Here is a 461,373-nt window from a genome sequence, read left to right as displayed (position 1 = left end):
ATGCAGCTGCATAATGAAGAGGGCCAAGGGGTTACGGTTACCCTGATTATTCCGCTGGAGGGGCCAGACGAATAATGCCACCCTCCCGGAGAGACAGTTACAGTATGAATGTTTAACGCAATGAATTATGGATGATAGAGTGATGAATGAAGAAGGGTGCAGACATAACCTAAAGGAGCGGCTATACATGAAGGTGCTGATTGTAGATGATGAGAAGCATGTACGGGAGGCGATCCGTTATTTTGTTCCGTGGGACAAATATAATATCTCCGATATATATGAGGCTACCAACGGTCAGGAAGCGACCCTGATTATGCAGGAGCATCAGCCGGCGATCGTGTTCACGGATATGCGGATGCCGCTGATGGACGGAGCGGAGCTGCTGGAATGGCTGCATAAGCATTATCCGAATACGAAGACCATTGTCATCAGCGGGTATCAGGATTTCAATTACGTGAAGCCGGCGATTGTCTACGGCGGGACCGATTATCTGCTGAAGCCGCTGAACAGCAAGCAGCTGATTGCCTCGGCGGAGCATGCCTTTAAGCTGTGGATGGAGGAGGAGGCGGTGCGGAAGCAGTCGCAGCTCCAGAACATGCAGCTGAACGTACTGCGTCCGCTCTACTGGGACAAGGTGCTGTCCGATCTGGTCTACGGGCATGCCTCCTTTCAGGAGCTGAAGCTGGCGCTCTGCGAAGAGCTGGGGATGCCGATTGGAGCAGCCTCCTGCAGAGTGGCTGTCATCTCGATGCAAGGTGCAGACTGCCGTCTGCTGCAGAGATTTCATGGCGATGTGGCGCTGACGGCTTTTGTGCTGGCCAACGTCTGCAATGAAGTTATGGCACCGGACTACAGCGGTTATGCCTTCCGCAGCTGGCAGAGCGGTGGAGAGCTTGTGATTCTGCTGTGGAATGCTGTTCAACAGGCGGAGACGGTACTGAACGGAGTGAATGAATCGATCCGCCAGGCGTATGGCGTTCAGGTGGATATCGGGCTCAGCCTGCTGAACCCGTTGCCGGAGGGGCTGCAGCCTGCTTTTGCCCAGGCACGCCAAGGGCTGGAGGAACGGAATCTCCTTCAGCGTGACGGACGGATACACCTCTGCAGAGCGGCTGGGGATGAGAGTAGGCCTAAAGAAGACTACGCTCCGGATATGCAGCTGGACAAGCTTAGAATCGCGGTATTGTCGGGCGATCTGGAAAGGATGCAGCGGGTTGTGGAGGAGTGGGCGCGGGAGCTTACCGGGTTGCCGCTGCTTACGGAGAGCAGCTTTCTCCACCAGCAGGAGGAGATACGTGCGGTTCTGACACGCTGGCGGCCGGAGGAGGAGATCAGCCTGGAGCTTTGTTATGACTCACAGGGGCTGTTCTCGGTGGAGAACTGGGAGAGTCAGCTTAAATCTCTGCTGCAGCACCTCTCCAAAGGTATCGCTCAGGCTCCGGATAGCAGACTCGTGCTGGAAATCAGGGAATACCTGAACCAGAACTATGCACAGGAGATGACGCTGCAGCATATTGCGGAACGCTTTTTCATCAGCAGGGAGAATGTCTCCCGCAAATTCAAGCAGATCACCGGGGAGAATCTGTCGGATTATTTAACGAGTCTCAGAGTGGATAAGGCGAAGACTCTGCTGCAGAATACGAATTTGCGGCTGTCGCAGATCGCGGAGCTGGTAGGGTATGAAGACGAGAAATATTTCAGCCGTGTCTTCAAGAAATCCACTGGAGTAACCCCGCGGGAGTACCGTAAGCAGGAAGAGGAAGATTAAGAACGGCCTAACTTCCCTTTCAACATTTTCCAGCGATAAACCGATAATAGCTATATGGGCAATTTATATAATGTTTCGGTTATCTGGGAGGGCTGGAAGGTATGGACAACTATCTGGGAAGAACGATTAAGAATGATCTGATCAATGCATACGGAGTTACAGTTATTCCTGCCAAGAGCAAATTGAATGCAGAACATCTCGAACTCATCCGCAAACAAAGAATTGATGTGCTTGATATCATTTTTGTGGATGAACAGCAGGCTCCCTCTTATCGTCAAATGGCAAATAGTGTAGTAGATAGCTCCAAGGAAATGTTTGAATCTTACAGAATATCGCGGAAAATTCCCCTGGCGGATATCAGGAAGGATGTCGTTCCGGTAATACAGGAGATCTCGCGCAATCCGGATATTTTTGCTTTGTTCAGTTCAGTCCAGGGCAGAGATGATTATACATACCAGCACAACGTTGGAGTCGGTGTACTGTCCACCCTAATCGGCAGATGGTTACATATGAGTGAAGCCGAGCTGTCCGTGCTGTCCCTGGCGGCAACCCTGCATGATATCGGCAAGCTGAAGATTCCCAATGAGATTCTGAACAAGCCCGGCAAGCTGACGGACGAAGAGTTCAACCTGGTGAAGAAACACACAATATACGGCTATGAGATGCTGAAGGAAACCACCGGGGCCAATTCGCGCATTACACTGGCGGCACTGCAGCATCATGAGAGGAACGACGGCAAGGGATATCCGCTGGGACTTAAGGATGAACAGATTGATTCCTATAGCAAAATTATAGCGGTTGCCGATATTTTTCATGCCATGTCCAGCAAACGCCCCTACCATGAGGCTATGCCTTTCCATGTGATTGTCGATCAGATGAGAAGAGGCAGCTTTGGCGCGCTGGACCCGCATATTGTTTCGGTTTTTCTGGAGAACATTGTGAAGCGGACTGTTGGCCGTGAGGTGGTCTTAACCGATGGCCGGGTCGGCGAGATCGTCTATCTGAATCCGCATGATATCGAAACACCGCTTATCCGCATTAACGATGAATATATTGACCTCAGCAAAATAAAAGAACTCAATATCCGGGAAATCACCATATAATTTCAGATGACTTCCTTTCAGTTTTTATAATAATCAGCCAGCCCCTCGGCGATAGCCTGTGCAGCCTTCCGCTGATAAGCGGCCTTGCGGACAATCGACTCGTCGTAAGGATTGCTGAGGAACCCAAGCTCTATAAGGGCTGCGGGAAGCGGATTTTCCCTTAGAATATGATAATTGCCGAAGGAGAGGCCGTTGCTACGGAGGCCGATTCCTGCGCCAAGCCGGGTTTCAATCGCCCGGGCCAGCCGGAGATCATTCTGCTCCGAGTAGAAGAAAGTCAGCGTGCCGGAGACATTCTTCGGAGAGGAATTATAATGGATGCTGACAAAAGCATCCGCGCCGAGCTGCGTCCCGATCTGCACCCGCCGCGAGAGCGCCGGCTTCTGGTCTCCACGAGTACGGGTCAGCTCTACCCGGGCCCCCTTGGCGGTCAGGTAATCCCGGAGATATAGAGAGGTCTGCAGGGTAAGATCCTTCTCCATCGTGTCATAGGTTGTGCCGAGCATACCCGGGTCACTGCCCCCATGACCGGGATCGACGACAATCAGCTTGCCGCGGATGCTGCCGGATTTCCTTATTACACTGGTGTTCTGGGCGTTTGAACTGGCAGTGCTTAAGTTCGGGACGCTTCCCCCGGCAAGGTACTGGGTGGATACCCAGCCGGTAGTTCCTCCGGCTGTACGGATTCTTGACCATCCGTCCTGGCGGAGCAGAATCGTAACGGCATTCCCGGACTGCAAAGAACCCACTACCTCATAACTGGTTCCCGGTCCTCCCCGGATACGCAGGGAAGAGGCGGTGACAACAGCTGTTCCGCTGGAGGCAGAGGAGGTCTTAACGGATGTGCTGGCGGATGAGGCGGATGAGGTTCCCGCGGAGGCAGCTCCGCTGGTCCGCTTCAGATAATACCCGGCGACCCATCCGGATACAGATCCGGCCCGTACTTTGAGCCAGCCATGCTGCTCCTCTGTGACAGTAACTACGGCTCCACCAGCCAGAGAGCCGGTGATGGCTGCGCTTGCAGCAGGCTCACTGCGCACATTCAGGGAGTTCGCGTATACTTTGGCTGTATAGGTATCTGCAGCATGGGCAGCAGAAGACGGCAGCGCATATGAAGTCAACAGACAGGCTGCCAGTACGGCGGTATGTAATATTCTTTTCATATAAAGCCTCTTTTCCCGGATAGATAAATTTCTATTACCCGTTTCATCGGCCGGAGAACAACGATTTATTAAAATTGAGGATAATTGTGATTCAATTCTACATATAACAACGACAATTCACACTAAGATGTCTTGCTGTTTAATATACCTGGCGGCCCTATTCCTAAGGGGGAAATGTCTGTATAATTATTACATATTGGGGAAACAGATAAAGGAGTGCCGCCGTGATCAGACCTAGATTATTCATTGGATCCTCCAGAGAATCCATCCGCTACGCCAGGGCCATCCACGAGCAGCTGAAGCGGACCGCAGAAGTTCATCCTTGGTATGCAGCTGCTTTCCGGCCGAATGAATATACGATGGAGGCACTGGAGCGGAATCTGGATATCAGTGACTTTGCCGTATTCGTGTTCTCGCCTGATGATGTAGCCCGGATCAGGGGTAAATATTATTATGTAACCCGGGATAATACCCAGTTTGAAATGGGTTTGTTCTGGTCCAGATTACGGCGCGGCCGGGTCTTCTGCCTGCTGCCGGATCAGGTACCCTCCCGCAGCGATCTGATTCCGGGGGAGAATGTGGAAGAGTACCACCTGCTGTCTGATCTGTCCGGGCTGACGCCGCTGGAATACGAGTGGCAGCATGAGAATGCTACAGCTGCGGTGGATGTCAGCTGCGGCAAAATCATCGACAGCATTCAGGGACAGGGCATGTACCATGATCCGGCTGTTGAGCTGCAGCAGCTTAGAGCAGAGCTTAGGCGAAAAGAAAGTATCCTTCACTTCTTTTGGCAATATAATAATAATGTGACGCCTCCCCAGCCGGGTGAGAACTATCAGGCGCTCAGCGAAGCCGTCCGTAATTCATTCATACCTCCGGAGGATTGCCGGGTGATCGGAGCCGCCATGTGGCGGGCCGAAGAGGGGGAAGGCCTGAAACAGGTGGGCGGCAATGTAGGCCGCGGGCATGTCTATCCGTTCTCGACCTCTGAAGACGGAGGCGGAAAACCGGGTGTGCTGGATGCTTTTTTGGCTAAGGAATGGACTTTCTTACAGCGTACGGAAGTTGCGGAGGTATATATCCTATGCTATCCTTTAGGGGAGAACCACGTGATTTCTGTACATTTCTCCGGAAGCGGGGGATTATCGGCAGAGGATCTTACAGCAGTGGTTGCCTATAACCGTGATTTGTTCCGTACCGTCAATCATCTAGTGGAAGGGGACTGACAGGATGAAGAATATGAAGAATGCAGTTAGTGTTTCTAGTAGCGTCCGCCGGTCTGCGGGCGGTAACGGTAACAGTGCGGGAGGCAAAGGCCGTTCCAGACGCAAGTCCGGCACCAAGCTCTCTCCATCCGCGCTTAATGTATATTTAGCGCCTTCTCTGGAGGGCGGAGACGACGAGTACAAGAAGCTGGTCAGCGGTAAAGTGGATAATAACAAGCCATCATTCGCATAACGCATACTGGATACAGTATAACGAATATTGAATATTGAATACTGAATACTGAATACTGAATACTGAATACTGAATACTGAATACTGAATACTGAATACTGCTTACATCGAGCATTGAGCAGGTCTCCGGCATGGCCGGGGGCCTTTTTTGTTCTTTAATTGTTCTTTAAGGGATTATGAGATTCGTCTATGTAGATAAGGAGCGTAATGTATGGATAAGTTTCCTTGGAGTTCGGGGCAGAAACGTCTGCCGGACGCAATAGTTCTTATAGCAGGAATCCCTCTGCCCGGCCGGACGCGGGTGGTGTGGGGGAATCAAAGGGATAAATCCCACTAATCCGGCCGAAAGTGGACGGTATGAGAAAATTAAAGGGATAAATCCCATTAAATCCGCCGAAAGTGGACGGTATGAGAAAATTAAAGGGATAAATCCCACTAATTCGGCCGAACGTGGGCGGTATGGGGAAATTAAAGGGATAAATCCCACTAATTCGGCTGAAAGTAGGCGATATGAGGAGATTAAAGGGATGAATCCCACTAAATCGGCTGAAAGTGGGCGGTATGAGGGAATTAAAGGGATAAATCCCGCTAATTAGGCTGAAAGTAGGCGATATGAGGAAATTAAAGGGATAAATCCCACTAAATCGGCCGAAAGTGGGCGGTATAAGAAAATTAAAGGGATAAATCCCTTTGATCACGTCGGCTACGGGGCAAATGAGGAAATGAAGGGCATTAGTGCCCCTGAATTCACCGGGTACGGGCCAAAATGAGGAAATGAGGGGCATTAGTGCCCCTGAATTCACCGGCTACGGGCAAAACGAGGAAATGAGGGGCATTAGTGCCCCTGAATTCACCGGGTACGGGCCAAACGAGGAAATGAGGGGCATTAGTGCCCCTGAATTCACCGGGTGCGGGCCAAATGAGGAAATGAGTGCCCTTGATCCCGCCGACTACGGGCAAACGAGGAAATTAGGAGCACAAGCGCCCTTAATTCCGCTGGATGTGGGGCAATTTTACCGATGCTATTCCAGAAGTAGTTTGTTCTTTTACCCACCCTCCTGATGCACTCCTGTATATTTAGCATCCACTGGCTGCCGGGTCTTCCGCAGATGCTGGAACCATGCGCCTCCGATCAGAGCAGCCCCGGCAGCAGTAATCCCGCCAATCAGTCCGAACACCGGGACAGGAGATTCTACCCCGTACAGCCCCAGCAGACCCGCCCCAAGCATAGGGCCGAAAGTGGTTCCGATCTTAACAAACTCCGAGCAGCCGAAATAGAGCCCCTTATTACTCTCCGGGGACAGCTCATCCACCAAGGCATCGAACCGCGCACCAATCAGCAGCTCCCCCAGACTGAACACTGTAATGAACAGCAGCGGCATCGACGGGGAGACGGGCAGCACAAAGAACAGAAAGCTTGCGGCAATCAGCAGATTGCTGGTGAGTACCACGTGGAAAGGATTCCACTTCGAGATCCAGCGCAGTACGGCAAATTGCGCAGCCAGAATAACAACCGCATTGAGCGACAGGATCACCGAATACATCCGGGCACCGTCGGCCAAGGCAGATGTGGAGTTTAAATATTGGGATACGGTTCCGTTCAGCTGGGAATACCCGAAGAAGGAGAAGCTCATTCCGGCCAGCAGGAGGAGGAATACATAGTCCTTGCGGATTGCACCACGATTCTTGAGGCTGCCGATACTCCGGGCTGCAACAGAAGCGTGGATGCGGCCCCCGTGCCGGAAGAAGAATTGCGTGGAGACGCCATACAGAATATAAAGCACGCCCAGAATAACATAAGGAAAGAGCGTCAGCTTCATATTGAACATCAGGCTTAACAGCGGGCCGAGAAAACAGCCCAGATTAATCGCCGTATACCGCAGATTGAAGACGAGCAGCCGGTTCTCCGGGAGCGTTTCGGTGGACAGCACTTTTTTGCTGGCAGGCTCGAAGATGGAGTAGCATAATCCGTTAAGGCCGTTAAGCAGCAGGAAGGCCGGGAAGCTGTCCGCATAATAGAACAGAATGAATAGGCTTCCCCAGACTATGGGGACAACGGCGATGATTTTGTGCAGAGGCAGCCGGTCCGCAAGCGCCCCTCCGAAGCCGCTGAAGAGTACATTCACCAGCGGATTGATACTGAGAACACAGCCGGCCAGGAAGATGGAGAGATGTTTTTGACTCGTCAGAAAGATAGCCAGATAAGGGACGCTCATAAATAGTGCAGTTCTCGTGAAAAAAGTTCCGGCCAGAATGTTCCATACTCTACTGTTTAGTTTCCGTGACAAATGAAAGCCCATGATAATCCTTCCCCTGCTTTTTATATTTTGATTTGTGCCGAGTGTAGCATACAATGAAAATCAGACCGGGAAATTGTGCTGTATACTCACACGGCAGAGCGGAGGAGTGAAATCATGTTTCTGGGCTCTACAATTAGGCAAATCCGTTCCTCCAAAGGAATAAGCCAGTCGATTCTGGCGGATGGGATTATGAGCCGATCCAACTTGTCACGCTTCGAGGGCGGTAAATATTATCCCGGGTATGACAAGCTGATCCTCTTGCTGGACAAGCTGGAAATGTCCCTTGAGGAGCTGCTGTTCCTGCAGAATGGCTATGCACAGCCGGAGAAACGTACGCTTCACCTAAGTCTGGTGGAGGCGGCGAACCGTTATGAATTCGACAAAGTAAGAACGATCAGCTATGAATGCCGTTTCTTGTACGGGGCGACGCGCACGGAGGTTTATTATCATTTGTATCTGCTGGGCCAGGGTTTTCTGATTCAGTATCAGCGGGAGGATGAGATCAGGCAGTTAAGCGAATTAGCCGGGGAGATCAAGCCTTATCTGATGGGTGCGGACATATGGTATCTGTATGAGTTCAAGCTGCTGAATAATTTCCTGTTTACGCTAAGCAGCGGCGACGCGATCTTTTTTGGACTAAGGGCTGTGGATGAATTTGATAAATACCATGACTTTGCCGAGAGCCGGACCATCCAGCAGCATCTGATGCAGAACATCGCGAAAATTTGCCTGAAAGAGCATAATTACAAGCAAAGCCTGTTCTTCCTTAAAAAAGCGCTGCCCTTAGCGGATAAGACGAACTTGCTGTACGATAAAATTGTCACATTGGTGTACCATGAGCTCACGCTGCTCTGTCTGAAGCATAAAGAAGATACGCAGCAGTTATTGGGTTACCTGGATATTCTCCGGCAGCTTGAGTTCAATGACAGTTATGACGCGCTGCAGCAGGTGTGCCGGATACATCTGCCGGATATATTCTGATACATATACTATTGAATTTCCGCAAAAAAAGGTTGCCGCCCTATCACCGGGCGGCAACCTTTTTGGTTCTGCTTATTATTGGGGGGAAGAGATGCCGCTGCGCTTCTTGGCGAGCTCGCGCCGCACAACCGGAGCTACTTCTGTTGCCAGCAGCTCAATGGCTTCTGCCACCTTGGCATAGGGGAGGCCGCCGATATCCAACTGGGTCATGAAGCGGTGATGGCCGAACAGCTCATGCTGATAGAGGATCTTCTCAATAATCTGCTGCGGGCTGCCCACGGCCAAAGTATTGTCCGGAGAGGTGAACCGGCCGAATTCATTGCGCGAGACGCGGTATTGCTGGCCGGGCTTCGGGCTGATCGCATTGCGGTAGCTGTAGTAATAAGGATAATACTCATCCAGCGCCTGCTGAGAGGTTCTGGCGATATAGCCGTGACTTGTGATGGCGATCTTCAAGTCTTCCGGCCTGTGCCCTGCTGCGGCGCCGGAACGGCGGTAGGTGTCGGCCAGATTCTGGAAAGGCTCCGGACTGCCGCTTAGAATGGCGATAGCCATACCTACACCCAGCGCCCCGGCCTTCTGGGCACTTTCGGCCGAACCGCCGATGCCGACCCAGAGCGGAAGCTTCTGCTGCAGCGGACGCGGGGCAATCTCGGCGTTATGCAGCGGGGAGCGGAACTTGCCTTCCCAGTTCATGACCTCATGCTGGTTCAGCGTGAGCAGCAGGTCGAGATTCTCGCTGAACAGCTGTTTGTAATCCTCCAGCTCATAGCCGAACAGCGGGAAGGATTCCAGGAAAGCGCCGCGTCCGGCGATAATCTCTGCCCGGCCGTCCGACAGCAGATCCAGTGTAGCGAAATCCTCGAAGACACGAACCGGATCAATCGTGCTCAGTACGGTGGTTGCGCTGGTAAGCTTAATCCGCTCTGTAACTTGGGCAATAGCTGCCAGCACAACCGGCACTGAGGAGATGACGAAATCCAGCCGGTGATGTTCACCCACGCCGAATACATCCAGCCCCGCTTCATCGGCAAGCTTCGCGGCGGCAATCACTTCATGGAGCCGCTGGCGGGGGCTAATCCGCTGCCCCGTTTCGCAATCGGTTACGATATCCCCGAGTGTATAAATACCGAACTCGAACTCCGGTTCAGCCGCTTGCTTGGCTTGATCATTCCCTAGATTGTTCATTGGTACAGACCCCTTATTATCCAGAATATTTATTAGGTTTAAAGCTTAAGCTTGTCCGTTACAGCAAGGATATACTCTACTATACCATAACGACTTACAAAATGTAAGTATATGAGTGTAAGTTTGTGATATGAGGAGATGGAGATGAGCAGATGAACAAATGAGCAGATGAGCAGCAGCAGGCATTACCAAAAGCGTAATACTGTTTTTTGCGTATACACTTGATGGGATACAGAGTGCTTTCAGAAAGTCTATATCGAAAATAATTAATCCGGGCGGAATTTGTGTATTTTCATTGACAGATTTACAGATAGGTGATATTTTAAATTTACAAATTCCAATTGATTTACTTTGGATTAAAATTAGCCGACTGTACAGACAGAGGTGCCGCGCGTTTTCTATCGCGAGGTTCCTCTGTTTTTTTGTATTACAATAGTACATTTATATTTCAGCCAGAAGGAGGAGCAGATATGGGAGAAGCTTTATTGTCCATCACACAGCTGAATAAGCGCTTTGATACCGCCGGAGGACATGTGCAGGCATTGCAGGATGTGGAGCTGCATGTAGAGGAAGGGGAATTCATCACGGTGATTGGTCCCAGCGGCTGCGGCAAAAGCACTCTGCTGCGCATCGTTGCCGGTCTGGATACCGGCTATACCGGCAACGTTACGCTGGAAGGTGCAGAGATAGGCGGGCCGGGGATCGATAAGGGGTTTATTTTTCAGGAGCACCGCTTGTTCCCGTGGCTTACGGTAGAGAAGAACATTGCCTCCGATCTGCCGCTGGGCAGGCCGGATATCCGGAAGCGGGTGGATGAGCTGATTGATCTGGTGAAGCTGGGCGGCTTCGAGAAGTCCTATCCCCGGGAGCTGTCGGGCGGGATGGCCCAGCGTGTGGCAATTGCCCGTGCGCTGCTGAGGAACCCGAAGATTCTGCTGCTGGATGAACCCTTTGGTGCGCTGGATGCCTTCACCCGGGCGCATATGCAGACGGTGCTGCTCGATATTTGGCGGCGGAACCGGACTACGATGATTTTTGTAACCCATGATATTGATGAAGCAGTATTCCTCGGCAACCGGGTCGTTATTCTGGAACCCCGTCCGGGTAAAATCCGCAAGATCGTACCTGTCGACCTCCCCTATCCGCGTAAAAAAACAACAACCTCCTTTCAAGAGCTGCGCCTGAAGGTATTGAACTACTTTGAGAAGGTCGATGAGCTTGAGCTGAAGGACGGGGCGGGTATATAAGTGACTCCTGATTCGTTGTTCGTGGATCGTTGTTGTCAGAATGGATACTCCTCAGTAGACACGGTATACACATATTGTTGTACGTAATACAACTTTGATCAACGATACCAGGCGAGCTCGAAGGGATTGTTGTACAAAATACAAGAATTATCCCGCTAAGAGGCTTGGAGAGGAAGAATTGATGCCTTTTGTACAACAATTTTGAGTTATGAACGATATGATGAGGGAAATGTTGTATTTTGTGCAGGAAGACGGTGCAGGAAGGTTGTATTGTGAAAAAGAGTGAACAAGTGCGGATCTATATCCGACTTAATCAATGTGAATATACTAATTAATTCAGAGGGAGGGACAGCCATGGCTGAACGGGCTGTAGCGGCAGGGAATGCCGGAAGAACAGGAAGGCCTGACGGCCCCGGAAAGGCGGCGATTGCCGGTCTGGGATTGCTGCTTCCGGCAGGTGTATTAATCCTGTGGCAGATTTTGAGCCATTACGGAATGATCTCGGAGATGCTGTTCCCGGCGCCTTCTACGATTGTCCAGTCATTCATTACCCTGGCATCTACCGGGGATTTATGGAGCAACCTCAGAATCAGTGTCGTGCGGGCATTGTCAGGATTTCTGCTTGGCGGCGGGCTGGGTCTACTCTTTGGCATTCTGGTCGGATTATTCCGCAGATCGGAGAAGCTGCTGGACCCCTCGCTGCAAATGATCCGGATGATCCCGAGCCTTGCGGTAGTGCCGCTGTTCATTCTCTGGTTCGGCATCGGGGAGGAATCCAAGGTGCTGCTGATTGCCAAGGGAGCGTTTTTCCCGATCTATATTAATACCTTTATGGGCATACGGGGAACGGATAATAAGCTGTTCGAAGTAGCCCGGGTGCTTGGCTTCAGCAGAGGGAAGCAGATTCTGCGGCTGGTGCTCCCGGCAGCAGTGCCGAATATCATGCTCGGTGTGCGCTTGTCGCTGGGTCTCTCATGGCTGGGGCTGGTGGTGGCGGAGCTCATTGCTTCCACCTCGGGGATCGGCTATATGATGTCGGATGCCCGCCAGTTTGCTGATACGCCTGTAGTGTTTGTCGGGATAATTGTATTCGCCGCTGCCGGGCTGCTGAGTGACACCATTGTCCGCCTGATCGAGCAGCGGCTGCTGCGGTGGCGGGACAGCTATCAAGGATAGGAGGGAAGAACCGCATGAGTGAAGGGATAGAAGCAATAATCAAGACTGCCAAGGGGGTAAGGGAAGCCCGTGATTATAGCGGAACCGCTCCAATTACTACGCATAACAACAAGAGAAGATTAATGGTTGCATCCTGGAAAACTCTTTTGTCCGACTGGGGCACCGGGGCTGTTATTCCTGTAGCTGTAATCGCCGTATGGCAGCTTGCCGGAAGCGCAGGCTGGATCTCGCCGGAGTTTCTTCCGGCGCCGCTGACGATTCTCTCCGCTTTTGCAGATCTGGCGGTTAGCGGGGAGCTTGTCCATCATCTGGGCGTCAGTATCGGACGGGCTGGCATCGGATTCCTTATCGGAGGAATTCTCGGCCTGCTGCTGGGGACACTGACCGGCCTGTTCCGCAGTGCAGCCTATCTGCTGGACCCGAGCGTGCAGATTCTGCGGCTGGTTCCCCATCTGGCTATTGCCCCGCTGATCATTCTATGGTTCGGCTTCGGGGAGATTTCGAAGGTGGTTATTATCATGAGCGGCTCTTTCTTTCCGCTCTATATCAATACATTCATGGGCATCCGGGGAGTGGACAACAAGCTGTTTGAAGTAGCCCGGGTGCTCGGATTCAGCCCGCTGCAGAAGCTGCGGCGGCTGATCCTGCCGGCGGCGCTGCCGGGCATTCTGCTGGGACTGCGCCTGTCGATGGCTGTGGCCTGGATCGGTCTGGTGGTTGCCGAACTGATCGGATCACAGTCCGGGGTTGGGTTTCTCATTAATGAGGCGAAGCAGAATTCCAATACGGCCGTTATTTTTGTCGGAATTATTATTTTTGCAGTGGTCGGCAAGCTGATCGATTCTCTCTTCCGCATCATCGAACGCAAATTCCTGTACTGGCGTGACAGCTATCAAGGTTAAAGACAAGCTAATGAAACGCTAACGCTAATGAAACCAAGGGGGCAACAACATGAACCAACCGGCACTGAAGGAAACATTGAAACTGACGGCGGATGTACTGGTAATCGGCGGAGGTCCGGCAGGAACATGGGCGGCACTTACAGCCGCAGCTAAGGGAGTGAAGGTGATCCTGGCCGACAAGGGATACTGCGGCTCCAGCGGTGCAACTGCCCCGTCGGGCACCGGAGTCTGGTACGTGAAGCCGGAAGAAGAGCTGCGCGAGGCAGCGAAGGCCAGCCGTTACGCTATGGGCGGCAAGCTGGCTGAGCACCGCTGGATGGACCGGGTGCTGGACCGGACTTATGAGAATATGAACAGACTGGGCGTTGCCGGCTATCCGTTCCCGGTGGATGAGGAAGGCAATCAATACCGCCGGAGCCTGCAGGGACCTGAATATATGCGCCTGATGCGCAAGCTGGTGAAGAAGGCGGGCGTGAAAATTCTGGACCATAGTCCGGTGCTTGAGCTGCTCGCCGATGAGCACGGGGTAGCCGGAGCGGCCGGCGTGCAGACCCAGAGCGGAGAAGCCTGGAGTGTGCATGCCGGGGCGGTAGTTATCGCTACCGGAGGCTGCGCTTTCCTCAGCAAGGCGCTTGGCTGCAACGTATTGACCGGTGACGGGTACTTGTTCGCCGCTGAAGCAGGAGCGAGCTTGTCGGGTATGGAGTTCTCCAATGCCTACGCGATCTGCCCGACCTTCTCCTCCGTAACGAAGACTGCTTATTACAGCTACGCCAGCTTCTATTATGAAGACGGAACTGTGGTGGAAGGAGCAGGCTCCAAGAAGGGCCGCTCAGTCATTGCCAGGAATCTGCTGGCCGGGCGCCAGGTATTCGCGAAGCTTGACGGAGCGGATGAAGCATTACAGCCGCTGCTGCGGGTGGCGCAGACGAACTTCTTCCTGCCATTCGACCGGCGGGGCATTAATCCCTTCAAGGATGTATTCCCGGTGACGCTGCGGCTGGAAGGTACAGTCCGCGGCACAGGCGGCATACGGATTACAGACGAGAGCTGCGGCACTGGGGTTCCGGGGCTGTATGCAGCAGGGGATGCGGCTACCCGTGAGCTGATCTGCGGAGGGTTCACCGGAGGCGGCAGCCATAATGCCGCCTGGGCGATGTCTTCCGGCTCCTTCGCCGGAGAAGGGGCGGCAGACTATGCAGCCGGACTCGGCTGGCATTCAGTTCACCGTGCACCCGTAGGGTTATCCTCTTCACCGCTGGTTCACCAGGAAGTGAAGGCGGGCGCCGCTGCCAGAACCGCAGAATATGTGGAGGCTGTGCAGGCAGAAGTCAAACCGTACGATATTAATCTGTTCCGTACAGAGCAGGGGCTGGAATCTTCGCTGGAGCGTCTGGACGGACTATGGAAAGAGCAGCGCAGCCGGGAAATCCAGCGCACGCCGGAAGGTGTGAAGGCACGCGAAGCCGAAGCGATGACGGCAACGGCACGCTGGATGTACAGCTCCGCTCTGGCCCGTACCGAAACCCGGGGAATGCACAAACGGGAGGATTTCAAGGGAAGTGACGACAGCCAGCATCACCGCCTGATCAGCGGCGGACTGGACCAGGTATGGGTGAAGACAGAAGAGGTAGCGAAGGAGAGTGTATTGTTGTGATTGAAGTCATCAGCGCTGACCGGTGTGTAGAATGCAATCAATGTGTATCTGTCTGCCCGACCAATGTATTCGACAGGGTGGATAACGGAATTCCGGTTATCGCCCGGCAGAGCGACTGCCAGACCTGCTTCATGTGTGAGCTGTATTGCCCGGTGGATGCCCTGTATGTGGCTCCGGATTCCGAGGGGATTACCGGAATTACTGAGGCGGAGCTGGAACAGCAGGGACTGCTCGGCGGTTACCGCGAGAAGGTAGGCTGGGGCAAGGGCAGACAGCCGGTAGCCAGTCATGACTTCATGTATAAGCTGGCAGCCCGGGCAGGCTTCTGAGTGATGCGCCGTTATAGACACTAATCCAAATACAGGCAAGAGTCCTTATACAAACATCAAACATCCAGCAGACGACTGAGGGGAGAATACAGAAATGAGCAAATTGTACAGAGAGATTAAAGGTGTATGGAGCAAAGGGGGACGCCTCACGCTGATTACAGGTGTGGTGATGATCATGCTGGTGCTGCAGGCTTGCGGTAATAATACCGGCTCCGGGAACAACGGAACGGCAGCCAACGGCGCAGGAACGAATACGGCCGACGCGGCGGGCAGTGAGGCTTCAAGCAATGTTCCGGCTGTGCTGAATTTCGGATACATTGGCTCCAATAAGCTGAATGTACCGGGCGGTGCAGAAGGCTGGGGACTCTATAAAGGGATTATTCAGGAAGAGCTGAAGCAGTACGGAATTACCGAAGTGAAGCTGACCGGCTTCCCGAACGGACCGGATCAGACGGAATCCTTAATCAGCGGAAGACTTGATTTCGGCAGCCTTGGGGATACCCCGGCGATTATCGCCTACGCTTCAGGAGCCAAGACCCGGTTGATCGCCCAGACTTCCGCGCATACGGTCGGTTATCTGATCGGCAAGAAGGACGGACCAAAGACAGTGCAGGAACTGAAGGGCAAAACCATTGCGATCCAGAAAGGGTCCTTCATGCACCGCTACGTAGTCGGCCTGCTGAAGCAGGAAGGGGTAACCGACTATAAGCTGGTTCACATGCTGATTCCGGATGCTACCGCAGCACTTGCCCGCGGCGATGTGGACGCGACCACCAATAACGGTGTAGCGGCGCTTAAGCAGATCGAGCAGGGATACACTCATTTGGATGATGCCTCTACCCATCCGGATCTGCTCGGAAGCAGTGCTACCGTAGTGTCAGAGGAGTATCTTGCGAAATTCCCGGATTTCCCTAAGGTCTGGAATGCGGCACGGGAGAAGGCACTGGCCGACCTGAAGCAGCATGAAGATGAGTATTATGAGTTCCTGGCCGAGATCGGGGATACAACCCCGGAACTCGCGAAGCAGGTGAATCCGATCAGTGATATTAAGGATACAGCCTTCACGGAAGACGGCACGAAGCTGCTGGAGGGCACCAAGAACTTCCTCGTGGAAGAGAAGCTGGCCAAGAAGGATTTCAACATCAGCGACTGGCAGCTCAAGTAATTCATGACAGGTAAACAGGTAAACAGGTAAACAGGTAAACGGAGGGGATGCAGATGTCCGAAGAAACCTTGACCATTGAACATTTCAAGCTGCCGCTGGAGAACGGGCTGTATCTGGAGGGCGAGGTGCGGGTTCGTGCGGGGACTGCACCAAAGCCCGTCATCCTGATCAGCCATGGCTTCCGAGGACATAAGGACTGGGCATTCTGGCCGGAGGTCTCCGGCAGACTTGCCGGGAGCGGGTTCTACACCGTAAGCTTCAATTTCTCACGGATCGCTGCCCGCAATTTGGACGGGGTTAGCCCGGAGGAAGCTGCCGGAGCGGCTACGCTGAGCCGGGAGCTGCTGGATCTGGAGCAGGTGCTCCACAGCCTGCTTGAGGGCAGGCTGCCGCTTGCCGGACTGGCCGACACGGAGCGGATAGCAGTTCTGGGGCACAGCCGTGCAGGCGGAAGTAACATTCTGTTCGCGGCAGAGCATCCTGAGGTGAAGGCGCTGGTGGTCTGGAACGGCGGTTCACCACCGCAGCCGCAGCAGGGTGAAGGTGCCCCGGCGCTTACGCTGCAGGAGCGGACGATCCGCGAGGATCAGCAGCGTAACAAGGAGCGCTTCAATCTGGAGAAGGCACTCGGCAGAGTACCGGCCGCAGCGCTGCTGATTCAGGGTGATCAGGACCGTGAAGCCTTGCTGCAGCAGCATGCAGGCTTCAGGGAACAAGCGCCGCATCACCGGTATCAGAGCATCCGGGGTGCGGATCACACCTTTGGCACGGTGGACCCGTACGAAGGCTCCACCTCTGCGCTGAATGAGGCTGTTGCCTCGACAATAGCATTTTTGCAGGAGAAGCTGGTCTGATCTTAATTCTACATTTCAGGGGACCATGAAGAGGGGGAAGCGGAATGCCGCAGCAGCAACAGCAGGCAACAACAGATGTTCTAGTGCTGGGCGGAGGCCCGGCCGGAGCATGGGCGGCATGGAGTGCAGCTTCTCAGGGAGCGAAGGTAATTCTGGCCGATAAGGGATATCTCGGAACAAGCGGGGCTACCGCGCCGGGAGGAACAACGCTGCTGGTGATTCCGCCGGTGGCAGAGCTGCGGGAGCAGGCTGTGCAGGCCAGACTTAAGGCAGGCGGCTATCTCTCGGAGAATGCCTGGATTCACCGTGTGCTGGATCAGGTCGAGCAGAATCTGGAGCTGGTAGAGGAGTGGGGGTATCCCTTTCCGAAGGATGAGGAGGGCAGGCCGCTGCGGACGCATCTGCATGGCCCGGAATACATGAAGCTTATGCGTAAAGTGGTGCGCAAGGCGGGGGTGCGTATATGGGATCAATCGCCGGCGCTGGAGCTGCTCCATGATCAGCACGGCGTGGGCGGAGCACGCGGAATTAACCGCTTAACCGGGGAGACCTGGGAAGTGAAGGCGAACGCGGTGATTATGGCTACCGGAGGCTGTGCCTTCCTCAGCAAGGGGCTGGGCTGTAATGTGCTCACGGGCGAAGGACTGCTGATGTCAGCCGAGGCTGGTGCCGAGCTGTCGGGTATGGAATTCACCCGGCAATATGCTCCGAGCTTCGCGGACGGAACGGTAACACGCGGGCGGATGCTGGCCTGGGCCACGCTGTATGATGAAGCGGGAAGGCCACTGCATCAGGGTGACCGCACCTTCGGCAGCATCCCTGAGCTGATGCTGAGGGGCCCGGTCTACGCCTCGCTGGATCTGGCGGATACGAAGGAGAAGCAGGATTTCCTCCGTAACGCCCATCCGATCTTCTTCATGCCGCTGGAGCGGGCGGGGATTGATCCATTCAAGGATAAATTCCCGCTTACGCTGCGCTATGAAGGCACGATGCGCGGCACGGGCGGCCTGCGCCTGACCGGCACCGATTGTGCCACCTCGGTGCCGGGGCTGTATGCGGCCGGAGATGCCGCATCCCGCGAGAAAGTCACCGGCGCCATCTCTGGCGGCGGCGCCTACAATGCATCCTGGGCCATCTGCAGCGGCAGCTGGGCAGGACAAGGCGCGGCGCGGCACGCTCTGCAGGAGCCGCGTCCGGCGGACAACCGGCTGCTCCGCGCGGCGGGCCGCTACGGGATGCCGGCTGGCGCCGGCACAGCCAGGGCGCTGGACGCGAAGCCGCTGATCGCGGCGGTCCAGCGGGAGATCCTGCCGCTGCGGATTAACTACTTCCGCAGCGAGCCCGTGGTCGCCGCGGCTCTGCAGCGGCTGAACAGCCTGATGCCCGAGCTCAGCGGGCAGGTGCCCGCGACGGTTCAGGGCATCGTGCAATCGCGTGAAGCGGCCGCCATGCTGAATGTCGGCCGCTGGATCTACACCGCCGCGCTGGCCCGCAAGGAGAGCCGCGGCCTGCAGCGCCTGGCCGAGTATCCGGCGCTGGACCCGCGCCAGACCCACCGCCTGATCCTCTCCGGTATCGATACGATTGGCATCCGCACCGAAAGTGTGTCTCATGCCCAGGAGCTGCGGATACCAAGAGAGGAGCGGGCGATATGATTGAACTGGTCAGCCAGGACCGCTGCATCGGCTGCAGGCTGTGCGTGAAGGTCTGCCCGACGAATGTCTTCGAGATGCAGGGCAAGCTTGCCGTCATTGCCCGCCAGGAGGATTGCCAGACCTGCTTCATGTGCGAGGCGTATTGTCCGGCGGATGCGCTCTATGTGGCGCCGCAGGCAGATCTGTCCATGGAGGTGGATGAGCAGGAGCTGATTGAATCAGGCCTGCTGGGCAGCTGGCGGGCAGAGATCGGCTGGAACCCGGGTGCGGAGGATACGATGGCGGAGCGGGACACGACACCTTTCTTCGAGGTGTTCACCGAGACTTACCGCGGCAAGTAATCAGGAATAAGCAAGTAAATGACAAAAAGGTGTTCTGCAGCCCTTGCCGGCAGCGGAACACCTTTTTTTATTTGAATATTTCACGGGTAACATAGCCTTCGTCATTCTCGCTATAACGCTTTACAGCAGCTTCTGAATGGCAGGCTCCATGTCCAGCGGATCAACCGGAGATTCGAAGCGCTCCACCACGTTGCCGTTACGGTCAATCAGGAACTTGGTGAAATTCCATTTAATCTCATCGTTTGTGAGCGCTGCAGGATCACGTTCCTGAAGCATGGTGTGCAGCAGCTTGCCGTTTGAGTCCGTGTCGTCAAAGCCCTGGAAGCCAGCCTGTTCCGTCAGATAAGCGAACAGCGGATGGCGGTTATCCCCCTTAACATCAATTTTTTCGAAAAGCGGGAAGGTTACGCCGTAATTGATCTGGCAGAACACGTTAACCTCTTCATTGGAGCCGGGCTCCTGTTCGCCAAACTGGTTGCTGGGAAACCCGAGAATTTGCAGGCCCTGCTCCTGGTACTTCTCATGAAGCTTCTGAAGGTCGGAGTATTGCGGAGTATAGCCGCATTTGCTGGCAGTATTAACGATCAGGAGGACTTTATCCTTGTATTGTTCAAGCCGGGTCTCTTTCCCCCGGATATTGCGGGCCTCATACTCATAAATGCTCATTGCTGCTTCATCCTCCCGGTATATGTAATTAATATTTACAACTATTTAATTGTAAACAATTTAATTTTAGGTGTCAAACTAATTATAAATAATTAGGGCAATACTAATGTTGTGCCCTTACATACATATCCAGGGAAGCCCCGGCAGCCCTTTATGAACTTTTATATATTTATATATACGAAGTCCCCCGGTTGAGATTATACTAAAGTGAACGAACCGTTTTTTCAGCAGGCGGAGCGTCTCCCCATACGTATAACACAGACACAAGAATATTATGCTGGAGGAAATTGAATGAGCACTACGGAACTTACTAGCCAACTTTCCAGTTTCACAGGAAGATTACTGCGGGAACGCTTTGGGAAAGGGCCTGAATCAATACACGCCTCTATCGGGAAGCAATGTATAGCACTGCATATCCGTAATTTTATCGGACCTGTGGAGAGATTTTTGTTAAATAAGGAAGAAGAACAGGCGTTTCGCTATACGAGAGAGCTTTTGATGAAGTCTCTGCTGCCCGAACTTGCGGCTTACCTGAAGGAAACGATGGCTATGGAGGTTGGCGAGCTTTTCTATGACTGGGGTATACATAACGCGTCTGGAATGATCGTTGCGCTCATTAAGAATGACGCTATGATTATTGACGATTATGCCGGGCGTCAAGAAGTCCATGCCCAGATTAATGAAGTTAGCAGAAAGGTTCAGAAGGAACCGGTCTATACCGACTCCTGGTGGCTGGGCCCGCGCATTCTGATTATCAAACGTGAGGGTATCCTGATCCCGCTGGAGAAGGAACTGATTGGCCTTGGTTATGAGAATACGCTTAAGACCACCAAACGCAAGATGGAAAAACGATATTTGGAGGATACCACCACGATTGCCCCGATGCTCGGCAAGGAACTGTCGGATATATATGTGGATTGGGATTTCGACAAAGATACCAGTGTGATAGCTTATACTTTTCAATAAGTTTAACTATAAATAGGGCGGAAATGAGTCGGACATGCGAATGAGCCGAACATGAGCCGGAGAAGGGGGAATGGTCCCTTTCTTCGGCTTTTTTATTTTTTTTCCTGTTTATGGGCTGTTGTTCTGGGACTTTTTAGGAGGATATGCCGGATGGAGGAATACAAGCGGACAGTATTATATGTGGAAGATAATCAACTCAACATGGCCCTAATGCATCATATCTTCAAAAGAAACCTGCCCTCCATATTGCTGCTGGAAGCTGAAACGGCAGAGCAGGGGCTAAGTATGGCCCGTGAAGCACTGCCGGATCTGATCATCCTGGATATCGGGCTGCCCGGCCTTAACGGATATGAAGCTCTGGAAATATTGCAGCAGGATGAGGCTACTTGCCATATTCCGGTACTGGGAACCAGTGCGTTTGCTCAATTATCGGATATTGAAAAAGCCAAAAACAGGGGTTTTGCCGCGTATATTACCAAACCGTTCCAGGTCAAAGCCTTCACCGAAACGGTGAAGAGGCTGCTGGACGGCGGGCTCTAAATCAAGGATAAAGTAATGCAGGAATGAATCGAACAAAGGTGGGGAACTGGGGAGAACTCTGTCTGAATTCTGGTTCGCAGGTTAATATAATCTGCTATACATTTTATAGTTTATATTTCGACATAATCATTTGACTTTCGCCCGGATATGCAAGATATTTATATTACAGATTTGAACTAAAAATGCATGTATTACTCCACGAACGGGCGGTGGAATTTATGCTAAGACAACATACGGAGATCTCTTCTCCATTCGAACAGGCATTCAAAAAGGGGACTGCCGGAGTCGCATTTCTCTCCATTTCCGAAGAATGGACTAGTGTGAATCCGGCGGTAACGCTGTTGCTGGGATACACGGAAGAACGATTGCTGGGACATGGCTTCACGGAGTTTCTGAATGAAGATTCCCTGGAGATACATAGGCAAAAGATGGGGACTCTAAAGGCGGGAGAGGTTCCCTTTTTTGAATGCGAACTGAATTTCCGGCATGCAGACGGCTCTGTAGTTGCAGTACTGCTGCATGTTTCTCTGATTAGCGAGCCCTCTACGGGAATGGGCTTGTATTATATCGTTCATCTGGCCGGATTGCCGCACCCGGAAGCTAAGTCCAAGGAAGAACTTCCTGCACCGCCAGATGAGCTGTACCGCCTGATTGCAGCCAACATTAGAGACATTGTATATTATGCTACCCCGGATGGTATCTGCAGATACTGTTCTCCTTCGATTGTGGAAGTACTCGGGTATAAGCCTGAGGAATTGATCGGCTGTGATATCCGCGGACTGGTTCACCCCGGGGATATGGAATTTATGAGCGCACCGCAGGCGGCTGAGCTTCAGAGTGTGCAGCTGCGGATTCTTCATAAGGACGGGCGGTATCTCTGGATTGAATTCACGCTGCGGATTGTGGAAGACAGCGGGAACTGGAGCGTGCTTGCCGTAGGCCGTGATGTGACACAGCGCAAGATTATGGAGCAGAAGCTGCAGGAATCGGTAGAGCGGTATACCTCGCTGAAGAAATATAACCATGATGCGATTATTTCCCTGGATCTGGAAGGTAACATTATCAACGGGAATGAGAAGGCCGTAGAGCTGACAGGCTACACGATTCCTGAGCTGGTGGGAATGAGTGTCGGACGGATTATCGGGAACCACCATCTTCACGACGTAATCAGCTTCTGCCAGAAGAAGGGTTCCATGGAACGAAGCATTGACCTCATCTGGCATAAGGACGGACATTCCGTGGAGGTGCTGACAACCCTTGCCCCTATCATTATCAACAATGAGACGGTGGGTTTTTATATTATCGTCAAGGATATTACCGAGCAGAAGAAGCTGCTGATCGCCAAAGAAACCGCCGAGAATACGAACCGGGCCAAAAGCGAGTTCCTGGCTATGATGAGCCATGAAATCCGCACGCCGATGAACGGGGTGATCGGGATGACCGATCTGCTGCTGGACCTCAGTGATCCGGATTCTCAGCAAAGGGAATACCTGGAAATCATCCGCCAGAGCGGAGAATCCCTGCTGAATATCATTAACGATATTCTGGATCTGTCCAAGATTGAGGCGGGCAAAACCTCATTGCATGAAGAACCGTTTGTCCTTCAGCACTGCATGGAGTCTGCTCTGGAGCTGCTGCAGCTTAAGGCGGAGAATAAGGGCCTCGCCATCCAGGTGGAGGTAGGTCCGGATGTACCCGCTGATCTGATCGGGGACGGAGAACGCTTGAAGCAGATCCTGATCAATCTGGTCGGCAATGCAGTGAAGTTCACTCACACGGGCGGGGTAAAAGTCGGCGTGCAAAGGATACGGGGAGAAGAGGCTGCTGATGGGGTAACGCTGCAATTTACAGTGGCGGATACAGGAATAGGCATTCCGGAGGATGCCCGCAGCCGGTTGTTCGAGCCGTTCTACCAGCTGGATCATTACATGAGCCGCAAACATGAAGGAAGTGGTCTGGGGCTGGCGATCAGCAAGCAGCTGGTTGAAATGATGGGGGGCAGGATTCAGCTGGAGCCGCAGACCGGGCAGGGGGCAACCTTTGTATTTACGGTGGTGCTCCGGACCGAGAAGCAGGCCCAGACTGCTGAGGGGGCGGAGCCGGGCCTGCTGAGTCCGCAGCAGCTCAGCCGTTCTTTGCGCATCCTGGTGGCTGAAGACAATGTCATTAATCAGATTGTGCTGCGCAAAATTCTGGAGAAGCGCGGGTTCGCCGTGGATGTTGCGGAAGACGGGCTGCAGGTAGTCGAGATGGTCACTCAGCGCAGCTATGATCTGATCTTCATGGATGTGCAGATGCCCGGCATGAACGGCCTGGAGGCTACATCGAGAATCAGGCAGACGCAGCCGGCAGATTCGCAGCCGGTCATTATTGCCGTAACGGCTAATGCACTCAAAGGCGACCGGGAATTATGCATTGAAGCCGGAATGGACGAGTATATCAGCAAGCCGCTGAGAAGCGAGACGATAGTGAATGTTATCGGAAAATTCTTTTAATCAGCAGGCAGTCTTCCGTCTATCCATCAATGATTAACGTTGCTGCGTTAAAGCTGTAATGCGTCACTCTGACATCTTGCATGTGGAAGTCATTTTGATTAAGATAGCAGAAACCGGTGCACAAGACGCACCGATATACCATTAAATGACAATGACGAAGAGAGTAAGCACTTTATAGCGGATCTTAACAGGGAAGGTGTGCCGGAGACTGAGAGCACCCTCATTTGACGCTTAGTGCCGAAGTTCACTTCCGAGTCGGCCCCTGAAGTACACTGCTGCAGCAGGTATGAGTAGGGAGGCCCGCTTCCAGCGTTAACGGGTGTAAGACAGAGTTAATCCGGTCCGGGAATGAGGTAACAGCTTTCCGGGTGCTGACGCGTCAGCAGGATTCATCTCTAAATAAGGGTGGTACCACGGCTCCTCGTCCCTTGCGACGGGGGGCCTTTTTGCGTTCGTTCATAGGATTAACTATTAACTACTTAAGGGAGTGTCAGGAAATGAGTAATGTGGAATTGGATAAGCTGAGAGCACGGCTTGATGAAATTAACGGACAACTGCTGGAGCTGATCTCGGAACGTGCGGAAATCGTTCAGGAAATCGGAGTGCTCAAGGAGAAGCAGGGTGTACCGAAGTTCGATCCTGAACGCGAGAAAGCCATGCTGGATAAGCTGGTAGCAAGCAACAAGGGACCTTTCACCAGCGGCACGATCCGTACCCTGTTCAAGCAGATTTTCTCTGCTTCACTGGATCTGCAAAGCACGGAACATAAGAAGTCCCTGCTGGTAGCCCGGAAAAATCACGCCGAAGATACAGTAATTACCCTTCCGGGTAATGTAACCGTCGGCGGATTATCTTCGCTGATGGTTGCCGGACCCTGCTCGGTGGAGAGTGAGCTGCAGACCCGTACAGTTGCCGCTGCCCTGCAGAAGGCAGGAGTGAAGGTGATGCGCGGCGGAGCCTTCAAGCCCCGTACCTCTCCGTATGATTTCCAGGGACTTGGAATGGACGGTCTGAGAATTCTGCGTGAAGCAGCGGATGAATACGGGCTTCTGACCATCAGCGAAATTGTAGACCCGCGTCATATTGAAGAGGCCCTTGATTATGTCGATGTTATTCAGGTCGGTGCACGGAACATGCACAACTTCGAACTGCTCAAAGCGGTAGGGGAAGTGAACAAGCCGGTACTGCTGAAGCGCGGATTATCCGCTACACTGGATGAATTCGTCCATGCGGCAGAATACATTATGTCCCGGGGCAATATGGAGATCATACTGATTGAACGCGGCATCCGTACCTATGAGAAAGCGACCCGTAACACGCTGGATATTTCGGCAGTGCCGATTCTCAAGCAGGAATGCCATCTGCCGGTGCTGGTCGATGTGACCCATTCCACCGGACGCAAGGATATCCTGATCCCATGTGCCAAAGCCGCACTTGCCGCCGGAGCCGACGGCATCATGGTGGAGGTGCATCCCGATCCGGCAACCGCCTTATCGGATGCGGCGCAGCAGCTTAATATTGAAGAGTTCAACACCTTCTTCAATGAAGTGAAAGCCTCCGGACTGTACCGTTAATTTTAATATCTAGAGTTCAGGCGAAAATAGCAGGATCGGTGAGAACGGGGCAGGAAGTAGCGCTTACAAGCACAGGTTGGACTTTTGTGGAGGTTAAGGCGGGTCAGGTACAATAAGAAGCATTGGCGGTGCACCGGCCCCGGGCTCTATGGAAGAGCCTATAACCTTATAACAAGACACAGGAGGAGCAGCACAATTTGAAGCAGTCAAGCTTATACAACAACGGTTGGTTTTCCAACACACGGAGCGACATTCTGTCAGGTATGACCGTGGCGATTGCCTTAATCCCTGAAGCGATTGCTTTCTCCATCCTCGCCGGCGTAAGCCCGATGGTTGGATTGTACGCATCTTTCTGTATTGCTATTGTGACGGCATTTGCCGGCGGAAGACCGGGCATGATCTCAGCGGCGACCGGAGCGATGGCGCTATTGGTCGGCAGCCTGGTGATTTCACACGGAATTGAGTACCTGTTCGCAGCCACCGTACTGGCGGGAATCTTTCAGATTCTGATGGGGATGCTGAAGCTTGGCAGATTCATCACGTTCCTGCCGCAGCCGGTAATGACCGGCTTCGTCAACGCATTAGCCATTCTTATCTTCATGGCCCAATTGGTGCATTTTGAAGGACAGGGCTGGATTATGTATGCGCTGGTGGCACTTACACTGGTCATCATTTATACGGTTCCGCGGATCACGAAGGCGGTCCCTTCGGCACTTGTAGCGATTATCGCAGTTTCTGTACTCAGCATTGTTCTTAATCTGGATGTAAGAACCGTAGGCGATATGGGCACCATTACTTCGGCTCTGCCGGTGTTCCATCTGCCGGATCTTCCCTTCACGCTGGATACACTGCTGATCATTCTGCCCTATTCACTGTCGCTCGCTGTAGTCGGATTGCTGGAATCCCTAATGACCGCAACGCTGATTGATGATATTACCGGCACCGGCAGTGACAAGAACCGGGAAGCGAAGGGACAAGGCCTGGCCAATATCGTGACCGGCTTCTTCGGCGGGATGGCAGGCTGTGCAATGATCGGCCAGTCGATGGTTAATATGAAATCGGGCGGACGTACACGGCTGTCTACTTTTGTATCGGGGATCTTTCTTTTGTTCCTGATTCTCGTTCTGGGCGATGTGGTTAAGCAGATTCCGATGGGCGCCTTGGTTGGTGTTATGATCATGGTCTGCATTAGCACCTTCGAGTGGGGTTCACTGAAGACTTTAGCCAAGGTGCCGCTCAGCGATGCACTGGTCATGATCGTTACGGTAGTCACCGTGGTAGTGACGGATAATCTGTCGATCGGCGTATTGTTCGGTGTTCTGCTAAGCGCTTTGTCTTTTGCCTGGAAAATGGCTTCAATAAAGCTCGGCGTCCATACGACGGCATCTGTAACTACCTACAAAGTATCGGGCCAGCTGTTCTTCGGTACAACCAGTCATTTCGTGCATGAATTTATGTATGAGAGTGATCCGCAGCAGGTGATTATCGACTTCTCCCATTCCCATGTGTGGGATCAGTCGGCGGTGGGAGCTATTGCCAAAACGCTGGACAAATACGCGGCACTCGGCAAAAAGGTAACGATTACCGGATTAAATGAAGAAAGTGCCCGGCTGGTGAAACGGATCGGCCTGAGCTTGTCGGGCGGGCATTGAAGGATAAATGTATTGAGGCTGTCTTTGGAGCTGTTATGGCTTCAGAGGCAGTCTCTTTTTTTGTAATATCTTTTGCGGCAGGAAAAAGGAATTTCGAAAAAATTGTCGAAATTTTCCGGTAGAGGGACATTTGTCATTGCGTGTTCAGGAATGACCCTACTTTATTAACGCAATTGCCGTGCGCGAAAGGGAATGCCTACATGTTTTCTTTTATCCGAACAAGACTTATTGCCCGTATCCTCTGTATCATGACTGTAGTCATTCTATGTATCACGGCAGGGAACATTGCGATTCAGCGGGCGAACACCGGATCAGCGGTGAAAGGGACGATCAGCAGTTACAACATGAGTATTGCCAGCCATTATGTTACGCAGATTGATGCCGGCCGTTACAGCGAGTTCCTGGCCGATCCCCGGGAATCGGATCTGTATTGGTCGCTCCGCAATGAACTGGATCAGTTCAGGGTGTCGATCGGTGCCCGTTATGTATACTTTGTCAGGATCGATGAAGCCAATCAGCCGCAGCTGATGATTGACGGCAGACCGGAGGGGGACCCGCTGGCTTCGCAGATTAATGAAATTACAGATATGCCGGCTGCTGCAGTTGAGGCGGTCCTTGCAGGAGAGAATGCGAGTACGCCGCTGATCATGAATCCTGAATATGGGGATTATATCTCGGCATTTGTACCGGTGAAAGGGGCTGACGGGGCTCTGATCGGGGCGCTGGGCATTGACACCGATGTCGCTGTCCTTAGCAGCCTGACCCGTGACGTCCTGATCCAAAGTCTGCCTCTCTATGGTATTATTCTCGCCTTATCCCTGGCCGCTTTGGCGGTGCTGGCCTGGTTTGTATCCCGGTCATTGCGTCCACTGGGGACGATCACGCAGAGTGCGGGCACCATGGCCAGGGGCGACTTGGCTGAGGCCGCGCGGATTCTGAATGCCCGTCCGGTCAGGTCCCGGGATGAGATTGGAACGGCTTATCAGGCGATGCTTCAGATGTCAGGTGATTTGAATGCAAGAGTGAGAGGGATGGTGTCTGGTGTGTCCACGGCATCCGATTCTCTCTACGGCTCCTCTGAGACATTCGCCAGGAATGCCGATGATGTACTGAAGATGAGTGAGGCCGTTAACGGCAGAATCGGCGACATCTACGCCGGTGCCCATTCGCAGACCGAAGGAGCACAGAGCAGCGCTGTGGCAATGGATGAGATGGCGCAGGGGATTTCGCGCATTTCGGCAGCTTCGGCCGTTGTCTCCGAATTCGCGGTCAAGGCTCTGGATATCGTGCAGTCCTCCCAGACTGCCATGAATCATACGAATCAGCAGATGAAGTCGATTTCCGTATCTACCGGCCATACCCTGGACATCGTGCTGCTGCTGCAAGGCTATGCGAATGAAATCGAGGGCGCGCTGGCTGCGATCAGGCAGTTCGCCGATCAGACGAAGCTGCTTGCGCTGAATGCCTCGATTGAGGCAGCGCGTGCGGGAGAACACGGGCGGGGCTTCACTGTCGTAGCCGGAGAAGTACGCAAGCTGGCGGAGGGCTCTGCGGCTTCGGTCGAGCGGGTTGCCGATTTACTGATTCATATCGGCAATGCCTCAGCAAGCATTGGTACGCAAATGACGGACGCTTCCCATGAAGTCAGTGAAGGTGTGCGGATGTCTGCCGAAGCAGAAGCTGCGCTGCTGGAAGCATCGGCCGCTTTTCGTGAGGTGGCCGGACAGATTGTCGATATGTCGGCGACGGCAGAGCAGCTGTCAGCAGGCACAGAGGAGGTTGCTGCAACGGTGGGCAGCATGGCTTCCATTGCCGGAGGTGTCTCGGAGCAGACAAGGCAGATCCGTGAGCTGACCGGTCTTCAACTGGAGAAGATCAAAGAAGTATACGAAGCTTCGATGATGATCAGCGCGAATACAGGCGACTTGCGGGAAGCTATCCGGCAGGTGAAGGTGTAAGCGGCGCTTCAAGTGTTGATCGGGCGTAGTAGCAGGTGTTCGCTCTCCGGCTTTCCAAAGTGTTCGACTATTGGTATGATTACAAGGAATGCGAACATCTACTACCGATTACATGGAGGAATTAATAATGAGTGAAACTACAATATCCGGGATTATTGATCATACGCTGCTGAAGGCGGATGCCCGTAAAGACGATATTATCAAGCTGGCTGAGGAAGCCAAAGCATACAAATTCGCTTCGGTCTGTGTGAACCCGGCCTGGGTGTCCACGGCCCATGCAGTGCTGAAGGATACGCCGGAAGTTAAAGTATGTACAGTGATCGGGTTCCCGCTGGGATCGTCCACACCGGAAACCAAAGCCTTTGAAACCACCGATGCGATTGCTAACGGTGCCGGCGAAGTGGATATGGTTATCAATATCGGCGCACTGAAAGACGGTAATGACGAGCTGGTGAAACGTGATATCGCCGCAGTGGTTGAAGCTGCCCGCGGTAAAGCACTGACCAAAGTCATCATTGAGACCTGCCTGCTGACCGATGAAGAGAAGGTCCGCGCCTGTAAGCTCGCTGTAGAAGCGGGAGCAGACTTCGTGAAGACTTCGACCGGATTCTCCACGGGAGGCGCAACGAAGGAAGATATCGCACTCATGCGGGCGACTGTCGGCCCTGCTATCGGCGTTAAGGCATCCGGCGGTGTGCGCAGTGCGGAAGATGCCCTCGTAATGGTCGGAGCAGGCGCTACCCGGATCGGGACAAGCGGCGGCGTAGCCATTGCCAAAGGTGAGCAAAGTCAGAGCAGCTACTAAATACAACTCAGCTATGCACAGAAAAGGCTGTGGCCTCCTGGATTTCGGGAGGCCGCAGCCTTTTCGTTTCTGTAAAGGGAATTAGAATAGTCGTCTGGTATCTGTTGTAGATAAGCTGAATATGAAATGGGCCGCCGAAAGTTAGCCGAGTGGGCTGAGCGGCGGAAATAAAGAGATAAATCCCACTAAATCGGCCGGAAGTGGGTTGAGCGGCGGGATTAAAGGGATAAATCCCACTAAATCGGCCGGAAGTGGGTTGAGCGGCGGGATTAAAGGGATAAATCCCACTAAATCGGCCGGAAGTGGGTTGAGCGGCGGGATTAAAGGGATTAATCCCACTAAATTGGCCGGAAGTGGGCTGAGCGGCGGGATTAAAGGGATAAATCCCACTAAATCGGGCGGAAGTGGGTTGAGCGGCGGAAATAAAGGGATAAATCCCTCTAAATCGGCCTGATGTGGGCTGAGCGGCGGGATTAAAGGGATAAATCCCACTAAATTGGCCGGAAGTGGGCTGAGCGGCAGAAATAAAGGGATAAATCCCTCTGAATCAACCTGAATTTTGCTGTACTGCAGCGTGCTCCCTTATAAAAGGACGCTAACGCTTCGCTGGGAGGAAAGGAGGGGTATAAGTGCACCTGAATCCACTGGACACTACCCTCTGCTACCGAATCATATGCTTAAGCGTCTGCACAACTTTTATGACGGGGAAGAGGCAGACTGATTGAACACAGCATCGGCTCCTATAACACGGAGCTTCATCGTTATACGGTAAGTTACGACACCTGAAGCTGGGTCGAAATAAGGGTGGATTTATCACAAAAATTTAAAACGGATAACGTTATTCTCCGGCTCTCGCTGCTTGCGGAGGGATTTTTTGTTGTGGCCCGAGAAACAGGCTTGAATTATCCTTTTATTAAACTAATAAAACATAGGGAAATAATGAGAATTTTATCTTTCCAAATGACATGGTTTGTGAGAGAATAGGTACAATTCTTAATTGTTAACCTTTGCCATTATACCTTTAGAGGAGGAAATACCCCATGTCAGAAGAGCGCAAGCTGTCATTTGAAACCTTAACCGTTCATGCAGGCCAGGAGATTGATCCAACTACTTTAGCCCGTGCTGTACCGCTGTATCAGACCACATCCTACGGTTTCCGTGATGCAGAGCATGCTGCCAATCTGTTCGCGCTTAAGGAGTTCGGCAACATCTATACCCGGCTGATGAACCCGACCACCGATGTGTTCGAACAGCGCCTTGCCGCGCTGGAGGGCGGGGCGGGTGCGCTTGCGACAGCTTCCGGAGCAGCGGCTATTTCCTTCTCTATTCTGAATATTGCCGGTGCAGGAGATGAGATTGTTTCCTCTGCAAGCCTCTATGGCGGGACGTATAATCTATTCTCCACGACGCTGCCCAAGCTGGGGATTAAGGTGCATTTTGTTGATTCGGACAATCCGGAGAACTTCCGGGCAGCGATTACGGACAAAACCAAAGCGCTCTATGCCGAAACCATCGGCAATCCGCAGGGTAACGTGCTGGATATCGAAGCAGTGGCGGCTATCGCCCATGAGCACGGGATTCCGCTGATTGTCGATAATACCTTCCCAAGCCCGTACCTGCTGCGTCCGATTGAACACGGGGCGGATATAGTAGTGCATTCGGCTACCAAGTTCATCGGCGGCCACGGCACCTCCATCGGCGGAATTATTGTGGACGGCGGCAAGTTTGACTGGAAGGCAAGCGGCAAGTTCCCCGGACTTACAGAACCGGACCCAAGTTATCATGGGGTAGTCTACACTGAAGCTGTAGGACCTATTGCTTATATCATAAAAGCACGCGTACAGCTCCTTCGTGACCTCGGCGCGGCGATCTCGCCTTTCAATTCCTGGCTGCTGCTGCAGGGACTCGAAACGCTGCATTTGCGTCTGGAACGCCATAGCCAGAATGCCCTCAAGGTAGCCCAGTATCTCGAAGCGCATGATTCTGTAGAGTGGGTAAGCTATGCCGGGCTGCAGAGTCATCCGTCCTATGAGCTGGCGAAGAAATATCTGCCCAAGGGGCAGGGTGCCATCCTTACCTTCGGAATCAAAGGCGGAGCAGCGGCAGGCGTCAAGCTGATTGAGAATGTGAAGCTGTTCTCCCATCTGGCCAATGTCGGTGATTCCAAGTCGCTGATCATCCATCCGGCAAGCACTACACATCAGCAGCTGTCAGACGAAGAGCAGATTACGGCCGGGGTTACTCCGGAGCTGCTGCGCTTGTCCATTGGTACGGAGTCGATTGATGATATCCTCTACGATCTGGAGCAGGCAATCGCTGCCAGCCAGCAGCCGTAAATTTAAGTATCGTCCGGCTAAGTATCGTCCGGCGATTTCCAAGGGTATAAGGATGTACAGTATAATATTGCTATGTTTTAACCTGAGGGCACAATTCAATTGAATTGTGCCTTTTTCTCTCCGTTACTGTACTGAAAATAAGCTCCTTTTCATTGTTCCATTGGGGATAGCCGATTCCCGGGACCTGTTCGGGTGTAAGAAAAAGAAACTTTCCCCTAAAGTAACTACACGATATTTAACGATAACAGTTTGGGTCTGTTCAGGAGATTTGAGCAAACTGTAATGGTATTCCGTCATAGCATTCCATAAGACTCTAATCCAGAATAGTATAAGTGCGGTTGGCGGGAAAAGGGAATGGTTCCGGTATTTTGAATTGGTAAACTCACAAGTTTATGGGGCTGCGCCGTATTCATTTGATACCGTTTGCATATTTCGGGACCTTTGCCAATATTTATAGATTGAAGCATCGTAAAATGCCGGTGGCATCGCCATAAGGGGAGCAGCGCCGGCAGCAATCCAAAGTTAAAAAGGTGGGTGCGATGATGAAGGGTGAACGTCAGCAGGATCAGAATCAAAATAATGAGGAGCGCCCGTTCAAGTATAATGCCGGCGACCGGACTATTGGCATGGAGATGAGCCAGTCTGCATCTGTAGCTTCCGCTGCAGCGGAATTTCTTACCGACGGGGAGCGGCGTAAGAGTAATGGGAACATGAGCCGGACCTATTTCCGCCGTCCGGGTGAACGTCCGGCTTTTCTGGTGCTGCGCGATGGACTGGGCGACCGGTCCCTTCTTCGGGAGGAGCCCGGCATTTACCCTGCTGGTCCCTGTCTGATCCGCAGCGAGGAATGGCTGCTGGAGCCGGAGCTTGCCGCACTCTATTCGAGCTGGATGTCCTGCGGGGATGAGGGGCAGGCCGAGCGTATCCTGCAGCGGATTTATTACCGGCTGCGGGCTGCCGCTGCCGCACTCCTGGAGTCGGCGGACGGTGTCTGGGCCGCAGTAGCTCTGCCCTATACGCCGGAGCTTGCCGCTCGCCCGGCAAGACTGGCCGCGCTGCAGGATGCGCAGCTTGAAGCGCTGTTCGCCGCGGTGGCGGAGAGCCAGCGGCTGGGCGGCGACAGCCGCGTGGACCTGCTGGCGCCATACCCCGCCAGCGCAGCCGAATTCGCGGCACAGCGCGAATTCATTGAGGGCGTGGCCGAACAGACCCTCGGCCACGCTTACGCGGCAGCGTGCCGCATCGGGGCGCTTCTGCTCCCCGAGGTGGGGCGCGCTGCCGCGGGGGAAATCGCGCGTATCGCCGATTTCCTGGTGCTGGACGGCGCGGCCGGTGAAGCCGCGCTGGAGGAGAGCGCCGCCGAGGGCTTCGCCACAGCGGCGGCTGAGGTGTTAGCCGCCGTGCGCCGGGTGAAGCCGGCGGCGGCCGTGCTCGCCGCGGGGGCACCGGCGGCGTACGCGCTGGCCGATCTGTATCAGATCGGCCTGAGCGGGATCTTCTGCAGCGCGGCCCAGCGGACCGAAGCGCTGCTCCGGGCGGCCTGCCTGACGTGGATCGCCCGGCAGGACAATATAGATGCTGCCGCCGGAGGATGGCAGTAGCAGCCGGTTAGAGCGGTTGTGCCCAATCCATCCATGCTGCTCATCTCACTCAAACTGCTGCTAACGCCATAAGCATCACCACTGTCACGTGCCGATAATCAGGCCTCTGCTGCTCACAGCCGCGAATCCATCTGAATCACTCGCCGTGTTCAATCTGTTACGGCGAGCTATAAGTATCTGCATTATCAAGCGCGCCGTGAATCTAGCTATGCCGCCGTCCGACATCACTACCCTTACCGTAGACCCTCAGTGCCTAAGCACATCTACTATAATAATAACCCGATTCCACCAGCCATCCAGGCTGCGTTGGAATCGGGTTTTATTTTGCTCACAGAAAGAAGGGAATAAAAGTCACTAAGGTATAAGGGAATTTCGCTATCCTGAGATTCAAGTCCAAATCGTCATCTGTTTCAGTCCAACAGGTTTGCAAATCGAGTTCTGGCTAAATGAAGCAGATATTAATAGACTTAGCTAAATCAAACCACGTTTGTGGCAGAAATCCGGCAACTGTGACTGTGACTCTAACTGTACCTATGACTGTAACTACGCCTGTAACTATGACTGTAACTGTAACTGTAACTGTACCTATGACACAACTGGTGCGGTTAATAGCTGGTTTTATTACGAATGCGTTACGGCGTGCGTTTACTACTAAAATCCTGCACTAAATACAACATTCTCTGCGATAAATCGGCTATAACTATGGATTGTTGTATGAAATACAGCATTTCTCATCACCAAAGCCGCTCAGTGAGAGAATTCTTGTATTTTGTACAACAATCCTCTCAAACGCCCCGGATTAATGAATCAAAGTTGCAATTTATACAACAATTTCTCCTTACCGCGCCAGCAACCGTGTCTGTGCCCACGCCCCCGGCCGCGCCTGCGACCGTGTCTGTGCTCACGCCCCCGGCCGCGCCAGCAACCGTGTCTGTGCCCGCACCCCCGGCCGCGCCAGCAACTGTGTCTGAGCCCGCCCCCGGCCGCGCCAGCAACCGTGTCTGAGCCCGCCCCCGGCCGCGCCAGCAACTGTGTCTGAGCCCGCCCCCGGCCGCGCCACAGCAACCGTGCCTGTGTCCGCGCCCCCGGCCGCGCCAGCAACTGTGCCTGTGCCCCCGCCGCGCCAGCAACCGCGCCCGCGCCCCCGGCCGAATGCTCATAAGCCATGGATCGGCTCCCTAACATACCCACAGCAATTCCTAACCCAGCTGCACGGTAGCTCCTCCGGATATCAGGCAAGCCTCGTCCCCGGCGGTGATCCATACATCCACTGACGATGGATTATAGACCATCTCCCGGGAAGCGGAGAAGCGCAGTCCTTGTACAGCGGACAAGTAGTCGGCAATCTCGATATTGGTGGCATACCAGATCTCTTCATGGCCGCCCATCATGGCGGCGAACTGCTCAAGCTCCTCCCAGTTATGATTGTCGTTGAATTCGTAGCTGTGTCCCCATACATACAGAAGCTGCATATGGGAGAACCGGGGCTGCTCCTCCAGGAACTGCTTGCCCAGCGCCAGCATGTCGCGGTGATGGCAGGTGGGATGCCAAGCCAGCAGGTTGTCCGGCAGGCTGAAGCTGCCATGGGACTTTACCGTACGTGAATATTCGATTCCCAGCGCCGGCAGAACGCTCAGCACCTGATCACTGTAATCGCCGAACGGATAGGACATGCCCCTTACGGGATAGCCCGCTATCGCTTCCAGATGTCTGCGGTCCTTCAGAATCTCTTCGGCGATGCCCTCACGCGGGGTCATGGAGAGAAAGGGATGAGTGCTCGTATGTGCTGAAATCTCATGCCCGTCATAGAGGGAAGCCACTTCCTCTTCCGTGATGTAGCCTTCATTGCCGAAGAATCCTGAATTCAAATGGAAGGAGCCCTTCAGCCCGTGCCGGTTATGAATCTCCACAAGCCGTCTGTCGTGGATTCTTCCATCATCCCAGCTTAATGTGAGCGCTTTAGTGACGCCGCCCGGAAAAAGATCAAACTTGATTTTCATTACATGTTACCTCCCTGATTTCTCTCTTATAAGACTGAACTGGGAATTTGTAATTTGGGATGGGCTCCCGGCTCCGTGGAGGGTTATGCCTTCCAGGCGCGGCCAGTCTCCGCATTTCCTGAAAGTTAAGAATGTATTTGCTTCGCGCAATACATATTCCTTAGCTTCCCCGCTGAAACGGATGCCGTCCTTTAAAAGGACAGTAGAGCTTCTACTTGATTCACTTCTCCCATTATAAAATTTACAGGTTCAATCTATGTAAGACGCACTTCAGATTTGAACTTGAAGCTTAGTCGTCACAGCGGTGAACCCTTGAACTTCCGATCGCTACCCGCACCTATAGTTCCAAATTTCACCTCCGCTTCTTTTCGCTTTTCGTTAATTTCTATAGTGCTTCTTATCTATAGAGATGGTGAACATGAGCATGTACTCCTCCTATTGATGAATACAGCCCCATTATGAACAATGCCAGAAGTGAAAGCGATTAGCAAGATTCTTGTTAATGGACGGTATTCCGGCGCTTGACTACAATGGGGTGGCGAACAGGGCTAATCAGTCATCAACAGGCTTCAGGCTTCACATGCTCATGGCCCCAGGTTCAGAGCAGGACATTAAGAAGGAGGAGCATTATGGAAGCAGTATCACGTACAGCACTCGAAAGGCAGATTGCCCGTGTGATTGAGCGGATGAAGGATATGAAAGGCTCCATTCAGGAAACGGCACCCATCGGTATTATTTCTATGGACAATTGGGAATGGCCGCAGGGAGTGGGGCTCTTCGCCTTATACAGCTATTACCGGGAAACCGGAGATGAAGAGATTCTGCACTATCTGACCGGATGGTACGACAACAAGCTTGACGGGGGCATTCCCGTAAAAAACGTCAATACCATGTGCCCGATGCTGACCTTAAGCTATCTGGCGGAGGAGACCGGACGCGCAGATTATCTGAAGCTGTGCCGGGAATGGCTGGATTATGTGCTGAATGACATGCCCCGCACAGAGGAAGCGGGCATTCAGCACGAGGTTACGGGCAGCCCGAATACCGGGCAGCTCTGGGACGACACGCTGTATATGACGGTGCTGTTCGTAGCCCGGATGGGGATTGTACTGAAGGAGGAGGAGTGCATACAGGAGAGTATCCGCCAGTTTCTCGTCCATCTCAAATACCTGACCGATCCCGCAACAGGGCTATTCTTCCACGGGTGGACCTTCGAGGGGGGCCATCACTTTGCCCGGGCCTTGTGGGCACGCGGCAACTCCTGGTATACGGCGGGGCTGGTGGATTATCTGGAGATGGTGGAGCTGCCGCCTGGCGTGAGCAGCTTCCTGCTCTCTTCACTGGAGCGGCAGGTGCGCAAGCTGAAGGAGCTGCAGGCGCCGGAGGGCGCGTGGCATACCCTGCTGGACGACAGCAGCTCCTATCTGGAGACCTCGGCAACCGCCGCTTTTGCTTACGGCATGTTGAAAGCGGTGCGGCAGGGACTGCTGGATGAGAGTTGCCGCCAGCCTGCCATGGAAGCTCTACACTATGTACTGGGCCAGATTGATGAAGAAGGGATAGTACAGGGAGTATCGTACGGAACGGGCATGGGAGCTACGCTTCAGGACTACCGGGAGATTCCAATCTGCCCGATGCCCTACGGGCAATCCATGACGCTACTGCTGCTGGTGGAGGCGATGAAGCATGGTTGATTCCGCCATGGTCAAGGGGCTGCCGGGACTGGACCGGATTGCGTTCCATAACGTCGCTGAGCTGGAGCCGGCAGCAGGGAATGGCGTGTATCTGCGCCGTATTCCCCGCAGCGTCAGAGAGCAGCTGAATGAGCGGGGCCGGTTCATCGCCGGGGAAGCGGGCGGCTGTGAGCTTCGTTTCGTCACAGCGGCCCCGAACATCCGGGTAACCCTGTCTTTGCCGGAGACGGATGGCTGTGTGACCGTATTCAAGGGCGGACTGTTCCATTCCAGGCATGAGCTTCAGGCAGGGACCATCCGCACGCTTCAGTTAAGCGAGCCGCCGCGGCTGGCGATGGCCGCCCGCCAGCTGCTGATGGGAACGGGCTTTGCGCCGGAGGTGTGGCGCATATGCTTCGGACGGTATGCCTGCGTGGTCTGCGGCATTGAGACCTTCGGTCATCCGCTCCGCCCGCCGGAGGAAGGAGAGGCTCCCCGGAAGCGCTGGATTGCTTACGGCTCCTCCATTACCAACGGTGAGAACAGCAGCCTGCCATACATCGGCCAAGCGGCAAGAAGGCTGGCTGCCGATGTGCTTAATCTGGGCATGAGCGGCTCCTGCCAGTGCGAACGGGAGATGAGTGATTTTCTTGCGGAGCAGCAGGACTGGTCTTTCATGACGCTGGAGCTGGGCGTGAATATGCGCGATCATATGCCGGAGGACGAATTCCGTGAGCGGACCGGCTATCTGCTGGACCGGCTGGTAAGCAGGCATCCGGAGAAGCCGGTGGCGGTAATTACGATTTATCCCAACTTTGCGAATTTCCCGGCCAGCGGGATTGCGGACAAGGATATCCGGTTTAACGGGATTCTGCGCAGCCACGTACAGCGCCTGTCACACCCCAAGCTGAGCCTGATTGAAGGAAGCCGGGTGCTGGATGACCTTAGCGGGCTGTCCTGTGATCTGATTCATCCCGGGGATGACGGACATATCCGGATGGGGGAGAATTTGGCCCGGGAGCTGTGCGGAATCCTGTAACTCCAGGCTGCATAAGGGTTCAGCGGCGATTAACAGGTAAACTGAATATTGCTCTAACCTGCTGAAGCGGCTATGGTGAGGACATGAAACGGCCATTTCAGATCAACAGCAACATGTTCAGAAGCAAAAACAGGCAAGCGAAAGGAGGCACCGAGATGAAAGCGAATGGAGCCAGCGAAGCGGTGCTGCGGATGGATACTCTGCGGAAGACGGGAAGCAAGCGCTTCTGGCAGACCCGCCGGTTCAAGAACAATTTGCCGCTGTGGGTCATGTTCGTTCCGGTCATCGCGTTCTATATCATTTTCAAATACACGCCCATGCTGGGACTGGTCATTGCCTTCAAAAATTATACCTTCTATGAAGGGGTATGGGGCAGCCAGTGGGTCGGCATGGACAATTTCACCAATCTGTTCACCCAGGCGCAATCGGTGCAGATTATCCGCAATACGCTTGTGCTCAGTATATTGTCAGTGCTGGTCAGCTTTCCGTTTCCGATAGCGCTCGCAATTATGCTGAATGAAGTCCGGAACAAGTTTTTCAAAAAATCGGTCCAGACTCTGGTGTATCTGCCCTATTTCTTCTCCTGGGTCATTGTAGGCGGACTGGTAGTGACGATCTTTGCCCAGACCGGAGTGGCCAATGTGCTGGTCGAGAAGCTGTCCGGCAAGCCGTTTCCGTTCCTCTTCAAAGAGTGGTCCTGGGTATCAATCTTCCTCGGCTCGGGCATCTGGAAGGATGCGGGCTTCAATGCGATTATCTATCTGGCTGCACTGACTTCCATTGACCCCAGTCTCTATGAAGCGGCGAGCATGGATGGAGCGGGCAAATGGAAGCAGATCCGCAACATCACACTGCCCGGGATCAGCCCAACCATTGTCATTATGCTGATTCTCGCCATGGGACGGGTGATGGAGGTGGGCTTCGACCATGTGTATGTGCTCCAGAACTCGATTGTATCGGGGATCTCCGAGGTTATAAGTACGTACATCTACGCGATTGGACTACAGGGAGGGCAGTTCAGCCTGACGGCTGCACTGGGAATGTTCGATTCCCTGGTGGCGCTGACCCTGGTGCTGATATCCAATGCCATTGCCCGGCGTTTCAATAAAGGCTTGTGGTAACAGGAGGACACTATGCAAAGTACAAAAGGTGAAAAAGTATTTTACGGCTTCAATTATCTGTTGCTGACGCTCGCAGGCATTCTCTGTCTGCTGCCGCTGCTCCATCTCGCCTCCCTGTCCTTAAGCGGCAAGGACGCGGTGCTCTCCGGTTTTGTCACCCTATGGCCGGTGGAATTCACACTTAGCTCTTATACCATGCTCTTCGAGGGAACGCCGGTGGTGCGTGCCTTTGGCAACAGTCTCCTGATTACCCTGGTCGGTGTGGCGGCCAGCATGCTGTTCACGATCTTTGCCGCCTATCCATTGTCCCGCCGTGATTTCTACGGAAGACGCACGCTGACGCTGGCGATTGTGTTCACGATGCTGTTTACGGGCGGCCTGATCCCGACCTATCTCGTGGTCAGCAGTCTCGGGCTGGTCGATTCCTACGCGGCACTTTGGCTGCCGGCTCTGGTCAGCACTTATAATATGATGATCATGCGTTCCTTTTTCGAGAACATTCCCGAGGAGCTGGTGGAAGCGGCCAGAATTGACGGCTCCGGCGAATGGCGGCTGCTGGCGGGGATTATTCTTCCGCTGTCCCTGCCTGTGCTGGCGACGATCGGACTCTTTTACGGCGTGTATTACTGGAACTCGTTCTTCAACGTAATGATCTACATGAACAGTCCGGAGAAAATCAATCTGACGGTTCTGATCCAGCAGATGGTGAAGAGCCAGGCCGTCCTGCAGGAGCTGAATACCATGAACTCGCAGGAGGTTGTCAATATTACACCGGAGGGCATCAAGGCCGCCGGGATTATGGTTATGGTCATTCCGATGCTGATTGTGTATCCGCTGCTGCAGCGGTATTTTGTCAAAGGTGTAACCATCGGGGCCATCAAAGGCTGATCATTGCTGCTCATATCCGTAAGTACAAGAACATCATTATAGGAGGGTCACATTCATATGTCCAAACCCATTTGGCTTAGAAAAACAACTGCTGCCGGTGCAGCATCCCTGATGCTCGCTATCGCTGTCACAGGCTGCGGCGGCAATAATGCTGCTTCCCAGGGCGGAGAGTCGAACAAGGAAGGAGCCTCCGGGAAACGCGGGTCCATCACCGTCTCTTTATATGACCGCGGCACGGTACCGGCAGAAGAGGGGACGATGAGCGACAACCGCTGGACGAAATGGGTTAATGAGAACGGGCCGGTGAACGTCAAATACGTTACGGTTCCGCGTTTTGAATCCCTGCAGAAGTTCAATGTGCTGTTCGCGTCGAAGTCGGCCCCTGACCTGATCTTTGAATTTGATACCGCTTACCAGGGACAGCTCTACAACCAGAAGCAGCTCCTGCCGCTGGATGACCTGATTGCGGGCAGCAGTACGGAATATAAGGCGATGCTGGAGAAGTATCCGGCGCTGCGCAAGGCAGGCACAATGGCGGACGGCAAGCTGTACACGGTGGGGCGTCCGATCCAGTTCGGCCCACAGCATTACCTGTTTATCCGCAATGACTGGCTGAAGAAGCTGGGCTTAGAGGTTCCCACTACCCCTGAGGAGCTGCTGAAGGTGGCAAAAGCGTTCACTGAGCAGGACCCGGACGGCAACGGCAAAGCGGATACGCAGGGGACCGGGCTCAGCTTCGTAGCCGGAATTATTCTGAACAACATGTTCGGCACCGGGTTTACGCTGTTCGGCGAAGACCAATATCCTTGGGTACTGGAGAATGACAAGGTTGTGCATGACTGGGACCGGATCAAGGCGGCTATCTCCTTCCAGAAGGAGCTGTATGCGGCGGGTGTGGTGGATAAGGACTTCGTTACGGATAAAAACGGGGAGAAGCAGAAGCAGGACTGGATCTCCGGCAAGCTGGGGATTTACGGCGGCAACGGTGCCGATGTCAGCACCTATGAGACGCTCAAGAAGAACTTCCCGGAAGCTGAGGTGATTCCGATTGCCTTGCCGACGACGGAATTCGGCCAGTTCAGCCCGACGCTGACCTCTCCGATCCAGATGACCGGCATGGTGAATGCAGCGGCCAAAGACCCTGAATCCGTGATGAAGATGATTGATTTCATGGTTACAGAGAAATACACCACCACGATTCAGAACGGTATTGAGGGCGTGCATTACAACAAGACAGCCGATGGCCGCGCTGAGGTGATCGATCCGGAGAAGAACAAGAAGGAGCTGGAGTACAACCGCGATATGGGGATGCTCACTCCGCTGATCGGCAAGAATTACGGGCTGAAGAACAAGGTGAACCCTACACCGGCTGAGCAGGATTTCATCGCAATCTATGAAATGGCCGAGAAGCTGTACATGAACCCGGACCGCCCGATTGTCGGCATTACGCAAAAGGCCTTCCTGCCGCTGCTGCCGCAGGATCTGACCCAGATCAACACCAATGCGAATAAAACGATCCTCGACCGGGCCATGCAGGCTATCGTCAGCTCCGATCCGGCTTCGGTGGACCAGTTCATTGAGGAAGCCAAGGGGGTCTGGAACAAGGCAGGCGGACCCAAGGTCGATGAGTTCTATGCAACCTGGTATCAGGACAATAAAGCAGATGCCATTATGCTGAAGGATATTTATGAGATGGGCGAGCAATTGAGCGCGGCCGAATAAAGGTGAAACTTAACACAGGGGGTGGCGGAGTTGAACAATCAGGTTAGACAGATTCTGGAGCAGAGCTTTGCGGCTGCCTCGGAGGATATTGTGGTCGAGGAAGGACTGGTGCGCTACAATTGGCCCGGTCATACCCGGCAGGTATCTAAGCTGCCGTACTGCCACGAAGCCCGGTTCTCGGCAGGGTATTATGCTTACGGCACATTGCTGGGCCGGATAGATGAAGCGGCAGGGCTGGAGATGCTTGAAGCGATTGCGGGGCTGCAGTTTACAGACCAGGAGCATCCGGATTATGGAGGGTTCCTCTGGTACCGGGAGGAGAGCGTGATTCAGGATTCGAATGCGGCGTTTTTTATCCTCATGCCGCTTGTCGTTGTACGCCTCTGTGATCCCGGTGTTTTGCCGGCCAGTCACCTGGAGGTGATCCGGCGGATGTTCAGCCATGCGGCGGCCTGGTTCACCCGGGAATGCCGGACACCGGAGCTGTTCTACCCGAACAAGACGATGAGCGACGGCGCCATGCTGCTGGCCATCGCCCACTTCCTGGGTGAGCCAGAGTATCTGGAGACCGCAACCGCTTACTTCCGCAGATGGGAAGAATATACGGTCCGCCGGGGCTGGGGCTGGGGGGAGAACATCAGCCTGGTCTATCAAGGGGTGATGATGAACGCGCTGAGGATTGCCGGTTCTGTACTTCAGCAGCATGACCGGGAGCTGGCCGGGCGGCTGGCAGAACGGATGGAGACACTGAAGAACATTCTTGTCTTCCATGACGGGGAGGAACTGGTTCCGTCTATCCGCAGCTATAACTTCCGGGGAGAGACGAAGCGGGCAAGCCTGCTGTGGCCGATTGCGGGGGTGACAGGGCTGGGCCGTCTGGCAGAGCAGAACTTCTCGCTTAATGATGCGGCGACACTGCTCCTGTTTGAAGCTGATTTTCTTCAAGGGGATGGCTCTCCGTCTGCGCTGCCGGTCCCCCGGATTCTTGAGGAGCGGATCTTCGATGCCTCCCGTTCCTATACCTGGATCGGACGGCATACCCGCCTGGGCAGCATCAACCGTTTCCCGGTCATGCCCGGAAGCTACCAGCATCCCGCCTGGGGGCTGGGCTGGCAGAGCTTCCCGGTCAGCTTCAGCGTAAGGGATAAGCAGGTGTCCTATCTCCGCTGGTACGTGAATGATTCCGCAGCCGTGCGGACACATCCGGCGGAGGAGTACCGCACGGCCTATCTGATGCCCGCGCTGTTTGCGGAAGCGCTATACCCGGAGGTGGAGACACGTTCGGCCCAGCAGGGGAATGCCCTGCTGGTGGTCCGCAGCATGACCCGGCTGCATAACCGGGCAGCGGAGCTTGCGGATGAATGGGTCATCCACCGCTATGACGGAGAGATAGCGCGTGTAATGAATACAGCCGGGGACCGGGAATGGCTGGTGCTGCATTATCCGGGCTGTGCGGTGGCGGTCACAGCGCTGAGGGGTATTGGTGCCGGGGCGGAGGCGCGCGCCGCACTGCCCGTCACGGTGGTGCGGGAGGAAGGGAGGATCAGGCTCCGCCAGGTTCTCTACTCCGGGGACAGCACCGTTCTGGCGCTGCCCCGCCTGGAAGCGGGCTGGGCGGTGGTATGTCTGGACGAAGCTGCCGAAGCGGGCGATGTCCGCAGACTGCTGGATACGGTGCGGATCAATGACTACGAGACGGATGACCGTGAGGTGCCGCGGGAGCCTTGGGCCCGGGCGCGGGAGATTGTGCTGGCGGCGGGCAATCTGCCGCCGGTACAGCTCACTGTCGATCCTTACGCACCGTGACAACGCAGTTCAAGCCGATTAATGTAATGACTGACGTATGTTTACTCTTAATTGCACTTTGTACAACTAAATCGTCTGATGTACCACCGAATATCTGTTTAGTTGTATTTCATACAATTAAACTGCCATTTGCACCTTGGCTTCACCCATTCGGGCAGATTTAGTTGTACAGACTACAGCTATAAGAGGCAAGCCTTCCTTTTGACTGTTTTTAATTGCACATTATACAACTATCATTGATATCACTGAATGTTCACTTCAAACTAAACTTCATAAATTGCTGCATGGTTGAATGAATTCACTTCTGTAGCTCTAATGTTGTACTAGAACCGCTATACTTGCTTCCATACGGAAAGGTGGCTATTATGAGAAAAACAAGCCGGAAACCGTTTTTTGTATGCGTTATCATTATGGCTCTGCTGATGGGCCTGCTCCCGGCAGACCTTGGTTCTGTGGCCCGGGCGGATAGTAATTATAAGCTGGAGGAGACCTTTGAATCATATAGTCCCGGTACGAAGCCGGCCGGATGGACGATCAAGACGCCGCCGCAGGGTGTGAGTGTTGCTGTGCAGTCCTGGGAAGGTTATGCCGGCAGGCTGCTGGAGCTTCATCAGGCGGCCCAAACGGCAAGCAGCTACAGTATAAGCAGATCCGTTACGGATGTTACGTACAGAAGCATGTTAAGCTATTCGTTCCGGGCAGAGCAGACGGGAGCGGTGATCTACCTGCCTACCCCGCAGAGCGGTGCTGTTCCGCTGGTGAAATTCGCCATTAACAATGGCGCATTCAGCTATATGAAGAAAGGTGCCGGATCATGGACCTCCGTGCTGCCGATTTCGGCAGGCGTATGGTACGAGGTACGCCTGGCCCTCGACAGCGGCAGCCACAGCTTCGATCTGTCCGTTGACGGCAGCCGTCTGCTGACGAAGGAGCCGATGGCGGAAGGCGGCGCGTTAAGCTCCTTCTACACAGGGTTTTACAAGGATAGCATAGGCAAGATAGGCTTTGACAATTTTATTGTAAGCGGATACAAGCAGGCGGTAAGTGCAGCCTTCTCCCAGGCGGCTTACGAGCTGCGGAGAGGCGCCAAGCTGCCCTTGCCGCTCCAGTTCACACCTGCGGATGCTACGGATCAGACGGCTGTCTGGTCTACCGGCAATGCAGAGGTGGCAACGGTGGATGGCAATGGTCTTGTGACAGGCATCCGCCAGGGAGTCACTACGGTGACGGCACAGCCGAATGAGGGGCTTCCGGTGGTAACGGCTACGGTAGCCGTGTATGAAGATCCGATCACGGAAATCGTGCTGGCTCCGCTGGAGCAGGCGCTTCCCGAAGGCTCCCGTGTGCTGTTACATGCCTCGGTAACTCCACTGGACAATACGGATACTGGTATCCAGTGGGGAACGGAGGACGGGAGCATTGCCGTGATTGACCGCTACGGAGAGCTGACGGGTGTAAGCGCCGGAACAACTACCGTGTTCGTCACGGATGAGACCGGCAGCGTGCGCGCCGAGACAGCCGTTACTGTGACTGGCCGGACAACCGGACAGGAGCTGTATGTTGCTCCGGGTGGAGACGACAGCAATGAAGGGACAGAAGCATCGCCCTTCCGGACGATTGCCCGGGCCCAGGCCGCCGTCCGCCAGCTGAATGATGATATGGACTCGGACATCGTTGTGAATCTGCGGGAAGGGACCTATATCCTGACGGAACCGCTGGAATTCACACCGGAGGATTCCGGGACGAACGGATATTTTGTCACTTACCGCAGCTATCCCGGGGAGCATGCGGCCATCAGCGGCGGACGGCCTATTACGGGCTGGACAATGTTTGACAGCGCCAAGGGCATCTACCGGGCGAATGCCGGAACCGGCCTTATGACACGCCAGCTGTTCGTGGATGGCATCCGTGCGGTCCGGGCACGGAGTGCAGCGGGACTGGTGAATCCGGTGAAGACTGCAACCGGCTATACCTCCGATAATACAGAGCTGGCCGGATGGGGCAATACTGCCGATATGGAAATGGTATTCAACGAGCTGTGGACGAATTCCCGGATCAAGGTGGAGTCTATAACTTCATCCGGCGGCAAAGCGCAGATCGGCCTCCAGGAGCCGGGCCGGAGCGCAGTCTTCAACCGGGGATTAACTTCGGCAACGGTACCCGTGTACTACGAGAATGCGTTTGAGCTGCTGGATGAGCCTGGAGAATGGTACTATAACCGGGTAGAAGGCATGCTGTACTACAAACCCCGCGCCTGGGAGGAGCTGTCAACGGCTGACGTTGTAGTTCCGGTGCTGGAGCAGCTTGCTACCGTTTACGGGATATCGGCTGATGAACCGGTGCGCAATCTGAATTTTGAAGGCCTGAAGTTTATGTATACCACCTGGAACCGCCCCAGTACGGCAACGGGACATTCCGATTCGCAGAATAACCATCTGCGTTATCCGTCCATCCCCGATGAGCTGACCGATGCGGCGGTGATGCTGGAGCTGGCCAATACCGTGAATTTCCGCAACAATGAATTTACCAAGCTCGGCATTACGACGGTACGGATACAGAACGGCGTTCAGAACAGCTTAATTGAAGGCAACCGCTTCTATGATATCTCAGGCAGCGCGCTGAACGTGGGCCAGCCGGATTCCTCGGACCGCATGATCTACCACCCGGCTGACCACAGGCTGCTGATGAAAAATAATGATGTGCTGAACAATGTGATTCATGATATCGGCATTGACTACAAATCGGCATCCGCCGTATCTGCGGGGTATCCGGTAGATATGGACATCAGCCATAATGAAATGTACAATCTGCCCTACAGCGGAACACATATCGGCTATGGCTGGGATAAGCTGTTCGATGCCGCTACCCGGAACGTGAAGATTCAGAATAATCTGATCTATGATCTCATGGGAATGGGCTTGCGTGATGGAGGAGCCATCTACAGTCTTGGACCTACCGGGGCCACAGCGGCTGAGAAAAATCTGGTCACCGGCAATTACATCCGCAACCAGATGGACGGGAACTCTGCCTTATACACGGATGAAGGCTCTGCCTACTGGAGATTTGAGCATAATGTGATCGACCTGAAGGATACGCCGCTGTGGCATTCACCGCTCCGCTGGGCGATGGCCTATGTGCCGACGATCCATGACGTGGATTTCGTGAACAACTATACAACAACGGACGGCTATACCAACAACGGGCGTAATGTTCTGTTTGCGGACAATACAGTCCAGCCGGATGCAGAGTGGCCTCAGGCGGCAATGCCGATCATTGACCAGGCCGGGCTGGAGCCGGAATATGCCTGGGCAGCAGAAGGGCAGGTCAGCCGCTGGAAGCTGGATCCGCTGAAGCTGGCTATTGGAGGGGGCGAACTTGCACCCATTCAAGCGCTGGACGGCAAAGACAGGCCGCTGGGCACGGAAACCAGCAGCTTCTATTACAGCATTCTTGATCCCTCCGTGGCCTCAGTTAATACCACGGGGGAGGTGACGGGACTCAGCCAGGGGCAGACGAAGCTTATCGTAAGCATCCTTAACGGCTCCATCCTGCGGACAATCACCACGGATGTATTCGTGGGAGACACCTTAGCCGTTGTCCGCCTGGAGGGGCATGACGGTAATGTGGCATATGTTCATGAAGGTGCGGACATGCAGCTGCAGCCTTACGGCGAGACGCTGTTCGGCAACCGCGAGGAGCTGGAGGAGGTCAGTTATACGAGCAGTGATCCTTCCATCGTCAGTGTCAGCGGGAACGGCCTGTTAACGGCGCATCAGACCGGACCGGTAACCCTGACGCTGTCAGCCGGTTATCTTGGCACCGTGACGCAGGGGCAGTATGAGGTTAAGGTATGGAATGAAGCCAGCAAATATGATCATACCCTGGAGACAGAGGTGCAGGACCCGGATGGCTGGTATGTCTCTGCCGCTGCCAACGGGCTGAAGGAGACCGGAGCAGACCAATTGACCCTTCGCGCTCCCGGGGGGCATGTCATTTACCAGAACCGCAAATACCAGAATGAGCTGCTGGATTTCACTATGAAGATCAATGACAGCGCGGTCTCGTCCAATTGGTATGCCCTGATGCTTAACAATCAGAGCAAGGAACTGAGCTATAGTACCGGTAGTATGTACCTGGTGGTTATAGGGACATCGGGTATTGAGCTGCACCGCTTCAACGAAGGGGTGCGGACTGTGATCTATGGCAAGATTGACGGCCTGACCAGTCTGGGCGGGCCGGCCATTCCGAATACAGCCATAACCTTCGGGGAGCAGAGCCGCGTTCAGCTTGGCGCTTTTCAAGAATCCGGGGGTGTGCGCCTGATCCTGAAGGTTGACGGGGTGCAGATCTTTAACTATCTGGACACCGCCGCAGGAGCGATTGGAGAAGCGGGATACTTCGGGCTGATCTCCCGCAATGCAAGCACAGAACTGGGGTACTGAACAGACTACACTTATGAACCCGGCCCCGTAGTCAATATCACTTAAGCGATAGCCAACATCTGGACTTACAGGGGATGACACCGATGCATAAGAAATGGTTGTACCGACTGATTCTTTCCTATCTGCCGATCCTGTTTGCTGTGGTATTTTGCCTGATTATCCTCTTTTTCCTGACCTTGAATGAAGCGATGGAGAGACAGACGGCCAAGGCAAACGGTGTATACGCAGAGAACGTGCTGCAGATCGTGGATACCACCCTCCGCAACCTGGAGACTACAACGATCAAAAGCCTGCTCCTGGATGATCAGGTGAGCAGTTATTTTGACCGCCCGGGGCAGCTTGACCCTTATCATGATTACGGGGTAACGGAGGTGCTGCTGGATTTCATGTCGCCGCTGCCGATGATCGATTCGGTCTATTTGTACCGTGCGGCCGACGGCAAAGTGCTGATGCAGCATTTCTCGTCCAGTCTGCCGGATTTCGGGGACCGCAGCTTTATTGAGACAGCGATGAAGAATACGGGCGGCCCTGTCTGGAGCGGAATCCGTGACCTGCAGCTTTTCTCCGGTGAGGATCAGCCCAAATCAGTCATTTCGCTGGTGGAGCAGGTGCCTTATTTCTCCGGTGAGCAGGGATTGATTGTCATTAACGTGCGGAAGCAGTCTCTGCAGGCGCTGATTCAGGATATGAACATGGCGAATACGGAGATCTGCCTGAAGGACGCCGGAGGGCGCGCTTTTGCAGGGGCGGATACCTGCTCAGACCCGCAGGCACAGGAGCAGGCGGTAAGCCGCATGTCTTCCTATACGGGCTGGACAATTAAGGTTGGAATAGCGCGCGCAGAGGCCTTCTCGCTGCTGTCAGCCTTCTCTAATGTCTGGGCGATTCTGGGCTTTGCGGCGGTCTTCGGCGGGATTGCGGCCATGACGTATATCAGCCACCGGAATTACCGTCCGATTGAGCAGGTAATGAGCCGGATTTACACGTTCGGAGCGGACCGTTCCTCAGGCTGGAAGCCGCAGAGCAAGGGGGATGATGAATTTTCCTTCATCGGCCATGCGCTGGAGAGTCTGATTGAGCAGACGAACAGCTATGAGAAGCAGCAGGCCGAAGGAATCCTGCACAGGCGGAATCAGTTGTTCAAAGAGCTGCTGGAGAACAGCGGCCAGGTGTCGGCAGAAATATGGAGCCGGGAATCGGAGCGGATTGGAATGAAAGGTGAATTTGCCGGCGCGGTTGTGGGAATTGCCGAGATTGATTTCTATGAGGCCTTTGCTGCAGACTACTCTGCCCGTGATCAGGCGTTGTTTAAATTCACCCTCCGCAGTGTGATTCAGGAGATCGCCGAGAAAGAAGGGGAACCGCTCTGGACAGAGTGGATTGGACCGGGGCGTCTCGGGCTGCTCTTCCGCCGTTCCGCCGCCGGAGCAACGGCTGATGGTGCCGAGAAGCCGCTGATGATTGCCGAGAGTGCCCGCTCCTGGGTGAAGCAGCATCTCAAATTCACGGCAACCTTTGGCATCAGCGGGCCGGCGGCCGGTCTCAGCGGCTTATCGGATGCTTACCGTAAGGCTGCAGGTGCGCTGGAGCGTAAACTCACCAGTGGCCCCGACCGCGTCTATGCTGCACCGGCGGAAGGCAGTTCCCCGCCCCAGGCGGAAGGAATGGATGTGCTGGTGCAGGCCATCGGTGCCGTTCCCCAGCTGTACCGGCTGGGGAACGATGAGTGGAGGCCGCTGATGGAACGGATCTTCGGGCTGCTGGCAGGCGGCAATTACTCCAAGGAGGACATTGTCCGCCTGCTGCAGCTGCTGGAGGCTGGCCTCTCCAGGGAGATGCAGGAGCTGCCGCCGGAGATGAAGGGGATATGGAACAGCGGGCGGCTGCGCGGAATTCCGCAATCCCCGGAATCCTTCGAATGGATAGAGGAGCTGCGCGGGGAGCTCCTGGCTTCTCTGGAGGAGATGGAGGAGGCGCTCCGCGGCCTGCGGATGAACCGGGAGCAGTATACGCTGGCCAACAAGGTGCGTGAGTATATTGCCCTGCATTACGCCGATCCCGATTTCTCCCTGACCCATGCCGCCGACAGCTTCGCGATGAATACCAAAGCGCTGAGCCGGATCTTCAAGGAAGAAATCGGCGAGAATTTCGTCGATTATCTGGCCCGGCTGCGGATGGACGAGGCCAAACGCCTGCTGACAGAGACCTCCGAGCCTGTCCAGAATATCGCCGAGCGGGTGGGGTATTTGTATCCGATGTCCTTCATCCGCGTCTTCAAGAAGCTGGAGGGCGTAACCCCGGGAGAATACCGCAAGGAGCGGAGCGGCCCTCCGCATGGCGAGCGGCAAGAGCCGCCCGGCCTTGGCCCGGGCGGCTCTTGCCGGGAGATCAAGGGCGGACCAGATACATTTACCACAGGCCCAAGGGCGGGCATATAGCTTGAAAAGGCGGCAGGGGGAGTTTCCCCTTGCCGCCTTTCTTTGTACTTGTTCCCATGGAAGGGAAGTGGAGTGAAGGTTCTATTGCACTTTGTAACGAAATGCAATAGAATATCATTTTTCCGCGATTCCAAAGGAGTTTTATTGCACAAAGTACAATCAGCCAAACCCGCAACATTATCCCGGTTGCCGATATTGAGAAAACTGCAGTTTTCCGCTTGTCAGCCGCTACATTCCGGCCTTATGCATCCGGTACTCGGAGGGCGTGCACAGGAACACTTTTTTGAATTGTCTGGAATAATAATTATGATCCCGGAACCCGCTGTCCATGGCCACCTGTGAGATGGTTAATCCGGCATTGCGCAGCAGCGTACAGGAATACTCCAGCCGTTTGCGGATGACATAATCCATGGGCGTCGTATGATAATTCCGGGTGAATACGCGGAGGAACTGGCGCTTCGACATATAAGCCAGATCTGCCAGAGACTGAAGTGAAATAGGCTGCAGGAAATGCTCCTCAATATAGGTAACCGCCTCACCGATCTGCAGCGCCCTGTTCTCCGTTCCGCCGCCATTCTGCCGGTAATATCGTGATAGTGTGCCGACAAGCGCGGTGAAATACGTACGGATCATCAGCCGGTAGCCGTCAGACTGCCGGTCATACTCCTCCAGAATCCGGTCCAGCAGAACAGTAGCCTCTTCCAGCTGCGCGGGCTGCAAGGAGAGCATGCCTTTGAAATACATCTCTTTGCGGAAGAACGGCTCCAGATAGAACAGCGCCTGAAACCCCGGCAGGAGCTTCAGCTCAGGCAGCTGCAGCAGCTGATCGGGATGGAACATCACATTAATGTACTCAATATTCTGCACATTTTTGTACCCATGCGAAATATCGCTGTGGATAAAAAACACCTGACCCGCCGATACGGGGTACTCCCTCCCTTCAATGATATGAATCGCGCTTCCCTCCAGAATGACCACCAGCTCCGAGAAATCATGGCAGTGAACATAATAATCCTGAGTCAGCGGGCATTTCTGAATGCGGAAAGTAAAGCCAGGCTCGAGTCCTAAATCCCGTGCATAGAGTTTATTTGTCATGTCGTTATTATGCTAAAGAAGGGCATGATCGTCAAGGAACCGTTCCGCCGTTTGCGTTAATCTTAAGAGGAAGATGACACACGGTTGGAGGGAATTTATGCAGCGATGTTTATATAGAGCCGAATGCAGAGAGGGCTACGGCGCGGCTGCTTTTTTTGGCTCACAGGTGGAATTGCTTAATGAACGTATGGACTGGCTGGGCATTTCTTGGCTAAGCATCTTTCAAGACGGCCAGGGGCTGTTTCTATATTACGAATGCAGCGGCATGGGGGTTGAGCCGGAGCAGCTGTTTCCGGGCGCATTGGAGATCCTCAAGGTCTGGCCGGGCGGGGAGTATCCGCGGCTGTGGGTGCCGATGATGGACATTTTTCATTATCAGCAGCCGGTGTCCGGGCAGCATTGGAAGCGCAACCAGGTTCCGGGGGCGCCCTACGGCAGGCTGGCAGTACTCAAGCCGGAGCAGGTCTCAAGCTATGTCTATTACCATTATCAATATCAGGAGGAGCGCCCGGGAGACGGTGACAAATACGGGATCATCGGTCTTCATGAGAACCTGCTGTTCTTTTATTCCGAGCTGCCCGCAACCGTGGAGCCCGCTCCCTATAGGGGGAAACTCACAACCAATCTGCGTCCGGAGCAGTGGGGAGAGGTTATGGAGCCGCATTTTATCAAGTGGAAGAATGTAGAGCCGGATCAGGAAATCTGGAAAAAGCTTACGCCTGCCCTAACGATCAACCTCCCGCAAAGGGGAAAAGGAGAATGAATATGCTACGCACATCCATATGCCTGAACGGCGAATGGGATTTCATGCCGCTCTACGATCAGCCGCGCTGCCGCAGTCTTCCTGAGAGGCTGCAATATGAGGCGCGCAAGATACAGGTGCCTTCGAGCTGGCGCCACAGCTATAAGACGCCTTCGGGCAGCAAATTTGGAGAAGTACCGGACCATAACTTCGTGCCATTTGATGTGTACGGCTACCCGGGAGAATGGGATGCGGCCGAAGCTGGGGTGCTGCACCGTTCTTTTCAGGTGCCGGAGACTATGCTGGGGCAGCGGATTGTGCTGCGCTTCGATGGAATCATGCAGAAGGCAGCGGTATATCTGGACCGCGAGCGGATTGCCGTCTGGGAGGACGGGTATCTGCCTTTGCGGCTGGATATCACCCGGCTGGTGCAGCCCGGCCGGGAGCAGCAGCTGCATGTGGTATGCGGAAGCTTCGACATGGCGGTGCTCCCCTCCGGGGAGGAAAGAATCACCGGACTTGCCGGTTCGTGGTTCGGCAGGATCGCAAGGGGAATATGGCAGGATGTCTTCCTCGAAGGCTACCCGCCTGTATCGCTGGAGGATCTCACGATCCGCACCTCTGTCCGGCAGGGCATGCTGGAAGTAGAGGCCCTTATTGGGACGGAATCCGGCGGACCTGCGGTGGAATCGCTGCAGGTGTTCCTGAAAGTCAGGGAACGGAAGGCCGGTACCCTGCCTGTGAAGGGTGCAGAGCCGCTGCCGGTGCTTGAAGCGGAAGCAGGAGTAGATGTTCTGCCTGCGCAGGCAGGAGAAGGACGGCAATTATGCTGGAACACCGGCAGCCGGGAGTGGGGCGGAGCATCTTTTGCGCTGCCCTGGCAGGATGCCGTGCTGTGGAGTCCGGATCACCCGGTTCTATATGAGCTGGAGCTGGAGCTTCAGGCAGACGGGGAGGTCCTTGACCGGCGGACCGATGTATTCGGCTTCCGGGAGTTCTGGTGCGAAGGCCCGCAGTTCATGCTGAACGGGATTCCCGTTAACCTGCGGGGCGATTCCTGGCATTTCCAGGGGGCGGCGCAGCAGACAGAAGACTATATCCGCAATTGGTACCGTCTGTGCAGACAGGCGGGCATCAACAGCATCCGGCTGCATGCCGAGCCGTATCCGGCTGATTATCTGCGGATTGCCGATGAGGAAGGGATGCTGATTGTCGATGAGACAGCAATCTACGGGTCGAGCAAAACCATGGATGCTGCTCACCCTGACTTCATCTCCAATTGCCGGGCGCATGTGCAGCGGCTGGTACAGCGGGATAAGAATCACCCATCCGTCATTCTGTGGAGCGTGCAGAACGAGATGCGCTGGGTGGACGGCCGGGATACCTACAAACAGCATATCCCGGGTCTGATGGAGCTGATGAGAGCCCTTGATTCTACCCGCCCGATTATGGTGGAAGGGGATAACCGGTTGGTCACCAAGCCAGGGACAGAGGTGGAGAGCCGCCATTACAACATTGACGGCACGATCGCGCAGTGGGACCGCAGCGTTCCGCTCACCTTCGGCGAGCATGGCGGATGGTGGTACATCTGCCCGCAGAACAGCAGCATGTATGTCGGACTGGATGCATACCGTGACTCAGATGCAAGTGCTGCCGGCTTGGCCCAGAAGGAAAGGCTGTTCGTGGAGTATGCACGCCGCCAAGGTGTCTCCGGTATCTCTACCTTCAACTTCGCCCATTATTTCATGCGGGCGATGCCGGAACGGAATATTCAGCTGCCGCCTGCCGACCTGACCACACCAGGCCTTAAGCCTGCGGTAATTCCGGCTTACTCCCTTTCCCTGAACAACGGGCTGTTGCCGGAGGAATATCCGGCATTCAAGGCCAATCCCGCTTTTGCCATTATGGCTGAAGCCTTCAAGCCGGTAACATTGATTGCCGCCGAATATAACCGCTGCTTCTTCGATGATGAGCCGGTCCGCCGCAGCTTCGATGTCTACAACGATACGCTGGCAGAACAGGAAGTGACTGTTGAATGCACAGTCCGGCAAGGCGGACATGTGGTTCATAGCGAGACGTTCCGTTTCCGCCACGAGCCTGCCGCCCGCCGGAGCATCCGGCTGGAATGGATGCCGGAACCGGTCAATGGCGAAGGAGCTGGAGTGGGAGGGGATGAAGGCGTAGGAGCAAGAGCAGTAGATGGGGCAGGAGCAAGAGCAGGAGATGGGGCAGAAGCAAGAGCAGGAGATGGTGCAGAAGTAAGAGTAGGGGTGGGAGCACCAGCAGCACCAACAGAAGTAGCAGAAGCGGAAGCGGTGCTGTCTGCCCGGCTGTTCCATGGCACGGAGCTGAAGCATGAGCTTCAGTTAAGCTACCGGCTGCTGTCCGGAAGCTGCAAGACAGAGCCGGTAGAAGTAGCGCTTCCCGCTTCTTATATAGGCTCTGACCGGGACTATGAGGCGATCCGCACCCTGGTGCCCGGTCTGGTCCGGGCAGAAGCGGAGGCGGTAGAGCGTCTTGCGGGCGGGACGCTGCTGATTGTCGGCAGCCGCATGCAGGACAAGGACAGGGCGGTGGACCGGAAGCTGAGAAGCTATGTGCAGCGGGGCGGCAGATTGCTGCTGCTGGAACAGCTTCACCTCTCCCCCGGCAGGCTCCCGCTGGTACGCAGGGAATTCATCCGTGCCCATGCAGGCGACTATGGACATCCGGTGCTTCGGGGCCTGGGAGCAGAGGACCTCATGTACTGGCATGAGGGGCTGCGCGAGGACGGGCCGCTGCCGATTATCCGGGCAGCGTTCGAGAAGCCGGTGACCGGTGATTTCACCCTGCTGCTGGAATGCAGCGCGGGTGACTTTGGAGACGGCGGCGATCTGTGGTCGCCGCTGCTGGAGTACCGGAGCGGAGCGGGCATGTTCCTGGCGAATCAGCTGGAGATCATGGATCATCTCCACCGGATTCCCCAGGCCTGCCTGCTGCTGCGGAGCCTGCTCCAGTATGCGGGCCGCGCAGTCCACGCGGCCGCTGTACCGGTGCCCGCTGCGGTGTGGGTCCGCAGCGGCGGGGCGGCGGAAGCCTTGCTGGGCAAGCTCCGCCTGAAGGGCCAGAGGCTGGACAGCGCCGCAGGCTTGTCCAGCCTGAACCCCGGCCTCCTGGTCGTGGAGGCCGGACTGCTGCACGGCCCGGGCGCGGCGGAAGCCGTCCGGCAGGCAGCGCAAGCAGGCAGCACAGTGCTGGTGCTGCCTGCAGAGCCAGGCGGGCAGCAGGCGCTTGCCCGCCTGCTGGACCGCCCCGTGCGTATAGCGCCGCACGGGACCTATCATCTGGCGGCGGACTACACGCACGCCGCCGTCTGCGGGATCAGCCCTGTCGACCTGTTCGGGTTCGACAAGGTGCATCTCTCGCCCCGGGACGTGGTCAACCGGGAGCTGGCCGGTCACAGGCTGGAGGTGCAGGGCGCGGAGGTGCTGTGCACCAGCGTGGAAGGCACAGCCTGGAAGGATTACTTCGCCGGGTTGCATACGGCGGAATACAGCAGGTTGGCGCTGGTCGAGCTGAACCGCAGCAAGGCCTGTGCTCCCGGAGCTTTTGTGATCCGCCAGGCAGTCGGCGAGGGTGAGATTATCTGCTCGCAGCTGCTCACCGACCCGGGCAGTGACAAAAGCCTGAGGCTGTACACCCGCCTGCTGGGCAATCTGGGGGCCGACTTCGCGGATGAGCTGCTGCAGCTGGATAAAGGAGATGCGCAGTGGGCGGTGGAAGCCGCGATGACGCTGTTCTGTCCGCCGTATACCGATTATCAGGCCATGAAGGATTACTATACCGACCCTGAATTCTCCCTGAACAATCTGGGTGAAGGCCTGTACGGCTGGATGAAGAAAAAAGAACGGCGCGAAGACGGAACGCTGCTGATCCCGGCGCCGGAAGGCCGTCCGCTGTTTCTGAGCTGCTTCGTGCATCTGCCTGCGCCCGTCTCGGGCAGCGGGGAACCTGCGGATATCCGGACCGGCAGGCTGCGGGTGAACTCAGAATGTGCTTATGAGATTTATATGAACGGTCAGCATGTGACTCAGCCGGAGCGGGAGATCATTTTGAGAAAAGGAATCAACCGGCTGGTTGCCATCATCCGGAGAGGCCGGGAGGATATCTCCTTCGGCATGGTTTTCCTGAACCCGGATGGCACGTATATGAATGATTTGGAGTTCCGCATGACAATGGATGAGGTTGAGCCTAAATAAGCAATAAGAATAAGCAATGAGTAATCCTAAATGGAGAGGAGTCAGACTAATGACAAAGCAACCGGGAACAATCAATCCGGCAGGCCATTCCGGCCGCACACAGAGTAACAAGGCTGCAAAACCTGCAGCCGGGGGCAGCGCGTTTGCCCGCGAGCAGGAGCTGGACCAGTATTTCACCTTCCGCGATGACGCGAAGGAGGTAGAGTTCAAGCGCCATGATATGCCGACCCCATGGCTGAACTATTTATCCAACGGCACCTTCCATACCATGCTGTCCCATGCGGGCGGCGGATTAGCCTTTTATAAATCCCCGCAGATCTGGCGGATTACACGCTACCGTTTCTTTCATCTGCCGACCGACCGTTCCGGTCCTTATATTTACCTGCAGGATGCTGGAACGGGCAGCTATTGGTGCCCTACCTATGAGCCTGCTTTTCAGAAGCCGCAGGAGTGGAAGAGCAGCCATGGCATGGGGTATACCCGCTTTGAAGCCGCTCAGGATGAAGTTTCGGCAAAAACCGTTTATTTTGTCGGGCCTTACGAGAACTCGCTGATCTGGAATTTGACGCTGACTAACCATAGTACAGAGGTCAAGGAGCTGAACGTGTATGCCTATGCCGAGTTTGGCATGATGGAATTCATGCGCGAGCTGCAATGGCAATGCTACAACAAGCATCAGGTGTCGGTGCAGTATCATGACAAGGAAGCCCTTATCTACAAGTACGGAGTTGAGAATCAGCCCAAGCCGGATGAGACGCCGCTGGTCTATATGATGTCGGATGCTCCGCTGGCCGGTTATGACGGGGACCGGGAGGAATTCATCGGTAGCTACCGCAGTGAATCGAATCCGGCTGCGGTTGAGCAGGGCGGCTGTACCGGCTCGACAATACTTGGCGGAGATCCTTGCGGAGCGCTTCAGGTTCAAGTGAGGCTGCAGCCCGGCGAGACCCGCACCGTGAACTTCTTCCTGGGGACGGCGATGAATGAGGCTGAGATCGAACAGGCCATCGGCCATTCCCGGGAGGCGGGTTTCGTCACCCGTTCCTTTGCGGCGCTTAAGGAGAACTGGGACAGCTATCTGGGCGCCTGGAACTGCGAATTGCCGGATAAAGATGCGCAGCGCATGATCAATATCTGGAATCCGTATCAGTCGCAGCGGAACTTTCTTTTCTCGCGCAATATTTCGTTCTATGCTACGGGGACATTCCGTGGAGTAGGCTTCCGGGATACGGCCCAGGATATATTGGCCGCAGTTCCATTAGATCCGGAGGCAGCCAAAGACAAGGTCCGTCTGCTGCTTGGGCAGCAGTATCAGGACGGACATGTGAATCATTACTTTTTCCCGAATGAGGGCTGGGACCCGGTGACCAGTATTCACTCGGATGACCACCTGTGGACGGCGCTGGCCGTATGGGATATTCTCGCAGAGACCGGCGATGCCGGATTCCTGCAGGAGAGTTTGCCTTTCTATGATGGCGGGGAAGCACCGCTGTATGATCATTTGAAGCGTGCGGTAGACTTCACCGTCTCCCGGCTGGGGCCGAACGGCTTCCCGCTGATGCTCCGCTCGGACTGGAATGACCAGCTGTTCCGCGTATGCCGTGAGGGCAGAGGGGAGAGCATCTGGACGGCGATGCAGTTCGGAACCGTGCTGCTGCGCATGAAGGACCTGGCGGCGGCAGCCGGTCATCCGGAGCATGCGGCGGATTATGACAGGCTGTACGAGGAGCAGAAGCGGCTGGTGAACACGCTCGGTTGGGACGGCCAATGGTTCCGGCGGGCAGTCATGGATGACGGGCGTTATCTGGGCACCGCAGAGCATGATGAAGCCCAGATCTGGCTTAACGCCCAGACCTGGGCAACCCTGTCCGGCATGGGTGAGCCTGATAAAGCGCTCCAGGCCATGGACAGTGTCCGCGACATTCTGGATACGGAGCTTGGCATTAAGAAGCTGCACCCGTCCATTACCAATTTCCCCGATCCTGCAGATCCATTGACCAATTACAACAAGGGGACAGGCGAGAACGGGGCCGTCTTCTGCCACGCCAATACCTGGGCGATTATTGCGGAATGCATGCTGGGCAGAGGAGATCAGGCCTACAAATATTACCGCCAGCTGATTCCTAATATTGCGATGGAGCAAGCCGGATTATGGCGCTATAAAGCGGAACCGTATGTCTATGCCTCCAACCTGTTCGGACCGGAATCTGACAGATTCGGGCTGGCGAATGTATCCTGGCTGACCGGAACTGCTGCGTGGATGTATGTAGCCGCTACGCAGTATATTATGGGCATTAAGCCCGTACTCGGCGGACTGTCGGTTAACCCGTGCATCCCGTCTTCCTGGGAGGGCTTCTCCGTTTCCCGGAGATTCCGCGGCTGCTTGTATGAGATTACCGTGAAGAACGAGAACGGTGTCTGCACAGGCGTCAAGGAAATCCGTGTTGACGGTGAACTGCTGGCAGGTACGGTAGTTCCTGTCTATCCGGATCGTAGCTCGGTGAAAGTGGAGGTTCTACTATAGTTGTAGGCAGAGCTTAATGCATACTCAAAAGTGTCCCGCCAGCTGCACCAGCAGAATTATGGCGGGGCATATTTTTATTCCTCGGAATAGCAATTATCCTCAAATTTTCCGTCACGGGATGCTGCGGCGGCCGGAAATAGCAGTTGGATTTTCTCCACTTGCTGACGAACGAAGAGCGTCTGCTGAAACAGCAGTTGGATATACAGCACTTAAATAGCTGCGTATGAGCTACATGAAGGTAAATGTACCGAATTAAATGCCTTTTTTCCAATTGCTTGCTTGAAATCACTCCATTCATCCGAATTAAGATACGTTTTTCCACTTATATAAGCTGAACCTAAGAATGATGGCCAGCCGATGGACGAACCCCTTGCTACCCAAGGGTTCCGCCCATGCAGCAAGTTAGATACTTAAGTTCACTCTATGTAGCATCATATGGGCGGACTCTCATAACAGCACTCAGCAGCCGGCTTATGCAAACTCCACACACCGTTCGCTCGCACCACCAGCGCCATTCTCTGCAGCCTCCATAATTTCCGCAAAACTTCCCCCAACCGGCGCGCGGGCTTTGCTCAAGGTGGAGGTCAACCCTCCGAAAAAACAGGCTTGTTTCCGGGTTTACTTTTCCGCCGGGCGTGATATAGTATAGCTATAAGTTGCATCGAGGAAATATAGTTGCATTATCGCAACAATGATTATCATTCTCATTTAACATGCTGTCCCGGCTAAGCCGGGGCAGCATGTGTCATTTTAAGGGTCTTAATAATGGCTCTCATTCTCAGTCGGGTCATAATGGTTCTCATTCTGGCTCTCATTCTCAAGTGTGCCTCTTATACAACTACAATCAGGAAGGTGATTTATAATGCAAGCAACCTCGAAAGAAATGCCTAAATCCATCGCGCGTCAAGGAGGCGCTAAGCAGCCGCGGACGCCGGAGCCGCGCCGCTTCGATCCGCTGGCTATGATCTCAAACGCCGAAATGCAGGCAGCGCTCGGAAGCGGGCTGATGATGCTGATCGCCTGGGCAGCCAGCGGCTGGTCTGAGACGATATCCGTTATTCTCTATGTGATCTCCTATTCGATAGGCGGCTGGATCAAGGCGAAGGAAGGCGTGGAGACGCTGGTCAAGGAGCGCGATCTGGATGTCAATCTGCTGATGATTGCCGCGGCTCTAGGCGCAGCTTCCATCGGTTACTGGAATGAAGGCGCGATGCTAATCTTCATCTTCGCGCTGAGTGGCGCGCTCGAGAGTTACACGATGGAGCGCAGTAAGAAGGATATCTCCTCGCTGCTGGCGCTCAAACCTGCCACGGCTGTGCGCATTGAGCAGGGGGCAATGAATGAGGTGGCGATTGATCTGCTGGCCATCGGAGATCTGCTGCTGGTCCGTCCCGGGGAGCTTATCCCTGCAGATGGCAAGGTATGCCGCGGGGAATCCTCTGTTAATCAGGCGTCCATTACCGGAGAATCGCTTCCCGTTGACAAAGCTGCTGGAAGTGAAGTGTTCGCCGGTACAGTCAATGGCGAAGGCCCGCTATATATTGAAGTTACCAAATCGGCAGAGAATACCTTGTTCGCCAAGATCATCCGGATGGTTGAAGAAGCCGAGAATGAAGTGCCGGATTCACAGCGTTTTATCAAACGGCTTGAATCCGTCTATGCCCGCGTTGTAGTAGCCGCAACGGCCCTGTTGATCACTTTGCCGCCGTTTCTGCTGGACTGGAGCTGGAGCGATACCTTCTATAAAGCAATGGTCTTCCTGGTAGTGGCTTCTCCGTGTGCACTCGTGTCCTCCATTATGCCGGCCATGCTGTCGGCCATCTCGAAGAGTGCGCGCAAAGGGATTCTCTTCAAAGGCGGTGTCCACCTGGAAAATATGGCACGTACCTCCGTAGTTGCTTTTGACAAAACGGGTACATTGACGGAAGGGGTTCCGCAGGTCACGGATTTCATCGCCGGAGAAGGGTATGGACGCGAAGCGCTGCTGTCCGTCAGTGCTTCGATTGAGAAGCTGTCCGGCCACCCGCTTGCGGAGGCTATTGTTGCGCTTGCCGAAGCCGAGCAGGTAGAGCTGCACAATATTGAAGAGAGCAAATCGGTTACCGGCTGGGGCATTGAGGGAACCATTAACGGCCAGCTGTGGCGGATCGGCAAGTCCAATCTGCTGGATGAAGTGGACGGCGCTGAACCGCAGGAGGGTTCGGAAGACTGGAGAGCGCTGCGCAGCCGACTGGAGCAGGAAGGGAAGACAGTATCGCTGATTCTCGCCGGAGACACCATCGCCGGAATGATTGCGCTGCAGGATACGGTGCGTCCCCAGGCGGAGACGGCGGTGCGCAAGCTGCAGGAGCTGGGCATTAAGGTAGCGATGCTTACCGGTGACCGTGAGGCCACCGCACAGGTGATCGCCGGGAAGACCGGAGTGGACCTGGTATTCGCCGGTCTTTTGCCGGAAGATAAGGTATCGCATATCAAATCGCTTCGTGAACAATACGGCCATGTGATTATGGTGGGTGACGGTGTTAATGATGCGCCTGCGCTGGCTACAGCAACGGTTGGTATGGGGATGGGAATGAAAGGCAGCGGAGCTGCACTGGAGATTGCCGATGTGGTGCTGATGAACGATAATATCGAGGAGATTGCTTCTACAATTGCCCTGGCCCGCCGCACGCAGCGGATTGTGAAGCAGAATATGATTTTTGCCGTGACGGTGATAGCTACACTGATGATCAGCAACTTTGTGCAGGGGATCGCGCTGCCGTTTGGCGTGGTGGGCCATGAGGGCAGCACCATTCTTGTAATCCTTAACGGACTGCGTCTGTTGCGCTAAAAAAGCCGGAACGACCGTTTAACCGGCCCAGCCAAATATTTAATTGCTTAAAATTGAATTGTTCACAAAATAGGAACGTTTTCACCGTGTCTGGCATATTGACATATTCCCTTGAGATGATCATAATAAATACTACATTATAATAATTTTAATTAAGAAATGGCGTCTTTGCCGTCCATCTCAAGGAGGATATAATCATGTACAAATCAATTATTGTAGGTACTGGACCGGCCGGATTGACGGCTGCCATATACTTGGCCCGGGCGAACCTGAGCCCGCTCGTTATTGAAGGTCCGCAGCCAGGCGGACAGCTTACGACTACAACAGAAATCGAGAACTTCCCAGGATTCCCGGAAGGCATTTTGGGTCCGGATCTGATGGACAATATGCGCAAGCAGGCTGAACGTTTCGGAGCACAGTTCGTTACCGGCTGGGTGAACAGTGTAGAGCTGGGTGAACGTCCGTTCAAGCTGAATGTTGAAGGCATGGGCACACTGGTTACAGATACATTGATTATTTCCACCGGTGCTACAGCGAAATATCTCGGAATTCCCGGGGAGCAGGATAATATCGGACGCGGTGTCAGCACTTGCGCAACCTGTGACGGATTCTTCTTCCGCGGCAAAGAAATCGTGGTTGTCGGCGGCGGCGATTCGGCGCTGGAGGAAGCGGGCTTCCTGACAAGATTCGCGTCAAAGGTAACCCTGGTGCACCGCCGCGAAGAGCTGCGTGCCTCCAAGATTATGCAGGACCGTGTACGTGACAATGCCAAAGTTACCTGGGGACTCAACCGTACGCCTGTTGAAGTTATTGCCGGAGACAAAGGTGTGACTGGCCTGAAGGTGATTAACAATGAGACCGGTGAAGAAGAGTTCATTGAAGCCAGCGGTGTATTCGTAGCTGTAGGCCATCATCCGAATACTTCTTTCCTGGGCGGACAAATCACTACGGATGCTAACGGCTACATTGTGTCGAATCCCGGAACCTCCGAGACGAATATTCCCGGCGTGTTTGCTTGCGGTGACGTGCAGGATACCCGTTACAGACAAGCGATTACGGCTGCAGGCAGCGGCTGTATGGCGGCGATGGATGCCGAGAAATATATCGAGAGCCTGGAGCACAGCGCGGTTATTCTGTAAGATTCCATTTGGAATAGAAGGCACTCCGGTGCTACAATAGATCACAGATTCTTATACTTACACATTAGGAGGAGATCATACTATGGAGAATGTAATTGTGTACACTTCAACCAATTGTCCGCATTGCCGTCAGGTGAAGAGCTTCCTGAACGATAAAGGTGTAGCCTACGAAGAGCGCAACATCGAGCAGAACGATGATTATGCACAGCAGGTATGGGATATGGGAATGAGAGCTGTTCCTATTACGGTTATCGGTGAGTTCAAAATCGTCGGCATGAACAAAACCAAGTTCGACAAGGCTTTGGCTACGATTTAAGGAATAGCTGGCCGGACTTAAGGAGAATACAGTAGCCGCTTCCCTCCGGAGGCGGTTTTTCGTTGTCCTGAATGAGAGGAGAAGGGTGAATTGTTAATCAGCTTAAAGAATTACTGGGACAGCGATGCGGTGAAGAGCCTGCTCGCAGAATGTATGTGGACGGATGATCAGAGAGTTAACGAAGAGCTGAAGAGATACCTTGCTGCGGAGGGCTGTGAGCTGTTTGGCTGCTTCATTAACGGGGAACTGGCCGGAATCACAGGAATCAGCTGCGCTGCTGCACATGAGGTGGAGATCAGACATCTGGCTGTCCAGAAGAATTGGCGCGGACGCACGATTGGCAGCAATATGATCGCAGAAATTGCCGGTTGGGAGCAGGTAGAGGTGCTGAGGGCAGAAACGGATCAGGATGCGGTAGGCTTTTATAGCAAGGCAGGGTTTGAGATTCACAGTCTGGGAGAAAAATATCCGGGGATTGAGCGGTTTGAGTGTGTACTGCGCACCAGGGGAACAACGGATATATCAAAAAGCAGTCTTTGAATCCAGGCTGCTTTTTGTATTTCCCGCTAAAACAGATACATGAAGGGGATACAAGATATCGCTGTCTTGCAAGCGTGAACCCCGTTTGGAGGCCGCTAGGCTAAGTATGGGTAAACGACATGACAATTTGAAAAACAGCATATACGGCAATGCCGCTGCTAATAAGCATGAATCCGGATTTCTTCCTCGATTGGAACAGGCGCAGGACGCCAAGGCTGATGAGTGGGGCGATAATAAGCAGCAGCAGCAGCACGGTGATGAACATCTTCGCCGAAATATCTGACGTATCAACATAGGTCATGGACGCTCTCTCCATTCAGAAAAAGGGGTATGGTGATAAATGTCACACGTATATCCTTATTATATAGGATTGCTATTCCTTTTAGTGCAGGAAATGCTGCTGCAAATGCGGCAATTTTACGAAAATATAAGAGCTTGTATATTCTACGCTAAAATTATCCTTCTATTTCTCTCTAAAACGGGTGCCTTCCTAAAAAAGGAAGGCACCCGTTTCTACTTGTCTATAGGGTTACCCGGATGTTGCCGAGAAAGTGCATGACTGCAGAAAAGCCTGCGCCAATCATCGTTCCGCGGCTGCCCAGCCTGGAGAAAGTGATCTCAAGCTGCTGCTTGTGGTAAGGAAGCGTACGCTCGGCTACTACCCGGCGCAGCGGCTCGCCCAGCCACGGTTCGGCTTCAGACAGAGCACCCCCAATGACAATCAGCTCCGGATTGAAGCTGTTGATCAGATTAGTGACCCCGATGCCCAGATATTCCCCGATGGAGCTAAAGTGCCGCAGGGTATCCGGCTGCCCCTCCAGCGCATACGCCACTAGTTCGGTCGTGGTGCGGGCAGGCAGGGAAAGGCCGGGATTATCGTATGTTTTCTCCGAAGCATAGAGCTCCCAGCAGCCCCGGCTGCCGCAGCTGCAGGGCTTGCCTTCCGCCTCAATCGTCATATGCCCGGTCTCCCCGGCGTATCCGCGTGCGCCCTTATACAATTCTCCGCCGATGATGATTCCGGACCCGATCCCCGAACCAGCGCTGATATACAGCAGATGGCGCACATCTCGCGCCGCCCCGAAGTTCAGCTCCCCTTGTGCCCCGGCATTGGCTTCATTGTCAATGGTGACCGGAACCGCGAAGGCGCTTTCCAGAATCGACCGCAGATCGACCATTTCCCAGCCAAGGTTGGGCGCAAACAGGACGACTCCGTGTTCATCCACCATTCCCGGCACGCCGACTCCGATGCCGACAATGCCATAGGGCGAAGGAGGCGCCTCGGCAATGAGCTCCGAGATCATCTGCTGCATCTGCCCAAGTACATAAGGGAAGTCGTGGGCCTCCAGCGCACAATCCCGTTCATGAAGAATACCGCCTCCCAGATTGCAGAGCACGGCCTTAAGCTGTTTAACGCGCAGCTCGATCCCGATAACGGTTCCGGCCATTTCGTTGAAATGCAGCATAAGCGGCTTGCGTCCCCCGCTGGATTCTCCGGGACCGGCTTCGGTAACCAGCTCCTGCCCGCAGAGCTCGGCGACTAGATTGGAGACCGTAGCCTTATTAAGGCCTGTCATCTCGGACACCTTGGCCCGGGAGACGGGGGACTGCATACGGATCGTATGTAAAATAATCGATTTGTTGATTTTTTTGACCAGCGCCTGATCACCGGTAACTTTCAAGAAGCACACTTCCTTTTTTGAAATATAAGACTATCCGGCCTGCTGAGTACGTCACATAACAATGAGGAAGGCACTCGATCAGGGCGGAGCTTATAGGTTTCGGTTTTCCCGCATACGTAATGCATTAAGCCTTGAAGCAGCGCTTACGCGGAGAAGGTATGCCATTTAGTCTAGAATGAAGAGCGGCAAAAAGCAACTAGATTAACGTCCGGGTGAGGCGGGGAAATTACAGTTATACGCATAGGCTGCACTGCCGGAGGGTACTTTATGTTCAGCATCATCAGGTGAAAATCAAGCGAGAAGAGAGAGGCTGCTCTGCCCGGCACAGAATAAAAAACAGGCAAAATAAAAGTTCTCAAAAACTTTGTTTAACCAATATACAAAGTCCTGAAGATGTGATAAGATGTTGCTGTAAACGCTTGCGGGCGAAGCAAAATATCGAGGAGGATTTTACAAATGGCTTATTTTGAAACAGTGAGCAAGATCTCTTACGAGGGAAGCCGTTCCACTAACCCTTACGCATTCAAATTCTACAACCCTACAGAAATCGTTGCCGGCAAAACTATGGAAGAGCACCTGAAATTTGCAATGGCATATTGGCATACATTAACAGCTGGCGGTTCCGATCCGTTCGGCGCTGAAACTGCAGTCCGCGCTTGGGATAAGCTGAGCACACTGGACAAGGCTAAAGCCCGTGCAGAAGCAGCATTCGAATTCATGGAGAAGATGGATCTGCAGTACTACTGCTTCCATGATGTGGACATCGCTCCTGAAGGCGCGTCCCTGCGTGAATTCTACAGCAACATCGATACAATCGTAGATATCCTTGAACAAGGCATGAAGGCTTCCGGCAAAAAATTGCTGTGGAACACAGCTAACATGTTCACCAACCCGCGCTACATGCACGGTGCAGGCTCCACTTGCAACGCTGATGTGTTCGCACACGCTGCTGCACAAGTGAAGAAAGGTCTAGAAGTTGGTAAACGTCTGGGCGCTGACAACTATGTATTCTGGGGCGGCCGTGAAGGTTACGAAACGCTGCTGAACACTAATATGAGTCTTGAGCAGGACAACATTGCCCGCCTGTTCAGCATGGCTGTTGATTATGCTAAGGAAATCGGCTTCGACGGCCAGTTCCTGATCGAGCCTAAACCGAAAGAGCCTACCAAACACCAATATGACTTCGATGCAGCAACCTGTATCGCATTCCTGCAGAAGTACAACCTGGATAAGCACTTCAAGCTGAACCTTGAAGCTAACCATGCCACACTGGCCGGCCATACGTTCGAGCATGAGCTGCACGTAGCCCGTATCAACGGCATGCTGGGATCGCTTGATGCGAACCAGGGCGATCCATTGCTCGGCTGGGATACCGATGAATTCCCTGCAAGCATCTACGATTCTACTCTGACTCTGTACGAAGTACTGAAGAACGATGGTCTGGGCAAAGGCGGAATCAACTTTGACTCCAAAGTGCGCCGTCCTTCCTTCGAGCCTGAGGATCTGTTCCTGGCACATATCTCCGGTATGGACGTATATGCCAAGGGTCTGAAGGTAGCTGCTAAGCTGCTGGAAGACGGCGTATTCGAGAACTTCATTGCTGAGCGTTACAGCAGCTTCAATGAAGGTATCGGTGCCGACATCGTATCCGGCAAAGCGACACTCGCTTCGCTTGCTGACTATGCACTGAACAACGAAAACCCGCGTCCGAACAAGTCCGGACGCCAGGAACTGCTGAGAGCTACACTTAACCAGTACATCCTGACAGTAGAGTAAGACTGCACCGGATTTGCGGCAGCTGCCGCAGATTCATCAGAGGATAAACGCAACGGGGGTTGCTGAAGAGAGCATTCTTCGGCAGCCCCCTTTTATTGGTGGAGAATAGATGTGCACGGCGTAGAATGGCTGATGCACAGGCTTCGGTAATAGGGTTAATGCTTCATATAATTAAGCAGATGCTTACGAAGCGAGTTTTGCTCGAAGTGAATTCAGGAAGCAGAAGCTCGCAAAACTTAAGATTATGCTTACGAGGCGAGTTATATTGCGGAGATGTTCCAATAGAAGTAATGCTTCATATAACTTTTAGGAGGATAACTATGAAATATGTAATCGGTGTCGATCTCGGAACCAGCGCAGTGAAGACTGTATTGGTAGATCCCCAGGGCAAAGTTGCGTTCGAGCACTCTGAGGCTTATCCGCTCAGCAGACCCCAGCCGAACTGGAGTGAGCAGAATCCGGAGGATTGGGTTAAAGGAACGATCGTCAGCCTGAAGCGGCTAATGGAGGTATCCGGTGTAGATTCTTCGCAAGTGGATGGAATCAGCTTCTCCGGTCAAATGCACGGACTGGTGCTCGTTGACGGTGAAGGTAAGGCTCTGCGTCCGGCGATCCTGTGGAACGATACACGCACAACAGCCCAGTGCCGCAAGATTGAGAAGACGCTTGGCGGCAAGCTGATCGAAGTTGCCAGAAACCGCGCGCTGGAAGGCTTCACGCTTCCGAAGATTCTTTGGGTTCAAGAGAACGAGCCGGAGGTATTGGCGCAGGCTGAGCTGTTCCTGCTGCCGAAGGATTATGTGCGTTACCGCCTGACCGGTGACTACGCTATGGATTATTCAGACGCAGCCGGAACCCTGCTGCTCGACGTAGGCTCCAAGCAGTGGAGCCCGGAGATTGCCGAAGCCTTCGGTCTGCCGCTCTCTATCTGCCCTAGACTTGTGGAATCCTTCGAGCAGACCGGAACCCTGCTTCCGGAGATTGCCGAAGCTTCCGGATTGCTGCCTTCCACCAAGGTGTTCGCCGGTGGTGCAGACAATGCCTGCGGCGCACTCGGTGCCGGAATTCTGGGTGAAGGCCGGACGATGTGCAGCATCGGTACTTCCGGAGTCGTGTTGTCTTATGAGAGCAACAAGGATCTTAACCTTGAAGGCAAAGTCCATTTCTTCAACCATAGTGAGAAGGATGCCTTCTACATCATGGGCGTTACACTGGCGGCGGGCCACAGTCTGACCTGGTTCAAGGAGACTTTTGCCGCTGAGAAGAGCTTCGACGAATTGCTCCAGGGCGTAAATGAGATTCCGGCTGGCAGCGGCGGCCTCTTGTTCACACCGTATATCAGCGGAGAACGTACACCGCATCCGGATGCGAACATCCGCGGCAGCTTCATCGGCATGGATTCCGGCCATACACTGTCCCACTTTACACGCGCTGTGCTGGAAGGCATCACCTTCTCGCTGCGTGAATCAATTGAGATTGTACGTGAATCCGGCAAAGAGATCACCGAGGTGGTGGCTATCGGCGGCGGCGCCAAGAATGAAGCCTGGCTGCAGATGCAGGCCGATATCTTCGGCGCTTCGATCATCAAGCTGGAGAGTGAGCAAGGTCCGGCTATGGGCGCGGCGATGCTGGCTGCTTACGGTGCCGGCTGGTTTGAATCGCTGGGAGCGTGCGCGGAAGCCTTCATCCGTCCGGCTGAAACCTACACTCCTAATGCAGAGCAGGCTGCAATCTACGACGGCATCTTCGCCTTGTACAAGGATGTTTACAGCCAGACCCGCGAACTGAATGAGAAGCTGGCTTTGTATCGTAAATAATTTAGTGTAAAATATAAACAATCACATATTTTAATGAACTTGTATAAGTTGAACTTAATTCCATACCAAAAGGGCTGTAGTAACGGAGGGGAATTTTGGAACTGGAAGGAGCGACAGCGTCCGCCTGAAAGCTTTCCGCAGGAAAGCTCGCTCCGGAAGCATCATCAGTCTGCGGATTTCCACCGCGTACAGCGGTTTGAATTCAAGAAATCTGGGGACAACAGCGGCCGGAAGTCCAAATATTCACTGTAGTTACGTCCTCGCCTAATGGGAGATCATTTGTTCATTTTATACCAGTCGTATATCCAGCACTTAATGTCTGCCATTCCTCACAGGGTGGCAGCTGTTTTCTTTTTAAATGAGGGGGTGAACCCATATTGATCAAAGTACTGATTGTAGATGATGAGCCCAAGCTAAGAGAAGGGATGCGGACGCTGATCCCCTGGGAAGAAGAGGGATACACCGTAGTGGCAACAGCGGCGAACGGATATGAAGCACTGGACAAGTTCCATGCGCTCGCGCCCGGCCTTGTGATTGCAGATATCCGCATGCCCGGGATGGACGGTCTGGAACTGATCTCCGAGCTCCGCAAAGAGAGCCCTAACTGCCATGTGCTGATTCTTAGCGGCTATGCCGACTTTGAATATGCCAAACGGGCGATTGCCTACCATATCGACGGTTATTTGCTTAAGCCGGTCGATGAGGAGGAATTGATCACCTATCTGCAGGAGCTGCGTGAGAAGATAAGCCTGGAAGAACGGATGATCGAATGGCAGTCCGGGGAGCCGGCGAAGACCACCGAAGTGCTGCTGCGCGAGCTGCTGCAGCCGAAGGAAGGTGGAGAGGCTTCCGCAGAGGCTGCGGCTCAGCTGGGGCTGGAAGGATGCAGCTGCGAAGTGATATTGCTGGAATTGAAAGGGCTTAACAAAGGGGAGGACAGCCGTGAGGAACAGGTGAAGACCCTGATGGAGCGGCATTGGCTGGAAGAGGAAGAGCGCGGCTTATTCTTCACGCTTCCCCCGTATATGGGGATTCTTTTGAAGGAACCGCTTGCAAATGACAGTGCCCGGGAGTCGCTATGGCAGGAGCTGCATTATATTACAGCGAAGGAAGGACTGGAGTTTCAGGCCGCAGCAGGCGGTGCAGCGGGCAGCCCGGAAGAGGCGTTCCTGTCGTTTGCCACAGCACGTGCCCGGCTGGACGATGCTTTTTTCGGGCAGAAGGACACGCTGCTCAGCGGGAAGCCGGATAACTGGAATGAACCCGTGAAGAGGACCGGGGAATTCGAGGAGGAGCCGGACCCGGAGCGGGATGTAGAGGTACAGCTGCTGCTTGCTGTTGAGGCCGGAAGCGGTGAGGTGGCCCGCGGGCTTATAGGGCAAATTGTCCGCCAGCTGGTTCATGCCCGGCGCGAAGAAACTTATATCAAGGATAACCTGATGCGGATTGTCAGCAGTACCATTGCCCGCCTGGAGGCAGCGAATCCGGACATCCGTGCACTGATTGCCGGTCAAGCCTCGCCTATGGGTGAAATGTACAGCAGTGCTAACCTGCATGATGTGGAGCAGCTGGTATCCGCTTATATGGAGCAAATTTCCGGGCTGATCGGCAGCGGCGGGCGCGGAGATGAAATCAAGCGGATCACGGACCTGATCCAGCGCCGCTATAATGAGAATTTGAAGCTGGGCTCGCTTTCCGAAATTTTCAACTATAATAGCGCGTATTTGGGCAAAATGTTCAAGAATCAGGTGGGAGAGCACTTCAACACGTATCTGGATAAAGTCAGAATTGAGAAAGCCAAGCAGTTCCTGACGCAAGGCATGAAAGTCTATGAGGTTGCAGAGCGGGTCGGCTATATGAACTCCGATTATTTTAATGCCAAGTTCCGCAAATATGTCGGAGTATCCCCGTCGGCCTACCGCAAAGAGAATTAATATCCCGGCTGCCGGGCAGGCCCGCGAGCAGCATGGGCGGTTAGAACTGTGAACTTGCCGAACGTTCAGCGTGAGGCTTATGATATACAGGCTGTTCCCTATCTGCAGAGGATAAGGGGAGCAGCCTGTTTTCCATGGAACGGAAGGGGGAATTGTTATTAAGAAGCTGGTGCGAATGATCAATAATATGAAGCTGAAATATAAGCTGATTTTTTTCTACATTATTGTCGTCATGATACCCGTGCTGATTGTTGGTATTATTCTTACAAGCTATTTTCGAGAGGGAGCCTTGAATAGAGCAATTGATCAGGCCACCAACAACGTGGAGAAGATCAAAAGCCAATTGTCCAGCAAGCTGCGTGTTCCGACGGATATTTCTAATCTGCTCTATTTTGACGAGGAGCTTGAGCAGCTGGTCACTATGCATTACCCGGATGCATTGGCGCTTACAAAGGCTTATTTGAATTACACGGATATCCGTGTATATGTTCTGCGGTACCGGGAAATTTCTAATATCCGCTTTTTCATTGATAATCCGAGCCTGGTTGATGATATGTCGATTGCACCATTGACTCCGGAGCTGGAGTCGAGAGCCTGGTACAAGAAAGCCATGCAGTCCGGAGAGATTTACTGGATGTATATTCCCGACAAGGAGAAATATTTTAACAGCCCCAAAGGGACGATCAACAAGCTCAGCCTGATCCGTCAGGTGTACTACCGGGAATCCGGCAAATCCGGAATACTGATGGTGCAGGTTTCTCAGGATGAACTGAATCAGATGCTCTATCAGGAGCCGTTCGATACGTTAATCATCGATGAGCAGGGTTATATTGTGTCGGCCAATGATCCGCAGCTTGTAGGCAGCACAGTGGATGATTTTGACATTGGCGTTGATGTGCAATTGCAGTCCAAGGGGGTGCTCAAAACCAGGGTGAAGGACAAGGATTCTTACGTCATTATTGATGAAATGTCTCCTGAGCTGAGCAGCAGCAAGCTGAAGATTATCTCTATATTTGAAACGAAAAGCATTCTGAGCGATGCCAATAATGTCAGCAAGCTGGGCCTCCTGATCGTTATTGGTGTGCTGCTGGTTGCCCTTGTGTTTGTATACACCATCTCCCTGCTGACCACCAACCGTCTGCTGCGCCTGAGCCGCCAGCTGAATCAGGTAGCCCTTGGCAATCTGAATATCGTCTCCCGGATTGACGGGACGGATGAGATCGGCCAGCTGTCGCGGCAATTCAATTATATGGTGGCAAGTATTAACCGGCTGATCACCCAGGTTATTGAGAGCAATGAGAAGAACAGTGCACTGGAGATCGCCCAGCGGGAGATCAAATTGAAGATGATGGCGAGCCAGATCCATCCGCATTTCCTGTTCAACGCACTGGAATCGATCCGCATGAATGCGCATCTTAAGGGAGAGAAGGAGATTGCGAACATCGTCAGACTGCTCGGTAAGCTTATGCGCAAGAACCTTGAAGTAGGCCGCGAACGGGCGCCGATCAAGGAAGAAGTAGAGATGATCCGCTCTTATCTGGAGATCCAGAAATTCCGGTATGAGGACAGGCTGGAGTATGAGATTAAATTTGACCCTAGAGCAGCTGAAATCATGATCCCGCCGCTCATTATCCAGCCGCTTGTAGAGAATTCCGTAGTCCACGGGCTGGAGAATAAGCAAGGTACCGTTCATGTCAATGTCAGTATAACGCTGGATGAGAACCAGGAGGTTCAGGTGCTTGTGACAGATGACGGCATCGGCATGAAGGAGGAAAGACTGTCCGAGATCGTGGATGTGATTAGCAAAGTGGAGGAAGAGGAACGGGGACGGATCGGCCTGCGCAATGTTCATCAGAGACTGACTCTATATTACGGAGAGGAGCATGGTCTGAGGATTACAAGCCGATCAGGTGAAGGTACCGAGATAGCGTTTTCTATTCCCGTTGAAAGCGAGTTCAAGTCTTAAGCAGCGCGGCCTGGGAGAATCTCTAATTTAGACAGGATTTTACGTGAAATCTGTTGGGTATTCTCTCCCGGGGTGCTGCGGTAAGATAAGACTATAAAAACGAAGGGGGAATAATGATCGTGAAAGCGCTCACTGAAAACGGTGTTACAGCAAATGAAAGCGTAACCCCCCGCCCACCTGCGAAACGGAATAGTGGATTTTGGAAAAGCGTACTGCAGCAAAAGTACTTATATCTGATGTCTCTTCCATTCGTGATCTGGGTATTTATTTTCAGCTATGTACCCATATGGGGATGGTTGATGGCATTCCAAAATTATAAGCCGGCTAAGACATTCGGCGAACAGAAGTGGGTCGGACTGGATAACTTCAAGGAGTTGTTCCATGACGAACGTTTCTATCTCGTATTAAGAAATACCCTGTCCATGAGCGTCCTCGGGCTGATCTTTGGCTTCGTGGTTCCCATTACGTTTGCTATCATGCTCAATGAGCTGCGGGGGAGTATTTTCAAGAGAACGGTTCAAACGGTATCTTATCTGCCTCACTTTGTCTCCTGGGTCGTTGTAGGCGGGATTGTCTACAAGACACTCGCGATCGACGGAGGAATCGTGAACGATTTGCTGATGTGGTTACATATCACTGATGAGCCGATCCAGTTCATGGCCCAAGGCAAATATTTCTGGGGAATTTTGACTGCATCCGATATATGGAAAGAAACAGGCTGGGGTGCAATCATCTATTTGGCAGCGATTACAGGGATCGATAAAGAGCTGTACGAAGCGGCAAAAGTGGATGGTGCGGGAAGAATTAAGCAGGCATTCAATATTACTTTGCCGGGTATCCGTTCAACCGTTATGGTGCTGCTCATTATGAACATCGGCCATCTGATCGGTATCGGCTTCGAGAAGCAGTTCCAGCTGCAGAACAACCTGGTCACCGATTATTCGGAAGTGCTGGATTTGTATGCGCTTAAGTATGGTATTCAGATCATGCGGTTCTCTTATGGTACTGCAATAAGCATGTTCACCTCCGTAGTCAGTGTAATTCTGCTGTTCACGGCTAACGGTCTGATGAAGAAATTCACTAAAGAAAGCATTATGTAAGGAGGGGACCATAAATGGGTGGCAAAGCATTTCAAATGACAAAAGGTGAGCGTGCATTCGACATCTTTCTGTACACTGCACTTACATTAATCATGATTGTGACGTTGTATCCCTTCCTGAACGTACTGGCGATTTCTTTCAATGAATCTACAGATACCGTTCGGGGCGGCATCTATATCTTCCCGAGAGCCTGGACGCTTGAGAATTACCAGCGGATCTTCAGCTATACCGGTCTGATTCAGGGCTTCAAGATCTCCATTCTGCGTACCCTTTCAGGTACACTTCTGGGTCTGATCAGTGCTTCCATGCTGGCCTTTACGCTCAGCCGTCCGGAATTTAGAGCGAGAAAATTCATCTCGACTTTCCTGGCCCTGACGATGTATTTCTCCGGCGGTATGGTGCCTATGTACATTCTGATGAAAGATTTGAATCTGATCGGAACGTTCTGGATTTACATCCTTCCGGGTATGGTTTCCGCATTTAACGTCTTCATTATCCGTTCCTTTATGGACGGGCTGCCATTTGCTCTTCAGGAATCCGCCAAGCTGGACGGGGCGAATGACTTTATGATTTTCTATAAGATCATCCTTCCGCTCTGTAAACCGGTACTGGCAACCATCGCGCTGTTCCTGGCCGTTGGCCAATGGAATGAATGGTTCACAACGTATCTGTATAACGGTAACAAGCCGCACTTGACTACATTGCAGTATGAGCTGATGAAGGTATTGTCGTCTACCAATCAGGGCAGCGGCATGGTGAATGCGAACGATATGGCGCGGCAGATGGCGCAGATTTCACCAGAATCGATCAAGATGGCGATTACGATTGTCGTAACTGTACCTATTCTGGTTGTATACCCGTTCCTGCAAAAGTACTTCGTAGGCGGTATGACGCTGGGTGCAGTTAAAGCGTAAGCCTGACAATAGATTGAAATGGAACAGCTGCCTGGTTCAGTGCAGGATCAGGCGGCTATCCAATCTCAGGGTTATTGTTAAATAGTGGAATTTATATTTATAGTAGTTTTGCAAGCGTTCACAATGGTATATTCAGGTCTATCCTGATATGCATAGATGAAACATACTAATTTACAAGGGGGATATACAATGAATCGCAAGAGTACCAAAACAATCTTTACACTCATGCTTATGAGCTCTATGCTGATCGCCGGTTGTGGAGGCAATAACAATAATGCGGCCAACAACACGACATCTAACAACACAGGAAACACACCTGCAGCGACTAATGCAGCAGCAGATGATACCGCATTAGATACTTCTCCGTTCACGATCTCTTTCTTCGGCGGTGACGCCAGTCCGAACTGGAACAAAATGCAGGATGAAGTCGGTAAAGCCATTACTGAAAAAACAGGTGTTACTATTGACGCTGAATTTGATGTAGGCAGCGGCGGCGGCGACCAAAAAATCCCGATGATGGCTGCCAGCGGCGACGTACCTGATCTGATCTTCGCCAAAGGAAACTTGAGCACCCTGGTGGATGCCGGCCTGATTATTGATATGACGGAACTGATTGATAAATATGCTCCGAACCTCAAGAAGGTCTATGGCGAAAACATGGGCCGTCTGAAATACAGCCTGGATGACCAAGCGATCTATCAGATTCCTACGAATATGGGTGTCGGCCAACAAGCCTTCGACGCTACAGGCGGATTTGAAATTCAACACCGCGTATTGAAGGAACTGGGCTATCCTGAAGTGAAGACACTGGCAGATTATGAGAAAGTGCTTAAGGATTATGTGGCTCTGCATCCGGAAACCGATGGCCAGCCTACCATTCCGCTGACGCTGAACGCTGATGACTGGAAAATCATGATCACCGTTACAAACCCGGCTTTCACTACAACAGGTGCACCGGATGATGGCGAGTATTATGTAGATCCTGAAACCTATGAAGCACAGCTGCACTACAAACGTCCGGCAGAAAAAGAGTATTTCCGCTGGTTGAACGGAATGTACGCTCAAGGCCTGCTTGATAAGGATACCTTCGTACAAAAAGACGATCAATACAAAGCTAAAGTTGCCAGCGGCCGTGTACTCGGTCTGATCTCCCAGGAATGGGAATACTCCGATGGTGAGAATGCTCTGAAGGCAGCCGGTAAAGACGAGTATACTTACGGTCACTTCCCTGTAACCCTGTCTGATGAGTATAAAGATCATTCCTTCATGCAGACAGGTATCGACGGCTATGGTCTTGCGATCACTACCGCAGCTAAAGACCCTGTCCGGATCATCAAATGGCTGGACTGGATGTCTTCCGATGAAGGTCAGATTCTGAGAACCTGGGGTATTGAAGGCACGCACTACACTGTAAATGCAGATGGTAAACGCGAAGTTCTTCCGGAAATCAGCGATGGTCTAGCTAACGATACCGCAAACACCCAGAAGAAAACCGGGATTGGCCAGTACCTTATCTTCGGTGCACGTTATGGTGATGGTGTGAAGGATTCCACTGGCAACTACTACACTACAAGCTTCCCGGAACAGATCGTAGCTTCTTACTCCGATGCTGAGAAGGAATCACTTGCAGGTTACAAGGCTACTACATGGAAAGATCTGTTCCCTAAAGAAGATGAATTCCCGATCAAAGAAACAGGAGCCCTGTACAACCTGCCGGTTCCTACTGACGGTCAATATCAGGTAATCTTCAAGAAGACACAGGATATCATCCGCAAACGTATTCCTGAAGCCATCCTGTCGAAACCTGCAGACTTCGATAAAGTGTATGATGCCTTCCTGGCAGAGCTGGATAAAGCCGGCGCTCAGGATATGGAAAAAGAATTCACAGAGCTCGTGAAAAAGAGAGTAACCCTGTGGACAGGTAAAACGTTCTAATCAATAATGGGATGTAGGTCATTCCATACAGCGAAGGCCCGACTTAGGTCAGGGCCTTTTGCCGTACTCAGATATTATTACGGAGGGCGAGAAGAGAATGGATAACAACAGGCATCACCCGTGGAAATTAAAGTACGGCCAGCCGGCGGCAGTCTGGGAAGAAGCACTGCCGCTTGGTAACGGGTATATGGGCGCTATGGTGTTTGGCGGTACCGCCAAAGAGCAGATTCAGCTGAATGAAGATACCCTGTGGTCCGGATTTCCGCGGGACACGAACAACTATGAAGCCCTGCGGTATCTGAAGAAGGTACGGGAGCTGGTATCCTCCGGCAAATATGGTGAAGCCGAGGATGTGGTCAACGCGCATATGCTTGGGGTAAATGCACAGGCGTATATGCCGCTGGGTGACCTGTTGCTGGAGCAGGCTGGCGTAGAGAACTGCACGGCGTATGAACGGGAGCTTGATCTGGACAGCGGGATTGCCAGAGTTACTTATCAGAATGAGCAGAGGGCTTTTACCCGTGAAGTATTTATCAGTGCTCCTGACAAGGTGGGTGTCGTTCACGTTACAAGTGCGGTGCCGGGCGGACTTCATCTGGAGCTTGCTCTCAGCAGCCAGCTGAAGCATACGGTCAGTTCTGAAACTGAGCAACAACTGGTGCTCCATGGCCGCTGTCCGTCGCATATTGCTGACAACTATCATCAGGATCATCCCGTGGCCGTTCGCTATGAGGAGGGTCTCGGAATTGCCTTCGAGCTGCACCTGCAGGTACAGGTAACCGGGGGAGGAAGCATCCATCATTCGGATGGCAAGCTTGTCATATCCGGCGCTGATCGTGTACTTCTGCTGCTTGCGGCCGGCACGGACTATGAAGAGGTGCGGTCCAGAGCAAGCCATAAGAAAGCCGGAGCGGCTCAGGATTCCGCAGTTATTGTCAGCCCTGCGGATTTGTGTGCAAGCAGGCTGACCGCAGCTGCCGGCAAGTCCTATGAGGAGCTGCGGAGACGGCATACAGAAGATCATCAGGCGGTATTCCGCCGCATGGATCTGGATCTGGGCGGTCATGAAGCGGACAACCTGCCGACCGATGAACGTCTGGCTGCCTATAAGAACGGTCAGGAGGACCCGGCGCTGGAGGCGCTGCTGTTCCAATATGGCCGTTATCTGCTGATGGGCAGCTCGCGTGCCGGAACACAGGCCGCCAATCTGCAGGGCATCTGGAATAATCATGTACAGCCGCCATGGAACAGCAATTATACAACCAATATTAATACGCAGATGAATTACTGGCTGGCAGAGGTCTGTAATCTCAGTGAATTTCATGAGCCGTTAATTGAGCTGATCAAGGAGCTCAGTGAGACCGGGGCCAGAACGGCTGCAATTCATTACGGGGCACGCGGCTGGGTAGCTCATCACAATGTCGATCTGTGGAAGGCGTCTAACCCTTCCGGCGGAGATGCCAGCTGGGCGTTCTGGCCGATGGGCGGCGTCTGGTTGTCCCGGCATTTGTGGGAGCATTACGAATTCACGCCGGATGCCGTTTATCTCGAAGAGACGGCTTATCCGTTAATGAAGGGAGCGGCGCTCTTCTGCCTGGACTGGCTGGTGGAGGGGCCGGACGGCCAGCTGGTAACCAGCCCGTCTACTTCACCGGAGAACCGGTTTGTAACAGAAGATGGCAGAGCCAGCAGCATATCCATGGGCTCGGCCATGGATATGAGCCTGATCAATGAATTGATGCAGCACTGCCTGCAGGCTGCACGGATTCTCGGCGTGGATCCGGAGTTCCAGGCTGAATTGGAGAAGACGCTCTCCCGTCTGTCGCCGCTGAAGATTGCTGAGGACGGGCGGCTGCAGGAGTGGATCTATGACTTCACTGAATCCGAGCCTGGACACCGTCATGTCTCGCACTTGTACAGCCTTTATCCGGGCAACCGGATCAACAAACGGGACACACCGGAGCTGCTGGCGGCGAGCCGTTTATCGCTTCAGAAGCGGATCGCTTCCGGCGGCGGGCATACCGGCTGGAGCTGCGCCTGGCTGATTAATCTGTATGCCCGGTTGGAGGACGGTGATTCGGCTTATGGCTTTGTCCGTACGCTGTTAACCCGTTCGGTCTATCCGAATCTGTTCGACGCGCATCCGCCGTTTCAGATTGACGGTAATTTCGGCGCTGCCGCGGGTATTGCGGAAATGCTGCTGCAGAGTCATCTGGGTGAGCTTACGCTGCTTCCGGCGCTGCCCCGAGCCTGGAAGAACGGCCGGATTAGCGGCCTGAAGGCACGCGGCGGCTATGTGGTTGACATGGACTGGCAGGATGGACTGCTGGTATCCGCCCGGATCACAGCGAAGTATGATGGACTGCTACGTCTAAGCTATGCGCAGGAGCTGAAGCTGCAGCTTCCTGACGGCAGCACGCAGGTGGTAGAACCTGCGATTGAGGTTAAAGCCGGTGTGACTTATCTTGTGACGCTGTAGTCTGTAGGTTGTAAGCAGTGAACGTGAACGCTTAAGTGTAGCATAGATAAGCGCAGCCGAAGCCGCTGCTTCCCGGAGATGGACCGGGATGCAGCGGCTTTTTTAATGATCTATTTTCGCGTGCCCGCATACCTCCTGAGCATTCTGTCTGCCCCAGCACTCCGCCTGCCCCAGCACTTCACCGCCTGCCCCAGCACTTCACCGCCTGCCCATCACCCATCCGCCCACCAGTGCTTGTCCTGATAATATTTATGGGGTGGATACTTATGCGCCGGGTGTGCCGGGCCGATAATAATGAATATAACAGGTATCTCAGGTTCAGGTTCAAAGGTTTCTAGGGTTGGAGTTGTATACAGGGGATTTCCGGCATTTACTATAGAGTAAACGGCTAATCATCCATTATATAGATTGCAGGAGGCACTTGAAGGCTATGGGGAAGAGACGTATATCGCTGATGAAGACCGTGATTTGCGGCATGCTGGTTTTTGCTGCTATCCCGCCCGCAACATACTGGGGGTATGAGCATGCCTATGCTGCTGCTGATTCTGTGGTGCTGCGTTCTGTCAATGAGATGACACAGAAGCTGACCGGGGCGATGAGCAACCGCAGAGAGACAATTACCTTCACTTATCAGGGCAAGACAAATAAGCTGAAGAGCCAGGTGCAGACTTCAATCGATCAGGCGATGGGGAGCGATCCGTATCTCTATTATATTATTGACAGCTATGCGTTTTCTTACCGGGGGAGCACACGCTCTGCCAACGTGACGATTCAGGTGGAGTACCGGGAGACGCTGCAGCAGACAGCATATGTTAACAAGCAGGTGAAGACCATTCTGCAGGAATTAATTACACCGGGGATGAGCAGCCATCAGAAGGTCAAAGTCATCCACGACTGGGTGGTGCTGCATTTGCAATATGATAATTCATACCGTAAATATACGGCGTATGAGGGACTTCAGACGGGCAGTGCGGTATGTCAGGGGTATTCCCTGCTGACCTATAAGCTGCTGCTGGGAGCGGGTATACCGAATAGGATTGTGGAGGGTACTGCGAGGCCCGAGGGGGGCGTTGCCCAGTCGCATGCCTGGAATCTCGTGCAGCTGGACGGACTCTGGTATCATCTCGACACGACCTGGGATGATCCGGAGCCTAGTCCGGAGGGTGGAATCAGTACCGTATATTACATGAGAACGGATGCCCAGATGCGCCGTGACCACAGCTGGACCAAGACATATCCGGCCGCTTCAACCGGTTATGCCGAGACACTGTCACAGCTGGTCAGCCAGGGCGGACAGGGGACAGACGGATACAAGAAGCTGCAGGAGGTTCTGGATTACAGGCTGTATGAGGAGGATCAAGTGATCGCTTCGGCGGCAGACTTGAAGAAGCTTGCGCAGCAGGCGGCGGATTCAGGCCAACTCTCACTGCTGTTCCGTTACCGGGGCAGTGAGAAGCTGCTGAGGCAGGACCTGCAGGTCCTCTATGAGATAGGGCTGAATAATTTGGCATTCAACAGTTCACCTTTTGACAATACAGGGGATCTTAAGGTGTATGTGACCTGGAAATAAGAGTATTGAAAGGGATACAGTATAGCTTTATCGCCATTGATCCGTCTCCGAGAAAAGAATGGTTTGCAGCTGATCGTTCGACGGGTCGAAGCGGACCATGACGAATATGCCAAATTCCCGGCCGGCTTTGCTCCGGATCCACAGCTTGAATTTCTCCTCCGCAAGCGTTGGCTTTATTTGAGTTCGGCCTACATGCTTATAATCGATAACCTCGGCATTGTATTTCTGCTGCGCAGCTTTCACGGCTACGACACCCCATTTGGCATACTCAGGAGCGGCTGAACTCACCGGGCTGTTAAGGGTGAAGATAAGCGCCAGCAGAGCGGTGATCCAAATTTTTTTCATGGCAGTCTCCTTAGATTGTAGATTGTGAATATGTATTAGCTTGCCCCCAAAATAAAAAATTACATCAGGACAGCAAACAAACAGGGATGTCTGCCGCGCCGATAGGCTGCGGGACATCCCTGTTTGTTGTAATTCCGGATAATCAGCCGGAAGCGCTCAAGAATACTTTCCGAACCCGTCCTCGCACGTTATATCCAGCTCAAGAAGATCATAAAGAGATTGCTTGGAATCCTCAAGGTTTTTTTGCGCAGCTTCAATATCTGCTATTTTATCTTTGATAATACGTGTTTGTTCTTCTTTGGAGATTCCATTTTTAGAGATCATGGATTTTATATCATTAATTGAAAAACCGACAGCCAGACAATTCTTAACAACACCCAAATGGTGAATGATCTCTGCATCATAATTCCGGTAATTGTTCTCTTCCCTGAGGATATATTCATCCGTGATAATGCCCATTTTCTCATAGTACCGGATGGTTGATATAGGCAGATCAACAATTTTTGCGACTTCACTAATTTTCATGTTAAAATCACCCCGTTTTTCCCTCTTGCTATAAAGTATACTTCATAGTTTAGAATTCTTGTAGTGATGATAAGTGACATTTCAGCACAAGAAAACCTATAGATAAAGGAGAGAAATTTACATGAGTACAATCACCGGGAAATACCATACAACCAACGATTTCAATGAGATCGTTCTGGAGCGCCGTTCCGTGAAGGCCTATGATCCTGAAGTAAAAATCAGCCGGGAGGAAATGACCGAGATTCTGGCGGAAGCCTCCCGTGCACCGTCTGCCATTAACATGCAGCCATGGCGTTTCCTTGTTATTGACAGCGCGGAAGGCAAAGAAAAGCTTGCACCGCTGGCCTCCTTCAACCAGACACAGGCTCTGACTTCCTCGGCAGTTATTGCGGTATTTTACGATGCGAATAATATTGAATATATAGAGGAAATTTTCGGCAAATCGGTGGAACTTGGTTACATGCCGAGCGACGTCAAGGATATGCAGCTGCAACAAGTGAAGCCTTATTATGCGGGGATATCTGCATCCGAGCTGCGTGATGTGAATCTGATTGACTCGGCGCTTATTTCGATGCAGCTGATGCTTGTTGCCCGGGCCCATGGATATGACACCAACCCGATGGCCGGTTATGAGAAGGATAAGATCGCGGAAGCTTTTGGTCTGGACAAAGACCGGTTCCAGCCGGTCATGCTGATCTCGATAGGGAAAGCAGCCAAAGAAGGCTACCCATCCTACCGCCTGCCGGTTGAGACAATCACAACCTGGGCATAATCAACAGCTCCAAGGGGACGTTCTTTAGTACAAAAGCATACTTAAACTTAATCTACTGACGCAAAAAAAAGACCGGTTCAGGCCACGATAATGTGGCCGAAACCGGTCTTTGTACTGAATCCGCTGAAAGTGGGCGGTATGGGGAAACTAAAGGGATAAATCCCACTAATTCCGCTGAAAGTGGGCGGTATGGGGAAACTAAAGGGATAAATCCCACTAATTCCGCTGAAAGTCGGCGGTATGGAGAAAATAAAGGGATAAATCCCACTAATTCCGCTGAAAGTGGGCGGTATGGGGAAACTAAAGGGATAAATCCCACTAATTCCGCTGAAAGTGGGCGGTATGGAGAAATCAAAGGGATAAATCCCACTAATTCCGCCGACGGTCGGCGGTATGGAGAAAATAAAGGGATAAATCCCACTAATTCTCCGCTGAAAGTCGGCGGTATGGTGAAATCAAAGGGATAAATCCCACTAATTCCGCCGTACGTTGGCCAAAGGAGGGAATAAAGAGCATAAGTGCCCTTGAATTCCCCGAATGCGAGCTAAAGGAGCAAATGAGGAGCATTAGTGCCCTTGAATTCCCCGAATGCGAGCAAAAGGAGCAAATGAGGAGCATTAGTGCCCTTGAATTCCCCGAATGTGAGCCAAAGGAGCAAATGAGGAGCATTAGTGCCCTTGAATTCCCCGGATGCGAGCTGAAGGAGCAAATGAGGAGCATTAGAGCCCTTAAATTCCCCGAATGTGAGCTAAAGGAGCAAATGAGGAGCAGGTCGTACAAGCCCTCAGCTTGCTTTACCCGTAAGGGTAATTTTGTTCAAATATAAGAAATTATATGTTTAACATGATCCACTTAACCTTCTATTTCTCGCTGAAACGGCTACGCTATCCTTTTAAAGGACGGCGTAGCCGTTTCCAATTGTTGTATATAGGCTTGGTACTTGATTATATGACCTGCAAAGAGTTACTCTGCGTGAGTGCTCAGATCACATTTGTCCAGCGGGACAATGCTGCTCTTGCGGAACCAGCCGTAGCCCAGCCAGATCAGAAGGAACAGAGGTACGCTGACATAAGAGACCAGAATGCCGTACCAGTCGATTTTGGAACCGGTGAAGGCGCCCATGTTCTGGCCAAATACGGCCACCATGCAGAGGGCGAAGGCAAACAGCGGACCAAACGGGAACCATTTCGCCCGGTAAGGCAGTTCATCCAGCGAATGCCCCTGCTTGACGAAGGCGCGGCGGAAGCGGTAATGACAGACGGCAATCCCTAGCCAGTTGATGAAGCCGCACATCCCGGAGGCATTCAGCAGCCAGTTGTAAACTGCGCCGTCTCCGAAGAAGGAGGCGAGGAAGGCCAGCATGCCGACAGCTGTGGTCACGAGCAGCGCGCCTACAGGCACGCCTCTGCGGTTCAGCTTGCCGAGGGCACGCGGAGCCATGCCGTCCTTCGCCATGGCGTACAGGACACGTGTAGAGGCATACATCCCGGAATTCCCGGCAGACAGCACGGAGCTGAGGATGACGGCGTTCATTACGGAAGCGGCAATTGCCAGTCCGGCTTTGTTAAAGACGATCGTGAACGGGCTGACACCGATATCATCAATCCCGCCGCGGAGCAGATCGGGATTGGTATAAGGAATCAGCAGACCGATTACGAGAATGGCGAAGATATAGAAGATCAGGATGCGCCAGAATACCTGGCGGATGGCTACCGGTACATTCTTGCGGGGATTCTCACTCTCGCCCGCAGCGACCCCGACCAGCTCCGTCCCCTGGAAGGAGAATCCGGCGGCCATGAAGACACCGACGAAGGCGAAGAAGCCGCCGTGGAACGAGCTGCCTCCCAGCTGGAAGTTGCTGAGCCCCACCGCCTTGCCGCCCATAATACCGAAGATCATAAGGACACCGACAACGAGGAAGACAATGACGGTGATAATCTTAATGATGGCAAACCAATATTCTGACTCGCCGTAACCGCGCGAGGAGAGGAAGTTCAGGCCGAACATGATCAGCAGGAACAACAGGCTCCAGAGCATGGAAGGGCTGTCCGGGAACCAGTATTTAATAATGACGGTAGCAGCTGACAGCTCCGCTGCTATCGTTACCGCCCAGTTGTACCAGAAGTTCCAGCCGATGGCGAAGCCGAAGGCGGGGCTGACAAACCGGGTTCCGTACGTGCTGAAAGAACCGGAATCCGGCAAATAGGTAGCCAGCTCACCGAGGCTGGTCATCAGGAAATAGACCATGATGCCGACTGCGGTATAGGCAAGCAGTGCTCCGCCCGGACCGGAGGAGGCGATCGCACCGCCGCTGGCCAGGAACAGCCCGGTTCCGATGGAACCGCCCAGGGCGATCATGGTCAGATGTCTTGCTTTGAATGTTTTGCGCAGGCCCGGAGTACTGGCGTTACCCGCCTGTAATGCCGGCTGCTTCTCTTGCTTCGCTTGCATGAATAGGACACTCCCTTTAAGTTGTTGGTTCGGTTCACAGCGGGGAGTTGCTGCAGCCTGCTTGGCCCTGTGTCTTCTGCTTAGCGTTATGCACACAAAAAAACCGCAGACGGACGCTGCGGTTTCCTGATTATAGGCTCCGCATCATACTCCCTGTTAAGATAGCGCAACACGGTGCAATTCCCGCAGTTTCCTGGCAGGCATATACACGGTGACAGTTCCGCGCCTTTCGGCTGACGGCCCCAATCTGGGCTGCTAAACTAAGAGCAGCAGCCCGGATTTCGGCGGATATTCCTTTCGGCGCGTATCATAGATGGCTCTTAGGCATCTCCACGCGCGTACTCTTTATATCCGCGACCTCTACCTCATCCTAGGTATGATGAGGCTATCTTGTAACGATATGAACAACAGGAATCAGTATAATGCAACTTGGCCTCGCAGGCAATGACAAAATACGGCAGGTTGACGTCAGGTCCGCCGGCGCTCCGACATCTGCTGCCAGACGGTGCCCGCGGCCTCTTCGCCGGACAGAATCCGCTCCAGCGCCATCTTGGCCTGCAGCCCGACCTCGAATTCAGGATCCTCGGCCGCAATGCTCAGGGCTTCCTGGGCTTCGGCCGTGCCGACCTCATACAGGAAGCGTGCCGCCCGCCAGCGCACCAGCTTGCTGGCGTCACGCAGCGACGCCGTCATCACCGGCGTCGCTGCCGGGTCGCCGATGTCGGACAGTGTGTCGCCGGCGGTGCGCCGGACGGCGGGGGCGCTGTCCTGCATCGCCTCATAGAGCAGCTCCATCGCCCCTGGCGTGCGGATGTCGCCAAGGTACACGACCGCCAATCTGCGGATATGCAGCTTGGGGTCGTGCAGCGCCGTGCGCAGCTCCGGCAGGAGCTGCTCGCTCGGCGCCAGATCCTCCAGCGCGGCGTAGCGTACGCGCCAGTCCTCATCATGCAGGTCCCGCAGCAGCTCGGCCTGCTCTTTCTTGTGCCGCTGCTCGACGAACTCGCCGGCAGCCCCGTGCGCGATCGCCTGCTGCACGAGGGAGTCGAGGCGTTCCTGCGGATACGCCGCCTCCAGCTCCTGCTCGACCTCGCGCGCAATGTCCGGCGGCTCGCCGTAACGTACGCCGTAATCGGTGAGCTTACGCTCCTTGATCAGCACGGCGCTGGCCACATCGGTCACCGCCTGCGTGAAGCGACTCGACAAGGCGATGCGCTCCTCCTTCGCGCCGGTTTTGACGCGGATCTGAATCGGGATCGCGCGGAACATCTGCACGAACACCTGGGCTTCCCCGAAATGGGCGCCGGCGTTCTCATCCTCCAGGCTGAAATCGGCGGCGAGGCCGTCCGCGCCGAAGCGGTTCTGGACCTCGCGGAGAATAGCGGCCCAATCGGCACTGCCCTTGCGTTCCAGGGCCGCGAAATCGGCAGCGTGATAGATACTGGTGACGCCCGGAATTTCCAGCATATCCTGCGCCCAGGAAGGGGCAGAGCGCCGGCTTTCCGGCGTGTAGGTCCGGCGGATGCCGGGTTCCAGACTTTCGTCCAGGTGAAGCTTCATCGTATTTGGACTCGGAGTCGGTTCAATAAAGGTAATCTTCATACGTCAGCTCCTCTTTGATAAGTGGCATAAGCACCGTGCGCTTTACCCGCATTTTACATCATTTCAGCGGTGGAACACAAAAGGGCAGAGGTCTGAACCCGCTAAAATTTAAAATATTAGGACAGATAAGAGATACATAAGTTAATAACTTCCAGCCCACTCGTTACTGCGGTGTACATTTGGACTTCCGGCCGCTGTTGTCTCCGGATTTCCTGATTCATAACCGCTGTCAGCGTTAGATTTGTTAATCTTCTATTTCACACTGACGTTTCCGTTTGGGCCGAATGGGTAACATTTGTAAGGAGTGGCATTACACATCGGCACACTCTTGTACGCACCTGCACACCTCTGTGATTTTGCAAATGGCTCTGCGGAACCCTATAGTTAGAGTATCTGATTTGCCGCACCAGAGAGATCCGGCAGAGCGGTTATAAGGAGTGGTTTCAACCATGGCTAAAATACGCTATAACAACATCGATAATGTAAGTACCGATAAAACGCTTAAGGAATTCCGCCAATGGCGCGAGGAACGCCGCCGGAAGAAGAAGGATTATACCTATAAGGTGCCGAATCATCCGCCGCAACTCAGTTATCTGGCCGGAAACCGGCTGGAAACAACGATTACGTGGATCGGGCACTCCACTTTTTTTCTGCAATATGAAGGGCTTAATATCATTACGGACCCGATCTGGGCGCGCAGACTGGGGTTTGAGAAGCGGATCGGGCAGCCGGGGATCCCCCTCGGCGATATTCCGCCGATAGACCTTATCCTGATTTCCCATTCCCATTATGATCATCTGCACATCGCTTCCATCCGCAAATTGTACCGGGCAGGGACGACGACCCTTGTGGTCCCGGAAGGACTGAAGCGCAAAATGCTACGTAAAGGGTTCACGGACTGCCTGGAGATGCAGTGGTGGCAGGAGCTTACGCTCGGTGCCGTCAAGCTGACCTTTGTCCCGACCCAGCACTGGACCCGGCGGACACCGTTTGATACGAATTCCTCGCACTGGGGCGGTTATGTGATTCAGCCGGCGGACCCGCAGAAGCATCCGGAGGGCGAAGAGGGCAAGGGGCAGCGCAAGCTTCCGCCGAATCTGTATTTTGCCGGAGACAGCGGCTTCTTCCCGGGCTTCAAGGAGATCGGCAGCCGCTTTAAGCTGCATGTCGCACTGATGCCAATCGGGGCCTATGAACCGGAGTGGTTCATGAACTCCCAGCATGTGAATCCCGAGGAGGCTGTACAGGCGTTCCTGGATGTAGGGGCAGAGCTCATGATTCCGATGCATTTCGGGACGTTCCGGCTGGCTGATGATACCGCGCGCGAAGCACTGGACCGGATGGAGCTGGCGCGTGTGGCACAAGGGATCAGTGAGGAACGTATCCGTACATTAGGTTATGGGGAGACACTGGTGGTGCATCCCGAAGAGCGCCCGCCCGGACAATAACTGCCGGCGGCTGACCGGGAGAAGTCCCGCATAACCCTTCTACTAAAAATATAAGAAATTATATGTTTCACACGATAACTTATCCTTCTATTTCTCGCTGAAACGGTGCCTTCCTTAAAAGGACGGCAAAGTTGTTTCCACTTGATAAGATATTTGCCCGGAAAAGGGCAAAGATGCCCCTTAAAGGGCTACAATTACGGGCCATTTGCCTTGATTTTATGCTATAATGAGCCGGAACCCTAAGTGAAAAGGATGGTAATGCTTAATGATTAGCACAAGCGGCGTAACACTCCGCTACGGAAAACGCGCACTATTTGAGGACGTAAACATAAAATTCACACCCGGCAACTGCTATGGTCTGATCGGCGCGAACGGCGCCGGCAAATCGACCTTTCTAAAGATCCTGTCCGGAGAGATCGAAGCCAACATCGGCGATGTGCATATTACACCCGGTGAACGTCTGGCTATACTGAAACAGAACCATTTCGAGTATGACGAATTCCTGGTACTGGAAACGGTAATTATGGGCCATACCCGCCTTTATGAGATCATGAAGGAGAAGGATTCCCTGTATGCCAAGAGCGACTTCACGGAAGCTGACGGCCTTCGCGCCGGTGAGCTGGAAGGCGAATTCGCTGAACTGAACGGCTGGGATGCAGAGCCGGATGCTGCTGCAATGCTGATCGGACTTGGTATTATGCGCGAAATGCATGACAAGAAAATGGCCGAACTCAGCGGCAACGAAAAGGTCCGGGTACTCCTGGCGCAAGCCCTGTTCGGACGTCCGAACAACCTGCTGCTCGATGAGCCTACCAACCATTTGGATCTTGAATCCATCGGCTGGCTGGAGAACTTCCTCATGGACTACGAAGGCACCGTTATCGTGGTATCCCATGACCGTCACTTCCTGAACAAGGTCTGCACGCATATTGCGGATATCGATTTCGGCAAAATCCAGATGTACGTCGGCAACTACGACTTCTGGTACGAGTCCAGCCAACTGGCCCAGGCCCTGCAGCGCGACTCGAACAAGAAGAAGGAAGACAAGATGAAGGAACTGCAAGCCTTTATCCAGCGCTTCTCGGCTAATGCTTCCAAATCGAAACAGGCTACTTCCCGTAAGAAGCAGCTGGAGAAGATTACACTGGACGATATCCGTCCCTCCAACCGTAAATATCCGTTCCTGAACTTCAAGCCTGAACGTGAAGCCGGCAAACAGCTGCTTACGGTCAGCGGACTGAGCAAGTCGGTTGACGGTGAGCAGCTGCTGGATGAAGTCAGCTTTGTCGTGAACAAGGGCGATAAGATTGCCTTTGTGGGTCCATACTCCCAGCCGAAATCACTGCTGTTCGATGTCCTTATGGGCGAGAAGGAAGCGGATGCCGGTGAATATACTTGGGGCGTTACAACAACCCAGGCTTATTTCCCTAAGGACAACTCGAGTTATTTCGACGGTGTGAATATGAACCTGGTAGAATGGCTGCGCCAGTATTCCAAGGATCAGGATGAAACTTTCCTGCGCGGATTCCTGGGCCGGATGCTGTTTGCCGGTGAAGAAGCACTGAAGAAGGCGAGTGTACTGTCCGGGGGCGAGAAGGTCCGCTGCATGCTGGCCAAGATGATGCTGAACGGGGCGAATGTGCTCGTGTTCGATGAGCCAACCAACCACTTGGATCTGGAATCAATCACAGCGCTCAATAACGGCCTGATTGACTTTGACGGCACCATCCTGTTCACTTCCCATGACCATCAGTTCATCCAGACAATCGCCAACCGCATTATTGAAATTACACCGGCTGGTGTCATCGACCGCTCGATGAGCTATGATGAATATCTGGAGAATCCGGAAATTAAGGAAATGCGTGCACGCATGTATCCTGTAGAGGCTTAAGAACTAGATATAGGTAGGATGAACGGTAATGAGTTCATACGAAAACGGCTGCGTCGTCCCGGAAGGGATAACGCAGCCGTTTATGTTCACATATAAGAGTGTAAGAAGCCTAAGATCCGCCTGTACGACGGCGCTGATTGTTTGGCTTCTTATTGTTCTGGCTTTTCAGCGGCTTCGCGGAACCGGCTTGAAAAGTTGAACCCGGTTTACCCGAAGCATGCTGTTTCTTCTGTTCAAGCTTCTGGCGGATCGCCTCGGCCAAATTAATTTTTGGTTTATCATTGTTCTCGCTCATTATGTTAACCCCCTTAGGCAGCAAGTCCTTTTCCTTATTCTAATTGTTTTTAAATGCTGCCACAAGGGCAAGAATAACTCAAAGAAAGTTTTCCTGTATTTATGTGACAAGGATGGAGATTGACAGGGGGTAGCTGGGATGTCCGATATTTATGAAGATATACGCAAAGGAGAAAAAGGCGCGCTGGTCAGTATTGTCGCTTATCTGGTTTTGTCAGCTTTCAAGCTGGTCTGCGGCTACTTGTTCGCTTCCAGCGCTCTCCTGGCAGACGGCTTTAACAATCTGACCGATATTGTGGCTTCACTGGCCGTGCTGATTGGTCTGCGCATCTCGCGGAAGCCGCCGGATTCAGACCATACCTACGGGCATTTCCGGGCCGAGACGGTCGCTGCGCTGATGGCTTCTTTTATCATGGCAATGGTCGGCATTCAGGTTATTGTGGAAGCGGTGCGATCCTTGTTTGAAGGAGCGAAGGCAACGCCGCAGCTCTGGTCGGCGGGAGTTGCCCTGGTGTGTGCCGTAGCCATGATGGGGGTATATATATATAACAAGCGTTTGGCGAAGCAGATTAACAACAATGCGCTGATGGCTGCAGCCAAGGATAATTTCTCGGATGCCATGGTTAGTATCGGAGCTGCAATAGGTATTGTTGGAGCACAGTTCGGCCTTCCCTGGATCGATTCCGCAGCCGCTGTTGCTGTAGGACTGCTGATCTCCAAGACGGCCTGGGATATATTCCGCGACTCCACTTACCGGCTGACTGACGGCTTTGACGAAGATAAACTGCTTGATCTGCGCAGCACCATTGCCCGGACACCGGGAGTGGAGGGCATCAAGGATTTGAAAGCCCGGGTTCATGGCAATCATGTGCTGGTTGATGTAGTGGTACAAGTGAATGCACAGATGACGGTAATGGAGGGCCATGCCATCAGTGACTCCATCGAAGAGCGGATGAGTAAGCTGCATAACATCATGAATGTGCAGGTTCACGTCGAACCCAAGGATTAACATTCCTTAATTTCTCCTAGTTAGCTGTAATTTCCACCAAATCCAAGGAGAAATCGTGACTATAGACCTGGGTGTTACCATAAGATGGAAAGGTTTTTTGTGAAATTTGGAGCATGTTCCAAATCCCGGGCAAGCCTATAATGAGGGCAGAAAGCAACAAACGTAGCGCGCGCCGTTGTTGAATTCTCAATACGCTAAGCGGGGGAACGCTATGATCGTATCACATAAGAAACTGACAGCATCGTTATTGGTCTCGGCAACACTTGCACTATCCTTGGGAGTGTTAAGTCCTCAGCAGTCCTTCGCCGCATCGGCTTCTGCCAATTCGTCTTTGGCTGCGTCGGCGGTACAGACAGGTATAATTCAATCCTCGGTGCGGCTGCGCACGACTCCATCTACCAGCGGTAAGGTATTGAAGTACCTCAGTAAGGGAGATCAGGTAACAATTCTGGAAGCGACGAACAGCTATTGGTACAAAGTCAGAACTGCAGACGGCGAGATCGGTTATACCAGTGCGGGAGACCAATACATCAGTGTGATTACGGCTCCTGTGGCTACACCTGCAGTACAAACAGCAGTCATCCAGTCCACAGTCCGCCTTCGGGAGACACCTTCCACAAGCGGTAAAGTGCTGGGTTACCTATACAAGAATGACCAGGTAACAATCCTGGAAGAGACCAATAGCTATTGGTACAAAGTAAGAGCAGCTAACGGTACAACCGGATATACAAGCTCTGCGGATCAATATATTGAAGCAACGGCGGCACCTGCTCCTGCGCCTGTTCCGACACCAATACCGACACCGGTGCCAACACCGATACCGACACCTGCACCTACGCCAGTTCCTACGGCTCCGCCGCAGGCTGCTGTGATTGAAAGTGTAATAGCCGCAGGCATGGGCTACCTCGGTACACCGTATGAGTACGGGTCCAGCCGGAATGATACCAGCACGTTCGACTGCTCGGATTTCATCCGCCAGATTTTCATGGATGCAGCGAATTTGAAGCTGCCTGCCGACTCCCGGCAGCAGGGAGACTGGGTGAAGCAGAATAGTAATGTAATAACGGACATTGCTGGGTTGAAACGCGGTGATTTGATGTTCTTCATGGATTATAAGGGAAGCTCGGCTTCCGCCTATGCGGGGATCGACAAGTCTGCAGCAAGAATTACGCATGTAGCGATGTATTTGGGAGACGGGCAGTTGTTACAGACGTATTCCGTATCTTCCGGCGGCGTTAGAGTAGACAAATTAAGCGCTTCTTGGATGAACCGTTTCCTTTATGGAGGCTCGGTCATCCGCTAATATAACAATAGATGTAGAGAGCATGAAGCGGCAGTAGTACAAGTTTGTGACGGGTGAACTAACTAGGGCAGATGTTTTGTGGGGTTATCCTTTCAGTAGATTCTTCTACTGAAAGGATAACCCCTTTTCCGTTTATACACAGCAAAAAGGCCGTCAGGACTAACGTCCATGGGCCTCTTGAGTATACCAACTGCGAAGTCATAGCAAAGGTAGCACATCAGCTGTTATGACTTCGCTTATCGTTAAGTATTTATGGAGTAATTACATAAGCGGAAGCAGGAACCTTGAGCCAAGCTTTGCCCAGCCAAGTATATACTTCTCTCCACTCATTGCCCCAAGTGTCGGTCATGATTACACCTGTTGTATCGACAGTCTGCGCACCCAGCCAGCCGATAGGAGCCATGCTGCCCACGGAAAGGTGGAAAGCAGTGATCTTGGTCAGGATAATCTGAGGAGTCGCTAGTTTGATGTCTGCTGGAGTGATTACAGTGTCGAATGGCTCCAGGTATGTACTTCCGGTTACAGACACTGCTGCATCAGAAGTAGGTGTAGTGGTAGTAGTAGTAGTAGTACCTGTTACTTCAGCAGCAGAAGCGGTTGCTGCTATGGAAGCCATAAGACCCATTGCTACTGTTAAGCTGGCTAATTTTTTCATCGATGATTCCTCCTGATTTTGGTTTAGTAGTGTACTTTAACATGTTCGTGCTGTGCTAATAAGCATGTAAACATAAAGTGTATGTAATGAACCAGACATCGGAATGAAATATTTTAATTTTGTTTTATGCCGGGGCGGCCTTGTATTTATGATTCAGAGGGCAAGTGACAACCTGAGAGGAAAGGCCTATACTTTCTGAAGGGTGAATAGGATATATCAAGCGGGAATAAGTTGCATAAATAGAAATAAGCCCGGGGCTTCTCGTGGAAGCCTCAGGCTCTACAGCAATGCTTGGGTTGCAGTTAGCGGAATGAATGACTACATTGATCTTCCTCTGCGTCCCATAAAGAGCGAAACAATGAAGAGAACGAGGAAGATGTAGAACAATACTTTGGCAATACCTACAGCGGCTGCCACGATATTGAAGAAACCGAAGATACCGGCAATCAGAGCAACTACCAGCAGAATTACTGACCATCTTAACATGAGATGTCATCCTTTCTGTGTGGTGATGTAGTCATTGTTTAAACGGTGCCTATCATTTTGAAACAAACAGAAGGGGATGGTCTTTAAGGCGCTTGACAATTTGTTTCGGCCTAATTCCGTAAGGGTAACTATGCAGTAACAGGCAGAGCAAACGACATTATAAGACATTCGGAAGGGGTTATGGAAATGATCATTGAACTTAGCGTAGCACTAGTTGCTGTTGCATTCGCAGTCCTCGTATTCTTCTTAATTAAAACCTTGAAATCAGCGAAGGAATCCCTCGACAAGGTCAGTCAGACTCTGCAGGAAGTGCAAAAGACCATTGATGAGCTTACGTATGAAGTGAAAACAACGGTCAGACATGCCAACGATATCACTGCCGATGTTCAGGGCAAAATTCAGAAGATTGATCCTATTGTCGATTCTGTGAAGAACCTCGGTGATGTAATGAATGAACTGACACTGACCGTGAAGCAGGTATCGGTAACCGTCATTGAGAAATTCCGCAAATCACGTGAACTGAAGGATAAGGCCAAATCCGTATCTATTGCAGAAGTTCCGCTTACTCCGTCCGAAGAAAGAACGATTCAATCCTACGAAGCGGTAAACGAAAGCAAGTCCAAGGGTAAAATAGCAACAGCGCTTAAGGGCGTGGATGCTGCAGCCGCCATCTGGCAGAAGTTCCGCCATTAATCAGGTTAAGTAGCGCAGGGTTCAGGCCAAGGGCAATTACAGCTTATGAGAGGCGGGAGTTTATATGAAAATCGTTATTCTTTTGCTTAGTCTGCTTTCTCCCTTTATCACCATTCCGCCGCAAGCTGAGACTGTCCCTGCCGCTTCTTCGGCAACCGTGCAACCGCCGGTAAGGCTCGCATTCGAGCATAGTGTCAATACAGTTCCCTACATAAGCAGTTTCGAGTCTCTGGCGGGGGTTACCCTGTATATGCCGGAAGAAGCGCTGCTGCAGACCAAAGGTATCCCGCCTGAGATTACTCCGGACCCTTGGGGAGATTGCCTTGAATATCAATATGCTGACGTCTCCGCCGGTGTTTGTGAGGGTGTTGTCCTCTATGTACATGCTTCACCTTCCCAGGCAGAACAATTCGGCCTGAATCTTAACGGTCAGGAGCTGAATCCGGTAACTTCCAGCCTGCAGGAGACATTAGGGGCCCCGGATTTTGAAGCCGAGGACGGCAATGTATATATAAGAGGAAGTGCAGCGCTCAAAGTCTACCGCAATATGAACACTGGACAATGGGAGGGTATTGATTTATTTGACGGAAATTCTTTCTGAGGCTGTTTCAAGGGCGGCAATTCAGGTTAATGAATGCTCAGTCATCTTTTACCTGCGTTGCCCTCTTAAACAATACAAGGAGAGTGATTTCATGGATTCAATCGGTACTCAGGCATATGCCAAGTTGCTGGAGAATGGTGTTCAGGCGATAGAAGAAGTGAATCGGCTGCGTAGCAGCGGTTATACAAGAGATGACCTCTACGTGATCAGTCACGATGAAGACCGTGAAGGCCGTATCGTGGATGCTGCAGACGTGAATGAGGTCGGGCTTAGCGAAGAAGGATTATTTGGTGCGATTGCTAACCTTTTCCGTTCACGCGGCGATGCTCTCCGGTTCAAGATTACTTCGCTCGGCTTCAGTGCGGCGGAAGCGGCATTTTATGAGAAGGAGCTCGATCTGGGCAAAGTTCTCGTTATCGCCAAAAGAAATCCGAAATAATTGCCGGTCAGCTTTCTGTGACCTCTATAGTCCAATAGCGTAACCTCCAGCCCCACTACAAGCAGTGGGGCTGGAGGTTACTTTGTTGAAGACGAGGGCCTGATTCTCTTCCAATATCTTGATATATGGAAACAGGCCGTTCAAATATCGTATGATAGAGTGATAGAATTACAGGTTTTACGGTCCTAATACTATTCGTGTGAGGTGAGGGAGCTTGAGAATTTTAATCGTAGATGACAATCCGACCAATGTAATCATTATCCGTGAAATCCTGAAAAAAGAAGATTACCGGAATTTTATAACGGCTTCGTCCGCTAAAGATATGTTGAAGCTGCTCGGTGTGGGTTCTGGCAGTGATGAGAAGCGACCTAAGCAGTCGGATATCGATTTGATACTGCTGGATATGATGATGCCGGAGATGGACGGGATTGAGGCATGCCGTGTGGTTCAGCAATATGAGCATCTGAAGGACATTCCCATTATTATGGTCACCGCTGTGGGAGATTCCAAGAAGCTCGCAGAAGCACTGGATGCAGGTGCCGTAGATTATGTTACGAAACCGATTAACAAGGTGGAGCTGATGGCCCGCATCCGTCTGGCCCTGCGGCTGAAACGCGAGAAGGATTGGCATAAGGAGCGGGATCAGCGCATCCAGGATGAGCTGAAGCTGGCTGCCTTAGTGCAGAATGCAGTACTCAGCTTGCCGCTTACCGAGGAAACGTTTGAGGTGCATGCCATTTATCAGCCGTCCTTTGAGCTGGCCGGTGACTTATACGCCTGGTATCCGCTGGGTGACGGGCGTTATGCTGTCATTCTGCTGGATATGATGGGACACGGGATTTCTTCATCGCTGTTCTGTATGTTCCTGGCCTCGGTATTGAAGGATACCGTGACTACCTATGTGGAGCCGGAGAAGGTTATTCAAGAACTCAACAGGCGTTTCAACCAGCTCTATATTGAGAAGCAGCTGGTCCAGTATTACTTCACGGCAATCTATCTTGTCATTGATACACGGATGAAGCGGATTGATTATGTGAATGCCGGACATCCGCCGGCGCTGCTCTTCGAAGGAGAGGCCAAGACCCCGGTTCTGCTGGAGAGCAACTGCCACCCGGTCGGGCTGTTTGACCGGATTGATATCCAGCCGCAGAGCCTCAGCTATGAGGAAGAAGGACATCTGGTGCTGTTTACAGACGGCTTGCTGGAGATGGTCCAGGGAGAGCAGGCAGAACAGCTCGAATTCATGATCGGGCATTTGAATGCCGGTCATGACTGGCAGGAAGAAGTTATGCGCACTGCTTTCCTGAATGAGCCTGTGAATCAGGAGCGCGATGACGACAAGTGTCTGGTATGGATTTCGCTGAAGAAAGGGACAGATAGGGAATGAAAATAAAGGCTAAACTGCTAATCGGCTTCAGTGCCATGCTGGCCATTATGCTGGCTCTTACCATGATCGGGTATGACCGGCTACATTATATGAGCGGACAGCTTGACAGCTTCCAGGAGAGATACAGCAAAGGCCGCTCCTCTTCAGGGCTTCGCGGTGAAGTGAATGATATGGCACGGATTTTAACCACCTCGATGCTTAACGCGGATACACTCTCTGTGGATGCCCAGAAGGCGGAAATTAACAGCAAGGTGCTCAAAGCCGAGGATCATCTGAAGAATATACAGGACTCCATGAAGACCACAGAAGAATTACAGCTGTTATCGCGGATTGAGGCTTCTTATTCTGCGTATAAGAATTATCAGAATAAAGTGCTGGAGATGCTGACTGCCGGGTACTTCCAGAATGCCAATACTTACCGTAATACAGAAGGACAAGATATCCAGAACGAGGTGCTGAACAGTCTGAACGCACTTTCCGATTATAATGCCTTCCGGATGACCGATGAGACCGCCAAAGCCAAGGAGGCCTCCGAGCGTTCGATTCAGATGGTAACCCTGATTATGATTGTGGGACTGCTGCTGGGGCTTGGGGTGATCCTGTGGGTTATCCCGAGTATTACGCGCGGTCTGAGTGTCGTATCCATGATGATTACCAGCTTTGGTAACGGCAAGATGCGGGCGATCCGGCGGATCAAGGTCAAATCCAAAGATGAGATTGGTGATGTAGCCCGCGTGTTCCAGCAGATGGCTGAGGATATTGAGCAGAAACAGCAGCTTGAGAAATCCTATGCCCAGGCGCAGAGTGATCAGGCTTGGCTGAATGCGAACATAGCCCGGGTAACGGAGCTGCTGCGCGGAGTCAGTTCACTGGATCAGGTATCGCAGACTTTTATCAGTGAGTTCACACCTGTGCTGGGAGCCCAGTACGGTGCTGTATATTTGAAGGATCAGAATAATCCGAACCTGCTGGTCAGCAGCGCTTTCTATGCCGGTGAGGAAGGCATCAAACCGAAGGAGAGCTTCGAGATCGGTCAGGGGCTGGTCGGGCAGAGTGCCTTGGACAAGCTGCCGATCAAGCTGACAGAGGCACCGGATAACTATATTTCCGTTTCCTCCGGATTCGGGGAATCGCATCCGGGTTACATTTCCATCCATCCGCTTTTATTTGAAGATGAGCTTATGGGGGTAGTGGAATTCGCTTCCTTTACTCCTTTCTCGGTGCTGCAGAATGAGCTGCTTCATCAGCTATCGAATAATTTGGGTATCATTCTGAATAATATCAGCCGCAGGCTTGTCGTTGAAGAGCTGCTGCGGGAATCGCAGGCGCTCACAGAAGAGCTGCAATGCCAGTCAGAGGAACTGCAGACCCAGCAGGAAGAACTCCGCCGTTCCAACGAGAATCTTGAGGAACAGACAGATGCGCTGAAGCGTTCCGAGGAGCTGCTGCAGCGCCAGCAGGGAGAGCTGGAGCATTATAATACGGAACTGGTCGCCAAGACCCATGCGCTGCAGGAGCAGGTGCAGGAGGTCGAAGAGAAGAAGGATGAGATTGAGCAGGCCCGCGTCCAGCTTGAGAAGCAGGCGATGCAGCTTGCGGTGACCAGCAAATACAAATCTGAGTTCCTGGCGAATATGTCCCATGAGCTGCGGACGCCGCTGAACAGCCTGTTAATCCTGTCTCAGCTTCTTACGGAGAATAAAGAAGGGAATCTGAGCGACAAGCAGGTGGAATTCGCCCATACCATCTATATGTCAGGTGCGGACCTGCTCAAGATGATAGATGAGATCCTCGATTTGTCCAAGGTGGATGCCGGCAAAATGGAGCTCAATTACGAAGAGATTCCGCTTACGGAGCTAAAGACCTTCGTGAAGCAGAACTTTGCGCCGTTGGCCAGTAAGAAGGGGCTGTCGCTGCGCTTATCCTTCGAAGAGCCGCTGCCGGACCATGTGTTCACGGACAGCCACAGACTGAAGCAGGTGCTCCGCAATCTCTTGTCCAATGCGTTCAAATTTACCAGCGAAGGACATGTGGAGTTCTCCGTCAGCCGGGCGGACACCAAGCAGCTGCCTTCCTATCTGCCGCATGAATTTGAATACATTGCACTGTCCGTCAAGGATAGCGGAATCGGCATCCCGTCTGACAAGATGGATATTGTCTTTGAGGCTTTCCAGCAGGTCGACGGGACAACCAGCCGCAAGTATGGGGGCACAGGTCTAGGTCTGTCGATCAGCCGCGAGCTGGCCCGTCTGATGGGCGGGGCAATTGGACTGGAATCGCGCGAAGGACAAGGAAGCATCTTCACCTTGTACCTGCCGGTCAAAGGGAATTACAGCCTGCTGCCGGGAGTGGCAGAAGCAGCCGCTGCACGGGATGCGGCGACGCTTGAAGAATACCGGGACGAACGTTCATGGGATGAAACCGGCGATGTGACCCCTACGCCCCTCGTGCCGGTTATTGTTGAGGACGACCGCGAATCGCTGACCGCCGGCGACAAGGTTCTGCTCATTATCGAGGATGACGAGAGCTTTGCCAAGATACTGCTCGGCATGGCCCGCGGCCGCGGCTTCAAGGGACTGGTGGCTCTTCAGGGAGATACCGGCCTGCAGATGGCCAAGACCTATTTGCCTGACGCGATTATTCTCGATATCCAGCTGCCCGTCATGGACGGCTGGTCCATACTCAGGGAACTTAAGGGTGCATCCCAGACCCGGCATATCCCTGTGCATGTGATTTCCGTGAACGATGAGATTAAGCAGGGCCTCATGATGGGCGCGATGGCCTACCTAAGAAAGCCTTCTTCCCGCGAAGCGCTGGACCGGGCATTCTCGCAGATTGAGAACTACACCGCCAGCACACTTAAGCATCTGCTCATTGTAGAAGATGATGATATCCAGCGCCGATCCATCATGGAGCTTATCGGGCATGATGATGTAGCCATTACTGCGGTTTCCACCGGCCATGAAGCCCTGGGCGAGCTGCGCAAGCAGAGGTACGACTGTATGGTCCTCGATCTTATGCTGGAGGATATGACCGGGTTCGAGCTGCTGGATCAGATCCGGGACGATGAAGAGCTGAATGATCTGCCGATCATTATTTACACCGGTAAAGATCTGGACAGCAAAGAAGAGACACAGCTGCGTAAATATGCGGAATCGATCATTATCAAGGATGTCCGCTCGCCGGAACGGCTGCTGGATGAAACTACGCTGTTCCTGCACCGGGTAGAGGCTAATCTTCCGGAAGATAAGCGTAAAATTCTGCAAAAGCTGCACAATAAAGAAGAATTGTTCGACGGCAAAAAAATATTGCTCGTTGATGATGATATCCGAAACGTCTTTGCCCTCTCCAGTGTTCTCGAAGGGTATCACATGGAAGTGAAGTTCGCCGAGAATGGGCGGGAGGCCATAGATATGCTGGTGGAGCAGACGGATTATGATCTGGTGCTTATGGATATGATGATGCCGGAAATGGACGGCTATGAAGCGATGCGCCGTATCCGGCAAATGCCGCAGTACCAGAAATTGCCGATTATTGCACTTACGGCCAAGGCGATGAAGGAGGACCGGGCGAAGTGTATTGAGGCCGGAGCGTCCGATTATATGAAGAAACCGATCAGTACAGATCAGCTTCTTTCCTTAATGCGTGTCTGGTTGTATTCGTAAGGGCGATTTCGGGGTAATAGCTATACAGTACCATTTGGAACGAGTCCGGAAATAAGGCTTAGGCAAGGGAGTATTGATAACAATGACAGCTATGGATCGCGGATATGAGGAGCAGGCTATTCAGGCAGGGAGCAAACAGGAGCTTGAACAGATTGAAATTGAGCTGCTTCTTAGCGGGGTACACCGTCTATATGGATATGACTTCAGGAATTATGCGCTGCCTTCATTGAAACGGCGTATCTGGCATCATGTCCATGCCGAGAATGTGCCCAGCATATCCGCCCTGCAGGAGAAAGTGCTGCATGACCGTGCCTGCTTTGAACGGTTTGTATACAGTCTTTCGATCCCTGTAACGGAAATGTTCCGTGATCCGGGACTCTTCCTGACCTTCAGGCAGAAGGTGGTCCCCCTGCTGCGGACCTATCCGTATATCCGGATCTGGCATGCCGGCTGTTCCACAGGCGAAGAGGTATATTCCATGGCTATTATGCTGCATGAGGAAGGGCTTTACGACAAGGCACGGATTTATGCAACGGATATGAACGCCCGTTCCCTGCAGCAGGCCAAAGAAGGCGTGTATGAGATCGGGAAGATGAAGCAATATACCAAGAATTATCTGGAGGCGGGCGGTACACGCGCGTTCTCGGAATACTACACTGCAAAGTATAATTCAGTGATTCTGCAGCCTTACTTGCGCAAGAATATTATTTTTGCCGAGCATAATCTGGCGACAGACACTTCATTTAATGAATTTAATGTTATTTTTTGCCGCAACGTAATGATCTATTTCAACGATGAGCTCCGCGATCATGTTCATGGCTTATTCCACGAAAGTCTCAGCCGGTTTGGAGTGCTGGTCCTTGGTTCCAAGGAATCCATTCATTTCACGAAATACAGTGACAGCTACGAAGCTTTGGACAGGGTGGAAAAAATATACCGCAAGAATAAGTAGCGGGTAAGGAGGGGCCTATGGGGGTTCAGGAACCGATTCATATACTGCTGGTTGACGACCGTCCCGAGAATCTGCTGGCACTGGAAGCAGTGCTTGAGAGTCAGCATTACAAGCTTGTCAAAGCCAATTCTGGTGAAGAAGCACTGCGGTGCTTATTAAGATATGAATTTGCAGTTATCGTACTGGACGTGCAGATGCCGGGTATGGACGGAATCGAAACCGCCAAATTAATCAAAGCCAGAGAGAAAACCAAGGATATTCCGATCATATTTATCTCTGCCAACAGCAAGGAGGCGGAGCATCTGTTCGCGGGTTATTCTGCCGGTGCCATTGATTATATGGTCAAACCATTTATTCCACAGATCCTGAAGTCCAAGATCGAAGGCTTTGTTAACATGTATCTGACCAGCAAGAAGCAGCAGCTTCAGTCTATGCTGCTGCAGCAGAAGACGCAGGAACTCGAGCGGATTAACGGGGAACTGGTCAAAGCCAAGGAAGAGGCGGAAATTGCCGCTAATGCCAAGACCGAATTCCTCGCGATGATGAGCCATGAGATCCGTACGCCGATGAACGGGGTAGTAGGCATGATCGATCTTCTGATGGAGACGGAGCTTGCTCCTGAGCAGAAGGAATATACGGAGATTATCCGCAAAAGTGCGGATACCCTGATTACGGTCATTAACGATATCCTTGATTTCACCAAGATGGAATCAGGCAAAATGGAAATGGAAGAGCAGTTGTTTGAGCTACAAACCACCATCCAAGAGGTGTTTAGCTTATTTTCTGCCGAAGCAGGCAAAAAGAATCTGGAGCTGGCTTATTTCATCGACCAGAAGCTGCCCAAGCTCATTTACGGGGATATGGCCCGTTTGCGCCAGGTATTAATTAATCTGGTGGCCAATGCGGTCAAATTTACCAACCAGGGCGGCGTATATTTGGTTGCGTCCAGCGTGCCTACAGCTGATAATAAACTGGTAGTGGAATTTACAGTGAAAGATACAGGCATTGGAATTTCACCGGAGAAATGTGACCGGCTGTTCCAGCCCTTCTCTCAGCTTGATTCATCCATGACCCGCAAATACGGAGGGACAGGCCTGGGGCTCGCCATCTGTAAGTCGCTTGTTGGGATGATGGGCGGAGATATCCGTGTGGAGTCGATGGAAGAGAAGGGAGCTACATTCGTATTCACGATACAGGTAGCTGTCCCGGAGGATGAACTGGCAGGCAGCTGCCAGGAGGAACAGAGTGCGGGGAAAGTGGTTGACCGGCATTGGCGCAGCAAGGTGCTTGTCGTGGATGACCATCCGATCAACCAGCGACTGATGGTAAGCATGCTGGACAAGCTTGGCTATAATGCCGAGGTTGCCGAGGATGGCAGCCAGGCTGTAGAGATGGCCCGGAACTCTGCTTACGATTTTATATTCATGGATCTGCAGATGCCGGTGATGGACGGGCTGACAGCAACCTCCAGGATTCGCGAGGACAGCGGCGGTTCCCCGGACAAGACCATTATTATTGCCATGACTGCGAATGTCATGGAGGGCATCCAGAATCGCTGCACCGCTGCCGGAATGGACGGCTATATCAGTAAACCGCTCAAGCTAAGCAGCATCCAGCAGATTATTTCCCGGTATTCTGTCAAGGATAACCCCGCTGCCCAGCGGAATGCCTCACTTTTTAATGCATGATCCAGTAATTACCACAGCCGTTAAGTCCCCATTGTTGTTTCAACAGTGTTCCATTAGGGTTATTGGTAAAGAAAACATTTATCAGGAGAGTTGTCTATGAATACACATAAAAGCGAAAAGTTCCACGCAAAAACCGAAACAGAAGGCACAGTATGCACCGTTTATCTGATTGGAGAGCTCGATTTGTCTGTGGCTCCTGATTTCCGTCTGGTCATGGAACCCCTAGTGGGAGATACGGGACTTGATCTCGTGATTAATCTTAAGGATTTGAGATACATTGACAGCACAGGCATCGGGATTTTGTTGTCGATTCTCAAAGCAAGACACGGAATGGAAGTTAAATTTGCCGTTGAGGAAGTTCCTCCACAAATACAGAAATTGTTTGATATGACCGGCATTTCCAAGTTTTTTGCCCCCCAAGAGAATTCCCACTAGGAAAGGATCGAACTAAGGATGAGTGATGACGTGCAAAGAGTAGTTCTTCAGTTACCCGCCAGTGCAGAATATGTCGATATCGTCAGACTTAATTTATATGGCATTGCCTCTAAGATGGGTTTCACTTACGAAGATATTGAGGATATGAAGGTAGCAGTCTCGGAAGCCTGTAACAACTCCGTGCTTTATGCTTACGGGCAGGAAGACGGTTTGGTTGATGTAATCTTTGAAGTAGGATCAAGTGCTTTGTCCATTACTGTCAAAGATGAGGGGGAGAGCTTTGACGGTTTGGATTCGTCCGATGAACGTATGACGCTGCATGACAAGGAGCTGAATGATGTTCAGGTGGGCGGACTGGGATTTTATTTAATGCAGGCGCTTATGGATGACGTTAGCGTCGTTAGCGAAGCAGGGAAAGGGACAGTCGTTACCCTGACTAAGCGGCTTAATTACAGCGAGGAGAAAGTATGAACGACAAAGTGACTCCCCCAGAGTCCATGAATGAAGCAGTAAGCCTGATCTGGGAATACCAGCAGACGAAAGACAATGAAATAGCTACAGTGCTCATCCGTAAATACGAGCCCATGGTGAAGATGGCAGCCGGCAAAATTGCCCGTAACCGTCCGGATCTCTATGAAGATCTGTATCAAGTGGGACAAATGGCGCTGATCCGGCTGTTGCAGCAGTATGATATTAGTCTGGGGATACCTTTTGAGCCCTATGCTATGAAAAGCATGATCGGACATATGAAGAATTTCCTGCGTGATAAATCCTGGTACATACAGGTTCCAAGACGGATCAAAGAAAAAGGCGCACTTGTACAGCAGGCCATTGATGAACTTACCATTCGATTGGAACGTTCCCCTGCGGTGGAAGAAATTGCCCATTATCTGGATCTTACCGTGGAAGAAACTGTAGAAGTACTGGCCGGCAGGGAATGTTATCATTATGTCTCCCTGGATTCACCGCTCTCACAGGAAGAGACGGGTGCTACACTCGGCGAATTGATCAGCTCTGACGCCAATGACTATGAGACTGTGGAGAAACGTATGGATCTCCAGCAGGCTCTGGGACAGCTGAAGGAGCAGGAACAGCAGGTGCTGCTGCTGGCCTTCCAGGATGGCCAGTCACAGCGTGCCATCGCCCAGAAGCTTGGGGTATCGCAGATGAGTGTTTCCCGCATACAGAAGCGTGCTACCGAGAAGCTGAAGCAGATTATGGCTAACTCCTCTTATTAAGCTTAAGAAGTATGCCTTTATATTGAATAGCAGGACAAGCCCTTCCCCGCCGGGATAGGGCTTGTTTTGCTGTAGGCAGGAATAATCTCCCGTAGTTCCACGAGCAACACCCCTCCTGCAGTCTATTCTGGCGGAGTAGGCTGCAGGAGGGGTGAGCGGGAAATTCACTTAGCTGTTGGCATCAATATACTTTTTGATTTCTCCAAGATATTCCCCGATAACCGGCACATCAAGAAACAAACTAAGAATATAGCCCAATAAACCGAGGATCACGAACGTACCAAGGGAAAGCCCCAGGCCTCTGGATACGCCGGCCATCAGATTGGTAATGATCCGCTTCTTGGGGTCCGTATAATTCTCCAGAATATCCTTGAATTCTGATTTTTCGAGTGAATCTGCGATTTTGTCGAGCCGTGCATTCAAGCGTTTGACCTCATGCCGCAGCTCGAAGGGATGCTCATCAACTTCATAAGCTTTAGTTCTGGTGTCCGCTTCTCCCATAAGGCGTACCTGCTTTCTATAGCCTGGAACAGGCTTTATTGAGAATATGAGGGTATAATCCATTTCGGCTTAGTGTGGGCCTATAAGCCTAAAAAAGGCATGCATAAATAGAGAGCAGCCAGCTACGGCGAGCTGGCTGCTCTCTTGTACTGCCTAAAAAGGCCGTATATCGCCGTTTTTAATAATTGGACTTGTAAGAGGATTTAACTTCCTCTTTAGCATCCTTAGCTTCATCAGCTATGTCTTTGGAAGCATCTTTAGCCTTGTCGGCTACCTCTTTAGAGGAGTCTTTAGCTTCATCCGTGACATCCTTGGAAGCGTCTTTAACGTCACCAGCCACATCCTTGGAGGCTTCGCTTACAGTTTCACCAATCTTCTTGCCTGTTTCCGACAATGTAGCAGCAATTTGTTGTTTGCTGTCGCTGACCGTTGTGAAGATGTCGGAGGCTTTAGCAGATACTGTACCTGCCAGATCGGTTGCTTTTTCGCTGACTGTAGTTGCCAGCGTTTTGGTCTTGTCTGTTACGGCTCCTGCAACCTCTTTGGTTTTGTCAGTGGCAATCGAGAGCTTGTCCGACAAATCACTGCGCATTTCACGACCGGGTTTCGGTGCGAACAACAGTGCCGCCGCAGCCCCAAGCAGACCGCCTATGAAAATTCCCTTGAAAAATGTGCCGCCGCTTTCTACTGGATATTCCGTTTCTGCCTTGTTCATCACCAATCACTCCTCATTAGATTATTATGATTTGAACTCCGGCTGCTATGCTGCCTGCCGTCATTCAAATTCAGGATAGCCTGAAGTATCTTACTTCGTATATAAACGTAGGGGTATATACTGAAACAGTTGGTGAGCATGGGAAAGATTGCCGGAGTATAGGGGAGCATCCCGGCAATAAAGGGTCTTTTCTATATATAAACGGCCACATTTACGGCTTTACAAACGGTTGATTGATGAAGAAAGGAAGGGGGTAAGAGATACTAAATCACAGCGCCTATATACATCTCATATAAGGAGCATTTATCCCCTGTTTAAGATATGGTGAAAGTTCCAACATCTATGGAGGTGCAAAGTTTATGATTAAAGTAGTCACATCAGCAGAGCGTCATACTTCGAATAGAGAATGGATACACAGTGAATTCAGCTTTTCTTTTGCCGATTACGATGACCCCAGCAATGCCCACTTTGGCGCACTGCTGGCCCATAACGACAATGAATTGAAGCCGGAGCAAGGCATGCATGAGCATCCGCATCATGATCTGGAGATTATTACTTATGTAGTTTCCGGAGTCCTGAAGCATCAGGATGATCTCGGTAATCATGCGGATCTGCAGGCCGGAAGTGTACAGATGATGAGCGCGGGTACAGGCATCAATCATTCGGAGACGAATCCGTCCCTAAGCTCGAATGTCCGTTTCTTGCAAATCTGGCTGCTGCCGGACCGTCCGGGAATGACGCCGAGGTGGGACGCAAGATTCTTTCCGGACGAGCTTAAGCTGAACAACCTGCTTCCGGTGGCTTCCGGATCAGCGGACAAGGGAGCGCTTAAGCTGGGCGAGGATGTTACGGTCTATTTGTCCCTTCTGCAGACGAACCGGGAGCTGCATTACCCGCAGCAAGAGGAGCGGCGCACTCATATTTATCTGATTTCCGGGAATCTGGAGATTAGCTGCTCAGACGGCGTGTTTCAGCTTCAGCAGGGAGATGCGGCGCGTATCCGCAAGAGCTGTGATCTGACGATTAAAGGGACAAGCAATGGCGGAGATGCAGAGTTCATCCTGATTGATCTGCCGTAAATGCCGGGTGCAGACCTGCCTATACTCGAGCATCAACGCACAAAAGCCCTTCAGCTTCCCTGTCCATTCCTGCGGACGGGTCGGAGAGAAGGGCTTTTATCATGCCAATTTGACCGGTTTATTTCTTGCGCAAGCGTCCAAGCTCAGAGACAAGCGCCTCCACCTGTGAGATGCTGAGCCTGTCGCTGCCCATGGCAACCTCATAAATATCCTGAATATCCTCATAATGCTCCACCGAAAAAGCCGAGGCCTGCATAGCCGCAGCACTGGCCATTTTCAGCTTGTTTTTGATACCCTCGATCATATACTCAACATTTTCCTGGCTTGGTTTCGATAAATCCATGGGGTATAACAGTCCTCCCTAAGTGATAGTTCAAGTATTTTATCATGTTTGGACAGTGAAAGACCATTTTTTTGTCTGGATCACAGAAAACATGTTAAATTAGAGGGAATAATTCGCAGGCAATGGAATGAGGGGGAGAGAAGTCTTTGGCAATCAGAGAAGAAGAGAGCAGGAAACGCCGCAAAATGGATGCTGACGGGCTGGCTTCTTTCTTCCGGGAGATCGCCGCCTTGCATCCGGCAGAGCAGCTGACCTTTCTGTGCATCGGAACGGACCGCTCCACTGGTGATGCTCTGGGGCCGCTGACAGGCAGCCGTCTGCTGGAATATGGTTTCCCCCATGTTACCGGTACGCTGCCGGCACCATGCGATGCGGATAATCTGATCCGGCGGATAGCAGAGATTCCGGAAGGGCAGATTATTATCGCTGTGGATGCCTGCCTGGGGCCGCCCGCTGCGCTCGGGTATTACTTCGCGGCTGCGGAGCCGCTTCGTCCGGCACAGTCTGTCGGGCTATTGCTGCCCGCAGTCGGAAACTACAGTCTGGCAGCGATTGTCGATGTGAACAGTCCCCGGCCTTACCGTACGCTGCAGACCACGCCGCTGCACCGGGTGATCGTTATGGCCGACCAGATTGCCCGTGCTGCCGCCCAGGGTTTCGGGCTCCCGGGCTGAGAGCGTTTCAAAGGTACCTGATCTAGCTTAATAATAAAGACAAGCCGCGGTCTTCAACCGGATACTACATAGAAAGAAGGAAGCAGCCATGGAAAATGTTCGATGCGAAGGAAACAACATTTGTTACAGTGATCAAGGTAAAGGTGATGTCATTGTTCTGCTGCATGGATTCTGCGGGAGCTCGGAATACTTTGAGAAGGTTATTCCTGGCCTAATCGCCAATTACCGGGTCATTGCCCCTGATTTGCGCGGACACGGATCTTCAGATGCTCCGCTCGGAGCCTACACGATCGAACAGATGGCCGATGATGTTCTTTCACTGCTGAATGCCCTGGAGATTCCTGAGTGTTATTTGCTTGGACATTCCCTGGGAGGCTACATTACGTTGTCGTTTGCCCAGCGCCATGCCTCCAGGCTGAAGGGCTTCGGACTGATTCATTCCTCCGGTTATCCGGATAGTGAGGAAGCCAAGGAGAACCGGCTGAAGAGCGTCAGCATGATCCAGAATGAAGGGATCTTTGCTTTTGTAGATCAGCTGGTGCCCGGACTCTTTGCTTCCGGAGCAGCTCCGCAGCTGCTGGAACGTGCCAAGGAGATCGGCTATAAGACCCCGCCGCAAGGCGCGGTAGGCGCGGCCATGGCTATGCGTGAGCGCCCGGACCGGCGTGATGTGATCTCGGCAACAGCGCTGCCGGTGCTGCTGGTAGCCGGAGCGGAGGATTCGAAGGTGACTCCAGAACGGACCTTCACCTCGGATAATCCGAATATTACCAAGGTGACGATAGCAGGAGTGGGCCACATGAGCATGTTTGAAGCTCCGGAGCATTTGTCGCAGATTATCAAGGATTTTGTACACACGCCTGTGCAGAAGTAATTCATTTAGCACACAAAGAGGCAGCACCCGCCGGATGGCGGAGTGCTGCTTCTTTGTGCTGGCCGCGCTGCGGCTTTTATTGAAATTTACGGATAGCCGGAACGCAGAGCACGAGAGCGACACAGGTAAGTCCCAGACTGGAGAAAATAATTATGGTCGGAACCCCGCCAATCAGGTCGGCCAGCCAGCCGACAAAGATATAGCCGACCGGCAGCAGGGCGAAGGAGCCGAATAAATCGAGACTGGCTACCCGTCCGAAGGCTTCCTTCGGAACCAGCTCCTGCAGGCTGATCTCCCAGATCAGTCCGAATATCATCAGCCCGAAGCCTTCAAGTGCAAAGAAAGCGATGGCTGCAGCCGGAGTACCCGCAAACGGCATCAGCAGCAGAGCCACACCACCCAGCATAGCACCGCCGTAAGCCATAATGCCGCGGTTCTTCCATTTCGGCCGCAGTCCGAACAGCAAGCCTGCGATAATTGCGCCTACACCGGAGAAAGTAACGGCAAGCCCGTAGACATAAGGAGGCCAGCCGTGATGGACCTTGAAGAGCCAGGGAAGAAGGACACTGCTGATCCCCGCGTAGCAGATGTTGATGAAGCAGAAGGCCAGAATCGTAATCCACAGCCAGGGGTGGCTGCGCAGAACGGAGATTCCCTCGATGAAATCCTCTTTCCAGTTAGGAGTATCCGGGGCTTCAGTATCCGGAAGAACGGAGGCCGCGGAATCTGCGGCGGGTCCGGGCTGTAATTTGACGATCAGCACTCTGCGCAGGTAGACAAGGCAGATTAGGGAGATCAGATAAGTGAAGGCATCCAGGCCGAAGCCGACACCTGCGGACAGGTGAGTGATCAGCAGGCCGCCCAGTGCGGGGCCGATCAGGCGTACGGACTGGGTAGTGATTTGGGTCAGTGAATTCGCAGCCACGCGGATGTCCGGAGTGAATACTGTGGCCCGGACTGCAGCATAAGCAGGCTGGAATAGACCATCGAGAAGGCCGTAGAAGGCTACCAGGATATAGAGCAGCGGAATACTGAGTATTCCGGTCAGGGCCAAGACTGCCGTTATCATCATCACGGCAAAGCGGGCAATATCGGCCAGCATCATAATCCGCACACGGTCGTAACGGTCCACGATATGTCCGGATACCGGAAGCATGATCACATTCGGCAGCATGTAAGCGGCCATAACCAGACCCATCGTGGTGGTTGATCCGGTCAGTGAATAGACGAGGACGGGCAGAATGACCATCGTCACCGAGCTGCCGAGGAATGAAATTAAATGTCCCAGCCACAGATAGGGAAAAGCGCGTGAGCGGACAAAAGGAGCAGCGAAACCCTGCAGCGGATTGCGCCTTTCCTGTCCGGCAGGAGCGGCGGTATTCATCTACTCCTGTACCTCCGCATCTGTATCCGTCTCCGGAGCAGGCTCAGCAGACTGCAGACGGCCCATCACGATTTCAACACCATACTCGTCACCGGCAGTCACTTTAGATTCCCAGGCGGTGATCAGCTCCAGCATCTCCTGATGGAATTTCGCAAGCTCCGGAGGAGAGAGGGTGAGTCTGGTAATGAAATGCTCCACCTGGTCTTCTTGGCGGAAGTGGAAGCTGCTAAGCTGTTCCGAGCGGAACATCGTCCCTTTGGAGCGGTAGAATTTCTGGATGATGCCTCCTGCTGCTTCGGTGCGGACAAGCTCCAGGAGCCCGCCCTCATAGAGCTTGATGATGTGGTAGTGGATGTTCCCCGGTGTCTTGTTCAGCTTCCCGGCAACCTGCTTGGACGTGAGGGGTTCCCCCGACAGTGTATGCATGATCTTAATCCGTAAGGCGCTTTCCAGCAGCTTATCCTGTTCCGGGGTGACCTTCAAAGGCTGTACGTTATCTTCCAGTTGAGACTTGCTTGAAGCAGCTGCTTCCGGCTGGCTTTGCCCCGGGTCAGCGGGTTGTGACATCACGTTTCCTCCTATAAATCGATCTGTGTAACAGTGTGATCTGGATTTCAGATTGGTTATTTGTATTGTATTTGAGGCTGTTACTTTATGTCAAGAGCAATCAGTAGCATTGTAACAAGTGTTGGCTGAAGGACAGGGGTTATGCCAGGTGGCGCAGGCGGGTGGAATGGTTTAAGATGATTTCAAAGGCGAAAGGGTGAGCAAACATGTTCCGGAGAGATTATATCGTGCGCATGATCGAGGATATGACGGCAATGGTTGCCAAGGTAATGACCTTGAAGCAGGATAAAAAAACAACAGAAGCCCTGTGGGAAGTGGACGAGCTGCTGATGCGGCATTTCCGCATAAATTCCCGTCTGCTCAATTCGCTGTCCGTAGAGGACATTATTGATATGTTTCGTCTCGGCGGTGTGCTGGAGTCCGATAAGCTGCAAGGGGTAGCCCGGCTGCTGAAGGAGGAAGGCGGTATTTACGCGGCAAAAGGGGATCAGGATCAAGCCCTGTTCAGGGCGATGCGGTCCTTGCATCTGTTTTTGTATGCGGATCTGCATGGTGCGGACCGTGAGCTGCTGAACATGACGGGCGATATCAAGGAGTTATTGGAGGAAGTAGAGCCTTACCGCCTCCCGGCCAAAACAGAGCGGCTGCTGATGGCCTACCAGGAATCCATGGGACATTACGCCAAAGCGGAGAACAGCCTGTACCGGTTATGGGAGCAAGGGGAGGATGTTGCGGCGGAGGGCAGGGAGCTGTACGGACGGCTGCTGCTGTTGAGTCCGGAGCGGTTAGCCCAGGGGGGGCTTCCTCTGGAGGAAGTGCAGCAGGGCGGGGAAGAATGGAGCAAGCTTACGGTTAATGCTATAATATAACGATATTCAGGAGACAACGTGCTCCATTTATAAATTGAAAGTGAGATGTACCCATTGGAATCTTTGAAAGCATTGATCGACCAAGTGATTACCGGCCGTACGCTGATTACGGCTACATTAAGCCAGCTGCGCAGCAAGGGTGGGGTCACCTACAGCAAAGTGCAGATCAAACCTGTTGAATTAAAGGGCAAGCTGCACTATCAGTTCGCCTACTATATCGGCCCTAAGGTCGAACACCGCAATATTCCGGCAGAGGATGCCGCTGAGGAAATGCTGGCTTTGCTGAGAGAGACCTTCCGCCAAGGCCTGCTCTGTACCGCCAGTGCCGACTACCAGGTGCTGATCAGCAAAAAATACAAGGTGTCCATTCTGACCAAGTCTGCCAGCAAACAGGAGGCACCGGACCTGGCACATAACCGCCGGAAGCAGTATGTCCTTGACGAAGGAGAACCTGTGCCGTTTCTCGTAGAGCTGGGCATTATGAACAGCGAAGGCAAAGTGCTGGCTAAGAAATATGATAAGTTCCGCCAGATTAACCGGTTCCTGGAGATGGTCCAGGATGTGCTCGGTGATCTTCCGGCAGGCCGTCCGCTGACGATTGTGGATTTCGGCTGCGGCAAATCCTATCTGACCTTTGCACTGTACCACTATCTGGCCGTCCGTGAGCAGCGGGAGCTGAATATAGTCGGTCTTGATCTGAAGGCGGATGTCATTGCGCACTGCGGTGCCCTCGCTGCCAAGCTGGGCTACGACCGTCTGCAGTTCCTTGTCGGTGATATCGCTGACTATAATGAACTGGACCAGGTGGACATGGTTGTTACCCTGCATGCCTGTGATACAGCTACAGATGCAGCTCTGGAGAAGGCGGTACGCTGGGGCGCATCGGTCATCCTCTCGGTGCCTTGCTGCCAGCATGAGCTGTTCGCCCAGGTGCAGAGCGATGTGCTGAGTCCGCTGCTGTCACACGGAATCCTGAAGGAACGCTTCTCGGCACTGGCCACGGATGCAATCCGGGCCAAGCTGCTCGATCTGATGGGTTACCGCAGCCAGCTGCTGGAATTCATCGACATGGAGCATACGCCGAAGAACATTCTAATCCGTGCCGTGCGGAGCGACAGCGGCGACAACGCCGCCAAATGGCGCGAGTACACCGCGTTCCGCGATTTTCTCGCTGCCAAGCCTTATCTGGAGCGCGTCTGCTCTGATCTGCTGCCCGGGGGGAATGCGGAGCTTAATTAATCAACTTAATAGTTCAGAGTATGACAGAACGGCTGCTTCCTATGGGGGGCGGCTGTTTTTGTGCAAATATAATTTATTTCTCGCTGAAAGGGTGCCGTCCTTTAATAGGACCGCAAAGTCGGTTCCACTTGGGATTGCTATTGGAAGCTTCGGCCGCTATTGCGGTGCTGCTGTGGTGTTAATGGAGTGCAGCTGTGGTGCAGCTGTAGACGCTGATGGAGTGCTGATGTAGTGCTAACTGTGGTACTGTGGTGCTGTGGTGCTGCTGTAGCGCATCTGTAGTGAATTCGTATTGTTAGTGCTATTTTAGTGCTGTTTTCGTACTTTTGTAGGGCCATCTGTGATGCCCTGAATTAAATTCTTGCATCAAATACAACAATTCTTTCATTATGCCGCCTCTAATCGGGAATTGTTGTACAAAATGCAGCATTTCCCCTCCCCCAAGCCGATTTATGAAACTATTCTTGTATTTTGTACAACAATCCATCCAAACACCCGGGTATTTCTGAAGCAAAGTTGTAATACATACAACATTTCGAATAATCCCGCTTGACTACCAGCTCTTAAGCGTTTATTTCCCCAATCTTAGACTTAAGTGTGGTTCATATAGCGACTTTCTTTTGCATTGCTATAGATATGGGAAGACTGTAAGCAACAATAAGAATAGGGGATTTAGAAATGCGGATAAATCGGTTTCAGCAGTACGGAGGAATGGCGGTCACTCTGGCTTGCAGTTTGGCGGTGATAGCAGCGGGCGGAGCGGCCTGTGTGCTGCGAGGATTCTTTTTTGCCAAGGAAATGTATCTCTTCCTGACCCTATGGTTTGTGTTGTGCGGAGTTCTAACCCTAGGAGGACTTGTCCTGTATGCCGCCTCCGGCTGGGAAAAGCGGCTAAAGCCGCAGGGGGGGCCGGCGGGGAAGACGGAGACCGTGCGGGCGCTACCTGGAGGGGGCGTGAAGGAAGATATAGCTGAAGCTGAGAGGTTAGCCGGAAGTGTGCGGTTGGTGACAGATAATGCCGGGAAGATTGCTGTAACGCAGGCAGCAGATGAGGCAGTGTCCGGGAGTGGCCGTATGTTGGAGGGCAGTATGAGTAGAGTTACGGGGTTGAGGGCGATTGTATGGTTGTTGCCGGGCTGCTGCATTGTCATCTGTATTCTTTACGCTATTCATGCATTCCGTGGCCCCCTATCCTCGCAGGGAACATTGGATGAATTGCTGCGCTGGGGATTCTACGCCAGCTTTGCTGTATTTGCTGTACTTGTGGCGGGAACACGCCGGGGAGGAACTCTTCTTGCAGCGGTCTGGCATCTGCTGGGTCTCGTGATCAGCCTGTCTGCCTTATTGGCGGTATGCGGTGGCCTGCCGGTTCCTTACGCGGTAGCCTACAGCCAGTCACCTGAGGTCAGTGCGACCGGTGCCCGGCTGGCCGGACTGCTCCAGTATCCGAATGCCTTTGGCGCGGTGATGGCCGTGTTTCTGCTGGAACGGCTATTTGCTGCTGCTTATGGCTTCAGGCTGACTGGTCCTTCGGGAACCGTGAGTGGAGAAGACTGCGCAGAGGGAGAGGTTGAAGCATCCCGTGGAACGGTAAACCGGGCGGAGCAGGAGAACATAGCCAGCGGTGGAGCGAAGGATGGAACGGTAAGCAGAGCGGAGCAGGAGAACATAGTCAGCGGTGGAGCGAAGGATGGAACGGTAAGCAGAGCGGAGCAGGAGAACATAGCCAGCGGTGAAGCGGAGGGTGGAGCGAAGGGTGGAGCGGTAAGCAGAGCGGACCGTGCACGGGGCTGGTCTGCAGAGCTGTGGCGGACAGCGGCGCGCCTGCTGCCGCTGTTCCCGTACGCCGCCGCGCTGCTGCTCAGCGAGTCGCGCGGCGCATGGCTGGCTGCGGCCTCCGCCGGCGCCGCAGCCCTGCTCTGGAAGCGGCAGCTGTCCGCGCCGCTTCTAATCACCGGCGCCGCGCCTGTGGCCGCCGCGGCGCTCCTGTACCGCCAGCTGGCCCGTACCGGGCTGGCGGCAGAGCCCTTGCCCGGCCTGCTGCTGCTGGCCGGGCTCTGGGCCGGCGCGCTGCTAGCCGGCCTATGGCTGCACCGCCGCAGCTGCCGCGCGGCGGGCTGGCACCGCGCCGCCATGCTGGCGCTGGCGGCGGGGGCCTGGACGGCGGCAGCCAGCGCCGTCCTGCTGCAGGTACGCGCGCGGATCACGGGGCCGTCCCCGACGGCCGCCGCGCGCGGGCTCTTCTACCGCGATGCCTGGAAGCTCGCGGCAGAGGCGCCCTGGCTGGGGCGCGGGGGCGAGACCTGGCGGCATTCGTACCTCGCCGCCCAGTCCCGCCCCTATGTAGGCAGCCAGGTGCACAGCGGTTATCTCGACATCCTGCTCAATCTGGGGACAGCCGGTCTGGCTGCTGTCCTCCTGCTGCTGCTGGCCGCAGGCTGGCTCGTATTCAAGGCGTCACCAAGGCTGCTTCCGCCTCTGCTTGTCATCATCCTGCATAGCGCAGTTGATTTTGACTGGAGCTACGGATTGATATGGCTGCTGCTCCTGCTGCTGCCTGCATGGGCTCTTGCAGAAACCATACATCGGCCAGTTGCGGAGGATACCGCCATCCTTACAGGGCTGCGGCGATCATGGCCGTATGCAGCAATCGCCGTTCTCTGCGTCTTGACCTTTATGCTAAGCATCCTTTCATATCAGGCAATGAGAGGGGCTGCTTTGTACAAGCAGGCCGCCCGCGTAAGCGGTGATCCTGCTGCACAAACTGCGCTGCTGCGGCAATCGCTGGCATGGAATCCAAGAGAGCCGCAGACGGCGGCCGCATTATCACGGCTGCTTCCAGAGGAGCAGGGAATGGACCTGCTGCTGGACAGTTTGCAATTTTCCCCCGGAGATGCTGCTCTGCACTGGGAACTTGCAGAGCGTTATCTGCAAGGCCGCGATCCGGGTGAGGCCTTGTACTGGGTGCGCCGCAGCCTGAAGGCGGACATATTTAACGCCGCCAAAAGACTGGCGGCGATTGAAGGGATGCTTAAAATGGCCGAACGCGGATGGGCGGAAGGGAACAGGCAGAGGGCTGCAGACAGCGCAGCTGCCGGACTGGAACTGCTGCGGCAATACAGCCTGCTTGCCGGCAGGGAGCATAGTGCAGGCCGGCGGCATAATGACCGCGGCTTCGGGATCAATGAGCAAGCCGAAGGGGTTTACCTTCGGCTGAGAGCTTTGCAGGCACTGGCTACGCTTGAGGAGCGGGAGAAGATTGTGGCCCGCTGAACACTGAAGCTCTAAGCAGGCACTCTGTCCGGCTGAATTCATTACATGTGCATCTCCAGTAGTGTTCTTCCGAATCTCGGTGCAGTCCTGCTGCCGGCTTCAGGCCTTGATCCTCCTAGAGATCAGCCACGAATACACATAAGGCACGATAGTAGCGATAACCAGGGCGGTAATGATCATGCTGACCGACAGAGCTTTTGGCATAAATGCCCCCAGTGCAATCAGCAGTCCGCCAATCACCCACATGATTCCGGAGAGACGGTGGGTCTTCCGCCAGACTACAGGGTTAGCCAGCGTCCAGGGTGTACGGACACCCGTGAAATAATTATCCCTGATCTGCGGCATGAAGTTTCCGATCACTATAAACAGCAGCCCGAGACTCACAGTAGCCCACTTCCCGGCGGCAAATTGCTCATCCAGACCGTGCGTGACCGACAGCACAAGTGCAGCATCGCATATAATGCCCACTGCCAGGCGGATCATTTTATAAGCGCTTTGAAACTTAGTGTAGTTCTCTCTTTTGGGATCAATTGTACGCATAAACTGCATGGCTATAGGGAAGATCAGTCCCATGAAGGAGAAAAAAGCAATGAGGGAGCCCTTGCTCCAGTAAGTGTTAACCTTGCCTGTAATGCTGAACTGGGCAGGAAGCTGATCCGGCAGCCTGCCGTAATTCAACAATGCGTAGCCCAGCGAGAACAATCCCAGAATGACAATCAGTGTGTCCTGCCATTTCCATTGGAAATCCTTCATCTTGATTCACCCTCCGTGTCCAAATAATGCTCCCGGCTCCTGGTCCCCTTTGAACCTGCGCCTTTTGAGCCTAACGCATCTTCAGCCGGTTTATCCGCAATGGTCTTACTCTCCGTACCGTCCTTACCCGTACCCGTCAATTCCAGGAACCAGCCCAGCACCTCTTCGAGCACCGTGGAGTCCAGCGAATAGAGAATAAACTGGCCTTTCCGTTCGTCCTGCACCAGTCCCGCATGCTTCAGTGCGTTCAGATGATGGGAGATGCTGGGTTTGGACATATTGAAAAAATCGGCAATTTCTCCGGCCGTCCTATCCTTTTCCCGCAGCAGGCGGAGAATCTGTCTGCGGGTCGGATCAGCCAGCGCCTTGAAGGATTCATTCAACTCCGCAGCCCCCTTTCGACATTTAAATAATTATCTAAATGTATAATAGATCTTCATTCCACACTTTGTCAATGCTGGAATACCTGCTTTTCTATAGCAGAGAACCGAATGTCCATTTTCCATAAGTAGAAGTCGTAAGCCTGCATATGCTAGAATAGGCTAGGAGAAGCTGGATACATAGAGCGGACGAGGCTTAGGATTCTGCCAGCAGAGTGCCAGGCTGATTACGCAATACACGGAAGGAGAGCTGCAGTTGCATTTTATATCTGAACTGATTTCGCATTTATTTGAATGGATTCAGAGTTTGGGTTACTTCGGAATAATGATTGGCCTGATGATTGAAGTCATACCAAGTGAGATTGTATTGGCTTTTGGCGGCTATCTGGTCTCGCAGGGAGATATTAATTATTTTGGCGCGGTTCTGTTTGGTACAATTGGCGGGGTAGTCGCCCAGATTTTTGTGTATTGGATCGGCCGTTATGGCGGCAGACCGGTGCTGGAGAAGTACGGGAAGTATATTTTTATCAAAAAGAAGCATATTGACCATTCTGAAGAATGGTTCCAGAAATACGGGACCGGAGTAATCTTCACCGCCCGTTTTATCCCGGTTGTCCGTCATGCGATCTCTGTTCCAGCTGGTATTTCGCGCATGCCGCTCGGTAAGTTCACTATGCTGACCACGCTGGCTGTTATTCCATGGAGTGCACTGTTTGTATATCTCGGATATACTCTCGGCGATAAATGGGAGACTATTGATGAAGTCGCAGCTAAGTATACGCATGAAATCATTCTTGCCGCACTTGCGGTTATTGTTCTGTATTTCCTGTTCAAGTGGTACAAATCCAAGAAGAAAGGTAGTGCAGTATGAAACAGAATGTAGCTTCTAAATTTGGTCAGGGATTGACCCCGCGCCAGTTCGTGGAAGGCATGACGAAGAACCAGCAGGCTTTTGAATCCTGGTATGAGAAGTTTGCCTGGACAGATGAGGGTGACCGGGAATATTTCGAGAGCCTGAATCACCGGGATGATCTGAGGGTACTGATTCTGGCTGCTGACTGGTGCGGGGATGTGGTTCGTAATGTCCCTGTGGTGTTCCGCATCTTGGAGACGGCAGGCATTAAGACTGAAGTTCTGATTCTGGAAGAGAATCAGGATGTTATGGATAACTTCCTGACCATGGGCGGACGTTCGGTTCCGATCGTGATTTTTGCCGATACCGGCGGCTATGTGCTGGGCCATTGGGGACCGCGTCCGGAGCATGTACAGTCACTGATGAGAGAGTTTAAACAGCAGAACCCGGACCGCGAAGCTGCGGATTATGAGGGCAAAATCACCGAAGTGCGCAAAGCCATGGGCCAAGCCTACGGAGAAGGAACGGAATCACACGCGGTTATTGCCAAAGAGCTGCGCAGTCTGATCTCCGGATTCTAATGCCGATGCTTAATATTAGGTCTTATAATCTTGGACCGCTTCAGACGAACGCTTATCTCCTGACAGGAGCCGACCCTGCCAAAGGTGTGATTATTGATCCCGGTGCCAATCCCGCTGCTCTTCTCCGTGCTGCTGAGGGTATGGAAATAGAGGCTATCCTGCTGACTCACGCCCACTTTGATCATATTGCCGGTCTGGATGAGGTCCGCAAGGCTAAGAAGTGCCCTGTGTATATACATGCTCTGGAGAGTGATTGGCTGGGCAGTCCCAAGCTGAACGGCTCGCTGATGTGGCCTGAATCTTCCCCTCCGGTCAGTACAGATCCGGCAGAATACGATTTGGCGGAAGGCCAGATTCTGAAGCTGCTCGGTTTAACCTTCCGGGTGCTGCATACGCCTGGACACTCACCGGGGAGTGTCAGCTTCCTGTGCGGAAATGATCTGTTCTCCGGCGATGTATTGTTCAAAATGGGAGTAGGACGCACCGATCTTCCCGGCGGCAGAGAACGGGATCTGTTTGATTCGATCCGCGGTAAGCTGTACCGGCTGGATGAAGAAGTGAGGGTATTTCCCGGACATGGTCCGCGCACCTCTATCGGGTTTGAGAAGCTAAATAACCCATACGTTCCTATGTAACGGCGTGTTTATACCGGTTATGACATAATTCGGGAAATTAGAGATGGACAAGAAGATACAGAGTTGCTACAATAATGTTAATTAAATGTAACATTTACCTCGCGAAGCACGCAGACTGTGGAATAATCCCGGTTTGCGTTCTTTTTTTGTCTATATGTCTTTAATTTCATGGGAGGAAGCAGATGAAGGAAGATATGCATCACCAACTTGACTATGGGGAATTGAGAACAGACGGGGAAGGCGTGGCGGAGCAGAATTCCGTCGAGTATGCTGCAGAGAATGGGGATAACAAGATATCTCTGTTCTGGCGCTTCCCCAGAGGCAAGGGAGCCGTCCAGCCGTGGAGGCGCAGGCTGTGGGAATTGCAGAATAATTCTGACCCTGAATGAACGATCTACAATACATAATCGTATTACAGAGGTGAGGAAGAGAAAGAGGAGGGACTATGGGCGACGGGACGCTGGAGAAGATCAGACTGGCGCAGCAGGGGGATGCCAAGGCAACAGCTATGCTGCTGCGGGAGCATTATCCCTTCCTGTACAAGTATCTGATTAAAGCTACAATGGACCCTTCACTTGCGGAAGAACTGGCTCAGGATACAATGGTCAGATGCATGGAGAAGATGGGAAGTTACAATGGAAGCTCTGCATTTTCTTCATGGCTGATAACGATTGCCAGCCGGCTCTACATCGACCGCAAGCGGCGGTGGAAGCGTGAGTTGAAGTGGCAGAAGGAGCAGGCTCAGGAGCAGGGAAGCCGCAGTATCCGCTGGAGGTTTGAGAGCCGGAATATGGAGTGGAGTGAAGTGCTTGATGCCTTATCCCGCCTGTCTACTGCCCACAGAATGGCTGTACTGCTGAAGCATTATTACGGATATGGCTATGATGAAATCGGCCAGATGCTGCAGATCCCTTCCGGCACGGCCAAATCAAGGGTAGCAGCCGGATTGAATCAACTGCGAAAGGAGCTGGAAGAGGATGAGGTTTAACAGTGATGAAGAGCTGCTGAATAAGCTGTCAGCAGAACTGGAGATTCTGGATCAGTACTATGCCGATGTGGCGCCCCCCTCCTTGCCGGAGCTGGAGCAGCTTGTTGCGGCAGAAGCAATCCGCCGCGTGAAGCGGCAGCGCCGGGAACTGCTGATATTCTCTATGGTGGCTCTACTCCTGCTCAGCGTAGTGCTGTCTATTCTAAACTCTGCCCCGGCACTGTTTTGGGGCTTGCAGGCGCTATTTCCCCTGGCAGCACTTGGCAGTCTGGGAGTAGCACGGATCAGGCTGCGACGGGAGGATGCTGAAGAGTGAGTGAATTGCAGAAGGCGCCTTTGTGGCTGTGGCTTTGTATAGCTGCTGTACTAATGCTGCAGGGGACTTGGCTGTTCCGTAATGCTCAGGGCAGAGGGAAGGGCAGAATGGCCTGGTTCTGGGGGATTTGGGGCCTCACCGGTTTCCCGTCACCCGCTTTGTGTTATCTGCTGTTCGTAGTTCTCCCGGCCCGGCGGAAGGCCCGGCAGGAGCGTTGAAGGCGGACATGGAAGGCGATCTCAGAATAGCAAACTGGAGTATGGAGGGTACACGGATGGATAAAGTGAACTGGGGGTTGATTGCGCCGCTGCTGGCGCTGCAGATTCTGCTGGCGGTTGTGGGTCTGATCTCGCTGGCCAGGACAGAGCAGGTCCGCGGGCCCAAATGGATGTGGGTGCTGCTCCTGGTATTTGGTAACCTGCTAGGAAGTATAGCTTATTTCACACTGGGAAGGAAAGAACTCTGATGCCGCTGCTTGAGGTTACGAATCTCCGCAAAAGCTTTGGCGGACATCCCTCCGTGGACGGCATCAGCTTCGGGGCCGAAGCCGGGCGTTGTGTCGCTTTGCTGGGACCCAATGGAGCAGGCAAAACCACCACACTGCGCATGCTTGCCGGTCTGCTCCCGCCTACCGGCGGGAGCATCTCCTTTGGCGGCGCTCCTCCCGGAACGGATTACCGCCGGCAGCTTGGTTATCTGCCGCAGTCTCCGGCTTTTTACAGCTGGATGAGCGGACTCGAATATATGATCTTTGCCGCCGAGCTTAGCGGCATGGCCGCCAAAGAAGCGGCAGCGGTGTCGGGCGCAGTGCTGGAGCGCGTGGGGCTTAGCTCCGCAGCGCGCCGCCGGATCGGCGGATATTCCGGCGGTATGAAGCAGCGCCTGGGGCTGGCCCAGGCCTTAGTGCACCGCCCGCGTATGCTGCTGCTTGACGAGCCTGTCTCTGCGCTTGATCCTATAGGGCGCCGGGAAGTGATGGAGCTGCTGCGGGACATCCGGGAAGAGACAACTGTGATTTTCTCCACCCATGTGCTGCATGATGCGGAAGAGATATGCGATGACGTCATATTGATGAACAGGGGAGCTATAGCTGTGCAGGGGACCTTGGCCCGTCTCCGGGCAGAGTACAGTCTTCCGGTTATCAGAATAACCACAGCGAAGGAAGACAAGGCTGTCCGGTGGCTGGAGGAGCTTAAGCACAAAGCTTTTATTGAAGAAGCAAGTATTTCGGACGGCAGGGCAGTCTTTAACGTAAGCGATGTCGGGCTCGCGCGCCGGATGATTCTGCAGGAAGCGGCAGGGCTGGATATTCCGCTGCTGCAATTTGAAGCAGGTTCATCAACGCTGGAGGACCTGTTTATGAAAGTGGTGGGAACATGAGCAAGCTCTGGGCCCTGTATTCGAGAGAGATGCTGGAGGCAGTGCGCAGCTATAAGCTGATCTGGATACCTGTAGTGTTCATTATTCTGGGTATCATGCAGCCGCTGGTCACCTTTTATATGGCTGATATACTGGCAGCCTCTTCAAATGTCCCGGCAGGATTTATGGACAGCTACGAGATGCCTGGGGCCGCTGCGGTAATGGCTCAGGCTCTGGGCCAATACGGAACGATTGGCATCCTGATTCTGGCGCTGGGGACAATGAACAGCCTGGCCGGGGAGCGGAGCAGCGGGACAGCCGAGCTGCTGATGGCCAGACCTGTTTCACCGGTATCCATCGTTGTTGCCAAATGGGCGGCAAATTTCACAGTGCTGATAATTGCACTGGTATTGGGGGTCGCGGGAGCGGCTTATTATACAGTCCAGCTAATGGGGAGCTTGGCCTGGGGCACAGTTGCGGCGGCTTCAGGACTCTATGCACTCTGGCTGCTGTGTGCGGTGTCACTTACGCTGCTCTTCAGCGCCTGGCTGCGCGGACCTGCTGCTGCCGGGTTTGCTCTCCTGCTGGCTGTTGGCATGAGTCTTGCCCACAGCCTGCTGCCTTCCAGGACTGCCTGGTTGCCTGCAGCGCTTCCTGGAATGTCTGCCGACGTGCTTGCAGAAGGCAGAGTAACCGGCGGGCCGATGATCTCAGCAGCCGTGTTAATCGTTGCTTGTATTGCTGGAGCTTCGCTGCTCATTCGCAGGAATAAATTGCCGAATTGATAAAATTGCAATGGAATAGCACGTTTTCAAGAATTTTCAGAGTATTTTCTGCGAAAAATCATCGGACTACTCTCCTGCGGCTGGACAGCTCTATCTTTTTTTAGTAGACTGTTGAAACAAGCAGAACCATGATAGATTTTGGTCAGGAGGTAGGACGATGCTGCGTTTAGGAGAGAAGATTGTCATTGTCGCGGACGCTTTTGAGCAGAGTCTTCCTATCGGAGACTACGGCTACCTAATTGCTTACGACCGCAATCCAGATAATGCGTTTGATTATGTCATTCGTGTTCCCGAGGCCAATAGAAATTTCTATGTTACGGCGGAGGATATTGAGGCCGAAGAGCAATTGCTGGTACTAGAAGCTGAAAGAGCCACGCACGAAGCTTTGATAGATTATGCTCTATCGACGTACAACGAGAAGCTGTTCCATCATTTGATGAACGGTGAGGAAGTTGAAGCGGAAGAGCTGGAGACAACATCCAAAGAAAGTTTGTCCCAGGCGGATTTCATCAAACAGGTGAATCTTCGCGCTTGGATTTAAGCAGAGCCGGCGAAAGCCGGCTTTTTTGTTTGTCGCGTGCCCAGCCAAGCATGCATCACCCTAACCGGTGAAAATGTAGAAATGAATTAGCATTTTTTTCGCGTACAGTAGTGCACACCTTGAAACAAAATGACTATTAACTGAAACGTTTATTACTATTTTGCTCTAGGGACCGGATGATAAGATCAGCAAAGAGCAGGCAGAACTGCTATAAGCTGGGGGTGATAAAAATCGGTTATTGCGGGAAGCTGCCATGGCGCCTTCCCTGCTGTATGCGCTTCCACTCAGGTGCAATCAGAACCGGTCCAGAGTGCGTCCTTGTAAAGTGTTTTCTTTGCGGTAGACTCTGGGCAAGGTGCCGGTGACCTTTTTAAAGGCTTTGGTAAAGTAATTATAATCGGGAATGCCGACTTGCTCCGCAATTTCGTAAATCGGACTATCGGTGTCACCCAGCAGCCTTTTGGCCATTTGGATACGCAGGCTACGGATGTATTCGGCAATGCCCATGCCAAAGTTCTGCTCCGAGAGCTTGTAGAGATGGGATTTGCTGATGCTGAATTCTTTGCACAGAACGGGAACGGACAGCGGTTCCTGGATATGCTCTGTAATATAACCGTCGATCTTTTGTGCCAGCGTATCCTCCTTCAGAACCAGCATCCGGGATAGATACAGGTAGCTGGCGCTCATCTCCATGGTTTTGGCGTAAGCATCAATGACTTCCTTGGAGATGTATTTTTTTCGCTGGAAGGCGCTGTACAGTTTATTCATATCCACATTATAGGGGCTTATATTCTCACAGACCTTCTCCCATAACTCATCGCGGGACCCGGTCTGCAGCAATTGGCCGAACATAATATACCCGATGACCTGATTGTCCGTTTGAATAGGCACCACCGTTTCGGTAAGTCCGGCATGACATTGATAGGTGTAGAGGGTTTTCTCCTTTTTCACTTGGGTGCAGGCTGCCTGGTCGCAGAGGATGCACTGGGCCTCTGCGCGCGGATCACTCCGGATGATGTGGCAATATGTCGAATGACGGGTAGGATAGGCAGCCAGCTCAGTGAAGGAATTGTCGAAAATCACGGTGCGGATACCGGTCAATGTATAGAAATTGCGCAGCAATTCCTTGACTTCGGGTAGGTTGAACAACAAGCTCATGGTGCGGCCTCCTCTTCTTCCGGGTTGTTCTGCGTTGCTGGCAACATTGTACTGTATTTGATATAGGACACACAAACCAAGAGAGACGGAGGTGCTTATTAATGCCGCTAGTCGATATGCCGTTAGAACAATTATTAACGTATGAGGGACGTAATCCCCGTCCGGCCAACTTCGAGGCTTACTGGGAACAAGCACTGCAAGAGATGAGAAATACGGATGCCCGTGTTGAACTGGTGAGAAGCGGGTTTCAGGTTCCGTTCGCCGAATGCTTCCATTTGTATTTCACGGGGACAGGCGGAGCGCGTATCCATGCGAAGCTGGTCAAGCCGAAGCATGTTGCAGGTCCGCACCCGGCGGTAGTGCAGTTCCACGGGTACGCCCATCATTCGGATGACTGGGCCGACAAGCTAATCTATGCTTCCTTGGGCTTTACTATAGCCACATTGGATTGCAGAGGCCAGGGAGGACTGTCCGAAGATGTTGGCGGGGTCAAAGGAACCACACATAAAGGGCACCTGATCCGCGGACTGGATGATGCGCCCGAACGGCTGCTGTTCCGGCAGATCTATCTTGATGCGGCACAGCTCGCTGGAATTGTAATGGACATGCCGGAAGTGGATGCCGCCCGCGTCGGTGCAATCGGCGGATCGCAGGGAGGGGGGCTGGCGCTGGCCTGTGCGGCGCTTGAGCCGCGGATCAACCGGGCTGCGCCAAGTGTCCCGTTCCTGTGTGATTATAAAAGGGTATGGGAAATGGACCTGGCCAGAGATGCTTACGAGGAACTGCGGACGTTTTTCCGTCACCGCGATCCCCAGCACCTGCGGGAGGATGAGATTTTTGAACGGCTCGGCTATATTGATGTTCAACACCTGGCGGACCGGATCAGCGGGAAAGTGATGATGGGGGTAGGATTACTGGATACGGTGTGTCCGCCTTCGACGCAATTCGCCGCCTATAACCGCCTCCGCTGCGAGAAGAAACTGGAGATCTATCCCGATTTCATCCATGAGCGGCTGCCGGGCTTCGAGGACAAAACCATACAATTTCTGCTTGAAATGTGAGAGGCTAACCGCCTCTCTTTATTATTGTTTAAGGGCCTGCTGCAGAGGTATGATGGGACTACAGGGGAGGCTTGTGGAAGGAGAGAGATGCTGTTGATCAGATTTATGAGAACGCTTTCAATTTATCCCAAACTTGTTATGGCTTTCTTGCTTGTCATTATTCCGCTCTACCTGTGGGGTCTAGTCATGAATCAATCCGGACAGGAGGTTGTCCAGAAGCAAATCTCGGAATCCATGGCCAGCCGTGTCCACTTCTATCTGACTTCGCTGGAGACAGAGCTGACACGGCTGACGCGGCTGAAGCTGGAGTATGTCAATGACGATGATTTGCTCTTGCTGGCGACGGTTCCGAACCAGTTGAACGATTATGAACGGACCCGCGCCTTGTTATCCGCCAAGAGCAAATTATATTTGCTCAAAAGCTCCAGCCCGTTCGTGGAGAACGTTAAGCTGTATATTCCTTCCCTGGACCGGAGCATTAATGCCAACAATTTCGACAGTGAGATGCCGCTTGAAGAACTGGAGGACATTCTGAACCCGGCTCACATGAAATCGCCGATCTTCGGTATGGGCGAGAAGCTGCTGATGAGCGGCGTGTATCCCGATGCCGTGTATGCCGGCCGGCCGCCTGTGCTGGCCATCGAAATTCAGCTGTCACGCCCGGAGATTCTCCGCTCACTCTCCAGCATGGCCGAGGGGGAGGGCGGCGGAGCTGTATGGATGGACACTGGCGGTCAGTGGCAGATTGCCTCCGGTGTGGAGGACTCGCTGCTGGCTGCGTTCGGGGAAGCTCCCCGCGGGGAGTTGCTCAACGACAGCGGCGAGTCCGGCCAATACCGGCTGGAGTCGGCAGGCGTTGACTATTTTGGAGCCAGTGAATATTCACCGCTGCTGGGAACGACTTTGGCCGTGTTTGTTCCTGCGGAAACGGTGCTGGAGCCGCTGAACAAGCATCGCAACTGGATTTGGGGAGAGTCGCTGGTCGCTTTGCTGCTCGCCGTAGTTTTCTCTTACTGGATATACAGGTTTATTCATAAGCCGATGAGGCGGCTGATTACTTCCTTCCGGAGAGTGGAGATGGGTGATCTGAGTGTCAGGCTCTATCACGGCAATCAGGATGAATTCAATTATGTATATAACCACTTCAACCATATGCTGGAGCGGATTCAGGAGTTGATTCATGAGGTGTATGAGCAGCAGATCAGATCCCAGCAATCCGAGCTTAAGCAATTGCAATCGCAGATTAACCCCCATTTTTTTTACAACACCTTCTTCATTCTGCAGGGTCTCGTTCGTATGAGGGAACATGAAGTAGCCGAGCGGATGCTTCACCATCTCAGCGGCTATTTTCAGTTTATTACACGTAGTGGAGCAGAACAGGTCAGTCTGCTTGCAGAGATGAAGCACGCATGGTCTTATGTGGAGATTCAGAATATACGCTTTGCCGGTACAGTTACAGCCGAACTGGAGCCCATACCGCAAGGGTGGGAGACTTCTATGGTGCCTCGGCTCATTGTCCAGCCATTAATTGAGAATGCTTATGCCCACGGGCTGGAGAACAAGCTGGCAGAAGGGATGCTGCGGGTAACCTTCCGGGAGGAAGGGGCGGACCGGCTTGTCATCGGGGTGGAAGACAACGGCGAATCGCTGGACGATGAACAGCTGAATGCGCTGCGCAGAACGCTGGCTCTTGCTGAAGAAGCTATGGAGACGACAGGAATACTCAATGTGCACCGCCGGCTTCAGTTGAACTATGGTCCGGCGTTCGGAATTGAGGTGTCACGCAGCGGGCTGGGCGGATTGAAGGTGCTGCTGATGATAAGACGGGAAGAAGGGAGACAGCCATGATCAGACTGCTGATTGTCGATAATGAACGGTGGATTGTACGGAACCTGCTTGATCTGTTCGGGCACTGGGACAAGCTGGAGCTGGAGGTATACGGTGCTTATTCCGCTGCGGAGGCACTGGAGCAGCTCGGAAAGATGAAGTTCGATATTGTATTGTCCGATATCCGTATGCCGGGAATGGACGGGCTTGAGCTGCAGCAGGAAATCAGACGCCACTGGCCGTGGTGCAAAATTATTTTTTTGAGCGGATATAACGAATTTGATTATATACAGCAAGTCATGCGTGGCGGCGGGGTGGACTACCTGTTAAAGACAGAAGGTGAGGAAGCGATTCTTCACGCTGTGGAGCAGGCCGCTGCGCAGCTATATGCGGCGGTGGAAGCAGAGGAGCTGATCGAGCGGGCACACCGGCAGCTCCAGCTTGTCCGTCCCCTGCTGCTGGGCGATTATTTGCTGGAGCTGTTGCAGGGGGACAGCCCGCTCGTAAGCCAGCTTGCACATAAATTCCAGGAGCTGGAATGCCCGCTGGATGCCGGATGCGGCGTAATGCTCGCCATCGGGCGCGTGGACGATTGGCGGGACGAGCTTAGTGTAGCAGAGAGGGAGCTGATGCTGTACGCTATCCGGAATATTGCCGAAGAATATTGGCTCCCCTCCGTGCGCTGCCTCAGTCTGCGTTATGAGAAGAACAAGCTGCTGTGGCTGCTGCAGCCTATGGCAGATGCTCCGGAGGACAGGGAGCGGGCGCTCCGGTTCATCCATGGGACGCTTGAGACGATCGCCATGAGCTGCAAGCGGCTGCTGAAGCTGCGGCTGTCGTTCTCGGCCGGTGCAGCATTTCGCCCCTGGGAGGAGGCGCCCCGGCAGTTCAGCACCCTGAAGGCGCTGCTGGGACGGGGACTCGGCATGGGCAAGGAGCTTGTTCTGATCGAACAGCGCAAGGAAGCTGGAGATGAGGCGCAGCAGGCAGAGCTGCACAATCATGAAATTAGCAGCCAATTGGGGAAGCTGGGAGCCATGGCGGCTTATTTGGACAACGGACAGCAGGAGCATTTTTTTCTCGAATTCGGCAAGCTGGCAGTGTTGGCCTCCCCTGCGCGTGGCACCGACAACCGGCTGAAGCTGGAGATCTACTATTCGCTCATGTGTTTGTTGCTGTCTTATATGAACCGCTGGGAACTGCATGAGGTCATCGGAGAGTCCATTGATTTGGACAAGCTTACAAGATATGAGGCCCACCCTTCTTGGGAGAGCGCGGAAGATTATTTGTCGGCGCTGGCCATGCGGCTGTTTGAACAAAAGCAAGATGACCAGGTCTACCGCGAGCATGATTTGATTACCCGCGTCCGGTTGTACGTGGAGCACCATTTGGCCGGCGATCTCTCACTGACCCGGATCGGTGATGTCGTCGGCTACAATCCGTATTACTTGACCCGGTTGTATAAGCGTTTAACGGGCCAGTCGTTGCCGGATTACGTGGCTTCCTCCCGGTTGGCGGAAGCCCAGAAGCTGCTGGAGGGCGGCAGTCTGATTGTGCAGGACATTTCGAAAGCGGTAGGCTTTATGACGGAGCAATCCTTCTACCGCTTTTTCAAGAAGGAGACCGGCATTACTCCCCAGGAATACAGAGAGAGGCATACCTTATCCAAATCGGATAATCAAAAGTGAAAATCGGCGAGTAGAGGGGCTAGGGGAAGCGAGCCTATAATAATGCTAAATAAGGCGAACTTTCACGAAAGACCCACCAAGATTTAGGGGGGATAAGAAGTGAAGGGAAAGAGATTGGCAGTCTTGACGTCTTACGGAATCGTTCTGTCGCTTCTGCTGAGCGCTGGCAGTCCCGGAACGGACAGAAGCTTGAACTCTGCGGAACATGAAGCCTACCCGTTTGGAAAATACGATCCGCCGATTCAGCTTCATATCGCGCGTCCGGTTGATCAGACCTGGACGTATCCCGGCGGTGACAGCATTGAAGATAATATCTGGTACCGGGAGTACCGCAGCCTGCTGGGCATCGAAATTGAACACGATTGGACCGCCTTGCCGGGCGAGTACAACCGCAAGCTGAATGTCCTGATCGCATTGGGCAGTCTGCCGGAGATGTTCTCCGTCTCGGCAGGCCAGCTCAAACAGCTGGCCGATGCGGATCAATTGGAAGATCTGACCGCGGTCTACGAGCGCTACGCTTCCAGCCGCACCAAAAAACTGCAGATGGGAGACGGCGGCGCGGCCTTGGCTTCCGCCACGTTCAACGGCAAACTGCTGGCCATTCCCATCGTCAATGCTCCGATCTACGAAGCCAATCTGCTGTGGGTGCGTACGGACTGGCTGGACAAATTGGGTCTGCCTGAGCCCAAAACGCTGGAGGAGGTGTTTGCGATTGCCGATGCATTTACGGGGCAAGATCCCGACGGCAACAACCGGCAGGATACCTTTGGCTTGGCCATCAATAATTACCTGTATGGCGGCATTGCCTCGGTTACCGGATTCTTCAATGCGTATCACGCTTATCCGCAGACCTGGATCAAGGACGGGAACGGTCAAGTGATGTACGGTTCCATTCAGCCCGAGATGAAGCGTGCGCTGGGCAAGCTTCAGGAGATGTATAGGAGCGGGCAGCTGGACCGGGAATTCGGTGTCAAGGACAGCGACCAGGTGGTGGAGGATATCTCCGCGAACAAGCTCGGCATGACGTTCGGTGCCAACTGGAATCCCTATGTATTTCTGGATGCGGTACGGCAAAACCCCGGAATGGAGTGGAAGCCGTTTGCGGTGCCTTCGGTGGATGGCGTGCCGGCCAAGGCCAGCGTAGGCTTCTCGGCCAGCGGATATGTCGTAGTGCGCAAAGGCTATCAGCACCCGGAGGCTGTGGTGAAAATGCTGAACCTGCATGAAGAGGTGGTTCACGGCTCCAGACGCGGCGAAGGCGAATTCATTACCGTGGAAGAAGCCGGCGGACGGATCAACACCTCCAGGCTGTCCTTTGTCCAATCCGGTGTATCCAACGAGGATGTGGCAGAGTCGTTGTCGTTACTGCGCGAGGCCATCAGGAACGAGGATGGAAGCCTGCTGAAGGATGCGCTCACCGAAACCGACAAATACGGGCCGACTCTTGATTACCTGACAACCGGGAATATGGATAATTGGGCCGTTGCCCATCAATATTTCGGGTTCGAGACGACCATGGACCACTATAGCGGCGACCGGCTGCTGATGACTGCCTTCGGCGGACAGACCCCTACGATGACAGAGAAGTGGGCCATGCTGGACAGACTCGAGAAAGAAACCTTCACCAAAATTATTATGGGGGCGGTTTCCATTGATGAATTCGATAGATTCGTAAAGGATTGGAACCGGCTTGGCGGTAAGGCGATCCTGGAAGAAATTAATGAACCGTATGGAGGAGAGTGAACGAGCAGCATGAGCAAATTATTCTACAAGCCTGAAGACGGCTGGCTGGCCGACGTTATCCCGTTCTATGAGGACGGCGAGTTCAAGCTGCTGTATCTGAAAGATTGGCGCGACAGGGAAGGACACGGTGAAGGCACGCCCTGGTTTCTGCTGGGGACCCGGGATTTCATTCACTACAAGGAATACGGAGAGGTTCTGCCCAGGGGAGGGGTATCCGAGCAGGACCTGTATATCTATACGGGATGCGTGCTGAAGAAAGACGGACTGTATCATATTTTCTATACCGGCAACAATTTTCATTATCCGGCGGAGGGCAAGGCGCAGCAGGCAGTGATGCATGCGGTCAGCAGTGATTTTGTACATTGGGAAAAACGGCCGCAGGATGCCTTCTACGCGCCAACGGAGGTCTACGAGGAGCATGACTGGCGCGATCCGTTTGTGTTCTGGAACGAGGAGGCGGGGGAATATTGGATGCTGCTTGCCGCCCGGTTAAAGGAAGGGCCAGCGGGCCGCCGCGGTTGCGTTGCCCTATGCGCCTCCAAGGACTTGACCGGCTGGGAGGTACGCGATCCGTTCTGGGCTCCCTACTTGTATACGACTCACGAATGCCCGGATCTGTTCCGGATGGGGGAATGGTGGTACCTTCTGTACTCGACATTCTCGGACCGTACAGTCACGCATTACCGGATGAGCCGCTCGCTGCAGGGGCCTTGGCTGGCGCCGGAGAACGATGCACTTGATACCCGGGCATTCTATGCCGCCAAGACCTGGACTGACGGTGAGCGGCGTTATGCATTCGGATGGAACCCGACGCGGGAAGGCGAGCATGACGGGGGCACCTGGCAATGGGGCGGACATCTGGTTGTGCATGAAGTCGTACAGGGCACGGATGGTGAACTGCTTGTAAAAGTGCCGGATACCCTGAATGCTGCGTTCAATAAGGAAAGCGCTTTATCCTTCACCGAAGTGCTCGGACGCTGGAAGTTCAGCGGCAGCACGGCCGCGGTTACAGCAGCCGATTCCTTCGCCGGTGCCTATGCGGGGCCATTACCGGACGGCGCCTGCAAGCTGGAGGCGACGATAACGTTCGCTCCCGGCACCCGGGGCTGCGGCATTGTTCTGCGGACCGATCAGGAGTTCGGGCAGGGGTATATGATCCGGCTGGAGCCGGGCCGTAACCGGATTGTTGTTGACCAGTGGCCGAGGAAGGGAGATGTCCCCTACGCCGTCGGCATGGAGCGGCCGCTGCAATTACTGCCGGAAACCGCCTGCTCGTTAAGCATATATCTGGAAGATCAGGTATGCGTAGTCTATGTGAACGAGGAGCTTGCGTTAAGCACACGGCTGTATGATTTCCAGCAGGGAGGGACGGGGCTGTTCGTGAGTGAGGGGAGTGCGGAATTCATATTCAGGCAGTTTGCAATGTAGGTCCATTCCAATCCGGATGAAGAGAGGGGATAGGTAATGATCAATGTTGTAAGAAGAACAGTGATGGTATGTGTGGCGTGTATCCTTTTATATAGCAGTCTGCCGGGCTTTAGTTCTGCAGATACGGCTAATGTAAAGGTGACGATTGATTCCGGCACGGCCGCCATCGACTTCACTTATGGCACGATAAACCTGGCCCGCGGCAACGAAGGCAAGCTGACCGGTATCCGCCATCTGGCGCAGAACAATCTGTGGAATGATACGGCTGCTTCCACCGTTTCAGCGAAGAGAGGGCATGTCACCTATGAACACACCTGGGGGTCGGGCACTTCGCTGGCTGAGCTGGAGACAACGGTTGCCCGCAAATATGACGGTACCTTGACCGTCAGCCAGCATGCGCAGACAGAGCAGCCAGGCATATCGGGCGTGCAATGGGGATTCATTATCCCCGATACGTATGATCTGATTATTCCCGCACTGGGCGGGATCCGGCTCACTGCCGAATCACCGGACGCCGCCTATGGCTTCTCCCAGTTCACCTATCCCGATGTCTGGGAGGCGCAGATGTTTCTTGTGCAGGGGGCAGAGGGCGGACTGCTGGTTCATGCGGATGACAATGCCGGTTTCTTCAAAACATTGCATGTGAAGCATGAGAATGGCAGCTTCTATGTAGGAATAGAGACGCAAGCGCCCGCTCCATTTCAGCAAACGACCAAGGCGGTCTCCACCGATTGGCGGCTTAAAGCCTACGCCGGTGACTGGGCAAAAGGATCCGCGATGTACCGGGAGTGGGCAGATGGCGCCTTCGGGTTAGCTGAATCTTCCGCGAAGGCACCGGATTGGGCCAAGGATATCGGATTCACGGTGCTGACGGATCTGGAAGACCAGCCGATGCTTGAGGAGCTTGCACAGCGGGTAGATGCGGAGCGGACGCTGCTGGTTGTTCCCGGCTGGAGAGCAGACCCCTATGATGTGAATTTTCCCAATTATGAGCCGAAGCCGGATATCGCAGCCAGGATCGACGCTGCCCAGGCGCTGGGATTCCGCGTCATGCTGTATGTAAATATATTTGGAACATCATTTAACAACGAGAATTATACACAGATGCAGCCCTATCAGGTGAAAGATCCGTTCACGCTGGAGCGGAAGCGCTGGGAGTATACAGCAGGATCGGAACAGATTTCATTTGCCGTTATTAATCCGGCGGCGGAGGCGTGGCGGGAACTCTTCGTTAACAAGATGACTGCCCTGGTGAATGAGGTCGGACCGGACGCGCTGCACCTGGACCAGTCGCTGCTCATGTATAACGATGCCAACGGCCTGATTGACGGCAACAACATGATGCAAGGCAATATCGCCCTGCACCGCGAGCTTAGAGAAGCGCTGCCGGATATCGCCATGGGCGGGGAGAGCCTGAATGAAATCACGACACGGTACGAGTCCTTTGCGCAGCGCCATGCCTATGGAATCTTCTCCGCGAGCGGAACATGGGATGACAGCAAAATCAGTCAGGTGGTTCCGGCCAGCTCAGCGATTTTTGCCCCGTATACGACCATTTACGGTCATCCCGATCATGCGAACCCGATCACGGAGGATTATTTTATGGCCTGGCATAAGGTTGTTCAGAACCGGCTGGGGGCTATTCCGATGCTCACAAGACCTAATCTGGGCCAGATCGCCAATCCTACGCCGCTGATGGAACAATTGCTGGATGAAGCGGGCTGGTACCAGAGTGCACAGCCTACAGCTGATTTCAGCAATATGTCTGATCCCACTCTGTTTGCTTTCAGGACAGCAAACGGCGGCAGTGCCAAATATGTGCGCGATTCCTATGGCGAGAAGCTGACCGCCTACGACGGGAACCCTTCCGGCGGGGGCACCGACATCATGCGTTATTTGTACGGGGCAGAGGCCTATCCGTTGCCGGGAAGCATTCCGGGGTGGCTGCTCTATGATGAACAGAAGCTGTTCGGGCTGGACCCGGACAAAACGTATCTGTATTTGAACCAGGTCCGCGATCCCGAGGGATTCCATGTCTATGAGTGGCCGGAGGATGTGGCGCTAAAACGGCTGTCCAGCCGCTCCACCCACACCACCATCGTTATGGACGACAAGCTTCAGTCCGGTGATATAGATCTGCTGAATTACGAAGGACCGGTGAGAGCAGGAGAGGTCCTGGGAGACGGCACCGTCCATACAACCGCAGCCCCGTTCCCTACCACGGGCGGATTCTCCTACTCCTTTCCCGGAGGAGGAACTGTGCAGCACTGGGGCGACCGGATCCTGGCCCATCCGCCTTACGCAGGACAGTGGCAGGGCGGGCATACCTGGCTGGAATTTGACATCAGTCTGCCCGCAGCAGCGGCAGCGAGCTTTCAAGCGGGTGTGCAGCTGGGCTCCGAGCAGAACGTTGCGAGCAGTGACGGTGTCACCTTCAAGGTATCCGCCTGGGATAAGGCAGAAGCGCCTGGGGACCGTACGGTGCTGAGTGAAGAGCAGTTCAGCAGAAGTGCCTCACCTACAGCCATGGAGCTGGATTTGTCGGAATTAGCAGGCAAAGAAGTGACCCTCCGGCTGGAGACGCATCCCGGTGTGACGGTGGACAATGATTCTGCCGTATGGGTGGCGCCGACGGTAGCCGTTGCAACTTACGGCGGCAATCGCAGCGTAAGCTTCAAGGTGAACAGCCCGCTGCCCTTAACTGTGGTGCAATCCAGCTACGGAGCAGCCTCGTCTGTAAGTCTAGGTAACAATCACTACGAAATTACAGCACCTGCCTCGGGTACGGTGTATCTGATTCACAACGTGTCTGCTCCTGTGCAGCTGCCATTATCGTTACCCGGCGCTCCATATCATTCGAGCCTGGTGTTCGAGGACGGAAGCGAAGGGCAAGCCCAGTCTCCGTTCGGCGGATTCCCGGGAAGCGGCTCTGTACTCGGTCTTGAGAAGCAGGGGCTGGATGCCCACCCGCCGCAGCACGGGCAGACGCATATTGAATATGCCTTGAATTTGCCCGCAGACACGCAGGCTGTACTGCAGGGATTCGCCGGCATTAAGGACGGATCGGATGACTCCCAGGGCGCCGGCTTCCGCATAGCGGTGAACGGAACGGTAAAGTGGTCGCAGGATATAATGCCGGGCGGGGCCTGGACGCCGTTCAGTATCCCGCTGGCCGAATATGCCGGAACTTCGGTGATCATCACCCTGATCACCGATTCTTTGGGCGATTACGGATATGACCGGGCCTTCTGGGGCCAGCCGGCTCTGATTGTGCAATAAAGAGATCATGCAGAAACCGAATATGAGGGGGAAGCAAAATCATGAGAAAAATTGCCGCTTTATCTATTAGTACCGTTCTTTTGGCCCTGACAGCCTGCAGCTCACCATCCAATACCAAAGACACTGCCAGCTCCAGTGCCGATCCCAAGCAACCCATTGACCTGCGGGTAGGCCGTTATTCCCTGCCCACCTGGGGGTATCCCGCAGGGGATGATTTTGCGAACAACATCTGGTACCGGCATTATGCTGACAAGTTCAATCTGAACGTCATACACGAATGGACAGCTCTGCAGAATGAATACAATGAGAAGCTGAACATCGTCATTGCCTCGGGATCGATTCCGGATATCGTCATCGAAGCCTCCACCAACCAGCTGGAGACCATGGTAAAGGCCGGTATGACAGCGGATCTGACCGATGTTTTCGAGGAGCATGCGTCTGATTTGACGAAGGAGATTCTGACCGGTGACGGCGGCCTTGCGATGGATTCGGCTACCTTTGACGGCAAGCTCATGGCTTTGCCCTACACGACCTCGGTCATCTATGAACCCAGTCTGCTGTGGGTGCGGCAGGACTGGCTGGATAAGCTGAACCTGCCTGTGCCGAAGACCATTGACGATGTGATTGCGGTGGCCAAGGCCTTCAAGGAACAGGACCCGGACGGCAACGGCATCGACGACACCGGCGGGCTGGCGTTCAGCAACTGGCTATTCGACGGGATTACCTCCACCACCGGATTCTTCAACGGCTACCATGCCTATCCGCAGAGCTGGCTCAAAGGAGATGACGGCAAAATCACCTACGGCAGCGTGCAGCCTGAAATGAAGAATGCCTTGGCTAAGCTCAGAGAAATGTATCAGGCCGGCCTGATTGATCCTGAGTTTGGCATGAAGGATACGACCAAGGTAACGGAGGAGGTCAGCGGCGGCAAATACGGCATCAGCTATGGACGCTGCTGGAATGTATACATGTACGGCACGGGCCTGGAGGGCCAGCCGGATATGGTCTGGACCCCACTGGCGGCCCCGAGCGCCGACGGGCAGGATGTATTTGCCAATGTAGGCACAACCGTGGTGAGCTACTACGCGGTGAACAAAGACTATAAGCATCCCGAAATTCTCGTCCAATTATTGAATGATTACAACGAGATGGCTTACGGTCCGAACCGGAATGATCCCGAGGTCAAGAAATTCTTTGCTTTCGAAAAAGGGCAGACCATTGTGGAACAGGGGCACTTGTCTCTGGCCCGGACTCTTACGACCGATGATGCTACCGTGAAATCTTTGGAATACCTGATCGAAGCCATCGAGAAGCGCGATCCCAGCAAGCTGGACCAGGCTCTGACCGAGACGGGGAAATACGAACCGAGCATAGCTTATCTGGACGGCAAGGGGACCGGCTATATGGAGTATCACCAGGTCAAAGCCTTCAAAACGATTGTGGAGGGCTATGGCACGGATCATCTGATTCCCCAGGCTTATGGAGGCACCACAGAAACGATGCTGAATAAAATGGGCATTCTGGGCGATTATGAACGTGAAATTTTCACGAAGATCATCATGGGTGCAGAGCCTATTGATGCATTCGATACTTTCGTATCCGAGTGGCACAAGCTGGGCGGCCAGCAGATTCTGGACGAGATCAACGCCAGCTTGTGATGAAAGGGGTAGCCTATTGTGAGAGCATTGCACCTGAAGAGCCGCTTCAGACATGAGTTGCCGTATCATTTGTTTTTGATACCGGGAATTATACTGGCCGTTCTATTCTGCTATATCCCGATGATGGGGATTGTCATGGCCTTCCAGAACTTTAGCGTGTTCAAGGGCTGGCTTGAGGGTCCGTGGGTCGGGATGGACAATTTCAAATATATTATTTCCATGCCCCGCTTCGGGCAAGTCATGTATAACACGATCTATATCTCGATTTTGAAAATTGTATTTTCATTGATTGTGCCTATCGTTGTTGCGCTGCTGCTGAACGAAATGCGCGGCCAGAGGCTGAAACGCGTGCTGCAAACTGCGATGTACCTGCCTTATTTCCTGTCCTGGGTGGTTTTGGGCGGCATTATCCTGGATGTCCTCAGTCTGGAGGGGGTGATTAACAGCCTCATCCAGGCCTTTGGCGGAGAGCCGGTGGGCTTCCTGTCCAGCAACCGGCTGTTTCCCGGCGTACTGGTCACTACTGAAGTGTGGAAGAACTTTGGCTTCAATACGATTATCTATATGGCTGCGCTAACCTCCATCAATCCGGATTTATATGAAGCGGCCATGATTGACGGAGCCAGCCGCTGGCGGCAGATCTGGCATGTTACGCTGCCCGGCATTCGTCCCACAATCATTCTTCTGGCTACTCTGAGTCTCGGCAATGTGCTGAACGCCGGGTTTGAGCAGGTATTCATGCTGCTCAATCCGCTGGTGGTCGATTCCGGCGATATCCTGGATACGCTGGTCTACCGGCTGGCCTTCAATCAGGCGCAGTACAGCGTAGCGACAGCCGTAGGACTGTTTAAATCCCTGGTGTCCGGAGTACTTATTTCAGTTTCCTATTATATGGCTTATAAGTTTGCCGATTACCGCATTTTTTGAAAGGGGGAGCAAGGGTGAAATACCGTTTGAACGGCAGCACCGTGTTCGCAGTATTCAACAAAGTGTTTCTCATTCTCTTGGGAATCCTCTGCATTGCGCCGATTGTCAATACGTTAGCCATTTCCTTCAGCTCCGCCTCGGCGGTGGCGATGGGGAAGGTACGGTTTTTTCCGTCGGACTTTTCACTGGACGCTTATAAATTTATCGCTACCCGTCCGGAATTCCTAAGATCCTTGGGCGTGGCTGTGATCCGGGTGCTTGTAGGGAGCGCCCTGCAGATGCTGGTTACTTTTATTTCGGCTTATCCCCTTTCCAGGGAGAACAGGGATTTCAGCATGCGGACGTTTTATGTATGGTTTTTCATGTTCACCATCCTGTTCAGCGGAGGCATTGTGCCCCTGTACATGCAAGTGAAATCCCTCCACATGCTGGATACCATGATGGTACTGGTCCTGCCGACAGCCCTGGCGGTCTTCAACATCGTTCTGATGATCAATTTCTTCAGAGGACTGCCCCGGGAACTGGATGAGTCCTTCCGCATAGATGGAGCCGGACACTGGACCATCCTGTGGCGGTTATACTTCCCGCTGTCCTTGCCTGCTTTTGCGACCATCCTGCTGCTGGCTATGGTAGGGCATTGGAATAGCTGGTTTGACGGAATGATCTTCATGAACCAGACCGAGAACTATCCGCTCGCCACCTATTTGCGCTCCATTATTGTCAGCTTCGATTTCAGCAATGTGAGGTCTGAGGATGCCGCACTCCTGGCCAGCATCTCACCGCGCACGACCAAGAGCGCACAGATCATTCTGGCCACGTTGCCCATCTTGTGTGTATACCCTTTTTTACAGCGTTATTTCGTGTCTGGTCTCGTTCTGGGAAGCGTGAAGGGATAGTTCCAAAAACTATTTACAGTAGGAGAAATGGATTATGCAGAAAATTGCCAGCGGAATCTTTAAGCTGACCTTCGGAACACCCGAAGAATTTACACCGGTATCGGTATTGAAGCCTGTCACATGTCTCGAAGCGCTGAATGCGCTTGAAGATCATCCGCTTCCCTTTCTAAGGGAGGATATTCATTTTCAACCGCGCCAGGGCTCCGTATTGCTGGAGATTCCCTTGGAGCCGGAAGAGGAAGTATACGGTTTGGGCTTACAGCTTAAATCGTTCAGACAGAGCGGCAGCAAGAAGAAGCTGCGCACGAATTCCGACCCGTCCGCGGATCTGGGAGACTCCCATGCGCCGGTTCCCTTTTATGTAAGTACTGCCGGTTATGCCATTCTGGTGGATACGGCCCGGTACGCGACCTTTTTCAGCGGAGGGTGCAAGAGAGTTGGCAGCAAGCAGGATCTGGAAGGCTTCGAATCGGCAGGCACCGAGAAGGGGCACTGGGAAGTGAAAAAGGGAAGCGGCAATATGCTGGTGGATATCCCTGCGGCGCAAGGAGTAGATATTTATGTGTTTTGCGGCGGGGATATGAAGGACGCGGTCAGCCGCTATAATCTGTTCAGCGGCGGCGGGGCGTTACCTCCGATGTGGGGATTGGGTGTCATGTACCGTGCAGACTGGCATGCGGATCAGGAGGATGTCCTGCAGTTAGCCCGGCAAATCAGGGAAGATGAGATGCCCTGCGACATGTTTGGTCTGGAGCCCGGCTGGCAGACGAACGCCTACTCCTGCACCTATGTGTGGGACAGCAACAGATTTCCGGATGAGAAAAGGCTGATCCAGGATCTGAATGATATGGGGTACCGGCTTAATCTGTGGGAACATGCTTATGTGCATCCTGATAGTCCTGTCTTCCCGGAGCTGAAGCCTTATTCGGCCGACAGCTATGTATGGGACGGTCTGGTGCCGGATTTCACGCAAGCTGAGGCCCGGAAAGCCTTCACGGACATCCATCAGCCCTTCATTGAGGCGGGGTTATCAGGCTTCAAGCTGGATGAATGTGATAACGGCGATTATATCGGCAACTGGGGTTTTCCCGATTTCGCCCGTTTTCCGGGAGGGGCGGACGGGGAGCAGATGCACAGCTTGTTCGGCCAGCTCTATCAGCAAACGATGCTCGCCCCGTTCAAGGCAGCGGATCGCCGGACCTATGGACAGGTGCGCGCTTCCCATGCGCTCGCGGCGCCCTATCCCTATGTACTGTACAGCGACCTCTACGATCATGAAGACTTCGTACAGGGGCTGGCCACAGCGTCCTTCTCAGGTCTGCTCTGGTCGCCGGAGGTCCGTCAGACAGCAACGAGGGAAGAGCTGCTGCGCCGGATTGGCGCTGTGATTTTCTCGCCTCTGGCGGTGCTTAACTGTTATATGATTCCTTCGCCGCCATGGAAGCAATTCGATCATGACAAGAACCATGCCGGTGAATGGCTGGAGGATTGGCCGCAGCTGGCGCAGCAATGCAGAAAGCTTCTGCAAATCCGAATGAGTCTGATTCCTTACTTGTATGCCGCATTTGGCAGATACCGCCAGCAGGGAGTACCCCCTATACGTCCCTTGGTGATGGATTACCCGGGTGACTCTGAGGTGCTGGATTGCTTCGACCAGTTCATGGTTGGAGAGGATCTTATGGCTGCTCCTGTTGTCTATGGTAACGGTGACACACGTAAAATCTACCTGCCTCAAGGCCGCTGGTACGAACGATTGAACGGAGAGTGGCTGAACGGCGGACAATGGATCACCCGCCAGGTTGCTGAGGATGAAGTTCCTCTGTATATCAAACAGGGCGCGCTAATTCCTTGGGCAGAGCCCGTTCTATGTGTCCGGGACGACACCGTTTTTAATATAGAGCCTGTTCTGTACGGTGCGAAAGCAGGGGAATGCTCGCTTTTATGTGATGATGCAGTAAGCTATTCCATGATTTCTGAGAGCCTGCCTTTTGCCACAATTAAGGTGACCCAAGAAGGCGGTCTGAGCATAGAGGAACAAGACATAATCTCTGAGCGCTATAGTATAGCCGGTGTGAAATACGTCCCGGATGGGGAGAGGGGCTGAACCGGGGACATGTCCGTCGATCTCATAGGCCTAGATATCGGGTCAACAGGAACGAAATGCCTGATCATGGCTCCAACGGGTGAGGTGCTGGCCCAGGCATACAGGGAATACCCCATGGAATCGCCAGAAAACGGCTGTTATGAGCTGAGTCCGCAGCGGGTGTGGGAAGCGGTTCAAGCTGTGATCAGTTCCGCAATGAACAAGTATGACAGACCGCCTGCCATGCTTGCCGGACTGTCCGTTTCTTCCTTTGGGGAGGCTGCCGTTTTGCTCGACAGCGGGGGCTGCGTGCTTGGAAACAGCCTGCTGTATATTGACAAGCGGGGAAGCGAGCAACTGGAGGTTTTGGTGGAGCATATCGGAGAAGAGAACATCATCGGCAAGACGGGTCTTCATCCCCATCCGATGTACACCCTCTCCAAATTGATGTGGTACCGGGAAGAGCGGCCGGACATTTATGAGCGGCTTCACACCTTTCTGCCGTTTGGATCATTCATTCTCTATAAGCTGGGTGCAGGACCGGTAATCGACTATTCGCTGGCGTCCAGAACGCTGGCCTTTGATGTCCACCGGCTTGAGTGGGATGAGGAGATTATCCGGGCGTCAGGCTTAAGGAGCGGGATATTTCCCCAGGCGCTGGAGCTTGGATCACGGCTGGGCAATATTTCACCCGCAGCGGCTGAGGCGCTGGGGTTGCCTGCCCACCTTCAGCTGGTGCTCGGCGGACATGACCAGGTATGCGCTGCCATTGGCGCGGGAGTCACGGAAGAGGGCTCGGCCGTAGACGGCATTGGCACCGTAGAGTGCATCACGCCGGTCTTTCATAAAATGCAGGTCAATGATAAGGCGCTTGCGCTCAGCAAGCTGGCGCTGGTTCCTTATATCCAGGGAAGTTATACCACCTATGCGTTTAATTTCACTGGCGGCTCCCTGCTCAAGTGGTACAGGGACCAGTTCGGTTATGAAGAGAAATGTGCGGCAGATGAGTCCGGCCGGAGTGTCTATGAGATTATGGGCGAGAGCGCCGGAGAAGGTCCTACAGACATTTTGGTACTGCCGCATTTTGCCGGCTCAGGCACTCCATACATGAATCCGGCTGCGGTTGGGGTCATCGCGGGCTTGAATTTCAACACCACGAAGGGTGAACTGTACAGAGCCTTGATGGAGGGCGTCACCTATGAGATGAGGCTCAATCTGGATTGTCTGGAGCAAGCGGGTATGCGTATCAGAGAACTAAAAGCCTGCGGCGGCGGTGCCAAGTCCGCCCTGTGGCTGCAAATCAAGGCGGACATCATGAACAGGGCCGTCATCGCCCTTGATATCGAAGAGGCGGGTATTCTAGGAGCGGTTATTCTGGCCGGGGTGGCGCTGGGAGTGTTCCCTTCCTATGCAGAAGCTGCCCGCCGTTTGGTGAAGGTGGGCACTACCTTCTATCCGCGCCCTGAGAACCGTAGGCACTATGACGAGAATTACGCCAAATATAAACGGCTGTATCAAGCAGTGAATAACGTCATGTCGAACCCATAGGAGATGCTGAAGAATGCCATTAGTGACCCTGAAAGAGTTAATGAAGGATGCCGAAGCCAAACGTTATGCCGTCGGCGCGTACAATGTGATTAATTTGGAGATGATCCGGGGAATCATTGCCGGGGCCGAGGAGGCGCGCTCACCGGTCATTCTGTCCTTTGCGGAAGTGCATATTCCGCTTGTTCCGCTGGAGGTGATCGCTCCCATTATACTGGCGGCTGCGAGGCAAGCTCAGGTTCCCGTTGCGGTACACCTGGATCACGGCCAGGATCACGAAATTCTGATCCGGGCGATGCAGCTCGGCTTCTCGTCGGTGATGTTCGACGGTGCGCATCTGCCGCTGGATGAGAATATCCGCCAGACCAATGAAATCAGCAAAATCGCCAAGGCGCTCGGAGTTTCCGTAGAAGCCGAACTTGGCAAGATTCTGCGTCCGGAGGGCGGCGGAGCGGAGGAAGAAATAGAAGAATATGATCCGGACGATGTTTACACCAATCCCCAAGAAGCACAAACCTTTATTGAACATACCGATGTCGATGCGCTCGCCGTTGCTTACGGGACTGCGCACGGTGTTTATCTGACAGAACCGGTTCTGGATTTTGAGCGTTTGAAGCTCATCAAAGAGCTTACCGGCCTGCCGCTGGTGATGCATGGCGGGTCCGGACTGGATGAAGCCGCCTATATCACCTCCATACAGTGCGGCATCCGCAAGCTCAACTATTATTCCAATATGGCGCATGAAGTGGCGAATACCCTCCAGGCGAAATTGGCGGCCAACAGCGCGAAGCAGCACAAAAGCTATTATCATGACATATCCAGATGGGCTATGGAAGCAGTGCAGCAGGATATTGTGCGCACGATGAGAATTTTCGGGAGTGCCGGACAAGCCTGAGGCTTGCCTTCCCGGGTGCAGGAGGAATGGCGGTATGGCAAGACTTTATGGCAGAGAATGGACCCGGCGCGAGCTGGAGGCCAGAGTTGGCCGAATAGAGCAGCTTGCGGGAGTGCAGCCCTTTGTAATGAGAGAGGGGCCGGAGGCCGGTCAGGAAGTGTTCCGCGTGCGGACGGGCTCAGGCCTCTCCTATTGGGTGCATCCCGGGAAAGGAATGGATATCTCTTTGGCTGAATTTTGCGGCATTCCGGTTAGCTGGTCTGCCGCCAACGGCGATCCCCATGCTGCTTATTTCAGGGAAGAAGGGAATCATTGGCTGCAGACGGCTTCCGGCGGTTTGCTGATGACTTGCGGCTTGTCGCAGGCGGGTGCGGCCGGCCGGGACGAATGCGGAGCTTATGGATTGCATGGGCAGATCCATCATACACCCGCACGCCAGGCTTCATATCAGGCGGAATGGCAAGGCAATGAATATGAGATGCGCCTGCGGGGAGTCGTAGAGGAGACGTCCATTTTTGGACATAAGCTGCGTTTGACCCGCACGATTACAAGCAGGCTTGGAGAGAACAGTTTGCAGCTTTGCGATAGCGTGGAGAATGCAGGCTTTACCCCGGCCCCGCATCTGATGCTGTATCATTTCAACTTTGGCTTTCCGCTGCTTGCAGAGGATACCCGGATCATCTTGCCGGAGAGCAGCTGTGCTCCGCGTGATGATGATATGGAGATATCACGGATACATGAATGGCAGGCGCCGGATCAACGTTTCAAGGAACAAGTGTACTACCATGAGCCATTGGAGCGGCAAACATACATCTGCGCTCAAATCAGCAGCCCTTCTTTTCCTGTACCCGGCTTATCCTCTTCTGCGGGAGGCCTGACGGCAGAGCTGAAGTGGGATCAGCGGACGCTGCCCAGACTGGTGCAGTGGAGAATGCCCGGAGCAGGCGAACATGTGCTGGGACTCGAGCCGTCCAATTGCTGGACCCGGGGGAGAGCGGAAGAGCGCGGAGCGCATTCTTCGAAGCTGCTTGAGCCTGGAGAAGCCGTTCATTACGAAATTGAATTGAAATTCAAAACGAGTTGAACAAACGGAGGAATTTGATATGCTGCAGGCTAAGCCTTATGTATTCTGGTTTGTCACAGGGAGCCAAGGTTTGTACGGAGAGGATGTACTTGAGCAGGTGGAGGAGAATTCCAGGAGAATGGTCGAGGAGTTAAACCGCGAAGGGGGCCTCCCGTATCCGATCCAATTCCGCGAAACGGTTACGGCTCCGGAAGCGATTCTGCGAGTTTGCCTTGAAGCCAATTCCAGCGGGACCTGCGCGGGGGTGATCACATGGATGCACACCTTCTCTCCGGCCAAAATGTGGATCTCGGGGCTGACCCAGCTGCGCAAGCCGCTGCTGCATCTCCATACCCAATACAATATCGAGATTCCCTGGGACAGTATCGACATGGAGTTTATGAACTTGAACCAGGCGGCGCATGGCGACCGTGAGTTCGGGTTCATCGGCGCCCGCCTGCGAATGCCCAGAAAGATTATTGCAGGCCACTGGAAGGATGAAGAGGTGCGTGCAAGAATCGGAGGGTGGATGAAGACGGCGGCGGGTTATACCGGGAGCCAGACGATGAGAATCGCCAGGTTCGGCGATAATATGCGTGATGTCGCGGTGACGGAAGGCGATAAGGTGGAGGCGCAAATCAAGCTGGGGTGGACGGTCAACGGTTATCCGGCCGGCGATCTGGCTGAACGGGTTCGGAGTGTAAGTGATGCCAAGCTGCGTACGCTGATGGATGAATACGCCGAATTGTACGATTTTACGGATCAGGGTCGCGCCGATGGCGCTGAACGGGAAGCCATTCGTGAACAGGCGCGGATGGAGATTGCGCTGAGCGAATTTTTGGAGGAGGGCGGATATACAGCGTTCGTGACCAGCTTCCAGGACCTGCATGGACTGAAGCAATTGCCGGGGCTGGCGGCTCAGCGGCTGATGGCGGCAGGCTACGGCTTCGGCGGTGAAGGCGACTGGAAGACGGCCGCGCTGGTACGGATGATGAAGATTATGGCCGGGAATCAAGGCACCTCTTTCATGGAGGATTATACGTATCATCTGCAAAAGGGCAATGAAATGGTGCTGGGTTCCCATATGCTGGAGATCTGCCCGTCCCTGGCTGACGACAAACCAAGGATTGAAGTGCATCCCTTGTTTGTCGGCGGCAAGGAAGCTCCGGCGCGACTAATATTTAACGGCGCAAGCGGCACAGGAATCAATGCCACCCTGGTGGATATGGGCGACCGGTTCCGCCTGATCGTCAATGAAGTGAATGCCGTACAGAATGAACATAGAATGCCTCATCTGCCGGTAGCGCGCCTCCTCTGGCAGCCGCAGCCGTCCTTGACCCGTGCATCGGAAGCCTGGATTCTGGCCGGGGGTGCACATCATTTCGCCTTTTCCTTCCACACAACGAGTGAACAGCTCCGGGATTGGGCGCGCATGGCAGGAATCGAGTGTCTTGTCATCGACGCCTCCAGCACCTTGATTTCACTTGAAAATGAGCTGCGCTGGAATGACCTGTATTACAGGTTGAATCATTAGCCGGATTAAGCTTAATCAGTCAAAGACCCGCTTCCTGCCACAATCAGCAGGTGCGGGTCTTTTGCTGCATATATCTCCCTCCATCGACAAGCGCATTGAATTGTAAGGCCGTCTACAATATAATTAAAAACGTTATCCGGGCGCTTTAGCCCTTTAAACAGGAGGGATATTCATTATGAGCATCACCGTCAAAGATGTGCAGCATGTGGCCAAGCTGGCCCGACTGCAATTAAGCCCGGAAGAAGAGGCTACCTTCACCGAACAAATGAATGCTATTTTACAATATGCCGAGAAATTGAATGAGCTGGATACTGAGAATGTAGAGCCGACCACTCATGTGCTGCAGGTCAGTAATGTGATGCGTGACGATGTAGTCAAGGAGAGCCTGTCCCAGGAGGCAGCGCTGCTTAACGCACCGGAAGATGAAGACGGACACTTTAAGGTTCCCGCTGTTCTGGAATAACTAAAGCCTGAGAGGAGGAAGCAAGTTGAGCCTGTTTCAATATCGATTACCTGAAGTACATAACATGCTGCACAGTAAAGCGGTCTCGGTCAGTGAGCTGACGGAAGCGTCGCTTTCTGCCATTGCGGAGCATGACAGTAAGGTTCATGCTTTTTTGACACTGAATGAAGAGGGTGCCCGTGATCAAGCACGCGCACTAGATGACAAGCTGGCTTCCGGAGCCGCGCGCGGTCTGCTGTTCGGACTTCCTGCCGGAATCAAGGATAATATTGTCACCAAAGGTCTGCGCACCACCTGTGCCAGCCAGTTCCTGACCAATTTCCAGCCGGTTTACGATGCCACAGTAGTTTCCAAGCTGCGCCAGGCCGATGCCGTAACGATCGGCAAGCTGAACATGGACGAGTTCGCCATGGGCGGCTCGAATGAGAATTCCAGCTTCGGCGCTGTGCGAAATCCATGGGATTTGGAGTGTGTTCCCGGCGGGTCGAGCGGTGGTTCGGCAGCGGCGGTTGCGGCCGGAGAAGTGTTCTTCACCCTCGGCTCCGACACCGGCGGCTCGATCCGCCAGCCGGCTTCCTATTGCGGAGTGGTCGGCCTTAAGCCAACGTACGGGTTAGTGTCGCGTTATGGTCTGGTGGCATTTGCTTCCTCACTGGATCAGATTGGCCCGATTACCCGGACCGTTGAGGATTCCGCGTATGTACTGCAGGCGATTGCAGGCTATGACGCCCAGGATTCCACCTCGGCCAAGGTCAGCATTCCGGATTACCTGAGCTCGCTGACCGGTGATATCTCCGGTTTGCGTATTGCAGTGCCGAAGGAATACATCGGCGAAGGCGTAGATGCATCGGTCCGCGAATCTGTGCTGTCAGCGCTTAAAGTTCTTGAAGGTCTTGGCGCCGTGTGGGAAGAAGTTTCTCTTCCGCATACTGAATATGCCGTAGCCGCTTATTATCTGCTCTCCTCTTCGGAGGCTTCCTCCAACCTGGCCCGTTTTGACGGCGTCCGCTATGGGGTTCGTGTAGACAATGGCGGCGGTTTGCTGGATCTGTACCATAACTCCCGCAGCCAAGGCTTCGGTCCTGAAGTCAAACGCCGGATTATGCTCGGCACCTATGCGCTCAGCTCCGGATATTATGATGCTTACTATTTGAAGGCGCAGAAGGTACGCACCTTGATTAAGCAGGATTTTGATGAAGTGTTCAAGAAATATGATGTCGTAATCGGCCCGACTGCGCCAACCACAGCCTTTAAGCTGGGCTCGCAGACCGAAGATCCGCTGACCATGTACCTGAATGATATCCTGACCATACCTGTCAGTCTGGCTGGTATTCCTGCTATCAGCATTCCTTGCGGCTTCGCTGAAGGCCTGCCTGTCGGCTTGCAGATTATCGGCAAGGAGTTTGACGAGAGTACGGTACTGCGCGTTGCGCATGCCTTTGAACAACATACAGAGCATCACAAGGCCCGTCCGCAAATGTAGCTACCAGTTTGAGTATATGCCCACAAAACTTTTAAGGGATGAGATTATCTATGTCTAAATATGAAACGGTCATCGGGCTTGAAGTTCATGTGGAGCTTCATACCAAGTCCAAAATCTTCTGCGGCTGCTCCACAGAATTCGGCGCTCCGCCCAATACACATACCTGTCCGGTCTGTCTCGGCCACCCCGGCGTATTGCCGGTTCTTAACCGTCAGGCCGTAGAGTACGCGATGAAAGCGGCGATGGCGCTTAACTGTACGATTGGCGATGTCAGCAAATTCGACCGCAAAAACTATTTTTACCCCGATTCGCCAAAAGCGTACCAGATTTCGCAATATGACCAGCCTATCGGCCTGAACGGCTGGATTGATATTGAAGTGAACGGAGAGACCAAACGGATCGGCATCACCCGTCTTCATCTGGAGGAAGATGCGGGCAAGCTGACTCATGTGGACGGCGGCTTTGCTTCACTGGTTGACTTCAACCGGGTGGGGACTCCGCTTATTGAAATTGTCTCTGAGCCCGATCTGCGTTCACCGGAGGAGGCGCGCGCCTATCTGGAGAAGATCCGCGCCATTATGCAGTACTGCGATGTATCCGATGTGAAGATGGAAGAGGGCTCGATGCGCTGCGATGCCAATATCAGCCTGCGGCCGGAAGGCCAGGAGGAATTCGGCATCCGGGCAGAGCTGAAGAACATGAACTCCTTCCGCGGCGTACTCCGTGGTTTGGAGTATGAGCAGTTCCGTCAAGGCGAGATTCTGGACGACGGGGGGATCGTTGTCCAGGAGACCCGCCGCTGGGATGAAGCTGGAGGCAAGACCTTGTCTATGCGCGGTAAGGAAGAAGCGCATGACTACCGTTATTTCCCGGACCCGGATCTTATCGTGCTGCATATTAGCGAGTCTTGGAAGGAACAGATCCGCGCGACCATTCCGGAGCTTCCGGATGCGCGGCAGGCCCGTTACAGTGAAGAATTTGGCCTGACCGCCTATGATGCCGGAGTCCTTACTTCATCCAAGCCGCTCGCTGATTTCTTCGAGGGCAGTCTGGCCTACACACAGGATGCCAAGGCTGTCGCCAACTGGATGATGGGAGACCTGCTGGGATACTTGAACAGCAATAATCTGGAATTATCCCAGGTGAAGATTACGCCGCAGGGGCTGGGTGAAATGATAGGCCTGATCGCAGGCGGAACCATCAGCAGCAAAATTGCCAAGACCGTCTTCAAAGAAATGCTGGAGAGCGGTAAGCTGCCGGCAGTTATCGTTGAAGAGCAGGGGCTGGTCCAGATCAGTGATGAAGGGGCAATCAAAAAAATTGTCCAGGATGTGGTCGCTGCTAATCCGCAATCTGTCGAAGACTACAAGGCCGGCAAGAAACAAGCGATCGGCTTCCTCGTTGGCCAGGTTATGAAAGAAAGCAAAGGGAAAGCAAACCCCGGTCTTGTTAACACACTGCTCGCTGACGTATTGAACAGCTAGGGGCTGCTTTTGGCTAATAGATTGGGTAATAAGTCATAGAATCATGAGCACAGGGCTTGTCGGCAACGGCAGGCCCTCTGCAGTATATAAGGGGACTGTACGGATGGATACAATAGTGAAGCTGGATCTGCAGGATGAGATAACGCTGGATGAGCTCTGGAGTCTTCAGCATAAGGCGTACCGCCTGGAAGCGGAGATCATAGGGTTCCGTGATATTCCGCCGCTGCTGGAGACCAGAGACATGCTGAGCCGGGTTAAAGAGGACTTCTACGGCTGTCTCGACGACAATGAGGAGCTCATGGGGGCTGTTGCAGTAATGGAGGAGGCTCCCGGTAAGCTGACCGTTACACGCATGATGGTAAGTCCGGATCATTTTCGCCAAGGGGTGGCGGGCAGAATGTTAGAATTTATCTTTGCCCGTTATGCGGAAATGGAACAGTTTATCGTATCTACGGGGAAGCTGAATGTTCCGGCAGTAACGCTCTACACCAAACACGGGTTTATTCCTGCAGGTGTTGAAGAGGTAGCTCCGGGTGTGGAGCTGGTAGAATTTCACCGGAGCGGCAAGATTGAATGACAAGCGAAGCAAACGTTCTGAAAGGAGGAGTGCCGAGATGAATTCAGGTCAACATGATCATGAGAATAATCCCGTGCAGGATGAAGAGAAGGAAGCTGATTTGCAGGAAGCTGAAGCTGGTGGAGCACCTAATGCCCCTTACATCCCTCCCCGCCAAAAGCGGCGTCCCCGCAAACGCAAATTTATAGCCGGCCTGCTGGCTGCAGTTATTCCCGGCACGGGACATCTGTATCTCGGGCTGCTCCGTAAAGGAATTTCGTTTATCTTTCTTATTCTGCTGGATATTGTGGCGCTGCTGTATTTCTCATCCATCGGAATGCAGATCAATGTACCGCTGCTAATTTTGCTGGCGCTCCTGATCCCGGCATTGTACTTCTATAATGTGTTCGATGTGCTCCAGTCTGCAGACCGGATATTGCGGTTCCCTGAAGAGCATGACCCTGAACTATCGGATATGAAGGATTCTGCAAAGAATACAGGGCGCCGGGTGAGAATCAGCGAGCCGGGAGTTTCCTTTGGTCTGCTGCTGCTCATTGGCGGGGCGCTGCTCTTCCTTTTCCGCCAGAAGCCGCCCTGGCTTCAAGTGTTCATTGAGAACTCCGCAGGTGCAACCGTAGCGGTTCTGCTGATGATTCTGGGCCTGCTTCTGGGTGTACGGGAGATTGCTAAGGACTCGGGCGCACGTCTGAGCAAGGAACGGCGGAGCCGGCGTGTGGGCAGATATACTGCCTCCGCAGTGCTGATTAGTGTCGGAGTTCTGTTGCTCATGGATTGGCGTGACGGAACTGATTATATGATGCTGCTGCTGAAATGGTGGCCTGTTATTCCGGTATTATGGGGAGTGGAGTATCTGCTGATCCACTTCTTTTCCCGCCGCCGCAGCCAGAACGTCACTACTGCCAGAGCCCGTATGGACCTGCGCGGACTGTTCTCGGCCATCCTGCTCTCGGCATGCGTATTTATCGTAACGGAGCAGGAGCATTATCTGCATCTTTGGAACCGGGTCAGTCTTAATTTGACTGTAGCGGCAGTTGATTATGGAGAAGCTGAAGGAAGCCGTTATGAGAAGGCTCCGCTTATTGTTCCAGTTGAACTGAATACTTCCGGAATCAATATTGATGCGATTAACGGGGATATTCTGATCCACCGGGCTGCTGTGGAGGATATTGAGATTACAGCTACAGTCTGGGTGGATCAGCTGGACGGGGTGCTTGCCGAATCCATAGCGGATCAGTCTTTTGTCGATGTGACAGAAGACACGACGATCAAGATCACTCCCCAGGGGAAGGCGTACGGTGAATCCGGCAAACGCCAGCCGCGGATAGATCTGGACATTTCCCTGCCCGAGGACCGACGGTTTGATCTGGGGATACGCACGATGAACGGCGGTATTACTCTGCAGAACGTGGAGGCTATTTCAGATATTTCTCTGGAGACAGGGAACGGGGAGCTGATCCTGCACCGTATTTACGGCAATGTAAAAGGTAAAACCCTCAATGGCGCAGTACGCGCCAGAAACGTACAGGGGAGTGTTGAACTGACTACAAGCGGTGGAGATATGGGGGCCTGGGAGGTTAGCGGGGCTCTGAAGCTGTCATCGGCAGTCGGTAATATATCGGCAACGGATAGCGGAGATGCACTGGATCTTTCCACGAAGAACGGCAATGTGGAGGTAGCCGGAGCCAGATCGAAGCTGCATGCCGAATCTTTGAATGGCAGAATCAACATTCGTTCGAACGACTTCGGCGGAGACTGGGATATCTACAGTGCTGTCGGAGATATCGATCTCTACTTGCCGCTTACGGGTAATTATACGGTGGAGGGCTCAAGCGGGTACGGGGATATTGTAACGGACCTGCCGGGACTTGTAATCGACAAAAAAAACCTCTCCGGCCAGATCGGAACGGGTGAGTTCAAGCTTCGTGTGGATGGAAACAGCAATCTAAATGTGAGCAAATATTGAATTAAGTAATTTTTATTATATAATAATAAATATAATGTAAGGACTTCGTTGACAACATTGAAAGCCCGGTCTTACAATTACATTAGAGTTATTATTAAGTTGTATAATTAAAGGCGGTGGCATGGATGGGTAGTGGCGTACAGCATGCATTGGAGCAACTGAAGACAACCGGTGTCCGTATTACGCCTCAGCGTCATGCGATTCTTACGTATCTGATGGAAGCGATGAATCATCCTACGGCAGACGATATTTACCGAGCGCTTGAGCCTCAGTTTCCCAGTATGAGTGTGGCAACGGTGTATAACAATCTTAAGATGTTTATAGAAGCGGGTATGGTCCGCGAGCTGACCTACGGTGATAATTCCAGCCGTTTCGATGCCAATGTGTCTGATCATTATCATGTCATTTGCCAGGAATGCGGTAAGATTGAGGATTTCAGCTATTCTTCTCTCCATGAGGTAGAGGAGCGTGCCGAATTGGCCACAGGCTTTAAGATTCATGGATTACGTATGGAACTGTATGGTGTTTGCAAATGCTGCAACGAGAAGCAGCACTAAGATATGGAATTGCAGGCGTGTAGAATCCGAGTGCGGATTCTACACGCTTTTTTCTATGGAGCTGTTACAAAAATACAAAGCTTCCAGCAGTTTGGCGCAACCAATAGGGCCGCGATGTCGTATACTTAACAGAAGTGCTATCTGATTATAAATTTATCATACTGTTTGGAGGATATATTTTGGACAGAAGACAGAGACAAAGACGCGTCAAAAAGCGTGGAAGTCTTTTTCGCCGCTTATTGGGACTTGTCATTATAGCTGCCGCAGCCTTTTGGGTTGTTTATTATGTATTACCGAACCGTCAGCATCTGGATCCGGATTGGAAGGGGCTGGAGAAGCCTGTTTTTGTTAAGGGAGAGCTTACCGGATACTCAGCCTCAGGGACAGGGGACAGCCTGCTATTACCACTGCCGCTATTACAGGAATACGTAGATTCATCTATCCGTTACGAGGAAAAGAGCAAGTCTGTGATTCTGTCGACAGACAGCAGTCTTTTATATATGCAGGAAGATTCAACAGCAGCAAGTTTGAACAATGAGCCCCTGCAGCTTCGTCTTGCGCCTGAAGAGAAGGATGGGGTGACATATCTTCCGGCAGATACACTGGAGGACCTATATGGCTTTGAGGTAGACGAGGATAGCAGTACAGGTGCCGTTCTGTTAATGACTGCCGGCGAAACGGTGCCGTTAGGCAAGGTGAAGGGTAAGGAAGGCGGACGGACCAAAGCGCTACGCAGCGGAGCCTCCGTACATGCGCCAATCCTTGCTGATATGCCGCCGGGAGCCACAGTGAGAATCTGGAATTCAGACATCAAAGGCTGGCTGTATGTGCAGCTGGAAAGCGGATATACAGGGTTCGTCAAGGCGGATGATATTCTAGCAGACGGGAATAGAACAGTAGTGCAGCAGCCTGTGGCTCCTACCCGTGCCGAACGCAGCTGGAAAGGAAAGCCCGTTAATATGTTCTGGGAGGCAGTCTACGAACGCAAGCCGAATCCTGCGAAATTCGCTGATTTGCCAGGAATTAATGTGGTTAGTCCAACATGGTTCAGCATTATCGATGTTAATGGTAATGTTCGCAGCCAGGCTGACAGCGCCTATGTGGAGTGGGCTCATACCCAGGGCATGGAGGTATGGGGACTGCTCAGCAACAGCTTTGAGGCGGACCTGACTACGGAGGCACTATCCACGTATGACAGGCGGATGAATACAATTGTGCAGATGCTGAAGTATGCGGATCTGTACAACCTGGACGGTATTAATATCGACTTTGAGAATGTATATACCAAGGACGGACCTAATGTAACCCAATTCATGCGGGAACTGAAGCCCATGACTCAGAGCCGGAATCTGATTGTCTCTATTGATGTAACTCCGAAATCAAACAGTGAAATGTGGTCCTTGTTCCTGGATCGCCGGGCGCTTGGAGCCGTGTCGGATTTCCTGATTGTGATGGCTTACGATGAGCATTGGGCGGCTAGTCCGGTTGCCGGTTCTGTAGCTTCCCTGCCGTGGGTGAAGAATTCTATAAGCCGTATTATTGAAGAGGATGCAGTCCCTGCTGAGAAGCTGATTCTGGGGATACCATTGTACACTCGTATCTGGACCGAGAAGACCGAGAAAGGTGAAACCAAAGTAAGTTCCAAGGCCGTCAGTATGAATGCGGTCCAGGAGATACTTGCCGAGAAGAAGCTGACACCGGTTCTTGATAAGGAAGCAGGACAGAATTATGTGGAATACAAAGAAGAGGATGTTTTGCGCAAAATATGGATCGAGGATAAAGTTTCGCTGGCAGCCAGAGTCAATCTGGCGCAGTCCTTCGGCCTTGGCGGTGTAGCCTCATGGAATCGGAGCTTTGCCAATCCGGAAGCGTGGGAAGCACTCAAGGCAATTGTTGAATAATGCTTAGGTGGATTGATTATAAAACGGGTGTCGTCCAGTAGAGGACGACACCCGTTTTGTTTGTATCCGGCAGAAGATTATTTCTGTAAAGATTCATATGAATTCGATTATTGCTTCAATTGCTGGACTTCGAGTTCTTCAGCGGTAATTGTGGCTTGTGCAGGGTCCATCGTAAGGATGGTGTGACAGAACATACAGCGGTCCGTTTTGCCAAGCATTTTGGTCTGCTTATGGCATTCGGGACATTCCACCTGGACAGCACTGGTTGAGAGCATGCCCGCCCAGAAGTAGATGGCCAGACTGGCCATCATGGAGATTAGACCAATGACGAGACCGATAGCAGCGACAACCTTGCCTGCAGACCCCCAGAATACAATGCCTGCGGTTCCCATAATCATAAGACCCATACCCAGCATCGTAAGAAGCAGTCCCCAGGTGCGAAAAGCGTTGATTTTGGCCGATTTAAATTTCATGAGTATTATCTCCTAACTGAAATATAGTTCGGTTGTCCAGGAGGAACTGACATGAATATGTAGAATATCATTTATGTAAAGAGAATTATAACTGACTGGATGCAAAATCGCCAAATTTGATGGAGGGAAGTATGGAACTGTCCAATTTGACCCTATTAAGTGGGGAGACATTTGATGAGAATGTTCTTGGAGCCGTTGCTTTGCGGCAAAGAGGCAATGACACGTTTCAGAGCGCGCTGCTGCACGACTTTGATATGATGGTGCTCATGCTGCATGAGGAACAGGAGACAGAGCGAATTATAACCCACACCATTGCCGGGGACAGGCGGACGCAATCCGTGCATGTGGGTCTATCTGCATTGGAACGCGCTGTGATGGCAGGGGACAATAATGAGCTCCTTACCAGTTTAATGTCCGGTGAGGTGATCTGGGACCCTAAGGGGATATTGGCGGAGATGCGGAAGGAACTCATTCAGTTTCAAGGTCCGCTGAAAGAGCGGGTATTGTTTATGGAATTCTCCCGTTTTCTACATATGTACGTGAAGTCGAAACGTTACCTTGAAGCAGGCTGTACTATGGATGCTTATAACTGCGTGCTTATCGCTCTGTATCATTGGGCACGTATTGAAGTGAGCGAGGCCGGATATTTTCCGGAGCCCGCAGTGTGGGGACAGGTCAAGAATTTGAATTCTCCGGTTCATAAGTTATATGAAGAACTGACAGTAAGTACAGAAACGTTGGAGCAGAGAGTCGAACTGATTTTGCTGGCCTGCGAGTTTGCGTTAATGTCAAAAATGGCGGATTGTTGCGCCATGCTTCTCCATATCCTGAGCAGCCGCAAGGAGGCTTGGAGTATTAAAGAACTTCTGCAGCATTCAGGACTGAGCCAGCTCCAGGCAGAGCTGCCGCTTGTTCTGCGCAAGCTTGTATCGCGTTCATTAATTAGAGAAATTACTTCTTGGGCTGTTGAGGCCGGGGACGGGCATGCAATTCGGTATACCCTTTAGTTAGGTGGCTGTCCACGGACATGAATAGACCTATAATAGAAAAAGTAAGCAGGAGGATGGAGAGAGGTAGTGTACTCTCTTTTTTTATTTGTTCCTTGCTGCATGAGCGCAGAAAATGAGGGGAATATTTAGGGTTGACTAGGACGCAACTTATGTGATAAATTATAACTCGTCCCTCTGACATAACGATGCGCTGCAAAGCAGTCGTAAATCAGCCGAAAAAAGAAATCGAAAAAAAGGTTGACTAAAACGAGGACGCTGTGATATATTATAAAGGTCGCTGCTGAAACAAACAACGGCGACAAACGATGAGACATTGATCTTTGAAAACTGAACAACGAGTGAGTAGGAAATCACGAAAGTGACTTCCAAAAAAAGAGAATGAAAATTCTCGTCAGATGTTTCAAAATGAGCAATCGCTCTTTCTAAATACAATTTGGAGAGTTTGATCCTGGCTCAGGACGAACGCTGGCGGCATGCCTAATACATGCAAGTCGAGCGGAGTTATGAAGGAGCTTGCTCTGGATTAACTTAGCGGCGGACGGGTGAGTAACACGTAGGCAACCTGCCCTCAAGACTGGGATAACTACCGGAAACGGTAGCTAATACCGGATAATTTCTTTCCTCTCCTGAAGAGAGAATGAAAGGCGGAGCAATCTGCCACTTGGGGATGGGCCTGCGGCGCATTAGCTAGTTGGTGGGGTAACGGCTCACCAAGGCGACGATGCGTAGCCGACCTGAGAGGGTGAACGGCCACACTGGGACTGAGACACGGCCCAGACTCCTACGGGAGGCAGCAGTAGGGAATCTTCCGCAATGGGCGAAAGCCTGACGGAGCAATGCCGCGTGAGTGATGAAGGTTTTCGGATCGTAAAGCTCTGTTGCCAGGGAAGAACGTCCGGTAGAGTAACTGCTACCGGAGTGACGGTACCTGAGAAGAAAGCCCCGGCTAACTACGTGCCAGCAGCCGCGGTAATACGTAGGGGGCAAGCGTTGTCCGGAATTATTGGGCGTAAAGCGCGCGCAGGCGGTCATTTAAGTCTGGTGTTTAAACCTTGGGCTCAACCTGGGGGCGCACTGGAAACTGGGTGACTTGAGTACAGAAGAGGAAAGTGGAATTCCACGTGTAGCGGTGAAATGCGTAGATATGTGGAGGAACACCAGTGGCGAAGGCGACTTTCTGGGCTGTAACTGACGCTGAGGCGCGAAAGCGTGGGGAGCAAACAGGATTAGATACCCTGGTAGTCCACGCCGTAAACGATGAGTGCTAGGTGTTAGGGGTTTCGATACCCTTGGTGCCGAAGTTAACACAGTAAGCACTCCGCCTGGGGAGTACGGTCGCAAGACTGAAACTCAAAGGAATTGACGGGGACCCGCACAAGCAGTGGAGTATGTGGTTTAATTCGAAGCAACGCGAAGAACCTTACCAGGTCTTGACATCCCGATGAAAGCATTAGAGATAGTGCCCCTCTTCGGAGCATCGGAGACAGGTGGTGCATGGTTGTCGTCAGCTCGTGTCGTGAGATGTTGGGTTAAGTCCCGCAACGAGCGCAACCCTTGACTTTAGTTGCCAGCAGGTAGTGCTGGGCACTCTAGAGTGACTGCCGGTGACAAACCGGAGGAAGGTGGGGATGACGTCAAATCATCATGCCCCTTATGACCTGGGCTACACACGTACTACAATGGCCGGTACAACGGGAAGCGAAACCGCGAGGTGGAGCCAATCCCAGCAAAGCCGGTCTCAGTTCGGATTGCAGGCTGCAACTCGCCTGCATGAAGTCGGAATTGCTAGTAATCGCGGATCAGCATGCCGCGGTGAATACGTTCCCGGGTCTTGTACACACCGCCCGTCACACCACGAGAGTTTACAACACCCGAAGTCGGTGGGGTAACCCGCAAGGGAGCCAGCCGCCGAAGGTGGGGTAGATGATTGGGGTGAAGTCGTAACAAGGTAGCCGTATCGGAAGGTGCGGCTGGATCACCTCCTTTCTATGGAGAATCGTCACCTGCAACGGTGACATTCAAATCGGAAGCGTAAGCTTCCACAACGAACCTTAGGGTTCAAACACTCACTCGTTGGTCAGTTTTGAGAGTTTAAGCTCTCATCTTTAAATTGTCTGAATTTTCGAACATCACAGTCGTGATTGTCCCGAAACTTCAGCACCTTGATCCTTGAAAACTGGATACCGAAACGAATTTGCGTTTTAGAACATCTTTTAGCTGAAACTTGTGTAAGCAAGTTGGAATAGTTATTAGTTGCTACAGCGATTTTCCTAACGGAAAACGCATTGGTTAAGCTAATAAGAGCACACGGAGGATGCCTAGGCGCCAGGAGCCGACGAAGGACGTGGCGAACAACGAAACTGCCTCGGGGAGCTGTAAGCAAGCTTTGATCCGGGGGTGTCCGAATGGGGAAACCCAGCTGTGGTAATTCGCAGTTACTCGTATCTGAATACATAGGATACGCAGAGGCAGACCAGGGGAACTGAAACATCTAAGTACCCTGAGGAAGAGAAAACAATAGTGATTCCGTCAGTAGCGGCGAGCGAACGCGGAACAGCCTAAACCAAGGGGCTTGCCTCTTGGGGTTGTGGGACGTCTCACATGGAGTTACAAAGGAATATGGTAGGCGAAGAGGTCTGGAAAGGCCCGCGATAGAGGTAAAAGCCCTGTAGCCTAAACTGTGTTCTCTCCGAGACGGATCCCGAGTAGTGCGGGGCACGTGAAACCCCGTATGAATCCAGCAGGACCATCTGCTAAGGCTAAATACTACCTGGCGACCGATAGTGAAACAGTACCGTGAGGGAAAGGTGAAAAGCACCCCGGAAGGGGAGTGAAATAGAACCTGAAACCGTGTGCTTACAAAAAGTCAGAGCCCGATCTATGGGTGATGGCGTGCCTTTTGTAGAATGAACCGGCGAGTTACGTTTAACATGCAAGGTTAAGGTGAGAAGCCGGAGCCGCAGCGAAAGCGAGTCTGAATAGGGCGACTAAGTATGTGGACGTAGACCCGAAACCGTGTGATCTACCCCTGTCCAGGGTGAAGGTGCGGTAACACGCACTGGAGGCCCGAACCCACGCATGTTGAAAAATGCGGGGATGAGGTGGGGGTAGCGGAGAAATTCCAATCGAACTCGGAGATAGCTGGTTCTCCCCGAAATAGCTTTAGGGCTAGCCTCGGTGAATGGAGTGGTGGAGGTAGAGCACTGATTGGGTGCGGGGCCCGCAAGGGTTACCAAGCTCAGTCAAACTCCGAATGCCATTAACTTCTTGCCGGGAGTCAGACAGTGAGTGCTAAGATCCATTGTCAAAAGGGAAACAGCCCAGACCATCAGCTAAGGTCCCCAAGTGTGTGTTAAGTGGGAAAGGATGTGGAGTTGCACAGACAACCAGGATGTTGGCTTAGAAGCAGCCACCATTGAAAGAGTGCGTAATAGCTCACTGGTCGAGTGACTCTGCGCCGAAAATGTAACGGGGCTAAACACACCACCGAAGCTATGGCTAGATGCTTTGCATCTGGGGTAGGGGAGCGTTGTATGCAGGTTGAAGGTGTACCGTAAGGAGCGCTGGACAGCATACAAGTGAGAATGCCGGTATGAGTAACGAAAAGATCAGTGAGAATCTGATCCGCCGAAAGCCCAAGGTTTCCTGAGGAAGGCTCGTCCGCTCAGGGTAAGTCGGGACCTAAGGCGAGGCCGAAAGGCGTAGTCGAAGGACAACAGTTTGAAATTACTGTACCACCGTAATCCGCTATGAGCGATGGGGTGACGCAGGAGGGTAGTGACGCGGACTGATGGATATGTCCGTCTAAGCAGTGAGGCTGATGTGTAGGCAAATCCGCACATCACTAAGGCTGGGCTGTGATGGGGAGCGAAAATTGTAGTAGCGAAGGTCATGATCTCACACTGCCAAGAAAAGCCTCTAGCCAGGAGAAGGTGCCCGTACCGCAAACCGACACAGGTAGGCGAGAAGAGAATTCTAAGGCGCGCGGAAGAACTCTCGTTAAGGAACTCGGCAAAATGACCTCGTAACTTCGGGAGAAGAGGTGCCTCGGTAGGGTGAATAGCCCGAGGGGGCCGCAGTGAAAAGGCCCAAGCGACTGTTTAGCAAAAACACAGGTCTGTGCGAAGCCGCAAGGCGAAGTATACGGGCTGACGCCTGCCCGGTGCTGGAAGGTTAAGGGGAGTGGTTAGGAGCAATCCGAAGCTGTGAACCGAAGCCCCAGTAAACGGCGGCCGTAACTATAACGGTCCTAAGGTAGCGAAATTCCTTGTCAGGTAAATTCTGACCCGCACGAATGGCGTAACGACTTGGGCGCTGTCTCAACGAGAGATCCGGTGAAATTTTAATACCTGTGAAGATGCAGGTTACCCGCGACAAGACGGAAAGACCCCATGGAGCTTTACTGCAGCTTGATATTGAATTTGGGTACGATCTGTACAGGATAGGTGGGAGCCGGTGAGGCAGGAGCGCAAGCTTCTGCGGAGGCGCCGTTGGGATACCACCCTGATCGTATCTAGGTTCTAACCTAGTACCCTAATCGGGTACGGGGACCGTGTCAGGCGGGCAGTTTGACTGGGGCGGTCGCCTCCTAAAGAGTAACGGAGGCGTTCAAAGGTTCCCTCAGAATGGTTGGAAATCATTCGCAGAGTGCAAAGGCATAAGGGAGCTTGACTGCGAGACCTACAAGTCGAGCAGGGACGAAAGTCGGACTTAGTGATCCGGTGGTACCGCATGGAAGGGCCATCGCTCAACGGATAAAAGCTACCCTGGGGATAACAGGCTTATCTCCCCCAAGAGTCCACATCGACGGGGAGGTTTGGCACCTCGATGTCGGCTCATCGCATCCTGGGGCTGAAGTAGGTCCCAAGGGTTGGGCTGTTCGCCCATTAAAGCGGTACGCGAGCTGGGTTCAGAACGTCGTGAGACAGTTCGGTCCCTATCTGTCGTGGGCGCAGGAAATTTGAGAGGAGCTGTCCTTAGTACGAGAGGACCGGGATGGACGTACCGCTGGTGCATCAGTTGTTCCGCCAGGAGCATGGCTGAGTAGCTACGTACGGACGGGATAAGCGCTGAAAGCATCTAAGCGTGAAGCCCCCCTCAAGATGAGATTTCCCAATTAGTAAGACCCCTTGAAGACGACGAGGTAGATAGGTTGGAGGTGGAAGTGCAGCAATGCATGGAGCTGACCAATACTAATCGGTCGAGGGCTTATCCAAATTTTTAATACGCAGATTCGTTTCGGATTCAGTTTTCAGGTGATCAAGCCTGATATGTATATTCCCTGATAGCTCAGTTGGTAGAGCACTCGACTGTTAATCGAGTTGTCACAGGTTCGAGTCCTGTTCGGGGAGCCATCTGGAGAGGTGTCCGAGTTTGGCCGAAGGAGCACGATTGGAAATCGTGTAGGCGCCACAAGCGTCTCGAGGGTTCGAATCCCTCTCTCTCCGTAGCTTTACCTTACAAATATTTAATCAGCATGGCTCGTTGGTCAAGGGGTTAAGACACCTCCCTTTCACGGAGGTAACATGGGTTCGAATCCCATACGAGTCATATATGGAGGCTTAGCTCAGCTGGGAGAGCATCTGCCTTACAAGCAGAGGGTCGGGGGTTCGAACCCCTCAGCCTCCACCATCTATCTTTAACAGAATAGATCTTTAACATTGACGCGGGGTGGAGCAGCCCGGTAGCTCGTCGGGCTCATAACCCGAAGGCCGCAGGTTCAAATCCTGCCCCCGCAACCAATTTGGAACCGTGGTGTAGTTGGCCTAACATGCCTGCCTGTCACGCAGGAGATCGCGGGTTCGAATCCCGTCGGTTCCGCCATCTTTATGAAGAAATGTTCGGCTCGGTAGCTCAGTCGGTAGAGCAAAGGACTGAAAATCCTTGTGTCGGGGGTTCGATTCCCTCCCGCGCCACCATATTTTTACAACTTAATATGCCGGTGTAGCTCAATTGGTAGAGCAACTGACTTGTAATCAGTAGGTTGGGGGTTCAAGTCCTCTCGCCGGCACCATCCTCGGAGGCTTAGCGAAGTGGCCAAACGCATCAGACTGTAAATCTGCTCACGTACGTGTTCGGTGGTTCGAATCCATCAGCCTCCACCATTTTTAGGGGCATAGTTTAAAGGTAGAACAACGGTCTCCAAAACCGTTGGTGTGGGTTCAATTCCTGCTGCCCCTGCCAAGTAATATCCTATAAAATTTAATATGGCGATCGTGGCGAAGTGGTTAACGCACCGGATTGTGGTTCCGGCATTCGTGGGTTCGAGACCCATCGGTCGCCCCATTTCTTTTATAAGGGTTATAAGGCATTGCAATTAAATAAGCTTCATATGGCGACTGTGGCGAAGGGGTTAACGCACCGGATTGTGGTTCCGGCATTCGTGGGTTCGAGACCCATCAGTCGCCCCATTTTATTAAATCAAATGTTGGGGATTAGCCAAGCGGTAAGGCAACGGACTTTGACTCCGTCATTCATAGGTTCGATTCCTATATCCCCAGCCATTATATGCGGACGTGGCTCAGCGGTAGAGCATCGCCTTGCCAAGGCGAGGGTCGCGGGTTCGATTCCCGTCGTCCGCTCCATTTTTTTGGTGCCATAGCCAAGTGGTAAGGCAAAGCTCTGCAAAAGCTTTATCCCCAGTTCAAATCTGGGTGGCACCTCCATTATCTTTTAGAACTAATTCTATGTATATGCCGGCGTGGCGGAATGGCAGACGCGCTCGACTCAAAATCGAGTGGGAAACCGTGGAGGTTCGAGTCCTCTCGCCGGTATAATTTATGAAACTAGTCCCTTAGGAGTTTGACTCCTGAGGGATTTTTATATTTATACTCCATCTCAAATTAAGGATAAAACCTGCAACGAACTTAGATCACCAAATTCGTTGCGGGTTTTATATGTTTTATATGTTGATGCTAAGACTCACTTAAGGAAGCACGTTCCCGGCCGCGCGGTAGATCTCGTACCATTCCTGGCGGCTGAGGGTTATATCGGAAGCTTTGGCGATATCAAGCAAGCGCGCTGTGTTGGTGGTACCGACCACCGGCTGCATCTTAGCCGGATGGCGAAGGAGCCAGGCGATGGCGATGGCCGTATCTGCTACACCTTTTTCCGCAGCCAGACGGTTAATGACTTCATTCACCTCCGGGAACTTCTCATTGCCGAGGAATACGCCTTCAAAGAAACCGTATTGGAACGGTGACCAAGGCTGGATCGTCATATCATGCAGGCGGCTATACTCCAGGATGCCTCCATCATGGACAACTGATCCGGAATTTGTCATATTGACGTTGATCCCGGAATCGATCATGCCGGTGACCATTACGCTGAGCTGAAGCTGGTTGAACAGCAGGGGCTGCTTGACGTTCTTTTTCAGCAATTCAATCTGCAGGGGATTCTGGTTGCTGACGCCGAAGTGTTTCACGAGGCCTCTGCTCTCCAGCTGATCAAAGGCTTCTGCTACTTCTTCAGGCTCCATAAGGGTGTCCGGGCGGTGCAGCAGCAGAACATCGACATAATCGGTCTTCAGGCGCTTCAGGCTGTTCTCTACCGAGCTCACAATATGCTCTTTGGAGAAGTCGAAGAAGCCATTACGGATTCCGCATTTGGTCTGAATCAGCAGTTGCTCACGCATGCCCGGACTTGCAGCCAGCACGTCGCCGAACACCTCCTCAGCTTTACCGGCAGCATAAATGTCAGCGTGGTCAAAAAAGTCTATGCCAGCCTCAAGGGCGCTGTGAATATGTACATCGGCCTCTTGTGGTGACAGATCTGCAATCCGCATACAGCCCAAGGAGATTTCAGCGACCTCCAGCGCACCATTAGCAACGTTAATTCTTTTTACCATTAATTATTCACTCCTTAAATGAAGGTACAGTGTTAAGCTTAGACCTTAGAGTTAGGTGTAAGTCAATAGATTTATAGAGCAGCTTTTCATAGAAACCAAATGGTGTTACTTTAAGAGGTGAAACCGATACCAGCTGACAGAAGGGAGCTGCAATAATGGGATACAGCATCAAAACCATAGCACAAAAAAGCGGACTGAGCCAATATACGCTGCGTTACTACGAACGGGAGGGCGTATTGCCGGTTGTGGCAAGAGATGTTAACGGCAACCGGTGTTTTGACGATGAGGATCTGGAGTTAATTTCGTTAATCTGCTGTCTCAAGGATACAGGGATGGCGATTGCCGATATCAAGCAATTCATTGCGCTTTCGAAAGAAGGGGTAAGTGCTTTGCCCGATCAGCGCAGACTGCTGCAGGAGCATAAAGTGCATATTGATGAGAAGATTAAATTCTTTCAGAGCTTTGCGCAAAAGGTGGACCACAAAATTGCTTATTTTGCCTCCCTGGAGAATGAAGCGAAAGCAGCCAGACCCTAATCTTGAGCCGCAGGGTCGTATGATTATTGTCGCTGCAATTAAGGATTGGAAATGCTGCAGCCAGTACTTAAGCTTGTAGCGAAACCGGTATAAGAATGAGATGAATTATAAATAGAGTAAGGCCTTATATTGGGTTGGAAATCCTTGCGGAGACCGGGTTCCCGGGTTTTCCTAAGTTGCTTATACAGTAGATAGAAGGGCAGCAGAAAGAACGGAATATCCGGGGAAAGCGTAATGCAAAGTCCGTTAGTGTAATGTTATATGACATATAAATTGACTGTTTCTTGACAAAGCGGTTTATAATCTTGACGGGAAGCCTCTTGATGATATGATAAAGGTACTTAAGGGAGCCGATTCTGGATATAGTGTTATATTAATTAACATGACGCTGCCGGGACTGCTTGCTTATCAGATGGACTAATCAAATAAGCTCTTGCTCTTGTATAAGCTCAATAATTTGGTTTGAGCGTTTCGACCAGGCGACCGTAAATTGCCCCAGGCTACAGGAGGTATGTGATAGGAATTGCTTTTCACTGTGCGGAGGTATCCGGGTGAGGCAGTGTTTACTATTATGTGCCTTTTGTACCCTGGGTTTTTTGTTGTGTACAGAAGCGTGGAGCTGATCTTGCCTCGTCCGGCCAGAGTGTGGATTCAACCAAATCATAAAGAAGAGGTGTGTATTCATGGGTTATGAACTGATCATTAAAAATGCGAGTATTCCGCAAGGCGACAGACAGGTGCTGACGGACATTCTGGTGAACAAAGGCGTTATCGTGGGGTTCGCCAAGGATATTGACGCGGAGGCCGATACGATTATTGATGCACAGGGCAAATTGGTGCTGCCAGGAGTTATTGATTCGCATACTCACTTTAATGATCCGGGGTTCACACACCGTGAAGACTTCGTTACTGGAACCAGCAGTGCGGCGGCGGGCGGGGTAACGATGATTGTAGATATGCCTTGCTGCAGCGTACCGTCTGTACGTTCGGTAGAGAACCTGCATAACAAGCTGAATGCGCTCGAAGGTAAAGGAATCGTCGACTACGCCATGTGGGGCGGGATTACCGGCGAGGATGTACGCAATGATGTGCTGGATATTGTGAAGGAGCAGGCTGCTGAGGGCGTGGTTGCTTTTAAAGTATATATGACACCGTCTGTGCCATCTTACCCGCGTGTGACGGACCCTGAGATGCTCGAAGCCTTCTATGCTGTAGCCGAAACTGGAATGCCAATCGGAATTCACGCTGAGAACTATGCCATCTGCGATTACTATACCCAGAAGCTGAAAAAGGAAGGACGGATGGATTACCCGGCATGGGCTGAAGCGCGCAAGATTCTGGCGGAAAAAGCGGCGATCCAGCTGGGCATCAGCTTCTCGGAGGAATCGGGAGCCCGCCTGCATATCGTGCATATGAGTACGGCGGCAGGCAATCAGCTGATCAAGGAAGCGAAGCTTAAAGGGGTGAAGGTGACAGCGGAGTCCTGTCCGCACTACCTGACGCTGAATGCGGTGGATGCGATGACGGAGTTCGGGACTTTTGCCAAAATTGCACCTCCGCTGCGCCGTACGGAAGATAATGAAGCGCTCTGGCAGGGGCTGGTAGACGGAACGATTGACTTCATGGCTACCGACCATGCTCCTTATGAGATTGCTACGGAAAAGGATGCACCAGGCATGGATGTCTGGACTTCCTTCCCGGGGATTCCGGGTGTAGAAACGCTGGTGCCGATCATGATTAGTGAAGGCTACAACAAAGGCAGACTCAGCTTGTCCCGCCTGGTGGAGCTACTGTGTACGAATCCGGCCATCCATTATGGCCTGTATCCGAAGAAAGGCGCGCTGGAAATCGGCACCGATGCCGACTTCACGATTGTCGATCTGGAGAAGGAATGGACGCTCGATAAAGATAAAATGCACTGCAAACCGAAATACACCCCGTTCCACGGAATGAAGCTGAAGGGCAAGGTGGATAAAACCATTGTCAGAGGCACACTGGTCTACGATGATGAGCTTGGTGTGGTCGGTAAACCGGGCTATGGCGAGTTCGTGAAACGGCAGACGATCAGCGAGCTTCCGCGTTTGCTGAAATACTAGGAGAAGGGGAGAGAACATAATGGCTAAACACGCTGTAGTAATTATTGATATGCTGAATGATTTCATCCATCCGGATGGAGCGCTGACTTGTCCGAACGGGACGGGAATCGTGCCTGCAATTCAGGAGCTGATCGAATTCAGCCACGAGAATGATATTCAGGTGATCTTCGTACAGGAGGCGCACCGGCAGAATGATGCTGACTTCAGGGTTAGGCCGGTTCATGCGATTAAGGGCACCTGGGGATCGGACTTCATAACCGAGCTGACTCCGCAGCCGGATAAAGGCGATTATATCGTGCAGAAAAGACGGCATAGTGCGTTCAGCTATACGGATATGGATCTTTTTCTCCGTGAGGAGGGGATTGATACGGTTGTAGTTACCGGGGTATGGACCAACGTCTGTGTCCGCTCTACGGCATCCGATGCGATGTACCACACTTACAAGGTCAAGTGTATCAGCGACTGCTGCGCCTCCAAGGATGAGGAGATGCATGTCTCCGGTCTGCGGGATATCGGGATTTTTGGAGAAGTGCTGACCCTGGCCGAGTATAAAGAGGTTAATGCTGTTGTAAAAGGCTAATATGTTGAAAGGCTAGTGCGATAAAGGCTAAACTTCGTATTCTAAAAGCTCCATGCTGTACGGCGGTTGCCGCTCAGCTGGGGCTTTTTGTGATTATGTGCGTGAAAGCGGAGTGGGGGGTGTTCCTCTAAATAAACAGATAAATAATCCAGTAAAAACGGTAAATATGCTATTCCATTTGCGGCTGCTAAAAGCTTAAGATGCAGTAAGAGGCCAGGGTCAAATGCCCCAAAGTCAGCTATGTGCACCTTAGTTGTGATCCTGCACTATGAACCTGCGAAGGTCTTGGGTAAAATTAAGCTGGAACTGCTGACGCAGACGGTAAGGGAATCATGGAAGAGAACAAAATCATTGTGAGAGACCAATAAGGAGGAAAATATAATGTTCAGCAACGAGCCCAGTCTGGACTGGTTAAGCGATGTTTCGGTTTTTAAGGTGAACCGATTGGAAGCGCATTCGGACCATCGTTATTACAAGACCATGGAGGAAGCGGAGCGGCAAGCCCCGATGGAGCTGCGTCATTCCCTGAACGGAGACTGGAAATTCAGCTACGCGGTGAATGCGGCCAGCCGGATTCAGGATTTCTATAAGGCGGATTATGATACCAGAGGCTGGGGGGACATTCAGGTGCCCGGTCATATCCAGCTTCAGGGGTACGGCAAGCCGCAGTATGCCAACACGATGTATCCCTGGGACGGGCTTGATGCTGTGCGGCCGCCAGCGATTCCTGAGGAGATCAATACGGTAGGGAGTTATGTGAAATATTTTGAAGCTCCGGCGAATATGGAGAACGGGCCGGTCTTTATATCTTTTCAGGGAGTAGAGGCGGCGTGTTATGTCTGGCTCAATGGACATTTCGTGGGGTACAGCGAAGACAGCTTTACACCTGCGGAGTTTGAGTTAACCCCTTATTTGCAAGAGGGGGCGAACAAGCTGGCCGTTGAGGTCTATCAGCGCTGCTCGGGCAGCTGGCTGGAGGATCAGGATTTCTGGCGGTTCTCGGGTATCTTCCGCGAGGTGTATCTGTATACGGTGCCGAAGCTCCATGTGCAGGATCTGCGGATTAATGCGGAGCTGGATGCTGCCTATCAGGAGGGAACGTTAACTGCTGAAGTTAGCATGGCAACGGCGGCGGACGCTTTTGTGAAAATCGGGTTGAAGGATGCGGCCGGAGCCGTTGTGGCAGAAACCGAGGGGCAGGTTGTGGCTGGAAAGGCGGCCTTTACCCTGGAGGCAGGTACGGTATCGCTGTGGAGCGCAGAAAATCCGTATCTCTATAGCGTCTGTATCTCTGTATTCGATGGCCGCGGAGAACAGGTGGAGGCGATTGTGCAACTGGCGGGGTTCCGCGTGTTTGAACTGAAGGACAAGCTGATGCTGCTGAACGGCAAACGGATTATTTTCAAAGGAGTCAATCGTCACGAATTCAACAGCCGCAGAGGGCGGAACATCACCAGAGAGGACATGATTAAGGACATCATCATCCTGAAGCAGAATAATATCAATGCTGTGCGGACCTCACATTATCCGAATCAGACGCTCTGGTATGAGCTGTGCGATGAGTACGGTGTCTATGTGATTGACGAGATGAATCTGGAATCCCATGGCTCGTGGCAAAAGATGGGCGCGGTTGAGCCGTCCTGGAACATTCCCGGTGATAAACCGGAGTGGCAGGATATTGTAATGGACCGTGCAGTGTCGATGCTGGAGCGCGATAAGAACCATCCGTCCATCCTCATCTGGTCCTGCGGTAATGAATCGTATGCGGGTGAGGTAATTCTGAATGTGTCCCATTATTTCCGCAAGACCGATCCGGGGCGGCTGGTGCACTATGAAGGGGTGTTCCATAACCGCAAATACAATGACACCAGTGATATAGAGAGCCGGATGTACGCCAAGCCCGCGGATATTGCAGAATACCTGGAAGGTCAGCCGGATAAGCCATACATCAGCTGTGAATATATGCATGCCATGGGCAACTCAGTAGGCGGACTTCATAAGTACATCGAGCTGGAGAGCCGGTATCCGCAGTATCAGGGCGGATTTATCTGGGATTATATTGACCAGGCACTGGTGGCCAAAAACAGATACGGAGAGGAGTATCTGGCCTATGGCGGTGATTTTGATGACCGGCCGACGGATTACAGCTTCTGCGGCAACGGGATTGTCTACGCTGACCGGACTGTGACCCCGAAGATGCAGGAGGTGAAGTTCCTCTACCAGAACATCCGGCTTGTACCGGAACGGGATGCAGTGAAGATCATCAACGGTAATCTGTTCGAAGGGACAGAAGGGCTGCGGCTGGAGTTCCGGCTGTACCTGGAAGGGCGGCAAATCTTCAAGGGGCAGCAGGAGGTGGCGGTTGCGCCGCAGGCAGAGGCGCGGATTCCGCTTGCGCTGCCGGAGGTGTCAGGAGCTCCGGGAGAGTACACGCTGGCGGTAAGCCTGTTGCTGAAGGAAGCGGAGCTGTGGGCTGAGGCGGGATTTGAGACAGCCTACGGGGAGCATGTCTTCCGGATTGAAGCCGCTGAGGCTGCGGCGGAACTAGAGGATGTTATACTGCCTGCGGCCGGAGAGTTCAGGGTGATCGAGGGAGACGTGAACATTGGCGTAACCGGCCGCGGATTCGCTGCCCTGTTCTCCAAGCAGGCAGGTTCACTGGTGTCGCTCTGCTACGGGGGGCGTGAGATGATTGCTACTCCGCCTGCTCCGCTGTTCTGGCGGGCAACCACGGACAATGACAAGGGAACTGCGCTTGCTTACCACGCAGGCGGCTGGTTCGCGGCCAGTCTTGCCCGCAGCTGCACGGCGGTAAGGCTTGAGACCGGGAAGGACCGGGCCACGGTGACCTTTGACTATGCATTCAGCATCAGCCGGGAGCTGAAGACCCGAATTGAGTATACGGTCTACGCAGACGGCAAACTGCGGGTCCGTATGGTCTATACCGGAGCGGCCGGCTTGCCGGATGTGCCGGTTGTGGCTGTGTCCTTCCGGATGTCCGCCGATTATGGAGAGTCGGACTGGTATGCCCGCGGGCCGGAAGAGAATTACAGTGACCGCGCGTCTGGAGCGCGTCTGGGACGCTTCCGGCGTAAGGTGACGGAGCTGCCGTCACCTTATCTGGTGCCGCAGGAGTCCGGCAACCGTACCGGCGTACGCCAGGTACGCATTACGGACGAGCGCGGCCGCGGGCTGCAGATTCAGGCGGCTGCGGGAGAGCCGCTGGAATGTACGCTGTCGCCATACACAGCGTTCGAGCTGGAGCAGGCAGCGCATCCTTATGAGCTGCCCAAGGTGCACTACACGGTTGTCACCATTGCCGCGCAGCAAATGGGTGTCGGCGGTGATGACAGCTGGGGAGCGCCGGTACATCCGGAATACCGGATCCCTGCGGACCAGCAGCTGGAGTGGGAGTTCTGGATGGCTGCGGCGTTGCCGGAGGCGGAGTAAGCATCGGTACAATACCCCCACAAAGCGGGTTTTTGGCTTCGATGATGACTCAGGTAATTTGCGGAGACCCCGAAATATAAACAATAGTGAAACAGGCCATCAGCGGAGGAAACCGCTGATGGCCTGTTCTCATGAGAAGCGCTGGCGGTACTCCCGCGGTGACAGCCCCTCCAGCTTCATGAAGGTGGAGCTGAAGTAAGGCGCCTGGTTGAAGCCGACCTCTTCGGCAATCCGGGCGATAGGGAAGCTGGTCTGCATCAGCAGCAGCTTGCTCTGCTCGATCCGGTAACGGAGCAGATATTCCATCGGTGCACAGCCATACGCCTTGTTCATGCAGCGGGCAATATAGACCGGATGAAAGTTAAGGCTGTCTCCGAGCATCGCCGTAGTGATCTCTTCGCGGTAATGGGCACGGAGGAAGGAGGCGGCCTGCTCGGCGCATACAGTGGACTGGGAGCTGTGCTGCTCCGGCTTCACGGAGGCAGCAAGCAACTGCAGAATATCCTGGAAGAGAGCCTGCTGCCGGAAGCGGACCGATTCCAGGTGGGCAGTGGCTTGCAGCTGCCCCAGCTGGGCTAGCAGCTCTTCGATCTTGGCCGGCTGCAGCAGAGTGACGAATTGCGACAACGCGAGGTTAAACGAGCTGATGTTGAAGAACGAAGCGGGCAGGCCGCTCACCGGCTCATTCGGGCTGCCGGAATCAAGTGCGGAACCGGGCAGCGCGGGCCAGTCATGGAAGGTTTGAAAATGAAGCCAATAATAGGCAGTCTCCTCCCGGCAGCCCTCCGTTCCGAAGTGGTGGCAGTCCGGACGAAGGATTAAGGCATCTCCTGCCTTCACCGTAAACCGCCGCTCCTCTTCACCGATGTACAGGCAGCCTTGCCGGACGACAAGCAGATCGAATACTTTGATATGCTGGCGGTTCGGATGCTGATAGCCGGGCGGGTAGTGATTGAATCCGCTTGCAATATAATGCGGCAGGGGAGGAATGCGGAATAGGAGCGGATTCATTAGGGTAGCCTCCTGCAGGATGGTTTGAATATTGAAAGTTTAGGTTTGAGATATGGTACATTTTCCAGAGTATATCATCTATAATTTATTTCGAGCAAGCTTGAATTGCAAGGCTTGATTACACAGGTTATAGCAGCCGCATATCGGCAGAGGAGGGTTTATTCCATGAAACCCATGGGTGGGAAGAGCGGACTGTGGATGCTGGCCTGGCCTATATTTATTGAAATATTTCTGCAAACGCTGCTCGGGACAGTGGACACGATCATGGTCAGCCGGATCTCTGATGATGCCGTTGCCGTTGTAGGCATTTCGAATCAGTTATTTGGCGCTTTGATTACACTGTTTACCACGTTCGCCGGAGGTGCAGGTATATTGATTGCGCAGCGGCTCGGCTCCGGCCGCAATGAAGAGGCGCGTACGATTGCGATTATGGGAGTTACTGTAAGCACTATCCTGGGGGTTGCCTTCAGTGTCAGCTTGTTTCTGTATGCCGATCCGGTTGCCCGGATGCTTCATATTTCAGGAGAGCTGATTCCGCTATCTCATGTCTATCTTACTTATGTAGGCGGCGGATTGTTCATGGTTGGAATGACTGCCTCTCTAGGCTCTGCAATCCGGAATACAGGCAATACGCGCGGGCCGATGTATACGGGAGTGGCTGTGAATGTTATTCATATCCTGCTCAATTATATTCTAATCTTCGGCATGTTCGGCCTGCCGGAGATGGGACTAAGCGGCATTGCGGTCTCCACGATGATTAGCAGGCTGATCGGTGTGGCTGTACTGCTGTATATGTTCAGCAGCGCTTTTGAGCGCAGAATCAGACTGCCGGATTTTCGGACCTTCCACCGCAAATTATTCGCGGAGATCGTCAGGATCAGCTGGCCGCTGGGACTGAACTCCTCCTCCTGGGTGCTGTCACAGCTGGTGATTTATTCTTTTCTCGCCCTGCTGGGTGCCAAGGAGCTGGCTGCACGTACCTATCTGAACACGCTGGAGTCCTTCTGCTTCACGCTGGGTTATGCCATCGCCATGGCCGGGCAGATTCAGATCGCCTATCTCTTCGGTGCCAAGCAGACGCAGGAGGCCTATCGTGCAGCATACCGGACGCTGTACATCGGGCTGGCTATCGTCAGCGCCAATGTGCTGCTATTGTATTTGTTCGGCCGGTCGCTGCTCGGATTCTTCACTGCCGATCCGGAGATTGTCGCTATCGGCGTATCCCTGCTGGCGCTTAATCTGCTGCTGCAGCCGTGCAAAATGCTAAATATGGCTATGGGCAACTCGCTTAATGCGATTGGTGATACCCGCTATACCATGGTGGTCTCGATGATCTCCATGACGCTGATTGGCGTAGGCGGCTCCTACTGGCTCGGAATTTCGTCCGGCTGGGGGCTGCTGGGTATCTACTGCTGCATGATTGCCGATGAAGCGGCAAGAGGAGGACTGGTGCTGCTGCGCTGGCGGAAACGGAAGGTGCTGAATCAGGCCGAATCGCAGTTTGCCGGGCGCCGGCAGGGAGTGAGGGAGAAGCCGGGCGTGGCATGTTCGGTAGAGCTTTAGAAGTATATATGATGATATGAGCGCGGGAGTACGCACACCATTCCCCCAGATTCTTCTCCTGAAGGAGAGTAATCCGGGGGCTTATTTGCGTTCAAGCGTGGTTACTGCACAAAAGTATGAAATGTACACCCTGGGGTTGGCAATAAAATACAGGGATAGCTGTAACGTTCACTGTTCAGCTGCAGGAGGTATCTTCTATACTCAGGGCATCCATTGGACGAAGCCATAATGGCCGCGAGGGGCGGAGGCTTCGGAGCCAGTGCCGCCAACTTATATAGGTATAGGAGAGTGAAGGCTTTGAGACACCGTAAGCGCAAGTCGGGTATGCCACTCGCTATCCAGCTTCCACTGAAGGGAACAGGCGGGCTGTCCCCGCAGATAGAGTCCGGCACGCGGAAGAGAAGGAAGAAGGGATTTCTGCATGAGCTGATTCATAACCGGATTCTTTTTCTGATGCTGCTGCCGGCGCTGCTGTTCTTCCTGGTCAATTCGTATTTCCCGATGGTCGGCGTGTATTATGCGTTCACCCAATTTGATTTCAATTCCGGGTTGTTTGATGCTCCCTTCGTGGGTCTGAAGAACTTCGAGTTTCTCTGGAAATCGGGTACGCTGATCAAGCTGACGCTCAATACCATCGGCTACAATCTGGCCTTCATCCTGCTCGGCAACGTACTGGCAATTGTCTGTGCGATCCTGCTTAGTGAGCTGCGCCACAAATGGTTCAAGAAACTAACCCAGTCGATTATGTTCCTGCCGTATTTTGTTTCTTTCGTTATTCTGAGCGTCATCGTCTACAACGTGTTCAATTATGATAGCGGTTTCTTGAACACCTTGCTGGCCCGGTTCGGAGCGGGACCTGTGGATGTCTATAATAAGCCGCTGGTCTGGATCTTCCTGATCATCCTGTTCTATCTGTGGAAAAATCTCGGCTACAGCATGGTTATCTACCTGGCGGCCATCACAGGGATCAGCGATGAGTACTATGAAGCGGCCAAAATTGACGGAGCGCATATTTTTCAGCGGATCTGGTATATTACGGTGCCGATGCTGAAGTCTACCTTCATAGTGCTGCTGCTATTCTCCCTCGGAAGCATTATGAAGGGGCAGTTTGACCTCTTTTACCAGCTGATCGGCAACAACGGGGTGCTGTATAACACAACAGATATTCTGGATACGTACGTCTTCCGCTCCCTGAAGGTGACCTTTGATATCGGCATGGCGACGGCGGCTGGGCTGTACCAATCGTTGTTCGGCTTCATCCTGATCATGACGGTGAACTACATGATCCGCAAAATCAATGATGATTACGCGTTGTTCTAGGAGGAGAGAAAGAGCATGCATATTAAAGACGATCACTATACCAGGCTGCTGCAGGGGCTGGCGTACACGGTTATTATCATCGGCTCGCTGGCGTGTCTGATCCCGTTTCTGCTGATTATATCGGCCTCGCTGTCCTCCAATGAATCGATTATCAGGGACGGTTACCATCTGATTCCTGCGGAATTCTCACTGGAAGGATACAAGACGGTGTTCACTTTTCCGGATGAGGTACTGCGCGCCTATGGCGTTACTCTGTTCACTACACTTACGGGGACGACGCTGGGGCTGTTCTTCATGACTATGGCTGGTTATGTGCTGGCCCGCAGGGATTTCAAATACCGCAATACGTTCTCGTTCTATATCTATTTCACCACGCTGTTCGGCGGGGGCCTCGTGCCCTGGTACATTATGATGACCAAATATCTGCATCTGACCGACTCGTATGGAGCATTGATTCTGCCGGGGCTGATGACGCCGTTCCTGATTATTCTGATGAAGAACTTCATCCGTTCTGCCGTTCCTGAGGAGCTGTTCGAATCTGCCAAGATTGACGGGGCGGGTGATTTCAAAATATACTGGCGGATTGTGCTGCAGCTGTCGATGCCCGGCATTGCCACGGTTGGACTGTTTCTCGCGCTGACGTACTGGAACGACTGGTTCTCGTCTTCCCTGTTCATCAATGACACACACAAGTATCAGCTGCAGTTCCACCTGTACAATGTGATCAACTCGGCTTCCTTCATTGCGAACATGGGAGCGGGAACCGGGGTAAGTCTCGGGGCAGATCTGCCTACAGAGTCAACGAAAATGGCGATGGCCATCGTTGTCACCGGACCTATTCTGTTTCTGTACCCGTTCATTCAGCGCTATTTCGTTAAAGGCCTGACGATCGGCGCGGTAAAAGGTTAGAACCTTGTAGCAGATCCGCGCTGTTCTTCGCGGCTGCTATTCGGCTAACATAGATATTGTGAGGAGCTGAACCAGGAAGCAGTATTACCAAACAACATTTTTGGGAGGGTTCATGATGAGCAAGAATGCACGGAAAAAACCGCTGGCTGTCCTGACAGCCATGCTGGCGGTCTCGCTGCTCGCTGCGGGATGCGGCGGCAGTAACGGCAACAATAAAGAGGCAGCGGGCAGCACTGATAGCGGTAAAAACAACACGGCTGCGGCAACAGAGGGCAGTACAACTGCTACGGCAGAACCCGGAATTGACACCTCCAAGAAAGTGGAGCTGCAGTTCTACATGCTCGGCGATGCGCCGAAGGATCTGCCGGCGATTGAAGCCGAAGTCAACAAGATGGCGGCAGCGGAGCTTAATACAACGGTTAAATTCAACTATACGAGCTGGACGGACTGGGATCAGAAATACAAGCTGCTGCTCTCCTCGGGCCAGGCGATTGACCTGATCTTCACGGCGGACTGGACCCAGTATGCTTCCTATGCGAAACGCGGTGCGTTCCTGGCCCTCGATGAGCTGCTGCCTAAGGCCGCGCCGGAGCTACAGAAATTCGTTCCTGAGTCGATGTGGGAGGATGTTAAAGTAGACGGCAAAATCTATACAGTGCCTGCGACGTACAAAGAATACGTGACCAACGGCTTCGTCTGGCGGGAGGACCTGCGCAAGAAATACAATCTTCCCCAGCCTACGGATCTGGCCAGCTATGAGGCTTACATGGACGGAATCCGCCAGAATGAACCGGATATGATGCCGGCCTCCCTGAATAGCGACATCGGCAATAATCTTCATTACATTTATACCGAGCTGAATAAGATGGTCGGTGCGCTGCCATATGGGATGGGCGTGAAATATGAATCCCCTACTGAAGTGTACTCGTACTGGGGCTCCGATGAGCAAAAAGAAGAGCTGAAGGTCATGAAGCGCTGGCAGGAAAAAGGCTTCATTCCCAAGAATGTGCTGAATATCAAGGATACGATGCAGGACCCGATTACTTCCGGCAAGGCGGCGAGCATGTTCGGGGATAATCCGACGCGCTTTAATGATATGGTCATGAAGATTAGCACCACACATCCCGAATGGGAGCTGGGGTATTATCCGTTCGGCAAGACGACGGGGTATGCCACTCCGGTGCATCCGGTTCATAATGGTTTTGCGATTCCGAAGAGCAGCAAGAATCCGGAGCGGGCGCTCGCTTTCTATGAAAAGCTGGTCCTGGACAAACGCTACAACCAGCTGACCGAATATGGGATTGAAGGCAAGAACTATACTGTGGAAGACGGCTATTACAAGCTGCTGGGAACAAGCCAGACCAACGGCTTCACCCGGGAGGGCATGAACGGCTGGGCATGGAGAAATCCGGAGTATATGCTGTTCGACAAGGGTTTTGACGGGGTGAAGGCAATCTTCGATGAACTCGACAAGATTCAGAAGCCCGATCTGTTCCTCGGCTTTGCAGAGGACTATTCTTCCTATCAGGCAGAGAAAGCGGCGCTGGAGCAGGTCGAGAAGCAATATCTGTTCCCGCTGGAGGCGGGACTGGTGGAGGATATCGACAAGGGGCTGGAGACCTTCATGCAGAAGGCCAAGCAGGCCGGACTCGAGAAGATTCAGGCGGAGTGGACGAAGCAGTGGAACGCTTATACTGCGGAGAAAGGTATTAAGTAGAGAAGGGCCCCGGAAGCCGCATGGCTTTTGGGGCTTTTTTATGGGCAGGTGGTAGGAGGGGGCAGGTGCAACGGAGGCGCATTGGGTGGACGCTCCGAAAACGGAATGATGTTCCGATCGCTGTTGTATCCGGATTTTATTTATTTTACCTTAGCGGTGAAAATCCGTATACAAAGGCGACCGCTGCCGCTTCTCCACATTCATTCCGTCTTCTCCGCTGTTTAAGCGGTAGCCAGACCTGCATACAGCACTCGAAGAGCAAAAGAAAGCCACGTCAGATATCCGCTTCCGTGGTAGGGGAGGAGAGCAGAAAAGCCAGTCTCCGTGTATATGGAGACTGGCCAAAGCGGAGGAGCTTCTCCGCGTAGCTAGAGGTGGGCTTGGCGTTCCGCCAAAGCGAGGGAGCACCAAGCAAAGCGTGAGAACATCCGCCAAAGTGGAAGGGGCATCTCCGTAGAGTTAGAGACGGCTTGGTGTTCCACCAAAGCGAGGGAAAACCAAGCAAAGCGTGAGAACATCCAGCAAAGCGGAGGGGGTATCTCCGAGTAGTTAGAGGCGGGCTTGGCGTTCCACCAAAGCGAGGGAGCAACCACCAAAGCGTGGGAATAACTAGCAAAATGAAGGGAGCACCTCCATAGAATTAGAGACTGGCTTGGTGTTCCACCAAAGCGAGGGAGCATCCACCAAAGCAGGAGAATATCCACCAAAGCGGGTGAGTTCTCTGTGTACTGGGGACTAATCTTGCACAAAATACAACATTTCTGCTCAATATGCGCTAGCTAAGCGGGGATTGTTGTATGAAATGCAACATTTTGCCTCATTCTAGCGGCTAATCGCGAGGATTGTTGTATTTCCTACAACAATCCTTATAAATGCCCTGTATTGTTGGCTTAGTGTTGTAATACGTACAACATTTAGCTTGTCACGACCAATTTCAATGGGAACCGGGCGGGAACAGGAATAGGAACTGGAGTTAGATTGGGACTTGAGCTGGAGCTGGAGCGAGCTGGGACCGGAAAATGGAACTGGCACTTGAGCTGGAACTGAGACTTGAGGTGGAACAGGAACTAGAGCTGGAATTGGATTGGAACTGGAATGGAACTGGGACTTTAGCTGGAACTGGAACCGGAATTGGAACCAGCTACAGCAGAACAGCCGGAAATGCCAGCATAGCCGGCACTCCCAGAACATTAATGTGTCAACAATTAAGCATTCTTCGAACGCCGGTAATCCGTAGGCGTCGTACCGAAGCTGCGTTTGAACATCCGGTGCAGATAAGAGCTGCTGGTGAAGCCGCAGCGCTCGGCAATGCTCGTTACCGGCAGGTCGGTGTTCTCCAGCAAGGCGCATACCTCGCGCATCCGCACCTCCAGAATGACATCGACGATACTGTTCATGGTCTGCTGCTTGTAAAGGCGGCTGATATAGATCGGCGACATATCCAGCTCATCAGCAATCTGATTGAGACTTAGGTTCGGCTTCATGTAATTTTCGCTGATCTTGCTATTAATCTGGCAGATCAGATCATGCTGCTTGGAGTTCTTCTTCTCGTCCAGCTGTTCGCGCAATGCAGTGAAGAGAGCGGAGAAGGCTTCCTCCAGCTCGTCAATGGTCTCAATGGAATCCAGGCAAGGCAGCCCGCTGATTGCGTCGTTTTGTAAACGGTTACGTTTCTGGACAGTATTCACGATCTCCCTGACCGTCACGCTGAGTCTGGATACCGTTAACTGCACCGTCTGAAAGGGAAAGGCTTCGGTCTCCCGGATAATGCTGCTGAACTGCCCGGCAGCGTCCTCCAGTTTACCGCTCAGTAGCGCATCGGTGAGCTTCTTCTCCTTATCGGTAGGATAATGATACGTACTGGACTCAAGAGCGCATATGTCCTGGGCGTTAATGATACAGCCATGTCCGTAGAACAGTCGGTGATTCGACGCTTCCCGGACCTGCTTGTAGAGCTGGTGCAGCTGGCCCGCGTTATGGTCAATATGACTGTAGGTGAGGGTAAGGCTTAGCTTCAGATAGTCGGAGCAGGCCTGCTGGATCTGCCGGAGCAGCGTCTCGATCAGCCCGGTATCCGTATACTCCACGGGATCGATAATGTTCAGCAGCACAAGGATGCCGTCATCGTTCATATCCACAGTCTCGACCCGGTACGTCTGGCCGCAAATTTCCGAAGCGATATTCATAATGGCAAACTTGGAGGCCAGCAGGTAGGAAGAGCGGGCTTCCCTGAACTCTTTGTAGTGATCAATCCGCAGCAGGATCAGGCGGAAATCATCATTGAAGGTGAAGTGAATCCCGAGCTGGCGCAGCTTCTCTACCTGCTGAATAGACTGCAACGGCTTGAGGCCGAGAATGAGATCGCGCAGTGTATTTTGCCGGATCATGAACATGCTGTCTCGTTTCTCCGTTTCAAGAATGTTCATCTCGCTGACAATCTGGTCAATTGGCAGATACAGGCTTCTGGACATGATCCAGGAGAGGCCGATGCCGGCCACCAGAACAAGGGCTGCAATAAGCAGGGTGGTGTTGCGGATAGTATTCGTATGCTCAGTAATGTTGTCGTAGGGTGTAATCCGCACATACTGCCAGCTTAAGTCATCCGGTGCAGTATAAGAAATCAGCGAGTTCACGCCACCGAAGGGCCCGATGAAATAACCCGCCTCCTGGCCTTTGATCCGCTGTTCAATCCATCCGGCTTCCTCCGGGGAGAGCTCCTGCTGCTTCAGGCTGTTGCCGGACAGAAAAGCCCCCTGATCGTCCAGAATGTAAGTGGCGCTGGCAGAATTATTAGGACTGGTGATTTCCTTATTGATCCAGGGGGCAGAGATGTTAACGATTACCGCAGAGTTGATAGCCCGGTCCCAGCCGATGGCATCCAGACACAAAAAAGTATAAGCACGAACCTGGTCGTTCTCCCGTGCACCATTGGAATACACTCTGGGAATCGGTGTGAAGGCCTTGTAATCCTGATAATGGCCCAGGATATCCAGAATAGGGGTGTCTACCAGCTCTTGCTCAGTAAATACACCGTTCTGCCCGTGGGAAGAGGCAATATACAGCTGTCCGCTTTTGGGATTATAGACATATATGGACTCAATATAAGGCATGGAGCTTAAGTAATTGCCCAGCTCGGACATGGCTGCCGTGACATCATAGATATCAGGCTTGTCGTAGAAAACAATTTTGGAGATCGTACTGTTGCGGTAAATTTGAAAAGAAAGCGATTGCGCAGCATCGGTCATGTTAACGACTTCACTGCTGGTCTGCGTGAGGTTGCCGAGGTCGGACTGGAAGGCCTGCTTTTTTTCCACACCGATATAGTAATTATAATAGATGATGGTGGAGACAAGAAAAGTTAAGGAGACGCAAAGTGTAATACTGACTAATAACCTGCTGTACAATGCTCTTCGATTGCCGAGTTTGTGCAGTCCCATAAACAGCCCCCTGATTCACTGTGTACTCTGGCGATACCGGCCTGATCTATATTGTTCATAGTACAATTATAAGCTGCATACCATGAACGGGACAGTAGAGCAAGGTTACAACAGTGAACAGGATGGAGAATCGGGCAGTGAACAAATGCAAGATTTGTGTACAAAAGCTACCATAGTGCAGTTTTAACGATACGGTATATCCCGGCAAAGCGGGGGTACAGCCGGAGCTGGTTCAGTAATCTGCATCAGCAGCGGGGTTACCTTGAAGCCGTTGACCGGGGCCAGATCCTGCGAGCAGGAGGAGAGGGCGACGATCACGTCAGTCAGTGCTAGGAGCGCGACATAATCGCCGGGCCGGGAGAGTGGCTCTTCAATGACATAGTCAAGATTCTCATCCAGCGCATTGTTCATGAACCAGTTGATCGGATCGGGTAGCTCTTTGTGACCCAGCTGATATTTATGCAGCGCCTTCTGTAGATTGTCATGGCAGTTCGGATGCTCCTCCAGCCCGAAGTCGATTTTGTAGCGGTAATAGTCGCATGCCGGAAAAAAGAAATCATGTTTCCCCACCGTATCCTTCGTCAGCTGCATAAGCGGTCTGCGGCGGTTGCTGTAGAGGCCGTCGCCGGGCTTGAGCCGGATACTGCTGAGCGAGGATCTCATGTGTACGGGGGAGACATGCTCGTCAGGGTCTTCGGCATTGAAGCAGACGAAATCGCCCACCTGCTTGCCCTCGGTATCGATGATGTAGAGCGTCTGGCCTTGGCGGACCCGCGCGCTTCTTCCCTCGTAAGCCGGTACCGGGATTTCTTCAATTACCTTGTCTGTGGTCACGGTACAATCACCTACCTCATCTGTTTATTCTATGAATACCGCGACGGCACGGATAGGGGAGCCGGTGCCTCGGCGGATCCGGAGCGGAAGTCCGAAATACAGGAAACGCTTCTGGGCGATCAGATGCAGATTGCAGAGATTCTCGGTATTGGTCATCCGGTACTCACGGCAGATCAGGTGGCCGGAAAATAGCGGGTCCAGCGGGTTATCAATAGAAGGCGCATCAATGCCGATGTTAATGATCCCCTGCTTCGCCAGCCATCCGGCCGCTTCATAATCCAGGCCAGTATAGCGGGTCAGCCATTCTTCAGTGCCGTAGGCACGGTTATAATGTCCAGTGTACAGCAGGACGATATCGCCTTTATCCAGATGGAGATGGTCTTTGCGCAGCGCCTGTTCCAGATCAGGCCGGGTAATGTAGGCGTCCGGTGAAATATGGGAGAGGTCCAGGCAGACAGCCGGTCCGTAAAAATACTCCAGCGGCATCTCATCAATCGTCGGCCCGTGCGGATCATATTCGTAAATCGCATCGCTGTGGGTCGGACCATGCTCGTTAATCAGCAGGTTGTTCGTGGCAAACTCGAAGCCGAGCTTGTTCTTACTCTCTTCATGACTCATATTGGGGAAGATCATCGTCTTCTGATGCGGCGGAAAAACCGGCATTCCCTGATAGATTTCCTGTGAGAGATCAATTACCTGAATACCCATGTAGCGTACTCCTTTCATTTAAAATACGGGCTCAGGCGAGCGGCGGCAGCACGGTGAAGGCATCGGCGTCGATCAGGCCGATGTCGGTGATTTTCCAGGCCGGGCTGGTGACCAGCGACAGGAAGGAGAGATGCATGAACGGGACATGCAGCGTACAGCCCAGCTCCTCGCGGGCCAGCCGGTGCAGCTCGGTAATTCTTGCGCTCATCTCTTTGCCGGTCAGCTCATCGGTCATCAATCCGCCGATGCGCAGCGGCAGATCGCCGACCACCTTGCCCCCTTCGATCATGGCGATGCCGCCGTCCATCGCGATGACCCGGTTGACCGCAGTCACCATATCGGTGTAATTGGTGCCGGTGACGATAATATTATGGGTGTCATGCGCCACGCTTTCGGCGATGGCACCGGCCTTCAGTTTCATGCCGCGGACGAAGGTTTTGCCGATCTTGCCGCTGCGGCCATGCCGTTCTACGACGAGCAAGGGCAGCAGATCCTCTTCTACAGAGGGTTGCACAACGCCATCCTTCACGGCAGCGGTGAAGATGCCGGAGCCGGTCAGATTCTGGTCGGGGATGACCCCGATGGCGCGGACCCGGACGGTTCCTTGAGCGCCTTCGGCGGAAAGGTATAGATCTTCCGGCTTAACCGGTTTGCGCTTCACAGACTTTTTAACGGAGTCCGGATAGATATAGGAGGGGATCTCGCGGGTCAGCTCGCCATCACTGGCAACCTTGGCTCCGCTGATATAGACTTCGGCAATGGTCATGTTCGTCAGGTCGCTGATGACGGCGATATCGGCCTTCTTGCCTGGAGCCAGCACGCCGATATCCTGGAAGCCGAAATGGGTAGCCGGATTAATTGTGGCCATCTGAATTGCCTCAACCGGATCAATGCCGACGGCGATCGTCCGGCGGATGATATCATTCATATGGCCGTGCTTTAGCAGATCCTCCGGCACCATATCGTCGGAGACCAGGATGGCCCGCCGGGAATCCATACCCTCCTCAGTGATTGCCCGGATGCACTCCGCCATATTGCGCTGCGAGGAGCCTTCGCGCATGAATACACTGACCCCATAGCGCAGCTTCTCCATCATTTCTTCCTTGGTCGTTGTCTCATGGCAGGAGACATGGCCTCCGCCGCAGATGATGTGGGCAGCCAGCTCCTGGCCGGACAGGCCGGGGGCGTTGCCCTCAATGCTTTTGCCGATAGCCTTGGCATAGGACACTGAAGCGAGCAGATCATCGATCAGGTAAGGGGCGTTTCGGTATACGGGATGGACGTTGCTGAAGCCCTGCAGCTCGCCGATTCCCTGAACATGGTCGTCATTCAGCAGTTCCTGCATATCTTTGGAGCCGATATCTGCGCCTGCGGTCTCAAGACCGGGCACATCGGGTGTAAGGCAAGGTACGGTGAACAGCACGCGGTTAGGCAGGGTCTTCGCTTCTTCAATCATCGCCTTCATTCCGGGAACGCCCAGCACATTGCCAATCTCATGGGGATCAGCCACCAGCGTGGTTGTTCCGGTTGGAATCGACAGCTTGGAGAACTCCGTAACCGTCAGCATCGCACTTTCAAAATGCATATGTGAATCGATAAAGCCCGGACTGATGAATTTACCGCGCATATCCTCGACTACTGTGGACGGCCCGATCAGTTTATCAGCCTCGCCCACAAGCAGAATCCGGTCACCTTTAATAGCTACATCCCCAGGGTAAATCTCACGGGTGATTACATTGATAATATAGCCGCCCTTCAGCACCAGGTCGGCATGGAGCTGGCCGGAGAGCAGCACATCAATCATCCGCCGGCGCTGAATCGCATCTTTGATATCGGTCGTTAGCATAATCTACAAGCCTCCTGCTCTGGGACAATCCACACTATCCACGATTCCGACAATTGCGGCATCTATAGGAGCATTCGGATGCGTCGACGCCCGTGAAGCTACGCTGCCCACTGCATAGATAATGGTCTCTCCGATGCCTGCCCCTACAGTATCAACCGCAATAAGCGGCTGTCCCGCAGGGGTGTTATCGGGAAGAATGGGCTGTACGATCAGCAGCTTGGCACCGACGAGATTCTCATCTTTGCGTGTAGCTACGACGTGTCCTGTAATGATTCCCAGCTTCATGTGATCGTCACCTCTTCTATTCAAATCCTACATGGATAATCTCAATTCCGTATTGCCGGGCCGTGTCCCGGGCCAGCGGGGTAATGACTGCCGGGCCGTTCAGAGTAATGGAGGTTCTGCCCAGCTTGAGGGCTGCGATGATATCCTCCTCTGTCAGCACCTGCTTCCTCGGCGGTTCATTACTGGAAGACAGCCAGCTTCCTAGACCGCTGGGCGCCAGGAGCCTGATCCCGTAGCCGGATATTGCGGTCACCATGCTGCGCATTTTCTCTTTCAGCAGCGGACTGGCCTGAGATAAACCCTGCTCGCTCCAGCGGTAATGTTCCGGCTCCGCTCCGAGAGTAAGAGCGCCCACCGGCTTGCCGGCACATAGGTTCTCGACAATCAGCCTCACGAAGGGATGCCCGGTATCCAGCTGAACGAGCCGGGACAGGAGCGACAGCGATAGTACAGGGATCAACAAGGTGTCAGCATCGGCAGGGGAGAGTTTATGGGCCTGCCCGGGGTGGATAAGGTCATCTACTCCGGTTTGTCGTGCAAGTTCTCCGGCGTTATTTGTCCCAAGCAGCTGATCTTCCGCCCATAAGCGCAGCCTGACGTTACCTGTGCTTAAGCTCCGCAGCGCAGCGTAACCTTCCTCCATACCGATAAAATGGCCGGCCAGCAGCACCAGCACCCGGGGATATTCCTCATTCAGCGCTGCCGTTCTGGACCGGTAAGACAATCCCAGCAGGGCATTCTCCGCAACTGTGCTATGCCGGCTGTCCATGGGAGTATTTATTCAATACCCTTGGAGAGCAAGGCGCGTTCCACCTCACTATGCGGACGGGGAATGACATGAACGGACACCAGTTCACCGACCCGTTTGGCAGCGGCAGCTCCCGCATCCGTAGCGGCTTTTACCGCTCCGACATCACCGCGTACCATAACAGTAACGAGTCCGAACCCGATTTTCTCATACCCGCAGATTTCCACGTTTGCTGCCTTCACCATGGCATCTGCTGCTTCAATTGCACCTACCAGACCTTTAGTTTCGATCAATCCGAGTGATTCTCCCATTATAGAAAACCTCCAATAATTTAGTTGTAATTCAAAAATGCCTGCTGGAAACGAGATACGCAGTAAGGGGATAAGACAGATAGACAGGCGGACGGACGGACGGACAGACGAACAGACGAACAGATAGATAGACTGATAGTTAGATAGGTAGATAGGTGGACAGATAGACAGATAGACAGACAGGCAGGCAGGCAGATAGACAGATAGATAGATAGATAGGTAGATAGATAGGTAGATAGGTAGATTGTTAGTGTTTATTCAATTTCTGGCAGATCCGGGGCCGAGGTACTGGCTGTTCCGGTTTGGTCGGTTTGATCAGCTTCAGCAAGTATGGCAGGTGCGGCAGATTTGGCTCCGTCCGATGTAGTTCCGGCGTCTGTCGTCTTGGACGGCAGGAATCTGGACAGTATTTTGTGGTTCACATCTTCGTGGGCCTTGGCGATGACATGGGCGGAAATGACTGTACCTATCCGCTGGGCTTCGGCTTTGCCTGCATCTACCGCCGCGCTGACCGCAGCAACATCACCGCTTAAGTGAATGGTTACACCGAGTGAACCGCCGACGCCGATAACCTTCTCAACGGCAATCAGCTGCACATCCGCCGCTTTCAGGGCCGCATCTGCGGCGGAGACGGCGGTGGTATATCCGAGAGTCTCAATCAATCCGAGTGCCTGCATCACCGGCACCTCCTTTGTTATTGATGGGCTTAGTCTTTAGGACTGCTTGAGCGACAGGGCGGGATTACTTGTTTTATCAGAGTTGCTACTGGTCTGCAAAGCGTGTTAACCCAGGCAGCACACTTGCCAGCTGAGCGGAGGTTCCGCTGATTATGCAGTAGCTGCGTTCGGCGCGGAGGCTAAGGCCTGCATCCGGGCAGCCGCCGAGCAGCTGTTCCGCGAGGCCGATGCTGCTCCAGCGCGAGGCGGCATCGATTACGGCAATGGCCTCCTGTTGGCCTGCAGCCAGATGCCGCCGCAGCAGCGGGCCGGGCTGCAGGCTCGTGTATACCCGGACCCGGCGGGCGGAATCCCGCTGCAGGATGCCGGTGAGCTCCGTCAGCAAGCGGTCCAGCTTGGCGGAATCGTTGCTGAACAGCCGTAGCTCAAAGCTCCCGCCGCTGGCGCCCCACTGGATATCTGCTTCCAGAGCAGGATCACTGCCCAGCAGTTCTTCTGCGGCGAACAGCTGGCCCGGATGGCAGACAGGAACGCTTAGTATGCCTGCTGAGCTGCAGCTGCGGCCAGCAGTGCCTAGCACGCCGCGAAGCCTGCTGCTGATTACAGGGAACAGCCAGGCATCCATAGTTCCATCCCGGATGAGGGGGAAGGGAGTGTCCGGTGAAGCGGTGTTCCGGGAGTATGTTATTCCAGCTGAATCCTTGATCTGGGTAGCGCCAGCCCCGGGGATACCGGGCCGGCAGGGAATATCTCCGGCTGAATTCTTGCCCGAATGCTGAGCACCGACTGGAATAGAAGCCTGCCCACTCCCGGAAGATTGCCAGCCCCCGGAAGAATGCACGCTCCCGGTAGGAAGGGTGCGCAAGAGCAGAGGGGACAGATACCGTTCGGCAAAGCTCCGATGATCCCCAGGCACATTGACTGCCTGGGATCGTCCGGTAGCTGTGGATGCTGCCGGCAGTTCCTGAGGAAGATGTCTGTTGCTGAGTTGTGCAGCGTTATCCGGCAACCGGACTGGAGTAGGGGATGCACCGGGCAGGCCAAGTAATGCGAGCCTCTTCCCGGCCTGCTCCCGCTGGTAATTGACCCGCTTGATCCCGCCCGGCGGTTGCGGACAATCCCGGGGACTGCTGCAAGTGTCCGGGCAGTCCGCCTGCTTGCCTGCTGAACAGGAAGGGCCGGCGGAAACAGAAGCCGGAGCAGAAGAAGCAGAAGCAGCAGCAGCAGTCGCACCCGGAGCCGGAGCAGAAGAAGCAACAGGAGCAGCAGAAGCAGCCGTAGTAGCCGGAGCAGCAGAAGCAGCAGGAGTAGCCGTAGCAGAAGAAACAGAAGCCGGAGCGGGAGCAAAGACAGAAGCAAGCGCCGGAGCTGGAATAGGAACGGTAACGGGTGAAGTAACGGTAACAAGTGGAGCAACGGTAACAGGTGAAACAACGGATATGAGAGCAGGAGCAGCAGGGTGATTTCGCTCCAAAACCTCGGCAACAATGCTCTTCATGAAATTGGACAAGGGAAATCACCTCCTAAACTAAGTATGAATGCGCCCGTATAGGTTTCCTTCAGACAATTTTTCAGACAACTTGGGATCGTGTTGTTCACACGCAGAGAAGTGCTGCCAAACGGAAAAACGTCCACTAATCATAGGAAGAGTCCTATATAGCGTGCAGTACAAGCTAAACTTTAAAGACACTAACGAAAATCCTGCACGAAATACAACATTCCCCTCGTGAAATGGTAGCCTAATCCGGAATTGTTGTATAAAAGGCAACATTCCTCCCGTATTCAAGCTGCTAAGCGGGAAATTGTTGTATTTCATACAACAATCCTTACAATTTCCCAAGTATCGGGGTGTCTAAGTTGTAAAACGTACAACTTTTAGGCCTGTACTTACAGATGTGCTTACAGTAGTACTCACAGTACTTACAGACGTACTTACAGTAGCGGCTAGAAGGTAGTACTCACAGATGTACTTGCAGTAGTACTCACAGTCCTCACAGATGTACTCACAGTCCTCACAGATGTACTCACAGATGTACTCACAGTAGTACTCACAGACGTACTTACAGAAGCGGCTAGGAGGTAGCACTTACAGACGTACTCACAGTAGCTGCTAGGAGATAGTACTTACAGCTGTACTTAAGTTAGCTCGCTCCGCTGCCGGGCAGCGGGCCGGAGAGTAATGCGTTAGTCCTCGGGTAGAGTGCCACGTGTTGTGTATAGCCAGCGCAGCTTCATGGCTATTTACATACAGCCGCAGAACCGCTTTTTGCACTCCCTGCTACCCGCCCTTTATAATCAAAGCTTGCTCCGGTCACCGCTGATTTGCAGCCTGTTAGCTATAGTCTTAGGTGCATGCATGTAGTTCTATAGTTCAATCAATCTACAGCAGCATCCGCGCCAGATCCGGGTGTGGCCGGGGAATCACGTTGGAGGAAATCAGCTGTCCTCCGGCCCGGGGGCAGGCGGTGATACCGGCTTCCACGGCCGCCTGGACTGCGGCGACATCGCCTTCGACGATAACCGTTATAAGTCCGGAGCCGACACGCTTGAAGTCGACCAGCTTCACATTTGCTGCTTTGCACATCGCATCCAGTGCTTCGAGGGCCGGGGTTAGTCCCCGGGTCTCGATCAATCCGATCGCTTGCATGATCCACCTCCTGTTAAGCTAATTTGTATCTCCATGATCCGGCTTCATCGTCTATAAATAATCTGCCAGCTCGATACTCTCCTGACCGGGGATGGAGGTCCGCCGGTAATGCTCCGCTTCAGCCAGCGGGAAGGTGGCGTCGATGCCCATTTTGGCGGTGACGCCGCGCAGGTTGTGCGAGGGCTCAAGCGGAGAACCCTTCGCTCCAGTAACGATGAAGGTGTCCAGATCAGCCTGGACGCGGGTGGCGATCGCCCACTCCACATCAAGCGGGTCCAGCAGGTTGACGTCCTCGTCGACAACGACTACATGCTTGAGATCTTTGTCGCCAGCGAAGGCGGCTAGAAGGGCGGTTTTGCCGTCGCCTTCCTGCACCTTCCGGATGCGGATGACCGCATGATAACGCCCGACGCCGCCCATGCTGATGTGAACATCTTTGACACCGGGGACGACCTGGCGGACGGAGCCCAGCAGGGCAATCTCACGTGCAATCGCCATCGGCAGCTTCTCCTCATAGCTGGCCGGGAGAATGGTCTGCCAGACCGGATTGTTCCGGTAGGTGACAGCGGAGAATTCCACGACCGGCTGCTCGGTGCGCGGGCCGTAGTAACCGCCGAGTTCGCCGAACGGACCTTCCGGTTCGCGGACCCGGGGGAGAATCCGGCCCTCGAATACAACCTCGGCCTCGGCCAGCACTTCAAGATCGATCGTCTTGCAGCGGACTACTGCAAGCGGCTGGCCGAGCAGGGCAGAGGCGACCTCCAGCTTATCGGCATGGAACAGGTGGGTGCTGACCTGGGAAGCCAGCACGACTGCCGGGACGATGCCGAACATGAATGCCGCCTCCATCGGCTCACCGCGTTCCTCGAATTCCCTGTACTGCTGGAATAATTCAGGGGAGGAGATCAGGATGCTGGTCCGGTTGCCGTCCAGCAGCTGCATCCGCCGGATGGAGGTGTAGCGCTTCTGCCCGTCCGCGCCTTTGACGACCATCACCCCGGAGACATAATAAGCTCCGCTGTCCAAGGCGTTATAGGTGCAGACCGGGAACAGCTCCCGCAGGTTAATCCGGCTCGTAATCACGTTGTCCTGCACCGGAGCCTGATCACAGCTTCTCGTAGGCAGCGGATGAACAACGGCCTCGATCAGCCGTGGCAGCAAGTCTTCCGGCTGCATGCCCATACTCCCGGCGAGCAGCTCTTTGGAGCCGCCAAGACCGGCTGCCATCGGGACGGAGTAACCTTTTACCTTCTGGAAGACCATGGGCTGCCTGCCCTTCACGGCCTTAATCACGGCCCCTAGCTCAAACTTGGGGTCCACCTCCTTGCGGACCTTCAGCAGCCGGCCGCTGCGTTCCCAGTGCTCCAGCAATTGCCGTATATTCATGAATGCCATCCGGGCTGCACCTCCTTCACTCATTAATTGTTGAACTGTACACCGTTGTAAGCTTCAGCGTGCCTTGACTCGCGCACCTTCCAAAAAGGGAATAAAAAAAGAAGCCGCAGACATAGAGAAAAAAGATTCTCTAAATCGCGGCTTCCTTCATTCTGTGAACAGAAATGGGGCAAACCTTATATTGGGGCAGCGGATCTGGATATAATCGGGATCAGCCGGTATAAGTCATCATCACGTAAGCTTAAGTTCCATTATAGTGAAAAAAAGCGAAAAGTAAATGACTAATGTTATATTACATGACCTTACTTCTGATGCGGAAAGTACGCGGGGAGAGTCCACTCTCTCTTTTGAACATATTGCAGAATTGGGCATCATTGACGAATCCGGCAGCGGAAGAGACCTCCGAAATATGCATTTGGGTATGCAGCAGCAGAGATTTGGCATAATCCAGGCGCTTCAGTACAAGATAACGGTGCGGGGAATGTCCAAATCTTTCCTTGAACAGATGCCGGAAGCGGTCGTAGCTATAACCGGACATTTCTGCCAGAGAGGACACGGAGAGCTTATGGCGGTAATGCTCATTCATATAATTCAGCACATACTGCATCTGATCCTCTGCCGGGGAATGGAAATCCGAGGCGGCGAGCAGCCGCTGCAGATACACGGTAATTTCGCTCATTTGCAGATTCAGCAGCTCGGCGAACCCGTCGCGCTTGCGCTTGAATTCCGCATTCATCCGCTGCAGGGTCTGCAGTACGGTATGTTCCTTATCATCGTCAAAAACGCCGGATAGTGTATTGATAATCGGATTGCCGCAATGGAAGCCGACGAACAGCACCTCCGGGCTGGGCTGATGATTCTCGTCATGCTTGAAACCTGCCGGAATCAGGCCAAAGGTGAAGGGCCGGAAATGATAGCTGCGTGGTCCAATGCTGCAGGTTCCCTGGCCATGGATATAATACACAAGCTCGAAACATTCATGCTGATGCGGAGGGATATACGTATTTGCTTCATGCTCTGCATTTACAATATATAGAACACGGTCCATGATGAGCCTCCCTTTATCGTCATTTAGCCGAATCGTACAAAAAGATGACCGAAAATATATAAATATTTATCTTTTCTTTTGTTATGATCTTATCAATTAAACCGAAGATTCTCAACTGGACTGGCCATCTTGTTCGGATTTATGCGGTTTTTTCGAGAAATGTAACATGAAATGTTTGGTTTTCAAGGTAAATTGCTTGTTTTCAGAATTTCAACAGTCTTTTATTCATGCTGCCCGATGCTATCCGTTAGACAAAACGTGTAATTGGAACTTTATGCTATTTTATCAGCGTTGATCTATTACAAAACAGGGGTGTGAACTTAGAAAATGAAAAAGAAGATGCTCGCTTTATTGCTGATGGCGGTTATGGTACTGGTCACTGCATGCGGAAACAACACGTCCGGCAATGGTAATGCGGTCAACTCCGGAACAAATGCTGAAGGCGGAGAGGCTGCTGCAGGGGACAAGCTCAAGGTGGTGCTGCTTATTCCGGGAACGCTGGGCGACAAGTCGTTTTTTGATGCGGCAAACAGCGGCCTGCAAAAAGTGAAGGACGAGCTAGGCGCGGAAACGAAAGTGGTCGAAATGGGCGCGGACAAGACGAAGTGGGAACCTACTTTTAATGATATTGCTGCTGAGGATTGGGATGTTGTCATCTCGGGCGGCTCGGAAATTACGGAAATGTTCAATGCAACGGCTGAGGCGAATCCGGATAAAAAATTCATCAACTACGATACCGATATCGATGAAGCGCCTGAAAATATGTACAACATGTCGTATTCGACCAATGAGGTCTCTTTCCTGGCAGGGGCGGCAGCTGCACTTGCAACACAGTCTGATATGCCGAATGCCAACCCGGAGAATGTGATCGGATTCCTGGGTGGGATGGATATCCCCGGCATTAATGCTTTTCTGGTGGGCTACATCCAGGGCGCACAGTATGTTGATCCGGATGTGAAGGTAGCGGTATCCTATGCCGGAGATTTCGTGAACCCTGCCAAAGGCAAGGAATTGTCGCTGATCCAGTACAACTCGGGTGTGGATATTATTTTCAACGTAGCCGGCGGTACGGGACTGGGAATCTTTGATGCAGCCAAGGAAAAGACTAAATATGCTATCGGTGTTGATTCGGACCAGGCGCTGCTGCTGAAAGATACGGATAGTGAAAAAGCAAACCTGATTGTCACTTCCGCGATTAAAAAGATCGATACGGCCATTCTCGGCGCAGTGAAAAAACTGCAGGACGGGACGCTTGAGATGGGCAAACGTGATGTGCTCGGCTTCGTTGAAGACGGCGTAGGCATTGCGGAGAATGACATTTACAAAGACGTATTCCCTGCTGATCTGCAGGCTAAGGTGGAAGAAGTGAAGCAGAAGCTGATTAATAAGGAAGTTACCGTCGACAATGCGATGGGCATGGAAACGGCTGAAGTTGAAGCGATCCGCAATGCCGTGAAGCCTTAAGATTATTGATCAAAGATAGCTTTATAAAATGAAATTGGCTTACACAGCTCTGCAGTTGGAGGCTCTTCTCTTTGGGAGAGCTCCAGCTGCCTATTTTTGCAGACCACCCAAGTTGAAAGGCGTTGATGACCCATGGCAAATGCTCTGCTGGAAATGCGGGGAATCACCAAAGTATACCCGAACGGCGTTGTTGCCAATAAGGATGTCGGATTCTCCCTGCGGGAGGGCGAAATCCATGCGATCGCGGGAGAGAATGGAGCCGGTAAATCGACTCTGATGAAAATCATGTTTGGGATGGAGGAGCCGAGTGAAGGCGCGATCTATATCCGGGGAGAACAAGTGAAGCTGCAGTCCCCGCAGGACGCAATTGACCGCGGCATCGGCATGGTTCATCAGCATTTCATGCTGGTGCCTTCTTTTACTGTGGCCGAAAATATGGTGCTGGGCATGGAGCCGCGAAAAGGTGTGGGCTTCAATGCTGGTGAAGCGGTGCGTCTGACGGAGGAAACGGCACGCAAATATAACCTCTCGGTAAACGCCAGGGCTAAGGTGGAGGATCTGTCGGTCGGCATGAAGCAGAAGGTGGAAATTCTGAAGGCACTGGTTCGCGGGGCCAAAATCCTCATCCTCGACGAGCCGACCGCCGTGCTGACTCCGCAGGAAACAGAGGAGCTGTTCCATGAGCTGCAGCAGCTTAAGGAGCAGGGTCACACCATCGTGTTTATCTCGCACAAACTGAAGGAAGTTAAAGCAATCTGTGACCGGATTACCATTATGCGCGGCGGCAGGAGCGAAGGAGTCTTCCAGACCCGCGAGGTGACGGAGCAGGAAATTTCCAGGCTGATGGTCGGCCGCGATGTCGTGCTGAAGTACGACAAGGACAGCATTCCGCACGGCAAGCCGGTGCTTAGGGTAGAGCAGCTGGCTGTTTCGGACAGTCAGGGCAAAGCACTCCTCGCGGAGATTAGCTTCTCGGTCCGCGAAGGCCAGATTGTCGGCATCGCCGGCGTCGAAGGGAACGGGCAGACGCAGCTGATTGAAGCGCTGACCGGCGGTCTGCGCGGCGTCTCCGGCAGTGGGGCGGTTAGTGTAAAAGGCACGGATATCCGCGGGCTGGATATTCTGGGCATCCGCAGCCTGGGCGTATCTTATATCCCGGAGGACCGGATGCGGCAGGGCTCCGCCGGAGACGCCAGCATTGCCGACAACCTGATCTCTACGCGCTACCGTTCGAAGGATATGAATAAGGGGCCTTTTCTCCACAGCTCCAAAATTGCTGCTCTGGCGTCATCGCTGGTAGAAGAATTCAAAGTGCGCTGCTCCGGTACACGGCAGCCAGTCGGCATGCTGTCCGGCGGCAATATGCAGAAGGTGGTCGTTGCAAGGGAGTGCTCCACGAATCCGCAGCTGCTGATCGCTGAGCAGCCGACCCGGGGTGTGGATATCGGGGCTGCGCAATTCATTCATCAGAAGCTGCTGGAGCTGCGCTCGGACAAATGCGCCATAGTTCTGGTATCGGCGGATCTGAATGAAATTCTGGAGCTGAGCGACAGTCTGCTTGTGATGTACGAGGGGCAGATCGTTGCGTATTTCGACAATCCTTCTGCCGTGAGTGAGGAAGAGCTGGGACTCTATATGCTGGGAATTAACAGGCAGGACAAAGAGCAGACCGGGAGGGCCTTAAATCATGTTTAGAGCTAAATATTTTGAGGCAATCCGGACGGCAGCGGTTATTGTCATTGCGCTGATTATCGCATTCCTGATCATCTCGCTGGTCAGTGACCAGCCGCTGAAGACGATTGGTATTTTCCTGCTGGAGCCGTTCTCCACCAAGGGGCATATCGGCAATGTCATTGAGATGGCCATTCCGCTGATGTTCACCGGCCTTGCCGTCTCGCTGCTGTTCCGGGCCAATATGTTCAACCTGGGGGCAGAGGGGATCTTTTATTTCTCTGGTGTCGTGGCCTCTGTACTGGCGATTCATCTCAGCCTGAACAGCTGGCTGCATCCGCTGGTGGCGATATTGGCAGGCTCTATCACAGGGGCGCTGCTGTCAGCCATTCCCGGAATTCTCAAAGCGAAGTGGAACGCCAATGAACTGGTGACCTCGCTGATGTTCAATAATATCCTGTTCGGGGTGGGGCTATACCTGCTGAACTATCATCTGCGGGATGCCAAGGCCTTCGCCAACGTTTCGTTTAAATTCGAGAAAACTGCGCAGCTGAGCAAGCTTTTTGCAGGCACACGGATTCATACCGGACTTATTATTGTATTGGTGCTGATTGTACTGGCCCATCTGTTCCTCTACCGGACCAAATGGGGCTATGAGCTGCGGATGACAGGCGTCAACCGGGAGTTTGCCCGTTACTCGGGTATGAAGACTGCCAAGGTTATCATTCTTGTGCATCTGATCGCCGGGTTTATTGCCGGTATGGGCGGCTCGGTGGAAGTACTCGGGATGTACAGCCGCTTTCAGTGGACTTCTTTGCCGGGCTACGGCCTGGATGGTGCCCTGGTGGCGATGCTGGCCAAAAACAATCCGCTTTCTGTCATTGTCTCTGCGCTCTTCCTGGCCTATATCCGCATTGGAGCCGATCTGATGGCGCGGCTGTCCGATGTGCCGTCCGAGATGATCTCGATCATTCAGGCTGTGATTATCCTGCTGATTTCGGCTGAGCAGTTCCTCAAGTTCTGGAAGAACCGCATGCTGCTGAAGGAGGCGAAGGAAGCATGAATAGTCTGCTGGATGTCATTCTGACGACGGATTTTGCCTTCTCTGTATTGCGTGTGACAACACCTATCCTGTTCGCTGCACTGGGAGCGCTCATCTCGAACCGTGCCGGAATCATCAACATCGGGATGGAAGGGATTATGCTGGTCTCGGCTCTGGCCGGTGTTATTGTCAGCGCCTATACGCATAGCGCCTGGGTCGGGCTGCTGGGTGCGGTATTGTCGGGAACGCTTATTGCCGGGATTTTGGCCTTTTTCACCTTGAAATTCAAGACGCATATCATTCTAGGCGGTGTGGCGATTAATATGTTCGCCTCAGGCGGAACGGTATTTATTCTGTATCTGCTCAGCGGGGACAAGGGTTCATCGACCTCCTTGGCGAGCAAAGTATTGCCGAGTGTGCAGATTCCGCTGCTGAAGGATATTCCGGTGCTGGGTCCGATTCTGTCGGGACATCACATTCTGACTTATTTCTCGATTCTGTCTGTGCTTGTGGTCTATTATCTGCTGAACCGCACCCCGCTGGGGCTGCGTATCCGCTCGGTAGGCGAGAATCCGCATGCGGCCCAGTCGGTTGGAGTCAGCGTGGTCCGGATCCAGTACACGGCGCTGCTGCTCAGCGGCTTCTTCGCCAGTCTGGGCGGAGCTTATATGTCGATGGGCTATTTGTCGCTGTTCACCCGTGATATGGTGGCCGGCCGGGGCTGGATTGCGATTGCTGCTGAATCCATGGGCCGGAGCACAACCGTAGGAACAGCGCTAACTTCGCTGCTCTTCGGCGCAGCCGATGCGCTCTCCAATGCCCTGCAGGTGCTGAAGATTCCGGCGGAGCTGATCGCTACGCTTCCTTACGTGGCGACGGTAGTGGGGCTGATTATATACGCGGTCTCGGAGACAAGGAAGAAGAACAAGAAGCTTAAGACGACTACGACCAAATAGTTGAGGCTATGAGGGTAGCCTAGTTACGATCAACCACAATAGGAGCAGTTTCAATTTCGTTTTAGATTAGAAATCAACCTACAAGGGAGCGACAACGATGCCAACACCTATCATAATTGACTGCGATCCGGGGCATGATGACGCGATTGCCATTCTGCTTGCGCTGGCTCATCCCGGGCAGCTGGAGATCCGGGGCATTACCACGGTTGGCGGCAACCAGGTTCTGGATAAAATCACCGATAATGCACTCAAGGTGCTTAGCTTTGTAAATGCCGATATTCCCGTAGCCAAGGGAGCGGCGGCTCCGCTGCTTGGTAAGCTGGTAACCGGAGAAGCAGCACATGGGGAGTCCGGCATGGACGGCCCCGCGCTTCCGGCGAGCAAGTTCAAGCCGGTGGAACAGGGAGCGGTAGAATTCATGCTGGAGATTATCCGCGCATCCAAAGAGAAGATTACCCTGGTGCCTACAGCTCCGCTAACGAATATCGCCCTCCTGATTACCGCTTATCCGGAAGTGAAGGACAGAATCGAGAAGATCTCTCTGATGGGCGGCGGGCTGGCCTATGGCAATGTGACCCGGACAGCGGAGTTTAATATATATGTCGACCCGGAGGCAGCGCGGATTGTCTTTGAATCGGGGATTCCCATTGTGATGAGCGGACTGGATGTGACGGATAAGGCGGCGATTTTTGAAGAGGAGATTCAGGAGCTGAAGACCCGTGGACCCGTATCGGTAATGGTCGGAGAGCTGCTGGATTTCTATTCGATCTACGGCAAAAAGATGGGATATATCGGCAATGCGCTGCATGACCCGTGCGCGATTGCCTGGCTGCTGCATCCGGAGCTATTCGAATCGGAGCATCTGCATGTTACGGTGGAGACCGAAGGCAAGCTGACCCGGGGGATGACTGTTGCCGACCGGCGCAAGAAGCCGGAGCAGCCTGCCAATACAGAGGTGCTGCTTGGCGTAGACCGTGAAGCCTTTATTAAGCTGCTGTTTGATTCACTGGAGCGGTTAGACCGCGGGCCCCTGCCTGCGGCGGGAGCATTGTAGCGGATGGCAGGCTGGGAACGTCTGCAGGAGACGGTGCGGCTGGAGCTGCAGCAGCGGATAGAGGAAGGCTGCCGGCCTGGCAGTCTGGCAGAGAAGCTGGCTGCTGCCGGAAGTGATGAGGGCAAGCTCATGGAGGTATACCGGGAGCTGATGGCCCTTCAGGTGGCCGCGGACTTTCCTTACGAGGAGCCCTCGGATCTGGCGTCGATCAGACGGCTGCGCCCCGGAGGTCCGCGTAAGCTTACGGTGAATTGGACACCGGAAGAGTGGAGGGACAGGTTCTATGGAGCGTGGCTTGGCCGGAGTGTAGGCTGTGCGCTGGGCAAGCCGCTGGAATACTGGGATTATCTGTACGGGAAGGACGGCCGTACCGGCTGGGAGAACATTGAATTGTGGTTCCGCGGCGCGGATGCCTGGCCGATTACAGGATATACACCTGAGTACTCTACGGCCCGGGCGGAATACGGTCTGGGCTTAAGCGACTGGTCATTCACCAGCACCCGGGAGAAGATCAGCTACATGGAGAGTGACGACGATATCCGTTATACGGTCCTCGGTCTGATGCTGCTGGAGCAGAAAGGGCTGGACTGGGATTCCTGGGATATCGGCAAGCTGTGGCACGGGCATCTGACCTACAGCCAGGTATGTACAGCAGAAACACAGGCCTATATGAACTTTGCCGGCGAAACCTCCCATCTGCACGGTGAGAAGCCGGAGGATTGGCCGCTGCGGCAGGAGCGGGTGCGCATGCATCTGAATCCGTACCGCGAATGGATCGGGGCGGCCATCCGTGCGGACGCCTTGGCCTATGGAGCGGCCGGGAATCCCGAGCTTGCGGCGGAGCTGGGCTGGCGGGATGCCTCCTTCTCCCATGTGAAGAACGGGATCTACGGTGAAATGTTCAATGCTGCAATGATCTCTGCTGCGTTCGCGGGCCTTGATAACGAGCAGATTGTGGAGATTGGACTCAGCGAAATTCCTCAGACGAGCAGACTGGCCGGGGATGTGCGGACCGGAATAGCCATTGCACAGGAAGCGGGCAGCGAGCGGGAGCTTGTCAGCAGGCTATGGGACCGGTTCAGCCATTATGACCCGGTGCATACCAATAACAACGCCGCCATCGTTGCAGCTTCGCTTATATACGGCGGCAATGACTTCGAGAAAGCCGTGGTTACCTCTGTCTCTGCCGGGATGGATACCGACTGCAACGGTGCCACAGTCGGCTCCATTATGGGAGCTAAGCTGGGCGCAGCCCGGCTTCCCGCCAGTTGGACCGCACCGCTGAATGATCTGCTGTACGCAGATCTGCCGGGCTTCCACCCGATTGCGATTTCGGAGGTTGCCGAACGGAGCTATCAGGTGTTCCTGAAGATCCGTGCAGAGCTGGGAGAATAGGATTAGCTTGGCTTTCATACATTATTTTTCTTAAAAGAACAGGGAAGCCCGCAGCCATGCCACACTGGCTGCGGGCTTCCCTGTTTCGGCAGAAGGCCGGCACAGCCCTCCTAAGCTTCCCCCCAGCGCTTCATCAGCTGATGGTCAATTCCGAGTGCGTCGAGGACGCGGGCATTCATGAAGTTCACCAGCTCCCAGATCTCGGTCGGATGATTGTAAAAGCCCGGCGAAGCGGGCATGATATCTGCCCCCGCCCGGGCAATCCGCAGCATATTCTCCAGATGAATCACATGGAGCGGGGTTTCGCGCGGAACGATAATCAGCCGCCGCTTCTCCTTGAGCACCACACTGGCTGCCCGGCTAAGCAGTGTATCCCCCATGCCGTTAGCGATAGCTCCCAGCGTATTCATTGAACAGGGGATGATGACCATCCCGTCTGTTTTGAAGGATCCGCTGGCCACGGGTGCGAACAGATCTGTATTGGACAGCACAGTAGCGTATCCGGCCAGCTCCTGCATATCCGCACCGCACTCGTATTTCATCACATTCTCCCCGGCACCTGTGGCGATGACATAGGTTTCAGCCCCAAGCTGATGCAGGCTGCGGATCAGGGAATAAGCGTATATGGAGCCGCTGGCTCCGGTAATGCCGACGATAATTTTCATGGCGTAAGCTCCTTTTGAAATGAAAAGAAGCCGCTGAACTAGAGGGGTATCCCTCTAAGCAACGGCTTCCTTCAGTCTGTAAACAGAAATCGGGCAAACCTTAGGCCTAATCAGCGCACCCAGAATACAATCCGGACGCCGCCGCTTCTACTTGTTATTCACTGATAATGATCGTGCTGGCCCAGCCCGTGCCCGGATCATAATCCCGGAGTACACCACTGACGGGCAGATCCAGTTCATCGGCCAGCTTCTTCCGGAAGATCCGCTTGAACTCCTGATGGAGCGCAGCATCCACCGACTGCTTCAGCTCGGGATAGTTCTCTTCCAGCGCCCGCAGTGCAGTTACCCGCTGATGCTTCACCAGAAAGAGGATCATCGATTCGCCGGCGGCATCTATTCTCAGCTGTGTGACACCCACCCCATACAGTTCCCTATGCACTTCATTGTAGCAGCGGGAGAGGCGCTTCTTGAATTCGTTGGAGGATAGAAGACTGTTTAACGTCAAGAATATCACTTCCCTGTGTGAGATAATGCCGGATAATCAATAAAATTAACCCTAATTATAGAGAATATCCGCAAAAAGTAAATGACCAATGTTACTTTATGTGACTCCGATATCTGATTAAGTTGTAATTCACATCATTGAACTTGTATGTTAGCATTATTTGTAATTCATTTGCTGACAAAATTTAGATTCGGGGATTGGAGCGAGGCTCATGCTGAAAGTCATGATTGTTGACGATGAACCGTGGGTTCTTGAAGGACTTAGGACGATGGTCGACTGGGAGAAATCCGGTTACGAAGTATGCGCCGAAGCGCTTAGCGCTGTGGAGGCCCTCCGGTTAATTCAGGAGCATAAGCCGGACCTGCTGCTTACGGATATCAACCTTCCCGTAATGAACGGACTCGAGCTGATTGCTGCCGTGAAGGAAGTGATGGATCACCCGCCCAGATTCGTTATTCTGAGCGGATATGACGATTTCAATTATGCCCGCACTGCGCTGCGCCAGAAGGTGGATGGCTATCTGCTGAAGCCGGTCGATGATGAGGAGATCGGGGCGCTGCTTTTGAAGATCAGAGCCATCATCCAAAATGAAATCGCTTCCAGAGAGGAGGGCCGCAAGAAGCAAAACTTCCTGGTCCATAATCTGATCAACCGGTTCATTCAGGGGGAATGGAGCGAAGAGCTGGAGCGCGCAGCGGATAGGCTGATGGACCTTCAGCATGAGACGGAGCTGCAGTGCATCCTTGCTGCTGCTGTATCAAGCACAATGAGCCTGAATGAAGGGGAGGGGGAAGGATTCCCGGGTGAGCTTGGCTATGTCTTTCAGGACCCTGCGGGCAGGCCGGGTCTTATTGTGCGGTGTGCGGGGATGTCCTCCGAAGCCATTGAGGCCGCCGCCGCCCAGGTGCAGAGGGCACAGTCGGAGAAGCTTGGCGTTCCTGTGGCCGTACTGATCAGCGGCAAGCGGAAAGGGGCGCGCTCCATCCAGGAGTTGTACACACAGAGCCTTGAGGTCTGGGGATTGAAGTACCGCAGGGAGAAGGGCGGAATCTTCTACTATAACGACCTGGGAGCAAAGGGCCAGTCCCTGGAATTAGCTGAAGGGCATTTCACCTGTGTGCTGGAGAAGGTCAAGGCAGGCGAGACCGGGCAGATTCTGAGTTGTGTCAGGGAAGCGTTCGCTGCCATTACGGCCAAGCCGCTGAAGATCGATGCTGCCCAGGCCGAGGTGGCTCATCTGGAGATGACCTTATGCCGTAGCATCGCTGAAATGCAGGGAGATCCCGACCGAATCATGAACGCGATGCGGACGGAGTATGGCAATCTGGGCGGACTCGCGGATTATTACCGGCTGAGTCTGTATGTGGACAAGCTCTGCCTGCAGGCAGCGGCTTATCTGGCTGAATTACGGGCGGATAATGAAGGGAATACGATCTATAATGTCATTCAGTACGTGGATCTTGAATTCCGGAGCAAGCTACAGCTTCAGGATATTGCCAAGCAGTTTCATATGAATTCGGCCTATTTGGGCCAGCTGTTCCGTAAGGAAACGGGCCGGAGCTTCAGCGATTATCTGAATGAGAAGCGGATTGAAGCGGCCAAGGGCCTGCTTAAGCGCACCCAGCTCAAGATATCGGATATCGCACTGCAGGTGGGCTTTTCGAATACGGATTATTTTATCGACAAGTTCAAGGGGAGGGTTGGTTCTTCACCTTCAGTCTACAAAAATGCCAATAAGAACAAGCAGCTATAAGAAAGCCGGGTGCATAAGGCATGTGGAGAAAAAGATTCAAATTCACGACGATTGTTAACGATATCCCGCTCAATTACAAGTTCTACCTGATTTATATTGTCGGTGTACTTCTGCCTATAATGGTGCTTAATCTTGTATTTCTGGACCGGATTACGGATCTTATCAAATCCAGAGAACAGCAGAACCTGGAGATTTCCCTGGAGCGGGCGCGCAAGGATATTCTTGATTTCATCGAAGGGGGAGTCTCCGTCGGATATGCATTGTCTACGGATAAGAATCTGTACGAGATGCTGGACCGCACCTACACGGACTCCATAGAATTCTATAATATGTTCGACGAACAGCTGAGGGACCGGATGAACAGCTACATGCCTGTTAACAACCAGCTGGAGCGGATCAGCATCTACACAGACAACCGCACCATTGTATCCGGCGGGAATTACCAGGTCATGAATGACAAGGTATGGGCCAGCGACTGGTATAGACAGGCGAAGAATGCGAGTACCCAGGTGTTTGTGACCGCCTACCGGACTAGTGAGAACAAGAATCTGGCATCGTCAATCCCTACGCTAAGTGTAGTTGAAACGATGGATAATTACAGAAACTTGAATAAGTATGAGAAGGTGCTGCGCATTGATCTGGATCTTAATGAGATCTATGACATTATTGTCCGGGAGAAGGATTACTTAAGCCTCTACCTCATCAATGAGCAGAACAAGATTGTCATGTCAGCGGACAGCGGCTATCAGCGGCTCACCAAAGAACCCTATCCCGTATTCGATCAGCTGGGTAACGGTCAAGGTCAGGAGGAGGATGTTCGGATAGTACCTGTGGGTACGGCCAACTATCTCAAAGGCTGGAGAATTGCCGGAATCACCCAGGGTGAGCGGATTTCCCAGGCGATTCTGGATATACGTCTGTACGCGGCTGGGCTGGCAACAACGCTTACGCTGCTGACCAGCGGATTCATCTATATTATGCTGCGCTCTTACAATTACCGGGTTAAACGCCTGTCCCGTCATATGCAAAAGGTGTCTAACGAGAAGTTTGAGCTGATCACCATCGATGAGGGGCGGGATGAGATCGGCGGCTTAATCCGCAATTTCAACCGGATGACCTCCAGAATCCACTCGCTGATCAACGATGTGTATAAGCTGGAGATCCAGAGCAAGAATCTGGAGATGGAGCGCGTCAGGGCGGAGCTGAACTTCCTGCAGAGCCAGATGAACCCCCATTTTCTGTTCAATACGCTGAATGCGATTCTGGTGGTCTGCACCAAGAATAAGTATTCCGATGTTACGGATATTGTGAAAAGCCTGTCGAAGCTGCTGCGCAGGTTGCTCAGCTGGAAGGAAGACCTGGTGTCGGTGCAGGAGGAGATCACATTCATCGAGATGTATCTCAAAATCGAGAAATTCAGGTTCAGGGATAAATTCGACTATGTGTTTGAGATTGATGAGCAGTCACTGAAATATAAAATTCCGAAGCTGAGCATGCAGCCGCTGGTCGAGAACTCCTGCAAGCATGGATTACAGACGATTGAAGGGCTTGGCATTATCCGGGTGAGCACGGCAGTGCTGGATAACCGGCTGCAGATTAGCGTATCGGATAACGGCAAAGGCATAGAGCCGGATAAGCTTAAAGAGCTGCTGTTCGCCATCCGCAAGGAGGACTCCTCCGGGGCCAATATCGGAATCCGCAACGTCTACCGCAGGCTTGAGCTGTATTATGCCGATCAGGTGCGCTTCGAGATATCCAGCACACCGGGTCTGGGGACCTTGGTCACCTTCGGCATTCCGCTCAGGCTGCTGGAGATGAATCATCCCTTGGAAGGCGAGGTGTAACCTGTGAAATACAAAGTATTATTAATTGATGATGAGCCGAGCGCCCTTGAAGGTATGCAGCTGTGGATTGATTGGGAGGAACTCGGCTTCGAGCTGTGCGGAACCTGCGGCAACGGCCGGGAGGGGCTGCGGCTGATGAAGCTGCTGGAGCCGGACCTGGTGATTACAGATGTGAACATGCCGCTCATGAATGGTTTGGAGATGATAGAGGCCTGGCAAGAGCAGGATGCCGGCAGACCCAAGTTCGTGATTCTGAGCGGCTACAGTGAATTTGAATATGCCCGCACGGCCATCAGCTACGGAATCAGCCATTATCTGCTGAAGCCGGTCTTTCCGGAGGAGGCTGCCGAGGAATTGCGGGAAATTCATCAGGAGCTGGAACAGGAAGCGAACCGCAGAATGATTCATGAGATTGCCTCTGAAGAAGAGGCGGTGGCCTTGATTAGAGGACTGTTGTACGGGAAAAAAGCAGATCCGGCGCTTCAGGAGCTGCTGGATCGCATGCCAGGCTTTCAGGGAGTCCGCATCTGGAATCTTTGTCTGATTCAGACTGTCCCGGAGCTGTATGCAGAGCTGCGGGGAAGGGCGGCTGCCCTGCTGGCCGCCTATCCGGCCATGGTGATGATGGATCTGGAGGCGGGCATACTCGGGATTGTATACGGTATGCCGGCAGACAGACCTGAAGGCGGCACAATAGAAGAGGGGCTGAATATCCTCCGGCAGGAATATGGCAGCCGACAGATCTATATGGCCATTGGGGCCCCTGAGGACTCCCTGCCGGGGATTGCGGAGAGTTACCGCAGTGCCAAAGAGGCTTTGCAGCATTTTTTCTATAATCCTGAGTATGCCGGGATTCTGGCTTACCGCGGGATACAGGGCCATTCCTTCAGCTATCATTATGACCATATCCGGCTGATGGATGCCCTGCTTGTTTCTGTTAATCTGCTCGATGCGGACGGTTACCGCAGAGCGCTGGAGGAAGCAGACCGCAGCTTCCGTGCACAGCAGGTGGCACCGGAGGTGGTTCGGAAAATTGTGATTCATCTCATGTACCGGATCACCGAGCTCGCACCCGGGGCGGAGGACGGAGGCGGGGAGCAGGGGACGGCAGGGTCTGGAATCGCGGAGATCCAGCAGGCCATGATCCCGCTGGATGAATTGCTCAGCCGCTTATTAATGTGCGGTGAAATGGCAATTGATCTCTTGATGCGTGAGCAGAATCAAAAGTCGCATGGCATTGTGCAGGAGATTAACGAGTATATCGGTGCGCATTTTCAGGAGAGTCTGAGCATTCAGAAGCTGGCAGAGGTCTTCTTCCTGCATCCCGTCTATCTGGGGCAATTGCTGATTAAGAAGAACGGCATGACCTTCAATGAGCAACTGCATCATCTGCGGATTCAGGAGGCGGCGGTTCTGCTGCGCGGCAGCAAGCTGAAGCTCTCGGAGATAGCTGAACGTGTAGGTTATGTCAATTACGGCCAGTTTTTGAAACGGTTTGAAAAGGAGATGCACATGGGCCCGAATGAGTACCGCCATGCAAAGTTCTAAACTTTTATGGGGGTATACCTTTAATTCGGTCGTATTTTAGCAGGGTGATCACCTCTATAATTCATATATGTAAGTGCTTACAAATTAAAGACCAACACATTATGGAGGTGCTTTATGGGGGGCAAGTCGAAAGCGATGTACAAGTTTTCCCTAATTGTTCTGTTATCCCTAAGCTTTACGCTATCCGGCTGCGGGGGCAACAACAACAATACTGCGGGCAAAGCTGAAGAGACAACTGCGGCAGGAACCGCTTCAGCTAACACGGAAGGAAAGATAGAACCCTTTAAGGTAAGCGTATTCATTGGGGCAGCTGGACAACAGCCGACACCGGACAACAAAATTTACAAGAAGATCAAGGAAGAAACCGGAGCCAGCTTCGATATGGAATTCCTGGCAGGTGACATTAACCAGAAGCTGGGCGTTATGATTGCCGGCCAGGATTACCCGGATCTCATGACCGGGAATACCAAGCTTACAGCAGCAGGGGCTTATATTCCGCTGGAAGACCTGATTGAAGAGCATGCGCCAAATTTGAAAGCGCATTATGCCGAATACTGGAACATGATGAAGGACCCGAACGACGGCCATATTTATATCCTGCCTAACTACGGTGTATACAATGGTAAGGTCAACAGCTCCTGGTATTCGGGACCTGCCTTCTGGATTCAAAAAGCTGTCCTCAAGGAATTCAATTATCCGCAGGTGAAGACACTGGACCAATACTTTGACCTGATTGAGCAGTATAAGGCGAAATATCCTAAAATCGACGGAAGCCCGACGATCGGGTTCGAAATCCTGAACTATGACTGGAAAAACTGGGGTCTGTTCAATGCGCCGCAGCATCTGATCGGCCATCCAAATGATGGCGGTGTGGTTGTCAATGACGGCGTAGCTGAAGTGTTTGCAAATAAAGATTATGCGAAGCAATACTACCAGAAGCTGAATGAAATCAACCAGAAGGGTCTGATTGATAAAGAGACCTTTGTACAGAACTATGACCAGTATATGGCAAAGCTGTCCAGCGGAACCGTTCTGGGGATGTTCGACCAGCACTGGAACTTCAACGCTGCTGAGGATTCTCTGACTACCCAAGGTAAAATTGAACGCACCTATGTCGGTCTTCCGCTCGTATACGACGAGTCGACCAAAGACTACTACCGCGATCTTGCCGTTCTTAACCTTAACAACGGCTTCGGTATCAGCATCAATGCCAAAAATGCCGTGCAGATCATCAAGCTGCTCGACACTCTGATTCAGGAAGACTGGCAGAAAACGTTCTCCTGGGGTGTGGAAGGCGAAGATTATATCGTGGAGAACGGCAGATTTATGAGAACCCAGGAACAGCGTGACAATGCAGCCGATGCCACCTGGCAGCTGGCCAACAAAGCCAAAGCGATGTTTGATTACCTGCCCAAAACCGAAGGAAGCTTCAGTGACGGCAACTCAACGGATGCTGCTGCACAGCCGGAAGAATACAAAGCGGGTCTGAAGCCTTTTGACAAGGAAGTGCTTGATGCCTATGGCTTTGACTCTTACGTGGACTTCTTCAGTGAACCACCTGCCAACCCGGTCTATTATCCTGCCTGGTCCATCGACTTAATTGAAGGATCGGATGCCAAAATAGCCAGTACCAAGCTGAATGAACTGCAGACCAAGTTCCTGCCTAAAGCCATCCTTGCCGACCCGGCAGATTTCGATTCCGTATGGACCGATTACACCGGACAGATCGAAAAGGCTAATGTGAAGGCATATGAAGACAAGATCAATGAGCAGATTAAGTGGAGAATTGAGAACTGGAGTAAATAACGGAACGCTGTTTCCGGGATCAGAAGGTGGAGGGCCGATCAGGGCCTTCCACTTGCTAAATTAATTTCATGGAGTAGGAGACAACGAATATGGATGAGACCCTAGAAATAGATACTGTCGTCCGGCATCCGAAGAAGAACCGAAAGAAGAAAAAACAGCCGATTACCTGGCGCTTGATCAAAAACCAGAATCAGCTTATTTGGATGTCTGTGCCTTTGATGCTCTACATTATTCTTTTTGCCTATGTTCCCGTTTGGGGCTGGACCATGGCCTTTCAGAATTACAAGCCGGCGAAGTCCTTCGGTGAACAGGAATGGGTGGGACTCAAGCAATTCAGGTTTCTGTTTACAGATGATAACTTTATTCGTGTACTGCGCAACACGCTGGCGATGGGGCTTATCAATCTGATTCTCGGTTTTGTTACAGCTATCGTGCTTGCGCTGCTGCTGAATGAAATCAAGAAGGTCTTCTGGAAAAGGACCGTGCAGACAATCTCTTATCTGCCCCACTTCCTGTCCTGGATTATAGTTACCGGCATTGTGGCCACCTCGCTCTCCATTAACGACGGGATTGTAAATATCGTTCTGATGAAGCTGCATCTGATTAAAGAGCCGATTCTATGGCTCAGTGAGGGAAAGTACTTCTGGGGAATCGTAGGGGCTTCGCATGTGTGGAAGGAAGTGGGCTGGAATACCATTATTTATCTGGCGGCCATTGCCTCCATTGACCCGGCCCTTTATGAAGCTGCCGAAATTGACGGTGCTAACCGTTACAAGAAGATGATGTTTGTAACCCTGCCTGGTATCAAAGCAACGATTGTAATTCTGATGATTATGTCCATAGGACATGTCCTGGAAGCAGGCTTTGAAGTGCAGTATCTGCTCGGCAACGGGCTGGTAGTGGACTGGGCGGAGACGATAGATATCTTCGTGCTTAAATACGGGCTTGCCCAAGGGAATTATTCACTCGCCACTGCGGGCGGGATTTTCAAAACAGTTGTCAGTGTAACCTTGCTGCTTATGGCTAATGGGATTTCCAAGCGGCTTGGGGAAGAGAGGTTGTTATAATGATGGATAACCGACAAATTAGCCCTGGGCCAAAAGCAGGCTATACGGTGAAAAGGAGTCTAGGCACCGGAAGGCTTGAGCCGATTCTGTTCACTTCCTTCAATACGCTCTTTATGGTCTGTCTGGTGGTTGTGACATTATATCCATTCATCAACACGATTGCTGTTTCGTTTAATGAAGGGAACGATACGATCCGCGGCGGTATTTACTTATGGCCGAGAGAATGGACTTTTCAGAATTACAGGGCGATTTTTGCCACGGGAACTATTTTTGACGCTTTCCTGGTTTCAGTAGCCCGTACGGTAATTTCTACGATACTTAATATTTTTCTGACCACCATGCTTGCATACACCTTAAGCCGCAGGGAATATGTATTCCGCCAGCCGATTACTGTTATCTTTGTGCTTACGATGTATTTCAGCGCCGGTCTGATCCCGAACTATTTCCTGATCAAGGATCTGCATCTGTTAAACAGCTTCTGGGTGTATATTTTCCCGTCCATGATCAGCGCATTCAATATGATCGTCATCCGTACCTATATCGGAACCATTCCGGAGAGCCTCCTGGAATCGGCGAAGATCGACGGCGCCGGGGATTTCAGAATATTCATGCGGGTGGTGTTTCCGCTCTGCAAGCCGGTGCTGGCTACCATCGCACTGTTTGTGGCTGTCGGCGCGTGGAACTCCTGGTTCGATGCCTTTATCTATACCTCATCCAGACAGAATCTCAGTACGCTGCAATATGAGCTGATGAAGCTGCTATCCTCAACGATGAATTCCAACGGCAACCCAACCGTACAGAATGGGGTGGGGATGGATCAGAATTCGGCAAGAGCGATGGTGACGCCGCTCTCTATACGGGCAGCAATCACAGTCGTGGCCTCTGTGCCTATCCTGCTGGTGTATCCGTTTATGCAGAAGTACTTTGTAGTGGGCTTGAATGTCGGCAGTGTGAAGGAATAGGCGGCCGGAACGGCGCTTGCTTTGCCTGATCCGACTAATGTGAATAAGGAGTGTTGTTAGCCGTGAGAGAAAGCCTGGACTTCAAGGAGCCTGCACTGAAGCTGGTGTTCGCTGATGATTTCAAGATCGGCGCAGCGGTCAATCCGCGGACGGCCAGTTCACAGGAAAAACTGCTGGCTTATCATTTCAACAGCATTACTGCCGAGAATGAGATGAAGTTTGAGAGTCTGCATCCGGCAGAGGAGATCTATCGTTTCGGGGCGGCGGATACGCTGGTTGCCTTTACCCGGAAGCATGGCATGGCGATGCGCGGGCATACCCTCGTATGGCATAATCAGACAACCGATTGGCTGTTTGAGGACAAAACGCACGGCATCGTAGACAAGAATACACTGCTGGCCCGGCTCAAAAGTCATATTGAGACCGTGGTCGGGCGTTACCGGGGAGATATCTACGCCTGGGATGTGGTCAATGAAGCTATTGCCGATGAGGGCAGTGAGCTGCTGCGCCCATCCAAATGGCTGGAGATCGCAGGACCGGACTTCATTGCCGAAGCGTTCCGGTACGCGCATGAAGCGGACCCGCAGGCGCTGCTCTTCTACAATGACTATAATGAATCTGACCCGCAGAAGCGGGACAAAATTTACACGCTCATGAAATCCCTGATTGACCGGGAGGTGCCGGTGCACGGCGTCGGCTTGCAGGCCCACTGGAATCTGTATGATCCGGGCCTGGATGAAATCAGGGAAGCGATTGAGAAATATGCTTCGCTCGGTCTTCAGCTGCAGCTTACGGAGCTTGATCTGTCGCTGTTCCGCTTCGATGACAGGCGAACGGATCTTAAGGCTCCTCCTGCGGAACTGCTTGAGCTGCAGGCGGAGCGGTATGAAGCCGTGTTCCGGCTGCTGAAGGAATACCGCGAGGTCATCTCCTCTGTCACCTTCTGGGGTGCAGCGGATGACTATACCTGGCTGGATGATTTCCCCGTCCGGGGACGGAAGAACTGGCCGTTTCTGTTCGATGAGAAGCATCAGCCCAAGCCTGCGTATAACCGGATTGTGCCGGGGAACCGCTGAGCGGAGGAGATTTTTCTTGTGAAATAGCAAAAAAGGATGGGGTCCTATTAGGGCCGCATCCTTTTTGGCGTATATACAAGAATAATCCCAAACGGCCCGGGGGCATCCTTATAATGGGTATCCCTTCCGGAGCGCTTATAAATCATTTTGAGAAAAATGATGACACAGCGGAAGAAATGCCTTATTATTTAAAGAGATTTTTAATGAAACAGATTTTAAATAATTATAGTACAATACAGCCGAAGGTGGAGCGCTGTAGTCCGGGCAGTCTATTGAGGAGGGCTTCATATTCTATCACTGAGTCAGGTTAGCAAAAGCTTCGCTCTGAAGAACGGCCCTTATACTGCTGTGGACAATGTATCGCTTGAAGTGAAGACGGGTGCTATTCACGGCATTATCGGGGCAAGCGGTGCCGGCAAATCTACACTCCTGCGGCTGATCAATCTGCTGGAGCGGCCCGATAGGGGAACGGTTACTGTAGACGGCAAGCTGCTTACAGAGCTGCCGGACAAGGAGCTGCGGCAGCAGCGGCAAAGAATCGGCATGATCTTTCAGCAGTTCAATCTTGTCGGCAATGCCACCGTCAGCCGCAATGTGGCGATTCCGCTGGAGCTTGCCGGAGTGCCGCGTGCCGGTCGGATGAAGCGGGCGCTGGAATGTCTGCAGTTTGTCGGGCTTGCGGACAAAGCTAATTACTATCCGGCGCAGCTCAGCGGGGGCCAGCGCCAGCGGGTAGCGATTGCCCGGGCGCTGGCGAACAATCCGAAGCTGCTGCTGTGCGATGAGCCGACCTCCGCGCTTGATCCGGGCACCACGGCGGATATCCTGGGTGTGCTCCGCCACATCAATGATTCGCTTGGTGTTACTGTCGTTATAGTTACCCATGAGCTGGATGTTGTCCGGAGCATCTGCTCAGAGGTATCTGTAATGGAGCGCGGGCGGATGGTTGATTTCTTTTCCCGGGATGAGGCCGGCTTTCTTCCGCCGGGGAGCCATTCGGGCTCCTACCGGGAGAGAATTACGGGAAGAACGGGGGAACCCTATGTTTGAGAGCATGCTGAAGTATCAGGATCAGATGTGGCAGTCGATCGGAGAGACCTTTGTGATGGTCGGAATCTCCGTGGGGGCTGCGCTGCTGCTGGGGCTTCCGCTGGGGACACTGCTGTATTTTTGCCGCAAAGGCCAATTGTATGAGAACAGAAGCCTGTCTCTCATACTGAACAGCATTGTAAATGTGGTGCGTTCGTTTCCGTTCCTGCTGCTGGTAGTAGCTCTGATTCCGTTTACCCGCCTGGTGGTGGGAACGGCAATTGGCACGCTGGCGGCAACGGTGCCGCTGTCTATTGTCGCTATTGCCTATTATTCACGGCTGGTGGAGCAATCTCTGCTGGAGGTTCCCAGAGGAACGATAGAAGCGGCGTTATCCATGGGGGCATCCAGGCTGGGAGTGATCTTTAAGTTTCTGTATGTGGAGGCCCGTTCCGGACTGGTGCTGGGATTGACAGCTTCTACGATCAGCTTCATTTCTTTTTCAACAGTAATGGGTGTGGTCGGCGGCGGCGGGGTTGGCGATTTCGCGATCCGCTACGGATATCAGCGCTTCGAGACAGAAGTGATGATCTACGCCATTCTCGTCATGATTGTGCTGGTGCAATTGATTCAGTTCACAGGAAGTACGCTGGCAAGACTGCTGGATAAACGCTGAGATACTATATAACAATGGGGGCTGGAGATAATAATGAAGAAGACGATGACTGCAGGATACGGAACGGTTAAGAGAACCGGAACAAGAATGAAAGCTGCCTTCGGATTAACACTGCTCGTATTGGTACTCGCTCTTGCGGGCTGCGGAAACAACAAGGAAGCAGAAGAGACACCGGCTGCCGCCAGCACTGAACCTGTGAAGATCAAGGTAGCCTCGCTGATTCCGCCGATGACGGATATCCTTGATATTGTGAAGCCGATTCTGAAAGAAGAAGGCGTGGATATGGAGGTTGTAGTGCTGTCCGATAACGTGCAGCCTAACGAAGCGCTGGCGAACAAAGAGGTGGACGCCAACTTCTTCCAGCATGTGCCTTACATGGAACAGTTCAATGCCAGCAAAGATGCGAAGCTCGTTGCGGTTCAACCGGTATATGATGCCATTTACGGCGGTTATTCCAAGCGCTACAAGAGCATTGATGAACTGCCTGAGGGCGCGACCCTGGTGATGGCGAACGATCCTTCCAATATCGGACGCTCCCTGCAAATGTTCGCGGATGCAGGACTGATTACGCTGAAGGAAGGGGTAGGCATCCAGGCGACCCAGGCGGACATTACCGCCAATACCAGGAACTTTAAGTTCGAGGAGGTCGATCTGCTGATGCTGGCCCGGATGCTGGATGATGCGGACCTGGTGGCGATGACTCCGGCGTATGCCAGCCCGCTCGGCCTGACCCCCAAGAAGGATGCGCTGATCACCGAAGGTGAGGATTCCGCATTTACGATCACGCTCGTTGCCCGTGAGGATAACAAGGATTCCGAGGCGATCCAGAAGCTGGCCAAGGCGATCAGCGGCCCGGAAGTGAAGAAGTTCCTTGAGGATAATTACGCGGATATTGCGCTGCCTGCTTTTTGATTGAAAATAAACTGCATCCGCAAACGGATGTATAGTTTTGCAGCCTTTACGCACAGCAGCCTTCTCCTTATTGACGGAGAAGGCTGTTTTTATTGCAGCTTTTATAAGGAAGCTTGTTTATTTAATATGGACTTTTTCAGAAGATTGCCCAAGTACATTAACGGTGTTAACAACCTCGTATTGAGCCGCTTCAATCCAGGTTCCCGTAGTGAAATCGCGTCCCCGTACAAGCACCTTGTCAGCGTAGACCTCCACATAGAAGCCCTGGCTGCCCGTCTTGTGCTCATCCGCATTCGTCCAGAGGTAGGCCACAGAAGCGGCATTGAACATAGTGGCTGTCTCCCCGTTGCCGGGGTACATCGTATTGCCGGCCTCAAGCTCCCAGTGGGTATGCCCGGTGAAGAGCAGAGTCTGCGGATACTTCGCCAGGATGGAGCGCAGCTCCTTATCCTGTGTAACGCCATACCACTCCTGTGACTCCAATGAACCGGCCACCGTATCCTTCAGCGGCTGATGCAGGAAGAGAAAGACCGGCTGATCCGGCGGCGCGGCTGCACCGAGCTCCAGCTCCATCTGCCCGTCAGGCTGCTGATTGTCCGGTGCCCGTTCTCCGAGTTTACGGTCCAGCCACTTAAGCTGTTCGTCCGACAGATTGCAGAACGTGGGCAGACCCTCCTCAGTTCCAAGGAAGATGAAATGATACCCGCCGGTCCAATGGTCATGATAGGGACCAGGCATACCCATACGGGAAGTGTACATCGCCAGGCGGGATTCCCAGTGGCCGAGGCCCACATCATGATTGCCCAAGGTGAAGCGGATCTCAGGCAGCGATGCCTGATGCAGCTGAAGAATACGGTGGACCTCCGCATATTCCTCTGCGAAGCCATGATCCGTGATATCCCCGATATGCATAATTCCGCTGCTGCCCTGCGCATGGGCGGCCAAATCCTGCAGTGCCCGTTCGAAATTCAGATTGTATTCATGTGCCGGATCGGCCGTGACATGGGTGTCGGTAATAATCTGGAAGGTTAACAGCGGAGGTTGTCCGCCATGTCCGCTTGTGTTCATTCGCAGGGTGAGCCTCCTTTGATGATGTATGAATAATCTGCTAATGCCCTTTGGCACTAATGTTCAATCCCACTATTCCGGCTACGATTACAGTCACCCACAAGAGTGAGGACAAGGTCAGCCGTTCTTCAAAAAAAAGCGCGCCCGCTACGGAGATCAGGATGATGCCTGCCCCCGACCATACTGCATAAGCAACTCCAACTTTGATGGAGGTAAGGGCAACATTGAGCGAGGTGAAGCTGATCCCGTAGAACAGGAACATCAGCACTGAGGGCCAGGGCCGGGTGAAGCCGTGGGATAGTTTCATGGAGAGGGTGCCGGAGAGCTCGAACACAATCGCCATTGCGAGAAACACCCAGGCTAAGGCCCCCTCGGCCCTCATCGTGCTATCCTTCCTATACCAAGCTCCGCATAAGACTGCACCAGACAATCTGCATCCGGTAAAAGACTGCGTACAGGCCGTGTATCTGCCGCACGGCTACTGCCAGCAGCCCGTTCTGTTGCCGCTGCATTCACGCCGGCCGGGCTGCTGGATGCACCTGCTCTGGCCGTAGCTGCAGCAGCTGCCGCCTCGGCTGCCGCATTGCTTGCAATCCCGATGGCCACCGCCACCCCGGCAGCCTTGGCCATCCGCATATCGCCGTTCGTGTCGCCGATCACGGCAGCTTCGGCCGGCTGTATCCCCAGACGTTCGCAGGCCAGCAGCGCCATGTCGGGGAAGGGCTTGCCGCGCTCCACCTGATCCGTGCCGATCACAGCGCTGAAATACCCGCGGATGCCGAGCCAGCGGAGGTGATTCTCCGCCGCTGCGGTTTCATCGGCAGTGACTACGGCCAGCGGAATTCCTTCGGCTGCGCATTCTTCAAGGAAATGTAGCAGGCCGGGGAGCGGGAGCACTGGCTTGCTCTGCTCCATTAACGCATCCGCCTCCTGGCGGCAGCGGTCAGTCAGCTCCATCGACTCTGCCCAGGATAAGCCAAGCAGATAGCCTTGCCAGGACAGAATGGCATAGAGATCGTTCATGGTTCCCATGGCCAGGGGGCCGTTACGGTCATAATCAATAATTCTGCCCTCTGCATCGTGAACGGTCCCGAGCAGCGAGGCCAGGTGCTGCGCCGGAAATTCAAGGCCATGCTCCTCCAGCTGCCGGGAGAACCGGGCGAGGAAACACTCGCCCCAGCTGCCCCAGAGGGAGACGAACTCCAGGAGGGTGCCATCCTTGTCGAACAGAATGGCGGATATGGAATGCTCCCCGTACGGGGTAATGAGCGTAGGCATGCTGCCGTCCTCCTGTATCTGATAGATCATTGCCTGAAGTTTTTGGAGCATGAATTTCTGGTTATTTCAGTTTATCCAATGCCGCCTGTGCGGTTTGCTGCGCTTCCTTAAGGGCTTCAGCCGCCGGAATATTCTCAATCTGAACCTTGTCCGCAGCGATCGTCAGGGCATCGTTGATTTTGCCTCCGGTAGGGTCCTGGAAGGGAGCAGAAGCGTGGGATGCCTGCTGTAACGGAATTTTGATCTGCGGATTAGTCTCACTGAAAGTGACGAATGCCGGATCTTCGAGTGCAGACTGGCGGACGGAAATATATCCGGTGTTAATGGACCAGAAGGCGGTATTCTCGGAATTCGTGAAGTAGGCCAGCCATTTCATGGCAGCCTGCTGCTCGGCATCTCCGGCCTTGGCAGGAATACCGGCCATAATTGCCTGAGCCACAGGTTTGCCTTCGCCGACTCCGGCCCAGCCCGGCTGCTCCATCGCGGAGACGATGCTGAAGTCGAGATCGCCCTGGTCGCCGCTGGAGCCGGTATATCCGGCCGCCTGGCCTTTCATTACATCGTCAATCGTCTTGTACCAGTACTCCCAGCCTTGTCCGCCGGAGTGAATACGCATGGTCTTGTCTTCATGAATCGACTGGCGGAAGAAGTCCCAGGTCTCGATCCATTCAGGAGAGTCGATCGTAACTGTTTTGCCATCCTCACTGAGAATGTTGCCGCCTTTACTGAGTACAGCGTCAATCATATTGCCGGAGCCCCACATCGGCTCCCAGCCGTAGAAGCTGGTTTTGCCGCCTTCTGTGACTGTCATTTTCTTGGCAGCTGCAGCGAGGTCTTCCCAGGTCTTAATCTGGCTGGGATCAATGCCGGCTTTCTCAAAAGCATCCTTACGGTAGTACATCACCTGCGTCGTTCCATACATCGGGAGGAAGTACTGCTTGCCGTCAACCTGGCCCTGGCTCAGGAAGGTCTGGACGAAATCGGCCTGATTGAAATCCGGCTGCCCGGCAATCAGCTCATCTATCGCAGCGAAGTAGCCTTTGCGGGCCCAGTCTATATTGGAAGAGAGCACGGCTGCCGGAACCTGCCCGGTAGCGATCGCTGCCTGAAGCTTCTGTTCGGTTTCTGTATAATCTGCCTGCACAATGCCCTTGACGATGACCTCCTGCTGGGAGGCATTGAATTTCTGAATGAGCGATTCCATATTTTCACCGAGCTTGCCGCCGAGTCCATACCAGAATTCAATAGTTACCGGTGCGCCTCCAGCCGGAGCAGCATTAGCGGCAGGCACTGTGGCGGCACCGTCCGCTGCCGTAACATTACCCGAAGCAGAATTCCCGCCACAGGCAGTGAGTACGGAAAGTCCGGCAATCATGGATACTGCAGACAACCTTTTGAATACGTTCATCATCATTCTCCTCTTTGTTTGGAAGTGTTAGATTTCAGCCTTTACTGGAGCCTGCGGTCATGTTGACACTTTGCATAATCGTTTTCTGCGCCAGCAGGAAGACAAGCAGCAGCGGGGCAATCGTGAAGGCGCTGGCGGCCATAATGAGCGGCCATTTCAGTCCGTACGCACCTCCTTCCACGAAGAAGCTGCGCAGACCGGCTGATACCAGCTGCAGGCTCGGGTCCTTGGTAATCAGCATCGGCCAGAAATAATTGTTGTACTGATCAATGAAGGTAATCAGCGCCAGTACGGCGAAGGATGACCGCGTAACCGGGACCAGCACCGTCCAGAGAATCCGCATATGCGAAGCGCCATCCACTTCACCCGCCTCCACCAGCTCATGCGACACCTGCAGGAAGGCTTGTCTGATCAGGAAGATGGAGAAGATACTTACACAATTAGAGAGAATCAGGCCGGCATAGGAGTTCAGCAGATGCAGCTCGGACAATACCAGATATCCGGGCAGATAGACGGCTGTAGCCGGAACCATGTAACCGAACAGAATAACTCCGGCAAAAACACCCTTCAGGCGGAACTTCATATGCGTCAGCGCATACGCCATCATCCCGGAATTGATCGTCTGCAGGATGACGATGGAGACAGCAACGAAGATGCTGTTGCCCATATATCGGGCGAAGGGGGCCTCGTTCCAGGCTGCGGCGAAATTCCCCCAGAGCGGTACCTCAGGCCAGAGCGTGGGCGGGGAGCGCCAGATTTCATCATTGGTTTTGAGTGCGCTGGTAACCATCCAGTAGAACGGAAAGGCCATCAGCAGAGCAAGCGCGGCGAAAAAAATCTGGCGGGCCGGTCCGCTGAGCCGTGTGAGCATACGCAAGCGGTGAGACCTCCTTGTACGAAAGATAAGAACAGATAACTGCTATTGGTAATGGGTGGTCCGCTTGCTGATGCTGAAAGAGAACACCGACAGCAGCATGCATAGGAAGACCAGGACGACAGCTACAGTGGAAGCCTCTCCGATCTGGAACGATTCGAAGGCGGACTGATAATACAGATACAGCAAGGTGCGGGTAGAGCCGGACGGGCCGCCCTGCGTCAGCACATTAATCTGATCGTAGGCCTGAAGCGCCGAGATGAGCTGTACCACGAACAGAAACAGTGTGGTCGGCGAGATCAGCGGCAGCGTGATGCGGAGGAACTTCTGCACCGGACTTGCCCCGTCAAGCTCCCCGGCTTCCAGCAGGTCTGAAGGCACATTCCGCAGCGCCACCAGATAGAAGATCATCGCCCAGCCTACTGATTTCCAGATCGTTACGAGCAGCACGCCAATCAGCGCCCACTTGGGGTCTTGCAGCCACCCGATTGGCTCAAGGCCGAAGAAGCCGAGCACTGTATTGGCGAGGCCGACATCAGGCTCATATATCCAGGACCAGACGATGGATACGGCAACGGTTGGTGTGACCCAAGGCGAGAACAGCAGCACCTGATACAGGGCAGAGCCCTTTAAGTTGAACGTGGGGCCCCCGCGAAGTACCTGAGTAAACCTCGAAGCTAAAGCTCCACTTCGTGGGGTTGTTTTATGGTTCATCAGGAGGGCAAGGCCCAGTCCCAGCAGGATGATCGGCAGCACACTGCCCGCACAGAAGAGCACGGTTACTCTTAAGGCCTGGTAAAAAGCCGGATTGCTGAGCAGGTCGGTATAATTCTGCAGGCCGACAAAGGTCTTCTCCGGGCTCATGAAATCCCATTCCGTGAAGCTGAGATACAGTACATACAGCAGCGGTGCCAGCCAGAACAGGGCGAACGGGATCATTGCCGGCAGCGTGAACAGCACGGGCTTAAGGCCGCTAATAAGTTTTGAACGTGTCATTTTCGTCCCAATACCCCATTCCATCTACATTGTTTGGTGCGGTATAATGCAGAGGACAGTTCCTCTGTTCAAAAAAAATTGTACACTCATGGACGAGGCTTGTGGTCAAGCGGGAGTAAACATACTTCGGAATTTGTGTAAAATTTGTAGTAAGTCTGCCGCAAAGCTTCAGTTTTGTGTAATGTAGAGAGAACAATTCTATGCGAAAATGAGGTGCTACCCTGATGAAACAGGCCGCATTTGGCGAGGACAACCCGCATCGTTCGCCACGGGAGCAGCTCCTTGGTCCGATGATTGATGCGATAGCGCAGACGATGGATTTGTATGGAGCGAATTATTCCTTCGGGCAGCTGTACGGAATTATGTTCTTTGAGGACAAGCCGATGACGCTGGAGGAAATGAAGCAGGTCATGAATATGAGCAAAAGCAATATGAGCTACGGTGTCCGCTCCCTGATCGCCTCCCGGATGGTTACGAAGCTGGAGGAGAAGCGTGAGCGGAAGGAGCTATATGCGGCGGAGACGGATTTCTTCCAGGCCTTCCGGAACTTCTTCACGCTGAAGCTTCAGCGGGAGATCGATGTGATGCAGGAGGCGATGGGGACGGCGGTGCCTGAACTGCAGGCCCTTATCGATGCGGAGGACACTCCGGAGGAGGAACGGCAGGCCTGCCTCAAGGATCTGGACAAGCTAAAGCATGCCGCTGAATATTATGTCTGGCTGCAGCAGTTCGTGTCGGGGCTTGCGGAAGGAACGGTGTTCGGCGGCGGCTTGCCGGGCAGGGAATAGCTGCTGAGCTCGGGGAATGCGTAGCCGCCGACGCTGGACAGAAGTAGCTGCTGAGTTCGGGGGACGCGTAAGCCGCTGACGCTGGACAGAAGTAGCTGCTGATCGCTGTCGCTGCGGACGGAGCAATGAAAGTCTGCGTCTCCAGTTCCTCTGTGACACGGGAACACAACTGTGGTGGAGACCGATATCCTGCGGGAACCGGACTGACAATCCCCTATTTGGCGAAAATACCCTGTTATTTAGCCTGCGCGGACTCAGATTCCGCTAAATGTCTCAAAGACCCTTGTTTTGGTGTGCCCGGAAGTAAATAGAGGATTCTGAGTCCGTTTGCCCGGACAAAGCAGTCCTTTTCGTAAAATAAGGTCCTCTCAGTCCGGTTGAGTTATGGTTTGGGGTCGAAAACTGGGTTCGATTAAGCCGAATTCAGTACAACCCAGCCTTTTCAAACTCGTTTGTTTTACTCATGCAGCCAGCTGGTTATTGTACGCTCTCTCCGTTCTGCCCCAGTCTGGAGTTTTGCAGCAAATATCAAATATCCCCCAGCATCATCCCGCTCAAGCAGTGGCCCAAACCAGCTTCTCCAGCTGGCGGCTCAAGACTTGGGTTTTTTCGTATCAAACGCACCTACGATTCGTTATTCTCAGGATAGATTTGAGCCGGTATTATAACGATTAACGAGATTATTTCCCGTTTATCTTACGAAACGTTTGATTTTACTGATGAACACTAACGATTAGTCGTTATTCATATAAATCATGCTATAATTTTGCCCAGGAGGCGGTCTTGTGGATGAACTCGATATTAGAATTCTAAAGCTGCTGGAAGAGAACGGAAGACTGTCCCATGAAGAGATCGGCAAGCTGCTGCATATCTCGCGGCCATCTGTGCATCAGAGAGTCGGCAAGCTGGAGAAAAGCGGAGTAATCAAGGGCTATAGGGGAATTGTGGACTGGAGCAAGCTGGACCAGAAGATTAAGGTCATGATCTCCGTGAAGGTGGTCAGCCAGGGCTTTAAGGAGGCGGCAGAACAGATTATCCGCATCCAAATCCCGGGCGTGAGCATCATCGAATGCCAGCGGCTGGCGGGAGAGTGGTGCATGCTGCTTAAGGTGAGGGTGACCTCGCCGGAGGAGCTTACACTTCTGCTTGACGAGATTCTCCGTATTCCTGACATTAAGGAAACCTCGACTACTTTTATTTTATCTACTATATATGAGGACGGATTGAAGGGGGTGTAGCGGTATGCCGCAGAAGAAGAAAGTGAATCCGGTGTACGTGGTTGGTATTGCGCTATTGTGCGTTTATTTGTTTTGGGGAGGCACCTATGTCGGCATGAAGATTGCGATTGAGACGATGCCGCCTTTTCTGATGGCTGGAGTACGGTTTTTTGCAGCCGGTGCTGTGCTCTATATGATTGCCAGATTAAGCGGAGCGAAGCGTCCGGCCGGGCGCGAGTGGCGGTCTTCGGCGATTGTCGGCGCCTTGCTGCTGCTTGGAGGCAACGGCGTGGTGGCCTGGTCAGAGCAAAGAGTATCTTCATCCATCGCTTCCCTGATCGTTGCGGCCGTTCCCGTCTGGATGATGCTGATGGGCTGGTTTGGCCGCGGCGGCAAACGTCCGAATACCGGTGTCATCGCCGGGATTGTACTGGGGCTGCTGGGCATTGCAGTGCTGGTCTTCCAGCCGGGGAAGGGAGATACGGGCACCGCCACCGATTTGATCGGTATTATTACCTTATTAATAGCTTCCATAAGCTGGGCAGTCGGATCGATGTATTCACGCAGTGCTGCAATGCCGGATTCCCCGCTGATGTCAACGGCAGCACAGATGCTGACGGGAGGAGCGCTGTTGATGATTTTCTCCTATTTCACCGGCGACTGGTCCAAGCTCGATATTTCCGGCATTTCAATGCGCTCATATTTGGCACTCGGTTATCTGGTCGTCTTCGGCTCCATCGTCGGCTACACGGCCTACATCTGGCTGCTCAAGAATGCTGACGCGTCTCTCGTCTCAACCTATGCCTTCGTTAATCCGGTGGTGGCGGTACTGCTTGGCTGGCTGCTGGTCGGTGAACAGCTTACCTTGAATACACTGATTGCAGCCGTGATCATTATTGCAGCGGTCGTTCTGGTGACTATTTTCCGCGGCAAGCCGCAGCAGGCGGCAACTCAAGCAGCGCTTGATATACAAAAACAGCAGCGGTCGGTACACTGAGAGCATCTTAGCCGAAGGGGTGGAAGCATGTTTGACATGTTGAAGGTGGGCAGGAATATCGTTAGATTGAGAGGAGCCGCCGGGCTTACGCAAATGGGGCTCGCAGATAAGCTGGGAATCAGCTATCAGGCGGTCAGCAACTGGGAGAGAGGCGCAAGTATGCCGGATATCTCCAAGCTTCCGGAGCTGGCGGAAATCTTTGGCGTAGGGATCGGCGAGATCCTCGGAGAAGAACAAGGGCGAAGCTCCCGGATTATCGAAAGTGTACTGGATCAGACCACGGGGGATTATTTCCAGCGGGGGGAAGGCACGGCACAAGAGCTTTCGGACCTTGCGCCGCTGCTGCAAAATGAACAGATCGGCGAAGCGTTTGAGCATGTGAAGGTGGGTGCGGCAGTAGACGATCTGTTGGCACTGGCGCCATTCTTAAGCGAAGAGACGCTGGATAAATGCGCCGTGGAGGTGTTTGAGCGGGAGGGGATTCAGCCTCTGCTGAAGCTGGCCCCGTTTATGAGTGAGGAGGGGCTGGACGAGCTTGCCAAACAAGCTTATGCCTCAGGAGGAAAACATGCACTTGTGGCGCTTGCCCCGTTTGTAAGTGAGGAGGGGCTGGAGGAATGCGCCAAGCTCGCTTTTGCCAAAGAAGGTCCGGGAGCGCTCCCCCCGCTGGCTCCGTTCCTCGAAGAAGAGCTACTGGATGAGCTGGCAGAGGCAGTCTTTGAGCGGGAAGGCTCGGGAGCGCTGCTCCCCTTGGCTCCGTTCCTCAGTGAAGAGGCTCTGAATGGACTAGCTGAGCGTATCTTCAATAAAGAAGGTGCGGCAGCACTCCTGCCGCTGGCTCCATTCCTCAGTGAGGATATTCTGGGCGATTGGGTGTCGCGGACCTTCGCCAAATAACTGCTGAAACAGCCGGTACTCTTTAGAGTATCCGGCTATTTAGCATGCCTTTATTCCATTTCACGCAGCCTTTCGACGATCGGGCTGCGGGCGAGCGGTCTGTAGGCACTTATTGTGATGAGATAAGACAAAACAGCCAGTACCGGAATGACCAGAATGAACGGCAGCCACATCATGCGGAATTCCATATAGGCCATACCCGCGGCAATATTCCTGGCGATCCAGTAAGTCAGCAGCACGCCTATAGTAGAGGTAAGCAGAGCGGTGAGCAGTACAGTATACAATCCTTCGTAAACAAGCATCCGTTTGAGCTGCTTCTTAGTCATCCCGATGCTCTCCAGAACGGCAAATTCATGCCTGCGGGCGATCACCCCGGTAAGGACAGAATTAATGTAATTGAGCAGACCTATGAGGGCGATTACGAGACTCAGGCCATAGCCGATAATCTCAAAAATACGGATATTATCGCTTAACTCCTCTCTGTAATCTTCTCTGGATTTCAGCTGCAGAGCATCCAGCGGGCGGATGCCCTCTCTGAGCAATTGCCCCGTTTCATCAAGCTTGGCGGGATCTGCATGCAGGGTAAGCGAGAGGATGTCTGCTGGAGTCCCGCTCTCCAAAGTGGCTTGGCGGAGCTTGGCTGCAGGCAGGAAGGCATTGTAGCCGTTGCCGAAATATGTTTGGGTGGTTGCCGCAAAGAAAGCGTCATATTTCAGCACGGCCATCACTTCGTAGCTCTGCTTCAATCCGGGGTAGCTGATCCTATCTCCGGGATGATAGTAGCTTGCATAGGCGCCTGGCTCTGTAAGAGTCTGGGTCACCAGTATGAAGTCCCCGGAATCAAATTGCTCCCGGTTGAATTCCCCTTCGAGCACATCCTGTTCTGCGAGATCGTACCAGCCTGAATCCAGTCCGAAGAGCTGAGCGTGGACACGGGCAGGGATGCCCTGTGGATTGGCTGACGACTTCAGTGAAGCGCGGATGATATCATCCGGAGGAACGGTGAGCAGGCTATAATAGACTTTATCGATACTGTTCACCCCGTCTATATGACTCAGCTGCCTGCACAGTTCCTCGGACAGCTCTGTTTCATTGACTGAGCGTTCCCCCTCCTGCTGGATAATGCCCTTGTTGTGTATCATATAATCCCCATGAATGTAGGCGCTGAGGTACTTATTGACGTCCATGGAGGAGATTACGGTGAATATCGTATTAAACAGCAGAATGCTTAAGAAAAGCGAAGATAACATCAGGCTCAGCTTCTTTTGACTCCGGAACAGATTGGAGAACGCCATACGGTGTAGCTTGGCCCCGTGGTTTGAGGACCTGAGAGTTTTCACTCCGCCATTCTGAACGCCTGAGAATTTAACAGCTTCCACGGGAGCGATGTCCGCTGCCAGCCGTCCCGGCTTATGCGCTGCGATCCACACGGTCAGGAAGGAGAAGAGGGCTGCGCCTGCAAATATCCATGGACTGGACGAAAGCGAACTTCCTTTAAACTCTCCGGATAGCGAAGTGGTCAGAGGTGTAACCCATCTGCCGATTAGATAGCCGAAGCCAAGGCCGAACGGCAGGGCAATGAGGTATAGCAGCCTGGCTTGAATAGCGATGATTCTCCGCAGTTGTCTCGGGGTGGTGCCAATCATTTTCAGCAGGCCGTAGAACTTCACATCACGGACCACCGAAATATAAAAAATATTATAAATAAGCAGGTAGCCGCTAAGCATAATGATGAAGATAACTGCGGCGTATGGAATGATATTCACTGCATTTTCCGCCAAAGATACACTGGAATAAGCCCAATTGATTCCGATAGGAGCCGTAATTCCCGTGTCTGCCAGGACCTTGTTAAGCTTGCTCTCAATATGAAAGGAATTGCTGAACATGACACTCAGATTTGAGGTATTAACGTAGGAGCCGCTGTCTCTTGATTGTACGGGATCGATGTCTGAGAGGTTTTTATCGGTAAAAGCTTTCGAGACAAAGGCCAGTCCCGCCATCGCAAGCTCCTTGTCCGCTTCATAATAGCCTGACAAAGTGAACTTCTGGCTGATCATCCGCTCACCAATATCTATCTGCAGCGTGATCTCCTTGCCGAGCTCGGGCTGCACCCCCAGCTTGTCCAGAATCCAGGTGTTCAGGGCAACCTCATTCTCTCCAGTAGGCAATCCTCCTTCTGTGAACACGATAAAGCTGTGATCCGCGTAGACCTGATCAATCTGCAGCACCTCAACGGGATCATGCTTAAATTCTTTATTCCCCAATCTGCCGGAACTGAGCGAGTAGTCATATAGTTTAATTGAAGGATGCTTCCGCAGCGTAGCTGCTTCTTCCGGAGTAAGGTATTTAAAGCCTCCGTGGAAGTCACTTCCGGCTGTTTTCATTTGTGCATATTGCATAGACTGGTTGATACTCAGAGCCATAGTGAAAATGGAAGTAATAAGCAGTGTAGTCAGCACAATAGCGCAGATGGCCGCCAAATTTCGCAACCGGTTGGCCCGCAGGCTGGCCATCGCCAGGTTGAACACGGTCTTCCGGTTGTTTGTAGCGATCATAACCGGCCCTCCCCGGGTGACTGCGTTAATCTTGAGGCGATCCTGCCGTCCTCAATGCGGATGATCCGGTCCGCCATCTGGGCGATGGCTTCGTTATGCGTAATCATAACAATAGTCTGGTCGAATTTGACACTGAGCTGTTTCAGCAGGATAAGCACCTCCTGGCTGGTCTTGCTGTCCAGGTTGCCGGTGGGTTCATCAGCAAGGATAATGGAAGGTTTGGTCGCAAGCGCTCTTGCGATGGCCACGCGCTGCTGCTGGCCGCCGGAGAGTGCAGCAGGCAGATTGCGGGTCTTCTCCTGCAGTCCCAGACTCGTGATAATCAGGTTCAGATACTCCTGGTCGATCTGGCCTCCGTCAAGCTCAATGGGCAGGACGATATTTGCCAGCACATTCAGGATCGGTACCAGATTATAGCTCTGGAAGACGAATCCGACAGAGCGGCGCCTGAAAATGGTTAACTTCTCATCACTCATCTGAAAAATATCATGCCCGTTGACATACACCTTGCCTTCTGTGGCACGGTCCAGACCTCCGAGCATATGCAGCAGTGTACTTTTTCCGCTGCCGCTCGTGCCGACGATTGCCACGAACTCCCCTTTCTCGACATTCATAGATACGTTATCCAGAGCCTTGACCGTCTGCGCTCCTTTTCCATAATATTTCTTGAGATTCTCTATTCGCAGAATAGGCATGTTATATTCCCCCTGTGCGTATGTTCTTATTCACATCTTCAAGGTATCAGACAAATCTAACAGGAGAGTGTCTGAAATCTGACGGAATGGACATATTCAGCATAGCGGCAGGAAGATCGAGAACACAGTGCCTTGCCCGGGCACAGATGCAGCCTTCATATGTCCGCCTTGTGCAGTGATAATCTCCCGCGCCAGGAATAGTCCTATTCCCACGCCATCTATATCGCGCACATTATTTCCCCGGTAGAACCGCTTGAAGATTTGGGGCAGCTCTTCCTGGGAGATTCCCCGGCCGGTATCTGCGATATCCAGGCGTACAAACATCTCATTCGCTTCAGCGGTGATATGGATGCTGCCTCCCGCTCCTGTATATTTCACGGCGTTCTCCAGCAGATTGAATAACACCTCGGTTGTCCACTTGGAGTCATGGTGCGCGGTGATGTGGGCTTCACAGCTTATACTGATAGTGATACAGCTGCTCTCTGCCTGGATGAAAATCTGCGAAACTGCTTCAGAAACGGCGCGGATCACAGGAGAAGACACCATGTGCAAAGAAATCATGCCCGTCTCAAGTCTGGACAGCTTGACCAGGGATTGGATCAGCCAGTCGAGCTTTTCCGACTGCTTTTTAACTTGGAGAACAAGCGGGAGCGCATGCTCATCATGCACCAGATTTTCCTCAAGCAGCTGGCTGTAAATCATAATATTGGATAACGGTGTTTTGGTCTGATGGGAGATATCGGAGATCAGTTCTTTAATTTTATTCTTTTCCGTCTCCAGATTCTGTCCGTTCACTCTGGCAATCTCTATGTACCGCATTAATTTATGTTCTATGGAGGAGAGAAGGGTTTCTTCATAATTATAGTTGGGCTCACGCCCGAGAGTAGCGTTGTCTACCAGTATCTCTACCTGTCCCATAAAAGAAGTGAGCTGTTGCCTGAGCGACCAGGACCAGGCCCCTCCAAGGATCAGCATGCAGAGTATAAACAGAAGGGAGAGTCCGAGGATGAATGAGCCAGTGGTATCCAGTAATATAATACAAGTCACATAAGCCAGCACCAGAATGATAAAAGCCGCAGCAAACCCCAGATTTACCAGCCGGGTATGCGGCAGTCGTTCTTGTCCCTTCATAGAATCGGCCCTTCTGTCCATGTATACCCTAAACCATAAACGGTCTTAATATATTGGGGCGAGGAGGGTTCAGCTTCGATTTTGGCCCGCAATCTTTTGATCGCTACCGTCAATGCGTTCTCATCCACGAAGACAGCCTCCTGGCTCCACGTTTTGTCGATCAGCTGCTCTCGGGTCAGAATGTTGCCTCTGTTCACTACCAGTATGCGCAGCAGTTTCTGTTCGGACTTGCTCAGCAGCAGGGGGCGGCTATTCTTGAAATATTCCATTTTGCCAAAATCAAATTCCAGCGGTCCGATAACGATCCTGTCACTGGCAGGTGCATCGCTCCTTCTCAGGACGGCCATTACCCGGGCCCGCAGAATCATCAGACTGAATGGCTTCGTAATATAGTCATCAGCTCCCAGCGCAAAGCCGGTAACAATATCCGGCTCCATGTCGTTGGCTGTCAGAAATATAATCGGCACTTGTGAGGTTCGGCGGATTCTCTCGCAGTAATCGAGTCCGCTTCCGTCCGGAAGATTCACATCCAGCAGAATGAGATCTATCTGGGTTGAGGATATAATCTGATCAGCCATCGCCACAGAATAGGCCTGCTCTATAATTAAGTCATTTTGAGCCAAGGACAGGGCGATTCCCTTGTTCAGGCTTCGGTCATCTTCAACGATCAGCAGTGTCTTCATGGGCGTAACTCCTTTGTGTGGATGAAGCGTTATCTCAATATTATGGCCATGACTGGGAGATCCTGCAAGAGAATATGATGCCGTATAATTTGGAAGGGACAGTAAAAAAAGCTGATCCCCAGCAGAATATCTGCTAAGAATCAGCTTTTAATTAATAAAATGAATTATCAGGGAGGTGTTGGTACAGTTGCCGGCATCGAAATATTGAGACCGCCGCTCATGTATCCTTGAACAGTATTGTTAAGGCTGAGACCTGCCGCGGATGCTGAATATACCATAAGCAGGCGCGTTTGTGCTGTAACAGGAATAGATAGGCCTGTAATTATACCGGAAGAGACGGATCCTACGGATATTATTCCTGTAAGCGAGGGAGACAATGTCATTGCAGTTCCAGGTACAGGCACGAATGTATTGTTGGGCGTTGTACTCGCGTACAGTTGGGCTGTAATAGTTACCGTAGTTCCCACCAGAGAAAGTGCTTGTGTTGTACTGAAATATCCGCTTAGGGATGTAATGGTTCCGGCACTTGGTACAGAAAAGGCATAATTGAGATTTGTGCCGCTTGCTCCGGTTAAATCAATAGTTCCTGAGGTAACGGATACGCCGCTTACTGAGCTTCCGAAGCCAATCAGTGCGCCAGTGCCTGGCAAACCGCCTGCTATCGTAGTTACAGTAGCAGGGTTTCCTGAAGAAAACGGGATATAGGCATTTGCGCTAGCCCCTGGAGTACCAGTGGCGCCAGTCGCCCCGGTGGCTCCTGTAACACCGGTAGCCCCGGTAGCCCCGGTAGCCCCGGTAGCGCCAGTTACGCCAGTGGCACCAGTAGCGCCGGTGACTCCATCTTCGCCAGTAGCACCAGTAGCGCCAGTGGTTCCTTCTTCGCCCGCAGGCCCCGTAACGCCAGTGGCTCCTGTAGCGCCCGTTGCCCCAGTAGTTCCATCTTCGCCCGCAGGCCCTGTAACGCCAGTGGCTCCTGTAGCGCCCGTTGCCCCAGTAGCTCCATCTTCGCCCGCAGGTCCAGTAGCGCCAGTGGCTCCTGTAGCGCCCGTTGCCCCCGTTGCCCCAGTAGCTCCCTCTTCGCCCGCAGGGCCGGTAGCGCCAGTGGCTCCTGTAGCGCCCGTTGCCCCAGTAGCTCCTTCTTCGCCGGCAGGTCCGGTAACGCCAGTGGCTCCTGTAGCGCCCTTTGCCCCCGTTGCCCCAGTAGCTCCCTCTTCGCCCGCAGGGCCGGTAGCCCCAGTGGCGCCTTCTTCACCGGCTGGGCCGGTTGCCCCAGTAGCCCCAGTAGCGCCGACTTCGCCGGCGGGCCCCGTTGCCCCGGCAGGCCCCGTGGTTCCGGTTACGCCGGTCTCACCTGCCGGGCCCGTTGCACCTGTTGCGCCTATTTCACCGATAGGACCGGCAGACCCCGTCGCACCAGTCGCCCCGATTGCTCCTTGGTTTCCTGAGGAGCCAGCGCTGCCTGTTGCTCCGGTTGTACCCGTTGCGCCAGTCGCCCCTGTAGCGCCAGTCGCCCCCGTAGCACCCACCAGGCCTGCTGCACCAGTCGCTCCGGTTTCGCCTTTTGGCGCCGGCAGCGTAATTTCTGCCTTGGTAATGTCGGCGATTTCAATATAAGAAGCTGCTCCGTTACTGTAGATTGCCGTGATGGGCTGCCCGGCGGCTATATCAGAAGCGGAAGCTCCGCCAGTGCCGAAGATCAGTGTTGTGCTGTCAATCTTAAGGTTCACGACTTGACCAGCTTCTGTCAGTACACCAATCTGGCTGCCAGTCAGGCTGACGACGGTGCCGCGGGCAACAGTTCCGGATTGGGCTGGTGCATATCTTTCCGCCAAGCTGAAAATAGCTGCCGCCTGGGCACGGGTCACATCAGCGGTAGGTCTGAACGTTTTATCCTCGAAGCCTTGGACTACTTTTAACTGGGAAGCTGCATTGATATAGCCGGTAGCCCAAGCGGAAATTTGATTCTCGTCATTGAAGGGGAGTGGTTCGCTGGCCAGGGCAAGTGCTTCATTCTCCTTGTCGAGCAGACGGATCACAAGTTTAGTCAGCCACTCGCGGCTGGCATTCTGTGTTCCCCAGCCCGAAGCGGCTTCCTCTTCAGGTTTAATTAAACCTTCATTAATAGCGGTCTGCACCCAGGCACTTGCCCAATCACTGACTTCAAGCGAAGAACTGGCCGAAGTGCCGGAAGGCTCCTCTGTGCCCAGGAAACGGACAGCCATAATTGCAGCTTCCTGATGAGTCAGCGGCGCCTTTGGATTGAAGTTCCCGGTGGTATCTCCCTCCGCAAACCCCAAAGCGGCGATTTTCATTACATATTTGTACATCCACGAGCTGCTGCTTACATCATTGAAGGCTTTCTTTTCAGCTGCGGAGGCAATGCCTGTACCGCCGAATCCGGCACTGGGCAGCACGGCTGTTACCTGGCTAAGCACCATAACCGCCATTGAGGTTTTTACTAAAGCGGGTTTGATATCCTTTTTGGAGTTTTCGCTGCCGTGGGCGATTTCTGTATAGCGGGTTGTTGCTTTTTTCATCGAGTAGTTCCCCCTAAAGTATATGTTTGTCTTGCAACGCCCAGGCCGGTGAAGTAGGCTCTGTTCGCCAGCACTTTGCTGTCAAAAGGAATGTGTTCCGCAGCCATTTCGTTATGGGCACTGGCCCGTTCATATTGGCCGATGCGGTCATAACAGACACAGAGCTGCAGATGCGGCAGCCAGCTCCAGCAGGCATGCTGGAGAATGGCGTAATTGTCCAGCGGCTTGGTTAATTCGCTCGCCATTTTGTACCAGAAGATGGCTTTGCTGAAGTCGTTCTCCAGCATGTACAGGCTGCCAAGCCGGCAGCAATTCTCTGCGCGGGGCAGATCATAAGAGAAAGACTGGAGCGCTTTAGCTTTGGCCTGTTGTTCATTGCCAAGCTCCCGGTAGCAATCGGAGAGGCTTCCGCAGGCATTGATCCGGTCCTCGATCCAGCTGTCTACCTGCTGCAGGAACATTTCATAGAAAGAGATGGCTTTGTCCCATTGCTTATGTTCCCTCAGCTCATTGGCGAAGTAGAACAGATCCCGGGTGGAGAAAATCTCCCCGGCCGCATGACGGCTCTCGTAGATATTCAGGTTGCGGTCAGAATTCCCGTGGACTCTGCCATGGGTGATGGAAATATCCGAACGTCGCACCTTGCCGCTAACCTCCAGGTATTCATGGACGATACCGATCCAGCGGAAGCCGTTCTCCCGCTTGACCAGGCGGTTGCGTGTAAGGCTGGAGGTGACATTACCATGCTCGTCAAAGGCCAGATTGTAATTCATGGATACCGCGTCCGTATCCCATTCCAAGGCGCTCTTCAAGGTGCTGAACTTCTCGGCATCTGCAGGCAGCAGAATATCATCAGCATCCATCCAGAGCAGGTAATCCTGTGTCGCCAGGCTGAAGGCATAATTCCGCGCTTTGGCAAAATCGTTGACCCATGTGAAATCAGCTACCTTGTCCGTGTAGCGCAGAGCAATTTCCCTGGTGCGGTCTGTTGAACCAGTATCCACAATGATGATCTCATCCACCAGTCCTGAGACACTGTCCAGACAGCGTTCAAGAGTGGCTTCCTCGTTCTTGACAATCATGCAGAGACTCACGGTGACGCTGCGTTTCATTTCATATAGAGCACTTGTAATATCGAGGCCCCATTTCCTGCGGGCTTTTTCTTTATTGGCAATCAGCTGTGCGTTGTACCAGCCGGGCGATTCCGGGAACAGCGGTGGAGGCTGGATATAGCGCACGAAGCAGTCCAGGGCGATCTGCAGACTGTATCCTGCCTGGAGCGCACGGTAGCATAGATCGTCATCCTCGTAGCATTCCAGTCCGAATTGTTCATCGAAGCCTCCGAGCTGACCGAAGGCATCACGGCGCATGAGCAGCAGATGGCTTAGCAGCCGGGTTGTGGTCTTGGCTTGTCCGGCTTTGGAGAGTGCGAACGATCTGGCGATATGATCCAGCTGCTCCATCTCTGTACAGATCACCGGAAGTCTTTGCGGGCCGCTAACATCATTGCTGACAGGGCCGATCATCGCTGCCTGCGGGTGCTGCCGGGCACAGCCGGTCAGGCTGGACAGCCATTCTTCAGACACAATCATATGGTCACGCATGAATACAAGGTATTCACCAGCCGCAAAGGATGCGCCCAGATTGTATCCTCCGGACACGCCGATACGTTCCTTGGACGAGAAGGAGCGCGCTTTTTTATGGAGAGTTAAATAGCTGCTGATCTCTTCACCGCCGCCATCGTTAATCACAATCAGCTCATAGGGGGCTTCCGTAAATAACTCAATACTGGCCAGGCATGATTTAAGTAATCGAAGATGTTGGGCCAATATGATAATGGATACTTGCATTCAATCCCTCCATTTGATTTGAAATGATATATATCACACTCTATCACAGTAAAGTGGACATATTCTGGACATTATCCGACAAAAGTCTTCATTATAATGTAGAGTCCAACAATAGTTGTGTAGCTTTATGCAAGATGAATTATTTCCCGAGCCCCGCAGTCTGCGGTCGTGCATAAGTCCCCGACTAAGGTCCAGTACATAAAACCGTCCACAGTCTGTTTTGAAAATCTGCGGTTTACCCTAGAATAAGGTTATAAGAAAGAGATCAGCGAAAGGCGGTGAGAAAAAATGCAAAGAAAAGGTAACGGACTTGCGATTGTGCTGATTGCAATTGGAGCGGTAATGCTGTTAGGGATTTTGCCTCATTTGATTCACGGCATCTTCGGCATCCTGTTCCCGGTATTGCTGGTGGTTCTCGGATACTACGGAATTAAGAGCGGAAGCAAGATTATCGGCTGGGTGGTAATGTTCATCGGTATCATGTCCCTGCTCTCCAAGCTTTCCTGGATTATCGGACCGCTGCTCGGTGTGGCGCTGGTAGTGTGGGGCATCTCGGTACTCCGGGGTAAGCGGAGCAGAACATACTAAGAGGTAGAACAATTACTTAATTAGAAGCAGGGAGGGAACAGGAAATCATGAGTGTTTTTCGCAGAATGAGGGATATCACCGTAGCCAACTTGAATGAACGCCTGGAGCAGAGTCAGGATCCCGTGAAGCTGATTGATCAATTTCTACATTCAACCCGTGAGGAAATTGGGGAGGCTGAGCGGCTGTACCAGCAGTACGCTTCCCATACGAAGCAATTGCAGCAGCAGGTGAATCAGGCAACCGCCATGAGAAACAAACGTGAAGAGCAGGCACTCCTCGCGCTCAAGGCCGGCGAAGATCATCTCGCCAAACTGGCACTGCAGGAGAAAATTATCCACGAGGAAAAGCTGGAGCAATACAGCGGGCTGCTGGAAACCAGCCAGCAATCACTCTTTGAGCTTGAAAGCCAGTTGAATGAACTCAAAATTGAGTATCAGACAGTGTACAGCAAACGCCAGTTCTATGCAGCCCGGATGGAATCACTTCGGCTGCAGCAGCGCATGAATCAAAGAGCGAGTGCTTACGGCGGCGGTGATGTTCCCAAGATGTTCGGCCGTCTGGAGGACAAGATGACCGATTGGGAGCTGGAAGCCAAAAGCCTGAGCGATTTGCGGCGGATGGGACAGGAATACGCAGTGCAGGCCGGTGAGACGGTGGCGACCGTGCTCGAAAGAGAAATGGCCCGCCTGAAGGAGAAGCTGAACAATGATGGCAGAAAGGAGTAGTACTATGACCCGATTGTACCGTTCAACCAGAGACAGGGTAATGACAGGGCTGGCAGGCGGATTGTCCGAGACACTCGGCATCGACTCCACACTGTTCAGAATTCTGCTGGTGGTCAGTATTCCTTTTAGCGGAGGAGCCACCATCCTGGTGTACCTTATCGCAGCAATGGTAATTCCCAAGGAGCCTACCCAGTACAATCCCTTCGGACCTGGACCCGGTGCGCCGGGCGGCCCATACGGCGGTCCTTACTCAGGCAGACCTGAGCATGGCCGCGGACCGCAGGGACCTCAGGGACAACAAGGATATGGCCCATACGGCGGACAGCCTGGCTATAATCCCGGCTATGACAAAGCGGGCGCTTACACGGCTCCCGATTCCGGTCTGGATGCCATGATGAAGGATATTGAGAAGAAGGCACTGCAAAAAGAAGTAGAAGAGCTCAAACAAAAACTGTCTAAATACGAGAAGGGAGAAGTGTAAATTATGGGAGTATTCAAACGGATTAAAGATATGACTAAAGCGTCGGTAAACGACATGTTGGATAAGGTAGAGGACCCAATCGTAATGCTGAATCAATATCTGCGCGATATGGAGGCTGAGATTCATGAGGCTGAAGTAACGGTAGCGAAGCAGATGGCCAACGAACGCCGTATGAAGCAGCGTGTGGATGAAGCTGCTAAGGTATCCGGACAGCGTGCAGCACAAGCGGAACTTGCGCTTAAGAACGGCCAGGAGGAAGTTACCCGCAAGCTGCTGGAAGAGAAGATTTATTTCGACCAGAAGCATGTTGAATACAGCGAGCTTCACGCCCAGGCTGAGGTTCAAGCCAAGGAACTGGTGCAGCAGCTTCATGATATGAAGGATGAGTTCTACAAGCTGCGCAACAAACGTAATGAACTGGTCTCCCGCGCTCAAATGGCCAAAGCCAAGAAGCAAATGTCCCAGATCAGCAGTGTACATTCCATTGAAAGCGGAAGTGCATCCCTTGGATTCCACCGCATGGAAGAAAAGATCATGCAGCTTGAAGCGGAAGCAGATGTTATGCGTGCTCCGTATAGCCCTTCGGCAACCGCATATGCTAAGCCGGTAGATCCTGAGAAGCAGCTCAAAGTGGAAGAACAGCTCGCAGCACTCAAGAGCAAGCTGAATTCTGCTCCGGCAGCTCCTTCACTAGATAAAAAAGAAGAATAATGCCTGTTCCTAAAGAATAGGCAGATATGATATGCTGAACAAGGTAAAGCCATACGGTATGGATTCTCCATACCGGTATGGCTTTTGTAGCGGGAAGCGGTTATAGCTGCAGATAAGCTGAGGCTTACGAAGTCAGCTTGGCAAAACTTAGATTATGCTTACGAAGTCAGTTTTGCTTCAAATATAAGAATTTATATGCTGGCATGATAACTTATCCTTCTATTTCTCGCTGAAACGCACCGTCCCTTAAAAGACGGCGTAGCTGTTTCTGCTTGGCAAAACTTTAAGGAGGTGCGGAATGGATAAACGGAACCGTTTGATTGCCATCGGACTGATTGGTGTCGGCTGCTTGATGATTTTTGGCAAATGGATCGGCTTCTTCTCCATTGTCGCACTCCTGTTCCTGCTGCTGGGGATTTACCGGACAACGTCAGGCAAGGTGAAGCAGGGGTATAAGCTTCTGGGGATCGGCGCGGTGCTGCTGCTGCTGGACCATCTGCTGCTGGTGCTTGGAATCTGCCTGATTTCGCTGGGGATGTTCTTTGTCAAATCCAAAAGAATGCAGCGCAAGGCCGGGTTTATGCAGAAGCAAAGCTTCTCTTCCAGATTCGACTGGGATCTCTCGCCGTGGGTCATGCGCAGCCTCAGTGCCTGGCATGTGCTGGGTGAGGCGGATGTGGATCTTTCGCTGGCGATGGCGGAAGAACAAGAGACAATTATGCTGTTCCAGGGTATTTTTGGTGATGTGGATATTCTGATGTCCGAGGATTACGGGGTAGAGATCGAGGCCTTCGTGCTGTTCGGCTCTATTGAATCCGGCAGTCACCGGGACACAGGGATGCTGAACCGGCTGAACTGGAAGTCACCCAACTACGACAGCAGTGAGCATAAAGTGAAATTCAATATCTCATATCTGATGGGTGATCTCGACATACGGTTTCCCTGATGAATACAGCATATGAGCAGAGAGATGGAAGGGAGGGCTCCCGGGCATGGGCAAAAAAAGCAGTAACATGGTAACGCGCAGTATGGGCGAGGGGGCTCTGTTCTCTTTGATCATGCTGCTTGTTATTACATACATTATGTATACATATGGATTATTACAGCCGTTTGAGGACTGGAAGGTCGGCGTGAGAACGGCAATGACGCTGATTCTGCTGCCGATGGCCTTCGGCATCGGGTACGGGTTCTATCAGGGCTTCCGCAGCAAGCGCAAGCTGGAGCTGCTGCGGGCGACACTGGTAGCCTGGGAGAAGGGCAACCTCACCCCGGTAATGCCGGATCTGGGCCATGATGAGCTGGGCCGGCTCGGGGAACAGCTCGGACGGATCGGCGGCAAGTGGGAGAATCAGGTGACTACGCTGCAGCGGCTCTCCACCAATAATGCCAAGCTTGCCGAGCAAGCCCGGGTGACGGCGATTATCGAGGAACGCCAGCGGCTGGCACGCGAGCTGCATGATGCCGTATCCCAGCAGCTGTTCGCGATCTCGATGACGGCGACGGCTGTAGGCCGGACGCTGGAGAAGGATTTCGACAAGGCGCAGCGGCAAATTGCGCTGATTGAGGAGATGTCCGCCGTAGCCCAGTCGGAGATGCGGGCACTGCTGCTGCACCTGCGGCCGGTATATCTGGAAGGCAAGGGGCTGGAGCAGGGGCTGCAGGAGCTGATCAAGGAACTGAAGATCAAGGTTCCGATTGATATTGTGTTCGAGATGGATCAGGGCGTGCAGCTGCTCAAAGGCGTCGAGAATCATTTGTTCCGCATTGTGCAAGAGGCGATTTCGAACACGCTGCGCCATGCCAAAGCGGAGAAGATGGAGATCCGCCTGCACCGCCGCGGCGATACGGTCCGTCTGACGCTGCGTGATGACGGGATCGGCTTTGAGCTGGATGAGAGCAAGCAGACATCCTACGGACTTTCGAATATGCAGGAGCGGATAACGGAGATCGGGGGCTCGATCCAGTTCATCACCGCTCCCGGCAAAGGAATGCGGATTGATATTACCGTACCGGTAGTCAATGAATAGGGGGCAAGGGTAACCATGGAGATGGAGGAAGCGGAAGCGATCAAGGTCCTGCTGGTGGACGATCACGAAATGGTCCGGATCGGACTTGCTGCGGTGCTTGGCACCGAGGATGGGATTGAAGTTGTAGGTGAAGCCGGAAGCGGCGAAGAAGGAATCCGGCTGGCACAGGAATATAATCCGGATGTGGTGCTGATGGATCTGGTGATGGACGGTATGGACGGGATCGAAACAACAAGACAGCTGCTGAAGCTGTACCCGGACTGCAAAGTTATAGTGCTGACCAGTTATTTGGATGATGAGAAAATGTATCCGGTCATTGAAGCCGGCGCGTTCAGCTATCTGCTCAAAACCTCGCGGGCCAGTGAAGTCGCCGATGCAATCCGGGCTGCCGCAAGAGGGCAGTCCGTGCTGGAATCACAAGTGGCTTCCAAAATGATGAACCGGTTCCGCTCGAATGCCAGAGGTGAATCTCCGGCCTACAAGGAACTTACCGAACGCGAGATGGAAGTACTGAAGCTGCTGGCCCAGGGCAAGTCCAATCAGGATATTGCCGATCAATTAATTATTGGAATCAAGACAGTGAAATTCCATGTCACGAATATTCTCGCCAAGCTGGGCGTCGAAGACCGGACCCAGGCGGCTATTTACGCATATAAGAATGGACTGGCGGAATAAAGCCGTAGACCATAGAAGCCATTACGCACTTTCAAGAGAAATCAGCCCTGGCCCGGGAGGGACGGGGAGTTATCTTGAAAGTGTTTTTGCGTGCGCGTAAGGCTCACGTCCTTGCAGTTTGTATACATAACCTAAGGATAAGAGCAGATAACTAACCCCAAACCCGAGATAGACACCGGTTAGTTCGAGCTTCCGGATACATATATAAATGATCACCAGGGATACTGCATACACCACCCCCGAGTACATAAGCACCCACTTCTCCAGGTCAATCGCCTGCAGGGTAGAGCGCATAATCATCTGCAGCCCGTTCATCAGATTCAGCGCCAGCGCCAGCGGAAGAACATGTTCCACTAGTGAGATGACAACGGCCTTATCTGTGATGATGGCGATAAGCGGATAGGAGAAGGAGATCACGATCAAGGTTAGCGGAATGCTGATCATTAACATAAGCTGGAGTGACAAATACGAATATTTGGTGTACCCTGCTTGCTGCTTGCCGTAGGCCTGGGCGGTAATTGTCATACAGCTGCCCGCGAAGCAGTACATGGGAATCATAATGATCTCAAGCAAAGTGGTCACAACGGTGTATGACGCGATGAATTCAGAATCCATTCTGGAGATGATCGCCATGATGCCCATTGCAAACAAAGTATATTCAATAAGGTCCTGAAGAGCCATGGGGAAGTAGAGTTTCAGCAGCTGCTTGGCAATGGGCCGGTTGATCTGAAGAGAGAAGCTGAATAAGCTGCTTTTGCGGAAAAAATAGATGCAGACTATAATGCTCGCACCATAGCCCGCGACAGAGCCGACAGCGGCGCCGCTCATACCCAGCGCAGGAAATCCCCATTTGCCGAAGACGAGCACATAATCGAAGAATATATTCACGATGCCTGCTGCCGCGAAACTGAATGTTAACAGCTTGGCTTGGTTGATGTTCTTGAAATAGGCTGAGAAATTAAACAGAACCATATTCATGCCCATGGTCATTCCGCTGATATACAAATAATGAGTGGCAGGTGCGAAATTCAGATCATAGACCGTGCCCAATATCCATCTGCCAGTCCCTAACAGCAGCAGTTCGAACAGGATGCCGATCATGATGGACATTGTCATGCTTGTATTAAAAGCTTGGCCAAACTTAGGAATATCATTGTTGCCAAAGAATCTTCCGCCGATGATGTTGAAGGCTGCGCATAGAATGCCGATCGTTCCGGTGATCAGAAAAATAAAAGATGAGGCGATGCCCACTGCGGCAAATTCTTCAACGCCAAGCCTGCCGATAATCGCCTGGTCGCCGAGCTGAAAGAGAAGCTGGAGGATCTGGAGGAAAAGCATAGGGACAACCAGATCGTTGATAAGCCGGAAGTCAGCGCTGTTTCGGTGAAACCACTTTTTAAGCATGCTGATTGAGTACCTCTTCTATGTTTATAATATGAATCCTATTAATGGAAATATAAACTAATAAATACTTCTATAGAAATGATTAAAATCTCATTACATTCCGAGTGAACTATGCAGCTGCCGGATCGGGAGTCTCAGACAGTCTCTCTCAGCGGGGTATATCTTTCTCTGAAGCTGGATATCCTGTCTAGTAGATTACTAGAACGGATTGAGAGGGAGATGCAGAGTGGGGAACAGAGGACAGAGCAGAGTGATACTGGTGCTGGCGGGCTTGTGTGTGGCGGTTATGCTGCTTAGCGGCTTCCGCAGCGCGGGGACAGCCGGAGGAAATGGCTTGCAGGAAGTATCTGCTGTGTCTGCGGTCACTGCTTCTACGGCCGGTGCGGGAGAGCTTCAGGATTCTCTGGCGCTGCTGACTACACTCGGCCGCGAGGTATCTGCTCCCGGGGCTCCGCTCCGGCTCGTATTGAAGTGGCAGGGAGAATATAGCGGAGAAGCTGCGGCAGACGCTACTGTACAGAACCTGTCTTCCCGGCTCGGACTCGGTGAAGTCAGCTCCTCTGATGAGGACGGGCATCTAACCTTACGTTCCTCCGCAGAACTCAGCGGAGGAGCGCAGGTCTCCCTGTTCTGGAGCGAGCTCGGCGGCGGACGGAGTTATTGCATCGTCACCTTCGAGACGGCGGATCTTCTGGGCTCGCCCAAGCTTCCGGCAGCAGCCGGAGACGCGGGAAAGGCGATGCTTCAGGCGGGTATTGCGGCAGAGTGGAACGTCTCGCTGCAGGCTCCGGCGAAGGAGCAGAGCGGACCTCAGGCTGCGCTCCTGGCCACAGAACAGAACCTTGCAGCGCAGCTCCCCGGCATTCATGCGGAAGAGAACTACGCAGATGAAACTACATCCAGCCGTTCGTATAGCGTGCCCGGCCTGCAGCGCACCGTCAGCAGCGGCGGACATGAGCTTGCGCTCCAGCTGGCGGTGCACAGGGACGGGAATGAGGACAGAAACCGTGTGACCCTCGGACTTCCGCTGATTACGATCGAATATTGAAGCCGGAGATTTCCGGGCTTACTCCGCAGCGGCTCCACGTTGCGGAGCTTTTGGCGGGGCGGTATAATATCGGTAGTATAAGCGGGAACATGTGAAAGCATAAGAAAGAGTAATGGAAAATTACGAAATCCCGAGAAAAACTGTCAGGAATGTGATAGCATCCTTAGTGCAATTATGATAAAATGACATCACGCCGTCATGCGTATTTTATATCATGAGCGGCGCTGAGAATGAATGTCAACTATATTACATACAGAGAGATGAGGAGCCATGGCTGAAAATCAAACCCTTGATGCACTGCATACACCCGGTGCTGTATTCTTTATCTTCGGGGCAACCGGAGATCTAGCCCGGCGTAAGCTTTTCCCGGCGATTTACAGTTTGTACCGTGAAGGCAAGCTGACACATGATTTTGCGGTAATTGGCGTGGCTCGGCGTCCCCGTACCCAGGATGAATTCCGGGAAGATGTGAAGGAATCCATCCGCGAGTTCTGCCGCTACCAGGCAGGAGATGCTGCGGAATGGAACGAGTTCGTGCAGCATTTCGAATACAAGTCTCTGGACATCAACAATATTGACGGTTTCCGTGAGCTGAATGCCCAGACGGAAGCGCTCGAAGAGAAGTTCCATATTCCGGGCAACCGCCTGTTCTATCTGGCGCTTGCACCTGAACTGTTCGGCAGTGTCTCCTTCAACCTGAAGGCTGGCGGCATGCTGCAGACCCGGGGCTGGAACCGTCTGGTGATCGAGAAGCCATTCGGCTACAATCTGGAATCCGCTGAACAGCTGAACGAGCAAATCCGCCAGGTGTTCAAGGAAGAAGAGATTTACCGGATTGACCATTACCTCGGTAAGGAAATGGTGCAGAATATTGAAGTGATCCGGTTCGCCAATGCTTTCTTCGAGCCGCTATGGAACAACAAGCATATCGCCAACATTCAGATCACACTCGGGGAAACCGTGGGTGTGGAAGAGCGCGGCGGGTATTACGATCATGCCGGAGCACTGCGCGATATGGGCCAGAACCATATTCTGCAGCTGCTGACAATGATCGCTATGGAACCGCCAAGCCGTCTGCTGGCTGAAGATATCCGTGATGAGAAAGTGAAGGTGCTCCGTTCGCTGCGTCCTTACGCTACTGCGGAAGAGGTTCGCGAGAACGTAGTGCGCGGTCAATACACGCAAGGGCTCTACAAGGGCAAGACCCTTCCGGCTTACCGCCAGGAAGATAAGGTGGACCCGGAATCGAATACGGAGACGTATTTCGCAGCCCGTGTATTTGTAGACAACTTCCGCTGGGCAGGGGTTCCCTTCTATATCCGTACCGGCAAACGTCTGCCTGTGAAGACTACGGAAGTGGTTGTAGAGTTCAAAGGAATGCCGACCAATGTTTATCTGGGCCAGAAGCATAATCTGGAGCCGAACCTGCTCGTAATCCGTGTGAATCCGATGGAAGGCATCTACGTGAAGATCAATGCCAAGAAGCCGGGCTCGGAATCGGAAATTCAGCCGCTGGCGATGGATTTCTGCCAGAGCTGCATGATCGGCATCAACTCGCCGGAAGCTTATGAGCGTCTGCTGCATGATGCTGCGCGCGGGGATTCCACTTACTTCACCCGCTGGGATGAAGTGTCCTCTGCCTGGTCCTTCGTGGACCGTATCGCCAAGGCATGGAAGGAAGAGAGCAACGATCTCGCTTCCTATCCTGCCGGCTCCTGGGGGCCGGTTGAAGCCGATCAGCTGCTGGCTGGCGAAGGCTTCCACTGGTGGCCGGTTAACGGCCAGGATGAAGATAATGTGGTTTGGCAGGTTAACCGCTAAGCCCTGAATAAGAGAACTGTTGGAGATCCCTCTGCATACGCTGCAGGGGGATCTTTTTGCGGAATAACGGATTTCCTGCGGACCTGCCAGCCGAATTTGCGCTAAAGTCGGAGTTTCTGTACATAATATTGCAAGATATTTGACTTGCGGAGCTTTTTTGTAGATAATGTTTGCCGGATTTTGCTATACTAAAAAGGATGCTTTCAAAATAAAGAATTTCTAGGCAAGGCGCCATAAAATATCCTATAAACCGTACTTCAACGATGTAACGATGAATTCTACGTGAAAGGATCTGGACGAATGAGTAGTGCACCGATTTGATGAAATCCGGTAATTGAAGCAGAAGCATGGATGAATTTATATATGAAGGGATATGTGTAATGAATAAGGCACCGGACCACAAGCTTCAGAGTGAAGTAGACAAACGCAGAACCTTTGCGATTATTTCCCACCCCGATGCGGGTAAAACAACGCTGACCGAGAAACTGCTCCTCTTCGGGGGCGCTATCCGTCTGGCAGGTACAGTTAAAGCCCGTAAGGCAAGCAAGCACGCCACAAGTGACTGGATGGAAATTGAGAAGCAGCGCGGAATCTCGGTCACTTCTTCCGTCATGCAGTTTGATTACCTGGATCACCGGGTGAACATTCTGGATACCCCGGGTCACCAGGACTTCAGTGAAGACACTTACCGTACGCTTACTGCGGCTGACAGTGCGGTCATGCTGATCGACGTTGCCAAGGGCGTGGAAACACAGACGATCAAGCTGTTCCAGGTCTGTGCCAAGCGGGGCATTCCGATCTTCACCTTCATCAACAAGCTGGACCGTGAAGGCCGCAATCCCTTTGAGCTGATGGAAGAGCTGGAGAATGTACTGGGTATCCGCTCTGTGCCAATGAACTGGCCGATCGGCATGGGCCGTGAGCTGTGCGGCGTATACGACCGGATGAAGAATCAGGTTGAGCTGTTCCAGGGCGACGATCATTCCGTGATCAGAGTACAAAAAGTGGAAAGCTACCGCGACCCGATCATCCGAGAGATGGCCGGAGAATACCTGCATGACCAATTATGTGCGGATCTGGAGCTGCTGGATGTTGCAGGCGATCCGTTTGACTATGAGAAAGTACTCCGCGGAGAGATTACTCCGGTATTCTTCGGCAGTGCGATCAACAACTTCGGCGTGCAGACCTTCCTTGATAACTTCCTGGATCTTGCACCGAAGCCTGAACCACGCCGCAGTACAGCTGGATCTGTTGAACCGACAAATGAGAAATTCACCGGCTATGTGTTCAAAATCCAGGCTAACATGAACCCGGCTCACCGTGACCGCATTGCCTTCCTGCGCATTGTGTCCGGCAAGTTCGAGCGCGGCATGAGCGTGAAGCATGTGCGTGCCGGCAAAGACATCAAGCTGTCCCAGCCGCAGCAGTTCCTGGCCCAGGACCGCGATATTGTAGAAGAGGCGTATCCGGGTGATATTATCGGTCTGTTCGACCCGGGTATCTTCCGGATTGGCGATACGCTGAGTCAGGCAGGGGATATCGAATTCGATGAGCTGCCGACCTTCTCGCCGGAGATTTTCTCCAAAGTGAGCATTAAGAATGCGCTGAAATCGAAGCAGTTCCAGAAGGGCATTGACCAGTTAACTGAAGAGGGCATGATCCAGGTATTCCGCACCGTTAACTTCGATGATATCCTGCTGGGCGTCGTCGGACAGCTGCAGTTCGAGGTGTTCGAGTACCGCATGAAGGGCGAGTACGGCGTAGATGTCCAGCTGCAGCGGATGAGCTACCAGTTCGCACGCTGGATTGTGGATGACACCAAGCCGGATGCAAGCAAATTCCGGATCAACTCCACACTGGTTACCGATAAGAAGGGGAATTATGTAGTGCTGTTCGAGAACGAATACGCCATGCGGACCGCCATGGAGAAGAATCCGACGGCTAAATTCCTGGAAACCGCGCCTTGAGATGTACTGTTGAAGTAGGATAAGCTGACCGCTTATTCAATTGTTTGTTATAAAAAACCTCCGCGATCCACTGTGCAGCTGCACATGTGGAGGCGGAGGTTTTTGGCGGAATGAACCTCTTTAGGACGTGATGGAGCCTGGCGTGAGCTTCTCCAGATGTCTGTGCAGCATGGAGAGCACCCGGTCCTGCTTGGCGGGATCAAGGTCCTTCCAGATCATTTCGAAGACAACGCCGAGTCCGGGAAGCGCGGCTTCCGGCCCGTCCACGGAGTTCTCGATCACTTCCCGCAGACCTTCTTCGGTCTGTCCGTGAATCTTGTGTACAATAGCCTGGCGCAAATCAATGGTGACTGGCATAATCGACCTCCTTAAGTTTTGTTGGCATAGGCTTCCTGGCTCAGCTTCGCAAAACTGGCTTCGGGAGCATGGGCTTAGGTTTTGTTAGCATAGGCTTTTAATAAGGTGCCCTGCGGCAGCGCTGAAAATTCAAGTTTATAACGGCTTATGCTATACTGTTTGAGATGCAAAATGCGGGCGGGAGGTACAACAATTATGGCAAAAAAACAATATGCCGTCATCGGAATGGGACGTTTCGGCTCAAGTGTAGCCAAGGCGCTCAGCGGTATGGGCTTTGATGTACTGGCCATTGATGCGGATGAGCAGCGCACCCAGGAAATATCGAATATTGTTACTCATGCCGTATCCGCGGATTCGACCGATGAAGAGGCACTGCGTGCACTCGGTATCCGTAACTTCGATGTGGTGGTTGTCGCGATTGGCGAGGATATTCAGGCCAGTATTCTAACCACGCTGATCCTGAAGGATCTTGGCGTGCCTGCAATTCTGGTTAAGGCCAAAAGCGAGCTGCACGGCAAGGTGTTGAGTAAAATCGGTGCAGATAAGGTAATCTACCCTGAACGGGATATGGGCATGCGGGTGGCGCATCATCTGGCCTCGCCGAACATCCTTGATTATATAGAGCTGTCGCCGGACTACAGCATTCTGGATATGAAAGTCTCCGGGCCGATGCTCGGCAAGAATTTGCAGGAGCTTAACATTCGTGCCAAATATGGCTGTAACGTGATGGCTATCCGCCGGGGTGAGGAAATGAATATTTCCCCCAGAGCGGAAGATCGTCTGAGCGAGGGCGATGTACTTGTCATCGTCGGCCGTAAGGACAACCTGACGAAGCTGGAAATGGCTTATCAATAGGGCTGTATGGATGAGTGATTACAGGTACAGGCCAGGTTCAAGTACAGATACAAGTACAGGTAGGTAGGGTTAGTTGTATTTTGTGCAGTTATTTTAAATGAATCAATCCGTTATTTGCAAATAGATGTATCTGGTACAACTAAAATTACACAAATGGCGGAATTTTACCCCAACCGCTACTTTTAATTGTACAGAGTGCAGTTAAACGGGAATTTGCTGCGTAAAGGCTGTTTTTAGTTGTACTAACTACAGTTAAGCTGCCCGGTTGGTGTAGCATACTTAAGATCAGGAATCTTCAAGCAACAGAAAGGTAGGACCTCATGGAAATTATGTCGCCGCAGAATACGCGGGTGAAGGAATGGGCTGGACTGCAGGAGAAGAAGCACCGCGACAAGTCCGGTAAATATATCGTAGAAGGCATCCATCTGGTGCAGGAGGCGTTGCAGGCGGAAGCAGATGTGGAATGCCTGGCCTTTGATCTGGATAAAGGCATGCCGTCCGAGCTGAAGCCTCTGCTTCAGGCCGTGCAGGGCATGGAGGTAATTGGCGTGTCAGCAGCGGTGATTGCGAAGTGCAGCAGCACGAATACACCGCAGCCGGTGTTTGCGGTTGTGCGCAAGGAACAGCAGGGCGTGGAGGCCATCCTGGCGAAGCCGGATAGTCTGGTTGTTGTGCTGGACGGGGTCCAAGACCCTGGCAACGTGGGCACAATCATCCGCAGTGCCGATGCGGCAGGTGCGGACGGGGTGATCCTCGGCCAAGGCTGCGCCGATCTTTTCAATCCGAAGACCATCCGTTCCACGATGGGCTCGATGTTCCATCTCCCGGTAGTGGAGGGAGATCTCGGCACGATTCTGCCGCAGGCGCGGGAACGCGGAGCGCTACTGGTCAGCACTTCGCTGACGGGTGAAGATTCCTGCTACACCCATGATTTCCATGGCAGCCAGTGGCTGCTGATCGGCAGCGAAGGTAAAGGCATCTCGCCGGAGACGGCAGCCCTTGTCGACAAGAGCATCATCATCCCGATGGCCGGCCGCGCCGAATCGCTGAACGCGGCGATGGCAGCGACGATTTTGTTGTTTGAGGGGATGCGGCAGCGGGGGAACCACGGAAAGTAGATTGAAAAATATGAGTTAGACATTGGAACGGACCTATACATGTAGTCCTGATGCTCAAGAAACCCTTGAGTCATCAGGATTTTTTTTGGTTTCTTGCAGTCGAAATATAGGGAGATATTCCCCACTTGGTGTTATATCTAATTGCATTTTTGAGTAAAAATGGTATAAATAATAAATATAGGGATCTCTAAAATGGATACTAGAGGTGAAATTGTATGTATAACATAGTGCTTTATGATGAAAATGATAGTTTCCTGGAGAAACTGCAACAGACTCTAATCGGAATTTTGGGCAAGATGAAGTGCGAATACAGTATTGAGAAATGGAGTGATCCACAAACTATACTGGGTAATATTGAGGTACGGAATAAGAGTTGTAATATTATCTTTCTGGGAATAGACAGTGATTCCGGGCAAGTCTTTCGCACAGCCGAAATACTCAATGCCAGAGATCATGATTATATTCTGATTCTGGTCTCAACCAGCTGCGACCAAGCCGTTGAAGGATATAAATATGGGGCTTACAGGTGGATTGTTAAAAATAATCTGCGAAGTGGGGTGGCCGAGGCCATTCACAGCTTAGATATCCTGATTGGAGGAAGCCGGAATGAGGGGGAGCCTCTGATCAGGTTCAAGTACCTTAATAATGAAGACTATGATTATATCAGCGTGCGTGAACGGGATATCATTCAGCTGTACAAAAAAAACAGGAGGGTTATTATGACCACTCCGCACGGAAATTATGAGCTGCTGCAGTATACCTTGAATTATTATAAGAAGTTGATCAACAACCCGAATTTCATTATCGCTTCACGGTCACACTTGATTAATCTTGTTCATATTGAGGAACTGCGTGGGGATTTCTTTCAATTATCCGATGGGCAAACGATATGTATAGGGTCGGAAGGCCGTGTGAAGCAGCAGGTGAAGAAGGAGTATCTGAATTATGTAGATAGCTGCAAAAAATACAATTTCGCACAAAAATGTTTTATTTAAGAAGTAATATGCGCTAATAATAGAAAAACAGAGTGTTACGCAAATGAATAGATGGTTTTAGCTTAATATTGTGAAATAATTCACCAAAAACCCATGATTATGAAGGAGGCATTTATCTCACTATGGGCTATGAAACAAAGAACGCAATTGCTTTCTTGGAAAACTTACATACGGCTTATTGGTCCCGTTTAGGAACCGTCTTTGAAACAGAAGACAATCAGTATTTCTATGATACGGGGACAGGTAAAGTATTTGCCTGTGATCCCGCGGAATATGCGGTGCTTGCATGTTTGCTCAATACCTCAGACCCTGCTGAAATAACCGGACTGGAGCTGGAGGAGAGAGCGTTGACGAAGGCACTGGATACTATATTGTTGCTGGTGGAGCAAGAAAAAATCCTGCAGGCGCCTGAATTCAAAAGTTTTGTCATACCGGAGAAAGCTGAGCTGCCGGGGATCATACAGGGCGGCATTGAACAAATCATTATAGAACTGACTGAGAAATGCAATCTGAGATGCAAATATTGTCTTTATCAGGAAGATAACGTGGACACCCGCAATTTCTCCAAGCAGGACATGGATTGGGAGGTTGCCCGGAAAGCGCTCGATTATATCTCGCATAACGTGGGCAAAGAGCTGGCGCTTACATTTTACGGAGGGGAGCCGCTGGTTAACTTTAAGCTGATGAAGCAATGCATCGAATATAGCAAATCCGTTATGCCTGGTGTGAACATCCCTGTCTCTTTCACTACCAACTTAACACTGGTCACTGATGAAATTGCTGCTTATCTGGCAACGCTGGATCAATGTTCGGTCTTGTGCAGCCTGGATGGACCGGAGCATGTTCATGATTACTTCCGCGTAACGGTGGGGGGAAAGGGTTCGTTTCATCAGGCTCTACGGGGGCTTAAACGGTTAGTTAAGGCATTCGAGGGGAAGGCGCGGCATAAGCTGGGGATTAATGCGGTTCTCTGTCCGCCCTACAGTAAGCCACGGTTTGATGAGGTGAATGACTTCTTCAAGACGCTGGAGTGGCTGCCCAAGGACACTAAAATTGATTGTTCATATGTCGATACGGGAACGCTTGACTGGTCCAAGCTGGGACATGTGAAGACAACTCTAGGGGATGGGGAGTTCTATAGTGATGATGAACGAACCGATCCATTAGGCAAATGGGCTGAATATACGCTGGATTCTGATCAGGATGAAAGAGGCCTGGCCAAAGAGCTAAGCCAGAATAAATTGCTGAGAATTCACAACAGAGTGATTACCGATGAACCCTTATTGGGAATCCGCATGAATGGATGCTGTATTCCCGGCCGGAGAAGGCTCTATGTAACCACTGACGGTAAATTTAAGGTGTGCGAAAAAATGGCTAATTCACCCTATATAGGGGATGTGGAGGCAGGAATTGATATCGATGCCTTAAATAAATATTACTTCGAAGAATACACAGAAAAATCTATTAAGCATTGCTCCAATTGCTGGGCAGCCCGCCTGTGCAGTATCTGTTATGCGCCTTGTTATCAGGAAAACGGCTTGGATGAGGAGAAGAAACAATCTCAATGTTACGGCGAAAGGGCCTCCATGAAAATGTCGCTGAAACGGTATCATCAATTAATCGAGAAGAGTCCTGAGAAACTGGAGTATTTCAATGAGCTAACCGTATCGTAATTGTGGTAAACATGGTAGCAATAACGCTCTTCATGTGACGACAGGCAGGGTGTTATTCCTATAAATTTCAATGACCTGAGGAGTTGTGATCAAGATGAAACTGATTAATCCGGTAGGCAGAACAACCAAAATGGATTCACAAGCATTCTATGGCATGGACCCTATGTCAGGCTGTATTTGTTCTGGGTTTGCAGTAGTTTCGTTCTTTGCAGCAAAATTTGATGGCGGAAATTGTAACTGTCAATGTTCTGGAGGAAGCGAAAATAGTTCAGCTAACAGTGCAGTAGCGCGTCAGGCCTAATTTATTCCACAGCATCATATGAAACAGAGCCACTATTCCTGAGATGAGGTAGGGGCTCTGTTTAATAATTTTTACCATAGGAGATTAAGTATGAGTGTAGTATCTGCCAAGTTTAAGATTTGCCGGGATTACTGCAGGCTGCTGGGGAAGGTTACTGTGCTCCTATGGGGCAGCTCTTCTACTACCCTGATCTGCTTATTTATATTTAATCTGGTTGCGGGACTGGCTGTTCCTGTCACTACGGTAATCTGGAAGTATTTCCTGGACAGTGTTGTTGTGGCGTTGCAGAGCGGTAACATATCCACTCCGGTATTATGGATCGTGATCCATATGTTATATACACAATTCAACCATGTGATTTACAATATATGCAAATACTTCGAATCTAACCAAGCGGATTATATGAATAAACACATTACTGAATTAACTTTAGATAAAGTAGCGGAAATGGAAATGGCTGATTTTGATGATGCGGAGATATTCGACCATATCCAGAAAGTGAATAACGAATCATCGCAGCATTCGATGAATATTCTTAGAACCTTGATTACCTTTTTGCAGAACGTATCATCTATGGCAGGAGCTGTAGTGATTTTTTTGAATTTCGGGCCTATTGTTCTTGTGGTAAGTTTCTTTGCCTGTCTTCCCTCTCTGTTATTAAACATCAAGATGTCTGCCAAATTTTACGCTATTTATACGAAACGGTTCGAGCGCTTAAGATTGCTGGGCAATCTTAAATCCATACTTACCACCTATGAGAATATTAAAGAAATTAAAGTGAACCGGCTGAACCCGTACTTTAAAAAAGTGATTCTGTCTGATTTCGACAACTATCTGCAAGAAGATAAAAAAATAAGAAGAAATTTCTCCATTCAAAGCAGTATTACTAATCTGCTGGAGAATGTAATCTCCTACAGCTTCCAAATATATATTCTGATCACGGTGATCTCCAGGAAATTAACGATCGGGGATTTATCTTTATTTGTGAATACACTTTCCAATTTTCAGAATTCACTGGAAAGCATTCTCCGTTCTTTCTCTTCCCTGTATGAAGATGGGCTGTATATCCAGAATTTGTTCTCTTTATTAGAGAAGAAACGCCCGGAATCCTCTGATACAGAACAATATCCCTTCCCGGTTAATTTTGAGACCATACAATTCGATCACGTCTACTTCAAGTATCCGGGCAGCGAAGAGTTTGTGCTGAAGGATGTGAACCTGACCCTTGCTGTGCGTAAAAGCTATTCTATTGTAGGTTTAAATGGTTCCGGGAAAACGACGTTGATCAAGTTGATTCTCGGATTATATCAGCCTACCAAGGGAGAAATCAGATTGGGGGGGATTCCGTTACAACAGATTTCAAGTGAGAATTACCGTAAGCATATAGGTGCCATCTTTCAAGATTTCATCAAATATCCCTTCACTATTGAGAAAAATATTGCTGTTGGTGAAATTGACGACGCGGATAACTTCGCGCGGGTACAGGAAGCCGCGCGGCAGGCTGGAGCGGACCGGTTCATAGAACAGCTTCCCGAGCAATATAACACAAGACTCAATAAAGAATGGTCCAATGCTACCCAATTGTCGCTCGGGGAATGGCAAAAAATTGCCATCAGCCGCGCCTTCATGGCAGATTCCAGTATTCTTATCCTGGATGAGCCGACAGCTTCACTGGATGCAAGCGCTGAGTATGAGCTATTCACGAAATTCAAAGCCCTGATGGCGGGCAAAACAACAATTCTAATCACACACAGGTTCTCCACCATCCGACTGGTGGATGAAATATTTGTGCTTAAGGATGGAGGAATTATTGAGAGCGGGGACCATGAGAGCCTGCTGAGGTATGACGGCGAATATGCGCGTCTATATAAATTTCAGGCTGAAATGTACAATGAAGGGTTGTTTGTCCATGAAGGATCGTATTAACACAGGTACGCTGAGCAATGGGCTGGTTTACGGTGTACGGGAGACGGATTTGGATGCTGAAGAGGTTCAGTTGTGTCTGGTGCTGAAGACAGGATCACTGCAGCAGCGGGAAGATGAGAACGGAATAGCTCATATCGTTGAACACATGAATATGAACTTTGATAAATATAGTTATTATAAGCAGTGTCTGGAGTATACGAGTTATGGATTGACTGATTTTGACCGGACAGTGTATGTATTTAGCTGCCGCAATCATGAAGACAGTATCCGGCAATGTTTATTCATTCTGCGGCAGATTGCTGAAGGGATCTATATCCGAAGCGAGTTTCTGGAAGCGATCAAACAAGATATAGCGGCTGAAATTCATTCCCGGAGCCAAGCCGGCAAAAGTGAGACCGAACAGACTATTTTCGAACACGCCTTCTATCAGTCAAGGATACCTGCAGGCGATGCAGAAAGCGTCCGGCATACAAGCCACACACAGGTTACCGCGTTTCACAAACGATGGTACAAACCGGACAGAATGGCGGTCTTCGTCGTTGGGGCGGTGAATCACACGGAGATACAGCGAGAGATCATAGCCATATTCTCTGAGTTATTCTGTGCGGACAAAAGCCATAAGGATTCAAGAGATACTGGCATGCCGGCAGAATATCCTTCCCCCCAGAGTCAACGGTTAACCAAACAATTATTTACTGTGGGGGATATGAACCTGCTTGAGATTTACATGAAGCACACGGACCAGGTGGAGGTTACCCTGAAGAGTGATCTGCTGCGGAATATTCTTGTTGAACAACTGGATACCGTCTGTAGCGAAGCTTTGAGGTCTGTCGGTTGTCCGGTGGATTTTTTCGCAGCAATGTTCATCAATTTCATTAATTTACAGCAGTTCTGCAAATTTAGGGTTGTTTACCGGGGAGTACAGTCTCCGCACCAAATTATCGAAGTTATTAACACGGCGATTTGCAGTTTGGTCAATGATCCCAATATTGGGTGTATGGTTGAAAAAAACAAGAAAAAGTATGCGGATTATTACAGCTCATGTGAATTTCACAGCAGTTTGGATGTGCACGGGTTATTGGAGGAATGTGTGGAACACTTCATTCTTGGCTCCCCTTTGCTCTCCTACGAGCTTGATATGCAGCAGATTACGGATACGCTTAACAGTATCGGGTATGCAGAGGTCAGGCAGGCCGCAGAATTATTGTTAAATATCCAAGCAACCGCTCTAGTTGGAAGGGAAGAGGATATGCGATGAGAGCTACACGGAAAAGCGGCTGGGTACTGCAGCTTGTAATGGTTCTATTATTTGGGGCTTATGCGCTGTCAGTTATACAAATTATTCTATTCAAGACGATTCCGGTAACCGCTATGTTTGACATGGATAATAATCTGAGAAGCATCAATATCATTCCCTTCCACACGATTTCCGGGTTTATCCATAATGGAACAACAGGCGGGATGAGGGCGGCTGCGAATATACTGGGGAACATCGTTATTTTTATTCCGCTGGGATTATTGGTTTCTTATCAGGGCAGCAGCAAATCGTTTGGTGCTAAAGCAATTATTCTGCTGAGCGTTCCTCTGGCCTTAGAAATCATTCAATATGTCCTGGCTCTGGGCAGCAGCGATATTGATGATATAATATTGAATTTTGCAGGCGGGATGATGGGATTAGCTATTTATAAGGGGATCAGCCTGGTGTTACATTCGCGGCAACGCATATTAGGGGCGATTGTCGTCTTCTATCTGATCTCTGGTATCTGCGGGATTGTGGCGGTCGGACTGGTTCAACCTGAGCTGCTGCCATTTCTGGATACAGGAGTAGAGTATGTAACCGAGGATAAACCTGAATTGGATGGGATAGATGTATATACCAAAGGGGATTTACGCGGCAGTCTGGCAGCGGTGGAGGAGCATTATGTTGAACTATCGACGGAATCTGAAACAGTTATGGCCAGTGACCAGGAGAACAGTGGATTACCCCAGTACATAACCGAGAATCACAGGATTTCAATCGATGCAGCGACGCGGATATTTTTTGAGTATGTTCGTGTGGAGAAGGATGGTCTGTTGAAGTTTAAGATTATCAGCAGGTATGAGGAGAAAAAGCCCGGAGAACTCAGCGCTATCATGGAATTACCGGACGGGGAGGCGGGCAGCATGCACGCCGCGAGAGTCTGGTATGCTGATAGTCAGGAGTCAACCGCCAAGGTGCTGCTGGTCACTCTTAAGGAGTAAACAGGCTGATGCTATGGATTAGCGCTCTCTGGAGTAATCAGATGGCATAGTGCCCAGTTATCCTTCGATAAAAAATAGCACAATAGTCGTCTCACATTGGCAACCTTAATTGAAATGTGAATACATCACGGATATGTCTAAGTGTTAAAGCGCCTCGGTGTAGCTCGGCAATATTTCTGGCAATGGACAAGCCGAGACCAGCTCCCGTTTGGATTCCCTCGCTTTTTCTTGAATAATCAACCTTATAAAAACGCTCAAATAGCCGGTCCACTTGTTCTTCTGATAGAGGGGTCCCTTTATTCTCAATTTCGATCATGCTGTATTCAGCATCAGCTATTAGCCGTACATGAATGCTGCCCTGGGTGTAGGAGTATTTTAAGGCGTTCATGAGCAAATTATCTATGGCCCTGGCGATCTTTTCACTGTCTATGAAGGTAACGACCGGGTTAACAGGAATGTCCTTGATAAGATATACTTTGTTTTCTTCAGCTAACGGTTCAAATTCAAACAATAATTGATTCAATAGCTGTGCCAAATCAACTCTCCTTAGATTTAACCGGGAGTCAACCGAAGTAAGCCGGGTGTATTCAAATAAATCATCCAGCAGCTTCTTCAAATGAAACGCTTTGTTATAAGTGTTCTGAACACGAAGAAGTTCAATATATCCAATAATACTTGTAAGAGGTGTACGTAAGTCATGCGAAATCCCCGTAATCATCTCCATCTTGGATTGTTCAACTTCCCGTTCTTTCTCAATTTGCTGTTGCAGACGCTCGGTCATTAGATTGATGTTAACAGCTACCCGGCCAAGCTCATCCTGACGGTTAACCGGTACCCGATAGTTCAAGTCACCTTCGGTAATCAGCTGAAGCCCTCTCTCCAAAATCTTTAAGTCTTTTACAATACGCTTTGTTAACAACAAAAAAGTAGAAATGAATATGACTGTAAAGAAGGGAGTAATAAAATAAGGAAATATATTTACCAGCCACTCCGTTTCCATACCATTTCCAACCTTAAAGACGAAATGAATAAAGGTGTTATTCATAGCAACGGCTATAATTAAGCTTAGTATCATTCTGATTAAAATATTGAGCTGGATCTTTTTTTTTCCTCTATTTTTTCTCTCAAATTACGAATATGAACCATTACGGTATTGTCAGAATATCCATAGGGCTCTTTCCATACACTCTCATAAATCTGTTCCGAACTAAAAACCTGTCCCGGCCGGGTAGCAAGCAAAGTTACAATGGCAAACTCAATTGGAGTCAAAGAAATATCAAGTCCGTTTAATTTCACGGAATGTTTATTTTTATCGATGATCAGGTTTTTTATGATAAGTAACGAATTGAATTCATCCTTCCCGGTTATGGACTGACGGCGTAATTGGGCTTTTACACGGGCTAATAGCTCCAGTGGATTGAACGGTTTGATCATGTAATCATCTGCCCCGGTAGTCAGACCGGTAATTTTATCAATGTCCTCCTGCTTGGCGGATAGCATAATGATTGGAGTATTGGATATTTCCCTTATTTTGAGGCAGGCTGTGATACCATCCATTTGAGGCATCATGACATCCAGAATGACCAGTTGGACAGGTGTTGTTTTTATAGCATCCAGCGCCTCCTGCCCATCTGCTTCTTCATTTGAAGTGAATATTGAAAGGCGATAAATAATCCTCCAGGTTTGAGGGACTTATAAATCTGTGCTCATCAATATTCGAATTTTTCATTGTTTCTACTAAATGAGCAGCATTACGATGGCATGAATAGTTAGGATATTCCGCTTTCAAGTTATTCCTCATCGTGGTATCCATCTCAAACAGCAGGACTTTAGTTGTGTTCGTTACCTTAGTATTCATTATACGGGTAATCGCACCTGTGCCTGATCCAAGCTCTGCAACTGCCTTAATCTCATACCAAGGTGCTTGATTTACCATGCTGCGTGCAAGGAATCGGGAACTTGGTGTAACGCTGCCCACCTGTTTTGGATCTTGGATAAAGCTTCGTAAGAATAAGTGATTTTCGTTTACTCCCATATGATTTTCCTCCATTGATTTCTGGGTTCTTAGCCAGCAAGAATCTCCTTCGCTCACTTCGATACAGAAATACTAACTAAAATTTCTGAGGAATTAGGTAGGAGAATTCTAAAGAATTTCTGAAGGGAGGGCCGGAATGTTTCGGAACACCGGGGGAGGGCTAGACTCTGCATGGCTTAAAATTACATTTGAATGTCAAGTCGTGTTAATGATACAATGTGTGCGCAATGTAAAACGTTTAAATAGGGTGAAGGTATGAAGAAAATCGGAATTAAAGATATTGCCTTGCGCGCAAATGTATCCACCGCGATAGTATCATATGTGATGAATGGTACCCGTAATGTGAAGCCTGAGACGAAAGAGCGGGTCTTGAAGGTAATTGAAGAGTTTAATTACAGGCCTAATGCAATTGCCCAAAGCCTAAAGAGCAGAAGAACGAATACGATCGGAGTCATTGCGGAAGACATAACGGTCTTTAATACACCGGAAATTATTGATGGAATAAATGATTATGCGGAGCAACATGATATGCATATCCTGTTAACCAACCTGCGGCTGCAAAAAAAGGTAGGCTACAATTATGCGGATACCGCTGCCTACCAGAAGCATGCACAAAATGCGGTATCAGACCTGGTATCCAATCAGGTTGAAGGAATCGTATATATTGGCGTGCATCCCCGTGATTTAACGGGATTAATTCATACGAATGACAAGCCGATTGTCTATACGTATTGCTACGCGCAGAATGAGTGTTCTATTCAGTATAATGATGAACAGGCTTCCTATGATGCCATCCAGTATTTAGTCAGCAAAGGGCATTCCCGGATTGCGGTCATCAGCGGCTTAATGGATTCGATCCCTTCGAGACTGCGGTTTAACGGGTATTACAAAGCATTGACGGAATTTCAGCTGTATTTCGACCCGCAGTTTATCAAAGTAGGCGACTGGGGGGGAGAGTCGGGTTATCAGCTATTAGGTGAGCTTATGGAATTGCCCGATCCGCCTACGGCTATTCTTGTGATGAACGATTTGATGGCTGCCGGTGCCCTGAGAGCTGCAGCTGAACGCGGGATCTCCGTACCTAGGGACCTGTCGGTTGTCGGCTTTGATAACCGGGAATTCAGCGCTTATCTGAATCCCAGAATTACAACGATGGATTTACCGCTGCATGATATGGGAATATTGGCGATGAAGGCTCTATGTAATAGGATTAGCGGAAATGAGGAGACAATAGAGGAACCTCCGTTATGCAAACTGATTGAGCGGGATTCTGTAGCCGGGCCAAGAACCTCTATTAAATAATAATTGCGGGAACAGACTGTTCACATGAAGTGGACAGTCTCTTTACCTGCAGCAGCGATAAATGGCTTGCTGGCAATTTTACACTGTGGTAATATTAACCCGAAATCTAAACGTTTAAATTAAACCGATAGGAGTGAGAACTTGAGACTGCTTCGTAATGATACGTTTGAAGTAAACCTCTCAACAGAAGGAACGGTCGAATCCCTCCGTATGACAGATGATCCCGTAAGGATGAACTGGGTAATTGATGCAGGTTATGTCCAGGAGGCCGGCTACGCTCAGGAGCATAAGCCTTTTGGACAGTGGACGGCTATGGTTAATGATGAACGGATTGAAAGCGCTAACCTGCAGCCCTACATTGAAGTTGCAGGTGATACATCGGCTACTGTAACCTTTGTGCATGATAAATTTAAAGTTCAATATGAATATCTGCTGAATAACAATGGAGAATGGACATGGAAGATCCGTTGTTCAAATCCAGCTGCAGCAGCCATCAGAATCAATGGATTTCACAGCTGGTTCTCTCTGGCCTATATCATGTTCCGTGATCGTGATGTCATGAGGAATATCAGGCATTCCTGCGCAGTATTTCCGCATATCGGCGGGGATTTCAGCAAATTTGCAGCAGTACGCAGAAGTAATGAGGCACCTCATCTGGCTATATACAGTACGGGGGAACGTATTGCTGCCTTTGGTACATATTGCAGTTATGTCAATCGTTTTCTGGAACAGGTCTCCCCGTCACTGGATGGAATGCTCTACCACAGGTTGTCATTTATTGAGGATGGAAGCTCGCTTGAGCAGTCGGCAGACAGTGATTGGATCTATGGCGGCTACGCACCTGTCACCTTAGAGCCTTATGGCGAAAGAGAATGGTCATTTGTGTTTACAACATTTAATGGGCAGGCGGATTTCTATACTAAAGCGCTCAAGTACGGACATCCGGGCTGGACTTACTCGTCCGTTACTACTACTGAAGGGAAATTTATTGCCGAAGTAGAATTGCCGGAACAGGAAACGCTGCAGTCGGTAAAAATGTATAGCGCAACCGGTGAAGCAGGCGTTGTTAACGAGACGGATATCTCAAGTGAATTCACAATCGTTCCCGCAGCAAAATCTAATCGGTTACGCGCAGTTCTGCCGCTGAAGTCAGCGGGGGAGATCAAGCTGGTTGCTCAGCTCAGTAACGGCAAATGTGATGTGCTAATCGGCAATGTCCTCGAGCCTGTTCATAAGATTCTTGAGAGACGGGCCGAATGGTTATGTGACAACAGCTTTAATACAGCCTCAGTAACCCGTCCCTATTCATTTCTGCCTTTATCCAATCAAGGAGAATCGCTTGGTAAATTAGCTTTCATTCTGATGAAGAATCTTCTATCGCCCCCTGTACCGGCACAAGTCAGAAAAGTAGAGCTGTCTGCTTTCCTTGATCTAAAATACCATTGGTTTGAACAGGGGGATTTCCTGCATCCCAAACCGCTTTACGGGTCCTTTTACCGTATATATGATTTTGACTATATCGGCCACGTGTATTATTTATTGTCCAAATTTGATCAATCATATTTATATTACGGAAGTCCGGAAATGTATCTGACCTGGGCCGCTCAGGTCATGTGTATGAGGCTGGACCCGGAGTGTCACCGGAATAAACGTGAGCAGGAAGAATCGCAGCTTGTAGGGGTATTCATTCTGTATATTGCAGATTTGTTAGCGGACCTGAGGAAGAACGCATTAACGTATTGGCATGATAAGCTTAGCAAACTATGGTTAGCGCTGGTGGAAGGGCTGAAGCAGGGTGCGCAGGCGTATCAAGGAGCCGTGACGGAGCATTTCTATGATAATGCCGGTTTTGGACTTACCTGTGAAGCCTTATGCCTGGCTGGTTTAACCGATGAAGCTGAACGGTATGCCCCGCTGATTATTGCCAATATCGGCTTCAGCAATGATTATAGAGCCAATGCTCCGGACCGCTGGTGGGAGGCCTTATCCTTCATGACGCATTCGTTATGGGGAGGATTGGTAGCGGGTGCCGCCCGGTCTTCTTATGAAACGATTGGAGATGCACGCCTGCTGGAAGCCGGTTACCGGGCAACAATGGCGATGTTTAACTGCTATGATTGGAATGTACATTCAACAACCCGCAAGCTTAAGCCCGGTGAGGCAGCTTCTACGTATAGCATTGCCGCCCCGAATTTAAATATGCCGGAGCTTTCCCGTAACCGCTTTGGCCAATCCATATTTAAGAAGTCGAGTGATCCGTTATTCAGCAGTCTGTTCTCCAATATTGAAGGGGACGACTGGGATATGGGAGAGGAGCTCGTCGCATATCTGCTCGGCTTTGGCTCAACCACCTATCTGTACACAGATAGCGAAGGAGAGCTGCGATGTGTAAATGGGTTGATTGAGCCGGCAGAGAAGGGCTGGGAGATTACAAGCTATGCTGCATATCCGGCCAGATATGTGATGCTGGAGCAAGGGCTGTCATTCGTTTCAACGGCAGGGGAAAGCCTCAAGAGTGTATTGTTTACCGGGGGGAAGTTTGAACGAGCATAAATTTAAACGTTTAACTAACTACACTGATTGAAAATTCATAAATATAGGTTGAAATAGTCGTTTTTCAATCTAAACTACGGGTGATATAATAAAGTAAGCGCTTCCTTAAAAGATTGGCTTTAAAATAAACTGGCGTTATTTATACGGTGAGTGGTTAACAGCGTAAAGAATGTCTTGGAAAGTCACTTTATTCGAATGGTTTTAGACTTTATGTTAAACGTTTAACTCTAAAGCCCGGGTTAAATGGATAGACATACAAATTCAAGCTAATTTCGAAGGGAGATCAGAGGCTATGAGAACAGGAAGGAAACTAGGGGCAGGTCTTATCCTGACTGCACTATTAGTAGGTGCAGCTGGATGCGGGGGCAATGAGGCTAATACAGACAATAACACAAGCACATCGTCACCCGGATCAGAAGCTACCAAAGCACCTGAAGCATCTGCCGAAAAGGTCAAAATTATTTACTCTATGTGGGGCAGCGCAGCTGAAGGGAATACAACCCAGGCGGTGGCAGACCGGTTCAATGCTTCCCAGGATAAAATTGAAGTGGAGGTGCAGGCGATTCCCTGGGAGAACTACATGACGAAATTGAATACGCTTGCAACAGCCGGACAGCTGCCGGATACAGGGATGCTGAAGGAAGACGGAGTCATTCAATGGTCCTCTGAAGGGATGCTGAATGATGTAAGTGCCATGTACGAGGGAAGCGACAGCAAGCCGCTGGACAGCCTGGCCTACAAATATCAGGGCAAGCCCGTAGCTTATGCGGCGGCCAATGAAATTCTCCTGCTCTACTATAATAAAGACATGTTCGATAAAGCGAACGTACCGTATCCTCCATCTGCACTGGATCAGGCCTGGACATGGGATCAATTCGTAGATGCCGCGAAGAAGCTGACGAATGATAAGAACGGCAAGCATCCCGGTGAGGATGGCTTCAATGCACAGAGCATCGTCCAGTTTGGGGCTTCTGTGGAGAATCTTCCGTGGCAGCTGGAAGCCTGGACACTCAGTAATGGCGGGGGCTTCTACTCCGAAGATGGTACAGAGGTTAAGGTCGGGGAGGATGCAAGCATTGAAGCTATTCAGCGGGTAGCTGATCTGTACCTGAAGGATCATGTTGCCCCGTTGTCCGTCGGACAGACCGATGATGGAATCCAGCGCACGATTATTGCCGGTACTGTTGCTATGGCAACTAATGGACAATGGAATGTAGGAACCAGCCTGAATACGGCAAAAGAAGAAGGACTGAACTATGGCGTAGCTGTACTGCCATATATGAAGGATAAAATCACCATCAGCACAGGCGGTGCCAATGTGGTATTCTCCCAAACCAAACATCCCAAAGAAGCGATGGAATGGCTGAAATGGTACAACTCCGAAGAAAACAACTGGGAACTCATCTCTTCAGGTATTTGGATGCCAACGCTGGATAAATGGTATAAGGATGAAGCACTTACCCGCAAATGGGTAGAGAATCCAAACTTCCCTCCGTATGACGAATATAAGTCAGCCGTTGTCGATTATGCGCAGTCTCCTGCCGCGCGACCTGCTGCATGGTTCTATACGAACTATACAACGGACTTTAATACGCTGCTCGGATCAATACTGGGAGATGTCTGGACCGGTAAGACAACGGCCAAGGATGCGATCTCCAAGAATCTGGAGGCTTTGAAGGCGGCTCATACAGGCAATCAATAATAGGGCAGGGGAATAACCGCCGGTATTCTGGAAGCGGTGGTTATCCCCCTAACCATGAGGTGGGGAGCAAGGTATGGAAACCATTAAGATGAAAACCATTAATCCACTGCAGAAGCGGCGTTCCCGGATTTTTTCAGCCGAGGCGCGTGTTGCTTATATCTGTTTGATTCCTGCTTTTCTGGGATTAATCTTCCTGACGTATTTGCCGCTTGTCGGTGTGCTGGGCATCAGCTTGACGAATTGGACCGGACTCAAGAGCCCTGTGTTCATTGGCTTGGACAATTACATCAAAATTTTCACCACCGATCCTTACATTAAAGACTCGATTATCTCGACGATCTATTTTGCAGCGCTATCTGTAACCGGAAGCATGATTTATTCCCTGTTTATTGCGCTGCTGCTGAACCGGAAAATTCCGGCGAGGGGATTTTTCAGAGCTGTGTTCTATGTGCCTTATGTGCTGCCGGCTGCAGCGATTTACGTAGGATGGTCTTGGCTGTACGAGGGGAATTTCGGATTCTTTAACTATGTCCTCTCTGAGCTGGGACTGAACAAAATTCTGTTTATCGCTGATTCCAGCTTTGTCGTCCCTTCTCTCTCCCTGATCTCAGTCTGGCTGGCGGGGAACCTGATTGTTATCTTTCTGGCGGGGCTGCAGAACGTTCCGGTGGTCTACCATGAAGCAGCGGAAATGGACGGTGCGGGCGGATGGCACCGCTTCCGGCACATTACCATTCCGTGTATGACACCGATTATTTTCTACAACCTGTTGATGTGCCTGATCGCCAACCTTCAAGTTGTAACACCTGCGCTGGCGTTAACGAATGGCGGTCCGGGCAACTCTTCGCGGTTTCTGACCTATCTGATGTATGATCAGGCATTTGTAAATTACAGGCTGGGTTATGCCTGCGCAACGACGCTGATTATCTTTGCCATACTGGCGGTCTTTACCACAGTGTTGTTCAAGACATCGGGCCGGTGGATCTACAATGAAGGAGGCGATGACAAATGAGCACAGCGGCATACGGCAGACTTAGAAGCAGGAAACGCAGAGACAGAACCCTGAACATTATAACTTTTGCCATCGTCATCCTTTTCGCCATCCTGGCTATCTTTCCGATCTGGTGGATTTTCCGCACATCGCTTATGACGAACGCTGAGATCTACAAATATCCGCCCTCGCTGATCCCGGACAACTGGCTGTTCTCCAATTATGAGAAGACCCTGCAGGTATTTAAATTCTGGAAGTACCTATGGAATACGATGGTGATTATCGTCCCTTCCTGTCTGGCAGGTACATTTACGGCTACGCTCTGCGGATATGCCTTTGCAAGACTGCGTTTTCGCGGCAAAAATCTGATCTGGGCACTATGTGTGGGGTCCATGCTGCTGCCTGCGATGGTTACGCTTATTCCCCTCTATATCGGCTGGACGCGGGGGCTGGGCTTCAGTGACAGTTATTGGCCTTTGATACTTCCGTATTTCTGCGGCGGCGGTGCGTTCAATATCTTCCTGATCCGCCAGTTTATCATGTCGATCCCGCGGGAGCTTGATCAAGCAGCAACCATCGACGGTGCCGGATATTTCCGCATCCTGTTCAATATCATCATGCCTGCCATCAAGCCGGCTATGATCGTCGTCGCGTTGTTTATCTTCATCACACTATGGAATGATCTGCTCCAGCAGATGATTTATATTAATTCAAGCGATAAATATACGATAGCCCTTGGACTTACCAATTTCCGGGGCCAGTTGAAAAGCGACTGGTCTTTAACGATGGCTGCAACCTGCTTATCCTTCGCTCCGGGCGTCATTTTCTACTTAATCGGTCAAAGGTATTTCGTAGAGGGTATTACTCTTACCGGCTTAAAGAATTAGTCTGTTCCCCTTATACAAAGGATTGTTAATACGACATGTATACAGGAGGTTATGATGACCATCATTTCTATGAAAATGAGGCCGCTGGCGATCGCGCTGCTGCTGGTCTTTCAAACGCTGCCTCTGGAGGTTAGTGCTTCGCCTTCTGCTTCGGTGACCGCAGTAAAGGATGAAATCTCCAATGCCAGCCTGTCTGCCAAAGTCGGAGATCTGGGACAAATTGAGGAGTTGTATATTAACAATAACCCTGCCAATAAACAGGGGGAACCAATCAACTTCGTGCTGCCTAACACTACATCGCCGCAAAATGGGATCCAGCACCAGTGGATGGGTGAAATGCTCTTTTCATACCGTACCGGTGCCAGTGAAGTATTTCCTGATAACAGGGATGGCTTCGTAGAAGTAGACACCAATAAAACACTGGCCGCCGGGGGATCTACGCAATATTCGGCCATCAATCCGGATAACCCCTATATAGACAAATCGGCTTCAGCAGACGGGAAAAAGGTCGAAGTCAATTATATCGGACAGAACCTGGACTCTACCGCCCAGCGGGTGATGAAAGGCTTCGATGTGAAGTCTGTCTTCGATATGGAGACGGATGACGGTTCATTGCTATGGGAAATTACCGTGAAGAACAAGAGCAGCCAGTATATCGAATTCGGGGATATCGGCTTGCCTATGCCTTGGAATAATAAATACCAGACCTTATCAGATACCTATGATGACCGTGTGACTGTGCATAATTTCGCTGGCGCCGACAGCGGGTATTCTTATGCTATCCGCACCAGCGGGGAAGGGAATTTCATGCTGTTCACCCCGGTGCCGGATAGCGGCGCGCGCATCGAGTATGTAGATTATTGGATGCATGAAGCAGGAGAACAGCGTGCTGCGGATACATTCGCGAACTGGACAGGCGACAGCGGCGGCTGGTATCCGGGGCTGAATGTTCTGTATATCCACTCCAAGGACATCCAGAAAACCGGCCGCGGATACTTCACCGATGCTTCCAGCCTGGTGCTGGCACCTGATCAGGAGAAGACGTATAAGTTCAAATTCTCAGCGGTACGGGCCGGCGACAACACGCCGCAGGAAAGTGCCCAAAGTCCGAATAACCGTTCAACTTCGATGGAAGACCGGGAGACTAACCTCCGGTCCATCCTGTACAAATCAGGCATCATTGATGCCGTAGCGGTGCCGGGCTTCCAGACAGCGATCAATATGCCTGTGAAGCTGGATCTGCACTATGATGACAGTATCGTTGATGTACAGTCGATCGATATTCAGAATGTGGACGAGAATGACCCGTTTGACGAAGCGCATATCCCGGATATCAAGCCCGGCAAGAGCAGGGAGGATATGGTCGATAATTCCCGGACCGGCCGCGGGCTTCCAGACGGGAATGCGGGCTACGCAGAATCGTCCCAGTTTGTGGAGACCAAGATTGTGAATGGCGAACAGCATCATATCTATTCCCTTCAGTTTGGCTCCATCGGCAATAACAGCGTGCGTGTGGAGTATAAGCTGAAGGCCGGTAATGAATGGGTGGATAAATTCACCCAGTATGAATTCAATGTTCTGGCCGAGCTGGATGCCACTTCGGAAGCCCATTCCGGGTTTATGGCCGGGCAAACACAGGACAAGGACCCGGAAAGTGCGACTTACGGCAACTACTTCGACTGGTATCTTACAAGCGGTATTGACCTGAGCACAAGCCACTGGGGAGATGACTGGAGCCATGATAACATCAACTTCATGACCATGAAGAACTACCTAGCTCCGGATCCCGATGAAATCCGCTCCATTGAGAATTACCTGATTGACTTCATGTGGGAACGGTTCATGAAGAATACGCAAGACAGTTATATCGTTGCGAACTGGCTGAAGGATTCCGGTGCGTACACCGATAAAGACAAGCCTTATACACGAACGTTCTCCGAGATCATGGAAGCGACCGGATTCTTCAATATGTACCGGATTCAGAAGGCGTATCCCAATCTGATCGAGTACCGGGAATCTCCGCAGTTCTATCTGGAGAAGGCTTATAACATCTATTATAAGCGTGTTTCCACCGGAGCCATCGGCTTCTATGGCGAGCAGCAGATTCCGGATATCATTGAAGCCCTGAAAGAAGAAGGAATGCCGGCCGAGTCAGCCAATCTGCAGAAGAAGTTTGCCCTCGATAAGGGACGGAATATGACTTACGCCAATTATCCTTACGGGTCGGAATTTGAATATGATAATACCGGCGAGGAAGGGGCCTATGCTGCAGCTAAGGCGCTGCGTACCTACTACCCTGCGGACGGGCGTGCAGAAGCAGCTGAGGCAAGTATGGAAATGGCCGACTGGAAAACCCGTGCCATGCGCGGTATTCAGCCTACCTGGTTCCATTACTCTGTGCCGGTCTTCCGCGGCGGCGAAGGCTGGTGGAATTTCCAATATACGGCGTCATTAGCCGGATACATTATGGATGACTGGCTCCGCTATGAGGATGACGGCAGGTCCGTGGAGCAGACCGCGATTGCGCAGCAGCGCAACTATGCGGCGAAGCTTTCGAACTTCAATGCCGTCAACATGGGGCAAATCACGGCGGATTCTGTTGGCAGCACCTCCTGGAGATATTCGATGTATAAAGGAGGCACCGGCACCAAGGACGTATACGATGGCGGCTCGCGCGTCATGCATAACGGCTGGAATGATTTTTCCGGTGAATCTGAGGAAGGCCTCTATGGCTCTTTGCTAAGCATCAGCTCCGATATTGTGACAGATCCGGTATTCGGACTGTTCGGATATGGCGCTCAGGTCACTGACGATGGCGTCAGCTACCACATTACGCCTAAGGACGGTTTCGGTAAGCGGATCAATCTGATCGACGAGAACATCTATCTGGCTCTGGAAAGCGATAAAATTGAACGTGCACAAATTCAAAAAGACGGCAAGGGATTTACGCTGCAGCTCCTGAATCCTACTGAAAAGGAGCATGCTTCGCGGATTACGTTCGACGGATCAGGAATGGAGAATGGCTATTATAACCTCAAGCTGAATGGCGCAGCTGCCGGGCAGTTCTATGTGAAGAGCAATAAAGGCGTGGCGATGTTCCAGATGGACAGTGCGGCGAGTGCTGAATTGACCATTGAGAAGTCAGCCGGTGGCGAAAATGCAGCTCCGCAGATGACTGCAGAGCTGGCGACGCAAACTCCGCAGGCACTGATTCCATTTATGCTGAACGGGATTGTGACCGATGACGGCGCGCCGGAAGGGAAACTGACCTACACATGGGAAGTCGTCAGCACGCCTGAAGGCGGCAAGCTGAGCTTCAATCATCCGAAGGCAAGCATTACACAGGCTACCGGTTCCAAAGAAGGCTCGTATACGGTTAAGCTTAGTGTGAGTGACGGGCAGAAGAGCGGTTCCGGCCAAGTGACCTTCGAGCTGGCTGCACCGCCGGAGAAACAACCTCCGGCTATTGGCCAGGTGACTGCGGCCCAGGATGTTGCCAATAACAGTATTGTGGTGTTGTCCGGCGCGGCAACTCCAGATCCGGTACACAGTGCGGAAGCTGAGTCCAAGCTGACGTATACATGGGCTGTTAAGCAACAGCCGGATGGCGCAGCGGACATTTCCTTTGTAGGCGGCGACAAAGCAGTGGCTTATGCCCGTGTAAGCAAGGCAGGCACGTATGTGTTTACCTTCACTGCGGCAGACGGAGACAAGTCAGCCAGCAAGGATGTAACGATTGAGATTAAGGAAGATACCGTTGATGCCTACCGTGCACTCAGTGTAGTGAGCAGGAAGGATACCGCCCCGGTACTTCCCGGACAGGTGAATATTCTGTCCGGGGACGGATATAGTGAGAGGGAAATTGCCTGGGAGGCAATTGATCCGGGCAGCTATGCGGGTACAGGCCAGTTCGAAGCGAAGGGTACAGTCCAAGGCAGTGAGCTGGAGGTACGGGTCACCGTATATGTCGTGAATACAGGGCTGCAGAATGCGGCGCCGACAGCCAAAGCCTCTGCCAGCTTCTCCGGCGGCGACGGGTATCCGGAAGCGATGAATAACGGCATTGACCCTAAGAGCTCGGCAGATTTCTCACCGAACCGCGGTGCCGTGAACAGCGCATGGCATAACTGGGGAAGAGAAGGAGATCCGGCATGGGTGACGTATGAATGGGATCAGCCATTCCTGGCCTCTTCCATGGATGTCTATGTGTTCCAGGACGGCGGCGGAAACTTCCGTCCGAAGGATATGCAGTTAATGCTTCGCGATGAGAACGGGAAATGGTATACCCCGAGGGGCTTGAAGGGACTTGGCAACGAGCTTAATAAATACAATACAACCACCTTTGAGCCTGGCTATATTACAGGGGTCCGCATCGACATGAAGCCTTCTGTTAATGGCTCCGGTATTCTGGAATGGAAGGTATACGGATACACAGGGGCGGCAGATAAGTCAGAGCTGGTTAAGGTATATAACTATGTAAATACATTAAATGCTTCAAACTTTATAGATCCGGGTCTTGCGCCGGTTGATGCAGCGAAGGCGGAAGCTTCCGCTGTGATCAAGAATATGAATGCCACAGCTGGGGAAATTTCCCAGGCACTTGAGAAACTGCTGGCCGATCTGCGTCTGCTCAGTCCGCGTGATGGCAATATGGCTTTCTTGGCGAATCCTTCTTCCAGTTACACCTCACCGTGGGAGAGTCTGGCTGCGGTAAATGACGGGAAGAAAGATAGCGGCAGCATCCCGCACTGGGGAACATGGGGCCACGAAGGTGCAGAGGAATGGGTGCAATATGAATGGCCGCAGGGTGCTGCCATCCAAAGCTCCAACCTGGTGCTGTGGTCTGATGCGGGCGGGATCATGCCGCCTACTAAGGTTGTGTATTCCTATATCCCGCTTGATAGTGTCACCAATGAATGGGTGACAGCCGGTACGGTAACCGGTGGCATCAAGGTGGTTGACCATACTCCGGGGGAATCCTCGAACCCGTATACGTTTGAATCAGTACTGGAGGTTAAGGCACTGCGGGTTACCCTGACCAAGCAATCCGCGGCAGGCGATAACGGCGTTGGCCTGTGGGAATGGGAGGTTATACAGGCCGCATCCAATCCTGATCGCCCTGCACCGGTAACTCCCGCAGGGGTTGCACCTTCTATTCTCCATGGAGATGACGGCAAGCTGACTGGTGTGACCACAGAAATGGAGTATAAGAAGGACGGCGCAGGAGAATATACTGCAATCACTGGAACCGAGATTATAGGCCTCACCGCCGGCAAATATTATGTCCGGTATATGGAGACAGGTTCGCTGAGTGCCAGCCTGGATAAGGAAGTTATCATTCCGGAAGGGCAGATACAGGAACAGGACGCACCGGATTCAAGAGGGTGGGTGATCACGCACGCCAATTCGGATAACGGAGCAAAGGGGATCATCGAGGGCGTAAACGGCACCATGGAATACCGGAAGCTTGGCGATGAGAACTATGTGCCTGTTACCGGTACAAGTATCGGTGATCTGGAGCCGGGCAGCTATCAGATCCGGTACGCAGCGGCAGAAGGGCTGCAAGCAAGCCCGCCGGTAATTGTAGACATCCGCAATGAGGCCAAGGAAGACAGAGATGCGCCATCAGCAGATGGCCTGGTGATTACGCCGCCTGCAGCGGCAGGCGGAAACGACGGGAAGATTGACCATGTGACTGCCGATATGGAATACCGCAGGGTGGATGGCGGACTATTCATCCCGGTCAGTGGAACCAACATTGAAGGTCTGGAGGCCGGGAGTTATGAACTCCGGTACGCCGGGACGGATACCAGCAATCCAAGCTCTGTGATCCTGATCGTAGTTCCTGACGGAACCAAGCAGGAACAGAATCCACCGGACGGGACAGAGGTCAAAGGTGTGGATGTCAGTGCAAGCGGCGCTAAGGACGGCAAGATCACCGGTGTGAATCCGGCGATGGAATACCGGCAGGAGGGAGGAGACGCTGGCAGCTGGATGGCCATCATAGGTGAAGAGGTTACAGGTCTTGGCAGCGGAACCTACGAAGTGAGAATGAAGGAAACGGCAATTCATTATGCGAGTCCATCCCTTACAGTCGTCATCAGCAATCCTGCTGTAGACCCTGGACCGACTGCAACGCCGGATCCAACCCCATTGCCAACCTCTACACCAACGCCAAAACCGGCGCCTACATCTGCACCAGCGGATGCTGCAGCACCGGTCAAGACACCTTCGCCGACTCCTGTAACCATCAAAGTCGAAGGACATTTGATTAAGGTTGAGGCACCAACGGCGGATCCGGCATCCGGTATAGCCAAAGCGGCCACAATCCGGCAGGCTGATATTAATAAGGCGCTGGAGCATGCGCAAGCAGACAGCAGGAATGTTAAGACGGTTAGAGTGGTAATACCGGAAGCAGAGGGAGCAAGTGCCTATGTGGTTGAGCTTCCCGCAGCTGCACTAGCCTCTGCTATAGGCAATATCAGGATAGAAGTTGCTACGGAAATCGGCACAATTATAGTGCCCTCCAATATGCTGAAGAGTATAGGAGCGGGCGCCAAGGGTGTGGAACTGACACTTAGCCGGGCGGATGCTTCCAAGCTTGATCCAGCGGCAAAAGCCATGATTGGCAGCAGACCTGTTATTGAATGGGCTGTCCAAATGGATGGGGTGGCAGTAGCAGCCAATAACCTGAATGCACCGGCAGAGATCAGACTGCCATATGCTTCAGGTGCTGAAGAATTGGCAAACGCCAAATATTTAGCTGTATCGTATATTGATGCAAACGGCAAGCTTGTTCAGATCGACAATGCTGAATACGATGCTGCCGGGCAGGTCATGGTATTTACAGCGGCAAATGCCGGTGAATATGCAATTGTGTATACCAGGAAGAGCTTCAATGATGTAATCAAGGATTCGTGGTATGCGGCAGCGGTTGAAACGATGGCGTCCAAAGGCTTCATTGAAGGAACATCTGAGGCAACCTTCAATCCCGGCAACAAGATTACAAGAAGTGAGTATCTGGCCTGGCTGGTAAGGACACTGGAGCTTACTGCGGAATATAGCACAAACTTCAGTGATGTTGAGCGTACAGACCGCTATTATAATGAAATTGGAATCGCCAAAGTGCTTGGAATCGCATTGGGCTCGAACGGCAGCTTCCAGCCGGACACGGAAATTACAAGACAGGATATGGCTGTGCTGACCATGCGGGCCTTGCGGGCAGCAGGCAGAACCCTGCAGGCCGGTACAGCTGAGGATCTCAAGAAATTTACAGATGGCTCTAATGTAGCAAAGTACGCAGCGGGCGATATGGCTGCAATGGTTAAGAGGGGCTTCGTCAACGGGCGGGGGAATGAAAGCCTGAGTCCTGGCGGGACGACAACCAGAGCAGAAGCTGCTCAGGTTCTGTATAAGATTTTTTTACAGCAGTAATATAGTTAAGTAAGCGGCCTTGATTTACATCTTGTTGATTGGCAAAAGCCCGCACCCGTGGCCTAACTGGCTTGGGAGCGGGCTTTTACATCATATAAGCTCCTGATCATTCTCATTCTCTGTATAGATGGAGATCAGCACGATTGCTGTCTCCTCGCCAATATTTTTGATTAAGTGAGGTGTACAGGCGTTCCAGCTAAAGGAATCACCCTCAGCAAACTCAGCTCCGTCTTCCCCTTGCTCGGCGTATATTCTTCCTCTAATGACCACATGCACTTCCTGTCCTTCATGCGCATGAGGGGCATCCCCGATCATGGCACCGGGAGGAAACTCTACAATCGACATCCGTACGTTTTTGGTGGAACTGAGATGTTCTACTTCAGGTCCTGGGCGATATTCTCCAGCGTGGTAAAGGCGGGATTCAGCTTGGAAAGCAGCTTATGGGAGCAAATCCGGCTGGGCGGGGAAGGGACTATTCCATTTAAGGAAACATCTGCTTGTCTACTTTTCATAACAATCTTGGTAAGGTAGGATGATAGCTATTCATAAGAGGTGGTAAATTGTTATGCTTAAAAAACACTGCTTGTTCTGCGATCAGATTGTCCCGATTACAGCTGAAGGCGATTACGATCGGTATGCAGACTGCTCCTGTTCACCCGGGGGGTTCTATAAGCTGCTGAGAGACAGCTATGAATCCATACTTTCGTTCTCACAACAACAGAAACGTGAAATGCTTCATTTGGTATCGGCGTATATCCGGGAGAAGACAGATTGTGGTGAGAGGGTCATTCTAAGTGCTGGAGATTTGGATTCAATTCTGAATTCTCCGACTATTCCTGTGACCCTTGAAGATAAAGGAAACCGACTGCTGCAATATCTGTATAGACATTCCGAGGGTCCGGGGGAGCCGGTTGTCATTCAACCCCTTTCCAGCAGCTATAACCTGACCTACTCTCCCAATCTGCAAGAACTGGTCTATATCATCGATAAGCTGAGAAGTGAGGAGTTGCTGATAAGGGAAGGTATGACCTTTAAGCTTACCGCGCAGGGATGGGGCGAAGCCGCTGCAATCACCGGAGGTGGGAAAATAAAGCAATGCGTCGTTCTTCTGCCGAATGAGGAGGAATTACGCACGGAGTGGCTGGATAAGCTGCTGCCTAAGATCGAGCAGTATGGCTATCTACCCCGCGTGCTTGCACAGGAAGGCGAAGAATATTCTTTGAAGCCTATAGCGGACAGCAAGCTGATTATCGCCGATGTAACCGGTCAGTCCCCTGCGGTGTATTTTGCAGCGGGATATGCGCTTGGTTTGAACGTCCCGGTGGTTTGGACTGTTAAGAGCGAGGATGCTGATAAACTTTGGGTACACCTGCAAGAAATCCGTCCCCTCGTCTGGGATACAGCTGAAGATCTAGTGGTGCTACTCCAGCAGAAGTTGAGTTTATAGAAGAGCCCCGTTACAAAGGTTTAAAGTTTGAAGCCGATATAATAGACAAGCACACTGGAGAATCGATCATGCGGAATTCTCAGCTACATGATAAATACAGAGATTATATTGAGGCAAAGAAAAAGAAGCAGCTATAAGAAGAAATCTGCTATGCTAGTTTTAAAATAATGCTTGCATAGAATATCCATACATGATATATTCTATTTCTGGCCGCGAAACATCAACGCCGAGCTCGAAAAGAAGTTGAAAAAAAGAGCTTGCATTGATCGGCTGGATGTGATATATTATAAGAGTTGCTGGTGACGCGATGAGCGGCGCTGACAACGAGCTTGATCTTTGAAAACTGAACAACGAGTGAGTATCGGAATTCACGAAAGTGACTTCCAAAAAAGAGAATGAAAATTCTCGTCAGATGTTTCAAAATGAGCAATCGCTCTTTCTAAATACAATTTGGAGAGTTTGATCCTGGCTCAGGACGAACGCTGGCGGCATGCCTAATACATGCAAGTCGAGCGGAGTTTGAATGGAAGCTTGCTTCCATTCATGCTTAGCGGCGGACGGGTGAGTAACACGTAGGCAACCTGCCCTCAAGACTGGGATAACTACCGGAAACGGTAGCTAATACCGGATAATTTCTTTCCTCTCCTGAAGAGAGAATGAAAGGCGGAGCAATCTGCCACTTGGGGATGGGCCTGCGGCGCATTAGCTAGTTGGTGGGGTAACGGCTCACCAAGGCGACGATGCGTAGCCGACCTGAGAGGGTGAACGGCCACACTGGGACTGAGACACGGCCCAGACTCCTACGGGAGGCAGCAGTAGGGAATCTTCCGCAATGGGCGAAAGCCTGACGGAGCAATGCCGCGTGAGTGATGAAGGTTTTCGGATCGTAAAGCTCTGTTGCCAGGGAAGAACGTCCGGTAGAGTAACTGCTACCGGAGTGACGGTACCTGAGAAGAAAGCCCCGGCTAACTACGTGCCAGCAGCCGCGGTAATACGTAGGGGGCAAGCGTTGTCCGGAATTATTGGGCGTAAAGCGCGCGCAGGCGGTCATTTAAGTCTGGTGTTTAAACCTTGGGCTCAACCTGGGGGCGCACTGGAAACTGGGTGACTTGAGTACAGAAGAGGAAAGTGGAATTCCACGTGTAGCGGTGAAATGCGTAGATATGTGGAGGAACACCAGTGGCGAAGGCGACTTTCTGGGCTGTAACTGACGCTGAGGCGCGAAAGCGTGGGGAGCAAACAGGATTAGATACCCTGGTAGTCCACGCCGTAAACGATGAGTGCTAGGTGTTAGGGGTTTCGATACCCTTGGTGCCGAAGTTAACACAGTAAGCACTCCGCCTGGGGAGTACGGTCGCAAGACTGAAACTCAAAGGAATTGACGGGGACCCGCACAAGCAGTGGAGTATGTGGTTTAATTCGAAGCAACGCGAAGAACCTTACCAGGTCTTGACATCCCGATGAAAGCATTAGAGATAGTGCCCCTCTTCGGAGCATCGGAGACAGGTGGTGCATGGTTGTCGTCAGCTCGTGTCGTGAGATGTTGGGTTAAGTCCCGCAACGAGCGCAACCCTTGACTTTAGTTGCCAGCAGGTAGTGCTGGGCACTCTAGAGTGACTGCCGGTGACAAACCGGAGGAAGGTGGGGATGACGTCAAATCATCATGCCCCTTATGACCTGGGCTACACACGTACTACAATGGCCGGTACAACGGGAAGCGAAACCGCGAGGTGGAGCCAATCCCAGCAAAGCCGGTCTCAGTTCGGATTGCAGGCTGCAACTCGCCTGCATGAAGTCGGAATTGCTAGTAATCGCGGATCAGCATGCCGCGGTGAATACGTTCCCGGGTCTTGTACACACCGCCCGTCACACCACGAGAGTTTACAACACCCGAAGTCGGTGGGGTAACCCGCAAGGGAGCCAGCCGCCGAAGGTGGGGTAGATGATTGGGGTGAAGTCGTAACAAGGTAGCCGTATCGGAAGGTGCGGCTGGATCACCTCCTTTCTATGGAGAATCGTCACCTGCAACGGTGACATTCAAATCGGAAGCGTAAGCTTCCACAACGAACCTTAGGGTTCAAACACTCACTCGTTGGTCAGTTTTGAGAGTTTAAGCTCTCATCTTTAAATTGTCTGAATTTTCGAACATCACAGTCGTGATTGTCCCGAAACTTCAGCACCTTGATCCTTGAAAACTGGATACCGAAACGAATTTGCGTTTTAGAACATCTTTTAGCTGAAACTTGTGTAAGCAAGTTGGAATAGTTATTAGTTGCTACAGCGATTTTCCTAACGGAAAACGCATTGGTTAAGCTAATAAGAGCACACGGAGGATGCCTAGGCGCCAGGAGCCGACGAAGGACGTGGCGAACAACGAAACTGCCTCGGGGAGCTGTAAGCAAGCTTTGATCCGGGGGTGTCCGAATGGGGAAACCCAGCTGTGGTAATTCGCAGTTACTCGTATCTGAATACATAGGATACGCAGAGGCAGACCAGGGGAACTGAAACATCTAAGTACCCTGAGGAAGAGAAAACAATAGTGATTCCGTCAGTAGCGGCGAGCGAACGCGGAACAGCCTAAACCAAGGGGCTTGCCTCTTGGGGTTGTGGGACGTCTCACATGGAGTTACAAAGGAATATGGTAGGCGAAGAGGTCTGGAAAGGCCCGCGATAGAGGTAAAAGCCCTGTAGCCTAAACTGTGTTCTCTCCGAGACGGATCCCGAGTAGTGCGGGGCACGTGAAACCCCGTATGAATCCAGCAGGACCATCTGCTAAGGCTAAATACTACCTGGCGACCGATAGTGAAACAGTACCGTGAGGGAAAGGTGAAAAGCACCCCGGAAGGGGAGTGAAATAGAACCTGAAACCGTGTGCTTACAAAAAGTCAGAGCCCGATCTATGGGTGATGGCGTGCCTTTTGTAGAATGAACCGGCGAGTTACGTTTAACATGCAAGGTTAAGGTGAGAAGCCGGAGCCGCAGCGAAAGCGAGTCTGAATAGGGCGACTAAGTATGTGGACGTAGACCCGAAACCGTGTGATCTACCCCTGTCCAGGGTGAAGGTGCGGTAACACGCACTGGAGGCCCGAACCCACGCATGTTGAAAAATGCGGGGATGAGGTGGGGGTAGCGGAGAAATTCCAATCGAACTCGGAGATAGCTGGTTCTCCCCGAAATAGCTTTAGGGCTAGCCTCGGTGAATGGAGTGGTGGAGGTAGAGCACTGATTGGGTGCGGGGCCCGCAAGGGTTACCAAGCTCAGTCAAACTCCGAATGCCATTAACTTCTTGCCGGGAGTCAGACAGTGAGTGCTAAGATCCATTGTCAAAAGGGAAACAGCCCAGACCATCAGCTAAGGTCCCCAAGTGTGTGTTAAGTGGGAAAGGATGTGGAGTTGCACAGACAACCAGGATGTTGGCTTAGAAGCAGCCACCATTGAAAGAGTGCGTAATAGCTCACTGGTCGAGTGACTCTGCGCCGAAAATGTAACGGGGCTAAACACACCACCGAAGCTATGGCTAGATGCTTTGCATCTGGGGTAGGGGAGCGTTGTATGCAGGTTGAAGGTGTACCGTAAGGAGCGCTGGACAGCATACAAGTGAGAATGCCGGTATGAGTAACGAAAAGATCAGTGAGAATCTGATCCGCCGAAAGCCCAAGGTTTCCTGAGGAAGGCTCGTCCGCTCAGGGTAAGTCGGGACCTAAGGCGAGGCCGAAAGGCGTAGTCGAAGGACAACAGTTTGAAATTACTGTACCACCGTAATCCGCTATGAGCGATGGGGTGACGCAGGAGGGTAGTGACGCGGACTGATGGATATGTCCGTCTAAGCAGTGAGGCTGATGTGTAGGCAAATCCGCACATCACTAAGGCTGGGCTGTGATGGGGAGCGAAAATTGTAGTAGCGAAGGTCATGATCTCACACTGCCAAGAAAAGCCTCTAGCCAGGAGAAGGTGCCCGTACCGCAAACCGACACAGGTAGGCGAGAAGAGAATTCTAAGGCGCGCGGAAGAACTCTCGTTAAGGAACTCGGCAAAATGACCTCGTAACTTCGGGAGAAGAGGTGCCTCGGTAGGGTGAATAGCCCGAGGGGGCCGCAGTGAAAAGGCCCAAGCGACTGTTTAGCAAAAACACAGGTCTGTGCGAAGCCGCAAGGCGAAGTATACGGGCTGACGCCTGCCCGGTGCTGGAAGGTTAAGGGGAGTGGTTAGGGGTTAAACCCGAAGCTGTGAACCGAAGCCCCAGTAAACGGCGGCCGTAACTATAACGGTCCTAAGGTAGCGAAATTCCTTGTCAGGTAAATTCTGACCCGCACGAATGGCGTAACGACTTGGGCGCTGTCTCAACGAGAGATCCGGTGAAATTTTAATACCTGTGAAGATGCAGGTTACCCGCGACAAGACGGAAAGACCCCATGGAGCTTTACTGCAGCTTGATATTGAATTTGGGTACGATCTGTACAGGATAGGTGGGAGCCGGTGAGGCAGGAGCGCAAGCTTCTGCGGAGGCGCCGTTGGGATACCACCCTGATCGTATCTAGGTTCTAACCTAGTACCCTAATCGGGTACGGGGACCGTGTCAGGCGGGCAGTTTGACTGGGGCGGTCGCCTCCTAAAGAGTAACGGAGGCGTTCAAAGGTTCCCTCAGAATGGTTGGAAATCATTCGCAGAGTGCAAAGGCATAAGGGAGCTTGACTGCGAGACCTACAAGTCGAGCAGGGACGAAAGTCGGACTTAGTGATCCGGTGGTACCGCATGGAAGGGCCATCGCTCAACGGATAAAAGCTACCCTGGGGATAACAGGCTTATCTCCCCCAAGAGTCCACATCGACGGGGAGGTTTGGCACCTCGATGTCGGCTCATCGCATCCTGGGGCTGAAGTAGGTCCCAAGGGTTGGGCTGTTCGCCCATTAAAGCGGTACGCGAGCTGGGTTCAGAACGTCGTGAGACAGTTCGGTCCCTATCTGTCGTGGGCGCAGGAAATTTGAGAGGAGCTGTCCTTAGTACGAGAGGACCGGGATGGACGTACCGCTGGTGCATCAGTTGTTCCGCCAGGAGCATGGCTGAGTAGCTACGTACGGACGGGATAAGCGCTGAAAGCATCTAAGCGTGAAGCCCCCCTCAAGATGAGATTTCCCAATTAGTAAGACCCCTTGAAGACGACGAGGTAGATAGGTTGGAGGTGGAAGTGCAGCAATGCATGGAGCTGACCAATACTAATCGGTCGAGGGCTTATCCAAATTCTTAGAGCGCAGATTCGTTTCGGATTCAGTTTTCAGGAATCAATTCCTGAAGCATTTACGCTGTAAATGCCCGTTTGGTGGCGATAGCGGAGGGGTTCCACGCGTACCCATCCCGAACACGACCGTTAAGCCCTCCAGCGCCGATGGTACTTGGACCGAAGGGTCCTGGGAGAGTAGGACGTTGCCAAGCACATGAAGCCATTGTTGAGTAATCGACAATGGCTTTTTTGTTGCGTTTGGCGCCACTTGTATAACCATAGAATCCATAAGTACACTGTGAAATGTCATGTACACTCTGAAATCTGATATGATAAAGGTTAAATAGTTAACGGAACATTTTGCTATTACAGGAATCAGGAGGATATTTAGTAGATGGCTCATATATTAGTAGTTGAAGATGAACAGCCGATCAGCGATTTGATAACCATGAATCTTAAGCTGGTTGGACACACGTATTCCAAAGTGTATACCGGCTCAGAGGTTGCCGGAATGCTGGAACAGGAGCGGACGGATCTTATCCTGCTCGATGTGATGCTTCCCGGTCTCGACGGGTTTGAAGTGATGCAGCAGATCGCTCCTTTGCGGATTCCGGTCATTCTGATTACGGCCAAAAATGCACTCTCCGACCGCATCAGAGGCTTCGAGCTGGGTGCGGAGGATTATATAATCAAACCGTTTGAAATTCTGGAGCTGCTGGCCCGGATTAACGTTGTGCTGCGCAGGAATGAACAGGCTGCCCCTGCTTTTATTTGCGATGCGGTGGAAGTCAGGTTTCCGGAACGGCAGGTCCGGGTAGATCAGCAGCCGGTTGATTTGACCACCAGAGAATTTGAGCTGCTCGAAGTACTGATACGTAACCGGAATATCGCCCTTTCGAGAGAAAAGCTGCTGGAGCTGGCCTGGGGTTATGACTTTGCCGGAGACACCCGCACCGTGGATGTTCATATCCGCCAGCTGCGCAAAAAGCTCGGCTGGGAAGAACGGATCAAAACTGTATTCAAGCTGGGCTACCGCCTGGAAGTTCAGGTCTAGCCATGCGGTTCTGGCATAAGATTCTGCTCGCCGTCCTGGTTCTCTTCATAGCCGCTCTTGATGTAAGTGTGATAATGGTGATGAAAAAAAGCTGGCAGCTGAATATGGATAGCGAAACCAGGCGTGCGGCCAGTGAACAGCTGCTCATCACCAACAATATATACGAGAATCTGGATTCGATCCGGACACGTGGCCTAACCCTCACCCCTGCACTGATGGTCAGTGTGGCTAAGTCGTATGGGGAACACTACCGCAAACAGGGAATAGGACTGGAGTTGCGGGAGGACGGACAGCTTATCTACCCCAATCAGGCAGGGAAGAGCGCTGTGCAGGATGAGCATGTGATGACGCTGGCTATGCCGCTCCCTGCTCCTTATCAGCATCTGGAGCTGACTTACAAGCGCGACATCAGCGGGCTGTATGCCCAGCAGCAGGAGCTTAACCGCTTTTTCGTGATGATTAACTGGATCGTCGGTCCATTGCTGGTGCTGCTGCTCTACCTTCTGATCCGGCACCTGACGAGGCCTCTCAAGCTGCTGTCCGAGACGACCAAAACGATTGCCGAAGGTAACTATTCTAACCGTGTGGAGCTGAACAGCAGGGATGAATTCGGGGAGCTGGCCTTCAACTTTAACCGGATGGCTGCTGTGGTGGAGCAGCGGATGACGGACCTTGCAGGCATGGCTGAGGATAAACAGCGGATGGTTGATAATCTTGCCCATGAACTGCGGACGCCGCTGACCAGTATGCAGGGATTTGCTGAACTTCTCAGCTCGGCGAATATTGGCCAGGAAGATCAGGTCAAGGCCGGTCACTATATTTTAACTGAGACTGTCCGGCTCAAGAATCTGGCCTTCAAGCTGCTTGATTTGTCCGTTCTGCGGCATCAGCCACTGGTGCAGGCAGAGGTGGATGTGGCAGCCCTGTTCCAGGAGGTAGCGCAGACCGAGCTGCAGAAGGCAGCAGAGCACGGATTACTGCTGCAGATGGACAGCTCTATTCCCGCCGTGTGGGGAGATGCGGATCTTCTGGCATCCTTTCTGGTAAATCTGATTGAGAATGCCATTCCTGCCTCCCAGCCAGGCAGCATCATCCGCCTGCTGGCCTTTGAGCAGAACGGGGAAGGGGTGCTGGAAGTGCAAGACAGCGGAGCCGGCATGACGGAAGAGCAGAGTAAGCGTGCGTTCGAGCCGTTCTACCGCGCAGACCCGGCACGTTCGCGGACCTACGGCAATGCTGGCCTCGGCCTGTCCTTGTGCCGGCAGATTGCCGAGGCGCATGAGGCCAGGGTTGAGCTGCATTCTGTCCTTGGACAAGGGACCAGCATCCGCATCTTTTTACAACTCCATAACAACTGCCCCTCTACTCTATAACATCCCGGGATTAAGGTATAGACAGAGTTAGTATCTTAATCCGATGGAGGTAATACAATTGAACACAAAGAAATGGTCGGCTACGATGGCTGTAATCTTAGTCTCTGGAGGTGTATTCGCAGCCAGTGCGTTTCTCGTCCCCAGCCTGGTGAACTCTGCAGTCGTCGCTAAGAACAGTACGGCAACGCAGGGCAATAGCCAGCTTAATCTGACAGGAAGTACGGTTCCTGTACTGAAGGTGGAAGCACCGGCGCCGGTATCTACCGTGAATGATGATCTGCTTAAGCAGATGACCGAGGTGCAAATCCAGCAGATCTATGATTATATAGAGAAGCCGGGTGATCCCAATGTTTCAGGCCGGGAAATGACCGATTCGGAAATGAAACGCCATCTGGTTCTGCAAGATCAGTATGTATATGATGGCGTACGGCCCCAGAAGCCAATGCCCCTAGCGCCGGGTCAGGGCGCTTTGTATCTGGATATGAATACCAATACGTACCACTATCCAGAGAAGACCTGGACCGATGAAGAGCATCTGCAACTGATCGACTGGTACTCCCGCTTGAATTATGTATTATCCAAACGATATGTGACTGCGCCTCCCCTTCCGCAGAAGTATAGCAAGTCTGAAGTAGAGTCGCTGGCGGCTGAAAGTGTGCGCAGGCTGTATGATGCTGATGTGTCCAAGCTAAACACCTATGTTGCTCTACCTGAACAGGAATATGGCTTTCGTTCAACCTGGAGGGTTCACTTCGCTCCGTACAAGTCATCTACCTTGCGCGGACAAGGCCAGGAATTCTGGGAATATGATGTGCAGATCGATCCGGAGACCGGGATCGCAGTGGATACGACAGCCATTAATGGGGCGTTGAAAAGAACGCCTATCGACGCAGCTGCCGCAGCTGCCATCCTCAAGGATAACAGCTGGATCAATAAAGCTACTCAGGTCGTGAAGGACAAGCAGGGAGAGAAAAGAAAGATAGTCAAAGCTTATCTGACCGATACTGAGGTGAACAACAAACGCGGGATGGTAGCAGTGGATGTGTTATTGGAAGACGGCAGCAAATATAATGCGGAGTTCCGCTATCCGAGTAAGATGCTGCGCTGTCTGATCTATGAACCTGCCGTAAAAGAAAAATAAAAGAAAGCCATACCTTTTGCTACAGGAAAGACAGTCCTGATGATCAAGCAGCCCTTGATTCGTCAGGACTTTTTTTGTACTTTGGAGCAGGAAAAAACATAGGATTGTTTATTATTAAGGGAGGACTCCTCCAGGCAACGCAGAACATACTTACATTAGAGGAAGATGGTGTGAGTGTAGGTCATTGAAAATTTATTGAATGAGGTGGAGAGATGAGAATTCATTGCCTGCAGCATGTCCCTTTTGAAGCGCCGGAGGAAATTGCAGTCTGGGCCGGGAATAGAGGGCATGTGCTTACAACAACCTTAATGTATGAAGCACAGGCTCTGCCATCTATTGATGAGTTTGATATGCTCGTAATCATGGGCGGACCGATGGGAGTCAATGATGAGGAAATGATCCCCTGGCTGAAGGGGGAGAAATCCTTTATTGACGCAGCCATCCGCTCGCGCAAGCTGACGCTTGGAATCTGTCTGGGAGCCCAGCTGATTGCCGAACAAATCGGCGGTGAAGTCTATAAAAACAAGTGGAACGAGATCGGCTGGTTCCCTGTGAGATTGACCGGGGAGGCCAAATCGTCTACCTTCTTCAAAGCGTTCCCGGAGCAGTTTGTACCGTTTCACTGGCATGGAGATACCTTCAGCTTACCCGCCGGAGCCAAGAGGCTGGCGTTCAGCTTGGGCTGTACCCATCAGTGTTTTGAATATGAGGATTATGTAGCCGGCCTGCAGTTTCATCTGGAGGTTAATGACCCCAGCATCCGGAAAATCATCGGTAACTGTGCCGAGCAGCTGGAGCGGGAGGAGTATGTTCAAACGCAGTCTGAGATGGTGAATCAGCTTGAGAAAGTAAAAGCATCCAATGAACTGATGTTCACGCTCCTCGATGCAATGGAAGACAAATTCCTGTCCAGATCCTAGCTGTCTGGCTCGCCATAGAAAGGAATATACGATGAAAAGTTTAAATGTAGCTATACCGACTCCTTTCCGGGAGGATGAAAGCTTAAATGTTGACGGATTTAAGGCCATTGTAGAGTATCAGAAGCGGAACGGTATAGAATCACTGCTTGTCTCAGGAAGTACCGGTGAACAGCATTCCATGAGCATAGAGGAGAGACTGCAGATCATTGAATATTTTGACCAGCAGCGCTTTCAGGATATTGAGCTTGTCTTCGGGGCTTCCGCTATAAGAACACGGGATGCGGTACGTCTGGTGAAGGCGCTGGAGACCTCCGTAATCGATGTAATTCTGATCGGTTTCCCTCCGTATATCCGGCCCACGCAGGAGCAGGCAGTTGCTTATGTGGAAGAGCTGCTTAGCCATACGACCAAGCAGGTGGCCCTGTATAATAATCCCGGCCGGACCGGGTTCGATTTGACTCCAGACTCGCTTCATTCGTTAATTAACCGGTACCCCAACATCGTTGGCTATAAAGAAACAGGTGATTTGGAGCGTCATCTGCTGCTAACTTACCCGGACTATTTCATCATGTTTGCTGCAGGAGATGTCAAGCTTGTGGACAATTTCGTCACAGGCGGATGTAAGGGTCTCTCAAGTGTGGCTGGTAATATATATCCGCAGGAAATTAAACATACCGTCGAACAGCTGCTTCAGCATAAACAGGTTGATGCTAACCCGGTCGAGGATCTGGTATCACGGGTCATAAGCGGGCATGCGATTATTAATATCAAACAGCACTATAACAGCCTGGGGATTAATGCGGGAGTCTGCCGTGCTCCGCTCATCTAATTAATCATTAAGCTATATAAATATTAATCTCCTTACGTATTGTGTTGGGGAATAGCACTGACCCATGCATTATATCTGTTAATGAGGTAGACTGGATTCAGCAGAAAGTAGGGACATCATGCGCAAATTCTTCATGACAGATATCCATGGCGACAAAGAGGGGTTAGAGCTCCTGCTCAGGCATGCCGGGGCTGACTTGAAACGGGATCAGCTGGTCTTTGGCGGGGATATGATTAACCGGGGGAAAGATTCGGCAGGTGTAGTAAAATATATTAAAGAACTCACGGACCGGCATCCCGGCCAGGTTCACGCGCTCATCGGCAATCATGAAGAAATGATGGGCGATTACATCAAAAACGGTGACAAGCTCTGGCTGAGCCATGGCGGGCATGACACGCTTGAGAGCTTTGCCCGTGCTTTTTCCGATCAGAAGGAGCGGCAGGCGCATATGGAATGGGCTTACTCCTTGCCCCTGTATTATGCAGATGAAGAATTTGTGTATACACATGCCGGACTTTGTACAGTGGAGCCTCTGGAGCAGCAGAGCCGGGATATTCTGTGGATGACGGAATATGAGTTCTACCGGCAGCCGCGGGAAGAGCTGCTTACATTAACGAACGGCAGGCCGGTGATTCATGGGCATACGCCGGTGGAACGGATATATTTTGACGGTGCCCGTATGAATTGTGATATGGGGTCCAACACCTACGCTGTGCTGGAAGAAAGGTCTCTTGGAATCGTGAATCTGACCGAGATGATCTACCATGTATACAAACAGGCAGACCAACGGCTGGAGAACCGGCGGATTGGACGCATTTAGACCAAAGCTGTACAGGGCCTGCTACGGCGGGGCGGGAGTGCTTGAGAAGAATGTATAAGTATCCGAAATGAACAAGAGAGGATTGAGGGAGATGAAGCATCCTTTTCACCTGAAGGCAGTATGGAACGGCGGACGAAACAGTGAGGGGCATATCGAAGCAGGCGGACTCCGCACGGTAATCTCGATTCCGCAGGAGATGGGCGGTCCGGGAACCGGAACGAATCCTGATGAGATGCTGCTGGGGGCAGCCTCGACCTGTTATTTGATTACACTGGCAGCGATGCTCGAGCGTTCAGATATTGTACCACAGGAACTGACACTGGAGTCAGAGGCGACGGTAGATGTCACGAATAATGTATTTACGTACGAACGGATCGTACACAAGCCGCGGGTGGTGCTCCAGGCAGATGCGACAGCGTCCCAGCTGAAGAAGGCAGAGCGGCTGGCACATATGGCAGAGGAGTCCTGTATGATCTCCAGAGCTGTGGCAGGGAATGTCTCGATGGAGACACAGCCGGTTATTGAGATAGCCGTGGCAGGAAAATGAAGGCCGAATATCCGGCCAGCATTCCTGCGCACGGGGAGGTCCAAGCTCACAGATACACCGGCGGAGGAAGATGCTGCTCCAGCCGGTAAAGCGGCAGCTCCACAATCACGGAGGTACCCTTGGTGAATTCACTTTCGATCCGCAGCCGCCCGTCATGCAGCTCTATGATCTCCTTGCAGATGGCCAGGCCCAGGCCGCTTCCGGACTGGCGGGACCGTCCTTTGAAGAATTTGGTGCCGAGCTGTGCCAGGTCTGCGGCCTCGATGCCTTCGCCGTTGTCGGCTACGGTGGTGATGATGAGCTCCCCGTGTAACACTGCTGTAAGGCGGATGGCTCCCTGGGCAGGAGTGAATTTGAAGGCGTTGTCCAGCAAATTGACAAAAACCTGCTTCAGGCGGTTAAAATCACCGTCTACCGGCAGGGGCTGATCAGGAAGCTCGGCATAGAGGCGGATCTCTTTCGTCTGCCCCCGGTATCTGAACTGCAGCAGCAGATCCTCAAGCAGTCCCCTGAGATCATAAGGCTGGCGTACGATCTTGATCTCACCAGCCTGGAATTTGGAGAAGTCCAGCAGATCCTCGACCAGTCCGATGAGCCTGTCGGTCTCCCCGGTCATGACCTCAAGACCCTGCAGGGTCTCTTGTTTATCCGATAAATCACCTACCAGCAGTGTTTCGCCCCAGCCTTTGATCGAAGTAAGCGGAGTGCGCAGCTCATGAGTGACAGAGGAGATGAAATCATATTTGATCTTCTCGCTTTTGAGAATTTCCTCGGACATATAATTCAGTGTAACCGCGAGCGTACCGACCTCATCATCATATGGTTTGGCCGCCCGTACGGTGAAATTGCCGGTGGCCATTTCCTTCGCAACCCCGGTCAGCTGCTGGATCGGACCCACGATTCTTTTGGCGATCAGCAGACTCATCACGAACCCGAATCCAATTACAAGCACGCCGACTACGGCTGCATTCAGCACAATTCTCATAATAACGGCATATAAAGGCTCCGCAGAAACAGAGTAACGCAGCACGCCAATCGTACTTCCGGATTCCTTAAGTGCAATCGAGACGGCTATAATCCGCTCACCCTGTAACGGCTTAAGACTCTGGAAGCTTCCTTTGCCGCTGGTCAGCGCTGCTCTCACATCAGGGGTATTCACCTTCTCCTGACTTGAGAAGCCGAAGGAATTAATAATGACGTTCCCGGCCGGACTCAGCACTTCCACCTTACTGCTCTCTTCAGGAGAGAGATTCTCCAGAATATAACGTGCCCGTTCACTCAGGGTATAACCCTCCAGATACTTGTTGAAAAAAGTCGCTGAAGTAGCGGCCCGGGAATTCAAAGTTTCCATCGCGCTGCCCAGATAGTAGTAGTGGACGGCAGCAATAAAAACTCCCTCCAGCAGCAGGACGATCAGGAGCAGCATAAGGGTAATATAGACGATAAGCCTGGACCTGATTCCCTTTAGCAAAGTTAGCCCCTCCATATATAGCCGAATCCCCACACCGTTTCGAGGAACTGCGGCCCGGAGGACTCCTGCCCGATTTTTTGGCGGATTCGGCTGATATTCACATCTACAATCTTAAGGTCTCCCATGAAATACTGCCCCCAAACGGCTGTCAGAATATCGTCCCGGTTCATCGCCTTGTTTGGCTGCTCCATCAGCAGCTTGACGATCATGAATTCGGTCGGGGTCAGCGGGATATCCTGCCCGTCCTTCAGTAATTTCCGTTCATCCAGCAGAAGGGTAAAAGGCGGAAGCTCCAGGTTGTTCTCCTGCGGCAGAGCTTCTCCGGGATACATCCGGCGGTACAGGGAGCGCACCCGCGCGACCAGCTCAACCGGACTGAACGGCTTGACCACGTAATCGTCTGCGCCGGCTTCGAGGCCCATGACCTTGTCTACTTCCTGGCTTTTGGCTGTGAGCATAATGATTCCGAGCCGGGGGAACTGTCCCCGGAGGCGGGTGCATACCTCGAAGCCGCTCATGCCTGGAAGCATCAGGTCCAGAATGGCGATGTCAAAATCCTTCCGTTCCCCTGCGCTTCTCAGAGCCTCTTCACCGGTAGAAGCCTCGGCGACTTCGAAGCCTGCACGCTTAAGATTCACACACAGAAGATCCCGGATCGGCTTCTCATCTTCCAGTATCAGCACTTTCATGAACAGCCTCCTTATTATTGCCGGGGCTTCTGCGGCGTGCCGGCCAGCTGCACTACTTCCTCGAGGGTCAGCTTCAGCTGATTATACTCCTGAAGGGAAGCACCCTGCAGCTTGGCTGCTGCACCGGCAGCGGGCATGACCGCAACGAACACCGTTGGCGCCGTATCATCATTGGTATTCTGCAGCTCATACAGCAGCTTATATTCTCTATTCTCTGACTTCAGCTTAGTCTCTGCTGCAGCCCAGTCCTTCTTGGCCAGCAGGCGAAGCTCAAGCAGCGGGGCCTGCCGGGCAGATTCCGCATTCTTGTAGCTGAAGCGGATATTCTCCCATGGCGCCGGTGACTCTCCCGGTGTCTCCAGAATCGTACGGCCAGCCCAGCTCCGGGGAATATGGAAGTTGAAGCCCCAGCGGTCAAACTGTTCTTCCACGAACTTCAGGCTGGTTCCGCCATCCCATTGATAATACTTGGTGATGAACGGAGTGGCCAGCGGGGCGTAACTCTCGGTACCCGCAGGCGGTACGAGAAAGCCGATCTCGACAATCCCGTCACCGTTAATATCTGTGCTGGCCAGAGGGTAATCCTTGATGGCCATGTTATTGCTGCCGAGCATTCCGTCAGGCTCCGGTGCCAGCGGCGTGAGTACAAGATCCTTGCTCCCGGCAAGCGCAGTACGCTGATAATCATCTGATGCCAGTATATCAGTAAATTTACTATTTTCCCAAGTCAGCAGCGAAGTGTAGGAGGAGTGTGCACCCACTGCGGCATCGATGAATAAGGCACTGCGGGTAGGGGATGCCTTGGCGAACTGGGCCCCAATTACGTTCCCGTCAAGCTTCTGATCAGACAGGGTCTGCAGTGTACCGCCCTGGAGCCGGAGCAGCTGAAGGTGCGTCTCGGGTTGTGTATCTGTGATATAGGTTCCCTGGAGTACAGCAATATCGGTTTGCCCTTCCCCGGTCAGATCCCCAACCACTACCTGATCATAGGGCTGCTTGAGAATCTCGGATAATTTGCCGCTGTTCAGACTGTGGACAGATAACTCTTTACTTAGTCCTTCCCCGCCGCTATATCCAAGCAGCAGATCCTCCGCTCCATCTGCGGTAACATCGGTGAACGCCACGTAATCCAGCTCACTGCCTACCCCGGTCAGAGTGGCGAGTTTACTCCACTTCCCGTCCTTTTGCGAGAGCAGGAGGGTATTGATTTCATAATCGGTCTGGTCTGTCTTATAGAAGGCCAGCAGCTCATCCTGTCCGTCCTTGTCGAGATCCTGCAATTGAATGGCGCTGCCGGATTCGGAATGGACGGGCACTGTTAAATGCGAATTGGCGGGAAGATATAATTTCACGATACCGGTTAATGTGCCATCGGCATTGCCTTGTGCCGGCGCCTGAAGCAGATCGCTTGGCGCCTTCAGGGTGCCGCAGCCGGAGGTGATTATACTTAAGAATAGAAGGCCGCTCAGGCCGGGTATGAATTTGTTCATCCAGTTACTCTCCTTATGATTCATCTGTGCCTAGTATATCCCAACCTTTCTGGCAATTAGTTGCAAAATGGTAAAGGAGCTGTAACAGAGCTTATAGATTGAACTAAAGTTCTTAGGGTGAAGAATCTGACGTACCTGCGGTGAACATTTGGACTTCCGGCCGCTGTTGTTTCCCGATTTCTTGATTTAGACTGCTGTTTGCAGCTGAAATCGGGAAACAAAGGCGGACGCTATCGCTCCTACAGTTCCAAATTTCCCTCCGCTACTCCTTCTTCACTAGGATATATAGTTCAAATTAACAGCTCAGTTTAGCTCCGGAGGGGAGAAGACAGGAAGAAGCCGCGGGATGCGTCGCGGCTGCTCGTCCTATATGGAGCGGCAAGAGGTGCTGCCGTTGTTGCTGGCCTAAACAGTGCAGCGGATGGGATGCCATGCATGGTCTGGCTGTCTTCGGCAGGGTCGGAAGCAAGTGCAAACTTGCGTTCTATCCGGAGCTCGCGGAATGTGCCTTTCGGTAGCTTTGCGGTGCCTGGCCGTAGCTTTTTTTGAAAGCTTTACTGAAGTAGCTCAGGTCGGCAAAGCCTGCCTGTTCCGCTACTTCCGAAATATTCGAGCCGGGGAGGAGGAGGAGTAAAAGGCACTTAATCATCTGGTAGTAGCTATGAGGAGCCGAGTTTAGGAAAAATAAGTGTCGTTTGTCCAACTAATCCGATTTTACCGGTTAAAGTTATATAATTAAGTGTCTAATTTCCACTTATTAGGGGGATATGTGTTGGAAACAGACGCCTCTACTGCGAGAATATACTGTAGTAAGGTGAGTGGTGTTAGGCGAATGTTTATCCAAAGAGTGAAGCGGACTGAGATTCCGTTATCTTGTTCATTTGAATCCGAAAGAGGGCGTGACGGGGCATATAAGGGATTCTGAGTCCGATTGACCTGTGATTTCGCCGAATTTGCTCAAATAACGGAATCTCATTCCTATTCACTAACTTCAGGGCATAAAGAGCGCGGCTGGCTTCCCGCAGCTAAAATGCGTGATGATAACACATCTTCGGTGTTCTTGATAGAAACAGATAACGATGAACCGGAGGTGATTATGCTTACAATGAAAATAGACTAATCGTATGGAAATTACCATAAGGTTAGCCTATTCCAACCAAAAAGACAGCCGGAATGGCTGCCTTTTGTGGGAAAGAAGAGCTTAGCGCTGCAAGCTCTCTCCATTGGACGCAATAACGTCCTTATACCAGTGGAAGGATTTCTTGCGGTAGCGCTCAAGTGTGCCGGTATTGTCGTCGTGGCGGTCTACATAAATGAAGCCATAACGTTTGCTGAGCTGTGCGGTTGAAGCGCTGACCAGGTCAATACAGCCCCATGAGGTGTAGCCCATGACATCCACGCCGTCCTCGATTGCTTCGCCCACCTGCACCAGGTGGTCATTCAGGTACCCAATCCGGTAGTCGTCATTGACGGTCGGTATGCCGTCTTCGCCGGTGATCAGCTCGTCCTTGGCACCGAGACCATTTTCGACGATAAACAACGGCTTCTGGTAACGGTCATGGAACATGTTCAGCACATAACGCAGACCCTGCGGGTCAATCTGCCAGCCCCATTCGGAAGCCTTCAGGTACGGATTGGCTGCACCGCTGAACAGGTTGCCTTCGGTCTGGTTGCGCTTATTCTCGTCTCCCGTCTCACAGATGCTCACATAGTAGCTGAAGGAGATGAAGTCTACCGTGTGCTTCAGAATCTCGGCATCGCCAGGCTCCATATGGATTTCAATGCCTTTCTCTCTGAAGTAACGCTTCATATAGCCCGGATATACGCCTCTCGCATGAACATCCCCGAAGAAATAATTCATATGCTCCGACTTCATCGCTGCGATTACATCATCCGGGTTCGGAGTGAGCGGATAAGTCGGCATACTAAGGATCATACAGCCGATCTGGGACTGCGGGTTGATCTCATGACCAATCTTCACGGCGAGTGCACTTGCTACCAGCTCGTGATGAATTGCCTGGTACAGGTCCTGCTTGCTGAGCTGCTCCTTCGGCGTGTAAATACCACCGCTCATGAACGGTTCATGCAGAATGGAGTTGATCTCGTTGAAGGTCAGCCAATATTTCACTTTGTTCTTGTAGCGGGTAAATACCGTTCTGGCATACCGTTCGTAGAAGCCGACTAAATCGCGGTTAACCCAGCCGTTATACTGCTTGGACAAATGCAGCGGTGTTTCGTAGTGGGAGAGGGTAACAAGCGGCTCGATGCCGTACTTATGCAGCTCGTCGAACAGATCATCATAGAACTGCAGGCCTTGCTCATTAGGCTCCAGCTCATCACCGTTCGGGAAAATCCGCGACCAGGCAATAGAGGTACGGAAGACTTTGAAGCCCATTTCGGCAAAAAGCTTCACATCCTCTTTGTACCGGTGGTAAAAGTCGATTCCGACCAGCTTCATATTATCTTCAGTCGGAACTTCAGTAATCGGACCTTTGATCCCTTGCGGAGCGACGTCCTGGGTCGACCAGCCTTTGCCGTCCTCGTTATATGCGCCTTCAAGCTGGTTGGCAGCTACAGCGCCGCCCCACAGGAAGCCTTCAGGAAACTTAATACTCATGTAATATCCCGCCTTTTTATAGTTATGGATTCAGATATGGTAAGCTAATAATATGTCCTATAATGGAATGCTAAATGTTGAAACGCGTTACATGTCAAGTGTTTTTTTGGGAGATAACAATTTATATAAGGAGAAGCCTCATGTCGAATCTTGATCAAATTGCCAAGCTGTCGGGATTCTCCAAAGCCACCGTCTCGCGGGTGCTGAATCATTCCCCCCATGTGAGCCAGGGGACGCGGGATACCATCATGAAGATCATGGAAGAGCTGGATTACGTGCCGAACGGCAATGCTATTTCCTTGTCCAAAGGGCAGACGGAGCAGATCGGTATGGTTACGGAAGGGATCAACGAAGTGATGCTGCCGTTTCTGAACAGCTTCGTTGAGACCGCCAGCCAGTACGGCTACCAGACGATCATTTATACTTCCGGAGGTGATCCGGTCAAAGAGCTGCAGGCCTTCGAGGATATGCGGCGGAAAAGAGTCGATGCGCTGGTCATCAGCACCTGTGTCAACGATCTGGAGCTCCTCAGCTCCTATGGCAAATACGGGCCGATTGTGTCCTGGCAGCGGATGGAGCGTCCGGAAATTCAGAGTGTCGCCATGAACCAGTATGAGGGATATATGCTGGGGCTGGAGCATGTGATCGCCCGGGGATACACGCGGATCGCCAATGCCTTTGGCAGGCCGACCAGCATGAATACCTCCGGGCGGATGCAGGCGTATCAAGACATTGTCCGCAAATACAATCTGCCTGTTCAGCCGGACTGGTCGCCTACCGGCATCTATTCTATCCGCCAGGGGGAACAGCTGGTCCGCGAGCTGCTGTTGAATCCGGGCGAACGCCCGAATGTCATTCTGTGCGCCAATGATCTGGTGGCGGCTGGTGTGCTGAACGAGGCCCGGAGGATGCGGGTGAAGGTGCCGGAAGAGCTGGCGGTTGTCGGATTCGATAATACCGAGCTGGCTCATACACTGGGGATTACCTCGATCTATAATCCGATTGCCGCGCAGGCGCAGAATGCCTTCCTGCTGATTCTCGGCAGGCTTAAGGGAACGGAAGCGGAGCAGCAGCAGCTGGAGTTTCAGCTGGTGAAGAGGGCTACGACGTAAGGAGAAGCGGATTTGCCCTCTTTCCCGGAGAAGGACAATCCTGTGAACAAAGGGATTGGGGGGACAAGCGGGAATGAGATGCAGCAGCATAAAAGTGGAGCGGCGGCAGGGGTTACAGCCGTTCCCCGCCGCCATCCAGAACCTTCAGATGCTCGCGTCCCCAGCCGCACATATTATCGAGAATGGTACTTAGCGTTTTACCGTGCGTGGTAAGGCTGTATTCGACCTTTGGAGGTACCTCGGGGAAGATTCTCCGTTCCACCAGCTTAGCCTGCTCTAATTCCCGCAGCTGTTTCGTAAGAGTGCCCTGCGATACATCGGGGATCAGCCGCCGCAGCTCGCCAAAGCGTCGGGTCCCGTCTTTAATAAAATGAACAAAATTAACGGCTTCCATTTACCGTCGATGGCATTAAGTGTTGCTATGACGCCTCTCAGCCTGGGCTCCTGCAGATTCAACGTATCTTCTCTTTCATTCCATAATGTACAAAATATAAACCGGGAATGTCGAAGAACACCCGGCAGCAGTGGAGGAGAAGGCAGACATGGACTATTGGAATTTGGAGCATAAGAAAGTGGTAATTATCGGAGGCAGTACGGGGATCGGGCTTGCAACGGCGGAGGCTGCTGCAGCGCTGGGGGCGCAGGTTGTTATCGCAGGGCGCTCCAGGGAAAAGCTGGAGCAGGCGGCGGATCATATCAGACAGCATAACGGCGGCGCGGTTGAAATCTATGAGCTGGATAACCGGGACGAGCGCCAGCTGGAGCTATTCTTCGCGGCAGTCGGACCCTTCGACCATCTGTTCACACCCGGAGCGGCGTATGTCCGGGGTCCGCTCACGGCTGAGCGGGATGTGGCAATCAGCTGCTTTGACGGCAAGTTCTGGCCGCAGTATTTTGCAGCCAAATACGCGGTGCCCTATCTGGCGGAGACCGGCTCCATCGTGCTTATGTCCGGCGCATTCAGCCAGCGTCCGCTTGACGGGGGAGCCTCCTATGCCGCTTGCAACGGCGCGATTGAGAGTCTGGGCAAAGCACTGGCAGTCGAGCTTGCGCCTGTCCGCGTGAATGTCGTATCGCCAGGGACTATCTGGCGGGAAGGACAGGAGGAGACGCCGCGTGGTGATCATTTCAGAGAATATGAGACGATGTCGCTTGTGCGGCGTACCGGCTACGACGAAGAGATTGCCCATACGGTGCTGTACCTTATGACGAATTCCTTCAATACTGGAAGTACTCTCTTTCCGGATGGAGGGTACCTGTTGCGGTAAGCTGCACTTGGGTGAAGTCTGAAACTGCATTGGGGTCCGCAAACTTCGGTTTGCCCAACCCTTACCGCTTAAACCTCCGCTGCACCACCACGCTTCCTTCCGCCAGCATACCCGCCTCTCCCGCCTTCAACTAACCAGCCCATTCCAGCCGCCGGAAGCGGGGCGTCCCGTACAAAAACAAAGGGCTGTGCCAAGCAGCCAATCCATGGCGCTTAGCACAGCCCTTGTAACGTGCCGCGCAGGCCTCAGAAAATAATCTTCTGCGCCGCCATAATCCGGCCGATTTCAAAGATAGCGGCACACTCTGCGAAATGAACCTCGGAGATTACGGAATGATCATGCGTTCTGTAATAATACTTGCCGTCGGTATATACATGATCATAGATGGGGCTGATGTCATACACCGAGGTAGGGTAGAGTTCTCCTTCGCCCTTGATGATCCCCGCAGTCACCGAATGGTGTCCCGAGCCTTCCACGAAGGAGATACCCATTGGAAGCCACAGTGTGACTTCATGGCCGATATCCTGTCTCCAGCTGCCGTTCAGAGTACCTTCCCCTATGCGGATCAGACTGTCGCGCAGTTTCCGGGGAATCCAGGGGGAGGGGAAGACCAGATCGCGCGCCAGGTGAATGATCCTGCTGCTGTTGTCAATCTGTCTCATCAGGAAGTGGAAGCTCTTTCCGTCCAGGGTAACCTCTGCCCACTCATCAAAGAACAGGTTGTCCGAGAAAATCCGCTCCATCTGGTCGATCTCACCGTAGAGTGCGGGCATCAGCATCAGCTGGCTCTGAATCCGCCTGCCGATGAGCCGTATGAAGTCTACAATCGGGTGGGTCTCCGGCTGGAAGTAGCCGTAATTTATATCATAATAAAAGCCGAGATTCTCATTGATTAAATCCTTGGCAAATGCCATGAGATTATCGAATTCGTGTTTCTTGTTCATGCACAAGCTGCTCCTTCAGTCGTATGATATTTTGCTTATCATATTACGACTAGGCTAAGGTGTCTGTGATGAAAAGAGCAGGTAATGATTGGGTTCTTAGCGTCAAAGCAAAAAAGATGCCCCATAGCTGCCCGTATCTCGGGTGCCTAAGGGGCATCTTTGTTCTGCTCAGGTATCATCCGCATTCCTCTATCTGGGGGCCGATGCACTGGGGACATGCAGTTAGCAAAGACCTGATATCCTGGGAGGAGCTGGACATTGCGCTGTATCCGGACGAGCACGGCTACGCGTCCTCCGGCAGTGCAGCCGTAGACTGGAACAATACGAGCGGACTGTTCCCGGAGAACCCGGGTATCGTCGCAGTCTACACCAGTTATGTGGAGCCGACGGAAACGTCGCCTGCCGTGCAGAGACAGAGCCTGGCCTACAGCCATGACAATGGCCGGACCTGGATCAAGTATGCAGGCAACCCGGTGCTGACCCATCCTTCCAAGGCGGATTTCCGTGATCCGAAGGTATCCTGGTCCGAAGCTCACGGGAAATGGATTATGGTGCTGGCGACGGATCAGACGATTACGTTCTACTCCTCCCCGAATCTGCGGGAGTGGCATACAGAACTCATCTACTCTGCTGCCGAAGGCACTCTAACCCTCCGCAGAGATTCCGGCGAGACCGGCTTCTCGGAAATATTCCCGGATCTACAGAGCACCGGGGGGAATTGGCAGCCTGAAGAACCTGCGTATCCTGCTGGATGCGTGTTCGGTCGAGGTGTTCGCCAATGACGGCCTCTCCGCAATCACCAGCCTGGTCTTCCCCGGGAGGAACCTGCTCGGGCCTGGCCTTCTATTCTGCCGGCGGCAGTGTACAGCTCCGTGGCAACCAGTCATTCATCCGATAAATAATATATAGGATTAACCTGATAAAGGTGTTCTACAAGCTGGGAAATAGCTTGTAGAACACCCTTTATTTGCGCCACCGGAGAGCGGCAGACATGCTTAGATTTTCCGGCCTTCATCTGCCCTGAATTCCCGCCGGAGCAATAGGGCCTCCGCATAAGTGATCAGCATCTGGATGATGACAAGGAAGATCTGGTTCACCAGATCCATAGCAGAAGAGAAAATAACTACAAATGAAATCAGACCTGTGAGGAGGGACAACAGAATGAGTCCTTTGGAGGCTTTGCGGTTCAGTCTCGCCTTGAACACATTCGTGAGTGTAATGAATACGCCCTGAACGAGAATACAATTGGCGAACAGAGTGAAATACGTCCAGAACCGGGCATCGAGTGAACGGCCAAACCAGTTAATCAGTACAAGAGCCACGACTAGTAGGAGAAGAGAGATACCATCCTTTCGGCTGAGCATGGCACAACATCCTTTCTATTGGCTGATTCAATCCAGTTGTGAAAGATATCCATTATTACCCGCAGACTGGTTAAATCAAGCAAACGTCAGGCACTATGCGCTGCAGCCGGAGCCGGAAACATCCGGGTGAACAGGAAACGGGTCAGCGGACCGACAACAATCAGCTGCAGCGGCAAGGCACAGATGAAGTTGAGTCCCAGGATAGAGAAGTAATGACGGAAGAAGTTGTCCCCGAATCCGAAGTGTGCTAGTGTGCCATATAGAGACATGAGGATAACCATTCCGCAGACCATGAAGCATGAGATCGTCAGTACTTTCTTGATCATCGGGGCGGAAGGATTTACGATTTTGAAGGCCAGGCCTTTGGCGATTTTACTGACCACAACAATATCGCAGAACAAGGCAACGGCAAGTGCCGGCAGCAGACCAATCGCCACATCGGCGAACAGCCTGTTATTGAATCCGTTAGAGATGATTACATTATAAAAAGACATGAAAACGACCATGAAAAAGCACATGAGGCTGGTGAAAATTAAAGCTTCCTTTTTATTGCTGCCCATTTCTCAAACTCCCTTAAATATAAGTTTTTCAAACCTCACTTATAGTAGCAGGGGGCGGAGTTATTGTCAACCTAGTTGACAATTATCAATCTAGATCCAATGCACCTTAAGACTAGATCTAACACAAGCAGCTGGTTAATGGAGGGCGGAACAAGCATTGGATATTACGGGCGGGTGGGTGGAGAGACAGGTGAGTGGACAAGCGGAGGGGGCAGGCGGGTGTGTGGACAAGCGGAGGGGGCAGGCGGTTGTGTGTGGACAAGCGGACAGACGGATTGGCAGCAAGGGGTACCCGGATGGTTCTGCGGCTGGCTAAGCGAGCGGACTTAAGTTCACCTGTGAAGACAGGCCTAAATGTTGTACGTAGTGCAACTTGGACCTATGGCTCCTGACGGATTCGTAAGGATTGTTGTATGAAATACAAGAATTACTCCGTCTAGGCGCTTGAATAAGGGAGGAATGCTGCCTTTTATACAACAATTTTCGAATAAGCCCGATATTGTGAGGAGAATGTTGTATTTTGTGCAGGATTTTAGTTAGCAACTTAAGCTCAGCTCATAAAATTAGATTTTACGCTAAATTGCATGTATAGATTGGAGGCCTTAATGATGAAAGAGTATATCCTTGGTTTGAACCTGGTCGATTTAATCAGCGAGAAGCACAAGGTTCTGCGGGACAGGGTGAATATGGCGAGCGGGGAGAAGCTCAATAAGACCGAAACACATATTCTTGCAATGCTTGAGCTGCATGTCATGCTGTCCATCTCGGAGATTAGCAGGCTGATCAGCATTTCCCGCCAGGGGACGCAGAAAACGATCAACAATCTGCTGGCTGGAGGGTATGTGGACACGGCCATTGTAGAGGGGAACAGCCGGGACAAGCATATCGTGCTTACTCCGCGGGGGGCTGAGGTGTGCAGAAGTATGCTGGAGATCAAGCAGGATATTGAGTCTGAGATAGCGGCCCGGATCGGCAAGGATCAGATGGAGGTATTGCGGAAGCTGCTTACAGAGGATTGGCTCTAAGATTACTGCTACGGGGCGTCCAGGCAGATTCACGGTTTGTCACGGTAGAATGGCGTTAATCCAAGGGTCCCCCGGAGGCTTCCGGCGGGCCTGTTTGTGTTGCCTGCGAATGAATCCAGTCCTGGGAGGTGTACATTCGGCTAGTTGCAGCAGAGAAAATGCACACGTTAAAATTTCTTGGAATTCAAGATATGAAAGCGCTATAATTGAAAATGATTACATATTTGAAGGAGCCTATCTATGAAAAAGGGCAGGATGTTTTATAAGATTTTCATTCCTATTCTGGTGCTTGGCATCGGCCTGGTCATCAGCTTCGGCAGTTATATTTATATGACAACCAACCATTCTGTTATCGAGCGGGTCGCAGACGGCAAGAAGAGCCTGATTAACCAGATTAAGAATACGCTTGAGCAAAAAATTGAAACCATTGAATATGCCTTCAATACGTACAGCACTACGAATTCCTTCAGCGAAGTCATCCGGAATCCGATTACTGAATCAGACTTTCAGGCATACCGCAATGTCAACACACAGTTGAATTATATTGCCTCCCTGGGGATGGACGGTGTGGAGTATTCACTGATCAGCCTGGAGCAGAATTGGCAGATCTCCAATGGGCGGCTTACCTATTTAAACGGCGAAGACCGGAAGAGCCTGTACGAGAGTTATATCGATAATCAAAAGCAGTCGCTCTTCTGGATCAAGACTGATAAGGGCATCCGTTTTGTGAACACGCTGCCGGTCTTCTCCCAGACGAAGCAGGCGATTGCTTTATCCGATATCTCACTTCAGTCGCTCCGGCGTACTCTGCAGACGGAGGACAACACGCCTGTATTTCTGCTGAACCGGCAAGGGGATATACTCTATGAACCGGACCCGGCATCGGGAGAGAATCTGTTGACCGAAGAACAGCTCAGCCGGGTTACGAAGCTTGCAGGTACCGGCGGACCGGCGGGCATTGTGCCGCTGGAGAGGGCTAATCATCAGAAGATTAAAGCCATCTATGCGAAGTCTTCCTATAACAATTGGATCTATGTGACGCTGCTGGAACAGAAGGAGATCTCGGATGCGCTGAAGGCTACAAGGTTCGGCCTGATTATGATGATCCTGATGATTACGCTGCTGATTGTGGCTGTAGCTTATAGTACGGCACTTCATTTCACCAGGCGTATCCAGAAGATCCAGCGGAAGCTCGCCGGGGAGGGCCAGCCCGCCCCCAAGGATGAGATTGATTGGATTATTACGTCGATTGATACGATCCTGTCGGAGAAAGAGAGTCTGGAGGGGCTGCTGGAGCAGGAGATGCCGCAGCTGGAAACCCAGTGTATCCTGAACCTGTTCCGGGGCAGCATGTCGGCGGAAGAGCTGGAGCATAATATGGCCCGCTTCGGATATTCGCTTACGGAGCATACGCATTTCGCCACGATGCTGATCCAGCTCGATAATTACGGGGAACGTCAGGCCAACGATAAGAATCTGCTGCTTGTTGCCGTGAACAAGCTGGTGGAAGAGCTGGTTCCGGCTTCGAGGAGAATGATTCCGATACTGCTCAATGACAAGACGCAGGCAACGATCCTGGTCTTTGAGGGTGCAAGCGAGCAGGAGAACCGCAAGCAGGTCCTGGAGGATGCCAAGCGGATCATCAAGACCGTGAGGGACCTGCTCAAGCTCTCGGTCAGCGTCGGCATCAGCCGGTTCTACACCGACCTGACCGGCAGCAGGGAAGCCTGCGAGATGAGCAAGCAGGCGCTGCATCACCGGCTGAATCTGGGGAAGGAATCGATTATCTTTTATGAGGATATCTCGCAGGTGATTTCAGGCCCGGTGCTGCTGCATTACCCTTCGGAGCTGGAATCGCAGCTATTCGATGCGATCCGCCTTGGTGATGAAGAACGTGTATCCCGTTCACTCTATCCGCTGCTCGGGGAGATGATGAAGCACAGCAAGAACCCGCTCAACTTCGAGGTTACCCTGATCCGCTTCGTGAACAACCTGATTCAGCTGGAACAGCTGATCGGTGTAGAGGTGCTGCTGACCCAGGATAATTACGCCCTGTACCACCGGCTGCTGGATATCCGCAATCCGGAAGAGATTGAACGCATCCTGGTGAAAGAGGTTATTCACCCGATGGTAACCTGCATGAAGGAGAAGACCACCCGCCAGTTCCGCGGCCTGTCTGACCAGATTGCGGGTATCGTACGGACGGAATATGATCAGGAGCTGTCACTTGAGCTGATCGGCGAGCGCCTGCATTACAGCCCGAACTACTTGAGCAGTATCTTCAAGAAGGAGTTCGGGATGACCTTCAGCGAATATCTGATGGGCTACCGGCTGGAGACGGCCAAGAAATGGCTGGCAGAAAGCGATATGACGGTCAAAGAGATCGGCGAACGTCTCCAGTATCATAATCCGCAGAACTTCATCCGCTCCTTCCGCAAGAAGGAGCATGTCACCCCGGGTGCTTACCGGGCGATGAAGCAGGAGAAATAACAAGGCCTACGGACAGCAAACAGCCAGCCCCCGGTGAAGAGGGCTGGCTGTTTCGTTTATCCGGCAAGGTAAGCCTCTATATACTCTGGCCATAACTTGAGCCCGGGCTGGTCAGCCTTTGACCGCTCCCAGCATGGCACCTTTGGTGAAGTGCTTTTGCACAAACGGGTAGGCTGCCAGCATAGGCACAGTAGCGACTACAATCACGGCCATTTTAATCGTCTGGGCCGGCGGCACAATATCCACTGAGGCGTTGTCCCCCTGCATCCCGCTGGACACGATAACAATCTGGCGCAGCAGCACCTGAATCGGCCACTTGACCGAATCATTGATGTACAGGACAGCAGTCATATACGTGTTCCAATAGGCCACGCCGTAGAATAAGGACAGGGTAGCAATGGAAGGCAGCGCCAGCGGCAGCATGATTTTAAAGAGTACACCAAAATCATTGGAGCCGTCGATCTTGGCCGATTCCTCCAGTCCTTCCGGCAGCGCCTGGAAGAAGTTGCGCATAATGATCAGATTGAAGGCGTTGACCGCTGACGGGATAATCATGGACCCGTAGGTGTCGATCAGCCCGAACATTTTGACCACCAGAAAGGTTGGAATCATTCCTCCGCTGAACAGCATGGAGAAGACCACTACGAAGTTAATGAAATCTCTGCCTGCCAGATATTTGCGGGATAAGCCATAAGCCATCAGTGTGGTAAGAATCATACTGAATACCGTTCCGGCGGCCGTGACCCCGATAGACACGCCGAGGCCTCTAAAAATAGTAGGGGTAGACAGGATGAAACGGTAAGCATCCAATGAAAAGGTGGCAGGGAACAAGACGAACTTCTTCTCCACAACCTCCTGGGTCGAAGCAAAGGAGCTGGCAAAAACGTTAATAAAGGGAAAAAGGCAGATCAGGGCAATGAGTGCCAGCAGGGTGGTATTGACGATGGTGAACAGTCGGCCGCCCACCGTTTCTTTTTTGAATGATGATGTAGATTGCGCCATGCGGTTATCCTCCTTGTAATCGTTTCAATGACACTGTAACAAGGCGGATTCATTCCGTATATAATCATTAGCTACGGCTTTGCCGGAGGGCAGAATAGGGGGAGCAGCAGGCTATAATCTTTATCCATGATGGGTATCCCTGCAAGGGGTGATGCTCCGGCAAAGCTTGCAGCGGCGCGGTTTAACCGGTCAGAGTAGGTAATGATTATATACGTAATCCGCTAACAATCTTAAGCTTGAGGCGTAAAGAAACGCGTTCAAGGAGGCCGAGCTGGTGAAGGAAGCAAATATCGCCGTGATGGAATCAAACCCGTCAATGGCAAGGAAGAAGCGGAGCGGACACAGTCTGCTGAGTCTAAAAAGAAACAAGCTGTTATATCTGATGATCCTGCCGGGGTTTGTGTATTTTGTAATCTTTAAGTACCTGCCGATGGGCGGACTGGTGATCTCCTTTCAGGATTATCAGCCGTACCTTGGCATTGGAGGAAGCCCGTGGGTCGGATTTAAGCATTTTGTCCGCCTGTTCACGGAGCCAACCTTCCTTATGCTGCTCAGGAATACACTGATCCTGTTTGCGCTGAATTTGGTGATCTTTTTCCCCCTGCCGATTATACTCTCGCTGATGCTGAATGAGGTCCGCAGCAAGATGTTCAAGAATGTGGTGCAGACGATCATTTATATTCCGCATTTCCTGTCATGGGTAATTATCGTATCCATCTCCTATGTATTCATGAATGTGGACGGCGGGGTGCTTAACGAGGCCATTGCCGCACTCGGCGGCCAGAAGATCAGCTTCCTTACTTCCCCGGAGTGGCTGCGCGTCATCTATATCGGACAGATTATCTGGAAAGAGCTGGGCTGGTCGACCATCATCTATCTGGCGGCGATTACGGTAGTAGACACCCAGTTATACGAAGCAGCAGAAATGGACGGGGCGGGAAGGCTGCGCAAAACGTGGCATGTCACGCTGCCGGCGATCCGTCCGGTAATCATCACCCTGCTAATCCTCAAAATCGGGCATACGCTGGATCTTGGCTTTGAGCATATGTATCTGCTGATCAACTCTCTGAACCGTGAAGTGGGGGAAATCTTCGATACCTATATTTACACCGCCGGTCTGAAGAACGGTCAACTCAGCTTCAGTACAACCGTTGGCCTGTTCAAAGGGGTTGTTGGTCTGATTCTCGTCATGCTGTCGAACAAGCTGGCCAAAAAGATGGGCGAAGACGGAGTTTACTGATTAGGTGTACCTCACTGTAATGCAAACGATGAATTCTTGCTCCCCGTTAGCGGGGGAGAGGAAGATACAGGCTAGTCCAACAATCCGAAAAGGGGAAAAGGTATGAACAAAAAAGTTAGCAAATTAGCAGTGCTTGCTGTTAGCGGGGCTCTGGTACTGAGTGCATGCGGCAACAAGGAGCCGGCAAATTCGGGGCAGGCTGCAAATACAGCCGGGAATGAAGCCGGGAAGGCGGCACCCGCAGCAAAGACAAAAATCAGCTGGATGAACATTCTCCATTCCACCACGCCGCCGACCGATACCGTGCTCAATAAAATCGAGGAGATAACGAATACCGAGCTTGATTTCTCCTGGGTCCCGGACGCCTCCAAAGAGGAACGGATCAATACGGCGCTTGCTTCCGATTCACTTGCGGATATCGTCACACTTACGCTTTTGGAGAATTCCTCGGTGCGCAATGCCTTGAAGGCCGGTGTATTCTGGGATGTCGGTCCTTACCTGGATGAATTCCCTAATCTCGCAGCGATCTCGCAGGATATGCGGACCTCAGCTTCAATAGAAGGTAAGCTGTACGGTATCCCGATGGTGAAGGATATTGCCAGAAACGGCGTTATTCTCCGCAAGGACTGGCTGGATAAGCTCGGACTCCAGGTACCCCAAACAACAGATGAATTAATGCAAGTAGCGAAAGCGTTTACAGAAGAAGACCCGGATGGGAATGGTTCGAAAGATACAACGGGCTTCATTGACCGGAGCGATCTGGTATTCGGCGCATTCAAAACGCTGGGCTCCTATTTCGGGACTCCGAGCAGCTGGGATGTGGATGATAGCGGTAAAGTTACGCCGGAGTTCGAGTCTGAGGGCTATGTTAAGGCGATGGAATACATGAAGGAGCTGTACAAGGGCGGTTACATCAATCAGGATTTTGCAGTAACGGCCAAGACGGACCAGCAGCAGGGCTTCGCCCAGGGGAAGGCGGGGATTTATGTCGGAGCGCTCTTTGACAGCAAGAACCTGCTTAATCTGGCCAAAGGCATTCAGGATCAAATGGAGCTTGTGATGGTGAACAATATTACTTCCACCGGCAATGAGGCTGACCGGGCCATCTGGAGCTCAAGCAACGGCGTCGGCGGCCTGCTCTCCTTCCCTAAATCGGAAGTCAAGGATGAAGCGGAGCTCAAGCAAATCCTGCAATTTGTTAATGATATCATGTCGGAGGAAGTATTTGCGCTGATGACTTACGGAATCGAAGGTGTGCATTACACGATTGATGCAGACAAAGCAGTGACTATAACGAATACAGAGCTGTGGCAGCAGGAAGTGCAGCCGTTCTCTTCTTCACGTCCTAAGGAGCCTGGTTATGCCATTCATGATGCCGATCCGCTCCGGACAGAAGCGGCCCGTCTGATTCTTGAGAACGAAAAGTATGCAGTGCTTAATCCGATGTATTCCCTTGAATCCCCTACCTTCTCCTCGGAGGGATCTGAGCTGCAGAAGATCATTACAGATGCAACGTATAAGTTCATTCTTGAAAAAATTGATCTCGGCGGATTTAAGCAGGAGGTTGAAAAATGGCGTAAATCCGGCGGCGATGCCATCATCTCCGAATATGAAGCCGCTTTTAATGCTGTAAACGGCTGATTGTTGAAAATAAAAGCGGATAGGAGCAACAATGGACGAAGCGGAATGCCTGCTTCGTCTTTTTGCTGTGGTTTTGGCAGCAGGGGTAAGCGTGGTTTCGGAAGTATGTGCAGTTAATAGAGAAAATATGCAGATTGTATTCTTAAAAACCGGAAATGTCTATGGTATCTGCACCTATACAGAATGTTATAAAAGGATTAAGGTATTAACCAGGCGGCGCAGCAAATGTCTCCATCCAGTTATAGGCCAGATTATAATTGAGCGCCAAGGGTAATATAACTTTAAAAAAAGTCGGTGAGCTGAGATGATGTCTTCGGTAAAAAGATTCCTGATTGGACGGCCGCTGAAGTCGGATCAACTGGGCGAACAGAAATTAAACAAAACCAAAGCTCTTGCCATTCTATCCTCGGATGCCTTGTCTTCGGTTGCTTACGGTCCAGAGCAGATTCTGCTGGTGCTCATTACGATTAGTGCAGCAGCCTTCTGGTATTCCATTCCTATCGCTGTAGGGGTACTCGTGCTGCTGCTGGCGCTGATACTTTCCTACAGGCAGATTATTTTTGCTTATCCCCAAGGTGGCGGCGCCTATGTGGTATCCAAAGAGAACCTGGGCAAGTATCCGGGTCTCGTGGCCGGCGGCTCACTGCTTGTGGACTATATATTGACTGTGGCGGTAAGTGTATCCGCCGGAACAGATGCCATCACTTCAGCTTTCCCTAGTCTTCATCCTTATAATGTGATTATTGCCATCATCTTCGTCCTTCTGATTACGACACTGAATTTGCGGGGGGTCACCGAATCGGCGTCCTTCCTGGCCTATCCGGTCTATCTGTTCGTCCTTGCCATGTTTATCATGATCGGTCTTGGCTTGTTCAACATTGTGAACGGCAATGTGCCTGCCGAGCTGCATACCTCACTGGGTACACCGGTGGCTGGAGTGAGCTTGTTCCTGCTGCTCCGGGCGTTCTCTTCCGGGAGCTCGGCGCTGACAGGGGTAGAGGCCATATCAAACGCCATACCGAACTTCAGGGCTCCGGCACCAAACAATGCAGCCAAGACACTTGCTGCGATGGGGATATTGCTGGCGCTGTTATTCTCAGGGATTGTCTTCCTGGCTTATTATTACGGGATTGCCCCGCGTGAAGAGGTCACGGTGGTTTCCGATATTGCCGAGCAGGTCTTCGGCCGGAACTTCATGTATTTCTTCGTTCAGGGGACCACGGCACTGATTCTGGTTCTGGCCGCCAATACCGGATATTCCGCGTTTCCGCTGCTGGCGGTGAATCTGGCCAAGGATAAATTCATTCCCCGGATGTTCACGGTCCGCGGCGACCGGCTGGGTTATTCTAACGGGATTCTCAGCCTCGGTATCCTGTCGATCATTCTGATCATTGCCTTTGAGGGACGGACTGAGCACCTCATTCCTCTATATGCGGTAGGGGTATTTATTCCGTTCACGCTCTCGCAGACCGGGATGATGGTCAAATGGATCCGGCATAAGCCGGAGGGCTGGCTGCCCAAGCTGATCATCAATACGATCGGAGCGCTCATCAGCTTCATCGTGACCATTATGTTCTTCCTGACCAAATTCCCGCAAATCTGGCCGGTGCTGGTCTTCCTGCCGCTGATTATCCTGTTCTTCTACCGCATCCACAAGCATTATGAATCGGTGGCTGATCAGCTGCGGATCACCACCTGCGGCGAACCGCCGCTGGCGATCGAAGGGAATATCATTATTCTGCCGGTGGCCGGAATTACGCATGTAGTGGAGAACTCCCTGCGGTATGCCAAGTCGCTGGGTGCCGAACAGATTATTGCGGTCCACATTCCGTTTGAGCGGGAGGATGACGCCATATTCGAAGAGAAGTGGAAGAAATTCCATCCCGAGGTGCGGCTGGTGACGCTGTATTCGCCATACCGCAGCATCATTCATCCGCTGACGAAGTTCATCGATACCGTCCAGCGCAAAGCAAGCGAATCGAATTATCAGGTTACTGTAATCGTTCCGCAATTCATTCCGAAGAAAGGCTGGCATAACATCCTGCATAACCAATCCAGCCTGCTGATCCGCGCGCATCTGCTGTACCGCAGAAATGTAATTATTACTACTGTGCCTTATCATTTGAAAAAATAACTGCGTGATGCACGCAAAAAGCCCCCAGCCACGGATAACCGGTGGCTGGGGGTTTTATAAGCTTGAGGCTAATCTTGCTTTTCTCCCAACAGGAGCATATGGTAAGCTAAACTGTGACCTTCCGGATGATAGGAGATTCGCCTCGGGCAGGTTCGGTTAAGCAATAGCAACAGGCAGCGGATGGAGGGACAGTTGTTGAAAGTACGAGGCTTGAACGGATTCAAAGTTAAGACAGTGCTAATGATGATGATGCTTGTGCTGCTGCTCACGGGCTGCGCGCAGGGAACGGCCCATATGACGGTGAAGAAGAACGGTTCTCTCGATCTGGCCTTCAGCCTGCTGCTGGATTCCCGGGCGGAGAAGCTGGTCAGCGGTAAAATAGAGGAGCTCCTGACCACGCGGCTTGCGGCCGCAGGGATTGAGCTGAACAAAACGGCAAAGGGCAAATCCACAGAATATCAGTTTCGGAAATCCTATGCTTCGATCGAGGAGCTGCAGTCCAGCGGCAGCAGCCTTGATATTGTGGAGGCGGAGGTCGGGCAGACAGACAGATGGCTGTATACCCGTTACGATGTAGTGGCCCAGCCTAAGCTGAACGCTTATTCGGATGAAATTATTGATGGCATCGGCAGCTTAAGCGTACCTAAATCCCTTGTGCGGCTGCTGATGGGGACCTTCTCCGTGGATTTCAAATTAACGATTCCCTATGATCTGTACGGGCCTAATAATGCGGCGGAACAAGACGGCAATACCTTAACCTGGCATATTTCACTTGCGGATTCCGAGCCCCTGCGTCTGGCTGTATACGTGCCGGATATCAGGAATATTGCCATCGCTGGCGGCGGCCTCCTGCTGATTCTGGCCGTACTTATAACGTTCTTTATCCGGTCAAGAAAATCACGCAAGCTCAAATCCGCGCCTGAGGACCCTGCGCTTAATAATCATCGGGCACAGCCTTAGGCTTCGAGCTGAAGTTGTCGCGGTACTGGCCGGGGGTCATCCCTTCCTGCTTGCGGAACGAGCGGATGAAGTTCTGCGAGTTGTTGTATCTGAGGCGTGAGGCGATATCCTTCACCGGCATATCGGTTTCCTCCAGCCATTTCTTGGCCATTTTGAAGCGATACATTGTAAGGTAGTCACTGAAGTAATACTGGGTCTCCTTACGGAACACACTGCTGATATAGTTGGCGTTATAATGCAGCCGGGAAGCACATTCCTCCAGCGTCAGATCCTTGTCATACTCATGCTGGACGATGTCGATCAGCTTCTCGGAGATGTTATGATACTGGGCATTCTGCCTGCTGTGGAAGATGACGATGACCGGCTGGATGACGATGGTCCAGAACCAGTCTTCAATCTCCGCAACAATATGCAGATCGGTCAGCTCTTCGAACAATGAACCATTGGCATGATAGATCTGATTCAGCGTAATCCCCGATTCCTGCATCATAATGAGCGTATTGTTCAGCAGCCGTGTCAGCGGAATCTGGTATTCCTGCGGTGAGAGCCCTAGCGCAAAAATACACTTGAAAAGCTTATGCAGCAGTTCCTTCGCTTTGTCGCTGTCAGCCAGCTTGATGGCATCCATCAGGTCATTTTCGGTATGGGTAGGGTAGTTCAGATTGAGATAATGCTTGCCGGAGTTAATGTTCTCGTACTGGATGATGATGCCTTTGCCGAGCGTGATCCGGTGCTTCAAGGCTTCCAGGCCTTCCCTGTAGGCAATGGACATTTTATCAAAAGAGTGGAACGGCAGACTAAGCCCGATGCTGACCTGCAGCTTCAGGTAATTATTAATCTCCTGCTGCAGCTTCTCCGTCAAGGCATAGAGCGTACGGTGAAAAGATTCCGTATTGCCGTCACTGCTGCCAATTACGGTCGCCAGGGCATGCCCCATCATCACAGGGGTCAGCCTGTTATCCGCCGATACCAATTCCTCAATCATATTATGCGCCGCAAATAACAGCAGATTGAGATCCTTTTTCTCATAGCTGTTCTCCTCGGAGAAGTCGATGCTCAGCGTAATGACAGCCATCGTCTTCCATTCCTCCACCTGCTTGCGGTACCCGTATTGCTCCAGTTCCTCCAGCAGCTCACGTTTCCTCAGATTGCCCTGAAAGGCCTGAATCAGGAAGAAGGTCCGCACCTGCCCGATGTGCTGGCTGACCTCTTTCTCCAGCTGGGATTTGGATTGGAACAGGGAATGCACCTGCTCGCCGATGAGCTGGAATTCATCCGTATGCCTGGCCCGCAGGCTTGGGCGGCGTTGCCCCATCTGATTAAGCAGCCGTTCGATCGGAGTGTACATACGCCGGGAGCCCAGCCACGCCAGCAGCACAGACAGCAGCAGCATGAACGTACAGACAAATACCGTATAGGTGCCGATTTTGCCGGATTCGCGGGTCAGACTCTCAATGGAAGTTACCGACAGGTAGATCCAGCCGTTGAGCTGGGAGCGCATATAGGTTATGGAATAATCTTCTTTGTTGATTTCGGTCTTGAATTGCCCTGAGGGCTCGGCTGCTGCGGCAATCCGCTGGAAGCCCGTGAATCCCCCTGCTTCGGCGGGCTGGCCGATCAGGGTACGGTCAGGATGGAGCAGAATCCGTCCGGATTCGTCCAGCATAATAATGCTGTCCAGCGGCTGCACATCGGAGTTGATGAAGTCCTGGAGACTGCAGGCGGGAATATTGGCCATAGCGAGCCCGTATTTCTGGAGCTTGGTGGTCGGGAGCTTCTTAATCAGGCTGATGCTGTAATTGCACCCGGTAACGTTAATACTCTCTTCGCTGTAGAACAGGGAGGAGGGATTCAGCACCCAGGACGATGTGCCTTGAATATTCATCAGGTTCGTGAGCTGCTCGTAATTCTGGTATTCATTCAGGCGGTAGAGCCCGGAATTCTTGATCATCCAGTTCTGCCGCTGATTTAATAGAATGACATCCTCCAGCTTCGTATCGAAAGATTGCATGTTGCGGATTTCGTTTCTTATGTCATTATATAAAATGAAATCGGTTACATTTAGCGGATTATTGAGCGCTTTTTTCAGCACAGAAGAGTTCACTACCTGGTTCAAGGTCTGGTTGACAGTGGTAAGCTTATGTTCTACATTTGAGGTAATTTGTAAAATAAGTTCCATTTTGCTTTCGTTAACATTTTTTTGAATTTCCTTGGAGGATGTGAAATAAGAGAAAGAACCAATGAACAGCACCGGCAGGATGCTGATTGCAAACGCGAACATCGTTAATTTACTTAGAAAGCTTAAGGATTTCACCAGATTCAGCACCTTTGTATGAGTAGTCGTAATCACTGCTTTAAGTGTATGCATCACGAAGGATAATAACAATAATCATCTGGTGCCGCAATAATCATTTTCTCTAATAATCACTACACATGCTAAATTATTCAATAAATAGGGTCTTATTGTATATAAATATTTCGATTATAGGAGGTTATGAAATGTTCAAAGGATTGGCAGGCAGGCAGGTGACTCTTATATGCTGCTCTATTCTACTACTCTCGTTCGGTTTATTAAGTGCTTGCAGTGAGGGGCAATCTTCCCTTTCAGATACTGCCGGAGAGAAGCCGTCCATCTCAATTCTTGCGCCGCTGCATTTCCCGCAGACCCCTTCCAAGAATCTTATCGCCGAGATTGAGAGATTGACCGGGACGCAGCTGAATATTACCTGGGTGCCGGAGGGCGTGTACACGGACAAAATGAATACGGCGCTGACCACCGGTGCCCTCGGCAAAGTTACATTTGTGAAATTCACCGATTATAATCCGGTCAAGAACATGATCCGTTCCGACGCTTTTTGGGAGATTGGACCGTACTTGGAGGAGTTCCCGAATCTGCGCCAGCTGGATGCTTCTATCCTTAAGCAGACCACGGTGGACGGGGGGATTTATGGCCTCTATACGGAAAGACCTGCTTCCAGGCAGGGGATTATAATCCGTAAGGACTGGCTGGAGCATCTGCACCTGAGTCCGCCGGGGACGCTGGATGAGCTGTACGAGGTGATGAAACAGTTCACCTATAATGATCCGGACGGGAACGGCAAAGCCGATACCCTCGGACTGGTAGACCGCAATGACCTGGTGTACGGGGTATTTAAGACGTTAAGCTCCTATTTCGGCACGCCGAATAACTGGAAGATTGAGAACAACCGGTTTATTCCGGAATTCGCCACCTCTGAATACATGGACACAATGAATTTCATGCGCAAATTATATAACGAGGGGATTATCAACCAGGATTTCGCCCTGACGAGCAAGGATGTACAGCGGGATAAGTTCATCCGCGGGACGGCAGGGATATTCATCGGGAGCATGACAGACGTGCAGCGGCTCTCGATTGAGGCCAAGGCAATTAATCCCCAGGCGGAGCTTACCCTGATTAACCGGATTAAGGGGCCGGACGGGTACAAGGTATGGTCGATTCCCAAGTACAACGGCCTGTATCTTTTCTCCAAAAAGGCCATTGCCACAGAGCAGGAACTGAAGCAGGTGCTCGGGTTCTTTGACCGTACGATGGATAAGGATGTAGCCAACCTGATGGTGTACGGCTTCGAGGGCCGGCATTATCAGCTCGATGGGGAGGGGAAGGTGATCCTTCCAGAGGAAACCTCCCAGCTGCGCGTATTCGAGGTGAATCCGCTCTATTCCCTGATGATTGCCGATATCGGTAACAAGAACATTATGGAGGTCGCGCAGAAGGAGCAGCTGACGGCCCTTGCCGACCAGCTGAGCCAGGATAATGAGCAGTTTCTGGTCGATGACCCGGCAGTACGTTTAACCTCCGCTACCTATGATGAGAAGAACGCCGAGCTGTCGGCCATTATCGTAGATGCTACCTACAATTATATTCTGGGCAATATCGATGCGGACGGATTCGCCGGAGAGGTCGAGAAATGGCAGACCAGCGGCGGCAGTATGATCATCCAGGAATATACGGAGGCGGAGGCGAAGGCGCGGGCTAATGAGGAATAATTGGTAAAAGTACATATTTAAGCTTGTCCACCCTAATTCTAACTGGTATATTTTGTATAACGAATAAGGTATTGTCAGTTATCACAAATATGGTTAGAAAGGTGGTTATGAATTGAGGGCAATGAACACGATATTATCAGAACTGGAAGATTACTTGAAAAGAGAAGCTTTGACGATAACCCAATTCGCCAGGCATTCCCAGCTTCATTCCGGGACACTCAGTAATATCGTTCATGGGCACCGGCCCATTGCGATGCAGCAGCTTGACCGGATCACCCGGGCGATGGGGCGGGAGGAAGGCTTCTTCTATGACTTGTATATCAATAATTATATTATCGAAGGTTCTTCAGACTGGCGCAGAATTGGCCCGCTGCTGCTCCGCTGTGCAGATCTGGACAAGCTGGACAGCATTCAGAGAATCGCCCGCCATATTATGGACAACCTGATGTACGCTCCCCTGTTGTTTGATACGGCGGAGGAACTGTTCACTGCCGGGAAAATGGAGGCAGCCGCCGCAATCTATGAGATTGTTGCCGAAGGCGAACGCTTCCAGCATTCCGAACGGCTGGCGCTATGCCAGTATAGGTTATTTATGATTTCAATCAGTGATGATCAAGACAAGAACCTGCGGATAGCTAACCGGTTCGAGCCCTTCGTTGAACGGTTGGATGAAGTGGACCAGCTGGATGCACTCAAAGAGCTTGCCAATACATACCGTTCCTTGCAGCGCTGGGACAAGGTCGATGAATTTGCCGCCAAAATGGGCCATAAGGCCAGAATTCAATATGATATGAAGGACCGCCTCCAACGGAGAACCTCCGAGCGCATCAAACATCCCGGGAGACCCTTGTTTTTCTATATAGCGTACAGTAACCTGCTTCGTGCTAATGTGTGTGATGAGCTTGGTGATTATGAGCAGGCCTTGGCCTACACCCATGCATATGCAGATCTAAGTTGGGTAAAGGAGCAGGGAGTTGAGGTAGAGCATTGGAAGAACCTGTTTATGGAGTGGTCCAAAGCTAATGTTTGTTTAACCAGGCTGCTGAGCGGGGACTCTACGGTAATTGGGCAATATGCTGCCTATATCGACTCGCAACGGGAGGAAAGACTTACCGGATTATTATATATCCTGAAGGCTGCCAATAAATATAACCTTAATGTTGACGATACCTTGCAGCAGTTTAAGCAGGAAATCGAAGAGAGTGTTAATGATCTGGTCCAGGGGAGATATTCCCGGAAATTAGTGTTGGACCGGCAGGCGAATCTGTTGCTGGAATTGGCCAATTATTTTCTGGTTAAAGGGGAATATGACAGCGGCTTGGAATTTCTCTCTAAATCGGTTAAGAAGTATCAGGGGATAAATGATGAAAAGTATAAGATTCTCGGCGCATTGACCAAGATCCTCAAACAATCCGGTAGCAGTGCGGGATGATAAAGGGGTGAACAAAAAGACCGGAGCTGCCGAAGGGGCAACAGTTCCAAAGTCCTTCTTCATGCCCATTCCAGTCCCACACAGAAGCCTGCGGCGGGGCTTAACTGTATATATCCTTTGTCATAGAGGGTAAAGGGGTCATGCGTGGTATACTTATAACTAATTTACCATAATTGACCAAGGGAGTAGTTATAATGTCGAAACATCGCTTGTTTGCTCTACCATTAATCTTAATTGTCCTTATTAATCTGGTAGCAGGTACAGCACATGCCGCGCCAGTCAAACCGGCAAATCCTAAATTCACGGAAGTCTCGATTTCGTTGATCACAGGGGCAAAAACTGATCTGACCACAAAGCTGAAATCATCAGCCAAAGTGGCCTATCTCTTTACCAGCAGCAATGCAAAGATTGCATCGGTCACTGCTGCCGGTGTGGTAACTGGAATCGCACCCGGCAAGGCGACGGTTACTGCTACGGTCTCCCAGAAAGGGTACAGCGGCAAAGCAAGCATTGTTATTCAAGTAGCAGCAGCGGCCAAGAGTGGCAGTACGGCTAATGTATCGGCTAAACCCGTTGTTTACAAAGATATGGTGCTGCTGGATACCGACATCCGCAAGGGCTTGCAGACCTTATATAAGAAGGATTATGCCAAGCTGACAGCGGATGAAGCCGCTCAACGCGATAAGCTGATGAATATCGACCGCCAGCAATTGTTAGCGGGCTTACAGTCACTGGTTATAAAGGCAGCTCCAACGTGGTCAGCAAGTATGGTGCAGGATTTCGCCGCCCATAACCTTGAGGGCAATATCAAAGACATTGCGGCCCTGTTCTCCAAAGCCGATTCAGACAAAGCTTCGCAGACAGCAGCATTGGAGATACTCAAATCCTTCAAGACGGATAAAGCGCTGAAAGCTTTCGGTAATTTGCTGATGTCTTCAGCAGATGCGGATCTGAGATACAGCCTCGCTTATCTGATTAGCACGTTTGAAGGGAACTCAGAAGCGCTCTCGATTCTGATCAACGCTAATTTCAAGGAGACGGATAGCAAGACGCGGACCAATATTGCTGCTTCTTTAATCCCGGTGGCCGGAAAGAACCCGGATATGATTAATAGTGTCATACTCATTTATGGACAACTCCCGGATGCGGAGAAATCCCAGTTCTCAGGATTCTTTGCCTATGATGCTACCCGGACAGAATTGTACAAGGCTTGGAAAACCGTCTTGAACGATAACCTCCAATCCCCTGTTGATGCACTCAAGGACGCTTCAGGCATCCTCTTGAACGATTTGATGAAATATCCGCATTTCCAGAATTAAAGAGTTAGGAATATAAAAGCATCTGTAGCGACAGGCATTCGCGAAATAGCGGTAGTCCAGGACCTTATTACATCCTTGGGCTGCCGCTATTTGCATAGGGAATCCGCTGAATTGGCTGGTTTTTATCTAAAAATTTTCACGTGATCTTGATTTTCTTTCCCAATATTGCAGGGCTTATCCATGTATGACATACTCATCAGCAAATGGTTCACTCTATTGAACGGGTGAGCGGGATGAGAGGGGGAGTGACATGGATAAGCAGCAAGCTGTCCGGTTAGTCAAGGAAGATTTTCAAAATGTGCCAGAAAATATTGCCGGCCATCGGGAATGATACACGCCAGTCGATTATTACAGCACTTATGGAGACTACCTGTAAGAACGGCCTGCGTGTAGGCGAGATTACGGAACTGACTCATCTGTCGCGTCCGGCGGTGTCCCATCAACTTAGAATTCTAAGAGAGGCTGGTATCATATGGTTAGAGAGGAAGGGGCTAAGAATTACTATTTTATGGATGTCAGAATCAACCTCGGTACGCTGAAAAATGTGGTAAACCATCTCGATGAGTTCATTGAACGGTTTTATTAGACAAAAGCGGAGGTTCCATCATGAAAGCAATGGTTATCGAAAAATACGGACAAACCCCGCTGGTGTTAGCCGAACGTCCAGTGTCTGAAGCGGGTGAGCATGAGGTGCTCGCGGAAATCCATGCGGCAAGTATAAATCCGATCGACTTCAAAATCCGGGATGGTAAAGTGCGGATGTTATTGAAATATGAGATGCCGCTTATTTTGGGCAATGATTTCTCGGGTGTGGTTATCCAGGTGGGGATAAGGTGAAGAAATTCAGGGTAGGTGATGAAATCTACGGCCAGCCCGGAAAAAGCAGAATCGGCACCTTCGCCGAGTATATTTCTGTTCATAGATGATATCGCGTGATGCCCGGCAGCCTTACCTTCGAATAGTTTCTCCGCAAATGCATCTACAACATAATATTTCATATACCCGTCCCCAAGAAAATGAAATTAAATACCATTTAACCGTATCCTCGTATGGTTTACGACTCTGTACTATACAACGCGTGAAGAATCTACTCCAACAAGCAAACGGCAGACGGCATTCTCATCGCCCCATTGTGCCGCTGTACAACTGCCCCAGTCGAAGAAATTCTCGGGTTGCTGATTGAGTGTGACGTAGATTCGTTACTTGAAGAGGGTGAAAAGGGTGGTAAGCGCGCGAATTACAGTCAAGTTCACTGTGTAACCGCAAAATTGTTGTACAAATTACAACTTTGGTTCACAGATATCCGGGTAATCCGAAGGATTGTTGTACGAAATACAAGAATTTCCCCGCTGTGCCGCCAGTTGGAGGAGAAATGCTGCATTCTGTACAACAATTTTGAAATTCGGCCAATTTATTGAGGGAAATGTTGTATTTGGTGCAGGATTTTTGAGTAATATTGGATTTGCTCCCCTCCTGCTCCCCTCCTGTTCCCCTCTGCCGCTCTAATCATAACTCCGGCGCTCCTTCCTCCCCGACCTTATCACACTATTTCCAGTTCTTAATCAAGCCCCGCCGCTCCCCAGCCCTGCCGATCTATTCCCAGCTCCATAGGTTCTACCCTCAGCACTCAAATCCCAGCTCCGCCGCGAGCGAAGCGGTGGGGCATTCCCTTTGCCCCCCTTTCAGGGATATACATTGAAAGGGCCCACCCGTGGAGCGGCAGAAAGGGACGGAGGGAGGTTTGGAACTGTAGGAGCGATAGCGTCCGCCTTTAGGTTTGGATTTCTACCGTAAGCAGCGGTCTGAATCAAGAAATCCAAACCTAACAGCGGCCGGAAGTCCAAAGCTCACGCAGTCCCGCCCGCCGCCGTTCCCCACCCCTGCCGATCTATTCCCAGCTCCATAGGTTCTACCCTCAGCACTCAAATCCCCGCTCCGCCGCGAGCGAAGCGGGGGGCATTCCCTTTGCCCCCTTTCAAGGATATACATTGAAAGGGCCCACCCGTGGAGCGGCAGAAAGGGACGGAGGGAGGTTTGGAACTGTAGGAGCGATAGCGTCCGCCTTTAGGTTTGGATTTCTACCGTAAGCAGCGGTCCGAATCAAGAAATCCAAACCTAACAGCGGCCGGAAGTCCAAAGCTCACGCAGTCCCGCCCGGCGTCGTTCCCCACCCCTGCCGCCCCTGTGATACTCCAAGCCCCATCAGCTTCACCCCGCCCACTGCACTCCTTCCAATGTATATCCCCCTCAATCACACGATAATCATTAACCCACACCCCCAGCCCCTGCGCGCCTTTATGAGTAAATGATTGTATTCGTAATCCTCCGTGGACTGTAATGTGAGGCTTGTAACCAATACAAGTTAAACGGAGGTCAAAAAGGAATGACGAAAAAATCCTTCACCCTGCTCCTCAGCTCGCTGCTGACACTCAGCATGCTGTCCGCATGCGGCGGCAACAACAATAATGAGGCGGCGGCAACCAAAGATCCAGGTGCAAGCACCGGAACCAACACGGCAGCGGCTACAGAGCCGGCAGCAGAACCGGAAAAGCCGACAGAGATCAAAATCATGCTCCCGCTGAACACGACAGATACTCCACCGGACACGATCAAGACGGAAGTGGAGAAATTGACGAATACGAAGCTGACCTATCAGTTTTTCCCGGCAGATACCTATGAAGAGAAGCTGAACTCCTCCTTCGCCACGGGCTCACTGCCGCAGGTTACGTATCTGAAGAATCAGACGACCTTCCTGCAGATGAAGGAAGCGATCAAGGACGGACAGTTCTGGGAGATCGGGCCGCTCCTCAGCGAATTCCCCAACCTGAACAAGCTGAAGCCGGAAATCCTCAATAACACCAAGGTAGACGGCAAGCTGTATACCCTGTATATCGGCCGTCCGCTGGCCCGCCAAGGGATTATCTACCGTAAGGACTGGGCGGATAAGCTGGGACTCGCAGCACCAGCCAATACCGAGGAACTGTTCGCAATGGCTAAAGCCTTCACGGAGCAGGACCCTGACGGCAACGGGAAAAAGGATACGATCGGGGTGGTTGACCGGAATGAGCTGGTGTACGGGGCGTTCAAAACCGTCTCTTCCTGGTTCGGCACACCGAACAACTGGGCGGAAAAGGACGGCCAGCTGGCTCCGGAATTTACCTTCCCGCAGTACTTCGACACAATGGATTTCTTCAAAAACCTGCGTGACGGCGGATACATGAATCAGGACTTTGCAGCAACCAGTAAAACGGATGCGGTAAATACGTTCACCAGCGGCAAAGCAGGACTGTATATCGGCGGTTCCATGCAGGATATCGATTCCCTGAACAAGGACCTGATCAAGAACGTGCCGGATGCCGTGCTGGACACACACAGTATGGTGGCCGGACCTGACGGCAAGTTCGCCCAGTGGATGATTCCCGGCTATAACAACGTAGTGCTGTTCCCGAAATCAGCGGTTAAGGATGAAGCAGAGCTGAAGAAGATTCTGAAGTTCTTTGATTACATGATGACTCCTGAAGTGGCCAACCTGATGTACTGGGGGATTGAAGGTACACACTATACCGTGGAAGACGGCAAAGCCAAAGCAACAGATAATAAAGAGCTGATTGAACGTGAAGTCAAAGGCTTCAAAGACAGCGTAATCGGCGAATACGAAACGAACGGCATGTACCAGAGTCTTAACGTACTGCCGGGCCGGATTCATGCAGAAGAGCTGGTGCTGGAGAATGTGAAGGTAGGGGTTGCCGATCCTACGGCAGCGCTCGATTCGTCAACCTACACTTCCAAGGGTGTTGAACTGCAGCAGATCATTACAGATGCCACTTATAAATACATGTACGGCCAGCTCGATAAAGCCGGTTTCGAGAAAGAAGTCGAGAACTGGAAGAGCCGGGGCGGGGCCCAAATCATCGAAGAATACAATGCCGTGTACAAAAAATAAGCAGAACGCAGCAGCTTTGACTGCGGGCTGACCACATGAAAGAAGGCTGCCCCGGGTTAGCGCTTCGGCAGCCTTTTTTTCAAATATAGAAGAATTTACAGAGAAAGGAAGAGAATCATGCAGGAAGTTACCGCCCAGCCCCGTGTAGTTCCCGAACCGAAGCCTAAGAGCTATAAGAGCAGCAGCGAGCTTAAAAAACGGCTGTGGAGAAACAAATTACTCTATGTGATGCTGATCCCCGGAGTGCTGTATTTCATTGTATTTAAATATTTGCCGATGTACGGACTGATTATCTCCTTCCAGGATTACAAGCCTTACCAAGGGATTACAGGGAGCGAGTGGGTTGGAATGAAGCATTTCAGCCGCCTGTTTACCGAACCTGATTTCCTGAATATTCTGGGGAATACCCTGATCCTGTTCGGGATGAATATTCTGATTTATTTTCCGATTCCGATTATCCTCGCCCTGATGCTCAATGAACTCAGAGGCACTTTTTTCAAAAGATTCTTCCAGACCCTGGTCTACCTGCCCCACTTCATGTCCTGGGTTATCGTCGTCTCGATTTCCTTCGTCATGGTGACGATGGACGGGGGGATTATCAACGAACTGCTGGCCTACTTCGGATTCTCCAAAATCAATTTCCTGCTGAGTCCCGGCTGGTTCAGACCCATGTACATCATTCAGGTCATCTGGCGGGAAGCGGGCTGGGGTACGATTATTTATCTGGCTTCCATCGCTGCGATCGATCCCGGGCTCTATGAAGCTTCGCGTATGGACGGAGCCGGAAGGCTCAGACAAGTCTGGCATATTACACTGCCGGCGATCCGCGGAGTCATCATTACCCTGTTTATTCTGAAAATCGGTTCCGTACTCGATCTTGGATTCGAACATGTCTACCTGCTGCTCAATTCCATGAACCGGGAAGTTGCGGAAATTATCGATACGTATGTCTACACCGCCGGACTGCGGCAAGGGCAGTTCAGCTATAGTACAGCCATCGGCTTCTTCAAGTCGATCGTGGGTCTGATCATGGTGGTGACCGTCAACAAGGTATCCAAGAAAATAGGAGAAGAAGGCGTATATTAAAATGCCGCAGGAGGAATTGAAATGGTAGAAGACCGTACGATTAGCGGTAGAATATTCTCCGCTGTCAACTTTACACTGCTTGCCATCATCGCGCTGGTAACGGTGCTTCCCTTTGTCCATGTAGTAGCAGGGTCCTTCACAACCAGCGCAGAGCTGGCGGCCAACAAATTTGTACTGATTCCGAAAGTGTGGAGTCTGGAGGCCTACAAATTTATTTTCTCAACGAATACAATCTTCAGAGCCCTGGGTGTGTCGATCGGGGTAACACTTATAGGGACTTTGTTCAGTATGTTCATTACGTCGCTGATGGCTTACGGTCTCTCCCGCAGGGATCTGGACGGACGCCGGGTATTTAACTTCCTGGTAGTATTCACGATGCTGTTCCACGGCGGAATGATTCCAACGTTCCTGGTGGTCAAAGAGCTGGGCCTGATTGACTCGTATTCAGCATTAATTCTCCCGTCGGCGATCAGTGCCTTCAATATGATTATCCTGAAGAACTTCTTTCAGAACATTCCTGAAGGACTGGAGGAATCGGCCAAAATCGACGGCTGCAACGACTTCGGCATTCTGTTCAAGATCGTATTGCCTTTATCGCTGCCGGCGATTGCCACGATCTCCCTGTTCTATGCGGTGACGTACTGGAACACTTATATGAGCGCCATTCTGTATCTGGATAACAGCGCCAAGTGGCCGATTCAGGTCCTGCTGAGACAGATTGTCGTGCTGGCCAGCGGGATGGATCACAGTGCAACGCTCGATGGCACGGTGCCGCCGCCGGATCAGACGATCAAAATGGCTGTAATTGTGGTAGCAACGCTGCCGATTCTGATGGTGTATCCATTCCTGCAGAAGCATTTCGCCAAAGGCGCGATGCTGGGCTCGATGAAGGGCTGATGCTGAGGGCAGGCCGGGTATTCTGAAATATGAAAGGGGTATAACAATGATAGGCAGTCTGCCGCAATCACCTTTAGAATGGGCGCAAAAAGCCTGTGATTCTTTGATGGATACGTATCAAGCGGGGGAGCTTCCGCCTGCGCACCGCTGGCATTATCACCAAGGCGTGTTTCTATGCGGGATGGAGCTGCTGTGGGAGGCTGTCCAAGAGGACCGCTATATCGAATACATCCAGCAGTATGTGGATGATCTGGTAGATGAATACGGCAATTTCTATTTTGCCCGGGATGAGCTGGATGCCGTACAAGCGGGGCTGTTGCTTTTCACGCTGCATGAACGGACCGGCAAGCTGAAGTACCGGGAGGCTGCGGCTAAGCTCAGGAATCTGCTGCGGACGCTGAACAGAACCTCCGAAGGCGGCTATTGGCATAAGGACAAATATGCGAATCAGATGTGGCTCGACGGGCTGTATATGGCCGGGGTCTTCTCCCTGAAGTACGCGAATGCTTACGGGGAAGAAGACTTGCGCGCAGCGGTGCTGCACCAGGAGCGGCTGATGCGCAAATATATGAAAGACGAGGCTACCGGCCTGCTCTACCATGCCTGGGATGAGAGCCGCCGTATGCCATGGGCGAATCCGCAAACCGGCTGCTCGCCGGAGTTCTGGAGCCGGTCGCTCGGCTGGTACGGGCTGGCGCTCTCGCAGTTCATGGATGAGCTGCCGGAGAAGGATCCGGGGCGGGCCGAGCTGGCCGCCGAGCTGAGCGGCTTCGTGCAGGCGCTGATCCGCTATCAGGACCCGCAGAGCGGTCTCTGGTATCAGGTGGTCGATAAGGGAAATGAGCCGGATAACTGGCTGGAGACCTCCGGCTCCTGCCTGTTCGTCTACACGATTGCCAAAGCGGTGAAGCTGGGCATTCTACCGGCGGAGGCTGAAGCTGCAGCGGCAGCGGCGGCACGGAAAGGCTACGAGGGCTTAATTCAGGTGCTGGAATGGGATGAGCAGGACCGGCTGATTCTGCCGGATATCTGCATCGGGACCTCGGCGGGAGATTACCGCAACTATGTAACCCGCCCGAAGGTCAGCAATGACCTGCACGGAGTAGGGGCGCTGGTGATGGCCTGTGTGGAGATGCAGGCGTTGTACCCGGCCAAAGTGTAGCAGAGCCTGAGGCTGGCGGTTCGGCAGAATCGTAGTGGAGTTTGAAGTGGCTGTATCCGGCGGAAAGCGCAGCAAAGCTTGAGGCTGCCTGGACCAGCAGTGGATTAGTAGAAAGGAGGCGCGCAGTGTTTAATATTGCGGATTACGGAGCGCTCCGGGATAGCGGGGTTCCGGCAACGGCAGCGATTGCGGACGCGATTGAAGCGGCGCATCAGGCTGGCGGAGGTACGGTGTATGTTCCGGCGGGCACCTTCCTGACAGGTGCCGTGCGTTTGCGCAGCAACATAGAGCTCCATCTAAGTCCCGGAGCGGTATTGTCCTTCAGTACCGATCCGGCGGATTACCCGGTCGTGGTATCACGGTGGGAAGGAGTGAAGCAGGAGGTGCACGCGGCCTGCATTTATGGGGCGGAACTGGTGAACGTCTCGATCACAGGCAGCGGGACGATTAATGGAAACGGTGCACCCTGGTGGGAGAAGCACCGGAATCACCCGGGAGAGCTGGAGTATCCCCGCCCGAGATTGATCGGCCTGGATAATTGCAGCCGGGTGACCCTCCGGGATCTGACGCTGATTAATTCTCCCAGCTGGACCGTGAATCCGATCGGCTGCAGCAATGTGGTGATCGATAATCTGTCGATCCTGAATCCGGCAGATTCGCCGAACACGGATGGCATTAATCCTGAGTCCTGCCGTGATGTCCGCATCAGCAACTGCCATATCGATGTGGGCGATGACTGCATTGCCATTAAGGCAGGCACCGAGGACACCAAGGAGCGGATTCCCTGCGAGAATATCACGATTACGAACTGCGTGATGGTCCACGGGCATGGAGCGGTGGTGCTGGGCAGTGAGATGAGCGGCGATATCCGCAACGTGACGATCAGCAATTGTGTGTTCAAGCAGACGGACCGGGGCATCCGCATGAAATCGCGGAGAGGGCGCGGCGGGATCATTGAAGATATCCGTGTCAGCAACATTGTGATGGAGGATGTGATCTGTCCCTTCACGCTTAACCTGTATTATTTCTGCGGGCCGCGGGGCAAGGAGAAGTATGTTTGGGACAAGAACCCATATCCGGTAACGGAGGAGACCCCGCAGTTCCGGCGGATTCATTATGCCAATATTACTGCCCGCAATGTTCACGCTGCGGCGGGATTCCTGTACGGGCTTGCCGAGCAGTATGTATCGGAAATTACTTTCACTAATATTGATATTTCGATGGCGAAGGATGCAGTGCCCGGCCATCCTGATATGATGACAGGCATCGAGAACATGCAGCGCCGGGGATTCTACCTGGGCAATGTCCGCGATGTGCAATTTCAGCAGGTCAGTATTGAGAACCACGAAGGACCGGCCTTTTATGTTGAGAACGGGGAAGATGTGGAGTTTCTGAACTGTCGGTCAAGGAACACGGCGAAGCCGGAGAAGCTGGTGGAGCAGGTTACGGTGGAACTGGCGGGGAAATGAAGTCGGGCATCAATTGGGCGGAATATGGGGGGGAAGAGCGGTTGATACCCTCTGACCTTAGTGAATAAACTATATACACAAGAGTCTGGTCCTGTTAGGGGACCGGGCTCTTGTTGTATGTTTGATCACTGTAGCGCTGCTGTACCATCCGCTGCACTGGAAGCTTTCGCCCAATTGCACTTAAGGGATTCATCCATCGGCTGGCCATCGTTCGATATAACTGTATTTTGTACAACTAAAATGATCAATTATTGCGCGAGGGGAGGTTTAATTGCACTCTATACACTTATATAACTCCCCTATGCTATAAAGAGACACTTTTCTCTATTCTAATTGTACAGAATACAGTTATTCCTGCTTTTCCGGTCTTTCGCCGTCTTTTAACTGCACGAAATACAACTATTCCGAAATGTGCATCCGCACTCACTCCTTAACTCTAGAGGAGCTTTGCGGCGTAACTGTCTGCAACACAGGCTAACATCCGCATTTGCTGTCGGGCGGTAACCCGGAGTGTGCAGCGTAATCCCCAGTCAGTTTTTAAGTTCAATATAGTTAGCTGAAATCTTGCACGAAATACAACAATTCTCTCGTGATAGCGGGTTAAATCCGGAATTGTTGTACAAAAGGCAACATTTCCCCTACTCCATGTGGTTTAGCATAAGGATTGTTGTATTTCCTACAACAATCCTTATAAATATCCCGGTATTTATGTATCCGAGTTGTAATACGTACAACATTTGTACTTTTATAGGCAGATGTATCTGCAACCGTGTCCGCGTTCGCAGTCGCATTCGCAGTCGCATTCGGATTAACGTCAAAGTACCCTCATTTACATCGGCCTCCGCATGCTGACGTCAGCTAGAGTTATAGAGTGAACATAAGAATCTAACCTGCTCTATTGCGCCGCTCTATTGTGAATTCCCTGCTCGGCACAGGGGCGTTAATCGGCTAACTGTCATTCTTAAGTTCAGCTTATATAGCAACTTTTGCTGCCGGGCGGCGACCCGGAACGTATGGCGCAAGGCCCGGCGTACCAACCATTACGAACAATATTTGTACTGGCGTGCGTTCAGTATATTTTACAGCCTTCTGAGTATATCTTTTCTCTTCAGGCCGTTCTTCTTGGCGGTGGCATTCCAAAAGGAGTGGGTTGCGGCGAATTTCCAGGCGAAGCGCGGGAAGTTGGGGCTGAACAGCATAGATTCATCTGCGCTTCTGGATTGGATATTAGCGGCCATGCTGTGCATTGCTTTTCCCAGGTTCTTAAGCGGACCCTTGCCGGGAGGGACCTTCTCCAGGGAGCCCAGCATTTCACCGGCACCTTGACCCAGCGCCTGCCCGAAATGAACTCCGGCCCGTGTGCACCAGTGTTTAAGGATATCCAGAGCAATGTGATTCTGACTGCCCTCATAGAAACCATTGTTGATCATAGCATAGACATAGATATCCTTTTCTTGCTCATGCTCGGATTTAAGGTATTCCTCGAGGGTTGCCAGCAGCCTGAACAAGTGTGAAGGGATGGCATCTACATAGAGCGGGAAGGCAATCACCAGTACATCCATACGGCACAATTCGCTGTATTGCGCAGGGGTGAGCGGTCTTTTGTTCGGATTATAGTAGGTTAGTTCATTCCCCGTGCGGATAAGCGGCTCGAGCATCTTCAACAATATACCTGAGTTACTGTTAACGGGCTTGGGGCTGCCGTTGATCATGGCGATGTTCATTGGATCGCCTCCTTAATGCTGTGCAGGCTGTCATGGAAGTACACATGGTTTCCTGCAGAGTACAAATTCAGGCTGTTCGCGGCGACCAGCGTTCGGGCTGTGTCTTTTTCAGCCTCGGTGATGTCATCCCCATAGAAATGAACCGATAGATTGAACTGGTGATCATACCGGTTGCGGTGATGGGTTTCTCCATTCTTGGTGACAAAATAGGGGAGGACGTAGGAAATACTCCGGTTCAGCACATTCAGGACAAAGGGACTGTAGCTGCCGTACATACATTTGCTGATGATAATCAGTTCATCGCTTTTGGAGAACAGCTCACCCAGATGGTTATAGCCATCCCGTATCACGCATGCGCCGGGCGTTCGGGTCCAGCAGCCGAAGCAGCCCATACACTGGCGGATGGTACCATTGTCCGAGATAACAGTCAGCTCTCCTTGCCCGCCCTCTGCCCATCCTGCAAATTCCTGCTCCTGCAGATCGTGCACAATCGTTCTCATGGTTCATGTCTCCTTAACTACAGATTCAAGCGCTAACAAATCACGCCAGTTCCCCGAATAACGCACCCCGTTATTGGTAAGCAGTGAAGCAATACCGTGCACCATCGCCCAGTGTGAAATCAACTGACGGGAGAACTCTGCTTCCGGCAGTCCGATGCTTGTGAACAATTGATAGGCAGTGGTCCGGAATAGAACGAATGGCGGATAACTGTCGGAATTATAGTTGTCTAAATCAATGACTAAGCCTGAGTGGTAGAATAAAAACTGGAAATATTGCGGATGCTCCATGAAAAAATCAATGTAAGCCTGCCCCAGCTGGAACATCGCTTCCTGGCGGTCCTCCTGTCCTTGAACGGATGCACGCAGGGACTCCATAAATTGCTCTGTGACATGCTCACCCATGGCGGATACCAGCTCATCTATATTTTTAAAATGGCTGTAGGGGGCGGTGTGGCTGACTTTGCATTCGGCTGCGACCTTGCGCAGGGAAAAGCTGTTGATGCCGTCTGTGTTAATGAGCTTAATGCCTGCTTCTATAAGCTGGCTCCGTAAATTGCCGTGGTGGTAGGGTTTATCCGTCACTTTCCTGCAGCCTTCCTTTCCGTTATCTTTACACTGTAAAGATTGTAGCACTGAATCTTTACAACGGTAAGATACATAGATCACACAAGGCAAGCTGGAAATCATTCTCTCCTGTAATTTTTTTGCAAAATAATTCAGTTTAAGTTATTATTAGTACCAAGTACTAATATCAGATACTATAACTAACGATGAGGTGATATTGATGAAGGGTGCAAGAATTACAGCGATCGGCTCTTATGTACCGTCCCGGAGACTTACGAATCATGATCTGGAGCAAATGGTCGATACCAATGACGAGTGGATTGTTCAGCGGACGGGTATACGGGAGCGCCGAATCAGCCGCGAGGATGAATATACCAGTGATTTATGTGCAGCTGCCGTGCAGGATCTGATGAAGCGTTACGGTAAAAGCGTACAGGATGTCGATATGGTTCTCGTTGCTACCAGTACGCCCGATTTCTCTTTTCCTTCCGTGGCAGCCATTGTGCAGAACCGTCTCGGTATTCCGCTTACTTCGGGAGCGATAGATATGAGTGCCGCATGCGCGGGGTTTGTTTATGCTCTGCATACGGCTCATGCGCTGGTGTCCTCGGGATTGCATCATAAAGTGCTGGTCATCGGCGCTGACGCGCTCTCCAAGATCACGGATTACACTGACCGCAGTACCAGTATTCTGTTCGGTGATGGTGCAGGGGCTGTACTTGTGGAGAGCGGCGGGGATAAAGATCACTTCTTAGGGTTCAATCTCGGCAGCGACGGGAGCGGAGCGCAGCATGTCTACCGGACTGGGCTGGCGGACAAGGTGAACGGAGTGGAGCTTGCCGCTACAGGCAAGCTGGTACAGAACGGGCGTGAGGTCTTCAAGTGGGCGGTCCGGACAGTTCCGCAGGGGGTGCAGCAGGTGCTGCAGAACGCAGGAGTCAGCCTTGCGGAAGTGGATTGGTTCATCCCGCACAGCGCTAATCTGCGGATGATTGAACCGGTCTGTGAACGGCTGAAGTACCCGTTCGAACAAGCGCTGTACAGCCTTGAATATTTCGGCAACACCTCGGCGGCCAGTATTCCGCTTGCCCTCGATCTTGGCATCCGTGAAGGAAAGGTGCAGAATGGCCAGCGGATCCTGCTGTACGGATTCGGTGCAGGCCTCACCCACGCGGGCCAATTGGTCAGCCTGTCACTGGACCCGCAGGTGGGTGCTCCAACACCTCTTTAATGTCAGCAGAAAACACTCATAAGAAGATCCACATCGGACATTTTATCAAGGCGGTTTCCGAATCATTAAATCGTCAGATATCGTGAGATATGTATTAGACTAGCCACAACTATGTAAGACAGCGGCAGCCATGGACGAGAAAACAAAGTCCTGGACTGCCGCTGTTTTATTGAGATAAGGTTTCCCGTTAGCTTAATTCCGAAATCCCTGGGGCAGGCCGAGGGGAAATAGCCCCAATGCTGTGCTAAATATGTTGTTAGCTGATGGATTCGCCTTCACCATTCTCCGGTCCCCGCTATACGTGTCTACTTTACTTTATTCAATAAGATTGTCACCATTCTGCTCAATGTCCCTTGATCGACAAAAGGAGCAAGGCTTGCCAGCAGGTCTGGGCTAAGCTGTTCAGCTTCGACTCCATTAATCAACTTCTCGAGATTTTCCCTGTCCAAAAAAGGTGCGAGGCTCATGATCCGGTCCGCATCGATGGTGCCATCTGCAACCCGGTCTACCAAGCGGCTTAACGTTTCTCTGCTAATAAAGGGTGCCAGCCCTTGAACGGAATTCCAGCTCACGCTGCCCTCATCTGCCTGATGAACCAGTTCATCCAATATACCTGTTCCAAGGAACGGAGCCAGCCGCATGATCACGTCTAAGTTAAGGATGCTGCTGTCTACTCGTTCTGTAACCTTATGCAGAGCGCTTGCTTTTACAAACGGTGCTAACTCTACAAGTTCTTCCATCTCCACCTCACCGGTATTGACCATCTCTGCAACTTGGTCCGGCCTGTTCTCTGCGATCTCCTCAACGATCGTTCCTAGGTGCTGATGCTCCCGATTTTCTGCGTTGTCTCCTGCATTTAGAATGTCGTCTACCGTTTTGCCGAATAACCTCGCAAACTTCGGAAGCGTTCCGATATCCGGAAGCGATTCGCCTCGCTCCCATTTTGATACCGCCTGATGACTTACATTCAGTTGATCGGCAAGTTCCAATTGGGTCAAATCCTGGTCTTTGCGAAGCTTCGAAATATAAGCTCCAATTTTACGCAAGTCGAGCATTGTATACCTCCAATGAAACAAAATGTACAGTGCGCACTGTCGAAAACAGCATAGCATTTTGGCAAACGCAATCCTATCAAGCGATGGTTGAATGGTCACATGCGCTTTATTCAACTGCCGGTAGAATTGTCCGGATTGAGCTTTTGCCAGTTTCATGTATTGTTTTTTTTCTACAAATCATTTCCATTAGCCTGCGCGTTCGCTTTTAAACACAAATAATGGGGACCAAGCCGAAAAATGGTCCCCATAACCAGAAAAACGGTACCTTGAACCATCCCATCAAATGAGAGATTATAGTATCGAAAGCGGTTTCAGTATGGTTCAGGTAAGCACGGAATGATGAAACAGAGGGGAGGTAGTATGCTGCACCCGGAAGAAGGCGCAGCTCAGCGGTTCAACCCGCTTCCGCAGGATTCACGGATGATTAGCGCCGGCTCAACCACGAAGGAGCCGCCTTCCGACTGATTGTTAATGAGATCGAACAGCATATGGGCCGCGAGTACACCGAGCCGTTCCTTGTTCTGGCGGATTGTAGTCAGTGTCGGGCTGGTATACTGGCAGGCCTCGATATCATCACAGCCGATGATGGCGACATCCTCCGGCACACGGAGGCCATGCTCCTTCAAGGCGCGGACCGCTCCCAGGGCGAGCAGATCGGAGGCGGCGAAAATGGCTTGCGGCAGACTTCCGGTCTGGATCAGCTGCTTCATGGCGGCGTAGCCGCTGGGCTCGAAGAAATCGTCACCATGCACGAACCATTTGGGATTCATCGTCAGACCGAAACCGGCAATGGCTTTGACATAGCCCGCTTCGCGCCGGTTGGAGATATCCGAATCGGCCGTACTGCCGATGAAGCCAAGCTCCCTGTGGCCGAGCAGATAGAAATGCTCCACCACTTTGGAGGCAATCTGGTAATTATCCGACATCACATAGCCGGATTTCTTGCCGGTCAGCTCCAGGTCAACGCCGATGCAGGGAATATTGCTTCTATCCAGATCCTGTATGGCAGGCTCCATCTGTTGTCCGGAGATAATGACGCAGCCATCCACATGGAAATGCAGACAACGCGAGAAATAATCGCCGCTGCTGATGAATTTCTCATTGGAAAAGAAGATCAGGTCGTAACCCAGCACGCCCATCTGCTTCTTGAAGGAATTCAGTACCTCTACAAAAAAAGGATGGGTAAACTCCACATTCAGCTCACCGGCAAAAATAACCCCGATCAGATTTGACTTCTTGGTAGCCAGTGTTTTGGCGGAGCTTGAGGGGGTGTATCCGGTTTGTTCGATAATCTCCAGCACTCTTTGCTTCGTTTTTTCGGAAACATCGCTGTAATTATTCATTATTTTCGAAACAGTGGATACAGAGACCCCGGCCATTTCGGCAATTTTTTTGATATTCATCTGCATGCTAAAGTCACCCCCGCTTAATAGTTGTAACAGGGCCAAAAGACGGGTATGCCAGGGTTTCTCAGGCTATAGGGCCGTTCATCGGACACTCGGCTGCTGCTAAGAAATAGTTCTTTCTAGAGTCTATTCAACTTGCCGAAACAAGTCAAAGGTTTATTGCACTCAAGGGATAAGTATGGATATTATCGAAACCGATTTCGATTATTGCAGCTGAGAAATACCCGGCTATGCAATTGTGACGGGTGAGACTGGAAACTAGAGGAGGCATAAAGGAAATGAAAAGAAATGTATCTGCGGTGTTAGCGGCCGCTGTGATCATTACCGGACTATTGTCACCACTGGGCGGCGGAGCGGCAGGCGCTTTGCCTGCGAAGAGTAAGCTGGCAGCTGCGGGGAATGCAACAGCTGCGGTGCAGAACAGAAATTTGACTGCCGCTGAAATGAAAGCGTTTACTGATGTGAGCACGGACAATTGGGCGGCGGATGCCATACAGCGCTGGAGCCGCAACGGTGTGATCTCCGGTTACGGGGACGGCAGCTTCAGGCCGGATTATCAGGTGACGAGGGCAGAATTCGCGGCCATCATCAACCGCATATTTGGCTACAAGGAAGCAGCAGCCTCACTCCCGGCGGATATACCTGCGGGAGCCTGGTACAAGAACGATATCGCCAAGGCGGTAGCGGCAGGTTATCTAAGTCCAGGAGCAGATAATCATATCCAGCCTGCAGCTAAGCTGAAGCGCGGGGAAGCGGTTGTGGCGCTGCAGAGGATTCTCCGGCTGGAGACTGTCAATCATGCAGGGCCGGTGTATAGCGATCTGGCCGGGGCAGGCAGCGAGGTCATTTCAGCAGCGGATGCATTTACTGCAGCCGGCTATATTCAGGGCTATCCGGGAGGCTTGTTCAAGCCGGACGGAAACATTACCCGCGCCGAGCTGGCCAAGATGGCCGATACGCTGGTGCAGGAGCTTCAGTCCTCTGGCGGGGAAGTGAAGCTGGGGACGGTGCAGGGGAATGTGGTGCTGAACCATGAAGGAGCTACGCTCAAGGACAGCATAATTGAAGGCAATCTCTATCTTACCGAAGGTATCGGAGAAGGGGATATCCGTATTGAAGGTGTGCAGGTTAAAGGCACAACCTATATCCGCGGCGGCGGTGAACACAGCGTGACCCTTGCGGACAGCAGTCTCGGCACTATTCAGGTTGCTAAGCCCCGAGGCACAGTCCGCATTGTTGCCAGCGGGACCACAACAGCGGGAACCATACAGCTGAACTCAGGTGCCATCCTTGAAGAAGGCAATCTCACCGGAGAAGGATTCACCAATGTTGTATTGCCGGCGGGGGAGAAAACGGTCACCCTTAAAGGAAACTATGGAGTGGTTTCCACCGCAGATCCGGCAGGAAGCCGCATTGCACTGAACATCTCCGGCAAGCTCGCTAAGCTGGTGTGGGGAGCCTCCGGCACGATTGTGCTGATGGACAAAGCGCAGGTGGCCGAGCTGCTCATTAAAGCCGGGGCTAAAGGCTTGACGATCCAGGGCAGCGGCAGCTTCGGCACCGTGCTGAATCAGGCGGATGATGTTACTGTAGGCGGCTTTGCCCTCAAGCAGGGCAGCAGCACGAATCTGAATCCGGCTGCACCGCTGGCCAGCCAGCCTCCTGCTGCCGCAAGCGGCGGAGAGACTGCCGCTACGGCTACACCGGCTGTGACCCAGACGCCGGAAGCTACACCAGCGCCGACGCCAGTGGTAACGCCGGAGCCGACACCGGAAGCTACACCGGAGCCGACGCCGAAAGCTACGCCGGAGGCAACACCGGAATCTACGCCGGAGCCGACGCCGAAAGCTACACCAGAGCAGACGCCGGAGGCAACACCAGCGCCGACGCCCGAACCGACGGCAACACCGGTAATTACGCCGAGTCCGCTGCCTACATCGACCCCGTTGCCGGAAGTCACACCAACTCCGGTACCGACCAGCGATCCGTGGACTCTAGTGTGGAATGATGAATTCAACGACGGTTCTATTGATCCGGCTAAATGGACTTATGACCTTGGAGACGGAACCATAGTCGGCAATCCGGGCTGGGGAAACAATGAGCTGGAGTATTACACGAACGACGTGAAGAACGTGAAGGAAGAGGACGGCAAGCTGGTCATCACCGCGCTTAAAGAAGCTGTAGGCGGTAAACCGTATACCTCCTCACGGATCAAAACAAAGGGATTGTACAGCAAACTGTACGGTAAATTCGAGATCCGGGCGAAAGCACCGACCGGCAAGGGGCTCTGGCCGGCGATCTGGATGCTGCCGGAAGATTACACCTACGGCAATTGGGCTGCCTCCGGAGAGCTGGATATTATGGAAGGCTGGGGCAGCCGGCCGAATGTGGTTGCCGGAACCATTCACTATGGTTCCCAGTGGCCGGATAATGTCTATTCCGGCAAGGAATATGTGCTGCCGGGCAATTCCACGATTGAAGATTACCACACCTACTCCATCGAGTGGGAGCCGGGGGAAATCCGCTGGTATGTGGATGGAGTCTTATTCTCCACCAAGAATGACTGGTACAGCAAGAGCAGCGGCCAGCCGGCAATGAATGCGTATCCGGCACCGTTCAACCAGAGATTCCACCTTCTGATGAACCTGGCGGTAGGCGGTAACTTTGACGGTGACCCTACGGAGGATACAGTATTTCCGAGTTCCATGGAAATTGACTATGTCAGAATATATGAGCTGACCGGACGCGAGTACCGGGAACCGGTACCGGTTGAGTTTGAGAAGGAGCCTTATCTGGAAGGAGCTAAGCTGCCGCTTGAGGGCGGCAACTTCATTTATAACAGCGGCTTCACCGAACAAGTGGAAGGCGATGCCGGAATGGGCATTCCGAATACAGCGCACTGGGTATTGTACAAGGATGAAGGAGCGGATGCAGCTCTATCGGTTGAGCCGATAGGCGGGCGGAATTTCCTCAAGGTGAACATCAGCAGCGCCGGCGGAAATTCTTATTCGATTCAGCCGCAGGCCATCGTCTCAGTCGCGAAGGGAAGATACTACAAGCTGAGCTTCGATGCCAAGACGGATACGGCGCGTGATATTAGCGTCCGGCTGACAGGCGGGGCGCCGCTGGGATTCCCGTCGTATTCACCGGCGTTCAAAGCTGACCTGACACCGGAGATTCAGCATTTCGAGACGATGTTCCAAATGAAGGAGAGCTCGGATAACGCAGCGCGGATCGAGTTCAATATGGGCACCAATGCATCACCGGTATGGCTCGGTAATGCCAGGCTCGAAGAGATTGAGAGTATCCCCTTCGATCATGACAGTGCCAAGCCGCCGCTCGGCAGCGGCAACCATCTCTACAATGGCAGCTTTGATCTGGGCGAGCCGGACCGGCTGAGCTATTGGCATACCACGGCTGCAGGTGGTGCAGCGGTGCTTCCGGTTGTGGTAGACCCGGGCGTCCTCAAGCTTGAAATTTCAGGCGGGGATGGCGGCAGCGCTGACGTTGCATTGCTGCAGAAGGGAATCTTCCTGGTGCAGGGGCACGATTATAAGCTGACTTTTGAAGCCGAAAGCGCCTTCCCACGGACAGCAGTAATTGAACTGCAGGGCAATAACGGGCAGGTATACGCTTCACAGCCCGTGCAGCTTACAGCAGACAAACAGCAGGTAGAGGCGGTGTTCACGAACCTTGCAGGAGCAACGGATCATCTGGGTCAATTCGTCCTGCGGCTTGGCGGGACTGCCGGAACCGTGTATGTGGATAATTTCGTTCTGCTGCGCACCAGCTTCTATTATGACCCGGCCCTGACCTATTACCCATTGCTGAACGGGGACTTCAGCTTCGGCCTGAACAGCTGGGAGCGGCTGGTTACGGAAGACGGCGGGCAGAGTGCAGCGGCGGCAGTGGACGGAGCGGTGAAATTCAGCATTACGAATACCGGTAATCAGCCGTATTCGGTCATGCTGTTCCAGAATGGCCTGAAGGCAGCCGCAGGCTCGGATTATGTGGTCGAATTCGATGCCAGTTCCAGTGTCGCACGCCAGATCAGCGTGAAGGCGGAGAATGCGAAATACATCCCTTCGCTGGATAAGGCAGTGGATGTATCACCGGCAACGGGGCATTACAGATTCGAATTCCGGCAGACAACGAATGATACGCTTTCGCTGAAATTCCTGCTTGGCAAGGTGGGCGATGTGAGCGTTCCGCAGAGCCATGACATCATCATCGATAATGTGAAGTTCGAGATCAAGGACGCGCCGGCCAAGCCGCAGGAGCTGCTCGCAGACAGCACCGATAACCGGGTGTCGCAGCCGATCGAGCTTACCTTCATAGAGAAGGGAGACTGGTCCGGCAAAATTAATGCCGTGAAGGTGGACGGTGTCACGCTCGCGGATGAACTTTACAGTCTGAAGCCCGGCGCGATTATCATCGGTGCCGCAGCATTCCCGGCAGAGGGCAGCTATAAGATTACCGTGGAAGCTGACGGTTATGTAGGCTCAAGTGTCGTTCAGGCCATTCTGGCCAATGACAACAATCTGGTGGTCAACGGTTCATTCACAAGCGGTGACTCGGGTTGGTCGACATGGTCCGGGGGAGGCGGAGTCTCAAACTTTAAGGTGAACGAGGGTGTGGCAGAGATAGAGATTGCCGCTGCCGGCGGCGATACCTGGAGTACACAGTTCTATCAGGAGCATATCAAGCTGGAAGCAGGCAAAACCTACGAGCTGAGCTTCAAGGCCAAATCTACGGTTGCGCGGCAGATTATTGTGGAGTACAGCGGAACCTCGGCCCAGTCAGCTCAAGCGAAGTTTGATGTCACGGCAACCTGGGCGACTTACAGCGCGCAGTTCAGTGTTACGAATGACATCCCGCTGAAGCTTAACTATCTGATCGGCAAAACCTTAGGTGAAGATGGGACGGCAAACAGTACGGAGCACACGATCTCCTTCGACGATATTGTAGTCAAAGAGGTTACAGGCGGTCCTGTCATCGAACCTGCCAGCGGCACACTGGATAACGGAACCTTCAATGCGGATCAGGGCATTAAGGGCTGGACGCAATACTTCGACGGACCCGGCTCAGCCGCAGTCCAGAACGGCGAACTGGCGGTCTTACTGAATTTTACCGGAATAGCCAACTTCGCTGCACAAGTCGATTACAGAGACCTGAAGCTTGTGCAAGGCAAGAACTACACCCTGACCTTCAAGGCCCGCTCGGATGTGAACCGGCTGATTGAAGTGGCCGTTGAACATTTCGGCCCGGATTACAATAAGTATTTACCGGTGACAGCCATTGCTCTGACCGGTGAGATGGAGGCGTACAGCTTCACCTTCACTATGAATGACAGCACCGATGCGGGTGCACATCTGGTATTCCTTATGGGGCTCATTGACGGAAACAGCGCACAGACCAACACGGCCATCCAGGCCGGCAACCATATTTATATCGATGATATCAGTCTGGTTGAGAAACTGTAACAGTAAAATAACAGAGAACGATAAACGGCCGCGATCCTTGAATTTAAGGATCGCGGCCGTTTGCATTTGTGCGGATAGGATTAACGTATATGGCTGATATTATTCTTTAGGGATCAATTCAAAAATCTTGCCGGTCTCCAGCGCTTCGATCAGCTTCAGCAGCCAGCGGTAATATTTGATCGCTTCCTCAATTTTGGCCTCATCGGTCAAAAGCAGACGTCCGATGTCCGGCTCGTCCGAATATTCTTGCTTCATCTGCTGGATCTCGGACAATGATTTGTTAAGTGCAGTCATATTACCCTCGACTGCTTTTCTCCATTTAATGGAGAAGTAGTCGCTGAAGTTCTGATGCCAGTCCGGGACCACCTCGAACAGATCCTTGCGGGTGCCTTTTCCCCAGACTTTATCGATCATCTTCAGATCCAGCAGCGTGCGCACACCGGTACTCATCGATGTCTTGCTCATACCCATAGTGCTGCTCAGTTCGTCCAGTGTAACCGGACCCTGATTGAAATACATGTAACCGTATAAATGCCCAATGGACAAGGTAATTCCGTACAAATCCATATTTTTACCGATGGAATCGATGACCCGCTCACGGACTTTGCTGATTCTCTCTATTTGTTCGGGCAGAAGCCCCTCTAAATCGTTCATGATGTCCCTCCTGAGGAATAGGCTGACAGGCAACAAACCTCTCCAATGTATTGTAATCAAATCCGCTGCTATAAGTAAAGAATTCATCTGGAACGGAATATGGCGTTAAACAGAGTATTCTATACGTAAAGTTCGTAAAGTTAAAACTGTACACTAAATTTTAAGCGAATATGCGCTTTGCGTCTCTTTTCACAAGTCCGTTACACTAGGTCAGGAGAACTAACCTGAAATATTAAGGGGAGAGAAGGAGGTCACCATGGCAATTATAGAGGTGAAACAGCTTACCAAAGTATTCGGTCATGATGCGGTACGGGCACTTCCATTATTAGAACAAGGCTGGTCCAAAGAGAAGATTGCCCGGGAAGCCAAGCTGACGGTTGGCGTGAATAAAGCCGAATTCAGCATTGAAGAAGGAGAAATATTTGTCATTATGGGATTGTCGGGCAGCGGTAAGTCCACGCTCGTCCGGTTATTGAACCGGCTGATTGAGCCCACTGGGGGCCAGGTATTGTTCAAGGGCAAGGATGTTGTCCAGATGAATCCGGAGCAGCTAAGAGAGTTCCGGCGCAAGAATATCGGCATGGTCTTTCAAAAGTTCGCGTTATTCCCGCACCGCAGTGTGCTGGCCAATGCTGAATACGGACTGGAAGTGCAAGGTGTGGAGAAAAGCAAGCGAACCCGTCTTGCCATGGAGGCACTTGAGCTGGTCGGCCTTAAGGGCTGGGAGCATCACCGGCCGGATCAGCTGAGCGGCGGCATGCAGCAGCGTGTCGGTCTGGCCAGAGGGCTGGCCAATGATCCGGATATCCTGCTGATGGATGAGGCCTTCAGTGCGCTTGATCCGCTGATCCGCAAGGATATGCAGCAGGAGCTGCTGGAGCTGCAGGCCCGGGTGAAGAAGACCATTGTATTCATCACGCATGATCTCGATGAGGCGCTGCGGATTGGTGACCGGATTGCACTGATGAAGGACGGCGTCATTGTCCAGATCGGTTCGCCGGAAGAGATCCTCATTCAGCCTGCGAATAAATATGTAGAACGATTCGTTGAGGACGTCGACTTGTCCAAGGTGCTGACAGCCGCTCATGTCATGCGCCAGCCGGAGATGATCCGTCCGGAACGCGGACCCCGGGTAGCCCTGCAGCTTATGCGGGACAGCGGAGTATCCAGCCTGTATGTGGCGGATAATGAAATGAAGCTCCAAGGTGTAATTACAGCGGAGAATGCGGCACAGGCACTGAAAGAGAACCGGAGCATTCTGGAAGTCATGCAGCGGGAGATTCCCCGTGTACGGCCGGATACCCTGCTGAATGACCTGTTCGAGATGATGTCGGAGACGCATCTGCCGGTTGCCGTAGTAGACGAGGGTGACAAGCTGAAGGGCATTGTCATCAAGGGAGCCGTGCTGTCCGCACTTGCCGGTAATGCGGTTCCGGAAGGAGGGCTTGGTTCATGAATTTACCCAAAATACCGCTCGGAAAGGGCGTAGAATGGCTCGAAGACTGGCTGACAACTTATTTCGGCCCCTTCTTCGATCTCATTCATGCTGTGATCGGCGGAATGGTAAGCGGCATTGATGCGGCGCTAACATTCCTGCCCGCGATTGTGCTGACCATACTTATCGCCGCTCTGGCATATTGGATCGGCAAATGGCGGATGGCATTGTTCGCAGTGATCGGGCTGCTGCTGATTGATAATCTCGGATTATGGGACCCCTCAATGCAGTCGCTGGCCCTTGTGCTGACGGCTTCCTTGCTGGCTGTAATTATCGGGGTTCCGCTGGGCGTGCTCTGTGCGCAGAGCAAGACCTTCCAGAATATTGCTACGCCTATACTTGACTTTATGCAGACGATGCCGGCGTTCGTATATCTGCTGCCTGCGGTATCGTTCTTCTCTCTGGGTGTAGTGCCAGGGGTGATTGCTTCTATTATATTTGCTATCCCGCCAACCATCCGTCTAACGAACCTGGGTATCCGGCAGGTATCGCCGGAGCTGGTGGAGGCTGCGGATGCCTTCGGATCCACAGCAGGACAGAAGCTGTTCAAGCTGCAGCTGCCGATTGCCCTGCCGACTATTATGGCCGGTATTAACCAGACCATTATGCTGTCACTGTCGATGGTCGTAATCTCGTCCATGATCGGCGCCCAGGGTGTCGGAGCCTATGTGTACCGTGCGGTATCACAGGCCAAGACGGGGGCAGGCTTCGAAGCGGGGATTGCCATTGTTATTATTGCGATATTGCTGGACCGTCTGACCCAGAAGCTGTTCAAGCCCAAACAACAAGGATAGAGGAGTGTTTAATTCATATGAGTAAATTTAAATCGATGAAACTGAGCCAGCTTGGCTTGATTATGCTATTGATGATGGTTGTTGTTATTTCCGGATGCTCGTCCAAGGATAATTCTTCGGTGAAGCTGGCTTATGTAGCCTGGGATTCGGAAATTGCCAGCACGAACGTGGTTAAGGAAGTACTGGAATCGAAGCTTGGCGTTACGGTAGAAATGCTCCAGGTCGATGCCGGTCCAATGTGGGCAGGGATTGCTGACGGAAGTGCGGATGCGATGGTAGCCGCCTGGCTGCCGGGTACCCATGCTTCCTATCTGGAGAAATACGGCAATGATATCGTAGATGCCGGTGTGAATCTGGATGGAACGAAGACTGGACTTGCCGTTCCTGCTTATATGGATATCAATTCCATTGAGGATCTGAACAATGCGGAGGTTGCGGCTTCGCTGGATAACATGATTATCGGAATTGAACCGGGTGCCGGAATTATGACGGCTACTGAAGCGGCAATTGAAGCGTACGGATTAAGCGATTATACGCTGCTAGAGAGCTCTTCGGCGGCGATGGCACAGGAGCTGCAGAAAGCTTTTGACAACAATGAACCGATCGTAGTTACCGGCTGGACCCCGCACTGGATGTTCGCGAATATGGACCTGAAATATCTGGATGATCCCAAGAATGTATACGGCGGTGCTGAGCAGATCCATACTATGGTACGAAAAGGCCTGCAGGATGATATGCCCGATGTGTATCTGTTCCTAAGCCAATTCAAATGGACCGCAGACGATATGGCTCAGGTTATGGTCAAGATTCAAGGCGGACAATCGCCGGAGGAAGCGGCCAAAGATTGGGTCGATAACAATGAAGCCAAGGTGAATGAGTGGATTACCGGAGTGAATTTGTAGAGATTGTTCAGCGAATCAGCTATTTGGCAGAGAAGATCGATGTGTGCTATGATTGAAAGAACATAGGCTACAATTCTGTAACTTGTACGCTAACGACTGTTCTTTAGATGTACATATCATAAGCAAACTCATTCAACAAACACCCCGAGAGGGGTGTTTTTCTTGAAAAGATAAGAATGTATATGCTTCGCGTAATAAATGTTCCTTATCTTTCTCGCTGAAACGGTACCGTCCTTATTAAAGGACGGCAACGCCGTTTCCACTTGAGATTCACGAAACAAACGTTAATGAGCGATTCCCTTATGTTCAGTATGAAATCAGGAGACAGCTGCTGCAAGGAGTCAGGAAAGGGGAGAACTCCGTGACCGAGACCATTAATGCCTGGATCGACTGGCTGCTGCAGAGTCTTGGATTGAGCGGCCCTTCCATTCTATTCGCTACCGTTCCGCTGGCGGTACTGCAAAGTTTATTCGGATTTTTCCCACTAGCGATCCTGATTGTGCTTCACGTCTCTGTATTTAATGTTATTGGCGGGATGATTGTCAGCTGGCTGGCCTGTAATATTGGTGCGGTGCTCGTCTACTTCCTGTTCCGGCGCTATCTTTCGGAGTGGTTTGACCGGAAATGGGGATATAAGCTGAAGCGCTATGACAAATGGCAGATGTATCTGGACCGCTACGGCATCTGGACCCTGGTGCTGCTGCGTACGATTCCGATTGTGCCGAGCAATATTATCAATCTGATGTCGGCCGTTTCTCCGATTAAACCTGCTGCTTTTATCTGGGGGACGGTGCTTGGGAATCTGTCTTACATCTGGCTGTTTGGAACGATCAGCTCCTCGCTGATTGTCCCCCGGGAGGAGTGGAACGGATTCCTTACGTGGTATGCGGTGTTTATGGTAATTCTGATCGCTATTTTTGTCCGCCGTCACTGGGGGCATCTGCAGGAGGATAAGCGTAAGCGGATGGGGTAGGAGGCAATATAGATTAAACTTAAGATTTTAAGTAAAGAAGTATTCGTAACTGCGGTGAATATTTTGGACTTCCGGCCGCTGTTGTCTACAGATTTCTTGATTTGTACCGCCTTTAGCGGTAGAAATCCGTAGACAAAGGCGGACGCTTCCGCTCCTACAGTTCCAAAATTCCCCTCCGTCACTCCCTTCTCCAACTCAAATTCCAGTTCAATCTATATAAAGGATAAAAGGAAGTAGAAGCGTAGAGCAGTTCTTCGGTGTTACACCGGGAACTGCTCATTTTCGGTTAAAAAGGATAAGTGTCTTCACTGCTTTCCCACATTGTGGGGTTATTTTGCGTTCGTCCCGAATAGCCTATAGTACATGGGCGGCTTGACCGCAGGAATGTCGGGAGGGACTGCAAGGCATGGGCAGAATCAGAAAATGGGGGAACCGGCGGGCAGGCGTATCAATCTTCGGGCGTCTGCGTCTGCCGAGGTTCAGCTGGAGCGGGCTGCCGAGACCGGCCGGGCGCAGCCCGGCGTTCAAGGCCAAACCGTCGAAGGCAGTCTTCCGGCCGCCGGGTTCGGGAGCAAGATTCGCGGCGAAACCTTCAAGGTCCGGGGCGGGGGCATCAAGCCGGGGCAGTGTATTCGTGGCGAAGCCTTCTAGGTCGGGAATCCGGCCGGACAGGAAAGAAGCGGGTTATGAGACGGCTTCGCCCGGTGCGGGAGCAGGCGCTCCGGGCTACCGTGTCTGGCGCAAAGCCAGCCGGAGCGGGGGATTCAGCCTGTTCCGCGGCCGGGAGGGGAAGAAGCAGGAGGCCGTGGCCGGGAAAGGCCGGAAGCCGCGCCGCCGGGGCAGATTCTGGATCATCCTGAGCCTGCTGCTGATTCTGGCTGTGCTTCAGGGGCTGCGTTATGTGGAGCAGCATTTGAAGCCGCCGATCCTCCATCTGGCGCAGATCCGGGTGAAGCAAATCGCTACGGAATCCATTAACAAGGCGATTACTTCCCAGGTTGCGGACGGTGGGAACGCGGAAGCGCTGATTGACTGGAAGACGGATAAGAACGGCAAAATATCCGGGTTCATGCTCAACTATAAGGAGCATATGCGGATTACTTCACAGGCGGCCGAAGTCATCCAGTCCACGCTGCAGGAGCTGCATAACCAGACGGAGCATATTCCGCTGGGCCAGGCGCTGGGCAGTCCGCTGATTGCCTCATTTGGGCCGGATATTCCGATCAAAATCGAACCGCAGGGCGCGGTAAAGGTGGAACTGAACACGCGGCAGCAAAATGCCGGCATCAACATGATTCTCGTTGAAGTCTTTATTCATATTGTTACCGAGGTAGCGGTTGTCATTCCGTTTGATATGGAGCCGCAGATCGTGGACACAGAAATTCCTGTCTCCTACCTGATGGTTGTCGGCGATGTCCCGATGTACTATTACGACAATCAGGGCCAGCCTGTCGGCGAGAACGGCAGCAGCGCACCTGGAATCGCGATTCCGGCGCCTTCGCTGAACACAGAGAAGAGCGGCACCGGTGCGGACGGTACAGCTGTTGAGGGAAGCGGGGGAGCCGGGAATACGAACAGCGGAGAGAATAACACACCGGCCGGGAGCGGCAACTCTGCGCCTAGCACAAACGCCGGGAATGCCGGGGCCAATGCGGGCGGCGGAGAGTAATGGGATATAGATTGGTAGAACATATAAGTGGAAAAAATCCATCTGCTGTTGGCAGAATCTCTGATTCCGGTGACTTAGTTGGAAAAACGGCACTTAATTTCAGCCGGATTCGCTGACGGCGGGGATATAGACAGGATTAAGTGTCATAAATCCAATTAATTTTTATAAGGCAAGCAAACTGGAAGGATTAAGTGGAGAAAATCCACTGCTTACGTTGAAGGGTCAGGGACAGCGATAATGCGGGCCTGCGGGCGTTTAAGTGAGAATAAAAAAGACTATAATTTGCAAGCAAGAGTCGCCAAAGAAATGGGCGGCTCTTCTGTATTTGCTCGGACAGGAACGTTAGCCTCTCTTAACGCGGCATAGAACAGTGAAAACATCGTACCAGATTGCTGTTTACGTATCAGGAACGTAGCCTCTCTTAACGTGGCATAGAAACAGCTTCTCTCCCGGACTCCGCGCACGCTCCCAATAATAGTCCACCAATCCAATATTAATGCACTATGAATAAGCCGGAACGGCTTTTATAATAAGGGCAAAGATGCGGCTGATATGTAATTCAAACCAATTCGGGGGGCTGAGCATAGTGAGAATATTGATCGTGGATGATGAGCCCAGACATCTCAGAGGGATGGTCAATCTGATTGGGCGGCTGCGGCCGGAGGACCAGGTGGTGGCGGCGAAGGATGGCTTGTCGGCCATGGAACTGGTGAAAGCCCACGGCCCGGAAGCCATATTGACGGATATCCGCATGCCTGGTATGGATGGACTTGAATTTCTGGAACGGCTTAAGGTAGAAGGCATTAAAACCAGGGTTGTAATGGTATCCGCTTACAATCTGTTCGAGTATGCGCAGAAGGCGGTTCGTCACGGCGCTTTTGATTACCTGCTGAAGCCGGTGGAGATTGGGAAAATTGCGGAGGTCTTAAGCCGGATCGACCTTCAGCTGACAGCGGAACAGCAGCAGTACCGCGAAGAGGAAGAGCTGCAGCACCGCCTGAAGCTGGCTTCTTCCGCCTACCTGAGCCGGTTGATACTGTCCTGGCTGAACGGCAGTGCGGCCCCGGAGGAGCTGGAGGAGCTGAACCGTTATGAATGGATGCGGGAGAGCGGTGTAGCTGTGTATTCGGAGCTGCAGCACCGCCGGGACAGCGGGGAACAGCAGGACAGCGGCTCTTTCGTCCGCTCTCTGGAGCAGGCCTGGTCTGAGTGGGGGGAGGCCATAACCGTTCCCTTAAGCGGGATGATGGAGGACGGCGTTCAGGCGGCCGTGACCTTGATTACGCTGGAAGCGCTTACCCAAGGCAAGCGGGAGGAGGCCCGCTACATCGCCCAGTCTTTAGCGGCTGAGTGGGCGCATGCGGGACAGCTTGCCCACGGGATTGGGCCGCAATGCCATTCCCTGCTTGCCGAAGCGCCGCGGTCGTATCTTGCAGCCAGGACGGCCAACAGCTACAATTTCTACGATTTCCGGCAGGGATTGCTTTTTGCGGATGAGCTTATTTCAACACCCGGGGCTGGAGCTCCTGACTGGGGCAGGCTGTATGATGCTTTGAAAATGGACGATGCTGCCCTTGTTCAGGAGGTCTGCGCTGAGACCGTCTATCAGCTCGCGGACGCTGGACAGGCCAGTCCCATGCTGCTGAAGGAGCAGGCCTCGCTGATGCTGCTGCAGATCCGGAGTGACCATCAGGATATTCTGGACAAAAAGACGGGGCAGATGCTGACCGATACGGCCACGATGCTTATCCGTTCATGCCGTTCATATCAGGAATTAATGACCAAACTTAACCATGCGCTCCGGGAAGCGCATCTAGCCCTGGCCTTATCCAGACAGGATAAGAGTGAGGTGGTCATCGCGGAATGCCTGGGCTGGATACAGGGGCATACGAAAGAGAACCTTACCCTGGAACGGGCAGCCGAGCATTTCCACTTTAACCCCTCCTATTTCAGTACGCTGATCAAGAACAGGACGGGCAAAACCTTCTCCGAGCATGTGACGGCGGTCCGTATGAAGCGGGCCAAAGAGCTGCTTGCAGCGGAGCAGTTCAGAGTATACGAAATTTCCCTGGAATGCGGATTTCAGGATACGAAATATTTTTGCCGTGTATTCAAGAAATATCATGGCATGTCGCCAAAAGCTTATAAGCACGCACTTTCGCAAAGGAAACGGGAGGCATGAAGATCACCTTCCGTTACCGGCTGCTGGCAAGCTACATCTTGCTGATCGCGGTTCCCCTGCTCGTACTGGGGGCATTGTTCTACCGGACCAGCCTGAAGATTATCACGGAGCAGGCGCAGAAGAATGTGTATGAGATTGTCAAAAAAAATAATGAAGTCATGGACACAAAGCTGCGGATCGTGGACCAGAACAGCATGTCCTTATTTCTCGATAAGGATCTGTTCCGAATTTTCAGCCAGCTGGACCCCGCGAACCAAGTGGAGCTTTTTGCAGCGGACCGGCAGGTGACGGCAGTGCTCGGCAAAACCTTTTCCCAGAACCAGGATATCTATGCCTACCAGCTATGGACCTCATACTTTACCTTCGGACAAACGCTGCCGCAAGGAGACCCGGTTCAATCGGATATATACGATCTGGCCCGGCAGGCAGGGGGGAAGCTGGTATGGATTCCTACCTATGATTTCGTATCTATGTTCAACCAGCCTTATCTGGAGGACGGGAATCTGGAGTTCCGTTATTTGTTCTCGGCCACACGCGTGCTTGATTTCACCTATCTAAGCAATACGAAGCTGGAGAAAATGGATGCCGGGGTGGAACGCCCTGTACTTGCCATTAGCTTCAAATCCGAGGTGCTTAAATCCTTGTATGAGGACAGTATACCGGGAAGCTCGCGCTATATGGTGCTCGATCCGCATGATAAGGTGGTCGCCAGCAGTGAGCCGGGGGCTGTTGCGCAGACCTATAAGGAGGCGTGGCTGGACGAGCTGCAGCAGGAGAAAAGCGGGGCGCGGAGAATGACGCTGGACGGTAAAGCGGTGATCGTCTGCTTTGACCGCTCGGAGGTTACCGGCTGGATGTCTGTCGTGTGGATTCCGGAAGCAGGACTGGTGAGCAGCCTTGTGCCGGTGATCCGCGCTTCCATTACTGTCATGGCCGTTGTGATGGGGATTGTGGCGCTTATCCTCGCTTTTTTCATAGCCGGCAAAATCACCAAACCGATCAAGCGGCTGTTAAGCGCGATGCGATCGGTGGGCGAAGGCGATTTCCAGACCCGGGTGGATGTGGTGAGCAACGATGAGTTCGGCATTTTGACGCAGCGCTTTAACCGGATGAATGACCGGATCCATCTGCTCGTGACAGAGAATTACGAGACCAAGCTGAAGGAAAAGGAAGCCGAGATTCAGGCGCTGAACATGCAGATGCATCCGCATTTCCTGTACAATACCCTGAATGTGATGAACTGGACGGCGATTGAGAATGATCAGCAGGAGCTCAGCAAGATGCTTGTCTGCCTGTCCAATATGCTGCATTATACTTCGAGGAAGACATGGGGCGCCGTTCCTTTGTCCGAAGAAATGAACTGGATGAATAACTATTTCTATATTATGTCGATCCGGTTCGAGGACAAGTTCACTGTAGAGTATGATATGGACCCGCGGCTCTTCGAATACGAGGTGCCACGGCTGCTGTTCCAGCCTTTTGTGGAAAATGCGATTCTGCATGGCTTCGATCAGACCGAATCGGGCGGCATTATCGGAATCCGCGGCTGGATTAACGGCAGAACCCGGCATTACGAGGTGGCTGACAACGGCCGTGGCATGAGCCAGGCGACTGTAAATGCGATTCTGCACCAGAAAGCATCTTCCGTGGGCATTAAGAATACCATTGACCGCATTCAGATGACCTATGGCGGCGAGTACGGAATCACCATCTTCTCTTCTCCGGGAAAAGGAACAAAGGTGGCCATTACACTCCCGCTGTAAACCCAATCACAGTCCACCAATCCAAAGAGATTAGGGTTATGTAAGCGCTATCCTGTAATTTATAATAAAGGCATCATAGACTGCAGCTATGAACCCGTTGAACTTAGAAATCGAGAGGGGCTCGGAATATGTTGCTACCAAGAAAACCGGTCTTCATTACATTGGCTCTGATTCTGATGCTAGCTGCTGTGCTGTCTGCGTGCTCGAAGTCGGGTACAGCAAGCCCTGAGACTTCCGCGCCTTCCGGAAATACCGGATCGAAGGAGAACATTACGCTGCGGATGACTGTATGGGGATCACCGGAAGAAGTGGCTCCTTACAAAAAAGCCATCCAGAATTTCGAGGCCAAGCATACAAATGTCAAGGTTGAACTTCAGCATATTGCCGCTGATTATGATACCAAGCTGACGACCATGGTCGCCGGAAATGATGTTCCGGATATTGCCATGATGGAATCGGGTACGATTGCCTTTCCGATGGCGGAGCAGGGCAAATTCTATAATCTCCAGGAATTTCTCGATACGGATGCCGACATCAGTCCGGATACGCTGGTTCCCAATATTACCTATTCACTGGAGCCGGGCAATGTAATTGGAATCGGACCAGGGCCGGAATCCTTCGGACTGTTCTACAATGAGGATATCTTCAAGGAAGCCGGAATAGAGCCTCCCCCGTCGAATGTGACGGATGCCTGGACCTGGGATGAATTCGTCGAGGTTGCCAAGAAGCTGACTGTGGACACCAATGGCAAAACAGCAGCCGACCCGGACTTCGATCCCAAAAAAATTAAGCAATATGGCGCAAATCTCTCCACCTGGTGGGGGGTATACAGCAACTTTATCTATTCCAACGGCGGGGATTTCATCTCGGCGGATGGCAAGACCTTCGCGCTTAACCAGCCGGAGGCTGTTGAAGCCCTCCAGAAAATAGCCGATCTGATGAATGTGCACCATGTATCACCCTCGCCTGTACAGTCGAAGAATATTCCGGCAACGAATGTAGCTCTCCAGACCAAGAAGGTAGCGATGACGGTGGACGGGCAATGGGCAAGCGCAGGCCTCGCCCAGTCGAAGTTCAACTTTAACGTCGGGGTCATGCCTGTAATGAAGGAGCCGGTAACCACCGTGGTCTGCGGCATGTTCTCGATCTTCAAATCCACCAAGCATCCACAGGAGACCTGGGAGCTGCTGAAGGCGCTGCTCGATCCTGAAGCTTCCATTGATATGCTTACAGCCGGAACATGGATGCCTTCTCCCAAGGACTGGTACACCGATCCGGCGCTGCTCGCCAAATGGACAGAGAATCTGGATGCCAGACCCTCCGGCTATAAAGAAGCCATCGTCGATGTAATCTTGACCAAAGGGCACCAGACGCCGACCGGCTATGTGAAGAATTTCAACAATATTATGGATCTGGTTAATCCCGCCCTGGATAAGGTATGGCTCGGCCAGCAAACCGCCCAGGAAGCGATGGACTCGATTGCCGTAAAGGCCCAGGCCCAAGTTAAGGGACGCCGCGATATCAAGGAATAATCAACTGCGAAACTAGCAGTAAGGAGCGGCGTCCGATGCCTCGTTCGCCGTTCTTTTTGCAAATATAAGAATTTATATGCTTACGCTTTAAATTATCCTTCTATTTCACGCTGAAACGGTACCGTCCGTCTAAAGGACGGCAAAGCCGTTTCTACTTGCGAAATTCGAGACTGGAGGCCGGTATGCGAAAGGGAATGTTCTATGGGCTGCTGTTCACCGCCCCCGCCATACTTGGATTTGCCATTTTTACGCTGGGTCCCATGATCGCAAGCCTGGTGCTCAGCCTGACCAACTATAATGTGTTCAAGGATCAGACATCTTTTGTCGGTCTGGATAATTTCGTGCGGCTGTTCTCAGGTGAGGATGAGCTGTTCTATAAATCGCTGGGAATCACCTTTTATTTCGTCGTGCTGCGTGTGCCTGCAGTTATTCTTATTTCCTTCGGCATCGCGCTTCTGCTCAATCTCAATGTAAAGGGAAGAGCCATCTTCCGTACGATTATCTATCTTCCGAGCATTGTTCCGGCGGTGGCCTCGGCCATGATCTGGATGTGGCTGCTCAATCCCGATCTGGGCCTCATCAATTCGCTGCTCAGCCGGCTGCATCTGCCGACCAGCGACTGGCTGTACGGGGAGAGCAGTGTCATCCCGTCAGTGGTTCTTACCACGCTATGGGGTATCGGCAGCACGGTAATTATTTTTCTCGCCGGACTTTCCGGCATTCCCCGGCAGTATTACGAAGCGATTGAGGTAGATGGAGGCGGCTGGTTCCGCAAGCTGAGCCACGTGACAGTTCCGATGGTCACCCCCACGATTTTTTTCAATACAATCATGACCATAATCGGCTCCTTTCAGGTCTTCAACGAAGCTTATATTCTGACGCAGGGGGGACCGAACAACCGGAGTCTATTCTATGTATTTTATTTGTGGAGAACGGGATTCCGGGATGCCGAGATGGGATATGCGTCTGCGCTGGCCTGGATCTTGTTCATCATTATTCTGTTCTTTACCTTTATCGTCTTCAGAACCTCGAAGTCATGGGTGTATTACGAAGGGGGGGACCGCGCTTGAGGCCATCGAAGCTTTCACTTACCGCAAGCTACGGAGCGCTTATCCTGATCTCTGCCATGTTCGTCATTCCGTTTGTCTGGCTGATCCGCAGCTCGCTGATGAATTTGTCACAGATTTTCACCATGCCTCCCGAATGGATACCGAAGCCGTTTCAGTGGAGCAATTTTCATAAGGCGCTTACGGTGCTGCCGTTCGATGTTTTCTTCAAGAACACACTGATCATCGTGGTTACGGTGCTTGTGGGAACCGTAATTACCAGCAGTATCGGGGCCTTCGGATTCTCACGGATTCAGTGGAAGGGCCGGGATACGGTGTTTGCCATCCTGATGACCAGCATGATGCTGCCGGCGGCGGTCACGATTATCCCGAGCTTTCTCGGCTGGCAGCTGATGGGTCTATACGATACGCTGTATCCGCTGATTGTACCCGCTTATTTCGGCGGCGGAATCTTCAATATCTTCCTGCTCCGGCAATTCTATCTGACGATTCCGCGAGACTTTGATGAAGCGGCCTTTGTGGACGGGGCGAATTACTGGCAGATCTATACCCGGCTCATCTTTCCTTTAAGCCGTTCCGCGATCATCGTGGTTGCCTTATTCAGCTTTCTGGCCTCCTGGAACGATTTCATGGGCCCGCTGATTTACCTGAAAAGCGACAGTCTCTTTACTCTCGCTCTGGGTCTGCAAATGTTCCAGGGTACCTACACCGCGCAGTGGGATCTGCTGATGGCGGCCTCGGCCACCGTCGTTCTGCCCTGCGTCATTGTGTTTCTGGCCGGGCAGCGTTACTTTCTGGAGGGCATTACCTTAACAGGATTAAAAGGATAAAGGAGGCGGGGAACGGAAATGGCAGAGCAACAAGCGAAGCTGCATGCCTGGCAGGGTGTGTCTTTTACGAGTATAACAATTAATGATCATTTCTGGCGGCCGCGCCTGGACGCGCTCCGGCAGACCACTCTGCCGGACTGCTTGTCCAAATGTGAGGATACCGGGCGCATCGATAACTTCGCCAAGGCCGGGGGCCTGATGGAGGGGCATTACGAAGGCAAATATTATAATGACTCGGATGTCTACAAGGTGCTTGAAGGCATAGCCTATGCGCTGATGCCCAGGCGGGATGCGGCGCTGGAAGCTGAAGCCGACCGGATTATCGGGCTGATATCGGCAGCGCAGGAAGCGGATGGATACCTTAGTGCTTACTTCACACTGGAGCATCCGCAGGGCAAATGGACGGATATGGAGAAGCACGAGATGTATAACGGCGGCCATTTGATTGAGGCGGCGGTTGCCTATTATGAAGCGACCGGCAAGCGCGGACTGCTGGAGGTGGCCTGCCGTCTGGCCGATCATTATGATGAGGTGTTTGGCCCCGGCAAGCGGCACTGGGTGGAAGGGCATCAGGAGATTGAGCTGGCGCTGGTGAAGCTGTACCGCGTGACCAGGGCCGAGCGCTACTGGAAGCTTGCGCTGTGGCTGCTGGAGGAGCGCGGCCATGGATATGGCGCGGGCGCGATCTGGGACAATCCGGAATGGGGGCCGGCCTATTGTCAGGATGATGTTCCTGTCCGTGAGATTAAGCGGGTGACCGGGCATGCTGTCCGTGCCATGTATATGTACACGGCAATGGCGGATATTGTCCATGCTTCAGGGGATTCCGCTTATGCGGAGGCGCTGCACCGGGTCTGGACCCACACGGTGGAGCGCAACATGTATGTAACGGGCGGCATTGGGCCGTCCAGGCATAATGAAGGCTTCACCTTTGATTATGACCTGCCCAATGAAACAGCCTATTGCGAGACCTGCGCCGCCATTGCCATGGTGTTCTGGAATCACCGGATGAACCTGACGTTCGGAGACGGCAAATACGCCGATGTGGTAGAGCGTGAACTGTACAACGGCGCCTTGTCCGGAATATCCCTGTCCGGGGATAAGTACTTCTATGTCAATCCGCTTGCTTCACAGGGCGGGCATCATCGTGTGCCCTGGTTCGAAACCTCCTGCTGTCCGACCAATCTGGCCCGTTTTCTGCCTTCCCTGGGCCAATACGTCTATGCTACTGCAGAAGAAGGCCTGGTGGTCAATCAGTACATGAACAGCGAGGCAGAGCTTGTGCTGGGCAGCGGACTGGGCGTCAGGCTGAAGCAAAGCACGTTGTATCCCTGGGATGGCCGGATCGAGCTTGAGGTGAACCCTGCAGCAAGTGCCGGCTTCAGTATCCGGCTGCGTGTGCCGGAATGGTGCAGGGGATACCGGCTGAAGGCTGGCGGCGTCAGCATCAGCGGGGCCGGAGCCTTGACGGATCAAGGGTATCTGGTGCTTAACCGGCATTGGTCGCCGGGAGATAGGGTTGTGCTTGAGCTGGATATGCCCGTGAATCTTGTGCGGGCCAAGCCTGAAGTGGAGGCGGACAGAAGGAGGGTTGCTGTTCAGCGGGGACCCGTGGTGTACTGTCTGGAGCAGACGGATCATCCCGGATTGTCCTATGATGCCTGCTCCATTCCGCCCCGGGCGAAGTTCCGGGTGGAACACCTGCCGGAGCTGCTGGGCGGAGTGACGGTGCTGCAGAGCCGGGATGAAGAGGGCAGACCGCTCCGGTTCATTCCCTATTACGCCTGGGACAACAGAGAATCCGGCTTCATGCAGGTCTGGATCCGGGAACAGGAAGAGAACGGACTATACAGCTGTTAATTTGCAGGTTGCGGAGAAAGGAGGGGCGTTCGCTTGCGAGGAATTACGAACCCGATTGTGCCGGGCTGGTATGCAGACCCCGAAGCCAGGACCTATCACGGCAGGCATTATATTTATGCCACCAGATCATTCACGGAATATACGCGGCAGATGAATCTGGATGCCTTCAGCTCCAAGGACCTGATCCATTGGAAGGTCCATGAGGGCATAATTGAAATGGATGATTTCCCCTGGATCTGGAGAGCGGTATGGGCTCCGACCCAGATTGAGCATAACGGCCGGTATTATCTTGTCTTTGCCTCGAACGATATCCAGAAGGACGGTGAAGCAGGAGGGCTGGAGATTGCCGTTGCGGATGCTCCCGAAGGCCCCTACAGGGGGTACCTCCACCGGCCGCTGATCGGCAAGTTTATTCACGGCGCACAGCCCATTGACGCTCATCTGTTCAAGGATGATGACGGTGCAATCTATCTGTATTACGGGGGCTGGGGACATTGCAACGTGGCCCGGATGAATGAGCAAATGACGGGCTTTGTCCCTTTCCCGGACGGACAAATGATCTGCTCTATTACCCCGCCGGGTTATGTGGAAGGACCGTGCATGATCAGGAAGGACGGTCTGTATTATCTGATGTGGTCGATGGGCGGGTGGACCAACGGGACCTACCGGGTAGCTTATGGCGTAAGCGATAATCCGCTGGGGCCCTTCGATAACAAAGGGACCATACTGGAGAGGCAGGAGCCTCTAGCGGAAGGCCCCGGCCATCACGGATATTTACATCTTCCTGACCGTGATGAATGGCTGATCGTCTATCACCGGAGAATCATCGGAGACCCGGAGCCGGGCAACCGTATGTTATGTATTGACCGAATGGAATTTGATTCCGGCGGAATCAGGCCGGTAGTGATGACCAGCGGGTGGTAAAAGCGACCGCCGCAGCTTGACGTGGGTATCCGCTTGGCGGATACTATCTGCCGAATACGGCATAAACAGTGATACCTGCCCCATCCCGCTCATACATTATAGACAGCACAGTTATGACCATTGGAGTGTGAGTCTGGATGTCCTATGAAGCGATGGATGCAATCCATACAATTGAAACCATGAATACTGTTAAAGCTGTCAGCACGGAACGTCTGGCGGGAAGATACAGCTATCTGGAACGGGAGGGGCTGCTTCCGCTGCCGGTGCAGGGAGGCGTTACGCTTGTGGTGGAGCTGCGGCATGCGCAGTGGTCGGCGGAGTGCCTGCGGCTGCTGCTCCGGCACTCCGGTTCTACCGTGCGGCTGATTGCGGTCCCGATGACTGCTGAATTTCCGCTGCAATGGTTGTCAGAGCAGTTCTCGGGGGAGCCAAATCTGGTATTTCTCCCCTTTGCCGCCGGGAATTATAGGGTGAATGAGGCCTTGGCTTATGCTGAGACCTCTTTTGCCGTTCTGCTGGAGGACCGTGTGATGGTGTCTCCCGGCTGGCTTGGCAATTTGCTGTGGCCGCCTATTGATGATCCTGCGGTGGGCGTGGTAGCTCCCCGTTCCTCCAGTGAACGGGGCGAGGGGCAGGAACAGCTGCATTTTGCCGGATACTCTGAACTGTCAGCTTATGCAGCCCACATCCTGGACAAAAGGCAAGGGGAGTGGAGGTACGCGGAGGTACTGGGCGGGTCCTGTCTGCTTATAGCAAAAGAGCTGCTGCTGAGGGTAGGAGGCTTCGATTCATCACTAGCGGAGCGCAGGCTGATCATTGCCGACTGGTGTCTGCGGGCCCGGATGCAGGGGGCAAGTCTTGCGCTCAGTGATCCGGTATATGTGCATGTCCTTCACCCGCTGGAGGAAGGCGCTGTGATTAACGCAGGCAATGCGTCCTCTGCAGCGGGGGCGCGGGCATACCGCCGGAAATGGAATCTGCAGGGCAGTCCTGCTGATGCGGGTCTGCTCCAGATTCCCGGTGATCTGTCTGCTTGTCTGCCGCAGCCGGCAATTCCGCTGGGCCGGCATACGGCGGAGACTCCGCTTGTGACCACTGTTGTCTATTTCGAAGAAAACTGGACGGCAGCGGATTCGCGTGAGCGGCAGCAGACGCTGCAGGAAGGCCAGAGCTACAGCAATATCCGCTGGGTGTGGGTCCGGGACAGCTGGAGCCAGTCTTTTCCCGAATTTCCGGTGCATGAGCGTGACGCTGTGATTACTGTGCATGGCGAGAAGCCCTGGCTGCACGCGCTGGAGAATATCTCGGCTCTCTATGGCAGCGAAGTCATTGTCTACTTATCTGCCTCTGCGGCATATGACAGCCGTTACATCGAGAAGCTGGTGGAAGTCCTGCAGCATAGCCGGGCGGATATTGTTGTCAGTGCGGATTATGCAGCGGAAGAACCCGGGCAGCGGCCTGGGGCAGGCGGGACTACGCAGCATCTTCCACTTGAACGCATCGCACACAGAAGCGGAGTCACGCCCGGAAGGATTATGAAGCGGGAGGGCTTCTTCCGCAGTCTGGCGCTTATTCCTGATCCGGATCTGTTGGTGGGCTATGCTGGTGAGCCGGCAGGCAGCCAGCATAAGCTTCATCCGTCAGCCCCCGGCGGGGAGGGGGAGGGACACTTATGAACTATATCGTGCTTAGCCGTGTTTCCTGGGAGGATTATGAGTATAAAAGAATGCTGGAGCTGCTCCCGGACCGTGGGGAGGTCTGTTTTGCCGGGCGGATGACGCCTGCCCGGCAGCGGAGCAGCGGGATCAGGTCCGTGACACTGGCCGAATTGTACAGTCTGAATGCCAAAGAATATACGCTGCTTGTCTCTTCGCCTTATTGGCTCCCGGATGTGCTGGCGCTGCAGCCTGCTTATACTGTAGCCCTGCTGGAACTTTGTCCGGAAGGGGAGGATAGTGTTCTCTGGGACAAATACAGTGCGCTGCTCGCGGCGAAGGCCGATCTGGCGGGAACCACGTCAGAAAGGATATATCTGGAGCAGAATCTGCGCCGGAAGGGAATTGTGTATCTCAGCGGAGACCAGCCCTTATCCTACGGACTGCTCCGCCGGGAGGAGCAATTGTTCTTCCTGTCCGATTACGAAGCGATCTGGAACAGGGCGCTTACGGAATTATGGCAGCCGCCTGTTGATTCGGATGGGGAGTCCGGTTGGCTGGACATCCAGCGCCGGCACCGCACCGCCTTCTATATATCCATGTGCGCTAAGATGCCCCTCCAGCCTTCAGTGCATTATTTAGCCGCTTCTTATTTATATTTGCGGGGAGATGAAGCCGCTTCGCTGTATCTGGCCCAATCCTTTGAGCTGATGCTGCTGCATGATTATACGGATTGTCTGCATTCGCATTACCGTTTCTTCTCGGCGATCGAAGCGAAGAAAGGCAATCTGGAGCTTGCCGTCCGGCAATACGAAATCACGGCGTTTACGGCCGGGGAAAGGGCGAAGGCTGCGCAGATGAGGCAGTGGCTGAGTGGCGGCGAGGCGGAGCATGAGCTGCTCCGGGCAGAGATTCTCACGGTAAATGAGGATGGAGCGGCGGCAAATGAGATTCTGAGCCGGTTATCCGGGCCGGAAGCCCGGCAGCGGCTGCTGTTGAATTATATCGGAACCTTTCAGTGGGAGAAGGCGCTGCAGCTCTATGAGGAAATGGAGGCGGACGGGACGGCTGCTGCGGAGAATACTGGGCTGGGCGGATTTGCAGGAATAGCAGGAATAGCAGGGGCTCCTGAGATTCCGGGGCTTGCGGGGGGCACCGCTCCGGCCTTTGAGGATGCAGTGCAGCTTCCGGTGATTGAAGGGACACTGCATTTGCTGTATGGCCGGCGGCATGCCGCTATCCGCAGCTTCCTTCGTTCGGCGGGAGCGGACCAGGGAGCCAGACAGCTGTTTGCGGAAATGGCCGATATGGAAGAAGCCGTACAAGGCTTGAGAGGGAGGGTAATGGATGGCGAAGAGCATGCATGAACCGCTGCGCAAGGCATCCGGCAACCGCCTGACGGCGATGATGCAGGTGCGTAATGAAACCGGCCGTTATCTGGAGCAGGTGCTGGAAGAGCTGAGCGAATTTGTCGACGATATCGTAATAGTGGACGACGGCAGCACGGATGGTACGGTACGGCTGTGCAACTCTTTTGCCAAGGTTAGCAAGCTGGTGACACTGGAGCACTCCATCTTCGGCCGTGAATGGGAGCTGCGCAAGACGCTCTGGGATCTGGCGGTATCTACCGGTCCGGATTGGCTGCTGTCCGTAGATGCGGATGAATTCTATGAAGACCGGGCCAAGCAGGAAATGCGGCGTTTGATCGATCAGGACGCTTACGACTGGGTAGCGTTCAGGTTGTTTGATTTCTGGGGCGGCACGACCCATTACCGGGAAGATGAGCACTGGAATATCCACATGAAGCACACGCGCACACTGGTCCGCTATCTGCCCGGCTTCTATTATTACACCCCGCGGATGGATCACCATGTCCCCCGGCTGGCGTTGTCCTATGCGGTCCTGCCGGGCTTCCTGGCCGAGCTGCGGGTGAAGCACTACGGCTGGGCACTGGAACCCGAAGAGCTGCGCCGCAAATACGACCGCTACATGGAGCTTGACCCCGAAGGAAAATGGGGAAGCCTCGAACAGTACCGCTCCATTCTGGATGAGCATCCCCGGCTGGTGGAGTGGAGGGAATAGGGTGCGGGAGCCTGGGAGTAACTGGGTGCCTGACTGAACGACTGACTGAACATCTAACTGAACGACTAACTGAATAACTAACTGAACAACTAACTGAACATCTGACTTAAATTCTGACTGAAAAACTAACTGAATACTTAACTGTAAATCTCTATTGGCTGGACTTAAGGTTGCAGCTTATAAAACTAATTCTACACCCTGCGATTATCTGGACCTCCTGACGGTTGCAGTTGCCGCAGGAATTCCCCGGTTCATCCGCCCGCTTTCTGCGGTGGAAAGCGTAATTTTTATAAAATCCTGCACATAATACAACATTTTTCTCAGGATATCGGCTCAAATCCGAAAATGTTGTATAAAATGCAGGATTTTTCCTTTTTCAAGCGGTTTAGCAGGAGAATTGTTGTATTTCTTACAACAATTCTTCCAAATACCCAGTTATCTATAGCTCGAAGTTGCATAACGTACAACATTTAGGTCAGTGGTGCTGACTGAGAAGTCTCCATGTTGCCGGAAACGAATAAAAGTGATAAATATTTACGTATTCCGCTATCCCGCAGTGTTTGAACGGTAACTTGCGGGGTTGTTGTCTAAATTCAGATTATCTAACTGTTATATCTAATCGTATATCTAACTGCTAATCTAACTCTACGCCTAAACAAACCGGGGAGCTTGTTCTATGCTTTTACACAAACTTCTTGATGTTACCCTGGGAGTTTCGGGTGGAGGGTGGGAGATAGAAATATTTATGATTGTGCTGGAGATGGACGATGTGAGGAATAAGGGGATACGAATACCTTTGATTGCGCTAGGAGTGGGCGAGATGGGGAAATGAGTAATATTACCGGGCTTGTCCTCAAAGGATGAAATGACTCCATTCTGCTGTATGTGCAAGCAGAATGGATTGAAGCGGCTGGCTATCTGCATTTCTATCTATCGTGCGTCATGCAATCAGCTGATGACAGCCGGTATAGAGTAGGGTTGAGTGTTGCTGAGTGTGCTGAGTATTACTGAGTGTGCTGAGTGATGCTGAGTGTCGCTGAGTGATGCTGAGTGATGCTGAGTGTCGCTGAGGCCCATAGAGTGTTACGAGGCCTTTTAGCAGTTTCTATAAATTTTAAGTTCTATCAATGTTGTGAGAGATGTGCATACAGAAGCGGTTCCTGGTAGCTACGGTCCGTGTCACGGTGCTGCCTGGAGGGCGGACCTTACAAGCAGCAGCCAGGGGATGCTGCCGGAAACGACAGGTATTCCTTGCGGGTGAACCTTGGCTGCGAGCAGCAGCTTGTGGTAGCTGAGGCCAATGGCTACCGCAGGTCCGCCGGATTGCCGCAGCGCCTGTTCGTCAGCGGGGTCAAGCCGGGGGATCAGCCCGCAGGAATCAGCTATTGCTGCGTATAGCAGCCACTCGGCAGCATCGCCGGGCGAGCTGTAAAAATGAGCTTGCCCGGTATACATAGTGCACCACTGCTTCTTGACCGGAACAGGCGCGTGCAGCAGCCCGTGCAGCAGAGGCTGGGGCAAGCGGCTCCAATGGAAACGTGAAGCTTCCATTGGCTTGAATAACAGGAGCAGTGTATCCCAAGCACCTGCCTGGACCAGCAGCTGCGCGGCGTAAGAAATATCCGGAAACCTCAACGGTGTATCTGCGCTGAGCCCAAGCTGTGGTGAGCTGCCGGGAGGCGGAACAGAATTGTCTGCGTAATCTTCAGCGGTGCGCTGCGGGATGGCGGAATTGCCGGATTCAGCATGCCGGGGACCTCTTTCCCGCCATCTGTCAGTTCCGGCAGCTTCAGCAGGCTCATCGGCCTTACATTCCATATGCGGCTCCGGCTCCCGCTCTGCCGGATGAGCTGATGCACCGGCGGTCTGCTGCGCGAGCCAGCGGTGCACAGCAGCAATGCCTGGCCTGTTCCGGGCCAGGCGCTCCAGCCACTGTCCTGCTGCAGCGCTCCCGCTGCGGCAGGACAAGGCCCACAGATAGCCGGATATCCATGGCTCATCCGGCTCATCCAGCAGCAGCATCCGTTCCAGCCGGACGGATGCGGTACAGGGCTGTTCCGGGTCCCGGAACAGCGTGCCCAGCAGCACCTGCACAACCTGCCGGATGGCTTCCGGCAGATGCGGTGCTGCGCTGAGCGCCGCCAGCCATTCGGCGGCGCGGGCATTGAGTGCGGCAGGCACCAGCCTGCTCAGCACTCTCTGGGGCAAGGCAGGGAGCAGCTGAAGAGTGATGGCCGTCAGCTGCTCCTCTTGTCCGGACAGCAGGCACAGCGGTACAAGCTGTGCCCAGGCGGCGGAATCGTCAGGGGTGTAGCCGAGAGCCTGCCTGTAATGGTCCAGTGCCTCCTGATATAGAAACAGCTGCTCGCAGACCTGCCCGGTGAACAAGCGGGTGCGGCTTGTGCCGCTGCCGGAGGAGGAGGGGTACTTATGCGCGGTATTACCGCTGTCCAGTGCCCGCTGAAGCAGATCGTAAGCCCGCCATAACTCCCCTTGCTCCAGAAGGAGTCCGGCATAGCTCTCCAGCAGATCTGTGAAATCTGCATACAGAATGCTCCCGGCCTCGTAGACAGCCTGCGCCTCTTCCGGACGTCCTCCGGCCTCCAAGGCGTAGGCTGTCTTGAGGTAAAGGTCAGCGGTATATCCGGAGTCAGCCGGGACTTCATCCAGCAGCGGGAGGAGAACCTCCACCGCAGCATTGTAGTTTCCCTGCTGGTAATACTCCGTACCCAGTGCGTACCGCAGATGGATGCTGCGGGGTTCAAGATTCAGAGCGGAGTGGATCAGCTCCAGATTGCGGCTGGTTTTATGCTTGCGCTGCAGCTCACCGTCCAGATATCCATAGTGATGCACCGGCAGAGCTGCGTATGCGATATGTCCTCCCGGAAGGCTCCAGATACTGGAGGCCACCTCCTCATGAATGCTGCCGCGAAACAGGATGCGTTCATCATTGCGGAACAGCCGGCACACATTGTCCGTCACATAATCCTTTTCAGGGAACTCACCCACATAGTGGATAAAAGGCAGGAAATAACCGTCAGCAACCTGCGTCTCCAGCAGCCGCTCCAGCTCTTCCGGCTTCCAGCCTGCGATTGCTTCATCCGCATCCAGCACCAGAATCCAGGCATAGGAGGCCAGCCGCAGTGCCCGGTTCCTGGCCTTGGAGAAATCATGCTCCCATGGCATCTCAATGACCCGGGCACCGGACCTGCGGGCGATCTCCATGCTGCCATCCGTCGATCCGGTATCGGCAATGATGATCTCGGAGACCAATCCCTGCACGGATCTCAGACATTTCTCCAGATGCTGGGCCTCGTTCTTAATAATCATGCAGAGCGATAGCCCTGGATTATGCATAGTCAGAAGCTCCTTCCTAATCAGCGGGTCTGGGAAGCGGAAGTGCGAGACGTGCTCTTGCGGCCGCCGGAGAAAAGACGGATGAAGCCTCCAGCGTAGCCAATACCTTGTCAGCCAGGGATATCCAGGGCTGTACAGCTGCCGCAGATTCGGAGGCAGGTGTTGTACCGCCCGTTGTCCGGGCAAACGCAGGGTACTGATGCAGCGCCGCTATATCGCCGTACGTCAGCTCTGCTGCGGGAATGGCTTCCGCCCGCTGAAGCAGCCGAAGCAGAGAATCGGCAGATGATGGCTCCGGTTCTCCAGCGTAATCTTGCCGTTCCTCAGCATGCGCCCCCGAACTATGTTCATTTGCAAAACGCTCCTGCGCAACTGTTCCCCCCGCAGCAAGCTCTCCCGCACCAAACTCCCGAACGACTTGTTCCCCCGCAGCCCATTCTCCCGCACCAAACTCCCGAACGACCTGTTCCCCCGCCGCAGCAAGTTCTCCCTCACCAAACTCTCGTACGACCTGTTCCCCCGCAGTAAGCTCCCTCTCACCAAACTCCCATACGACCTGTTCCCCCGCCGCCCGCTTCCCCGCAGCACCCTTATTCACTCCGCCGCCCAACACATCAGCCGCCGCCGCATAACAACCGTCCCTTACCAGCAGCCGCACAAGCTCCGGGCGCTGCTCCGCCAGGATGACGGGCAAATGCTCGGCCAGCCAACCCTTGATCTCAAGCTCACGCCCGGCGCATTTGAACAGCCGCACCAGCCGTGTGACCAGCGGCAAGGGCTCCGGATGGAGCTGAGCCGCACTGGTGAAGCAGGCTATCGCTTCATTATCCTCGCCGATCTGCTGGCATGCCTGCCCCAGAAGCGTCCGGGTGAGATAAGTGCCTAGACCGGATTCGGTATGGTAGGCGGGAGGCGAAACTCCGATATCGAGCGCCCGGATCAGCGCAACTTTGGCCTCGGCAAAAGCTGACACCTGCAGCAGCAAAGCCCCTTTTATATGATGAAGATCGGGATAATCCGGGAAGAGGGCAAGCCCCCGTTCACAAGCCTCCAGCGCACCCGGGAGATCACCTGTTACAGCCAGGCAGCGGATTTCGTATTTATACAGCAGATGAATATAGCTCGTATCCGGCTCCACATGGTCCAGCGAAGTCTGGATATGCTCCAGGGCATGCCCGTAATCGCCCAGCCGCATATATTCAACCGCCATATTGAAATGATGAAAAGCATCCCCGGGATTCAGCTTCAGCTGTTCCTTAAGCAGCCCGATATTACGGCTGATTTTATCTTTTTTCTCCACAACCCCGTCGGCATAGCCGTAATGATGAACAACGACAGTGCTCATATGCATCGCGGCGGCCGGGGTTTCCTGCACAATCACAGCGGCGATCTGCTCATGAATAATTCCGCTGAAGCGATAGCTCGCGCGGCTCTTAAACATGCGGAGGATCGGATTGACCGTAATGGTCTGCGAGGCGCGGTCCGTCCCCTTATGGTTATGAATCCGCACAAAAAACGCCTCATACTCCGTATGCTCCGCGCACACCAGCAATTCTTTTTTACTCCCGGGCTCCAGCTCTTCATCCGCATCCAGCACCAGAATCCAGGTTCCCCGAGCCCCGGCCAGGCCGGCATTGCGTGCGGACGCGAAATCCCCGTTCCAGGGGAACGGGATGATCCGGGCACCGAAGCTGCGGGCGATAGAGACAGTGGAGTCGGTGGAGCCTGTATCCACAATTATGATTTCATCCGCAACGCCGCGGACACTCTGCAGACAGCGGGCCAAAGTGTCGGCTTCATTTTTGACGATCATGCATAAGGAGATCAGCGGTTTGCGCGGTGTTTTTTTCATAAGCTTAGGTCTGCTCCTCTCTGCCGCTGTCTGTAATTCCAAGCCGTGTGCCAGGGCGTGCGGTTCAGCACCTCGATGGAATGGGCAATCGCTGCCTGATCCTCCTGAAGAGGCCCGTGGGCCTTCTCCCCCTTGAAGCTGTTTGCAACTTCCCCGAGCCCCAGCTCCGCCAAATGCAGATAACATAGCGCCAATCCGGCACTGGCTGCCTCATCCCCGGGAGATTCTTCGAGCGAAAGCCGGTACCAGTCCGCTGCTTCGGCATAATGCCTTTTATCCGCCAGCATCTCTCCGAGATACCGCAGCGTCGATCCCTGCGCTTCTTTGCTGCTGACCAGACGGATGAACAATTCCCCCGCCTCCGCCCGCCAGCCTTCTTCATAGAGCACCTCCGCCAGATCGCCTGTATGAGCAGGAAAACGATCCACAAGCAGCTTACCCAGTGTCACAAGCTCCAGCTTCACAGCGAGCCGGATTACCTCGGTAATGAGCGGAGAGTGGCCGGAATCAGCAACGGCTGCTTGCGGGAGGACTGCTTCTGACGACAACTGTGTATCGATAAAAAGCAATCCGGAGCGCAGCTCCGCAGGCGATTGCAACCATTTCTCCTGCTGGAGTTTCTCGCCAAGCTCCCACGTACAGACCGCTTCAAGGAGCCATAGCTGCCGCATAGTCTCTGTATCCAATTCCCCGGGAGACAGCTGCAAGGGTTGTGCCCGCAGCTTGGCTGCAGTCTTTCTGAACGCATGATATTTCCCGGTGCTGACCCAGGAAGAGAGGATGAGCAGCACAGTACCTGTCTCCAGCGGAAAAAGCTCGGGCGGCAGCTCAGCAATTACCTTATAAGCGCCAAGCTCATATAAAGTGCGGATAATTGCGCCTCTTGCTGCGCTCTGTCCGGTACCGGACAGCTGTATTAGCAGCCCTGCGATGTCCTCATCCGGCACCTCCAGCTGCTGGAAGGCAGAGGCGATGCCCTGCATCGCCGGGAGATATAGCGAATGATGCTGCAGTGAACGGTGAAACAGACGGGCGGCCTCCTCCTGCTTGCCAAGCTGCTGTGAGATAACCCCCATGCGTTGCAGCGGGCGGAAGCTGTCCATGCCTTGTTCGCTGACATACGCTCTGCGTGGAGCTGTGGCGGAAGAAGTGTCCACTGCATGCTGGTAAGACTGATAAGCACGATCAGGAAGCCCCTGGCTCTCCCAGGACTGTCCCTGAATATAGTGTAAGTCGGGATAATCGCCATAACGCGTAAGCTCGCGTGTCAGGAGGCTGTCGAGCGCTTTTACTTTACCGGTGGCCAGATAGATTTTGCATAGATCACGAATCATGGACGGACGGTATGAGACCTGAAGCGGAGCATGGCTAAGCGTATGGTGCAGCAGTTCTTCGGCTTCCTTCAGCCGCCCGTCCTGACAGCAGGTGACCGCCAGATTATAGCTGTAAAAGGCATCGTCCGGCTCTTCTTCCAGCGCAAGGCGCAGCAGCTGTTCGTTGCGGCTGATTTTATTTTTGGCATTCATAAGGGAGGGCAGGTAGCCGAGGTGAATGATCTCTATGCTGCTGGTTCCGATTGCGGCGGCTCCATGTATTTTTAGAATAGAGGGATCTACACTTTCATGAATTCTTCCGCTGAAAAGATAGCCCTGTCCATTGCGGAATAACCGCACATTGCTGTGATACAGACGGTCCTCCGGATTACTCCCCAGCCAGTTCTCTATGCGCACTGTATAAGCTTCGGCTGTGCTGCCTTGCAGGATATCCTTGATTGACTCTATGGAAGTCTGCAATATTTCATCCGCATCCAGCACCAGGATCCAGTCGGTATTCGCGCAGGACAATCCGGAATTGCGTGCTGCCGAGAAATCATTACTCCACCCGACCGCATATACGTCAGCCCCATAAGCCCGGGCAATGTCCATCGTTTGATCTGAAGATCCGGTATCGGTAACGATGATTTCATCAGCACCGCTTAGACTGGCAAGACAGCGGGGCAGGAGCTCGGCTTCATTTTTGACAATCAGCTGCACTCCGAGCGTTGGTTTGGCAGGTTTATTCACGATTGTTCCTCCTTGGCGGGCCATATCATTAGGTACTGCTTATTGCTAGTTGAGGCACAGGGTCGCGTTTTGCCGTCTTATGTAGAAGCAGAATGCTGCACAGGAAAGAGTACATGGATATCCATGCACTCTTTGCTTCTGCATCATATGACGGGCATTTCTTTTACGTTCCTTGTGCATCAAAAATGACATTAAGCGTAGAAGCCGCACCCGGCGTAGAGGATTGATAGGACAGGCGGGTGTATTTCAGGAACCGTGCAGGCACGATGACGTCAACCGAACCAGCCGGCAGCGGATTGTCGCCTGTAGTATCCACGAAATAGTTAGTTCCGTCCGCGCTGATCTCAACACGGGTATTCACCGGATTGGCTCCGGTATTCACAATGAAGTAAGAATAGGTGCCCAGTACGCTGGTAGTATTGGCCGGCAAAGGCGTGTAGGTATCTGAAGTTGCAATTCCGGTTGTAGCCAGCTCAATAAAGCTGCGTTGTGAAATCGAGGTTACGCTGCTCAGCGTACCGGCAGTGATCGTAGCCCCGAGCACGCTAGTGATGGTACCATCGAGCAGGTTAGTAACCGTACCAGCCGATGATAATGTACCAGCAGTAATTGTAGCCCCGAGCACACTAGTAATCGTACCGGCAAGGATGTTAGTAACCGTACCAGCCGAAGACAATGTACCGGCAGTGATGGTAGCACCAAGCACACTGGTGATTGTACCGGCGAGGATGTTAGTAACCGTACCAGCTGACGACAATGTACCAGCAGTAATCGTAGCGCCAAGCACGCTAGTGATCGTACCATCTAGCAAGTTGGTGACTGTACCAGCCGAAGACAATGTACCAGCAGTAATCGTAGCGCCGAGCACGCTAGTAATCGTACCATCGAGCAGGTTGGTAACCGTACCAGCTGAAGACAATGTACCGGCAGTAATCGTAGCCCCGAGCACACTAGTAATCGTGCCGTCGAGCAGGTTAGTAACCGTACCAGCGGATGACAATGTACCGGCAGTAATCGTAGCCCCGAGCACGCTAGTGATGGTACCATCGAGCAGGTTAGTAACCGTACCAGCGGATGACAATGTACCGGCAGTAATCGTAGCACCAAGCACGCTAGTAATCGTACCATCGAGCAGGTTAGTAACCGTACCAGCCGATGATAATGTACCAGCAGTAATTGTAGCCCCGAGCACACTAGTAATCGTACCGGCAAGGATGTTAGTAACCGTACCAGCCGATGATAATGTACCAGCAGTAATTGTAGCCCCGAGCACACTAGTAATCGTACCGGCGAGGATGTTAGTAACCGTACCAGCTGACGACAATGTACCAGCAGTAATCGTAGCCCCGAGCACGCTAGTGATGGTACCATCGAGCAGGTTAGTAACCGTACCAGCCGATGACAATGTACCAGCAGTAATCGTAGCGCCAAGCACGCTAGTAATCGTACCGGCAAGGATGTTAGTAACCGTACCAGCTGACGACAATGTACCGGCAGTAATCGTAGCACCAAGCACACTGGTGATTGTACCGGCAAGGATGTTAGTAACCGTGCCAGCTGAGGACAATGTACCAGCAGTAATCGTAGCGCCAAGCACGCTAGTAATCGTACCATCGAGCAGGTTAGTAACCGTACCAGCCGATGATAATGTACCAGCAGTAATTGTAGCCCCGAGCACGCTAGTGATGGTACCATCGAGCAGGTTAGTAACCGTACCAGCGGAAGACAATGTACCAGCAGTAATCGTAGCGCCAAGCACGCTAGTAATCGTACCGTCCAGCAGGTTGGTTAACGTACCAGCAGTAATCGTAGCGCCGAGCACGCTAGTAATCGTACCGTCCAGCAGGTTGGTTAACGTACCAGCAGTAATCGTAGCGCCAAGCACGCTAGTGATGGTACCATCGAGCAGGTTGGTAACCGTACCGGCTGAAGACAATGTACCGGCAGTAATCGTAGCCCCGAGCACACTAGTAATCGTGCCGTCGAGCAGGTTAGTAACCGTACCAGCTGACGACAATGTACCAGCAGTAATCGTAGCGCCAAGCACGCTAGTAATCGTACCATCCAACAGGTTAGTAACTGTACCAGCCGAAGACAACGTACCAGCAGTAATCGTAGCGCCAAGCACACTAGTAATCGTACCGGCAAGGATGTTAGTAACCGTACCAGCTGACGACAATGTACCGGCAGTAATCGTAGCACCAAGCACGCTAGTAATCGTACCATCCAACAGGTTAGTAACTGTACCAGCCGAAGACAACGTACCAGCAGTAATCGTAGCGCCGAGCACGCTAGTAATCGTACCGGCGAGGATATTGGTGACTGTACCAGCCGAAGACAATGTACCAGCAGTAATCGTAGCCCCGAGCACGCTGGAGATGGTTCCGTTTAAGATAACGGTGGTCAGATTTCCGCTGGCATCCGTTGTCAGTGGGCGGTCAATCAGAGTCGAAGGGTCCCGGCCGAAAATAAGCGTGCGCAGATTGTCCGGATTGGCTTGAAATGAACTGAAATTCGGCAAAGTTATTCATCCTTTCTTCATAGAATGGATATCGTCTGCTTACTCATGAAAAAACCCAAACCGTCGTCTGGGTCTCAAGCATATATAAGCTGGCGGGTGGAACAGGGTGAAGCCTGTACGTTTAAGCTGGACCATTCGAATGGTGTGATATTACTATATGGAGAATTTAAGAGGATGACTGGGTTGCGGGTGCAAAAATACGCATATTACCGAACAACCTGCCAGACGTCCTTGCATACTATGAGAATATGCTAGAACGAGGGAGGGTAAAGCTATGCCCAATGATGCTGTATTCAACCAGAACAGCCAGCCGCTGTATACAGAGCAGGTCAACACCTATATTGCTCCCGGTATTGATACCCTTCCTGAGGCGGGAGCCGCCATGTCAGGCTTATTGTTCGGGTTTTCCTTTGCTTCCACAGTTACTACTGCAGCTCCGCTTGTGATGCAGGTATCCAATCCGGGCGGCAACGGACGTACGGTGTATATTTCGCGCGTAATCGCGAGCACCGGGACAGCAGCGGTAACCTTAACACTGCTGCGCAATGCAACAGTCGGGGGATCTATCGTAACCCCGGTCAACTATAACTTCGGCAGCGCGGTCACCAGTGTGACGACTGCACGGACAGCAACGGCGGCACCCACCGGAAGTCCGGCAACGTTAATGTCGCTGCTGCTGGCCACAGGTCCGGTGATTCTTGATTTGGACGGAAGAATAATTCTGTCCCCCGGCAGCTCGCTTACGATAAGCATTACAATTGCATCTGGCAGTACAGCGGCTACCGGGAACATCAGCTGGTGGGAGAACTAGAACCAGACCCGAACGGGAGGGAGCGGCTCATGCCTAATAATTATGTAATTAATGACAATGACCAGCCGGTCTATGTAGAGATGACGAATACTTTTCGGGCACCGGACATTAGCGCACCGCCGGAGATAAGCGCTTCCCAGTCTGCCGTTTTATTCTCGGCGAATGCTTCGAACTCGGCAACGATTGTCCTGGGACTTGCTTCTGCCATCATCACAGTGCGCATCAATAATCCGGCCGGCAGCGGCAGAACCTTGTATTTATCCCGCGTAAGCGGCAGTATCGGCGGGACCTCGCTGCTGACCTCCATCTCAGGAACCTTTACCATTGTTAGAGGAGGCACAATCACTTCGCCTGCTACTGTAACTCCGGTGAACAATAATCTGGGCAGCCCGGCGGCCAGTGCCATGACGGTTCAGTCCTCTACCGCGGCAATCACCGGAGGAAGCGTATTAGCCACTTATCAATTAGCGCCGGGAGTATTTACTCCGGCCTTTACCGGAAGTATCATCGTTCCGCCTAACAATGCAATCAGCATCAATGTAACCTCCTCAAGTGCTGCGGTCGGAACCATTATCTCTGCGCTGAGTCTGACCTGGTGGGAGAGATAACCGCTGTTTTGCAGTCGGTTCATAGCAGGAAAAGGGAGTAAACCTTGACTTCAGCACTGTTAAGGTTTATTTTTCTATAAATGGATAAAATGGATATTAATAAGGGGTGAAATGAGGATACATGAAGGATAGCTGCTTGTTTATACATGGCTTCACCGGAGGCGAATATGAGGTTGCTCCATTGTCCCAGTATCTCGGAGCGCATGATTGCCTGTCCAGAACGTTTACGTTACAGGGACACGGGGGCAGCCGCAGTGATCTGCTCCAGTCGGACCGCCAGGGTTGGCGGCAAAGCGCCGAGGATGAGCTGAGTACATTGCTGACCCGGACAGAGGGCGTACATCTGATAGGTTTTTCTACAGGAGCGCTGATTGCTTCCCATCTATCGGTTCAATATAAGGCCAGGATCAAATCACTGACTTTGCTGTCCACCCCTGTATTTCCGCTGAATCCGGTCGAGATCCTGCGGACGCTGGGGCAGCCGGAGATGATCAGGAATTACATCCGTAAATGGGGCTCCACTCCCGCGAAGGCCACAAGAGAATTTCAGCGTCTGGTCCGCGAGAGCTTTGAGATCTATCCGCAGATGGATCTGCCAACCCTCATTGTGCAGGGCAGGCGCGATCATCTGGTGAAATTCAAAAGTGCAGGCTATCTGGAGCAGACCATCCCCTCCGGCCGCAAGCAGGTGCTGATTATGGAAAAGAGCGGGCATATGGTCTGCCACAGCGAGGAGAGCCCGGCGATGATGAGGGAAGTACTGCAGTTTATCCGCAGCTCCGGTCATTAATTCAGGGAAGGTAGACGGACAAGCCGAAGAGCCCCTTTTCACAATTCAGTGGAAGGGGCTCTTCGGCATGCAGTTCTTATTGTATGATTTCACATTGACATTGCCTATAGTGCGTGTTAATTTCAATTTAAGGAAACCGGTTTCCCCGGATAGGGCCGGTATAGCCCAGCCAAGTCCAGTCCGGGTTATTCATTCGGACGAATTGCCTCATTTAATCTATTCAGTCCGCAGACTACTTACTGCTTCGCAGGGAAGACAACCTTGGAATCAGCACCGGCTCCAGCAGCTGTCCGCTCTCAGTAGTGACCGTGGTGCCAAGCCTGTCCATTAACAACCGTCCTGCGGAGACCCCGAGCTGGAAGGTATCCATATTGAGTGAAGTTAGCGGAGGTGTGGTATAGGGAGACAGCGGGTATTCATCGAACGTGGCGATGCCCAGCTGCGCCGGAATCTGAACATTCAGTTCCCGGGCAGCCTGGAGCACTCCAAAAGCAGAGAAGTTACTCATGCAGACAATAGCATCTGGCGGTTCTGCGCTTTGCAGCAGCTGTATAGCCGCGTCATAGCCATCCTCTTCGGCTGCTCTGCCATTGATAATCCGGTCGCTGCGCACCGGAAGTCCCGCCTGACGCAGTGTGGCCGTATAACCGGCGATACGGCGCAGGAACAGAGGCTCGTTCTGCTCGCCGCCAATAAAAGCAACCGAGGAATATCCCTGCTCCAGCAGATGCTTAGTCAGCACGGTTCCTCCCAGCTCATTGTCACAATCGACCCATGTTCCTGGAGGATTAATTTCACCGATCGAGATATAGGGGAACTCCAGCCTGTTAAGCTCTGCGCATAGCTCAGGAGTCAGCACAGAAGTGTTGGCAATGATACCGTCCACCCGCTTATTCAGCACCAGTCTGTGCAGGAAATGCCCCTCAGCCTGATCATGCTGAATGTTGGCAATGGTCAGCTCATATTTCAGAGGTCCGATGACGCTCTCCACCCCGCCGATAATGTTATAAAAGAACTGATTCAAAAATTCGCTTTCCTTAGACATATCGATCAGGATTGCGACCGTATTACTGCTTTGTCTGGCAAGTCCGGTGGCAATACTGCTGGGAGTATAGTTCATCTGTTTAATAATATCCCTGACCCGGGTTTTCGTTTCCTCGGATATTTTGGGAGAGTCATTCATTACCTTGGATACGGTGGATTTGGCAACTCCTGCCGCCTGGGCAATATCCTTAATCGTAACTTTCATAGCGATCCCTCTCGGTCATAACGGTATTTGTATTCCATGACAGTGAACTCGTTCTACCTGCCATAATAACACAGATTGTGCAAGCTACTCTATGCAGTACCAAAGGAGACTGAACCTGATGTCCAAGCATTTGTTTCTGTACCATACGGCCGAGGACCCTTTCGCTTTCCCGGCAGGTCCCGGCACCCTTAAATTGCGTTTATTTGTGCAGAGCGGACAGTCGCTCTGCTGTACCGTTATCCATTCCGACCGCTACGATTCACCCGGCAGCGAGCTTCCGCAGGAGATGGAGCGGACCGGTTCTGCCGGGGCCTATGACATTCATGAGGCGGTACTCCGGACGGAGACCGGCAAATGCCGGTACCAGTTCCATATCAAGAATCCCGCAGGGGAAAATGTATGGTATGGAGAGAGGGGAATGTCGGAGAACCGGGAGCAGGCAGGGGCTTTTCAATATGCATATATTCACCGTCCGCAGGCAACCCTGCTGCCTTCCTGGACTGCAGATGCGATTGTTTATCAGATTTATCCCAGCAGCTACAACCAGGGGACGTTACAAGGCATTGCGGACAAAATCCCCTATTTGCACGGGCTGGGTGTGACCGCCATTTATATGACTCCGATCTTCGAATCGCCTTCTGAGCATAAATACAATACATCCGATTATTACAAGGTGGACCCGGGCTTTGGTACGATGGAGGATCTGAGAATGCTGGTTGATACAGCACACCGACACGGGATGAAGGTTCTGCTCGATGCGGTATTCAATCATGCCGGGGATACGTTCTTTGCCTTCAAAGATGTGTTGGAGCGGGGAGAGGCATCGCCGTATAAAGACTGGTTCTATATCCGTTCTTTCCCTGTACGCCAGGCGCCGGTTCCCAGCTATGAGACCTTCGCCAAAGCGGAAGCCAGCATGCCGAAGCTGAATATGGATCATCCGGATGTAGCTGATTATATGATGGAGGTAGCCAAGTATTGGGTACGGGAGGCGGGAATCGACGGATGGAGGCTGGATGTGGCCAATGAAGTATCCCCGGCCTTTTGGCCGAGGTTCCGCCGGGAATTGAAGGCCGAGTTCCCCGACCTCCTACTGATTGGTGAGATTATGCATGCTTCCGGACCGTGGCTCCGGGGAGACCAGTTCGACGGCGGGATGAACTACGTGCTGCGGGATGCGGTGCTGGAGTTTTTTGCCGGACAATCTGCGGGCCCGGTCCGCTTCATGGAACAGGTGCTGCACCAGGAAGCCCTCTATAATGATCAGGCTAATTCAGCTATGTTCCAGCTGCTGGGCAGCCATGACACCTTGCGTTTTCTGACTGCCTGCAAGCAGGGAGGGAGGGGCTGGGACCGTGAATCCACAAGCTTAAGCCGGATGAAGCTGGCTGTATTTTTCCAGATGACCTATATAGGTCTGCCCATGATTTATTACGGTGATGAAGTTGGAATGGAAGGGGCTACGGATCCCCACTGCCGGCAGCCGATGGTCTGGGAGGCTCAGGATCAGAATATCCTGCTGCAGGAATGGTACAAACAGCTGATCTCTCTGCGAAAAGAACATGAAGTGCTGCGGACAGGCGGATTCCGCCCGTGGTTTACAGACGAGCCGCGCAATGTCCTAGGTTATGTGCGGCGCAGTGAGCAGGACCGGATGGGCCTTATTATCAATAATTCTCCTAATGCGTACCAGCTTGAGCTATGCAATTACCGCCCGGACAAAACTGTGCTGGTTGATCTGTTGAGCGGACTCACCATCCGCACCGATAAGCGGATGCTTGTGGAGATTGAGCCGTTTGGCTGCCTGATGCTGCATTAAATGAAGATCTGCATGAAGCAGAGGCTCACTTCTTATTTTTGTTTTTTTTGAGCTGCCGGAATTCCTGGTTCTCCCACTGTTTGAGCAGCGGGTAGGGATCGAAGGCCCATTCGGTAATTCCGCGGTCACGGTAGATCCCGTAATGCAGATGGGGCGGGAATTTGCCCTGGGTGCCCGGACTGCCGTAGCCGGAGCTGCCGACCCAGCCGATGGTCTGGCCTGGAATCACAATATCCCCCCGGGATAAGGACTTCTCATAACCCATCAAATGCGCGTAATAATGGTAGCGGTTCTCGATATCACGAATGCCGATCCGCCAGCCGCCGTAACGGTTCCAGCCCTTGGTCTCCACCACTCCGAAGCAGGTGCTGCGGACGGTCAAGCCATGCGGTGCGAACAAGTCCGTCCCTTCGTGGACACGCGCCCCGCCCCAGCTCCGGCCTGTTCCCCAGGTGCTGCGGTAGGCGTAGTTCGTACCTATCGGCAGCGGGAAGGCGCTGCCTGACAAGTCAAGCCGCCCGAAATGCTCATACAGCTTGGCGAACTGGGCTATCCGCTGAGCTGCACGGCCGTTATGGTAATACTCCCAGATGCCGATGCTGAAGTCGCTGGAGGATCTGCCGTATTTAAGCAGATGCTCTGCCATGCTATAGAGCACATCAATATCATTCCCGGGATCGGCAATGCCGTCTCCCGTGCCGTCACGGCCGAAGCCGCCGAAGAAGGTGATGGATTCCGGGAACTTATCCTCCTGATTAGGGTTCAGGGGTCCGGACCATACGGGGGCAGGGATGGAGATACCGGTGAGCCGGGCGGGAGCTGCTGCAGGGTCTGTTTCTGACGCCGCAGGGCTTTTTTTCTTTTTGGCGACAGACCGTTCATATTGATCAATCGCAGCGAACCGGAACCAGGGAATTCCGGTTGCTGCACTCATCTGTTCATAGAGCCCTTTGCGTGCAGCGGCGGCGGCTTCTTTGCTGTCTGCGGCTACGGGACCGCTGGACGTCAGCTCCGGCAGCTTATGATAACGGGCAGCGTGGGCGGGGGTACTCATAGCAGGGCTGCTGCCCCAGAGCAAGGCGGCTGCCGACATGCATATAAGGGTTCTCCGGGTGTTATAACTTCTGAATAGGGCAGGCATAATCTCAACCTCCTGTGTTCCGGACGCTTAGTCATCTATACATCCTCATGAAATGGCACCTTGCAGGTGCTTTTCTTTAGATTGAAGCAAAAGCGTTATTTTTATCCGTTACCGCCCAAAGGTTCACAAAAACAGGCAAATGACTATTCCACATGCTATAATATGAGGCAGCAACTTTTAACTATGAAAATGACATTCAGATCGAAAGCGGGGTTTCATCATTTTGACTAATAGAACAGCCAAACAGCCCAAGCCAGACTGGATCAAAATCAAGTTAACCACCGGTGAAGATTATCAGGAAATTAAGGGCATGATGCGTTCCAAGACGTTACATACCGTATGTGAAGAAGCGCGCTGTCCGAATATTTATGAATGCTGGGCGAACCGTACGGCAACCTTCATGATTCTGGGTGATATTTGCACACGGGCCTGCCGTTTCTGCGCTGTAAATACAGGCTTGCCGACTGAACTCGATCTGCTCGAACCCGAACGTGTAGCTGAAGCTGCAGAAGGGATGATGCTTAAGCATTGTGTGGTTACCAGCGTGGCCCGCGATGATCTTAAGGATGGGGGCGCGCAGATTTTTGCCGAGACGGTAGCCGCTATTCGTAAGCGTCTTCCTCTGTGCAGCGTAGAGGTACTGATTCCCGATTTCCTGGGCGACCGCGGGAGTCTGGAGATCGTGATGAACAGCAATCCGGATATTCTGAATCACAATATTGAGACCGTGGAACGCATGTCGGACCGTGTCCGGGCCAGAGCCAAATACCGCCGTTCCCTGGAGCTGCTGCGCCGCGCGAAGGAGATTAAGCCGGATATTCCAACGAAATCGAGCATTATGCTTGGGGTCGGCGAGGAGTGGGACGAAATTCTGCAGGCGATGGATGACCTGAGAGCGGCAGATTGTGATATATTGACATTAGGACAATACCTTCAGCCTTCGCCGAAACATCTGAACGTGGAGAAGTATTATCCGCCGGAAGAATTCGCTATGCTGAAGGAAGAGGGAATGAAGCGCGGCTTCAGCCATGTGGAGGCGGGTCCGCTGGTGCGCAGCTCCTATCATGCGCATGATCAGGTGAAGTCTGCTGCGGTTGCGCGTGAGGCGCGTTCGGTTTCCCAGGCTTAAGTGTAGTGCTTAATCTTATGTGCGTTCTATAATGTAATCTTTACAAAAATTTGCTGTGCAAATTTGCCACGTGACGGAGTCACAGGGGATAGGTTTTAAATGCTTTTTTAAAGTATTAGCTTTAAATTGGCTCTATGCTTTAGCCTTAAGGTTATGGCTTCAGGTTTCAGTTGTTAAGAAGGGGAAAGGACCAATGGCGCGTTAGCGGCGAGGTCCTGGGGTGTACGGTTGCACCACCCCTCCGCGTTGATGGAGTCGCGGAATGACGGCTTATCAACGCCCCCAACCCTCTCATAGAAAGGCAGGCGACACACGCTTGATCGTTATAGGTGGAAAAGGTTACGAGCTCATGCTCGATCATAAGGACGGCTGGAACCCGGAAGCATTTCGCGGAAGATACAGCGAGGTGCTGGACCGCTACGATTATATTATCGGTGACTGGGGGTACAGCCAATTGCGTCTGAAAGGCTTCTACCGGGATAATCACCCCAAGGTGAACCGGGATACGGCTATTTCAGGCATGGTGGATTACATTAATGAATACTGTAATTTTGGCTGTGCGTATTTTGTGCTGCACAAGCTGAAGGAAGCTCCGCAGGAGGGAACCTTCAAGGATATTCTGATTAAGGAAGTTCCTGAACCGGGAACGGAGGAAGAACTGGAGCAGGAGTCTGCCGAGCCGGCAGGGAATGTGAAAGATCACCGCGAATCCCCGTCCAAGGGAGGAAACCGGGACAAGGATAACGCAGGCGGTTCAGGCCGGGAGCATGCTGCCAAAGACAGACCTGTGCGTGAACACCAGAGCCGGAATCACCGCAACAAGGAGCAAGGCAAGAAGAACCACAAAGAGTTCCAGGGCCGAGGCCAGCAGCAGGGGAATCAGGGTGGCAATCAAGGCAACTCGAATAATCATAAGCAGAACAAAGAGAACAGAGAGAATAGAGAGAACAATCCCAACAGACAGAACAACCAGAACAAGCAGGATAACCCAAGCAACCAGAACAAGCAAGATAACCCAAGCAACCAAAACAATCAAAATAAACAGGATAGCCAGAACAGCCAGAACCCGAATAACAGCCAAAGTTAGCAACGCCTGTTCACGGGGCGGTTATTCCAGGTTTTCTCCGGTGTTTCGGTGCATTCTCCCGCAGTGTCGCTTAGGCGCTGCCGATAACCTAAAGAGTCCCTTCAGCCACATGGCTGGAGGGACTCTTTCGATGTCAGTGCAGTATTTTAGCTATGGAGTCCAATTATTTAACCGATAATTTCAGCTGATTCTGGGCAGCGTTGTAGCTCCACGTAAGCAGCGGGAACTTTTTCTTGAAGGCACCCAGCTCGATGAAGGTTTCGCCGTCCTGGTATAGCGCCTCTTTGGCGGCCAGGGTGAATCCCGAACTTTTGCCGGCTCCGGTCGTAATCAGCACCTTCTTGTTCTTCGCGTCCCAGGTTACTTCGCTCTCTACAAGTGCGGACAGTACGCGGGAGGAGGCATAGACTTTATCCCCCTGCTTGATCAGACCGACATTTCCGGCAAAAGCAGCACCGTTGATATCCAGAATATGATTGTCACCGGAGGCTGTGATTCCGGTTAGACCGGCGATTTGCAGAGCGGTGATCAGCTGGGCTGTTTTGCCCTTGATCTCAATATCAGGAGCGAGTCCGATGTGGTTGAAATCCTCCTTGCTTGGAGTCAGATACTTCATCGTTGTCAGCTTCAGCTCGCCGCCGTCCGACATGGGAATCAGACTCTGAATCCGCGCCTTGCCGTAAGAACGGGTACCGACAATTGTAGCCAGTTTGTTGTCGCGGAGTGCCCCGGTCAAAGCTTCGGAAGCACTGGCGGTGTATTCATTGGTCAGTACAACAACGGGAACGCCGATTTTGCTGCCGTTTGTGATCGTTACAGGTGTCAGTACGCCGCTCTGGTCGGAGGTATACATCATAATTCCGGCATCCATAAACCTGGCGGCAATATTCTGGGCGCTATCCATGTAGCCGCCTGTATTGTCACGCAGATCGAGCACCAGTGACTTCATTCCTGCTGCCCGCATTTTATCCAGCGCTGTGGAGAACTCTTCGTCAGCGGTCTGTGTGAAGCCGTTGATGGCAATATAGGCAACCTTGGACCCGATAATTGTGCTGGTAACGGATGTTGTGGTAATTTTACTGCGGGTAACACTGTAGGATTTGCTAACGCCGTTCCGCTGGATCAGCAGAGAGACCTTCGTGCCGGACGCGCCGGCAAGCTCATCGCCTGCCGTATCATCTACCCTTACACCGTTAATCTTAAGAATGATATCCCCGCGTTTCAGACCGGCTTTCTCTGCGGGGGAACCGCTCATCACTTCTTCAATGTAGAGTTCTTTGGGCGTATATACGAGCCGGACGCCGATGCCGACATATTCCAGATCAACCGCGTGGCCGAAGTCAGCGGCTTCCGCCTGATCGAAATATTGGCTGTAGGGATCATCCAGCGTACTTACCATGCCGTCAATCGCACCACGGATGAGCGTATCCTGATCAATACCCTCCACATTGTAGTACTCAAGATATTCCATAATTTCATTGATGATATCCGTTTTGGAGGATTGCACTGCTTCAGTGGAAGCAGCAGCGTCTGCGGCCGAAGCGGCAGGAGCCCAAGCGATGGATAAAGCCAAGCAGCCGCTTAGGGCTGCAGTAAGGATCTTGGCTGATTTCATAAGTTCATACATCCTTTTGATATATTTTGATATTCTAGGATTGCGCACTATCAAAGCTGATGTGATAAGTGTCGTCAATGGTCCAAGAGCCGCTTTCCGATTTGCTCAGAATGAAGATGAGGGACTGGGTGTAGCTCTCTCCCGATTCACCGTCTTTTATTGAGACTTCCGTGTAGACCGCAGCTTCGTCGGCCGCATAATAGTAGATATTCGCATTTGTCAGCGAGTAGCTGAGATCATAGGAATCGAAAAGATCCTGCAGATCGGCTGCACTGGCAGCGTCGTATTCCTCACCGTAAGAGGTCATTAGTGCCATGGTTCCATCAACATTCTGGGTAGTCATGTTCTGATAATATTTGCTGAGATTATCCTTGATTACTGTGGCGTCACCCTGTGGAAGCACCGCCTGCTTCATGCCTTGCTCGCGTGTAAGCAGCACCGTGGATTCCTGTACCTCCATTCCGGAGATTTTCCAGGACCCGTCCTTACGGACCAGTGTGTACAAATATTCGAACTGCTCATCCGGGATATAATAACCGCCGGTTCTAACCGAGCTTTCGACAGTGTAGACAGTAGCCTCGTCTCCGGCAAGACTCAGAATCTTAAGGCTTGTAATAGTATTCTTGAGGTCGTACAGCTCGAACAGGGAATTCATATCCGTTACAGATTCCATATTATCGGATTCGGAATCTACCAGGGAGTAGAAGCTGATGGCTTTTTCTTCATTATAATATTTATTGGATAATTGAATGAGTGCTGTAATATCCTTCTCATCGCTGGAGGAGGATTGCGGTACGGTAATTTTCACGCTCCGGCTGGCTGAATCCCAGACGGCTGTTCCGCCGGTGGCTTCAGCTATGAAACGCAGCGGTATGTAAGTTGTACCTGCCGTGGATACCGGAGCAACCGTAAGCTGCTTGACCGTACCGTTGACAGTAGCACGTTTGCTGCCGACCTTAAGGCTGATATTCAGGCCTGTACCTGTCCCTGTAACTGTTCCTGTCTTGGAATCCCATAGCACCTGCAGCCCGAGCTTCTCGAATATAACCCGGAAAGGCACCAGCACCGTATTATCCTTCAGATAAGGGGTTCCGGCGGTGAAGGTAAGATTGCTGTTGTTTATGTAGACTTTGATAGGTTTCTCTGCTGCAAAAGCGGGAACGGCCAGTACGAGGGCCAGCAGGCTCACGCCAATGAGGGATAGTAGTTTTTTCAATAGATTCTCTCCTTTTAATTAGCAAACTTTGTAAAATAGGTTCATTATACCATTTGAAAATTCCCTCTGTCCATTTCTTATGAACGATGCTCCGGAGGTAGCAGGACTCCGGGCAGGCGGCATGATAAAGCCGGAGAGGCGGGGCATCTCCGGCTGTAAGAGCAATGGAAAGCAGACGTATCATTTGGTTCGGATACCTTCTATTCCCCAGAAATCCTACACTAGAAACGCTTCACGGACACGGTTCCAGAAAGGGAAAGGGCGGTACCGGGCAAAACTGATTTTTTTGTCGGACACCTGGCAACGTACAGAGATCAGATCATCCACAGGAATATTGTTATGGTCCACGGTCAGCAGCAGACGCTGATCCTTGCGCGAGAAAATATCGCAGTGATGATGCTTGGGCAGCAGCAGCGGTGAACCCATCGTGCGGAATACCCGGTTATTAATCGAAGCAATCTCCGAAATCTGCAGCGCCTCGATCGTGGGATGCACCATGGCGCCTCCCAGACTTTTGTTATAAGCGGTACTGCCGGAGGGGGTAGAGATGCAAATGCCGTCACCGCGGAACATTTCGAAGGTTACATCGTTAATATCAATCTGGATGACAACCGTTCCGTCTACGCCTTTAAGTGTGAATTCGTTCAGGGCAATATGCGAGCTTGAACCGGACTTCTTGTGAATTTCCAGTTCAAGGAGCGGATACTGCACCATGCGTGGATTATGCGGCCCTATATCTCCGCACATATAATCGATCAGGGTCGGCAGCTCTTCAGCTTGCCAGTCCGCATAGAAGCCTAGATGCCCGGTATGCACACCGACAAAAGCCAAATTAGGAATCTGGTCGATAAACGTATGAAAAGCATGCAGCATGGTGCCGTCGCCGCCAATCGATATCACAATTTCCGGAGACTTGGCATCCAGCTCCAAATCCCGCTCCGCCGCCAGCTTGTGAAATTGCTCCGCTAGTTGGATGGACAATTCATCTCCGCGGTCCAGAACATAATATCTCAAGATGTACAGGCTCCTTTGTATGATTCAGTCATACACCGATCATAATCAATCTTGACCCGGAACACAATATTTGAATGAGTTAAAAACGCCGCAGCCTGCCCGCCAGCAGCATCAGCAGCGACAGCACAAGCATACAGGCCAGCAGCAGGCAGAGCAGGCTGATGCTGCTGATCAGGGCCGAATCCGGTGAAGCCAGGCCGGAGGCAACGGGCAGCGCCCCCCACTGTCCGGCCATTCCTGAACTGACCACCGGCTTCCAGAGCAGAAGAACAAGCCCGGCAGAGAGCAGGGCATGCACTAACCGTGCGGCCATAAAGGGAAGGTAACGCAGTCCGGTGCCATTCAGTATACTGGCTACCTGGGCGTGAACGGATAATCCTCCCCAGGAGAGGATGAACGCTGCAGCGGCCACCTTGAACTGCAGCGGAATTCCTGCAGCCGCTTCTCCGGCCGAGCGGGCCCCGAGTGTCACCTCGAATAACCCGCTGACCAGAGCGGCCGAGAGCCCCGGCGGGAATCCGGCCAGGGACAGCAGCCGGCCGGTGGAACTGAACAGCATGGACATAATTCCGGCGCGGGCAAGCAGCTCCATCAGCACATTGAAGAATACTACCAGGCCCCCAACGACAATAATAAGCTGCAGCGAGGACTGGATGGCGTTCCTCAGCAGTTCGCCGAGACTTCGGCCGTCTTTACGGCGGGCCTCAGCCATTGCATTCATCGCGGTGCGAAGTCTGCCGTAGCTTGGTCCTGGCGGGGCTGCAGATGAGGGCGCTGCGGGGAGAGAGGGAGCTGTCCCGGAATCCCCGGGTCTGCTGCGGCCATGAAATGACATCAGCAGGCCAACGATGAATCCGCCCCCGTAATGGGCAAGGGCGAGGATAAGCCCGAGTGAGGCATCATGGAAGAACCCGACGGACACGGCGCCAAGCAGGAAAATAGGGTCTGAGGAGGTGGTGAAGGCCACCAGCCGCTCCCCTTCCACCTTGCTGATCATACCCTGCTCCCGCAGCTTGGCGGTTAATTTGGCCCCGACGGGATATCCTGACACATATCCCATGGCAGCCACGAATCCGCCGCTGCCGGGTATATTGAAGAGCGGGCGCATAAGCGGATCAAGCAGCGCCCCGAAGAGGTGGACGATGCCAAAGCCCAGCATGATTTCAGAAATGACGAAGAAGGGGAACAGTGAAGGAAACAGCACGTCCCACCAGACAGCCAGCCCGCGAAGTGCCGCATCCAGAGAGCTGGACGGATGGATCAGCATCAGCAGCATGCAGCCCGCCAGCAGGATACCGAGCAGCGGGCCGGCAATTTTGTTCAGTGACATTGATGGCACCTCCAATTCTATGCTTAGTTGTATGCCGGAAGTGGGACAAACAGCACAAAAATAACGCAGAAAGCGGTTACATTTACCGGTGCTTTTTCACCGGAATTATGATATTATAAAATTAATTAATGCACATCTGATCAAGATTGATTTAAGGGATGGAGTGATGGTGATGAGTGTAGTTGCCGGAGTTCTTGTTTGTGCTTTTGTATATGTAATCCGGGTCTCTCTTGTCCCGCCTGGTGATGAAGAATTTAGAACCTACTGACTACAGTAGTTAACGAGCGCTGAACTTAGGTTTGGCGCCTTTTTTTGTGTTTTTTCCCTTAGGATGCATGTCTTAAGGCAGGGATAACTGTGGAGCTTATTTTTTGGTATAATAAAATAACTGCTTGTCAGATTAACAGGGAAGAAGGCTGAAGCCTCCAATGAATTCGAATGAGAGTCTGTTTGACAACCTGGGAGGTGCCGAGGGAGTTCACCGTCTGGTGGAAGTGTTCTACTCCAAGGTACAGCTCCACCCGCAGCTAAGTCCGTTATTTCCTGAAGATATTACTCCTGTACTGGAGAAGCAATATCAGTTTCTAAGCCAGTTTTTTGGTGGTCCTGCCCTTTATTCGGAGCAGCACGGCCATCCCATGATGAGAGCCAGGCATATGCATATTCCCATCACTCCGGAACGGGCGGATGACTGGCTGAACTGCATGAAGGCCGCACTTGAAGAGACCGGTGTGGAAGAGCCCCTGCGTTCGTTCGTACTCAGCCGGCTGGCGGGTCCTGCGCATCATTTTGTCAATATGCCCCATGAATAAGAGCTGCTGTGAAAGGATGAGGGCATTTTGCCGGAATTAATACCCCTGTATTCAATTAAGGTTGTATGCTGCAACTGCGAACATGAATTTTCAACATCCAGAGTACGTCCCAGTCTCAAAAAAGCCATCCGCCGTGATGCTGATTTCTGCTCGTATTACAAGGATGAGAATCCTGACTATTATGTTGTACGTGTCTGTCCGAAGTGCGGCTTCGCATCCACGGAGAATTCAGCAGACAAACTGGTGGAATGGCAGCGCAAATCTTTTGAAGCGCAGGTGGGCAGACGCTGGGTAACCCGAGACTTCGGGGACAAGCGCAGCTGGGAGGTAGCTCTGGAGACTTACAAGCTGGCTCTGATCTGCGCACAAAGCATCAAGGACAAGGAACGGATCATTGCAAGTCTGCTGCATCATATTGCCTGGCTATACCGCTATCAAGGGGATACTGTACAGGAACAGCGTTTCTTGCGTTACTCGCTTGATGAGTATGTGAAGGTGTTCGAGAATGATTCCTCGGGAGGAAATGATGCCCGTCTGATGTATCTGATCGGGGAGCTTAACCGCCGTGTCGGCGAGTTCACTGTGGCTGTAAGGTGGTTTTCCCGTGTGATTAATGACCAGAGAATTACAGATGCGGCTATGATCCGCGCTTCACGTGAACAGTGGGCCATTCTGCGGGAGCAGATGCGCGGAGAAGAGATTGATCCGGACGGCCTTCCGTCGGCTACATAGAGAACCGTACTTGGATTTTGAATGTCGGTCCGCAGTCATCCGGACACCAAAAAGGCGTAGAAGAGAAAACTCCTCATACGCCTGTATTTGGTGACGGAAGCGGGGGCGCACTGTCTTCCGCTGCTTAGCGGACAGCCCGGTCGAACAGCAGATAGTCCCCGTCATTGTCGATGACCGTGGGGCTGGCACTGCAGCAGGGGAAGACCAGCAGCTTTTTTTTGCCGTCACGCACGATTTGCAGCTCTTTGGGCTTCATAGGCAGAAGAACATTCTCCTGGTCGCAGAACGGGCAATATTGTACGTACATGTCTCCCAGAATAATATCATAAGGCCAGGTATGGCTAAAGGGAATCATTCCTTGTCCTGCTCTGTGCTTGCTTTCTTGGATAATTCGGCGATTTTTTGCAGCAGGATATGTTGAGGCATATGCATCAGGTGTTCCAGCGGAACTCCGAGTTGTTTGGATAACGTAATGGCCGTTTCCGGCGAAATTTGCAGTGGCTTCACAAGGGTGGCCTCCTTAACATTGGTGGACTATCGTAATTCACTTTACCATGGCTGCAGCACAAATACAAAGAAAACCAATATGAACAAAGGAATGGTGAGAATACATGAAACAGCCTTTATCATTGACCTGGGAACTGGAATCCATTTTCCCTGGAGGTTCGGCTTCCCCCCAGTTTGAGAGTTTTTTGAACCATCTGGAAGAAGACATTGAGAGCTTGCGCCGGCAGGTCGCTGCGGCAGTTGCGCCAACCGATGCTGCTTCTACGGAGTCGCTGGACGGTGTGATCGAACTGCTGCAGAGCTGTGCCGGACGCCTCACGCAGGCTGCAGAATTCACCGGCTGTCTGGGAGCCCAGAATCAGCAGGACAAAGGGGCTGTAAGGCTGTCGTCCAAGGTAACTGGCATGCGGGCCGGATTCGAGGGCGTCAGCTCTGCATTCGACAATGTGCTGCGCCAGACTCTGGACGGGGTATGGGCTGAATGGATGGCCCGGCCGGAGATTGCCCCGCTGAGCTTCGTGCTCAACGAGAGCCGTGATCAGGCCCGTGAGAAGATGAGTCCGGAGCTTGAGAGCCTTGCGCTTGAACTGGCAGTTGACGGATACCATGGCTGGAGCGAGCATTACGAAACGATCGTGAGCCGGGTCCAGATTCCTTTTGAGGATGAAGAAGGCCTGAAGCTGCTGTCTGCCGGCCAAGCCTTCAACAAGCTGGATGACGAGGACCCTGAGGTCCGCAGCACCATGTTCCGCAAATGGGAAGAGGCCTGGGCCGGCGCTGCTGATTATTGTGCTGATACCCTTAACCATCTGGCGGGATTCCGCCTGAAGCTGTACAAAGGCCGGGGCTGGGAGGATGTGCTGAAGGAGCCGCTTGGCATTAACCGTATGACGCGGGAATCGCTCGATGTGATGTGGGAGGTTATTACGAAGAACAAGCCTGCGATTGTGTCCTACCTGCAGCGCAAGGCGAAGCTTCTTGGCCTGGAATCCCTGGCCTGGGTTGATGTGGAAGCGCCTGTCGGCAAGTCCTCCGGCAAAATCCCTTATGAACAAGCGGCAGCCGACATTGTTACCCAGTTCCGCAAATTCAGTCCGAAGCTGGCGGACTTTGCCGAACATGCTTTTGACAATGACTGGATTGAGGTCGAAGACCGTGCGGCCAAACGCCCCGGGGGATTCTGCGTATCATTCCCGGAGAGCAAAGAATCGCGCATCTTTATGACCTACAGCGGTACTCCGTCCAATGTATCGACGCTTGCGCATGAGCTCGGTCACGCCTATCATTCGTTCCTGCTGGATGACCAGCCGCTGTTCAATCAGAACTATGCCATGAACGTGGCTGAGACGGCCTCAACCTTCGCTGAAGTCATAGTGGCTGATGCACAGGTGAAATCCGCAGGCAATGCTGAGGAGAAGCTGGCGCTGCTTGAAGCGAAGATTCAGAACAGCGTAGCGTTCTTCATGAATATTCACGCCCGCTTCCTGTTTGAGACCCGCTTCTACGAGAAACGCAAAGAGGGTCTGGTGAATGCGGAAGAACTGTCTGCCCTGATGGAAGAAGCGCAGAAAGAAGCCTTCTGCGGTGTGCTCTCAGAGTACCACCCGCATTTCTGGGCCTCCAAGCTTCATTTCTATATCACGGATGTGCCGTTCTACAACTTCCCTTACACCGTCGGATATATGTTCAGTACCGGACTGTACCGGCTTGCGTTGCAGGAAGGCGCATCCTTTGCTGATAAATATGACAGCCTGCTGAAGGATACCGGAGTCATGACACTGGAGAATCTGGTGTCGAAGCATCTTGGCGTGGACTTGTCCAAGCCGGACTTCTGGCAGGGGGCCGCAGATTTGATTGCTGCAGATATTAATGAATTCCTGGAAATGACAGCGCATCTGGCCTAAGAATTTGTCGGAAATAAGGCGAATTGATTTTTTTGCAGTAAAACAATAGCTGTAGAATATGGTATGAATACGCAAAGCCCCTGGATACAGGGGCTTTTTTAGTAGCGTTTTTGTCGAAAAAGGGCGATATAAGGATGGATTTAGCTAATAGTATTAAGAAATTTGCGCATTCCTAGGGATAATAACCCAATTATGTTGAATAATGTTGTATGCGTTTAATTAGTGACCTATAATGTGCCTAAAGCCTTATATAAGGGCTGTTAGGCTGATATTTTACTACTCTGTATTTTTGCCCACACAAAACTTAAGCCATAGCTTACGAAACGTGTTTGTGAAGCTGAATCATGGAATTTGTATCACCCACAAAACTTCTAGGAGGATATGTATGTTGAGGACGGAACAACTATCGCTGGCAAGACAAATCGATCTGGTGTTTAAGGAACTGCAGGAAGAATTGTCAGGATTGACTTCCGGTATCGTATTTGTGCAAATCAGAAATAACGTCATCGGCAAGTTCGGCATCCGCCATAATCCGCTTGCCGGGCGCAGCGGGAGCTATGCAGCGGAGCAGGAAGGATTGACTGCGGGTCAGCAATCTTCTTTCCGGGTGATGGCTCTGGAGAGCCTGAAGTACAAGAAGCGCTGGACTCATGGCGAGATCAGCTATGAATTTGCCGTCCGCCAGGGGATGGTGGTTGTGGATGCGACACTGGAGTCTAATTACAATATGGCCAACCTGATGATCCGCTACCCCCGCAGTAACCATGGCGATGTCTCTGACCAATCCTTTGGCTGATTACCCGATTATATATATCTTTGGTATGCCCATATAAAAAGCCCCCCTGCGCTTCGACGAGAAGCGCGGGAGGGCTGTGAAGCTGCTCGGCCTAAGCTATGCGCTTGGCCGGATACTTATGATAAGGCTGCTACTACGAACGACCGGACAGTTGTTGCTCTGCCAGTTGCACCAGACGTTTGGTGATGTATCCTCCCAAAGAACCGGTTTCGCGGGAAGTGTAGTTCCCATAATAACCGTCAGCCGGGATAGTTACTCCAAGCTCTTGTGCTGCTTCATATTTCAACTGCTGCAGCGCTGCATTCGCTTGAGGAACGACCAGGTTGTTAGAACGGCTACCACGACCTTGTTGACCTGCTTGACCCATGTTTGTTCACCTCCTTCGCCCGTTGTGAAGATAGTATGAGCGCTAGGGGGAGAATTCATGCACGAATTTCGAAGGTTTAGAGGCTGGTAATTATATGAAATTTACCCGCCGGGATAAATCATCTGCAAGCTGCTGCCGAACACGAGTATCTGGCCTGGTTCAAGCGTGACCATTCCGGTGAAGGAAGCGTCCTGCTGAAGATTCGGCGCATCCGGAAGCCAGGTGAGCGGTTCAATGCAGAGGAACTGGTCAGCCTCTCCTTTGGTATAGAGGACCCAATGGCGGAATTGTTCCTTGTCCACCGAATAACGCAGTCCGTAGCCGTCATCGCGCATCAGTAACGCTTCGGCAGGCTGATGATCATCCATCCTCAGGGCCGTATCCAGATTCTTGCCTTGGAGATTCATATGGCTGTTAAGACTATCGAGTTCACCGAGCGGTAATAAATGTCCGCTAGGCAGGAGTTCATTATTTAGCTCATAAACGCTTTGCACAGGGAGAGTTATGCTCCAGCGCTCAGGGGTGCCGTCAAGCATAAACCATGTATGATAGCCTATACCAAATGGAATGCGACTGCCGCCCAGATGGGTAACCTTGAGTGTCTGCACCAGGTCAGGCCCCTGCAGGCGGAATGTCATCTCAAGCTTCAGCGGCTCGGGAAATTGCCTGATCCACTCCGGATCATCCGTAGTTGTGAATTCGGTTGTTACCGCGCAGCCTTCCTCGTCTTCTTCAATATCGCTGACACACCAGGCTTGGGTACGGTGCAGGCCGTGAATATGATGATCGCCTGAATTTCGGTCGAACTGGTAGCTGGTGCCATCGAACGCGAACTGCCCGTTTCGGATACGGCCGGGCGGTACCAGAAGCGGAATACCGAAGTGATAAGGTTTCTGAATATAAAAAGCCAAGTCGCTTTCATCAGGCTGGCGCAGGATTTGCCGCTCCTCCTTGCGGTCCCATAAGGAAATTACATTGTTCCCCAGCCGGGGCAAAAGCGTGACTTCCAGCTCACGGCTATGCAAAATGTACGTATCATAACCGTTCCACTGCCCTTTGGTCACCTGTTTCATAAGAGATATGCTCCTTTGATAAACTGTAATCAGATCATACACGAATATCCTTATCATACCAGATTTATTCGGCGGTGGTTAGAGATTTGACAACTTCTCCGGCACGCTCTATGATGAAGGCAACAATGAATGACAACAACGTGATGACAGGGACAAGTAAGCATGGACTGTACCTTCAGAAAGCCGGTGGCTGATGTGAACCGGTGGTGCACCTCTGACCGAATGGACCCTTGAGCGCCGCGATCGAACAGGCTGCATAAGCCTTCAGTAGACCGGCCGGCTCTTCCCCGTTAACGGAAGCTAAGGCTGCTTGCCTGTCCTTCAGGGATAACTTAGGAGCAGCGAATAAGGGTGGTACCACGGTCTCACGTCCCTTGCGGATGTGGGGCCTTTTTGCGTCCTGACGCAAACGGAATAAACAGATGATGGAGGATAAAGATCATGGCTAAAAAAGTATTATCGGGGATTCAGCCCAGCGGTTCGCTCACGCTCGGAAATTATATCGGAGCGATCAAGAATTTCGTCAAGCTTCAAAGGGAATATGAATGTTACTTCATGGTGGTGGATCTGCATGCCATTACGGTTGCCCAAGACCCCGCTGCCCTTCGTGAGAATTCGGAATCGGTAGCTGCATTGTATCTGGCTGCAGGCATTGATCCTGCCATCTCCCATGTCTACATGCAGTCCCACGTGCCTCAGCATGCTGAGCTGGGATGGATTCTGACGACACTGACTGCTATGGGTGAGCTGGAACGGATGACGCAGTTTAAGGATAAATCGGCAGGCAAAGAATCCGTAGGAGCCGGATTATTCGTATATCCATCGCTGATGGCTGCAGATATCCTGGTCTACAACGCCGATCTGGTACCGGTGGGTGAAGACCAGAAGCAGCATCTGGAGCTGACCCGCGACTTGGCGGGGCGCTTCAATCACCGGTTCGGTGATTTCTTCACCATTCCTGAGCCGTATATTCCTGAAGTCGGGGCGCGGATTATGTCTCTGGATGACGGGACCAAAAAAATGAGCAAAAGCGACCCAAATGCCGGCAGCAGAATCGGTCTGCTGGATCCGCCGGATGTCATCCGCAAAAAGATCAGCCGCGCAACCACGGATTCAGGACGCGAAGTGGTATTTGATCCGGCCAATAAGCCTGAGATCAGCAACCTGATGAGTATCTATGCCGAATGCTCGGGAATGAGCCTCCAGCAGATAGCAGACAAGTATGAAGGGCAAATGTATGGCGGCTTCAAAAAAGAGCTTGGCGAAGTAATCGTCGCCCTGCTTGAACCCATCCAGCAGAGATACCATGAGATCCGCAGCTCAGGCACACTGGGCGATATTCTGGCTCAAGGTGCCGAAAGCGCGCGCAGCAGTGCTGCCCGGACACTGGAAGGCGTGAAGGAACGGATGGGCTTCCTGCCTTACCGTTAAGAGGAGGGCAGCTTGCGCTCGGCCTTGCGTCTCAGCCGGGCTTTGATGATGAAGCCCCAGCCGATATTGAGCACGCACAGGGCGCCGAGCAGCAGCGCCAGCCAGATGTTATAGCTGATTGAAATGGAAGCTGCCGTAAGTATGAGAATTGAAGAGCAGGCGAACCACAGTGACAGACCTTTACCCATATGTTCCAGCCTTCCTTTCTGCTGCAATAGCGGTGGAGTGAGTCCCGGAGTGCTTTCTGCACCCCGGGATTTTCAATTCATATCATGAAGTATATACTGTAACCGCTTTATTGTGATTGTGCCTTATGCGGTCCGAGGCGTCAAGAGGCGGCAGACCTCAGGAAGATTTAACCTGCTGCAATTTTAGAACCAGTAAAGGTCCAATGACGGAATCCTGCACAGAATACAACATTTTCTTTATTAAATCGCCTCTAATCAAAAATTGTTGCACAAAAGGCAGCATTCTCCTCCTTCATAGCCGCTAAGCGGGGGAATTGCTGTATTTCATACAACAATTCGTAAAGAGGGTGAACTTCAACTCATTGCCCGTATAAATTAAAAAGATGGCATCCGCATGGGCGGATGCCATCCATCTACATGATATGCCTTGTTTACGCTGCTATGTCTTAACTGTCCCCGGATCAATGGCGAAGCGCTCGTCGAGCTTCTCACTGCTGAGCCAGCCTACATAAGTATTCAGCGGATGATATTGGTTGTCCATGACCAGTACTGCAACGAACGGGAATTGCTTACGGTGTAAATAACGAACATCCCCCCAGCGTACAATATAACCAGAGGGCAGCTCTTCGACCTCGGCGACAGCGTAAGAGGTAAAATACAGAAAAGCCTGAATATCCGGATGGGATTTCGAATGTTCAACCGCGGGGTGAGTGGAGCACACCGCATGCTTGAACCATTCCAGCTTGCCGTTGTTCAGCAGTCCGACGTTGTAGCTGCCATCCGGCTTGGCTTTGACCACGTTCCAGCGTGTAGGCGAAATCGTAGGGATGACAAAGTACCGGTCACCAGCATTATGGTGCACATCCTTGTTCTTGATGTTACGTGTGATACGCGCATGTACGAGCGTCCGCCAGATGTAATACAAGACGATGCTTGCGTATAGGGTAATGAACAAGGGTGCCGGAGGCACAATCCCGCTGATCCAGAGAATGATCGCTGCCGCATGGCTGCCGAAGATGAACGGGTCGAAGATGTGGATAATATTCCAGGCAATCCATTTCTCGGTGAACGGGCGTGCCGCCTGGGTCCCATAGGTGTTGAACAGATCCGAGAACACATGGATGGCAACGCCGATGAAGCTCCAAAGCGCAATATGGCTTAAGGCATGGAGATCCGTTAATCCGAAGACCGGACCTATGACCACTGTGATCAGAGCCGGCCATAACAGTAAAAAGGGCAGGGAATGGGTGATTCCCCTGTGATTGCGGATATAAACTGCGTTGTCCTTCAGCCGCAGCGCAGTATCAGCATCCGGTGCCTGAGAAGCGAGTACAGTAGCGACCATTACGGCACCGGCAAGTGTCCCATTCGCGGCGACTGAAGGATCAACGAACGACAGACCGGCGAGTCCCAGTCCCATAACAAAATGTGTAGCGGTATCCATTGGTCAGATCTCCTTTGTACGGAAGTTCTCTATTAATAACTACCCAATTTAGCGTCCAGTTATTTAGGGGGGAGGAAATAAATATTGTCACGTAATTGTCGAATTGATGAACATCATGGTCAATGATTGTCAAAGTCTTTCCCAGTTTGCTATGATAAAGTTAATAGCGGAGCGAGTAATATTATCCAGATGCAGCCGAACGGTTACTAAGGCTCCGGCGGAACGTTAAGAAGTCCCTTAGAAGGAGGAACACCATACGTGGACAATCAATTGAGATATCAAGCTTCTTCCGATTCCGCATCAATGTCTGCCAAGTCTCCACCGGAAGGTGCAAGCTGGCGCGACTTCATTACGGTGACGAAACCCGGTATTATCCGTTCCAATCTGATCGCTGCTTTTGCAGGCTACTGGGTAGCTTCAGGCTGGGATGTACAGTATGGGCGCTTAATCCTTACCCTGCTAGGCACTATGCTGGTTATGGCCTCGGCCTGTGTATTCAATAATTATTTCGACCGGGATCTGGATATGAAGATGGAAAGAACCCGTGAGCGGGGCTTGCCTACAGGCAGGCTGAAGCCTCAGACAGTGCTGCTGTACGGCATTGGGCTCGGTATTGCCGGCCTGGCTGTGCTGTTTGCTTTTTGCGGAGTACTGGCTGGACTGTTTGGCATCGTCGGCATGTTCGTATATGTTGTAGTGTATACCCTTTGGCTCAAAAGAACATCTACCTGGAGCACTTCCGTGGGAGCCATCTCCGGTGCCATGCCGCCTGTAATCGGTTATGTGGCTGTTACCGGAACCGTAGACCTTGGTGCCTGGCTGCTGTTCGCCATGCTCTTCCTGTGGCAGCCGCCCCACTTCTGGGCACTTGGTATCCGCCGCAAAGAGGAGTACAGGGCCGCAGGGTTCCCGCTGCTTCCAGTGGTCAAAGGGACGCGCCGCACCAAGTTCCAGATGATCCCTTATGTGGCACTGCTGCTGCCTATCCCTGTACTGATGTACATGTATGACTATGCAGGAATATTTTATCTGATCGTATCGTCAGCTTTGTCGCTGGCCTGGCTCTATTTAACCTTAATCGGATTTAAGGCGAAGGATGATGATGCCTGGGCCAAGAAAAATTTCTTCTTCTCCATTAACTATCTGACCATAAGTCTGATTGTGCTGGTATTGAATACGATCCACGGTTAAATTTTAGATACACGCGGTGGAAGTACGGATTCTTATGATGAATGGGGAGGGGTCCTGTGCAGACCTTGAAACGCTATAAATGGACCTGGCTGATGCTGCTGGCGGCGGTAATTATGGCCGTCTATCTGGTAGTGAATTCGCTTAGCTTCGGAGACAAGAAGCTGCCGGTCATCGGGGAGGTACAGGACTTCTCTCTGGAGAATGTGGATGGACAGCAGGTGAGCCTTGCGGATACGGCAGGCAAAGCAAGGCTGGTCTATTTCTTCTTCACCGAATGCCCGGATGTGTGCCCTATTACTACTTACATGCTGTCACAGACACAGGATCTGCTGGTGAAGGATGGCAGCTTCGGCAAGGATATTGAATTTGTCTCCATTTCCTTTGACCCGGAGAACGACACACGTGAAGCGATCAGGGCATTTGGCGACAAGTTTCATGCCGATTATAACGGCTGGTATTTCCTGCGCGGGGATCAGGAGCAAGTGCGCAAGCTGGCGGCTGAATCATTCAAGGTTCTGATCTACGGTAACAGTAAGGATGATTTTGCCCATGCCAACCTTATTGGTCTGGTAGACCGGACCAACCGCCTCCGGGGATTATATGATGCCGGGGATACGGAGAATGTGACTCCGGAGTTTCTGGCCGAATCGGTTAAGAAGCTGGCCCGTGAATAGATTTGCCCGAATAAACCAAACGCCTTGCCGGACTCCTTCCAATTAAGGAGGGACCGGCAAGGCGTTTTTGGTGTTGACTATAGACCGAAGCCAGCTAGTTGTTGCTGAACGGCTGCGGATAGAGAATATATTCCTCAAGCCCGGCTTTTTCAAGCTGGGTGATGCTGTACTCGTCAGGAGTGCCTTCGACACCGGCATAACCCCGCCGGGTATACATATGCACCGCATCGGGAAAGGCATCGCGCAGTACGCCGCGGATTTTTTTGCCGGAGCTGTCATTGTCCATATACAGGTATACTTCTCCATCACCGACAGTGCGGCGCAGGGATTCCAGCTTGAGTGTGTTCAAGGTGCCGAAAGTGCACAGAATGTCGACCTCCGGCGCGAGCAGCCGTCTCAGCCGGCTGCGGTCATTCTTGCCTTCGACAATAATGGTAATGGACATAGGTGCTCACTCCCGGATCGTAGTTGGTTATGACGATATTGTACCTAAGCTTCGCCAATTTTAACAGTTCAAAGAGCAATATGTATTCATTCCCCGGGAAATGTCGTAAAAACAAACGTCATCAAACAAACAATCACCCGGCAGAAAAAATGCGGGTGATTGCTGGCGAATGCGGCTGGAATCAGGCGGCATGGCCGTTCAAGCCCGGAGAATAAGCAGCGGGACTGCCGGATCTTCCGGGGGGGAGCAGCAGAAGGGCTGTCATCAGCAACACGAAGGCAATGAAGTAAGGGGAGACATAGTCCCGCAGCTGTCCGGCGGCTACCGGCCCGGCAAATGCCCCGAGCGACATAGCAATGGATTGCAGCGAGAAGCTACGTCCCATCCGGCCTGCACCGCCCAGACTGATGAACAGGGAAGCCATGGCCGGGAATAACACACCTTTGGCTGCGCCCAGCATGAACAGAACGACTCCCGCCGGGATGCTGCGGAAGGCGGCCAGAGTGAAGAAGCAGATCGCCATTCCCAGCAGGGCGGCAGCAATGCGGATGCCAGGGGCCAGCCGGTTCAGGAAGAACAGGCTGAGGGTTAGTAGTGCCCCGAGGCTGAGCAGCGACAGCAGAATTCCGGTCGAAATCATTCCGCCGCTTCCTTGAGACAGCGGAAGTTCAAAGAAGAGTACCCCTTGGGAGCAGGATACGAAAAAAGGCAGCAGATAGTAGCGCTTAGAGACTGGAATAACGGCTGACAGCGGATTCGCCGCTTTCTCCTGCGGCAGCGGCAGAGCGGGTTTGTGTACAGCCAGCGCAGGAGAATGCTTCGGGACACTGAAGAAGGCCATCACACCTGTCAGGATGAGCAGCCAGCCCAGCGTGCTGAAGGTACCGGAATAGCCGGCCTTGGCCACGATGAACGCACCGGCCGCCGGTGAGACCACAGAGGCCAGCGTGTGGATGATTCCGTGGCCTGACATGTACTTGCCCTGGGTAGCCGGGTCAGAGGAGAGGGAGGCCAGCAGGGTCATGCAGGCAGGCGAGAGGAAGGCCAACGCGAAGCCGCTTGCTGCGCGCAGCAGCAGCAGATGCCAGGGCAGCTGCGCATGAGCCTGGAGCAGCAGGATTAGTCCGGCTGCTGTAAGGGCAAAGACGATGTAACGGCGGCTGCCGTTGCGGTCAACCAGTACACCGGCCAGCAGGTTGCCGGGGAGGTGGGTCAGCGAATACATCCCCATCATCCAGCCGATAAAGGCCGGCCCAGCTCCCAAAGACATGGCAAACGGCGTCAGAATGGGATACTGGGCATGCAGGTCAAAGAAGGCAAGGAACAGAAACAGATACAGCCACAGCGCGGTTTTCACGGGTAACACCTCCAGATTGGTGGCCAGCCGATGAGTAATGGAACGGAATTCACTTGGAAGAAACGGCCTACTTGTACTTTACGTGCACCGGAGGGGGCTTATACCATTTTCTTGGCCAGACTCTGTATGCGCTTCTGCAGCCCGGGAACCATGAATTATAAGAGGTATTCATGTATAATAATTATTATTAATGATATGTCTGACGGGACAGGAGTCCCGGAGTGGCGAAATTTGCGATAGGGGTGTTGTGAAATTGATGGATCCGGCAGTGTGGTCACAATTTATCAGAGAGAATTGGCTTGTTATCGTTATTGCGCTTGTCCTGCTGTTTGCAGTAATTAATCTCGTTAAGACTGTATTGAAATGGGCAATTGTTATCATTATCGTTGCAGGCCTGTTCATCTACAGCGGGGTGACCATGGATCAGATAGGTAATGCTGTTAACAAAGTGGCGGACGGGACGGTCAGCACACTGAAGAACGAAGCGCAGGAAGTCATGCTTAAGGAAGCGCAGGATGCGGTGTATACCTCCGGCGGTGACGGTACTTTTACGATCACTACTCCGAACCTGGAAGTGAAGGGCTCAGCAGCAGAGGATAAGGTTGAAGTAATCTTCCGCGGGGTCAGTCTTGGAAAGTGGAGTGTAACGGATACCACCAAAACATTTATCGATGAAGCCCGGAAACAGGCCGGCAAATAAAAGTGCAGCTGAACTTTGGGCAGGCTGGCCGCAGAAGGAGGAGCGAGAGAGATGCTGAACAGCTGGTTAGATAGTCTTAGTGAAGCCAATATCATCTCGATCGTCCTGCTGGTGGTCGTGCTGTTCTCCGTACTGCAGGGATGGGGCCGGGGCTTCAAAAGGGCGGCCGGAGGGCTGTTCGGACTGCTCGGCTCCGGAATAATGGCGATCGCGGCCCTGATCATGGCGGTTCCGGCCGCTGTATACCTCTCGCCACTAGCCGGGGAGTGGGCATCAGGCGTTGTTCTGCCTGACATCCGGCTGAGCCAGTGGCAGCAGGTGTATTATACAGCCGTATCGGTGCTGGCGAACTCGCCGCTTGTGCGGTTCCTGCTCCTGCTCCTCCTGTCCTACAGTCTGATCCGCCTAATGCTGGGTCTGCTGTTCCTGCTGCTGCCTTTCCGCCTGCCGCGGTTTTCGTCAAGGCCGGGAGGGAAGATCACGGGGGCCAGCCGCTTAAGCGGAGCCGTTCTAGGCTTCGCCGCAGGGCTTGCCCGCGCACTTGTCCTGGTCTTCGCGCTCTACATCGGCGTAGGGCTGAATCCGGACAGCGGCTTCAGCCGCTATGTGGAGTCCTCGCCGATCTACAGCCAGAGTGCGGCAGCGGTATTTGAGCCGCTGGCCGGTGAACAGGTCCGGGGGAAGCTTCCGGTGCTGACCAAGGCGGTAGCCGCCGAGATGAATGATATTCTGCGGCGCAAATATGAAGTGATCGACCATGATATCTCCGCGGACATCGCCGGTGCAGCCGCAGATATTGCCGGACAGGCTGACGGGGATGAAGAGAAGGCCAAGCTGCTCTATGATTGGATCGGCTCACGCATCACCTATGACTATACCAAGGCAGAGAACTATGAGCAGAAACGGATCTGGCATGAGCAGACCCCGCAGGATACCTTTGATACCCGGCTGGGGGTATGTATAGATTATGCCCGCCTCTATGCCATGATGGCCCGTTCGCAGGGCCTTCAGGTGCGGGTTGTAACCGGCAGGGGCTATGACGGGCAGGGCGGTTATGGCCCCCATGCCTGGAATGAGGTCTATATCAGCAGCAGGGAAGCCTGGATTCCGCTGGATTCTACCTGGGCCAGCAGCGGTAACTGGTTCAATACCAAGGATTTCGATTCAACGCATATCAAGGAAAACATCCTCTGACAAGAAGCGGGAGCTCCTCCATCTATGGTACAATAACAGCGTGTAAGAAGAGCTCTGCCTGTGGACTGCCGGATACACGGTTTTGCATAACATACAAGGAGAGGACATGCTGTGAGATGGTTCGGTAAGCCGGGCTCCCGCCCGGATGGAGGTTCAGCCCGAAACTACCTGAGTTTACGCATAAATCTGTTTTTCTTCGGCACTTTTTTTATTTTCTGCATTATTATTATCCGCCTTGCAGGGCTGCAGTTTGTGGAGAGTCCTGAGCTTACTGAGGTCGAGGCCAGCCGGGAGACCAAGGATGTGCCGCTTGCCGCGATCCGGGGAATTATTCATGCTGCCGGCGGTGAGAAACTTGCCTATTCCACATCCATTCAGTCGTTATATATCACTTTAACCAAAGAATATACAGCCAAAGCCAAGAATAAGGACACCGGAGTATACGACTTCACTGCTCAAGCCAAGGCAAGGACGAAGTCACTGGTGGCGCGGCTCACGTCAGTTTTTAATGAATATGGTGATCCTTCCGCCAAAAAACTCTCGCAGGAGGATATCCTTGCTCTGCTGGATCTTGATTATAAGAAATCGCTTGGTTATGTCCCGCGCAAAATCAAGACGGGGCTGACGGTGAAGGAAATCGCTCATTTCATGGAGAACAAGGAAAGCTATCCCGGGGTAGCTGTTGTGGAAGAAAGCGTCCGCCATTATGACAAGGATACAGTGGCAGTTCAGACGGTAGGCTATATGAAGCTGTTCCGTTCTACAGAGGACTATAATATATACAAGAATATCCGTAATGCCATGAAACAAACGGGTGCTGATCCCGGCCTGACTTACAGGGAAGATGAATTTGTCGGCATCTATGGTCTCGAACAGCAATATCAGCGCGAGCTTAGAGGCAAGAACGGTTATCAGACCCTCTCCGTTAATCCGCAGAACATGGCTGAGGAAGTCATTGCATCGGTTCCGCCTGTCAAGGGCAACGATATCTGGATGACGATCAATAAAAACGTGCAAATGAAGACAGAGCAGGCCATTCTGGATCAGATCCGCTGGCTGCATACCAATCCGGTCCAAGGCAAATATCATCCGGATGCCCTAACCGGGTATGCGGTTGCGATGGAAGTAGATACAGGCAATGTAGTAGCGATGGCCAGTATGCCGGACTATGATACGAATGTCTGGAATGCCGAGAAGCTGCTGCCGGAAGTATACGATAAGATCAAGGATAATTACCAGAACGGGACGATTAATGAGAATATCTCCGGCTTCTCAGGCAATGGGCTGAAGTCCTTGATTTTCCTGGGTTCCACAATCAAACCGTTAAGTGTGTTAATTGGTCTCAATGAAGGCTTATTCACCACCACCGATACGTATACGGACAAGGGAATCGCGTATTTCGGCAAGGATGACAGTTCCTCTGTAAGCAATTCCTCAGGGCACGTCCTGGGGCCGCTTGATCCGGCCAAGGCGATCCAGGAGTCATCCAATGCTTTTATGGTAGACTGGGTCGGCAATGCGCTCTATAAGAAGTATCAGAGTGAAGGAATCGCGGTATGGGACAAGTATATGAAGGCCTTCGGACTTGGGGTTTCGACACAGAGTGGACTGCCGGGTGAGAGTGCCGGAGTTGCCGATTATATCAACACGAAGCAAGCGGGTTCTGTCCAGGCGGCGTTAGTCTTTGCCTCCTTCGGTCAGAAAGGCAAGTATACCGCACTGCAGCTTGCCCAATATACAGCGACGCTTGCCAATGAAGGGGAACGGATCAAGCCGCAGCTGGTCAGCAGGATTACAGATGCCGGAGGCCATACGGTCAAGGAATTCGGACGGGAAGTTCTGGACAAAATTACGTTTGATCCTTCGTACTGGAAGGAGATCAAGCAGGGGATGAACACGTCGGTTAAGGTGTTTGACGGATTCCCGTATGATTTTGCCCGCAAGACAGGGACCTCTGAAATGGATGCGTACGGTGCGGTCCGTGACAACGGAGTCTTTATTGCTTATGCTCCTCGCGAGCATCCCAAGCTTGCTGTAGCGGTGATTATTCCGGAAGGCGGCTTTGGATCGAACAGTGCTGCACCGGTGGCCCGCAAAATATTTGAAGCCTATGACTCAGAATACGGGCTCGATGGAGTCCCCAAAAAAAATCTTCCGCCAGTAGAGCAGAAACAAGAGTCAACTGTGAACTAAGAGGTTTATATTATTTTTCCCGCTGAAACGGTGCTGTCCTTATCAAGGGCAGCCAAGCCGTTTCCACTTGAGATGTAGAGGAGTGAAAAACTGTGAGTGTTTTCCGAAAGCAGGCCTCTCCCCCGGACGAGAAGGACAGCAAGAGTTCGCTTGGCCTGCGGCTCAACGTGTTTTTCTTCAGCACGTTTGTAATCTTTTGCGTAATTATTATCCGTCTGGCTGTTGTGCAGTTTGTGGAAGGACCTAAGCTGACCGAGGTGGAGACCAGCCGGGATACCAAAAGTGTACCGCTCGCGTCCATCCGTGGTGCGATTCGCGCAGCCGGAGGAGAAGAAATTGCCTATTCGACCTCCGTTCAATCGCTGTATATCACCCTGACGAAGGAATATACGGCCAAAGCCGTGGATAAGGAGACCGGAATCAGTGCACTGAAGCCGGAATCTAGAGCTAACGCCTATGCGCTGGCAACCCGGCTGGTCGAGGAATTCGATAAACACGGTGATCCGGACGGCGAGAAGCTGACGGTGAATAATGTAATTACTTCATTGGATTTATATTTCAAAAAATATTCGGGTTATATGGCACGCAAGATCAAGTCCGGTCTTACCACCCAGGAAGTTGCTTATTTCATGGAGCATAAAAGCGAGTTCCCCGGTCTTGAGATTGTTGAAGAAGGCGTGCGGCATTATGACAAGGACACAGTTGCTGTGCAGACAGTCGGGTATATCAAGCCCTTCAAATCGTCCAGTACACTTAATATCTATAAGAACATACAGAACGCAATGAAGAAGATCGATGCCGATCCCGGCCTGAACTATAAAGATGATGAGTTTGTCGGCTTTGACGGTCTGGAGCTGCAATATCAGCGGGAGCTGCGCGGCAAGAATGGTTATCAGGTCATTTCAGTGAATCCGCAGAATATGGCCGAGAAGGTTGAAGAGGTTGTGCCGCCGGTCAAGGGTAATGATGTCTGGATGACGATTAATAAGAACGTCCAGCTCAAGACGGAAGAGGCCATTACGGAGCAGATCAGCTGGCTGCACAGTCATGCCGTTCAGGGCAAAACCCACCCCGATGCACTCACGGGTTATGCCGTAGCTATGGAAGTGGATACAGGCAATATTGTTGCCATGGCCAGTATGCCGGATTATGATACCAATGTCTGGACGGCGGAGAAGCTGGATTCCGATACTTGGAATAAAATTATGGGTAACTATCAGAATGGGACGATTACTCCGTATTCTTCGGGGATGTCCGGCCATGGATTCGGTTCTACCGTATTACTGGGTTCAACCATTAAGCCGCTGAGTGTGCTTGTGGGCTTGAACGAAGGATTCTTCAGCACCTCTTACCGGTACAATGATAAAGGGATCGCTTATTTCGGTAAGGATGACAAATCCTCCGTGCGCAATTCCTCCGGACATGTCTACGGTTCGATGGACCCGGCCAAAGCGATTGAGGATTCCTCCAACGTATTCATGGTGGATATGGTCGGCAAGAAGCTTTATGAGCAATATAAGGGCAAGGGGATTGAAGTTTGGGATAAGTATATGAAGGAGTTCGGCCTCGGTGTCTCCACACAGAGCGGGCTTCCCAATGAGTATCTGGGACAGATTAACTATACCGATATCAAGGCAGCGGGCAGTGCGCAAGCCGCACTGGTCTATGCCTCCTTCGGGCAGCAGGGCCGTTATACGGTGCTGCAGCTGGCACAGTACGCTTCCACGCTTGCCAATGAAGGTGTGCGCATCAAGCCGCAGCTGGTCAGCAAGATCACCGACTCTGAAGGCAATGTGGTCAAGAAGTTTGAGCGCGAGGTGCTGGATGAAGTAACGACCTTTGACCCGTCCTTCTGGAGAGAAATCAAACAGGGCATGAACAGTAAGGTTACTGCCTTTACGGATTTCCCTTATGATTTTGCCCGTAAGACAGGTACCTCCCAGCAGCTCGGTAAAGGTGAATTGCGTGATAACGGGGTATTTATTGCTTTTGCCCCGCGTAATAATCCTAAGTTAGCAGTTGCTGTGGTCATCCCTGAAGGCGGGTTTGGTTCCAACAGTGCCGCGCCGGTCGCGCGTAAAATATTCGATGCGTATGACTGGGAGTACGGGCTGGATGGCAACCCGAAGAAAAATGTAAAAACTGCAGATCCGGCCAACGGAGATGCCGTAAACACAAACTGACGAACCGCCGTAGCCTGATTGACAAATACACAGCTGCTCCCGACCGGGAGACATACAAGAATGGAGGGGTGGCAAATGATTGCCAAATACCGCCTGCTTGCATTGGATATGGATGGAACCCTACTGAATGATGAACAGAAAATTACCCCCAAAACGGTGGAATGGATCAAAAAAGCGATGAATGCCGGCGTACATGTCTGCCTGTCTACCGGACGTTCGTCCCGGAGTGCGATGCCTTATGCCGTGCAGCTTGGCCTCGAGACCCCGATGATTATGGTAAACGGAAGTGAAGTCTGGCGCGCACCGGGAGAACTGTACCGCCGGTCCCTGATGGATGTGGAACTGGTCAAACAGATGCATAAGATTGCCGAAGAGTTCGATATCTGGTTCTGGGCATATTCCGTGGATGAAGTATACAACCGCGACACCTGGGACGGCGAAATTGACAGCAGGGAATGGCTGAAGTTCGGTTATTCTACCGAGGATAATGATATTCGCCATAAGCTGCTGATGCGTCTGCAGGAGCTGGGCGGGCTGGAGATCACCAATTCCTCGCCGTTCAATCTGGAGATTAATCCGCTTGGCGTCAACAAGGCATCCGGCATTCTGGAAGTCTGCAAGCTGCTTGGCATTAATATGTCCCAGGTTGTGGCCGTCGGCGATAGTCTGAATGATCTGGCCGCCATCCAGCAGGCCGGATTCGGCGTAGCGATGGGCAATGCCCAGGAGACCGTTAAGCAGGAAGCCGATGCTGTTGTGGCTACGAACAATAATGACGGAATCGCGGAAGTGATCCAGAAGTATATTCTTGCGGAGGCCGGAACCTCGGCCGGTAGAATTTCTAAGCAGGCTTAGCTTACTTATCCTATCCAAAACAAAACTTGAGGAGTTGAAGGAATTGACGATCCTGGGTTGGATTCTGATCATTGCTTTGTTTGCAGTAGGGCTGGCAGGAGCGGTATATCCAATCCTGCCGGGCGCGCTGGCGATTTATCTGGCCTTCTTCGTATACGGCTGGTTCTTTTCCTTCCACTCCTTCGGCGCCTGGTTCTGGATTATCCAGACACTGATTGTAGTGGTCCTGTTCGTTGCCGATTATGTGGTCGGGGCCTGGGGAGTCAAAAAGTTCGGCGGCTCACGGGCATCCGTCATCGGCAGCACGATCGGCTTGATTATTGGCCCCTTTCTCATTCCGGCCTTTGGTCTGCTGATCGGCCCGTTCCTCGGGGCCTTTGTCGGCGAACTGATTGCCGGCTCGAAGCCCGGCAAGGCGGTCAAGGTCAGCTTCGGCTCCTTGCTGGGGCTGTTCAGCAGTACCGTAGTCAAGATCATTTTGCAGATTGTTATGGTCGTCCTCTTCTTTATCTGGATCGGACGGTATTAAATTTATTGTGAAGAAGGCGAAACAGCTTGTCCACCAAGAAAGAATCTTTTGTTAAAGGCACGCTTATTCTGGCTGCGGCCGCACTTGTGGCCCGCATCCTTGGACTTGCCCAGCGGGTTCCGCTGGAACATCTATTCAATGATATCGGGAATGCATCCTTTACACAGGCTAACAATGTGTATCTCCTGCTCCTTCCGCTGGCGACCGCCGGAATACCCAGCACGCTGAGCAAAATGGTATCAGAGCGTTATGCTCTGAACCGTCCGCATGAAGCGCAGCAGGTATACCGTGCCGCCCTTATTTTTGCAGCTGTTGTAGGTGTTGTAATGAGTACAATACTGTACATAGCCGCTCCGTATTATGCGGAGTACACCAAAGTTCCTGAGAGTACGCTGGCAATCCGGGCGATTGCCCCGGCGCTGCTGCTGTTCCCCGCAATCGCGATGATGCGCGGTTACTTCCAGGGGCGCAATAATATGATGGCCGGAGGTATCTCGCAGATTATTGAGCAGATTGCCCGGGTATCTACGGCAATTCTGCTGGCTTTTATTCTGCTGCGCCAAGGGTACAGCAACACATGGATGGCTGCAGGCGCTTCTTTCGGCAGTGTGCTCGGGAGCGTCGGCGCTTTCGGTGTCATGCTGTATTACGCAATGAAGATGCGCCGCAGCGAGGAGCAGATTGCTCTTTATGAATCGAATGAGGCACGCCTTCCGTTACTTGGAATTTATAAAGATATTTTTAAGCTGTCCATTCCAATTGTATTATCTTCGATCACAGTACCTGTTGTGAACTTTATCGATACTTCCTTTATTGTACCGCTGCTCAGCGGACGGATCGGAATGGAGGAAGCTACCCGGGCTCTGGGGATCTTCGGCAGCCGTGCACAGAGTATAGCGGGTATTCCGCCGGTGCTCTCCATCGCGCTTAGTACGTCGCTCATTCCGATTATTTCAGCGGCGTACGCCCGCAAAGATGAACAGCATCTGAAACGCCAGGTTACCCTGGCCATGCGTATTTCCATTCTTACCGGCACACCGATTGTACTCTCTCTCGTTGTGGCGGCATATTCTGTCAATGGACTGATCTTCAGCAGTCTGGACGGCAGCGGGATTGTAGCGATGCTGACGCTGGGCACTATTTTTCAAATCACTATGATGACTACGAACTCTATTCTGCTCGGAATGGGCAAATCGCGGATTTCAATGTATTACGTGCTAGCCGGGATTATCGTGAAGTTCGCTTCCAACTTCCTGTTCAGCCAGCTGTTCGGCATTTATGGCATCATCGGCTCTACGGCCCTGTGCTTCATTGTCATTACGCTGCTTAATCTGCGGATGCTCAAAAAGATCATTCCCTTCGAAATTCTCGGCAAACGCTGGGGCGGATTCTCAATCGCTGTACTCGCATCGGCCGGAATCGGTTATGGCCTCAATGAAGCGGGGATTATGCTGACTCATCTGATGCCGGCAAGACTGGCATTCCTGATTACATGTCTGGTCGTTGGAGCTGCCGTGGTTATCATTTACCTGGTGCTGTTGATTGTTCTGGGTGTACTGAGCAGCCAGGAAATCGCTGGTTACCCGCGTCCGCTGCGCAAACTGCTGAATCCTTTAATGAAGCTGCAGCCTGCGCACGTGCGTGCAAACGAATAAAGCTGTGATCATTGTCTTATTTTGTCTTTTTTATTTGACTTATTCCGTACATTTTGCTTCACTTAAAGAGAAGAGAATCATGGGTAACGGTTAGATGAGAAAGGATGGATAATAGATGAACAAAATTAGTTCTCCTGCTGAGTTTCAGGTGTCAATACAATCTCCGCGCTTAACGGTGGCGGTATTCAAGGCGGATTGGTGCTCGGATTGCAAATTCATTGATCCGTTCATGCCGGATGTGGAACAGAAATATAGTGACCGCCTTACACTCGTTGAAGTGGATGTCGATGCAGTAGGCGACGTCAGCCAGGAACAGAATATTCTGGGCATTCCGAGCTTTGTCGCTTATACCGATGGACGGGAACTGGTCCGATTCGTGAATAAGCTTCGTAAGTCCCGTGAGGAAATTGAGAATTTCCTGAATACGGCGCTGGATGTTTACCTTAGTATCCACAAGTAATGAAGCAGCACCGCTTTCGCCCTACCCGAGCAGAAGCGGTGTTTTTTTTCTAGAATGGTCTGCGGGCGCAATCATTATACTAATTCATTCCTATAAAAATGCGGGTGATAACATTGACGACCCTTCAATTAAAATGGCTTAGCTATATAACCTGCCTTGTTATGTTTCTGGCGCTGCTCGGCGGAGCGGTGGTTACCAAGACGGGTTCGGGACTGGAATGCGGGAATGAATGGCCGCTGTGTCACGGAAAGCTGATACCGGCTTATACCGTAGGCTCCCTGATTGAATATACCCATCGTCTGTTCAGCGGACTTGCGGGTCTAATGTCACTGGCTTCCATGTTTGCGTTCTGGCGTTATGCCCGTAAGCGCAGGGATCTGCTTACCTATGCCTTGTTAACCCTTATATTCGTAGTGGTGCAAGGCGGAATGGGAGCGCTTGCGGTAATCAAGTCGCAGTCTGCTGCAGTAATGGCTCTACATATGGGATTCTCGCTGATTGCGTTCGCCAGCTCACTGATGCTTGCGCTTGGAGCCAGACGGATCTACCTTTCTGGGGAAGAGAATAGCACTGCAGAACCGAAAGTTAGCAGGGGCTTCCGTAACTTAACCTGGTTTACTGCGTTATATTCTTATATGGTCGTGTATATTGGAGCTTATGTAAGCCATACCGATTCGCAGGGGGGCTGTTCAGGCTGGCCGCTGTGCAACGGGGAATGGATTCCCGAGCTGTCTGGCGGGGTGGGCATTGTGTTCATACACCGGGTTGCAGCGGCGCTGCTGTTCCTGCTGACTGCTATTCTGGGACATCTGGCTTTCTGGAAATACAAAGAGCTGCCGGAGCTGAGGGCTCTGGGTCTTGCTGCAGTGCTGCTCTGCCTGATGCAGGTATTCAGTGGAGCTGCTGTGGTTCATACGCTGTATAATGAACGACTGTACATATTTACCGCGTTGTCGCATATTTTGCTGATTGCCGGTTTGTTTGGGGTTCTATGTTATATGAGTGTCCGTGTCTGGCAATTAAGCGGAACGGACAAGAAGCGATAAGATTACCGTTAAGGGCATGGGGACAAGGTTCGGGCCCGGTTCGAGGAGGAACGCTTAGTGGGATACGGTAATTTGCGACAATGGATCGAACAGCTCCGCAGAGACAAGGATCTTGCTGTGATTGATGCTCCGGTTGATCCGCATCTGGAGCTGGCCGAGATTCACCGCCGGGTGGCCGGTGAGGAAGGCCCGGCGCTGCTGTTTACTAATGTACAAGGAACGCCGTTCCCGGTTGCAACCAATCTGTTCGGTACTGTCCGCCGGGTGAACAAGGCCTTCGGGACCCGCCCGGAACAGTTAGTGAAATCCATGACGGCAGCTATGGAAACGATGATTCCGCCATCAGCTGCCGGACTATGGAGAGAAAAGGGCCTGCTGCTTGACCTGATCCGAGCAGGAACCAAGAATATACCGCAAGGTGAAGCGCCGGTCCTAGGCATCTGCCGCAGCAGTAATCCGCTACAGGAATTACCCCGAATTACCAGCTGGCCTAAGGACGGAGGGCCGTTCATCACCCTTCCTCTGGTCTATACAGAGAGCATAACCAACCCCAAAGACCATAATCTCGGGATGTACCGGGTCCAGATTCATGATGACAGCACGACCGGCATTCATTGGCAAATCCATAAAGGGGGCGGCTTCCATCACCGTCAGGCTGAGCTGCTGGGGGAGACCCTTCCGGTCTCTGTCTTTATCGGCGGGCCTCCTGCCCTGATTGCGGCTGCTGTTGCCCCGGTTTCAGAGCGGCTTCCGGAATTGATGCTGGCATCCCTTATGCTGGGCGGGAAGCTCCCTATGGTGCAGGACCCCCTGGGCGGTCACCGCATTCCTTCAGAAGCTGAATTCTCCATCCGCGGGCGGGTGTCTCCGTTTGAGCGGAGACCGGAAGGTCCATATGGCAGTCAATCCGGCTATTATTCGCTGCAGCATGATTTTCCCGTGATGCATGTGCAGCGGATGTGGCACCGCAAGGACGCGATATTTCCGGCCACGATTACCGGCAAACCCCGCCAGGAGGATTATTATCTGAAGGATTATCTGCAGCGGCTGCTGGCTCCGGCCTATCCGCTAATGATGCCTTCAGTGAAAGCTCTGTGGGCGTACTCCGAATCCGGCTCGAACGCCTTGGCTTCGGCTGTTGTCAGGGAGAGCTATCCGCGTGAGGGACTGGCTTCGGCTTTCCGTATTCTGGGGGAAGGCCAGCTCTCCTTAACGAAATTCCTGCTCCTGACGAATGAACCGGTTGAGCTTACGGATTTCCCTAAACTGCTGGAAACCGTGCTTGAACGCTTTAATCCGGCATCGGATCTGGTGATCTTCGCTAACACCTCCATGGATACCCTTGACTATACCGGCCGTAAGCTGAATCATGGCAGTAAGGCTGTGATGATGGGCACCGGCAACCCGGTCCGTGAGCTGCCCAGAACCTATACGGAGGGTCACCTTCCAGCAATCACCGGCGCCGTGCCCTATTGCGGCGGATGTTTAGCCGTTTCCGGAGCATCCTATATAGAAGACCCTGAGCTTCCCGTCAGGCTGGCCGCTTCCTTCAAGGAGAAGGGCACAGCCTGGCCGCTGATTGTTCTGGTGGACGATGCTGCAGAAGCGGTGCGCACACAAACCTCCTTCCTGTGGACAGTGTTCACCCGGTTTAATCCGGCGGATGATATTTATGCGGAGACCCATGCACTGCGTAACGCAATCAGCTATTCCCTGCCGATTGTAATAGATGCCCGGATGAAGCCGGGGTACCCGGAGGAGCTGGTTCCGCATGAGGACACGGTTGAACTGGTGAACCGGAACTGGAACCGTTATTTCCCTCTTGTATAGATCTTAAGTATTCTGAGGAGGACAAATATGCTGCGGACATTACTGGGAGAGCCGCCCCGCGAGAACAGCGGGGTACTGGCCGAAGCCATGGACAACATGGCGAAGGTCGCCTCCATGCTGCGCAAGGAGATGAACACACATCAAGACCGTGACCATGAATACCGCAAGCTGGAGATATGGACACGCGGTCTGATCTCATCGCTGGACGAGCTGGAGCAGAGCTGGTTCGCCGCCGCCTTTTACCGGAAGTCGGTGGTTGCCGGTTATATGGATGATATGTCGCCCACGGAACAGGGAGAGTACGCCAGGTATGTGTATTTTTATAAGGACGGCTTCATCCGGGTGTTCTCCCTGCTGGACAAGCTGGGTACGGTTCTGAACAGTCTGTATGATCTGAATACAGGTAAAGTCAAAGCGCATTTCTCTTACTTCACAGTGCTTCGCCAATTTCAGCTGCTTCATGCGCACAACCCGCTGGCCAATGAGCTGGAGAAGATCAGGAACTCTTACCGCGAACCGGTGGAGAATCTGCGCAAACGGCGCAATGCCGAGATTCACTACATGAACGCTGAGATGACGGATGATCTCTGGCAACGCCATCAAGGGCTGCATGACAAAATCCAACTGGAGGATCTTGACAGTCATCTGGAGGATTTGAGGCAGAGCCTGGAGATGGTGTGCAAATCTTTATCGGCTGCCTTCAGGTACAGCAATGAGCAGTGGCACAAGAATAAAGCTGCATCCAGCCAGCGTTCAGAGCACGGACAGCCGTAAAAACTTACCTTTGACAAAGAACCGGAAACTTAATATACTTATGCAAGTATTTACTTCTAACATGAAACGGCATATATAACTTCATACTATAATCTTATCGAGAGCGGCGGAGGGATAGGCCCGATGAAGCCCGGCAACCGATTTGTACACAGCTTAGCTGCTGGCTACAAATGTCATGGTGCTAATTCCTACAATGCCGCTAGGTTTGCGGTCTTGGCAGATGAGACGGCATTGTTTACTTCACACACACGGCCTCTTCCGATCTGCACGGATCGTAAGAGGTCTTTTTTGTTATAAATTGCATGGAAGAAGGAGGACGGGGCGATTGATAGAGCTGAAAGATTTAACGAAAGTATACGGTAAGGGAAGCAAGGCCGCAACGGCGCTTTCCGGACTAAGCCTGTCGATTAAGAAGGGGGAGATATTCGGTGTGATCGGCCACTCCGGTGCAGGCAAAAGCACGCTGATCCGCTGCATTAATCTGCTGGAACGTCCGAGCGAGGGTGAAGTATGGGTGGATGGGGTGGAATTGACTGCACTCAGCCAGGGACAGCTGCAGGAGCAGCGGCGCAAGATCGGGATGATCTTTCAGCATTTCAATCTGCTCTCCTCCGCAACCGTCTATGACAATATTGCCTTTCCGCTGCGGCTGGCCGGAACCTCCAAGACGGAGATTGAGCGGAAGGTTCAGGATCTGCTGGCTCTAGTCGGACTTGAGGAGCACCGGAACAAATATCCGGCTCAGCTGTCCGGAGGCCAGAAGCAGCGGGTCGGGATCGCCCGTGCTCTGGCGAGCGATCCTGATGTTCTGCTGTGCGATGAAGCGACTTCAGCGCTGGACCCGCAGACAACGGATTCAATTCTGCGCCTGCTGCTGGATATTAACCGGAAATTTCACTTGACCATTGTGCTGATTACGCATGAGATGCATGTCATTCAGAGCATTTGCGACCGGGTGGCTGTCATTCATGGGGGCGGGATTGTGGAGCAGGGCGACGTTGCCCAGGTTTTTCTGAAACCGAGGCATGAGGTTACGAAAGAATTCATCCGCAGTGAAACTCAGGCAGACGGACCGCTGCGGCAAGCGATTGATGCTGTACATGCCGGATATACTAAGGCGGTCAAAATTACTTTTCTCGGGCAAAAAACGTACGAATCGACCCTTTCCCATGTGGCGCAGGGAACCGGAGTTAATTTCGCCATTCTGCAGGGAACCATTTCTACTATCAAGGATGTTCCTTATGGTCAGCTGATTGTCCGGTTTGAAGGGCCATCCGAAGCCGTGGAAGCAACACTTTCCGAACTTGCGGCTGAAGGCCTTGATGTGGAGGTGATTTCTTAATGGGCGGACTGGATTTTAGCGCGATTAACTGGGAAGAAATGCTTGATGCCACGGTCGCAACATTAAAAATGTTAGCTTTTTCAGGAATATTCACAATTATCCTTGGTTTACCGCTCGGAATTGTGTTATATTTATGGGGCAAGTCTAATAACACTATTATCAGGGCTGTTTACTCGGTATTATCGTTCGTCGTAAATATTCTGCGTTCGGTCCCCTTTATTATCCTGATGGTTGCCCTGATTCCGTTCAGCAAGTCGATTATGGGTACCTCGATAGGCGTACTTGGAACGATTCCGGCGCTGGTGATCGGCGCGGCTCCATTCTTCGCCAGACTGGTAGAGACCGCACTGCGGGAGGTTGACCGGGGGATCATCGAAGCGGCGCAGGGTATGGGAGCATCCACGGGACAGATTGTAATGCGCGTGTTGCTGCCGGAGGCTCGTCCGGGTCTGCTGGCCGGTGTTACGATTACGATTGTTACCCTCGTCTCGTATACCGCAATGTCCGGGATGATAGGCGGCGGCGGTCTGGGTGACCTGGCGATCCGTTACGGTTATTACCGTTATGAGAAGGAAGTCATGATTATCTCGGTGGCCCTGATGGTTATTCTGGTGCAGCTGCTGCAAATGGCTGGTGACCGGCTGGTAAGACATTTTACACGGAAATAAGGTATGTCCATATAGAGCCTTATTCATACAAATTATTGATTAGAGGGGGATTTACAGATGAAAAAAGTACTGCTCACATTCTTCAGCTTGACCATGATATTGGTGCTTGCAGCTTGCGGCAACAATAACGCGGCAAACTCTGCGGCTACAACGGCGCCAACGGAAGCTGCTGCTGCAGAACCGACCACTGAACCTGCTGCAGAACCCGTAACCCTGGTCATTGGAGCTTCTCCTGTACCGCATGCGGAAATTCTGAAAGCTATTGCCCCGCTGCTTGAAGCACAAGGCATTAAGCTTGAGATCAAAGAATTCACGGACTATATCCTTCCGAATACACAGCTTGCCGAGAAACAACTGGATGCGAACTTCTTCCAGCACAAGCCTTACCTGGATGACCAGAATGCCAAGAACGGCACGGATCTTGTATCTGTAACCGCGGTTCACGTTGAGCCTTTCGGCGCGTATTCCAAAAAAATCAAAGCGATCAGCGAACTGGCTGACGGTGCCAAGGTTGCCATCCCGAATGATGCCACCAACGGCGGACGCGCATTGATCCTGCTGGCTAAGAACGGTCTGATCAAACTGAAGGATGACACCAACATCACTTCCACCAAAGCTGATATCACTGAGAATACGAAGAAGCTTGAAATCATTGAGCTGGATGCAGCTATGCTGCCGCGTCAGCTGGACGAGGTAGATCTGGCGCTGATTAACACCAACTATGCGCTGGAAGCCGGCCTGGTTCCAACCAAGGATGCTTTGTTCATCGAGGGAGCAGATTCCCCTTACGCCAACCTGCTGGTAGCCCGTCCGGATAACAAAGATTCCGATGCGATCCAGAAGCTGGCTGCGGCCCTGAACTCTGCTGAAGCCAAAGCCTTCATCGAAGAGAAATATGAAGGTGCAATTATCCCTGCATTCTAAGCCTAAAGCTTAAGCTGAACAACTAAAGAGAAGACCAGAAATGCCCTGTCAGCCGGGAACGGTTAACAGGGCATTTCTGGCCTTTGGGAGGGATGGGTAAGTTTACCGGGAACGCGGCGGGTTGATCCTGCCTGTGAAATCCACTATAATAAAAAAAATCCCGGCCTTCTCAACGGAGGCCGGGATGATCTATGATACGGGATTAGAATACTTGAATAACTTCTTCCACGCCTTCTACTTCTTCAACAAGAGCGCGTTCGATCCCGGCTTTCAGCGTGATCGTGGAGCTTGGGCAACTGCCGCAGGCACCCATAAGCTTCAACTTAACGATGCCGTCTTCTACATCGATCAGTTCGACGTCACCGCCATCGCGCTGCAGGAACGGACGAAGTTTATCGAGCACTTCCAATACTTCATCGTACATGGTTGCACTTTGTACATTCTCACTCATTTCTCAATCACTCCTTTCGTATGTTTATTATAGTACAAAAAGTTAAAAAATAAAATGGTTAGCGCAGAATAGGGAGATCATCATGAGACCAATTATAGAATTTTGTGCCAGTAATATCGGACATGGTACAGAAAAGCTCAAAAATAAGCTGGAGCAAAACCCCGAATACGATGTGGTGGAGTACGGCTGTCTGAACAACTGCGGACAATGTTATCTGCAGCCCTTCGCCATGGTCGACGGGGAGATTATTGAAGCCGAATCCGCCGAAGGACTTGAAGAGGCGATTGAAGCAGCCATTAAAGAGGCTGAGGCATGGGATAGCCTTGAAATCGACTAAACCGCAGCCGTGGTTTGGTTGTCCTACCCGAAATGGCGCTTAGACATCCAGAGCACGCCGCTTTTGAGCAGGCGCGGAACACGGCCCATGACGGAGCGGCGGCCCATCAGGCCGAAGCCGGCATTTTTACCCAGTGAACCGAGAGTTCCCTTAAGCTTAATCTTATGCAGCTTCGGCGTTTCACCCCGCCATAGGGCCTGAATAATCTGCCCCACCTGTTCTCCCTGGGCACCTGCGGCTTGTGCGCTTGGTGCGAAGGGCAGGCTGGCGCAATCTCCAATCACGTATACCTCCGGATAGTCGGCCACATTGTAATAATTGCCCACAATGATCCGTCCTCCACGGTCTTTGGGGAGTTCAAGCTGCTGGACCACCTGCACCGGCTGAATGCCGGCAGTCCAGACCGTAACATCAGCAGGAATTGCCTGGGTGCCATTGAAGATGGCATCCTTTTCTACATGGGAAACGGATACCCGTCCTATGGTCTCCACATGATGCTCATTAAACCATTCCTCCACATACTGTGACAGCTTGGCCGGGAAAGAAGACAATACCCGTTCCCCGCGGTCCAGAATGGAGATGTTCAGATCAGGCCGGCTCTCCCGCAGTTCTGAGGCAATCTCAACTCCGCTCAGTCCTCCGCCTACAATGTTGACCGTTCCGTAAGGCTTCACATCGTTCAGCCGGCGGTAGGTTTCGCGGGTCCCGGCAAAGCTCTGAATACTGCAGGCATAGTGCTCGGCTCCGGGAATGTTATGGTAATTATCGGTGCAGCCGAGCGCTATCGCGAGAATATCATAAGATATCGGCTCCCCGGTATCGAGGAATATCACCCGGCTCTCCAGATCGATGGAGCCCACCTGACCATAGCGGATCGTTAAGCGGGGATGAACCGGGAATTGAATCCGCAGATGATAATCCGTTACAGTTCCTGCGGCCAGTGCATAATATTCCGTCTTAATTCCCTGATACGGCATCCGGTCAACCAGGACGATTTCCACATCATGGGGGAGATGGTTGTTAAGTAGCTGCTGAATGAGGGCAAGACCGCCGTAGCCGCCGCCCAGGACAAGTAGAGTTCTCATGCGAACCGATCTTCCTTTCAGGTATGGTGCGAGATGGGCAAGGCAGTTCCGCAGGATTATAGGCTGGTGCGGTTAGTTGTTACTCGTATACTTTAATCTCGTTGTAGAAAGTATCCCGTTCAACCGGAATCCGTCCGGCCCCTTTGACGAGCCAGATCAGCTCTTCACGTGTCAGACCTTCCGGGGTCAATGCGCCCGCGGCATGGCTGATCCGTTCTTTGAGAATCGTGCCATGTACATCTGAAGCTCCGAAGCTGAGGGCTACCTGAGTCAGTTGTGCTCCAATATTAATGAAGTAAGCCTTAATATGGTCGAAGTTATCCAGCATCAGGCGGCTTACCGCAATCGTCTTAAGATCCTCGTAAGCAGAGTTCCGGCGCATGATGCCTGCATTCTTGTTCTTAGGCTGCATCGAGAGCGGGATGAACACCATGAATCCGCCCGTTTCGTCCTGCAGCTCGCGGATTTGCAGCATGTGGCGGATGCGGTCCTCGCGGGACTCAATGGAGCCGTACAGCATAGTCGTATGTGTTCTCATACCGATATTATGAGCAGTGCGGTGAACCTCCAGATATTCCTCAACATTGGCTTTGTCCACACGCATTTTTTTGCGGTACTGGTCGGACAGAATCTCTGCCCCTCCCCCGGTAAGGGTCTTCAGTCCGGCGGCGCGCAGCTGCTCCAGTACTTCACGGATGCTAAGGCCGCTGATGCGGGTGAAGAAGTCAATCTCTGCTGCGGTGTAGGCCTTGAGAGTGACGTCAGGGAAGTGCTCGTTCAAAGCTTTTAGCGAATCAACATAGTACTGGAAGGGTACGTTATCATTATGGCCTCCGACAATGTGGAACTCGCGTACGCCGGGATGGATATGCTGCTGCACATATTGCACCATTTCCTCGCCGGAAAGGGTATAAGCGCCGTCTTCTCCCTCATCCTTGCGGAAATTGCAGAATGCGCAGCGGGATTCGCAGACATTGGTGAAATATAGACTCATGTTTTCGATAAAATATACTTTATTCCCGTTTTTTCGCTGGTTAACCTCATTGGCTAATTGCCCGATCGTTAATAAATCATTGCTCTCATATAAATAAACGCCATCTTCCAAATTTAATCTTTCTCCGCCGCGGACCTTCTCAATGATGTTCGCCATCCGGGCATCCATGTGGGGTGTTATAAGGGTAGACATATAATTTCCTCCTGAAGGTTGGCGAGGCAACTGCATCGCAGAATCGTGAGCTAATGAAATGAGCCGGCAGCAGACCGGCATGAAATAGAGGTTAGATGTAACCTCGTGACAAATTTCCGAATTTTTACGTATATCGCTTTTCCTATTATAAACCTCTCCCGGAGGGTGAGCAACCGCCAGAAAACTTAAGGGAACCCGGCATGAAATGCATAACTGCGGTACGTTTGCGACTTGAGGCTAAGAGAATAGTGGAGTATACTTAATTTAAATTATAGAAGTGCAAATTATTTGAACATTACCTGAGGCCTTAGGGCTGGTTGATAAAAGCTATTGCAAAAATATGCTCACAAAACTTTTGGGAGGTTAAAGTTATGATTAACATTAGTGAATTAGCAGCAGGCCAATTGAAGACCATGCTTGCTGAGCAGGAAGTACCTGATATGTTTCTCCGTCTGGGCGTAACACCCGGGGGCTGCAGCGGATTCTCTTACGCCATGGGCTTCGATGATAACGAAAGCGAGCAAGACGTGTATATGGACATTGAGGGCTTGAAGGTAGTCGTAAGCAAAGACGATATCCGTTACCTCGACGGCCTGGAGATCGACTTCGAAGAATCCGGCATGACCGGCGGCTTCACCATCAACAATCCGAACGCCACTGCTACGTGCGGCTGCGGATCTTCTTTCCGTACGAAGGAAGATGCAGGCAAGCCGGCGGCTGAGCCTTGCTAAGACGGGTAGCTACGCGGTTTTATCTCCGCTGATCTGGACGGTAGCCTATGCGCCAGCCACTCGCGAACAGGCGTTTGGGATTGCGGATTAGTTGGTGAAAATGAGCGTTAACAACCCCCGGCAGCGCACGTTAACAACCCTTAAAATGGCGTTTCAGGGTTGCGGATCACGGCCTCTACTACGGTATAGTCACGTTGACTAATACGTATTGGAGGTCGTTTTTATTGGCGCTTAATAAGAAGACGCGCAAAGTTCCGAACGGGGCGCGCGTGGTACAAGAGACGTTGGAGTTGACGATAGATCAAGCGCTCATTATGGCGGTCGCAGCGAAGAAGGCGGAGGGGCTACGCGATCGAACGCTCAAGGATTACGAGAAGCATTACGGTTATTTCATTAAATGGCTGCGCGAGAAGCATCCGGAAATTGAATACGTGAATGACATTACGGTGGCGTTGATTCGCGATCACATCTCGTATATGAGATACGACCAGCGGCGGTACGAAGGTCACACGAATATTAACTCGGAAAATCAGCGTGTGGGGCTGACGGATACTACGGTCAATATCCGGCTGCGGACGCTTAAGGCGATATTTAATCAACTGGTCAAGGACGAGCTGCTTGATGTCAGCCCGTTTGATAAGGTCAAGCTTTTGCGGCAGGATATCGACCTCACAAACCGCCTGACAGACGATGAGGTAAAGGCAATACTTGCGCAGCCTAATCAGAGGGACTTCGTAGGATTTCGTGATTACGTCGGAATGGTACTAATGTTGGATTCAGGGCTGCGGATATCTGAGTTGCTGGAACTGCGCGTGCTGTTCATCGACTTTCAGACTCGCTTTATCTCAATCCCGGCAGATAAGAGTAAGAACCGCAAGGAAAGAATGGTTCCGATATCGGCCTACTCCGCGAAACTGCTGCTTCAACTAGTCGAAGAGAACCGTCAGTTCTTTACGACGGATCGCATATTCATGTCGTCATTCTGTGAACCGCTGGCCGCAAATAACTATACGAAGCGCCTGAAATATTACGGAGAGAAGGCTGGCGTGTCCGGCAAAAAGATGACTGCGCACGTCTATAGGCATACTTGGGCGCACGCGATGACAACGGACGGAGCGGACCCGTTCACGCTGCAGAAAATGGGCGGCTGGGCCGATATCCGGACGATGCGCCGATACATTCAGATGGACACGCGCGACATCCGTAAGAGTCACGATGAGCACTCGCCGGTCGGACGGTTTATAAAGAAGCGTAAATAAATAGCGCCAGTCTTAGCGGAATCAATCCGTTAGGGCTGGCGCTTTTTGCTTAATCCGATCGTTTTTCCTAGAATGGACGTTGGTACATACGAGGAGGAGACAACATGGATAAGCGAATAGGAAGGCATTATAAAACGAGACGATCAAATAGGGACGACAAGAAACTAGACGCTTTATTTGAGAAGTTCTATCTTGCAAAGAAAGCATCCGGACGCTCAAAGACTACATTACAGAGTTATGAGGACAGTTTTCGATTTTTTTGTGAGTATATGGATAGTCGAGGTTTGGCGAAGGTTTTAAGTTCCGTTACGCCGGAGTTTGTGAGGGAGTATATGAGCTGGATGCTCAATGACAAAGTAAAGTGGGATGGGCATGAGCATAAAGGAGCACATGAAAAAACAATAGGACTTTCGCCGGTAACCGTAAACACAATAGTTAAAGGAATAAAGAATATGTTTAAATTTTTAAATGAGGAAGGGTACATTCCAACAAACCCTTTAGCTAATATCAAAAAGGTATCGGAGCCAGAGAAGGAGATTCAAATCCTTTCTATAGAACAAATGAAAAAGTTACTTTCCGTAATTGATAGGAGTACATATGCTGGTTTCCGAGACTACGTACTAATAACGGTGTTGATCGATAGTTCGGCGAGAATAGGGGAAGTCGTTATTCTGGACGAGCCGGATGTGGATTTTAAGAGAGGTCTGCTGTTCTTTAGCGAGAATACAGTTAAGACACGCAGAGCGCGCAGGGTACCAATAACAAAGAGAACAGTGCGACTTTTAAGGGAATTAATCTCCGAGAATGCTGATTTTGAAACTAATCACATCTTCCTTGCTAACTACGGTTTACGACTATCTATTAATCAATTCCGTCAACGCCTTAAGAAACACGCGAGAAACGCCGGCTTAGAATTGAATGTCCATCCTTACCTGTTTCGCCACACCTCAGCGACGCTTTTCTTAGAAAACGGGGGCGACGTGCACCATTTGGCGCGCACAATGGGACACGTAGATATTCGAATGACTTCCCGCTATGTACACCTTTCTGAAAAATCTATTAAAGCTCAGCACGATAAATATTCACCTATTCACGATGTTGTCGGAAAGCTCGGGAAGGATCGTAAAATTAAACGTACAACTTAGCGCAATTAAGCCGGAAAGCCTACGCAGGCCGACCGGCTTTTTCTTCGTTTATACACGACCGGCCAGCCGTTTGACAACATGGATGACGCGTTCATCGCGGAGTGCTTGCGGGTGATCGAAGGTCCGGCGTGAGCAAGCGGCTTACCGGTTATACCTGCACAGAAATGGATTGAGCGAGGAGGCTGCGTAATTGAAGACGGTTAACGATATTATCGAACACTATACGAAAGGGGATCGAAAATGAAATCGTGAGGAATACCGCGAATTAAGGAGATACGGGGAGCGCTGCAATTTCGAGCCGCTGGAAAAACACTGATAGATTCCGTATCTTTTCCGAAATGCAGATACTTAGAAATACTTAGAGGCATACAAACAGGTATATGTTACAGTTACTAATTGCCAATTTTAGCGACGTTATAAAACGTGTAAATCGCCGTATATGCGGTTTTACGAAAGAAGCGTATATACCATATAATCGTAGGTGTCGCAAGGAATGCCTACGAGTGAAACAACGGAAAACAGCGTGACCTCGACACTGACTTCGCGATCAGCATCGCGGCGACAGCGGAGGGTCAAAATTAAGCAGTGTGGGGCGATTAGGACGTTTTTTGGGTACGATGGCTACAATACATAATTGTGACTTCAGGGCCGAAGACGCTACATCAGAGGTGTAAGTAACTTGACGAGCAGGAAATGGGAAACTCTGTTTATCTTGGGTTTTCTACTGCACTGAACAGTTGGCTTGTTTCTCGGCAGATGATAAAGTTCAAATTAAAGGAGGAACGCAGTTAATAGAGCCAAGCTAAATACATATTACCGCGCTGTTTCCCCGTTTTGACGGATATGGTGGTGGAGGTGCACGCATTGAGATCGTGTACCTGCCGAATTGGGGCATCGTGCAAGAAACGGATTTAGCGGAGGCTGCGAAGTTCTGAGCATGAGAGAGTCGGCGTGTAAAAAATAGAATACATGTATTGAATAATTTACATGAGGGGGGTATTATATTAGTTAAGGGGGCTATTGTGATGAGTAATGTTTTTGGAAACTACATTAAAGAGGCGAGGAAATGGCAGAGCAAATCGCTACGTGAGGTGTCTTTTGAGGTAGGCGTTAGTCACTCTCAGGTGAGTAAAATAGAGAAAGGCGAGGTGCGTCCTGACGAACCTACGGTGACAAGCTTAGCAAAAGCACTAGGGTTAGACGAGGACGAGGCGCTCATTTTGGCAGGATATATTCCCCGTACAGATAGGTACGATAATGAGGAAGATGAAGATTATGATGACTTTAAGAGGTCACTTGCTCTAGGTTCTCTACTAAACACAGTCTGCCCTAAGGTGAATAGCACGGTCCTAGAACTTAAGGAAGTATACCAGGAGATTGATTTAATGAAAAAATTTCACGACGCGCTAACAACAGAGGAAATGTCTATCGTGTACGAGGTCTCCTTAGCACTGAATCTCCTTCAACAATCTGCCGATAACCTATTAACATTGAGAAGAAAGAGTTACAGTGGGAGAGACCCTTTCAATTCCTAATATTAGATCTGCCAAGAAGGAAGTCGGCGGGGACGTCAAAAAAGTTCGCGAGCTTTATAAACTTTTCTTTTCGTGATCGACCGCAGTCTCGCCGGATTCAATGTGCTGAACTGATCGCGGCCACCTCACGGCGTTGTCGCCCGAGCGTAGCATGCTTTGCTACACTTCCGCCGGAATGTACGTCCCGGATTAGGCGTAGGGTAGCTGAATTAATTCTACTAACAACGAATTTTCGCAACATTAAGGAGGTGAGGACTATGTTGACCATTGATCAAGCTCTAACATTAATGATATCGTTTGCTTCCCTGGTACTTGTAATCGACAGAAAAAAGCGGAGCTAAAATAACCGGCCATCCGCCAAGATAACGGTTATCACTCCGCTGTACTTATTCAACGCTATTGTACGCTTATTTCACGTCAGGCACAACAGGAAGCGCCAGGAAAACGGAGATGATTCCGTGAACCAGGCGCTTTTTTTATTTTGCGTCTGTGCCTACGGATAGCGGACGAATGAGATCGGCGGGCGTTATCGAGTTCGGTGTATCACCTATGCATAAGCAGGCGTTTTACGTCGTCGTTAAGCCGCTGATTACCGGTGAGGACCGCGATTATGTATACGTCGAGCCGCGAATTAGAGCACGTGTGAAAATACGAAACTGGACTCGCGCGGGGATGCTGCGGAGTCCGGTGTTTACGGAGTTTATCGTTTAAATACACCCTTCAAAATTTAGGAATACGCAAACCGTTTTTACTGTCAAGAAAGGAAGAGTTAACATATTTCGCTAATCCCTCTAAGTCTGGAAATAGGGTATAGTGGTTAACTCCTGTTTGTCTTAAGAAACTTTGGACGTCTTCGTATAAGTCTTCGTCTAGCATGATTTTAACTAGTTCTTGATTTTCAATTAATAAATTGTCGTGCTCCTCGTCAAGCGGAAGCAATGAGTTGCCTTGTAAAGTAAATACTCCCTGCTGTGCAACTATGCGTTTGTTATTTCTTACTGGAAATAGTGCAATTGAGTTATCTTCAAAAGTAAGATCCCCATTTAAATAAGCTTCGTATTTGGTATCAAAGGGCAAATATAAGCCCATATTTCTCTCGAAAGTTAAATAGTTTAATCGGGTAGGATCAAGCATCCATATGCACGCGCTTTCTTCATTAGGGCTCCAATTGATGTACGCAAAAAATAAGGCAGTTACAAATGACTCAGTCCAATCCAATAATCTAGTTTTAACTCCGAAGTGCTGCATTAAATAGACTAAATTCCAGTCCGTTTCTTTATGGTCTAAATGCCCTAAATATAAAAATTCTTGGTATTTTTGAATCTCCGAGTCTAAATAATCTTGTAGGATAAATAGCGGATCTCTGAAAAGGCCCGAATTTAGCTTGAAGGTATCGTGTTTTCCATGTCCTCTAAACCAAACAACAGGCCTCCTTGCTGAGAAGACTTTTACTTGATTTAGAAGTTCAATCCAACGATTGCTGTACGACATACTATACAATCACATCCCGCCCGTATCTATTAGAATGTCTACGTGTAATAAATTTCGGCAATCCGTACGAACTCCGGGTGAATAGCGCTCGACCACGCTACCATAATCCGCGATCTGTTCATCTTGTTCGCGCATGGTTACGCGGACTTGCGCCGGCGCAAGTAATCCGCCCATTTCAACGGCATTATTTGCAAGTTACCCGCGCTTTCCTGCGTCTGCTATCGCCGCACCAAACTCCACCACATATTGTGTCAGCCGCACGAAGCCGCCGCGTATCCTCCGCAACCTGGCGCTGGATATACGTGCCGGCTGCCGCATATAAGCGCTTGAGCTCGTTGCCCGAGCGCTCGATATCGTCAATGCTGCGCTGGACCATCGCCTCAATATGCGGGAGTAATATGTAATCGCGCAGCATCGTGCGCTCTTCGACCGTTATGTGACCGCTCATGGCCGTAAATATCTCTGTGTGAGAACGTATGTGCGTATTACACGCCATCAGAAGGGCAGCGTCTAGCTTGCGTATCTAAACGTGCAAGCTGCGCGCATATAGTGCAATCCGCGTACTTTAACGGAGACCTCCGTAATGTCTTCGATTACGCCGCTGCTTACGAGTTCGTTAGCGACAAATAGAACGATCGGCAGACGCTCTAGTTGCGCTGTATAAAGTTGAACGTTCGAGGTTAGCGGCTTCATAAATCGTGTCATAGCGTAATCCTTTCGTGTGGTATTCGTACACTTTCGACAAAATAGTGCCATTTCCTTCCGGGGAGATGGCGTTTTATGGGCTATGGGGAAGGATTGTCTCCTAGCTTCCGTCAGATAGGGTGTTTAGGGTCGCTACGGCAATATTGAACATATAATTTCTACTTTCTTTATTGCTAAGTGATAAAATAATGATTAGAGGAGTTGAGTTGTTTGAAAACCTTAAAAGTTGGAGTCAATTGCAAAGACTATATGAATACTGGAGAATGCAACTGTAGTAGAGAAGATTTTCCATACGGTAGTGTGAAGAGTAGGGTGGTTTGTGAAATTATTAAAGTAGATGATGATGAATACGTAAATTGGATGGAGGTTTTTACCCACGGAGCTGCACAAATAGGGCTGACTGTAGAAGATTTCAAAGAAAAATATTCACACATCTTCTATGCAGAGGATGATAAACACAGGTATAGAACGAAGGGTTAGCCTTATGAAGGCGATTCATTCAAGTATTCTAAAAACGTCAGGACAACAGAAGTCACTCCGCAGCCTGGCGTTTTTCGTTTAATACTACCGTTTAATTAGCCGTGCAAAGCCTTCCGGAGTGTATTCGTTAGGGCTGGCGTGTAAGGCGCTGATTTACGGCCGTAAACTTGCGACGGGCAGGCAAGAGTTACCGGTTGATTGGCGAATGGTTGGGCGAAGTTGGATACAGAATTTCCACGTGGTGATCTTTCACCACGTGGAAAAGTCGAAGGGGACGACGGAAAGACGTACGCATCCTCCGCACTGTCCGCCGAAACGCTAACCGAATGCGAGGAAACAGCGCTACGCCTACGCGATGAAGGTCGCACGCTAAAAGAGATCGCGGAAGCAATCGGAGTGTCCTCGCCGCAGACCGCAAGCAATACGCTGGCGGGAGCGGAGAGTAAGCACGTTGAGTTAGCGGAAGAAGAAAACGCAAAAGGAAAAGCGCCCGGCGCCGCATATAAAAACGGGGTCGGGCGCTTTTCCTTTTGCATCTATATGAAAAATAGAATAGTATCAATTTTAACCAACCAGCGGGGGAGGAATTAATACATGTCAAGAATAAAGCGGGGCGTAAAAAAGACCAGTCGTCCATGGGAGGACCTATTGCAAGAGTTTTTAACTTACAAGTCATTGCAGGGGATTAGTAAACATACTTATCAGGATTATGTGAGATCGGTTAACTTGCTTTTCAAAAGGTTTCCGGATGCTTGGAACTCACACATCAGCTTAGAGCGAAGTCTTATCGAACATCTCTCACAGGAAGGGATATCACCGTCTACGTTTAATAGCCGCCGTGCTTATCTCCGAACGTTCCTCAACTGGTGCGTTGAAAAGGAATACCTGACTAATAACCCGATTAAAGATATCAAGAAACGTAAAGAAGGGTCAAGGGTTGTAGCGATTGATATTGAAATACTCCAAAAGTTGTTAGAAGTGCCGGCCAGAGAGACATTTGTAGGACTTAGAGATTTTACTTTGATACTGCTGACTTTAGATACTGGAATTAGGCCCTCGGAAGCATTATCGCTGAAACCCAATGATTTTAATCTATTATCGGGTGCCCTGACTATCCCCGCCGGTGTTGCTAAGACGCGTGTATCTCGGACACTAAATATATCTGAACCAACAGTAGAGGCGCTGAAATTACTACTAAGCCGCAGGCAGCGATCCTGGTCGAATAAGGTTACTGTATTCTCTACGGAGTCAGGTAACCAGCTAAATAGGCACGTTTGGGGAGATAGACTGGAGCGCCATAGCAAGAAAGTCGGCGTCCATATACGTCCCTATGATCTCCGCCATGCGTTCAGTTTAGAGTTCATTCGTAATGGTGCATCCGCATTCTCATTGCAGAAGACGCTAGGCCATGTAGATATTTCGATGACAAAACGATATGTAGCGCTGGTTGATGAGGACCTCAAAGCAGAGCATAAAAAGGCAAGTCCTGCTGGGAGGCTACTAAGAGGAATAGATATTAACAACTAACATAATCAAGGCGGAATCACTCCGTTAGGGCGGACCGGCTTTTTATTCGTTTACACTGGCGACTAGATACGCTCGAATGACATAGACGACGAGTTTATAGCGAAGTATCTGCGGCATTATCGAATATAGAAGCGAATATTTATTGGGCCCATTCATAAAAAGATATACTTGTCAATACAAATATTGTGCAACAACATCGTTGTAGTAATTGATCTGGTTCGCTGATACACTTGTTACTAGGGAGGTGAGAAAACTGAGCAATGTTTTTGAAGCACTAACGCTGATGTTGGCGTTCGGCTCGTTAGTAGTCGCAGTTATGGACGCAAAAAAGCGGAGCTAAACCGGCCATCCGACCAAAGAGTCCGGTAGTCACTCCGCTACACCTATTCAGTTAATATTGTACGACTAATTTACGTTTGACACAACAAAGAGCGCAGCCTACGGAGTAATGTCCGGAGGGACTGCGCTCTTTGTCTACATATAACGCAAGGTCTGCCTGCGTACGCCCTTGATATAGCCGCGCTAAGGCCGTCAGAGGTTAGCGTAAGGGTACTGGCGTAAGGCGCTAATTTGGCGGTTATTTACCGTCTTTATCGCGTGCCTTGATTCTATCAATCATTCCTTGTCCTGTCTCGGTGGTGTTTAGCTTGACTCCGCCCGTCTCTGTTCTAACGTATGATCCTTCCGCTACCGACTTCTCTTCGACAAACTCGACGATCTCCTCGATCTTACATTCTAAATCCTCACATAATCGAGCGATTACACTTAGGGACACAAATTCACCATTAGACATCTTTGCGATCGTTGCAGGAGAAAGCCCGAGCGTATTGCGGAGGTAAGTCTTAGTCTTGTCTCTTCTAATAAGTGTAATCTCCATCGGCTTGTAACTTGGTCGGAGCCTCATATGTATTCCTCCTAGAAATCTATACAGTAATTCTATATAACGCGTACGATAAATTCAATAACGCGAACTTTTTGTACGTTTGTTGTTGACATGTTGTATGTGATGGCGTACTATAGGTTCATGAACACGAACTTAATGTACGTAAAAATTAACAGGAGGTTTCAATAATGCCTAATTTAATTTCAATTGCAGCCACTACTATAGAAATTCCCTCGTATCCCGCCCGCGCTTGTTCTCGTACCGCCGTTCGTAATCGGCGCGCTGCCATTAAGTCGGCGTTGTGGTCCAGCCTCAAAATCGTCGTTACGCTGACCGCTATCTTCGTAAAAGAGGTGTTTCTATGAGCCGCCGTATCACCGTAGTATCCGAGCACAACGATCCACTCGACGGTCACATCCGCTTTGAGTATACTGGCGTCCTGGTCGCTCCGGATTACGCGTTTTATATCGACAAGGAGTTCCCGACGGTCGTCCTCGAACGCGTGAGACTCGCCAGCAACGGAGAGTACCATTCGACAGGCGGTCCGGGTGCGGTAGGCTTCGATCTTCCGGTAGACGACGTAACGTTCTTCGATCGCATCACGGAAATGTCCGCTATTGAGCTTCTGGCCGCGCTTGTCCGGCGCAGTAAGGAGGGCTGACGTATGAAACAAATCGCCATCATCGACCACATGGGCGGAATCGACTTCCACATAATCGCCGGCCACCTCGCCGACTGCAATCACGCAGTCTATACGCAGGACGGCCGCCTGTTCCTTGTCCGTGTCGAGCGCGTGTATCAGACCGGACAGGACGCGTTGTACATCGAGGACCGCAGTACGGCGGTGATTACGCTAGCGTCCGGGACGTCGTCGTCACAATTAACGCAGATCATCGCACGGCTGCAGGGTATGACCGCCTGGGATTGGCTGACGCAGGAAGCGTTAACCTTTCACGGCCAGCAGTACGATTTTCACATTATCTAGCTACCGCCTGACGAGTAGCGCTGCGGGGCGCACGAAACCGGGAACGCCCGGTCGCGGTTTACCGCAATCATACAGACGATAATAGGGAGGTTTCACCGTATGAACGAAATTGGATACTGCATCTGCGCCCGCAGCGGCAACTACATCGCCACTTGGATTAACCCCGCGTTACCATCAACCACGCCAGCACGTCGGCAACAAATCGTAGTCCTTTACCGCGCCTTTCTTCGCACATTACCCGCAACCGATCGCCGTGTCACCGGCAGCACACAGTACGTAAGCAACGAACAGCTCGAAGAACTCGGATTCATTGTCCCGCCCGTCGAAACGGAGGCGACCGCGTATGAACTGCCGTATCAGCCTAAACCGGTTAGACTCCTATGGGAAGCGGAGCCGGACAGCGGCTGGACTGACGATTACTTTGACGGGCTCTTAGTGCGCGATAATGGTGCGCTGTATATCTACGAGGGCAATCCTTGGCTTGCGCTTGTTGAACCGACGGAAACTGACGGCCTGTACCGCATCGACGGCCCGGACCTGCAGCTAATATCGAAGAAGCCGCTAAAAGAAATCTTCCGGATGCTCAGCGGAATGTCTGCGCTGGATTTCCTTCTGAAAGTGATGCCGGACGTTATGCTGCCGGACGAAATGCCAATCTAATAATCGGAGGTTACCTATGTACTATCCACGTAAAGAAAAGCTGTACACACGCACACGCCACGCGATAATAGTCCGGGCGCATGATGGGGAGCTCGTACGCCTCAATACTAGGGCCGGGCTCCGCTGTGTACGTTTGGGATAACGCTAATTCCTTCGATGAAACTTAGAGGCGCGCCAACGCCGTATGTGGAGAAGACTGTTTAACCGGCCGCCATCGTTACAGCGTTGACAGCCGATATCGGTGCTCGTACACCGATTTACTTCCGTGTCCTACGGTTGCAAACGCAGGAATCGCCACGCGGAACGCTTCACCGGATTGTGTCAACAATTCGGGTAACAACGTGGATTACGCCAATAGTCTGCGATATTCATCCGGACGGCTCCTTCTAATCGGGCGAGGGGCTGTCCGTTTTGCTTTATACAGTTATATACGCGACTTACGAACATACGTTTCAATTAATTTATAAAAAAGAAAAAGTTTACAAACGGAGAGCTTTGGGTTATTTTTATATACCGAAGGACGCTTCCGTAAATGGTGGCGTCTTTTTTTCATGCGGCAATGTCCCAAATTCTTATAATTTTGTCCCTTATATAAGTATAGGGTGCGGGAGGTCGAAGTCATTGCGGATATTTTTGCGTAATGGTGCGGGAAGCCTCGCAGACCTCGTCTATATAAGTAAGCGGAAATATTTCACCGTTGAGTGTACGTTCTGCGATCGGCTACGTCATATTTATTATCCGGAAAGTGTGTCAGCAGAACCGACCACTGTAGATAATACCGTAAATGGTGCGGGAGGTTGCGCAGACTACGATTGATATGGTAGGAGGAAACTTTCGCGGGAAGTGTGCGGGAATGCGTTGGGCGGTTCCATACGTAGTGAGAGTTTATTTCGCCGAAAGTGTGCGATAGTGCGACCTGGCAGTAGGTAGACAGCGGTTACCCGCTTAACTATAAAAAAGCAAACGATAAGGAGATGAAACGTTATGGTCTATAAGTCAGAGGATCGAGTAGTCGGAATATTCACGTTAGGACAGACAGCGACGGCGCTCGGAGAGAATGAGCATGTTTTGATCGAGTTCCTTTATAGGCGTAGGGTTCTACGTATGAAGGGCCTCCCGTTACTGCCCTACGTCCCGAAGTATTTCATTATTCGCGAGCACCTCGTTACGGATACGATGAAGCGTCCGTACATTGAGCGGTATACCGGCGTAACTCCGGACGGCCTGGCGCTTATACGGAAACTACGCGCGGGCGAGAGCGTGGATGTAGGCGAGGATGGAGCTGAGGAGACGTACATGCGGGCTGCGTGATTACGTTAATAAACGAAGGAGGCGGCGTAATGGAACAGTTAACAAAAGTATTTACGTATGAATCGGCGGAAGTGAGAACGGTAACGGTCAAAGGTGAACCGTGGTTCGTTGCTAAGGACGTCTGTGCAGTACTCGATGTAGGGAATCCGAGTCAAGCTCTAACGCGGTTAGACGATGACGAGCGTAATACTATCATTTTAAATGAGGGTATTCGCGGCAACCCAAACGTGACGATAGTAAGCGAGTCCGGGCTGTACTCGCTTATCCTAGGCAGCCGTAAACCGGAAGCCCGCGCGTTCAAACGTTGGATCACGCACGAAGTCATCCCGTCGATACGCAAAACGGGGATGTACGCGACTGACGCGCTACTCGATGATCCGGATTTATTACTTAAGACGGTGACAAGGCTGGCGGAGGAAAGGCGCGGACGGTTGGAGGCGGAGGCGAAAATTGCAGCCCAAGCGCCAAAGGTTGAAGCGTTCGATACGTTCATTGATGCGGACGGAACGATGACGGTCGATCAAGTCGCGAAAATGCTCGGCATGAAACCGAGAGTGTTGCGTGACACACTGAGAGCCCGTAAGTTGATCCGCCAAGACGGACTCCCTTTTCAGCGGTTTACGCCGCGTTATTTCGAGGTCATTCCGTATGTATCTCCTGGCGGGGTAGCACGGCCCTACGCACGTGTAACGACGGAAGGGGTTGCGTATATTGAACGTCTGCTCGCTGGTAGCATGACTCCGGATAACGTAATCACGTTCGAACCGCGTCGGCCTTCCTCGATAACCCTTAATTTAAACCTGAATGCATAGACAGACCGAAAAGAGGCGCCTTCTATCTGAAAGTGCCTCTTTTTCATAAACAAACGGAGGAGGAATACGGATGGACTTTCGCCAAGCAGTATCCGCGTACCAAACAGGCGGCGACCGCCATGTGATCGACGTAATACTTGAGGATGTTGAAACGGATTTCTTAGCGAATACTTCGCGCAGATACAAAACGAACTTCACGCACGATATTTCGATTAATCTAACAAGTCCGGAGGAATATATCGCTTATCGGATAAAGGCGATCCGCGAGAAAGCCGTCAAACGGGTGTTTTATATCCGTAAAGATTCCGGATGGGCGCATTCGGAGATTAACCGTTATCTGTCCATAATGGTGCTCGATTTACGCATACGTATTCCCGCCAAACCGGTACGGCAGAACGATTTCGGCTATGAATACACATTAACGCCCGAATTGACCGCCTGGCTAAGAGAAAAGAACAGCCGAATAGAGCGAAGATTCCGCGAAGAGGGATTCGCTAGCTCATTTACGCAATATCAACGTGCTTTAGGCGTTGCTGAACGTACTGAACGGGAGGCCGTTGTTGAGGAAACACGGATACGAGCGGAGGTTATGACGGATATGGTCGGCGCTCTAGAGTACGCGCTAAAACACGTCGACGTCAGCCGCAGTCCGAGGGAGGTCGTAACTTACGTTAATAAGGCGTTACTAACACGCTACTATGAAGCTCAAGCGCGCCGAAAAGGGATGCGGAGAGTCACCGTAGACGGACGTCGCCAAATGATTGCGCCTTTTTATGCGGGAGCTATTCGAACGATACTTGACGTTAACTCTACGGAGGACTACGTATTCAAACGAGTAACAAATAAACAAGCGAATTTCATGCGTGAGCTCATTGATATTGTCGAAACGGACATGGCTGCGGGGGACTGCTCGGCATACCACGTACTGCCAAACGGCGAGTACCACCTTTCGCGGAAATACGCGGCTGAGAAGACCGGACTGCCTTACTTAACCGTGAAAATGCGGCTTTTGAGGATGCGAAAATTAATTACGGAAAAGGCTGCGTAAATGTATCCGTAAGGATGTATATCTAGAGACTACGTAGGAAGGAATAAAGGCGCAGACTGCCGCTAAACCACGCATAAACCACGTTGAGAAAAAGGCGAAAGAGTTATGCGGCATGCGCTTTATTTTAAACGTAACAAAACAGCCGAGTTACGGGCAATAAGGGGAGAGTTTTTTTTCTTACGTTAGGAATACGAATGGTGGGGGTACACTCCGCACAACCTTACGTTATTTTAACGATGGAGGGGATCGTAAAGTGGGAGTTTTAGAGAAGACGATAGAGGTAAGTCTAGTGTTCAACAATCGCCAGTATTACATAGACAAAGGGTACTCTATTGGCCTCGATGTAAAGAAGCTAGATATATTAACGGAAGATTTGCCACGTGGGTCCGAAAAGCTTGTTACTCCCGTATGTGACGCTTGCGGCAAGGTTGGGAGGCTGCGGAAATGGTCTCTTGTTAGGAGGGACCGCATGTACGGCACGGATCTCTGCCCAAAGTGTATGTACGATATAAATGTCGTTATTGATCCTGGCGGCCACGAGTCCGTAGGTGAGAAGACCGTAAAATACTGGTTAGATTTTTACCAGTTAGAATATAGAACGCAAGTGCGCAGAAAAGGCGTTACCGGAGTTTGTGGGAGACCCCTACTATTCGACTTCGCAGTACTGGGATTCTCCGGAGAACCTATTGCGTTTATAGAGTACGATGGGGAGCAACATTACCGCCCGGCTGTCTTTTTCGGAGAAGACGCAAGTAAAGCCGACGACAAGTTCGTGTTTCAGCAGGAGTTTGACCGCAGGAAAGACAGGCATTGCGCTAAGTTAGGTGTACCGATGATACGTATACGGTATGACTTATCTGTAGGGGAGATCGGCGATGTTTTAAGCAGATTGAAAGGGGAGTTGCTCGTTGCCTAGTAATTACCTATACTGCTATTCGCCCGCTATGTTCCACTTTCTACGAGCGGCCGGTCATCGATATATTTGCGTAGGGCTTAACGAAAAGACTGGCGGACGCTTCTGGCTGTTCGCTAAGGACGACGCGGTTAAGCGCACGCTAGACGAATATGACGCTGCTAGAGCGCGGGAGGTATCCGCTCATGGCTGAGTTTAGAAGCGTTGTCGACGTAGAAACAGGGGAGTTACTGCAGGCTCCGATACTAGCGGACGGCGATCGCATTACGACGGAGTCACAGCGCGCCGGAGCTGCGGGACACTTTGAACGTGAGGCGTTTAAGGGGCGCAATGCCGGCTTTACTTTTGCGTCAATGGACGATATCCATTACGTGATCGAGCGTTTGACGACCGCGCAATGCGGCTATTTGCTCGTTATACAGTGTTACGTGGATTATGACGGCGGGCGTATTGTTAACTCCGATGGCAAGGCGTTAACCACTACGGAAATGATGGACGTTCTGCAGCTCCGTAAGAAGCGTCAGACATTCTACGATTTCCTCCGCGCGTGCCTTGAGTCCGGTGTTATTACGAAGGACGAACACGAGAGTTACTACGTTAATCCGCGATACCACTTCCGGGGAACGACGCAGAATCGGATGGTCGTGCGCACGTACACAGCGAAGATTAAGCAGGCATATCGCGAGGTTAAGGCGGTCGATCTCGGACTTATGTACCGTATGATTCCGTTCGTACATATCAAGGAGAACGCGCTATGTGCCAATCCTAACGAGCGTGACCCGAAGAAGATACGCTGGTTTAACGTTAAGAGCCTGGCGGATGCGATCGGCGTTGACGAGAAGACATTATCGCGGAGGTTGCCGCATCTAAAGTTCGCCGGTGAATACGTGATTATGCGCCACTCACTCGGTAGTGCGCGTAAGTTTTCGTTTAATCCACGTGTGTTTTACCGAGGAAATTCGGCTCCAAGCGATAGTGTGACCGCGCTATTTAACGGAGCTGCCGCTTAAAAAGGTGACCTTATTCGTACAAAACGGCGAAAAAGGTGACTTTATTCGTACAACGAAAAACGCCGGGAAGCCGCGCCACGTGTGGAGTTTCGGCGTTTTAGGGGTGAAAAGATATATAGTCTTAGTCACTCCGTAACTTGCGACTACAGAAATAACACCTACCACGCGGCCAAGAGTGGGCCACATGGGCCATATAATATTTAACCTCGCCGATCTTTAATAAATGCTTGAGCGCATTAAATAACATGTTCCGTTGCCGAAAGGCGACGGTGAGGCCGGAAGGCCGAGTCCCGCATTTGACCTAAACCTATGTCTGTAAGATACATGATGATTAATCGAAGAAGTATCTCATGTAGGCAGAGACAAAGAAGAATAGCGCAGATAAAGAAACGGAGTTGATTGCGTTATGTTACTCGTATTTATGTGCGTATGGTTTGCGTTAGGTATCGGATGTGCAGCGCATAACATTAGCGTATTTAAGCGCGAGACAGACCCGTTAGCAATAGCGTTTATTCTCGTTTTACCTGCGCTATACCTTATCGTAGTATACGCGTTCAGGCGTTATCCTGGCGGTTGGGTATAGACGTACAAATAGCGCTGTTCTTACGCTTTGCCTGGGCGTAAGAGTAGCGCTATTTCTATGCGTACTTATACCGATAGATTTACGTTGATCTAGGCGTTACGGTAGCGCATGAGTATAAAGACAAGGACGCGCTTTAGCGTCGCTAATACACGGCCATAATCGGCCTATACGAACGAAGGGAGTGCGGCACAATGGCGAACACACTAACGGCAGAACAACTAATCGCGATCGACTGGTTAGCGCAACCAAAGAAGGGCGGCAAGACGTACGAGGAGATCGCAGAGTTATGCGGCGTGACTGCGCGTACGCTTGAGAACTGGCGTAAGACTGCGAAGTTTGATGCGGAGTTCAGGCGTGCGATCCGGCGTAACAATGACGTACGTTTACCGGAACTACTGGAGTCACTCGCAGGGATAGCGATAGACGACCGTAATGCTGCAATGGCTAAGCTCGCGTTGCAGGTAGGCGGAGTACTGACGGAGAGCATAGAGGTAACGAACAAGGACGGAGAAGGAACGGACGTGGAAGCGTTAAGGCTGCGTATTGAGGCGTTGAAGCAGCGTCAATCCGAAACGAGCGAGTAGCCAGCGCTATTAGATGAAGGAAGACGCGGAGGCGACTGCGGAAACCTTCGGATTATACGTGAATTTCCTGCACGGGGCTCCTGGTGCGTGGCCCTCCGGAATTTTTCGGCGACGGGCGCTCAAAACGCTTTTTTATGCAATTGTGGCGGAAATGTGTATGAATAGAGCGCGCATATACTCTTTCCAATTCGTGGGAAATACACTGCATAGACTGGAAGCGCGAAAGGGCGTGAAAACCCGTTAACCAGCACGGTTGTGCGGTTCTTGCTGCGCTGGAAATGGGAATGTATATACGATGTATAAGACCGATTTATGCATCGCGAGGGTGACGCTAAGAAACGTTGATATGGCGCGGGTTTATACCGGTGTAAAGGTAAAGTACATGCGTCTAAAATCCGTGTTTTGTGCGCATGTCTTGTATGAATTATGAATATTAGTAATTATTACGATATACAAAAATAAGTTAAAATTTAACAATTATAAATTTAAAATATTACCCCCAAGGGCTTACCTAAAGTAAGTGAATTTAGGCGCTATATAAATCCGCGCACCAAAAATAACGTTTGGACCTCGGTGTCCAGCCTTAGCCACACGTAATTTCACCGTAGAATCACCGTTAAATTAGCGCGCCGACACTCTTCCGAGTATAAGCGGAAGGGTCATGCAGTACAAGCGCCAAATTGACGGTAACATCACGGTCATTCGGAAGGGAGGCGATATCTATCGCATGGATTAGCGGAAAATGGGTCACGCGCGCCGAACGCGACGAACACATACGCGGCTTGAACGGACTCGTAACTGCGCTGGCCGGCGTAGATATCGCGTCTCTTCCGGCCGAAGATCAGCGCGCGGTCGACGAACAGATCGCCGAGCTTGAACGGTTAACGATAATCAACGTGTGTGAGGACGATTTACTCGCGTTTTCACTCGAATATTTCAGCGAAGCGAAGAATCCGGGTAACTCCGGTAATTGGGACGGATTCGACCTCGTAGACATCGCGGATGCGCCCGCGTTTCATCGTGAAATCTGCGACATAATGGACGATGTCTCGAACGTGAACACGAACGATAAGGTAGCGGTCGCCGCGCCCCGTTCACATGCGAAATCAACGTATTTATCGAAGGCGTTTCCGCTACGTGAACTCCTTTACCGCAAGCGCAAATACGGAATCATCATATCGGAGACGCCGACGGTATCAAGCGGCAACCTCGATTGGATATCGCTGCAGCTTAAGCATAACGCTAAACTCCGCCGCGACTTCGGTCCGTTGTTATCGCCGAAGCAGCAGGAGAACCCGAAGGATAACAGCTCGGAGTTCATTGCGTGGGAGCGCGCAGAAGACGGAACGCAGCATTTACTCGCGAAGTTCGAAGCCGCCTCCGCTAACCAGGCGCTGCGCGGACGTAACTGGAACGGTGTACGGCCGGACTTAATCGTCTGTGATGACCTCGAAGATATAAAGAGTAACGCGGCCACTCCGGAACTGCGCAAGAAAATGAAAGACTGGTTCTCGCAGACAGTCGTACCGTTGGGCGATCCAAAAGGGAAGCGGACAGCCTTCGTATATATGGGAACAACGGTCCATCACGAAGCGCTGCTCGTTGACGTGCTATATAACCGGTCAGACTTTAAGAGCCGCGTTTACCGCGCAATCATCGAATTTCCGGAGCGTATGGACTTGTGGGAAGCGTGCCGGCTCGTATATAAAGATCCGGACCGAACGAAAGAGGACCGCGCAAGGGAAGCCCGCGCACTATACGAATTGAACCGCGAAGAAATGGAGCGCGGTTGCGTTGTTCTATGGCCGGAAGCACAACCGATATGGACGCTGATGCGCTGGAAATGGGATAACAACGCGAAGGCATTTAACACGGAGTATATGAATAATCCGGTCGACGAGGAGTCGATGATATTCAATCCGGAGTCGTTTACGTATTGGGACGGCGGCCATCTTAAAGAAACGTTATCCGTGTATCCGCGCCCGGCCGACGCTGAGTTTGACGTTTACATGGGCGTTGACTTCGCGATGGGTAAGGCACGCGGTGATTATAGCGCAATCGTCGTTATCGCGCGCCACAAAAAGACCGGAACAAAATACGTTATCGATGCGTTCGGCGAGCGGATAAAGCCGGACGCTTTTTTGCGTGTAATCGTAGAGAAGGCGCTGCGTTACCAGCCGAATGCAATCGCGGCCGAGGCGCAGGCGGCGCAGGAGTTCTTCGTTATGCAATTGAAGGACGCGCTAAAGGCCGCCGGCTATCCGTCACACACCCGCGTGAAAGAGATATACCAGCGTTCGCGGAAGGGCTTGCGTATTGAGGCGCTGATGCCGGCGATTGAGAGCGGAGAGATACAATTCTCGCGGAAACATGCGTTATTACTGGAGCAATTCGAAATGTACCCGTCCGGCACTCACGATGACTTGCCGGACGCGCTTGAAATGGCGGTTAGTGTTGCGAAGAGTGGACGCAAAAAGGTACGGAATAAGCCGTCAGGAATGTGAATTTGCGTACTTGGTTTCTATCTTACGTTTCACAAGATTCATGATAATTTTCTTGTATTCAGGCGTAGTAACATCCTGAATTTCATTAAGAATTTCTTCAAGATACACGCGAACACGATAGTCGTAAACATCTACAATAAATACCTGGCCTGCAGGTATTTTAGCTTTTTTTATTTCAAACTTTAGTAAGGAATTGTGACCCTCCTTCACAATTGTTTCTATTGCAAAGAATATCATTCTAACATGTTCTTTACGCGCCTCGGCTTCGGCTAGCACAGCTTTTGCTTTGTTTTTCTTCTCAGTATCTAATGATTTTATTAATGGAACTAGTCCGTAGAAGTCTCCCATAATAGCCTCCTTGATTAGTATTATCTTCCTCATATTATAGAATACGGACAAGTCGGAAAGAGGGTTCGAATTTGACGAAATTATTCGCAACGGGCGAAATTTACCCGCCAGAACGCGATATACCGCGCCTGGCCCGCTATAAACGCGGCCGTACGATATTTGACGGTCGCCATCCGGAGATATATGACCGCGCGTCGTCGCTACTAAAAGATACGCCACACGCTGCGCAGCTTAAAACGCTGTTCATCGCGGTTAACCTCATGGACATACTGCTCACGAAGCCGGCGGACTTACTTACCGGTGAGCCCCCGACGTACGAGAGCGGTATGGGTCCGGGCTCACGCGAACAGGAGCGCCTCGACTCGATCGTCGAAGAGAACGACCTCACGTTAACCGCGCACGAACTCACAATCGGCGGCGGCTATCGCGGTGACTCGTTTATCAAAACGTATTTCGCCTCGCGCGCTGACGTCACTGAAACGGAAGAACTCGGTTTGCCTGCGCCGGAATCGCGCTTAGAACCGATTATCGAAGCTGTGCCGGCGAATATCGTATTTCCGGAACTCTCGCGCGGCTCCCGTAAGAAATTCAGCGCGATTAACATCGCATGGATCGATTGGGTCGAAGAACCCGGCGGCAAAATTGTGCGCTGGCTCTACGGAAAGCCAACGTCATACGTGCCGTACCTCGTAGTCGAGCGCTATGTGCCGGGTTACATCGTATACGAGCGCTATGAGCTTACGGAGGCTGGCGTTAATAGCGAATGGGGCGTGCCGATCTCAACGTATCTTATCGGCGAGCAGATCGCAACCGGCCGCGAGGTTGACGTAGTCGAAACGGGAACGCCGGAGTTGTTAATCCGCCATATCCCGTACAAAAGCGTCGATGACCGCTGGGAAGGTATTAACGGAGTCGAGAAGTTGGAAAGCGTATTGAGCGCGATTAATGAACGCTTGGCTCAGATTGACTATATCCTCTGGAAGCACAGCGACCCCTGGATGTACGGACCGGAAGACCTCGGCGATGACGGCGACAGTACTGCCGGTGCTTTACGCGGTGGCGGACGCTACATACCGATCAGCAAGGAGGACCAGGCTCCTGGCTATATGGTGTGGGAAGGTCAGCTAGAAGCCGCGTTCAAGGAGCTCGATATCCTCCTCGGCCTCGTCTACCAAATGTCGGAAACTCCGCAGTGGCTATTCGGAACAACGCTCGCCAACGATAAGGGCGGAACCGGCACGTCACATACGGACAGCGGCGCAATCAAAGCGCGATTCATGCCGATCCTGGCGAAAGTTAACCGTATCCGCGCGCACGTCGACCGTGCTCTCCGCGACGCTATCTGGACCGCGATGCAACTCGAAAACTTCGCGAATCGGGGCGTTGACGGTTGGGTACCGTACGAGCCCGTTTACCCGCGCATCGTATGGCGCGACGGTCTGCCAATAGACGAAAAGGAAGCGGCCGAAGTCGCTAGTATCCGTACCGGCGGTAAGCCTACGCAATCCGTACACGACGCAGTGAAGACGCTCGACGGTGTTGACGACGCGCAGGCAGCCGAGATTATAACGCGGATTGACGCAGACGAGGAGCGGACGTTGGGAACGGTAGAATCGACGGTGTTTAACGAATGACGCCGCTGATCCCGGACCCGACGTACGATTACGAAATAGCGCTGCTCGTTCGCGCTTATAAGAACGCGCTGCTCTCGATTAGCGCGGAACTATCACGCTTAGATTTAACCGCAATGTCACGCGCGAATGCGAAGGCCGCACTCGCCGAGGTTGCGGTTATTTTGCGTGGTCTGAACGCGGAGTCTGCAGCGTGGGTTGACCGCTATGTTCCGAAGGCGGCTACGGACGGCATCGCGCGGGCAATCGTTAACCTCGGCGCTGCGTCTACGCTTGAGGACGCGGAGAAGATCGTTAAGTTTAACCGGATTAATCGCGAATTTGTGGCGTCGGCAGTCGCGGACACACAGGCGGATTTATTAGCGGTTACGCAAAACGTTGACCGCCGCGTTAAGCTGGCCGTACGACAGGCGACCGCCGATTCAATGCGCGCTAACTTGACGCGGGGAATTAACGGGAATCGAACGCTTAACGCCGATATCCTACAGCGGATGAAAGGCACGCTAGGCAGCGCTGTGAATACCGGAATCATTGACGCAGCCGGGCGCAGGTGGCAACCGGAAGTGTACGTCAAGATGGTAACACGCACGAAGATGGCGTCGACGCACCGTGAGGCGGCCGTCAATGAAGCGGTCGGTCGCGGCGCTTACTACGGAGTGATTTCGCGGCATAACGCGATTGATAAGTGTCGCGGCTACGAAGGCACCATCGTTAAGCTGACGCCGGACGCTCCGGGGGATTACCGGTATTTCGCGGACCTTCCGCGTAATGAAATTTTCCATCCTAATTGTCGCCACGTAATAACACCGATACGCGATCCGAAGTTAATGGAGCAATAAGGCTCCGCGTCCCTTACGTATAAGACGCGATAAACTGGACGGTCAGACATATTAGCGCCGACGGGCCTTAAACGGGAGGATACGCTATGAAACGATTATTCAACGGATTTATCCCTTTCTATAACGCTGATAATGGCGCGGGAGAGGGCGGAGAAAAACCGACTAAGATCGAATTTACAGCGGAGCAGCAGGCGGAGTTAAATCGCGTTATTGCGGATCGAGTCGACCGAGAACGCAAGAAATTCGCGGATTACGACGACCTGAAAACGAAGCTAACTGCGCTTGAACAAGCGGAGGCTGAGCGCGAGGCCGCGAAACTGAGCGATACCGAACGTTTGGAAGCGGAGAAGGCGACCGCGCTCGCTGCTGCGGAAGATGCAAAGGCTGAGCGTGATAAGGCGCTAACTACCGCGAATCAGCGTTTGATTAACGCGGAATTTAAGGCGCTGGCTCGCGAAGCTAACGTGCCGGCCGAACGCCTGGCCGCAGCGTTAAAACTGGCGGACTTGGCGGGAGTCACCGTCGATGATAGCGGAGATGTGGTTGGCGTGAAGGGAGCGGTCGAAGCGTTGGTCGCTGCGCACGGTTATCTCGTTGAGAAGACGCAGGCAAAACCGATTGGTGGCGCTAGTGGCGGGAAGGCCGATCCGCCGGATAAGACGAAGGAACAGTTGCTTAAAGAAGCCGCAGATAAGGCGCGAAAGACCGGTCGTATTGAAGACCGGATGGCTTACGCCGAGCTTAAAGAAAGATTGACTAAGTAAATAAATACCAGAAATAAAGTCGCGGGCAGTTGGCGGCTTATTTTATTGCGCGGATTTATCCGTAGCACTCAATTTACAGGGGGAAACACACACAATGTCTAAAGTATATAACTCATCTATCGTAGGTAAACGGGAGTCTATTGCAGATGAAATTTTGCTGCTTAATCCACACCAGACTCCACTATTGAACTTGCTGGGGTTTGCTGAACCAATCACTGCAGTTGAGCACATTTGGTACGAGGATGAAATGTTCCCGGATGAGACCGTAACTACAGCGTCCGCACTCGTAGGCGCGACCGCCATCGTCGTTGCAGACGTAACGCCGTTCCGTGTCGGCTCTGTAATCAAAATCGTAGACGAGCTACTGTTCGTATCCGCGATTGACTCCGGAACCAAAACGCTGACCGTAACGCGAGGATACGCTTCGACTACGGCCGCAGCAGTTGCTTCCGGCGCAAAAGTTGAGTTCATGTTCGATGAAGGTGTTGAAGGCGCGGATGCTCGTTCTGCTCGTTACAAAGCGCGGGTACGTAAGTCTAACCTTACACAAATCTTCACCGATACGGTAGACCTGTCAGGTACAGCGCAGGCAATCGCACAGCACGGTGTTGACAACTTGTATGAATATGAGAAACAGAAGAAACAGCTCGAACTCGCCCTGCAATTGGAGAAGGCTGCTATTAATGGTATCGCTTATGAAAACGGCCAGGTCCGTCAGATGAAGGGTATCCGTCAGTTTATCCAGACTAACGTTACCAACGTCGGCGGCGCGGTAACATTGGCGGCAATTAATACGCTGGCTCAGACAGTCTTCGAAGCTGGTGGGTTCTCTAGCGGCGGTGACTACAAGGTTATGGTCGCGGCGAAGCAGAAGATGGCGCTATCAGGCACGGATGCTAATAAAATCACTTTGACGCGCGGTGAAAACACTCGCGGTCAGGTCGTAGACAAGATCGTAACTGATTTTGGTGAGTTCGAAGTTGCGCTCAATCAAAACCTTGCTCCGGACGAACTGTTCCTCGTTGATGCCAATCGCGTTAAGATTCATCCGCTGGCGACCCGCGAGTTCGGGCACACTTATCTCGGATTGATCGGTGACTCCATGCGCGGCCAGATCGTAGGCGAGTACACGCTCATGCTCGAACAAGAAAAAGCTCACGGCCGCCTGAAAGGCTTGTCGTAATATAACGGAGGTGTACGATGGCGACTTACGAATCGCACTATCAGCAACTCGGATTTTACGTAGACGGAGGCTTCCGCAGATTTAGCGGGGGCCTTTTTCATACGGACGATCCGGCGGAAATAGCCGTACTTGACGCGTTAGTTGACGCCGTACGGATTTCGGAGGAACCGCAAGCAGTCGCGGATACACCGGCGGAGGAAGTTACCGCCATTAAGCCCGCGCCTAAACCGCGCAGAACCTCCGCTAAATAAACGGAGGTGTTTACGTGGCAATTACGGTAAATGACGCAACAACGTATATCAACGCGAACTGTATCAGTATTGACGATTGGACAGACGCTGATGACGCCAAAAAACTACGGATAGTTAACGTGGCAGGACGGACGCTGACGGACAAATACGCTCAATACACGATACCGGACGCAGCAGTTTACGAATATGCGAACGCGCTGGCAATCGCGTTTAACGATACGAACGCGCTGCAGCAGCAAGGCGTAGCGAGCTTCGGACTGACCGGCGTAGCGAATTTTACGTTTAAGGACGGACTGAAAACGGGGCTCGACTCGCTGATTCCTGACGTCGTTTATACGCTGATTGGCGCGGCTAACGGCGTTAAGCTCAGTAAGCGCGCGGTTAAGTGGGTGACGATGTAATGGCGCTGATACCGCTCAAGCAACTCGTTACAATTACGCCAGCCGGCGGTTTCGATCCGGATTACAATACGCCGATACCCGGTGAGCCATACACGCTGCGCTGCCGGTTTCAGGAGGGCGTTAAACTTGTGCGCAATCAATACGGAGCCGAAGTCGTCAGCGTCGGTACGTTTTACTTCGATAAGCTGGCGGATATCGGCTTAGACGCCACACTTACGTATACCAACGAATTAGGAGACGCGGTGACCTACGATCCATTAACCATCGGTGTAAAACGGATGCTGAGCGGTCGGTCGATTCTAACGGAGGTGAACGTATAATGGCGCTAACATTAGCGGATATCAACGCGGCAGTCCGGCTCGCAATGCCTGGAATCATCGTAGTCGGCAACGACTTTATCGCGGCTAACCCGGATGATTGCGCTTATGTACGGATAACGGGCGGACCTCCACCCCGCGAGTGGTCGTCCGTTGCGTATCCGTCGTTTCAAGTGATCATACGCGCTAAGTTATCCGCGACAGCCGAGACGAAAGGGAACGCGCTGATTACGGCGCTGCACGGTAAGGCGGAATTTATGCTCGGGAGTACGCGCGTGGTTAAATGCCAAGCGGATCAATCAGCGCCGTGGTATCTCGGTCCGGACGAGAGCGGACGCGCGCTATACTCCGTCAACTTCACGTTAACAACATCGCTATAAACGCAGGGCTGTCCGTAATCGGGCGGCTCTTTTTAATTTAAAGGGGGAAATAACGAATGGCTCAAGACTTTAGCAAAATCGAGATAGGCCCGGCAATCGTTGAGTACGGTTCAGGCGGAACAATGGTTACGTTTGAGACTACGATCGGAGGCGTTGTACTCAATACGGAGACTACGTACCGCGAACAGAAGACGGATCAGACCGGAGAAACTATCGTCGATAAGCGCATTACTGGCCGTAACGTCAGCGTCACCGTTCCATTTGCGGAATATGAGATCGACGTCATTCCGAAGATCATGGCGGGCGCGGAGGTGGTTACCGGGACAGGCGGATCGAAAGTCCTGCTTAAGACCGGCGTAGGTGTGAGTCTGCTGGATACCGCTAAGATCGCCGTAATCAAGCCACTTGCGCACAAAACTGATCCGGACTACTGGCTCACGCTGCCACTAGCGTTTTCGGAAACGGACCTCTCGTATTCGTTCAATAACGAGAACGAACGCATCACTAACGTAACACTCCGTTCGACACCGGACGAAGACGGCGTCATCCTCATCCTCGGCGACGACACAATTACCGCAACTCCGTAAGCAACGCATGACACGAAAGGGGCGCTTAACCGCGCCTCTATTTTATTTATAGGGAGCGAAAATGATGCAGCTATTTAAGCGTTCAGATAAAGCGGAAATTCCCGCAGTAGACCCGTCCGCAATCCTTCTCGGCGGCCAGGCGGTTAAGGTGCGCAAGGTAACGATCGGCCAATGGCGCGAGCTCTACAGCGTTGTCGGCAACTTACCGCAATTGTTAATCAGCGTTGTAACCGCGCCTGCAGACAGCCGGATACCGTACCTGCTCGCGGTCGTAGAGAGCGCAATCGACGACGTAGTTAACGTGGTTGCGGTGCTGACCGGACTAGAGCCCGCGTGGATCAACGAGAACGTATCTCCGGACGAACTGATGGCGTACTTTGTCGCCGTTGCGCGCGTGAACGATTTCGGCGGACTCCTAAAAAACGTGCAAGGCGCTCTAAAACTGACGCAAACGCTGGACAAGGCAGCGGACGCAGTGATGAGCGCGGAATAACGCTAGACCAATTCTTTATTGACGCAGCGGTCCGTTTGGGCAAAACGCAAGTTGAGTTCGAACGCGGCTACTACGTTATGGACTTACTCGACGTACTCGAAGCGGAGACACGGCGCAAGGCTGGCGAAACGCTGGACGCGCTCAACGTTAACGTGATGTCGCATTCGACTAGCGTAGAGGATTTCCGTGCGTATACGGATGGCCTACGTAATGCGGCCGGATTTAAGCAGGATAGCGCGCCGAAGTACGACGAAGCCGGAATCAAATTACTCCGCGATCAGATGCGGATAGGAGCGAGGTGACCGGATATGACATTTAGCGCAGATACAGCGGGACTTTACCGTTTCCTAGCGCAGCAAGAAGCGAAAGTAATCGCCGGAGCCATGTCCGGACTACACGACGCTACGGACCGTCTGCTCGCGGACTCGCGAAATGAAGCGCCGCTAAAGACGGGTACGTTGCGGATGACGGCGGGCAAGCGCGTTAAGAACGAGAACGGTCATATTTACGGAGAGGTGTTTTATTCCGCAACGGAAGAAGCGGGCGGCGTTCGCTTTAACTACGCGTTGCGCGTTCACGAAATGGGCGAGTATAAGCATCCGTCTACGCCCGGTACGCGCCCGAAGTTCCTTTCGCGGCCGCTGCGTACGAACGAGCGGCTATATCAACGTTTTGTAAATGACGCGATAAGGAGGGCGCTAAGATGACGGCAGGCGGCACGAACGTCGGCGAAATACAGGCGCGGATAACGCTAGAAATGGCGGAGTTCCGGCGTCAAATGGAGGAAGCGCGTCGCCGGATACGGGAATTAGAAGGCGATACGCGGCGTGGCGCTGACGGATTCCGCGATATGGGAAGCGCGATTGCAGGGCTCGCGGCTGGCGCGGGATTATCGAAGCTAGTAAACGAAATGATGCGCGCAGTCGAAGCGGCTACGAAGCTGCATTCGGCATTCGCGGGACTCAACGCGGTCGCGAAGGGATTCGGCGTTCAAACGAAGGATGCGCAGGCGGCCGTACAAGAGCTGTCTTCGCGCGGGTTCCTCTCGCTGACCGAATCGGCACAAGCGTTTAAGACGGCGCTATCTACCGGATTAAGTCTCGAAGAGGCGACGAAGCTGATTAACTCGCTCGCGGACTCAGCGGCATACGGGCGGCAGTCGTTCTATACGATGGGCGGCGCGATACAGGCGTCACTTGACGGGATTAAGAACGGTAACTCTGTACTCGCGGATGCGGTCGGGGTAACGAAGAATCTCAGCGTTATGCAGAAGGAATACGCAGCGACGATCGGAACGACGGCCGGTAAGCTTACGGACGCGCAGAAGATTCAGGCGGCGTACAACGGATTTATCCGCGAAGGTATCTACTACGTCGGTAACGCGGACCAGGCGATGCAAGGAATCATCGGTAGTCAGGCGCGCTTTACGCAAGCTACGAATCAAGCCACGGTCGCAATGGGCGAAGCATTTACGCCGGTTGTCCAAAAAGCGCTCGATACGCTGACTCCGCTGATCATCGAACTCGCGGACTTTACGTCGGCGAACGCAGAACTCGTATCCGGACTCGCAACGGGAACGGCCGGCTTTCTTACTCTCATCTTAGTGTTGACGGGATTTTCTACGCTGTTAAAAACTATCCCGGCGCTATTTACCGCGATTAAGGTCGCATCGGCAGGACTCGGACTAGCGGCTGGACCGTTAGGAATAGCGCTCGTAGCGGTCGGGGCGTTAGCCGGCGCATTCGGAGCATTAACCGCCGCTAAAGCGAAGGATAAAGCCGCAACAGAAGCGATGCTGTCCGCGCAGAAGGATCTTAACGAGCTGCTTAACAAAGCGCCGATCGACCGTACTGCTGCGGACATTGATACGCTGAAATCGAAGACGGAGGAGCTTACGCCAGTCCTCGAAGAACGGGCGCGGCTGCAGGAGCGTCTTAACGAGATTCAGGCGGCAGGCGAAGCGGGAACGGCGTTACCGGAAATGTTTGCGGAGGCCATGGAAGTTAACGATGCGCTCGGCGAACTCGACGCTAAGCTTGAAGGACTTGGTTACACCGGCGTTGAAGAGGCGACCGCTAAGCTGGCCGAAATGAACGCGGTTGTTAAACGCGGAACGATCGCGCTGACCGAGCAGGATAAATCGGAGGCGGCCGCACTCGCAACGAAGAAACAGACGCTCGTACAAATGAGCGCGCTGGCTAACGAGTTTAAGACGCTGAACTCTGCCCAAACGCTGGACGCCGCGCAGAAAAACCGCCTCGTTGACATTACGGAGAAACTAATCGATCAGTATCCGGAGTTGAACGCGCGCCAGGGCGAAGACGGCCGTATCCGCGCGGATAACATTGACGTGATCATATCGCAGATCAGCACGGATAAGCGGTTTACGGATCAAGCGGCGGCTAACGTGACTACGCGTATCCGCAACTTCGGGAAAGAAGCTGCAGCGCAGGCGCAGTCGGTACAGACGCAGATAGACAACTTGACGCGGCTTAGCGATGCGTTAGCGGTTGCGTCCGGTGCTAAAGCGAGCTCATTCGCCGGCGACATGGCAGCGCGTGAGGAGCAGAATACGCGCAGAACTAGCGGTCTCGTCGGCGACATCGTAACGAATGGGATCATCACGCAGGCAGTGACATCCGGAGCGAAAGCGGAAATCGACGCTCAACGTGAGGAAGCGCTGAAACAGCAGCAGAAGTACGCGGATGCGGCGCGGGAAATGGAGAAGCTGGCGTCGCAAGTCGAAACGGGTACGCAGGACTTTACGAAGGATATTATCGCGCCCGATCCGGATAAGCCGGCGAAGGAAAAGAAAACGAAGTCAGCGGCGGAATTGGCGTCCGAAGCGCGTAAAGCTGCGTATGACGCCGATCTCAAGACCGTGCAGTTTCAAGCGGATTTCTACGAGATGACCGCCGACGCGCAGATAGAGCGTTATGAAGTATTGCGCAAGAAACACGCTGCCTTCCTGAAAGAATCCGTTGATGATGCGCGGACCCTCACGCTGCAGCTTAAGCAGCTATCGGAGGACAGCGTACAATCACGCTACGACTTTAGCGCTACGTGGATCGACGCGGAAGAAAAGCGCATGGAAGACAGCGGTAAAACGGAGCTCTCCATCGCGGAAATGAAGCTCGCAAGCTGGACGCGGTTACGCGATCGATATGCGAAGGACAGCGAACAGTATAAGGCAGCGGATGATCAAGTCCGCCAATCGCGTAAGGACGTCGCGACCGAAACGGAGCAGGCGGCGCGCGACCAATACGAAGCGTCCTCGAAGTGGATCGACGCGGAAGAACGCCGTATGGAAGCCGCTGGCAAGTCCGAATCCGAAATCGCGCAGATGAAGATCGACGCGTGGACTCGCGTGCGCAGTCGCTACACAAAGGATTCGGACTATTACGCGAAGGCGGACGAGGCGCTATACCAATCGCGCAAGGACCTCACGAAGCAGACGGTCGCCCTCGCGGAAGACCTCGTCAAAGCGGAGAAGGCCGCAATAAAGGAAGCGAAGGACGCGGACCTCGACGCAATCGATGCGCGTAAGAAGGCCGCTATGGACGATTATGACGCGCGTATTGACGCGATCCAGAAGCTGCGTGACGCGAATAAAACGCTTAACTCTGACGCCGATTATGATACGCAGCTACGTGAGAAACGCGCACGGTTAGCGGAATTGCAGAGCGCAGTTGGACCGGCCGGCATCGCGGAACGTGACGCGGTACTCAAGGAAATCGAGCGCATGCAACTCGAACATGACCGCGAACTCACGGACCGTACGCTAGAAGCGCAGCAGGACGCGTTATCCGACGAGAAGGCAGCGAACTCAGCCGCGTACGACGCTGAGAAGACCGCAGCCGAAGCGCAGTACGACGCGCTGCTTAACTCGTTCGAAGCGTATAGCGGCGATATCAAAACGGTCGAGGACGGAATCGCAGCGTACCGCGTAAGTTCCAGCGCTACCGCAAACAGCGCGATCCTCACGGAGCTCGATACGTTCATCGCGCAATATAACTCGAAGATGGCGGCTATATCGTCAACCAGCGTAAAGGCGGCGTCAAAGGCGAGCGGAATCACGCTGAGCTCAGCGCAGCAGTCTACGTTATGGGGCGCGCTATCTACGCCGAGCCTAGCGGTTGCAGCGCCGGCCGCCGTTACGCAGATTACGAATAATATCGATATGGGCGCGAAGGAAGTCGTACTTACGGATAAAGCGGATATCGTCGGTTATTACGACGAAAAGACCCGCGCAGCCGCACGTCTGCAAGCGATGGGGGTGAAGACGCTATGATCTACGATGTAGCGGTAAATGGCGTTTGGCTATCGGAACACGGGGCGGCATTACACGATCGCAGAATACCGGTCCTCCCGGAGACGGACGACAATACGGTCAAACTCGCGAATACGGACGGCGTCGTTGACTTCGGCGCATCTTACGGAGCGCGTCCGATTGGCCTAACGTTTGAGATAACGTCGAGCGCTGCGGAGTATCACCGGACGCTGGCGTATCTGGCGCGGACCTTTAATAGCAAGCGCGGTGAGATCACGTTAGAGTTCGCGGATATGCCCGGCAAGTACTACGTTGCAATCTACGCGGGAACGCTCGAACTTGGCGCGACCGGTAGCCGCTTAATCGACGTGAACCTGCGTATGAACGATCCTTGGCCGGTCGGTCCGGAAGTCATAACGGAGTTTACGATCACCGCGAGTCCAACAGCGGTCGAGATCGAGTCGGAAGCGGATGTACGGGCGCGGCCAGTGATTACGATGTCAAACAACGGAACGACTACGGTTAGCGGCTTTACGGTAACGAACGAATACGAATACCAATAAACGAAGACAGCGCGGAGGGACGTCGGATAGCGGCGTCTTTTTTGCGTTGATCTAACGGAGGAGAACGAATAAATGGCGATGCAAATTTCGAATTATCTCAGCGCTATCCTACTGAACGCGGCTCTGCGGAATACGGCGTTTACTGGCCCGGCTACGGTTTATATCGCGCTATATACGTCTGATCCGACAGCAGCGGATACCGGCACGGAAGTTAGCGGAGGCTCATACGCGCGCCAGGCGGTAGCATTCGGAGCGCCGACGTTAGTTAGCGGACAGCAAACGGTGAGTAATACCGCAGAGGTCGTATTCCCCGTTGCAACAGCGGATTGGGGACTCGTAACGCATATCGGATTAAAGAGCGCAGAAACCGGCGGTTCGCTGCTGTGGACGAAGGCGCTCGATAATCCGCGCACACTACTCGTCGGCGACCGTCCGAGATTCGCGGTATCGAGTACGTCCGTTAAATTCACGCAGTAATTACGAGAGGGGAACGAATAGATGGCGCAGGTAGAAATGTTTCCGGCGGTTGCGAACTCGCCAGCAACGGAATTAACCGCAGCACTAACGGACATAGCAACGACCGTCTCCGTATTGGATGCGTCGAAATTACCGGACGCTCCGAATATTGCGACGATTGGCGTAGATGAGAGCGCGGAAACGATTAAATATACGGGAAAAAGCGGCAATGACCTAACGGGGGTAACGCGCGGATTCAGCGGGACAACTGCGAAGGCGTGGGCGACCGGCGTAGGAGTGGCGCGGTACTTTACGGCGTACGATGCGGATGCGCTGCGGGAGAATGTGGCGGATGTTACTGCGCAGTTGGCGGATGTAGCGTACGGAGGCCAAGCGTCCTTATACGGAGTAGAACCGACTGGCGCAGACCAGACTGCGGAGCTTAACGCTTATTTCGAGGAATTGGCGGACAAGGGCGTTCGTTACGCAATGTTCGATAAGCCCGGAACTTTTGTACCGGAGAGCGCGCTTTCTGGCACATCTAAAGTGCTGAAAATCGGTAACGCGGAAATCAGCAAAAAGAATCCCGTTAACTGGTTTACACATATCTCTAAGACGTTCCGTGGGTTCAGCGGAAAGATTAACGCTAGTTCGATGCGAGGTCTAACCGAAGCGAACGATATGGGAAGCTTTCGGAGAGTAGCTGAAGCGTTATCGCAAAATCAACCCGTAAAAGTGTGCTTTTTCGGAGACAGCATAAGTACAGCAGGCTGGGACACGGCAAACCTGAAACTGAGATCGGTTAAAAGCTCAACAAACCCACTCGGATACATTAATGGCCCAGACGCATCGGTTGAGAGCGCGGCGTACCCTATTAAACTAATGGATATGCTTGTTAACTCTTTCCCTGACACCACATTCAAATACTCAAACTTCTCTATTGGCGGCGAGACAATCAATAATTGGGGAGCAAGTAGAACGATTCTAGTAGATGGGGTATGGACAACAAAGACATGGATTGACATGTGCAAAGATACAGCGCCGGATCTACTTGTTATAAGCTTCGGAATGAACCATGTTAATAATGATCAGGCGAGAGTGTTCTCTTATTACCTCAAAACTTTACTGGATTATGTTAAAGCGAATTTTGCTGTTATTCCTGATATCGTCGTGTTGACAAGCCCGCGCTGTGCATATCTTCCCGGGGAAACAACTTGGGGCACGTACACCTCTCATGCCTCTATTCACGCTGCTGCCAACGCCGCCAGAGCAATTAGCCAAGAATATGGCGCATACGTTTGTGACGTAGCTCGGATAACCGACATTAAGCGTATGGGTGTGGATCTAACAAGACCAATGCTCAAAAAAATGAGCGTAACGGATTTTAATAAGATTTTAACCGGAGTTACAGACAACGGCGACGGAACATATTCCTTTATTAATGGAGCTTCACTTTCTCTTGCGGGGAATCTGCAGAAGGATTTCCAATTGAAACTAAAACTAAACTTTAATGTTTTGGGAGCGAGCACGGGTCATTCTCTCACCCTGAAATTCAATAAGACTAACCCTGGATTTTACGACAATGCGGTTATTTTCTATCCGAAATTTACAAGCAACCTTGCGAAGATCGACAGTGCAATGAGGATAGCAGATAATGCACATTATACGACGTTTATCACCGGTAGTTACGCGGATACCGTGGCTTATGAAAGTGTTGACGTTGTACTAACGATCACTAAGCAGGGGCCGATTGTTGAAATTAAGCTAGGCGACAACGAAACGCGGATCATCAAGGATTACGCTGACTGTTGGGATGTTCCGGGAACACTCGATATGCTGTACACTACCGGAACCGCCGGTGAGTCATTACTGGTCAAATCAATTGAGGTGTGGGGCGCGGAATATCCGGAATATCTACCGGTGCTGCTTGACCGTGAGATGTTCGGCGCTTATGCTGCCGGAGACTACTCGGTTAAACAGCCGTACGGCGGAAACGGGGTTAATCACCCTTCAAGCATCGGAATAGAAGAGGGCTACGTACCGGCGCTGGCAGAGTTGGTCGAGGATATCAAGCACGTTGCCAGCATACGTAACCGCAATACGGATTGGAGCCTGTTCCCCGTTACGGAGACAAAGGACAGTGTAGACTCTGGTAAGGCTGGTTACAGCCGCATTGCGCTCGGAAGCATAACGGACTATCCGATACTCACAGCACGGCTTGTATCATCCGGCGGCACGGTGTACAAACTGCAAAAGGCATATAATGCCAGTGTTTATGATCACTTTAGTCTCCTCGGAACAAATGAGTTTGGCATCTACAACTCTGGTGGAGTCACTACGATCATTATTAACGCAGTAGCCGCAACGGGGTGGGTAGTGACTACACATAGACGTGCTTAGCTGATTTTACCTGTGTTAAGCCATTTCACAGCATTAAAGTATTTTTTGTAAACGAGCATCTCATTATCGACAGTAGGAGAATTTTCGAATTCTCTAAACCAGACTAGGGAGTGAATGTCTGGAATATTCCTAGAAGAAAAAAACACTTTAGGGTAAGCAAGAGCGTCAAAACGCTGTATGTGTTCTTTCGAAGCAAGATCTCTATCAGAAAATTTAATAAATATATTATTCCAATTAAATCGGGCTAGCCTACGGTTCCATTTCTCGTAGGCCTCATTTTCGTCGGTATAGTGCATAAAATGGATTTCGATGTCGTGCAGTAGACCGACGGGGTAGCTCGGAGTTTCTTTATACTCGGACGTATCAGTGAAGGTCAACGGTGTGTGAAGATAGTAATCGAGGTTTTCCAATAACTTAATGTAGCAAGGCCCATAAATAAATAAGCCAACAAATGGCGTGTTATACGGTTTTCCTAAATTTTTATATACTTGACCGCCCCAGCAGTTGTTTGAGATGATACTGAAATTGTCGTTTTTTAGTTTTATTCTCGAATTGAAGTTTTTAACGAATAATCTTGTGCTCTTTAACGTTTTAATAATATTGCTCACTGTGCTCGCTCCTATTTTCAACTGTTGAGTATTAACATTGTAAAATTAAGTCTGCTTGTTATCTATGAAGTATATATTATTCATTATTATTTGTTAACTTCATTTTCGGTAGTGACTAGGCATAGACGTACGTAAGTAGAAGATAATGCACATAGAATCTTATGGAACAAAAGATAATAATTCCCTGATTTTATGCTATTATAGAATCATAAAATATAAAGGCGGGGGTATATTGAAGGAGATAATTAAGAGTTTTCAATGTGCTAAGTGCAGATCAGGTTCGAACTTTAATCCGCAATATGTTGAGGATAACATTAAGCAGATAGGTTTAAAAAGAACACTACAGTTACCTGTAGTGTGTCAAGATTGCGGTAATGAATTTTCGATTTTCCAAGGAATAATTGATGCTCTTGTTTTAAATAATGTTTGGCCAGATTTCATTTGTGATGTTAATTATGGAGGAGAAGTAGAGGTTGTCGTTGGTAAGGAGTTTACAATTGATCTACCATCTCCTGTCCTTATCGAGAAGGTTTTCTTAACCAATGGGAATGCTTTCGCCTTAGTAGTGCCTAGATATCTAGAGGGATGTTCAACTTCAAAGTTTACTATTGTTTCGTCAGAGATTGAAGGAGAGCATACTGATTATAGAAAAGTTGGAGAGGCTCATACCGTATCCTGGTCCATGCACGGTAAAAGTGGGAATCGTTATTCGGAGACGTGGATTCAACTTTTAGCTCAAGTAAAAGAACTTATAATGCATCGACAGTATGAAATGGCGGTGTTAAGTTCCGAAATTATGTTTGAAAGCTTTCTTGATTCAACTATTTACAAACATTTACTTCGTGATGGAAGTTCACATGATACAGCATACACTATGTTGGAGTCTATCCCTAGTGTGCAGACAAAAGCACATAAGCTATTAAAAAGCTTATGTGGTTACGGATTACAAGATAATAAGCAAATAAATAAAGAGTGGCTAAATCTTATGCTTATGAGAAATAAAATTGCTCATGGAGAGGACGTTGCAGCGGATAAAGATAAGGCTTCATGGGCATTCAGAACTGCATTAGATTCAATATTCTATATTTATATTATGAGCGATATATACGAGTAAGTAGGACCATACTGCGCATTAACTTGGGATAGTTATGCTCTGATATGTATAATAAGTGCCCATACTACTCGCTTGCAGATAGGCACTTATCATTAGCGCAAAACCGGATAACTTACTTTTGCCAATACTGCTTATTCATGAAGTTTAGGAAGTAACTGACCATAAAAACAAACACAACGCCGTCAATTAGAAGTCGAATAAATTCGCCCATTTAGCTCACCGCCTTTCTATGAATACTACGATATACCCTCAAATTGTTGTTTACTAGAGTCCAAACGACTCCTTATTTACCATTTTTTGAAACATATGAATTATCCGTGTTGAGTTTGCTGTTTAGTATAGGAGAAGTCCTTTAGAAATTTCGTATAGAAGCGAAAAAATCGGATTGGAGTATATGGAGAAAAATATTATTATTTTATCCAATTGACAAATAATTTTATAGAATTTGATGTTAATCACAGTTCCCAACGCACGCGCCTCCGCAATCACGCGGGGGCTTTTTACTACGCAATTTTAACGCTACCCTCACGAAAGGAGACGCACGCCTATGTCGTTTCACAGCGCATTCAACCGCGCGCCCTTCAACCGCTCTTACGCGTTCCAAGCGTTCTTTAACGTTACGATTGCGTCTGAATCGTCCGTATCCGCACGCCTAACCGCTGACTTCGCGGTCGGCATCGCTTACGAATCGGCTACGCAATTTAACGGAGCTCCAACGCGCGATATCCCGGCGGCTGCTACATTCGCCTCGGCTACGGAATTACTCACGCAGATGATTCGCGAGCGCCTACACGCAGCGGGCATCGCATCGTCAACGCAGTTTAGCGCGGCCGTCCGCTATATGCACGTCGATTCGCTTACGTTTACCGGCGATTTCGACCCCGGCGATAAGCTCGTTATTGACGTTAAGCGCCAGACGATTACGCTAAACGGAGTCAACGCGATTCACTTGCTCGACGGTGACTTCTTCGAGCTCGGCCTCGGCCTCAACACGGTAACATACGCAGATGACGAAGCTGCCCGCGAAATCCTGACGCGCATCACGCATCGTGACCGTTATCTATATTAACGAAAGGAGGAATACGCTTGATCAACGCATTACAATCGTACGACCGTTTCCGTAAGCGCATCGGTATCCTTCGTGACGCTTATGATATTACGCGGGTCCGCCGGATCAACGCGGATTATACGCTGACTTTTAACGTCCCTCTGACGTTCGATGACTTCCGCGATAAGTTACCGCTGAAAGGTCACGTAATGGATGAGCGCGGCCAATATTACGTAATAAACAGCCGCCAGCGCAACCGCGACGACCGCAAGCTAACCGCGCAGATATCGTGCAGCCACGTTATGTTCAAACTCGCGGATTATAAATTCCCGTATGCGTCGTACATCGCGGAGGGCTTCGGTAAGCACATCACGGAATTAACAGCGCTGATCGCTGCGGCTACGGGCAGTGTATTCGCTATTTCCGTTGATGACACGTTTGACCTCGCGGACGTTAAAGCGTTCGGCGGCGGTAACTGTCTCGAAGCGCTGAACGCAGTACTCACGCTATATGGCGCGGAAGTCGAACCGGATAACTTTACGCTGCACCTGCGGAAAAAGATCGGTAATTCCGCGTCAGATTACCGTGTGCAGATTACGCGCAATTTGCTAACCGCAGCCTTCACGGACAGCGCGGCGTCATTATGTACGCGGTTATTCGCGGAGATGAAGGACTCGCGCACATGGATCGGCCAGCCTGCGTCGATACTTACGGCGGACGAACAGGCGCGGCTACTCGCGGTTAATCCCGGCGCGATATCCGGCGGCGTGCTGACCGTCAATTACCTCGTATCGTCGTACGCGTCCGCCTGGGCCAGCGATACCGTTCCGTTTTACGACGATTTACTTACGGAACAGGACGTTACCGATCCGCTGAAACTTGTAGAGGCCGCGAGAACACGGTTAGCTGAACGCGAAGTACCGGCGCTAGAGGTTAGCGTATCGGCTGCGGACTTATTTAAGATCGATACGCAGGAAGCGCGCCCGGGCCTTGGCGATACCGTTACGCTCGTTGACCCAGCGCTCGGCCTTGCGAACATCACCGCGCGAATCACGGAAATGACGGAGTACCCGTATGCGCCCGATAAGCACACGTCGCTCACGGTCGCCAACGTTATGCGGCGGGATTATACGCAGATCATAGCGGACTTGGAGGCGGGACGGCGCGCGATCGAGAACGTGTTTAGCGGCGGGAGAATCCGGGCGGAAGTATTCGAGGAGTTCGCACGGCGGGCAGTCATCGAGATCAACGAGTCGAAAACGGAGGTTAAATACGATACGCGCGGAATCGTGCTGCAATCTACCGCTGACGCGAACGACCAAGTTATCCTAACGTCGAACGGGATCATCATTACGACGGATGGCGGGGCGACGGCGCGTTCAGCGATTACGGCAGGACGTGTCGTTGCGGAGTCCATCGTAGGGCAGCTCGGAAGCTTCGTAAGCATGGTGATCGGCGCTGATAATAACGTAGTCAAGATCAACACAAACGGCATCAGCGCAGGCCACAACGACTTCGCCAGCGCACCTTTCCGCTTGGACATGGCGGGCAATCTCGTAGCTAACAGCTTGACCGCTAATTACGCGAATATACTATCGTCAAACTTTACGGACGGTGCGATCGTCGGATCGTCGATTAACGTAGGCAGCGGCAGGTTTACCGTAAGCGCTGCGGGTGACGTATACACGGAGGGCGGCGTTTATTCCGGCGGCACGATTACGGGCGCTACGATTCAGACCGCGACGGCCACGCGTAGAATTAAACTCGACGCAGACGGATTCAGCTCATACGATGGTAGCGGAGTTCGGCGTATAGCCATCGTAACGGACGATGACTTCGGCGTTCAGGCGATGCAGTACTACGGGCCAGGCGGAACATTGAGCGGTCTTGTGGACGGACGCGACGGCTATCTAAACGTGTCAGCTGCGGGATCTACGCTAATGCTCGGAGGCCCATCGATTGTAATCGGCGGTGACGTATCTTTTCCGACATTTAACGTGTCCCTTGGCGATTTCGTATCGAGCTTCGATTTTAACAACGTGACTATAGCGGGCGCTCCACGTATCGATGACCTCGAATGGGGCGCATATAACGCCGCCGGATACAATCTCGCGTTCGACACAACTACGCGAAATCTTAAGATGTACAGCCGCAACGGTACGCTGATGGCTACCGTAAATATTCCGGCCTAACCGCCGCACTAAAGGAGCCTACGTTATATGAAAGCACGCGCACTACTCGAATTAACGGTCGACCTCGCGAATCCAGCCTCTGAGCTCGCCGCTGCTATCAGCGCAGTCCTCGGATCAATCGCGCCGGCCCAACGCGAATCTGTGTTACGCAGCCTGGACGAGGAAATCGGCGTCGCGCTCGCGGGGTTTGAGACTTACGAAACGGAGGTGACTACGTAATGGAAGCGATTTGGACAGAGATATGGGCAGCGATTGCCAAGAACGGAATATTTGCGCTTGCGGCTGCAGTCGTCGCATACGCGTTGTGGAAGCAAATGAACCAGATATCGGACGAAGCTAAAGCACGTGAGGAACGAATCAGCGCGGAGTCAAAGATTGAGCGTGACCGCATGCACACGGAGGCACTAGCGCGGGAAGACCGCCTTATGAGTCTCGCGGAAGGATTAACGCAGCGGTTCGAATCGCTCGCGAGCCAATACGAAAACCTGGCGCTTGATGTCCGCGATATTAAAACGGTGGTACACGGAAGGGATGCGGCATAAGAAATGACGTATACAATCGCACAAGTACGCGCGAAGTCCGCTGCTAAGCTGAGCGGGCTTTTAAGCGCGGATAAGGCAGCGGCCGAAGCGTTGATTGACTTCGCGTATGCTTGCGGCGTGCCAATCGTAATCACGCAAGGGCTACGAACAATCGCGGAGCAAGACGGTCTTTACGCGCAAGGCCGGACGAAGCCGGGACAGATCGTAACGAATGCACGCGGCGGCTACTCGTACCACAACTTCAGCGTAGCGATCGACTTCGCGCTACTGCTCCCGAATGGCGGCGTTAGCTGGGATACGAAGCGCGACGGCGACGGTGATGGTATTGCGGACTGGGACGAAGTCGTTGCGCAAGCTAAACGTATCGGTTGGGATTGGGGCGGAGACTGGCGCACGTTTACGGACCTGCCACATTTTGAGATGACGTTCGGGCTCAGCACCGCAGATTATCGCGCAGGCAAGCGGCCGACACAGGCGCAACTTGACGCAGTAATCGCGAGAGTAAAAGGACTATACGAGGAGGCTGACGAAATGACAGCAACGGAGAAAGCGGAATTTAAGGCGCTGCAGGAAACGGTAGCGAAACAGGCGGAAACTATCGCGACACTCGAAGGTAAAACGAAGATGACCGCAATCCCATCGTGGGCGACGCAGGCATGTGTCAACGCGAAGGCAGCGGGGTTCATCGACACGACAGCGGACGGCAGCTACGACTTTTACCGTATGATAACGCTGCTGGATCGGGCCGGGTTGTTCGTAAAGAAAGGAGGCGCTATATAATGAAGAAAGACGATATTATCCGGAAGTTATCCTCGCGTAAGTTTTGGGCGCTGCTGGCCGCGCTTGCTACCTCGGTGCTAACGGCAGCCGGCGCAGGGGATAACGTAGTCCTTCACGTAACCGGCGTAATTGGCGCGGTCGGTGCGTGCGCCGCGTATATGCTGGCGGAAGGGCTAGCGGATGCAACTAATAAGAAGACAGAATAATATCAAAAACGTGCAGCCTTCGGAACAACTCCGCAAGGACTGCACGTTTACATCTAGATATTTACAAATCTAACTAAGTGTCCGATAATTATCGTAAGAATTTTCCAACACTTGGGGGTTAGTCCATGTCTAAAGTTTATCAAACGCTGCTCGACTCAGTCGACAAGCGGAGTATTATTGATTGGGCGGAGGGTAACAGCGCACTTCTCGCTGTGACTAAGGAGCGTGTCTACATTGTGAAGTCGATGACGCTCTCACGCCCTGACATTAAGTCTTATGATATTAAGAGTATCACCTCGATACATATGCAAAAACCCGGTATGCTGACGGCCGGCCACATGCAGATTATTGCAAGCGGAGTTGGAGACAAAACAAAGTCGTTAAGCTCCGCATTTGATTACGCAAAAGACGAAAACACTGTAATGATTAGGGATAATTATGATCATTTTCTCAGACTGGAGCAACTCATTTATAAGCTGAAGGCAGAGATCTCCTCAGTAAATTCAAAAAGTGTGCCAGATAGCGGCGATGTGTTCTTGAAATTGGAGAAGCTCAAGGCGCTGCTAGACGCTAATATCGTGTCCAAAGAAGAGTACGAAGAGAAGCGTCTAGAACTATTGGCGCGGATTTAAAAGCGCAGTCTTTGCGGAGTAGCATCCGTGAGGGCTGCGCTTTTTTTTGCGTTAACTCGAAAAATTAAAGCCGGGCTGCTCTGCCAGTTTGTGAAACGCAGCGTTTGTCTCTTCTTTAAGTTCAAATAATGCTGGACGATATGCTTGATATAGGAGAGCAAACTTATCGAATCTGTAGTTATAAAGCACGTTTTCTTTAAAATAAGGAGCGAACGATAAATTTAACAAATCGTCCTTTTCACATACTGCTTTTAAAATATGGTGGAAATGACTCGCTTCGTCAATGGTGTTAAGTATAAGAAGGGGGTAGGATACGGTTACGTCTCCGTACATGTGCCTCATATCGCCGTCGAGTGTGGGCGTAAAGTAGGTAGAAAAAGACGCATTAAAGGAGGAATGCAAAGACTCAGAAAGGTACCTCTGTTGATTTTCACGTCTGTCATCAAAATCAGAAATAAAATCAGTATCTGCGCCTAATATTCTATAGAGTTGATGAATGAATTTCTTGATTTTATTGCCTTTGCCCTTCCGGTACCAAAAATCATTATTATCATATAGAGAAGTAATGTTTCCGTATTCTTTTGAAAAATCTGAATTAACAAGACTTGTATAAAAAGTATCATGGGACTCTAAGAGAGGACGCAATAGACATTTATAGGAATCGGTGTGCCCTGCGTACAATAACTTTCGCATGCCTAGCATTAAAGAGAAGATTTTCGAACTTAATACGAGATACGTTATATCTTCATTATCTTTCGCAGCAGCCTCTTTGAAAATTTCTAAAACAGATTGATATAATGCTAACGCGCTATCAAACAAAACCAAGCTATCCCCTAGATGTTTTTCCAATGATGCTGCAATAATGCTCTCCTCTCTATGCCTAAGAATATCTGAAAATTCGACTGAAGGATTAATTCCGGATGCTTCTTGAAAGGCTAAGTCATAGAAAACTCCCATACTCTTCGCATTCAGTGGAGTCATAGTCAACCCTCCTTTTACCTTCATAATACACCCAATTATACGGGTAGCTTATACATTGTCAACACGATATGAGAGGGTGTACCCGCGTACATTTAAACCCCACTTTTAACGCTAGAGTGGGCACGGTACTATCATTGCAATCCGGCCGCTATTTCGGTACAATACTGTTAACGTGATCCTCCGTAGTAGAGGAGCGTGATCCACAATAGTCCGGAGGATTATCAATCCCCGAAAACGCCCATAAACGTTGATCTGACGCGGTTTTTAGCCGACCGTCAGCCTAGCGTAAATTCACCATTAACAATCCGAACGCCACTGCTACGTGCGGCTGCGGATCTTCTTTCCGTACGAAGGAAGATGCAGGCAAGCCGGCGGCTGAGCCTTGCTAAGACGGGTAAATGATGGGATGTAGCACTGGAATCTAATATAGACAGCTGAATATGCAGCCGTTAATCACGGCTTCCCAACCTCTTGAATTGTGTAAGAAGTACTTTACACTTTTCAGGAGGCTTTTTATTTGGCCAAAAAGCAGAAGAAGATTGGAATGACAACGGATCAAGGTTAAAGGAAATGCCGGAGGGATGGATAACTATAAAATTTATGGAAAAATAATCCGATAATAAAAAAGAATATCTTATATATTTAATTATAAAATACATAGGAAATATTGCTGTGCGGACAAAGCGGGAGGGTGGACATGGCGTCAACGAAGCTTATATTTAACGAAGATGAAGTCCAGCGGCTGCAGACCAAAATAGGCCAGGTAAGCCAGGACACTAACCGGCTGTATTTGCAGCTGAAGGGCCAGTCCAGTGGCTGGGGCGGAATTCCCATGGGAGACCACCTCGTGAAGGCCCAGGTCATGATCAATGAATTAACCGTAGAAGCAGAGAAATTGGAGGATATTATCCGGACCGCCCTGAAGGGGGTTGCAGGACTCCAGGAGGAGAATAAACGGCAGGCCGACAAGCTCACGCAGCAGTTTAGTCTTCTCGCGGGTGTATTCGGAAGCTTTGGGACACAAGGTCCTGCCGGGCGGATTTCCATTCCTGCCATTGTGCAGAAGAGTGTAGCGTATCTGATCACGTCTGTTACCGTCCTGCTGGGAAAGGATGAGCTGAATAACGATCCGGCAGTGCAGAAGCTGCGGAATATCATCCAAACGTCCGGGCTTTTGACCGTAGAGGGTATTGCGGCCCTAAGCAAGCTGAAGGATATCTTCGCGGCGCGGGATGGGATCGCGAAGGCGCAGATGGCCTTCAAGGTCTATGAAGCGTTCGGGAACAAGACGCAGATGGAGGCCGTCCATGCGCAGGCTGAGGAAGCACGCCGGAAGCTGGCTTCGCTGGGTGTAGCCAAGGTCCAATATGAAGCAGGGAAGGATCTAAGCGGCTATTTCAAGCAGCCAGCTGTCAAAGCCTGCGATTATGATCCGTCGATCACGGCGAAGAGTGTACCACTCATACATAACGAAGAATATCTCCTGCTGCTGCGGCTGGCGATGGAGAAGAGTGCTGCTGGGAACTACGCGCGAAGCCAGCTGGAGGTGAAGCGGCTGCAGATTGAGGCGGCTGAACGTAAGTTGGCGCTGGATAGCAATACGGAAGCGAAAAAATACAACTTTGAGGAGTACAGCAAAACACTTATAGGAAACACATGGGTACTCAGTAAAAATGGCATAACAGACCAGGAGGCGGCGCAAGCATCCATAGCGTATCAGGAAGCCGTCAGGAATGGAGAAATCAAATCTAATCTGGACAATGTGCCCGTTGATATCATGCAGGAGCAGATTCTGGCAGCGAAAGACGGGACCAACTACTGGACCGGTGCGAAATTATCGAAGCTGCAGGCCTATGGTATAATCATTAGCAGTGTAGTCGCCAGTTTTCAAGGGATTGAAGGAATGCGCGGCAATGTAAAGATAAAGAGAAGCCTTCCGTTGCACCCCGGTGCGGGTGAAATATCTGCGTCCGGGGTGAAAAAGGTAAATGTTCCGTTATCTGAGGGGAAGGGTAAATCTAGTAGTGCAGATTCTAACATAGGTGTAGTAAGTGAGGGTTCGGGTGGTCAAAATTTACTATCCAGTATAGGGAAAGTAGACAAAGCACCTTCAACAGTTAAATATTTGGAAGATGGTATTAGAAATGAGCCGTTTGAGCATGGTCTGTTTTTCGATAATGACGGCAATGTGATTGGTAGATTAATCTCTGATGGGGAACAAGCAAAAATTGACCTTTCTGCTTATAAAGATATAGCAAAGGATACAACATTTACTCATAATCATCCTAGTAGTAGTAGGTTTAGTATTGCTGACCTAGAAACAGTGGTATATTTCGATATGGCAGAAATAAGAGCTGTGACTCCAAATGGGGTAACGTTCAGTATTAAGAGAGGAACTCTTGGATGGGCGATACATCCACTGGATGTTGAGAAAGTTTTTAAACAAACACAAAGAGAGCTTTCCAGTGACCCTATGGTTCAAGCATTATTTAAAGAAGGTAACACAGAGGCAGTATGGGATAGGTTATATAGTAAAATGGCAGAAAAGATGGGAGGGGATTTTAATGTTTTTAAATAATGATGAAAGAATTAACTCGAAATTTCTTTATAGAAAACCTGTAGTTATTGGAATTTTGGACGATAGTGATAATGATCCCAATGATATGAGTTGGATGTTTGATAACTCATGGGAATTGTTAAAGTTGAAATTTTCAGAAAGTTCATTACAGGAGTTAGTTATAGGATTAGTGGAAATATTCAGGAGGGGAAAACCGAACTATTCATCACTTGGTGAAATGTTTGGAAAAGATTCAAATGTGGAGGAAGATGTCGAGAAAATAGTATACAAAATAACTACTATTGAAAGAAATTCAAATGATATTATGAAAGTTGAGATGCATCTTGATCCTATAACTCGAAATATTAACGAAATGTATTTGTATGTTCGGGAAGGGGCAGATTTATTAACGCTTAATGAAATGCTTGTCGAGAAATACGAGGGTTTATCTATAGATTTTAATGACAAGTTTATTATTATAGATAGAGATTATAGGATCATCATTTTATGAAAATATAAGCGTGAAGCGGCTCTCATCTTGCAAACAAGCTGGGAGCTGTTTTGCGTTTATGTAAAAAGCAATATCAGCACGTGAAACGGGCTGCTCCGGCCAATTCTGAACTGCCGTTAATTACACCTTTGGAAGCGAGCACTTCAACAGCGGACTATGCCCAATGGAAATGGGGAATATCCTGAAATGTCTTGTGATTATAGACAGCTGCATATGGGCCGCAGAGGATATATAGTCTGGCAACATAATCGTGGCTAGTGATGAACTGACCTCAAGCTGTAAGGCGGAAGCTCGTGAGATCTTAGATTAATTGACGAAGACATGATTATAATTCGTCAGAAGTAACATATGGATTAAAATGTGAAGTAGTGAAAAATATGAAGCAGGGAAGGATCTAAGCGGCTATTTCAAGCAGCTGGCTGTCAAAGCCTGCGATTATGATTCGTCGATCACGGCGGAAAGTGTACCGCTAATACATAACGAAGAGTATCTGCTGCGGATGGCGATGGAGAAGAGTGCCCTGGAGCCTATGCAAGAAGCCAGCTGGAGGAGATCAGGATCGTTGAGGCTGTGAGGCAGGTCCAGGAGCAGATCGAATCTGCAAGACGGCTGAACGGTCCGCCGCTGGAACTGCCGGATGGTACTCCGATTACCGCTAGCAGCAAAGAAAATGAGACGACGCTGGCTTTTTATGTGGACAAGGTCTATGTGGAATGCAGGTCACCAAAATCGGCAAAGCCGGGAAAGTGTTCAGCGGGGTGGAAGACGTCGTCAGCCAGGCGGCGAAGGATGCTTTGAATGGGATCAAGCAGAAGCTCCCGGAGCTGGGTCCGGTCTTACAGACACCGGAAGGGCTGGCCTTAAAGGCAGGGGAGATACCCGATGGACCTTCACTGCCGAGGACGCCGGTGCAGCAGCAGTATATGGATGCGATGGATGAAGTGGGTGGCGGTGCGAATGGGATTGGCAGCGGGTTTAAACGAACTATACCTAGTAAACTCCCAGATGCGAATGCTTTACCCAAAGGAAACCCGGCTAAAATCGAGAGAAATGCAAGTCCAGAAAAAATCAGGGCATTAGAAAGGGAAAACGAGGCTGCAAAAAAATTAGTGGAATATGGGTATGATATTGAACAGAATCCAAAGGTAGGACCAAATGATGGTATAGGTTTGGATAAGAAACCTGATTTTAGTATAGGGGGTACAATATTTGATTGTTATTCTCCAAGTCCTGCGAAAAGTGTGAGGGGGGGTTTGGAGTGAAATTAGAAATAAAATAAGAATGGTTCGATCTTAACTATTATTCCCTGAATCGTAGTGAGGAGGATTAATAAGTGGCAGTAGAATATAGTTTATATATTAAAGGAAGAAAAATTACTTTGAAAGAGGTAAAAGATTTATTCTCTCAAGAAGGTATTGAGATTATTTCCACTAGTGATAATCAAGAAATAAATTATCAATTAACTAATTTTAAACCGGAAATTGGAATTCAAATTACTGTAAGAGAAAAGGGAGAGTATCCCGCTGAACATCCAGCGAATGCTATAGATACATTCTTTTTCAAAGATGAGTTCATTTACGACTATAGGATTACTTTTAGGCATGATAAATTTTATGAAGATACTTTATCTCAGAACAGGTTAATGTATGTAATGGTTTTTAAAATAGTTGAGTACTTGGATTGCATTGCTATACTCTTCGGTCCTAGAGGTGAAGATATCTGCTATTTTAGTAAAAAGGGAGCGTATATTATAAAAGGAAACGTTGATTGGTTCTAAAATGAATGCAAAGAAGATGTATTGTTGAGTGGAAAAATAATGTATTTTGATGGAGAACCAATGTAGGTCTGGTGATTACCGGATTAAATAATAAGAGAGAAACTGAATATTATGTGTTATATAGATGTCTGCTATGAATTGTGGGAGTACCCAAGTGAAACATGACCTTAGCAGAAGGTTCAGGCATAAAAGACCCCCAAAACCACTTCAATATGGTTTTGGGGGTCTCTTTTATTTGCGCATAAGAATTCGGTAAATTAACACCGCCGCTTCGGCACGCGTGGAATATGCAGTGGGCTTGAGCTGCTGCCGGCCGTCTCCCTTAATGAGACCAGCTGCTGCCAGTGCCGCAATATCATCGGCCGCATCAATGTTAATTAGGTGGCGATCTGTAAAGCTGTCTAAACCGGAGGCAGGTATCGTACCCGGATTCCAAACTTCTGCAGCCTGTAGGGCTCTAGCTGCCATAACAAACATCTCTTGCCGGGAGAGCGGCTCATTCGGATGCGTAGAAGATGTCCCCGCGAAGCCGCCCCCTTCTGCTGCATTCAGTCCCAAAGCCCGCACCAGTAAAAGTGCGAAATCCGCACGTGAAACGGACTGATCCGGCCGGAATTCAGTTTCAGATATACCGTTAATTATGCCCTTGGAAGTAAGTACTTCCACTGCGGACTTTGCCCAATGGGAATAGGAGATATCCTGGAATGTCTTGTGGTTATAGACCGCTGCATAGTGGCCGGACGAAAGAGTGGTTGAGAAAATGGCCTGCTGCCTCTCTGCCTTATAATCCCCGCTGACTACAGGCTGGATGATTCCCTTGCCATTGACATGCCACACAACAATAAAGGCATTGCCCGCTGCAGGAACGGCTGGTGAATGCGGAAGTCCGATCTGTATGGCTGATTGCAGGCTGTCTGCTTGAAGCTTTATCCCATCCAGACGAAGCTCATACCCGATTAGAGGGCTGTCTCCTAACTTCCCTTTAAGCGTTCCTTCCGTATCGACTGTTCTTACTAGTAAAGTTACAGTCTTCACGCCGTCGAGGATTGCTGCAGGGAAGAGACTGTCTGGTAACATAATCGTGGCCAGTGACGAGCTGACCTCTATCTGCAAGGCAGAAGCTCCTGAGCGAAATGCTGAAGCAGGTAGGCGCAACTCATATTCTTTGATGTCCTTGGCCGGATCAACAGTAAGCGGAATCCGGATTGTTTTATTACCGGTTGAATCCGCTTTGGCCAAAGCAATTATTTTTTGTAAAGAGGAATCCATCAGTAGGGCGCTGGCTTTCCCTGCATCAACCGTTATGGGCAGTTCAATTCTGACGCTGCCGTCCAGCAGGAGTACTGTAGTCGAAGAATCTCCAGCTGTTGATCCGGAGCCGCCGGTATTTGGAGCAGCAGCTGGAATTGGTGTAGCCGTGGGACCCGGTGTTGCCGTAGAACCCGGTGTGGCAGAAGGCGCCGGTGTAGCAGAAGGACCCGGACTTGGCTCTGTTTCTGGTTCCGGTTCTGGCTCTGGCTGAGTTCCCGGTCCCGGCTCCTCAAAGGGAATGAACTTCAGGAAGTCACCCCAGATGATATTTCCCTCCGCATCCCTCGTATAAGAGTTCACTGGATTCAAACTAGCAAAGTTAGCATCTGTCAGCTGCTTGCCTGACTTATTGACTGACGCTGTACCATCGTACATGAAGTTATTGTCGGCAGCCAAAGCAGCTGGATACTGGTCTTTCCCGATGCTGCCCGTCTGGTAGGATACGAAGCCGTCGATCCTAAAGTCTGCAGTGATTTGGCCATAAGTGGTGAAGCTCATATTTCCGCGTGTATTATTAAATCCGATATTGTTCATAGCAATTACACCCGGATTACTGTTACTGGTGAAGCCATACGCGCCATTTCCGAAGGCAATGGAATTGCGGATGGTATGAGGGACTTTGATGCCTTCTCCCCCCAGCTTGAATCCGTTTTTATCGCCGGCGCCAACCGTTCCGTCTGTTAAAAATCCATTGTTGAAGGCTGCGCTATTCTCGATTAATACTGGACCGATTGCGCCTGAGCCTGCTTTGGTATACAAGTCCCAGCCATCGTCAATATTGTTATGTGCCAGGCATCCTCTGAAAATATTCCCAATACCTGAAGTCAATTTCGCGGCAAAGCCATCTGCATTATTGTCTGCCGGATCACGGTTATCGAAGGAGGTGCTGTTTAGAATTAAGTTGTAGGATGGCCATTCGGCTATTTCTTGTGCCGTTCCGTCCGTACGGCTGATTTGGAGGCCTGTGTCCCCGTTAGCATAGAAGCGGCTATTCTCCACGATGTTATAATTCCCTCCAACCGTAAAGCCTTTCGTATTTGGCGCCGAGCGGGTGAAATCAATCCCCTTCACATGCCAATAGTTCCCGCTGAGCAGCACGCCTTCTGTTTTTTTGTCAAAATCGATGACGGGTCTTGCCCCTGGTGCCGCCTCCAGGTACTTCTTAGCGGCTGCGGTTCCATCATTGTACCTCTGAATGACAAGCGGTGATTTCCGCACGTAATGGCCGTCAAGCACGATAATATGCTGGCCTGGTCTGACATATTCAATGGCGGTGTCGAGATCAAGCGGGAGATCAGCCGTACCCTCCCCGGCACTTGTTCCTGCAGGAGATACATAGATATGTTCTCCCTCCCCATAGCTGCTCAGGGTTACTGTGAAGTTATGGACGATTTTATCGTAAGAGGTCAAATACTGGGTATCCTCTGGTACAAAAGTAACGCTGAAGTTCGTATCCCCCTGATCAGCGAGTACCGCCGGAACCCCAAGACGCTTATCGGCTTTAGCCTCGATATCCTGGGCGATGATTTTAGAGCCTTGCTTCACCGTTACGGTTCCGTTGACATTCGGACGAACAATCATTTGATATTCTGGTGTAGAAGTCTTGCTTAGAGATAGTATGCTCAAGCTTGGTATAACCGGAGCTGCCGGTGGTTCAACCTTAGGAGAATCTGTAGCTGCTGATGTCACCGTCAACTGGATATTGCGGATATTAATTGTAGCGAGACGTGCCGCATAGAATCCGACATACATTTTGGCGTCTTGTACGTTAAGAATATCCGGCTCAAAAATGATAGCTTCCTGATCATTGTTAAGCTGTCCAGTAAAGCCGCTATTCGTCTTGGAGAGCGTTAGACGATAAGGAGCTGCAGGAGCCGTGTTGCCGGGGGCAGGCCGCTCATTCCTCAGCATGATCGTCTGAATGCCTTTACTTCCGGTTCCGTCAGACTTCAAGATGCCGGACCGGACAAAGAGCTGGGTGCCGATGGCGCTTTTGGTACCGCCGCTGTAGCCGCCGATAGCAGCGATATTCGAGGCGAATACGCTGGAATTTCCAGGCGTCCCAATAGCATCCCGTGCCATGATGCCGAATGACTCTTGTCCGTCATAAGGAGTTTTGGCAAAAGCCGACACGGAGATATCCGCAGACAGCATGAAATTATCTTCTGACGCATCAAGCTCTGTGTAATAGAAGGTAATGCCATCGTGGTCTTCAGTCACCTTGCCGCCGCCTTCCAGCGCAATCAGCTCTACCGTTCCGTCCTCTTGTAGAAGCATCTTGTTATTAGCAGCGGATGTGGATTGGCCGAATTGAATGCTGCGCCAGACGGGTTCAAGCTTCTCTTTTACCGTGACAGAATACGTAATCGGCTGTATGGATGTATCCGCAGGGATGATCCCGATGTCATATACTCCGGCCCTTTGGTTATCAAACTTGGAGCTGTCCAGGATGAAATCGCTTAGGACTTCCCGGTCCAAGTTGTCATAGACTTTCGATACGATCAGATGATCGCTGTTAAAGTTATCGCCTATAAAAAAGGTCGTTGCCGGATAGCCTGTTACTTCGATACCGGTTAGCTCTTTAATTTGGACCTTAACGTGGAAGGTTGCTGTTGATCCTTTATGAGTTACTGTGATTTCTTTATCTCCTGGTACCGAGGTGTTGAGGGGAGAGACGGTATATTCATCTTTGGTCAGGCGGATCTGAGTGCCATCAGAATAATGGGCATAAACTGCTAATCCTTCTAATTGGATGGAATCACCGATATAATAGACGGTTTGTTTGGGTTCATGTCTAATCTCCAGCTTGGACAGGGCAGCGTCAATGACTTCAACGTTAAAGGCAGCCGCCATGGATGGAGTCTCTGTGGAGGTGATATTGATTTCATATGGACCTGAATCCGTAAACACATGCGGCGATGTATCAGTAACGGGCTGTCCGCTGATGGAGAGCGAATAGAGACGGCTGTCCAGTTCTGTGATCAGGTAATGATCATTATAGTCAGCAACGACCACAAGTCCCT

Annotated in this window: 370 protein-coding genes, 16 tRNA genes, 5 rRNA genes, 9 pseudogenes and 3 riboswitches (2 of these 403 running past the window's edge); of the genes and pseudogenes, 298 read left to right on the top strand and 102 right to left on the bottom strand. The window is 52.1% G+C overall.

Features of this window, described 5'->3' with window-relative positions; translation table 11 throughout:
• From NSU01_RS31555 to NSU01_RS31545, 3 genes are all read left to right on the top strand, one after another.
• Positions 1–75, top strand: partial view of a sensor histidine kinase gene (locus tag NSU01_RS31555; protein WP_076247073.1) — the 3' end only. 1,749 nt of this gene lie to the left of the window's left edge; 75 of the gene's 1,824 nt are visible here — the last part of the coding sequence; its start codon lies off the left edge, out of view; its stop codon occupies positions 73–75.
• Between the two features lie 112 nt (positions 76–187).
• Entirely contained in the window at positions 188–1,768 is a 1,581-nt protein-coding gene (locus tag NSU01_RS31550; protein ID WP_076247071.1) for a response regulator, read from the top strand.
• A 101-nt stretch (positions 1,769–1,869) separates the two neighbouring features.
• Positions 1,870–2,871, top strand: coding sequence for an HD-GYP domain-containing protein (locus tag NSU01_RS31545; RefSeq protein WP_039300694.1), 1,002 nt, complete (start codon positions 1,870–1,872; stop codon positions 2,869–2,871).
• Positions 2,872–2,888: 17 nt separating this feature from the next.
• Here NSU01_RS31545 and NSU01_RS31540 read toward each other — a convergent pair whose 3' ends face one another.
• The gene (locus NSU01_RS31540) at positions 2,889–4,034 is read right to left on the bottom strand and encodes an N-acetylmuramoyl-L-alanine amidase (protein ID WP_076247069.1); all 1,146 of its coding nucleotides are present in this window, start codon (positions 4,032–4,034) and stop codon (positions 2,889–2,891) included.
• Between the two features lie 224 nt (positions 4,035–4,258).
• Between NSU01_RS31540 and NSU01_RS31535 the strand changes: the two genes are divergently transcribed.
• Together NSU01_RS31535 and NSU01_RS31530 are read left to right on the top strand one after the other, a co-directional pair.
• Complete coding sequence (locus tag NSU01_RS31535) at positions 4,259–5,260, top strand: TIR domain-containing protein (RefSeq protein ID WP_042140073.1); 1,002 nt, start codon at positions 4,259–4,261, stop codon at positions 5,258–5,260.
• A gap of 4 nt (positions 5,261–5,264) precedes the next feature.
• On the top strand, positions 5,265–5,492 hold the full coding sequence (locus tag NSU01_RS31530) for a hypothetical protein (protein WP_052416752.1): 228 nt from the start codon (positions 5,265–5,267) through the stop codon (positions 5,490–5,492).
• Between the two features lie 1,045 nt (positions 5,493–6,537).
• On the opposite strand, the gene NSU01_RS31525 is transcribed toward NSU01_RS31530, so the two are convergent.
• Positions 6,538–7,791 (bottom strand): MFS transporter, encoded by a 1,254-nt coding sequence (locus NSU01_RS31525; protein WP_076247065.1) that lies wholly within the window; start codon positions 7,789–7,791, stop codon positions 6,538–6,540.
• A gap of 114 nt (positions 7,792–7,905) precedes the next feature.
• Here NSU01_RS31525 and NSU01_RS31520 point away from each other — a divergent pair, with 114 nt between their 5' ends.
• Positions 7,906–8,772: an Rgg/GadR/MutR family transcriptional regulator gene (locus NSU01_RS31520; RefSeq protein WP_076247061.1), complete on the top strand. Its 867-nt coding sequence runs from the start codon at positions 7,906–7,908 to the stop codon at positions 8,770–8,772.
• A gap of 75 nt (positions 8,773–8,847) precedes the next feature.
• Here the strand turns inward: NSU01_RS31520 and NSU01_RS31515 are convergent, their stop codons facing one another.
• On the bottom strand, positions 8,848–9,960 hold the full coding sequence (locus NSU01_RS31515; protein ID WP_076247058.1) for an LLM class flavin-dependent oxidoreductase: 1,113 nt from the start codon (positions 9,958–9,960) through the stop codon (positions 8,848–8,850).
• Between the two features lie 470 nt (positions 9,961–10,430).
• On the opposite strand from NSU01_RS31515, the gene NSU01_RS31510 reads away from it, so the two are divergent.
• The 9 genes from NSU01_RS31510 to NSU01_RS31470 all read left to right on the top strand — a co-directional run bounded on the left by NSU01_RS31510 (position 10,431) and on the right by NSU01_RS31470 (position 19,286).
• Complete coding sequence (locus NSU01_RS31510; protein ID WP_042140068.1) at positions 10,431–11,207, top strand: ABC transporter ATP-binding protein; 777 nt, start codon at positions 10,431–10,433, stop codon at positions 11,205–11,207.
• Between the two features lie 354 nt (positions 11,208–11,561).
• Positions 11,562–12,383, top strand: a complete 822-nt coding sequence (locus NSU01_RS31505) for an ABC transporter permease (protein WP_076247056.1) — start codon at positions 11,562–11,564, stop codon at positions 12,381–12,383.
• Positions 12,384–12,397: 14 nt separating this feature from the next.
• Positions 12,398–13,285, top strand: coding sequence for an ABC transporter permease (locus tag NSU01_RS31500; protein ID WP_052422116.1), 888 nt, complete (start codon positions 12,398–12,400; stop codon positions 13,283–13,285).
• A gap of 49 nt (positions 13,286–13,334) precedes the next feature.
• On the top strand, positions 13,335–14,942 hold the full coding sequence (locus NSU01_RS31495; RefSeq protein ID WP_042140066.1) for an FAD-binding protein: 1,608 nt from the start codon (positions 13,335–13,337) through the stop codon (positions 14,940–14,942).
• Positions 14,939–15,271, top strand: coding sequence for a ferredoxin family protein (locus NSU01_RS31490; RefSeq protein ID WP_042140065.1), 333 nt, complete (start codon positions 14,939–14,941; stop codon positions 15,269–15,271). The genes NSU01_RS31495 and NSU01_RS31490 overlap by 4 nt, the downstream gene beginning before the upstream one ends.
• Positions 15,272–15,365: 94 nt before the next feature.
• Positions 15,366–16,436: an ABC transporter substrate-binding protein gene (locus NSU01_RS31485; RefSeq protein WP_042140064.1), complete on the top strand. Its 1,071-nt coding sequence runs from the start codon at positions 15,366–15,368 to the stop codon at positions 16,434–16,436.
• Positions 16,437–16,489: 53 nt separating this feature from the next.
• The gene (locus NSU01_RS31480) at positions 16,490–17,290 is read left to right on the top strand and encodes a dienelactone hydrolase family protein (protein WP_076247054.1); all 801 of its coding nucleotides are present in this window, start codon (positions 16,490–16,492) and stop codon (positions 17,288–17,290) included.
• A 44-nt stretch (positions 17,291–17,334) separates the two neighbouring features.
• Complete coding sequence (locus NSU01_RS31475) at positions 17,335–18,945, top strand: FAD-binding protein (RefSeq protein ID WP_076247052.1); 1,611 nt, start codon at positions 17,335–17,337, stop codon at positions 18,943–18,945.
• A complete protein-coding gene (locus NSU01_RS31470; protein WP_039297374.1) occupies positions 18,942–19,286 on the top strand; it encodes a ferredoxin family protein in 345 nt (114 codons plus the stop codon). The genes NSU01_RS31475 and NSU01_RS31470 overlap by 4 nt, the downstream gene beginning before the upstream one ends.
• A gap of 120 nt (positions 19,287–19,406) precedes the next feature.
• On the opposite strand, the gene NSU01_RS31465 is transcribed toward NSU01_RS31470, so the two are convergent.
• Positions 19,407–19,952 carry a glutathione peroxidase gene (locus NSU01_RS31465; RefSeq protein ID WP_039297377.1) on the bottom strand — a complete coding sequence of 182 codons (546 nt, stop codon included), beginning with the start codon at positions 19,950–19,952 and terminating at the stop codon, positions 19,407–19,409.
• A 291-nt stretch (positions 19,953–20,243) separates the two neighbouring features.
• On the opposite strand from NSU01_RS31465, the gene NSU01_RS31460 reads away from it, so the two are divergent.
• The 9 genes from NSU01_RS31460 to NSU01_RS31420 all read left to right on the top strand — a co-directional run bounded on the left by NSU01_RS31460 (position 20,244) and on the right by NSU01_RS31420 (position 33,879).
• The gene (locus NSU01_RS31460; RefSeq protein WP_076247049.1) at positions 20,244–20,918 is read left to right on the top strand and encodes a Na-translocating system protein MpsC family protein; all 675 of its coding nucleotides are present in this window, start codon (positions 20,244–20,246) and stop codon (positions 20,916–20,918) included.
• A 150-nt stretch (positions 20,919–21,068) separates the two neighbouring features.
• Positions 21,069–21,458, top strand: a complete 390-nt coding sequence (locus NSU01_RS31455) for a response regulator (protein WP_076247047.1) — start codon at positions 21,069–21,071, stop codon at positions 21,456–21,458.
• 218 nt (positions 21,459–21,676) lie between these two features.
• Positions 21,677–23,953 carry a PAS domain-containing hybrid sensor histidine kinase/response regulator gene (locus NSU01_RS31450; protein ID WP_076247044.1) on the top strand — a complete coding sequence of 759 codons (2,277 nt, stop codon included), beginning with the start codon at positions 21,677–21,679 and terminating at the stop codon, positions 23,951–23,953.
• A 497-nt stretch (positions 23,954–24,450) separates the two neighbouring features.
• Entirely contained in the window at positions 24,451–25,527 is a 1,077-nt protein-coding gene (locus tag NSU01_RS31445) for a bifunctional 3-deoxy-7-phosphoheptulonate synthase/chorismate mutase (RefSeq protein ID WP_042140059.1), read from the top strand.
• Positions 25,528–25,724: 197 nt separating this feature from the next.
• Positions 25,725–27,179 (top strand): SulP family inorganic anion transporter, encoded by a 1,455-nt coding sequence (locus NSU01_RS31440; protein WP_042140058.1) that lies wholly within the window; start codon positions 25,725–25,727, stop codon positions 27,177–27,179.
• 200 nt (positions 27,180–27,379) lie between these two features.
• A complete protein-coding gene (locus NSU01_RS31435; protein WP_042140057.1) occupies positions 27,380–29,137 on the top strand; it encodes a methyl-accepting chemotaxis protein in 1,758 nt (585 codons plus the stop codon).
• A gap of 127 nt (positions 29,138–29,264) precedes the next feature.
• Complete coding sequence (gene deoC / locus NSU01_RS31430; protein ID WP_042140056.1) at positions 29,265–29,942, top strand: deoxyribose-phosphate aldolase; 678 nt, start codon at positions 29,265–29,267, stop codon at positions 29,940–29,942.
• 1,040 nt (positions 29,943–30,982) lie between these two features.
• The gene (locus NSU01_RS31425; RefSeq protein WP_042140043.1) at positions 30,983–32,278 is read left to right on the top strand and encodes a homocysteine synthase; all 1,296 of its coding nucleotides are present in this window, start codon (positions 30,983–30,985) and stop codon (positions 32,276–32,278) included.
• Positions 32,279–32,820: 542 nt separating this feature from the next.
• Positions 32,821–33,879 (top strand): hypothetical protein, encoded by a 1,059-nt coding sequence (locus NSU01_RS31420; RefSeq protein ID WP_076247041.1) that lies wholly within the window; start codon positions 32,821–32,823, stop codon positions 33,877–33,879.
• Between the two features lie 1,199 nt (positions 33,880–35,078).
• Here the strand turns inward: NSU01_RS31420 and NSU01_RS31415 are convergent.
• On the bottom strand, positions 35,079–35,879 hold the full coding sequence (locus NSU01_RS31415; RefSeq protein ID WP_076247037.1) for a polysaccharide deacetylase family protein: 801 nt from the start codon (positions 35,877–35,879) through the stop codon (positions 35,079–35,081).
• A 629-nt stretch (positions 35,880–36,508) separates the two neighbouring features.
• Between NSU01_RS31415 and NSU01_RS31410 the strand changes: the two genes are divergently transcribed.
• The 8 genes from NSU01_RS31410 (at position 36,509) to NSU01_RS31375 (ending at position 51,008) form a co-directional block, all read left to right on the top strand.
• A complete protein-coding gene (locus NSU01_RS31410) occupies positions 36,509–37,573 on the top strand; it encodes a glycoside hydrolase family 88 protein (RefSeq protein ID WP_076247035.1) in 1,065 nt (354 codons plus the stop codon).
• Positions 37,566–38,591 (top strand): SGNH/GDSL hydrolase family protein, encoded by a 1,026-nt coding sequence (locus NSU01_RS31405; protein ID WP_083705677.1) that lies wholly within the window; start codon positions 37,566–37,568, stop codon positions 38,589–38,591. The genes NSU01_RS31410 and NSU01_RS31405 overlap by 8 nt, the downstream gene beginning before the upstream one ends.
• Before the next feature lie 191 nt (positions 38,592–38,782).
• On the top strand, positions 38,783–39,712 hold the full coding sequence (locus tag NSU01_RS31400; RefSeq protein WP_042243556.1) for an ABC transporter permease subunit: 930 nt from the start codon (positions 38,783–38,785) through the stop codon (positions 39,710–39,712).
• Positions 39,713–39,724: 12 nt separating this feature from the next.
• Entirely contained in the window at positions 39,725–40,600 is an 876-nt protein-coding gene (locus tag NSU01_RS31395) for a carbohydrate ABC transporter permease (RefSeq protein ID WP_042239768.1), read from the top strand.
• A gap of 57 nt (positions 40,601–40,657) precedes the next feature.
• On the top strand, positions 40,658–42,322 hold the full coding sequence (locus NSU01_RS31390; RefSeq protein ID WP_076247033.1) for an extracellular solute-binding protein: 1,665 nt from the start codon (positions 40,658–40,660) through the stop codon (positions 42,320–42,322).
• 30 nt (positions 42,323–42,352) lie between these two features.
• Positions 42,353–44,128: a hypothetical protein gene (locus NSU01_RS31385; RefSeq protein ID WP_076247031.1), complete on the top strand. Its 1,776-nt coding sequence runs from the start codon at positions 42,353–42,355 to the stop codon at positions 44,126–44,128.
• A gap of 365 nt (positions 44,129–44,493) precedes the next feature.
• The gene (locus tag NSU01_RS31380) at positions 44,494–48,570 is read left to right on the top strand and encodes an Ig-like domain-containing protein (protein ID WP_076247029.1); all 4,077 of its coding nucleotides are present in this window, start codon (positions 44,494–44,496) and stop codon (positions 48,568–48,570) included.
• 83 nt (positions 48,571–48,653) lie between these two features.
• Positions 48,654–51,008, top strand: coding sequence for a helix-turn-helix domain-containing protein (locus NSU01_RS31375; protein WP_076247027.1), 2,355 nt, complete (start codon positions 48,654–48,656; stop codon positions 51,006–51,008).
• A gap of 228 nt (positions 51,009–51,236) precedes the next feature.
• Here NSU01_RS31375 and NSU01_RS31370 read toward each other — a convergent pair whose 3' ends face one another.
• The gene (locus tag NSU01_RS31370; RefSeq protein WP_076247025.1) at positions 51,237–52,103 is read right to left on the bottom strand and encodes an AraC family transcriptional regulator; all 867 of its coding nucleotides are present in this window, start codon (positions 52,101–52,103) and stop codon (positions 51,237–51,239) included.
• A gap of 97 nt (positions 52,104–52,200) precedes the next feature.
• Between NSU01_RS31370 and NSU01_RS31365 the strand changes: the two genes are divergently transcribed.
• The 7 genes from NSU01_RS31365 (at position 52,201) to NSU01_RS31335 (ending at position 64,432) form a co-directional block, all read left to right on the top strand.
• Positions 52,201–52,866 (top strand): hypothetical protein, encoded by a 666-nt coding sequence (locus NSU01_RS31365; protein WP_256703994.1) that lies wholly within the window; start codon positions 52,201–52,203, stop codon positions 52,864–52,866.
• On the top strand, positions 52,863–57,083 hold the full coding sequence (locus tag NSU01_RS31360; RefSeq protein ID WP_256703993.1) for a glycoside hydrolase family 2 TIM barrel-domain containing protein: 4,221 nt from the start codon (positions 52,863–52,865) through the stop codon (positions 57,081–57,083). The genes NSU01_RS31365 and NSU01_RS31360 overlap by 4 nt, the downstream gene beginning before the upstream one ends.
• Before the next feature lie 49 nt (positions 57,084–57,132).
• Entirely contained in the window at positions 57,133–59,607 is a 2,475-nt protein-coding gene (locus tag NSU01_RS31355) for a glycosyl hydrolase family 65 protein (RefSeq protein ID WP_076247019.1), read from the top strand.
• Between the two features lie 862 nt (positions 59,608–60,469).
• Positions 60,470–62,437: a heavy metal translocating P-type ATPase gene (locus NSU01_RS31350; RefSeq protein WP_076247017.1), complete on the top strand. Its 1,968-nt coding sequence runs from the start codon at positions 60,470–60,472 to the stop codon at positions 62,435–62,437.
• A 197-nt stretch (positions 62,438–62,634) separates the two neighbouring features.
• Positions 62,635–63,576, top strand: coding sequence for a thioredoxin-disulfide reductase (gene trxB / locus NSU01_RS31345; RefSeq protein ID WP_039308607.1), 942 nt, complete (start codon positions 62,635–62,637; stop codon positions 63,574–63,576).
• An 82-nt stretch (positions 63,577–63,658) separates the two neighbouring features.
• The gene (locus NSU01_RS31340; protein WP_039308604.1) at positions 63,659–63,892 is read left to right on the top strand and encodes a glutaredoxin family protein; all 234 of its coding nucleotides are present in this window, start codon (positions 63,659–63,661) and stop codon (positions 63,890–63,892) included.
• 90 nt (positions 63,893–63,982) lie between these two features.
• Positions 63,983–64,432 carry a GNAT family N-acetyltransferase gene (locus NSU01_RS31335; protein WP_076247015.1) on the top strand — a complete coding sequence of 150 codons (450 nt, stop codon included), beginning with the start codon at positions 63,983–63,985 and terminating at the stop codon, positions 64,430–64,432.
• A gap of 100 nt (positions 64,433–64,532) precedes the next feature.
• On the opposite strand, the gene NSU01_RS31330 is transcribed toward NSU01_RS31335, so the two are convergent.
• On the bottom strand, positions 64,533–64,733 hold the full coding sequence (locus NSU01_RS31330; protein ID WP_039308602.1) for a hypothetical protein: 201 nt from the start codon (positions 64,731–64,733) through the stop codon (positions 64,533–64,535).
• Positions 64,734–64,953: 220 nt separating this feature from the next.
• On the bottom strand, positions 64,954–66,114 hold the full coding sequence (locus NSU01_RS31325) for an ROK family transcriptional regulator (protein ID WP_076247012.1): 1,161 nt from the start codon (positions 66,112–66,114) through the stop codon (positions 64,954–64,956).
• A gap of 456 nt (positions 66,115–66,570) precedes the next feature.
• Between NSU01_RS31325 and xylA the strand changes: the two genes are divergently transcribed.
• The 9 genes from xylA (at position 66,571) to NSU01_RS31280 (ending at position 81,605) form a co-directional block, all read left to right on the top strand.
• On the top strand, positions 66,571–67,890 hold the full coding sequence (gene xylA / locus NSU01_RS31320; RefSeq protein ID WP_042140031.1) for a xylose isomerase: 1,320 nt from the start codon (positions 66,571–66,573) through the stop codon (positions 67,888–67,890).
• Positions 67,891–68,210: 320 nt separating this feature from the next.
• Positions 68,211–69,707 carry a xylulokinase gene (xylB, locus tag NSU01_RS31315; protein ID WP_076247009.1) on the top strand — a complete coding sequence of 499 codons (1,497 nt, stop codon included), beginning with the start codon at positions 68,211–68,213 and terminating at the stop codon, positions 69,705–69,707.
• Between the two features lie 377 nt (positions 69,708–70,084).
• Positions 70,085–71,641, top strand: coding sequence for a response regulator transcription factor (locus tag NSU01_RS31310; protein WP_076247007.1), 1,557 nt, complete (start codon positions 70,085–70,087; stop codon positions 71,639–71,641).
• Positions 71,642–71,816: 175 nt separating this feature from the next.
• Entirely contained in the window at positions 71,817–73,607 is a 1,791-nt protein-coding gene (locus NSU01_RS31305) for a histidine kinase (protein WP_076247005.1), read from the top strand.
• A gap of 113 nt (positions 73,608–73,720) precedes the next feature.
• Entirely contained in the window at positions 73,721–74,707 is a 987-nt protein-coding gene (locus NSU01_RS31300) for an ABC transporter permease subunit (protein WP_081970288.1), read from the top strand.
• 14 nt (positions 74,708–74,721) lie between these two features.
• The gene (locus NSU01_RS31295) at positions 74,722–75,621 is read left to right on the top strand and encodes a carbohydrate ABC transporter permease (protein WP_042140026.1); all 900 of its coding nucleotides are present in this window, start codon (positions 74,722–74,724) and stop codon (positions 75,619–75,621) included.
• A gap of 189 nt (positions 75,622–75,810) precedes the next feature.
• Positions 75,811–77,556, top strand: a complete 1,746-nt coding sequence (locus NSU01_RS31290) for an ABC transporter substrate-binding protein (protein WP_042140025.1) — start codon at positions 75,811–75,813, stop codon at positions 77,554–77,556.
• A 97-nt stretch (positions 77,557–77,653) separates the two neighbouring features.
• Positions 77,654–80,035 (top strand): glycoside hydrolase family 95 protein, encoded by a 2,382-nt coding sequence (locus tag NSU01_RS31285; RefSeq protein ID WP_076247003.1) that lies wholly within the window; start codon positions 77,654–77,656, stop codon positions 80,033–80,035.
• A gap of 430 nt (positions 80,036–80,465) precedes the next feature.
• On the top strand, positions 80,466–81,605 hold the full coding sequence (locus tag NSU01_RS31280) for a transglutaminase domain-containing protein (RefSeq protein ID WP_076247000.1): 1,140 nt from the start codon (positions 80,466–80,468) through the stop codon (positions 81,603–81,605).
• 27 nt (positions 81,606–81,632) lie between these two features.
• Here NSU01_RS31280 and NSU01_RS31275 read toward each other — a convergent pair whose 3' ends face one another.
• Entirely contained in the window at positions 81,633–81,950 is a 318-nt protein-coding gene (locus NSU01_RS31275) for a DUF3889 domain-containing protein (protein ID WP_076246998.1), read from the bottom strand.
• Positions 81,951–82,106: 156 nt separating this feature from the next.
• Complete coding sequence (locus tag NSU01_RS31270) at positions 82,107–82,475, bottom strand: MerR family transcriptional regulator (RefSeq protein ID WP_042140022.1); 369 nt, start codon at positions 82,473–82,475, stop codon at positions 82,107–82,109.
• 121 nt (positions 82,476–82,596) lie between these two features.
• Here NSU01_RS31270 and NSU01_RS31265 point away from each other — a divergent pair, with 121 nt between their 5' ends.
• Positions 82,597–83,247: a nitroreductase family protein gene (locus NSU01_RS31265; RefSeq protein WP_076246994.1), complete on the top strand. Its 651-nt coding sequence runs from the start codon at positions 82,597–82,599 to the stop codon at positions 83,245–83,247.
• Positions 83,248–84,210: 963 nt separating this feature from the next.
• Here NSU01_RS31265 and NSU01_RS31260 read toward each other — a convergent pair.
• Entirely contained in the window at positions 84,211–85,698 is a 1,488-nt protein-coding gene (locus NSU01_RS31260; protein WP_042140020.1) for an amino acid permease, read from the bottom strand.
• Between the two features lie 154 nt (positions 85,699–85,852).
• Positions 85,853–86,069, bottom strand: a riboswitch (Lysine riboswitch).
• Between the two features lie 97 nt (positions 86,070–86,166).
• Positions 86,167–87,300: a virulence factor gene (locus tag NSU01_RS31255; RefSeq protein WP_042140019.1), complete on the bottom strand. Its 1,134-nt coding sequence runs from the start codon at positions 87,298–87,300 to the stop codon at positions 86,167–86,169.
• 449 nt (positions 87,301–87,749) lie between these two features.
• Between NSU01_RS31255 and NSU01_RS31250 the strand changes: the two genes are divergently transcribed.
• Entirely contained in the window at positions 87,750–88,748 is a 999-nt protein-coding gene (locus NSU01_RS31250; protein WP_042140018.1) for an MBL fold metallo-hydrolase, read from the top strand.
• A 265-nt stretch (positions 88,749–89,013) separates the two neighbouring features.
• Positions 89,014–90,639, top strand: a complete 1,626-nt coding sequence (locus tag NSU01_RS31245) for an ATP-binding cassette domain-containing protein (RefSeq protein WP_039309280.1) — start codon at positions 89,014–89,016, stop codon at positions 90,637–90,639.
• A 109-nt stretch (positions 90,640–90,748) separates the two neighbouring features.
• On the opposite strand, the gene NSU01_RS31240 is transcribed toward NSU01_RS31245, so the two are convergent.
• Positions 90,749–90,934: a hypothetical protein gene (locus NSU01_RS31240; RefSeq protein WP_039309279.1), complete on the bottom strand. Its 186-nt coding sequence runs from the start codon at positions 90,932–90,934 to the stop codon at positions 90,749–90,751.
• Between the two features lie 138 nt (positions 90,935–91,072).
• Here NSU01_RS31240 and NSU01_RS31235 point away from each other — a divergent pair, with 138 nt between their 5' ends.
• Both NSU01_RS31235 and NSU01_RS31230 read left to right on the top strand, forming a co-directional pair.
• Positions 91,073–91,942 carry a cation diffusion facilitator family transporter gene (locus tag NSU01_RS31235; protein ID WP_042140017.1) on the top strand — a complete coding sequence of 290 codons (870 nt, stop codon included), beginning with the start codon at positions 91,073–91,075 and terminating at the stop codon, positions 91,940–91,942.
• A 211-nt stretch (positions 91,943–92,153) separates the two neighbouring features.
• The gene (locus NSU01_RS31230; RefSeq protein ID WP_042140016.1) at positions 92,154–93,245 is read left to right on the top strand and encodes an SH3 domain-containing protein; all 1,092 of its coding nucleotides are present in this window, start codon (positions 92,154–92,156) and stop codon (positions 93,243–93,245) included.
• A gap of 250 nt (positions 93,246–93,495) precedes the next feature.
• On the opposite strand, the gene NSU01_RS31225 is transcribed toward NSU01_RS31230, so the two are convergent.
• Together NSU01_RS31225 and NSU01_RS31220 are read right to left on the bottom strand one after the other, a co-directional pair.
• On the bottom strand, positions 93,496–93,900 hold the full coding sequence (locus NSU01_RS31225; protein ID WP_042140015.1) for a hypothetical protein: 405 nt from the start codon (positions 93,898–93,900) through the stop codon (positions 93,496–93,498).
• A gap of 318 nt (positions 93,901–94,218) precedes the next feature.
• On the bottom strand, positions 94,219–94,386 hold the full coding sequence (locus NSU01_RS31220) for a DUF1328 domain-containing protein (protein WP_042140014.1): 168 nt from the start codon (positions 94,384–94,386) through the stop codon (positions 94,219–94,221).
• Between the two features lie 186 nt (positions 94,387–94,572).
• On the opposite strand from NSU01_RS31220, the gene NSU01_RS31215 reads away from it, so the two are divergent.
• The 10 genes from NSU01_RS31215 (at position 94,573) to NSU01_RS31170 (ending at position 105,484) form a co-directional block, all read left to right on the top strand.
• The gene (locus NSU01_RS31215) at positions 94,573–95,079 is read left to right on the top strand and encodes a DUF948 domain-containing protein (protein WP_039309267.1); all 507 of its coding nucleotides are present in this window, start codon (positions 94,573–94,575) and stop codon (positions 95,077–95,079) included.
• A gap of 64 nt (positions 95,080–95,143) precedes the next feature.
• Positions 95,144–95,680, top strand: coding sequence for a hypothetical protein (locus tag NSU01_RS31210; protein WP_076248469.1), 537 nt, complete (start codon positions 95,144–95,146; stop codon positions 95,678–95,680).
• A 91-nt stretch (positions 95,681–95,771) separates the two neighbouring features.
• On the top strand, positions 95,772–96,119 hold the full coding sequence (locus NSU01_RS31205) for a general stress protein (RefSeq protein ID WP_042217668.1): 348 nt from the start codon (positions 95,772–95,774) through the stop codon (positions 96,117–96,119).
• 214 nt (positions 96,120–96,333) lie between these two features.
• Positions 96,334–97,506 (top strand): fused response regulator/phosphatase, encoded by a 1,173-nt coding sequence (locus tag NSU01_RS31200; RefSeq protein WP_042140012.1) that lies wholly within the window; start codon positions 96,334–96,336, stop codon positions 97,504–97,506.
• A complete protein-coding gene (locus NSU01_RS31195; RefSeq protein ID WP_042140011.1) occupies positions 97,503–101,171 on the top strand; it encodes a response regulator in 3,669 nt (1,222 codons plus the stop codon). The genes NSU01_RS31200 and NSU01_RS31195 overlap by 4 nt, the downstream gene beginning before the upstream one ends.
• 82 nt (positions 101,172–101,253) lie before the next feature.
• Positions 101,254–102,123: a protein-glutamate O-methyltransferase CheR gene (locus tag NSU01_RS31190; RefSeq protein ID WP_042140010.1), complete on the top strand. Its 870-nt coding sequence runs from the start codon at positions 101,254–101,256 to the stop codon at positions 102,121–102,123.
• A gap of 17 nt (positions 102,124–102,140) precedes the next feature.
• Positions 102,141–103,811, top strand: a complete 1,671-nt coding sequence (locus NSU01_RS31185; RefSeq protein ID WP_076248471.1) for a response regulator — start codon at positions 102,141–102,143, stop codon at positions 103,809–103,811.
• A gap of 96 nt (positions 103,812–103,907) precedes the next feature.
• Positions 103,908–104,246, top strand: coding sequence for an STAS domain-containing protein (locus NSU01_RS31180; protein WP_039309255.1), 339 nt, complete (start codon positions 103,908–103,910; stop codon positions 104,244–104,246).
• Positions 104,247–104,264: 18 nt separating this feature from the next.
• A complete protein-coding gene (gene rsbW, locus NSU01_RS31175) occupies positions 104,265–104,717 on the top strand; it encodes an anti-sigma B factor RsbW (RefSeq protein WP_042140008.1) in 453 nt (150 codons plus the stop codon).
• The gene (locus NSU01_RS31170; protein ID WP_039309251.1) at positions 104,714–105,484 is read left to right on the top strand and encodes a sigma-70 family RNA polymerase sigma factor; all 771 of its coding nucleotides are present in this window, start codon (positions 104,714–104,716) and stop codon (positions 105,482–105,484) included. The genes rsbW and NSU01_RS31170 overlap by 4 nt, the downstream gene beginning before the upstream one ends.
• Before the next feature lie 168 nt (positions 105,485–105,652).
• Here the strand turns inward: NSU01_RS31170 and NSU01_RS31165 are convergent, their stop codons facing one another.
• Together NSU01_RS31165 and NSU01_RS31160 are read right to left on the bottom strand one after the other, a co-directional pair.
• Positions 105,653–105,985, bottom strand: coding sequence for a DUF5665 domain-containing protein (locus tag NSU01_RS31165; protein WP_042140007.1), 333 nt, complete (start codon positions 105,983–105,985; stop codon positions 105,653–105,655).
• A gap of 385 nt (positions 105,986–106,370) precedes the next feature.
• Positions 106,371–106,700: pseudogene (locus NSU01_RS31160) on the bottom strand (YtxH domain-containing protein); the annotation flags it as partial.
• Positions 106,701–107,059: 359 nt separating this feature from the next.
• Here NSU01_RS31160 and NSU01_RS31155 point away from each other — a divergent pair.
• Entirely contained in the window at positions 107,060–107,779 is a 720-nt protein-coding gene (locus tag NSU01_RS31155; RefSeq protein WP_042140006.1) for a pirin family protein, read from the top strand.
• 118 nt (positions 107,780–107,897) lie between these two features.
• On the opposite strand, the gene NSU01_RS31150 is transcribed toward NSU01_RS31155, so the two are convergent.
• The gene (locus tag NSU01_RS31150; RefSeq protein ID WP_039309247.1) at positions 107,898–108,122 is read right to left on the bottom strand and encodes a DUF1128 domain-containing protein; all 225 of its coding nucleotides are present in this window, start codon (positions 108,120–108,122) and stop codon (positions 107,898–107,900) included.
• Positions 108,123–108,268: 146 nt separating this feature from the next.
• Between NSU01_RS31150 and yyaC the strand changes: the two genes are divergently transcribed.
• A complete protein-coding gene (yyaC, locus tag NSU01_RS31145; RefSeq protein ID WP_052422112.1) occupies positions 108,269–108,796 on the top strand; it encodes a spore protease YyaC in 528 nt (175 codons plus the stop codon).
• Between the two features lie 88 nt (positions 108,797–108,884).
• On the top strand, positions 108,885–109,670 hold the full coding sequence (locus NSU01_RS31140; RefSeq protein WP_042140005.1) for an alpha/beta fold hydrolase: 786 nt from the start codon (positions 108,885–108,887) through the stop codon (positions 109,668–109,670).
• A gap of 76 nt (positions 109,671–109,746) precedes the next feature.
• Here NSU01_RS31140 and NSU01_RS31135 read toward each other — a convergent pair whose 3' ends face one another.
• Both NSU01_RS31135 and NSU01_RS31130 read right to left on the bottom strand, forming a co-directional pair.
• A complete protein-coding gene (locus NSU01_RS31135) occupies positions 109,747–111,054 on the bottom strand; it encodes an MFS transporter (RefSeq protein WP_052422111.1) in 1,308 nt (435 codons plus the stop codon).
• Positions 111,055–111,621, bottom strand: a complete 567-nt coding sequence (locus tag NSU01_RS31130) for a winged helix-turn-helix domain-containing protein (protein WP_052422110.1) — start codon at positions 111,619–111,621, stop codon at positions 111,055–111,057. It lies immediately after the preceding gene.
• 206 nt (positions 111,622–111,827) lie between these two features.
• Between NSU01_RS31130 and NSU01_RS31125 the strand changes: the two genes are divergently transcribed.
• The 3 genes from NSU01_RS31125 (at position 111,828) to NSU01_RS31115 (ending at position 117,002) form a co-directional block, all read left to right on the top strand.
• Entirely contained in the window at positions 111,828–112,490 is a 663-nt protein-coding gene (locus tag NSU01_RS31125; protein WP_042140004.1) for a DUF6483 family protein, read from the top strand.
• A 45-nt stretch (positions 112,491–112,535) separates the two neighbouring features.
• Entirely contained in the window at positions 112,536–113,729 is a 1,194-nt protein-coding gene (locus NSU01_RS31120) for an SAM-dependent methyltransferase (protein WP_076248474.1), read from the top strand.
• Between the two features lie 678 nt (positions 113,730–114,407).
• Positions 114,408–117,002 (top strand): O-antigen ligase family protein, encoded by a 2,595-nt coding sequence (locus NSU01_RS31115; RefSeq protein ID WP_076248476.1) that lies wholly within the window; start codon positions 114,408–114,410, stop codon positions 117,000–117,002.
• A 99-nt stretch (positions 117,003–117,101) separates the two neighbouring features.
• Here the strand turns inward: NSU01_RS31115 and NSU01_RS31110 are convergent, their stop codons facing one another.
• Together NSU01_RS31110 and NSU01_RS31105 are read right to left on the bottom strand one after the other, a co-directional pair.
• Complete coding sequence (locus NSU01_RS31110) at positions 117,102–117,755, bottom strand: SdpI family protein (protein WP_076248478.1); 654 nt, start codon at positions 117,753–117,755, stop codon at positions 117,102–117,104.
• Between the two features lie 146 nt (positions 117,756–117,901).
• Positions 117,902–118,138, bottom strand: a pseudogene (locus tag NSU01_RS31105) (autorepressor SdpR family transcription factor); the annotation flags it as partial.
• A gap of 253 nt (positions 118,139–118,391) precedes the next feature.
• Between NSU01_RS31105 and NSU01_RS31100 the strand changes: the two are divergent.
• The 11 genes from NSU01_RS31100 to NSU01_RS31050 all read left to right on the top strand — a co-directional run bounded on the left by NSU01_RS31100 (position 118,392) and on the right by NSU01_RS31050 (position 124,193).
• Positions 118,392–119,006, top strand: coding sequence for a DedA family protein (locus NSU01_RS31100; protein WP_039303123.1), 615 nt, complete (start codon positions 118,392–118,394; stop codon positions 119,004–119,006).
• On the top strand, positions 119,003–119,569 hold the full coding sequence (locus NSU01_RS31095; protein WP_042140001.1) for a thioredoxin family protein: 567 nt from the start codon (positions 119,003–119,005) through the stop codon (positions 119,567–119,569). The genes NSU01_RS31100 and NSU01_RS31095 overlap by 4 nt, the downstream gene beginning before the upstream one ends.
• Before the next feature lie 5 nt (positions 119,570–119,574).
• Positions 119,575–120,204, top strand: coding sequence for an MBL fold metallo-hydrolase (locus NSU01_RS31090; RefSeq protein ID WP_076248508.1), 630 nt, complete (start codon positions 119,575–119,577; stop codon positions 120,202–120,204).
• 182 nt (positions 120,205–120,386) lie between these two features.
• Positions 120,387–120,593, top strand: coding sequence for a hypothetical protein (locus NSU01_RS31085; RefSeq protein WP_039303119.1), 207 nt, complete (start codon positions 120,387–120,389; stop codon positions 120,591–120,593).
• A gap of 56 nt (positions 120,594–120,649) precedes the next feature.
• Positions 120,650–121,192, top strand: coding sequence for an RNA polymerase sigma factor SigY (gene sigY / locus NSU01_RS31080; RefSeq protein ID WP_076248480.1), 543 nt, complete (start codon positions 120,650–120,652; stop codon positions 121,190–121,192).
• Positions 121,182–121,508 (top strand): YxlC family protein, encoded by a 327-nt coding sequence (locus NSU01_RS31075; RefSeq protein WP_076248482.1) that lies wholly within the window; start codon positions 121,182–121,184, stop codon positions 121,506–121,508. The genes sigY and NSU01_RS31075 overlap by 11 nt, the downstream gene beginning before the upstream one ends.
• Positions 121,505–121,726, top strand: a complete 222-nt coding sequence (locus tag NSU01_RS31070; protein ID WP_076248484.1) for a hypothetical protein — start codon at positions 121,505–121,507, stop codon at positions 121,724–121,726. Before NSU01_RS31075 ends, NSU01_RS31070 begins: the two co-directional genes overlap by 4 nt.
• A 56-nt stretch (positions 121,727–121,782) precedes the next feature.
• Complete coding sequence (locus NSU01_RS31065; RefSeq protein WP_042139999.1) at positions 121,783–121,974, top strand: PLD nuclease N-terminal domain-containing protein; 192 nt, start codon at positions 121,783–121,785, stop codon at positions 121,972–121,974.
• The gene (locus NSU01_RS31060) at positions 121,974–122,888 is read left to right on the top strand and encodes an ABC transporter ATP-binding protein (protein WP_076248486.1); all 915 of its coding nucleotides are present in this window, start codon (positions 121,974–121,976) and stop codon (positions 122,886–122,888) included. The genes NSU01_RS31065 and NSU01_RS31060 overlap by 1 nt, the downstream gene beginning before the upstream one ends.
• A complete protein-coding gene (locus NSU01_RS31055) occupies positions 122,885–123,652 on the top strand; it encodes an ABC transporter permease subunit (RefSeq protein WP_076248488.1) in 768 nt (255 codons plus the stop codon). The genes NSU01_RS31060 and NSU01_RS31055 overlap by 4 nt, the downstream gene beginning before the upstream one ends.
• 157 nt (positions 123,653–123,809) lie before the next feature.
• Positions 123,810–124,193, top strand: a complete 384-nt coding sequence (locus NSU01_RS31050; RefSeq protein WP_039303101.1) for a hypothetical protein — start codon at positions 123,810–123,812, stop codon at positions 124,191–124,193.
• Positions 124,194–124,487: 294 nt separating this feature from the next.
• Here the strand turns inward: NSU01_RS31050 and NSU01_RS31045 are convergent, their stop codons facing one another.
• The gene (locus NSU01_RS31045; RefSeq protein WP_042139995.1) at positions 124,488–125,351 is read right to left on the bottom strand and encodes a PocR ligand-binding domain-containing protein; all 864 of its coding nucleotides are present in this window, start codon (positions 125,349–125,351) and stop codon (positions 124,488–124,490) included.
• Between the two features lie 101 nt (positions 125,352–125,452).
• Here NSU01_RS31045 and NSU01_RS31040 point away from each other — a divergent pair, with 101 nt between their 5' ends.
• From NSU01_RS31040 to NSU01_RS30940, 21 genes are all read left to right on the top strand, one after another.
• The gene (locus NSU01_RS31040) at positions 125,453–126,412 is read left to right on the top strand and encodes an acetylxylan esterase (protein WP_042139994.1); all 960 of its coding nucleotides are present in this window, start codon (positions 125,453–125,455) and stop codon (positions 126,410–126,412) included.
• Between the two features lie 186 nt (positions 126,413–126,598).
• The gene (locus NSU01_RS31035) at positions 126,599–128,260 is read left to right on the top strand and encodes a histidine kinase (RefSeq protein WP_197074305.1); all 1,662 of its coding nucleotides are present in this window, start codon (positions 126,599–126,601) and stop codon (positions 128,258–128,260) included.
• Complete coding sequence (locus NSU01_RS31030) at positions 128,257–129,927, top strand: response regulator (RefSeq protein WP_042139993.1); 1,671 nt, start codon at positions 128,257–128,259, stop codon at positions 129,925–129,927. The genes NSU01_RS31035 and NSU01_RS31030 overlap by 4 nt, the downstream gene beginning before the upstream one ends.
• Before the next feature lie 99 nt (positions 129,928–130,026).
• On the top strand, positions 130,027–131,670 hold the full coding sequence (locus NSU01_RS31025) for an extracellular solute-binding protein (RefSeq protein WP_076248490.1): 1,644 nt from the start codon (positions 130,027–130,029) through the stop codon (positions 131,668–131,670).
• Positions 131,671–131,679: 9 nt separating this feature from the next.
• Positions 131,680–133,098, top strand: a complete 1,419-nt coding sequence (locus NSU01_RS31020; RefSeq protein ID WP_076248492.1) for a family 43 glycosylhydrolase — start codon at positions 131,680–131,682, stop codon at positions 133,096–133,098.
• A gap of 36 nt (positions 133,099–133,134) precedes the next feature.
• Positions 133,135–136,377, top strand: a complete 3,243-nt coding sequence (locus tag NSU01_RS31015) for a DUF6259 domain-containing protein (protein WP_076248495.1) — start codon at positions 133,135–133,137, stop codon at positions 136,375–136,377.
• Between the two features lie 41 nt (positions 136,378–136,418).
• Entirely contained in the window at positions 136,419–138,035 is a 1,617-nt protein-coding gene (locus tag NSU01_RS31010; protein ID WP_076248497.1) for an extracellular solute-binding protein, read from the top strand.
• 15 nt (positions 138,036–138,050) lie between these two features.
• Entirely contained in the window at positions 138,051–138,962 is a 912-nt protein-coding gene (locus NSU01_RS31005) for an ABC transporter permease subunit (RefSeq protein WP_256704046.1), read from the top strand.
• A 14-nt stretch (positions 138,963–138,976) separates the two neighbouring features.
• A complete protein-coding gene (locus tag NSU01_RS31000; RefSeq protein WP_042139988.1) occupies positions 138,977–139,858 on the top strand; it encodes a carbohydrate ABC transporter permease in 882 nt (293 codons plus the stop codon).
• A gap of 34 nt (positions 139,859–139,892) precedes the next feature.
• Complete coding sequence (locus NSU01_RS30995; RefSeq protein ID WP_076248498.1) at positions 139,893–141,962, top strand: TIM-barrel domain-containing protein; 2,070 nt, start codon at positions 139,893–139,895, stop codon at positions 141,960–141,962.
• Positions 141,963–141,971: 9 nt separating this feature from the next.
• A complete protein-coding gene (locus NSU01_RS30990) occupies positions 141,972–143,489 on the top strand; it encodes an FGGY-family carbohydrate kinase (RefSeq protein ID WP_076248499.1) in 1,518 nt (505 codons plus the stop codon).
• Positions 143,490–143,502: 13 nt separating this feature from the next.
• Positions 143,503–144,381 carry a class II fructose-bisphosphate aldolase gene (locus tag NSU01_RS30985; RefSeq protein ID WP_039303072.1) on the top strand — a complete coding sequence of 293 codons (879 nt, stop codon included), beginning with the start codon at positions 143,503–143,505 and terminating at the stop codon, positions 144,379–144,381.
• Between the two features lie 34 nt (positions 144,382–144,415).
• Positions 144,416–145,465 carry a DUF4432 family protein gene (locus NSU01_RS30980; protein WP_076248500.1) on the top strand — a complete coding sequence of 350 codons (1,050 nt, stop codon included), beginning with the start codon at positions 144,416–144,418 and terminating at the stop codon, positions 145,463–145,465.
• 19 nt (positions 145,466–145,484) lie between these two features.
• Complete coding sequence (gene araA / locus NSU01_RS30975; RefSeq protein ID WP_076248501.1) at positions 145,485–146,978, top strand: L-arabinose isomerase; 1,494 nt, start codon at positions 145,485–145,487, stop codon at positions 146,976–146,978.
• A 175-nt stretch (positions 146,979–147,153) separates the two neighbouring features.
• Entirely contained in the window at positions 147,154–147,441 is a 288-nt protein-coding gene (gene gatC, locus NSU01_RS30970; protein ID WP_042139983.1) for an Asp-tRNA(Asn)/Glu-tRNA(Gln) amidotransferase subunit GatC, read from the top strand.
• Positions 147,442–147,466: 25 nt separating this feature from the next.
• Entirely contained in the window at positions 147,467–148,924 is a 1,458-nt protein-coding gene (gene gatA / locus NSU01_RS30965; RefSeq protein WP_076248502.1) for an Asp-tRNA(Asn)/Glu-tRNA(Gln) amidotransferase subunit GatA, read from the top strand.
• Positions 148,925–148,962: 38 nt separating this feature from the next.
• Entirely contained in the window at positions 148,963–150,408 is a 1,446-nt protein-coding gene (gatB, locus tag NSU01_RS30960; RefSeq protein WP_076248503.1) for an Asp-tRNA(Asn)/Glu-tRNA(Gln) amidotransferase subunit GatB, read from the top strand.
• Positions 150,409–150,511: 103 nt separating this feature from the next.
• Entirely contained in the window at positions 150,512–150,985 is a 474-nt protein-coding gene (locus tag NSU01_RS30955; protein WP_042139980.1) for a GNAT family N-acetyltransferase, read from the top strand.
• 37 nt (positions 150,986–151,022) lie between these two features.
• Positions 151,023–152,948 (top strand): DUF4097 family beta strand repeat-containing protein, encoded by a 1,926-nt coding sequence (locus tag NSU01_RS30950; RefSeq protein WP_256704045.1) that lies wholly within the window; start codon positions 151,023–151,025, stop codon positions 152,946–152,948.
• A 125-nt stretch (positions 152,949–153,073) separates the two neighbouring features.
• On the top strand, positions 153,074–153,505 hold the full coding sequence (locus tag NSU01_RS30945; RefSeq protein ID WP_039310392.1) for a Fur family transcriptional regulator: 432 nt from the start codon (positions 153,074–153,076) through the stop codon (positions 153,503–153,505).
• Positions 153,506–153,684: 179 nt separating this feature from the next.
• Positions 153,685–155,406 (top strand): glycosyl hydrolase family 18 protein, encoded by a 1,722-nt coding sequence (locus NSU01_RS30940; protein ID WP_076248505.1) that lies wholly within the window; start codon positions 153,685–153,687, stop codon positions 155,404–155,406.
• A 107-nt stretch (positions 155,407–155,513) separates the two neighbouring features.
• Here the strand turns inward: NSU01_RS30940 and NSU01_RS30935 are convergent, their stop codons facing one another.
• On the bottom strand, positions 155,514–155,879 hold the full coding sequence (locus tag NSU01_RS30935) for a DUF2614 family zinc ribbon-containing protein (RefSeq protein WP_042139978.1): 366 nt from the start codon (positions 155,877–155,879) through the stop codon (positions 155,514–155,516).
• A gap of 131 nt (positions 155,880–156,010) precedes the next feature.
• Between NSU01_RS30935 and NSU01_RS30930 the strand changes: the two genes are divergently transcribed.
• The 19 genes from NSU01_RS30930 to NSU01_RS30840 all read left to right on the top strand — a co-directional run bounded on the left by NSU01_RS30930 (position 156,011) and on the right by NSU01_RS30840 (position 163,662).
• Complete coding sequence (locus NSU01_RS30930) at positions 156,011–156,886, top strand: nucleotidyltransferase-like protein (RefSeq protein ID WP_042239683.1); 876 nt, start codon at positions 156,011–156,013, stop codon at positions 156,884–156,886.
• 433 nt (positions 156,887–157,319) lie between these two features.
• Positions 157,320–158,875, top strand: a 16S ribosomal RNA gene (locus NSU01_RS30925).
• 301 nt (positions 158,876–159,176) lie between these two features.
• A 23S ribosomal RNA gene (locus NSU01_RS30920) occupies positions 159,177–162,105 on the top strand.
• The 16S and 23S rRNA genes sit together here with 16 tRNA genes alongside, the layout of an rRNA operon.
• 62 nt (positions 162,106–162,167) lie before the next feature.
• Positions 162,168–162,243, top strand: a tRNA-Asn gene (locus tag NSU01_RS30915).
• 3 nt (positions 162,244–162,246) lie between these two features.
• A tRNA-Ser gene (locus NSU01_RS30910) sits at positions 162,247–162,336 on the top strand.
• 31 nt (positions 162,337–162,367) lie between these two features.
• A tRNA-Glu gene (locus NSU01_RS30905) sits at positions 162,368–162,439 on the top strand.
• A gap of 5 nt (positions 162,440–162,444) precedes the next feature.
• Positions 162,445–162,520: transfer RNA gene (locus NSU01_RS30900), tRNA-Val, on the top strand.
• 33 nt (positions 162,521–162,553) lie between these two features.
• Positions 162,554–162,630 (top strand) — tRNA-Met (locus tag NSU01_RS30895).
• Positions 162,631–162,634: 4 nt separating this feature from the next.
• A tRNA-Asp gene (locus NSU01_RS30890) sits at positions 162,635–162,712 on the top strand.
• 19 nt (positions 162,713–162,731) lie between these two features.
• Positions 162,732–162,807: transfer RNA gene (locus NSU01_RS30885), tRNA-Phe, on the top strand.
• A 19-nt stretch (positions 162,808–162,826) separates the two neighbouring features.
• Positions 162,827–162,902, top strand: a tRNA-Thr gene (locus NSU01_RS30880).
• Between the two features lie 5 nt (positions 162,903–162,907).
• Positions 162,908–162,993, top strand: a tRNA-Tyr gene (locus tag NSU01_RS30875).
• 5 nt (positions 162,994–162,998) lie between these two features.
• Positions 162,999–163,072: transfer RNA gene (locus NSU01_RS30870), tRNA-Trp, on the top strand.
• A 26-nt stretch (positions 163,073–163,098) separates the two neighbouring features.
• A tRNA-His gene (locus NSU01_RS30865) sits at positions 163,099–163,174 on the top strand.
• A gap of 49 nt (positions 163,175–163,223) precedes the next feature.
• Positions 163,224–163,299 (top strand) — tRNA-His (locus NSU01_RS30860).
• An 18-nt stretch (positions 163,300–163,317) separates the two neighbouring features.
• Positions 163,318–163,392, top strand: a tRNA-Gln gene (locus NSU01_RS30855).
• Positions 163,393–163,398: 6 nt separating this feature from the next.
• Positions 163,399–163,473 (top strand) — tRNA-Gly (locus tag NSU01_RS30850).
• A gap of 7 nt (positions 163,474–163,480) precedes the next feature.
• Positions 163,481–163,554: transfer RNA gene (locus tag NSU01_RS30845), tRNA-Cys, on the top strand.
• 29 nt (positions 163,555–163,583) lie between these two features.
• Positions 163,584–163,662: transfer RNA gene (locus tag NSU01_RS30840), tRNA-Leu, on the top strand.
• Positions 163,663–163,814: 152 nt separating this feature from the next.
• On the opposite strand, the gene NSU01_RS30835 is transcribed toward NSU01_RS30840, so the two are convergent.
• Positions 163,815–164,735 (bottom strand): aldo/keto reductase, encoded by a 921-nt coding sequence (locus NSU01_RS30835; RefSeq protein ID WP_039309431.1) that lies wholly within the window; start codon positions 164,733–164,735, stop codon positions 163,815–163,817.
• A gap of 155 nt (positions 164,736–164,890) precedes the next feature.
• Between NSU01_RS30835 and NSU01_RS30830 the strand changes: the two genes are divergently transcribed.
• The 4 genes from NSU01_RS30830 (at position 164,891) to NSU01_RS30815 (ending at position 171,397) form a co-directional block, all read left to right on the top strand.
• Positions 164,891–165,271 (top strand): MerR family transcriptional regulator, encoded by a 381-nt coding sequence (locus tag NSU01_RS30830; protein ID WP_042139976.1) that lies wholly within the window; start codon positions 164,891–164,893, stop codon positions 165,269–165,271.
• A gap of 419 nt (positions 165,272–165,690) precedes the next feature.
• A riboswitch (purine riboswitch) is annotated at positions 165,691–165,794 on the top strand.
• Positions 165,795–165,954: 160 nt separating this feature from the next.
• On the top strand, positions 165,955–167,367 hold the full coding sequence (allB, locus tag NSU01_RS30825) for an allantoinase AllB (protein ID WP_076247776.1): 1,413 nt from the start codon (positions 165,955–165,957) through the stop codon (positions 167,365–167,367).
• A gap of 19 nt (positions 167,368–167,386) precedes the next feature.
• Positions 167,387–167,947 (top strand): isochorismatase family cysteine hydrolase, encoded by a 561-nt coding sequence (locus NSU01_RS30820; protein ID WP_076247773.1) that lies wholly within the window; start codon positions 167,387–167,389, stop codon positions 167,945–167,947.
• Positions 167,948–168,328: 381 nt separating this feature from the next.
• Positions 168,329–171,397, top strand: coding sequence for a glycoside hydrolase family 2 TIM barrel-domain containing protein (locus NSU01_RS30815; protein WP_076247770.1), 3,069 nt, complete (start codon positions 168,329–168,331; stop codon positions 171,395–171,397).
• Between the two features lie 129 nt (positions 171,398–171,526).
• Here the strand turns inward: NSU01_RS30815 and NSU01_RS30810 are convergent, their stop codons facing one another.
• Entirely contained in the window at positions 171,527–172,408 is an 882-nt protein-coding gene (locus tag NSU01_RS30810; RefSeq protein ID WP_076247768.1) for a helix-turn-helix domain-containing protein, read from the bottom strand.
• A 165-nt stretch (positions 172,409–172,573) separates the two neighbouring features.
• On the opposite strand from NSU01_RS30810, the gene NSU01_RS30805 reads away from it, so the two are divergent.
• The 4 genes from NSU01_RS30805 to NSU01_RS30790 all read left to right on the top strand — a co-directional run bounded on the left by NSU01_RS30805 (position 172,574) and on the right by NSU01_RS30790 (position 177,917).
• Positions 172,574–173,971, top strand: a complete 1,398-nt coding sequence (locus tag NSU01_RS30805; protein ID WP_076247766.1) for an MATE family efflux transporter — start codon at positions 172,574–172,576, stop codon at positions 173,969–173,971.
• A gap of 324 nt (positions 173,972–174,295) precedes the next feature.
• Positions 174,296–175,291, top strand: a complete 996-nt coding sequence (locus NSU01_RS30800) for an ABC transporter permease subunit (protein WP_076247786.1) — start codon at positions 174,296–174,298, stop codon at positions 175,289–175,291.
• Positions 175,292–175,306: 15 nt separating this feature from the next.
• Positions 175,307–176,200, top strand: coding sequence for a carbohydrate ABC transporter permease (locus NSU01_RS30795; RefSeq protein ID WP_039309445.1), 894 nt, complete (start codon positions 175,307–175,309; stop codon positions 176,198–176,200).
• Positions 176,201–176,315: 115 nt separating this feature from the next.
• Entirely contained in the window at positions 176,316–177,917 is a 1,602-nt protein-coding gene (locus NSU01_RS30790) for an extracellular solute-binding protein (protein ID WP_144026193.1), read from the top strand.
• Between the two features lie 1,205 nt (positions 177,918–179,122).
• Here the strand turns inward: NSU01_RS30790 and NSU01_RS30785 are convergent.
• The 12 genes from NSU01_RS30785 to NSU01_RS30730 form a co-directional block, all read right to left on the bottom strand.
• On the bottom strand, positions 179,123–181,354 hold the full coding sequence (locus NSU01_RS30785) for an AraC family transcriptional regulator (protein ID WP_076247761.1): 2,232 nt from the start codon (positions 181,352–181,354) through the stop codon (positions 179,123–179,125).
• A gap of 183 nt (positions 181,355–181,537) precedes the next feature.
• On the bottom strand, positions 181,538–182,188 hold the full coding sequence (locus tag NSU01_RS30780; protein ID WP_076247758.1) for an urea carboxylase-associated family protein: 651 nt from the start codon (positions 182,186–182,188) through the stop codon (positions 181,538–181,540).
• Positions 182,189–182,212: 24 nt separating this feature from the next.
• Positions 182,213–182,896, bottom strand: a complete 684-nt coding sequence (locus NSU01_RS30775; protein ID WP_039307263.1) for a cyclase family protein — start codon at positions 182,894–182,896, stop codon at positions 182,213–182,215.
• Between the two features lie 31 nt (positions 182,897–182,927).
• On the bottom strand, positions 182,928–184,742 hold the full coding sequence (gene ade, locus NSU01_RS30770; RefSeq protein WP_076247756.1) for an adenine deaminase: 1,815 nt from the start codon (positions 184,740–184,742) through the stop codon (positions 182,928–182,930).
• A 3-nt stretch (positions 184,743–184,745) separates the two neighbouring features.
• Positions 184,746–185,027 carry a EutN/CcmL family microcompartment protein gene (locus NSU01_RS30765; RefSeq protein ID WP_039307265.1) on the bottom strand — a complete coding sequence of 94 codons (282 nt, stop codon included), beginning with the start codon at positions 185,025–185,027 and terminating at the stop codon, positions 184,746–184,748.
• A gap of 16 nt (positions 185,028–185,043) precedes the next feature.
• Positions 185,044–185,796 carry a hypothetical protein gene (locus tag NSU01_RS30760; RefSeq protein ID WP_076247754.1) on the bottom strand — a complete coding sequence of 251 codons (753 nt, stop codon included), beginning with the start codon at positions 185,794–185,796 and terminating at the stop codon, positions 185,044–185,046.
• Between the two features lie 8 nt (positions 185,797–185,804).
• Entirely contained in the window at positions 185,805–186,086 is a 282-nt protein-coding gene (locus NSU01_RS30755; RefSeq protein WP_019908484.1) for a BMC domain-containing protein, read from the bottom strand.
• Positions 186,087–186,340: 254 nt separating this feature from the next.
• A complete protein-coding gene (locus NSU01_RS30750; RefSeq protein WP_083705716.1) occupies positions 186,341–186,763 on the bottom strand; it encodes a BMC domain-containing protein in 423 nt (140 codons plus the stop codon).
• An 85-nt stretch (positions 186,764–186,848) separates the two neighbouring features.
• A complete protein-coding gene (locus NSU01_RS30745) occupies positions 186,849–188,273 on the bottom strand; it encodes a hypothetical protein (protein ID WP_179093619.1) in 1,425 nt (474 codons plus the stop codon).
• 870 nt (positions 188,274–189,143) lie between these two features.
• Complete coding sequence (locus NSU01_RS30740) at positions 189,144–189,410, bottom strand: BMC domain-containing protein (protein WP_076247750.1); 267 nt, start codon at positions 189,408–189,410, stop codon at positions 189,144–189,146.
• Between the two features lie 51 nt (positions 189,411–189,461).
• Complete coding sequence (locus NSU01_RS30735) at positions 189,462–190,805, bottom strand: UbiD family decarboxylase (RefSeq protein ID WP_076247748.1); 1,344 nt, start codon at positions 190,803–190,805, stop codon at positions 189,462–189,464.
• Between the two features lie 292 nt (positions 190,806–191,097).
• A complete protein-coding gene (locus NSU01_RS30730) occupies positions 191,098–191,853 on the bottom strand; it encodes an AraC family transcriptional regulator (RefSeq protein WP_039307282.1) in 756 nt (251 codons plus the stop codon).
• 327 nt (positions 191,854–192,180) lie between these two features.
• Between NSU01_RS30730 and NSU01_RS30725 the strand changes: the two genes are divergently transcribed.
• From NSU01_RS30725 to NSU01_RS30700, 6 genes are all read left to right on the top strand, one after another.
• Positions 192,181–193,317 (top strand): BMP family ABC transporter substrate-binding protein, encoded by a 1,137-nt coding sequence (locus NSU01_RS30725; protein ID WP_042139960.1) that lies wholly within the window; start codon positions 192,181–192,183, stop codon positions 193,315–193,317.
• Between the two features lie 132 nt (positions 193,318–193,449).
• Entirely contained in the window at positions 193,450–195,012 is a 1,563-nt protein-coding gene (locus NSU01_RS30720) for an ABC transporter ATP-binding protein (RefSeq protein ID WP_039307286.1), read from the top strand.
• Positions 195,005–196,051 (top strand): ABC transporter permease, encoded by a 1,047-nt coding sequence (locus tag NSU01_RS30715; RefSeq protein WP_039307289.1) that lies wholly within the window; start codon positions 195,005–195,007, stop codon positions 196,049–196,051. The genes NSU01_RS30720 and NSU01_RS30715 overlap by 8 nt, the downstream gene beginning before the upstream one ends.
• Positions 196,048–196,986, top strand: coding sequence for an ABC transporter permease (locus NSU01_RS30710; protein ID WP_042239634.1), 939 nt, complete (start codon positions 196,048–196,050; stop codon positions 196,984–196,986). The genes NSU01_RS30715 and NSU01_RS30710 overlap by 4 nt, the downstream gene beginning before the upstream one ends.
• A gap of 97 nt (positions 196,987–197,083) precedes the next feature.
• A complete protein-coding gene (locus tag NSU01_RS30705; RefSeq protein WP_076247745.1) occupies positions 197,084–198,040 on the top strand; it encodes a nucleoside hydrolase in 957 nt (318 codons plus the stop codon).
• Positions 198,041–198,043: 3 nt separating this feature from the next.
• Positions 198,044–199,435, top strand: a complete 1,392-nt coding sequence (locus tag NSU01_RS30700; protein WP_076247743.1) for an ADP-ribosylglycohydrolase family protein — start codon at positions 198,044–198,046, stop codon at positions 199,433–199,435.
• A 110-nt stretch (positions 199,436–199,545) separates the two neighbouring features.
• Here NSU01_RS30700 and NSU01_RS30695 read toward each other — a convergent pair whose 3' ends face one another.
• Positions 199,546–200,100: a flavin prenyltransferase UbiX gene (locus NSU01_RS30695; RefSeq protein ID WP_039307295.1), complete on the bottom strand. Its 555-nt coding sequence runs from the start codon at positions 200,098–200,100 to the stop codon at positions 199,546–199,548.
• Positions 200,101–200,254: 154 nt separating this feature from the next.
• Positions 200,255–200,605 carry a hypothetical protein gene (locus tag NSU01_RS30690; protein ID WP_083705715.1) on the bottom strand — a complete coding sequence of 117 codons (351 nt, stop codon included), beginning with the start codon at positions 200,603–200,605 and terminating at the stop codon, positions 200,255–200,257.
• Between the two features lie 211 nt (positions 200,606–200,816).
• On the opposite strand from NSU01_RS30690, the gene NSU01_RS30685 reads away from it, so the two are divergent.
• The 10 genes from NSU01_RS30685 (at position 200,817) to NSU01_RS30640 (ending at position 213,278) form a co-directional block, all read left to right on the top strand.
• Positions 200,817–202,358: a response regulator gene (locus tag NSU01_RS30685; protein ID WP_076247739.1), complete on the top strand. Its 1,542-nt coding sequence runs from the start codon at positions 200,817–200,819 to the stop codon at positions 202,356–202,358.
• Between the two features lie 20 nt (positions 202,359–202,378).
• Positions 202,379–204,202: a sensor histidine kinase gene (locus NSU01_RS30680; protein ID WP_042139950.1), complete on the top strand. Its 1,824-nt coding sequence runs from the start codon at positions 202,379–202,381 to the stop codon at positions 204,200–204,202.
• 3 nt (positions 204,203–204,205) lie between these two features.
• Positions 204,206–205,750, top strand: coding sequence for a response regulator (locus NSU01_RS30675; RefSeq protein ID WP_076247737.1), 1,545 nt, complete (start codon positions 204,206–204,208; stop codon positions 205,748–205,750).
• A gap of 114 nt (positions 205,751–205,864) precedes the next feature.
• Positions 205,865–207,556: a sugar ABC transporter substrate-binding protein gene (locus NSU01_RS30670; RefSeq protein WP_076247735.1), complete on the top strand. Its 1,692-nt coding sequence runs from the start codon at positions 205,865–205,867 to the stop codon at positions 207,554–207,556.
• 89 nt (positions 207,557–207,645) lie between these two features.
• Complete coding sequence (locus tag NSU01_RS30665) at positions 207,646–208,623, top strand: ABC transporter permease subunit (protein ID WP_039307312.1); 978 nt, start codon at positions 207,646–207,648, stop codon at positions 208,621–208,623.
• Positions 208,624–208,625: 2 nt separating this feature from the next.
• Positions 208,626–209,585 (top strand): carbohydrate ABC transporter permease, encoded by a 960-nt coding sequence (locus tag NSU01_RS30660; protein WP_081970570.1) that lies wholly within the window; start codon positions 208,626–208,628, stop codon positions 209,583–209,585.
• A 62-nt stretch (positions 209,586–209,647) separates the two neighbouring features.
• Positions 209,648–210,661 carry an endo-1,4-beta-xylanase gene (locus NSU01_RS30655; RefSeq protein WP_083705714.1) on the top strand — a complete coding sequence of 338 codons (1,014 nt, stop codon included), beginning with the start codon at positions 209,648–209,650 and terminating at the stop codon, positions 210,659–210,661.
• Between the two features lie 288 nt (positions 210,662–210,949).
• Positions 210,950–211,711, top strand: a complete 762-nt coding sequence (locus NSU01_RS30650) for a methionine ABC transporter ATP-binding protein (RefSeq protein WP_076247733.1) — start codon at positions 210,950–210,952, stop codon at positions 211,709–211,711.
• Positions 211,704–212,366: a methionine ABC transporter permease gene (locus NSU01_RS30645; RefSeq protein WP_039307317.1), complete on the top strand. Its 663-nt coding sequence runs from the start codon at positions 211,704–211,706 to the stop codon at positions 212,364–212,366. The genes NSU01_RS30650 and NSU01_RS30645 overlap by 8 nt, the downstream gene beginning before the upstream one ends.
• 87 nt (positions 212,367–212,453) lie before the next feature.
• Positions 212,454–213,278, top strand: a complete 825-nt coding sequence (locus tag NSU01_RS30640; protein ID WP_042141666.1) for a MetQ/NlpA family ABC transporter substrate-binding protein — start codon at positions 212,454–212,456, stop codon at positions 213,276–213,278.
• A gap of 117 nt (positions 213,279–213,395) precedes the next feature.
• Here the strand turns inward: NSU01_RS30640 and NSU01_RS30635 are convergent, their stop codons facing one another.
• From NSU01_RS30635 to NSU01_RS30610, 6 genes are all read right to left on the bottom strand, one after another.
• A complete protein-coding gene (locus tag NSU01_RS30635; RefSeq protein ID WP_042139946.1) occupies positions 213,396–214,346 on the bottom strand; it encodes a metallophosphoesterase in 951 nt (316 codons plus the stop codon).
• 40 nt (positions 214,347–214,386) lie between these two features.
• Positions 214,387–214,728: a multidrug efflux SMR transporter gene (locus NSU01_RS30630; protein WP_042139944.1), complete on the bottom strand. Its 342-nt coding sequence runs from the start codon at positions 214,726–214,728 to the stop codon at positions 214,387–214,389.
• The gene (locus tag NSU01_RS30625) at positions 214,725–215,624 is read right to left on the bottom strand and encodes an HAD family hydrolase (protein ID WP_076247731.1); all 900 of its coding nucleotides are present in this window, start codon (positions 215,622–215,624) and stop codon (positions 214,725–214,727) included. Before NSU01_RS30625 ends, NSU01_RS30630 begins: the two co-directional genes overlap by 4 nt.
• Before the next feature lie 61 nt (positions 215,625–215,685).
• Complete coding sequence (locus NSU01_RS30620) at positions 215,686–217,032, bottom strand: ABC transporter substrate-binding protein (RefSeq protein ID WP_076247729.1); 1,347 nt, start codon at positions 217,030–217,032, stop codon at positions 215,686–215,688.
• A gap of 34 nt (positions 217,033–217,066) precedes the next feature.
• Positions 217,067–217,903 carry a carbohydrate ABC transporter permease gene (locus NSU01_RS30615; RefSeq protein ID WP_039307391.1) on the bottom strand — a complete coding sequence of 279 codons (837 nt, stop codon included), beginning with the start codon at positions 217,901–217,903 and terminating at the stop codon, positions 217,067–217,069.
• A 48-nt stretch (positions 217,904–217,951) separates the two neighbouring features.
• Entirely contained in the window at positions 217,952–218,902 is a 951-nt protein-coding gene (locus NSU01_RS30610; RefSeq protein WP_042139943.1) for a sugar ABC transporter permease, read from the bottom strand.
• Positions 218,903–219,126: 224 nt separating this feature from the next.
• On the opposite strand from NSU01_RS30610, the gene NSU01_RS30605 reads away from it, so the two are divergent.
• The 4 genes from NSU01_RS30605 (at position 219,127) to NSU01_RS30590 (ending at position 222,801) form a co-directional block, all read left to right on the top strand.
• Complete coding sequence (locus tag NSU01_RS30605; protein ID WP_042139941.1) at positions 219,127–219,690, top strand: transcriptional regulator; 564 nt, start codon at positions 219,127–219,129, stop codon at positions 219,688–219,690.
• A 785-nt stretch (positions 219,691–220,475) separates the two neighbouring features.
• Positions 220,476–220,928, top strand: a complete 453-nt coding sequence (locus NSU01_RS30600) for an Lrp/AsnC family transcriptional regulator (protein WP_076247727.1) — start codon at positions 220,476–220,478, stop codon at positions 220,926–220,928.
• 4 nt (positions 220,929–220,932) lie between these two features.
• Entirely contained in the window at positions 220,933–221,904 is a 972-nt protein-coding gene (locus NSU01_RS30595; protein ID WP_042139938.1) for an EamA family transporter, read from the top strand.
• A gap of 27 nt (positions 221,905–221,931) precedes the next feature.
• Positions 221,932–222,801, top strand: a complete 870-nt coding sequence (locus NSU01_RS30590) for a helix-turn-helix transcriptional regulator (RefSeq protein WP_076247725.1) — start codon at positions 221,932–221,934, stop codon at positions 222,799–222,801.
• A 50-nt stretch (positions 222,802–222,851) separates the two neighbouring features.
• Here the strand turns inward: NSU01_RS30590 and NSU01_RS30585 are convergent, their stop codons facing one another.
• The 6 genes from NSU01_RS30585 to NSU01_RS30560 form a co-directional block, all read right to left on the bottom strand.
• On the bottom strand, positions 222,852–225,356 hold the full coding sequence (locus NSU01_RS30585) for an FtsX-like permease family protein (RefSeq protein ID WP_042139936.1): 2,505 nt from the start codon (positions 225,354–225,356) through the stop codon (positions 222,852–222,854).
• Positions 225,353–226,051: an ABC transporter ATP-binding protein gene (locus NSU01_RS30580; protein ID WP_076247723.1), complete on the bottom strand. Its 699-nt coding sequence runs from the start codon at positions 226,049–226,051 to the stop codon at positions 225,353–225,355. The genes NSU01_RS30585 and NSU01_RS30580 overlap by 4 nt, the downstream gene beginning before the upstream one ends.
• Positions 226,052–226,147: 96 nt before the next feature.
• Positions 226,148–227,182 (bottom strand): HAMP domain-containing sensor histidine kinase, encoded by a 1,035-nt coding sequence (locus NSU01_RS30575; RefSeq protein ID WP_076247721.1) that lies wholly within the window; start codon positions 227,180–227,182, stop codon positions 226,148–226,150.
• A complete protein-coding gene (locus NSU01_RS30570) occupies positions 227,179–227,865 on the bottom strand; it encodes a response regulator transcription factor (protein WP_076247719.1) in 687 nt (228 codons plus the stop codon). The genes NSU01_RS30575 and NSU01_RS30570 overlap by 4 nt, the downstream gene beginning before the upstream one ends.
• 167 nt (positions 227,866–228,032) lie before the next feature.
• Entirely contained in the window at positions 228,033–230,402 is a 2,370-nt protein-coding gene (locus tag NSU01_RS30565) for an exosporium glycoprotein BclB-related protein (protein WP_083705713.1), read from the bottom strand.
• Positions 230,399–232,252 carry a glycosyltransferase gene (locus NSU01_RS30560; protein WP_083705712.1) on the bottom strand — a complete coding sequence of 618 codons (1,854 nt, stop codon included), beginning with the start codon at positions 232,250–232,252 and terminating at the stop codon, positions 230,399–230,401. The genes NSU01_RS30565 and NSU01_RS30560 overlap by 4 nt, the downstream gene beginning before the upstream one ends.
• Positions 232,253–232,540: 288 nt before the next feature.
• Between NSU01_RS30560 and NSU01_RS30555 the strand changes: the two genes are divergently transcribed.
• The 7 genes from NSU01_RS30555 to NSU01_RS30525 all read left to right on the top strand — a co-directional run bounded on the left by NSU01_RS30555 (position 232,541) and on the right by NSU01_RS30525 (position 237,459).
• Positions 232,541–232,840 carry a hypothetical protein gene (locus NSU01_RS30555; protein WP_076247717.1) on the top strand — a complete coding sequence of 100 codons (300 nt, stop codon included), beginning with the start codon at positions 232,541–232,543 and terminating at the stop codon, positions 232,838–232,840.
• Between the two features lie 47 nt (positions 232,841–232,887).
• Complete coding sequence (locus NSU01_RS30550) at positions 232,888–233,565, top strand: PspA/IM30 family protein (protein WP_042239590.1); 678 nt, start codon at positions 232,888–232,890, stop codon at positions 233,563–233,565.
• A 4-nt stretch (positions 233,566–233,569) separates the two neighbouring features.
• Entirely contained in the window at positions 233,570–234,046 is a 477-nt protein-coding gene (locus NSU01_RS30545; RefSeq protein ID WP_042139929.1) for a PspC domain-containing protein, read from the top strand.
• Positions 234,047–234,049: 3 nt separating this feature from the next.
• Positions 234,050–234,757 carry a PspA/IM30 family protein gene (locus NSU01_RS30540; RefSeq protein ID WP_039307345.1) on the top strand — a complete coding sequence of 236 codons (708 nt, stop codon included), beginning with the start codon at positions 234,050–234,052 and terminating at the stop codon, positions 234,755–234,757.
• A gap of 298 nt (positions 234,758–235,055) precedes the next feature.
• Entirely contained in the window at positions 235,056–235,703 is a 648-nt protein-coding gene (liaF, locus tag NSU01_RS30535; RefSeq protein ID WP_039307347.1) for a cell wall-active antibiotics response protein LiaF, read from the top strand.
• Positions 235,704–235,749: 46 nt separating this feature from the next.
• Positions 235,750–236,784, top strand: a complete 1,035-nt coding sequence (locus NSU01_RS30530) for a sensor histidine kinase (protein WP_076247715.1) — start codon at positions 235,750–235,752, stop codon at positions 236,782–236,784.
• A gap of 15 nt (positions 236,785–236,799) precedes the next feature.
• Positions 236,800–237,459, top strand: coding sequence for a response regulator transcription factor (locus NSU01_RS30525; RefSeq protein ID WP_144026191.1), 660 nt, complete (start codon positions 236,800–236,802; stop codon positions 237,457–237,459).
• Between the two features lie 69 nt (positions 237,460–237,528).
• Here the strand turns inward: NSU01_RS30525 and NSU01_RS30520 are convergent, their stop codons facing one another.
• Positions 237,529–238,863, bottom strand: a complete 1,335-nt coding sequence (locus NSU01_RS30520) for an MATE family efflux transporter (RefSeq protein ID WP_076247713.1) — start codon at positions 238,861–238,863, stop codon at positions 237,529–237,531.
• A 226-nt stretch (positions 238,864–239,089) separates the two neighbouring features.
• Between NSU01_RS30520 and NSU01_RS30515 the strand changes: the two genes are divergently transcribed.
• The 3 genes from NSU01_RS30515 (at position 239,090) to NSU01_RS30505 (ending at position 243,699) form a co-directional block, all read left to right on the top strand.
• The gene (locus NSU01_RS30515; protein WP_076247711.1) at positions 239,090–239,911 is read left to right on the top strand and encodes a YwmB family TATA-box binding protein; all 822 of its coding nucleotides are present in this window, start codon (positions 239,090–239,092) and stop codon (positions 239,909–239,911) included.
• 270 nt (positions 239,912–240,181) lie between these two features.
• Positions 240,182–241,732 carry a glucose-6-phosphate dehydrogenase gene (zwf, locus tag NSU01_RS30510; RefSeq protein ID WP_039307355.1) on the top strand — a complete coding sequence of 517 codons (1,551 nt, stop codon included), beginning with the start codon at positions 240,182–240,184 and terminating at the stop codon, positions 241,730–241,732.
• A gap of 380 nt (positions 241,733–242,112) precedes the next feature.
• On the top strand, positions 242,113–243,699 hold the full coding sequence (locus tag NSU01_RS30505) for a peptide chain release factor 3 (protein ID WP_042139924.1): 1,587 nt from the start codon (positions 242,113–242,115) through the stop codon (positions 243,697–243,699).
• Positions 243,700–243,819: 120 nt separating this feature from the next.
• Here the strand turns inward: NSU01_RS30505 and NSU01_RS30500 are convergent, their stop codons facing one another.
• Positions 243,820–244,056, bottom strand: coding sequence for a small acid-soluble spore protein SspI (locus NSU01_RS30500; protein WP_042139923.1), 237 nt, complete (start codon positions 244,054–244,056; stop codon positions 243,820–243,822).
• 171 nt (positions 244,057–244,227) lie between these two features.
• On the opposite strand from NSU01_RS30500, the gene NSU01_RS30495 reads away from it, so the two are divergent.
• From NSU01_RS30495 to NSU01_RS30460, 8 genes are all read left to right on the top strand, one after another.
• Positions 244,228–244,911 (top strand): TrkA family potassium uptake protein, encoded by a 684-nt coding sequence (locus tag NSU01_RS30495; protein ID WP_144026190.1) that lies wholly within the window; start codon positions 244,228–244,230, stop codon positions 244,909–244,911.
• A gap of 320 nt (positions 244,912–245,231) precedes the next feature.
• On the top strand, positions 245,232–246,029 hold the full coding sequence (locus tag NSU01_RS30490; protein ID WP_076247709.1) for an RNA methyltransferase: 798 nt from the start codon (positions 245,232–245,234) through the stop codon (positions 246,027–246,029).
• Between the two features lie 215 nt (positions 246,030–246,244).
• Positions 246,245–247,024: a LytTR family transcriptional regulator DNA-binding domain-containing protein gene (locus NSU01_RS30485; protein WP_042139918.1), complete on the top strand. Its 780-nt coding sequence runs from the start codon at positions 246,245–246,247 to the stop codon at positions 247,022–247,024.
• Positions 247,025–247,146: 122 nt separating this feature from the next.
• A complete protein-coding gene (locus tag NSU01_RS30480; protein ID WP_042139917.1) occupies positions 247,147–248,697 on the top strand; it encodes a radical SAM protein in 1,551 nt (516 codons plus the stop codon).
• A gap of 94 nt (positions 248,698–248,791) precedes the next feature.
• A complete protein-coding gene (locus tag NSU01_RS30475; protein ID WP_144026189.1) occupies positions 248,792–248,998 on the top strand; it encodes a hypothetical protein in 207 nt (68 codons plus the stop codon).
• A 90-nt stretch (positions 248,999–249,088) separates the two neighbouring features.
• Positions 249,089–250,924, top strand: a complete 1,836-nt coding sequence (locus NSU01_RS30470; protein ID WP_052422103.1) for an ABC transporter ATP-binding protein — start codon at positions 249,089–249,091, stop codon at positions 250,922–250,924.
• The gene (locus tag NSU01_RS30465) at positions 250,908–252,182 is read left to right on the top strand and encodes an insulinase family protein (RefSeq protein WP_042139916.1); all 1,275 of its coding nucleotides are present in this window, start codon (positions 250,908–250,910) and stop codon (positions 252,180–252,182) included. The genes NSU01_RS30470 and NSU01_RS30465 overlap by 17 nt, the downstream gene beginning before the upstream one ends.
• Positions 252,179–253,165, top strand: a complete 987-nt coding sequence (locus tag NSU01_RS30460) for a VanZ family protein (protein WP_076247707.1) — start codon at positions 252,179–252,181, stop codon at positions 253,163–253,165. The genes NSU01_RS30465 and NSU01_RS30460 overlap by 4 nt, the downstream gene beginning before the upstream one ends.
• A gap of 91 nt (positions 253,166–253,256) precedes the next feature.
• On the opposite strand, the gene NSU01_RS30455 is transcribed toward NSU01_RS30460, so the two are convergent.
• Genes NSU01_RS30455 through NSU01_RS30445 form a run of 3 tightly spaced genes read right to left on the bottom strand, consistent with a single transcriptional unit; the run spans position 253,257 to position 255,200 of the window.
• Positions 253,257–254,240 (bottom strand): HAMP domain-containing sensor histidine kinase, encoded by a 984-nt coding sequence (locus NSU01_RS30455; RefSeq protein WP_083705711.1) that lies wholly within the window; start codon positions 254,238–254,240, stop codon positions 253,257–253,259.
• A 5-nt stretch (positions 254,241–254,245) separates the two neighbouring features.
• Complete coding sequence (locus NSU01_RS30450; protein WP_076247703.1) at positions 254,246–254,839, bottom strand: response regulator transcription factor; 594 nt, start codon at positions 254,837–254,839, stop codon at positions 254,246–254,248.
• Positions 254,805–255,200, bottom strand: a complete 396-nt coding sequence (locus tag NSU01_RS30445; protein ID WP_052422102.1) for a hypothetical protein — start codon at positions 255,198–255,200, stop codon at positions 254,805–254,807. The genes NSU01_RS30450 and NSU01_RS30445 overlap by 35 nt, the downstream gene beginning before the upstream one ends.
• A gap of 255 nt (positions 255,201–255,455) precedes the next feature.
• Here NSU01_RS30445 and NSU01_RS30440 point away from each other — a divergent pair, with 255 nt between their 5' ends.
• The 6 genes from NSU01_RS30440 to NSU01_RS30415 all read left to right on the top strand — a co-directional run bounded on the left by NSU01_RS30440 (position 255,456) and on the right by NSU01_RS30415 (position 270,069).
• Positions 255,456–256,502: a LacI family DNA-binding transcriptional regulator gene (locus NSU01_RS30440; protein WP_042139912.1), complete on the top strand. Its 1,047-nt coding sequence runs from the start codon at positions 255,456–255,458 to the stop codon at positions 256,500–256,502.
• Positions 256,503–256,643: 141 nt separating this feature from the next.
• Entirely contained in the window at positions 256,644–259,055 is a 2,412-nt protein-coding gene (locus NSU01_RS30435) for a hypothetical protein (RefSeq protein WP_076247701.1), read from the top strand.
• A 292-nt stretch (positions 259,056–259,347) separates the two neighbouring features.
• Positions 259,348–260,757 carry a sugar ABC transporter substrate-binding protein gene (locus NSU01_RS30430; protein ID WP_042139909.1) on the top strand — a complete coding sequence of 470 codons (1,410 nt, stop codon included), beginning with the start codon at positions 259,348–259,350 and terminating at the stop codon, positions 260,755–260,757.
• 73 nt (positions 260,758–260,830) lie between these two features.
• Positions 260,831–261,769, top strand: a complete 939-nt coding sequence (locus NSU01_RS30425) for a sugar ABC transporter permease (protein WP_231575227.1) — start codon at positions 260,831–260,833, stop codon at positions 261,767–261,769.
• Positions 261,766–262,635, top strand: coding sequence for a carbohydrate ABC transporter permease (locus tag NSU01_RS30420; RefSeq protein ID WP_042139908.1), 870 nt, complete (start codon positions 261,766–261,768; stop codon positions 262,633–262,635). Before NSU01_RS30425 ends, NSU01_RS30420 begins: the two co-directional genes overlap by 4 nt.
• A 51-nt stretch (positions 262,636–262,686) precedes the next feature.
• Positions 262,687–270,069 (top strand): DUF5695 domain-containing protein, encoded by a 7,383-nt coding sequence (locus tag NSU01_RS30415; protein WP_083705709.1) that lies wholly within the window; start codon positions 262,687–262,689, stop codon positions 270,067–270,069.
• A 90-nt stretch (positions 270,070–270,159) separates the two neighbouring features.
• Here NSU01_RS30415 and NSU01_RS30410 read toward each other — a convergent pair.
• Positions 270,160–270,417 (bottom strand): annotated as a pseudogene (locus NSU01_RS30410) (cupin domain-containing protein); the annotation flags it as partial.
• A gap of 217 nt (positions 270,418–270,634) precedes the next feature.
• On the opposite strand from NSU01_RS30410, the gene NSU01_RS30405 reads away from it, so the two are divergent.
• The 11 genes from NSU01_RS30405 to NSU01_RS30355 all read left to right on the top strand — a co-directional run bounded on the left by NSU01_RS30405 (position 270,635) and on the right by NSU01_RS30355 (position 283,418).
• Positions 270,635–271,516, top strand: a complete 882-nt coding sequence (locus tag NSU01_RS30405; RefSeq protein ID WP_076247697.1) for a hypothetical protein — start codon at positions 270,635–270,637, stop codon at positions 271,514–271,516.
• A gap of 447 nt (positions 271,517–271,963) precedes the next feature.
• Positions 271,964–273,521 (top strand): 16S ribosomal RNA (locus tag NSU01_RS30400).
• Positions 273,522–273,822: 301 nt separating this feature from the next.
• Positions 273,823–276,753: ribosomal RNA gene (locus NSU01_RS30395) — 23S ribosomal RNA — on the top strand.
• A 76-nt stretch (positions 276,754–276,829) separates the two neighbouring features.
• Positions 276,830–276,946: ribosomal RNA gene (gene rrf / locus NSU01_RS30390) — 5S ribosomal RNA — on the top strand.
• A 182-nt stretch (positions 276,947–277,128) separates the two neighbouring features.
• Positions 277,129–277,788 carry a response regulator transcription factor gene (locus NSU01_RS30385; protein ID WP_076248823.1) on the top strand — a complete coding sequence of 220 codons (660 nt, stop codon included), beginning with the start codon at positions 277,129–277,131 and terminating at the stop codon, positions 277,786–277,788.
• 2 nt (positions 277,789–277,790) lie between these two features.
• Positions 277,791–279,161, top strand: a complete 1,371-nt coding sequence (locus NSU01_RS30380; protein WP_076248821.1) for a HAMP domain-containing sensor histidine kinase — start codon at positions 277,791–277,793, stop codon at positions 279,159–279,161.
• Positions 279,162–279,219: 58 nt separating this feature from the next.
• Positions 279,220–280,302, top strand: a complete 1,083-nt coding sequence (locus NSU01_RS30375; protein WP_083705774.1) for a hypothetical protein — start codon at positions 279,220–279,222, stop codon at positions 280,300–280,302.
• 212 nt (positions 280,303–280,514) lie between these two features.
• Entirely contained in the window at positions 280,515–281,222 is a 708-nt protein-coding gene (locus NSU01_RS30370) for a type 1 glutamine amidotransferase (protein ID WP_076248816.1), read from the top strand.
• Positions 281,223–281,253: 31 nt separating this feature from the next.
• On the top strand, positions 281,254–282,051 hold the full coding sequence (locus tag NSU01_RS30365) for a dihydrodipicolinate synthase family protein (RefSeq protein WP_076248814.1): 798 nt from the start codon (positions 281,254–281,256) through the stop codon (positions 282,049–282,051).
• Between the two features lie 118 nt (positions 282,052–282,169).
• The gene (locus NSU01_RS30360) at positions 282,170–282,871 is read left to right on the top strand and encodes a metallophosphoesterase family protein (RefSeq protein WP_076248812.1); all 702 of its coding nucleotides are present in this window, start codon (positions 282,170–282,172) and stop codon (positions 282,869–282,871) included.
• A gap of 91 nt (positions 282,872–282,962) precedes the next feature.
• Entirely contained in the window at positions 282,963–283,418 is a 456-nt protein-coding gene (locus NSU01_RS30355) for an OsmC family protein (RefSeq protein ID WP_076248810.1), read from the top strand.
• Between the two features lie 46 nt (positions 283,419–283,464).
• Here NSU01_RS30355 and NSU01_RS30350 read toward each other — a convergent pair whose 3' ends face one another.
• The 4 genes from NSU01_RS30350 to ascB form a co-directional block, all read right to left on the bottom strand.
• Positions 283,465–284,889 carry a HAMP domain-containing sensor histidine kinase gene (locus tag NSU01_RS30350; RefSeq protein ID WP_231575226.1) on the bottom strand — a complete coding sequence of 475 codons (1,425 nt, stop codon included), beginning with the start codon at positions 284,887–284,889 and terminating at the stop codon, positions 283,465–283,467.
• A 2-nt stretch (positions 284,890–284,891) separates the two neighbouring features.
• On the bottom strand, positions 284,892–285,578 hold the full coding sequence (locus NSU01_RS30345; protein WP_042139896.1) for a response regulator transcription factor: 687 nt from the start codon (positions 285,576–285,578) through the stop codon (positions 284,892–284,894).
• A gap of 14 nt (positions 285,579–285,592) precedes the next feature.
• Entirely contained in the window at positions 285,593–287,068 is a 1,476-nt protein-coding gene (locus NSU01_RS30340) for a VCBS repeat-containing protein (protein ID WP_076248808.1), read from the bottom strand.
• A gap of 1,201 nt (positions 287,069–288,269) precedes the next feature.
• Positions 288,270–289,685, bottom strand: coding sequence for a 6-phospho-beta-glucosidase (gene ascB / locus NSU01_RS30335; protein WP_042139891.1), 1,416 nt, complete (start codon positions 289,683–289,685; stop codon positions 288,270–288,272).
• Between the two features lie 140 nt (positions 289,686–289,825).
• On the opposite strand from ascB, the gene NSU01_RS30330 reads away from it, so the two are divergent.
• Entirely contained in the window at positions 289,826–290,797 is a 972-nt protein-coding gene (locus tag NSU01_RS30330; RefSeq protein WP_042139890.1) for a LacI family DNA-binding transcriptional regulator, read from the top strand.
• Between the two features lie 112 nt (positions 290,798–290,909).
• Here NSU01_RS30330 and NSU01_RS30325 read toward each other — a convergent pair.
• Positions 290,910–291,253: pseudogene (locus NSU01_RS30325) on the bottom strand (helix-turn-helix domain-containing protein).
• Positions 291,254–291,339: 86 nt separating this feature from the next.
• Between NSU01_RS30325 and NSU01_RS30320 the strand changes: the two are divergent.
• Positions 291,340–292,065 (top strand): SDR family oxidoreductase, encoded by a 726-nt coding sequence (locus tag NSU01_RS30320; protein WP_076248803.1) that lies wholly within the window; start codon positions 291,340–291,342, stop codon positions 292,063–292,065.
• Between the two features lie 245 nt (positions 292,066–292,310).
• Here NSU01_RS30320 and NSU01_RS30315 read toward each other — a convergent pair whose 3' ends face one another.
• Positions 292,311–293,009, bottom strand: coding sequence for a DUF6710 family protein (locus tag NSU01_RS30315; protein ID WP_076248801.1), 699 nt, complete (start codon positions 293,007–293,009; stop codon positions 292,311–292,313).
• A gap of 170 nt (positions 293,010–293,179) precedes the next feature.
• Here NSU01_RS30315 and NSU01_RS30310 point away from each other — a divergent pair.
• Positions 293,180–293,617: pseudogene (locus NSU01_RS30310) on the top strand (glycoside hydrolase family 32 protein); the annotation flags it as partial.
• A 387-nt stretch (positions 293,618–294,004) separates the two neighbouring features.
• Here the strand turns inward: NSU01_RS30310 and NSU01_RS30305 are convergent.
• A complete protein-coding gene (locus NSU01_RS30305; protein ID WP_144026233.1) occupies positions 294,005–294,373 on the bottom strand; it encodes a hypothetical protein in 369 nt (122 codons plus the stop codon).
• An 86-nt stretch (positions 294,374–294,459) separates the two neighbouring features.
• Positions 294,460–294,933, bottom strand: a complete 474-nt coding sequence (locus tag NSU01_RS30300) for a DUF2798 domain-containing protein (RefSeq protein WP_076248795.1) — start codon at positions 294,931–294,933, stop codon at positions 294,460–294,462.
• Positions 294,934–295,123: 190 nt separating this feature from the next.
• On the opposite strand from NSU01_RS30300, the gene NSU01_RS30295 reads away from it, so the two are divergent.
• The 3 genes from NSU01_RS30295 to NSU01_RS30285 all read left to right on the top strand — a co-directional run bounded on the left by NSU01_RS30295 (position 295,124) and on the right by NSU01_RS30285 (position 298,448).
• Positions 295,124–295,249: a hypothetical protein gene (locus NSU01_RS30295; protein WP_339302378.1), complete on the top strand. Its 126-nt coding sequence runs from the start codon at positions 295,124–295,126 to the stop codon at positions 295,247–295,249.
• A 289-nt stretch (positions 295,250–295,538) separates the two neighbouring features.
• Complete coding sequence (locus tag NSU01_RS30290; protein ID WP_231575225.1) at positions 295,539–295,958, top strand: MarR family transcriptional regulator; 420 nt, start codon at positions 295,539–295,541, stop codon at positions 295,956–295,958.
• Between the two features lie 240 nt (positions 295,959–296,198).
• The gene (locus tag NSU01_RS30285; RefSeq protein ID WP_042139883.1) at positions 296,199–298,448 is read left to right on the top strand and encodes a helix-turn-helix domain-containing protein; all 2,250 of its coding nucleotides are present in this window, start codon (positions 296,199–296,201) and stop codon (positions 298,446–298,448) included.
• Positions 298,449–298,559: 111 nt separating this feature from the next.
• Here NSU01_RS30285 and NSU01_RS30280 read toward each other — a convergent pair whose 3' ends face one another.
• Positions 298,560–299,450, bottom strand: a complete 891-nt coding sequence (locus NSU01_RS30280; RefSeq protein ID WP_042139882.1) for a carbohydrate ABC transporter permease — start codon at positions 299,448–299,450, stop codon at positions 298,560–298,562.
• A 298-nt stretch (positions 299,451–299,748) separates the two neighbouring features.
• On the opposite strand from NSU01_RS30280, the gene NSU01_RS30275 reads away from it, so the two are divergent.
• The 5 genes from NSU01_RS30275 (at position 299,749) to NSU01_RS30255 (ending at position 305,425) form a co-directional block, all read left to right on the top strand.
• Positions 299,749–300,690, top strand: a complete 942-nt coding sequence (locus tag NSU01_RS30275) for a sugar ABC transporter permease (protein ID WP_039305468.1) — start codon at positions 299,749–299,751, stop codon at positions 300,688–300,690.
• A gap of 102 nt (positions 300,691–300,792) precedes the next feature.
• Positions 300,793–302,331, top strand: coding sequence for an extracellular solute-binding protein (locus NSU01_RS30270; protein WP_076248792.1), 1,539 nt, complete (start codon positions 300,793–300,795; stop codon positions 302,329–302,331).
• 31 nt (positions 302,332–302,362) lie between these two features.
• Positions 302,363–302,605, top strand: a complete 243-nt coding sequence (locus NSU01_RS30265) for a hypothetical protein (protein ID WP_144026232.1) — start codon at positions 302,363–302,365, stop codon at positions 302,603–302,605.
• A 30-nt stretch (positions 302,606–302,635) separates the two neighbouring features.
• Entirely contained in the window at positions 302,636–304,465 is a 1,830-nt protein-coding gene (locus NSU01_RS30260; RefSeq protein WP_076248790.1) for an APC family permease, read from the top strand.
• Positions 304,466–304,657: 192 nt separating this feature from the next.
• Positions 304,658–305,425, top strand: a complete 768-nt coding sequence (locus NSU01_RS30255) for a hypothetical protein (protein ID WP_197074301.1) — start codon at positions 304,658–304,660, stop codon at positions 305,423–305,425.
• Here the strand turns inward: NSU01_RS30255 and NSU01_RS30250 are convergent.
• On the bottom strand, positions 305,400–307,739 hold the full coding sequence (locus NSU01_RS30250; RefSeq protein WP_042139878.1) for a helix-turn-helix domain-containing protein: 2,340 nt from the start codon (positions 307,737–307,739) through the stop codon (positions 305,400–305,402). The two genes, NSU01_RS30255 and NSU01_RS30250, sit on opposite strands and share 26 nt — an antisense overlap.
• 185 nt (positions 307,740–307,924) lie before the next feature.
• Between NSU01_RS30250 and NSU01_RS30245 the strand changes: the two genes are divergently transcribed.
• From NSU01_RS30245 to NSU01_RS30200, 10 genes and pseudogenes are all read left to right on the top strand, one after another.
• A complete protein-coding gene (locus NSU01_RS30245) occupies positions 307,925–309,454 on the top strand; it encodes an extracellular solute-binding protein (protein WP_076248787.1) in 1,530 nt (509 codons plus the stop codon).
• 121 nt (positions 309,455–309,575) lie between these two features.
• Entirely contained in the window at positions 309,576–310,886 is a 1,311-nt protein-coding gene (locus NSU01_RS30240; RefSeq protein ID WP_256704069.1) for a transcriptional regulator, read from the top strand.
• Positions 310,887–311,080: 194 nt separating this feature from the next.
• Entirely contained in the window at positions 311,081–312,205 is a 1,125-nt protein-coding gene (locus NSU01_RS30235) for an Ig-like domain-containing protein (RefSeq protein ID WP_076248781.1), read from the top strand.
• A 250-nt stretch (positions 312,206–312,455) separates the two neighbouring features.
• Positions 312,456–312,791: pseudogene (locus NSU01_RS30230) on the top strand (winged helix-turn-helix domain-containing protein).
• Positions 312,792–312,811: 20 nt separating this feature from the next.
• Positions 312,812–313,125 (top strand): annotated as a pseudogene (locus tag NSU01_RS30225) (alcohol dehydrogenase catalytic domain-containing protein); the annotation flags it as partial.
• 1,463 nt (positions 313,126–314,588) lie between these two features.
• Positions 314,589–316,148: an extracellular solute-binding protein gene (locus NSU01_RS30220; RefSeq protein WP_042139872.1), complete on the top strand. Its 1,560-nt coding sequence runs from the start codon at positions 314,589–314,591 to the stop codon at positions 316,146–316,148.
• A gap of 117 nt (positions 316,149–316,265) precedes the next feature.
• Positions 316,266–317,234: a sugar ABC transporter permease gene (locus tag NSU01_RS30215; protein WP_042139871.1), complete on the top strand. Its 969-nt coding sequence runs from the start codon at positions 316,266–316,268 to the stop codon at positions 317,232–317,234.
• 21 nt (positions 317,235–317,255) lie between these two features.
• Complete coding sequence (locus tag NSU01_RS30210; protein WP_039305372.1) at positions 317,256–318,131, top strand: carbohydrate ABC transporter permease; 876 nt, start codon at positions 317,256–317,258, stop codon at positions 318,129–318,131.
• 46 nt (positions 318,132–318,177) lie between these two features.
• The gene (locus tag NSU01_RS30205; protein WP_076248746.1) at positions 318,178–319,293 is read left to right on the top strand and encodes a glycoside hydrolase family 88 protein; all 1,116 of its coding nucleotides are present in this window, start codon (positions 318,178–318,180) and stop codon (positions 319,291–319,293) included.
• Between the two features lie 125 nt (positions 319,294–319,418).
• Entirely contained in the window at positions 319,419–320,762 is a 1,344-nt protein-coding gene (locus NSU01_RS30200; RefSeq protein ID WP_076248744.1) for a glycoside hydrolase family 28 protein, read from the top strand.
• A 1,079-nt stretch (positions 320,763–321,841) separates the two neighbouring features.
• On the opposite strand, the gene NSU01_RS30195 is transcribed toward NSU01_RS30200, so the two are convergent.
• The 3 genes from NSU01_RS30195 to NSU01_RS30185 are packed head-to-tail and all read right to left on the bottom strand — an operon-like array spanning position 321,842 to position 323,568.
• Positions 321,842–322,486: a hypothetical protein gene (locus NSU01_RS30195; protein ID WP_042139868.1), complete on the bottom strand. Its 645-nt coding sequence runs from the start codon at positions 322,484–322,486 to the stop codon at positions 321,842–321,844.
• Positions 322,483–322,986 (bottom strand): flavoprotein, encoded by a 504-nt coding sequence (locus NSU01_RS30190; protein ID WP_042139866.1) that lies wholly within the window; start codon positions 322,984–322,986, stop codon positions 322,483–322,485. The genes NSU01_RS30195 and NSU01_RS30190 overlap by 4 nt, the downstream gene beginning before the upstream one ends.
• Before the next feature lie 3 nt (positions 322,987–322,989).
• The gene (locus NSU01_RS30185) at positions 322,990–323,568 is read right to left on the bottom strand and encodes a TetR/AcrR family transcriptional regulator (protein ID WP_042139865.1); all 579 of its coding nucleotides are present in this window, start codon (positions 323,566–323,568) and stop codon (positions 322,990–322,992) included.
• Between the two features lie 202 nt (positions 323,569–323,770).
• Here NSU01_RS30185 and NSU01_RS30180 point away from each other — a divergent pair, with 202 nt between their 5' ends.
• Complete coding sequence (locus NSU01_RS30180; protein WP_042139864.1) at positions 323,771–324,781, top strand: ketoacyl-ACP synthase III; 1,011 nt, start codon at positions 323,771–323,773, stop codon at positions 324,779–324,781.
• Between the two features lie 305 nt (positions 324,782–325,086).
• Here NSU01_RS30180 and NSU01_RS30175 read toward each other — a convergent pair whose 3' ends face one another.
• Positions 325,087–325,836: a helix-turn-helix transcriptional regulator gene (locus tag NSU01_RS30175; protein ID WP_063779810.1), complete on the bottom strand. Its 750-nt coding sequence runs from the start codon at positions 325,834–325,836 to the stop codon at positions 325,087–325,089.
• A gap of 386 nt (positions 325,837–326,222) precedes the next feature.
• Positions 326,223–327,239, bottom strand: a complete 1,017-nt coding sequence (locus NSU01_RS30170) for a LacI family DNA-binding transcriptional regulator (RefSeq protein ID WP_039305455.1) — start codon at positions 327,237–327,239, stop codon at positions 326,223–326,225.
• A gap of 281 nt (positions 327,240–327,520) precedes the next feature.
• Here NSU01_RS30170 and NSU01_RS30165 point away from each other — a divergent pair, with 281 nt between their 5' ends.
• Complete coding sequence (locus tag NSU01_RS30165; protein WP_076248742.1) at positions 327,521–332,725, top strand: carbohydrate binding domain-containing protein; 5,205 nt, start codon at positions 327,521–327,523, stop codon at positions 332,723–332,725.
• Positions 332,726–332,824: 99 nt separating this feature from the next.
• On the opposite strand, the gene NSU01_RS30160 is transcribed toward NSU01_RS30165, so the two are convergent.
• Positions 332,825–333,379, bottom strand: coding sequence for a transcriptional regulator (locus tag NSU01_RS30160; protein ID WP_042139863.1), 555 nt, complete (start codon positions 333,377–333,379; stop codon positions 332,825–332,827).
• 256 nt (positions 333,380–333,635) lie between these two features.
• Between NSU01_RS30160 and NSU01_RS30155 the strand changes: the two genes are divergently transcribed.
• The 16 genes from NSU01_RS30155 (at position 333,636) to NSU01_RS30080 (ending at position 353,939) form a co-directional block, all read left to right on the top strand.
• Entirely contained in the window at positions 333,636–334,835 is a 1,200-nt protein-coding gene (locus NSU01_RS30155) for a glycine betaine/L-proline ABC transporter ATP-binding protein (RefSeq protein WP_042139862.1), read from the top strand.
• Complete coding sequence (locus NSU01_RS30150; RefSeq protein ID WP_039305343.1) at positions 334,832–335,668, top strand: proline/glycine betaine ABC transporter permease; 837 nt, start codon at positions 334,832–334,834, stop codon at positions 335,666–335,668. The genes NSU01_RS30155 and NSU01_RS30150 overlap by 4 nt, the downstream gene beginning before the upstream one ends.
• A gap of 17 nt (positions 335,669–335,685) precedes the next feature.
• Complete coding sequence (locus NSU01_RS30145; RefSeq protein WP_256704063.1) at positions 335,686–336,570, top strand: glycine betaine ABC transporter substrate-binding protein; 885 nt, start codon at positions 335,686–335,688, stop codon at positions 336,568–336,570.
• 361 nt (positions 336,571–336,931) lie between these two features.
• On the top strand, positions 336,932–337,543 hold the full coding sequence (locus NSU01_RS30140; RefSeq protein WP_042139861.1) for a VTT domain-containing protein: 612 nt from the start codon (positions 336,932–336,934) through the stop codon (positions 337,541–337,543).
• 805 nt (positions 337,544–338,348) lie between these two features.
• On the top strand, positions 338,349–339,212 hold the full coding sequence (gene yunB, locus NSU01_RS30135) for a sporulation protein YunB (protein WP_042141648.1): 864 nt from the start codon (positions 338,349–338,351) through the stop codon (positions 339,210–339,212).
• A gap of 586 nt (positions 339,213–339,798) precedes the next feature.
• Positions 339,799–341,394, top strand: coding sequence for a response regulator (locus tag NSU01_RS30130; RefSeq protein ID WP_076248740.1), 1,596 nt, complete (start codon positions 339,799–339,801; stop codon positions 341,392–341,394).
• Complete coding sequence (locus NSU01_RS30125; protein ID WP_076248738.1) at positions 341,391–343,157, top strand: sensor histidine kinase; 1,767 nt, start codon at positions 341,391–341,393, stop codon at positions 343,155–343,157. Before NSU01_RS30130 ends, NSU01_RS30125 begins: the two co-directional genes overlap by 4 nt.
• Positions 343,158–343,285: 128 nt before the next feature.
• The gene (locus NSU01_RS30120; protein ID WP_083705768.1) at positions 343,286–344,689 is read left to right on the top strand and encodes a sugar ABC transporter substrate-binding protein; all 1,404 of its coding nucleotides are present in this window, start codon (positions 343,286–343,288) and stop codon (positions 344,687–344,689) included.
• A 182-nt stretch (positions 344,690–344,871) separates the two neighbouring features.
• Complete coding sequence (locus NSU01_RS30115) at positions 344,872–345,759, top strand: sugar ABC transporter permease (protein ID WP_039307163.1); 888 nt, start codon at positions 344,872–344,874, stop codon at positions 345,757–345,759.
• The gene (locus tag NSU01_RS30110; protein WP_039307165.1) at positions 345,756–346,586 is read left to right on the top strand and encodes a carbohydrate ABC transporter permease; all 831 of its coding nucleotides are present in this window, start codon (positions 345,756–345,758) and stop codon (positions 346,584–346,586) included. Before NSU01_RS30115 ends, NSU01_RS30110 begins: the two co-directional genes overlap by 4 nt.
• A gap of 18 nt (positions 346,587–346,604) precedes the next feature.
• Positions 346,605–348,446 carry a beta-L-arabinofuranosidase domain-containing protein gene (locus tag NSU01_RS30105; protein ID WP_083705767.1) on the top strand — a complete coding sequence of 614 codons (1,842 nt, stop codon included), beginning with the start codon at positions 346,605–346,607 and terminating at the stop codon, positions 348,444–348,446.
• A 33-nt stretch (positions 348,447–348,479) separates the two neighbouring features.
• Positions 348,480–349,370 carry a glycoside hydrolase family 43 protein gene (locus tag NSU01_RS30100; RefSeq protein ID WP_256704062.1) on the top strand — a complete coding sequence of 297 codons (891 nt, stop codon included), beginning with the start codon at positions 348,480–348,482 and terminating at the stop codon, positions 349,368–349,370.
• A 137-nt stretch (positions 349,371–349,507) separates the two neighbouring features.
• Positions 349,508–351,046 carry a glycosyltransferase family 2 protein gene (locus tag NSU01_RS30095; protein WP_076248736.1) on the top strand — a complete coding sequence of 513 codons (1,539 nt, stop codon included), beginning with the start codon at positions 349,508–349,510 and terminating at the stop codon, positions 351,044–351,046.
• A complete protein-coding gene (locus NSU01_RS30090; protein ID WP_076248734.1) occupies positions 351,043–352,392 on the top strand; it encodes a hypothetical protein in 1,350 nt (449 codons plus the stop codon). The genes NSU01_RS30095 and NSU01_RS30090 overlap by 4 nt, the downstream gene beginning before the upstream one ends.
• Positions 352,373–353,107: a glycosyltransferase gene (locus NSU01_RS30085; RefSeq protein WP_246354564.1), complete on the top strand. Its 735-nt coding sequence runs from the start codon at positions 352,373–352,375 to the stop codon at positions 353,105–353,107. The genes NSU01_RS30090 and NSU01_RS30085 overlap by 20 nt, the downstream gene beginning before the upstream one ends.
• A 676-nt stretch (positions 353,108–353,783) precedes the next feature.
• The gene (locus tag NSU01_RS30080) at positions 353,784–353,939 is read left to right on the top strand and encodes a hypothetical protein (RefSeq protein ID WP_179093657.1); all 156 of its coding nucleotides are present in this window, start codon (positions 353,784–353,786) and stop codon (positions 353,937–353,939) included.
• Positions 353,940–354,286: 347 nt separating this feature from the next.
• Here NSU01_RS30080 and NSU01_RS30075 read toward each other — a convergent pair whose 3' ends face one another.
• The 4 genes from NSU01_RS30075 to NSU01_RS30060 form a co-directional block, all read right to left on the bottom strand.
• Positions 354,287–356,464: a glycosyltransferase gene (locus NSU01_RS30075; protein WP_076248732.1), complete on the bottom strand. Its 2,178-nt coding sequence runs from the start codon at positions 356,462–356,464 to the stop codon at positions 354,287–354,289.
• 16 nt (positions 356,465–356,480) lie between these two features.
• Positions 356,481–358,316, bottom strand: coding sequence for a glycosyltransferase family 2 protein (locus tag NSU01_RS30070; protein WP_076248731.1), 1,836 nt, complete (start codon positions 358,314–358,316; stop codon positions 356,481–356,483).
• Complete coding sequence (locus NSU01_RS30065; protein ID WP_076248728.1) at positions 358,313–360,379, bottom strand: glycosyltransferase; 2,067 nt, start codon at positions 360,377–360,379, stop codon at positions 358,313–358,315. The genes NSU01_RS30070 and NSU01_RS30065 overlap by 4 nt, the downstream gene beginning before the upstream one ends.
• Before the next feature lie 163 nt (positions 360,380–360,542).
• The gene (locus NSU01_RS30060) at positions 360,543–362,900 is read right to left on the bottom strand and encodes a DUF6385 domain-containing protein (protein WP_339302377.1); all 2,358 of its coding nucleotides are present in this window, start codon (positions 362,898–362,900) and stop codon (positions 360,543–360,545) included.
• 274 nt (positions 362,901–363,174) lie between these two features.
• Here NSU01_RS30060 and NSU01_RS30055 point away from each other — a divergent pair, with 274 nt between their 5' ends.
• The 3 genes from NSU01_RS30055 to NSU01_RS30045 all read left to right on the top strand — a co-directional run bounded on the left by NSU01_RS30055 (position 363,175) and on the right by NSU01_RS30045 (position 365,109).
• Positions 363,175–363,711 carry a hypothetical protein gene (locus NSU01_RS30055; protein ID WP_042139852.1) on the top strand — a complete coding sequence of 179 codons (537 nt, stop codon included), beginning with the start codon at positions 363,175–363,177 and terminating at the stop codon, positions 363,709–363,711.
• A 29-nt stretch (positions 363,712–363,740) separates the two neighbouring features.
• Entirely contained in the window at positions 363,741–364,319 is a 579-nt protein-coding gene (locus tag NSU01_RS30050) for a hypothetical protein (RefSeq protein ID WP_042139851.1), read from the top strand.
• 121 nt (positions 364,320–364,440) lie between these two features.
• Positions 364,441–365,109 (top strand): alpha/beta fold hydrolase, encoded by a 669-nt coding sequence (locus NSU01_RS30045; RefSeq protein WP_042139849.1) that lies wholly within the window; start codon positions 364,441–364,443, stop codon positions 365,107–365,109.
• Positions 365,110–365,341: 232 nt separating this feature from the next.
• On the opposite strand, the gene NSU01_RS30040 is transcribed toward NSU01_RS30045, so the two are convergent.
• Positions 365,342–366,358 carry a LacI family DNA-binding transcriptional regulator gene (locus tag NSU01_RS30040; protein WP_042139848.1) on the bottom strand — a complete coding sequence of 339 codons (1,017 nt, stop codon included), beginning with the start codon at positions 366,356–366,358 and terminating at the stop codon, positions 365,342–365,344.
• Between the two features lie 118 nt (positions 366,359–366,476).
• Here NSU01_RS30040 and NSU01_RS30035 point away from each other — a divergent pair, with 118 nt between their 5' ends.
• Positions 366,477–368,177: an alpha amylase N-terminal ig-like domain-containing protein gene (locus NSU01_RS30035; protein ID WP_042139847.1), complete on the top strand. Its 1,701-nt coding sequence runs from the start codon at positions 366,477–366,479 to the stop codon at positions 368,175–368,177.
• 25 nt (positions 368,178–368,202) lie between these two features.
• Here NSU01_RS30035 and NSU01_RS30030 read toward each other — a convergent pair whose 3' ends face one another.
• Entirely contained in the window at positions 368,203–369,318 is a 1,116-nt protein-coding gene (locus NSU01_RS30030; RefSeq protein WP_076248143.1) for a M23 family metallopeptidase, read from the bottom strand.
• Between the two features lie 223 nt (positions 369,319–369,541).
• Between NSU01_RS30030 and lipA the strand changes: the two genes are divergently transcribed.
• Both lipA and NSU01_RS30020 read left to right on the top strand, forming a co-directional pair.
• Positions 369,542–370,447, top strand: a complete 906-nt coding sequence (lipA, locus tag NSU01_RS30025; RefSeq protein ID WP_039307183.1) for a lipoyl synthase — start codon at positions 369,542–369,544, stop codon at positions 370,445–370,447.
• A 316-nt stretch (positions 370,448–370,763) separates the two neighbouring features.
• Complete coding sequence (locus NSU01_RS30020; protein WP_144026205.1) at positions 370,764–371,534, top strand: YutD family protein; 771 nt, start codon at positions 370,764–370,766, stop codon at positions 371,532–371,534.
• 163 nt (positions 371,535–371,697) lie between these two features.
• Here the strand turns inward: NSU01_RS30020 and NSU01_RS30015 are convergent, their stop codons facing one another.
• The 4 genes from NSU01_RS30015 to ylbJ form a co-directional block, all read right to left on the bottom strand.
• A complete protein-coding gene (locus tag NSU01_RS30015) occupies positions 371,698–373,149 on the bottom strand; it encodes a S41 family peptidase (protein ID WP_179093639.1) in 1,452 nt (483 codons plus the stop codon).
• Between the two features lie 34 nt (positions 373,150–373,183).
• Positions 373,184–374,365 (bottom strand): copper amine oxidase N-terminal domain-containing protein, encoded by a 1,182-nt coding sequence (locus NSU01_RS30010; protein ID WP_083705741.1) that lies wholly within the window; start codon positions 374,363–374,365, stop codon positions 373,184–373,186.
• Between the two features lie 216 nt (positions 374,366–374,581).
• Complete coding sequence (locus tag NSU01_RS30005; RefSeq protein WP_039307186.1) at positions 374,582–375,379, bottom strand: NAD kinase; 798 nt, start codon at positions 375,377–375,379, stop codon at positions 374,582–374,584.
• Positions 375,380–375,458: 79 nt separating this feature from the next.
• Positions 375,459–376,709 (bottom strand): sporulation integral membrane protein YlbJ, encoded by a 1,251-nt coding sequence (gene ylbJ / locus NSU01_RS30000; RefSeq protein ID WP_076248149.1) that lies wholly within the window; start codon positions 376,707–376,709, stop codon positions 375,459–375,461.
• Between the two features lie 428 nt (positions 376,710–377,137).
• On the opposite strand from ylbJ, the gene NSU01_RS29995 reads away from it, so the two are divergent.
• Together NSU01_RS29995 and NSU01_RS29990 are read left to right on the top strand one after the other, a co-directional pair.
• Positions 377,138–377,521: a globin gene (locus NSU01_RS29995; RefSeq protein ID WP_042139845.1), complete on the top strand. Its 384-nt coding sequence runs from the start codon at positions 377,138–377,140 to the stop codon at positions 377,519–377,521.
• Between the two features lie 27 nt (positions 377,522–377,548).
• A complete protein-coding gene (locus NSU01_RS29990; RefSeq protein WP_042139844.1) occupies positions 377,549–378,253 on the top strand; it encodes a DUF2225 domain-containing protein in 705 nt (234 codons plus the stop codon).
• Positions 378,254–378,377: 124 nt separating this feature from the next.
• Here the strand turns inward: NSU01_RS29990 and NSU01_RS29985 are convergent, their stop codons facing one another.
• A complete protein-coding gene (locus tag NSU01_RS29985) occupies positions 378,378–378,608 on the bottom strand; it encodes a hypothetical protein (protein ID WP_039307194.1) in 231 nt (76 codons plus the stop codon).
• Entirely contained in the window at positions 378,605–378,760 is a 156-nt protein-coding gene (locus tag NSU01_RS29980) for a YycC family protein (RefSeq protein ID WP_076248154.1), read from the bottom strand. The genes NSU01_RS29985 and NSU01_RS29980 overlap by 4 nt, the downstream gene beginning before the upstream one ends.
• Before the next feature lie 104 nt (positions 378,761–378,864).
• Between NSU01_RS29980 and NSU01_RS29975 the strand changes: the two genes are divergently transcribed.
• On the top strand, positions 378,865–380,664 hold the full coding sequence (locus tag NSU01_RS29975; protein ID WP_076248156.1) for a M3 family oligoendopeptidase: 1,800 nt from the start codon (positions 378,865–378,867) through the stop codon (positions 380,662–380,664).
• Positions 380,665–381,049: 385 nt separating this feature from the next.
• Positions 381,050–381,460, top strand: coding sequence for a hypothetical protein (locus tag NSU01_RS29970; protein ID WP_042139842.1), 411 nt, complete (start codon positions 381,050–381,052; stop codon positions 381,458–381,460).
• Between the two features lie 133 nt (positions 381,461–381,593).
• Here the strand turns inward: NSU01_RS29970 and NSU01_RS29965 are convergent, their stop codons facing one another.
• Together NSU01_RS29965 and NSU01_RS29960 are read right to left on the bottom strand one after the other, a co-directional pair.
• Positions 381,594–381,827 carry an alpha/beta-type small acid-soluble spore protein gene (locus NSU01_RS29965; RefSeq protein WP_039307200.1) on the bottom strand — a complete coding sequence of 78 codons (234 nt, stop codon included), beginning with the start codon at positions 381,825–381,827 and terminating at the stop codon, positions 381,594–381,596.
• 101 nt (positions 381,828–381,928) lie between these two features.
• Positions 381,929–382,900: an aldose 1-epimerase gene (locus NSU01_RS29960; protein ID WP_076248159.1), complete on the bottom strand. Its 972-nt coding sequence runs from the start codon at positions 382,898–382,900 to the stop codon at positions 381,929–381,931.
• 441 nt (positions 382,901–383,341) lie between these two features.
• On the opposite strand from NSU01_RS29960, the gene trpS reads away from it, so the two are divergent.
• Positions 383,342–384,331, top strand: coding sequence for a tryptophan--tRNA ligase (gene trpS / locus NSU01_RS29955; RefSeq protein ID WP_042139840.1), 990 nt, complete (start codon positions 383,342–383,344; stop codon positions 384,329–384,331).
• Here the strand turns inward: trpS and NSU01_RS29950 are convergent.
• Both NSU01_RS29950 and NSU01_RS29945 read right to left on the bottom strand, forming a co-directional pair.
• The gene (locus tag NSU01_RS29950) at positions 384,328–384,519 is read right to left on the bottom strand and encodes a hypothetical protein (RefSeq protein ID WP_042139839.1); all 192 of its coding nucleotides are present in this window, start codon (positions 384,517–384,519) and stop codon (positions 384,328–384,330) included. The two genes, trpS and NSU01_RS29950, sit on opposite strands and share 4 nt — an antisense overlap.
• Positions 384,520–384,958: 439 nt before the next feature.
• Positions 384,959–385,963 (bottom strand): metal-dependent hydrolase, encoded by a 1,005-nt coding sequence (locus NSU01_RS29945; RefSeq protein WP_042139837.1) that lies wholly within the window; start codon positions 385,961–385,963, stop codon positions 384,959–384,961.
• 258 nt (positions 385,964–386,221) lie between these two features.
• Between NSU01_RS29945 and cyoE the strand changes: the two genes are divergently transcribed.
• On the top strand, positions 386,222–387,154 hold the full coding sequence (gene cyoE / locus NSU01_RS29940) for a heme o synthase (protein WP_042217328.1): 933 nt from the start codon (positions 386,222–386,224) through the stop codon (positions 387,152–387,154).
• A 56-nt stretch (positions 387,155–387,210) separates the two neighbouring features.
• The gene (locus NSU01_RS29935; protein WP_144026206.1) at positions 387,211–387,828 is read left to right on the top strand and encodes an SCO family protein; all 618 of its coding nucleotides are present in this window, start codon (positions 387,211–387,213) and stop codon (positions 387,826–387,828) included.
• Between the two features lie 94 nt (positions 387,829–387,922).
• On the opposite strand, the gene NSU01_RS29930 is transcribed toward NSU01_RS29935, so the two are convergent.
• Positions 387,923–388,273: a DNA primase gene (locus tag NSU01_RS29930; protein WP_039307212.1), complete on the bottom strand. Its 351-nt coding sequence runs from the start codon at positions 388,271–388,273 to the stop codon at positions 387,923–387,925.
• Between the two features lie 181 nt (positions 388,274–388,454).
• The gene (locus NSU01_RS29925; protein ID WP_076248161.1) at positions 388,455–389,630 is read right to left on the bottom strand and encodes an MFS transporter; all 1,176 of its coding nucleotides are present in this window, start codon (positions 389,628–389,630) and stop codon (positions 388,455–388,457) included.
• A 256-nt stretch (positions 389,631–389,886) separates the two neighbouring features.
• Between NSU01_RS29925 and NSU01_RS29920 the strand changes: the two genes are divergently transcribed.
• From NSU01_RS29920 to NSU01_RS29855, 14 genes are all read left to right on the top strand, one after another.
• A complete protein-coding gene (locus NSU01_RS29920; RefSeq protein WP_042139835.1) occupies positions 389,887–390,330 on the top strand; it encodes a hypothetical protein in 444 nt (147 codons plus the stop codon).
• 51 nt (positions 390,331–390,381) lie between these two features.
• A complete protein-coding gene (locus NSU01_RS29915) occupies positions 390,382–391,524 on the top strand; it encodes a transglutaminase-like domain-containing protein (RefSeq protein ID WP_042139834.1) in 1,143 nt (380 codons plus the stop codon).
• A 111-nt stretch (positions 391,525–391,635) separates the two neighbouring features.
• On the top strand, positions 391,636–393,717 hold the full coding sequence (locus NSU01_RS29910) for a penicillin-binding protein 2 (RefSeq protein ID WP_076248164.1): 2,082 nt from the start codon (positions 391,636–391,638) through the stop codon (positions 393,715–393,717).
• 92 nt (positions 393,718–393,809) lie between these two features.
• The gene (locus NSU01_RS29905) at positions 393,810–395,900 is read left to right on the top strand and encodes a penicillin-binding transpeptidase domain-containing protein (RefSeq protein ID WP_042139832.1); all 2,091 of its coding nucleotides are present in this window, start codon (positions 393,810–393,812) and stop codon (positions 395,898–395,900) included.
• Between the two features lie 75 nt (positions 395,901–395,975).
• A complete protein-coding gene (locus tag NSU01_RS29900) occupies positions 395,976–396,755 on the top strand; it encodes a Cof-type HAD-IIB family hydrolase (RefSeq protein ID WP_076248166.1) in 780 nt (259 codons plus the stop codon).
• A 43-nt stretch (positions 396,756–396,798) separates the two neighbouring features.
• The gene (locus NSU01_RS29895) at positions 396,799–397,284 is read left to right on the top strand and encodes a DUF456 family protein (RefSeq protein WP_042139830.1); all 486 of its coding nucleotides are present in this window, start codon (positions 396,799–396,801) and stop codon (positions 397,282–397,284) included.
• A gap of 26 nt (positions 397,285–397,310) precedes the next feature.
• Positions 397,311–398,939: a polysaccharide biosynthesis protein gene (locus NSU01_RS29890; protein ID WP_042139829.1), complete on the top strand. Its 1,629-nt coding sequence runs from the start codon at positions 397,311–397,313 to the stop codon at positions 398,937–398,939.
• 115 nt (positions 398,940–399,054) lie between these two features.
• Positions 399,055–399,399, top strand: a complete 345-nt coding sequence (locus NSU01_RS29885; RefSeq protein ID WP_042139828.1) for a thioredoxin family protein — start codon at positions 399,055–399,057, stop codon at positions 399,397–399,399.
• 113 nt (positions 399,400–399,512) lie between these two features.
• Complete coding sequence (locus NSU01_RS29880) at positions 399,513–400,445, top strand: COX15/CtaA family protein (protein ID WP_144026207.1); 933 nt, start codon at positions 399,513–399,515, stop codon at positions 400,443–400,445.
• Between the two features lie 57 nt (positions 400,446–400,502).
• Complete coding sequence (locus NSU01_RS29875; protein WP_076248171.1) at positions 400,503–402,275, top strand: UbiD family decarboxylase; 1,773 nt, start codon at positions 400,503–400,505, stop codon at positions 402,273–402,275.
• Positions 402,276–402,302: 27 nt separating this feature from the next.
• Positions 402,303–403,049, top strand: a complete 747-nt coding sequence (locus tag NSU01_RS29870; RefSeq protein WP_042139825.1) for a Cthe_2314 family HEPN domain-containing protein — start codon at positions 402,303–402,305, stop codon at positions 403,047–403,049.
• 91 nt (positions 403,050–403,140) lie between these two features.
• A riboswitch (SAM riboswitch) is annotated at positions 403,141–403,276 on the top strand.
• Between the two features lie 98 nt (positions 403,277–403,374).
• A complete protein-coding gene (locus tag NSU01_RS29865; RefSeq protein ID WP_042139824.1) occupies positions 403,375–404,391 on the top strand; it encodes a methionine ABC transporter ATP-binding protein in 1,017 nt (338 codons plus the stop codon).
• A complete protein-coding gene (locus NSU01_RS29860; RefSeq protein WP_042139823.1) occupies positions 404,391–405,059 on the top strand; it encodes a methionine ABC transporter permease in 669 nt (222 codons plus the stop codon). Before NSU01_RS29865 ends, NSU01_RS29860 begins: the two co-directional genes overlap by 1 nt.
• Positions 405,060–405,116: 57 nt before the next feature.
• A complete protein-coding gene (locus NSU01_RS29855) occupies positions 405,117–405,983 on the top strand; it encodes a MetQ/NlpA family ABC transporter substrate-binding protein (protein ID WP_076248174.1) in 867 nt (288 codons plus the stop codon).
• A 202-nt stretch (positions 405,984–406,185) separates the two neighbouring features.
• On the opposite strand, the gene NSU01_RS29850 is transcribed toward NSU01_RS29855, so the two are convergent.
• On the bottom strand, positions 406,186–406,434 hold the full coding sequence (locus tag NSU01_RS29850; protein ID WP_039307240.1) for a NifU family protein: 249 nt from the start codon (positions 406,432–406,434) through the stop codon (positions 406,186–406,188).
• Positions 406,435–406,516: 82 nt separating this feature from the next.
• Here NSU01_RS29850 and NSU01_RS29845 point away from each other — a divergent pair, with 82 nt between their 5' ends.
• Positions 406,517–406,771: a YuzB family protein gene (locus tag NSU01_RS29845; RefSeq protein WP_076248176.1), complete on the top strand. Its 255-nt coding sequence runs from the start codon at positions 406,517–406,519 to the stop codon at positions 406,769–406,771.
• 23 nt (positions 406,772–406,794) lie between these two features.
• Here NSU01_RS29845 and NSU01_RS29840 read toward each other — a convergent pair whose 3' ends face one another.
• Both NSU01_RS29840 and mqnE read right to left on the bottom strand, forming a co-directional pair.
• The gene (locus NSU01_RS29840; RefSeq protein ID WP_042139820.1) at positions 406,795–407,856 is read right to left on the bottom strand and encodes an NAD(P)/FAD-dependent oxidoreductase; all 1,062 of its coding nucleotides are present in this window, start codon (positions 407,854–407,856) and stop codon (positions 406,795–406,797) included.
• A gap of 79 nt (positions 407,857–407,935) precedes the next feature.
• Complete coding sequence (gene mqnE / locus NSU01_RS29835; protein ID WP_039307245.1) at positions 407,936–409,042, bottom strand: aminofutalosine synthase MqnE; 1,107 nt, start codon at positions 409,040–409,042, stop codon at positions 407,936–407,938.
• A gap of 371 nt (positions 409,043–409,413) precedes the next feature.
• Between mqnE and NSU01_RS29830 the strand changes: the two genes are divergently transcribed.
• The 5 genes from NSU01_RS29830 to NSU01_RS29810 all read left to right on the top strand — a co-directional run bounded on the left by NSU01_RS29830 (position 409,414) and on the right by NSU01_RS29810 (position 414,423).
• Positions 409,414–409,773, top strand: coding sequence for an iron-sulfur cluster assembly accessory protein (locus tag NSU01_RS29830; protein WP_039307246.1), 360 nt, complete (start codon positions 409,414–409,416; stop codon positions 409,771–409,773).
• 224 nt (positions 409,774–409,997) lie between these two features.
• Positions 409,998–411,032, top strand: a complete 1,035-nt coding sequence (locus NSU01_RS29825) for a tyrosine-type recombinase/integrase (protein WP_076248178.1) — start codon at positions 409,998–410,000, stop codon at positions 411,030–411,032.
• 104 nt (positions 411,033–411,136) lie between these two features.
• The gene (locus NSU01_RS29820) at positions 411,137–412,177 is read left to right on the top strand and encodes a tyrosine-type recombinase/integrase (RefSeq protein ID WP_076248181.1); all 1,041 of its coding nucleotides are present in this window, start codon (positions 411,137–411,139) and stop codon (positions 412,175–412,177) included.
• Between the two features lie 1,025 nt (positions 412,178–413,202).
• On the top strand, positions 413,203–413,712 hold the full coding sequence (locus NSU01_RS29815) for a helix-turn-helix transcriptional regulator (protein ID WP_076248183.1): 510 nt from the start codon (positions 413,203–413,205) through the stop codon (positions 413,710–413,712).
• Between the two features lie 510 nt (positions 413,713–414,222).
• Entirely contained in the window at positions 414,223–414,423 is a 201-nt protein-coding gene (locus NSU01_RS29810; RefSeq protein ID WP_305954234.1) for a hypothetical protein, read from the top strand.
• A gap of 9 nt (positions 414,424–414,432) precedes the next feature.
• On the opposite strand, the gene NSU01_RS29805 is transcribed toward NSU01_RS29810, so the two are convergent.
• Positions 414,433–415,203, bottom strand: coding sequence for an FRG domain-containing protein (locus tag NSU01_RS29805; RefSeq protein WP_076248185.1), 771 nt, complete (start codon positions 415,201–415,203; stop codon positions 414,433–414,435).
• A gap of 184 nt (positions 415,204–415,387) precedes the next feature.
• On the bottom strand, positions 415,388–415,651 hold the full coding sequence (locus tag NSU01_RS29800) for a hypothetical protein (protein WP_076248187.1): 264 nt from the start codon (positions 415,649–415,651) through the stop codon (positions 415,388–415,390).
• A 467-nt stretch (positions 415,652–416,118) separates the two neighbouring features.
• Here NSU01_RS29800 and NSU01_RS29795 point away from each other — a divergent pair, with 467 nt between their 5' ends.
• The 3 genes from NSU01_RS29795 (at position 416,119) to NSU01_RS29785 (ending at position 417,915) form a co-directional block, all read left to right on the top strand.
• Positions 416,119–416,388, top strand: coding sequence for a hypothetical protein (locus tag NSU01_RS29795; RefSeq protein ID WP_076248190.1), 270 nt, complete (start codon positions 416,119–416,121; stop codon positions 416,386–416,388).
• Positions 416,389–416,586: 198 nt separating this feature from the next.
• A complete protein-coding gene (locus tag NSU01_RS29790; RefSeq protein WP_076248193.1) occupies positions 416,587–416,979 on the top strand; it encodes a hypothetical protein in 393 nt (130 codons plus the stop codon).
• Positions 416,980–416,982: 3 nt separating this feature from the next.
• A complete protein-coding gene (locus tag NSU01_RS29785; RefSeq protein WP_076248195.1) occupies positions 416,983–417,915 on the top strand; it encodes a tyrosine-type recombinase/integrase in 933 nt (310 codons plus the stop codon).
• A 694-nt stretch (positions 417,916–418,609) separates the two neighbouring features.
• On the opposite strand, the pseudogene NSU01_RS29780 reads toward NSU01_RS29785, so the two are convergent.
• Positions 418,610–418,819: pseudogene (locus NSU01_RS29780) on the bottom strand (helix-turn-helix domain-containing protein); the annotation flags it as partial.
• Between the two features lie 167 nt (positions 418,820–418,986).
• On the opposite strand from NSU01_RS29780, the gene NSU01_RS29775 reads away from it, so the two are divergent.
• The 11 genes from NSU01_RS29775 to terL all read left to right on the top strand — a co-directional run bounded on the left by NSU01_RS29775 (position 418,987) and on the right by terL (position 429,208).
• Complete coding sequence (locus tag NSU01_RS29775) at positions 418,987–419,163, top strand: hypothetical protein (RefSeq protein WP_339302376.1); 177 nt, start codon at positions 418,987–418,989, stop codon at positions 419,161–419,163.
• On the top strand, positions 419,160–419,459 hold the full coding sequence (locus tag NSU01_RS29770) for a hypothetical protein (protein WP_076248198.1): 300 nt from the start codon (positions 419,160–419,162) through the stop codon (positions 419,457–419,459). Before NSU01_RS29775 ends, NSU01_RS29770 begins: the two co-directional genes overlap by 4 nt.
• A 3-nt stretch (positions 419,460–419,462) precedes the next feature.
• Positions 419,463–419,783 carry a hypothetical protein gene (locus NSU01_RS29765; protein WP_076248200.1) on the top strand — a complete coding sequence of 107 codons (321 nt, stop codon included), beginning with the start codon at positions 419,463–419,465 and terminating at the stop codon, positions 419,781–419,783.
• A 99-nt stretch (positions 419,784–419,882) separates the two neighbouring features.
• Positions 419,883–420,443, top strand: a complete 561-nt coding sequence (locus NSU01_RS29760; protein WP_076248202.1) for a hypothetical protein — start codon at positions 419,883–419,885, stop codon at positions 420,441–420,443.
• 1,104 nt (positions 420,444–421,547) lie between these two features.
• Complete coding sequence (locus tag NSU01_RS29755; RefSeq protein WP_144026208.1) at positions 421,548–421,754, top strand: hypothetical protein; 207 nt, start codon at positions 421,548–421,550, stop codon at positions 421,752–421,754.
• A gap of 29 nt (positions 421,755–421,783) precedes the next feature.
• Positions 421,784–422,566, top strand: a complete 783-nt coding sequence (locus NSU01_RS29750) for a phage antirepressor KilAC domain-containing protein (protein ID WP_076248207.1) — start codon at positions 421,784–421,786, stop codon at positions 422,564–422,566.
• Between the two features lie 70 nt (positions 422,567–422,636).
• Positions 422,637–423,614, top strand: coding sequence for a hypothetical protein (locus NSU01_RS29745; RefSeq protein ID WP_076248209.1), 978 nt, complete (start codon positions 422,637–422,639; stop codon positions 423,612–423,614).
• A gap of 253 nt (positions 423,615–423,867) precedes the next feature.
• Positions 423,868–424,530: a hypothetical protein gene (locus NSU01_RS29740; RefSeq protein WP_076248211.1), complete on the top strand. Its 663-nt coding sequence runs from the start codon at positions 423,868–423,870 to the stop codon at positions 424,528–424,530.
• A 182-nt stretch (positions 424,531–424,712) separates the two neighbouring features.
• Positions 424,713–425,537, top strand: coding sequence for a hypothetical protein (locus tag NSU01_RS29735; RefSeq protein ID WP_076248215.1), 825 nt, complete (start codon positions 424,713–424,715; stop codon positions 425,535–425,537).
• A gap of 774 nt (positions 425,538–426,311) precedes the next feature.
• Positions 426,312–426,704 (top strand): helix-turn-helix domain-containing protein, encoded by a 393-nt coding sequence (locus NSU01_RS29730; RefSeq protein ID WP_076248217.1) that lies wholly within the window; start codon positions 426,312–426,314, stop codon positions 426,702–426,704.
• Between the two features lie 782 nt (positions 426,705–427,486).
• Complete coding sequence (gene terL, locus NSU01_RS29725) at positions 427,487–429,208, top strand: phage terminase large subunit (protein WP_256704035.1); 1,722 nt, start codon at positions 427,487–427,489, stop codon at positions 429,206–429,208.
• On the opposite strand, the gene NSU01_RS29720 is transcribed toward terL, so the two are convergent.
• A complete protein-coding gene (locus NSU01_RS29720) occupies positions 429,197–429,556 on the bottom strand; it encodes a hypothetical protein (RefSeq protein ID WP_076248219.1) in 360 nt (119 codons plus the stop codon). The two genes, terL and NSU01_RS29720, sit on opposite strands and share 12 nt — an antisense overlap.
• A 71-nt stretch (positions 429,557–429,627) precedes the next feature.
• Here NSU01_RS29720 and NSU01_RS29715 point away from each other — a divergent pair, with 71 nt between their 5' ends.
• The 16 genes from NSU01_RS29715 (at position 429,628) to NSU01_RS29640 (ending at position 444,091) form a co-directional block, all read left to right on the top strand.
• On the top strand, positions 429,628–431,190 hold the full coding sequence (locus tag NSU01_RS29715; protein ID WP_256704036.1) for a phage portal protein: 1,563 nt from the start codon (positions 429,628–429,630) through the stop codon (positions 431,188–431,190).
• On the top strand, positions 431,187–432,026 hold the full coding sequence (locus tag NSU01_RS29710; RefSeq protein WP_076248221.1) for a phage minor capsid protein: 840 nt from the start codon (positions 431,187–431,189) through the stop codon (positions 432,024–432,026). The genes NSU01_RS29715 and NSU01_RS29710 overlap by 4 nt, the downstream gene beginning before the upstream one ends.
• A gap of 86 nt (positions 432,027–432,112) precedes the next feature.
• Positions 432,113–432,790: a hypothetical protein gene (locus NSU01_RS29705; RefSeq protein ID WP_076248223.1), complete on the top strand. Its 678-nt coding sequence runs from the start codon at positions 432,113–432,115 to the stop codon at positions 432,788–432,790.
• Between the two features lie 94 nt (positions 432,791–432,884).
• Positions 432,885–433,973, top strand: coding sequence for a DUF5309 family protein (locus NSU01_RS29700; protein ID WP_076248226.1), 1,089 nt, complete (start codon positions 432,885–432,887; stop codon positions 433,971–433,973).
• A 17-nt stretch (positions 433,974–433,990) separates the two neighbouring features.
• Positions 433,991–434,224 carry a hypothetical protein gene (locus NSU01_RS29695; RefSeq protein WP_076248229.1) on the top strand — a complete coding sequence of 78 codons (234 nt, stop codon included), beginning with the start codon at positions 433,991–433,993 and terminating at the stop codon, positions 434,222–434,224.
• 14 nt (positions 434,225–434,238) lie between these two features.
• Positions 434,239–434,625, top strand: a complete 387-nt coding sequence (locus NSU01_RS29690) for a hypothetical protein (protein ID WP_076248231.1) — start codon at positions 434,239–434,241, stop codon at positions 434,623–434,625.
• Positions 434,625–434,945: a hypothetical protein gene (locus NSU01_RS29685; RefSeq protein ID WP_076248234.1), complete on the top strand. Its 321-nt coding sequence runs from the start codon at positions 434,625–434,627 to the stop codon at positions 434,943–434,945. Before NSU01_RS29690 ends, NSU01_RS29685 begins: the two co-directional genes overlap by 1 nt.
• Positions 434,945–435,322: a minor capsid protein gene (locus NSU01_RS29680; RefSeq protein WP_076248236.1), complete on the top strand. Its 378-nt coding sequence runs from the start codon at positions 434,945–434,947 to the stop codon at positions 435,320–435,322. Before NSU01_RS29685 ends, NSU01_RS29680 begins: the two co-directional genes overlap by 1 nt.
• 56 nt (positions 435,323–435,378) lie before the next feature.
• On the top strand, positions 435,379–435,909 hold the full coding sequence (locus NSU01_RS29675; protein WP_076248239.1) for a hypothetical protein: 531 nt from the start codon (positions 435,379–435,381) through the stop codon (positions 435,907–435,909).
• 61 nt (positions 435,910–435,970) lie between these two features.
• On the top strand, positions 435,971–436,402 hold the full coding sequence (locus NSU01_RS29670; protein WP_144026209.1) for a hypothetical protein: 432 nt from the start codon (positions 435,971–435,973) through the stop codon (positions 436,400–436,402).
• Between the two features lie 77 nt (positions 436,403–436,479).
• On the top strand, positions 436,480–436,704 hold the full coding sequence (locus NSU01_RS29665; protein WP_144026210.1) for a hypothetical protein: 225 nt from the start codon (positions 436,480–436,482) through the stop codon (positions 436,702–436,704).
• Positions 436,705–436,710: 6 nt separating this feature from the next.
• Complete coding sequence (locus NSU01_RS29660; protein ID WP_076248246.1) at positions 436,711–437,109, top strand: hypothetical protein; 399 nt, start codon at positions 436,711–436,713, stop codon at positions 437,107–437,109.
• A complete protein-coding gene (locus NSU01_RS29655) occupies positions 437,106–440,693 on the top strand; it encodes a hypothetical protein (protein WP_076248248.1) in 3,588 nt (1,195 codons plus the stop codon). The genes NSU01_RS29660 and NSU01_RS29655 overlap by 4 nt, the downstream gene beginning before the upstream one ends.
• On the top strand, positions 440,690–441,235 hold the full coding sequence (locus tag NSU01_RS29650; protein ID WP_076248250.1) for a phage tail domain-containing protein: 546 nt from the start codon (positions 440,690–440,692) through the stop codon (positions 441,233–441,235). The genes NSU01_RS29655 and NSU01_RS29650 overlap by 4 nt, the downstream gene beginning before the upstream one ends.
• A 72-nt stretch (positions 441,236–441,307) precedes the next feature.
• Complete coding sequence (locus NSU01_RS29645) at positions 441,308–441,712, top strand: hypothetical protein (RefSeq protein ID WP_076248252.1); 405 nt, start codon at positions 441,308–441,310, stop codon at positions 441,710–441,712.
• 21 nt (positions 441,713–441,733) lie between these two features.
• Entirely contained in the window at positions 441,734–444,091 is a 2,358-nt protein-coding gene (locus tag NSU01_RS29640; RefSeq protein ID WP_076248254.1) for an SGNH/GDSL hydrolase family protein, read from the top strand.
• Here the strand turns inward: NSU01_RS29640 and NSU01_RS29635 are convergent.
• On the bottom strand, positions 444,088–444,699 hold the full coding sequence (locus NSU01_RS29635) for a DUF1919 domain-containing protein (protein WP_144026211.1): 612 nt from the start codon (positions 444,697–444,699) through the stop codon (positions 444,088–444,090). The two genes, NSU01_RS29640 and NSU01_RS29635, sit on opposite strands and share 4 nt — an antisense overlap.
• 232 nt (positions 444,700–444,931) lie before the next feature.
• Here NSU01_RS29635 and NSU01_RS29630 point away from each other — a divergent pair, with 232 nt between their 5' ends.
• The 8 genes from NSU01_RS29630 (at position 444,932) to NSU01_RS29595 (ending at position 451,213) form a co-directional block, all read left to right on the top strand.
• Entirely contained in the window at positions 444,932–445,813 is an 882-nt protein-coding gene (locus NSU01_RS29630) for a hypothetical protein (RefSeq protein ID WP_076248256.1), read from the top strand.
• A gap of 547 nt (positions 445,814–446,360) precedes the next feature.
• Positions 446,361–446,882, top strand: a complete 522-nt coding sequence (locus NSU01_RS29625) for a phage tail domain-containing protein (protein ID WP_076248258.1) — start codon at positions 446,361–446,363, stop codon at positions 446,880–446,882.
• Between the two features lie 17 nt (positions 446,883–446,899).
• Positions 446,900–449,053, top strand: a complete 2,154-nt coding sequence (locus tag NSU01_RS29620) for a phage tail protein (protein ID WP_076248261.1) — start codon at positions 446,900–446,902, stop codon at positions 449,051–449,053.
• A gap of 27 nt (positions 449,054–449,080) precedes the next feature.
• Positions 449,081–449,272, top strand: a complete 192-nt coding sequence (locus NSU01_RS29615) for a hypothetical protein (RefSeq protein WP_076248263.1) — start codon at positions 449,081–449,083, stop codon at positions 449,270–449,272.
• Positions 449,272–449,595, top strand: a complete 324-nt coding sequence (locus NSU01_RS29610) for a hypothetical protein (protein WP_076248265.1) — start codon at positions 449,272–449,274, stop codon at positions 449,593–449,595. The genes NSU01_RS29615 and NSU01_RS29610 overlap by 1 nt, the downstream gene beginning before the upstream one ends.
• Before the next feature lie 3 nt (positions 449,596–449,598).
• Positions 449,599–450,375 (top strand): M15 family metallopeptidase, encoded by a 777-nt coding sequence (locus tag NSU01_RS29605; RefSeq protein ID WP_076248267.1) that lies wholly within the window; start codon positions 449,599–449,601, stop codon positions 450,373–450,375.
• Positions 450,375–450,581 carry a hypothetical protein gene (locus NSU01_RS29600; protein WP_076248270.1) on the top strand — a complete coding sequence of 69 codons (207 nt, stop codon included), beginning with the start codon at positions 450,375–450,377 and terminating at the stop codon, positions 450,579–450,581. Before NSU01_RS29605 ends, NSU01_RS29600 begins: the two co-directional genes overlap by 1 nt.
• Before the next feature lie 125 nt (positions 450,582–450,706).
• A complete protein-coding gene (locus tag NSU01_RS29595) occupies positions 450,707–451,213 on the top strand; it encodes a hypothetical protein (RefSeq protein WP_076248272.1) in 507 nt (168 codons plus the stop codon).
• Between the two features lie 51 nt (positions 451,214–451,264).
• Here NSU01_RS29595 and NSU01_RS29590 read toward each other — a convergent pair whose 3' ends face one another.
• Positions 451,265–452,194, bottom strand: coding sequence for a hypothetical protein (locus tag NSU01_RS29590; protein WP_076248274.1), 930 nt, complete (start codon positions 452,192–452,194; stop codon positions 451,265–451,267).
• Positions 452,195–452,484: 290 nt separating this feature from the next.
• Here NSU01_RS29590 and NSU01_RS29585 point away from each other — a divergent pair.
• From NSU01_RS29585 to NSU01_RS29565, 5 genes and pseudogenes are all read left to right on the top strand, one after another.
• Positions 452,485–452,583, top strand: a pseudogene (locus NSU01_RS29585) (iron-sulfur cluster assembly accessory protein); the annotation flags it as partial.
• A 473-nt stretch (positions 452,584–453,056) separates the two neighbouring features.
• Complete coding sequence (locus NSU01_RS29580; RefSeq protein WP_339302375.1) at positions 453,057–454,772, top strand: hypothetical protein; 1,716 nt, start codon at positions 453,057–453,059, stop codon at positions 454,770–454,772.
• A complete protein-coding gene (locus tag NSU01_RS29575) occupies positions 454,759–455,262 on the top strand; it encodes a hypothetical protein (protein WP_052422088.1) in 504 nt (167 codons plus the stop codon). Before NSU01_RS29580 ends, NSU01_RS29575 begins: the two co-directional genes overlap by 14 nt.
• 713 nt (positions 455,263–455,975) lie before the next feature.
• Positions 455,976–456,524, top strand: coding sequence for a hypothetical protein (locus NSU01_RS29570; RefSeq protein ID WP_076247462.1), 549 nt, complete (start codon positions 455,976–455,978; stop codon positions 456,522–456,524).
• Between the two features lie 71 nt (positions 456,525–456,595).
• Positions 456,596–457,039 (top strand): hypothetical protein, encoded by a 444-nt coding sequence (locus tag NSU01_RS29565; RefSeq protein WP_076247464.1) that lies wholly within the window; start codon positions 456,596–456,598, stop codon positions 457,037–457,039.
• A 231-nt stretch (positions 457,040–457,270) separates the two neighbouring features.
• On the opposite strand, the gene NSU01_RS29560 is transcribed toward NSU01_RS29565, so the two are convergent.
• Positions 457,271–461,373: the 3' portion of a bacterial Ig-like domain-containing protein gene (locus NSU01_RS29560; RefSeq protein WP_083705697.1), read on the bottom strand. Its footprint extends 1,015 nt past the window's final position; only the last 4,103 of its 5,118 coding nucleotides appear in the window; the start codon falls outside the window, past its right edge; it ends in the stop codon at positions 457,271–457,273.

The sequence above is a fragment of the Paenibacillus sp. FSL H8-0259 genome, assembly GCF_037963255.1.
Classification (GTDB): domain Bacteria; phylum Bacillota; class Bacilli; order Paenibacillales; family Paenibacillaceae; genus Paenibacillus_AQ; species Paenibacillus_AQ phytohabitans.
This window is presented reverse-complemented; position numbering and strand designations above follow the sequence as displayed.

What these genes read in the sequence shown, in the direction of transcription:
- NSU01_RS31085 (WP_039303119.1), top strand. Translation starts at nt 120,387, where the DNA reads ATGAAGGAAGATATGCATCACCAACTTGACTATGGGGAATTGAGAACA.
- NSU01_RS29700 (WP_076248226.1), top strand. Translation starts at nt 432,885, where the DNA reads ATGTCTAAAGTATATAACTCATCTATCGTAGGTAAACGGGAGTCTATT.
- NSU01_RS31150 (WP_039309247.1), bottom strand. Translation starts at nt 108,122, where the DNA reads ATGGATTTATCGAAACCAAGCCAGGAAAATGTTGAGTATATGATCGAG.
- NSU01_RS31505 (WP_076247056.1), top strand. Translation starts at nt 11,562, where the DNA reads ATGGCTGAACGGGCTGTAGCGGCAGGGAATGCCGGAAGAACAGGAAGG.
- NSU01_RS30710 (WP_042239634.1), top strand. Translation starts at nt 196,048, where the DNA reads ATGAATAGTCTGCTGGATGTCATTCTGACGACGGATTTTGCCTTCTCT.
- ascB (WP_042139891.1), bottom strand. Translation starts at nt 289,685, where the DNA reads ATGAGTATTAAGTTTCCTGAAGGCTTCCTGTGGGGCGGCGCTGTAGCT.
- NSU01_RS29870 (WP_042139825.1), top strand. Translation starts at nt 402,303, where the DNA reads ATGCTGCGGACATTACTGGGAGAGCCGCCCCGCGAGAACAGCGGGGTA.
- NSU01_RS30645 (WP_039307317.1), top strand. Translation starts at nt 211,704, where the DNA reads ATGTTTGAGAGCATGCTGAAGTATCAGGATCAGATGTGGCAGTCGATC.
- NSU01_RS29750 (WP_076248207.1), top strand. Translation starts at nt 421,784, where the DNA reads ATGGAACAGTTAACAAAAGTATTTACGTATGAATCGGCGGAAGTGAGA.
- NSU01_RS29785 (WP_076248195.1), top strand. Translation starts at nt 416,983, where the DNA reads ATGTCAAGAATAAAGCGGGGCGTAAAAAAGACCAGTCGTCCATGGGAG.
- NSU01_RS31240 (WP_039309279.1), bottom strand. Translation starts at nt 90,934, where the DNA reads ATGAGCGAGAACAATGATAAACCAAAAATTAATTTGGCCGAGGCGATC.
- NSU01_RS30190 (WP_042139866.1), bottom strand. Translation starts at nt 322,986, where the DNA reads ATGAGAACGATTGTGCACGATCTGCAGGAGCAGGAATTTGCAGGATGG.
- NSU01_RS30830 (WP_042139976.1), top strand. Translation starts at nt 164,891, where the DNA reads ATGGGATACAGCATCAAAACCATAGCACAAAAAAGCGGACTGAGCCAA.
- NSU01_RS29720 (WP_076248219.1), bottom strand. Translation starts at nt 429,556, where the DNA reads ATGGGAGACTTCTACGGACTAGTTCCATTAATAAAATCATTAGATACT.
- gatC (WP_042139983.1), top strand. Translation starts at nt 147,154, where the DNA reads ATGAGCATCACCGTCAAAGATGTGCAGCATGTGGCCAAGCTGGCCCGA.
- NSU01_RS30775 (WP_039307263.1), bottom strand. Translation starts at nt 182,896, where the DNA reads ATGGGTATTCAGGTAATTGATCTCTCACAGGAAATCTATCAGGGAATG.
- NSU01_RS30490 (WP_076247709.1), top strand. Translation starts at nt 245,232, where the DNA reads ATGGAAATTATGTCGCCGCAGAATACGCGGGTGAAGGAATGGGCTGGA.
- NSU01_RS30790 (WP_144026193.1), top strand. Translation starts at nt 176,316, where the DNA reads ATGAGCAAGAATGCACGGAAAAAACCGCTGGCTGTCCTGACAGCCATG.
- NSU01_RS30540 (WP_039307345.1), top strand. Translation starts at nt 234,050, where the DNA reads ATGGGAGTATTCAAACGGATTAAAGATATGACTAAAGCGTCGGTAAAC.
- NSU01_RS30810 (WP_076247768.1), bottom strand. Translation starts at nt 172,408, where the DNA reads ATGAATCCGCTCCTATTCCGCATTCCTCCCCTGCCGCATTATATTGCA.
- NSU01_RS31260 (WP_042140020.1), bottom strand. Translation starts at nt 85,698, where the DNA reads ATGCAAGCGAAGCAAGAGAAGCAGCCGGCATTACAGGCGGGTAACGCC.
- NSU01_RS31040 (WP_042139994.1), top strand. Translation starts at nt 125,453, where the DNA reads ATGCCGCTAGTCGATATGCCGTTAGAACAATTATTAACGTATGAGGGA.
- NSU01_RS30715 (WP_039307289.1), top strand. Translation starts at nt 195,005, where the DNA reads ATGTTTAGAGCTAAATATTTTGAGGCAATCCGGACGGCAGCGGTTATT.
- NSU01_RS30980 (WP_076248500.1), top strand. Translation starts at nt 144,416, where the DNA reads ATGGCAAGACTTTATGGCAGAGAATGGACCCGGCGCGAGCTGGAGGCC.
- NSU01_RS29755 (WP_144026208.1), top strand. Translation starts at nt 421,548, where the DNA reads ATGAAGGGCCTCCCGTTACTGCCCTACGTCCCGAAGTATTTCATTATT.
- NSU01_RS31140 (WP_042140005.1), top strand. Translation starts at nt 108,885, where the DNA reads ATGGAAAATGTTCGATGCGAAGGAAACAACATTTGTTACAGTGATCAA.
- NSU01_RS30215 (WP_042139871.1), top strand. Translation starts at nt 316,266, where the DNA reads ATGCAGGAAGTTACCGCCCAGCCCCGTGTAGTTCCCGAACCGAAGCCT.
- NSU01_RS30955 (WP_042139980.1), top strand. Translation starts at nt 150,512, where the DNA reads ATGGATACAATAGTGAAGCTGGATCTGCAGGATGAGATAACGCTGGAT.
- NSU01_RS30700 (WP_076247743.1), top strand. Translation starts at nt 198,044, where the DNA reads ATGGCAGGCTGGGAACGTCTGCAGGAGACGGTGCGGCTGGAGCTGCAG.
- liaF (WP_039307347.1), top strand. Translation starts at nt 235,056, where the DNA reads ATGGATAAACGGAACCGTTTGATTGCCATCGGACTGATTGGTGTCGGC.
- NSU01_RS29735 (WP_076248215.1), top strand. Translation starts at nt 424,713, where the DNA reads ATGGCTGAGTTTAGAAGCGTTGTCGACGTAGAAACAGGGGAGTTACTG.
- NSU01_RS31395 (WP_042239768.1), top strand. Translation starts at nt 39,725, where the DNA reads ATGCAAAGTACAAAAGGTGAAAAAGTATTTTACGGCTTCAATTATCTG.
- NSU01_RS31500 (WP_052422116.1), top strand. Translation starts at nt 12,398, where the DNA reads ATGAGTGAAGGGATAGAAGCAATAATCAAGACTGCCAAGGGGGTAAGG.
- NSU01_RS30305 (WP_144026233.1), bottom strand. Translation starts at nt 294,373, where the DNA reads ATGCTCAGCCGAAAGGATGGTATCTCTCTTCTCCTACTAGTCGTGGCT.
- NSU01_RS30370 (WP_076248816.1), top strand. Translation starts at nt 280,515, where the DNA reads ATGAGAATTCATTGCCTGCAGCATGTCCCTTTTGAAGCGCCGGAGGAA.
- NSU01_RS30280 (WP_042139882.1), bottom strand. Translation starts at nt 299,450, where the DNA reads ATGGCGCAATCTACATCATCATTCAAAAAAGAAACGGTGGGCGGCCGA.
- NSU01_RS30030 (WP_076248143.1), bottom strand. Translation starts at nt 369,318, where the DNA reads ATGCCTGCCCTATTCAGAAGTTATAACACCCGGAGAACCCTTATATGC.
- zwf (WP_039307355.1), top strand. Translation starts at nt 240,182, where the DNA reads ATGGCTGAAAATCAAACCCTTGATGCACTGCATACACCCGGTGCTGTA.
- NSU01_RS29765 (WP_076248200.1), top strand. Translation starts at nt 419,463, where the DNA reads ATGAAACAAATCGCCATCATCGACCACATGGGCGGAATCGACTTCCAC.
- NSU01_RS30985 (WP_039303072.1), top strand. Translation starts at nt 143,503, where the DNA reads ATGCCATTAGTGACCCTGAAAGAGTTAATGAAGGATGCCGAAGCCAAA.
- NSU01_RS31020 (WP_076248492.1), top strand. Translation starts at nt 131,680, where the DNA reads ATGAGCAAATTATTCTACAAGCCTGAAGACGGCTGGCTGGCCGACGTT.
- NSU01_RS30355 (WP_076248810.1), top strand. Translation starts at nt 282,963, where the DNA reads ATGAAGCATCCTTTTCACCTGAAGGCAGTATGGAACGGCGGACGAAAC.
- NSU01_RS31115 (WP_076248476.1), top strand. Translation starts at nt 114,408, where the DNA reads ATGCGGATAAATCGGTTTCAGCAGTACGGAGGAATGGCGGTCACTCTG.
- NSU01_RS30495 (WP_144026190.1), top strand. Translation starts at nt 244,228, where the DNA reads ATGCGGGCGGGAGGTACAACAATTATGGCAAAAAAACAATATGCCGTC.
- NSU01_RS29915 (WP_042139834.1), top strand. Translation starts at nt 390,382, where the DNA reads ATGCTGAACAGCTGGTTAGATAGTCTTAGTGAAGCCAATATCATCTCG.
- NSU01_RS30290 (WP_231575225.1), top strand. Translation starts at nt 295,539, where the DNA reads ATGATGAAAGAGTATATCCTTGGTTTGAACCTGGTCGATTTAATCAGC.
- NSU01_RS31015 (WP_076248495.1), top strand. Translation starts at nt 133,135, where the DNA reads ATGATCAATGTTGTAAGAAGAACAGTGATGGTATGTGTGGCGTGTATC.
- NSU01_RS30550 (WP_042239590.1), top strand. Translation starts at nt 232,888, where the DNA reads ATGAGTGTTTTTCGCAGAATGAGGGATATCACCGTAGCCAACTTGAAT.
- NSU01_RS31190 (WP_042140010.1), top strand. Translation starts at nt 101,254, where the DNA reads ATGACAGCTATGGATCGCGGATATGAGGAGCAGGCTATTCAGGCAGGG.
- NSU01_RS29900 (WP_076248166.1), top strand. Translation starts at nt 395,976, where the DNA reads ATGATTGCCAAATACCGCCTGCTTGCATTGGATATGGATGGAACCCTA.
- NSU01_RS30505 (WP_042139924.1), top strand. Translation starts at nt 242,113, where the DNA reads ATGAATAAGGCACCGGACCACAAGCTTCAGAGTGAAGTAGACAAACGC.
- NSU01_RS30315 (WP_076248801.1), bottom strand. Translation starts at nt 293,009, where the DNA reads ATGAACAAGAAACACGAATTCGATAATCTCATGGCATTTGCCAAGGAT.
- NSU01_RS29850 (WP_039307240.1), bottom strand. Translation starts at nt 406,434, where the DNA reads ATGAGTGAGAATGTACAAAGTGCAACCATGTACGATGAAGTATTGGAA.
- NSU01_RS30485 (WP_042139918.1), top strand. Translation starts at nt 246,245, where the DNA reads ATGTATAACATAGTGCTTTATGATGAAAATGATAGTTTCCTGGAGAAA.
- NSU01_RS31495 (WP_042140066.1), top strand. Translation starts at nt 13,335, where the DNA reads ATGAACCAACCGGCACTGAAGGAAACATTGAAACTGACGGCGGATGTA.
- mqnE (WP_039307245.1), bottom strand. Translation starts at nt 409,042, where the DNA reads ATGTCTACCCTTATAACACCCCACATGGATGCCCGGATGGCGAACATC.
- NSU01_RS30735 (WP_076247748.1), bottom strand. Translation starts at nt 190,805, where the DNA reads ATGGCATTCATGAATATACGGCAATTGCTGGAGCACTGGGAACGCAGC.
- NSU01_RS31135 (WP_052422111.1), bottom strand. Translation starts at nt 111,054, where the DNA reads ATGAATACCGCCGCTCCTGCCGGACAGGAAAGGCGCAATCCGCTGCAG.
- NSU01_RS31165 (WP_042140007.1), bottom strand. Translation starts at nt 105,985, where the DNA reads ATGGGAGAAGCGGACACCAGAACTAAAGCTTATGAAGTTGATGAGCAT.
- NSU01_RS30595 (WP_042139938.1), top strand. Translation starts at nt 220,933, where the DNA reads ATGCCGCAGAAGAAGAAAGTGAATCCGGTGTACGTGGTTGGTATTGCG.
- NSU01_RS29590 (WP_076248274.1), bottom strand. Translation starts at nt 452,194, where the DNA reads ATGACTCCACTGAATGCGAAGAGTATGGGAGTTTTCTATGACTTAGCC.
- NSU01_RS31180 (WP_039309255.1), top strand. Translation starts at nt 103,908, where the DNA reads ATGAATACACATAAAAGCGAAAAGTTCCACGCAAAAACCGAAACAGAA.
- NSU01_RS30240 (WP_256704069.1), top strand. Translation starts at nt 309,576, where the DNA reads ATGAACACGATATTATCAGAACTGGAAGATTACTTGAAAAGAGAAGCT.
- NSU01_RS30730 (WP_039307282.1), bottom strand. Translation starts at nt 191,853, where the DNA reads ATGGACCGTGTTCTATATATTGTAAATGCAGAGCATGAAGCAAATACG.
- NSU01_RS30575 (WP_076247721.1), bottom strand. Translation starts at nt 227,182, where the DNA reads ATGAAGGGACAAGAACGACTGCCGCATACCCGGCTGGTAAATCTGGGG.
- NSU01_RS30330 (WP_042139890.1), top strand. Translation starts at nt 289,826, where the DNA reads ATGTCGAATCTTGATCAAATTGCCAAGCTGTCGGGATTCTCCAAAGCC.
- NSU01_RS31355 (WP_076247019.1), top strand. Translation starts at nt 57,133, where the DNA reads ATGACAAAGCAACCGGGAACAATCAATCCGGCAGGCCATTCCGGCCGC.
- NSU01_RS30800 (WP_076247786.1), top strand. Translation starts at nt 174,296, where the DNA reads ATGCCACTCGCTATCCAGCTTCCACTGAAGGGAACAGGCGGGCTGTCC.
- NSU01_RS30585 (WP_042139936.1), bottom strand. Translation starts at nt 225,356, where the DNA reads ATGATCGCTACAAACAACCGGAAGACCGTGTTCAACCTGGCGATGGCC.
- NSU01_RS30175 (WP_063779810.1), bottom strand. Translation starts at nt 325,836, where the DNA reads ATGCTCGACTTGCGTAAAATTGGAGCTTATATTTCGAAGCTTCGCAAA.
- NSU01_RS29815 (WP_076248183.1), top strand. Translation starts at nt 413,203, where the DNA reads ATGAGTAATGTTTTTGGAAACTACATTAAAGAGGCGAGGAAATGGCAG.
- NSU01_RS29800 (WP_076248187.1), bottom strand. Translation starts at nt 415,651, where the DNA reads ATGAGCGGTCACATAACGGTCGAAGAGCGCACGATGCTGCGCGATTAC.
- NSU01_RS29660 (WP_076248246.1), top strand. Translation starts at nt 436,711, where the DNA reads ATGACATTTAGCGCAGATACAGCGGGACTTTACCGTTTCCTAGCGCAG.
- NSU01_RS30480 (WP_042139917.1), top strand. Translation starts at nt 247,147, where the DNA reads ATGGGCTATGAAACAAAGAACGCAATTGCTTTCTTGGAAAACTTACAT.
- NSU01_RS30160 (WP_042139863.1), bottom strand. Translation starts at nt 333,379, where the DNA reads ATGAACGATTTAGAGGGGCTTCTGCCCGAACAAATAGAGAGAATCAGC.
- NSU01_RS30115 (WP_039307163.1), top strand. Translation starts at nt 344,872, where the DNA reads ATGCGAAAGGGAATGTTCTATGGGCTGCTGTTCACCGCCCCCGCCATA.
- NSU01_RS31360 (WP_256703993.1), top strand. Translation starts at nt 52,863, where the DNA reads ATGAATATGCTACGCACATCCATATGCCTGAACGGCGAATGGGATTTC.
- NSU01_RS31265 (WP_076246994.1), top strand. Translation starts at nt 82,597, where the DNA reads ATGAGTACAATCACCGGGAAATACCATACAACCAACGATTTCAATGAG.
- NSU01_RS30385 (WP_076248823.1), top strand. Translation starts at nt 277,129, where the DNA reads ATGGCTCATATATTAGTAGTTGAAGATGAACAGCCGATCAGCGATTTG.
- NSU01_RS29845 (WP_076248176.1), top strand. Translation starts at nt 406,517, where the DNA reads ATGAGACCAATTATAGAATTTTGTGCCAGTAATATCGGACATGGTACA.
- NSU01_RS31205 (WP_042217668.1), top strand. Translation starts at nt 95,772, where the DNA reads ATGGATTCAATCGGTACTCAGGCATATGCCAAGTTGCTGGAGAATGGT.
- NSU01_RS31550 (WP_076247071.1), top strand. Translation starts at nt 188, where the DNA reads ATGAAGGTGCTGATTGTAGATGATGAGAAGCATGTACGGGAGGCGATC.
- NSU01_RS30795 (WP_039309445.1), top strand. Translation starts at nt 175,307, where the DNA reads ATGCATATTAAAGACGATCACTATACCAGGCTGCTGCAGGGGCTGGCG.
- NSU01_RS29970 (WP_042139842.1), top strand. Translation starts at nt 381,050, where the DNA reads ATGTTGAGGACGGAACAACTATCGCTGGCAAGACAAATCGATCTGGTG.
- trxB (WP_039308607.1), top strand. Translation starts at nt 62,635, where the DNA reads ATGTACAAATCAATTATTGTAGGTACTGGACCGGCCGGATTGACGGCT.
- NSU01_RS31455 (WP_076247047.1), top strand. Translation starts at nt 21,069, where the DNA reads ATGGAGGAATACAAGCGGACAGTATTATATGTGGAAGATAATCAACTC.
- NSU01_RS30545 (WP_042139929.1), top strand. Translation starts at nt 233,570, where the DNA reads ATGACCCGATTGTACCGTTCAACCAGAGACAGGGTAATGACAGGGCTG.
- NSU01_RS31185 (WP_076248471.1), top strand. Translation starts at nt 102,141, where the DNA reads ATGGGGGTTCAGGAACCGATTCATATACTGCTGGTTGACGACCGTCCC.
- NSU01_RS30260 (WP_076248790.1), top strand. Translation starts at nt 302,636, where the DNA reads ATGATGTCTTCGGTAAAAAGATTCCTGATTGGACGGCCGCTGAAGTCG.
- NSU01_RS31510 (WP_042140068.1), top strand. Translation starts at nt 10,431, where the DNA reads ATGGGAGAAGCTTTATTGTCCATCACACAGCTGAATAAGCGCTTTGAT.
- ylbJ (WP_076248149.1), bottom strand. Translation starts at nt 376,709, where the DNA reads ATGTCACTGAACAAAATTGCCGGCCCGCTGCTCGGTATCCTGCTGGCG.
- NSU01_RS30045 (WP_042139849.1), top strand. Translation starts at nt 364,441, where the DNA reads ATGAAGGATAGCTGCTTGTTTATACATGGCTTCACCGGAGGCGAATAT.
- NSU01_RS30705 (WP_076247745.1), top strand. Translation starts at nt 197,084, where the DNA reads ATGCCAACACCTATCATAATTGACTGCGATCCGGGGCATGATGACGCG.
- NSU01_RS29610 (WP_076248265.1), top strand. Translation starts at nt 449,272, where the DNA reads ATGGAAGCGATTTGGACAGAGATATGGGCAGCGATTGCCAAGAACGGA.
- NSU01_RS30750 (WP_083705716.1), bottom strand. Translation starts at nt 186,763, where the DNA reads ATGCAGGCACTCGGATTGATTGAGACTCTCGGATATACCACCGCCGTC.
- NSU01_RS29745 (WP_076248209.1), top strand. Translation starts at nt 422,637, where the DNA reads ATGGACTTTCGCCAAGCAGTATCCGCGTACCAAACAGGCGGCGACCGC.
- NSU01_RS30820 (WP_076247773.1), top strand. Translation starts at nt 167,387, where the DNA reads ATGGCTAAACACGCTGTAGTAATTATTGATATGCTGAATGATTTCATC.
- NSU01_RS31475 (WP_076247052.1), top strand. Translation starts at nt 17,335, where the DNA reads ATGCCGCAGCAGCAACAGCAGGCAACAACAGATGTTCTAGTGCTGGGC.
- NSU01_RS30070 (WP_076248731.1), bottom strand. Translation starts at nt 358,316, where the DNA reads ATGAAAAAAACACCGCGCAAACCGCTGATCTCCTTATGCATGATCGTC.
- NSU01_RS30740 (WP_076247750.1), bottom strand. Translation starts at nt 189,410, where the DNA reads ATGCAAGCGATCGGATTGATCGAGACCCGGGGACTAACCCCGGCCCTC.
- NSU01_RS30805 (WP_076247766.1), top strand. Translation starts at nt 172,574, where the DNA reads ATGAAACCCATGGGTGGGAAGAGCGGACTGTGGATGCTGGCCTGGCCT.
- NSU01_RS31170 (WP_039309251.1), top strand. Translation starts at nt 104,714, where the DNA reads ATGAACGACAAAGTGACTCCCCCAGAGTCCATGAATGAAGCAGTAAGC.
- deoC (WP_042140056.1), top strand. Translation starts at nt 29,265, where the DNA reads ATGAGTGAAACTACAATATCCGGGATTATTGATCATACGCTGCTGAAG.
- NSU01_RS31410 (WP_076247035.1), top strand. Translation starts at nt 36,509, where the DNA reads ATGGAAGCAGTATCACGTACAGCACTCGAAAGGCAGATTGCCCGTGTG.
- NSU01_RS29930 (WP_039307212.1), bottom strand. Translation starts at nt 388,273, where the DNA reads ATGTCCATTACCATTATTGTCGAAGGCAAGAATGACCGCAGCCGGCTG.
- NSU01_RS30640 (WP_042141666.1), top strand. Translation starts at nt 212,454, where the DNA reads ATGAAAGCTGCCTTCGGATTAACACTGCTCGTATTGGTACTCGCTCTT.
- NSU01_RS30605 (WP_042139941.1), top strand. Translation starts at nt 219,127, where the DNA reads ATGAAACAGGCCGCATTTGGCGAGGACAACCCGCATCGTTCGCCACGG.
- NSU01_RS31035 (WP_197074305.1), top strand. Translation starts at nt 126,599, where the DNA reads ATGAATCAATCCGGACAGGAGGTTGTCCAGAAGCAAATCTCGGAATCC.
- NSU01_RS31250 (WP_042140018.1), top strand. Translation starts at nt 87,750, where the DNA reads ATGGCTAAAATACGCTATAACAACATCGATAATGTAAGTACCGATAAA.
- NSU01_RS31405 (WP_083705677.1), top strand. Translation starts at nt 37,566, where the DNA reads ATGGTTGATTCCGCCATGGTCAAGGGGCTGCCGGGACTGGACCGGATT.
- NSU01_RS30660 (WP_081970570.1), top strand. Translation starts at nt 208,626, where the DNA reads ATGGATAACCGACAAATTAGCCCTGGGCCAAAAGCAGGCTATACGGTG.
- NSU01_RS29645 (WP_076248252.1), top strand. Translation starts at nt 441,308, where the DNA reads ATGGCGATGCAAATTTCGAATTATCTCAGCGCTATCCTACTGAACGCG.
- NSU01_RS29995 (WP_042139845.1), top strand. Translation starts at nt 377,138, where the DNA reads ATGAATTCGAATGAGAGTCTGTTTGACAACCTGGGAGGTGCCGAGGGA.
- NSU01_RS31290 (WP_042140025.1), top strand. Translation starts at nt 75,811, where the DNA reads ATGAATCGCAAGAGTACCAAAACAATCTTTACACTCATGCTTATGAGC.
- NSU01_RS31220 (WP_042140014.1), bottom strand. Translation starts at nt 94,386, where the DNA reads ATGTTAAGATGGTCAGTAATTCTGCTGGTAGTTGCTCTGATTGCCGGT.
- NSU01_RS30995 (WP_076248498.1), top strand. Translation starts at nt 139,893, where the DNA reads ATGCAGAAAATTGCCAGCGGAATCTTTAAGCTGACCTTCGGAACACCC.
- NSU01_RS31030 (WP_042139993.1), top strand. Translation starts at nt 128,257, where the DNA reads ATGATCAGACTGCTGATTGTCGATAATGAACGGTGGATTGTACGGAAC.
- NSU01_RS30080 (WP_179093657.1), top strand. Translation starts at nt 353,784, where the DNA reads ATGCTTTTACACAAACTTCTTGATGTTACCCTGGGAGTTTCGGGTGGA.
- NSU01_RS29710 (WP_076248221.1), top strand. Translation starts at nt 431,187, where the DNA reads ATGACGCCGCTGATCCCGGACCCGACGTACGATTACGAAATAGCGCTG.
- NSU01_RS31525 (WP_076247065.1), bottom strand. Translation starts at nt 7,791, where the DNA reads ATGGGCTTTCATTTGTCACGGAAACTAAACAGTAGAGTATGGAACATT.
- ade (WP_076247756.1), bottom strand. Translation starts at nt 184,742, where the DNA reads ATGCTAACGACCGATATCAAAGATGCGATTCAGCGCCGGCGGATGATT.
- NSU01_RS29615 (WP_076248263.1), top strand. Translation starts at nt 449,081, where the DNA reads ATGAAAGCACGCGCACTACTCGAATTAACGGTCGACCTCGCGAATCCA.
- NSU01_RS29770 (WP_076248198.1), top strand. Translation starts at nt 419,160, where the DNA reads ATGAGCCGCCGTATCACCGTAGTATCCGAGCACAACGATCCACTCGAC.
- NSU01_RS30035 (WP_042139847.1), top strand. Translation starts at nt 366,477, where the DNA reads ATGTCCAAGCATTTGTTTCTGTACCATACGGCCGAGGACCCTTTCGCT.
- NSU01_RS30665 (WP_039307312.1), top strand. Translation starts at nt 207,646, where the DNA reads ATGGATGAGACCCTAGAAATAGATACTGTCGTCCGGCATCCGAAGAAG.
- NSU01_RS30530 (WP_076247715.1), top strand. Translation starts at nt 235,750, where the DNA reads ATGGGCAAAAAAAGCAGTAACATGGTAACGCGCAGTATGGGCGAGGGG.
- NSU01_RS30220 (WP_042139872.1), top strand. Translation starts at nt 314,589, where the DNA reads ATGACGAAAAAATCCTTCACCCTGCTCCTCAGCTCGCTGCTGACACTC.
- rsbW (WP_042140008.1), top strand. Translation starts at nt 104,265, where the DNA reads ATGAGTGATGACGTGCAAAGAGTAGTTCTTCAGTTACCCGCCAGTGCA.
- NSU01_RS31065 (WP_042139999.1), top strand. Translation starts at nt 121,783, where the DNA reads ATGGATAAAGTGAACTGGGGGTTGATTGCGCCGCTGCTGGCGCTGCAG.
- gatB (WP_076248503.1), top strand. Translation starts at nt 148,963, where the DNA reads ATGAGATTATCTATGTCTAAATATGAAACGGTCATCGGGCTTGAAGTT.
- NSU01_RS31350 (WP_076247017.1), top strand. Translation starts at nt 60,470, where the DNA reads ATGCAAGCAACCTCGAAAGAAATGCCTAAATCCATCGCGCGTCAAGGA.
- NSU01_RS31485 (WP_042140064.1), top strand. Translation starts at nt 15,366, where the DNA reads ATGAGCAAATTGTACAGAGAGATTAAAGGTGTATGGAGCAAAGGGGGA.
- NSU01_RS31545 (WP_039300694.1), top strand. Translation starts at nt 1,870, where the DNA reads ATGGACAACTATCTGGGAAGAACGATTAAGAATGATCTGATCAATGCA.
- NSU01_RS30620 (WP_076247729.1), bottom strand. Translation starts at nt 217,032, where the DNA reads ATGAACGTATTCAAAAGGTTGTCTGCAGTATCCATGATTGCCGGACTT.
- NSU01_RS30405 (WP_076247697.1), top strand. Translation starts at nt 270,635, where the DNA reads ATGCTTAAAAAACACTGCTTGTTCTGCGATCAGATTGTCCCGATTACA.
- NSU01_RS31515 (WP_076247058.1), bottom strand. Translation starts at nt 9,960, where the DNA reads ATGAACAATCTAGGGAATGATCAAGCCAAGCAAGCGGCTGAACCGGAG.
- NSU01_RS29595 (WP_076248272.1), top strand. Translation starts at nt 450,707, where the DNA reads ATGTCTAAAGTTTATCAAACGCTGCTCGACTCAGTCGACAAGCGGAGT.
- NSU01_RS30570 (WP_076247719.1), bottom strand. Translation starts at nt 227,865, where the DNA reads ATGAAGACACTGCTGATCGTTGAAGATGACCGAAGCCTGAACAAGGGA.
- NSU01_RS30210 (WP_039305372.1), top strand. Translation starts at nt 317,256, where the DNA reads ATGGTAGAAGACCGTACGATTAGCGGTAGAATATTCTCCGCTGTCAAC.
- NSU01_RS29705 (WP_076248223.1), top strand. Translation starts at nt 432,113, where the DNA reads ATGAAACGATTATTCAACGGATTTATCCCTTTCTATAACGCTGATAAT.
- NSU01_RS31050 (WP_039303101.1), top strand. Translation starts at nt 123,810, where the DNA reads ATGCTGCGTTTAGGAGAGAAGATTGTCATTGTCGCGGACGCTTTTGAG.
- NSU01_RS30785 (WP_076247761.1), bottom strand. Translation starts at nt 181,354, where the DNA reads ATGGGACTGCACAAACTCGGCAATCGAAGAGCATTGTACAGCAGGTTA.
- NSU01_RS30170 (WP_039305455.1), bottom strand. Translation starts at nt 327,239, where the DNA reads ATGAATATCAAAAAAATTGCCGAAATGGCCGGGGTCTCTGTATCCACT.
- NSU01_RS30935 (WP_042139978.1), bottom strand. Translation starts at nt 155,879, where the DNA reads ATGAAATTTAAATCGGCCAAAATCAACGCTTTTCGCACCTGGGGACTG.
- NSU01_RS30930 (WP_042239683.1), top strand. Translation starts at nt 156,011, where the DNA reads ATGGAACTGTCCAATTTGACCCTATTAAGTGGGGAGACATTTGATGAG.
- NSU01_RS31280 (WP_076247000.1), top strand. Translation starts at nt 80,466, where the DNA reads ATGGGGAAGAGACGTATATCGCTGATGAAGACCGTGATTTGCGGCATG.
- NSU01_RS29695 (WP_076248229.1), top strand. Translation starts at nt 433,991, where the DNA reads ATGGCGACTTACGAATCGCACTATCAGCAACTCGGATTTTACGTAGAC.
- NSU01_RS31255 (WP_042140019.1), bottom strand. Translation starts at nt 87,300, where the DNA reads ATGAAGATTACCTTTATTGAACCGACTCCGAGTCCAAATACGATGAAG.
- xylB (WP_076247009.1), top strand. Translation starts at nt 68,211, where the DNA reads ATGAAATATGTAATCGGTGTCGATCTCGGAACCAGCGCAGTGAAGACT.
- NSU01_RS31480 (WP_076247054.1), top strand. Translation starts at nt 16,490, where the DNA reads ATGTCCGAAGAAACCTTGACCATTGAACATTTCAAGCTGCCGCTGGAG.
- NSU01_RS29975 (WP_076248156.1), top strand. Translation starts at nt 378,865, where the DNA reads ATGAAACAGCCTTTATCATTGACCTGGGAACTGGAATCCATTTTCCCT.
- NSU01_RS29985 (WP_039307194.1), bottom strand. Translation starts at nt 378,608, where the DNA reads ATGATTCCCTTTAGCCATACCTGGCCTTATGATATTATTCTGGGAGAC.
- NSU01_RS31285 (WP_076247003.1), top strand. Translation starts at nt 77,654, where the DNA reads ATGGATAACAACAGGCATCACCCGTGGAAATTAAAGTACGGCCAGCCG.
- NSU01_RS29945 (WP_042139837.1), bottom strand. Translation starts at nt 385,963, where the DNA reads ATGGATACCGCTACACATTTTGTTATGGGACTGGGACTCGCCGGTCTG.
- NSU01_RS31125 (WP_042140004.1), top strand. Translation starts at nt 111,828, where the DNA reads ATGTTCCGGAGAGATTATATCGTGCGCATGATCGAGGATATGACGGCA.
- NSU01_RS30760 (WP_076247754.1), bottom strand. Translation starts at nt 185,796, where the DNA reads ATGGACAGCCGGCATAGCACAGTTGCGGAGAATGCCCTGCTGGGATTG.
- NSU01_RS30615 (WP_039307391.1), bottom strand. Translation starts at nt 217,903, where the DNA reads ATGCTCACACGGCTCAGCGGACCGGCCCGCCAGATTTTTTTCGCCGCG.
- NSU01_RS30075 (WP_076248732.1), bottom strand. Translation starts at nt 356,464, where the DNA reads ATGCATAATCCAGGGCTATCGCTCTGCATGATTATTAAGAACGAGGCC.
- NSU01_RS30725 (WP_042139960.1), top strand. Translation starts at nt 192,181, where the DNA reads ATGAAAAAGAAGATGCTCGCTTTATTGCTGATGGCGGTTATGGTACTG.
- NSU01_RS31275 (WP_076246998.1), bottom strand. Translation starts at nt 81,950, where the DNA reads ATGAAAAAAATTTGGATCACCGCTCTGCTGGCGCTTATCTTCACCCTT.
- NSU01_RS29600 (WP_076248270.1), top strand. Translation starts at nt 450,375, where the DNA reads ATGAAGAAAGACGATATTATCCGGAAGTTATCCTCGCGTAAGTTTTGG.
- NSU01_RS29580 (WP_339302375.1), top strand. Translation starts at nt 453,057, where the DNA reads ATGATCAATGAATTAACCGTAGAAGCAGAGAAATTGGAGGATATTATC.
- NSU01_RS29650 (WP_076248250.1), top strand. Translation starts at nt 440,690, where the DNA reads ATGATCTACGATGTAGCGGTAAATGGCGTTTGGCTATCGGAACACGGG.
- NSU01_RS30945 (WP_039310392.1), top strand. Translation starts at nt 153,074, where the DNA reads ATGGGTAGTGGCGTACAGCATGCATTGGAGCAACTGAAGACAACCGGT.
- NSU01_RS31215 (WP_039309267.1), top strand. Translation starts at nt 94,573, where the DNA reads ATGATCATTGAACTTAGCGTAGCACTAGTTGCTGTTGCATTCGCAGTC.
- NSU01_RS30555 (WP_076247717.1), top strand. Translation starts at nt 232,541, where the DNA reads ATGCAAAGAAAAGGTAACGGACTTGCGATTGTGCTGATTGCAATTGGA.
- NSU01_RS31365 (WP_256703994.1), top strand. Translation starts at nt 52,201, where the DNA reads ATGCAGCGATGTTTATATAGAGCCGAATGCAGAGAGGGCTACGGCGCG.
- NSU01_RS29805 (WP_076248185.1), bottom strand. Translation starts at nt 415,203, where the DNA reads ATGTCGTACAGCAATCGTTGGATTGAACTTCTAAATCAAGTAAAAGTC.
- NSU01_RS29655 (WP_076248248.1), top strand. Translation starts at nt 437,106, where the DNA reads ATGACGGCAGGCGGCACGAACGTCGGCGAAATACAGGCGCGGATAACG.
- NSU01_RS29685 (WP_076248234.1), top strand. Translation starts at nt 434,625, where the DNA reads ATGGCGCTGATACCGCTCAAGCAACTCGTTACAATTACGCCAGCCGGC.
- NSU01_RS29640 (WP_076248254.1), top strand. Translation starts at nt 441,734, where the DNA reads ATGGCGCAGGTAGAAATGTTTCCGGCGGTTGCGAACTCGCCAGCAACG.
- NSU01_RS30275 (WP_039305468.1), top strand. Translation starts at nt 299,749, where the DNA reads ATGGAATCAAACCCGTCAATGGCAAGGAAGAAGCGGAGCGGACACAGT.
- NSU01_RS30695 (WP_039307295.1), bottom strand. Translation starts at nt 200,100, where the DNA reads ATGAAAATTATCGTCGGCATTACCGGAGCCAGCGGCTCCATATACGCT.
- NSU01_RS30560 (WP_083705712.1), bottom strand. Translation starts at nt 232,252, where the DNA reads ATGCAAGTATCCATTATCATATTGGCCCAACATCTTCGATTACTTAAA.
- NSU01_RS31530 (WP_052416752.1), top strand. Translation starts at nt 5,265, where the DNA reads ATGAAGAATATGAAGAATGCAGTTAGTGTTTCTAGTAGCGTCCGCCGG.
- NSU01_RS29575 (WP_052422088.1), top strand. Translation starts at nt 454,759, where the DNA reads ATGTTTTTAAATAATGATGAAAGAATTAACTCGAAATTTCTTTATAGA.
- NSU01_RS31210 (WP_076248469.1), top strand. Translation starts at nt 95,144, where the DNA reads ATGAAAATCGTTATTCTTTTGCTTAGTCTGCTTTCTCCCTTTATCACC.
- NSU01_RS31075 (WP_076248482.1), top strand. Translation starts at nt 121,182, where the DNA reads ATGAGGTTTAACAGTGATGAAGAGCTGCTGAATAAGCTGTCAGCAGAA.
- NSU01_RS31045 (WP_042139995.1), bottom strand. Translation starts at nt 125,351, where the DNA reads ATGAGCTTGTTGTTCAACCTACCCGAAGTCAAGGAATTGCTGCGCAAT.
- NSU01_RS30635 (WP_042139946.1), bottom strand. Translation starts at nt 214,346, where the DNA reads ATGAACACAAGCGGACATGGCGGACAACCTCCGCTGTTAACCTTCCAG.
- NSU01_RS31520 (WP_076247061.1), top strand. Translation starts at nt 7,906, where the DNA reads ATGTTTCTGGGCTCTACAATTAGGCAAATCCGTTCCTCCAAAGGAATA.
- NSU01_RS30125 (WP_076248738.1), top strand. Translation starts at nt 341,391, where the DNA reads ATGAAGATCACCTTCCGTTACCGGCTGCTGGCAAGCTACATCTTGCTG.
- NSU01_RS29665 (WP_144026210.1), top strand. Translation starts at nt 436,480, where the DNA reads ATGGACTTACTCGACGTACTCGAAGCGGAGACACGGCGCAAGGCTGGC.
- NSU01_RS31420 (WP_076247041.1), top strand. Translation starts at nt 32,821, where the DNA reads ATGAAGGGTGAACGTCAGCAGGATCAGAATCAAAATAATGAGGAGCGC.
- NSU01_RS30180 (WP_042139864.1), top strand. Translation starts at nt 323,771, where the DNA reads ATGAAGGGTGCAAGAATTACAGCGATCGGCTCTTATGTACCGTCCCGG.
- NSU01_RS30090 (WP_076248734.1), top strand. Translation starts at nt 351,043, where the DNA reads ATGAACTATATCGTGCTTAGCCGTGTTTCCTGGGAGGATTATGAGTAT.
- NSU01_RS30245 (WP_076248787.1), top strand. Translation starts at nt 307,925, where the DNA reads ATGTTCAAAGGATTGGCAGGCAGGCAGGTGACTCTTATATGCTGCTCT.
- NSU01_RS31235 (WP_042140017.1), top strand. Translation starts at nt 91,073, where the DNA reads ATGTCCGATATTTATGAAGATATACGCAAAGGAGAAAAAGGCGCGCTG.
- NSU01_RS30320 (WP_076248803.1), top strand. Translation starts at nt 291,340, where the DNA reads ATGGACTATTGGAATTTGGAGCATAAGAAAGTGGTAATTATCGGAGGC.
- NSU01_RS29570 (WP_076247462.1), top strand. Translation starts at nt 455,976, where the DNA reads ATGCAGGTCACCAAAATCGGCAAAGCCGGGAAAGTGTTCAGCGGGGTG.
- NSU01_RS30525 (WP_144026191.1), top strand. Translation starts at nt 236,800, where the DNA reads ATGGAGATGGAGGAAGCGGAAGCGATCAAGGTCCTGCTGGTGGACGAT.
- NSU01_RS29680 (WP_076248236.1), top strand. Translation starts at nt 434,945, where the DNA reads ATGGCGCTAACATTAGCGGATATCAACGCGGCAGTCCGGCTCGCAATG.
- NSU01_RS29920 (WP_042139835.1), top strand. Translation starts at nt 389,887, where the DNA reads ATGGATCCGGCAGTGTGGTCACAATTTATCAGAGAGAATTGGCTTGTT.
- NSU01_RS29675 (WP_076248239.1), top strand. Translation starts at nt 435,379, where the DNA reads ATGGCTCAAGACTTTAGCAAAATCGAGATAGGCCCGGCAATCGTTGAG.
- NSU01_RS30470 (WP_052422103.1), top strand. Translation starts at nt 249,089, where the DNA reads ATGAGTGTAGTATCTGCCAAGTTTAAGATTTGCCGGGATTACTGCAGG.
- NSU01_RS31340 (WP_039308604.1), top strand. Translation starts at nt 63,659, where the DNA reads ATGGAGAATGTAATTGTGTACACTTCAACCAATTGTCCGCATTGCCGT.
- NSU01_RS30420 (WP_042139908.1), top strand. Translation starts at nt 261,766, where the DNA reads ATGAGCACAGCGGCATACGGCAGACTTAGAAGCAGGAAACGCAGAGAC.
- NSU01_RS30095 (WP_076248736.1), top strand. Translation starts at nt 349,508, where the DNA reads ATGTCCTATGAAGCGATGGATGCAATCCATACAATTGAAACCATGAAT.
- NSU01_RS30165 (WP_076248742.1), top strand. Translation starts at nt 327,521, where the DNA reads ATGAAAAGAAATGTATCTGCGGTGTTAGCGGCCGCTGTGATCATTACC.
- NSU01_RS30630 (WP_042139944.1), bottom strand. Translation starts at nt 214,728, where the DNA reads ATGAGGGCCGAGGGGGCCTTAGCCTGGGTGTTTCTCGCAATGGCGATT.
- NSU01_RS30345 (WP_042139896.1), bottom strand. Translation starts at nt 285,578, where the DNA reads ATGAAAGTGCTGATACTGGAAGATGAGAAGCCGATCCGGGATCTTCTG.
- NSU01_RS31375 (WP_076247027.1), top strand. Translation starts at nt 48,654, where the DNA reads ATGCATAAGAAATGGTTGTACCGACTGATTCTTTCCTATCTGCCGATC.
- NSU01_RS30015 (WP_179093639.1), bottom strand. Translation starts at nt 373,149, where the DNA reads ATGAAATCAGCCAAGATCCTTACTGCAGCCCTAAGCGGCTGCTTGGCT.
- NSU01_RS29760 (WP_076248202.1), top strand. Translation starts at nt 419,883, where the DNA reads ATGAACGAAATTGGATACTGCATCTGCGCCCGCAGCGGCAACTACATC.
- NSU01_RS30415 (WP_083705709.1), top strand. Translation starts at nt 262,687, where the DNA reads ATGATGACCATCATTTCTATGAAAATGAGGCCGCTGGCGATCGCGCTG.
- NSU01_RS31445 (WP_042140059.1), top strand. Translation starts at nt 24,451, where the DNA reads ATGAGTAATGTGGAATTGGATAAGCTGAGAGCACGGCTTGATGAAATT.
- NSU01_RS29820 (WP_076248181.1), top strand. Translation starts at nt 411,137, where the DNA reads ATGGATAAGCGAATAGGAAGGCATTATAAAACGAGACGATCAAATAGG.
- araA (WP_076248501.1), top strand. Translation starts at nt 145,485, where the DNA reads ATGCTGCAGGCTAAGCCTTATGTATTCTGGTTTGTCACAGGGAGCCAA.
- NSU01_RS31470 (WP_039297374.1), top strand. Translation starts at nt 18,942, where the DNA reads ATGATTGAACTGGTCAGCCAGGACCGCTGCATCGGCTGCAGGCTGTGC.
- NSU01_RS30365 (WP_076248814.1), top strand. Translation starts at nt 281,254, where the DNA reads ATGAAAAGTTTAAATGTAGCTATACCGACTCCTTTCCGGGAGGATGAA.
- NSU01_RS31155 (WP_042140006.1), top strand. Translation starts at nt 107,060, where the DNA reads ATGATTAAAGTAGTCACATCAGCAGAGCGTCATACTTCGAATAGAGAA.
- NSU01_RS29775 (WP_339302376.1), top strand. Translation starts at nt 418,987, where the DNA reads ATGCCTAATTTAATTTCAATTGCAGCCACTACTATAGAAATTCCCTCG.
- NSU01_RS30265 (WP_144026232.1), top strand. Translation starts at nt 302,363, where the DNA reads ATGGACGAAGCGGAATGCCTGCTTCGTCTTTTTGCTGTGGTTTTGGCA.
- NSU01_RS31010 (WP_076248497.1), top strand. Translation starts at nt 136,419, where the DNA reads ATGAGAAAAATTGCCGCTTTATCTATTAGTACCGTTCTTTTGGCCCTG.
- NSU01_RS29885 (WP_042139828.1), top strand. Translation starts at nt 399,055, where the DNA reads ATGAACAAAATTAGTTCTCCTGCTGAGTTTCAGGTGTCAATACAATCT.
- NSU01_RS30950 (WP_256704045.1), top strand. Translation starts at nt 151,023, where the DNA reads ATGAATTCAGGTCAACATGATCATGAGAATAATCCCGTGCAGGATGAA.
- NSU01_RS30050 (WP_042139851.1), top strand. Translation starts at nt 363,741, where the DNA reads ATGCCTAATAATTATGTAATTAATGACAATGACCAGCCGGTCTATGTA.
- NSU01_RS30300 (WP_076248795.1), bottom strand. Translation starts at nt 294,933, where the DNA reads ATGGGCAGCAATAAAAAGGAAGCTTTAATTTTCACCAGCCTCATGTGC.
- NSU01_RS31095 (WP_042140001.1), top strand. Translation starts at nt 119,003, where the DNA reads ATGAAACAGAATGTAGCTTCTAAATTTGGTCAGGGATTGACCCCGCGC.
- NSU01_RS31465 (WP_039297377.1), bottom strand. Translation starts at nt 19,952, where the DNA reads ATGAGCATTTATGAGTATGAGGCCCGCAATATCCGGGGGAAAGAGACC.
- NSU01_RS30765 (WP_039307265.1), bottom strand. Translation starts at nt 185,027, where the DNA reads ATGAAGCTGGGAATCATTACAGGACACGTCGTAGCTACACGCAAAGAT.
- NSU01_RS30720 (WP_039307286.1), top strand. Translation starts at nt 193,450, where the DNA reads ATGGCAAATGCTCTGCTGGAAATGCGGGGAATCACCAAAGTATACCCG.
- NSU01_RS30460 (WP_076247707.1), top strand. Translation starts at nt 252,179, where the DNA reads ATGAGAGCTACACGGAAAAGCGGCTGGGTACTGCAGCTTGTAATGGTT.
- NSU01_RS30145 (WP_256704063.1), top strand. Translation starts at nt 335,686, where the DNA reads ATGAGTAAATTTAAATCGATGAAACTGAGCCAGCTTGGCTTGATTATG.
- trpS (WP_042139840.1), top strand. Translation starts at nt 383,342, where the DNA reads ATGGCTAAAAAAGTATTATCGGGGATTCAGCCCAGCGGTTCGCTCACG.
- NSU01_RS31370 (WP_076247025.1), bottom strand. Translation starts at nt 52,103, where the DNA reads ATGACAAATAAACTCTATGCACGGGATTTAGGACTCGAGCCTGGCTTT.
- NSU01_RS30205 (WP_076248746.1), top strand. Translation starts at nt 318,178, where the DNA reads ATGATAGGCAGTCTGCCGCAATCACCTTTAGAATGGGCGCAAAAAGCC.
- NSU01_RS30155 (WP_042139862.1), top strand. Translation starts at nt 333,636, where the DNA reads ATGGCAATTATAGAGGTGAAACAGCTTACCAAAGTATTCGGTCATGAT.
- NSU01_RS30465 (WP_042139916.1), top strand. Translation starts at nt 250,908, where the DNA reads ATGAAGGATCGTATTAACACAGGTACGCTGAGCAATGGGCTGGTTTAC.
- NSU01_RS31120 (WP_076248474.1), top strand. Translation starts at nt 112,536, where the DNA reads ATGTACCCATTGGAATCTTTGAAAGCATTGATCGACCAAGTGATTACC.
- NSU01_RS29810 (WP_305954234.1), top strand. Translation starts at nt 414,223, where the DNA reads ATGAGATCGGCGGGCGTTATCGAGTTCGGTGTATCACCTATGCATAAG.
- NSU01_RS30085 (WP_246354564.1), top strand. Translation starts at nt 352,373, where the DNA reads ATGGCGAAGAGCATGCATGAACCGCTGCGCAAGGCATCCGGCAACCGC.
- NSU01_RS29840 (WP_042139820.1), bottom strand. Translation starts at nt 407,856, where the DNA reads ATGAGAACTCTACTTGTCCTGGGCGGCGGCTACGGCGGTCTTGCCCTC.
- NSU01_RS30055 (WP_042139852.1), top strand. Translation starts at nt 363,175, where the DNA reads ATGCCCAATGATGCTGTATTCAACCAGAACAGCCAGCCGCTGTATACA.
- NSU01_RS30590 (WP_076247725.1), top strand. Translation starts at nt 221,932, where the DNA reads ATGTTTGACATGTTGAAGGTGGGCAGGAATATCGTTAGATTGAGAGGA.
- NSU01_RS30625 (WP_076247731.1), bottom strand. Translation starts at nt 215,624, where the DNA reads ATGCCTACGCTCATTACCCCGTACGGGGAGCATTCCATATCCGCCATT.
- NSU01_RS30670 (WP_076247735.1), top strand. Translation starts at nt 205,865, where the DNA reads ATGGGGGGCAAGTCGAAAGCGATGTACAAGTTTTCCCTAATTGTTCTG.
- NSU01_RS30580 (WP_076247723.1), bottom strand. Translation starts at nt 226,051, where the DNA reads ATGCCTATTCTGCGAATAGAGAATCTCAAGAAATATTATGGAAAAGGA.
- NSU01_RS31380 (WP_076247029.1), top strand. Translation starts at nt 44,494, where the DNA reads ATGAGAAAAACAAGCCGGAAACCGTTTTTTGTATGCGTTATCATTATG.
- NSU01_RS31300 (WP_081970288.1), top strand. Translation starts at nt 73,721, where the DNA reads ATGATCGTGAAAGCGCTCACTGAAAACGGTGTTACAGCAAATGAAAGC.
- NSU01_RS30680 (WP_042139950.1), top strand. Translation starts at nt 202,379, where the DNA reads ATGTGGAGAAAAAGATTCAAATTCACGACGATTGTTAACGATATCCCG.
- NSU01_RS30380 (WP_076248821.1), top strand. Translation starts at nt 277,791, where the DNA reads ATGCGGTTCTGGCATAAGATTCTGCTCGCCGTCCTGGTTCTCTTCATA.
- NSU01_RS29855 (WP_076248174.1), top strand. Translation starts at nt 405,117, where the DNA reads ATGAAAAAAGTACTGCTCACATTCTTCAGCTTGACCATGATATTGGTG.
- NSU01_RS31330 (WP_039308602.1), bottom strand. Translation starts at nt 64,733, where the DNA reads ATGACCTATGTTGATACGTCAGATATTTCGGCGAAGATGTTCATCACC.
- NSU01_RS31400 (WP_042243556.1), top strand. Translation starts at nt 38,783, where the DNA reads ATGGATACTCTGCGGAAGACGGGAAGCAAGCGCTTCTGGCAGACCCGC.
- NSU01_RS31425 (WP_042140043.1), top strand. Translation starts at nt 30,983, where the DNA reads ATGTCAGAAGAGCGCAAGCTGTCATTTGAAACCTTAACCGTTCATGCA.
- NSU01_RS30565 (WP_083705713.1), bottom strand. Translation starts at nt 230,402, where the DNA reads ATGAAAAAAGCAACAACCCGCTATACAGAAATCGCCCACGGCAGCGAA.
- NSU01_RS29605 (WP_076248267.1), top strand. Translation starts at nt 449,599, where the DNA reads ATGACGTATACAATCGCACAAGTACGCGCGAAGTCCGCTGCTAAGCTG.
- sigY (WP_076248480.1), top strand. Translation starts at nt 120,650, where the DNA reads ATGGGCGACGGGACGCTGGAGAAGATCAGACTGGCGCAGCAGGGGGAT.
- NSU01_RS30835 (WP_039309431.1), bottom strand. Translation starts at nt 164,735, where the DNA reads ATGGTAAAAAGAATTAACGTTGCTAATGGTGCGCTGGAGGTCGCTGAA.
- NSU01_RS31225 (WP_042140015.1), bottom strand. Translation starts at nt 93,900, where the DNA reads ATGAAAAAATTAGCCAGCTTAACAGTAGCAATGGGTCTTATGGCTTCC.
- NSU01_RS31390 (WP_076247033.1), top strand. Translation starts at nt 40,658, where the DNA reads ATGTCCAAACCCATTTGGCTTAGAAAAACAACTGCTGCCGGTGCAGCA.
- NSU01_RS31415 (WP_076247037.1), bottom strand. Translation starts at nt 35,879, where the DNA reads ATGAAAATCAAGTTTGATCTTTTTCCGGGCGGCGTCACTAAAGCGCTC.
- NSU01_RS31195 (WP_042140011.1), top strand. Translation starts at nt 97,503, where the DNA reads ATGAAAATAAAGGCTAAACTGCTAATCGGCTTCAGTGCCATGCTGGCC.
- NSU01_RS30755 (WP_019908484.1), bottom strand. Translation starts at nt 186,086, where the DNA reads ATGGGAGAATCACTCGGATTGATCGAAACTAAAGGTCTGGTAGGTGCA.
- NSU01_RS30475 (WP_144026189.1), top strand. Translation starts at nt 248,792, where the DNA reads ATGAAACTGATTAATCCGGTAGGCAGAACAACCAAAATGGATTCACAA.
- NSU01_RS31305 (WP_076247005.1), top strand. Translation starts at nt 71,817, where the DNA reads ATGATCAATAATATGAAGCTGAAATATAAGCTGATTTTTTTCTACATT.
- NSU01_RS30150 (WP_039305343.1), top strand. Translation starts at nt 334,832, where the DNA reads ATGAATTTACCCAAAATACCGCTCGGAAAGGGCGTAGAATGGCTCGAA.
- NSU01_RS31295 (WP_042140026.1), top strand. Translation starts at nt 74,722, where the DNA reads ATGGGTGGCAAAGCATTTCAAATGACAAAAGGTGAGCGTGCATTCGAC.
- allB (WP_076247776.1), top strand. Translation starts at nt 165,955, where the DNA reads ATGGGTTATGAACTGATCATTAAAAATGCGAGTATTCCGCAAGGCGAC.
- NSU01_RS30455 (WP_083705711.1), bottom strand. Translation starts at nt 254,240, where the DNA reads ATGATACTAAGCTTAATTATAGCCGTTGCTATGAATAACACCTTTATT.
- NSU01_RS30120 (WP_083705768.1), top strand. Translation starts at nt 343,286, where the DNA reads ATGTTGCTACCAAGAAAACCGGTCTTCATTACATTGGCTCTGATTCTG.
- NSU01_RS30285 (WP_042139883.1), top strand. Translation starts at nt 296,199, where the DNA reads ATGAAAAAGGGCAGGATGTTTTATAAGATTTTCATTCCTATTCTGGTG.
- NSU01_RS29860 (WP_042139823.1), top strand. Translation starts at nt 404,391, where the DNA reads ATGGGCGGACTGGATTTTAGCGCGATTAACTGGGAAGAAATGCTTGAT.
- NSU01_RS31060 (WP_076248486.1), top strand. Translation starts at nt 121,974, where the DNA reads ATGCCGCTGCTTGAGGTTACGAATCTCCGCAAAAGCTTTGGCGGACAT.
- NSU01_RS30815 (WP_076247770.1), top strand. Translation starts at nt 168,329, where the DNA reads ATGTTCAGCAACGAGCCCAGTCTGGACTGGTTAAGCGATGTTTCGGTT.
- NSU01_RS30990 (WP_076248499.1), top strand. Translation starts at nt 141,972, where the DNA reads ATGTCCGTCGATCTCATAGGCCTAGATATCGGGTCAACAGGAACGAAA.
- NSU01_RS30430 (WP_042139909.1), top strand. Translation starts at nt 259,348, where the DNA reads ATGAGAACAGGAAGGAAACTAGGGGCAGGTCTTATCCTGACTGCACTA.
- NSU01_RS30105 (WP_083705767.1), top strand. Translation starts at nt 346,605, where the DNA reads ATGGCAGAGCAACAAGCGAAGCTGCATGCCTGGCAGGGTGTGTCTTTT.
- NSU01_RS30040 (WP_042139848.1), bottom strand. Translation starts at nt 366,358, where the DNA reads ATGAAAGTTACGATTAAGGATATTGCCCAGGCGGCAGGAGTTGCCAAA.
- NSU01_RS30195 (WP_042139868.1), bottom strand. Translation starts at nt 322,486, where the DNA reads ATGAACATCGCCATGATCAACGGCAGCCCCAAGCCCGTTAACAGTAAC.
- NSU01_RS29670 (WP_144026209.1), top strand. Translation starts at nt 435,971, where the DNA reads ATGATGCAGCTATTTAAGCGTTCAGATAAAGCGGAAATTCCCGCAGTA.
- NSU01_RS31435 (WP_042140057.1), top strand. Translation starts at nt 27,380, where the DNA reads ATGTTTTCTTTTATCCGAACAAGACTTATTGCCCGTATCCTCTGTATC.
- NSU01_RS29950 (WP_042139839.1), bottom strand. Translation starts at nt 384,519, where the DNA reads ATGGGTAAAGGTCTGTCACTGTGGTTCGCCTGCTCTTCAATTCTCATA.
- NSU01_RS30500 (WP_042139923.1), bottom strand. Translation starts at nt 244,056, where the DNA reads ATGCCAGTCACCATTGATTTGCGCCAGGCTATTGTACACAAGATTCAC.
- NSU01_RS31245 (WP_039309280.1), top strand. Translation starts at nt 89,014, where the DNA reads ATGATTAGCACAAGCGGCGTAACACTCCGCTACGGAAAACGCGCACTA.
- NSU01_RS30445 (WP_052422102.1), bottom strand. Translation starts at nt 255,200, where the DNA reads ATGGGAGTAAACGAAAATCACTTATTCTTACGAAGCTTTATCCAAGAT.
- NSU01_RS30340 (WP_076248808.1), bottom strand. Translation starts at nt 287,068, where the DNA reads ATGAACAAATTCATACCCGGCCTGAGCGGCCTTCTATTCTTAAGTATA.
- NSU01_RS31230 (WP_042140016.1), top strand. Translation starts at nt 92,154, where the DNA reads ATGATCGTATCACATAAGAAACTGACAGCATCGTTATTGGTCTCGGCA.
- NSU01_RS31540 (WP_076247069.1), bottom strand. Translation starts at nt 4,034, where the DNA reads ATGAAAAGAATATTACATACCGCCGTACTGGCAGCCTGTCTGTTGACT.
- NSU01_RS30235 (WP_076248781.1), top strand. Translation starts at nt 311,081, where the DNA reads ATGTCGAAACATCGCTTGTTTGCTCTACCATTAATCTTAATTGTCCTT.
- NSU01_RS31110 (WP_076248478.1), bottom strand. Translation starts at nt 117,755, where the DNA reads ATGAAGGATTTCCAATGGAAATGGCAGGACACACTGATTGTCATTCTG.
- NSU01_RS30270 (WP_076248792.1), top strand. Translation starts at nt 300,793, where the DNA reads ATGAACAAAAAAGTTAGCAAATTAGCAGTGCTTGCTGTTAGCGGGGCT.
- xylA (WP_042140031.1), top strand. Translation starts at nt 66,571, where the DNA reads ATGGCTTATTTTGAAACAGTGAGCAAGATCTCTTACGAGGGAAGCCGT.
- NSU01_RS29730 (WP_076248217.1), top strand. Translation starts at nt 426,312, where the DNA reads ATGGCGAACACACTAACGGCAGAACAACTAATCGCGATCGACTGGTTA.
- NSU01_RS29965 (WP_039307200.1), bottom strand. Translation starts at nt 381,827, where the DNA reads ATGGGTCAAGCAGGTCAACAAGGTCGTGGTAGCCGTTCTAACAACCTG.
- NSU01_RS30360 (WP_076248812.1), top strand. Translation starts at nt 282,170, where the DNA reads ATGCGCAAATTCTTCATGACAGATATCCATGGCGACAAAGAGGGGTTA.
- NSU01_RS31460 (WP_076247049.1), top strand. Translation starts at nt 20,244, where the DNA reads ATGAGCACTACGGAACTTACTAGCCAACTTTCCAGTTTCACAGGAAGA.
- NSU01_RS30520 (WP_076247713.1), bottom strand. Translation starts at nt 238,863, where the DNA reads ATGCTTAAAAAGTGGTTTCACCGAAACAGCGCTGACTTCCGGCTTATC.
- NSU01_RS29960 (WP_076248159.1), bottom strand. Translation starts at nt 382,900, where the DNA reads ATGAAACAGGTGACCAAAGGGCAGTGGAACGGTTATGATACGTACATT.
- NSU01_RS31450 (WP_076247044.1), top strand. Translation starts at nt 21,677, where the DNA reads ATGCTAAGACAACATACGGAGATCTCTTCTCCATTCGAACAGGCATTC.
- NSU01_RS30425 (WP_231575227.1), top strand. Translation starts at nt 260,831, where the DNA reads ATGGAAACCATTAAGATGAAAACCATTAATCCACTGCAGAAGCGGCGT.
- NSU01_RS30685 (WP_076247739.1), top strand. Translation starts at nt 200,817, where the DNA reads ATGCTGAAAGTCATGATTGTTGACGATGAACCGTGGGTTCTTGAAGGA.
- NSU01_RS29625 (WP_076248258.1), top strand. Translation starts at nt 446,361, where the DNA reads ATGTCGTTTCACAGCGCATTCAACCGCGCGCCCTTCAACCGCTCTTAC.
- NSU01_RS29830 (WP_039307246.1), top strand. Translation starts at nt 409,414, where the DNA reads ATGATTAACATTAGTGAATTAGCAGCAGGCCAATTGAAGACCATGCTT.
- NSU01_RS30610 (WP_042139943.1), bottom strand. Translation starts at nt 218,902, where the DNA reads ATGACACGTTCAAAACTTATTAGCGGCCTTAAGCCCGTGCTGTTCACG.
- NSU01_RS31270 (WP_042140022.1), bottom strand. Translation starts at nt 82,475, where the DNA reads ATGAAAATTAGTGAAGTCGCAAAAATTGTTGATCTGCCTATATCAACC.
- NSU01_RS31090 (WP_076248508.1), top strand. Translation starts at nt 119,575, where the DNA reads ATGCTTAATATTAGGTCTTATAATCTTGGACCGCTTCAGACGAACGCT.
- NSU01_RS30440 (WP_042139912.1), top strand. Translation starts at nt 255,456, where the DNA reads ATGAAGAAAATCGGAATTAAAGATATTGCCTTGCGCGCAAATGTATCC.
- NSU01_RS31130 (WP_052422110.1), bottom strand. Translation starts at nt 111,621, where the DNA reads ATGTCACAACCCGCTGACCCGGGGCAAAGCCAGCCGGAAGCAGCTGCT.
- NSU01_RS31055 (WP_076248488.1), top strand. Translation starts at nt 122,885, where the DNA reads ATGAGCAAGCTCTGGGCCCTGTATTCGAGAGAGATGCTGGAGGCAGTG.